We start from the raw sequence: 461,373 nt of genomic DNA on the forward strand, positions 1-461,373 counted from the left end.
ACTACGGAATGGACCGGAATGGTGTTCATCTGCCGATTCATTTAATCGCCTGGGGCAGCGGGCAGAATGCGCTCTATGCCTACTTGTCCATGCCGTTCATTCTGTTGTTCGGACTAACGCCGTTGTCTGTACGGGCGGTTAGCCTGATCATGGGACTACTGGGTATGCTGTTTTTCTATCTCATTATGAAAAGACTGTCGGTCTCGCCTGGGGCCGGAACAGCTGCTATGTTCTTTATCGCCATTAATCCGTGGCATATTATGATGTCCAGGTGGGCGCTGGAATCGAATCTGTTTCCTACGATGATTTTGATAGCCGTATACTTTCTGCTGCGCGCCTTTACGAATTCAAGGTGGCTGTATGCCTTTACCGGTATGCTGGCTCTCTCGCTGTATGCTTATGGAACAGCGTATTTTTTCGTCCCGCTATTTGCACTCGGTACGGCAATTCTTCTATTATATAGCAAGGTCCTGCGGCCCCGTGCCTTGGCCTGGAATTTTATATGGTTTGCGGCACTGGCGCTGCCTATATTACTATTTATTATCATTAACCGTTACGCCATGCAGGATATAGCTACTCCGCTGTTCACGATTCCGAAGCTTACGACGCCGCGCGTGGAGGAGATTTCATCCGTATTCGGCGGCAGGCTGTGGCAGGCCGCTGCGGATAACCTTAGTGCCTTCAGCAAGCTGATGTGGAGCGGGAGGGACGGTTTGCCCTGGAACTCCATCTCTCCTTACGGGTATGCGTACCCGCTTGCGTTGCCTTTTGCCCTGCTCGGTCTGATCGTTCTCCTGCATTCCTGGTGGACAAGCCGGCGGGAGAGGGAGAGCGCCGGCAGGGGAGCCGTGCTGCTCTGGTTCCTGGTGGCGGTGCTTATGGCGCTGATTACAACTGTGAATATTAACCGGATTAATATTATTTTTTATCCGTTCATTATGCTGGTAAGCACCGGATTCGTCTGGCTGGCAGGCAGAGTCAAAGGCGCAGCCATCCTGGCGGTGGCCGGATTCGCCGTGATGTTTATTTTATTCTCCAACACGTATTTCCGCGATTTCCCTGAACAAATCGGCCCAGCCTTTTATGAATCTTTGGGGGAGGCTGTCGGATATGCTTCCGAACACAGTACTGGTGAAGTCTATCTTACGAATCAGGTGAATATGCCTTATATTTATGTACTGTTCTATGAGCAAATCAATCCGCATGATTTCCTGAAGTCCGTTCAGTATGCCAATCCGGGAGAAGCCTTTCAGCGGGTATCTTCCTTTGGAAGATACAGGTTTGAGGATTTGAACAGGGTGCCTGCGAATACCGCATATATCTATGCGAATACTGCTGTGCCGCCTGCGGCAAGTGCCGGATCTAGAGTGAAGCGTTTTGCCAACTATAGCGTACTGCTCACCAGTGAACAGACAGACTGGTCTCAAGACACACCTAAGACTGCTGCAGGCGAGTTTGTGAATGGCGGATTTGAGGAAGGGACAATGGGGTGGACCTTCTCTGCTGGTACGGGAGTGGCCGGCAACAACCCCTTCGCCGGGAGTAAGCTGGCATATCTGGATCCCGGAGCGGAGACCATCGTATCGCAGACTTTTACCGCCACAGCCGGTGAGTACAGACTGACCGTTATGTCCAGTAGCGGAGGCAGCGGCGGGAAGATCGGCATTCGGGCAGCCGGTAAGGTGCTTGCCGAGACAGAGCTGCCTGCGGCGGAAGCCTATCAACAGGTCACACTTCCTGCGGTCACTCTGGAGCAGGGGATACAGGCAGAAGTATACATAACCGGCGGTAATGGCTGGATTAACATTGACGAGGTGAGGGTAGAACGATGACCAAGAATGTACGTGCAGCGGCAACCGTTATATTAATGCTCTTCTTATTTATTCTTCCTGTAACAAGCATTTATGCCGAAAGGAATCTATTGCAGAACCCGGGCTTTGAAGAAGGGGAAGAGGGGGCCCCGGCAGGCTGGAGCAAGGACATGTGGATTGCCGGAGATGCGGCAGGCTCCATATCCGTTCAGTCCGAAGAGGTTCATTCCGGCAGCAAAGCGGCGGTTATCGAGAACCTGGAGCCTAATCACCTGAAGTGGGTGCAGACCGTTACCGTTGTGCCGGATAGCTACTACAGAATCTCTGGATATGTCAAAATAGCCAGCATCGCAGGCGGGGGAATCGGGGCCAACATCTTCCCGGTAGGCATTGGGGGCGGTTACCCCGCTACCAGCGACACCGGCGGTGAATGGCAGCGTCTGGAGTTCATCGGCCAGACCGGCAAGGAGCAGACCGAGATCGGAATCGGCGCTGCGCTCGGCGGCTATGCTAATCTGGTTCAGGGCAAGGCCTATTTCGATGATCTGTCCGTAGAGAAGCTGGATACAGTGCCGGAGGGATCGAATATAATTTCGCTGGACAGCGGAGCCCAGGCTCCCCCGGCAGATGCGGATGGAGGAAGCAAGCCGGAGGAAGTGCCGCATAAGGTATCTCCGGCCAAGCTGCTGCTGCTCTCTGGAGCTTTCTGCCTGTTCTTTGCTTTTCTATACACAAGAGCCTTCCGCAGTGAGCGTCTGCTGAGACAGGAGGATGTAATCTACACCCGCTGGCTGTACGTTTTGTTCGGGGCGGCATTCATCCTGCGGATCTGGATCGGCCTTACGGCCCAGGGCTACAAGAATGATATGAACACCTTCATGGCCTGGGGCCAGCGCCTGACTGACCTTGGACCGGGCAAATTCTATGAGGAAGGTTATTTCGCTGATTACCCGCCGGGGTACTTATATGTGCTATACCTGCTGAGCCTGCTGCGCGGATTGTTTAATTTTGCGGGCGGATCAGGTGCCGAGACGGTTCTCTTCAAGCTGCCTGCGATGCTCTCTGATTTGGTGCTTGGCTGGATTATCTATAAGAGCGCGCGTACAAGGCTCGGCTCCGGGCTGGCTATGGGACTAATGATGCTGTTCCTGTTCAATCCGGCTGTGCTGATGGACTCGGCAGCCTGGGGGCAGGCGGATTCCTTTTTCCTCATCTTCCTGCTGCTCAGTATAATGGGGGTTGTTGATAAGCGCTTTGTACGTGCGGCGGTCTTCTTTGCCGTCGCTACATTGATCAAGCCGCAGGCGCTGATCTTCACACCTGTGCTGCTGCTTGCCTTCTACCATCACCGGGCCTGGAAGCAGCTTGCGCTGGGCGCCCTGTACGGACTGGGGATTTTTCTTGTCCTCGCAGCCCCGTTCTTCTGGAACAACGGCGGGTTTGCAGGCTTGATTAACCTTTACAAAAGCACACTGTCCTCCTATCCGTATTCCACAGTGAATGCATTCAACCTGTATGCCTTGACCGATCCGATGTGGTCGGCGCTGGACGTGACCTGGCTCGGCATCCCTTACCGTATCTGGGGCTTTATTTTCATCCTGGTAGCAGTTGCACTTGCAGCGTATTATTCCTTCAATACCAAGGACCGCAAGGATCTCTCCAAGTCCTACTTCATCGCTATGGTGCTGATCACGATTGTCTTCGTATTCGGTACCAAAATGCATGAGCGTTACTTGTATCCGGTACTGATCCTGTCCTTATTCGCCTTCATGGAGAGCCGGGACCGGCGGTTCCTGACCCTGTTCCTCGGGTTCTCTCTGACCCAGTACATCAATGTTGGTTATACGCTGGCGTACCTGAATACCGGCGGAAATCCGCCGGCTGACGGCATTGTGCTGGTTACAGCTATTACCACTATCATTCTTGCGATATATCTGCTCTATATTGGATACGATGTATATATCCGCCGAACTGCGAAGCTTTTACCTGAGCCGGTTACCCCTAAGGAGGCGTACGCAGCAGATCTGCTGCTTGCAGAAGGCATCAAGCCGCTTGCCCCTGCTGAGCGGCGTTCTCCGCTGAAGCTGAAGCGCAGAGACTGGATCTGGATGCTCGGCATCACCGCGTTGTACGGAGCGCTTGCCCTCTATCATCTGGGTGATAACAAGGCACCTGAGACTCTGTGGGAGCCGGCGGCCAGCGGTGAGAGCTTCTATGTGGATCTGGGGCAGGCCCGTCAGCTGGAGCGGGTTAATGTCTTCGGTGGTGTCGGGACCGGGAAGTTTCAGCTGGAATTCAGCCAGACCCCTGATAATTGGAGCAACCCGCTTGAGGTAAGCGAGGATGTCGGCAATGTCTTCATCTGGAAAAGCCAGCCGCTTAACGTATCCGCAAGATATGTTAAGCTCTCGGTTACGTCTCCAGGCTTCACTCTTAACGAGATGGCCTTCTATGAGCAGGGGGCACCGAAGGTCCCTCTGACCATAGCAAGCGTAACACCTGATTCGGGAGCAGCTAAAAGAGGAGCGCCGGCCAATCTGTTCGATGAGCAGTCCGTCATACCGGAGAACTCTAATTTCATGAACAGTACGTATTTTGATGAGATCTATCATGCCCGTACGGCTTATGAGCATTATCATAATATTGTTCCTTATGAGAATACGCACCCGCCGCTTGGCAAGCTGCTGATCGGGCTAGGAATGGAGCTGTTCGGCGTCAATCCGTTCGGGTGGCGGATCATAGGCACCTTGTTCGGGATTGCGATGCTGCCGCTGATCTATATCATGGCCATGCGCTTGTTCCGTAAGACTACCTATGCGGCACTGGCAACAGGATTGTTCGCTCTGGACTTCATGCATTTCACCCAGACGCGGATATCAACCATCGATGTGTACGGTGTATTCTTCATTATGCTGATGTTCTATTTCATGCAGCGGTATTTCACGATGAATTTCTACCGGGTGCCGCTGCGGACAACGCTTGTTCCGCTGTTCTGGTCAGGACTGTTCTTCGGTATCGGGGTTGCTTCGAAGTGGATCGTGATTTACGGAGGCGCGGGGCTTGCTATTATGCTTGCGCTGGTACTTTTTGAACGCTACAGAGAATACAAGGCTGCCGGACGTCTGCTGGCTGAAGGCAAGCTGGGCGGACAGGAACTCAAAGCCGCCTGCAGGACCGCAGATCAGTTCTTCTGGAAGAATACAGTGATCACCTTGGTTAGCTGTATAGGATTCTTCATTGTTATTCCGGGTATCGTATATAGTTTGTCCTTCATTCCTTCACTGTCTGCATCAGCAGAGGGCTTCACCGTTAAGGGCCTGATTGATGCCCAGAAGAATATGTACAACTATCACAGCCAGCTTGTAGCAACACATCCGTTCGCCTCCTCCTGGTGGGAGTGGCCGTTCATGAAGCGTCCCGTGTGGTTCTTCAGCGGCGGCGAAGGCTTACCCGCAGGCAAAACGAGCAGCATAGTTACCATGGGCAATCCGCTGATCTGGTGGACAGGAATCTTCGCAATGCTGGCCGCCGTATGGTTCACTGTGAAGCGCCGGGACAAGAACCTGTATATGATCTGGATCGCCTTCTTCTCACAATATGTTCCCTGGATGCTTGTGCCGCGTGAGACGTTCCTGTACCATTACTTTGCGATGGTGCCGTTTATGATTCTATCCATTGTGTACATCCTGAAGCTGCTTGACAGCAGGTTCCAGGGTGCCAGATATTTGCGGTACGCCTATGTTGCGGCTGCCGCCATCCTGTTTGTAATGTTCTATCCGGTCTTATCCGGCATGCAGGTGAACAGCAGTTATATCATTCAAGTACTTCGCTGGTTCCCTTCCTGGGTATTCTAGGAGGGGAGCTGTAAGAGCCCATAGTTGTTGAAAGCTGATGTTGAAGAGGCGCATCAAAGAAGCTGTGGCTTACAATAAATTTAGGAGGAACCCTTGTGAAGGCCAGATATAGTGTAATTGTGCCCATGTATAATGAGGAGGAAGTCATTCAGGTAACCTACGAGCGGCTCAAAAAAGTAATGGATGAGTGCGGGGATACCTATGAGCTTGTGTTCGTCAATGACGGCAGCCGGGACCGTACGGCTGAGATTATGCGCGGAATCAGTAATAGGGATGAGCATGTCAAGCTGATTGACTTCTCCCGTAACTTCGGCCACCAGGTGGCGATTACGGCGGGCATGGATTATGCTGAAGGTCAGGCTGTCGTGGTGATTGACGCAGATCTCCAGGACCCGCCGGAGGTCATTCTGCAGATGATCGCCAAGTGGAAGGAAGGCTATGAGGTAGTCTATGCCAAGCGGCTGAAGCGCCACGGAGAGACTTTTTTCAAGAAGGTTACGGCCAAAATCTTTTACCGTCTGCTCAGCAGCATGACCAGTGTGGAGATTCCCACAGATACCGGGGATTTCCGGCTGATCGACCGCAAGGTCTGCGATGTGCTGCGCGGTCTGAAGGAGAAGAACCGTTATGTACGGGGGCTGGTGAGCTGGGTCGGCTTCCGGCAGACCATGGTGGAATATGTGCGGGAGGAACGCTACGCCGGGGAGACGAAATATCCGCTCAAAAAAATGATCCGCTTTGCGCTCGACGGAATCACCTCCTTCTCGCATAAGCCGCTCAAAATCGCCTCCTATATCGGCTTCTTCCTGTCCTTCTCCAGCTTCATCTACCTGTTCCTGGTCTTATTCCAGAAGGTCTTCACCTCCTGGACCGTGCCGGGCTGGGCGTCCATTGTCGGGGTGAACCTGTTGTTTAACGGCATTGTGCTGATGCTGCTGGGCGTCATTGGGGAATACATCGGACGGATCTATGACGAATCAAAGGATAGACCGCTCTATATCGTGCGCGAGACCAGAGGCTACCCGGATACAGAGTCTGAAGACACCCGGAAGGAAAGCGATTATGCAAGATAAGGCTTGGCGCGCAGGCATGATCCAGTTTCTGAAATTTAATGCGGTGGGCCTGCTTAACACATTCATAGATTTTGCGGTATTTACCCTGCTGCATTCCCTGGGGATGCTTAACACCCCTGCACAGATTATTTCCTATAGCGCCGGGACGGCCAACAGCTTTTTCTGGAATAAGAAGGTGACCTTTAAGGGAAGGGACAGAGGCGGGAATGGCGGCTTTGACCGGATGCAGCTGGTGAGATTTATTGTGCTGAATCTGCTGGTGCTGGGCATTTCGGTGCTGTTGATTCATCTTCTGACTGACCGGCTGGGGATACAGGTGCTCCTGGCCAAGGTGCTGGTTACCTTCATAACAGTGATCATTAATTTCTTTGGAAGCCGGAAATGGGTATTCTAAAGAGACAGTATATCTTCCCCGTATTCTGCGGCGGGAGTACTTATTCTATATTGCGGAGGCGATTGTCATGCGGAAGTTATCCTATTTGATTATACTTGCCGGGGTCCTGATTATGCTCTACCCCAAAGGAAGCGAATGGTACGAGGACCGTCAGCAGCAGAAGCTGCTGGAAGAGGCCGAACAGGCCTATAGTGAAATCGTTCCTTCGGCTACCGCTCCTGCCAGCCAGGATCTGAGCAAGCCTTATGCGGAAGTCACCCAGCTGCTGGCGGAAGAGTCTGGTGCAGAAGAGCCGGTGCCCACTACAGCGCCCGAGATTGAAGTTGGAGGCAAGATCACTGCCATTATTGAAATTGACAAAATCGATCTGAAGCTGCCTGTACTGGAGGGCGCCACCAAGACTAATATGAAGCATGCTGCGGCGCATATGAAGGAGACAGCTCCGATTGGCGCGGTAGGCAATGCAGCGATTGCGGCACACCGGTCAAGAACGGCAGGGCGGCTGTTCAACAGACTGGATGAGGTCGGTAAAGGGGATACCATTACTGTTATTACAAGCGGCCAGGAATACAAATATGTTGTATATGATGTATCTATTGTAGAGCCTACTGATATTTCGGTACTGAAGGGAAAGGATGATGATAAGATTCTGACCCTTATTACCTGTGATCCGCTTGTCAACCCGACCCACAGACTTATCATTCATGCGAAGCTGACCTGAATCCATCAAGACAAGGCGATAAAGGTCGAAAAAACATAAAATTTTAGTATATTTGTGGTGGAATCTAGCAATTTGGGTCTTGATAATAGATAGAGGTATGGTAAGATAGAACTATCAGAAGCTAATACACGATAACGGCAAACCTATCGAAAGATAGGGACGCAAAGCTACAGGGCCTTCCCGTCATGGATGGCAGCCAGCTACCGAATGAAGAGGCTTTTTTTGTTTGTTTTAATTCAGAATCTGTCATTATGTGGTAGTAGATTGGACAGATAAAGCTTATACGATAACGGCAAACCTATCGAAAGGTAGGGACGCAAAGCTAAAGGGCCTTCCCGTAAGAATGGCAGCCAGCTACCGAAAGGGGTTTTATCCATGAAGAAGTTTTATTTAATGTTGATTACACTTTTTGTGATCGTCACTTCTGTACAGACAGGCACTGCTCAAGCCGCTAATGCAGATTCAAGCTGGTTAAATGTTGGACAACTTGATCAAGGGGTTATCGGGGTATCGTACGATGTTCCTAAGGATAAGAAGATGAAGCTCATGATTACCAAGGGCAACAACAGCTATACTTACAACTTATACACTTCCAAACCGAACGAGACGTTCCCGCTGCAACAAGGCAATGGCTCTTATAAGGTCTCTGTTCTTGAGAATACTACCGGCAACAAGTACAAAGTACTATCTTCCGAGACTGTATCTCTCTCCATGAGCAATGTGAATGCCGTATATTTGAGCTCCGTACAGAATGTAAAGTGGAGTTCTTCCGATAAATCCGTTCAAAAGGCAGCCCAGCTTACAAAGGGTCTGACTACAGATGCAGACAAAGTTAAGGCTATCTACAATTACATCGTAACTAACGTGAAATATGATTACTCTTTGGCTAACAGCGTAAGCACAGATTATATTCCGAACAACGATAACACGCTTGCTACCAACAAAGGGATCTGTTACGATTACGCATCCTTGTTCGCTACAATGCTCCGCAGTGAAGGTATTCCAACCAAATTGGTTATGGGGAATACAAGCTATGTAACTTCATACCATGCCTGGAATGAAGTGTTCCTGAACGGCAAATGGGTAACGATTGATACTACAGTCGATGCAGGTCTGGGTAAAAACGCAGCATCAACTGAACTGGTCAAATCAGCAAGCAAATATACTGCAGCGAAATTCTACTAAGGATAGCTGTGAACTATAGCATTACCTGAGAATAACCCGCTTAATAATTAAGCGGGTTATTTTTATTTATATAAAGGTTGCTTTTTAATAGAGGGATAGGTTATTATAAATAAGCGTTGTTGAGCGGCAAAGGAAATGAGAGATTACTTAAATAAGTGATTTCAAAAATAAAGCTTGCATTGCTCGGATGAACGTGATATATTATAAGAGTTGCTGGTGGCGTGGTGAGCGGCGCTGACAACGAGCTTGATCTTTGAAAACTGAACAACGAGTGAGTATCTGGAGATCACTTCGGTGAGATCCAAATTAGAGAATGTAAATTCTCGTCAGATGTTTCAAAATGAGCAATCGCTCTTTCTAAATACCAATTTGGAGAGTTTGATCCTGGCTCAGGACGAACGCTGGCGGCGTGCCTAATACATGCAAGTCGAGCGGAGTTTGAGAGGAAGCTTGCTTCCTTTCAAACTTAGCGGCGGACGGGTGAGTAACACGTAGGCAACCTGCCCTCAAGCCTGGGATAACTACCGGAAACGGTAGCTAATACCGGATAATTTCTTTCTTCTCCTGAGGAGAGAATGAAAGGCGGAGCAATCTGCTGCTTGGGGATGGGCCTGCGGCGCATTAGCTAGTTGGTGGGGTAACGGCCCACCAAGGCGACGATGCGTAGCCGACCTGAGAGGGTGAACGGCCACACTGGGACTGAGACACGGCCCAGACTCCTACGGGAGGCAGCAGTAGGGAATCTTCCGCAATGGGCGCAAGCCTGACGGAGCAACGCCGCGTGAGTGATGAAGGTTTTCGGATCGTAAAGCTCTGTTGCCAGGGAAGAACGTCCGGTAGAGTAACTGCTACCGGAGTGACGGTACCTGAGAAGAAAGCCCCGGCTAACTACGTGCCAGCAGCCGCGGTAATACGTAGGGGGCAAGCGTTGTCCGGAATTATTGGGCGTAAAGCGCGCGCAGGCGGTTATTTAAGTCTGGTGTTTAAACCTTGGGCTCAACCTGAGGTCGCACTGGAAACTGGGTGACTTGAGTACAGAAGAGGAAAGTGGAATTCCACGTGTAGCGGTGAAATGCGTAGATATGTGGAGGAACACCAGTGGCGAAGGCGACTTTCTGGGCTGTAACTGACGCTGAGGCGCGAAAGCGTGGGGAGCAAACAGGATTAGATACCCTGGTAGTCCACGCCGTAAACGATGAGTGCTAGGTGTTAGGGGTTTCGATACCCTTGGTGCCGAAGTTAACACAGTAAGCACTCCGCCTGGGGAGTACGGTCGCAAGACTGAAACTCAAAGGAATTGACGGGGACCCGCACAAGCAGTGGAGTATGTGGTTTAATTCGAAGCAACGCGAAGAACCTTACCAGGTCTTGACATCCAACTAACGAAGCAGAGATGCATCAGGTGCCCTTCGGGGAAAGTTGAGACAGGTGGTGCATGGTTGTCGTCAGCTCGTGTCGTGAGATGTTGGGTTAAGTCCCGCAACGAGCGCAACCCTTGACTTTAGTTGCCAGCAGGTTGAGCTGGGCACTCTAGAGTGACTGCCGGTGACAAACCGGAGGAAGGTGGGGATGACGTCAAATCATCATGCCCCTTATGACCTGGGCTACACACGTACTACAATGGCCGGTACAACGGGAAGCGAAGCCGCGAGGTGGAGCCAATCCCAGCAAAGCCGGTCTCAGTTCGGATTGCAGGCTGCAACTCGCCTGCATGAAGTCGGAATTGCTAGTAATCGCGGATCAGCATGCCGCGGTGAATACGTTCCCGGGTCTTGTACACACCGCCCGTCACACCACGAGAGTTTACAACACCCGAAGTCGGTGGGGTAACCCGCAAGGGAGCCAGCCGCCGAAGGTGGGGTAGATGATTGGGGTGAAGTCGTAACAAGGTAGCCGTATCGGAAGGTGCGGCTGGATCACCTCCTTTCTATGGAGAATCGTCACCTGCAACGGTGACATTCAAATCGGAAGCTTCGCTTCCAAACCAATCAGGTTTAGGCCTGTTACTCACTCGTTGGTCAGTTTTGAGAGTTTAAGCTCTCATCTTTACCTTTGATCCTTGAAAACTGGATACCGAAACGAATTTGCGTTTTAGAACATCTTTTAGCTGAAACTTGTGTAAGCAAGTGGAAATAGTTATTAGTTGCTACCGTGATTTTCCTTAGGGAAAACACATTGGTTAAGCTACTAAGAGCACACGGAGGATGCCTAGGCGCCAGGAGCCGACGAAGGACGTGGCGAACAACGAAACTGCCTCGGGGAGCTGTAAGCAAGCTTTGATCCGGGGGTGTCCGAATGGGGAAACCCAGCTGTGGTAATTCGCAGTTACTCGTATCTGAATACATAGGATACGCAGAGGCAGACCAGGGGAACTGAAACATCTAAGTACCCTGAGGAAGAGAAAACAATAGTGATTCCGTCAGTAGCGGCGAGCGAACGCGGAACAGCCTAAACCAAGAGGCTTGCCTCTTGGGGTTGTGGGACGTCTCACATGGAGTTACAAAGGAATATGGTAGGCGAAGAGGTCTGGAAAGGCCCGCGATAGAGGTAAAAGCCCTGTAGCCGAAATGGTATTCTCTCCGAGACGGATCCCGAGTAGTGCGGGGCACGTGAAACCCCGTATGAATCCAGCAGGACCATCTGCTAAGGCTAAATACTACCTGGCGACCGATAGTGAAACAGTACCGTGAGGGAAAGGTGAAAAGCACCCCGGAAGGGGAGTGAAATAGAACCTGAAACCGTGTGCTTACAAAAAGTCAGAGCCCTTTTTATGGGTGATGGCGTGCCTTTTGTAGAATGAACCGGCGAGTTATGTTTAACATGCAAGGTTAAGGTGAGAAGCCGGAGCCGCAGCGAAAGCGAGTCTGAATAGGGCGACTAAGTATGTGGACGTAGACCCGAAACCGTGTGATCTACCCCTGTCCAGGGTGAAGGTGCGGTAACACGCACTGGAGGCCCGAACCCACGCATGTTGAAAAATGCGGGGATGAGGTGGGGGTAGCGGAGAAATTCCAATCGAACTCGGAGATAGCTGGTTCTCCCCGAAATAGCTTTAGGGCTAGCCTCGGTGAATGGAGTGGTGGAGGTAGAGCACTGATTGGGTGCGGGGCCCGCAAGGGTTACCAAGCTCAGTCAAACTCCGAATGCCATTTACTTCTTGCCGGGAGTCAGACAGTGAGTGCTAAGATCCATTGTCAAAAGGGAAACAGCCCAGACCATCAGCTAAGGTCCCCAAGTGTGTGTTAAGTGGGAAAGGATGTGGAGTTGCACAGACAACCAGGATGTTGGCTTAGAAGCAGCCACCATTGAAAGAGTGCGTAATAGCTCACTGGTCGAGTGACTCTGCGCCGAAAATGTAACGGGGCTAAACACACCACCGAAGCTATGGCTAGATACTTTGTATCTGGGGTAGGGGAGCGTTGTATATACGTTGAAGGTGTACCGTAAGGAGCGCTGGAGAGTATACAAGTGAGAATGCCGGTATGAGTAACGAAAAGATCAGTGAGAATCTGATCCGCCGAAAGCCCAAGGTTTCCTGAGGAAGGCTCGTCCGCTCAGGGTAAGTCGGGACCTAAGGCGAGGCCGAAAGGCGTAGTCGAAGGACAACAGTTTGAAATTACTGTACCACCGTAATCCGCTATGAGCGATGGGGTGACGCAGGAGGGTAGTGACGCGGACTGATGGATGTCCGTCTAAGCAGTGAGGCTGGTGTGTAGGCAAATCCGCACACCGTAAGGCTGGGCTGTGATGGGGAGCGAAAATTACAGTAGCGAAGGTCATGATCTCACACTGCCAAGAAAAGCCTCTAGTCAGGAGAAGGTGCCCGTACCGCAAACCGACACAGGTAGGCGAGAAGAGAATTCTAAGGCGCGCGGAAGAACTCTCGTTAAGGAACTCGGCAAAATGACCCCGTAACTTCGGGAGAAGGGGTGCCTCGGTAGGGTGAATAGCCCGAGGGGGCCGCAGTGAAAAGGCCCAAGCGACTGTTTAGCAAAAACACAGGTCTGTGCGAAGCCGTAAGGCGAAGTATACGGGCTGACGCCTGCCCGGTGCTGGAAGGTTAAGGGGAGCGGTTAGGAGCAATCCGAAGCTGTGAACCGAAGCCCCAGTAAACGGCGGCCGTAACTATAACGGTCCTAAGGTAGCGAAATTCCTTGTCAGGTAAATTCTGACCCGCACGAATGGCGTAACGACTTGGGCGCTGTCTCAACGAGAGATCCGGTGAAATTTTAATACCTGTGAAGATGCAGGTTACCCGCGACAAGACGGAAAGACCCCATGGAGCTTTACTGCAGCTTGATATTGAATTTGGGTACGATCTGTACAGGATAGGTGGGAGCCGTGGAGGCAGGAGCGCAAGCTTCTGCGGAGGCGCCGTTGGGATACCACCCTGATCGTATCTAGGTTCTAACCTAGTGCCCTTATCGGGTACGGGGACCGTGTCAGGCGGGCAGTTTGACTGGGGCGGTCGCCTCCTAAAGAGTAACGGAGGCGTTCAAAGGTTCCCTCAGAATGGTTGGAAATCATTCGCAGAGTGCAAAGGCATAAGGGAGCTTGACTGCGAGACCTACAAGTCGAGCAGGGACGAAAGTCGGACTTAGTGATCCGGTGGTACCGCATGGAAGGGCCATCGCTCAACGGATAAAAGCTACCCTGGGGATAACAGGCTTATCTCCCCCAAGAGTCCACATCGACGGGGAGGTTTGGCACCTCGATGTCGGCTCATCGCATCCTGGGGCTGAAGTAGGTCCCAAGGGTTGGGCTGTTCGCCCATTAAAGCGGTACGCGAGCTGGGTTCAGAACGTCGTGAGACAGTTCGGTCCCTATCTGTCGTGGGCGCAGGAAATTTGAGAGGAGCTGTCCTTAGTACGAGAGGACCGGGATGGACGTACCGCTGGTGCATCAGTTGTTCCGCCAGGAGCATGGCTGAGTAGCTACGTACGGACGGGATAAGCGCTGAAAGCATCTAAGCGTGAAGCCCCCCTCAAGATGAGATTTCCCAAGTCAGTAAGACCCCTTGAAGACGACGAGGTAGATAGGTTGGAGGTGGAAGTGCAGCAATGCATGGAGCTGACCAATACTAATCGGTCGAGGGCTTATCCAAAAGCTACCCCAAAAAGTGAAGAAGAGGCTGACGAAGCCGATTCCGAATACTTTCCGGGGGCCCCGTAAGAAGGGCAAACACAAATTCGTTTCGGATTCAGTTTTCAGGAATCAATTCCTGAAGCATTTACGCTGTAAATGCCCGTTTGGTGGCGATAGCGGAGGGGTTCCACACGTACCCATCCCGAACACGACCGTTAAGCCCTCCAGCGCCGATGGTACTTGGACCGAAGGGTCCTGGGAGAGTAGGACGTTGCCAAGCACACATGAGCCATTGTCGAATTGTCGACAATGGTCTTTTTGTATTTTCGGGGAAGCGTTGTGGACAGCCTGTGAGTAGATTGCAGGTTACTTGACAAGTGACGTATAGTTATACACATGTGGATAGATTTAGTTTTTTTGATACTTCTCCCCAAAAGATGTGGATATCCGGTAGAATAATGTGGATAGGCACGGAAAATTGGGGATAGATAGGTGAGGGAGCCAAAAGTTATGGACAAGCACAGCAGCTTTTTGTGGACAGAGCAGTTCAGGGTTCAGGCAAGTGATACAGATTACCGGTCAAGGGGCAAGCTCTCCTTCCTGCTGGATATCATGCAGCGTGCTGCGGATTCGGCTGTAAGCAGTCTGGGGCTGAGTATGGAGAGTATGCTCAAGGCGGGAATGGGCTGGATGGTCATCACCCTTGATCTGAACCTGCAGCGTTTGCCGTCCCCGGGCGAGCTTCTGGATGTACACACCTGGAGTAAAGGGAATAAAGGACCGCTCTGGCAGCGGGATTACCGGATCTATGATGCCGAGGGTGTAGAGCTTGCTTCGGCACGTTCGATCTGGACTCTTGTGGATATTGCGAAGCGAAAAATTCTGCGACCGTCAGCCTTGCCTATTGTTGTCGAGCCGTATGTAGAGGATTCTGTAGGCAGTCTGCCGGATAAAGTGATTATTCCATCAGAACTTGCTTTGCAAGAGGTTTACCGTTATCAGGTGAGATATAGCGGGCTGGATAACAACAAACATCTTAACAATGCGCGCTATGCAGATTTATGCTGTGATGCTCTGGCGCTGGAGGAGTGGGAGGATTTAGAGCTTACGGGGCTTCATATCACCTATGCCCAGGAAGCCAAGTATGGTGAGGAGATCAGTGTTATGCGTTCTTCTCTGACTGAAGAAGGGGTATATGTGCGCGGGCAAGGCGGGGGACGGATCTTTTTTGAAGCTTGCCTGAAGCTTAGAAGATAGATTGGTGTCTGAGAGAGATACTTATATAGCGTTAAATCTAGACAGTTGCTCGAATTTCAGGGGAACTGTCTTTTGTCGTATTCGTCTATTTCTGTAGATGTCACAAATATACAACTGACATTCGTTATACAGGTGTAAAAGGAAAATGGAGGTGATTTCTTTGGAGCAAGGCAACCCCGGGGGCCCACCTGAATCCAAAAAGATTGAAGAAGCTATTCATAAGGTACACACAGGCGACAGGCAAGCTTTTACAACAATAATAACGGAGTATGAAAGGAAGATCTACACGTATTGCTGCTATCTCCTAAGGAGCCGTGAAGAAGCAGAGGATGCTGTGCAGGATATATTCGTGAAGGTGTATCAGCAGCTTTCGCGTTATGAGAAGCGGGTATCTTTTTCGGCTTGGCTATATAAGGTGTCTTATCATCACTGCATGGACCAGCTTCGCAGGCGTAAACGCCGCAACCGGTTGCTGTCCCTTTATAAGCTGCAACTGATGACGAATCAACAAGCGTTGCCGGAGGAGTCGCCAGTAGATCAGATTTTTGAAAATCTCACTTCGGAAGAGCGTGGGCTATTAATCCTCCGTGTCATTGAACAATACAGCTTTGAAGAGATCTCAATGATTACCGGAAGCAGTTCGGCGGCGCTGCGCAAAAAATATGAACGGCTCCGTAAAAAACTGATTCAGCAAAAAGCGAATGAACGAGGAGGATGCACTCATGGAGAAGTGGCAGAATCAAACTGAGCAGCAAATGATGGACGACATTCGCAGCAGTATGGGGAGAGTGCAACTTCCAGTAGACAGCTATAATGAGCAGATTATGAACCGGATTGAGCATTTGGAGACTAGAGGAGGAAATAATTTGCTTAAAAGGACGCTGGCAGCCGCAAGCATAGCTGTAGCGATAGGGTTAGGTACGATAACCGCAGGATTCATCTCTCCTGCTTGGGCCGATACCTTGAGTCAAATTCCTGTCTTCAGCAGTATTTTCAAGCACACGGAGAACCCGGGACTGAAATTAGCGGCGGAACAGGGCCTGACTACTTCACCTAATATGAGCGTTACCAAGGATGGAGTGACGTTAAGCGTTACGGAGGTATTTTATGACGGAATCCAGTTGGCCATCGGATTCGAAAGAACTGGAGTAGCAGATGAGCGGGTACTTGCGGCGATTACTGATTATAAAACTCACGAATTCGATCAATCGACGAAAGGACTGCTGGGTCTGCCAGAGGTTACTCTGGCGACAGGAGAGCCTATCGGCTTCGGTTCCTCTATGACAGGAGACATAAAAGGACAACCGAATACCCTCTTATTGGAGCTTAGAGAACTGCACAATACTTCGTCCCTCGGAGACGAATTCAAGGTGAATATCCGTGTGCCGGTTGCTCAGATCGCCGAGCCTTTTGAGTTCCAGGTCACGGTGAAGAAGCTTGCGGAGGGAATCATTAACCTTACCCCGGGCCAGGGAGCGAGCAAAGACTCCTTCCATTACAAAGTAAAGCGTCTGGATATCACGCCTGCTGCCCTGAGGTTAGTGGTAACCAGTGAAGGGGAAGTGCCTGCATCACCGGAGCAGACAGGGGAATATGGTCCAACTGCGGTATTCTATGAGCTTGTGGATGATGCTGGTAATGTTGCTACTTCCAAGCAAGGGTATGTCTTGATGAAGGCCGTTCAGCATCCTATTGTGGATAGCCTGTACAATACCTTCCCGCAAACCCCTAAGACGATTACGGTCAGACCTTATACAATGACTTTGGATAATGAGCTGAAGCTCTTGTTGGATGCCAATGGGAAACCGGTCCGAACTTATCATAAGGACCTTGAGAGCACTATAGTAATTCCGTGAACCTGTGAAGGCAGGAATGGGTAAAATTGGATGTTTCTGGTCCGCGTCTGCTGTGCAGATGCGGGCTTTTTTTGATAAATAAGAATATATGTTGTGGGGTTATCTTGCTGATTAGAGCAGTGTTAACGGGATGTAGATTTCACTTACTGAATCCGGATGCTCCGGTCCGAGATAGTCCTTGCCGTAGTATTCAAATTCATAAGAGAGGTTCAGGCGGTAATCGGTTCTAGGCAGAAAAACGCCATAGATATATTTGTAGGTGGCAGAGACTTCTGCAGATGGCCCTGTATGCTTAAATCTGAGATAACGTGCTGGCGGAAGTGTATGAGTTGTTAAATTGCTGCCTGTTTGCCCGCAGCTCGACTGAACGGTAATGCCGGTACGTTCAGATGCCAGGGTGTTCAACTCGCAGGCAATGTGAAAGGAGATTCCCTGATCCTCATAGTTATCCGGCCAATAGCCTATCTGGTAATATTGTTCTGGAAGCTTACGGTCCGGGATAGCAGAGAGGCTGCTGAACAGCTGCTTCCATGCTGATCCGATGACCGACTGATCTTGCGTAACGGTTATGAACGGGCCCTGAAGTCTGATTGCACCAAGCTCAATCAGGTCAGGAGAGGCGCCCTTCTGGTCTGACCAATGTGGTAAATCAGCCGGCTGTAAGGGATGAAGCAGCAGAGGGATGTCCGGGTTAGACTTGTGGCGGATATGGGTGGGAGTAGTGTGCAGCAGTCTTTTGAAGGCCCGGGTGAAGGTCTCGTAATCATTATAAGCATAGTCCAGTGAGATTTCGTGAAAAGTCCGCTCGGGTCTGCCTAGAATATCCCTGGCCGCCTCGGAAATCCTCCGTCTTGCAATATAGTCGCCCGGTGTGAGTCCGGTAACCCCCTGAAACAGGCGGATGAAGTGGAACAGGGAATAGCCGGTCTCTCTGGAGAGGTCCAGAACAGACAGCGGCTGCTTCAGTTTCGATTCAATATATTCAATCGCCTGTAGAATGAGCTGGCTGTTCTTCATGAAGTCCTCTCCTCTAGGTTACTCTACAGTCCACTCTCCCCATGAGGTGGCCCATTCCGGCACTCTAACCTGACGAACACGGTCAGTTGAAGGGAAATAAGCTTTGATATCGAGCACGGGCGTTCCCGGATAGGCATCCAGTCCGCTGACCTCAACAATTCCCTGATCTAGGTCAACGGATAGAATACGGGCAACCGTAAGTCCAAGCGGATTAGGGCGGACTGGAGACCGGGTCGCAAACACACCGCTTACCGGAGCATCATAGGGAGGCTCGATCTGAGTAGTCCCCCGGAAGCTATCATCTGCAAACTCATGAATCCACCACAGGATCTGGCAGTGGCTGAAAGCATCTAACCCCTTCAAGGCAGGTCTGTATTCGGGTCTAATCTCAAGTTGCAGGTTCGGCTGTGTTCCGGTTACTACACCTACTGGTATAATATTATACGATTCTAAGGCGGACATTGGCTGTGACTCCTTTCGGCTGGGGGATGATTCTAGTCTACCGGAAGTGAAGGGAATTCGGCCTGATGATAATTGCGGACTTGTATGTCATGGTATAATAGGTTGTTGATGACAGGGAGGGGTTTGGACGATGAAGGTATTGGTATTGGCTGAGAAGCCGTCGGTGGCCCGTGAGATTGCGCGGGTGCTGGGCTGTGGAAATAAACAGAAGAGTTATATGGAAGGTCCGAAATATGTGGTGACCTGGGCGCTGGGACATCTGGTCGGCCTGGCTGAGCCTGAGGACTATAACAATAAATATGCAACGTGGGCGCTTGAGGATCTGCCGATTCTTCCCGAGAAGGCCAAGCTGAAGGTGCTGCGTGAGACCAGCCAGCAATATAAGGCTGTGCAGCAGCTAATGAAGCGGCAGGATATTGAGGAGCTGATTGTAGCAACGGATGCGGCGCGTGAGGGTGAACTGCTGGCGCGCTGGATTATGAATATGGCGGGCTGGAAAAAGCCGTTCCGGCGGCTGTGGATCTCTTCGCAGACGGATAAGGCCATTAAGGAAGGGTTCGCTTCGCTGCGGCCTGGACGGGATTTCGACCGGCTGTATGAATCTGCGCGCTGCCGTGCTGAGGCGGATTGGATGATCGGGCTGAATGTGACGCGGGCCTTAACCTGCAAGTTTGGCGCGCCGCTCTCTGCGGGGCGTGTGCAGACACCTACACTGGGAATGATTATGGACCGGGAGAATGAAATTACCGGCTTCCGTTCCCAGGAATATGACCTGCTGACTGCGGATTTCGGGAATTTCCAGGCGGGGTGGCGTGCGCAGGGCGGGGACGGCCGGATTTGGGAGCGAGAGAAGTCAGGTATTCTTAAGGATAAGCTTACAGGCCGCAGCGGACGGATCACCAAGGTGCAGAAGAGTGAGAAAAGCGAGCCGCATCCGCTGGCTTATGATCTGACAGAGCTGCAGCGGGATGCTAACCGCAAATTCGGCTTCTCGGCCAAACAGACCTCAAGTGTGCTCCAGAAGCTGTATGAACAGCATAAGCTGGTCACTTATCCGCGCACGGACAGCCGCTATTTGACCGCTGATATGACGGGTACGCTAAAAGAAAGACTCGACAGCGTGGCTGTCGGGCCGTATGCTTCCCTCGCCAGACCGCTGCTGCGGAAGCCGCTGCCGATTACGAAGCGGATTGTCGATGACAGCAAGGTCAGCGATCACCACGCGATTATTCCGACAGAGCAGACGGTGCTGCTCAATCTGCTGAGTACGGAAGAGCGGAAGCTCTACGATCTGATTGTACGGCGGTTCATTAGCCTGTTTTATCCTCCGGCCCGTTATGACGCCGTAGCTGTGACGGTAACCGTGGATGGTGAAAGTTTCTATGTGAAGGGAACTACCGTCAAGGATGCAGGCTGGCGTGAGGTATACGGCGGAGATATGAGCTCGGATGACGAAGAGGAGAATGCGGGGGATGAACCCGCAGCAGGCAATGTGAAGCTGCCGGAGCTGCGGGAAGGCGATAGCGTGAAGGTTGCGCGCTGCATCATCAAGCCGGGACGGACACATCCGCCGAAGCGCTATAACGAAGCCACGCTGCTGACGCAGATGGAGAAGCATGGGCTGGGGACACCGGCTACACGCGCGGATATCATCGAGAAGCTGGTCAGCTCAGATACAATTGAACGGCAGGGCAATCTGCTGCATCCGACCGGCAAGGGCAAGCAGTTGATTGAGCTGGTCTCGGGGCAGCTGCGTACACCGGAGTTGACGGCACGCTGGGAAGCGGAGCTGGAGAGAATTGCGCGCGGGCAGGGTCGCCCGGAGCCTTTTTTGCAGGGGATCCGGAGTATGGCACAGGAGCTGGTGTCCGGGGTGAAGAACAGCGGAGCGGAATACAAGCCGCATAATGTCTCTAACAGCCATTGTCCGGAGTGTGGAACAAGGATGTTAGAAAAGAAGACCAAACGCGGCAAGCTGCTGGTCTGTCCGAAAGAGGACTGCGGCTACACCCGGGCGGGCGAGAAGCAGTTGTCGAACCGCCGCTGCCCGCAGTGCCATAAGAAGATGGAGATGAAGGAAGGCAAGGCCGGGAAGTATGTGCAGTGCCTCGGCTGCGGCATTACAGAGACGATGGATAAGGACCACAAACATATCAATAAACGCGAGCAGCAGAAGCTGGTTCAGCAGTACAGCAAGACGGAAAGTGCCGGCAACAATCTTGGCGATCTGCTGAAGGCTGCGATGGAAGCGAAACAGAAGGGCGAATAGCTTAAGGAATAAGACTGCCGGGATATACCGGTGGTCTTGTTGCGGATTCAGGGCTGTTCAAGGGACGGTAGATATGCTTTACTTACAAAGATTGAAAAGGGATCAGGCTTCAGGGTTTCGATAAATAGAGTGGGGCAGGTGGAGAAGTGGCAGCGGCTGAAGGGATAGAGGGTGTGGTGAAAGCGGCAGAGGCTCAGGGTACGAAGGGGAGCAGCCGGTTGTATTTTCTGGTGATAGTCTTTATGTTCTGGTTCTCTTCGTATATCTATGTTCCGGTGCTCTCACCTTATGTGGAGCATCTGGGAGCTTCTTATGTCATGGTAGGAGCGGTACTTGGGATATACGGCCTGATGCAGATTCTGTTCCGGCTGCCGATAGGGATGGGTTCAGATGTACTTAACCGGCGGCGGCCGTTCATTTATCTGGGGCTGATCGCAAGCGGAGCGAGCTGTCTGCTGTTCCTGGCAGGGGCACATCCGGGCTGGGCGCTGGCGGCGCGGGCGGTCTCGGGAATTGCGGCATCGGCGTGGGTCGTGTACTCGGTGATGTTCGCGGGGTATTTTCCGAAAGAAGAGGCGGGCAGGGCTATGGGGATGCTCCAGTTCACCACGGTGATTGCCCAGTTGGCTAGTATGATGATCAGCGGCTATATCGTAGAACACTTCGGCTGGAATACTCCGTTCATCATCGGAGGGATTGTGGCGGTGGCCGCTATGCTGCTGGTCATCCGTCTTCCGGAGCAACAGCTGGAGAAGCGCACGGCGATTAAGCTCAAGGATCTGGCCGGCGTCGTGAAGGAACCGCTGCTGGTAAAAGTATCGCTGTTATCGGTGCTGGCCCATTGCGTGCTGTTCATTACGATGTTCGGCTACACGCCGAATCAGGCGCTCTATATTGGCGCGAGCAAAGGGAGTCTCGGCTGGCTGACGCTGGCTTTTATGCTGCCTCATGCGATAGCGACCCTCTATGGTGCTCGGCTGTTCGGCCGGTGGCTGGGGGACCGGGGGACGCTGATGCTGGGCTTTGCCGGAAGTGCAGTGTTCACGCTGCTCATTCCATCGATGCCAACACTTGCGGCGTTATGTGTAACACAGATCGGGAACGGCTTCATGCAGGGACTGATCTTCCCGCTGCTGCTGGGCAAATCCGTCTCCGGGGTAGCTCCGTTCAAGCGGGCGACAGCGATGGGGTTCTATCAGGCGGTGTATGCGATTGGCATGTCCGGCGGTCCTTTTGTAGCGGGATGGATGAGTGCGGTGTACGGTCTGCGAGGAGGCTTCTGGCTGGGCGCCATGGCAGCAGTGCTGGCGGCAGTGCTGTCCTGGTTCTGGATCAGGGAAGCCGGAGCCGCAGGCGGGCGGAGCAAGAAAGAGCGGCAGTTGCAGGGCCGGTGATGTGAGGTTATTGGTTTTTTGCCGGAAAGGGTAATATAATAGAGAGCAAGGTAGGATGCTAGGAGGAGGGGCCGGAAGGATGGTCAAGGTGGTATTGCTGTGGTTCGCGCTGATCAACATTATCGGGTATGTAGTAATGTCGGAAGACAAGAACAAGGCCCGGAAAAGACGGGATCGGGTGCCGGAGAAAACATTGTTTCTGCTGGCGTTCATGGGCGGTGCGCTGGGTGTGCTGATTGCCATGTACCGCAAGCGCCATAAGACAAGGCATACTTCCTTCAGACTCGGAATTCCGCTGCTGCTGCTGCTGAATATGGTGCTGTATGGGTATTTTTTGAGGTAAGCCGCTTGAGGGCTTGGTAATGATGTAAATAATAGAAAGAGGTGGCGTAAATGTTATTCTCTAAAATTCTGCTTGCCTATGACGGTTCAAAGGCTTCGAATCAGGCTCTGGAACGGGCGATTGAGCTGGCTAAGGTAACTCCAGGGTCCTCCCTGTACGTCGTACACGCATTTGAATTCCCGCGGTTCTTCATCGGGGAAGCTCTCGCGCCTCTGCCGGCATCGGTGAACAAGGATTATTATGACCTCGCGGTCCAGACTACGGATGAAGTGAAAAGCCGTCTGGAAGCCGAAGGTCTAAATGCTACGGTAGAATTGCTGCAGGGATCGCCTGCGGAAATTATTCTGAATTATGCCAAGGAGCAGGATGCAGATGTGATTGTAATCGGCAGCCGGGGGCTGGGCGGTATCCGGGAATTCGTTCTGGGCAGTGTCAGCCATAATGTGGTGCAAAGTGCGCGCATTCCGGTGCTGGTTGTTAAATAATAGAAACTTTAGTAGAGGAACGCTGCGGCGTTCCCCTTTTTTTAGGCGAATTAGCGGGAATAAGATTTTCATTCATGCCCAAAAAGCGAACGATTTGCAGACATGATATGACAATGTTCGTGTTTAAGTTGACATGATGTGTAGGGCGTTGTTAAACTGAATCTATGAAGAGCTCGTATAAAACCGGGGATAGGGCCCGGAAGTTTCTACCCGGTAACCGTAAATTGCCGGACTACGAGGAAATAGGATAACTGGAACGACAGCAGATAGCCTCCCCGCAGACCGGGGCGGTGTTCCTGCATTCTCCTAACTGTTAGGATGGGGAGAGTGCGGCTGCCGGGCGGTTATCACCTGATTCCTTAGTAGTCCGGGTCCACCCGCAGCAGAATGCGTCTGGAGTCCGGGCTATTTTTCACGGTTCATGCGGGAATTGGCAGGAAACGGGACACACTGAAATCAGAGAAATCTCTATTACGGAAATGGAAGGCTGGGTGAACGATGTCTGTGCAAGTAGGTGTCATTATGGGCAGCAAATCGGACTATGAAACGATGGAGCATACCTGTGCGGTGCTGGAGGAGCTGGGCATAGCTTATGAGAAAAAGGTTGTCTCCGCACACCGCACGCCGGATCTGATGTTCCGTTATGCCGAGGAGGCGGCGGAGCGCGGCCTGCGGGTCATTATCGCCGGAGCGGGCGGCGCGGCGCATCTGCCGGGTATGGTGGCTGCTAAGACCACGCTGCCGGTCATCGGTGTACCTGTGCAGTCGAAAGCCTTGAACGGCATGGATTCGCTGCTGTCTATTGTGCAGATGCCGGCGGGTGTCCCCGTAGCCACGGTAGCTATCGGCCGTGCCGGAGCTATTAATGCGGGGCTGCTGGCGGCGCAGATCATCGGCGCCTTTGAGCCGGAGGTGGCGCAGCGGGTGCAGCTGCGGCGCGAGGCGACCCAGCGCGAGGTGCTGGAAAGCAGCGAGAGCTTATGAGCCCGGAGGAGCTGAAAGCCGGACGGCTGGAGGGTGGCGCGGAGCAGGCTAAGGCTGAGCGAAGGATGAAGGCTGAAGGTGCCGGGGCGGAACGCGCGCTAAAGGCTGAAGGCAGAGAGATAGCTGCCGGAGCGGAGCCGGAGCGGGAAGAGACCGGGGCGCAGCCGCCACGGACGCTGCTGCCCGGCGCAACGATCGGCGTGCTCGGCGGCGGGCAGCTCGGGCGCATGATGGCGCTGTCCGGCAGCGCCATGGGCTACCGCTTCGTGGCGCTGGACCCGGCAAAGGATGCGCCGTGCGGGCAGATTACGCCGCAGATCACTGCGGCGTATAACGACCGGGACGCCGCGCGCGAGCTGGCGCGGCGCTCCGACGTTATCACGTACGAGTTCGAGAACGTGGACGCGGGCGTAGCCGCGCTGCTGGCGGAGGAATCGTACGTGCCGCAGGGCAGCGCGCTGCTGTATACGACGCAGCACCGGCTGCGCGAGAAGGCGGCGATCGAGGCGGCGGGCGTGCCCGTTGCCCCGTACCGCAAGGTCGGCAGCCTGGCGGAGCTGGAAGCGGCGGCTGCCGGCCTGGGCCTGCCCTGTGTGCTGAAGACAGCCACAGGGGGGTATGACGGCAAGGGACAAGCCGTCATCCGCAGACCGGAAGAGCTGGCCGCAGCGTTCCGGCAGGTCGCTCCGGGTGCATTGGCCCAGGCAGACGGGGCCGCGCCAGTGGACGTCCCCGAGCTGGTGCTGGAGAAATTCATCACTTTCAAATGTGAGATTTCGGTTATCGCCGCCCGTAGCGCATCTGGGGAGGTCAAGAGCTTCCCGCCTGCCGAGAATATTCATGTGGATAACATCCTGCATCTCTCGATTGTACCTGCGCGGGTGCCGGAGGAGATTCAACAGCGGGCCTGTGAGCTGGCCGAGCGGATTGTCTCCGGCATGGAGGCGGTTGGACTGCTGGCGGTTGAGATGTTCGTGACGGAGGATGGAGAGCTGTTCGTCAATGAACTTGCGCCGCGTCCGCATAACTCCGGCCATTACACGATGGATGCCTGCGTAACCTCGCAGTTCGAGCAGCATGTGCGGGCCATCTGCAATCTGCCGCTGGGCGATACCTCACTGCTTACTCCTGTGGTGATGGTGAATGTACTCGGCCAGCATCTGGATGGAGCCATTCAGGCAGCCTGCCTGGCGAGTGAAGAAGCAAACAGGCTTGGGGTATCAGCCAAGCTTCATATATACGGCAAGACGGAGAGCAAGACCGGCCGCAAAATGGGCCATATCAACCTGCTCTGCAAGGATACCGGCGACGGATTGTCCTGGGTAGAGCAAACTAACCTTTGGAGGAACTGACAAGCTATGATCGAACGTTACAGCAGACCTGAGATGCGGGCCATTTGGACCGAAGAGAATAAATTCAATGCGTGGCTGGAAGTTGAAATTTGCGCCTGTGAGGCGTGGGCCGAGCTGGGAGTCATCCCGCATGAGGATGCCGCGAAGCTGCGCAAGGATGCCAAATTCGATATCGCGCGGATCGACGAGATTGAGCTGGAGACGCGCCATGATGTAATTGCTTTTACCCGTGCGGTATCCGAGAGTCTTGGTGCAGAGCGCAAATGGGTGCATTACGGACTAACCTCGACAGATGTGGTCGATACGGCGCTGGGTTACCTGCTGCGTCAGGCCAACGAGATTCTGGAGCAGGATATTATCCGGTTTATTGAGATTCTAAAAGACAAAGCTATCGCCTACAAGGATACCCCGATGATGGGCCGTACCCATGGCGTACATGCAGAGCCCACGACATTCGGCCTGAAGATGGCGCTGTGGTATGAGGAAATGAAGCGGAACCTGGAGCGTTTCCGTCATGCAGCGAACGGCGTACAATTCGGCAAAATCTCCGGGGCCGTCGGCACCTATGCCAACATCGACCCGTTCGTGGAAGAATTCGTCTGCCGCAAGCTGGGCACCAGCCCGGCACCAATCTCCACGCAGACCCTGCAGCGTGACCGTCACGCGGAATACATGGCGGCATTGGCACTGGTTGCCACTTCCCTGGACAAGTTCGCTACCGAGATCCGCGCTTTGCAGAAGAGTGAGATCCGCGAGGTCGAGGAGGCTTTTGCCAAGGGTCAAAAGGGCTCGTCCGCGATGCCGCACAAGCGCAACCCGATCGGCAGCGAGAACATCTCCGGCCTGTCGCGTGTCATCCGCGGCCATATGATGACAGCTTATGAGAACGTGCCGCTGTGGCATGAACGTGATATTTCGCATTCTTCCGTAGAACGGATCATCCTGCCGGATGCGACCATGCTGCTGAACTACATGCTGAACCGCTTCGGCAACATCGTGAAGAACCTGACTGTATTCCCTGAAAATATGAAGCGCAACATGAACCGTACCTTCGGCGTTCCGTTCTCCGGCCGCATCCTGACCAAGCTGATCGACAAGGGCTTCAGCCGCGAGCAGGCATATGATACTGTGCAGCCGCGCGCGATGCAGGCTTGGGAGGAACAGACCCAGTTCCGTGACATCGTGGAAGCCACCCCGGAAATCACAGCCGTGCTTAGCGCGGAGGAGATCGAGGATGCGTTCAACCCTTCCTGGCATCTGAAGCATGTGGACACCATCTTCCGCAAGCTGGAGCTGATCTAATCTTTAAAAATAGTAAGTCAGTGGTGAAGGGATGAGCTGGAGAAGAGTTGGGCGGAGTGTTGGGGGAACTTGTTGTTCTGGAGCGTAAGCGGCAGAATTGAATTGTATAGGCAAGTTAATAAGGAACGGAGAGGAATTTTGGAACTGGAGAAGCGTCAGCGTTCGCCTTTATCCTCGGATTTTTACCGCGATCAGCGGTTCAAAATCAGGAAATCTGAGGATAACAGCGATCGGAAGTCCAAAATTTTTTGGAGTGTTACCAGTTAACTGACCGTTTATTTCAGTTCTCCAGCGTAGCGGAGAATGACGGCGCCCCAGCGCTTTTAGCCCAAATATACGCAAGATCATTTGTTCAAGGGGGGAAAGGTCATGACACACCTAGCCGTATCCACTGCCGTGGAACTAGTAAATGCGCCGCTGCTCTACAAAGGCAAGGTTCGTGAGCTGTACGATTTGGGAGATGAGGTGCTGATCGTCGTTACCGACCGGATCTCCGCATTCGATTATGTGCTGGACCCGGCGGTGCCGGACAAGGGCAATGTGCTGAACCGGCTCAGCGCCTTCTGGTTCGGCCAGACCCGGGAGCTGATCGAGAACCATGTGGTGCATATCGAGGTGGACAAGCTCGGGGATATTGTGAAGGACCGGGAAGCGCTGAAGAACCGGATCATGGTGGTCCGCAAAGCCGAGCGGATTGATATCGAATGTGTCGTGCGCGGCTGCATTACCGGCGGCGGCTGGCGGCAGTATCAGGAGACCGGTCAAGTCAACGGTATCGAGCTGCCCAAAGGACTGCGCAAGAATGCCGTGCTGGCAGAGCCTATTTTCACACCTGCGGCTAAGAATGATGTCGGTCACGATGAAGACATTCCGTTCGGGCAGATGCAGGAACAGATCGGCGCAGAGCTTGCACAGGAGCTGAAGGAGAAGAGCCTGAAGCTGTTCGCTTTTGCCAGAGCCTATTGTGAAGAACGCGGCATCATCCTCGCCGATTGCAAATTCGAGTTCGGTCTGCTGGATGGTAAGGTGATTCTGATCGATGAGATCTTCACGCCGGATGCTTCCCGCTTCTGGGCCAAGGACAAGTACGCTCTGGATATTGAGATCGACAGTATGGATAAGGAGCCAGTTCGCACGTACCTGTCAGCCTCCTCCTGGGACAAAAACAGTACGCCGGACCCGTTGCCGGCTGAGGTGGTCGAAGAGACATCGCGCCGGTACCTGGATATCTATCACCGCTTGACCGGGAAGTCGCTATAAGGAAAACCCTCTTTTGTAAATTAGCCATTAAGTGTTAACTGTACTTAGCGTAGGTGAGCGTTTCTTTTTCAGATAAAGGCCCATTCAGTTCATTAAACTCTAGGAGGAACTACAAGCGTATGTTAAAAGCGACAGTCTACGTCACCATCAAGAAAAGCGTGCTCGACCCTCAGGGGGTTGCCGTGCAGGGTGCCCTGCATTCCGTTGGATTTCAGGAAGTTGAAAGTCTGCGGATTGGCAAGTATATGGAGCTGACCCTCGATACCGATAACCGCGCTGAAGCGGAAGGACGCCTGAAGGACATGTGCGAGAAGCTGCTGGCCAACACGGTGATCGAGGATTACCGCTACGAATTGGAGGACTAAACGTCATGAAATTTGCGGTACTTGTCTTTCCAGGCTCCAATTGTGACATTGACTGCTACAAGGCAGTAGAAGACAGTCTCGGCGAACCAGTAGATTATGTATGGCATACAGCGACAGACCTGTCGGCGTATGACTGCATTCTTGTGCCAGGCGGCTTCTCTTATGGTGACTATCTGCGCTGCGGCGCAATCTCCCGGTTCGCTCCGGTAATGGCTGAAGTGGCTAAGGCGGCAGAGCAGGGCAAATTCGTGCTCGGTATCTGCAACGGGTTCCAGATTCTGACCGAAGCAGGTCTCCTGCCGGGCGCGCTGCGCCGCAACATGTCGATGAAGTTCCGTTGTCATGACTCGGTGCTTAAGGTCGTTAATAACACAACCCCGTTTACTATTGACTATGCGAAGGATGAAGAGATCGTCATTCCTATCGCGCATGGCGAAGGCAATTACTATTGTGATGAAGAGACGCTAGCAGAGCTTCAGGCGAACAACCAGATTGTATTCACCTACAGTGACAACCCGAACGGTTCGGTGGCTGATATTGCCGGAATCAGTAATAAGGCGGGCAATGTAGTCGGCATGATGCCGCACCCGGAGCGTGCAGCGAACAGCCTGCTGGGCTCGGAAGACGGCAAACGGATGTTCACATCCATTCTCAAGACATGGAGGGATCGTTATGACGCAGCAAGTATCCGCTAAGGAGCCGAACGCAGAGCAGATCGCGGAGCAGAAAATCTACAGTCAGTTCGGTGTATCAGACAGCGAATATGAGCTCATTACCTCCTTCATGGGACGTAAGCCCAATTATACAGAAATCGGTGTGTTCAGCGTCATGTGGTCTGAGCACTGTGCATATAAGAACTCCAAGCCGCTGCTGAGCCGCTTCCCGACAAGCGGGCCGAAGGTGCTGATGGGACCGGGTGAAGGCGCGGGCATCGTGGACATCGGTGATAACCAGGCCGTTGTCTTCAAAATCGAAAGCCACAACCATCCGTCGGCGGTAGAGCCTTATCAGGGCGCGGCGACTGGAGTGGGCGGGATTATCCGCGATATTTTCTCCATGGGAGCAAGACCGGTGGCCTTGCTGAACTCCCTGCGTTTCGGGAAGCTGGAAAGTGACCGGGTCAAATATCTGTTCGAGCATGTCGTGTCCGGGATTGCAGGCTACGGCAACTGTATCGGCATCCCTACTGTCGGCGGGGAAGTTATGTTCGACAACAGCTATGACGGTAATCCGCTGGTGAACGCGATGTGTGTCGGTCTGATTGATCATGACAAAATCCAGCGCGGCGTTGCTAAAGGGGTGGGCAACCCTGTCTTCTACGTAGGTCCGCCTACTGGCCGTGACGGGATTCACGGTGCGACCTTTGCCTCTGTGGAACTGAGCGAAGAATCCGAAGCTAAGAAGACAGCGGTTCAGGTCGGCGATCCGTTCATGGAGAAGCTGGTAATGGAATCCTGCCTGGAGCTGATCGACAGCGGTATCGTCCTCGGCATTCAGGATATGGGCGCAGCCGGACTGACCTGCTCCAGCGCGGAAATGGCGAGCAAGGCAGGCAACGGTCTGGAACTCTATCTGGATCAGGTGCCGCAGCGTGAAGACGGGATGACCCCGTATGAGATGATGCTCTCGGAATCCCAGGAGCGGATGCTGTTCGTGGTGGAGCCTAAGGATGAGGCTCAGGCCCAGGAAATCTTCGATCGTTGGGGCGTCATCTGCCGCAAGGTGGGTAAGGTGACCGATGACGGCCGCCTGAAGCTGTTCCATCACGGTGAAGTAGTAGGCGATATGCCGGTGAAGGCGCTGGTGGATGAATGCCCTATTTATAACAAACCATCGGCAGTTCCTGCTTATTATGAGGAGAATGCCACGGTAGATACGCTCCGTTATGAAGAAGTTACCGATCTGGGCGGCGCTTTGCGTACCGTACTGGGTTCGCCTACGGTAGCAAGCAAAGCATGGGTGTACAACCAATATGATTACATGGTACGCACCAGTACTGCGGTTCGTCCGGGTTCCGATGCGGCAGTGGTAACCATTCATGGCACCCGCAAAGGTCTGGCGATGACGACTGACTGCAACGGCCGTTATGTCTATCTGGACCCTGAAGTGGGCGGACGCATTGCTGTCAGCGAAGCGGCGCGCAACATCGTCTGCTCCGGTGCCCAGCCGCTGGCGATTACGGACAACCTGAACTTCGGCAGCCCGGAGAAGCCGGAGATCTTCTGGCAGATGGAGCGGGCGGTAGACGGTATGGCGGAAGCTTGCCGGGTGCTGGATACGCCGGTTATCGGCGGGAATGTCAGCCTGTATAACGAAAATGCCTCCGGGTCCATCTACCCGACACCTGTTGTTGGCATGGTCGGTCTCATTGAAGATACGGATCACATTACAACCCAGGCGTTCAAGCAGGAAGGCGATGCTGTATTGCTCCTGGGTGTGACGAAGGCAGAGCTGGGCGGCAGTGAATTCCAGTATGCCGTTCACGGCGTGACTGAAGGCCGTCCACCGGAGCTGGACTTGGCTACAGAGCGCAAGCTGCTCGATGCTGTTCTGGCTGCGATTCGTAGCGGTGTGGTCCGTTCGGCTCATGACTTGTCTGAAGGCGGTCTGGCCGGAGCCCTGGCAGAGAGCTGTATCAGCGGCAGCACCGGCGCGAATATTGAACTGTCTGCGGGCGGATTACGCCCGGATGTGGCGCTGTTCAGCGAGAGCCAGTCCCGTATAATTCTGACTTCGGCACCTGAGCATGCAGAGGAACTGAAGGCGGCAGTTGCTGCGTACGGCGTGCCTGTAGAGATCATTGGAACCGTGGGCGGAGAGCGCCTGCGTGTTACACTGGACAATTCGTCTGCACTGGATGAAGCTGTTAGCGAACTGAAGACCATTTGGGAGGATGCTATTCCATGTCTTATGAAATAAAGACCGGGAACAAGCAGGAAGCCCCTATCCTGTGGACCGGCGACTTTTACAATGAAGGAACGGGCTCGGGAGATATTTTTGACACGTTAAAAGAAGAATGCGGCGTCTTCGGGGTCTTCGGACACCCGGAGGCTGCCTCCATGTCCTATTATGGCCTGCATGCCCTGCAGCACCGGGGAGAAGAGAGCGCGGGCATCTGCGTGGCGGATGGACGCGACTTCAACTATCACCGCGGCATGGGCCTGGTGAAGGAAGTCTTCGATAAAGACAAAATCGCTTCACTGGTGGGAGACATGTCCATCGGCCATGTGCGGTACTCCACCAGCGGAGACAGCCGGCTGACCAATGCGCAGCCGCTGGTCTTCAAATACCGTGACGGCGATCTGGCGATTGCCACGAACGGCAACATCGTCAACGAGCCGCTGATCCGCAAGCAGCTCGAACAGGGCGGCTCGATCTTCCAGACGACTAGTGATACCGAGGTGCTGGCGCATCTGATTGCGCGGTCACAGAAGGATTTTGTCGAAGCGACGAAGGATGCCTTGTCGCAGCTGGTCGGCGGCTTCGCCTTCCTCTTGATGACCAATGACAAGCTGATTGTCGCCTCAGATACCCACGGACTCCGTCCGCTCGTGATGGGCCGTCTGGGCGAAGCCTATGTCTTCGCTTCCGAGTCGTGTGCGCTTGAAGTCATCGGCGCTGAGCTGGTGCGTGATATTGAACCGGGTGAGCTGTTGGTGCTGGATCAGAACGGCTTCCGTGAAGACCGCTTCGCAGAGCCTAAGCGCAAAGCACTGTGTGCGATGGAGTACATCTACTTCGCCCGCCCGGACAGCGACCTGAACGGCTCCAACCTGCACTCCGCCCGCAAGCGTATGGGCAGCCGTATGGCGCTCGAAGCCTTCGTGGATGCGGATATTGTCACCGGCGTGCCGGATTCCAGTATCTCCGCCGCCATCGGCTATGCCGAGCAGACGGGCATCCCGTACGAGCTGGGACTAATCAAGAACAAATATACCGGCCGTACGTTCATCCAGCCCAGTCAGGAGCTGCGTGAGCAGGGCGTCAAGATGAAGCTCAGCGCGGTACGCCGCGTCGTGGAAGGCCAGCGCGTAGTGATGATCGACGATTCGATCGTGCGGGGTACCACTTCGCGCCGGATCGTCAACCTGCTGCGCGAAGCCGGAGCCTTAGAGGTCCATGTGCGGATTACCTCGCCGCCGTTCAAGAATCCGTGCTTCTATGGCATCGATACTCCCGACCGCCGGGAGCTGATTGCCTCTTACAAGACCATCGCCGAGATGTGCGAGGAGATCAACGCCGATTCTCTGGCGTTCCTCTCTCCCGAAGGGCTGATCCAGTCCATCGGCGGCTATAATAGTGACGACTATAAAGGCGGCCTATGCCTGTCCTGCTTCGACAATGATTACCCGACGCAGGTGGATTTCGGCGGGGAAGAGAAGGATGGATGCAGCTGTTAACATCCCCCTAAGTCCCCCTTGCGAAGGGGGATTCCGGAGGGCGCTGCCCTCCGGCCACCCGAAAGTTTGGTGGAAGGAGCTTGCTCTAAACTTGCTAAGTAGGCTTGGGTGCGGGTCCCCGCTTTGTCCCTGTGTGCTGCACGGACGGGACACGCTTAGCGGCGCTGCCCCCCGGCGGCCTGCGGTCCGCCGGCCCCTCCGGCTCCTCCGGCTCCAGAATCTGTCCTGTTTGCTGCGCAAATCCGGAGATTCTGTTGCCTTAAGGCCCGCACGGCTTCGCCCGTGCAGGCCAAGCTCCCGCCCCCGTCCTATTTGCTGCCGCAAAATCGGGGTGACGGTCGCTTTAAGAGCCCGCACGGCTTCGCCCGTGCAGGCCAAGCTCCCGCCCCCGTCCTGTTTGCTGCCGCAAAGTCGGGGGACCGGTCGCCTAAGGAGGCGCTGTGCGAAGCCCAGCGCCGACCCCTTGCCGCTGTGCAAGGCGCGAAGCTTCGGCTTGCGGCAGGGATTTAAACCCGGTGGTTGGAGTCATGGAGAGGAAATTTGGAACTGTAGGAGCGGTAGCGTCCGCCTTTATGGCCCGATTTCTACCGCAAATAGCGGTATCAATCAGGAAATCGGGCCATAACAGCGGCCGGAAGTCCAAATGTTCCTCGGAATGACGACTATAACCACCCCAGAAGTGAAGGTTTCAAATCCCTGCCGCCCCGAACCCGCGCTCTAAACTAATCTAAATGAGGTGTCCAAACGTGTCAGAAGCGTACAAGAAAGCCGGAGTGGATATTGCGGCTGGCAATGAAGCAGTAGAACGCATGAAGAAGCATGTGAAGCGCACATACCGTCCGGAAGTGATGACGGAGCTGGGCGGCTTCGGCGCCCTGTTCGGCCTGAATAAGGACAAGTACGAAGAGCCGGTTCTCGTATCGGGAACAGATGGTGTGGGCACGAAGCTGAAAATCGCGTTCGCGGCTGACCGCCACGACACGATTGGCATCGATGCGGTCGCCATGTGCGTGAATGACATCGTGGTACAGGGCGCTGAGCCGCTGTTCTTCCTCGATTATCTGGCCTGCGATAAGGTTGTGCCGGAAAAGATTGAAGCCATCGTATCCGGGATCGCGGAAGGCTGCCATCAGGCGGGCTGCGCGCTGATCGGCGGCGAGACTGCCGAGATGCCGGGCATGTATGCGGCGGGCGAATATGATATCGCCGGATTCACTGTCGGCGTGGCCGATAAGGCGAAGCTGGTCACCGGAGCAGACATTGCTCCAGGAGACACAGTTATTGGACTGGCTTCGAGCGGGATTCACAGCAATGGCTTCTCGCTGGTGCGCAAGCTGCTGCTGGAGGAAGACGGTTACGGCCTGGATGAGGTTGTACCAGAGCTGGGAGCGCCGCTGGCGGACGTTCTGCTGGCTCCAACCCGGATCTACGTGAAGCCGCTGCTTGCTCTGCTCGAACAGCTTCCGGTCAAGGGCATGGCCCATATTACCGGCGGCGGGTTCATCGAGAACATTCCGCGTGTATTGCCGGATAATGTAAATGTAGAGATCAACTACGGCTCCTGGCCGATTCAGCCGGTCTTCAGCCTGATGCAGAGCAAGGGGCAGGTAAGCAACCGCGACATGTTCACCACGTTCAATATGGGCGTGGGGCTGGTGCTGGTAGTGGCGGAAGCGGACGGAGAGCGTGCGCTGGAGCTGCTTAAGGCCAGCGGGGAAGAGGCTTACCGGATCGGCACGGTTACTAAAGGAGAGCGCATCGTTACCTTCACGGGAGTTGAAGTCTGATGGAGTGGAGCCGAATCGCTGTCTTTGCCTCTGGAACGGGCAGCAATTTCGCTGCACTGGTCCAGGCACAGCGGGAGGGCAGGCTGGGCGGAGGCAGCATAGAGCTGCTGGTCTCGGATAAACCGGAAGCGCCTGTAGCACAGCGGGCAGAGGAGGCAGGAATTCCTGCTCTGCTGCTGCGGCCGAAGGACTTCGCGGGCCGGGAGCAGTACGAGGCCGCGATTGTGGCTGAATTGCAGCGCCGGAACATCGGACTGGTGGTGCTGGCCGGCTATATGCGGCTGATCTCCCCCGTTCTGCTCGCACCGTATGCCGGACGGATCATCAACATTCATCCTTCGCTGCTGCCGGCGTTTGCCGGGAAGGACGCCATCGGGCAGGCGCTGGAGTATGGCGTGAAGCTGACGGGCGTGACCGTGCATTTTGTAGATGGAGGCATGGATACGGGACCGGTGATTGCCCAGCGCAGCGTGGAGGTCCAGTCTGGAGATACCGCCGAATCGCTGGCTGCACGCATCCATCAGGTGGAATACGCGCTATATCCTGAGGTGGTAAGTGCTTTTGCCGCCGGAAAAGTAGAATTGAACGGAAGAATGGCGACCATTGGCGATAAATAGAAGTAGCTGTATATTTCTCGGGAAATACTGCTGAGGCGTCAGAAATTGACGGAAGCTCTGGCGGCATGGCCGGAAATTGCGAAAATACAGGTTTGCTGGCATAAGGACAGAAGCACAAATAGCAGGACAGAAACTCCAGGAAATTCTAAATTAATAGTTTGTTCTACAGGATTCGTTGCTGTAATCATCCGGAGTTCATCCGGCAAACATTCATAGGCACGGGGATAAGCTAAGCTGCTGGAACAGGTGGATTTTCTCCATCTAATCTGGCTGATCTATGCGGTGAACGGAGCGTAAGTGGAAAAAGTACAGCTAATCCGGCCCCAATCGAATGATTGACCATATCTGGCGTCATTTAAGTGTACATTTTCCAACTACTGCCCCGCTACGTGCTTCCCCGCCGGAATTAGATAACAAAAATCCAACTAAATCAGCAGCGCCAATGAGTGGGTGCAAGCCGTCTTCAAGAGCAGCCGATTCATCAAGTAACTCTTACAATACCCCAATAATCTAGCGTGAATCCAGAGGAGGACTATTCAAAGTGAGTATCAAGAGAGCGCTGGTCAGCGTATCGGACAAACAGGGCATCGTGGATTTTTGCCGCGAGTTGTCTGCATTAGGCGTAGAAATTATCTCCACAGGCGGCACCAGCACACTTCTCGCGAAGGAAGGCGTTCCGGTCATTGGCATCTCTGACGTTACCGGCTTCCCTGAGATCATGGATGGACGCGTCAAAACCTTACATCCAGCCGTACACAGCGGCCTCCTGGCCGTTCGTGACAACGAAGAGCATACCCGTCAGATGAATGAGCTTGGCCTTGATTACATCGACCTCGTCGTGGTGAATCTGTATCCGTTCGCGGAGACGATTGCCAAGCCGGATGTGTCTTATGAAGAGGCGATCGAGAACATTGATATCGGTGGGCCGACGATGCTGCGTTCTGCAGCGAAGAACCATGCGTTTGTCAGTGTAGTGGTCGATGCGGCCGACTATGCGAATGTGCTTGAAGAAGTACGCGCCGGTGGAGATACAACCCTTGCAACCCGCAAACGTCTTGCGGCCAAAGTCTTCCGCCATACGGCGGCTTACGACGCCCTGATTGCCGATTATCTGGCGAATGTCACCGGTGAACCGCTGCCGGAGCGCTATACGGTCACTTATGAGAAAATCCAGGATCTGCGCTACGGGGAGAATCCGCATCAGAAGGCTGCGTTCTACCGCAAGCCGCTGGCGGCGCAGGATACCCTTACGGCTGCCGAGCAGCTGCACGGCAAAGAGCTGTCCTACAACAATATCAATGACGCGAACGCGGCGCTCCAGATTGTCAAAGAGTTCGAAGAGCCTGCCGTTGTAGCCGTGAAGCATATGAATCCTTGCGGAGTCGGTGTGGGCACAAGTGTCTATGAAGCTTATCAAAAAGCATACAATGCGGACCCTACCTCCATCTTCGGCGGAATTGTGGCAGCCAACCGGATTATTGATGCGGACACGGCTAATCTGCTGAAGGATATTTTCCTCGAAATCGTCTTGGCCCCAGGCTTCACGGACGAGGCGCTGGAGATCCTCACGAAGAAAAAGAATATCCGCCTGCTTAAGCTGGGCAACCTCAGCACTGCCGCATCCCGCAAGAGCAGCTTTGTGGTCACCTCCATTGAAGGAGGAATGGTGGTGCAGGAGAGCGATGTACACTCTGTGAATCCTGAGGAATTGCAAGTGGTAACCGACCGTAAGCCTACCGAAGAAGAACTGAAGCAGCTGTTGTTCGGCTGGAAGGTCGTGAAGCATGTGAAGTCCAACGCCATCGTGCTGGCGGCTGACGATATGACGGTCGGTGTAGGTGCAGGACAGATGAACCGTGTCGGTGCGGCCAAGATTGCCATTGAGCAAGCAGGCGAGAAAGCGAAGGGTGCTGTTCTGGCATCAGATGCCTTCTTCCCGATGGGCGATACCCTGGAAATGGCTGCGAAGGCGGGCATTACGGCAGTTATTCAGCCGGGAGGCTCGATCAAGGACGAGGAATCGGTTAAGGTTGCCAATGAATACGGCATTGCCATGGTCTTCACCGGCGTACGCCACTTCAAACACTAGCACGTTGGGAGGATCAGAGCCTTATGGATATTTTAGTAGTCGGCGGCGGCGGACGTGAGCATGCGATCATCTGGAGCTTGTCCCGCAGTCCCCGTGCCGGTAAAATCTACTGCGCTCCCGGCAATGCCGGGATTGCGCAGCTTGCGGAATGTGTGCCGATCGGCGTCTTCGAGTTCGATAAGCTGACCGCTTTTGCCAAGGAGAAGAAGGTAGGTCTGGTAGTCATTGGACCGGATGATCCGCTCGCTGCAGGCATTGTGGATGCCTTCGAAGCCCAGGATATCCCTGTATTCGGCCCGCGTAAGAATGCCGCAGAGATTGAGGGCAGCAAGACCTTCATGAAAGATCTGCTGCATAAATACAGCATTCCGACAGCCGCTTATGAGAAATTCAGCGATTATGAGACAGCCCTGTCTTATCTGCGGAGCCAAGAGCTGCCGATTGTCATCAAGGCGGACGGCCTGGCCGCAGGCAAAGGGGTAACCGTGGCGTATTCCCGGGAGGAAGCGGAGCAGGCCCTTCAGGAGATTATGGTCGACAAGGTTTTTGGGGAAGCAGGGGCGCAGGTAGTCATTGAGGAGTTCCTTGCCGGGCAGGAAATGTCGATTCTGGCGTTCGTGGATGGTGAAACGGTGCGGCCGATGGCTGCGGCTCAGGACCATAAGCCTGTATTCGACGGCGATAAAGGACCTAATACGGGAGGCATGGGGACCTATTCCCCGCTGCCGCATATCGATGAAGCGATCATCCGTAAAGCGGTGGAGACGATTATTGAACCGACAGCCAAGGCTATGGTAGCTGAGGGACGGCCCTTCAGCGGCGTGCTGTTCGCCGGGCTGATGATCTCGCCGGACGGCAGACCAAAGACGATTGAATTCAACGCCCGCTTCGGCGACCCGGAGACCCAGGTAGTTCTTCCCCGGCTGCGAAGCGATCTGCTGGAGATCTTCCTGGCGGTGACCGAAGGCAGACTCGCCGATATTCCGATCGAGTGGAGTGACGAAGCGGCAGTCTGCGTGGTGCTTGCCTCGGAGGGGTATCCCGGGCCTTACCCGAAAGGTGTGCCGATCAGCGGGCTGGAAGACAGCGGCTCTGCGCTGGTCTTCCATGCCGGAACCGCACGCAGCGAAGACGGCGGATGGGTGACCACCGGCGGCCGCGTGCTTGGAGTGGTAGGCCTGGGGGCCACCATTGCCGAAGCGCGTACATCGGCCTATGCCAGTGCGGAGAGTATTACGTTTGCAGGTAAACAAAACCGCAGTGATATCGCAATGAAGGCACTGGTCTGAGGAGAAAGTCCCAAAAAAAGGACTGACAAGTTGTAGAAGAAGTGCTATAATACAACTCGTACGGGGGAAAATGTGCGGATATATACAGATAAAGGGTCTTTCCTTTCTAAGGAAAGGCCTTTTTTAACAATTCCATAACGAATGCTATAATAGTACAATAACAGCGATGCTTATGCGGATGTACAGTTACTGATTTAAGGGGGAATTAGTTTTGAGTAAGGTAGGAAGAAACGACTTATGCCCGTGTGGAAGCGGGAACAAATATAAGAAATGCTGCATGGAGAAAGACAGAGCGGCGGCCCAGTCGATGCTGCGGCTGGTTAACGCAGGAGATGCAGCTGCGCAAGCGCCTGTGACCATCCCCGGCGTAATCGTGCACGAGGAACAACCGGCTACGGTAAGTGCGGCCCCTGCTGCGGGCAAGCTAACGCTGCCTAAGCTGAAGAAGATGGTGGCGAAGGAGCTGAACTGGGAGCATCCGGCCCATGAACAGCTGGCGCTGGAGCTGATCGAGCACATGAGAAGCCAGTATGACCGGGAGCTGATTCTGGAAGCACTGCTGCTGTGGAACGGTTTCTCCCGCCAGACCAAGCCGGCCGTGAAGAAGACAGGCTCCTTCTGTGCGGCAATCGAATACCTGCTGTCCGAGGAATACGGCTTCATGCTGTCGCAGGCGGAGCTGGCGGATAAATACGCGATTACCACGGCCACGATCTCCCGCAAGGTTAAAGAGATCTATAACTATGTCGAGGAATACGGCATGACCGGGGAAGCGGACGATTTGATGGCGCTGAACGGAGCGGAAACTCCGCAGGAGAAGGCACAGACACTTCTGGCCCAAGCTATGGAGGCAACCTCTGCGAAGCGCCGCGTCCAATTGGCGGAGAAGGCGCTGGAGCTCTATCCGGACAGCCCGGAAGCCTACCTTATTCTGGCCGAGGAGACGGAGAATGAGGAGGACGCCCGCGAGCTGCTGAAGGCGGGAATCGCCGCAGGCAGACGGGAGCTGGGCGAGTCTTATTTTACGAAGCATAAAGGGTTCTTCTGGGGGCTCTATGAGACCCGTCCTTATATCCGTATCTGCCAGAGCTACGCGGAATCCTGCTGGTTCGGCGGTAAGGCGGAGGAAGCAACAGAGATGCTGGAGCATATTCTGGAGCTTAATCAGGATGATAATACCGGTGCCCGCTATCTGCTGACTGCTGTATACCTGTATAGCAACCAGCTTGAAGAAGCAGAGCGGATTATTAAGAACTACGGTGAAGAGGATGCGGCGGCGGCTTTTGCCTATGACCGGATTGTACTGGAGTTCAAGAAGAACGGGATTACCTCGCAGCTCAAAATGCTCTACCGCATAGCCCGCGGAGTGAACAAGCATGTACCGGATTACCTGCTGGGCTTGAAGCGGCTGCCGAATAATCTTCCGGATTTTGTCGGGATGGGTGATCCCAATGAAGCGATTGAATATGTAATTATGCACTCGCGCTTGTGGGCGAGCCTGCCGGACCTGCTTAAGTGGATGCTGAAGCAATAGACGCTATAGATGAATACCAGACACAGTCCTTCGGGGCTGTGTTTTTTTGATAATACCCTTGCCAATATGGTCTAATTAGACTATATTATGAATTGTAGTCTAATTAGACTAAATTATCTGAAAAGAGGTCCTCCTAATGTTATTTATTACTGGAGCAACTGGAACCGTTGGAAGCCGTGTTGTACATCACCTCAAGTCTAAGGCTGTCCATTTCAAAGCCCTCACACGTACACCTGAGAAACTGATGAGCGATCAGACTAGCCACATGAACATGACTATCGTCACTGGCGATATTAAGGATTGCAGCACCTGGTCAGACAGCCTGAGCGGTGTGGAGACCTTATTCCTGATCCTGCTGGATGATGCCGAAGAGATTCTGCAGGCGGCCCGGGACAAGGGGGTGCGGAACATCGTGTTCTTATCCTCAGCTTCCATCAACCGCTCGGATGCCAGTTACAATGAGAACGCTATGAAACATAAGAAGGTCGAGGAGCAGATTCAGGCGTATGGCTTTCGGTATGTGTATATCCGGGCGGAGGCCTTCATGCATAATACCGTTTACTGGAGGGACCTTTTTAGATACAATAAGGGGACGATCCGGCTACCGGCTCTGGAGGCAAAGCTGGCCAGTGTGCATGAAGCAGATATTGCCGAAGTGATCAGTGAGGTTGTAGCGGATTTTGACAGATTCTCCGGGCAGGTCTTGACGCTCACAGGAGCAAATATTCTTAGCCAGCGGAACATATTAACACAAATCTCCAGGCAGCTGGGGCAATCCATTCAACTGGAAGAGCAGACGATCAGGGACTTCCGTTCTTATATGAGCAAGTACATCGCTGAAGAGTACATTACCCTTAGAGTTCAGGATTGGGAGTATAGCCTGAAGCATAAGCTCGACGTGACGGACACGGTGCTGACGATTCTTGGCCGGGAGCCTTATACGTTCAGAGAATGGATCGCGGAGCATCTCGGTGATTTTCAATAAATTCGGTGATTTTCAATAAATACAGAAAGAGGAATTCGCTATTATACCCTTACTTATACTGGGTCTGCTGAAGGATTGCGGACAATCCAGCGCTTATGAATTGCTCAGTGTCTTCAAGGAGCGGGATTACAGGTATCTTGTTCATATGACGAAGGGATCGCTGTATTACAACCTCCAGAAGTTAGCGGGTGAAGGCTTGGTCCGGCTGGTGGAGGTCGTGAGCGTCAACAACTATCCCGAGCAATATATCTACGAGATTACACCGCAGGGTGATGAGCATTTCAAAGGGCTGATGGCCAAATACTCGCTGCAGACAGACGATATTACGTTAGCCTTTTATATGACGACGCTGTTCGCCCACCAATATGATTCTGAGCAATTCAAGGCGGCTGTAGCGGTGCAGATGGAGCAGACACGGCGTAAGATTGCTGAGATTGACCATGCGCTGGATGCCAAGCAAGATAAGATCTATGATACGGCCAAATCGATGATGAATAATGTCAGAGCACACCATGAATTGAACCTGAAGTGGTTTCAAGAACTGCTGGAACAGTAGGACGGTGTACTCCTCATACTCCCTTTTATTTGCTGAATACAGCAGAGACGAGGGGGTATTTTTTTTATGTAAAAAACCTGACATGAAAAAGCCGGAATGAGGGGAAAACAGGGGTGTGACAGGATAATCGTGTTAAAATACCTGACATGGTCACAGTTTTTTCACAGCTTACGGAGAAACGGTACAGGGATAAAGGGATTTTTTGCAGAAATAAGTCGAAAAGACAGAGAATAGCCGCAGGTAGAGCTTAAGGCCTGAGTCTATTGACATGGGGATGGGGGAGTTCTATGAAGGCATTAAGGAATATGGGGATTCGCGGCAAGCTGTTTTTGTCAGTGATTTTGTCTGTGGTGGTTATTTTCATGGCCGTGTCTGTAGTGATCTACAGCAATGCCAAGCAGCTAATCGTGGACGGACTGAAGAGCTCGTTGACATATGAGAAAGGGGAGATCGGGGTACAGGTCAATGACCTGCTGCAGCCTGCTGTGGACAGTGTGGCGCTGCTTAATGCCAACGCCTATATCCGCGACTTCATTCTAAGGGTGAACGATGCGCAGACGCTGAAGACTACGGACGGGTACACGGAGCTGATCCAGACGCTGAACCTGATCAAGAACAACAATAAGAATCTGCTTAATGTATACATAGGTCTGGATGCGGTGAACAAGGTGATAACCCAGGATGAATTCGAGCCTCCGGCAGACTACGTGCTGAAGGAGCGAAGCTGGTATTCCGCTACGGCTGCGAACAAGCGTGTTACGATTACCAATCCTTATATTGATGCCGGGTCGGGCAAAATGGTCGTCAGTGTCAGCACACCGCTGCTTGATGATTCGGGCAAGCTGATCGGTGTGGCGAGTGCAGATATTTCGATTGAGCAGATTACAGCGGCGCTGGGCGCTTTTAATTATAAGGGCAGCGGCTATGCCGTGCTGATTGATGAGACAGGGACCTTCATCTACCATCCCAATCCCGATAATATCCTGCTGAAGAAGATGGCTGACCTGGGCGGATCGTGGAAGACTGTTGGCGATAAAATGCTGCAGTGGGGCTCTAATGTCATCCGGACGGACATGGACGGCGAGCCCAGCTATGTATCCTATTCACCGGCTGTGGCTAACCAGTGGTCAGTCGCGCTGATCGTACCGCAGAAGCATGCGGAGCTGGAGCTGAAGCGCTTCGAGCTGATTTTCTTCCTCTCGATTATGGCTTCAATCGCGGTGCTGTCTGTTCTGTTGTATCTGGTCTCCGGCAGTATTCTGAAGCAGATTCCGCTGCTCACAGCTGCGTTCGGACAGGCGAAGGAAGGAGACCTGTCGGTGAGGGCAAGAGTGACCGCGGGAGGCGAGATCGGGGTGCTGGCCGAGGGCTTCAACGATATGATTGCCTCGCAGCAGTCGCTGATTCAGGAGATCATGCACAGCTCGCAGAGTATCTCGGGCGCGGTGGGGAATACAGAGCAGAACGTATTCGTGCTGGACGGCAGCATCACCGAAATCTCTGGGGTTACGGAGGAGCTGTCGGCAGGCCTGCAGCAGACCGCCGCCTCGATGGAGGAGATGAATGCCAGCACAACCCAGATCGAGGCTGCGGTCAACGGGATTGCCCGCAAAGCCCAGGAGGGGGCGGAAGCCGCCGGAGAAATTAACATACGGGCGGAGCGGCTGAAGGAGATGGCAAGGGAATCCCGCACACAGGCGGATACCGTGTATGGGCTTAGTGAAGAGAAGCTGCGCACGGCTATTGAACAGTCGGGATCGATCTCGCAGATCAGCGCGCTTACGGGCGCCATTCTTGAAATCGCCGCCCAGACCAACCTGTTATCGCTGAATGCTTCAATTGAGGCGGCACGGGCCGGGGAAGCGGGCCGGGGGTTCGCTGTAGTAGCAGAGGAGATCCGTAAGCTAGCCGATAACTCGCGTGAGACGGTGACTGAGATCCAGGGAGTGACTGGGGCGGTAATTGAGGCGGTGTCCAATCTGGTGGAGGCTGCGGAGAGTATGCTTGGCTTCATGGACAGCCAGGTGAAGGAGGACTACGATGCCATGCAGGAGACCGGAGAGCGGTACAGTGAGGATGCCCGGTACATCGAGGAGCTGGTGACGGACTTCAGCGCCACCTCGGAAGAGCTGCTGGCTTCCATCCAGAGCATGCTTACTGCGATCAGCGAGACGGGGAGCGCGACGAATGAGGGGGCGGAAGGAGCGGGAGCCATTGCTGCCGGAGCGGAGCAGATCATCGGGCGGTCCGGCAGCATCGTGGCCGAGATGGAGGAGATTAAGCACAGCTCGGCGCAGCTGCTGAGTGCGGTGTCGAGGTTTAAGGTATAGAGGGCTGCGTTGAGCGGGCGGTCCGGCTGGTAGATGCCGGGCCGCCCGCTTGCTTACCGGCAGGGAGCTGCTGCGCTCAATTCCGCTCTCAGTGGATGTTATGGTGTGTGGAGAGGACAAGGGTTGAAAAAAAGTCCTCGGAAGAGTATGTTACAAGAAGCGAAACGATAAGAAAGAGACAGTGAGGCGGGAAAAACATGAGAGAAGGCGAAAACCGGATCGTAGGAATGGAAGATATTGTACGCGCACACCATGTGCTGCGGGAGGTTATCGTCCGTACGCCGCTCCAGCTGGATGCGGTATTGTCGGCCAAATACGGCTGTAATGTGTATTTGAAACGTGAGGATCTGCAGATTGTGCGCTCCTTCAAAATCCGGGGAGCCTATAATATGATCCGCAGTCTGTCTGACGAAGACAGAGCCAAGGGCATCGTCTGCGCCAGCGCGGGCAATCATGCTCAGGGTGTGGCGTATTCCTGCAAGGCACTAGGCATCAAAGGCAAGATATTCATGCCGAGCACTACTCCTAATCAGAAGATTAAGCAGGTCCGGCGCTTCGGCGGCGAATTCGTCGAGGTAATTCTGAAGGGGGATACCTTCGATGATGCCTATGATGAAGCGCTGCAGGCTTGCATTGACCATAGCATGACCCTGATTCATCCGTTCGATGAGCCGCGTATTATTGCCGGCAACGGCACCATCGCCATGGAGGTGATGGAGAATCTGGACAAGCCTGCAGACTTCGTGTTCGTCACCATCGGCGGCGGCGGACTGGCAGCCGGTGTAGCCACCTATATCAAGACGGTGAGCCCGGCAACTAAGGTTATTGGTGTGGAGCCTAGCGGCGCAGCCTCGATGATTGAGGCTATGGAGAGCGGCGAGGTGGTCACCCTGAAGGAGATTAACAAGTTCGTAGACGGCGCGGCGGTGAAGCGTGTGGGCGGCCTGACCTTCGATATCTGCTCGAAGCTGCTGGATGATGTGGTGAAGGTGCCGGAGGGCAAGGCATGTACCACTATTCTGGAGCTGTATAACGAGAACGCCATTGTGGTGGAGCCTGCCGGTTCCCTCCCGATTGCTGCACTGGACATGTACCGTGATCAGATCCGCGGCAAAAGCGTGGTCTGCATCGTCAGCGGCGGCAACAACGATATCGACCGGATGCAGGAGATCAAGGAGCGTTCCCTGATCTATGAAGGCCTTAAGCATTACTTCATGGTCAACTTCCCGCAGCGCGCGGGTGCCCTGCGCGAGTTCCTGACCGAGGTGGTCGGACCGGACGATGATATCACCCGGTTCGAGTACACGAAGAAGAATGAGAAGGAGAACGGCCCGGCCCTGGTCGGCATTGAGCTGATGTCCACCGATGCCTACGCTCCGCTGATTGAGCGGATGAAGCAGAAGGGCGTCGACTACGTGGAGATCAACAAGGATGTTAATCTGTTCAGTATGCTGATCTGAGGTGCGGCGAGAAGCTGCATATAGACAAAGTAAGCCCCGCCCAGCAAAGTCTGGACGGGGCTGTTTTGCGTTGTATGGAATTCAATTGAACTGCCTACGGCTGAGGAATCTCAGTCTTCAGATACTGCTCCGCCGCGTCGTCCAGCAGGTAGCCGTTACTCTTCATCAGCTTCATGAAGCCCTCAAGCTTCTGCAGGAAGGCGCTTGTGCTGCTGTTCTTGGCCAGGATGCCGGTGTAGGCCTTCTGCGCCTCCAGATCCATCTCCAGATTATCGTAATGGAAGAGCGGAGTGTTGTTCTGGCCGTAGAAGGTGTTCACAGCATACTGGTCATACAGCTTCTTGACGGCCTGCACCCGGTTGGATTTGGGATAGGTCTGGATGAATTGCTCCTGGGTCAGCGCGCGGTCGGCCACCTCGCCCCAGGCAATGATCAGCCCGTTATCCTTGGAAGGAGGCAGATCGGATTCAGCTGCCATAATGGAAATATAGCTGCTGATATCCTCCGTTACATAAGGCTTATATTTGCGGTAAGCCGCATAATCAATCACCGGGTAAAAGCTGCCCTCGGCGGTATCCAGCTTGTATCCGCTCTCTCCCGCACTTTGCAGCAGGGCGCGCAAGGCGGCGTTATCCGTACTCTCAGCCAGCTTCTCCATGCTGACTCCCCCTCTGTAGACGGTGAGGAGCTTCCGCTGGACCTCGCTGCTGCTGAATTTCTTCTCCCAGGAGGGGAGCAGCGCCTTATGCAGGTTCTCCAGCTTCAGCGTCAGTACAGTCGCCTGATACGGCGTGACTGCATACAGCTTCGTCTTCATATAGGAAATGGAGCCCGGCAGGTTACCGCTGGACAGCAGCGGGAGCGCGGCCTTATAGACCGCTTCTGCATGGCTGGCGGTCTTAGCGCTTGCAGCTGCACCGGAAGTGCCTGTCCGGCTGCTTCCGCTGCCTTCGGCACCGGCCGGGACGGCTGCTCCTGCCTGAAGCCCCATGAGCAGGGCGATAGCGGCGGATAGAACGGCATGCTTTTTCATTCGAGTCTCCTCCTGTGTGAATGGATGTGGGATACAGCCTCTAAGATGGGAAGAATATGAATTTCAGCCCTAGACCTCCTGCAGCGGCCAGAGCCAGACTGACCCAGGGCGAGACCGGAATCACCGGGAACAGATTATCGAGGAATAGGCCGGCGAATACCGCAATCACGGCAATTCCGATATAGATGCCCAAGGCCTTAATGTCGAAGGTCTTGGGCTTCGGACTGTCGTCCTCCGAGAGGGAGGCCATCCACTTCATAATAAGCTCAACCAGCAGGATCGAGCCTGCGCCGACAACGACCAGCGTGAACAGGCTGAGCTGGCCGAAGAGTTCGTGCGGACCGCCGCTCCACTGCGTAATCAGGCCGGCAATGCCCATCGTCCCGAACAGCAGGGTCAGAGCGGACCAGGAGATCATCAGGGAGTTCTTCAGCCGGCTGCGCGGTGTATGCGGCGGGGCACTGTCCATCACGTCCTTGAAATAATCACCGGGCTGCTCGCCAAAAACCTGCTTGGCGTTCTTGCCCTTGGCTTGTCCCTTCAGCAGCAGCCCGGCTGCCTCCAGCAGCAGCTCCTCTGCACGTACAGCATCTACTGAACTGGCGCGCATCGCCAGAATCATATCTTCGAAATAAGAGCGGTTAGACGGCGTCATCTGCTCCCGCAGCAGGTTGTTCTGCTTAATCATAGCTTTGACTTTCATAGTGTGGACCTATACCTCCAGCATTGAGTGATCAGGATACCTTCAACCTAGAGTATACGTTTGTGCACCAGCCGTGTGCAAGGACAACGTTCGTTCACGAAGGTCTGAATAATCCTTTTGGAAGAGTAAACACTGAAGAGGTGGTGGCTTCACCAACTATAGCTAGAGGGAAGGCAGGGAGCGTTATGGAACAGGAGAACAAGCAGGAACCGGGCAAAGCTGTGAACGGCGGCACCGCGCCTGCACCTACTAATGATGTGGGGGACTGGGGCAATTCTGACGGCTTCAGCCTATGGGATGCTGCGGGGCAGGGCCAGGAGAACGGGCTCGGGGATTGGGAAGGCCGGCAGGAGACACACGACATGTTTCACGACAGCTATGACTGAGTGATGCCTAAGCAGAGATAGGCCTCTTTTGCTCCTAAGGGAGTGGAAGGGGCCTTTTCTCCGGTAGAACAGTCTTAAGCTGCGGGCTTCATGCATATTGACAACAAATTAGCACAGATATTATAATAGACTCATTAATCATACTAAGTTAATCGGAATTATTATAATTTAAAATAAATCAGCCATTCAGGGGAGGACGCCGCAATGGAACGGAATATCATCATCCGGCATAACGGAGAGGAACTGACAGCGAGCATACATTATCCGGCCGCAGACCGGGCAGGGACAGGACGGTGCAAGAACCGGGTGCCGCTTGCAGTGATCTGCCACGGCTTCGTGGGCAGCCGGATCGGTGTCGACCGGATCTTCGTCAAGGCAGCCCGGGAGCTGGCGCAGGATGGATATATGGTAATCCGTTTCGACTATGCAGGCTGCGGGGAGAGCAGCGGCGATTACGGCAGTGAGGATATGGAGTCGATGATCGGGCAGACCCGGGCAGTGCTGGATTACGGCATCAGCTCGGCCGATGTGGACCCGCAGCGTGTAACGCTGATCGGGCATAGTCTGGGCGGTGCGGTGGCGCTGCTGACCGGTGTCCGTGACCGGCGGGTGAAGAATCTTGTACTGTGGTCGGCTGTCGGCTATCCCTTCAATGATATCGTCAAGATTGTCGGCAGGGAAACGTTCGACCGGTCGGTGAAGAGCGGCTGCGCAGATTATGCCGGCTATTCGTTCACTCCGGTATACTTCAATTCCCTGGCCGCTTTCCAGCCGTTCCAAGAGGCCGGAAAGTTCAGCGGTGATGTGCTGGTCATTCACGGAACTTCCGATGATGTGATTCCTGTGGACTATGCATTCCTCTACCAGAAGCTGTTCTGGACCCGGCCGGAAGGACGGTGCGACAAGGAGATTATTTTCCAGGGCGATCATACCTTCTCTTCGGGTCCGGCACAGGAGCAGGTGCTCAAGCGCACCCGGGACTGGATGAACCAGCAGGAGCATCTTCAGGAGGAATGGCAGAACTGGATGATATAGGAGCGGTAACTGCACTCGCAATGGCTGGGAATTAGCTGTAAAATAAAGGGGAAGACCATACCGGAAATGGAGGCTCTTACCCTATGAAATTACCGGCCTTTTTCATTGCGCACGGCTCCCCGCTGCTGGTACTTGAGGATAACGACTACACGCGATTCCTGCAGCGGCTGGGTTCGGATCTGGGGAAGCCCCGCGGCATTGTGATCTTCTCAGCTCATTGGGACAGTCCCGATCAGCTGATCACAGTGGACGCACAGCATGAAACGCAGCATGACTTCTACGGATTCCCGGAAGAAATGTATCAGCTGAGTTATCCTGCTCCAGGTGATCCCGCACTCAGCAGCCGTATTTCGGAGCTGTTCAAGAATAGTAATCTGCCCCATCAGCCCGTGCTGGGCAGGGGTCTGGATCATGGCGCCTGGGTCCTCCTGAGCACCATGTTCCCGCAGGCGGATATCCCGGTCGTGGCCTTATCTGTGGATTCGCTCCGCTCGCCTGAGGAGCAGTACAACATCGGACGGATGCTTGCACCGCTGCGTGAGGAGGGTGTCCTCCTGATCGGCAGCGGCGGCCTGGTTCATAACCTGAGGCTGCTGAAGCAGAAGGATCAGCCGGAGCAATGGGCGATTGACTTCGACGGGTGGATTGCAGAGCGGCTTAAGGCCTGGGATCTCCGCTCCCTGTATGCGTATGAGAAGCAGGCACCGCATGTGAGGGAGGCCGTACCTGCCTACGGCAAGGAGCATTTTATCCCGCTCTTCTACGTAATGGGTGCAGCCGATGAAGGCAGACGGGCGCAGCTGATGATCCAGGCCTACCAATACGGTACGCTCAGCCTGAACTGCTGGATGCTTGACTGAGAACTGACTACTATATGAATGACGAATGAATGGATACAGGATACAGCCGCTAATCGGGCTGTGTCCTTTTTTCGTTACCGGGGATAGTATACATATTTCAAAAATGGGCCGATATCCAAACCGGCGGAAAAGAAAGCGGGAACTGCGACTAAGGATGGCACGCCAGTTGGTGGGTAAGGTGTAGCTACGGGGGAATGGCAGGAAGACGGAAAGGTGCTGCGACTGCGTCCGGGAACAGCAGGTGGATTTTCTCCACTTGTTCAGGAGTGGTACATCACCTCTCCGGCAGCAGTTGGAAAATCAGCACTTAATTATTGACGAACCAATCAAATTGGACTGAACTCTCCAAATTAAATGACGTTTATCCAATTAATTCCTCGGAATTCGCTGAATCCTCCAAATTAAGATACGTTTATCCATTTATTGTGTAGAGCAGATGATTGTTACAGAGCAGATGTCTGGTTCAGAGCGGATGGGAGTATGATCAGCACTGATGGTCCAATCTGATCCAGTCTGATCCAGCCGCAATGAGGCGTAGATGTATCCACCAGGAAATGTGTGAGGAAGTGTGTTCTGTGAAGATTTCTGCTGCACTCAAGACAAACTCTGCCAGCTATGATTAAATGAAGGAAGCGAGTTTCACAGAAAGAGAATCGAGAGAAGCAAGCTGTAACTTACGATTAGGAGGAACAACGTGTCTAGATCGATGAACCGTTATGTATCCCGTCCTGTATATGCTCTGGTCCTTGCCGCCGTGCTGCTCTCTGCCTGCGGGGAAGAGCAGGCCACGCCAGTGCCCGTGCGGGTGGTAGCGCCTACGGCGCAGCCGCAGCCGACCGAAGTTCCGCAGCCGTCGCCGACAGCAACGCCAGCCCCGGCAATAGCGGTCTCCGTCTTAACAGGCCTGCCGGTTGAGGAGGAGAGCCTGCCCCGGCCGCTCGCGGTCATGATCAATAATGCCCCGGCGGCCCGTCCCCAGTCCGGGATCAGCGAGGCGGATATTCTGTACGAGGTGTTGGCCGAAGGCGGTATTACCCGGCTGATCGGTATCTTTCAGAGTCATGCCGGGGTGGTGAAGATCGGGCCGATCCGCAGTATCCGCCCGTATCTGCTGGATATCGGCGAGAGCTACGGCGGTATAACGGTACATGCCGGGGGCAGTCCGGATGCTTATGCCATTCTGCAACGGCAGAAGAAGGCGGATATGGACGAAATCGGCCGGGCAGGGGCCTACTTCTGGCGGGACAAGGAGCGCAAGGCTCCCCATAACCTGTACAGTAATGCCGCCAAGCTTAGAGAGGGGGCAGCGAAGCTGGGGTATGCGGAGAACGTGAAGGTCCCCGGTTTTCTTTTCAATGATCCGGATTACATTCCTGTGGAGGGCACCCCGGCGCTTGGATTGAGTGTGAACTTCCTGCTGAAGAGCTACAATGTCTCGTACCAATATAATGCAGAGCAGCGTACGTATGCCCGTCTGGTGAACGGCAAGCCGCATCTGGATCTGAATAATAACCGTCCGGTGGAAGCGGCGAACATCATCGTGATGGGTTCGGACCATAAGGTGCTGGATGATGTCGGCAGGCTGCAGGTGGATACGGAGCTGGGGGGAGAAGCAGTGCTGTTACAGCGCGGCGTAGCGATTAAGGGCAAATGGTCGCGCAGCCCCGGAGACGTCATCCGGTTCGTGAAGAAGGACGGCAAGGAGGGGCTGATGTTCCCGGGAATCACCCATATTCTGATTGTCCCGAACAGCCCCTCGTTCAGCAGTCATGTCGAATATGCGCCGGCTCCAGCATCCCGCTAAGTTCAGCTGGGGAATTGAATGTTCGGATGATTATTTTCGTGAATACAGGGAATTGTTATTATAGTGTAAAAAAGTTCGGTTTTTTGTCTTCTATCCCTTCTGTCGATATGATAAGATAACAAGGGTTGTCATTCATTTTCATGCGGTTTACATGGAATGACTTCATTTTTTTCACGGCAATATTATGTAAAGGGGTCTTAGACTAATGAAGCTCAGAAAAAAGGATATATTCTTTGAGACGCTGGAAAACATGGCTGACACCATTGTTCAGGCTGCGGATTATTTCGCTCAGAATATCTCGACTCTCCAGGGCAATGTGGAGAACTTCGCCGCGGAGATGAAGAAATACGAATCCCAGTGCGATACTTACACACATACTGTCATCAAAGAATTGAACAAGACGTTCATTACGCCGCTGGAGCGGGACGACATCATGGATCTGATCACAAGCATGGACGATGTCATTGATGGTCTGGAGGCCTCAGCCTCGCGTTTCTATATGTATAACCTGCTGGATGCGGATGAGTATATTGTCCAGTTTGCAGAGATTCTCCGCCAGAGTGCATACGAGATCCAGAAGGCAGTTCATTTGCTCTCCCAGAAGAAGCTGCTGGCGATCCGCGAATACACCATCCGTCTGAATGATCTGGAGAACCAGGGCGATGAAGTCCTGCGTATCTGCACCAAGGCCCTGTTCGAGACTGTGAAGGACCCGATTGAGCTGATTAAACGCAAAGAATTGTATGAGCGGCTCGAGACCACCACGGATAAATGTGAAGACGTAGCCAACATGCTGGAATCGATCATCATGCGTAACTCATAAGGGGCCTCAAATATGGATACATCTATATATGTACTAGCTTTTGTTATCTTTCTTGCGCTGGCGTTCGACTTCATCAACGGCTTCCATGATACCGCCAATGCGATTGCTACCTCTGTCTCGACCCGTGCGCTGAAGCCGCGTACAGCCATCATGCTGGCCGCCTCGATGAACTTTATCGGCGCATTGATGTTCACCGGAGTGGCGAAAAAGATCGGGGGCAGCATTACCGATCCGACCCTGCTGGACAACGGGATAGACATTGTCACAGCGACGCTCATTGCGGCAATTATCTGGAATCTCGTCACCTGGTGGCTGGGTATTCCTTCGTCCTCCTCCCATGCGCTTATCGGTGCATTAGCCGGTGCGGTGTATGTCGGGGCAGGGACAGAGCATATCAAATGGAGCGGGTTCATTGAGATCGTAGAGGGGCTGATTTTCTCCCCGCTGATCGCTTTTGTAATCGGGTATATTGTGATGACGATTCTGAAGTGGATCTTCGCGAAGCGCAGTCCGCATACGGTCAACAAGGGCTTCCGTTCGATGCAGATCGTGACGGCCGCACTGCAATCCTTCACCCATGGTACGAATGACGCGCAGAAGGCGATGGGGATCATTACCTTTGCCCTCGTTACCTCGGGACGGCTTGAGACAATGGAGGTTCCGCTCTGGGTTAAGATTGCAGCGGCTACATCCATGGCACTCGGAACGTCTATCGGCGGCTGGAAGATTATTAAGACAATGGGCACGAAGATTTTCAAAATCGAGCCGATTAACGGCTTCGCGGCGGATATTTCGGCAGCCTCTGTTATATTCACGGCTACGCTGCTGCATCTGCCGGTAAGTACAACCCACGCGATCACCTCATCGATTCTGGGTGTAGGTTCAGCCAAGCGCTTCTCCGCTGTCAAATGGGGAGTGGCCGGACGGATCGTGGTTACCTGGTTCATTACCATTCCGATCAGCGCCTTGCTGTCGGGAGTAATCTTCAAGCTCTTCTTCTAGGACTGAACAGAATAGATTGCCTGGACAAGATGTCGCAGAAGCCATGGATGGCTTTAGGACATCTTTTTTTGCGTTCAGCGGTAAACCTCGGCGTAAGCGGAGGTTATTTTGATTTTTCAAGAGAGGAATGTCACAAAAGGCTACATCAAACTGATAAAAAATGTTGATAGGCATAAAAAGAAAATGAAATACATCACATATTTAAAAGAAAATAACATATGAGAAATAAATTTCGCGTAGTATTATGTAGGATTTGGTAGTCTCTGAAGTAAGGTTTGTTTTAAGTGTTACCATTGCTGACAAGCACGCGAATAGACAAAGGAGGCCTAGCCATTGATCGACTTTCATCAGGTAGACAAACATTACGGACAATTCCATGTACTGAAGGGCATTGACCTGCATGTTCAGGAAGGGGAAGTAGTAGTTGTAGTCGGTCCTTCCGGCTCCGGCAAGAGCACGATGCTGCGCTGCATTAACCGTCTGGAGACGATCACGAGCGGCGGATTAACCGTGGACGGTATAACTGTAAACGAACGTAAGACAGATATCAATACCCTGCGCAAAGAGATCGGAATGGTCTTCCAGCACTTCAACCTGTACCCGCACAAAAAGGTCATTGATAACATCACGCTGGCCCCGGTGAAGGTGCTGGGCTTAAGCAAAGCGGAAGCGGAGAAGACCGCAATGTATTATCTGGAGAAGGTCGGCATCGCCGACAAGGCAGAGTCCTATCCTTCCCAGCTGTCCGGCGGACAGCAGCAGCGGGTGGCGATTGCCCGGGGGCTGGCGATGAAGCCGAAGATTATGCTGTTCGACGAGCCGACCTCGGCGCTGGACCCGGAGATGGTCGGGGAGGTGCTCGATGTCATGCGCGCCCTGGCCCGCGAGGGCATGACGATGGTCGTTGTGACCCATGAGATGGGCTTCGCCCGCGAGGTGGCGGACCGGGTCATCTTCATGGATCAGGGGCAGATCGTGGAAGAGGCGGAGCCGGAAGCCTTCTTCGCCAGCCCGAAGGAAGAGCGGACGCGTACTTTTCTCAGCCGTGTATTAAGCCATTAAACTAAATATATAGGAATCCGGGGAGGAAACGAAATGAAAATGTCCAAGAGCTTCAAGGTGTTAAGTGTTCTGATGATTGCGGCCATGCTGGTCATTGCCGGATGCGGCAACAACAAGGGCAAGAACGAACCTGCGGCAGGCGGCAATGCTGCCGGAGGGGCAGCTGCTGACTCTGCGGCCATTGCCAAGATCAAGGAGCGCGGCAAGCTGCTCGTCGGCGTGAAGTTCGATACCCGCCTGTTCGGTCTGAAGGACCCGGCCTCCGGCAACGTGGAAGGCTTCGACATCGACATCTCCAAGGCCATCGCCAAGAAAATTCTCGGTGACGAGAATGCCATCGAGCTGAAGGAGGTCACCTCCAAGACCCGTATTCCGATGCTGAATAACGGCGAGATCGATATGGTGGTGGCTACCATGACCATTACGGAGGACCGCAAGAAGGAAGTTGACTTCTCCGACGTCTATTTCCAAGCCGGCCAGTCGCTGCTTGTGAAGAAGGGCAGCCCGATAACAGGCCTGGAGAGCATTACGAAGGATACGAAGATCCTCGGCTCCAAGGGGGCAACCTCGATCAAGAATATCAAAGAGAAGGTGCCGGGCGTAACGGTGCTGGAATTCGATAACTATCAGGATGCGTTCAGTGCGCTCAAGGCGGGCCAGGGTGACGCGCTCACTACGGATGATGCGATTCTGTATGGAATGGCCTCACAGGACCCCGGCTTCGAGGTGGTAGGGAAGCCATTTACCGATGAGCCATACGGCATTGCGGTCCAGAAAGGCAACGCGGATGTAGTTAAGGCGATTAATGATACACTGGCTGAACTGAAGGCGAATGGGGAGTATGATGCCATCTATACGAAGTGGATTGGTAAGGCTCCGGCTAAATAAGTCTGTTCCAAGCAAGGCCTATCTTCATCCAAGGGAAGAAGGAATATATAGATTGCACACGTTTTTTTCGTAGAAACGGTACCGCCTTTTCTAAGGACGGCAACGCCGTTTCTACTTGTTTGTAGGAACGGCTGCCATGCCGGGCAGGCACGAACTCATCGATAGCTAAAGGCAGGTGAACATTGATGGATTTCTCAATATTAACGAACTACTTCGGACTGTATATGGAGGGCTTCTACGGTACGCTGCTGTCCAGTGTGCTGGCCCTGACCGGCAGCTTTCTGATCGGCGCGGTCGTTGCCGTCTTCCGCATGACTTCAGTGAAGGGTCTGCGCTGGTTCGGCGCGGTGTATGTGGAATTTATCCGCAATATCCCGCTGCTGCTGGTCGTGTATATTTTCTATTACGGGCCTTCCGCTCTGGGCTTCACGCTGGACGGCTTCAAGGCAGGAACCATCGGACTCGCCGTATATACCTCGGCCTTCATCGCCGAAGCGATCCGTGCCGGAATTATGGCCGTGCCCAAGGGACAGATGGAGGCGGCACGTTCCTCCGGCCTCAGCTACATACAGACCATGCTGCATATCATTCTGCCGCAGGCGATCAAGCTGGTCATTCCGCCGCTCGGCAACCAGTTCATTAACCTGATTAAGAACTCCTCGGTACTGACTCTGGTGGCCGGTCTTGATCTGATGTACTTCGCCGACGGGATCTCTACAGAGACTTACCGTACCTTCGACACCTACATTTTCGTAGCGGTATTCTATCTGGTGCTTACGCTTCCGCTCAGCTACGGCGTACGGATCTGGGAGCGCCGGCTGCAGCGCAAATATTAAGAGAACGCTTGAGCTAAAGGAGGGATATTATGGATTTCACAGGTGCATACTCTGCCGATAATCTGAAGTTTCTGCTGGACGGCTTGTATGTGACGCTGATCGTTGCTTTTGTATCGATCTTCCTGAGCTTTATCATCGGCTGTATTATTGGCGTCATCCGCTACTCGGAGGTGCCGGTGCTGTCACCGGTCATGTTCTACCTGGTGGAGCTGATCCGTAATCTGCCGCTGCTGCTGATCATCTTCTTCATCCGCTTCGCCTTGCCGGAGGTCGGGATCAAGCTTGGACTCATTACTGCGGCCATTGCGGCATTAACCATCTTCGAGGCGGCGATGATTGCCGAGATTGTCCGCGGCGGCTTAATGTCGATCGACAAGGGGCAGATTGAGGCGGCGCGTTCCTCCGGTCTCAGCAGTGTACAGACCCTATGGCATATCGTGCTTCCCCAGGGGCTGCGGCGTATGGTTCCTCCACTTGTCAGCCAGTTCATCTCCCTGCTGAAGGATACCTCACTCGCTGTTGTGATTTCCCTGCCGGAGCTGATGCATAATGCGAACATTGTCATCGGCCATAGCTACAGCTATGCCATCCCTACGCTGGCGCTGGTTGCCTTGATTTATTTTGTCGTTAATTACCTGCTGTCGCTGCTGTCCAGAAGGCTTGAGCACAGAGCGGTATAACCTTAGCCGAATGAGGATTAAGCCATATTCAATCCAGTTCGGCTATGATACTATAGTTGTCAACCTCTCTAGGCAGGAGCAGTGGCGATGGGACAATCGATTCTGAGAATGAAGGCGGTACAAATTCTGCTGGTGGCCGCCGTTACTGCGGTAGCCGGAGAATTCAAGATCAATCCGTTTGACGGAGATGTCTTCCGCATTGCCATGGGCAGCAGCGCCTTCCTCCTATTCTTGCTGTTAATGAGGCAGCTGCCTTATATCCGCACAGGCTGTGCCACCGGGGTGGTCGTGCTGCTGTTCCGGACTGCCATGGATATGGTGGAGGGAAGCGGACTGACGGTAGAGCAGAGCCTTAGCAGCCACTTCTCGGCAATGATCTATTACATGGTGTTCGGCACACTGATGCGTGTCATCAAGAGCCGGATTGATACCTTCCATCCGCTGGTGCTGGGCGCCGTTGCCGCGCTGATCGATCTTCTGTCCAATGAGATGGAGCTGCTGACCCGGCTGATTGTGCTGGATTCGGCTACCTTCCGGTTGAACGAGTGGACGTACCTGATGGCGATAGCGGTCTTGCGTACGTATTTCACCACAGGGGTATACAGCAGTATCTCTGTCAGCCAGCTGCGTATCCGGGAGCGGGAGCAGCATGAACGGACCCAGCAGATGCTCGGATTCGGCTCCGGCTTGTACGGGGAAGTGTTCTACCTGAAGAAGTCCATAGGCACCCTGGAGCAGGTCACGCTGAACAGCTTCGAGCTGTATACCAAGCTGAAGGACGGGGAAGGCACGGGGCGTTACAGCCGGCAGGTGCTCGACATCACCCAGCAGCTACATGAGGTTAAGAAGGATTCGCAGCGGATTCTGGCAGGGCTGGTGAAGCTGGTGGAGCGTGAGGTGAACGGGGACATGCCGTTATCGGGCATTCTGCAGTTCGCGGTCAAGAGCAATGCCAAATATGCGGAAATGCTGGGCAAAGAGATTAAGTTCCATATTCACATCACCTCCGATTACACAACCGACAGCTACATTCCTCTATTGACTCTGCTTAACAATCTCACCGCCAATGCGGTGGAAGTCATCCAAGGGACAGGCAGCATCCATCTGAACGCTTATGAGCAGGACGGTATGACGATTCTGACAGTGACTGATAGCGGGACAGGCATCGGAAAGCGTGATCTGGACCTGCTATTCGAGCCGGGCTTCACCACGAAATTCGATGAAGAGGGCATCGCTGCCACGGGGATTGGGCTCTCTCATGTACGGGATATAGTGAATATGTTCGAGGGAAGCATTGCAGTTCAGCCGGTATCGCATATCGGAGGGGCCATGTTCCAGATTACAGTGCCGAGTATGAAGCTGCGGAAGGAGGAATAGAGGATGCCGCTATCATTCTGTATTGTAGATGACGACGCGTCGGCGAGAAGAATGCTGCAGCATATTATTGAGGACAGCGGGCTTGGTGAGGTGACGGGTACTGCAGCGAGCGGACAGGAGGGGATCGCTCTCATCCTGAGCGAGACCCCGGACATTGTGCTGATGGATCTGCTGATGCCGGACCAGGACGGGATTGAGACCATCCTCTCTCTTCAGGCACAGGGCTGCCGCTCCAAATTCGTCATGATCTCGCAGATTGAGAACGGGGATATGGTCAGCCGCGCCTACAGGAGCGGGATTGAATTCTTCATCCGCAAGCCGATCAACAAGATTGAAGTCGAATCTGTTCTATATAAAGTGAATGAGCGTTACGCCATGGGCCGTTATCTGGATGAGATCAAGCTGACGCTGGGCAAGCTGGAGGGCCTGCAGTTCGGTCTGCCGCAGCTGCCGCCGGGCAAACGGACCGTCAAGGAGATTGTCCAGCCGATTCTGATGAATATGGGCATGATCTCGGAGAATGGCAGCCGTGATATTATCACGATCATGGAGCTGGCGGTAGCCGAAGGGAAGAGCGGAAGTCTTCCATCCCTTAAGGAGCTGTATGAGCTGACTGCTGCCAAATACAGACCGGTGCCTGCGGAGGCAGCCAAAGAGGTCAAGGCTATCGAACAGCGTCTGCGCCGCGCCTTGGCGGCGGGTCTGACAAGTCTCGCGTCCATCGGTCTGACGGATTACGGGAATCCGAAGTTCGAGCATTATGCGCCGCTGTATTTCGACTTTGAAGAGGTGCGCCTGAAGATGAAGGAGATCGAACAGGGCCGGGATAGCGGCAAGGTGAAGGTGAATATTAAGAAATTCCTGCAGGTGCTGCATCTGGAGGTGCTGGAAGGCTTGGGCCGCTAAGCCGGATACTGGACCATGGGTCCGGTCTTTCGCCGCAAATAGCATCGTTAACTATAGAGACAGACCCAAGAAACCTCCGGAGCCGCTGTTCAGCGGGCTGGCGGTTATTTTTTTGCGGGGACATGCGGTACAATGGGAGAAAGCAACTAGAAGAGAGCAGCTCTGCTGCGGATTGCCTACATAGGGCGGAGGACTTATATTATGATACGAACACTTGCCGTAACACATACGGGTGAGATACTGACCGATCTGCTGCTTCAGGATATCGTTCTGGATGATTATGCCTGGATCTGGGCGGATTTCGCTATGCCGACAGAGGAAGAAACCTTGAGGCTGGACACCTATTTTCATTTTCACCCGCTAGCGATTGAAGATTGTATGCATGTCTTGCAGCGGCCGAAGCTGGATTATTACGAGGATGTGCAATTCTTCGTACTGCATTCGCTGAATGAGCGGACGCTGGAGGCCGAAGAGATCGACTTGTTCCTCAGCCCGAAATTCCTCGTCTCCTACCATCATCAGGACAAGCCGGAGATGGAGGAAGCGTGGCAGATGGTCAAAGCTGAGATTCATAGCCGCAAGGGCTGGTCGGGCGGGCCGATGGCCGCTGCTTACACCGTGATGGACAAGCTGGTCGACAGGTATTTCCCGTCCTTGTATACGCTGGAGGATGAACTTGCGGATCTGGAGAGCCAGGGCGGCAATGAATCGGTGGAAGAGCTGATGAGCCAGGTCTTCAATGTGCGCGGAAGGCTGCTGAAGCTGCGGCGGACGATTGTGCCGATGCGTGATCTGATGTACCGTATCGTCAATTCACAGCATGTGCAGAGTAACGGGGAGGAGCGGGTCTACTTCGGCGATATCTACGATCATCTGCTGAAGCTGACCGACATGATTGAAGTTGACCGGGAAATGACCGCCGACCTGCGTGACAGCTATATCTCGCTCAACTCCAACCGGATGAACTCCATTATGAAGACACTCACGGTGATTACCACGGTATTCATGCCGCTGACGCTGATCGCCGGAATCTATGGAATGAACTTCAGGGTGATGCCGGAGCTGGAATGGAAATACAGCTATTTCGCAGTGCTGCTGCTTATGCTGGTGCTGGGAATCGGAATGTTCGGCTGGTTCCGGCGGAGCGGCTGGTTTAAGTAAAATAAAGCTGCGTTAAACGCCGCCGCTTAGGAACGGCGGCGTTTAACGGAAGAAGACCCGCCAGATTTACGCTTTTTGGAGGAGGTATTGCGGCGCTTCGGGACGGGGCGTCTTTTTTTGCGCCGTTTGGGGCTATAGAGGGCTGCATCCTCTTCGGCGGCGAGCTCTCCCGCTCCGCTTCCCTTGCCTTTGCCAAAGCCGCCCATCACAAGCTTCACCATCGGAGCCATCTGTGAGAAGCCCTGCATTACCTTCTGCACCTTGCCCATGGTGTTGACGATTCCGTCAATACCGCCCATCCGGTCAACGATTCCCTTGAGCTGTTCCATATTCGCCAGACTTCCAAGATTGCCGAGTCCGCCCAGAAGGCCTCCGGCCTTCGCGGTAGAAGCTTCTGCAGCAGGGAGCGCTAGTGCCGTCTCGGTGACTTCAGCGCCATAAGCAGGCAGCAGCTCAGGTTCTCCGGGAAGCGGGGCAGGTGTATAAGCAGATAGTCCCGGGTAGGGTGACGGATTGTAGGGTTCAGCCAGGGAACGGCCTTGCTGGCGGGAATGATTATAGTAATGCTGAGGCATAGGATCACATTCCTTCGTTAGTGGTTTGCTATACTGTATGTCATGGGCGAACAGACGGTATAGACGAATGCCCGGGTAACCGGGATACCAGCGGAAAAGGGCGGATGCCTATGGAGCGGCAGGCGGAAGTGAAGAAACCGTGTCCATGCTTGATTTCGCACGGTTTTGTAGTACTATGAGTAAGGCGGTCTAACCTGGAAGCCGGAAATAGATTAGAATTAACCCCAGTGATGGTGTACGCCAGGGGTGGACGTTTGTCCATCGATTTCACTCTTTACAGCGTGAAACCGTTAATGCTTGAAAAATGTGCTCCAGTACAATATAGTAGAGGCAAGATAGTCACATTAAGTTAATGCTTAGGGGATGATAGGGCGATGCAGCTAAAGAAGCTAAACGATAAAAGTATCGATCAATTATTTGAGGCTATTTTAACATTAAAAAATATGGAAGAATGTTATGTATTCTTTGATGATTTGTGCACCGTGAACGAAATTCAATCGCTCTCACAGCGCCTTGAGGTTGCGCGGATGCTGGGCAAGGGGTCTACATATAATCAGATTGAAGCCGAGACGGGGGCCAGTACGGCAACAATCTCCCGCGTGAAGCGCTGCCTGAACTATGGCAATGACGGTTATAAGCTTACTCTAGAACGTCTGGGCCGATAATCTATGGTTCCGGGTGTATTGTTAATCAGTCACGGCTCCCGGGATCAGGCCTGGGTGTCGATGGTAGATGAAGCAGTGAGCCATCTCACGCTCCGGGAGGAGCTGCCGGTGGCAGTGGCTTTCCTTGAGCTGGTAGAAGGACGATTGATACAGGATGGAATTGATAAGCTGGAACATGCAGGGGTCACAGATATTATTGTGATCCCCTTGTTTGTTTCTTCCGGCAGCACGCATGTCGATGAGATAGAGTATGCGCTGGGTGCTAAGCCGGTTCCTGAGCGGGAGACCGACCTTGCGCCGTTCACGGTTGCCGCGAAGGTTCACTATGGCTATCCTGTCGATGATGATCCCGATATTGCGCAGATGCTGTGGGATAAGATTCGGGAACTGTCGAAGCATAACGGGCGGGAGATGGTGCTGCTGGTCGGACACGGCAGCAGGCACGACGGCTTCCGGCAGCGCTGGGAGCAGGGCATCTCTTCACTTGCCGCGCGGGTACGGGAGGTTAGCGGGCTGGCTGCAGCTGATTACGGGCTGCTGAACCCGGACAGTGTAAGAAGCCGGGTGGAGCACTGGCAGAAGCAGGGCTATGATGTGCTGGTAGCTCCGCTTTTTTTGAGTGAGGGGTACTTCACTAAGGTTGTTATTCCGCAGCGGCTCGAGGGGCTTGAGTATGCCTATTCCGGCCAGACACTGCTGCCGCATCCGCTGCTGCCGCGCTGGATTCAGCGGCAGGTGGAAGCAGCGCTCCAGCGCCTTGAGGCTTGAAGTTCAACGTTAATTCGTAAGCGGATAATGTAGCTGATTATAGGATGCGCCAGTGTTCCATGTAGCCATGGCTGCCGCTGCTGCATACTTATATCTATACTTTGTGCTGTTTTTCCAGGCTTGGAGCCCGGGCGGCGGGTATAAATATATCCCTCCTCCGTCCCCCTGACATTGCTTGTGGGGTACAGAATTGGGTATAATCAGTAAAGTTATCCATTATATAAACAGGTGGCGTTCCGGTAATGAAAACTGCGAGATTGATTTATAATCCCACTTCTGGTCGGGAAGAAATGAAAAGACGACTCGCCGATATTCTAGACCGGCTGGATATGGGCGGTATCGAAGCTACCTGCCATGCAACAACGGGAGAGGGCGATGCTACTGCGGCTGCAGCCCAGGCTGTGGAACGCGGTACTTATGATCTGATCATAGCTGCCGGAGGCGATGGTACGCTCAATGAAGTGATTAACGGGATGGCGGAGAAGCCGAACCTTCCCCCGCTCGGCATATTGCCGCTGGGAACGACGAATGATTTCGCGCGGGCCATGGGCATTCCGAAGAATTGGGAGGAAGCCTGCGACCTGATTCTGCGTCAGGAAGCGCGCCTGATTGATCTCGGTAAAGCCAATGACCGTTACTTCATTAATATAGCAGGCGGAGGGCAGCTTACGGAGCTGACCTATGAGGTCCCCAGCAAGCTGAAGACCATGATGGGTCAGCTTGCCTATTACCTGAAGGGGATCGAGAAGATGGCCAGCCTTGCTCCGCAAGAGCTGTATATCCGCGCGAACGGCCAGGAGATGATCCATGACGAGTTCATGCTCTTCCTGATCGCCAACACGAATTCGGTCGGCGGCTTTGAGAAGCTGGCTCCGGGTGCGCGTATCGATGACGGCCTGCTCGATGTGATTGCCGTTAAGAAATGCAACCTGGCGGAGTTCATCCGGCTGGTGCGTCTGACCATCCGCGGAGAGCACCTGAGTGACAAGAAGGTTATCCATTTCCGTACTGATGCCATGGAGGTAACCTCTCCCGGCTACGTGCAGCTGAACCTGGACGGCGAGCTGGGCGGCACCCTGCCGGGCAATTTCAGTATCCTGCCGCAGCATCTGCGGATTTTCGCGCAGAACTAATCGTGAAGAACATGAAAGAAGTGAACCTATACACATGAATAAACAACGCAGCAGGCGCAGCGCAAGCCGCCGGGAACAAGGGGCGGCCCCTGTCGCCGGACTGCCGGTGAATAAGAATGATGAGGTCCTGCTCGATATTATCGGCATGACCCATGAAGGTGAAGGGGTAGGCCGCGTAGAGGGCTTTACCCTATTTGTGCAGGGCGCTCTTCCCGGTGAGCGAGTCCGGGCCAGAGTGCTGAAGACCAAGAAGCAGTACGGCTACGCCAAGCTGCTGGAGCTGGTGCAGGCCAGCAGCGACCGTATCGCGCCGCCCTGCCCGATCTATGATCAATGCGGCGGCTGCCAGCTGCAGCATATGGACTACACGGCACAGCTCGCGTGGAAGCGGCAGCTGGTGGTGGACAACCTGCAGCGGATCGGGAAGCTAGAGGTGGCTGGTGCGCCAAGTACAAGTAGAAGTGTAGTGGGCGGTAGCGCTGATACGGATGGTGAAAATGCAGGTGCGGCGGTTGAAGGTGGGAGTGCGGGCGATGCAAGTTACAGGGTTGAAGGCATCCGCGTGCTGCCCACCCTCGGCATGGACGAGCCCTGGCGTTACCGCAACAAGGCCCAGGTGCCTATCGGGGTGACCGAAGGCGGTCTGGTCGGCGGCTTCTATGCACGGGGCAGTCACCGGATCATCGACATGGAGACCTGTCTGATCCAGCATGAGGACAACGACAAGGTCGTTGCCGCCGTCAAGAGCCTAGGCCGTGAGCTGGGCATCACCGCCTATGACGAAGAGACAGGCCGCGGACTGCTCCGCCATGTTGTGGTGAAGAAGGCATTCCGCACCGGCCAGATGATGCTGGTGCTGGTCACGAACGGCCGGGATATCCCGCATCTGGATGCTTGGCTTGGCAGTATACGTGAACAGCTTCCGGCAGTGGTCAGCATCTGCCAGAATATCAACACCCAGCGGACCAATGTCATCTTCGGTAACGATACCCGCGTATTGTGGGGCAGTGAGGTCATCTATGACTACATCGGGGAGGTCCAGTTCGCCATCTCAGCGCGTTCCTTCTACCAGGTGAACCCGGTCCAGACAGAGGTGCTGTATGGCAGAACTCTGGAATACGCTGCACTTACCGGTAAGGAAACCGTGATTGATGCCTACTGCGGCATCGGCACCATCTCCTTATTCCTGGCGCAACATGCGGAGCAGGTCTACGGGGTTGAGATTGTACCTGAAGCTATCGAGGACGCCCGCGCGAACGCGAAGCTGAACGAAATGAATAACGTGAAGTTCGAAGTTGGCGCTTCGGAAGATGTCATCCCCGCCTGGAAAGAGCAGGGCATCACCCCGGACGTCATCGTCGTCGATCCGCCGCGCAAGGGCTGCGACCCTCGCCTGCTGAAGACCATCCTGCTGATGCAGCCGGAGCGTGTCGTGTACGTGTCGTGTAACCCGTCGACACTAGCCCGCGACTTGCGGGTGCTGGAGGATGGGGGCTACCGGACGGTGGAGGTTACGCCGGTGGATATGTTCCCGCATACGGTGCATGTGGAGTGCGTGGCTCGGATGGACTTTATTGGAAAAGGATGAAAACCGTTTATTGGGGCGCCGTTTGTACCCTTTGTAGATATAATCAAGCAAAGCATTTTTCAAAGCGCAAAGCACAGTCTACCCCTGTGCTCTGCGCTTTTTTGTGTAGAAGAATGAAAATAGCGCATAGTCTCATATGTTTGCTTCAAGCCATGTGTGAACTATCTTTACATCCTCTTTTTGCATAAAAGGATGATCACTATTTTGAGAGATTTCCAACTTGCAATCATGTGATTTCACAAAGTCCTTAATAACTTCCAGAGATTGCATACTGTCTTTTCTGCCGTAAAGGATTGAAGTTGGAATATTCCATTGTTTAACCGGATGTTTCTTTACAAACTGATAATAATCCCAACGCAGCAAATCAACAGAGGTAACAATCTCTTTTTGTATGCGCAGTTGTTCTTCTGTCACATCAAACCAATTAAACATCTGTTTAATTAGGTATTCCATATTCAATATAGGTGATTGGAAAAGACACTTGACATAATTACTATTTGTGTAAGCATTCAAACTGAAATACGCTCCCAAACTGCACCCAAACAAAGAAACATGATCCCAATTTGAAAAGGCATAGTTTCCAACTAGAGTAAGGTCATTAATGCCATTCCAAATATCACAACGATAACTACTGTCCTTTCGTTCCCCGTGTTCAGGCAAATCGAAACTAAGCGTTTGATACCCTTTTTTTACAGCGATTTCAGCAAAATCTCTAGCATGTTCTTTGCATGACATTTTGCCATGAACATGGACATATACCTTGTCTGATCTATCACCCCAAATAATGGATGGGATGTTGCCGATTTTTATATTTTGAATTCTCATACATACCTCCAATTGTTGAGGTTTTGCCCTCCAGACAACCTTTACTGGTGTCCTGCACCGCGTCTGGACTACCAACGGAACTGTGTTTTTATCTTCGCGTCTTCATTGTACTGTGTTGGCGGAAGGAGTCAACTCTTTCGTGACACAACTGCTAAGTCTAAACTGCCAAACGGGAGGCCAATTTTTTTATTCCTATCCACCTTACCGCCATCGCAACCTCTGGTCACGCCAGATATAGAAGGCATAAACAGACTTATTTAAAATTGTTGACAATTGTTATATTTGTAATTTATACTAAACATGTCCATTTGAGAATTACATTTTTTTGCAGTTATTTAGAGCATTTTCAGCAGTGCTTCATTGCTTGGGAAAATGCTTTTTTTCTTTAGTTATTTTGTCATATTCCGCCTCCATCGTTAAGAACTCATTCTCCTTCACAATCACTCTCACTTCACTTTCACTTGCTCATCACTGAATATCACCATGTAGGTTATCCTCTTTAATCAGCCTTTCTAAAGATTATCTAATGGAGGAAACAGGATGTCTAAATCAATAGAATCTATCTTGAAAGATGAAATTTTTGCTGAGGCGGGCATCGAGTATCCGGAAGACCCCGATACCCGTTTGCTGGACCTGGGGATCGATTCGGCAGGCTTCATCAAGCTTATTGTTTCAATGGAATCGAAGTTTAACATCTCGGTCCCTGATGAGGATCTGTTGTTTGAGAAGTTCTCCACGGCTGGATTAATCCTTAATTATTTGACCGGAAAAATGCTATGATGACTATCATTCAGCGTCTATTTCTGGAGGCCTGTGACCGCCAAGATCATATTATCCTTGAAGATCTGCAGCAGCAATGGACTTATGCAGAGGTAATGACAGAGGCCTACTTAATTGCTCTATATGTCCAAAAGAATTTTGACCTTGAGGCCGGAAGTCATCTTGCAGTATACACCAATAATGAGCCCTTGTTCCTTACTGCGGCGCTTGGCCTTCTGCTCTGCGGTCATGTACTGGTACCGGTTCCTTACTCGGCTTCCATCATGGAGATTGAACATATCCTACATGCCAGTGATACCAAACTGGTTATCAGCAAATATGCACAGCCTGCGCAGTTAAATGGTGATATTCATTGGGTCACCGCGCAGGATTTCTCGCAAGAACCGATGCCTTCGTTCGAATCGATCTCGTTCACGAATCCGCCCGATCCCAATCATTGTGCGATTCTCCTTCCTACCTCGGGCACAACCGGACCCTCTAAAATCGTTATGTTATCCCATCGGAATGTATTAACAAATGCGCTGGCCCATGGTGAAAAGGTCGGGTATACGGCTCAGGATTCGTTTCTTGTCACGATGCCCGTGCATTTCAGTTCTACGATTGTCACGCAATTGATCTCCTGTATGCTTTATGGCACCAGAATGAAGCTGATCAGCTTGCCCTTGCTGCCGCGCACAGCGTTTAGACTGTTTCAGAATAAGGCGGTCACGGCATTCTCTGCGGTGCCTACGCAATTGATGCACTTTATTTCTGATTATCATCAGACCACAAACTGGAGCGCCTTTGATTCGATTGAGTTTATTGTGATTGGCGGTGCAGCGGTTCCCCAGAAGTTAGTAGACCAGCTTCAGACTGTATTTCCACAAGCGGACATTATTCAAGCCTATGGTTTAACAGAAGCTTCTCCGCGGGTGAGCATGATGGAACGGGGAGACCGCAGTCTCTCCTGCGGAACACCCGTCAGCGGCGTGTCTGTCCGGCTTGTTGACGAAGAAGGGAATGAGGTTAAAGGACCTGCTGCTTCAGGAGAAATTTGGGTCAACGGCCCGAATGTGATGCTCGGTTATTACAAGAACCCGGAGTTAACGAACGCTACCATTGTTGAGGGTTGGCTAAAGACAGGAGATTTGGGATATTGGAATGAAGCAGGGTGCCTCATACTTACAGGCCGTAAGAAGAATATCATTATATCCGGCGGTATCAATATCTATCCGGAAGAAATAGAGGAGTTTTTGTATGGCTTGAAAGAAGTGGAGGAGGTCATGGTTGTTGGTGTGCAAGATGATCTATTGGGCGAAGTACCCATCGCATTTCTGAAAGTTGTGGATGAATGTCTGGTTGATATAGATGCGCTGACCCAACATTGCAACCTGCATTTGTCATCTTATAAAGTTCCGAGACAATGGAGGATTATAGATGACATTCCAAAAACAAAAACAGGAAAACTGGACAGGGCAAGTACGAAGCGCTTATTGCTAAAGGAATAGGGGGGAACGAAAAGTTGAAGGATACAACTCAAACTTTGCGCAGCGAAAGATTGCCGGTCCGTTATCCGATGATTACAACCTATACGCAGCATGCCCATCTCTTGTCCATACTTACCCACTACGAGTGCGCGCACCCATGGATATTCAGCAACTATATTCAATTATTTATTAACAAAGATTATAAACATCATTGGGGGGATTTTTATTTTCCTCTGACGTATGAGCTGCGGCCTTCGGATGGTTGCAAATGGATTTCGACTCAGAAGATACATAGAGATACTGTAACAACGAAATGGGACTCGGTTATTCATTTTATTATAGAAAATATTAATGCCAATAACTATATCCACACCATGATCAATTATTTCTACGTGCCCCTAAGCGACCGGTATCAGAAACTCCAATTGCATCATGACATATTTGTGTACGGCTATGATTTAGATCGGGAGATATTGTATGTTTCCGATTTTTTCAAGAACGGCGTGTATAGTCAGGCTGAGATATCATTTGCCGATTTCGATCTTGCGTTCAACACTAATCATCTGACAACCAATCATGATTATCTTAGAGAAATGGTGTATCTGTATACATTCAATGGGCAACATCAGGATAACTTCAGTGCTGATACCCTAGTAAATTCTATAAGAAACTATTTTACTAAGAAAACGCCCGAGTATTGGGAGATGTTCAACTATGGGGGCGACAGGGATAAGCTTGACTTCGGCATGCAAATATACACCACTCTAATTAATTATGTGAGAGAGACAGCGGAACATAAGGATATGCTTGATATAAGACCCTTTCATTTACTTTATGATCATAAGAAGATAATGACGCTAAGATTCAAGTATTTGTACGATCATCGGCATCTAAATCAATTAAATCAAGAGCATATAGATGAATTCACAGCCATTGAGCTTAAGGCAAAGATCATTGTGAATGTAGCGATGAAATATAATTTGACAAGGGATACGAGGATTTCCGAAAGCCTACAAACGCTGATTACGAATATAGAAAATGAAGAATCCATATTCCTTGAACGATGGCTGAATGAGGTAGGCATTCAGTAACATCGAGGGCGCAGTGGATGTCAGCCAGGTATATCTGTGGAGGGAGTGATGCCGGGATTATAGTCGTTGCTCTACAGCGTATTGAGTAAGCTCCGCACAGTTCCTGCTTGTTAACCTTGAGCAATGGGGGGATCTTTATATTCATTGTATTAACAGGAGTCGCAGGCTTCATCGGTTCCAACCTTGCCGAGAGGCTGCTGCGGGAAGGCCATACCGTTGTCGGTGTCGATAATTTTCTGACCGGGTCCACTGTCAACCTGGACAATCTTTTACGGTCGCCAAATTTCAAGTTTATCGAGCATGACGTCATTTATCCGCTCGCAGTTGAAGGCCCTGTTGATTGGGTGATGCATTTCGCAAGCCCTGCCAGCCCGCCCAAATATTTGTCCTATCCCATCGAAACGATGAGAGTCAACAGCGAAGGAACGATGCATCTGCTGAAACTGGCCAAAGAAAAGCAGGCTGCATTCTTCTTGGCTTCCACAAGCGAGATCTACGGGAACCCGACCGTTCACCCTCAGCCGGAGAGCTATTATGGCAACGTGAATTCGATTGGAGCAAGAAGCTGCTACAACGAAGCTAAGCGGTATGCAGAGGCGATTACCTACTGGATGCACAGGAAATACGCCATGCCGGTAAGGGTCATCCGTATCTTCAATACATTCGGCCCGAAGATGGATTTATATGACGGACGTGTCATTACCAACTTCATTCATCAAATCATGTCCAAGCAAAACCTTACGATATATGGCGACGGGAGTCAGACGAGAAGCTTTCAGTATATCGACGATTTGCTGGAAGGGATTATGAGACTGCTGGGCACCACATATGAACAGCCAGTCAATTTGGGGAATCCGCAGGAAGTCACCATCCTTGAAGTCGCCCAAATACTGAAGGAGCTCATGAATTCCAACGCGCAGATCGAGTTTCTCCCGCTGCCGGAAGACGATCCCAGGAGAAGGAATCCGGATATAACCATTTCAAGGACGATCATGGACTGGGAACCGGCGATCAGTTTGCAGGATGCACTCGCTAGAACGATCCATTATTACCAGGGTCAATATATCCATTAAACGGGAGGTACCTATGCACGAACAGATCATAGCGATGATAAGCGAAGTCAAGGACGACGCCCAGCTGGCAATCAGCCTGACCAGGCATTCCAGCATCATGGAAGACGGGGGGATGGACTCTTTACAGCTAATTACGTTCTTATTGAAGGTGGAAGAGCGTTTCGGTGTTGAAATCGATTTCGATCAATTCGACTTCGATTGTTTGGAATCGGTTACAGCCTTCTGCAATTATATCTCGGAGCTGCAGAAGACGGCATCTGCATGAACGATAGCTCATTAGCGGGACCTTGAAACCATGGATGGAGGAAGAGAGCTTATGGGGAAGAGGAAAGTAACGATTCTATGCTCGGGTTTCGGTCTGGGGTTCTATATTCCCGGCCTGTTAGCTGCAAGCGATTTCAATAAAAGGGATATCGGCACGGAAGTGCTCGTGTTCGAAAGCTATTTGGAGCATGACAAGAGGGAGCATATTGCAGACAGCAGGACGGCGTACCACAATAATTTCGCACTTGCTAATTTCTCGGCCCGGATGCCGATGGATATCCGGGGCAGCATAGATTACGCCCAGGTCGGGCTATTGCTGGAGGCGTGGGCAGCGGAAGAACGCTGCGAATTCATATCGTTATCCGGACACTGGGTCTATATTCTGGATTTGTATAGGGAGAAGATGCTGCCGAAGCCAATTCATGTAGACCTGCTCTACGTCGATTCAGATCTGGCCCCGTCCTGGAAGAGCCTGAAGAAGTTTCATCCCCGGTATGACGAGCATTATTACAATGCTTGTCTCTATGACACCGGTAGGATGGCGATTCGATGTGAAATCCCGGTTCTTTCGGGTACGCCAATGCCCTTCGAATCAAGGAAGCGGCGGCTTGTTGTCCATGGCGGCGGCTGGGGGATGGGCACTTATCAAAGTGCAATTCCAGAACTTGCCGGCCATAACTATGGGCTTGATATCGTAGCGTATGACTGGAAGGAAGCGAAGCCCGATCCCGATCACCGGTATTGGATGAACGATCCGGAGTGGTGTGCATGGGTGAAAAGCGCAAACGGCCTGCATGAGTTCCCGCCATATATTGAAATCGCGGGAGAAGATACGAATTCATACGCTGCTGAGGCGGATCATCATTGGTTATTTGACGTCGCTTCGGAGGCGGTGGCTATCGTGGCCAAGCCGGGAGCGGGCACATTGATCGACTCGCTTGCCTCCGAAACCCCTCTTATTCTGCTGGAGCCGTTCGGCAGTCATGAGCTTAGCAATTTGGAATTGTGGGAGTCGCTCGGGTTCGGAATACGCTACGAGAAGTGGCGGGAGATGGATTTTTCTATAGATGTCCTTAAGGAGATGCATCAGGCGATTAAGAACAGACCTGGTGAACGGACGAATTATGTGGATCACTATTGTTCGAGGGTTGCGTTATTGAAGAGGTGAAAATTTAACGGCAGAAGGGGTTATGCTATGAGCTTACAACAATTGAGTGTTGCCCATGATACGATAAGCTATCCGAGATGGATCGTCTTGCAGCTGCTCGAGGAGTGCAATCTGCGATGCAAGATGTGCTATGAATGGGGACTCGAAGGACCCTATAAAAGCAAAAAAACATTAGAGAAGCTGGACCCGGAGCTGATCAAAAAGATCATTGTGGAGTGCAGCCCCGGCAAGCCGTATTACGACTTCTTCGGCGGTGAGCCGCTGATGTACCCTTGGCTGAGCGACATTCTTGCCATGATCAATCATTATGGAAGCATAGCGGACTTCCCCACGAACGGCACACTGCTTGAGAAGCATGCCGAGATGCTTGTTGAGACTGCGCCCAATAAGATCTGGGTGTCGCTCGACGGCCCCGAGGAAATCAACGACAGACAGAGGGGCAAAGGCGTTTTCAAGAAAGTAATCAAGGGCATCGAGAAGCTCTATGAGCTCCGCCAAAGCAAAGGCAAGCAATTTCCGAAGATGGGTGTATCCTTTATCATTACGCCTTTGAACTATATGTATATCGAGGAATTTTTCTTTAAGCATATCGACTTGTCGATGCTCGACCATATCAGCATGGAAGTACAGCTCTATGCTACGGAAGAGCAGTATGACCAATATGTGGAGGTTCTCAGTGAGGAATTCGGCGTGCATGGAGCTCCGTATGCCAAGGGGATGGTCTGGCAGGACATCAGTTCGTTCAGCCAGATCGATATTCCTGAATTGACGAGACAGCTCAATCTTGTCAAAGCATATTGCTTGAAAAACGGTATCCATGTGATCACCTATCCGAAGACGACAGATGAACAGAATTTGGCCAACTACTTCTCGGGGCAATTCCATCAGATGGCGGATAAACGCAAACAGTGCTCTCTTCCATGGGTGTATGCGGAGATTACGGCAAGGGGCGACGTTTCACCCTGCCATGCCTTCTATGATTTGACCTTTGGCAACATAAACGAACAGAATTTGCTGGATATCTGGCGCAGTGACAAATACAAAGAGTATCGCGCGTATATGAAAAAAAATATGCTTCCGATTTGTACGGCTTGTTCAAGGTATTATATCTACTGATTCATGTGAATAACCTATTACGTTTAAGAAGGGTGTGTTGATATGAATCCGAAATCTGAGATTAAGCATTCCGCAAAGGATCTGCAAATCTTGAAACGCACCATCAGGAATACGCTGGAAACCAAACGGAATATGGAGAAAATTGCGGGTTACGCGACACCGTTGCCAGAGTCGGTCGGGATTAAACTGACGAACCAATGCAACCTGCGCTGCAAGCATTGCTATCAATGGAACGACACCGGCTACCATCACTTCATGACACTGGAGCAGCAGCGGGAACAGCTCGACTACGAGCTGCTGGAGAAGCTGATCCTTGAGACGGAAACCGCCAAGTCGAGACTCTATATCTGGGGAGGCGAGCCGCTTGTATACAGCGATTTCGACCGTTTGGCCGATTTGCTTGAAGCCCATCCCCGTGAGACGACGATCTGCACGAATGCGGTGCTGATCGGGCGCAAGCTGGACGCCCTGCAGAGAATCTCCGATAACCTGGAGCTGCTCATCGCGCTTGATGGATTCGAAGAAGAGAACGATGCGCTTCGCGGCAAAGGGGTATTCAGCAAGGCGATAGATGCGATCCGGATGCTGGTCGAGCTGCGCAAGGAGAACAAGTTCAGAGGCAAAATTTCGATTCATACCGTCGTTAACGATGGTATGACCGACAAGCTGTACGATCTGCTGGACTTTCTGGAGGGCGTCGGCGTAGATCTGGTCATCGTCTGCTTCCCGTGGTACATCTCGGACGAATGCACGCAGGGAATGGACGATTACTTCGACCAGAAGTTCCACTTCCTTCCGGCGAGCGAGCATAAGGGCGAACGAAGCTGGCACGCCTTCAACTATAAGCTCGATCCGGAGCGTATCCCTGCTCTCATGAGCGAGTTGGACCGGGTGAATAATCGGGTCTGGAAAATGCGTTTGCGCTACCAGCCGAATCTGGATCAGGACCAGATCGAAGATTTCGTGCTCGGCAAAGAGGTGCAGGGCAAAGGCACGATGAACAAGAAGTGCCTGGCGCTCTCGAACCGGATGGACATTACGCCCGATGGAACGATTATCGCGTGCAAATTTTTCAAGGAGTTCGAGATCGGCAAATTAAATGAAACGTCCGTACAGGAATTATGGCATAGCATGACTTACAGAAGGATAAGGGAAATGATGGACGAACGGCTGACGCCGGCCTGTTCCAAGTGCAGTGTCTTGCATTTGCACGGTGTTTAACGATTCTAAATGAACATAAATGAGGTGCACCAGTGAGCATTATTCAAGTGGAACGCTTATCCAAAAGCTTCAAATATTATGAAAAAGAATTGGGGCTCAAAAAATCGCTCAAAAATTTAGTGAAGCGGAAATCACTGATCAAAGAAGCGGTTAGCGAAATATCACTTGTCATCGAGCAAGGTGAGATGGTCGGATTCTTAGGCCCGAACGGCTCTGGCAAAACGACTACGCTTAAGATGCTATCCGGCATCTTGTATCCGACAAGCGGACAGGCGACAGTATTGGGCTATGTCCCTTGGGAACGAAAAAAAGAATTCAAGATGCAGTTCTCGATCGTGATGGGGCAGAAATCGCAGTTGTGGTGGGATCTACCGGCGAACGAATCGTTGTACCTGAACAAATGTATCTATGAGGTCGAGGATAAGCCCTACAACCTTGTCCTGGATGAGCTTACGGAGATTCTTGACGTAAAGGACCTGCTCAATATTCAGGTGCGGAGGCTTTCGCTGGGGGAACGGATGAAGATGGAGCTAATTGCATCGCTCATCCACCGGCCCAAGGTGATTTTTCTGGATGAGCCTACCATCGGACTCGATCTGATTTCGCAGAAGCGCATTCGGGAGTTCCTGAAGTATTATAACCAGCAGACGAAGGCAACGGTCATTCTGACAAGCCACTACATGGCGGATATTGAGGATCTGTGCAAACGAACGATCATCATCAATCAAGGGAAGATCGTATACGACGGTGATCTCCGGCGTGTGAACGAGCTGTTCCATGCCAAAAAGATTATCAAGCTGCAATTTACGGACGAAGTACCGAGAGAAGCGCTAAGCGACTATGGCGTTATTACTCAACATGACGGCCTGAATGCCGTCATGGAGATTGATAAGCATGACCTTCAGCGACTCTCGAAGATGATGCTGGACCGGTTCCCGATCCTTGATTTCACAGTTGAAGATATACCTGTCGAGCGAGGCATCGAAAGCTTATATCAGAAAGATGGGGTCAGACATGAAAGCCTTGCAGAAGTATAAAAGGACGTACATCCTTGCGCTTCAGAATGAGATGGAATACCGGACCGATTTCCTGATGAGTATTATCAGCGGCGGCTTCATCATACTCGTCCAATGCTTCCTCTGGACAGCCGTGTTTCGCAGTTCGCCGCAGGAGATTATTAACGGCTATTCGTATTCGCAGATCATCATTTATTCCGTGTTGTCCGGCGTCGTCTCCAAGCTGGTTTCTGCCGGCTTCGAAGGGGAGATCGCGAGTGATATCAAGACGGGTGGACTGAGCAAATTTATCGCTCAGCCTATTCATTATTTCAGCTATCGGATATGCAATTTTTTCGGCGGGAAAACGGTTCAGACCGCGGTCGTCCTTGTCTTATTCGTCATCCTGATGATCGTGTTTACTCAGATTTGGGAGTTTCAGCTTAGAGCGGGGCAGATCGTTTTGTTCCTGGTCAGCATTCTGTTCGGGCTGCTCATCAACTTTCTGCTTTTTTATTCGATTAGTGCGCTCGCGTTCATTATTACTGAGGTTTGGGGCGTTTTTATCGCGTTCAACCAAGGCGTCTATCTGCTCAGCGGCGCCATCTTTCCGCTTAATATTTTCGGAGATACGTTTGCTAGAATTTCCAGCTATTTACCGTTTCAATATGTCGTATACTTCCCGGTTAAGATCATCAATGGGAGCTTGACGATTCATGAAATCGTGCCCGGGCTCCTCGTACAGGCGGTTTGGGTCATTGTGCTTATGATCATTTCCAAGTTGTCTTGGGATTCCGGGATGAAGAAATATGTAGCCGTTGGAGGTTAGATCTGTGAGTATCAGCTTGTCCGAGATTCGGAAGCATGTACGTATGTTTTTTATTTTTGCGAAGAACAGCTTGGTCGGTTACATGGAATACAAAGCGAATTTCTACTCCGGTTTGATCATGGAGACCGTATTTCTGTTTTCCAAGCTGATCTATATCATCTTCGTTTACCAGCTAGGGATCGAAATAAATGGAATTTCTCCTGACCAGATGATGATCTTCACCGGGACCTATACGATTATGATCGCAATCTATACAGGATTGTTTATGGATAACTTTTATAGATTCGCAGGCCATATCCGCAACGGGACGCTGGACTTGTATATGACGAAGCCGTTATCGCTGCAGTTCATGATTTCATTCCGGAATGTTAACTTCGCGTTTCCGATTCCCAACCTGGTCGCCGGGATCACAATGATCGTAATAGCCTGGCAGCGGCTTGGCATCGAACCAAGCTTTATCCACTTGGCCGGATATATCGGCGTGATCTTGAGCAGCACGATCGTGACCTACTCGGTGCTTCTGCTTCCGCAAATTCTCGCTTTCTGGACGGTGAAGTCCGGTGCAATCTTCGACATACTGGATAAATGCTGGGATTTGAATAATATGCCGATGTACATATACCCCAAATGGCTGCGGAGATTAGGGCTGTATGTCGTGCCTATCTTGTTTATCACTAACATGCCATCGGTTTATTTGATCGACCGCTTGGACTTCTTCCTAGGAATATGGATTTTTGCAGCTCCTGTGATATCGCTTCTAGTGGTCAGGCTGTTCTGGAAGCTGGCCGTCAGACACTATGAGAGCGCCAGCAGTTAGAGAAAAGCCAAAAAACAAATTGTTAAGAAGGTGAATCGGATGAGCAGGATGGAGCGTAAGAGCTTTTCGCCGCAGACAGACACTACCAAGAAGCGGCTGCACAACGGGCTCGAAATCTATCAGAACAACGAAGGCGAGACCGAGTTCCTCTATAACGAGATTTTCCAGAAGGAGATGTATTTCAAGCACGGGATTACGCTCCCGGATCATGGAACGGTCATGGACGTCGGGGCTAATATCGGCATGTTCACCCTATATGTCAACAGCAAGAGCAACTGCAGGGTATATGCCTTTGAGCCGCTGCCTCCGACGTTTAAGCTCTTGAAGATGAATACGGACTCGCTGCCACGCGTAACAACGGTTAACGTCGGACTTTCTAATGAGATCAAGGAAGCGGAGTTTGCCTATTTTCCTACGATGTCCACGGATTCTGTCCAGATCAAATACCGGGAGAACCACGACCAGGATCTCCGGTACGGGTTAATCAACCATTACCGGGATCATTTCGCCGACCCGCGCATGTTGAACCGGTTCGTGGATCAACTGATGTCGCCGAAGCTTCTGAATGAACAGATCCATCGATGCAAGCTGACCACGATCTCTGAAATGATCCGCTATTACGATCTGAACCCCATTGATCTGCTCAAAATCGATGTGGAAAAAAGTGAATTTGAGGTCCTGGAAGGCATCCATCCGGAGGATTGGGGCAAAATCAGGCAAATTGTAATGGAGGTACACGGACTGGACGCAGAACAGATCAGCAGGCTCGAGAATATCTTCAGGACCAACGGCTTCAAGGTCTCGATCGACTACTATGAAGACTTAAATATCCCCAATTACTTCAATGTGTACGCGTTGAATCAAATGCATACATCGGCTGGGGGGTAGTCATGCTACAGCATCTGCATCCAAGGTTGGTATGCTCCAGCTGCAAGGGCGCGCTGGTCCAGTCGGAGGCATTGCTGCAATGCTGCAGCTGCAATGCGGTATATACGATCGATGACCGTTATGTATCGATGCTCGACCGGCGTGAGCAGGTGGACCGCCCTTCCGGCTGGAACCGGAAAGAGGCTGAAATTCGGGATTACAGCGAGATTTCGCAATCCCTTGCGCTGTCCGGTATAGGCCGATTCGCCACCTTCTTAAACTATGGTTACGTCCCGCACGGGAGTGAGCAGCATGCGGTGGTAGAGCCCGGCGATGCATGGAACAGAAATTCAATCAAGCTGCTGCTTGAGACAGTGGGCAGGACGGTGATCCGGGACCGGCAGGTGATTGACATCGGATGCGGCAGGGGAGGGAATATAGCAGCTCTGTCTAAATATTTCAAGCCGCTGTCTATTGTCGGTCTCGACATCTGCCCGGCGAACATTGCCTATTGCAATGCCAAATCCCGAGGGGGTGAATTTTGGTATCTCGTCGGCGATGCGGAGAATATACCGTTTGCAGACGAAAGCTTTGATGTGGTGTTAAATATAGAATCCGCGCATGCCTATCCGGACCGTTCCCGCTTCTATGAAGAGGTGCATCGGATAATGAGAGTTGGCGGCGTATTTCTGTATACGGAGCTGATGCCGGGTGATCAGGTAGCGCAGAATGTGAGGCTGTTAGAGGAAGCAGGTCTGTCTGTAATCCGCGATCAGGATGTGACTTCGAATGTTCTTTTATCGTGTGATGAGAATGCGAAGCAGCGTACGGGCACACAAGGGATTGCAAGCAACGTAGGCGCGGGTACGAATATTGGAGATATTAATGATTTCATCGCATTGCCCGGCTCGAAGAAATATGAAGAGATGAAGGCGGGAACGCGGCAATACCGTATGATGAACCTTGTTAAGAGGTCATAAATCTATAATATCGACAATAATTTTTAGAATAGGAGAATTATTGTATGGAAGAAATGATATCCCTGGACACCTTTCAACCCTTTGATGGCATGACCAAAATGTTTCCTCATCATAATTTTCCATATTTTAGTTGCGACTACAATTTGTATTTAACGCTTGCCAGATATTTTAAAAAAGATGAGCTGCCGATTTTGAATAATGTGATTAGTATTTATAGATTTAATGAACAAAAAATACAAGCAAGAGGATATTTCAAGTTAGAGGTATTGGAGCTTCAGGAGGGAGATCAGATCCTTGAGGAAATGGGGATCTCTGTTCGCAAAAAGTCTCCTGCACTAGATACGTTACAAGATGAGATCATAAGCTCTATTTCCAGGGGGCATCCGATTTCCATTTTTATTGATTTATTCTATCAACGCGGGAGAGACTTTTACTATAACAAAAAGCATGGACTGCACCCTGTTTTTGTCTATGGCTTCAATCGGACTAACGGGGAAATATATACGGTTGATGATATTACAGAATACAGGCAATATTCTCTGCCATTCTCAGAATTTAAATTGTCATGCATGACTTCGGAGCACGTAAAGATGCCGGACTACTTTTGGGAATATGCGCTAGTGCCCCCAAGTAATCATGAGATGTTGAACAATCAGAAGTCAGCACACACAACCATCCATACCTTTGTAGAGAATATGTGCAGGTACGAGCATGAAATAATGGAAGGTCTGAATAATATCTTGTTGTTGGCCGAAAATTTCGGGCGTATTATCACAAATGAGACCATTACAGAAACCCTGAGCAGTACTATTTATAGAAAATGCTCTGAGAAGTACAGGTTAAATACTCTCTATAAGTACAACCTTGATCTTATCGATGCCAAAGATACGCTTGACCCGTTATTGGACCAAATTATTAATGACTGGAAGATGGTAAGGTTCTATTCGAATAAAGCCATCATGCACCATAAGTTCACCGGGGAAATCATGGACAAGTGCGTTGAATATTTTACAAAAATATATACGAATGAAGTGCATTTTCATAATCAATATTATTTAATGTTAAAGGCTGCGAGATTGTTAAGCTGAACCCACGAGCCATCCGCCGTAATAAAAGACCGCAAGCCTGTGCAGGGAGGGCGGTCTATTTTGCGTTTCACTGGCGATATTCCATTGATAAACCAGGAATCCTTATTCCTGGAAGTGAGAGATGAGAAGTGTGTCCATTTTCGTAATATATTAAAATCATTCGTGCATTACCCGTATTTAGACTTTGCCCTCCTATTGTTAATATGAAAGCTGTTACAGCCTAATCATCCGTTTTTGTGAATGCGTTTACAAACATTGTCTGCCATTAGGTTCAGAGGGAGGTGCGGGATTGACTGTCAAGCCAGACTTGGCGTAACCAAGGGTAAGATAAGAATCTCCATAAGAAAAGGAGTCAAACTTAGATGAACAGTAGAAAATATGTAATCAGCATCTCCCGTATTCTCGTCATCATCATGTTGTTCTCCATCTTCACGTATACTCCTGCCCCGGCTGCTGCGGCTACAGACGAAGCGCCAGTGGAACTGAGCGATCTGATCGCGCAAGCCGAAGCGCTAAAAACCGGAAATACGGAATTCCCGCTTCAGGTCAGCCATTCTGTGTATGGATCGGTCTATGGTTCTGACGTGCAGCAGGCCTGGCCGTGGGTGCATGTTGACGAGCTCCAAGCTATGAATGATGCGATTGAGCTCGCACGTAACGCGAACATACCGGCCGACGAAGCAATCGCTGCTCTTAAAGAAGCAATCGCCACTTTTACTGCAAATATCAAATCCGACGGCTCCGATCCTTATTTCCGGCTTGATCCGGGTCCGGGTAAGGTTCCTGTAAAAGTTACCGCGCCCACGAATGCCTGGAAAGCTAGAACTCCGCTGGATAACCGTGTCCCTGCCGACTTTGCCGGCGGCACATTCAAGACAATCGCGTATCCTTTTGCAGATGCCCAAGGTAAAGCGGAAGTGCTCCAGATTAACTACGCCCATAACGGAAAAAGCACCTTCGGCGGCATCAGTCTGGAATCCCCGTTGTCCCCGTCCGTTAATGTCACAGCGGGTTCAACGATTGAATTCGATGTCTACTATCCGAAGAGTGCGCAAGGCAAATTCATGAGATGGAGAGTCAGAAATACCAATGAAAACCTTGACAGCTACCTCAGAGATTACCAGTATAGCAACCTGAATCCTGACTGGGTGGGCAGCTACAACGGTGAATCCTGGCTGAAGGCGCATCACAGCATTACCGCCTCATCGGGTAATTCCTCGAACTTCATTCTTGAGCTGCATGGCGAGAATGCCCGTCCAGAAGAGACTGGTATGCTGCTGGTTGCTAACATCGAAATAACCGCACCTGATCCTGATGGCGTTCCGCTTCCAGGTGTAGTCAATAAGGAACATCAGAGTGCCGTAGATCCTTTAAAGAGTAAGTACAATAAGGAGAATGGTTTGTTCATGGTCGGCGCCATCGGAACAGGGCCCGTAACCGGAACCAGAGCCAATCACTATGAGATCTTCGTCGACGGCAACAATCTGAAGGCCGATGGCACGCATCCCCGTGGGCCGGAATGGCTGAAGAACGTGAACGGCGAGGCCATGAATGGCGCAACCACTGCCCCTGGCTTAGCGGAATACAGCTTCCCGACTAACTCTTATCAGGCGATCCGGGATTCGGGAGCTCCTGGACAGTATAAGTCTCACGGTCATGTTCTGGCATGGTATAACCAGGCTCCTGGTTGGATGGCGCAGATGGTCCCTGCAAGCCTGCCCTCCGGGTATAACGGCAGTGCCGAGTTCTACGGGCTTGGCAACGGCGTTACGACTACGGTTAAGGTAGACAAAGATATGGCGAGAAGAGTGCAGTTTAACCACACCATGTATGTGATGCGGCACTTCCTGACTACAGATACGAAGTACGGCTCAAGCGAAGCCCGTGGCGTCATTCCTTTCAATTCATGGGATGTACTCAACGAGGAGGTACACGAAAGCCGCCACAGCGAACTCATCCCGGAGGATGCAAACAGCTGGAGAACGAGTCTGAAGCACACCAACTGGCTTGCTGCCATGTCGGATGATCAGATTGGCGGCGACATCACCGATCACTACATTTACCTGCTGTTCAAAAACGCGCACATCGCGGCGCCCAACGCCAAGATGGCGGAAGCTTACAAAGTCAATTATGCTAACCTTCCAGAGTACATGAAGCTGGATGGACACGACACTAAAGGCAGCATTGACAGCTACATCGTTGACAATCCTCCGAAGCTGACCTACAACGATTACGGGCTTGCGACCCGCAGCAAAGCGAGAACGGTATACAATATGGTTCTTGAGTTAAATACTGCATGGCGCTCTGATCCGCTGTACGACGGAAGACCCCTGATCGAAGACATCGGTATCCAGGGACATGACGCAGTAGGTAAAACCCTGGCAAGTGATAACCAATATGCGATGGCCCTCTATGCCTCGCTGGTGGACCGGGGCCTGCTGTCGGGTATTACCTATTCAGAGCTGGATCTTAAGGTGCCGACCGATGCTCCCGGAGGAGGCGCAACTGCTCCGGCAGTGCTTAATGTCAAACAGTCGGACGCTCTTGGTTATCAGTACGCACTGCTCTACAAAATGTTTAACAAGTTCGCTCCGTATATTGATCACATCATTAGCTGGGGCGTAACCGGTTCCGGATGGCAGGGAAGCTATGTCCTGTTTGACGGCCAAAGTAATGCGAATGCCGGGTACTATGGCGCTATGAAGCCGGACCGGTTCATTCTGGGACATTCGTATCTGGATGGTTATTTTGCTGGCGAATATCAGGCCATCGGGAATAATGCCATCGACCTTGGCGATCTTGGAGTCTATACACCTAATAGCGTGAACGCTGACCTCAGTAGCTTGTCCCTGAGTGCAGGAACACTAGAGCCAGCGTTCAATGCGGCCACCACAGAGTATGATGTTTCCTTAAAGGATGCCGGCAGCATTACCGTGACAGCGGCGGCGGCAGACAGCAGGTCAACCCTGAAAGTCAACGATACGGTGGTTGCCAGTGGTGCAGCTTCCGAAGCTATAACGCTGACACCAGGCACCAAAACAAATATAAAGGTTGAGGTGACAGGGGTAGACGGAAGGGTAAAGACCTATACCCTGAAAGTAACCAACAGTAAGACGGAGACTCCATCCACTCCGGAACCAGGAACACCAACGCCATCTCCAACACCAACGACTGAGCCTGGAACACCTTCAACGCCTGCACCTGGAGGCTATTACACGTCTGCGCCAACAGCCTCTGCAACCCCTGTACCAGCAGCGCCTGTTGTAGAAGGCCAGAAAGTAACCCTGCAGGCCACAGTGAACAATGCGACTGCATCCGTTAAGGTATCGGATCTGGCACAAGCCAAGGAATTCATCGGGAAAAATGTGACGCTGGACATTCCTGCCGTGCAAGGAGCGACGACCTACTCGGTTAGCTTGCCTGCTGCTGCACTGACTGGCGGGACGAAGGAAGATAAGCTCACCATCTCCACCGAATTCGGTCAGGTTGTCATTTCTGGTAATCTATTGACAGGCACACCTGAAAGCAGCGGCAAGGAAGTAGCGCTGGAGATTGGAAAAGGCGACAAGTCGGGGCTCCCGGCGGAAGTAAAGGCGGGTCTAGGCGATAGACCGGTCATTCAGCTTAGCCTTAAGGTAGACGGCAAAGAAACAGCCTGGAGCAATCCTGGTTCACCAGTAACCGTATCCGTGCCTTATCAGCCGTCTGCCGATGAATTGAAGAATCCTGAAATGATAGTTATCCGTTACATCGACGAAAGCGGAAAGGTGATGACCGTACCAAATGGACGGTATGCTTCCAAGACCGGTATGGTAACCTTCACAACTACTCATCTCGGCGATTTCGCAGTATCTTATGTATCTAAGACCTTCACAGATCTTGGGAAAGCAGTATGGGCCAAGAACGCGGTCGAAGTCCTTGCATCGAAGGATATTCTCAAGACAGAGGGACAGGTTTTCAATCCGTCAACAGATATCACCAGAGCAGACTTCCTGTATTCCCTTGTAAGAGCACTTGGTTTGACTGCGAAGGTAGAGGACAATTTCAGCGATGTACAGAAGAATGCCTACTACTATAATGAACTTGCCATTGCCAAAGCGCTTGGAATTGCGAATGGCCTGGACAACGGCAGCTTCGGCAGCGGTCAGAAGATCACCCGGCAGGACATGATGGTGTTGACCGAACGGGCCTTGAAGCTGGAGAACAAGCTGAATACCCAGGGTACAGCTGCGGATCTGCAAAAATTCTCCGACAAGTCCAAGGTGGCTTCCTATGCGCTGGGCAGCGTAGCCGCCATGGTGAAGGAAGGGCTTATCCAAGGCAGCGGTAACCAGATCAATCCGGCCGGCAATACCACCAAAGCAGAAGCGGCGGTATTCCTCTACAGATTGTACAATAAGTAAGGGATTCGCATAAGAACAGGATATGTCTGAATGACCGCACTCCTTTGCCGGGAGGGCGGTCTTTTGGCTTTTATGGGACCGTGACCTTGTTTTCAAGCAGAATTAAAGCAAATGCCCGCCAGACACTTCAATGTCCTGGGCTGTAACCCACCCGAATTCATCGGACAACAAGCTTACAATAACCTTCGCTATATCTTCGGGGTGGCCGATTCTGCCGAATACAGATTGCTCAGCCAGCGGCTTAATGAATTCGGGATGTTTATCGAATACTCCATCGCCAAAATTGCTGTGCGTAGGACCAGGAGACACGGCGTTGACCCGGATTTGGCGCGGTGCAAGCTCCTTGGCAATGTAGCGGGTCCAAGTTGAGAATGCTGATTTTAACGAGCCATAGACGGAATAGCCCGGAAATGATTGGTTTTTGGATGAACTCGTGGTATTGACAATAGCTCCGGCGTCCTCCATGAATCCGGCAAGCTGTTGTGTTAGAAAAACAGGTCCTTTGAAGTTCGTATTCAGAATCTTGTCGAAATATTCCTCACTCATCTCATTGAACAGCATGGGCCCGCCGATACCGCCATTATTCACCAAGTAATCAAAGGTTGTCCGGTTCCAAATGTTACGGAGACTCTCCTTCACTTCTTGAGTAAAGCCTGCAAAGGTTGAGATCTGCGTCAGATCCAGCTTCAGTGCGACTGCCCGGACACTTTCATTTTTCTCAATTTCCTTTACAACATCTTCCGCACGTTCCTTGTAGGAATTGTAGGTGAGAATGACGCTAATCCCGCGTTTGCCAAGCTCCAGCGCCGCCGCTCTTCCAATACCATTACTTCCACCCGTTATTATCGCAATTGTCATAAGAACCTCCTTGTTTTGTGTTCGGCTTGGTTCTAATTGTAGCCGCAGCTGACGGTTCAAAATAGACCTGAAAATGCCTATTGATTGCCTAAAAGCACCATTCGTGTGATAAACTATGTGCATGAAAAATGTCCTTGAAGAAATAATGGAGCTGATGAAGGATGCGGGCACCAGGCAGATTGAAACCGGAGTACCAGGGCTGAGTATGATTAAAGGAGAGATCCCCAATCATCAGCTTGCAGCGCTGTACGAGCCGATGATTGGTTTTACGGTTCAAGGAAGAAAGATTCTATCCATAGGGGGGCGCAGCACAGAACTGGCAGGACCCTCTTATTACGTGTTACCGGTACATGTTCCTGCAACGGCGGTTGTGCATCCAGACCGTGATGGCCATCCTTATATGTCCCTTGGTCTGAAGTTGAATCAGAATGTTCTTCAGAGTCTGCTAAGAGATCTCCAGGAGAATCTATTACCGGCTGCTTCCGGGCCATTCGCAGCTTGCGGCATGGATATTGAATTGATGGAGGCTTGGCTGCGTTTATTGCGATTATCCAAAGCGTCAAGAGATATTCCGGCTCTTGCACCGGCTTATGAGCGCGAAATCCTGTATCGCGTACTGATGGGACCACAAGGAGGGGAGCTGAGGCAATTGGGTCAGCGGGAAAGTGACCTATCCCGGATATCCCAAATTGTGAAATGGTTCCGGAGTAATTTTATGAGGCCCATAGACATTGGTGAGCTGGCATCGAAATCGGGCATGGCTATAAATACCTTTCACCGGCAGTTTAAACGGGCTACGGGGTTAAGTCCTATTCAATTTCAAAAGCAATTAAGGCTCCTGGAGGCCAGAAACCTTATTGCCTTCGAGGGCTATCCGGTAGCAAGTGCTGCATACCATGTAGGCTATCAGAGTCCTTCACAGTTCAACCGCGAGTATTCCCGGTTCTTCGGTGCATCTCCTGCCCGTGACACGGAGAGCTTAAGACAAATTGAAAGCATGAGGGATTAGAAGGTCATGCCATGAGCCGCAGGAATTACAGGCATTCACTCCTGAGCTCCCGCGGCTGTCCCCGCTTCATGGAATAACGCCGGCTGCTTGCCGAAAAGCTTGTTCAGTGTCTCCAGCACTTCCACCGGATTGTCCTCGTTAAACTGAGTAATGGCAACGCGCAAAGCCGACAACAGCATCGCCGTGCGGACTTGTATAAAGTACTGCCAATTCCTGTCATCCAAGCCGGTCCGTTCTTGAACGAAGCTCAGTTTTTGACTGAGGATGCTGGCGAGCCGGGTTTGAAACTCTCCGTACAAATTGGCTTGGATGATCGATAGAAAGAACTCTTTTCGACCAAAACAAAGCTCAAATAAATCCATGACCATCGCGTTAGGGTCGGAATAAGGGCCGACACTCCTTAATAATTCAGTGAAGACGGATTCCATCTGGTATAGAACTACATCTGACTTGTCGTCAAACAAGCGGTAAAAGGTCGCTCTGCCGACACCGGAGGTGTTGATAAGGCTGGTAACGGTGATGTCGTTATAATTATGCGTCCGCATCAATTCCTCCAGGCCCTTACAGACCAGTCTGGCCGATTGTGTCTTCCGTTTATCATTGCCAATACGATACATTAGCGCCGCTCCTGTTCCACTTCTTGATCTTCCGTTGATCACATGCAGACTTATGATATATTTGTATCATAATTTAGCCCCATCATACAACGATCAAGGAAGGTTAACGCATGAAGAATCAGATCAGAAAAAGCGTTTTGAAGACCGGTGGATTCACACTGCTGTCTGTGCTCCTCTTTGGAATTGTGCTCCTGCTGATGATCAGCAGCGGCGAACGCGGGTATGCATATCTGATACTGGCAGCCTGTATCGGAGGGCTAGTGTTTGTGAGAAGATCGGCCTTCTGGCACGGGTGGCGCGTCCCGCTCTGTTGGGTCGTCGCTCTGGCTGTGGCTTGGACAGGTTTGTTCGCAGGGCAGCCATTGCCCGTTATCGGCACCTACACAGGACTCCGACTGGAACAGCCAAGCGCGTCCTATGAGCTTTTGCTGAATAACGTCACTATTGTGGATACACGCACCGGCGGCTTAACTTCGGGCATGAGCATTCTGTGCGCCGGCGGGGTGATCAGGGCCATTGGTCCAACGGGCACACTTGAGGCGGGTGAGAATACTAAGGTTGTTGATGCTGCGGGGAAATACGCCGTTCCCGGCTATCTGAATATGCATATGCATGTCATCGGGGACAAGCACACCGACGAGACGATGGAGAGTCTTTTGGCTAACGGGATCACAGGATTCAGACAGATGAGCGGTTCGTACGAGCTATTGAAGGAATGGCACTCCGGCGCTTTTACCCATTCCGTAGACCGTGCTGCGCTCATCACCATGCCTGGCGATGTGCTTACACCAATCAACGCGCCGACGCCCTCGGTTGCCGCTGAATTTGTCCGGCTGCAAAAGCAGGCAGGGGCTGATTTCATCAAAGTGGGCGGTGTTACACCCGAGGTGCTCCAGGCCATTCAGGCGGAAGCGGACAGATTGAATCTGCCGGTTGCGGGACATGTGCTTTCCGATATGGATTTAAAGGAGGCCGCCAGGCAGGGCTTCAAGAGTGTAGAGCATTTCGGCATCAACAACGGGAGCCTGATCTCAAGCTCCACGGATGAAGAGAGGCTGCGGGCACAGGCCAAGAGCGTACCGGCTATCACGGGCAATCCGGTTTTTGTGCAGCTGATGAAGATCAAGGGACTGCGGGATTTCGTGAATGCTAAGGTGCTGGAGACGGCCATCAAAACCTCAGGCGGTAAAGAGGAGGAGGCGGAGCTGATGCATATCATCAATACGTATAGCGGGGAAAAGGCTAAGGAACTAGCTGATGTGTATGTACAATACAATACCTGGCAGAGTCCGACTATGATACGTATGCGGTCTGGCCTATTCTCCAATGGCAGTGAGGCTACCGCCCAGGGCCTTTACGATCTGTACCTGAAGCTTGTCAAGACTTATGATACGGAGGGCGTCAAGCTGCTGGCGGGTACAGACGGGGGCAGCGGAGACAGCTGGCAGGTTGCGGGCTATTCCCTTCACGAGGAATTCGACGAGCTGGAGAGAGCCGGCATCCCTCCGCTGCATGTTCTTCAGATGGCCACGCTGAACGGGGCTGAATTTCTGGACCGGATGGACGATATGGGCACCGTAGACATTGGAAAAATCGCCGACATGGTCCTTTTGGATGCCAATCCCATTGAAAGTGTACAAAATCTTCATAAAATCAATGCTGTGATACGGGCCGGTGCTTATCACGATAATCAAATGCTTAGTTCGATTAAGCAAAGGCTGGGAACGATATGAGCAGCTCCCATAATTTATTAATCACTGTTAACATGCGTTAACACCTGTGGTATAGTATAAGCAGAACAGGCGTACAATGCTAAGAGAGCCGTGCTCCAACACGACTCTCTAGAGCAATAGCCGCTTTTAAGGGCAGTAGGCCTCTGGCAAATAGGACACGACAAATAGACCGCATACCTTTGCGAGATGGACGGTCTATTTGCGTTTATCGGACAGTATCGCTACGATAAGCAAACCAAAGGTTAGCATCAGCATCATTGCTTCAAACACTGTCACAAGGCATCCCTCCCTTCTGAGAGAGGTAGCCGACCGACCCTTCTAAGCCTATTCTATTGCTCAATCAGTATAACATATCAAATGCTGTATGATTACCTATGTTTGGAAAATTTTTGACGTAAATACGTATTTAAAATGCGGTAAGAGCAGCCCCCATTACGGGAGCTGCTCTTATTTGCGCTTGTTCTTACTCAATGCCGTAGGAACGCATCCTACAGCTTCTCTATCAGCTCAGTATAATAGCCGTTGCCATTCCGCTTATCCAGCTTCTCCGCTGTAGCGAGCGCTAACTTCTGGAAGTATTTCGCAAGCGAAGCTACGTCTTCGGACTGGCGTTCACACGGATGCCCAGCCGGAAGCTTGACCTGGAAGCGGATGGATTCCTCAGACAGACGGCGGAACAGCTTGGCCGAATAAGCGTTGAAGATCATCTGGTCGGCCGGGTTTTCATGATCGAGCGAGGAGGCGATGTACTCTTCGAAGACCTCCAGGGCCTTGACCGGATCGGTCAGGGTCAGGTAGCCAATATGCTCTCCCTGGTGATACAGGAAATCGCGGTTTCCTTTTACCAGCTTATAGCCTTTCTTCTGCAGCTTATCGGCTTCCTTCTGGCGGCCCAGCCGCAGGAGAGGGAACAGCACCTTCGTGATAGTCACATGAGGGACCTCGCCGCAGCTCATTTTTCCCTGAAGAATCGGTTCAGCTGCCTTAACGGTTGCTTCATCGTCTCCCTGCTTCGCCAGGAACTCGACCAGGCCATGCTGTTCACAAGCCTCACAATCGCTCATCTCGTCACGGTCCATGGACTGGACAATCGCCCATTCGGCCTGTGAAGCTTCCAGCTCCCCGAAATCTTCGAGAATATTCGCCCGGTAATAGTGATAGGTCCGGCTGCTGTAGCCTTCGGCTTCGTAGCGGGTCTTCATATCCTCCAGCAGGTTCTCAATCTGAGTGCGGCTAATATCTGCAAAAGCGGTGATGCGGTCCAGCACCCACTTGTACGACCACATCAGACTGTAATCATCGAACCGGCCCGGGTTCTTGTCATACTGCCCCAGCTGCCAGGAAAAGGCGACCAGCGCCTTCATCGGATAGCCGTGGAAGCTGCCCAGCTCTACGATTTCGCTGCGGGCCTCATAGCCCTGATCGATATCTCCTGCGGCATCTGCTACCCGTACCGCCTGCTCCAGCAATTCCAGCTTGGCCTTGCCTCCCGGCAGGCCATAGGCTTCTTCCATTAAATCGTCGAAATCCATCTCGGTAACGTTCATTTATTTCTCTCCTTCTGCGGATCGACTGGCCGTCAATCCCCAATCAATAAATTGAATAATGCCTTTGTTCAGGAGCGCGAGCTCCTGGCGGTTCATCGGATAATGTCCCATCAATAGCGCATTGCAGTACAGCATCTCGACAATAGAAGGCAGCGTGGCCTGATTCCCCTGATGGAATACCTTCTCAATGACCGGATTGTTCAGGTTAAAGTAAAGTGTAGCGTATGCCGTATCCTTAAGCGAAGCGCCCAGGCTGCCTAGCACGGAGGAGAGAACGTCGGTGCTCACTTCCTTCGTTGCCTCAAGTACACGCCACTGGGCGGATTCCTCGGACAGTGTGTAGAGCACCGGAATCTCCTCCGGCTTGAAGCGGCGCAGCTGCACCTGGCAGCGGAACTTCTGCAGGACACTGTCTGCGAGTCTTACAGATTCATAGTAATCCAGCCGCTCTTGAGGCGTAATATCGGTGAAGGATAAGGACACCTCTTCCGGCAGCAGCCGTTCCGTTTGCACCTCCGGGTCAATAAGCGGAAGCCGGGACAGCAGCTCGGCATCATAGATATACCCGCCATTCACCACCAGCATGGATTGGGCCGAAGCCACGTGGGTAATCTGGCGGTATTCGTCCAGCGTCGCCGTGAAGTACAGGGGAGGCTGCTGCTTCAGCTCGCCAAGCGTCTTTCGGCCATACGTGCTCTCAAACGGCAACCACTCGTGAATGATCGAATAGAACGACGAATCTTCCACCGCGAGCGCCTTCATCGATAAGGCATGCAGCGAAATGATCGATTGCAGGCGGTCCGGGTCATACTCGGCCATCCGCATCAATTCCTGACGAATGGCATTCCCCAGCTCTTCCCGCACCTGCTCCAGCTGGGCATTCTCATAGAAATGCTCCCGGGAAGCGGTCGGCTGCAGCTCATCGGTCCAGATCAGGCATTTCACGAAGAACGCCCAGTCCGGCAGGATATTGCTGGCAGCCTCGGAGACCAGCATGTGCTTCAGGTATACCCGGTGATTGCGCTTCGCGTTCAGGTTCACTGCGTGCGGCAGAATGAAGGCGATGCCTCCCGTCCGGCCCGAGGCGGTGTGCAGGGGAATGAAATCACGGAACGTCTCCCCCAGCACCTGTTTGCCGAAGGACAGTACTTCATCGCGGTGCTTCCGGGCCAGCTGCGGATCTTTGACCCACGGCGGGGTCAGCGGATTAATCAGGCGGGTGTTGCGGTCCGACACCAGCTGGATCGGATAAGGCAGCAGAGCGCCGTAATGGAATAGACCTTCCCGCAGGTTCTCTTCTTCGAAGTAAGCTTCCGACCCTTCCTTGCAACGCAAAAAAACCTTGGTGCCCGGAGCATGTGCCCCTTCGAGCTTACGGATCGTATAAGTGCCGTCCGGCTTCCCGCGCCATTCCAGAGCAGGCCCGCCCTTGGCGGATTGGGTCACCATGACGATATCGTTACTCACCATGAAGCAGGACAACAGCCCGATGCCAAACCGCCCGATAAAGGAGGTGTTGGTCGACAGAAAATCTTCGCCCCGCTTGGAGGATTGTCCAATCATGGCCAGAAACTCATGAATCTCTGCCTCATCTAACCCGATCCCGTTATCCTCTACTAATAAGGTTGCCCCCGTGGAGGTTCCGCTTACCTCGACATGGATCTTACCTTCGTAGCCTGCTGGGGAATATGCCTGACGTGCAGTAATCGCGTCTATGCCATTCTGCAGCAGCTCTCTTAAGAATACCTTCGGGCTGCTATACAAATGGTTAGACAAAATGTTGATCATACCGCTTAAGTTCACCTGAAAGCGGTACGTATCCGGGTTTTGGTTCTCCATCTTGATTCTCCTGTTCTGTAATCATTTTGCTTGTGCTTCATGCCAACAATCAGTTTCTATGTAGACAGAGACAACTCTATGTATTACCCAGAATCTGCATGAGGAGAAACATATATTCCCAAGCATTCTCTATCATTGCAATATAAAAGAAACCCAAGGTCTCGAAAGGACCTGGGTTTCCAGACAATCTGAATGCTCTCCGCGTATCTAATACTTACTCCGCCATCTTCACGGCACAGACCCGCAGCCGCCGGTAGTCGGCGATCCATTGGCCCTGCCGGTAATGCTCCGGACGCAGCTGCTCTTCCACTTCGCGATAGATCGCAATCTTGTCTTCTGCACTGACATCGTAGAAGAAGTCATCGGCCATCATGTCGAGCCAATCCCGGATTCCGCTCTCCCCCTGCAAGGGAGTCGGACGTTCGAAATGCTGGGCCAGCGTGACGAGGAAGCCATGCGCCTCCAGCACTGCTGCATATTCTCCGATGGTGGGAAAATACCATGGATTGCGTCCCTGCGGGTCATAGCTATGCGCGGCCAGTGCGGCCTCGGTCGCATTCACCAGCGCGGCAACGTTGCGGTAGCCGCCGAATTCGGCGACGAACCGCCCGCCGGTCCGAAGTGCACCTGCTACCGTTACCGCGACTGCATGCGCGTCCTTCATCCAGTGCAGCGCAGCGTTGGAGAACACGGCATCGAAGGGCTGAGCGGTCCGGTAAGTGTATGCATTCTGGGCGCTCAGATTCAGGTGCGGATACTTGCTGCGGCCGCGGGCAATCATCTCGGGTGACAGATCGATGCCCACTGTATCCGCTCCGGCGGCCGCGATCTTAGCGGTAAGATCGGCTGTTCCGCAGCCGATATCCAGCACGCGTTCACCGGGCTGCGGCTGGAGCAGCGAGAGAACATCACCGCCCAGCTTGGAGACGAAATCCAGTTTGTGATCATATGTGTCTGCCTGCCATTGGTTATTGGAAGCCGGTTGATTCATGTACTTCCCCTCCTTATGAAGTCCAGTATAGTGCTGTATAGCTTATAAATGAAATATATAGTTTCTATACGATTAATAAGTGTTGCCTATAACTGCGCTCCCAACAAAAATAGACCGCAAGCCTCATTCTTTAAGGAGGGCGGTCTATTCTCTCATATCATAGTAGCGGAAATTAATATACCCGTACGCCTGCATCAAGCACGGACTTGTTCGCCACGGAATTGCCGGCCAGGAATACCTGTTGCAGCTTGGGCAGCTTGCCCAGAAGCTCTATATTGGAAATTGCATTGTTCTCCAGATGAAGCTCCTCGATGGCCTGCCACTTGCTCATGAATGCAAGAGAAGCCAGGTTGTTGTCCTGCAGGGTGAAGGAACGCAGGGCAGTCAGGCCCGCGAAGTAAGGCATCACCTGGTCAACCTCACTAACGGAGTTGTTGTTCAAGGAGAAGTATGGCCGGTCCAAGGTCAAATGCTCCAGCACACTATTCGTTGCTGCTGTCTGCTTGAAATTCAGGCGGCATTCCGAGCACACCAGCGTGTTCACCTGCTTCAGGCCGAATAAGGCATCGCTCTCTGAATACAGTGATGAATCATAGATGCTTAGTGTCTTCAGACGGGGCAAGCTGTCCAGCGCACGGAGCTGGATGATGTCGTCGCTCCCCCAGAGGGACAGCTCCGCAAGCTCCGGGAATTTCTTCAGCTCTGCCATGCTCAGCTCCCCGCTTCCTCCCCGGAGCTTCAGGCTTGTTACCGCTGGCGCCTTCAGCCCGGAGAGGAAGGAGGCTGGAATCTCCATCCGTTTGACGCCCGGTAAGGTAAGTGCGTCTGGTTCCTCGTAATAACCGTCCAAGGTGAATTCCCGCAGCGAGGGCAGGCTGTTCACGGCCTTTACCGAGCCTAGCTTGCTTAAAGACGCCAGCCGGAGGCTGGTAATGGAGGTTTTCCCGGCCAGACGCTCCAGGCTGGAGAAATTCAGATTCTCGATATCCAGCGTCTGCAGAGCAGGCATGTTCTGCACGAAGTCGATCGACTTCACATTGGACAAATAGGAAAGCTTAAGCTCCTGAAGCCCGGTTAAGGCGTATAACGGCTGCAGATCTGTGGTTTCACTGTGATAGATAGCCAGAGAAGACAGCCCCGTCATGGACGATAACCACCCCAGGTCATTGACGAAGGTAAGGGACAGGGACTTCAGCGGCAGCTTACTCAGCAGATGCAAATCCGTTATAGACTCATCCACATAGGTAATGGACAGTGAGCTTAGATTAGGGAATTGCAGAAGCAGAGCCACTTCCTGATTGCTGCGCAGCTGAGTGGACAGCTCCGTGATTTTGGATTTATCGCCGAAGTAGCCGGAGAAGGCGCTGAAGGATTCGTTGAAGGCGCCGCCATAGCTTTTTAATCCGGGAATATGGGCAAAACTGATTTGATCCGTCTGGTCAATTTCGTAGGTCCCGTTCAAGTCCAGTGCCGTCAGCCCCGTGAAGGCTTCGAAGTCCCGCTGGTCGATCCGCTGGGTATTGAGCCGCTTATCCTGGATCACATAAGTGAGCTTCTCGGCCTGTGCATCGCTGAAGGGATCGGAGAAGCTGTAGGTGAACTGCCAATGATCATTGTCTGAATGCTTCACCGATAAATACCGCAGCCGGGCAATTTCCTCCTCGGTCGGCATGGCAGAGCCTTTACCCAGAGTCTCCCGCAGGAAGGTGAGCAGGACTTCGCTTTCGGGCATCTTCCGCGCAGACTGAGTAGCCTTGGTTGCCTGCTGCGGGGAGCCGAGGCTGTAATACAGATATGTACCGATAGCGCCCCCCAGCACCAGCAGCAGAACCAGCACCAGTCTAATGGGGATCGAGACGGAGACGGGTGGCTTCGGCGCGGCCGTAGGAGGAGGTGTCCCGTGATAATGATTAATGGTCTGATCCACATAGTAGACATTATTTTGCTTGAGCAGAAGCTCAGTCTGGCAATAAGGGCACTTGAGGATCGTCCCTTCCTTGTATTCAATACGTCCGCTGCAATTGGGACAGTTCAACGGAATAAAAGCCATAGGCAGCCGCCTCCTTCATGATGTAATGATATTCCAGTGATCTTATCGAATTTACGTGGGTTCCGCTGATTTGTTCCATTATTCTTTGGAGTGAAGCTGATAATTTGATTCTATATGAACAGATGCTCAGAACACAACAATTGTTAAAAAGGAGAATCAAGGCGTTAAGATTAGGTTGACACCTGGAATAGATAATGTATATCATATGATACATATCATTTGATTTGTATTAATTGTTTTATTTCAGGAGGAAACCTATGGCACCCCCAAAAAAGTACACCAAAGAACAAATCATCGATGCGGCGTTCGAAATTGCGAAGACCGAAGGAGTGGATGCCGTGACCATCCGTAAGGTGGCGGAGAAGCTGGGGGGCTCCATCGCCCCCATCTATGTCAATTTCAAAGAGGCTGGCGAGCTGGTGGAGGAGGTGCACCAGAGAACCTTGGCGGTGAGCAGGCAGATTCTGGAGGATCAGAATTCCGGGCATCCGTTCCACGATATCGGGGCGGCCAGTATCCGTTTTGCCCGGGAGTATCCTGTGCTGTTCCGGGATCTGGTAATGAAGAAGAATGATCAGGTGAAGCATAATGAGGCAGAGACGCAAGGGTTCATTCAGATGATGAGAACGGACCCTGATCTGAACGGATTATCTGATGATGAACTGGGGATGATTTTGCTCAAGATGAAGATGTTCCAGGTCGGGATGAGTGTGATGGTTGCGAACGAATTGCTGCCGGACCATTATACAGAGGAGCAGATGATTCAGCTATTGAACAGCGCGGCAGAGGATGTCATCAGCACAGCGAAGCGCAGCACGGAGCAATCCTGAACCCGGAGGGGATGGTCATATGACAGCAGGCAGAACAAGGCTTAGTCTTTTATTGTTCATCGTTATTGTACTGGCGTGCGGCTGGATTGGGGTATGGGTGGATACGAAGCTGCCGGATCAGCCGGAAGGGAATTCGCCGGGCATGGGCTTGTGGCTGATTTTGCCGGTGATCGCAATGCTCGTCCTGCGGCTGGTGAACCGCGATTGGAGGGATATGGGCGTCAGGTTCAATTTTCGAGAAAATAGGAAGTGGTACGGCGCAGCCATTGCTGTCTATCCGGTAATCATGGTAATTGCGGTAGGGCTTGCTCTGCTGTTCAATAGCGCCAGCGCTTCAGAGATTGAACTACATACGGTTCTGTCACTGGTCGGGGTATCGCTCGCCGGCAGCTTGATCAAGAACATCTTCGAGGAATTCGCCTGGCGCGGCTATCTGACTCCGAAGCTGATTGAGCTGAAGCTGAATGACTGGATAATCTATCTTGTGTCCGGTCTGGTCTGGGCGCTGTGGCATACGGCTTATTATCTGGTCTTCCTGCCGGATACTTATTTTGAGACTACATCAAGATGGGGTTATGTCTTCATCGGCTGTGTGCTTATGGTTGCTTGGTCCATTATGTACGTTGAACTCTATCGTCTTACGCAATCGGTGTGGCCATGTGTGTTGATGCATGCGGTGGAGGATGGAGTACCTACCTTGCTGGTATCGGTTGCCGGGATCATTACATTCACGCCGGCAGGCGAACTATGGTTCAGCCCGACCACCGGCGTGGTAACGACGATTCTGTTCATTGGATTCGGATTATGGCTCAGATCTAGACGATTGAAGCGCGTATAGGGATGTGAGTCGGGTAAGAGATAAGCGGATTATTTGGCTCCATGCCCTATCATATCGCGAAGAACATCATAGGCAATAGGTAAAGTGGTAAAGCCGTCGCTGTCCAGAAAATGTCCGCCGTGCTCTACCTCGTGAAAATCGGCATGAATGACTTGTGCCAATTCCTTGCTGAGCGAGACTGGCACAATGGCATCATCCTTAGAGGCAATCACTGCACGTTTGGGGGCCAGCGCTGCGGCCTCGCTGTAGTTGATCTGATCCTGCGTGAACTCATCAAGCATTGGCAGGCCGGGTAACGGCTTGGTGAAGCCGGACACGAGAACCAGACCGCCGAGCGGTTCCTGCGGCCTCGCGCTGAGCAGATACTTGAGCAGAGAGACGCAGCCTAAGCTGTGAGCAACGAAATAGGTGTCTTGGTTCAGCAGCTTGGCCTTACTGGACAGATGCTCCAGCCATTCTTGAAGGTTAGGCGATAACGGCGTCGGCATCTCCAGAATATCCGAGGTGATCCCGTCTGCGTCGAGCCGCTTCTGTAACCATCCAAACCAATGATTCGCCGGGGTGGCTCCGTAACCATGAACAATATAAACATGCTTGCTGCTTGTTGGATCAGCCATATCGTAACTCCTCCCATTAAGTAAAAGTGAATATTCCCAGTCGCGTATATTATAGATTCTTCCATTCTGCATGCACAACCCCTAAAAAAGACCGCCATCCCATTAAAGGGAGGACGGTCTATTTACCTTCACTTATTCACTAGCAGGTTCCTTGTCTGTATCTGTTCCTGCAAACCTGACAAATAGGAATACTCCAATCAGAACCACGACTATCCCTGACCAGAAGAACCAGAACGGAACGCCGAACCGGTCGGCTACAGGTCCCGCCAGCGCAAGCCCGACCGGCGAAGACAAGAGTCCGATACTCGTCACGAAGGAGAGCACGCGTCCCAGAAGCTCAGGCTCGTAAGACTTCTGGATCATCGCCATGTAAGGGCCGTTGAACAAGGGGGCAGCGGCACCCATCAGGAACGAGAGGACGGTAAAAGCAAGGAAGGCCTCGCGCCCGGTCACCCCGCTCAGGACACAGGTGAGTCCGATCACAACCAGACTCAGACTCATGTAGGTGGTGTCCTTCCATCTGGAAGCAAGCACGGACAGCAGGGCACCGCCAAGGATCATCCCAATTCCGAATACGGCCTCAATCAGGCTGGCGCTGTAGCCGCCGCGTCCGAAATGCGACAGCGTCATCAAGGGGAACAGCATCGCCAGCGGCATGAATACCACACTGAAGACCGCCATGGCAACCGTTACTGTGACAATGGACTTTTGCGACAGGAAGGCCCGCCAGCCGAGCATAAACTCCCTACGGAACGAGGGGGTCTCTACGATTTCCGTCTTCGGTTGACGGATCTGTACGAACAAAAGCATAAGGTTAGCGATTAAAGCGCCTGCCACATCTAGGAGCAATACGGTTCCCAGGGAAGTAGCCGAGTATACCGCAATTCCAAGCGCCGGTCCAAGTACGCTGGAAGCAGAGAAGATGAGCTGGTTCCAGCCTGCCACCCGGGTGAGCTGGTCTTCCGGTGCTATCAGTGGAATCGCCGCCTGGAACGAAGGGGCATGGAAGGACGAGGCTGCCGAACGAATGAGCAGGATGGCATACACAATCCATAAGCTCGGCTCCCCCCATAGATAATAAGCACCCAGAATCAGGCTGGTGAGTGCAATGGCACTGTCCGCGGCGATCATGGTGAGCTTACGGTTCCACCGGTCGAGCCAGACTCCGATGAACGGGCCTAAAACCGCCTGCGGCAGGAACCCGGCCAGACCGGCCAGCATCAGCACGGTAGCCGACCCTGTCGTCTCAGTCAGATGCCAGATGATGGAGAACTGAACCATCGCAGAGGTTAATATCGAGAAGATTTGTCCGCTGAAGATGAAGGCGAACGTCTTTTTCCATTGAATATTCATAAGTTTGTACCCTCCCTAAATAAAAGCAGACCCAAGTCCGCATAGGGGCTTGGGTCTGCAACAATTACATAACGGGACAGTGCGAAACCGGGCATAATGAAATAAGCCGTAGCGGATCGCAGCCGATGTCCTTAACGTAAATAGCAGCAGCTCAAAAAAAGCCCACACTTGGTGAGAAATCAGCTTTTGTTGGGCGTGCTTACCATATACGTGGAATCATCGGCTGCCATCCTCCTCGAATTTTATAGCTGGAGCTTAACATTGGAATGTTAGAGGTGTCAATAGGAGGGAAGAAATGTGGAGATAAGTGTTATCAAATGATTGCACTTATTGAATGGTGATGGTATATTATACCCGCAGGGGGTGAATATTATAGATGACGACAGCAGAATTTCTGCGCGAGGCAAAAGCACTGATCTCTAGCGGGCGCACCTACTTTTCCAAAAGGAATGATTATGATACGGTTCAGGCTCTTTTTGACTTAGGAATCGAAGACAGAAAAGGAGCTTGGCGGGAGATTATGAAATTAAAGCCCCGTGACCAATATAAGCCGCCTGAGTTGGATCGCAGAGGATCTAATGAATTGGTCTGGTTTTTCAAAAAAGAATTTAGTGGAAAAATTGCCTACATCAAGCTGACCATCGATCAAAATCTGTGTATATGCATCTCATTTCATCCTGAAGGATACATACATAATTAATACATAGGATAAAGGGGCTTCTAGAGGCCCCTTGTCATCTTCTTCATTTATAGTAAGCCCCATTGTAGGAGGGAAGAATAATGAATTATTGCGAAACTTGTCGTGCAGAACATCCTTTTACCATAAAAAAAGAGCCTCATGTATTCAGATTTAGGGGACAGGAAATAGAACTTGAACGAAGTGTAGCTTATTGTAACAACTGTGGCTCATTGGTTGATGTTGAAGAGTTAGAGAACGAAACCATGGCTAATGTTGCACAAATCTATTCTGAAAAATACGGAATGACATCACCTGAAATCCGTAACGTTAGGCTACAATTTAACTTAGGCATCAGGCCTTTTGCTAAACTGTTAAACATTGGATCCGCTAGTGTAACCAGATATGAATCAGGGAGCTTGCCGCAAGCCACCCATTTGGAGCTTTACAGGAGACTACAGCAGCATCCGCAGGCTATATTGGAATTTTACAACAGGAATAAAGACCTGCTTACTGCGCGGGAATTGAAAATGGTGGAAACCTCACTTCAAGCTTGGACAAATTCTGAACAGTCATTTCAAACAGATGAACAAATTATTGAAGCGATCTATAAAAAAAATGAACTAACAGAATTAGCAGGATACAGTGATTTTTCCTTAGAAAAATTAATTAATATGATATTGTATTTCACTTCAGATGGTGTTCTGAAAACAAAGCTGATGAAATTGTTATGGTACAGCGATTTTCTATTTTTCAAAAGGCAAACGGTCTCTATAACTGGGGTAACCTATGTGAAATATCCATATGGCCCAGTGCCCAAAGATCACGATATGGTATTAGCCCATTTACAACATATGAATGTAATTGAGATTGATGAGCGTACCAATGATGAAGGATGGACTATGATGATGATTAAAGCTTCAGAGCCCTTTGATTCTTCAGTGTTCTCTGATGATGAGTTAGAGACGATGTTGGAAATTGAAGCCTATTTTCGAGATTATGGTTCCCGTAAAATTAGTGAGTATGCCCATTATGAAAAGGGATGGCTGGAGACAGAAGAAAAACAACCGATCAGTTATAGATACGCTGAAGAATTACGTGATTTGAGTAATACTAACTGAGATATCCAGATCAAATTCAGATATTCAACACATATGTAGAAATAGACCGCATGCCTTTGTAGAGGAGGCGGTCTATTTGCTTTCTTAAACTTATTTCCCCATGCTCCCTTCCCTATTTGCGGTGAGGCGGCTGCGTTCTTTATCCTGTTTCCGCATCTTCAGCCTCGTGTGCTATAGTGAGGATAATGAAGCGGATACAGGGGGCTGAAGGATGTTCTTTTTCATAGTAATGCTTATATGTTTCGGTGTGTTCGTAGCGCTTGCCTATATATTCAATGCGAAGCATAAGATCGTGATGCCGCTTATCAGCGCGGTGGCAGTCAGTATGCTGGTGCAAGTGCTGGAGCAATTCTATATGAGCAGCATTATTGTCGTGGCGTTCATTCTGTATTTCATTATAAGCAGCATCAGGACCTTCAAGCATGAACAGTTCCAGTTGATGGTGGCAATTCTTTTCAGCACGTCCGTTGTTACTCTCATCATAACCTCAACCTACTTCAAGCAGCCTGTAGTTCCCTCCGAAGCGGAGATGGTCAGGGTGATGTTCATCTATTACCCGCTGCTGATTCTATTTATCTCCTGCTATACCTACATGCTGCTTAGCGTATTCAATTTCAAGCTGCTTCAGTCCGGGAACCCGCTCGGGTATGTGATGGGTAAGGTGCGGGGCTTCAGGCGTATGATCCGTCTGCTCTGGATCGCTTCACGCAAAGGGCTGAATCACCTGCTCCAGCAGGATCATGCGAAGCTGCCGCAGGTGATTGCTGCCATTCTGGATAACATGGGCGGGGTGTTCGTGAAGTTCGGGCAGGTCTTATCGACCAAGAAGGATCTGCTGCCTGCGCAATACATCGAAGCGTTCTCCAGCCTGCATGACCAGGTTAAGCCGCTCAGCCGGAAGGAGCTGAAGGAGATCATCGACAGCAGAATCGGCGATCTGGAGGAGACGTATGAAGACTTCGGAATGGAGCCCATTGCAGCCGCTTCGATCGGTCAGGTGCATCTGGCGCGGCTGAAGTCCACGGGAGAGAAGGTCGTCGTCAAAATCCTGCGGCCGGATGTGAAGCAGAAGATGAGCGTAGATCTGGATCTATTAATCCAATTCGTGACCCGGCTCTCCGAACGCTCCTCCAAAATCCAAAGACTCGGCTTAATCCAGCTCGCCCAAGGCTTCAAAACGAATCTGATTGAAGAGACGGACTTCGACATCGAAGCGCTGAATACCAACCTGCTGCGCCAAGCATTCCAGGAACACGATATTCCGATACAAGTGCCGAGGATCTACGCCGAGTACTCGACCAAGCAGATTCTGACCATGGAATATATTGAAGGGCACCGGTTCACCCGAAAGGTGAGCAGCGATGTGTCCGAAATGATCATGCACGCATTCCTGCAGCAGATTCTGATGATCGGCATCTTCCACGCCGACCCGCATCCCGGCAATCTGATGCTGACCCAAGACGGGAAGGTCGCGCTGATTGACTTCGGTTCCGTGGGTTATCTGACGGAGGAGGAGCGGGCCGGGATGTTGAATTTCCTGATGGGCTACAGCCGGAAGGAGACGAAGCAGATGGCCCAGGGCCTGGCCGGAGTCTGTGAAGAAGGGGAACTGCTGGATGTGCGAATGATCGAGCGGCGCCTCGGCAGACTTTTGTCCGAAGCCTCTTTCTCGCCTGATCCTACCAGTGTCATGATGAGACGGCTGATGTCGATGATTACCGAGCTGGGAATGTCTTTGAAGCCGACGGTGGCCGGGGCCTTCCGGGCGATTATTACCCTGGACGGGACCTTGTCCTCTGTAGATGAGTCGTACTCTCTATCCGCAGCAAGCCAGTCCTTCGCAGACCAGATGGATCAGGGGCAGATCGTCAAGGAGCAGCTGAACAAGGTCAAGGGTCGGCTGGAGGACTATATCCCGAAGCTGCTGGAGCTGCCGCTGCTGAAGGACAACCGGATCACTCTGGCGCGTGAGGACAATCATAGTCTGACGGATTTCATCGGGACGCTGACGGTTGGGATTTTCACCGTGATCTGTATGGTGGTCATGCTGGCCAGCTTCTGGGTGCAGGGGGAGATCATGCGATTCGTCCTGGCTCCCCTATCGATGTCAGGCTTCGGCACGGGGATGATTATTCTGATGATGTCCGTGATTAAGCAGTTGAAACCCAAGAGTTAACGGAGGGCGTATAAGATTATGGCGAATCCACTCTCGAACAAGAAGAGAATACGCGGCTGGAAGCGCAGGATGAAGCAGATTGACCAGTGGAAAAAGCATAATATGCACCTGGACCTGGAGGAGCTGCGAAGCGCGCAGCGGGATTATGTGAAGCTATGGATCGACCCCTTCTACAGGTTGAACAGGCGCAATCCGCCGGTGTGGTATTCCCGCTTGCTGCTGGAGGCGATGATTGAGGTGTATCATGCCTGGTCCCGGCAGATGGCAAGTTTCAATGAACCTTTTTATTTGAGAATCTGGTTCTATCATCCGAACTTCATCCAGTCGCAGATCGTGGTCGCCTTCCGGGATGTGCTGCATTTCTACGATAATACCTTCGAGGCAGGAGGAGGGAGCCAGAAGTTCCCCTGGGAGCTGTACGGGACAGTGCCCGGTCTCCAGGGCTTCATATGGGAGCCGGCTGTTGAGCCGGAGCCTTACTGTTTGCCAGGACAGCCGAGGTCCCAAGCCGCACAGGTATGGTTAGGCAGAATTCAATAGCAGTGAATATACACACACAGCCTCAGAGACTCCTCTGGGGCTTATTGTCTGTAGAAGGGGGAGGCCCCTTGGCTGGCGGCTACAAATCCCAAGGAGTTATGATATAATTTAGCTTTACTACAGCCGGATAAGGGATTATCCCGGCACGCATAGAGAGGTACTTCAGATGATAAATAATTTCTGGCGTGAATTGCCACGCCCTTTCTTTATACTGGCACCGATGGAGGATGTGACGGATGTGGTGTTTCGTCATGTGGTGAGTGCGGCGGGCCGGCCGGATGTGTTTTTTACGGAGTTCGTCAATACAGAGAGCTATGCCCATCCCGAGGGGAAGCAGGCGGTGCGGGGGCGGTTAACCTTCACCGAGGATGAACAGCCGATGGTCGCGCATATCTGGGGGGACAAGCCGGAGTATTTCCGGAAGATGAGCATCAGCATGGCCGAAGAGGGCTTCAAGGGCATCGATCTGAACATGGGTTGTCCGGTTGCGAATGTAGCCGAGAATGGCAAGGGCAGCGGCTTGATCTGCCGTCCCGAACTCGCAGCGGAGATTATCCAGGCGGCGAAGGCCGGAGGACTGCCCGTCAGCGTCAAGACCCGGCTCGGGTTCACAGATGTGGACGAATGGCGGGGCTGGTTGACTCATATTTTGCAGCAGGACATTGTGAATCTGTCGATTCATCTGCGGACCAGAGAGGAAATGAGCAAGGTGGATGCCCACTGGGAGCTGATTCCAGAGATCAAGAAGCTGCGGGATGAGATCGCGCCGGATACGCTGCTGACGATCAACGGGGACATACCGGACCGGGAGACGGGCCTGAGGCTTGCCGCAGAGTACGGAGTGGACGGGATTATGATCGGACGCGGGATTTTTCATAATCTGTTTGCGTTCGAGCAGGAACCGAGGGAGCACAGCAGCAAGGAGCTCCTGGATCTGCTGCGGCTGCATCTGGATCTCCATGACCACTATTCTGCGCTGGAATCACGTTCCTACAAGCCGCTGTCCCGCTTCTTCAAAATCTACGTCCGCGGCTTCCGCGGCGCCAGTGAACTCAGAAACAACTTAATGAACACCAAGTCCACCCGCGAGGTGCGTGCGCTGCTGGATGAATTCGCCAGCAAAGAGCAGGACGGGACCGGAGAGCTTGGGGAATCGAGGGAGGGCGTATGAGAAACTTTATTATTTTCGGAGCAAGCAAAGGCTTAGGAGAGGCCTTCGTCAAAGCGTTGCCGGTGCCGGGCGATCAGGTCTGGGTGGTCTCCAGAACCTGCCCGGACAGCATGAAGCTGGAGGATGGGGTGCAGCGGACCTGGATTGAGGCTGACTTGGGGAAGCCTGATGCTGCGGGCCGGATTGCAGAGACATTGAACGGCGTTCCCCTGGACGTATTCATCTATAATGTTGGCGTATGGGAGAGCAGGGGGTTCAGCGATGACTATGATTTTGAACAGGACGACCCGGCTGAGATTGCCAGCATCATTAACATTAATGTGACTGCGGCGATTACGTGCATTCAGAAGCTTTTGCCGAATCTGAAGGAGTCTGCGCATGCCAACATCTTCTTCATCGGTTCTACGGCAGGCCTCGATCATAATGATTACACCCAAGTCTCGTTCACCGCTTCCAAGTTCGGTCTGCGCGGGATCGCCAATGCGGTCAGGGAGCATGTGAAGCCGTATGGCATTGGTGTGACGGTCATCAATCCCGGTGAGATTGCTACCCAAATTCCGCTGGAAGCGGGGGTAGAGCCTGTCTTGTCCGCCTACAACGGCACGCAGATTCCGCTTCAGGACATCGTCTCCCTAGTGCAATGCGTCATGAACCTGTCCAAGGCCTCCTGTGTGAAGGAGATTAATATTCCGGCGATGCTGGATTCGAATGCTTAGGGATGAACTCTTAATTTGGAGGAGAGCCTTATGAAAATGAAATTTATAATACCGTTTCTTGTTTTCATCATGGCCTCAGTAAGCTGTTTTTCAGTCTCCAGTGTGTGTGCAGCAACACCAACCACGTATGGCTCTGTTATTGTAGACGGGAAGCCACTTGGCTTCGATGCTAAGCCCATCATCATCAATGGGAACACAATGGTACCGTTTCGTAAAATATTCGAAGCATTAAATATGGAAGTCCAATGGGATTCCAAAACCGGAAGTGTTACGGCCCAAACCACAGAAATAACGATTAAAATGACAGTGGATAGCCTTAAGGCCAAGGTCAATGGCAAAGAATTCACTTTAACTCAAACGCCATTTAATACACCTGAAGGTACGGTTTATGTGAATCTCCGTTTTATTAGCCAAGCCATAGGGGCAACGATAAGCTGGGATAATGTGAAGAAGATTGCAACCATAAATACTAAATAAAATGAAGCGCCCCACATTTCTGCCCCCGATTTGTGAGATATCCCCAGTTCGTAATACTTCCGCCATGGTCGGCGCTTCCAGAATGAGCGAATATAGACACAGAAGCTTAAGAGAGCATGGAGGACACTGCAGCATCATCGTGGTGTCCCGATCATAGGAGGTTAAAAGATATGGCTTATCAGAATATTGACGGTGTGCGTGTGTGGGGGAAGCCGGATGAAGGAGCCATGGTGCAGGCCCGGATGTGTGCGGAGAATGGCAACGTGGTGCAGACCCTGCTCATGGCGGATCATCATAAAGGCTACAGCCAGCCAATTGGCGGGGTTGTCGTGTACGACGGACAGATCTCGCCGTCTGGCGTGGGTTACGATATCGGGTGCGGGAATAAGGCGGTGCGGACCGGCTTGACGATGGCGGAGCTGCGGCCGCGGCTCTCGGGGGTTATGGATGAGATTGCCCGCCGGATCTCCTTCGGTGTAGGTCGCGTTAATAACGAGCGGGTGGACCATGAGCTGTTCGACGACCCGGATTGGGCGGTGTTCAAAGCGGTGGGCAGCGGAGTACATGATAAGCTTAAGACTCTGGCCCAGAGCCAGCTCGGCACTGTCGGCAGCGGCAACCACTTCGTAGACATACTAGAAGAAGACGCAACCGGCCGGGTGTGGATCGCCAACCATTTCGGCAGCAGAGGGTTCGGGCATAAGACAGCGAGCGGCTTCCTTAACCTGGCAGCAGGCAGAGACTTCCTGGCGAATGCCCCCGGGGAAAAGATGGATCAGCCGCCCGTACTGCTCGACCTGAACAGTGAGCTGGGCGACATGTATTACAGAGCCATGAAGCTGGCTGGACGCTACGCTTATGCGGGAAGAGACTATGTCATCCGGCAGGTGCTGGCTATTCTGGGAACGGAAGCGGACCTGGAGGTGCATAACCATCATAACTATGCCTGGAAAGAGACGCATGACGGCAAGGAAGTCATCGTTGTCCGTAAAGGAGCTACTCCGTCCGCACCCGGCCAGATGGGCTTCATCGGCGGGAGCATGGGAGACATCTCCGTGATCGTCCAGGGCAAGGACAGCGCGGAGAACCGGGAGGCCTATTACAGCACCGTTCATGGAGCGGGCCGAATCATGAGCCGGACCCAGGCTGCGGGCCGGATGAATTATAAAACCCGTACCCGCAGCGGCGGTCAAATTACGACAGCGCAAATGCTGGAGGCGGTCCGGCAGTTCGGCGTAGTACTGCGCGGCGCGGGGACGGACGAGAGTCCTTTTGTCTACCGGAAGCTGCAAGAAGTGCTGGACGCGCACGCAGGGACCATTGAGGTTATGCATGTGCTGAAGCCCGTAGGCGTATGTATGGCTGGTGCGGATGAGTTTGATCCGTATAAGGATTGAGTGGGATATCCATCTCGAAGTTTCCATAGACGGGCAGCAAGGACGGGAAGTATGGTAACATAGAATTTCAGAAAGAGGCCGGCAGGCCTTTTCCCATTTTCATGGAGGTGAATACATGTCCTGGAGCAAACTCAAGCAACAATTGGAGGGCTTCCTCAGTCCTGCGGTAGAGGGCCGGGTGGAGTACCGTGCGCCCGCTTACCGCTATTCGCCTGATAAATCAGGCACCTGTTATATTACGGTGGACAAGAAGAACATCCTCACCATGACCGATAAGTCCAGCCCCATCCGCTGGTACTCGTCCGAGCTGGAGGTTAAGAATGACCCGGAGCTGCATATCTCCGTCACCCATGAAGACATTGAAGCCATCAGACTGACGGCCAAGGGGCCGATCCCTGAGGACCGCCTAGTCATCATGGCCCGAAGCCGCTTAACCACCGAACACGCTAAGGCATTAATGTTGGCCCAGGCTGCCCTGACGAAATCGAATTTCATTGTGGTGGCGAACAAGTTCCTGGTTACTCCTATCGAGGAGAGCCTGGAGAGCAGCGATATTATCTTGAACATTCTGGCCCTGCTGGACCGGAGAGTCGGGCGGAAGCGGATCGAGGGGATGGCCGGGAAGATGCAGCGGAAGCATCCGGCGGTGGAGTATTTCTATGATTTGCGGCGCGGGGCACGATGATTGTTATAGCCGCAGCCGCTGATACGGTACCGTCCTTTAAAAGGTCGGCAAAGCCGTTTCCGCTTGTACTCAGCGTTTCCCGGCAACCAGCATATATCCGGCCCCCCGGACGGTAATGATCCGCTCGGGATGGATAGGGTCTTCCTCGATTTTTTTGCGCAAATTACTGATGTGGACCGCCACTGTTCGCGTATCCTCCAGACTCTTCATCCCCCAGATGAGGTGAAACAGCGTATCAGCAGTGACCACTTGATTCACGTTCTGTGCCATGTAAGAGAGTAGGCTGAATTCTTTTTTCGACAGAAAAATCGTTCGGCTGCCCATATGGACAGACTGTGCATAGAAATCAAGCGTTAGTCCCGGCAGTTCCAGCAGTTGTTCCCTTCTGCCCGTGGATACCCTGCGGAGATGGGCCTTGATCTTGGCCATGAGTACGCCCGGACTGAACGGCTTGGTCACATAATCGTCCCCGCCATACGATAAGGCGCTGATCTTCACCTCATCCTCCTCTTGACTGCTTAGGAACACAATCGGCGCATTCGTGTAATGGCGTGCGTTCTTGCACCAGTCAATGCCGTTCTCATTCGCCAGCAGCACATCCAGTACGATCAGGTCTGGATTAAATGAAGCAAGCAGCAGCATAGCATCGGCGCCGTTATGGCAAGACGAGGAGTCGAAGCCCTCCCGCTGGCAGTATAGCTGAACAATCTCACAGATGTGGGGATCGTCGTCGACAATCATAATTCGGTATGTGTCCATTCTATTGTCACCTTCCTGCTTCTCAGATCAACGGTAAAATGACCTGGAAAATCGACCCTGTCTTCCCGTCACTCTCCGCCCGGACACTCCCGCCATGCGCTTGTACAATTTCCCGGCATATTGCCAGCCCCAGCCCGCTACCCTCTACACCCATGTCCAATCCCGGCCGGTCCACCCGGTAATTACGGTCGAAGATCTGCTCCAGCTGCTCTGGAGGAATACCCATGCCGGAGTCCTGCACGCTGATGACCGCACACCGTGTACCGTTCACTTCGTCCACGCCTAACGTAAGGCGCACCAACCCGCCGCCAGGCGTGAACTTCATCGCGTTCGACACCAGATTGAATAATGCCTGCTCTAATCGTTGGGTATCGATCCGGGCAATAGACTGGTCCGCGCTTGAAGCTGCTGTATCCCCGATGTCCAGAGCGAAATCCAGCCCCGCGTCACGCACCACCAGCTCATATTGTTCATAGAAGCCGCGCAGGAACTGAATCACCTGGACCGGCTCCATCCGGTACTCGACTTGCCCTGTCTCCAGATGCGACAAGAAGCTCAGCTCCCCAATCATGCGGTTGATCCTTATCGTGTTATCGCGGATATACTGCAGATACTGTGCATTGCGCTCCGGCTTCACCATATCCATCACCGTCTCGACATAACCAAGCATACTGGACAGCGGCATCCGCAGATCGTGCGTAATGTAGGCTAGCAGCTTCTTCCGGCCTTCCTCGGAGTGCAGTAACCGCTCATACGACAGGCGGAGATCCTCGTGGGCTGCGGATAAGGCATGGGTGCGCTCCAGCACGATCTGCTCCAGGTTGGCATTCATCCCGGTCAGCTTGTGGTTGGCCTCCTGCAGTTCCCGGGCAATCCGCTCTTCATTCGTTGCTGCCCGGGTGAATCTGGAAGAGAGCAGCAGCATCTGGGCGACCGTGAAGATGAGCAGTCCGAACGGGGAGGTATTTGCGATGGGCGACCATTCGTTGTAATACAGGAAATCGTTGATCACTGTAGCCAGAGCCACCACCGACACCAGCAGGAAGATCAGCGCTCCCTCCATCCGCCGCCAGGCCGCATGAGCCAGCCCGACCATCAGATACACCATATGGAGAACCACGACCACACCGATCAGCACCAGCATCCGGGAATAGACGAGGGCAGGCGTTACCATAACCACCAGACAGAGTGCGCTGGTGACGATCCGGGAGCCATAGCGGAACCACCGCGACACATAATCCGGGAAAATGCACTCAAAATACATCGTGATCATCCACCCGCCCAGGCATAGAATCAGATACTCCAGCTTGAACTGCAATTCCCATGGAAAATGAGGCAGCCACTGGGTAAGCATCAGCTCGCCGTTCAGCAGGGAGCGGATAGCGAACATCACAGTGAACAGACCGAAGTATAGTGGTGCCCGGTCTTTACGCCGCAGCATGAAGAGCAGCAGATGATACAACCCGATCACCAGCAGGCTGGCCGTGATGAACATATCCGCAGCAATCTTCAGATGGGTCCGGACCGTCAACACATTACTGCCGCCCAGCTCGATATCCTTGGTGATGCCGCCCCGCTTATGATGGAAGTTCGCTACTTGCATCACCAGCTCCACCGTGTCGCCTTCAGGCTGGAAGAACACCAGTCTCGTCGCCAGACTCGGCATCATGCCCTCCTTGTCCCGATCCACCACACCGACCTCTGTCAGCAGCTCTCCATTCACCCACAATTTATAGGCATGAAAAATAGTAGGCAGCCGCAAAGCCAGCCGCTCCTTGCTATCCTGCTCACTAAGGCGGACCACCAGCCGGAAGGTGGCATAGCCCTCGCTCTTCAGCGCTTGACCATCCAACTGGTAGCCCAGCCAGGAGCTGGGAATGTTGATATACCGGTCCCGCTCAGCCGGTTCCCCGCCTGCCGTCCGGCTTTGTATATCCTCGGGCGAGAGCAGCTCTTGCCAGTAGAAGTCCCATTCACCCTGTAACTTCAGCGGATTCTGATAGATAGAATCGTGCGTTAGATCCAGAAGGCCTTCTTTGCTTCGAGGCTTAGGGGCATCCGGCGTTACAGACAGGATGGCATAGCTTGCGATCAGCCCGATAACTACGACCACAGCGATATGTAACCAGATATTACGAGAACCGGACCTTAGTATACCCCTCATCATGAAGCCGACCCCAATCTACAAAATTCGTCATTCTTAAGCTCAATGCCTTAATGATAGCATCATTGCCGAAAATTGTGTGAAATTGCACTATTTTAAGTTTTCTTTTCTTTCATGAACAGGCTGAATTCCTGTGTAGAATGCTAGGTAAGGAGATGGGGATGTCGAAAATTGTAAGTTTCTCGGGGGAATTCAAAAACTACATAAATGTTGGAATGAATTAGAAAATCGGTAATAAAATATAGTACCCTGTGGATAGCCCCTTGAAGGGGCCTTTTCTGGTGTTATGTTTTGGGGCCCCCGCAAAGTACCTGAGTAAGCATCGAAGCTTAGCATCACTTTGTGGGGTTATTCTATGGGAAACGATCTAAGGAGGCTTGACTATTGTATACCAAAGTGTCAGCTAGAGCTGTATCCCTGTTAGCCGCATTCGTATTACTGATCTCCGTGTTCTTCACCGCCTTACCGAATGCAAATGCAGCCGCGAGAGGAGCGTGGTCGCCGAACACAGCCTATGCGGTGAATGACACCGTAACCTATGGCGGAGGTACATATACCTGTCTGCAGGCGCATACTTCCCTGACCGGCTGGGAGCCGGTGAATGCTCCTGCACTATGGAAAAGCGGGAACTCAACCACACCGACGCCCACTAACCCTCCCGCCACGAACGGTGCCATCTTCTATGCAGACAGGGACTATGGCGGCAAGGCCGTCACGCTGGGAACAGGCAACTATGCACTGTCCCAGCTCAACAATGCGGGCATTCCGAATGACTGGATGTCCTCGCTCAAGGTACCGAACGGCTGGACGGTCGAGGTGTATGCGGACGATAATTTCAGCGGCACGAAGTGGACCTATACCTCAAGCTCCTCCTGGGTCGGCGACAGTGTGAATGACAAGATGTCTTCGGTCAAAATCTACACCGGTTCACCGCCCGCAACCGGCGTCACCCGCCCCTCCGAGGTGCCCAGCCAGATCTGGACATATGCCATGAACGTGGACAACAAATTCGGCAAAGGCGGAGATTTCGCTCTACTCCTGAGCGCGGTGATCAAGAAGGAGAGCAGCTTCGGAGCAGGTCTGCCGGGCAGTCCTTCCGCCGGTGACGGATTGATGCAGGTCGAACCGAACACACGGGCCGCCTATGCTTCCCAGTTCAGCGCCAAATTCGGCCGCACGTATAATCACAGCAGCGAACAGGATCAGGTAGCTCTAGGCGGACTGATTCTCGATGAGAAGATCTCCAGATTCGGCAACATCTACAACGGACTCTTACACTACAACGGAGGCGACAACTGGTATCCAGGCGCCACCGATTCCTACGGCCGCCCGATTCTGGCGGATCAGTATGCCAATGCCGTATACGGGACGTATAAGGGGTATGGCGGGAAGAATTAATAGAAGGTATGAGGACGCTCGGGAAGTTCCCCGCAGCGTCTTTATTTTTGCGTACATAACGGGCTGTAGATGTTAATATCTAATCATATACCAGGAATAGCAGAAAAGAGGGGTTATATGACATTATCCAAATGCCTTAAGCTTTCAATGACATTGTTTCTCGTATTCATGATCTGTACATCTTGCCAGAATAATAAGGAAGAAGGAGCAGGAGAATATATTTCTTTGCATGAATTAAAGAGCTTATCTGAAAAGGGAACCTCACTGAGTTGGAATGATCTGGGCAAGTATCCGTTCGAAGATATCGGTTCAGGCGTGTATATAAGAAAGTACCAAATCGAAGGGGAACGGCAGTTGCTGGTTAGGGGAAAGAGCCTGGAAAATCCGCCTGAGCAAATTTCCATTGTTGATTCAAATGGTACAGAACGGGAGTTTACGCCAGAGATTGTGGGCGAGATGGAAGATGTGAAGTGATATGGTATAAGGGGAAAGGGTGGATAATTAATAAAAGGCAAGAAGACGCTCAGGGATTTCCCCGCAGCGTCTTTATTTTTGCGCTTGTGCCAAGCTCAGGTGAAGGGTCATTCCCAATACGGCACGCCGCTGAAGAGAAACGATTCATTATTTAAGTAGGCCTTAACCTCTCTATTGGCTAATTTACCGATATGCCCGGGCAGCCACTCCTGCCAGTCCGGCAGACCCAGCCAGAAATTCATCGTCTCCAGCTGCGCTGCAATGAAAAAGCCCTCTAACCGCTGGGTATAGTGATCCGGTAACGGATGGTGCATGGAATAAGACTGAAGCAGCTGTTCTCTGAACGAAGGATGGATGTAGGAGAACGTCCAGCCCAAATCCAATAAGTAATAACCGAACCCGCAAGCGCCAAAATCGATAGGCCGCACCTCTTGTTCATGGAACACTAAATTACTTGGAATCAGATCGGCATGAATCATGCCCCAATTACTGGCGGTCCGCTCCATAGAATTCATCATGTGAATAACCCGCTCCCCAGCAAGCCGCAGCAGCTCCACATCACCCGTATCAAGCAGTCCGGCATTGGCGCGTTCCTTAAGCATATTAAGGGATTGCATGATCCGGGAGGGATCAAAGGCAGGGCGTTCAAAGGCATCGGGGATGCTCCAGTTCGAGGCTTGCTTATGTAACTTGCCGATCAATTCACCTATGGCCCGAGCGTCTTCTATAGTAGGAATAAAAGGCTTCTGCTCACCCTCCACCCATCGTAACAAAGTGCAGTAGGTATGGTTCACCTCCGTAATGAATTCTCCGCGAATATTCTTGCAGGGTGAAGGCAGGGTCACATCGGTCTCCAAGGTTATGGCTTCCAGCCAGACCATCTCGGATTGCAGGACCTCCCGCTTACTCCAGATTTGCTCAAGGGCGTCACCTTTGGAGATATGCAGCCGGAGGCTGTAACTATTGTTGTCCAGATCAGTGACTTTGTAGATCGTATTGCCGCTCTGTGCAATGAAATCAACCGATTTGCAGCTTATAGGGTAGTGCTCCAGTGCTTCCATTGCGGTATTTAAGTGTGCATCCAATCGCAGCTCGCTCCCTTATTTATCAAAGTATAATAGGTACGATATCATAGTTGTTCATGGGTGGGAATGGAACCGTTGACTATATTTGTTTTTTATTGATAAGGGGAGCCGGAGCTTATTCCGGAGCTGTAGATGTTAGTATTTCTGCTCTGCTCTTTGACTCTCTTGGCGCGACCGATAGCTTATCCTGCCGAACAACGCAGCAGAAATCATAGCCGCTACAGCAACGGAGGCAGCAGCGACCCACATAATGGCTTGCAGCGATAAATAGTTAATGACAATGCCTCCGAGTCCAGCCCCCGCCGCTATCGCCAGCTGCAGCACAGATGTGTTGAGGGCAAGCATGACACCAGATGTCTTGGGAGACAAGGTAAGAAGATCATATTGCTGGCTTGGAGAAGCTGCCCAGGAGAAGAGCGACCACAGCACCAGCACCGAGAAAACAAGGAATATGGAAGTGCCAGAGACTACTGATAACAATATCAGCATCACCATATTTAACAACGTTGCTCCAGTTAACGTTCTGCCTACACCCCATCGATCGGTGCCGCTTCCCCCTGCCTTTGACCCGATCAGACTGGCGATGCCGTATGCGAACAGGGCTCCGCTTACCCATCGATCGCTCATTCCGGCAACTTCCAGCAGATAAGGCGACAAATACGTGAAGGCAATGCCATAACCCATCGTCATAAAAAAGTTAATGGCGAGAGAGAGTGCGATTCGCGGTCTCTTCACCATAGCCAGTTGTTTGGCAAAGGAGATCGGCTCATCGCCTTCCATCCGCGGTATTGCGCTTGCCAGGATGGGCAGACTGGCCATAGCAAGAAGGCTAATGCCGCCGAAAATCAGCCTCCAATCGTACGCGGCGGCAATCACCCGGCCAATGGGCACGCCCAAGATAAGTGAGGCGGTGTCACGACAAATACGCCAGTTCCGAGCGCCATGACTACCCGTGCAAGCAGCATAAATCCATATCCTGGCAAAATCATGATTATCGCATTACTCACGATAATTAAGCCAAGCGAGTACAACAACAGCTTTCGACGGTCAAACCGGGCCGTGACCCCCATTAGGACCGGGGTACCTATGGCGTAGGCTAGCGCGTAGACGGTCATTAACTGTCCAGCCTGAGATAATGTCACTCCGGTATCTGCGGCAACTTTATCTAGAATGCCCGTGATCATGTATTCGGATGTCCCGACAATAAAGCAGACCACAGCAAGTATGAAGATTTTCCAGTTTTGTCCCAAATTAATCATTCCCCCTCGTTAATCAATGGCTGATGTTAGTGTAAACAGTAAATAAGAAATGTAGAAGTACGCACTTTTAAGTCCTATAGGATGATGCTGGTGCTATAGGAACATGGAAGTTCCCTAGAAAAGAGGACAGAACTAAATAGAAGGCACCCAAGACGCCCAGGTTCGCCTGAGGAGTCTTGGGTGTGCGAAGGGGAGGGGATAACCAGCATATGATATACTTGGGGATGAATGTAAGTGCGATATCATGACGAATAAGCAGACAAGGAGATCAGTACACTGACCTTCATTCCTGGAAATGACGCAGAGAGCGAATTCAGGATTACCGGCGATGAACATATTAGCGATCTCATAACCCGGCTCTCCAACCTGCAAGTGAAGGAAAAGAGAAAAAGTGACCAAAAAGGAGCCGATCAATTCGACTCCATATTTTTAGGCGTCCAGGGTGGCCTAAGAGTGATTCTGGATGTCTCCGAAGATAGGAAGGAGCTGCTTCTGCTGAAAATTAGCAAGGATAACACCACGACCCGCTGGTATTCTGTCCTGAACACAGAGGAAATGGAGCAGATCGTCGGCTTAATTAGGGAAAAGAGGACAAATTGAGTGAGCGGGGATAGAGGTGCTCCAAATGAAGCTTACGATTTCTTGCATACGCTGATAAGGAGGGGGGAGGAGTGGGTGAACGGTGTGCGATCCCAGTCCGCATACTGATGCTCGATACGAAATCCGTAACGGGTCAATAACTCCGTCAGCGCAGCGTATGTTGTAAACCGGCAGTCGATCCGGGACTCTGTCCGCTTATAGCCCCAATCGCGAAAAGTTACCCAGTGCATGATGGAACGTTCCGCATCGTAGGTCTGTGTGCCCGATACCTTGACTATGTTGCCGTCTGAATCGATGAATTGGCCCCAACCCGTCTCCCCTTCATCGGACAGTTCAGTTCCTGCGGGATTACGCGTCTCGAAGATCAGGCGTCCTCCGGGCTCCAGATGATGGTAGACGGTACGGAGCAAGGCGGCCTGATCCTCATCGCTCAAAAAAGCCTGAAACGCATTCCCCGTTAAATAAATCATGGCAAACCGCTTATCGGAGCGGAAGGTTCGCGCATCGGCTTCGATAAACTCTACAGGCAAGTTCCCGGCCTTCATCTGCGCATAAGCCAGCATAGAGGAAGCAATATCAACGCCAGTCATTGCTATTCCCGCCTGAGCCAGCGGCAGAGTGGTCAATCCGGTTCCGCAAGCCAGCTCCAACACCTCTCCGGCAGACGCCTTGGCCCACTCCAGATAGAACTGATATTTCCGTGTCTCCCCGCCGAACTCCAGATCATAGTTGATCGGGTCACGGTACTCTTCCAGATTGTTGTGTGCAGTCAATGCCAGCTCCTCCTTGCCAATACAATATAAATGCATAAAGGTAAGATAGCATAGCTGTTAATAGGGGGGAATGGAACTGTTGATTATATTCGTTTTTTATTGATAGGATTGAAAGAAAGTTTAGTTGAAGGTTGTGAGGATGCAATGATTGATTTTCTTAGAGATAAGGGGTTAAAGGCCTTTCACGAAATATCTGAGATTGCAGAGTGTCCAGATTTACTTTTTTCCAATGATAAACAGCAGTACCAAGCCGAGGCCCGTTATAACTTCTACACCATTCAAAGATTGAACAAGCTGATCCGAAAAGGCAAGCTCTCGCTAAATGAATTCGAGCAGCTCATAAGCTTCATTGAGGATTCCTGGTCCAGCTATTTGAGCCGTCACTATCCAGGGAAGTCGTTTGTCTTCTATTGTTGGGGGGACTATCAGATTCCAGCGCTCCGCGTCTCGGTCGTGTCCTTCTATGAAGGGATTGAGCTGCCTTTCAGATGTGTACTGGAGAAGGTGAATGACATAAGCCAGGTGCTATCGCATTATGCGGACATAGTGAAAGCTGAGAGCATCGAAGTGTTAGAGGCAGCAGAGGAAGTCAGTAGTTCGGAGTCAGACAACAACCCTTATAAGCTTATGGTGTATTCCAAGAGAATGATATGTTGAACAGGAAAAGGGGAAGGTGATGATCGGATGGACATCCATAACTGCAACCTGAATATCTGGGCTCATCTGCCGGAGGAGATATGGACGAAAGTATCCACTCTCTACCAGTCGATGCCTGGTTGGTTCGGGTACACTGGCGGAATTCCGTATTGGTATGGGCAGGAGACGGATGAGATGTACATAACGGCCTCCGTTGAGCCTAGCGGCTTGTCGTTCTATGCCCAGATGGAGCAGAGTGAGTGGGATTCCTGGATCGGAAGGTTCAAGACTGAAGCGACTAGAGTGCTGGGATTTGCGGTGGGGGAGCCGGAGGATGAGGATTTTTAATTATTAAAAGTAAAATTATTCAAAAATGTGTTACATTTAGTCGACTAATGCGTCGTATAGTAATAGACAGCATGAGCCATTTCGACGAATAACGCTATTACAGATAACCGAAGGGAGGATGTGTATCGCTGTATTGCAGGGCAAAACTTATGAAGAGAGGATGAGTTTGTTGAAAAAGAACTTCCGATATTTTATAGGCCTCATGCTCGTATTATTAATGATTCCAATGAGTGTTGCTGCCTCTAGTGCTGATCGAAATGCTGACTTGACCCATACCGTACCGAAAGCTATTATACAAGCGATGGAATTGCAAGAGCCGGCCCTTCGAGCCTATCAGAATCTCTGGGACAGTTTCGATAAAGATGAACTGGGTACACCGATTTATCCCGAACATTATGCAGGGGAATACGTCAGCGGCGATAAACTGGTGATTATGTTAGTAGATCCTACTGAAGAACTGAAAGAGGAGTATATGAAGCGTGCACAAGATAGTGATCACGTCATATTTGAAAGCGCTTCATATTCGCTGAATTACCTGAATAGTCTAGATCAAGTCGCTAAACAGCTGGAGGAGCAGGATTATCGCATCGGAAGCTACGGTGTGGACCGGAAGGCTAACGTGTTCTTTGTCTCCGTGATTGAAGAAGACTACAATAAGCTTATGAGTGAGCAGCCCCAGACCCTTCAGAAGTCAACAGAAAGCTTGCCTATTCGTATCGAGCCAGGAACTTCTAATTCGAGTACCGCCCAATTATGGGGAGGGGACCGGATTACCAATGAAGACAATGGCGCTGGATTAAGTGTCGGCATAGGCGGAAGCTACGGGGGCAGCAATGCCATTTTGACGGCTGGACACAGCAATGAGAAAGTCGGATTCATATCGACAAGATATCCTTATATTAAGTATGCAGGAACACGAACAGGACAGGTTAGTTACCAGCGTGCTAACCAAACGAATGGTGCGACCGGCGTAGATTCACTGGGCGACTTTGCGATGGTGAAGCTGACCGGTAGCGATACAGCGACGAATAAAGTATATGGCAGTGTGTCCATAACCGGTACCTATTCGTCGGTTCCCGTAGGAACCACGATCTACAAATACGGAGCAACGACCGGGTATTCATGGGGGACGGTGTCGCAAGCGAGCATTAACGTCGTCTACTCCGATGGCCTGTTCAATACCTATCGCGTGAACGGCCTGTATCAGTCTCTGATGCAGAATTCCTCCGGTACGGATGCCGTTGCCGGAGGAGACAGCGGCGGACCGGTCTACATGAAGGATGGAAGTGCCAATAAGCTGCATGGTATAGTAACGGCCAGAAGCAATCCAACGAGCGGGCCTGCTAAGATCATGTATTCCACCCCGATTTATTATGCGGAGCATGCCGGCTTCACCGTTAAGACTAACTAGTTATACTGTACCCATAAGGAGGATAATGACATGTCTGTTCCCTCAATCTCTAGACCATTCTTGTGGTGGTGCGCCGTGTTGACGGTCATTATCCTCTTGGGTGTGCTTGTCTACCGGACAGGGGCCGCATTGTATCACAATCACCAGCTGCGCAAGGATTTCTCAGCTGCAGCTGAAGCCAGTCCCTATCAACAAGGCATTCCGCTGAAGCAGATGGATTTGAGCGCTTATAGCTCCTATTTTCCCGGCATCTCTGGAGAGCCTGCCTATGTGATAACGCATTTCATAGAAGCGCCTGTGTCTCTACAATATTATAGTGAGATTCCAAGCAAGGATACGGCGGTGGCCCTACATATCCCCAAGGGGACGGTCATTGAGGCCATTCCCCAGCATTCCCCGGGGTCTTCATTCTATGAGTTAGGGTACGGGTATACCAGCTATCCTACGTATGAGAAGGGATGGCGGTATGTCCGGCCGTTCAAGACGGCAGAGGCGGCAAGCCCTGGACTGGGCGAGGAGTATTATTATATTAGAATAGACAGCTTAGAGGCTGTAATGAAATCAGCGATTAGAGCAAACAAGCCTTTTCTCACTGCGGTACGTCAGGAATATTGGACCTTGAACCGGGGGACGCATGCCTTCGCACGGCTTATTGACGAGGCATTGTATCAGAATGGAGCGTACCTCTCGCCGGATCTGCCATACCGCACCTTTGACCGCTGGAATATGATGCTGCTGGGGGCCGTGTTGGTGATCACCATTGTCCTGCTAAGGCCAAACTCATGGTTTCCCCGAATCCGAAGATAGCATGAGAGTGCAGGGTCATGATATTAGCTGATGGAGAGAACGCCTTGGCGTTCTTTTTGCTATACAGAAGATTCACCAGCCCGAACCCTAAGCAGAAAGGGTATAATGAATAAAATACTGCTAATTTGGTGTAATTAGGGAGGGGTTACAAATTTCACTTCGCGTTCTGCATACCCGTGAACCCGATGATGATACCACGTTCCTGAAGAATCTATACGACAGCCACTATTTCTTAATGAGGAAGAAAGCATACACCATCCTGAAGGATCAGGAGGTCATTGAGGATGTCATTCAAGAAGCGTTCATCCGGCTGATTCCCAAGACCGCCTTATTGCGCTCCTTGAACGGCTGCAAAGTTACCAGTTATGTCGTCAACACCATTAAGCACTATTGTTATGACCATATCCGAAGGCGTACCCGCCGTTCCAGGAAGGTCTATACCGGCTTGAGCAACGATGTGGCGGAGCAAATCCCTGATCTCACAGCCGCGACAGAAGAGAATTACATCCAGGCTGAAGCCATTGGAGCGCTGGAGAGAGCCATGCTGACGCTGTCGGAACGCGACCGGAATCTGCTCTACCTCAAATACAAGCTGGAGCTCGGGGATCAACAAATCGGGGAGCTTGTGAATATTCCCGCGCAGCATGTCCGGCAGTATATTGCCAGAGCCAGAGGGCGGGTGCTGCGGGTTTTGAGTGAAGCCGGGATTGGTTACCAGATCCATTAGCGCAAGATAGCCCCTTCGGGCAGAATAACCTTGGAATCTCATGAGGTGATGGTTCCGGTTACGTCTGCTGAAGGGGCTATTTGTTGTTATTGTGAATGATCTTACTGCCGGCCGCTTATTTCAGCGCCCCTTCGGTCAGGCCAGCTACGATATAGCGGTGGAAGAAGAGGTAGACAATAATCATCGGGAGCGTAATCATCGCCAGTGCGGAGAACAGCAGCTTATAGTCGGTCATATAGCGGCTGGAGAAGGCCAGCAGACCTACCGGAATCGTCTTCAAGGAGTCGTCCTGGATGTACAGCATAGCCAGCAGCAGCTCATTCCAGGCATTCAGTGCTGAGAAGATTCCCACGGTGGCCATATTCGGAATCAAGAGCGGAAGGATGATTCTGCCGTACATCCGCCAGTCGCCGCAGCCGTCGATCCGGGCAGCCTCCAGCAGCTCTTTCGGGATCGAGTCCAGATAAGCCTTGAGTAGGAAGATGGCCAGCGGCAGTCCGGTGCCGATATAAGGGAGGATTAAGCCCATATAAGAATCCTTCAGATTCAGCTGCTCAAAAATATAGCTCTGAGCAATGAAAAAGGATTGCAGCGGCATGAACAATCCGAAGACGAACAGCAGCATCAGCAGGCTGCTGCCGCGGAAGCGCAGCTTGCTGAAAGCGAAGGCTGCAAGGCTGGCGAAGAGTAGAATGCCCGCAACGGTGACCGAGGTGACAATTACGCTGTTGCTGGCGTAGGTGCTCATATTGCCGACCGTCCAGGCTTTGGACCAGTTCTGCAGATTAATCTGCTCCGGCAGTGCGAAGGGAGAGGAGAAGATCTCCCGGTTCTCCCGGAAGGAAGAGAGGATAAGCCAGAGAATCGGGTAGGCATAGAAGCAGGAGATGACGATCATGAACAGATAATACAGGATATGCGGGAACGGTCTGCGGCGGGCGGCTTCCCCGCTGTTATAGGATTGTTTCTTGATATCCAGGGCCGTGGTCGTCAAGGGATACACCTCACTTTCTCATAATGTCGCAGTTTACATGCTCCGGGTTCCCCGCTAATACTCCAGGACACCGTCGTCCTTCTTCTTCATTTTGCCGGCCACAAGCCCGATCACCGCGATTACAATCGTCATAATGACGGCCAGCGCGGAGCCGTAGCCGATGCTCATATGGGTGAAGACGACCTTGACCAGATAGGTGGTCACAATCTCGGTTGAATTATACGGTCCCCCGTTAGTCATGACATAGAACAGATCGAAGGACTGAAAGCCGGTGAGCACACACAACATGATGCCTGTCTCCACCAGATTACGGATCATGGGGATTTTGATCTTGAAGAAGATCTGTGCTTCCCCTGCGCCGTCCAGATAGGCCGATTCATAGACTTCTTTGGAGATGCGCTGGATTCCGGAATAGAAGATGGTCATATAAAAGCCTGCATACACCCAGCCGGAGACGATACAGATGGCATAAAGCGCGGTATCGGGGTTGCCCAGCCAGACACGGGTCCAGCTCTCCAGGCCAATTTTCTCCAGCAGGATATTAATGAGGCCAAAATCGGAATTATAGACGAATTTCCACAGGTAGGAGACGACAATCATTGGCAGCATGACGGGTACGAAGAAGGCGAGCCGGAAAAGTCCGCTGCCCTTGCGGCCCATCGTGATTAAGCCTGCGAGTCCGAGTCCGGCAATAACCTCAACTAAGACCGTAGCAACAATATAGATAAGCGTGTGTCCGTAGGAGTTAAGGTAGACCTGGTCCTGAAAAGCGCGGATATAATTGTCGAAGCCGGTGAAATGCATCGTGCCGATCCCGTTCCAGTCGTAGAAGCTGAAGACGAAGGTCATCAGCACGGGGACCAGAACAACGAAGCCAAACAGCAGGAGGGCGGGAGAGATGAACAGGTAGGGAGAGAGCTTATTGCTTCGGCCGGACATGGGGCCACCTCCAATTCTCGATGTACAAGGTAGTACATAATTTCCGTTTTCGGGATGAAGCCGCCTTGCGGGCGGATTCACCGTTATTTTTTCAGAGGGGCAATGGTGGTCTCCAGCTCAGCCAGAGCAGCTTCAGGGGACTCAGCGCCTCCGATAACCTTAGAGGTAGCCATATTAAGCGCGTTGGCGACTTCAATGGAATAGCCGGTATCGGGCGGCGATACAAGCACCGGGGCGTTCTCCATCAGATCGTTCAACTCCAGTGAGAGCGGAAGCATGGTCTCCTTGTTAATCCCGTCTTTGGTAATCGGTACGGCACCAGCGTCTGAGAGCTTCTTCGAGGATTCGGGGGAGCTGTACAGCTTCATGAATTCGATGGCCTCGTCGATCAGCTTGGAGTTCTTATTGACCACCATTCCGTTCAACACGCCGATGACGCTCTCCTGATTGCCCTTGCCGTCCGGCATGGCCGGTGTATTGAAGTAGCCCAGCTCCAGGTCGGGGGTTTCTTCCACTGCGGTCGCAGCCAGCCAGCTGCCGATCGGATGCATAGCACCGCTGCCGTTCAGGAACAGCATATCCGCTTCACTGTCGCTTGCGGCAGTAATGTTCTCATTAATATAGCCCTTATCCCAGAGCTCCTTCACATAACCATAGGCTTTGGCGAAATCAGGGGAATTGAACGGCTGCTTGAGCTGCATGGCCTCACTGTAGGCATCCTCACCCGCAACGCGTGAGAGGATATGGGCGACCCAGTTGCCTGCCGTCCACAGATCGGAGTTGCCGATGACGAGCGGGGTGATGCCTGCCTGCTTAACGGTCTCGCATACCTTCAGGAATTCCTCCCAGGTGGCTGGCGGCTGAAGGCCCAGATCGTTGAACATCTTTTTATTGTAAAAGATTACGTTCGTCACATCGCCCGCCGTAGGAATCATATACGTCTTGCCGTCGATCACCATACCATTGAAGGTACCTTCGGCAAACATATCCTTCAGTCCGGAGCTCTCAAGCTGTCCGGTAATATCTGCGGCATAACCATCCGTGACTCTGGTCTGCAGACGCTGTCCGGCCCATTCGAAGTACAGGTCAGGAGCGTTCTTGCCGCTTAGCAGATTGGGTAATCCGATCGTCTGATACGTGTCATCGTCCTGGTAGTTGAATTCCACCTTAATCCCCTGATGCTGTGCCTCGAACTCCTTGCCGATCGTCTCCCAGACCTTGATCAAGCCTTCGCCGGGCGAGCCCATAGCAATCCGGAGAGTTTCCTGTTTAGCACCGGACCCGCCGTTATTGGCTGAGCTGTCATTAGAGGCTGCAGAAGAGCAGCCCGTCAAGGCGGTAACCAGCATCGTTGAGACCAGTGCAATATTCCTTTTGTTCATTCGTTCATCGCTCCTTCGATTTATATGGGCCAATAAGCTGATGCGACTACGCGATTCCTTCTTATCCCTGCTCTCCCTTTCGCCTTCACACTCCTGTATGTAATATTACTTAACTCAATAGAGTGAGGTATTCCCGATTTGGACTAAGATTTGTGCGGAATAAGTAATTTGTAGTAACAATATAGTTTTCATTATTAAGTATAGCCAAGGCCCTGTCAATTGTTTTTTTAGGCAAAAAGACAGAGAAAATTCATTTTTAACCGAAAGTGAAGTAGGATAAAACTCTTCCTTCGTAAAATTTTGTAAGCGTAAACAACGTTGATATCACAAGGAAATATACGATGTTATGGGAGGATGTGGAAAATGGGGGCGGCTGCAGATTACCATTTCATAAATGTGTTGACAATTTGTTATGATTAAAAATAGAATGTGTGTAAATGTTACTACAACAACATTAATAAACTGACATGGAGGTGACATTGGTTAGGGTTGCTTCGGAGCCGGCTTTATCGCGTTAACGATTACACTTTGAGGAGGAATGCATATGAAGTTCAGATGGAAGCAGATGCTCGGAGTATTCGCCGTCGTGTCATCCGTGGCATTGACAGGTGTATCCACGGTATCGGCAGAAACCGCCGAGAAGATTCCTGCATGGGCCGCTGAGGAAATGGCCTCGTGGAAGGAGATGGGGCTGCTGAAGGGGAATCCCGATGGCCTTGTGCTCCCGAACGAGGGAATCCGCAAAACAGAATTCGCCGCGTTGATTAACCGGATCTTTAATTTCAGTGAGGAGAGCGGCCAGAGCTTCAGTGATGTTCCTAAGACAGCCTGGTATTCCTCTGACATCAGCAAGGCGGTCGCAGCCGGCGTACTTATCGGCGATGGCGGAGGGAAGATCCAGCCGCTGGAGATCCTGACCCGTGAGCAGGCGGCGCTGATGCTCAGCAGAGTATTCCATGTTGCCGCATCAGGAAATTCATATGCCCCGTTCACAGATGATGCCCTTATTGCCGGCTGGTCCAAGGAGGCTGTCTATGCGATGAAGGAGGCCGGTTATGTAGCGGGTACACCGCAAGGCGCGTTTCAGCCGAAGAAGGCATTGACGCGGGCCGAGGCGGTGAAGATGATGAACAATGCCATGGGAACCCTGGTGGCAGACGGGGAAGAGCATTTAGGCATCTCCGGCAGCAACCTGATCGTTAACACAGCGGGAGGTACGTTATCCGGTCTGAAGCTCTCAGGGAATGTATATATTACTCCCGGCGTTGGCGAAGGGAATCTGAGCCTCAACAACGCAGCGGTTGAAGGCGTCGTCTACATTAACGGCGGCGGTGTGAACAGCATTACGCTGACAGACAGTCAAGTGGGCAGCATTGTTATCAGCAAGCCTGCTTCTCCGGTAAGAGTGATCCTCAAGGGGAAGACCACTGCCGGGAAGATAGATGTAACCTCAGGTGCCAGAATTGTTAATGAATCCAGCCAGCCGATAAGTAGCATGAACTTGCTTACGCGGGCTTCCGATGCTGTCTCCGTGTCAGGGGATGTCAATGAATTAAATGTAGCTTTACCTACAGGCTTCACGCTGGAGAGCGGCCGGATTGGCAGCTTCAACCTCTCCCTTAAGGCAGGCGGTTCAACAATTAAGCTGAACACAGGCAGTGTTGTCACGAAAATGACCTTGAACGGTGCCGCAGTGATCACCGGTGAAGGGACAATCGCCGAAGCGGTGGTCAATGGAGAAGGGGTGTCTTTCCCGGTCAAGCCGGACAAGCTGACGGTCAATGCTGCCAAGGTAACGATAGGCGGACAAGATTATGACGCTTCAGGACAGCTCATCCATCCTGCGGCCGGCAACCCGGGAGGATCGGGTTCAAGCGGCGGCACAGGAACTCCGGCTCCAACTCCAGCGCCAACCTCATCTCCGAATCCAACCCCTAGCCCGGGTACGGGGAATCCAACGCCGACGCCAAAACCAAAACCAACACCAACACCAACACCAACACCAACACCAACACCAACACCGACGCCGACGCCAAAACCAACGCCAACGCCAGAGCCCAAGGCTGCCGAGCTGTACACCTATGCGGAAGCATTAAGCACGTTCAGCTCCACAGGAGCAGAAGGACTGGCTAAGCAATACCTGACCTTCCTTCAGGACCCTTCCTACAATCCTCCGATCGCTAACAAGGATGTCGTTATGCCGGACCTTGTGAATGCCGTAACCTTTGTTAACTATGAATTTAATATCAAGCCTTCCATATTCGCTTCGATGCGGGGGATTAACACCTCTGTTCTAGACAAGACCCGGACTTATTTATGGATCGGAACAGACAGCGGAGTCACCAGAATTAATCTCGCCACGAATGAAATGACCACTTATACCGCTCAAGGCAAGCAATTGTATGATGACAAGGTGCTGCTGCTTGTGCCGGATGAGAATACGGGGGTACTGGTGATCACACGAACCGGCGTATCGCATATCTACCAATAAGGAAAGGGGAGCTTACCATGGACAAGATGAAAAGAACGGGCATGAAGATCACAGGTGGACTGCTTGCCTTAACATTATTCGTATTGCCGGCGACGCCCGTGCTTGCGGAGAAGCTGCCTGGCTCGGCGTACTCTCCGGTTCAGCTGGAGGCTGTGCAGACAAAAGAAATGACCTATTACAAAGCCGGATCGGCTTCTATCCCGGGCAATATTGAATGGGTTACCGATGCTTCAGCACTCAAATTCCTGCCGCTCTCGGTCATCGGCGATGTAACCAGTGTGGTTCTGGACGGGGGAGTCTACTGGATTGGAACGGAGACCGGCTTACAGCGGGTGGACTTCAGCGCAAGCGACACCAAGGATATTGTGCAGTATATGGCCGGACCGAGGTATCTGTATGGCGGAGACGATCATGTGACGGGACTGGCCAGTGACGGGAAGAACGGCATTTGGGTCCGTACGGCGAGCGGGGTCACGCATATTGCGATGCCGGAGAAGACGCTGCATGACAAATCGTTTATCTATGAGGAACTAGTGCAGTCGATCCTGGACCGGCGCGGTATGGTTCATGGTGCAGGCTTCACCTTCACAGAGAAGGACAGCACGCTGGATGCGGTCAATTACAACTCTGCGACCGGCGTATTCACATCCACGCCTACCACCAGCGATAATGACGGTCTATGGACCGCGATGTATGCGATGGGCGAAATCTTCCGCTACAAGGCATTGCAGGAGCAGTACGGAACGAGCCCGGCTTCCGGGGAGCAGGCAGCAGAGATTGCCGCAGCCAGAGCCGCAGCGCTTAGAGCGACCAAGGCCGTACTGCTGCTCGATTATGTCTCTGGCCGCGGCAACGGCTTCCCGGCCCGCTCCTATATGCTGACCAGTGAAGCCAGTGCGGCTACAGTGGATAATTCAGTGTATGGCTACCAGTCCCAGAACGGCTTCTGGTTCCAGAACTTCGTCGGGCCGGACATGATTAACCCGAATGGAATCATTCCAAGCATGCAGCGTGACGACGGAGTGGCGCCGATCGGCTATTCCATGGTCAGAGTAACCAAAGACGCAGAGAACAAAAAAGGCTCCACCCTGTTCCCGAGCGGAGGCACGGATGTGCTGAACTACAACGGACTTGGCCTTAGTCAAGCCGCCATTGACGAGCTGAACCTTACGCGTCCTGAAGGCCAGAAGCTGGGGATTGATATCAAGACCCGGGTTGGAACGTCCGTAACCGGCGCAGTGTATCAGGTGCTGCCAGTCATTACGGCCGCGACGAACAATAATGACGCCAAGGAAGACAAAACAACAGGCCTTCATAATAAGCCGCTGTTCCAGCTGACAGCTCCCGTATATGAGCAGATCCCGTCATTCTTCAATGATCTGTTCCCGGAGAGCGCCATTGTGGACGGCCATATCGACATGAACCAGATTGTGTATAAGGCCGATACTTCGGCAGATGAGGTGGATGGCCATTATGCCATGTTCTATACCGCCTATAAATATCTGATCGGGGACAGCAGCGATCCTGAGCTGCTTGAGCTGAAAGCCCTCATTGAAGAAACGACGCACCGCATGACCGAGCTGATCCTGAAGGACGACCATTATTACATTGAGGACGCTACCGGCAAATCAACACAGTGGTCCAGATGGTTCGCCAAATACTTCAACGACAGCGTTGGGACCATGGAAAAGCAGGAACAGTGGAAGTCCAAGATCGGCGTTGACGAAAAAGGGGACGATGCGCTGTCCTACGGCTACGAGGACGGCCCGCTCAACGCACTCCAGGTTATGGCTGCGCTGAAATCGGCAAGCTATATTGTCGCAGCGAGCTATCCGGCCGATTCAGCGAAGTATGAGCTGGCCTATGAGCAGGCTTTTGCCGGCAGCTACAGCAAGGAAGAGCCGTATATCAACGGCCGGGGCTACATGGCGATGGCGCAGGAATATATTGAGCGCAGACTCGTGCGTCAGGCTACCAACGCTTACAGCGAGAACGAGAACCAGCCGGTAACGATGGACAATGTGGGAGCCGGCACTAACACCAATGCTACGCTGCATAATGACTGGACCCAATACATCAATTATTCGGATGAAGAGCTGGGCTGGTTCCCGGTGTTCATCCTGGTGACTCTTGAGCAGGATGCAGACAGACATGCGCAGATTGTAGCCGCCTATGATCAGTGGTACTCCAATGAGGTGCGGGAGGAGAATCCGTTCTACACCTTCCTCTACCAGCTGGCGCACCCGGACAAGACCGATGTCGATCTGCAGTCGGCGGTCCGCTTCCTGTACCGCTTCCCGGAATTCCAGATTGAATTCCCGGTGCAATGGGAACGTCAGGATGTCCTCTATATTGAACCGGGTGACCGCGATGATTATAAACAGACGAATTACGCACTGGCTCCGGACGAGCGGCGGATCATTAAGCATAACTCGAATCCGTTCGAGAATGACAGCCAGACGACCGGTGCCAATCCGGGGTATAACTACCGTTCGGGCAGCATTGAGGCGGGTTCGGTATTCACGCTGCCCTACTGGCTGGGGAGATATTTCGGGATCATTCAAGAGTAAAAGGGTTTACCGGGACGAAGGTCACCTTCATCCGAATTCTCTCTCAATCGTATAGCTGGGGAAGTCTCCCCGGAATACGCCGAAGCTGTACTCCAGCGGCGAGCCGTCAGCCAGATAAGTAAAAGTTCTCACTTGCAGGCAAGGAGAGCCTTCTTTGACACCCAGCAGTTTGCTGGCGGTTTTGTCCGCGAGGACCGGCTTCAGCTGCTCCACAGAGCGGTGGGCCTTCAGGTTGTACTCTGACTCCAGGAAGGAGAAGAGCGAGCCGTCCTTATAATCATTGATGAGCCCGGGAGCCAGATCCCACGCGATATAAGTGGTCTCGTACAGGAGCGGTTCATGATCGGCGTAGCGGAGCCGCAGTAACTGGTTGACCGGAGCTTTGACAGGAATATTCAGGAATTCATTGAGCGGGATCTCGGCAGGCGTCACCTTGGCTTCGATAATCTTACTGGTGGGCTCCTTGCCGCTCATCAGCACATCCTCGGTGAAGCTGCGCTTCTGGTTAAGCTGGAGCTCCTTGCGCTTGACGAAGGTGCCCTTGCCCTGATGCCGCTCCAGAATATCCTGCATCTCAAGCTCGCTGAGCGCGAGGCGGATGGTGGTCCGGCTGGCGGAGAACATCTCGCATAATTCAGCCTCGGTGGGAAGCTTCTCTCCGACCGCATAGGTTCCGGATTGAATCTGTTTAAGCAGTTGTTCTTTAATATTGAAATATAATGTATTATTTGTTCTCTTTGTCATTACAAGTGTCCTCCGATGGCAATTTGTTATATTATATCACGGAACAAGAGCCGGAGAAACCACTGTGTAACAACTGAGATTTCAAGCTGAAGGAAGCTGTGCGTGCAATATCAGCGTAACAATGAGAGGGCATTTGTAGGAACAATGTCTGCAATTATTGACTATTAAAATAACAATGGATCAATCAGGAGTGGAAGCTATGTATCTAGCAGGTGTAGACGGCGGCGGAAGCAAGACCATCGCTGTTATCGCCGATCATAACGGCAGGATTCTGGGGTCGGCAGTGACCGGCTGCGGGAACCATCAGATCATTGGAGTCCGGGCGGCTGTGCTCAACATTCGCGGAGCGCTGTTCGGTGCACTTGCGAAGGCAGGGGTAGGCATGGACCAGCTCGATCATGTGCAGTTCGGTCTTGCGGGCGCTGACCGCAGGCCGGATATGGACAAGCTATATCCTGAGATCAGCAGTCAATTGGAGCTGCGGAGCTGGGATATCGTCTGCGATACGTTCGAGGGGCTTCGTGCCGGGAGTCCGGATAACACAGGAGTGGTGCTTGTCTGCGGAAGCAATACGAACGCGGCCGGCCGCAACCGGCTTGGGCAGACAGTGCAGATAGGCGGCTTCGATACCCTGTTCGGTGACCGGGCCGGCGGCTTCTATCTTGCGGCACAGGCGTTCAGCAGAGCGGTGCGCTGCTGGGAAGGAAGGGAGCCGTACAGCGAGCTGGTGGAACGGATACCGCAGAGACTGGGTTTTACAAGCTTCGAAGAGATGGTGGAGCGTTACCTCGATGATGAGATAACAGCAGCACCGCTGGAGTTATCACTGGTTGTTCATGAAGCAGCTGCTGCGGGGGATTGGCTCTCCCGCCAGCTGCTGGCGGACATGGGCAGAGAGCTGGGGATCGCTGCGGCGGCTGTCATCCGCAGGCTGGGCGGCTTCGAAGACGAAGCGGTGACGGTCGTCCTGACCGGGAGCATCCTGCAATCGGGCCGGAGCCCGCTGCTGCTGGATGCACTGCTTGAGGAAGTGTGGGCGGAGCATCCCCGCTGCACACTGGTCATTCCGGAGCTGCCGCCTGTATTCGGTGCCGTGATGCTGGCGATGGATCGGCTTGGCATCCCTGTAACCAGTGCAATACTAGAGCAATTCAAGAGAGACGGAGGAAATCACAGATGAAGAAGAAGCACTTGAAGCTTGCAGTGATCGGAGGCGGTTCCTCCTATACGCCGGAGCTGGTGGAGGGCCTGATCCGGTATCATGATGAATTTCCCGTTGCGGAGCTGTATCTCGCCGATATTGAGGCAGGGGCGGCCAAGCTTGGCATCATAGGCGAGCTTGCCCAGCGGATGATCGATGCCAGCGGCAAGCCGATCCGGCTACATACGACACTGGACCGGCGCGAAGCGATCCGCGGTGCGGATTTCGTGGCCACACAGATCCGTGTCGGCATGCTGGATGCACGCTCCAGAGATGAGAAGATCCCGCTGGCCCATCATCTCATCGGCCAGGAGACCACCGGAGCGGGCGGCTTCGCCAAGGCGCTGCGCACCATTCCGGTCATTCTGGACATCTGCCGGGATATCGAGGAGCTGGCGCCGGATGCGTTCATGATTAACTTCACCAATCCGGCCGGTATCATTACAGAAGCGGTCTCCAAGCATTCCCGGGTCAAGTCTGTGGGGCTATGCAATCTGCCGATCAGCACCAAGATGCAGATCGCTGAGCTGTACGGAGTTCCCCAAGCAGAGATGTTCATTGAGATTGTCGGCATCAATCACCTCAACTGGACGACCCGGGTGATGATGCAGGGCGAGGATGTGACCGAGGACTTCCTGCATAAGCTGGCCGGAGCCAAGGGGCCATCCATGGCCAACATCCCTGATCTGGAGTGGGATTCCGAATTCATTCAGTCCGTGGGGGCACTGCCTTGCCCGTATCACCGCTACTATTATATGAAGGAAGAGATGTACCGGGAGATCTCAGAGCATTACCGCGAGACCGGCAAGACACGCGCCGATGAAGTGAAGGAAGTCGAAGCCGAGCTGTTCGAGATCTACAAGCAGCCCGAAGTCCACAGCAAGCCGGCGCAACTGGAGAAGCGCGGCGGCGCCTACTATTCAGAAGCCGCAGTCCAATTAATGAAGTCGATCTACAACGACACCGGCGACATCCAGACCGTCAATGTGCGCAATCAGGGGATCATTCCTGATCTGCCCGCCGATGTCTCCATCGAGATCAACTGCGTCATCAAATCCGACGGCCCGCACGCACTCGCCCCCACCAAGCCCCTCCCTCCCCAGATCCGGGGCCTGCTCCAGGTCGTGAAGGCTTATGAGGAGCTAACAATCGAGGCTGCCGTCAGAGGAGATTACGCCTCCGCCCTGCAAGCCCTAACCATCCACCCCCTCGTAGGCGACGAGCACCTCGCCAAGGAAGTGCTGGCTGACATTCTGGAGCAGAATGCCGATTATCTGCCGCAGTTTCGGGTGCGGGTGAGATAGAGGATTGGAAGTTTGCACTACTTCAAGAGCCCCCATCAACAGCGACAACCCGCTGCTGATGGGGGCTATTTTAATTGTATAGGAAGCTATAATTTCCTCTTGCTGTGGACAAGGTGCGTGTAAATTTGTGGAAAAGAATTCCTTGAATGATTCGAAGAGTAACTTTGTTGCTGGATGTATGTGAAAAACAGCATACGTTGTGCTCGCAAGCAGGCACACGCCTGAATGTATGTGGAAAACAACATACGTTGTGTTTGCAAGCAGGCATACGGTCTGGATGTATGTGAAAAACAGCATACATTGTGTTCGCAAGCAGGCATACGGTCTGATGTATGTTAAAAACAGCATACGTTGTGTTTGCGCAAAGGTAATCTTATTCATCTGTTAGGATGATTTTGTTCTTTGTGGAGAAGGACATGGCGTAAATAAGGAGACTAGATTCGGAATTGACATATTTAACAAATATAATATTTCCTTGTATGATAGTAGTAAGACCAAGAATAGACTACGTGAGTATTCAACCAATAATGCTGAAATAATAAGTAAGCTGGAGAATTATTTTAAATAGATCATGGACCAAAAGGTGTTCTCGAAAGAGCACCTTTTTCTTTCACTGTTTTTAATTCAAGGTCAGCAATTAATCTATCGTCCTCAACCCCCAATTGCCTGTATCATCCTTCACGAAGTAAAAGGAAAGATGGTTTTCTTTAATATCGGAACCATCCTTAACTTTAACCTCTAGAGTTACAACAGTTCTGCCAGCAGAATCCTCTTCAACAGACATTAGCTTCTCGAAAGAGTACTCTTTCCCAAGCATGAAGCTGTGCGCGTCAGCCGACTGATTATTTGCAAAGGCACTCCTGAATTCTTCCTCGTTATTATTCACTAGAGCGTTCATTACTGCGTTCAAGCTATCTGTAATCTGTTCATTCAACTTCGTATCATTTACATCACTTAACTCAACAAATATTCCTGTCTTAAAATTGCCCTGGTCTGGTGATGATTGTGGCGCTGAAGGCTGTGTCTTTTGGCTTGTAGCAGCTTGTTTGGGGGTAGCATTGGGATTCCCAGCACAGCCTGCTAAGATTCCTATAATTAAAGAACCCGCTATAACCTTCGCGATTTTGTTCATCGTAACCCTCCTTGGGTTTATTGCCTTCCCAGTTAGCAGATGCAGATCCTATTGGCTTCGAAGCATGATATTAATAGCGCTAACGCTGATATGTTAAGCATACATTAGAATAAGCTCTCAAACATTTGTACGGAGGAATATCATGAACAAATTAATAGGGATTTCTCTATTATTACTACTGACCGCTTGCTCAAATCCTCAAGAATCTAACACAACAACGAAGGACATTACCTATACAGAAATTAAAACCTTTCAAAGTAACGCGGCTCCTATTTTGAAATGGAATGACCAAATTTATTTAATAACTGACGAAAATGTATCTGCCAGTGAAGTTGAATTGGAGATCGGAAAAGTCACCAGTTACTCTATTGCAGGCGAAGAAATAACACCAAACAATTTTTCGAATTATTATGGTACAGGCACACCTTTTTTCATTATTAAAGGGAAAGACGAATTAAAAGAGCTAGCGATCCAAGCTGATAAAGAAACCTTCGTGAAGGCAATAATTCCATTGGCAGTTACCAGCTCCAATTCGGAATTCCAACTCTAATATGGTTCAAACCACGCCGCCGGGCTCCAATAGGAGTCCTTTTATGTGTAATTTTAGGAATATCATAGATTTACATTATGGATTGGGCTATCATCAATACATACAGAGAAATTGTGGAAAATTGAATTTGACCAACATGATGGGGGTACACATGGACGAATTAATGAAGAGAATCATCCAATTCCGTGACGATAGGGACTGGAAGCAATTCCATGATCCCAAGGATCTGGCGCTCTCGATCACGCTGGAGTCTAGCGAACTGCTGGAGCTTTTCCAATGGAAGAACAGCCAGCAAGCTATAGAGCAACATTATTCCGGCATGCAGGACGAAATCGCTGATATTCTCATCTACACGCTTACGCTTGCGCATGATCTGCAAATCGATGTTAAGGATGCTATCCTTCAGAAGATAGACAAAAACGCGAAGAAATACCCCATATCCAGCTCCAAGGGAAGCTCACAAAAAAGCACACAGCAGTGATTGAATAGGGGAGAGTTCTATGATTATCTATGAATCGACCAAGCAGCAATTTATGGATGATGTGACCGAGGATACGATCGCGGTAAAGATTCATAACCAGTACGTCCAAAAAATCGGCAGAGTTGCCATGGGCGAAATCAATGCCACGACCAATAATGTAGAAAAACTTGATAACCCTATTTATACAGGAATAATTAGGCTGATGTCGAATTGAACCAAAAGATAGATGTCCAACTACAAGAGGTGAAACTATGGAGGTTATCAATAATATTGATAGGCTATTGGGAGACGATTTAAAGCACTCCATTAAAAAAGGATCAAAGCTGTCCATAGCAGCTTCATGCTTTTCAATATATGCCTACGAAGCATTAATCAAAGAGTTGAATCAAGTGGACGAAGTACGCTTCATCTTCACTTCGCCTGCATTCGTTGCGGATGGCTTTAACAAGGAAAAACGAGAGTTCTACATACCTAAGCGGAGCCGTGAGAAGAGTTTATACGGAACAGAGTTTGAAATACGGCTGAGGAACGAAATGACTCTAAAATCAATTGCAAAAGAATGCAGCGACTGGATACGTCAGAAAGTTACTTTCAAGTCTAACCGCACTTCTGGTGTCATGCAAGGAATGTTGAACTTGCAAACATCCGATAATACAACCACGTACATGCCCATGGATGGCTTTACGACTGTTGATCTTGATTATGAGAAAGGCAATGCTCTGTCTAAGATGGTCAATAAATTCACTGAAGCTCCATTCACAAAAATGTATTTAGACTTGTTCAATCAGGTATGGAACGACAAAAGTAAGCTTGAAGATGTGACGAATCAAGTAGCTGAACACATCTCATCAGTTTATAAAGAAAACTCTCCTGAGTTTATATACTATGTCATTCTGTATAACATCTTTAATGAATTCTTGACAGATATCACTGAAGATATACTGCCGAACGAAGCAACTGGATTTAAGAATACAGAAATATGGAAGCGTCTTTACCACTTCCAGAAGGATGCAGTTATGGGTGCCATCAATAAGCTTGAAAAATATAATGGCTGCATTCTTGCAGACAGTGTCGGGCTCGGTAAGACTTTCTCCGCTCTCGGTATTATCAAATATTATGAGCTTCGCAACAAGTCGGTCTTGTTACTATGTCCGAAGAAGCTTGCAGATAATTGGCTTACGTATAAACAGAACGTGACCAATAACATCCTGTACGCCGACCGTCTGCGGTACGATGTGCTTTACCATACGGACATTTCCCGTGAAAGAGGCAAGTCTAATGATATCCCATTGGATAGACTGAATTGGGGAAACTACGATTTGCTTGTCATCGACGAATCGCATAACTTCCGTAATAATGAAGCAAAGAAAGACAAAGAGACGCGGTATCAGAAGCTGATGCGGAAAGTGTTGAAAAGTGGGGTTAAAACGAAAGTGCTAATGCTGTCTGCAACCCCGGTTAATAACAAGTTCATGGATCTTCGCAACCAGCTTGCTCTGGCGTATGAAGGAAATCCTGAAGAAATCAACAACAGACTTGGCACTGACCGTGGCATCAACGATATCTTTAAAAGGGCTCAATCTGCTTTTAATCAGTGGTCAAAGCTGGATGCCGCTGATCGAACCACCCATACGCTCCTGGGAATGCTCGATTTTGACTTTTTTGAGCTCTTGGATAGTCTGACTATAGCTCGTTCACGCAAGCACATTCAGAAGTATTACAAGGCAGAAGAGATTGGTGAATTTCCTAAGAGGCTGTCGCCCTTATCCAAATTTTGTGATTTAACAGACAGAACAGATGTAATTGGGTACAATGAGATCTTTACGGAGTTGTCTAGAATCAACCTTGGCATATATGCTCCGTTCAAGTACATTCAACCGAGCCGCTTGCGATTGTACGAAGAGATGTATGATACAAGCGTAAAGGGTGGAAGCGGGAGCTTCAAGCAATTAGACCGAGAAGGTAGCTTGCAACTTCTAATGAGGATTAATTTGCTCAAACGGCTGGAGAGTTCTGTTGAATCATTTCGGTTAACGCTGTCTAAGATTATATCCAAGCTGGGCCAGACACTGGAGAGAATAGAGGCATATGAGCAAAGCGGAAAGTCAGATATGGTTGGATACACCGAGATTGAAGATGCCAGTCTAGATGATGATGACTGGCTGAATGATGACTTTACTATAGGGGATACGATAAAAATTAATCTTTCCGATATGGACGTACTCAGATGGAAAGAAGAGTTGATGAGCGACTACAATATTCTCTCTTCCCTTCATGAGGAAATGCGAAAAGTAACACCTGAGCACGATGAAAAGCTGAATGCCTTGAAGCAGCTCATCGATAACAAAATCGGGCAGCCAATCAATCCTGGCAACCGGAAGGTGATCATATTTAGTGCATTTACGGATACCGCGGCGTACTTGTATATCCATCTATCTGAGTATATGAAATCAAAATACAACATCGATTCCGCCAAAATTGTTGGCCGCGATGAAAATAAGAACACTGCTGGTTTGCGAAATGACTTCAGTACATTACTCACCTGCTTCTCACCGCGATCCAAGGAAAAGAAGCTGACAATGCCTGATGTGAAAGGTGAAATCGATCTGCTGATTGCTTCTGATTGTATATCTGAAGGTCAAAACTTACAAGATTGCGACTTCCTCGTTAATTATGATATCCATTGGAATCCAGTACGGATTATCCAGCGGTTTGGGCGAATCGATCGAATAGGCTCGCAAAACAGATCCATTCAGCTGGTGAACTTCTGGCCTAACATGACGCTTGATGAATATATTCAACTGAAAGAACGGGTTGAGAACCGTATGGTAATCATGGATATGACAGCAACCGGCGATGACAACGTCCTGTTTAATCAGTCTAGCGATCTGGAATACCGGAAGCAGCAGCTCAATCGCTTGCAGAAAGAAGTCGTCGATCTGGATGACATGAACACTGGTGTATCCATAACGGATCTAGGTCTTAATGACTTTCGAATGGATTTGGTGAACTACGTCAAAGAGAACGGCGAACTCGATACCGTTCCAAACGGATTGCACACAGTCGTTTCTGCTGATGAAGACAAAGGAGTAGAACCTGGTGTCATATTCATTCTTCGCAACGTACATGAAGAATTAAACCCGGACAAGCAGAATCGCCTACATCCTTTCTACCTCGTCTACATGAGCGATGATGGTGAAGTTATAATCAATCATATGGATGTCAAGAAAACACTCGATGTCCTACGTTCTTTGTGCAGAGGACAAGCAGAGCCCATCCTGGATGCTTGCCGCAGCTTCAATCAAGCGACTAAAGACGGAAAAAAGATGGACTCATACTCAATGCTGCTGGAGGAAGCGATTCGTTCAATAGTTCAGGTGAAGGAAGAAGGCGATCTAGACAGCTTGTTCAGCTCAGGAGGCACAACGGCTTTAATCGATACCGTCAAAGGGCTTGAAGATTTCGAGCTCATTACCTTTGTCGTTATTCGGAAGGTGGATGCATGATGTTACAATTACCATCTAGTACAATCGTGAATCGAAAAATACCAAAGAATAAATTTTATGAGAAGCTCCAAGCGAATCAGAGTCTGAAGGATCTGTTTACTCAACAAGTCGAATCGATCATCTGGAAGCACAAGCTGTCCAAGGAGACAATCCGCTTGGAGCCAAAGGATGATATTGAGGAAGTTCAGGTGTTTGAGGTTCATTTGAAAGAGCGAACCTACTCGCTTGATCTATTGCGGAGTATCGACAAGGCAATCCCTTATCCCATCCTGTATCTCATTCTATACGAGGATCAGGTAAAGCTTGCTATAGCCTATAAAGAACGAAATCAGACAGATGATAATCTTTCCGTCGTGCGTTCCTATCATGAATCGGTATGGCAGCCTGTAGAAGAAATGAAATTTAACATCGTTCAAGGACTTGATCTAAAGGCAGTCTACGAGAACATCATCCGTCAACTGCTGCCTTTTGATTCTAAGCCGGAAATTGAGCTTACAGCCGTTCTGGAGCGACAAGTACGCATAGTTAAGCTAACGCAAGAATGTCAACGGCTAGAAGCCAAGATTCGTGGAGAAAAGCAATTCAGTCACAAGGTTGAATTGAATATGGAAATGCAACATAAACGTAAAGAGCTGAATCAACTTCTAGATTAACTGGAGGCCTAACCTAAACATGAACCAACTGACGATGAAATCAACCGATCTGACACAGGTCAATATCGGCAAGATTGCAGAATTGTTTCCTAACGTAATTACTGAAGCACGGGATGAACAAGGAAAGATTAAACGTGCAATTGATTTTGATTTGTTGAAGCAAGAGCTTTCCGATGGTCTCGTTGAAGGAGAAAAAGAGCGGTATCAAATCACATGGACAGGTAAGAAAGAAGCTGTTCTTAACGCCAATACGCCTATAGATAAAACATTGATACCAGTTATGGAAGAAAGCGTTGATTGGGGAAATACTCAAAACCTTTACATTGAAGGTGACAATCTTGAAGTCTTGAAGTTGTTACAAGAATCATACTTAAATAAGGTGAAAATGATATATATTGATCCACCATATAACACTGGGAATGACTTTATTTATAAGGACGATTTCCGAGAAACAATGAATGCTTATTTGGAGGAATCAGGACAAATAGATATGGAAGGAAATCGATTTTTTCATAATTCCTTAGCAAATGGTCGATTTCATAGTGATTGGTGCTCAATGATGTATTCAAGACTTAAAATAGCTAGAAATTTATTGAAAGAGAATGGTGCGATTTTTGTTAGTATTGATGATCATGAATATGATAACTTAAAAAAAATCATGAGTGAGGTTTTTGGGGAAGAGAATCATATCATTACTTTCATATGGCATAGAAGACAGAATGCTGATAGTAGAAATATTACTAATGCGTCAACTGATCATGAATATATAATTGTCTATGGAAGATCAGAACAATCAATATTTAGAGGAAAGGAAATTGATAAATCAAAATATCAAAATCCAGATAATGATCCAAGAGGTCCTTGGGCCAGTATAGATTTAAGTGGATTAGCTGATAAAAATGCAAGACCCAACTTACATTATGATATCGTTGATCCCAAGACAGGAATAGCGTATCCTCCAAACCCATCAAGGGGTTGGTCTAAGTCGAAAGAAACGATGCTCAAATTAATTGAAAATAATGAGATTTTATTTCCAAAAAATCCGACTGGTCGTCCGAGACAAAAGAAGTTCATTAAGGATTTAAATAAAACGAACACAGGGTTTTCTTCGATTCTTGAAGATGTAGGCTACACAACGGGCGGCACAAGAGAAATCCTTGATTTATTAGAGGGTAAGGCTTTTCCTTTTCCAAAGCCTACTAGACTAATAACAAAATTAATGAACCAAATTCTAAGTCCTGGGGAAATTGTGCTTGATTTTTTCTCGGGCTCAGCAACTACGGCACATTCTGTTATTCATTTAAATGCGGAGGACGGCGGAAATCGAAAGTTTATAATGGTTCAATTGCCTGAGAAGATAGATGAGAAATCAGACGCTTATATACAAGGCTATAAAACTATCTGCGAAATCGGCAAAGAACGTATACGTCGTGCTGCCAAAAAGATCAAAGAAGAAACGGGAGCGGACATCGATTACGGCTTCCGTGTGTATCGAGTAGACTCCAGCAACATGAAAGATATCTTCTATACGCCAGAAAATCTAGGACAAATGAATCTCGATGATATGGTGTCTAACATCAAAGAAGATCGCTCTGGCGAGGACCTGCTCACCCAAGTGATGCTGGAGTGCGGACTGGAGCTCTCATTACCAATGGAGACCAAAGAAGTTGAGGGCAAAACAGTCCATTACGTTGCAGGTAATTCCTTGATCGCTTGCTTTGATGATGATGTGTACGAGTCGGTTATTAGGATAATTGCAGAGGATCAACCCCTTCGCGTTGTATTCCGTGATAGTTCTTTCCGGGATGATTCGGCTCGTATCAATGTTGAAGAAATGTTCAAGCTACTCTCCCCAAGCACTGAAATTCAAGTGCTTTAAGGAAGGTGAGCAGCGATGAAGATTAAATTTAAACAACAGCAGTTTCAATTGGATGCAATAAAGAGCATTGTTGACGTATTTCAAGGGCAGCCCAACGAATCCTCTCGCTTCACGCTTGATAAAGGTCGGCGACAAAAGAGTGTGGAAATCGGCGATCTCTTTCGACAAACAAGCGGCTATGATTCGGAGTATGGATTCAAAAACAACCCCATCAAGCTAGTCGAACAGGAAGTCCTGGACAATATTCAAGCGATGCAACGTCACAATGGATTGAAATTATCGGAGCGGCTTGAGGGCAAGTACAATCTGACGGTTGAAATGGAAACCGGCACGGGTAAAACCTATGCGTATATTCGGACGATGTTTGAGTTGTACAAAAAGTACGGTTGGAGCAAATTCATTATCGTTGTTCCGTCGATTGCGATTCGCGAAGGGGTTCTAAAGACATTTAAGATTACTGAAGACCACTTCATGGCGGAGTATGGATCGAAGGCACGTTACTTCGTTTATAATTCCAAGGACCTGCCTCATATCGATAAATTTGCAAGTGACGCTGGCATTAACGTTATGATTATTAACGCCCAGGCGTTTAATGCGAGAGGTAAAGATGCAAGAAGAATTACAATGGAACTGGATGACTTTCAATCCCGACGACCGATTGATGTAATCGCCAGCACCAATCCTATACTCATCATCGACGAGCCGCAATCGGTTGAAGGTCAGAAGACGAAAGAGGCATTGAAGGATTTCAAGGCGTTATTTACACTGCGATATTCGGCAACTCATCGTGAAGACTACAACAAAGTCTATCGCCTTGATGCACTGGATGCCTACAACATGAAGCTGGTCAAGAAGATCAGCGTGAAAGGCATCTCGGTCAAAGGATCAAGTGGAACGAACAGCTACGTGTATCTCGAAGGTGTTGATGTCAGCAATAAGCATGCTCCTGTAGCGCGGCTTGAGTATGAAAAACGCACCAAAACGGGATTAACCAAAGTATCCAAAAAGATCGTCACAGGCGACGACCTCTATCAATTGTCCGAGAACTTGGAACAGTATAGAGGTTACAAAGTATCCGAGATCAATGGCCAGAATAGCAGTGTCAGCTTTATTAATGGAATCACGTTGTTCGCCGGAGATGTGCAAGGTGATGTAAGCGAGCTTCATTTCCGGCGAATCCAGATTCGGGAGACGCTGAAATCACACTACGAGAAGGAGCGAGTGTTGTTTTATAAAGGAATTAAAGTGCTCTCGCTCTTCTTTATCGACGAAGTTTCCAAGTATCGACAATACGATAAAGACGGCAACGAACTGAACGGCAATTATGCGGACGTTTTTGAAGAAGAGTACATGGAACTCCTGAACGAACAACAATCATTGTTTGCAGATGATCCATATGTTCAATATTTGAATACCATTCGCGTAAAAGATACGCATAAAGGGTACTTCTCCATCGACAAAAAGAGCAATCGGTTCGTTGATTCCAAGGTGTCTGCCAGAGAAAGCGATTCTGATGATGCGGATGCATACGACCTGATTATGCGACAGAAGGAGCAACTTCTTAGCTTTGAAGAACCAACGCGATTTATCTTCTCTCACTCGGCGTTGAAGGAAGGCTGGGACAACCCGAACGTATTCCAGATTTGTACGCTCAAGCACAGTGATTCTACGATCAAGAAGCGTCAGGAAGTTGGACGCGGATTACGACTCTGCGTGAACAAGTATGGTGAACGGATAGATTCCAGTATTCCAGGTATTGACGTTCACGAGATCAATGCACTAACCGTTGTCGCAAGCGAATCCTATGAGCAATTTGCCAAACAACTCCAGAACGAGATTGCCGCGACATTGTCGGATCGACCACGTATGGCGGACAGTGGCTTCTTTTTAGAAAAAGTCCTAGTGAATGCCTGCGGCGAACAGTTAAAGATCGATGAGAGGCTCGCAAACAAGCTGCAAAACGCGTTCATTCGAAATGGATATACCGATGATGACTACAATCTGACGGATGCTTATTTTGCTGCTGTAGAAGAACAAAACGTCAAACTACCTGACGAGCTGAATGCACATCAAGAGCAGCTTATTGAACTGGTTAAATCAATCTACGTTGAAGGCAAGTCGGATATGACGAACGATGATAGGAAGAATACCGTTCCTAACATCACGGTGAACAGCAACTTTTACAAGAAAGAATTTGAGGAGTTGTGGAACCGGATTAATAAGAGATCGGTTTATACGGTTCAGTTCGATTCGGAAGAATTGGTGCGGAAAAGCATCATGACGATTGATATGAGCTTGGACGTGCCTTCCATTCGTTATTCTATCAAGCATGGGGAAATGAATGAGATCGAATCCCGTGAACAATTGAAGCAGGGCGAAGCTTTCAAAATTCGAGAGACGGATGCGGATTATGTTCACCAAGCTGCGGTATCGAAGATCAAGTACGACTTGATCGGCAAGCTGATGGATGAGACGAAGCTTACCAGAAAGACAATTGTGTCCATTATGAAAGGCATCAAGCAAGCTAAGTTCATGCAGTTCCAGAAGAATCCCGAGGAGTTTATACTCCGAGCATCCAGACTGATCAATGAACAGAAGGCGACGACGATTATAGAATCCATTACGTATGATGTAATCAATGATACATTTGATAACGATGTGTTCACGAAGAACACTCTTAAGGGACAGCTTGGACAAAACGCGATAGCGGTTGAGAAGCACATCTACGACTATGTGGTGACGGACTCCAAAGTTGAGCGAGCTTTCGCGAAAGAGCTGGATACGAGCAAGGAAGTGAACATATATGCCAAGCTGCCGCGGGGTTTCTACATCCCGACTCCAGTCGGCAACTACAATCCGGACTGGGCAATTGTATTCAAAGAAGGTGACGTCAAATATATCTATTTTATTGCTGAGACAAAAGGCTCTTTGGACTCAATGGAATTGCGTGAAGTTGAGAAGGCGAAAATTGAATGCGCACGGAGGCATTTTGCCAAACTGAATTCAGATCAGTTGAAATACGATGTGGTTAATAACTATGAGAAGTTGATGGAGATTGTGAAGGGATAGATATCTATAAATTATCGCCGTACTCCGACTTATTAGTGGAGTATGGCGATTTTTTATTTACGAATATATTTATCGCAGGTTAAGATTAAGTGGGGAATTTTTCTTGTAATTCTAATGTTTTTTCTGTTGGTTAAGTATAAATGGGAGAGGGAAATATTTTTTAAGGTGGTAATAATAGTTATTGGGGGGCCACTATCCGGTGTCTTGCCCTCCTGAAAGTGTGAAATCAAAAAATGTAGACCCAGTTTACAGATTAACATTAAACAATCCTCCATCAGATAAGGATTTTTATAGTCATAAAGTGGAAAATCTCCGTTACCCTCCAGATAAAGAATTGTGAAGCTTGTGCAATCTCGGTGTTTACAGATTTAGATCAGATTCAAAAGGCTAAGAAAAATATTGTTTTGTTTAAGAAAAGAGGCCATATAATTGAAGGCCAAATAGTTAGTGAAACAGGCGTCGTCTCAGAACCAGATCATAAATCCCATATTTACTATTGCTGAGTATATAGGTCATGATTTTATCTAATTTAGAGGCTAGAGAGGAGTACTATCGCTCCTCCATTTTTATTAGTAGTCTCAAGTTTTAAAAGTCGAATTTTTTGAATTTACTCTTTCTCCCCCAGCAACTCCCCAACAGAAACCTCCAACGCTTTCGCTATAGCCACCACCTCATAATCCTGGACAAGCCTATGCTGGCCTTCCAATCTTGATAAACTAGTTGGACTAATGTCCAAACCAAAGGTTTGTAAGCGGGCAAGGAAATCCTTTTGCTTCATTTTCTTAGCTTTGCGAATTGCTACGACTCGGCTCCCGATGATGTTTTTATCACCTGGGGGCTCTTTGCGATGTCTCATTTCCGTGTCACCTCACAATATTAACCAAATTGTATGCGAGGTAGGAGTTGTTTTAATGCGTATATCGGATTAAAATAAAATAAACCGATAATCGCATTAAAATTCCATACATCGTCTACAACCATAGCTTTGCCAGAAAGGTGAGGGTGCAATGCACAATCTGATGCACAAGTATGAGGAGGAGAAGCGTAGGCTGAACGAACTCGGGCAGGAACTGCTGGAGCAAGGAATTCCGTTAAGCACTAATGAGACGATTCAAGCTCAGAGTCGCAAGGTGGATGAACTTATTAATCAGATGTATCAAGAAAGGAACGGATATACAGAGGCTTTGCGTTTAAACTTCTATCCAGGGGGAGATGTGGTGAGTTTTCCAGCGTGGTTTATACAAACAATTCAGGGTCGATTAAATGAGGTGACTGCACAAATAGAATATGAGTCCGAGCCTAGACAAGCTTTTGAAGAGGAAAGTGAGGCGTTTCAGGCGTTGTTCGACTCCTTAGATATCGCACGTATGCCCAAATTTGAGGATTGGGAGAATAAACTCCAGGTAAAGCAATCCGTTATTTATGAACGCTTATATCTACAGGGACTGAAGGATGGAATGCAACTTGCACATTCCTTTAATGCTCCTTCTGCTCTCTCGGAGTAAGCACAATAGACAACATAAACATATTCACGTTTGGGCTGTCCACGCGACAGTCCTTTTCTTATGCCCTTTTTGGAAGGGAATCCTTCCCATATTGTCGAATTAACATACATATTGTAAATCCAGAGGATATGAGGTTGGGCTATGTTTGAAGCACTAAGGGCAATCTTCCGAAAATCAGACCCTAAGCCGCAACAGGCTGTACATAAGGGACATGCTACTAAGGCTAAGCCCAAGGTTGCACCTACTCGAATTGGCGAGCTAGGCGAGCATAAAATTAACATTCAGCTTGACCAGCTTCCAAAGGACTGTAGATCACTAAGCGATCTGCTGCTCCTTAATCCAAAATCTAGAACTGGCTATGCTCAGATTGATCATGTTGTCATATCTCCATATTGTGTATTCGTTATTGAGACGAAGAACTACAATGGAGAAATTAAAGGTGGACGGACAGATCAGCAATGGTCAGTGAGTAACCGGTACAAGATGTATAACCCGCTGAAGCAGAACTATGGGCATATCAAGGCCATTGAGAGTCTGCTGAAAGATGTGGCCGCTGTAAAATACATCTCTATGATTTCATTCACGATGAGATGTAGGTTCAGCATTGACCCGGAGCTGCGAAAGATCCACTCGGACGAACTGGTTGTCTATGACGTGGAATTAAGTGAATTTATCTCAAGGAAGCTGATCAGCCTGAAGGCAGGATATTTTAAACCTTCTATTTCGGCGGGGCAGATCCAAACCATATATGATCATCTGGATCAGGCTAATATCACCGATGTTGAGATGCGTAAACTTCATGTACAGAGAATAAAAGGGAGCAAGAATTATTGAAATCATTACTTTTATAGAGGGGTGTTAACTATGGGGAATATGTGGCTTGTAAGAGCGGGGGAAAAAGCATACCTTATTGACGAATTCAAAGAAAAGCAAGCGATCGCGATAGGTTGGGCCCTATTGGGGAATATCAGTACAGTGAAGACTTTGCAAGAAGTGAAGAGGCTTTTGAAGTTAGCGTATCCTGAATATAAAGAAGGTAAGATTAATATAACTGCGGGCCAGATTTTTCGGTTTGTGAGTGATTTTAAAATAGATGATCTTGTAATCACTTATCATCCGGAAGAGCGTCTTTATTACATAGGAAGAGTTGTTTCAAATTATGAATATAAACCTGATTATATTACGGATAAGCCGCAAATTCGCAGAGTAAATTGGGAGGGGACGGTATCTAGAGATGTTTTGTCAGCCAGTGCTCGGAATACGCTTGGTTCTATTATGACTATTATTGCTATACCTAATGAAGTTCAGAAGGAATTGCTCAAGCAAATGGCAGCTGGTCAGGCAGTTGTTAATTCATCAGATCAAACAATAGAGCCTGTGAAGGCAGAGACAGAGGAGGAAGCTGAAGAGTTAGAGATCATCAAGGACGATGTCATTGAGAAGTCCAACGAGTTTATCAAGGATAAGATTGCTAAGTTAGACTGGGAGCAAATGCAAGAGCTCGTGGCAGGCATACTCCGAGGAATGGGGTACAAGACGCGAATCTCACCTAAAGGGCCGGATCGAGGAAGAGATATTTTTGCATCTCCAGATGGTCTAGGACTCGAAGAACCCAGAATTATAGTGGAGGTAAAGCACCGTTCAGGTAGTATGGGATCTAGTCACATACGTAGTTTTACCGGAGGATTAAGAGTAGGGGATCGGGGGATTTATGTATCTACTGGTGGATTTACCAAAGATGCCAAATATGAAGCAGAACGATCTAATATCCCTTTATCGTTAATAGACTTAGATCTACTAGCGGAGTTAGTAACGCAATATTATGATCAATTTGATTCAGAGACACGGACTTTAATACCGTTAAGGAAGATATATTGGCCGTTATAAGTTTGAATTTTTTCTTAGGGCTGTCCATGAGACGGTCCTTCTTCTTAAGTAATCCTAGACTACTAAAATCATTATCGATCCTGGAGGACTCCATGCCACTACCCGAAACATTCACACAGATTTTTAAGCGTAAGCAAAAGTCATATAAGATGGTCCTAATCCTATCCTTAATTGAAGAGCTTAGAGCGTCCAAGCGTGAGCGAGTGTCTTACGATCGCGTTAAAAAGCGATTTCATAACTATTTCATAGCTGAACAAGACAAAGGAAGTCGGGTTGATTTGCCACAAGGGAAGAAGTTATGGAGCGAAGCATCTAACAGTCGGTTGAAAGATATCATTAACAGTCCTGTTAATGCACTTTCGCATATTTTGTTTGTGGATTTGAAGGATAATACTATCGGGTTTCATACTCAGCTTCACAGACAGCTTGGAGAGGAGGGGCTTTCGCAGTTAGAGTGGCTTGCGCGCGAAGAACTTCAATCCTATAATGCAGCGTTACAGCACTTCTCTTTACAAAGTTATCTAGAGAAGATTATGAGCGAATACACGGCTGCTAAAATGGAAGCTTTCGCAGGCCATTCACTGGGTACGTTGTTTCGCCAGACCCTGCCTTCAGAGCTTAAAACGTTACCTTTCATAGATGATCAATATAAAGTTCAAGGATCAATTGGACAAGGGAATTGGGCAACGATACCCTGGCTGGCAGTTCTGGATAAACGGATAACGGAAACAACTCAGCATGGGGTATATATTGTGTATCTATTTGCTGAGGACATGAGTACTGTATATCTTACGTTTAATCAGGGTGTAACAAAGCCAATTCAAGAAAATGGACGCAGGGAAGGCTACGCTTATCTGAGAGACCGCAAAGAGTGGATTCTAGACCTTCTTCCACTGAATAATATGAACAAGGATGAGAACATTCACCTTGTAGACAGTGGCCTTGGTCAAGATTATCAGGTATCGACCATTGCTTACATTAAATACAATAGAGGTAATGTACCGAATGATGAACAGCTGATTCAGGATCTTGGGAATTTAATTGACGATTACCGTCTATATGTTGAAAAGGTAATCGCTGCAAGTGATGATGAACCTAATGACGAGGAAGTGGATCCATTGCCACAAGAAGCTGAGCCGCTGGAAGACGGACTAGTCCTAAATATCCTCCACCACATCCAATCCCACATCCGCCGCCAAGGCTTCTTTTTCCCGGAGCATCTGATCGAGAACTTCTACCTGTCGCTGAAGGCGAAGCCGCTTGTGATTCTGGCGGGGATCTCGGGGACGGGGAAGACGAGGCTGGTGAAGCTGTTCGCGGAGGCGCTGGGAGCGACGCGGGATAATGGGCGGTTCAGGCTGATTCCGGTGCGGCCGGATTGGAGTGATCCTGCGGATCTGCTGGGGTATAAGGATCTGGCGGGCAGGTTCCAGCCGGGGCCGGTGATGCAGGTGTTCGTGGAGGCGCGGCAGCCGGAGAATCGGCATAAGCCTTATTTTATATGCCTGGATGAGATGAACCTGGCCCGGGTGGAGCATTATTTCAGTGATCTGTTAAGTGTGCTGGAGACGCAGGAGTGGCGGGAGAGTGAGATTCAGACGCAGGAGCTGATCTCGCGTGCCTTGCTGGGTACACCTGAGGATCGAGCGACCTATGGAGGCCTGGGCATCCCGGAGAATGTGTTCCTGATCGGGACGGTGAATATGGACGAGACTACGCATCCTTTTAGCAAAAAAGTTCTCGACCGCGCAAGCACTCTGGAGTTCAATTACATCAATCTGCAGCAGTACCCGCAAGAGGCGGCTCAGGAGGCAGACGTTCCCGCTGCGCTGGCGGAGCTGAATCATCTGTTCGTCCGTTCGGATTATCTGAAGCTGGCCGATGCCTACGAGCCTTATCAGGAGCTTGTGGTGCGGACGACCGGGAGGCTGGTGAAGATCAACGCGCTGTTGGAGGATATTCATGCTCATGTGGGGTTCCGGGTGCGGGATACGGTTTGCTTTTATATGATCTATAACGAGCGGTATGGCCTGATGGATGAGGAAGAGGCGTTCGACTGGCAGCTGCTGCAAAAGATTCTCCCGCGCATTCAAGGCAGTCATTCCTCGGTGCGCCGGGTCCTGCTGAGCCTGATCAAGGAGGCCATCGGCAATGGGACGAGCTTAACGTTCAATATGGAATCGCTCATGGAGGATGCGTCGTCTCTCTATCTGGCATGGACTGGCGGGAAGACTCCGCCTGGGCTGAAGCATCCGCAGAGCGCCCGCAAATTGGCGTACATGCTTAGGAGGCTGGAGGAAGATGGATTCACCTCATACTGGCTCTCGTGATCAGGCGGTAGAATTGCTGCGGGTGGAGACGGAGCTGTTCACGCTGTATCTCCAGGGGAAGCCCTATCATCCTACGGTGGAGACGTTGCAATTGCATCGTTCTACTGAGCAGGAGTGGGTAGAGGCCACGCTTGGCATCACTTGCTCGGAGCGGCTGGGTGAGGTGCAGATTAAGGTGTTCTCGCCGGAAGCGTATGGGCTGGTGGAGTGGGTGCCGGGGGAGACGGCTTTTCCTTGCTTTTATGAGACGCAGTCTTACGAGCTGGTGGTTCAGCATAAGCACGTGGAGAGTCTTACGTTCTATCATGAGAATGTGCTGCTCCGGCAGGCGGTGAAGCCGCTGGGGGACTCGATTCTGGCGGGCGTGCTGAACTTCAGGAATGAGGTCGGGCTGACGGAATGGGAGCTTCGGGTAGCGGGGAGGATGCTGCTGCGGGTGGAGATGGAGATTTTCCCCTCGAAAATGGATTACAAGCTGGACTACCAGAACATTCTGCATGAAGTCAATGCACAGATCTATAATCTGGCCTTCGACTTCCTGCGCCGGACCTACCAGCTCACGGGGCTGCGGGAGACCCCGCATCAGAGCCTGACGGAATTCTTCACGATCCTCCAGCACATCTTAAGGCAGCTGCTGGATGCGGTTGAGCGGATCAACAAGAACCCTCACTATGCGCTGCTCCAGGAACGAAGGCTCATGGATGCGGGCCGGGTCAAGCAAGCAGGAAGAGAGAACATCCGCGAGCTCGCCAAGCACCCTGAACGGTTAAGGGAGGATGCGAAGCACGGGTTCCTGACGATCGGTAACCGCAGCTACACGGCCACACACTTAATGGAGACGCGCAGGCGCCTCGCCTATGATACGAATGAGAACCGCTTCGTCCGCTGGATGCTGGAACGGGTTCGCGGGAAGCTGAAGGAGCTTAAGCTCCGCTGGAGAGAGAACAGCCGAACCTCAGACCCCTTGCTGATGGCAAGATTGGATTCGATGCTGAAGCAGATTGACCGGGTGCTGCAGATGGATTTTGTGCGTGAGGCGGGTGTGATGAAGCAGATGTCCGTTACACTGGTGCTGCAGATGGCCCCTGGATACCGTGAGGTCTACCGCTTCTATCTCATGCTGCTCAAAGGCCTGTCGATCCAAAGCGATCTTCTCCGGCTATCCATGAAGGATGTCGCGCAGCTCTATGAATATTGGTGCTTCCTGAAGCTGAATCAGCTGCTGGGGCAGAAGTATAAGCTGGTGAAGCAGAATATCATCCGGGTGAACCGGAGCGGGATCTTCGTTACGCTGGACCGTTCGCAGAGCGCCAGGATGATCTATGAGAACCCGGTGAACGGGGAGCAATTCATCCTGTATTATAACGCGATTCCGGGCACGGATCAGACGCCGACACTGAGCCAGCGGCCGGATAATGTACTCACCTTGAAGAAGAAGGATGCGGGTCAGGTGAAGGAGTATAAGTATGTTTTTGACGCTAAATACCGCTTGAATCCTGCCTATCCAGGCACGCCCTATGAGAAAAGATACAAGCAGCCCGGGCCGGAGGAGGACGACATCAATACGATGCACCGCTACCGGGATGCGATTGTGTATCAGGAGCAGAGCTCCGGGGAGTATGAGCGCAGCATGTTCGGGGCGTATGTGTTATTCCCTTATCCGGACGAGGAGCGGTTCAAGAGCCACCCGTTCTACCGGAGCATTGAGCTGCTCAACATCGGTGCTTTTCCGTTCCTGCCGAATGCCACCGGTCTGGTGGAGCAATTCCTGGAGGAGATCATCCGTGACAGCCCGGAAAAGGCCTACGAACGCTCCACACGCCCGCGCGGCACGAAGGAGTATTATGCCGATAAGCTGGCGGGCAAGAATGTGCTGGTTGGATCGGTGCGGGGGCCGGAGCAGGTGGGGGTAGCGTTGCGGAACGCTTTTTATCATATGCCGCTTAAGAATCTTGCCAGCCAGAAGCTGCTGACTCAGATCGAATACATCGCGATGTGCCAATCCCGTAAGAAATTCATTGATCCAGCCAAAACAGGCATTCACTGGGTAGGCAAGGTGGCCGATTGGAAGGTGCTGCGGCGTAAGGAGATTACCGAGGTTCCTTGCCGGCCGGGTACAGAAGAGGACTTGTATGTCCGGTTCACCATTGAAGAATGGAAGAGGTTAGCTGACCCGATCTCTCTTGGGGGACAAGGAATCTATACGGTGCTGCATACCAGCAAGTACATTCTGGACCGGGCCTTAGAGATTGCCGAGCTTCGTCTGGATACCGAGACCGGGCTGCACGAATGGCGGGAGAAGCGCCGCAAGGGCCGGGTGCAGGTGAGGCTGGATCATGAGGAGTATGTGGATTTGGGTCGGGTGGTGGAGGTTAGGAATATTTGAAAGAGACGTGGAGAAGCGTAGACCTTTCGATTCATTTGAAAAAAAGGAGAGATGAATTATGAATCATCGCCAACGTCCATTCTTTCGGTTCGCTATGAAAACCTTAATTATGCTGCTATGCGCTGGCCTGTTGCCACTCCTACATACGGGGGCTTCAGCGCAGGCTGCACCGGTAGTGGGGAACCAGATCAGGCCGCTGCTGATTAATAACCAGTATGTGCTGTTTCCAGGCAAGCTGGCACCCTATATCCAGGAGGGTAAGTTAATGATACCTGTCCGTGCGTTCGCAGGTGCGCTGGGTGCACAGCTGACCTATGACGCCGCCACCAAAAGCTCCACGATCTCACTTCTTGGCGAGAGTGTGGGGAAACTGCGGGCGGGTCAGGCCACGGCGGTAACCAGAGATGGAAGTAAAATAGCGCTTGGAGTGTCCCCGCAGTTGAGGGATGGTGTGCTGTTTGCGCCGATGAACCCGATCCTCACCGGGCTGAAAAAGCTGAAATGGGAGAACATGTATAACGCGCTTACCCGCCATGTACTGATAGTGCAGGGCCGGGGAGATATGGAGTTGCCGCAGCCGAAGTCTTGGCAGAGTGTAACTTCGTTTGGAGATGTGCCTGGGGAGCACCAGAATCCCTTTTACCCTACACTGCTTACGCAATCTGCTGACGGGAAGGGCTTCCGGCTAAGTCTCAGCGTGCTTAATGCCTCTGGGTCTGTCATTCCCAAGGGCGCTTCCAGCTTGGAATTCATCGCTGTGAACGGCCAAGGACAGGCCGTTGTCCGACAGCTTCCCGGCCCTTCGCAGGCGACTCCTAAGGCAGGAGCTTTGTCATTCACGATTAATGTGCCCACAGCGCCGGATTATGTGATTTTCAATTCACGGATCAAGTAAAAACACAAGGAGGCCAGGCCTGCCATGGACAACCAGGAACACATCCAGAAGCTGCACGATGAACATAGGAAGGAATGGTTATCGGCTAAGCCAGAGGCGCGTGTGATACGTTTCTATGAGACGGATAAGCCTTACGGCTGTTTTTCTAATTTTGCGAAGTATCCGATTCTGTTGAAGGGCAAAGAGTGGGCAACATCGGAGCATTATTTTCAGGCGCAGAAGTTCGCAGGAACCGGGCATGAAGAGGAAATCCGGCTCGCCAGTACGCCTATGATAGCAGCCAGGATGGGACGGGAGCGGAACCGGCCGCTGCGCCCGGATTGGGAGGAGTGCAAGGTGCAGGTGATGACGGAAGCGCTCATAGCCAAGGTAGAACAGCATCCTGTAATCAAGTCCATTCTACTCTCCACCGGAGATTGCACACTTGTTGAGCATACCTCGAATGATGCCTACTGGGGAGACGGCGGGAACGGGCAGGGCGGCAATATGCTGGGGAAGCTGCTGATGGAGCTTCGGGAGGGCCTGAAGAGAGAAGCAATCACCGTAGGCTCTTAAGGAGTACGATGGGTATTTCAATAGATAACTTCATACATTTTCTTACTTTATGAAATGATTTGTGGTATAGTAAAGGCAGAAAAAACGTAGAATACAAAGAGAGCCGTGCTGCAAACACGACTCTCGGAGCAATAGCCGCTTTTAAGGGCGGTGGCTTTCGGAATATCAGTTAAGAAATAGACCGATTCCTTGGTGAGGGCGGTCTATTTCTTTTGTGCGACTTGTTTTACTATAACCATCATGTGTGGGAAACGTAAGGATGCAAAGCATCTAACTTAGTGACCGAAGGTTGGAATGAGGGAACCATGTATCCCAAAACGACCTCATTAATACTCCTGCATGCGGTATTAGGCAGCATATACCGTATGGAGCCAGGTGAAGGCGGCAGAAGGAGAACTAGAGCCACTCGCAAGAGAAGGTATGTTAGCCGATATGCCGGATGGCTGAAAAACAAGCTATGGTGAGAATGACACGCATGTCTGACGAACTGCCGAATGTACAGGTCTATAATAGGACCGCTAGGAAACTGGTGGGCTAGTAAATACTAGGTGAGCGGCGAAGAGTACAATATAAAAGATAGGAAACTCGCTATACTGAACTATGGCAGTATCGAACTCGCAGGCTTAAAGGCAGCACCTAAGGTTTTGAATGGATAGCTAGGCCACTAGGAACAAGGAAAGCAGGGGGCGTTGTCTCATGGTCTGCCAACCAAGACGGTTACTATAAGGGTTCTTATTCGAAATGTATTTACCCCTGTGAGAGTAGGGGCACGACCAATGAAGCACCTGTAATGGGTTTGGAGGAACAGCCCCAAGTCTTATTAATTCAAATTCAATTTTCCAAAAGTGAACGACATCGATCGGGTAAGAACGTGGGAATATTACTCCGTTGGGAGGGATACCACAATGTCGGCGGTACGATACTGGGATTATTACGGCATGACCGGAATCTTTAGTGAACTGTATGGAAGAGCACAAAACAAGGAAATATTCACGAATCTCTACGATATGATCACTTCTAGGGAAAATATTCTTCTGGCCTACCGCACAGTTAAATCAAATAAAGGTTCCAAAACAGCAGGTACAGACGGCAGAACTATTGACGATATTAAAACGGCATCCGAAGAAGAATTAGTAGAGCTTATCACTGGGAAACTATTGAACTATCGTCCTAAGAAAGTGAGAAGAGTCTTCATCCCCAAACCAAACGGCAAACAAAGACCATTAGGTATTCCGAGTATAGTTGACCGAATCATCCAGCAATGCTTCAAACAGATACTTGAACCCATTGCTGAAGCCCAATTCTATAAACACAGCTACGGATTCAGACCGATGCGTACTACCCACCACGCTGTAGCCCGGGTACAACACCTTATTAATTTCAATCGTTTTCACTTTATTGTGGACATTGATATTAAAGGTTTCTTTGATAACGTTAACCATACCAGACTTATCAAACAACTATGGAATATGGGGATACAAGATCGCAAAGTTTTACGGATCATAGGAAAAATGCTTAAAGCCGAGATTGAAGGCGAAGGTATACCTGAAAAGGGAACACCACAAGGCGGGATATTATCGCCACTCCTGTCAAACATTGTTTTGCATGATCTGGATCAATGGGTATCGGGGCAATGGGATACGTTTCCTTCTAGACATAAATATGCACGGAATGATGGGAAGTGTGCAGCCCTAAAAAGGACCAATCTCAAGGAAGGGTACATTGTCCGTTACGCCGACGATTTTAAAATCCTTTGTAGAGACTGGAAAACTGCCCAAAAGTGGTTTCATGCCGTAAAGCTTTATCTATATGACCGTCTGAAACTAGAAATCTCACCGGAAAAATCGCAAATTGTAAACCTCAGAAGGCGAGCGTCCGAATTTCTTGGATTTACTATTCGTGCGATAACGAAAGGACCTAAGAGAGTTGCTCGTACGGGCCTAAGCGACAGGAAAAAACAGCAGATAAAGAAAGAAGCGAAAGTGCGTATCGTGAAAATACGTCAGTCACCTACTGCTCAAAATGCGCTCTTATTCAATAGTTACGTCCTGGGTATTCATAACTACTTTAGCCGAGCTACGCAAGTTAGCATCGAATTCTCACGACTTGCTCATGATCTACGCCGGTTCACCTTTAATCGTCTGAATTCAGTCGCGACTTACGAATATCCGTGTATCCCGCCACCAACCTACTCGAAATTTTATAGTAAGAATTATAAAACGTTTAGGATATGCGGAGTCTACCTTTTTCCACTTCCGGATATCAGATGGAAGATCAGCACAAATTTCGACCAGTCCATTAGTCCATTTACCGAAGAAGGAAGAAGGATCATCCACAAAGAGCTAAGTCCGGATATTCTCAGAGAAATTTCTAAACTCATGAAATCCAACATACATGGTCGCAGTGTGGAATATATGGATAATCGTATTAGTAGATACAGTATGAAGATGGGCAGATGCGAAGTTACAGGATTGTTCTTATACGCAGAGGAAGTCCATTGCCACCACTACCAGCAGATGAAAAATGGAGGGAGCGATAAATTCAGCAACCTCCGTATTTTACATCGTGATGTGCACAGGCTCATACATGCAACGACTGAAAAAACGATTGTTGAACTCAAAACCCGATTGGATTTATCATCTGAAATGATGAAATCATTAAACCTATATCGTAAAAAGTGCAACTTGGAACTTATTGATATATTGAATTAAGAAGATGGAACGCCGTGTGCGGTGAAAGTCGCAAGCACGGTGTGGAGGAGGGGAAAAGACGGAGATAATTTCAAAGTCTTACCTATTCCTATTGAGGTAATTTAGCAGCGCGATAATGAACATGCCGAACATGAACATCAGGGACAATGCTTGATAAACCTCCATTGGCGTCACCTCCCTCCCGGGAGATTAGCCGACCGCCCATATAAGCCTTTCTATTGCTTCAGCGATTATACCATGAATGGAAAAATTTGAATATACGAACAGTGCAGACTCTTACAATGGATTTCGCCGGAAGAGTGGGCTCAGGCTAATGAGAGATTTTAAGAGAGTGGTACAATAGGCAGAAGAAAGTATAATGAAAAAAGAGAGCCGTGCGGCAAACACGACTCTCGGAGCAGTATCCACTTTTAAGGGCGGTGGCTTCAAAGAGGTAAGGCAGTTAAAGAATAGACCGCTACCCTTCAGAAGGGCGGTCTATTTTTTTGTAGTAATTTTGAATACACAAACCAAATCCCTACCCAAGCTCAAAAGCAGGCTCCCCCACCTGCCTTTGGGCTTTTTTATCATGCCTCTAAAAACTCCCCTCTGGAAATTTATTCTTCCATCGTAATACTTCCGCCATGTTCGTTACCGCTCAGATCAGCGATGATAGAGCCTGTAGATAACGCTGAGCGCGTTCATCCTACATCCGGTTCTTATCCGGGCGGACGTAACGAGGCGGGGATCTCTGGTGATCCCGCAGTGCCGGCATGTATGTCACGGTATCCTGTACAGTCCGTTGCGGTAAGAGCAGATAAGGGGTTCGATTCCCCGATCGCCTTCACAGCGACGTTGGTTACACTACTCGATTTCCATCGAGCCACAATTGAAGCACAATCTGAGTAAGGAAACCAATGGGCAGAATCCCTGGCGGCTGGTCTAGCGCTACTGTGGCAGGGCTTTGTAATCCGTGGATACCGGCAGCAGGGAAGCTTGCGGAGACTGAGGTAAGGACAGAAGGGAACGAAGGCTGGCTGAAGGTGGGGTTAGCTCAGGTCTCAGGTAGTCCTCCCGGATCTCCCGGCAGATCGGCTGTCTCAAGCGTGATTCCGTCCGGGTCCACAGCGGGATTCTGTCTTCCATTGGTCCAATCATGAAGGGGGTAATACATACGATGTTGAAGCCAATCACGATTCAAGCGGACCAGCGCGGTCTGCTCTTTCATAAGGGAAGTTATGTGAAGCGGCTGCTGCCGGGAACCTACCGTTATTTCTCCTGGTCGCAGCATACTTTGGTGGTACTGGATATTGCTAAGCCTTTTAGCGCTGGCGGGAAGGACCTGCAATTGTTCTTACAGGATGATGAGCTCCTGCGGGAGCTTGAGGTGGTCCGGGTACAGGATCATGAGCATGTGCTGCACTATGAGGATGGTCAGTTCATTCAGCTGCTGAAGCCGGGGGTGTATGCGTATTGGAATCTGCTGAGGAAGCACACCTTCGTCCACACGGACATCCGTGTGCCGGAGCTGCCCGCCGGGATCGACCGCACGATCGTCTCGCGGCTTACGCCGTATGTGCAGAGCTGCGAAATCGCCAGCCACGAGCTGGGGTTCCTGTTCTATGATCATACACTTCAGCGGGAGCTTGCGCCGGGGAAATATTATTTCTGGAAGGGGCCGGTCTCGGTGCTGACGAAGAAGGTCGATCTGAGACAGCAGCAGATGGACCTGCTCGGCCAGGAGATGATGACGGAAGATAAGGTTACGCTGCGTCTGAACTTCGTCTGCCAGTACAGAATCGTAAGCCCGCAGCGAGTGCTGGAGATGAAGGAGTTCGATGAGCAGATCCACATCCAGCTTCAGCTCCTGCTGCGGGAGTATGTCGGGACGCTGAGATTGGACGATCTGCTGAAGCGGAAGGAGGATGTGGCGACGTTCATCCTGGACCGTATCCGGGAGAAGGAAGAAGAGTTCGGGGTGCGTTTCCTGGGGGCAGGGGTGAAGGATGTAATTCTGCCGGGAGACATGAAGGACATCCTGAATACGGTTCTGCTCGCTGAGAAAAAAGCACAGGCCAACCTGCTGACCCGCCGGGAAGAGACGGCCTCGACGCGCAGCCTGCTGAATACAGCGAAGCTGATGGACGAGAATCAGACGCTATTCAGGCTCAAGGAGCTGGAATTCCTGGAGAAGATCTGTGACAAGATCGGCTCCATCTCGGTCACAGGCGGCGGCGATCTGCTGGAGCGGTTAAGCTCACTCATCGGTGCGAGTAAATAGATAAGAATCGCCCTCCACACGGCTCAGCTTATGAGCCAGTGGAGGGCGATCTTTTTAACAGAGGAGCTCCTTCATCTGTACGATTTCGCTTAATCTACTCCACCAACCCCGTCAAATACCCGTAATGTTCTGCTTCCATCTTATCGAGAGGGATGAAGCGGATGGAGGCGCTGTTGATGCAGTAGCGCTTGCCGCCGCGGTCCGCAGGACCGTCGTCGAAGACATGGCCCAGGTGGATGTCGCCGGATTGGCTGCGCACCTCGGTGCGTTCCATGCCGAAGCTGGTATCCGTGTCATAGGTGACTACCTCCGGGGCAATCGGCTTGGTGAAGCTGGGCCAGCCGCAGCCGGAGTCGTACTTATCCTTGCTGGAGAAAAGCGGCTGGCCGGTGGCGATATCGACATACAGTCCGGGCTCGTAGTTATCCCAATATTCGTTGCTGAAGGCACGCTCCGTGTCATTATTGACGGCTACCGCATATTGGTCGGCGGTTAAATTCGCCTTGAGCTCTGCATCTGAGGGGCGCGGATATTGGGCGGGATCAATTACAACCGCTTGCTCATCCAGAATACTTAAGTCAATGTGGCAGTATCCGTTCGGGTTCTTCTCCAGGTAATCCTGATGGTATTCCTCCGCCAGATAGTAGTTCTCTAGAGGCAGAACTTCCGTTACGACCGGCTTATCATACTTCGTCTGCTCCGCAGCTACGGCCTGCTGAATGATGGCTGCATCCTCCGGGGACGAATAGTAGATTCCTGTCCGGTATTGAACGCCTCTGTCATTGCCTTGCTTATTCAGGCTGGTCGGATCAACCACTTTGAAATAAGACTCCAGCAATTGCTGTAAGGTTACCTGCTTCGGATCATACTTCACATGCACCGTCTCCGCGAACCCCCGGTCTCCGAGAATGACATCTTCATAGGTTGGACTCTCCCCTTCCCCGTTGGCATAGCCGGAGGTGACATCCTGAACCCCTTGAATACGGGACATATACGCTTCCACTCCCCAGAAGCAGCCGCCCGCCAGATACAGGTTATGCAGATCCTTGTCGGCTATACTTGTGGTCGTGACCGCTGGCACCGGGGCGGCGGCTGAAGCAGAGTTCATTCCGGCGAAGGTGTCCTTAATCTGTTCATTGGAGGCATGGCCCGGGAGGGACTTCACCAGCAACCCCTCTTCATCGATATAAAAAGAGCTGGGATATGCCCGTACCTGAAACTCCTTAGCCCATGTCCCATCCTCATCCAGTAGCACGGTTAAGTTGCCGTAGGACTGCTTGTTGAACCATTCCGTGAATTCCTTGGCGGATTTCTCGCCTTTGTAGCCGGGGGTTACTATCGATACCACCTGGAAATCCTTCTCTTGGCCGGCCAGCGTGTTCAGTTCCTCCAGACCAGCCAGACAGATGGAGCACCAGGAGGCCCAATATTTCACATAGACCTTCTTGCCCTTCAGGTCCTCCAGCTTGAGTGAATCGCCCTTCAGATCGTTCAAGGCGAAGGCTGGTGCAGGCTTGCCCTTGCTCATGGCTGCGGCAGAGTCTGCCTTGCCTGCTCCCGCCTCAGGCTTCGCGCCGCATGCGGCCAGGATCGACAGCAAGCCGCCAATCACCAGCATATATCCCATCCACTTCCATGTCTTCTTCATGCCTGATTCCTCCTCCCATTATTGAATCCAGCCGACAATCGTATTCAGCTGGTCGGTCATTAGCAGCAGTCCCATCCCGATAAGCATAAGCCCGGAGGCTATCTTGATGCCTCCCATGTATCTGTACAAGCGGCGAATCCGCTGCAGCAGATAGTCCGAGAAGACGGACATGATCAGGAAGGGAATCGCCAGACCCAGCGTATACAGGAACATGAGGAATCCTCCATAAGCAGGGGAGCCTTCACCGGCCGCGATGCTGAGAATGCCCGCCAGTACAGGGCCGATGCAGGGCGTCCAGCCGAAGCTGAACGTCAGGCCGAGCAGGAAGGCTCCGATATAACCGCCTTTTGTCACATGATTGCTGGATAGTTTTTTTCGCGTTCCAGCCAGGGCAGCTTGATGAATCCCGTCTGATAAATCCCGAATAAGATAACGATGGCTCCGCAGATGGCAATGAACCTGGAGCTTGAAATGATATTGCCCAGGGCGCCTGAGCCGAAGCCGAGTAGAACGAAGACCACGGACAGTCCAAGAACAAACAGTAGAGTCCGCAGCATGAATACAGAACGGAAGCGGAAGGAGCCGGAGTCAGCCGCTCCCTGATTCGTACTGCCTGCTATGCCCCCGGACAAGTAGGACACATAGACCGGAAGCAGCGGCAGGATACAGGGTGCGAAGAACGATAACAGCCCGGCACCAAATACACCGGACAAGAATACAAAATCACCAGCCAAATCAGTCACCACCTTGTGAGATACGGCTTACTGGACGCTGCGCCTATCGGCTGGTATACATTGGGATCGTAAACCAGAAGCAGCTCCCGGCGCCCTTGCTGCTGTCTACGCCAATCTCGCCGCCATGCAGCTCGACAATCGATTGGGCGATGGCGAGGCCGAGTCCGGCGCCGCCGCTATTTTTGCTGCGGGATTTATCGATCCGGTAGAACCGTTCGAAGATTCGTGAGGTCTCCGCAGCTTCGATTCCCTGGCCTTCATCTGTAACGGAGATTCGCAGGAACTGGCCTTCCTCGGTAGCGGATAACAAGATGGTCCCGTCCACCGGAGAATGTTGAATGGCATTCTGCAGCAGATTGGACAGCACCCGCTTCATCTGCGAAGTCATCATCAGAGCGGCAGGTAATTTATCCGGCAGATGAATCTCCACGTTCAGCTTCTTCTCCGCGAGATGGAACGAGAAGCTCTCCAGGGTACTGATCAGTAGCTCATCGGCATGGGATGGCTGCGGGTCGAAGCTCCCGCCGCTCGCCTCCAGACTGGATAGTTCAAATAAGTCATGGATCAGGCCCGCTAGCCGCTTCGTCTCCAGCCGGATCGTATTCAGATAACGCTGAAAAGTTACTTCGTCCTTAATCACATCATCCTCCAGCGCTTCAACGAACGATTGGATGGAGGCGAGAGGGGTCCGCAGATCGTGGGAGACATTGGCAATCAGCTCCCGGCGGGCGGATTCGGACTGGTGCAGATGGTCGAAGCTATCTTTTAACTTACTGCTCATTTCATTGAATTGCCGGGCCATCAGCTTGAACTCCTGCGGACCGATTAAGGGGACCTCGGTGTGGAAATCCCCATCGGCAATCCGCACCGTCTGCTCGGTGATCCGGGCAATGGACTTCTCGACCGGCCGTGTCAGCAGATGCTGGAGAACGAAGGAGAACAAGCCGATCCCGGCCGTGATGCCGGACAGATAATAGAACTGATCAATCGTGAGCAGCATTTTGGAGTAGCTGACGAATAGACAGATCAGCAACACGCCGATACCTGTGAGACTGGACAACAATAGATACGTACGCAGTTTCATTAGATGCCATCACCCGCAAACTTATAGCCTATGCCCCAGACCGTCTTGATATATTTCGGGTCGGAGGGCGTCTGTTCGATCTTCTCCCGCAATCTCCGGATATGGACGGTCACGGTGGTGGTATCCCCTTCATAGCTGAAATCCCACAGCTTGCTGAGAATCTGAGTCCGGGAAAAGGCCTGGCCGGGATGGCTCGCCAGCAGGTAGAGCATTTCGAACTCGGTAACGGTCAAGTCAATCGCCTGCCCGCTGATCTCCACCGTCCGCTTCGCAACGTCAATGGTAAGTCCTTCGTACTTGATCGTGTGTTCAGCGGCAGTAGCAGGCGAGACCTGCACAACCCGCATTCTGCGTAGAATCGCCCGCACCCGCAGTACCAGCTCTCTTGGACTGAAGGGCTTGGTCAGATAATCATCCGCCCCCATCGTCAGCCCCATTAGCCGGTCCTGTTCCTCCCCGCGCGCTGTCAGCATAATGATCGGGACATCTTCGGTCTGCCGGATCTCGTTGCACACTTCCCAGCCGTTCTTATGGGGCATCATCAGATCGAGCACAATCAGGCCCGGTGTCTGAGTGCGCCACAGCTCTAACGCTTCTAATCCGTCTTTGGCAGTCGACACAAGATACCCTTCCCGTTCCAGATACCTGCGGCATACATCGGTAATATTCGGATCATCATCAGCAACCAGCACCCGTTCATTCATCTTAACCCACCCCATATCCGGAAAATTACATATAACTCCATCATATCATATGGTGATGGTCCTGCTCAGTCCGTCTTATTTCATCGCCTTGGCAGGCTTCATGTACATGGTCACTACGGTATCCGCCACATAAGTGCTGCCGTCATAAAGTGCCGGAGCCATGCTCAGGTTGACTGTTTTACCGTCGACCATCATTTTTTTCGACCCGATCATGACCTTAATCATCTTGCCCATCGGCTTCATGCCGTCATCCATCATCTTACTGTCGTCCATCATCTTGCCATCGTCCATCATCTTGCCGTCGTCCATCATCTTGCCGTCATCCATCATCTTGCCGTCATCCATCATCTTGCTGTCGTCCATCATCTTGCCGTCGTCCATCATCTTGCCATCGTCCATCATCTTGTCGTCATCCATCATCTTGTCCATGTACATTAGCGAGACGGAGCGGTCTTTACTGTTCCATTCGATGCTATAGCCATACATCTGCGCCGCCTGTCTCAGGTTCATCAGCTCCATGCCGTCTTTCTTCATCGTCTTGATGCCTGCCGCCGCACCGGCGATGCCGGACACCGCCAGAGAGAGAACCAATACTGCCGTCATCATGAACCGTTTGCCTGTTTTGCTGTTACCCATGCTAATCACGCTCCATTTCGTTTTAGTGGTTTACATGGAACAGCATAAGGGAGAGAGCTTACGATTCTCTAAGCGAAGTATTACGATTGTCTTACGAAGCCAGCAGAGCTTGTAGATCCGAACTGCCGCACTATAACCTTTCACTATAACCAGGTATCGTTTTTAAGTGTTACGTACCTCTATGCCCTCCATGCTAGAATTTATACACAAAGACAGAACAGTGGAACTAGAGGAGGGCTAACCATGTGTGACAGATTTCAGATCGTAGGCAGCCTGCTGCGTCCGGCGGAGCTATTAGAATATAAGCAGCAAATCGAACACCGGGACGATATCAAGTATCCTTTTTACGAGGACTTCCAGGGCTATGAGCAGTGTGAAGCGAAGGCGATTCAGACGGTAGTCGGGCAAGCGAGCGAGAATGGGCTGACCATTCTGACGGATGGGGAATATTCCAAGTCGATGTGGCATCTGGACTTCGCGTGGGGTCTTCAGGGGATTGAGCGCTATATTGCGCCTCACGGCTATTTCTTCAGAGACATTGACGGCACCTCCAAATACGAGACGCGAAAAGACATCGGTCTGCGCATCACAGGCGAGCTGGGCGGCAAGAACCACCACTTCCTTCAGGCCTACCGCCAGCTTCAGGAGCATGCCGGAGACCGGGAGACGAAGCTGTGCGTGCCTTCGCCGTCCCATATTTTCGGAGAGCTGTCCTGGTCGGATAATATTGGCGGCGAGGGTGCCGTGTACCAGAATCGTGATGAGCTGAAGGCCGGTCTGGTAACGGCTTATAAGGATTTTGTAGGGGAATTCGCAGCCGCTGGCGGGAAGATTCTGCAATTCGACGATTGCCTCTGGGAGCTGTTCGCGGACGACAATCCGAATTCGCCATTTACCGGCGAGGCAATCAACCATGAGGAAGTACAGAGTCTCGCGACAGAGTTCATTGATATTAACAACACGATTATTGATTACGGACATAGCTTGGGTCTCCTGATGTGGACCCATAACTGCCGCGGCAACTATGATTCCCGCAATATGGGCGGCGGCTCTTATGTGAAGATTGCCAACCTGTTCCTGAAGCAGCTCAAGTATGACCGCTTCTTCCTGGAGTGGGACGACGAACGTGCGGGCTCGCTGGAGGCACTTGCCGTGTTCAAGGATAAGCCGGAGACGGAGATTGTACTTGGCCTGCTGTCCTCCAAGACGAACACGCTGGACGATGAGGCCCGTGTCCTCAGAATGCTGGATGAAGCGTCCACGATCATTCCGAAGGAGAGATTGCTGCTCTCCCATCAGTGCGGCTTCGCCTCTTGCGACGGCGGCAACGAATTAACGGAAGCGGAGCAATGGGCGAAGATCAGACAGGGGCAAGAGATTGCCCAGCAATATTGGGGTTAACTTCATTAATAGGTAGCAACTGTTCATAAAAGTAAGCCCGCATCTGACCACAGGATGCGGGCTTGTTGATTGTTTAGGTAACATTTTTAGAGAAATCCTGCAAGAAGTGCAACAATGTTTCCAATTAGAAGCGTCCTATGCTGAAATCCTGCACGAAATGCAACAAAACCAGGACTAACTTGCTCTAAATACCGAAATTTGTGCAAATAATGCAACATTGTTACTTCAGCCAGCAACATGTATAGAGGAATCCTGCAAGAAATGCAACAATTCTCACTACAAGCGGTCAGTGAGAGAAGGCATCAGCAACCTTCACCCGTTAGGGTGATTTTGTAATGTTTCCGTCTATAGCACCTGCTAGATACACACGCTAATAGCAACCCATGTCGCATTTATCCGGCTGCAATGTCGCAAAAGTACATGGAAACAGAGGCAGCAGATCGGATATACTCGCTGTAACAATTATGATAATGAAAATCATTATCACATAATACATAACAGGGGGAGTCAGCGTGAACAGAGTAACACATAAACAAGAGGCAGGCAGGAAGAAATCCGCCGCCCCAAAATTAGGACTATTCATGGTATGGATGCTGGCACTGGTATTGGTACTGACAGCTTGCGGATCTGGAGGGGGAGCTAATGCAGGCACGGCCGCACAGCCGTCTGCTTCAGCTGAGCCGTCCCCGTCGCCAGAAGTACAGGCGGCGGCATCACCGGAGGCACAGGCTACAGCAGCCTATCCGGTTACCTTCACACATATCAAGGGTGAATATACACTGACGGAGAAGCCGAAGGTGATCGCTGTGCTTGATGTGAAATTCGCCGATCAGCTGATCGCGCTTGGAGAGAAGCCGGCGGGCAGCGTGGTTGCCGGAACCAAGGACGAGTTCCCGGAATATTTGAGTGCTCAGATGGACGGTGTGAAGGTCCTGGGTACACGCGATGAGCCCAACCTGGAAGCGATAGTGGCATTGAACCCGGATCTGATCTTGATGACAGATTTTCAGGAAGAAGCTTATGAGAGTGTGAGTAAAATTGCGCCTACTATCGTCCTGGACTTCTATGAGGATTGGCGGGATACGCTGGCTACCATGGGTACCATAACAGGCAAGCAGGAAGAGGCTGAAGTGGTGAAGAAGGCCTATGAGGACAAAATCACCGGACTGCGTGAGCAGCTGTCGGCGAAACTGGGCGACGAGACGGTTGCGCTGATTCGTCCGAGACCGGAAGGGATTCGTGTACATGGTCCAGAGCACCGGACCGGAAGCATTTTGTATGAGGATCTGGGCTTAAAGGCTCCTGCCTTCGTTCAGGCGATTAAAGATGACACCTCGGTTGAAATATCGATGGAGACTGTTGGTGATATCGGGGCAGATCACTATTTCCTGCTCTCCGATGATCTATTCGCCAAAGAGGCAGAGGTTCTGGCAAGCAGTCCAATCTGGAAATCCCTAGATGCAGTGAAGAATAACCGTGCTTATGATGTGAATTCAACGCTCTGGATCGCGTATTATGGTCCCCTGGCGATCAATATTATTGTAGATCAGGCCTCGGAAGCGTTGCTTGGAGCTAACTGAGATGGACCGCTATCTGTCGTCGGCCCCCTGGAGGGAACTGGCGGAGGATTACCGGATGAGGCTGGGGGAGCCGCCTGCGGACAGCGTCCGCACCATCGCTCTGAGTGAGCTGCAAGACGAAGCCGCCTGCCGCGAATATGTCAGCTGGCTGAAGGATTATATCGGCGCGCCGGACCTGCAGGTTGCGGCTTCCATGCTAGCTAAGCGGATCGGATATCTGTGGATCGCGCCAATACTGACTGCCATGACCTTTCATCATCGGGAAGTCTTCTTCCCGCTGGACAGAAGCTTCCTCTACCATCCGGCTTCTGCGCAAGATACGACCTTCCCTTTTCTGGCGCTGGACGGGATTCGGTCAGCCTCACCGCCGGGGGATAGGGGGGAGTGGCGCGAAGCTGTTGTTAAGGAGAATTTTGCGGTACGGCTTGCGCCGATACTGGAGACGCTTGCCACGGTTGGACCCGTCTCCATGGCCGTGCTGTGGGAGAATATTATGGTGCGCATTGCCCCGCTGTATGCGCCCGGAACAGACGAATCCGGCGAAGAAAGGCTGCGGATTCAAGAGGATTTTGCGTATCTGACCCGAACGGCCGCCGGTCCATTGTTCAGCGCAAGGCGCAACCCGTTCACCCGGTTCACCGAGGGGAATGACGAGGCTCCGGTTGCGAAGAGCAAGCGCATTACGTGCTGCTTTTACTACCGGATGTCCGGGGAATATTGCAGAAAGTGTCCGAAAATTGACAATGAGAATGAATCTCAATTAAAATGACAGCAGGTCTATCCGTTTAGCAAAGGATACTGTTGTCAGGAGATGAGAGAAATGCCGCAACAAGAACAGGCGAGTCTATGGAGTGATACGGCGGTCAAGATGCTTGATGTGCGCAGTGGTACTGTGCCGCCCGGCGGCGTGCTGAGCGAAACGGAACTGGCGGCAAATCAGCTGCTGCTGGCCATCGGCGGGCAGGGAGGGCTTGTGATGAATGGTGAAGGCAGCCATGTCCAGGCCTCTTTTGCTTGTCATGCTGCCAAGGGATCAGCCTATACTCTGAGTGCGGGATCAGACAACATTCATTATACAGCTATTAGCTACAAGGCCATTCCTGTTGCGGGAGCCGCCCATGTGCTCTTCCCGCAGCACAATCACCCGCTGCGGACTTCGTTTGTCCATCATTCTGCGCCCCCGGCGGAGCTGCATATGACAGCGGAGAGAATTGCAGCAATATGGAGCCTGGGAGAAGGGCTGGAACGCTTCCATGCCAATGCGCTGCTGCAAGGTATGCTCTACGAGCTTATTATGGAGCATGAACGTGGTCAGGGCGGCAGAGAGCCGGATATGGTGGAGGTTGTTGCCGCCTATATCGCGGGGCATTATCGTCAGGAGCTGGGGCTTAAGGAGCTGGCCGCACTGGCCGGATGCGGCGTGCGGCAACTTCAGCGGCGGTTCAAGCAGGAGAAGCGGCTCGGCCCGATGGAATACGTGATTCAGCTGCGGATGGAGAGCGCGGAGCGCATGCTGCGTTATACGGATGCTTCCATCGGCGAAATCGCTGAGCGGACAGGCTACCGCGACATGTATTATTTCAGCAGGGCGTTCAAGAAGCATTATGGAGTCCCTCCTCAGCTCTACAGGCGTAATGCCGCTTCAGATCCTGGTACAATTACCGTTCCTGCGGGATTGCCGGAACGTTTGGCCTCCCCGCAAGGATCAATACAGGGTCTAGTAATCCCCCATCTGCGAGGCGAATATCTGGTCACCGCTGCTCCGCAGCGGATCGCCGTGCTGGACGTCCAGTATGCTGACCATTTGCATGCGCTGGGGATATCCCCCGCAGGAAGCGTAGGCTTCGGAAGCGGGGCGCTGAATTTCCCTCCGTATTTCCGGGAGAGATTAACGGCAACGGAAATGCTCGGCACCTATGAGTACCCGGACCTGCAGGCGGTTGAACGGCTGTGCCCGGATCTGATTATCTGCACCGAGGTGCATGCTCCGCATTATGAACGCTTAAGAAGGGTAGCGCCAACGATCATGTTCAAGCGTAATGAGAGCTGGCAGACGATTCTGCGCCTGTTCGGCGAACTGACCGGCAAGCAGGAGGAGGCAGAGCATATTATTGCCGATTATCTGCGCCGTACGGCATTGCTGTCCGCAGAGCTTGCTCCGGTCCTCGCGGGTAAAAGCGTGGCGCTGATCCGTCCGCGCGAGTCCATCGTCCGGGTACATACGGCTTCTCACCGCACAGGCGCTGTGCTGTACCGCGACCTTGGTCTGCCTGCTCCGCGATTTGTAGCGGAACCCGCCTCCGACACGGCCTATCATATCTCCGTGGACAGACTTCCTGCTGTGCATGCCAATTACTACTTTTTGCTTAGCAATGAAAGGATGCAGGAGGGAATATCGATAACAGAGCACAGTGTGAGGGGCATGCTGGGTGCAGATCAGCGGCAGCTTATCTACCCGGTAGATGCTGCTACCTGGATCGGCTGTTACGGACCGACTGGCATCAACTGCATTCTGGATCAGGTGGCCCAGGCCTTACTGGCTTGAGCGGACTAGCGGCAGACGGAACCCATGCCAACCAGTCTATTGGTACGAAGCCGCTCACATCTCCCGATCATACTTGAACCGGTAATAGATGCCGTATCCAATCGTGAACAGGTATCCGAATACCAGTAACAGCACCACGGTTAGCTCAATCTCCATCAAGGCGAAGGCCAGCATCAAGACTCCGAAGACAAATACCATCATGTCATAGGCCTTCGCCTTCGCCCGGGTTGCAATGGCTACATTGCGCTCATCGTTCTTGTTAATCTCAACCTGCTTGGCTGCGGCAGGGTTACTCTTCATCGCTTGCCGGCTCATGAGCTCTCCCATGCCACTTCCGAACATGCCGGAAGCAAGCCCGATACAGACATAGGGCAGTGTCCGCATTAACCCCTCCGGGTCTGAATTGGTTCTAATAAGGTACAGACTGCCAGCCAGCAGGACTACACCTGCAATAACCAGAAGATAAGCCGAGATGGATTTCTTCATGAATTCTCTTCCTCCTCATAAATAAAAATCTCCTCAATGCTCAGCCCGAAATAACGGGCGATCTTGAACGCCAGCAGGATGGACGGATTGTAGCGGCCGTTCTCCAGTGAACCAATCGTCTGCCTGGACACCTCAAGCGCCGCTGCTAATTCTTCCTGCCGGATTCCGCGCTGCTTGCGTAATTCTTCCAAACGGTTGTTCATGGAATCCCTCTCTTTATGGAAAGTTAACTTTACATAAGGAGTGTACTGCATGTTGCATTGAATGTAAAGCTTACTTTCCATTTTGGAGTGGGAGAACTTCTTCACTCCACCTATGCGAACGTCCGTGCTACAATATTCCTTGTGAATATATGGAAGGCGGTGGAGCAGTGACTGCAAGACGCTGGGTGATGACCTTCATACGGATGCACAAGCTGGTATTTGTATGCGGTTTCTTAGTAACTACGTTAATGACCTTAGTGAACCTGATGTATCCGTTCCTGGGCGGACGGCTGATTAATATCGCTTTTTATGATCAGGATCTGAATACCTTCCTGAAGCTGTGCCTGATCTATGCCGGAATTCTCCTGTTCAATCAGTTTATTGTGGCGACGCTGAACAATCTGATCTCCTCCCAGATGATGACGGGGTTCGTGTTCGATATCCGGCGGGCGCTATTCCGCAAAATCCTGCATCAAAAGGGGAAGGATCTCTCGGGGATGTACAGCGGCGACCTGATCAGCCGGATGAACCGCGATGCCAAGGACATTATGAATCTCCTCTTCTGGAGCGGACTGTGGGGGTATTCCAATCTGCTGCATATCGTGTTCGCCGTAGGCTTCATGTTCTATTATCATATCCTGCTGGGAGTGTTCACGGTGGTGCTGGTGCCTGTCGTGTTCTTGGCCTCGAAATACTTTAAGCAACGGGCGCTTAGCGTTAACAGGGATCTGGCGGCGGAGCAGGGGAAGCTGTCCTCGTACTTATTTGAAATTGTGGCCAATATGCGGGAGATCAAGCTGCTGAATGCCGGGAGGCTGGTGACCCGCACCTATCTCAGGCGGACAGTCTCTATCCATCACAAGCATGTGGACAATGGAAGAATCGAAGTGACCACCGAGCGGGTGAACGCATTCATCACGCTTGCCGCACAGCTGCTGCTGTTCATCATTTGCGCCCGGCTGATTGTGAAGGGGCAGATGCAGCTTGGTGTTTTTGTGGCTGCCGCCAGCTATTTCAATATGGCTGTGACTTACTTCAGCTCGATGAGCGGCAAGATTACCGATACCTGGGGGCAGAGCGTGTCCTTGCAGCGTGTGGCGGAGCTCCTGAATGAGCAGGAGGAAGACTATAGAGAAGCCCTTCTGCCCACACTGATTAAGGAGGGGACCATTGAATTTCGCAATGTCAGCTTCGGGTATACGGAAGAGAGACGGGTGCTGGACGGGTTCAATCTCCGTGTGGAGGGAGGGAGCACCGTGGGCATTGCCGGAAGGAGCGGAGCCGGGAAAACAACACTCGGAAGCCTGCTATGTAGCCTCTATCCCGTTGACGGCGGCGAGCTTCTGATCGATGGCCGCAACGTGAACGAGTATAATCTGCACAGCTTGCGGAGTCAGGTGGGCGTGGTTCATCAGGAGACGGTTCTGTACGATAACACGCTGCGGTATAATCTGTCTTTTACGAATAACCGTGATCAGGACAGCCTGTTACTCGAAGTACTTAAGAGAGCTGCGCTGCAGGAGCTGGTCCAGAATCTCCCGGATGGACTCGACACGTTGCTGGGGACTTCAGGGCAGGAATTATCGGGCGGCCAAAAGCAGCGTCTGGCTATTGCAAGAATCCTGGTCAAGAATCCGAAAATTCTGGTCTTCGATGAAGCGACTTCGTCCCTCGACAGCAAGAATGAGGCGCTGATCCGGCAGATGACCAGTGAGCTTGCGCAAGACCGGACGCTGATCATCATCGCCCATCGGCAGTCCACGCTTAGAGGCTGTGACCGGATCGCAGTGCTGGAGGACGGCCGGGTCACAGGCTACGATACTCACGAGGTACTCATCAGAAGCAATAAAACGTACATAGATCTGTTCAGCGAACAGTGTGCAGGAGGCGAAGCGGTATGACTATGACAAGATGGGCTGCCTATAAAGCACTGACTCAAGGAATTGAAGGGGTCCGTAAGCCGCTGCTGGCGCTCGCACTGTTCAAGCTGTGGAATCTGGTCTGCGGACTGCTTCCGTTATTCCTGTACTCTGTGCTCGTCAACCGTGTGCTGGTAGAGGAGCATATGAATGAGCTGTGGCCTGTTATCGCGGGATATCTGGGAGTATTCCTGCTTACGACGGCCGGGATTGCGGTCAGCAGGCGCTACTCCAACCAGTTGCTCCTGAAGTATGACCTGAGGCTTAAGCGCAAACTGCTGAATAGAGTGGGCAGCCTGGATTATGAGGAGTATAGCGGGTACAGCATTGGTGATCTAAAAAGCCGGATCGAGCAGGATTCAGCCGCAGCCGGACGGTTTTTCACGGTTCATCTGTTAGATTTCAGCTACGCTGTCCTGTATGCTGCTGCGCTGGCTGGGATTCTTGTAAGCTATGAGTGGCGGATCGCCCTCCTTAGCTTCGTCTTCGTTCCGGTCTCCTTACTGACGGTGAATCTCTTGGGCGAGAAGACGAGGAAGGCGGGGGAGGAGCTATGGAGGCTGCAGAACGGTTACGAATCCTTTTTACATGCAAGTCTGCAGAACTGGAAGGATATTAAGACCAATAATCTGGAGGAGGCCCAGCTAGAGGAATTGAACGGGCATTATGCGGCTATCCGTCCAGTGTGGTTCCGCAGCCAGCTCTATCAGCATCTGGGCGTTTCTTATTCGTTCTTCACCAAGAACTTCATTACCCAGTTGTTCATCTATTTCATTGGCGGACTCTTCGTCATTAAGGGCTACTCGGAGGTCGGTGTGCTGCTGGTGTTCATCAGCTTCTACGGGCAGTTCTTCGGGTTCATCGAGAGCATCAGCAATGGCCTGATGAATTACAAGAATGATTCGGTGAATATCAGTAAAGTGATTGGACTGTTGCAGGCAGAGGCGGACCAGCGGCCTTACAAGCACATTAGCGGACAAGAGATTGAGGTTCAGAATTTGCAATTCCGCTATGAGGGGACGAAGGCCTTCGCACTGGACGGAATTTCATTCTCGGTGGGGAAGGGGGAACATCTGGCCATCGTAGGGCAGAGCGGCAGCGGCAAGTCAACGCTTGCCAGCCTGCTGACCGGACAGTTGAAGCCTCAGGGAGGGAGCGTCAGCATCGGCGGCACGGATCTGCATGCGGTGAACAGCGGGAGTGTGGCGGCCAAGGTAAGCATCGTGGTACAGGAGCCTGTTCTGTTCAATATGACGATCCGGGAGAACCTGCTGCTGGCGGGGAACGGGGCAACGGAAGCAGAGCTGATCGCCTGCTGCCGCAGCGCCAATATCTATGACTTCATTGCATCGCTCGAGCAAGGGCTGGATACGGTTATCGGGGAGAAGGGGATGAAGCTCTCCGGGGGCCAGAAGCAGCGTTTATCCATTGCCCGGGCTTTGCTGCAGGAGCGGGACATTATTATTTTCGATGAAAGTACAAGTGCCCTGGACCATGAGAATGAGCGCGATATTATGAATGAGCTGAAAAGCCTGTGTGCCGGCAAAACGATAATCTCCATCGCCCACCGCCTCTCTACCATTCAAGCCTGTGATAAGGTGCTGGTTCTGCAAGACGGTAAGGTGGCAGCCTGCGATACCCATGCCAACCTGCGTAACCGGAATGAAGCGTATGATCTGCTGTTCCGCAGCCAATACGCCGCCTTAAGCCACACCACAGAACTTGTTCATTGACGGCGTCTCCGGCCGGTAATATATTAAAATTAAGATTTAATAGGCGGCCCGTGACGGACTGTAGAGGAGAAGAGAAATGAGCCCGATCCATGTGTGGATACCTGTCGTATTTTATTGGCTGCCGATGCTTTTCTTTTTCTACATGGGAATGGATGTGCTGCTGCGCAACCCCCGGAAGATTGAACATCGTCTGGTAAGCGCTACAATTCTGTGCTATTTCCTGATGTTCCTGGAGGAGTACATCCGGTATATGCTGCCGATTGAATACAGTCCGGTGCTGGCTGCGGTCTGGTTCGCCAATGTCGGTATCCTCATTCCAGGGCTTGGCTTCCATCTGATTGCCCGGTTGATTGGCCTCCATAAGCGGATGTCCCGGCCGTGGTATCCCTATCTGTTTCATATCCTAACGCTGGCGATCCCGGCTGGACTCTTTGGTCAACGTTCCTATACTTCTGTGCAGCTGTTCACCGTAAGCGGGGTATGGAAATGGCCGGTGGCGAACGGGGCTTACTACGGGACTCTGACGGCCAGCCTGCTGCTGAGCTTCGTCCCGATTGCTATGCTGCGCAGTGCACGCAAGTGGAGTTCCGCCGATCCTGACTATCAGGAGCATGGCGGTATCTTCAAGCTGCTGGAGTACGGCTCCTGGGTGACGTTCCTCTGGGTCGCTGTATTCGGCTATTTCCGCTTCAATGAAGTGCTGCCGCCGTATACGTATATCTATGGAGGGCTGATCTGGTGCTTCGTGCTGCGCCTGTCCATGCAGAGGTATGAGTTCCTTAATCATGCGGGACAGCGCTACAAAAAAATGTTCCAGATCAACTCGCAGGCTGCGCTGCTCGTCTCGTTGTCCGGGAGCATTAAGGAAGCGAATCCGAGTGCCGGTAAGATGTTCGACCATCTGACCCTGGAGAAGGCTAACCTTGCTGATCTGGGCGGTGCGGAGATCGTAGCGAAGCTTCAGACGCAGGACGATATCGGTGAGTTGGAGATGGTTCTGCATAGCGGGGATAGTCTAATCGAGGTGATGATTAACGGGGATTACGTGACCGTGGATCATGAGCCTCATGCCGTACTGCTCATCCGCGACATCCGGCTGCGCAATCAGCATGTACGGCAGATTGCCTTCATGGCCTACCATGATCCGCTCACAGGGCTGCCGAACCGCAGGCAATTCTATGATAAGCTGGAGGAGACTCTTGCGGAAGCAGAGCGCAGCGGCGGGGAAGTAGCTATCCTGCTGCTGGATCTCGACCGGTTCAAGCAGGTGAACGACCGCTGGGGTCATGAGGCCGGAGACCAGATGTTATGCAAGGTAGCGGGCATGATCCATCAGCTGGTCCAGCCGGACGGGCTGGCGGCCCGCTTCGGCGGCGACGAATTCGTGCTGTTCTGCCCCGTAGGCGGGGACGGACTGACCGCCACAGAGCTGGAGCACCGGCTGCTGGCGGCGGCTGCACAGGCCACGCTGGATTATGAAGGCGAAGAGCTGAAGATCGATATGAGCATCGGCATCAGCTTGTATCCGCAGGACGGAACGGCCCCGGACGCGCTGCTGCGCCAAGCCGACAGACGGATGTATGCGATCAAGCGGGGAGAGGCGGAGGGGAATCATGAGATTTGAGATTGGCGGGGAGATGTCGTTAATTGAGGAAACCGTGCGGGAGTTTCTGTGTGAGACGGCAAGGGTCCTTGATATCGAGAGCACTCCGCTACAATCGGGTTATCAGGCGGTGGACTTATTCCGTCACCGGATTCTCGTAGAGAGTGAAGGCAGACAAGAGTACAGCTCTGTGATTACCAAAATGGCGAATGAAATTGAACGCCGGGTAATGAACCGGTTAATGGATCAGGGGGCTAATGTCCCTTTTAATAGAGCGGGTAATCTGGATTCGGACCATCGGGGGCTCTTGTGTATTCAGGACGTAGATTATCAGACGGATTATCAGAATCTGGATATCGCGATGCTTCAGCACAAGGAAATGCAGGCGCTGGCTTATATTCATAACCGTAATCGTGGATTGCAGGAGGAGTTAGCCTGGCTCCCCCGGGTTAACCGTGCATACATAGAGACTATAATTCATGGACTATGGAAGCCCGCATGGGAAGAGGCCAAGCATAATGAACGGTTCGTGGAGACCTTCGGGACGTACATATCTGAGGTCAATGCCATATCGGGGAAAATCGTGGACGAGCTTGAAGCCGTCTGGAAGGATGAGACCACTCACACGCTTATACATAATGATCTGAATCCCGGAAATGTATTGGTACACGATAATGATGACGTTATGTTCATTGACTGGGAAGAAGCGCGATACGGCTCCCTGTTACTGGACATCCCGATGCGGGTTGACCGGTCTCAGGCTGGAGAATACCGTGAAGTGCTGGCTTCGCTGGGATGGGTGCTTCCTGCGGATACGTTTGAGCAGAGATATCGGGCTGCTTCGCGTTATCTCGGCTTGCGTTATATGACTTGGAGCTTGGGGGCCTGGCTGCAGGACCCTGGTACTGAGGGCGGGCTGCGGCGATATTTGGATATGGTTATTGTGTAGTAGGTATAGGTAACAATTAGACATATCCAACTTGCATAGAGGCGGTGCTGAATATGGTATTCAACAAAATCAAAGTTGGCAGATTAAGGTGGGGATCTATTTATGTATTCCTTACGCTGGCTCTGATTGGTACCGGGTGCTCGCTCAATACGGAGGAAAAAGTGAAGGAACTGAATGCTGTTGATGTGCCTGCTGACGAAATAGTTGATATATCCTGGAATGCTGGGTGGTCACCAGCAATCAGCGTAACTCCAGGCATTCTGTTTGAGCTGCGCGGCAGTGATGATGTTATCTATGAATTATCTGGAGATACTGCTTACCTATGTGTTGATGCTGGGGGGAAGCTTGAAAGCCTCAGCAAAGGAGGAAACACAAAGAAATCCGGGGAACGCTTCTACTGGAACTACCTCTATGGAGACCCGCAGATACAGCCTGCCGATGTTGGAGACTCATGGATCAACATTATCCGTAAGGAGGAAAATTTTCGCACCGGCTGGGTCTTGATAAAGATATCCTCAGGAACAGACAAGACAGCAGAGAGGGAGAATGGATTGTTCAAAGCTGAAGTTATGGCAAGCCTGGAATTTCCCCAACAGGACGGTAATTACCAGGTGATCTCGGATAAGAATCTGCTGGATCTTGAAGCCGCCTACAAAAAATGAATAGAACTGATAAATAAAACCCCTTCTGGCGAAGGGGTTTTATTTATCACCAACGTTGAGAATTCACCTCCATTGAGGTGAGGGGCTGAATCGGAATTTTCAACTGCATGGAGAACGTACGTGCTATAATTAAGGAAGCTATTGCCTGACCAATTCATTTCATAGGAGCTGTGTCACATACCATGATCAAGAAAGAAGCCGCACATATCCGCAAGCAGTTCAAGATGGACCATGATCAGCTGAATCTGTACGATATTCTGAATGTCTATATTATGAAAGAAACGAACGAAATCTACCACTTCGAGCGCCAGCCGTTCGCCATGCTGGAACGCGAGAAGCAGGAGCTGTATATGAGTAACTTCCGGAAGCTGCTGACGGGCGAGCTGGATCAGAAGCTGTTCGAGCTCAAGTTCCTGGAGGAAGCGGAGGAGCCGTCGCAGGTGATGCTGCACCAGGGGCTGATCACCGGTGACCCGGAGGAGTGGCAGGACCTGATGCTCATGCTGGTGGACAAAATGCTGGTGGATGCTAAGTATGAGAAGGATGCAGTGGTCACCTTCGTACGGGGGCAATACTTCCGGCCGACCAAGGCGCGTAATGACGAAGCTGAGGAGACCGGGAAGGACGAGGTCTTCGCACATCCATTCATTCTGTGCAGCGTGAATTCCACAGAGCAGCAGCGCAAGACGCTTTTATTCGATTATGTGGAGCGGGAGTTCAAATACAATATCATGGTTGATCCGATCATTAAGCTCAGCACACCGGAGCAAGGATTCTTCTACCCGAGTGTGACGGACAACTATTCGGATATCAATCGTGTGCTGTACTGCACGGGAAGCGCGAATAATCCGAACCCGCAGTTCATCGAGCAGGTGCTGAATGCGGAGCGGTCGGTGACGGCGCTGGAGGAACGGTCTATTTTTGAAGATATAGTGAAGGAAGTGGCGGGCGAACAGATCGATGTGGCCACGATTGCCCAGGTGTACGAGGAGATTCATCAGGTGATTGAGGACAACGCGGAGGAGGAAGAACCGCCGAGACTCGATTACCGCGATGTGGAGCGTGTGCTGAAGGCCAGCGGCGTGGAGGATGTGACGGCGGAGAAGGTGGAGCGCGCGTTCGAGACCATCGTGGACAATAAGCACTATGAGATGAAGGCCAGCAGCGTCATCCCCAAGTTCACCTCCAAGTCGATCAAGATCGATACGAAGGTTGCTTCGATCACGATCAGCCCGCAGGACCTGAGATATGTACGGCAGGTGAACTACCAGGGCAAGCGCTGCATCATGATTGAGATTGATGAGGATGCGGTGATCGAAGGCTTCACGCTGCTGACAGAGAACTTATCCTAATCTGTATAGAAGGTTTTTTTGGAAAAAGGGCTATCCCGATGTCTCCTTAGGAGAACGGGAAGCCCTTTTTGTGTAGGCCCGGTACGAGACACACGGCCCAACCTATGCCCATGAAATTGAGTAGCAAGAGTTTATCGCAGGTTGTACCAAACGTATTTTCACAGAAAAACGACCACAATTGGACCGTGTGCGCTGGGTAGGCGAAATGTAATCGGAAAACCGACCACAATTGGACCGTGTGCGCTGGGTAGGCGAAATGTAATCGGAAAAGCGACCGCAATTGGACCGTGTGCGCTGGGTAGGCGAAATGTAATCGGAAAAGCGACTACAATTGAACCGTGTGCGCCGCGAAGGCGAAATGTAGTCGAAAAAGCGACTAGAATCTCCTTCGCTAGGAAGAGCTTCCGTATTTCTCCCAGACCGCTGCATATTTCTGCTCCCAGATTGCCCAGCGCTTCTCGGCGCCGTATTTCGCCTGGAGCTGCTTCAGGTATTGCTCCGCAGTCTCTGTCTCCCCTGTATCCAGCAGGAACCCGAAGGTCTCTTCACTTAAATGCAGTGCTGTCCGCTGCATATAGTATTCAATAATGGCCCTGGCATCTGTTAAGGTGTACAAGAATTGAAGACCCTGATCCAAGTGGAGCAGCAGGTCTGCCGTGAACTTGTCCACATCTACCTCCGGCGTCAGGAAGTAGCGTTCCGGAGCGGCGGGGACGATTTGGTTGATCCGGGCATAGAAGTGAGCCAAGCCCAGAGACTTAGCAGGCCTATACTGCGCAAGCTCTTCGGAATGAAGATTGTAATTCACATAGAAGCTGAGCTGCTTGTATGTATTGTACTTGTATTTCTGGATATTGATTTTATAGCTGAATTGGCCCTCTGTCTTGTAGAAGTTCAGATCCTTTGTACGGTAGCCCTGTGCGGAGAAAAAAGGTTTGACGTCCTGCTTGATGATCTGCTTGAACAATTCCTGCATATCTAACAATTCCTGCATCGTAAATCCTCCTTCGCTTGAGTGGATAGTAGATTGCATAGTTTAACGTTTCAGAGGACGGCTTATTTCTGCCATCAAGCTCATCAGTCAGCATACGGATTTGCCGCTTGAAACCGGAAGCTGTTTATAGCTCCAGTCCGTATTCCGACCAAATGGCTGCATACTTCTTCTCCCATATCGTCCAGCGCGGCTCGGCCCCGTATTCGTCCTGAAGCTGCTTCAGGTAAAGCTTTGCGGTCTTTGTTTCACCTGCACGCAGCAGGAAGCGGAAGGTCTCTTCACTTAGATGCAGCGCTGTCCGCTCCATATAATAATCTAAGATGCTCCTGGCATCGGTTAAGGTATACATGAACGCAAGCGCCTGGTCCAGGTGCTGCAGAAGCTCTGCCGTGAAGCTGTCTACATCTACTTCTTTGGTCAAGGTATAGCGGTCCGGGGCTGCGGGGACTATCTCCCTGATCCGTGAGGTGAAGTGGGAGCTCCCTGCCACAGATACGATGGACGACTGGCTTATCTGCAGCTGCGCAAGCTCTGTAGAGTGAATAGTACAGTTCACATAGAAGCTGAGCTTGTCCCAGGTATTGCCCGACGATTTCTGAATATTGATGTTATAGATAAGCTGATCCTCTGACTTCGTGAAATTCAGATCTTTTGTACGATAGCCCTGCGCGGAGAAAAAAGGTTTGACGTCCTGCTTGATGATCTGCTTGAATAATTCCTTCATATCTAACAATTCCTGCATAGTAAGTAATCCTCCTTCCTGTGGTGATCATAGACTGCATATTATAACATGTGGGCTGACAGCTATAATGTACTATAAACAGAATAATCTCAAATGACTTCATTCTGGGTAAATATAGGATAGGAGGCAAGAAAGGAGAATGGAGTAAGTGATGAAAAATGTTAAAATTCTGCTCGGTGTATTTGGATTCGCTGCCGTTATGGTAGTGTTGTTCGGGTGGGGAGGGCCTATTGTTCTAAAGTTATTCCTACATAATGATTATGCGAGAAGTGTTATCTTGCTGGTGGTGTTCAGTCTGGTGGTGTTCGGCAAACGGTGGAACTGGTCAAATGGGCTGGTCTATATCATTGCGCTGTTTTCCTTCTTCGGCATGTTCATCGACTCGGCGGGCAATCCGGTCTATAACAAGCCGCTAGAATGGATCATCTCGCCGTTCGGGCAATTGCAGGTGGACCGGTATGTCACTAATTATGCGCCGGGGCAGTTCTCCATTACAGATAACGTGACCATTCTGAAGCTGGACGGAGAGGTTACGCGCCTAAGTACCGTATGGTTATACCTGTACCGCTTGGCCCAGTATATGGTGCTCTACTCCATTATAGGCACCCTGCTTAGTGCGATCCGGGGCAAAGGACCTGAGCGCCTGCCGCTCACCTCCACATCCGTAGACGAGACGTTGACACCGCATATGGAGCAGCGGGTAGCTGCGGAGCTGAAGCGCCGGGAGGCTGCAAGCACTTCACTGAAGGTCGTTCCCGAGGAAGTTCAGGAGCATGTCCGGCAGTTAAAAAAGGAGGGACAGCTCATTCTGGCCATCAAGCTGGTACGTCAGCATACGGATATGCCCCTTGGCGAAGCCAAGCGGTATGTGGAAGAAATGTAGAGGATTATTTAACAGTCCGTTCTGTGCAATCGACAGAGCGGGCTTTTTTGATAGAATTTATAAGTTTTGGGGTCCCCGCCAAGTACCTGAGTCATCACCTACGCTAAAGCCCCACTTTTTTTGGGGGGGGTGCGCGTATTTGCGTCATTTCAAATCACGCAAGGACTTAATACACATTTATTGGCGAAAAAACTAAAAATAATTTGTCGAATTAGTTAACTTAATCGCGAAAAATGTCGATAAACCAGTATAGAAAACTAATGCTTGCTAATGCCGGGCATGTGCAGAGCGTGTGCAGCATGTTCAGAGTTTTGCGGAAGCGTTATCAATATTATGGAAATGGTCATTCGACAAGGAGGAAAGCGATGTTTAAGAAATTGGGGAAGATCGGGCTGGCTGTGGTATTGGTGATCGGGCTGCTGCCCATGATGTCACTCCGTGCCTATGCGGCGGTGCCGTCATTCAATGAAGCGGCTGATTTTGTAATTGAGCCTCCGGTTACGTATGCGGCGGGTAAAAGTCTTACGGATGCGCAGGGCCTACAGGATGGAAGTACGGCGGTGCTGCTGAATTCATTCGTCTATCAGGGGAATTCTTACACGGCCTCTAATTTCTTAAGGGTCTATAACAGCGCAGGAACGCTTATCACGGACGTTAACCTGGGCAACCTGATGGACACCTATTACAAAATGACGTATGTGAGTATGCTTGCTCTCAATAACGGCAATCTGCTGATTATGTACAGTAAAAGCGACTCCAGCGAGTACAACCTGCAGCTGGGCACAGTTACCGAGAGTACACCCAATGCCTATTTCATGGTGCTGGATAAGAACGGTCAGAAGGTGACTGGCCAGACTCGGCTGAATACCTTCAGTGCGGCCAGTCAGCCGCAGCTGACGCGTTTTATATCTGCGGCTGAGCTGTCTAACGGCAATATCGCTTTTTCCTGGCAACGAAATGATAATGTAAGCACGGTTACCCGCGTATTCACTGCTGCGGGCGCACCGGTGTCAAACGAAACTCTGCTGGTAGCTGCCAATGCGAGCATGTCCTACGTAGCTGCTGGTGACGGCGTGTACATGGCGGCCTACAATTCAGGGGCTCCGAACGATAATATCTATCTGCGGTTATTCAATAACAGCGGAACCCCCGTAACCACTATTAATATTGGGGCGAGAACGAATGAGAAGCAGTTGTATCTGTCTACGCTGAGCAACGGGAATTTCATGTTCAGTCAGTATAGCTGGCAAACCGGAATCACGAGTGTCTCCTTGTATGACAATGCAGGTGTAAGCCAAGGCGGATTTAACGTAAATGGTTCTCTGGGCGAAGCAGCGGCCGCTGTGTATAAGAAAGGCGCACTGCCGGGATTCGTAACGGTAAGCACGGATGCCGCGTCGAATAAGGCCATTGACGATGCCTATAACTATGGCACAGAGTGGTCGGGAACCCAGTACGCTTACCTGAATTACTATGACAATGACGGGACCCTGCTGTATACAACGGATCAGCCGGTGGATTCCGCTCCTGCTGTATTTCAGGGTTACGATGCAGTTAACTGGATTTTCAATGTGGAATATTATGCGAAGTTCGCTGTATATCCGGCCTTCGGCGACAAGATTGTTTTCATCACAACGGATAATACAGATGCCACTCATTTCAGAATTACCGGCAAGCTGTTCAACAGAGTAGCTTTAACTCCGGTTGTGCTGCAATCGGCTGTAGCGGACGGTGTGCCGGGAACCACTACTTCAACGAAGATTGACCTGACCTTTGATGCTGCGATCACTGGATTGACGGCAGACGATATCATTATTACAGATGGCACAGGCTCTGCGGTAAAAGGGTCCTTGAGCGGATCGGGGACCGCTTGGAGCCTTGCGCTTACTTCAGTGACTGGCGAGGGTGATGTATCCGTGGCTGTGAATTCGCCTAGCGGATACTCAGTTAGCGGTTCGCCGCAGATGGCAACCGTATCGCTGTTCAAGCCAGCGCTGGAGCCAACCCCGGCAGCGGTGATCGACTACGCAGCCGAGCAGCTAAGCGGTCTGAGCGCGAATGGCACGTATACTGTGAACGGTACGGCGGTAACCGCGACTGCGGCTGGCACCTTGGCGCTGGAGCAGAGCTGGCTGGGTGAGTCTCTGAGTATTGTGAAGCAGGGGAATTCTACGACAACTGTAGACAGTGCGGCGCAGGTGCTGGTCATTCCATCCCGTCCCGCGGCGCCAACAAGTGTGACGGCAACGGATGAACTGGCGATAGATGCGGACAACGGTACACTTGAGAATGTGACTTCAGCGATGGAGTATAAGCCAAGTACCGGTGGAGTATGGACGGATGTGACCGGTACAACGGTGACGGGACTGGCTCCGGGTACGTACGAGGTCCGTGTGAAATTGACGGCGTCGTCTTTTGTATCGGAAGCGCATAGTGTAACGGTGAATGCGTATGTGCCAACGGCAGAGGCTACCCCGGCAGCGGTGATTGACTATGGGGCCGAGCAACTGAGCGGTCTGACGGCGAATGGTATGTATACCGTAAACGGTACATCGGTAACGGCGACTGCGGATGGTACGCTTGCGCTGGAGCAGAGCTGGCTTGGAGAGTCCCTGAGTATTGTGAAGCAGGGGAATGCTTCAACAACGGTAGACAGTGCGGCGCAGGTACTGGTCATTCCATCCCGTCCGGCAACACCTGCTGGTGTGACGGCAACGGATGAACTGGCGATAGATGCGGACAACGGAACACTTGCGAATGTGACTTCTGCAATGGAGTACAAGCTAAGTACCGGGGGAGTATGGACGGATGTGACTGGGACATCTGTGACGGGACTGGCTCCGGGTATGTATGAGGTCCGTGTGAAACTGACGGCGTCGTCTTTTGCCTCGGAAGCGTATAGGGTTACGGTGAATGCGTATGTGCCAATAGTAGAGACAACCCCGGCAGCGGTGATTGACTATGGGGCCGAGCAATTAAGCGGTCTGCTGGCGAATGGTCTCTATACGGTGAATGGCACATTATCGATACAGGCGGATGCGGCGGGCAAGCTGGCGCTGGATAGCGCTTGGCTCGGAACCTCTCTGAGCCTTGTGAAGCAGGGAAATGCGTCCACGACGATTAACAGTGCGGCGCAGACCTTGACCATCCCTGTTCGTCCGGCAGCACCTGCCGGAGTAACAGCAACGAATGAGACGGCGATTAACGCGAAGAACGGTACGCTTACGAATATGACTCCGGCCATGGAGTACAAGCAAGGTGCCGCAGGCGTATGGACGGATGTAACAGGTACAACGGTGACGGGGCTGGCTCCGGGCACGTACTACGTCCAGACCAAGGCGACTTTGACGGCTTTTGCCTCGGAAGCACACAGCGTGAATGTGGTTGCGTATGTAGCGATACCGGAAGCCACACCAGCAGCGGTCATTGATTACGAAGCTGAGCAGCTGAGCGGTCTGACGGCAAACGGTACGTATACATTGAACGGTACGTTGAACGTAACAGCAGATGCAGACGGTAAGCTGGCGCTGGATAGCGCTTGGCTGGGCAGTTCCCTTAGTCTAGTGAAGCAGGGGAATGCGTCAACTACTATAGATAGTGCGGCGCAGACCCTGACGATTGCTGCCCGTCCGGCAGCGCCTGCCGGAGTAGCGGCAACGGATGAGACGGCGATTCACGCGAAGAACGGTACGCTTACGAATGTGACAACAGCCATGGAGTATAAAAAAGGTTCAGCAGGCGCATGGATAGATGTCACAGGCACTGAAGTAAGCGGGTTGGCCCCGGATACGTACTATGTCCGTACGAAGGGTACGGTTACAGCTTTTGCCTCGGAAGCACAAGCTGTAACGGTGAATGCCTACGTACCCACTCTGGAAGCCACACCAGCAGCGGTCATTGACTACGAAGCTGAGCAGCTGAGCGGTCTGACGGCAAACGGCGTGTATACACTGAATGGTTCGTTGGTCCTAACAGCGGATGCAGACGGCAAGCTGGCGCTGGATAGCACTTGGCTGGGCAGCTCCCTGAGCCTGGTGAAGCAGGGGAATGCCTCCACAACCATCGACAGTGCGGCGCAGATCCTGACCATTCCTGCCCGTCCGGCAGCGCCTGCGGGTGTAGCTTCAACAGACGAAACGGCGATTCATGCGAAGGATGGCACGCTCACGAATGTGACTACAGCCATGGAATATAGACAAGGTACAGCAGACGCATGGACAGATGTTCCAGGCACTAGCGTCACAGGTCTTGCGCCAGGCGTGTATGTTGTCCGCACGAAGGCGACAGCAACGGCGTTCAGCTCAGCTGCGGTGGAAGTGACAGTGAGCCCCTTTGCATCTGCGGCGGAAGTGACGCCTGCGGTGGTGATTGATTTTAACGCTGAGCGATTGACAGGTCTGATTCCAGAAGGGGGATACACCGTAAATGGTACGGCTGTAACGGCTACTATGGACGGAATGCTCCTGCTAGACAGCAGCTGGCTGGGCACCACACTGAATATCGTGAAGACAGGCAATGGGGTAACCACTACCGATAGTGATGCGCAAGTGTTGAGTGTTCCCGCGCGTCAGGCTGCTCCGGTTGGAGTGAGTGTCACGGATGTGACCTATAACGGGGCCAATGACGGAACACTGCAGAATCTGACCGCCCAGATGGAATACCAGATGGGGAACACAGGGGCTTGGACAGAAGTTACAGACACTACGATTACCGGTCTTGCACCAGGCACGTATTATGTGCGGGTGAAGGCTACGTCAACGGACTTTGCTTCTGCTATTGCTCAGGTGACCGTGCATGACTCAGATGCCGTGATCCCGGCGGCTCCAGAAGTGGTAGCGGATGATCTGAACAATACGATAGTGGGCCTGAACACCACCATGGATTTCTCTGTGGATGAGGGACCCTTCGTACGATATGACGGAACCAACCTGCCGGATCTCAGCGGCGAGCATACTGTGAAGGTACGGGTTGCGGCCAGCGGATCAGTTCCGGCAGGACCGGCAGCTACGCTGACTTTTACAACGAATGTCTTGATCCCTGCCGGGGACTTGACTGTGAGTGCCAGTGATCCGGGTGGAGCAGAGAGTAACGGCTATACACAAATCAAGGTTACGCCTGCACCGGCTGAAGGGCATAAGCTGCTGTATAAGAATTTTGGTGCTGGCAGCATCATCGTGCCGAATGTGGGAGATCTCCTGACCGGATACACGCTTGTAGGCAGTGAAGGGCTGATTCCGGCAGCCGATGGTGACACGCTTGGGATTGCTGAGGTAGAAGCGGAAGGCAGGGTGGTAAAATACGGCAGCGTCATGGCAGTAGTTGCGGTGACTACTCCGGTAACACCAACTCCCGATCCAGTCAGCCCGGGAAGCGGAAGTAACCCGAACAGCGGGACTCCTTCCGGGAATCCGGCCAGTACGGTCACCGATGTGATTGTCCTTGTGAACGGCAAGGAGGAGAACGCGGGCAAAGCAACGACCACGACCTCCGGTAACGTTAGAACAACGACCATCGCGGTAGATCCGGCCAGATTGCAGGCGAAGCTGGATGCTGAGGAGAACGGGGCTGTAGTAACTATTCCGATGATGCTGGATTCAAATGTGATTGTCGGAGAATTGAGCGGCCAGATGATCAAGAATATGGAGAATGTGGCGGCCACCCTGGTGCTTCAGACCAGCAAGGGAAGCTATACGTTGCCTGCATCCGAGATTAACATTGGCGCCTTGGCCGCAAGATTAGGTAACGGGGCTAAGCTGGATGACATAACGCTGAGAATTACCATTGGTGATGCTTCGGCCGCCATGAACCAGGTGGTTAGCGCTGCAGCAGGCAGAGGCGGCCTCACCCTTGCAGCGCCAGCCCTGGATTTCACAGTTACTGCTTCTTCCGGGACCTCAACAGTAGAGTTGAACCGGTTCAATGCTTATGTAACACGTACCCTGGCGCTTCCGCAGGGGATTAACCCTACCCGGCTTACAACAGGTATCGTTGTCGATCCGGATGGAACGGTGCGTCATGTACCCACCCGAATCATCCTGAAGGATGGTAAATATTATGCAGAGATCAACAGTCTGACGAACAGTACCTATTCGGTGGTCTGGCACCCGCAGACATTCGCGGATGTGGAGAAGCATTGGGCGAAGAATGCAGTGAATGACATGGGCTCCCGTCTGGTCATTAACGGGGTGAACGCATCCAAGTTCAACCCGAACGCGGACATTACCCGTGCAGAATTCGCAGCGATCATCGTACGCGGTCTGGGGCTGAAGCTTGGAGAGGGAACTGCGAAATTCGCAGATGTTCCGGCGAGTAGCTGGTATGCAGCAGCAGTCGGAACAGCATCCGAGGCGGGTCTGATCAACGGCTTCGAGGACGGAACCTTCCGTCCCGGAGACCGGATCACACGCGAGCAGGCCATGAACATCATCGCTAAGGCGATGAAGCTGACCGGTCTCGCAGAACAGACCGGCACAGTGAACACCGCAGGCGTGCTTGCAGGCTTCACGGATGCAAGCCGCACGGGAGCCTGGGCGAAGGACAGCCTGGCGCTCGCAGCCTCCGCCGGCTTAATCACCGGCCGCGGCGGCAATAAGCTGGAGGCACAGGCTAACGTCACCCGCGCAGAAGTGGCGGTGCTGATTCAGCGTCTGCTCCAGAAGTCGAAGCTGATTGACTAACGGATTAGACTAAGATATTCGAATCAGAAAAAGCGGATTCAGACATTGTGCTGAATTCGCTTTTTTTTTGACCGATGAAGTTTAGGGTTTGGCGTATAGCAAATTAGGATAAGGCTCGATCTGGACCTTGGATAACCTGTGGTGAGGGAGATAGCAGGATGGCGGGCGGAAGCAGTTGGATTTTATACACTTGCTGCAGAACGGATGAGTCCTAAAGGGACAGCAGTTGGATAAAGGATACTTAATGGATCACTATTCAGCGAAATTGGCACAATCCCAAGAATTAGCTGCTGTTTTTCCACCTGTTTGCGTACAATCCCCGGAAATCGATAAATTAAGATACATTTGTCCACTTGCTGGTTACCCGGGAGATTGGAAGCTTGGTGCTTGCTAGATAAGGTCTGGTATTTGCTATAATTGGCTATAACAGAATTTTCAGGAGAGGGTCATGGTGGCATGTTCATTGTTAACGTAGAAGCAGCAATCTGTAAGGAAGATAAGTGGCTTGTGATTACACGGAGTACCAAAGAAGAGCATGCAGGAGGGACTCTGGCTCTTGTAGGGGGAAAAGTGGATATGGAGGGCAACACGCTCGAAATCCTCGAACGGACGGTGAAGCGCGAATGCGAGGAGGAGGTGGGCATCATGATCAAGGATGCGGTTACTTTTGTGTATAGCTCCTCCTTCGTAACTGAGGATGGTCGCCATGTCATCAATATGGTGTTCCTATGTGAATATGAGAGTGGTACAGCAACTAACCGGAGTCCTGATGAAGTGGAAGCCGTCCATTGGCTGACCTGTGATGAGATCCTGAAGCCATCCCCTGGCTCCTCCCTGGACCCAAGAGAGTATTCGAAGAGTAGCGCTGGCAAGAAAATAACCTGAACTCACACCCACCCCGTGAACTCCAGAATACTCGCCTTCGCCGATTGTGCCTCAGACTGCGCACCCTTGCGCCATTCCTTGGGGGAGACGCCCATCAGCTTGGAGAAGCAGCGGTTGAAGCTGGAGATCGAGTGAAAGCCGACCTTCTCCGAGATCTCCAGAATCGAATCCTCGGTGCTCTTCAGCTGCTTGCAGGCTTCCTCAATGCGGGTGCTGCTCAGGAAATCGAGGGGGGCGGTGCCCATAATGTCATGGAATTTGCGGCGGAAGTGGGTGGTGCTTAAGTGGCATAGCTCGGCCAGATCATTAATGGTCATCGGCGTCATATAGTTCCTGGTGATATACTCCAGCGCAGGGGAGATCACGAAATCGCCCTTCAGGCTATGCCCGGCCTCCTGCCCGCTCAAGGCTTCGTTCGTAGAATGAATGCGGAGCAGCTCAATGTACAGGGACAGCAATAAGCCGTACGCACTCTCCTGATAGTAAGGCTTCTGCTGCTGCAATTCGAGGACGATGGAGGTAGCCAGCGTATAGACGAGGGGGTGCTTGTCCCTGCTTAGGATACAATTGCTGCCCTGCACTGCCCAGAGATTCGGCTCGAAGCCGGCGTAGGCGCTCTTGAAGGAATGCTGAAACAGATCCTCCGGCGAGAAAAACAAATAGGACCACAGACTGGCCTCTCCCGGAGAACTGTACGTCGTGTGGGGCAGATACCGCGGCAGGAAGGTTACATCTCCGGCGGCAAAAGGCACGTTCTCGCCCTTAATCTCCATGATCCCGCTATCTGAATAGCAGATCCCGATCTCCAGATGGTTGTGGAAATGCAGATGCTCGCTCTTGATATCGGAGATCTTCCAGCGTTCGCCGCTGAGCAGCAGGACCGGGAAATGGATCGGCAGGCTATAGTGGCGGTACTCAATGACGGGTTTCTTTTTTCTGGGCATCTTCAGCAGCTCCTGTCCTTCTTGCGTTAGAATAGGAATGAAGAATAAAGGGTCGAAACTGCGCAGTTTTGATGTGAATGTGCTTAGATGTAGAACATTTTACTGCTTACAATAGATTCTGTAAAGCGCTTGCAAGCGGATGGACGGATGATAGCTGCCTTCAAGAGACGCAAGGAACAGGAGAGGGGAATACACATGCTTCAAGTTCAATATAACCGGGAAGAAATCTTAAGCGTAATCGATAAGGTTGCCAGGAAGACACTGGCGATGGATTTAACGTGGGAGTGGCCATGCGGCGTTGCGTATTACGGGGTGTCCAGAGCCTACCAGACCACGGGGAATCAGGACTACCTGGACCAGCTGGTGAAGTGGGTAGATGAATATATTGAGCTGGGACTGCCCGCCTTTACGGTCAACACCTGTGCGATGGGCCATATGCTGATCACGTTGTATGAGGAGACGGGGGACCAGAAGTACTGGGATATTGTGTTGAGTAAAATCGGCTATATCCGGGGGAGCGCGCTGCGGTTCGGGGATCAGGTGCTGCAGCATACGGTCTCGGTATCCAATGACTTCCCGGAGCAGGCCTGGGCGGATACGCTGTTCATGGCGGCGTTCTTCCTGCTGCGTGTGGGCAGCAAGCTGGAGGATCAGGAGCTGATTCAGGACGCGCTTAACCAGTATTACTGGCATATCAAATACTTGCAGGACCCAAGCACCGGCCTCTGGTTCCACGGCTATAACCATGTGAAGCAGGACCATATGTCCGGGCTGTACTGGGGCCGGGCGAACGCCTGGGGAGCCTATACCATGTCGCAGGTGAAGCCGCTGCTTAAGGAGTGGTATCTGTACCCGCAGTGTATGGATGTGGAGTGCTCGCTGCGGGATCAGCTGGCGGCGCTGAAGCTGGTGCAGACGGAGAACGGCCTGTGGCGCACGCTGCTGGACGATGAGGAGTCCTATGAAGAGGTGTCGGCGTCCTGCGGGATCGCGGCGGCCATGGTGAATAACGGCAATCCGCTGCATACCAAATATGTGCAAAAGGCCCTGAAAGGCATTCTGGAGAACATCACGGAAGACGGACGTGTATTGAACGTATCGGGTGGCACCGCTGTCATGAAGGACCGTGAAGGGTACCGCCATATTCCCAAGGACTGGACTCAGGGCTGGGGCCAAGGCCTCGCGCTTGCGTTCCTGTCGGATCTGCTTAAATAGGAGGGATAGGCGATGGCGAATAAATCCACAGGCTCCACAGGAGCTTTTACCCTGCCGGGGGAAGCCGGTTATGAAGCACTGACCCTGAAGCTTGCCGAACGTTGGGGAGCCGATGTCATTCGTGACAGTGACGGTACACAGTTGTCGGAAGAGATTATCAGTGCCGGTTACGGCATCTATTCGACCCTGTGTATCATCCGCGACCATAACGCTTGGGCGTCGAGGAACCCGGACAAGCTGCAGCAGACCTTCCTGATTACAAGTCCGAAGGTGGCTGTGCAGGATTACATATCCATTTATCTGCTGGAGGATTTCTTCGCGGAGCAATTCAGGGTGAATGATTCCCGTGAGGCGTTCAAGTACTGGCAGGTGTACGACCGGACAACCGGGAAGGAGGTGCCGGGGGAGCAGTGGAATTACGACCGGGAGTCCGGCAATGTGGTGCTAACCGGCATTACGCCTTGGCATAAATATACCGTCAGCTTCATGGCCTACCGGATCTGGGAAGAGATCTCCATGTACAACCACACGACGAATCACTGGGATAAAGAGCATCTGATGCAGATCGATCCGATGTATCCCGAGACCCGGCAGTACCTGTTGGACTGGATGGAGGACTGGTGCGGGGAGCATCAGGCGACGACCGTGGTCCGGTTCACCTCCCTGTTCTACAATTTCGCCTGGATCTGGGGCAGCAACGGGCGGAACCGCCATCTGTTCTCGGACTGGGGGTCCTACGACTTCACGGTGAGCGCCCGGGGACTGGATCTGTTCGCAGAGCAATACGGCTATTCACTGAGCGCAGAGGATTTCGTGAACGGCGGCAAATACCGAGTCAGTCATATTCCGGCGGAGCAGCGTAAGCTCGACTATATGGCTTTTATCAACGATTTCGTCATCGGGTTCGGCAAACAGTTAATTGACATTGTTCATAAGCACGGCAAGCTGGCCTATGTCTTCTATGATGACAGCTGGGTGGGCGCTGAGCCCTACAATGACCGCTTCGGGGAGTTCGGCTTCGACGGGATGATCAAATGCGTGTTCTCGGGCTATGAAGCCAGACTCTGCTCAGGGGTGAAGGTGGAGACGCATGAGATCCGGCTGCATCCGTACCTGTTCCCGGTTGGCCTGGGCGGCGCACCTACCTTCATGGAAGGGGGCAATCCCACACTCGATGCGAAGCAATACTGGATTAACATCCGGCGCGCCCTCCTGCGTGAGCCAATCGACCGGATTGGCCTGGGCGGCTATCTGCATCTGGTCGAGCCTTACCCGGATTTCTGCGCGTATATTGAGAAGATTGCGGATGAATTCAGGGAGATCAAGGAGCTGCACCGGCAGGGGGAGCCTTATCACATCAAGACTAAGGTAGCTGTTCTGCACTCGTGGGGCAAGCTGCGGTCGTGGACCCTCTCCGGCCACTTCCATGAGACATATATGCATGACCTGATTCATATCAATGAAGCCTTGTCTGGCTTGCCGGTGGAGGTGCAGTTCATCGACTTCGAGGATGTCCGCCAGGGTATCTTGCAGGATGTGGATGTGGTGATTAATGCAGGCAGCGCCGGTTCGGCGTGGAGCGGCGGGGACCACTGGAAGGACAGCCAGGCGGTGGACGCCTTGACGGAGTGGGTGTATAAGGGCGGTACGCTCATCGGGGTGAATCAGCCTTCCGCCGTGGATGGCTACGATCATTATTTCCGGATGGCGCATGTTCTCGGGGTGGATGAGGACACCGGCGCAAGGGTAGCGCATGGCAAATGGGCTTATGAGGTTCAGCCGGTGCCGGATCTGGTGCCGGATGGCGTCAGCCTCACGCCAAAGAACGGGGTCTATCTGACCGACGGGGCTGCTGCGGTGGTCCGTGAGGCAGAGGGCAAGCTGACCCTGACTGTGAATAGCTTCGGGAGAGGGAAGGGCATCTACCTGCCGTCCTTTGCCTTCAGCTGGGAGAATGCCCGCCTGCTGCTGAATCTGATCCGCTATGCCGGCAATGAGCTGGAGGAGACCCGCTACCTCCCGGATAACCTCTATACCGAGTGTGCGTATTATCCGGAGAGCAAGCGCCTGGTTGTGATTAACAATAGCGGCCAGCCGCAGCAGACCACCATCGAGACGGACTACGGTCCGCAGGTTGTGGAGCTGGAAGCTTTTGATACGGTGATTCGGGTGATGGGTAGGAATTGAATCGTTATCATACTTATGATAACATGGCGCTAAAAGGAGGGGAGTTTAATGCCACAGATTCGGCCCGTATCCGACTTGCGCAACCATTTTGCTGAAATATCCCGGATTGTTCATGAGAATAATGAGCCTGTTTTTTTAACCAAAAATGGTTATGGGGATATGGTAGTGATGAGTATCGAACAATATGAGAATATTCAGCAGAATCAAGAGATTATCATGAAACTTAAAGAAGCTGAGCATGAAGCCGATACCTCTAAGGAGCGCTATACTCACTCTGAAGTATTTAATAATTTGCGATAGCAGATTCGGAGTAAATCAGATCAATAACGCCCTGCCAAGGCGTTTTTTATTTGCGTGAATTTGCGTGTCCAGGCACGCATCATTTAGCCGAGGAAGTAAGAAGAATTCTGCAAGAAATGCAACAATCTTGCCCCATAGAAGCGGTCTATCCCTGAAATCATGCACAAAATGCAACAAATCCAGCGATAACTTGCCCAAAACACCAAAAATTGTGCAAATAATGCAACATTGTAATTCAGCCAGAAATAGGTGTGGAGGAATCCTGCAAAAAGTGCAACAATTCTCTCTACAAGCGGCCAGTGAGAGAAGGCATTAGCAATGAGCTTGCAGCACCGGATGCAGCTAATGGTCTGTTGGATAAGTTTGATGAAGCTATTGCCAGGTTAGAGTTATTTCCATTCTCAGGTCCTGTTGCCCGTAACATGAATGGCTTAAAGGATGAATACCGTTCTCTGGTTGTGGACAACTACATAGTCTTCTATGTTGTACTAGATGATATTGTTGAGATTAGACGGGTGCTTCACGGGAAGCGCAAGTATGAAGATTTGATGTAATATATAGAGGTACATTATTTTCCCGTAGGGGTAGAAAAGAGCGTATCATGAGAATCATCATTTCACCTGCCAAAAAGATGAAGACGGACACGGATTTCCTGGAATCCCGCCAGGCTCCGCAGTTCTTAAACGAGTCACAGACGCTCCTGGCCCTGCTTCGTAAATTAAGTTACGCAGAAGCCAAGGCGTTGTGGAAATGCAATGACGCTATTGCTGAGCTGAATATGCAGCGGATTGAAGAGATGGACCTGACCCGGAACCTGACCCCGGCGATCTTCGCTTATGAGGGCATCCAATACCAGTACATGGCGCCGGGGATTTTTCAGACGGAGGAGCTGGACTATCTGCAGCAGCATTTGCGGATCCTGTCCGGGTTCTATGGGATCGTCCGGCCGTTCGACGGTGTGGTCCCTTACAGGCTGGAGATGCAGGCCAAGCTCGGCGGGCCGGGCTTCAGTACCCTCTATGAGTTCTGGAACCGTAAGCTGGCCGATCAGCTGTTCGCAGAGACCGACACGATTGTGAATCTGGCCTCCAAGGAATACAGCAAATGCGTCTCTCCTTACTTAGGCGACGATGTCCGGATGGTTAGCGTTGTATTCGGGCAGGAGATCGGCGGCAAGGTGGTGGAGCGGGCGACACTGGTTAAGATGGCCAGGGGGGAGATGGTCCGGTTCATGGCGGAGCAGCAGATTACCAGCGTGGAGGAGATTCAGGGCTTCAGCGGATTTGACTTCCGGTATGAAGCGGCTTTGTCAGATGAGAACACCTATGTGTTCGTCCAGGCCAAACAAAACAAAGAGTAGACTGATAGAGTGAGCAGTACAGAGGGTAATCTTGAGGATGGTGGAAACGCCGGATTCGGGGTTACCCTTTTGTTATTTGCGGGCGGAAGCTCGCTTTTTGTAAAATAAGGAAGAACTCAGAACAGATTCAAGAGGAGGACTTATGACTGGGAGACGAGATCCATTGAATAAAGAGCGCTTACTGCGGGAGCTGGATGCCCTAGGGTATTCCGATAGGATCAAAGCAATCACAAGACTAGGCCGCGATCACTTGGGGTCCCCGGAATACTCACAGTTACTTACCTCCTTACTTGGGGGCGGAGCTTATGAAGCGCGTCTGGCCTTGATGGGGGCGATCGCTACGCTGGATGCGCCAGTGATTCTGGCTGGGCTGAAGCATCCGATGGCCAGCATCCGCAATACGGCAGCAGGTCTGGCAGCCAAAATAGCTTCAGCCGAAGAGATTGAACGCGAGCTTCCGCAGCTGTCACAGGATTGCCGCCGCAAGCTGCTGCGTACGGTAGCCCTGATGAACCGTCAGGAGTTGGCGGAGCGGCTATTAGCAGTGGTACAGGCCCGGTGGGGCACGGAGGAGGCAGCGATTGTACTGCAGGCTTGCTCTGCGGAAACCGTCCGCGCGCGGCTGGCTGAGCTGGGGTACGCCATTAAGGATTGGAAAAAGCTGTCCAGCCGCCATCTGGAGGTGGTTGCTGAGTATTTCACCAGAGAGCTGGAGGCGGCCCCGCTAAGGGCTAAGGGGCTGGTCTGGTCGCAGTTCTCCTCCGCGATGGAGCATCTGAGTAGTCGCAAGCCTGACCTGGTGCTGGCCTATGCGGTGGACCATGGACCGGCAGACATGCTGCCGCCTGCGCTTAAGGCGAATCTTGGCACACTGATGCGCCTGAGACCAGGCGCAGTGTATGAGCTGCTGATCCGGACGCAGACGCGTAGTGAGCTTATGACTTATGGTGTGCCTGAAGCTGTGCTCAAGCGGGCGAAGCTCCTCTCTATGGACCAGTGGTCGCAGCTTGCCAAGCTGCTGGCGGAAGAGCCCTACCATGTGGCGCGGCTGCTGGAGCATCTTGCGCCTTCTAAGCGCCAGGAGATTTTCGATGCTGCATATGAGGAGGAGAAGCGCCGGGAGCGGGTTTTTCCGGAAATGCTGCTGTATGTATTGCCGCATGCGCTGCGTGACGGGGAGGCTGCCCGGATGCTGGGCCTGCGTGAGATCAGGGAGAACCGGGAGAGCACCCTGCGTATCACCGCCGCCCGCCCGATTCTTCAGGTCAGAGAGCAGCTGGAGCAGGCAATCCGGGTATCGAATGCAGATGAACGCGCTACGGCGCTGATGCAGCTGGTCCGCAGCACAGTTCTGGCAAGGCAGGGCATGGATGCTACACTATTGACCTTAGGCCGCATCCGTAATGATCAGGACCCTGTTCGGGGGGCGGTGTTCAAGGAGCTGTCGGAGAGTCCGGCGTCTGTGTACGAGGCTGCCCATGTCCCTGCGCTTACTGTGCTGGTAGACAGTGTGATTGATGCCAGAGATACCTCCTACGGTACGAGATACTCTGTGCAGCAATTGGCCTTCTCCATTCTGCGCCATCAGGCGGCGGAGCCGGGCGGGGAGCTGTTCACCTTCGCACTGGATACGCTCCAGAAGCTGGCGAAGCAGGACGGGCAGCTCTCCCTGCCATCACTTGCGAAGAACATGCCGCGGGGCGTGGAAGAGATCATTTTTGACGGCATCTATTCCTACGCTGCGCAGGCGGGGAAGCGGGAGAATTACAACCTGGTGCTGAGTCTGGCGAATTCTTTTGGGAAAAGGGGGTACGGGATCGTCAAGCTACAGCAGCTCTTACGGGAAGCCACCCGGGCCAAAACCGAGGGAACCGCGATCCGGGCAACCCGGCTCTGGCTGGAGCCGCTGCAGACGCGCGATGAACGGGTGAAGGAGCTGCTGGATGCAGATCCATCGTACATTACGATCCACGAGGTGTTTCAGCATCTGCACCTGAAGCGCCAGGAATGGCTGGACCCTTATATTTCGGGGGCTGCGGTCAAGGGCAAGTTCCTCTCGGGCAAAACGGTCTATCCTGTTCCGGCTGCGGACGGATTCTACCGCTGGCTGCCCCGCCAGCAGCAGGCGTATGCTGCCCTGTTAAGCACCATTGCCTTCGGTCCCAAGTACAGCCTGTTTGAGCGTTCCAGAGCGATTAGAATGCTGGCGATTATGCCGGATGTGAATCCGGAGCGGCTGTATGAGCTGGTTGAGGACAAAGAGGTGGCTGTGGCGGAGGCGGCACTTCATGCCTTGTCCCTGCTGGAGGAGCCGGAGAAGTCCCTGCCCGTGCTGCTGGAGCATCTGGATAGCGACCGGGCCCGTGTAGCGATGTATTCCATCCCGAGGTGTATCCGCCGGGTCCGTCCGGCGCTGCTGTCCCTGGTGCTGAAGGAGCTATTGGACCGTGAGAAGCTGAAAATTACCGTCCGTAAGGAAGCCATCCGCCTGCTTGGTGCGTATAGAAGTGAGGACAGCCTTCCGCTGCTGTTGAATGAATTCGCGAAGCCTGCTGTGCATAAAGATGTGGTGATTGCTATAGGGCATGCTGCCAGAGGGCTGCTGGATGATGAACGGAGCTGGGAGGTGCTGCGCACCATCGCTGCTTCTCCAGAGCGTGATATCGCAGTGAGCTTGTTGTCCCAGCAGCCTGCTGGGCTTCCGCTTGCTTACAGACCGCGCTATCTGGACTTAATCATAACCATTGCCGCTCACCCGGATGTATCCGTCATCAGCCAGGCTTATATTTCCATGAAGTGGTGGACAAGCGGTTATGAAGGCGCCGTTGCGGCGGCTGCGGCTCAGGCGGTTGCGGGTCTGAAGGACAGCTCCAGTTGGGAGTTCGCGATGATGACATTGATTGAAGCCGCCCGGGACGGCAAGGTGAACGCGGTTGTAGCCGGTATCTGCCGGGAGCTGGCGGCGACGCCCGTGACGCAGGAATGGAATGCAGCGGCGGATAGAGACCTGCCGCACCGGCAGCGCCTGCAGGTACTCATCAAGCAGTTAACAGGTCTGCCTAAGAGTACAAGGGTGCAGCTTACCCCGTTGTACCTGGAGCTGGCCGGCACGCTGGCCGCCGATGAGACGTTACAAGAGCTTGTCTTGACCTTATATATCGCAGTGATCGATTGGAGTAACGCTGAGGAGGCGTCCGGGTATGTGAAGCGGATCGCACGGGAGGTAACCCGTCAACCACAGCTCTTGAGTGAGTTGTACCGCGGGCTTGCCGTCAGCCTGGAGAACAGCGCCGGATACTGGACAGCGGAGACATTGCTTAAGATTGTGGATGTGCTGCGGGCAGAACCGTCTTATGAAGCCCCGTATCTCGGACTGTCTCTGCTGGAAGCAGCAGGAAGCGCGCTGCGCTGGAGCGCTGAGCCGTCAGAGCGTCTGCGGGAGTACAGGAATCATGCGAATCCCGCAGTCCGCACGCAGGCGCTGAATATTTGGACAGCGAGAGAGTCACGGCTGTTCATGCTATAACCGCATATGCAGGATGGGCCAAGGCTTGCCTTGCTCATCCTGTTCGGAGCGGCCGTAGACCTGGAAGCCTAGATGTTCATAGAATCCGGCAGCCTGGGGATTGTCTTCATTCACATCGACGGAATGCACATTCAAGTGGTGTAGGGCATAGTCCACGAGACTTTTGCCGATACCCAGTCCCCGGACAGCCGGATCTACGAACAGCATTTCAATCTTCTGATCCTGAATCCCGATGAAGCCGAGGGGATGCCCCTCCGGATGGGTATACGTGATCAAATGCCGGATCTCTGCAATCCCTTGCAGAACTAAGGGGCGCAGGTCTTCAATATCCTGCGGGGTGAGGAACAGGTGCGTAGCCCGCACAGCGTTCTCCCAGATGACTAGCAGTTCTTGGGAGAGTGTCTGGTTTCGATTTTGGTCTGTAAGGATCTTTATCGGGTTTGGGTTCATAGCGTTAGCGTTCTCCTTAATCTATTTTTTTAGAGTATAGCATTTAGAATACACAAGAATCGAGATGAAGCGTATGAAGACGAACCATCGCCTGCTGAAGTTTGGCGGGATTACCCTGATCGGCTCCGGACTGCTTTTTCTGGCCCAATATCTGTTCCTGAGGCCGGTACCGTCTCCACCGCTGCAAGCTGCTGCGCTGCTGTCCTGGCTGAGCGAGTGGCGGTTCCAGTTGTCGATGGCAGATGAGGTCTTGTTCTTCGCTGCGGTACTTCTCATCCCCTCCATCGCGGCATTATACCGGCTGCTGGTGCAGGTGAATCCGGTCCTGACAGTGTTTGGCTGCGGCCTGCTGGCGGTTAGCGTTCCTGTCTATATCGTATTGGTTATTATTCTGGGGAGGCTGGTCTATCCGGTATATGGGATTGAGCTTACGCCGGAGAGCTACAGACTGATTATCAGCTTCTATTACGGGGGCGTGCATTGTGTTGCATTAGTCGTTGGAATCGCAACGATTCTGCTGAGCCTTGTAATTTGGAAGAGTGGACTGGGAATATTCACGGCAGCCCTCGGGCTTCTGACCGGCGTGTTTGATCTTATCGGCTCCTATCCATGGTTACTTGGTGAGGGAATGATCCTGATCTCCCAGTTACTGTTCGCCGGCTGGTTCGTCATGCTTGGCGTTAACATGCGAATGATTGCGATAAGAGGGACCGATTAAGGCCATCTTCCCAAAAGATTAATGACGGGACTTCCAATTCTTGATACAATAAAACCACTTACGTGAAATTATTCACAATAAAAGCGGCTAATGATTGCTATAACGGATGTGATTGCATATTATATGTATAAAATTATAAAGTACATTTGTAAAAGTGAGGGGGATTGGAATGGCGACACATCGCTTGAACAGTATGGAAGTTAAAAAGATGAACCGGAACGCCATTTACCGGTACCTGTATCACCGTGAATCCACCTCCATTCAGGAGATTGCACAGGCGCTGGGTCTCAGTCTTCCAACCGTGACACAGAATCTCAAGGAGCTGCAGGAACGAGGGCTGATTGAGGAGACCGGGCTGTATGAATCCACCGGTGGGCGTAAGGCCAAGTCGATGGCCTGCAACAGTGTGGCGGGATATGCCGTCGGACTGGATATTACCCTGAATCATGTGGGGATTGTCGTCATTGACCTGAGCGGCAGAATCATTAAGAATGTCAGGAATCATTATCCGTTTGCGAATGAGGAGACCTACTTCCAGGGGGTAGGCAAGCTGGTGGAGGAGTTCGTAGAGGCTTGCCAGCTGGACCGCAGCCGGATTCTGGGAGTAGGGATTGCGCTGCCCGCGATTCTATCCGGGGACCGGCAGACCGTGAGCTATGCTACAGTCATAGATTTCAAGGGAGGCAGTGTCCGGCGGTTCGCCAAATACATCCCTTATCCCTGCGTCCTGAGCAATGATGCGAATGCGGCGGGACTCACTGAACTGTGGGGAGAGCAGGACATACACAATGTGGTCTATCTGTCCCTTAATAATAGCGTAGGCGGTGCCATTATAGTCGGTAACCAGATCTATGCAGGCCAGAACCACCGTAGCGGGGAGTTCGGGCACATGACGATTTTGCCTGAAGGGCGTACCTGCTACTGCGGACAGAAGGGCTGTGTAGATGCCTATTGCTCAGCGGGAATTCTCTCGGATAGTACAGGGGGCAGTATTGCGGAATTCTTCCGGCTGCTGGGAGAGGGCAGGGAGGAGCAGCAGGCCATCTGGCAGGAGTATGTAGGCTATCTGGTGATTACAGTGAATAACCTGCGGATGCTGTACGATTGCGATGTGATTCTCGGCGGCTATGCCGGGGCTCACATGGAGGAATACATCGGTGAACTTCAGGCACTGGCAGCGCGCAAGAACACCTTCGAGCAGGATGGCTCCTACCTGCGGGTCTGCAAATACAAGCTGGAGGCCACCGCTGTGGGGGCTGCCCTGGAGCTGGTGACTGAATTTATCGACAGCATCTAGATCCGGGTTGCTTTTACCCTAATATAATATCTGCTTTCCCGCTCCTCCGGAAGAGGGACGTTGCTGCAATCGCGGCCTTGTCCTTCTCTGGGGGAGTTTTTGTTGACTTCATCCCAATTCTGTTTATAATCTTATTTAAATAGTTTTATAAAAGTATATTATTATTGTGAAGCTGAAGAACGCAGAAATTTTGAAGTAACAGTAGTTTTTATAAGAGCACACTAATGTTCCTGAGGAGGAGAAACAGATGAAGAACAGAGCTTTTTATATGAAAGATCTGAAGCAAATGGAAATGAAGGAAATTAGCATGCCTGTAGCCAAAGAGGGCGAGGTTATTGTGAAGCTGGAGGTTGTCGGCATCTGCGGCTCGGATGTGCATTACCTGGAGCATGGCCGGATCGGCGACTTCGTAGTGGATGGGGACTTCATTCTCGGGCATGAATGCGCCGGTGAAGTGGTGGAGCTTGGCCCTGGTGTGAAGCACCTGAAGGTGGGGGACCGGGTGGCGCTGGAGCCTGGTGTGACCTGTGGACAGTGTGAATTCTGCAAAAGCGGCAAATATAATCTGTGCCCGGATGTACAGTTTCTAGCGACTCCGCCCTACCATGGCTGCCTGGTGAATTATATGGCTTATCCCGAGAACATGGCGTTCAAGCTGCCGGATAATGTGTCTTCGGAGGAGGGCGCGCTGGTGGAGCCGCTGGCGGTGGGACTTCATGCTGCGGCGCAAGGCGGCGTTAAGCTGGGAGACAGGGTTGTGATTCTGGGGGCGGGCTGCATAGGACTGGTTACACTACTGGCCTGCAAGGCTTACGGGGCTACGGAGATTGTGGTGGTGGACATCATTGAGAAGCGGCTGGAGGCGGCATTGAAGCTGGGGGCCTCACAGGTCATTAACGCCAAGCAGGAGAATGTGCTGGAGACCATTGCGGCTTGGACTGACGGTGCGGGTGCAGATAAGGTGATTGAGACGGCAGGCAGCGAGCATACCGTGAAGCAGACGCCATATCTGGTCAAAAGAGGCGGAACCATCGTCCTGGTCGGCCTGGCCGCTAAGGATATCATCGACTTCGACTTCATGCAGATTATGTTCAAGGAGGCGGACATCAAGTCGGTATTCCGGTACCGCAACCTGTATCCGGCAGCTATTGGCGCCATCGCGGATAGAAAGATTGACGTCAAGGGCATTGTCACCCACGAATTTGGCTTCGAGGAGACGCAACAAGCGTTCGATTATGTAATCGACAATAAGGAGGATGTGGTTAAGGCCGTCATTAAGATGGGGTAGAGGGACGATAGAGGATTGGTGGATAGATTAGCAATGGATGAATAGTGACAAGTGAGTAAAGCTGAACAGTACAGAGCTGCCCCATTGGGGCGGCTTTTTTGGCGTGAGGAGGAGCATTAGTGCACCTGAATTTGGAAAAAGTAGGCCGGATGAGCAAATGAGGAGCATTAGTGCACCTGAATTCGGTAAAAGTAGGCCGGATGAGTAAATGAGGAGCATCAGTGCACCTGAATTCGGTAAAAGTAGGCCGGATGAGCAAATGAGGAGCATCAGTGCACCTGATCTCGGCAAAAGTGGGCCGGATGAGCAAATATTTGTGCGCCACCGGCCACTGCCGAAATTCCCCGAATTTTCACCACATATCCCCCAGGAGGTTACAATTCCCTTGATTTTGACCCATTATTTTCATAATATCAATAAAAATTGGGGGTTAATCTTTAGTTTGCAGAGAGTAATGTAAACGCTTACTAGATATAATTTTCTCGAAAGGAGGACAAGTAAATATATGGGATAACCCTCAGGATAAGTTATATCCTACGGGGAGAAGCAAGCTGCAAGCAAACACATTATAATCGGGAGGTATTAATTTACAATGAAAAAGAAACTTCTTACGGTATTAATGACAGCAGCACTGAGCTTCAGCGCGTTCGCAGCGACTGCAGGCGCAACAGATTATTGGCAAAACTGGACCGATGGCGGCGGAACTGTGAATGCGGTGAACGGAAGTGGCGGGAATTACAGTGTGAACTGGTACAATACCGGGAACTTCGTAGTGGGCAAAGGCTGGACTTACGGATCACCGAACCGGGTTGTAAATTATAATGCAGGGGTTTTCGCGCCTTCCGGCAACGGCTACCTGACCTTATACGGATGGACCCGGAATTCCCTTATTGAATATTACGTGGTAGACAACTGGGGAACTTACAGACCAACCGGCGATTACAAAGGCACGGTGAACAGTGATGGCGGCACTTATGATATCTATCGTACCATGCGTTACGATGCTCCTTCCATTGACGGAAATGCTACGTTCCCGCAGTACTGGAGTGTAAGACAATCCAAACGGCCAATCGGAAGCAATGTCCAGATTACGTTCAGCAACCACGTGAACGCCTGGCAGAGCAAATCGATGTATCTGGGAAGCAGCTGGTCCTATCAGGTACTGGCTACCGAAGGATACCAGAGCAGCGGCAGCTCCAACGTAACTGTGTGGTAATGGATCAGCTGAACGCCATTTTGCCGGTTCCGGCAATGGCAGAGCTCAGCTAGACAGGGCTAAGGCCGGCCGGGTGGACAAGCTGCCGGCCTTATCATTTTCACACACTGAACTGCGCTTAGGTCCTGTACCTTGCCCATCTGCTCAAAGGAGAGGTATTCATGAGAAAACCATTAATGATTCTGATTCTGTGCATGGCAATCGCGGCTATAGCCACTGCTTGCTCTCAGGAGAAGCCTGCCGCGGATGAGCGTTTAGTACGGGTAGAAGGCGGTACTTTTAAAGATACGAAATCCAATTACTACGGGACAGAGATGACCCTCCCGGACTTCTACATCGGTAAATATGAGGTCACCCAGCAAGAATGGCTGGAAGTGATGAAGAGTAACCCCTCGCAGTTCCAAGGAGACAAGCTGCCGGTGGAGAGCGTAACCTGGTATGATGCCGTGGAGTACTGCAATGAGCGGAGTGTGAAGGAAGGCCTGGCCCCCTATTATAATATAGACAAGAGTACGGTCGATCCGAATAATACAAGTGACCGGGATTTCATGAAATGGACTGTAACGGCCAATGAAGGGGCGGACGGTTACCGTCTGCCGACAGAAGCCGAGTGGGAATATGCAGCAGGCGGAGGCCAGATGAGCACAAGCTACCCGTATAGCGGAAGCGACAACCCGGAGGAGGTGGCCTGGTACTGGAGGAATTCCGGTGATCAATTCCTGACCGGGGACTGGACCTGGCCTGCGATTGAGAACAACCATAGCCAGCCGAGAAATACCGGCCTCAAGCAACCCAATGAGCTGGGACTGTATGATATGTCAGGGAACGTAAGGGAATGGTGCTGGAACTGGTACGGTGAAGGGGATTCGAATAGCAAGACCGGCTCTGTCCGGCTGGTGAAGGGCGGCGGCTGGATCGGCGGGGTGAACAACACAGAGGTATCCTTCCGGGGTCAATACGAGCCGAGCAGCCGGGGGAATGACCAGGGGTTTCGTGTGGTTCGTGCTGTTGCTGACAAGTGATTCATCCATGAGTATTCAACAGAACAGAATAGTTTAAGCAGCAGGCCTTCGGGAAGCTAATCCGGCATGAGCGCATCTATGAATGCGGCGGCTGGAGAGGACCCGGAGGTTTTTTGTAAGACAAGGCCGTTTCCACTTGGCGCATCCCAGGAATCCTTTCAACTAACATTCAGATTCACTATGTATACTCCGTATATGGATTAAGGCACGTGCGAAGGACTCGCCGGACGCTGCCGGTCAGGAGGGTATCATGGTAAAAAGAATCCAGCAAATCGTAACACTCATCCTCGCCTTGTTCATTGGGCTGTTCATCGCTGCATCCTTCTTTCTCCGGGCGAAATATAATTATTCCGTGTATGGAGACCGGGCGGTGCTGGAAGGGCAGCAGCCGCTTGTGTTCCTGCTATGGATTGTAGTTGTTCTGGGACTGGGCTTCGTGCTGTACAGACTCTCCCGGAAGCTTGAAAGGTATAGCCGGGCCAAGGTTATTCCAGCTGTTCTGCTGTTGTCTGGTGCCATGCAGCTTGTGATTATTTTTCTGTTCACCCGCATGCCTACAGATGATTCACAGACGGTGCTGTCCCTGGCCTGGGCGATGCTCTATGACAAGGATTATTCCTCCTTCCAGTCAGGCGGATACCTGTACATGTTCCCTTTTAATTTCTCCTTCGTGCTGTATCTGAAGGCGCTGCTGCTTCTGTTCCCGGACAATTATCTGGTGATCAAAAGCTTCAATATCCTCTTTTCGCTCGTCACCACGCTGGTCATCTACCTGCTTTGCCAAGAGCTGAATCCCAAATCAAGCAGGAAGGACTATGGCCTTCTGATTGTGTCTGCGACCTATGTTCCGGCTTTGTTCATGAGCAACTTCATCTATAATGATGGAATTGCCACGGCTCTGCTCACCAGCGCGCTCTACTTCGGAGTCAGGTTCATCCGCAGAAGATCCATGAAGGATATGCTGTTCGCGGCAGTACTGCTGACACTTGGCAACTACTTCCGCAGTATAGGTATGATCTTTCTGATTGCCATTGTTCTCAGTCTGCTCCTGAACCTGCGGGCGATTGGCGTGAAGAAGGTCATTGCCGCCGTTGGAGTAACGCTGCTGCTGTGGGTTCTTCCTGCCTGGATTCAGAATACGGCGCTTCAGGCAACAGACATTGTGGACGAATCTCCGTCCAGCAATTCTGCTCCAGTGTACATGTGGCTGAATATGGGGATTAATCTGGAGACACTCGGGTTCTGGGATGACCGGGAGAGCTATAATATCTACCAGCAGGAGGCCGGCTATAACAAAGCGGAGAGTGTAGAACTGTTCAAGGCGTCCATCCGCAGCAAGCTCTCTGACGCGACCTTAACTGAGCTTGCAGGAATGTATTATAAAAAGCTGGTTTGGACCTGGACGGAAGGAACGTATCAGATAGAGCGCTACGGGATAGGAAATGAAGGAGCCTCCTCCACTGGCGGGAGGGGCGGTATGGTGATGGGCCACTACAGCTATTCCACAGCTGCAAGCAGGGTGTTTGAAGGTGCTTCTATGTACCGGAGCGCCTTGCTGTGGGCCTTATATGTCCAGAATTTCCTGATGTACGTCTTCATTCTGATCCGGTTAATCCGGGGACTGCGGGCTAAGCGCTTCGCGGAGACCCCGCTCCTTCTGGTGATTCTTGGCTTCATCGGGTTCTACCTGCTCTGGGAGATTAAGTCCCGGTATCTGTATCCCGTGTATCCGCTGCTGCTTGTCTTGTCTTACCTGGGTTTCCAAGATGCCTATGCCCTGCTGACCGGCAGAAGGAGGTCTCATGATGCGGACTAAGAAATATTACATCACCTTAATCATTAGTATGCTTAGCTGTTCGCTGCTGCTCACTTCCTGCGAAGCAGTCACGGCTCAGAATATCACCAGTGCAGACTTCAATTCCCGGCCCGGCGGATTCCCCGGCATGAACGGCGGCGCGGGCTTCAGGGACGGGAGCAGGGGAATGAACCGGGAAGGCACTGGCAAGAGGGGGATGCAAAGGCCAGACGGGAGGGCAGACAGCACGCAATGATTGCGAAGCAGTGGACGCTGAGCTGTTATCCCGCTATCCGCTTTGTGACACTGCCGCTTTGTCACTCTGCCAGTCCTTCAGGACAATGCTTTTTCCATTTCCGGATTTTCCCCCGAAAGGTCTTGAACGGAGCGGCAGAGTTAATGTGAATCCACCGGGCCATCGGCCAGTTCTCCTTGGTTCCGGTCCACTTACGCGCGCCTTGGATGAACAGCTCCTCCTCCGTCAATGTTTCGATCCAGTCCAGCCACTGTTGCTCTGATTGCCGGAAGAGCTCGCGCAACTCAGGCAGAGAATACTCCGCATATTTGCTGTAAAAGGACTGATACAACCCGCCGAGCTGATTCCACTTGAAATCCGCAGCGGGCATGGAGAAGGTCTGTCCCTCCAGCTCGCTCCGGTCCCAGCCCCTAACCAAATCCAGCCAGCCCAGCTGATAAGCGATGATCTCGGCAGGGGTTTTGTCCACCTCGGGAATTCGCATATCCTTATATGTATTGTTAATTCCATCATACTCGGCATCCAAGAGCAGGTACAGATTATGGATCGAGTCCATCAGCTCCTGCCGGGATGAGTATTCATAGCTTGCCATAACAATCACTCCTTTCCTCTGGTTATACCACAGGGTTGTGACAACAGTCTGTCCAGTTTAATAGGATGATGGAGAATTATTGCCAAATACGCTGTACACTCACAAGCTTGTTCTCAACGAAGCTTAGCTTATAGATGTCGGGCATTTCTAACTGCTTCCAGAAGCTATAATCATAACGCTTATCCAGAGCATTCATGATCAGGACCATCATATTACCGTGCGTTCCGATAGCGATTGAATTTCCTTTATATTGCTGCAAAACTTTATAGAGTGCTTGTACGCCTCTCTTCTGGGCAACCAGATTGGATTCTCCTCCCGGCCAGGCGAAGGAATAATCCGCCCAGACCTGATCCATAGCAAGCCCGAAATCGGCGACAGGCTCAGCAGATAAGATTCTTTCTTTAAAATCATCTTCAATTACAATCCTAGTCCTGAGCGGTTTCTCCAGCCCCTCAATGGTTTGTATAGCCCGTTTATAGGGACTAGAGATCAGAATGTTAATATTCTCATGAAGTAGTAGACGGGTAACTCTCTGTGCGTCTGCCCGTCCATCTTCGGATAAAGGTCTATTCAATTCGTCGGTAGAATAAGTAGAGTGAGCATGTCGTACGAAGTACAGAGTGGTAATCATTCACTATCGCCTCATCTATTAATATTTATACAGTATTGTAACACGAAGAGGACGGGGGATTCAGTGATGAAGGAGCAGTATGGAGAGAGGATCAAGCAGGTCATTGCCTACATAGAAAATCACAGCAGCCAGCCGCTGCGGCTGGATCAGCTGGCGGAGATCTCCCATTTCTCCAAATATCATTTCACCAGAATATTTACAGCCTTCACCGGCATGACGCCCATGGCCTTCGTAACCAGGAAGCGCGTCGAGCAGGCCTTGGTGCTGCTTAGCCGGACGAATCAGACGATTCTGGAGATTGCAGGGGAGAGCGGCTTTGAATCGGTCTCCGCCTTGAATGTCCATTTCAAACGGCATTTCGGCTGTACGCCCAGCAGTGTCAGGAACAGCAGGCAGAAACATAGCAATTTCCCGTCACTCCTCAGCAATAAGCAGGCAGAGCTGGCCGCCCTGGCGGATTACAATAAAGCCGAAGGTAATTCGCTGTTAAGGAGGGCATGGGACAGTATGGTGGAACTTAGAGTAATTGCAGAAGTTGAAGTCGCTTATGTCAGGCATATTGGTAGTTACCTGGACACGCATCACGCATGGGACAAGCTAACCGGCTGGGCTACTGAGAAGGGGCTGCATCCGGCGAATCAGCAGTTCATCGGAATCTCACTGGATGACGGGGAACTTACGGAAGAGTCTGTATGCCGCTATGATGCTTGCGTTACACTTCCGGAGGGATTCGAACGGGAGGCCCATCGGGAGGAGGTAGCATACAAGACTCTATCCGGCGGGCAGTATGCGGTGTATTCCTACTATGATACGTTAGAGAGATTTGTCCTTGCGTATGATACGATGTTCAGCGTATGGTTACCCCGCAGCGGCTATGAAGCCGATGACCGGCCATGTCTTGAATTCTGTCTGAATGATCCTGCGCAGGACCCGCAGGGCAAGTGCATGGTTGAGCTGTACGTCCCCATTAGGCCAAGCGCTTAAGGATCAGAGAAGGGAGTGCCCCGGGTGAAGATGGAGATTGTATTTGACCAGTTCCCTGTCTTAAGATCAGAGGAGCTGGTGCTGGGCAAGATTGAGGAGCAGCATCTGGACGGGCTGTTCGAGATTTACAGCAATGACCATGTGTTCGAATATTGCGGGATTATCCCCAAGCACAATAAGACTACAGTCAAGAGCATGATCGGTCATTATGAGCGGGATTATGGCAAAAGATCGCGGATCAAGTGGGGCATCTTCGCTCCAGCGGACGATACGCACCTGCTCGGAATCATTGAAGCCTGCGACTTCAATCAGAGGGTTAATATGGTCACCATTGGCTACTTCCTTGCGGAAGCCCAGTGGGGGAGGGGCCTCGCCTCCAGGGCCGTTGAGCTGTTGACAGCATTTCTGTTCCAGCAGGCTCAGGTGAACCGGATTCAGGCGGAAGTGATGCTGAATAATGAGCCCTCCAAGAAGGTGCTGCTGAAGAACGGATACGTCAAGGAAGGAATGCTGCGGCAGGCGGCCCTCTGGTCCGGCAAGGGCGTGGTCGATCTGGAGATCTATAGTATGCTGAGGGAAGAGTATATGAAGGTTCTACAACCGGACCATGAGGCCCTTATTTTGTGAAAAAGACTGCTTTATCGCTCGTCCGCGGACTGAGGGGCCGTTATAAGGCCAGTTGGTGATGGAAATGAGGCAAGAGCGGCTAGTTAAGTGCATGTGAGTCCGCTTAGCCCGTGAAATGGTGCAATGTACAGGAATAGCGGCTCTCCAGTCCGCATGGATCGCAGCAGGAGTATTAGTATTGCTTAATTGCACGAAATTGAGAAAGCCAGTAACAGTAGTCTTAGGCGGTAACGGATCTTACGTGAGGGCGCAATCTTCACTGAAGATGTGCTGTACGGTCCAACTAAGCATGCCAAAAACCGCAGACAGGGGAGCCCCTGCTGCGGTTTTTGGCGATTCCTTAAAATATAAGAATCTAAATGTTTCACACGATAGATTATCCTTCTATTTCTCGCTGAAACGGTACCGTCCTTTAAAAGGACGGCAAAGCCGTTTCCACTTGTTTGAACCTATATAAATTGAACTACAAGTACAATCTATATAGCCTTACTTGCGTTGCACATCAGGCTTCCATCTTCTGCGCCGTATACAGCCGGTGGTACAGGCCGCGGCGGGCGATCAGCTCGTCATGGGAGCCGCTCTCGGCGATGCCCTTGTTCGAGACATACATGATCCGGTCGCAGTTCTTCACTGTAGACAGGCGGTGCGCGATGATGAACGAGGTCCGGCCCTTAAGCAGCTCATTCAGCCCCTTCTGGAGCAGACGCTCGGTCTGCGCATCGATGGAGGAGGTCGCTTCATCCAGGATGAGGATCCGCGGGTTGGCCAGCAGTGTTCTGGCGAACGAGATGAGCTGCCGCTGTCCCTGGGAGAGCTTGGAGCCGCGTTCGTTCACTTCGGTCTGGTAGCCCTGATCGAATTCGCGGATGAAGTCGTCCGCGCAGACCGCCTTCGCGGCGGCGATAACTTCCTCCTCGGTCGCATCCGGTCTGCCGTAGCGGATATTGTCCATAATGGTTCCCGAGAAAATAAAGCTGTCCTGCAGCATGATCCCCATCTGGCTGCGCAGCGATTTCAGCGTGATCTGCGAGATATCCTGCCCGTCGATCAGAATGCGTCCGCCGGTCAGGTTATAGAAGCGCGAGATCAGGTTGACGACGGTGGTCTTCCCCGCACCGGTCGGACCGACCAGAGCCACGCTCTCACCTGCTGCCACATCGAAGGAGATATTCTCCAGAATGTTGAGGCCCGGATCGTAGGCGAAGGTGACATCATCGAACGTCACCCGGCCCTCGACCGGCGGCAGCGCCTTCGCACCGGGGATATCGCTGACCGTCACCGGCTCATCCAGCGTCTCGAAGATCCGCTCCAGATAAGCCACCGCATTAATGAAGTTATTGTACAGGTTCGACAGGTTCAGGATCGGCTGCCAGAAGCGGGCCGCATAGCTGCTCATGGCGAGAATGACGCCCAGCGTCATATTTTGCGGGTCCAGCGTCAGCAGGCCGACCAGGAAGATCATAGCCGTAACAATGGTAGACAGGTTGTCGACACTGAACGGAATCAGAATGTTGTAACGCAGCGCCTTCATCCAGGCCGTGCGGAAGTTACCGGCCAGACGGGTGAAGATCCCTTCATTGCGCGTCTCCCGGGAGAACATCTGGGTAACACCGATGCCGCTGATGCTCTCCTGCAGATAAGCATTCAGGTTGGAGCTTTTGTTCGAGACGGCCTGCCAGGCCCGGCGCTGCCGGGTCTTGATCAGCAGCATGATGCCGAGGAACACCGGCAGTCCGGCCAGAATGATGAAGGAGAGCCGCACATCCACAGCGAACATGAACACCGCGATAAAGATCAGGTTCACAATCTCCAGAATGAAGTTGATAATTCCGTTCGATAACACATCGGAGACCGCATTGACATAGTTCACGACCCGGATCAGGATTTTGCCCTGCGGCCGGTCGTCGTAATATTTGAATGGCAGGTCCTGCAGATGCTTAAACAGATCTGTGCGGATATCGAAGATAATATCCTGACCCACACTTGTCATAATCCGCGAGCGGATGGTCGCCAGAATGACGCTGACCACAATCGTTGCCAGCATTAGCGCCGACCAGCCGGCCAATGCGCCCATATCTTTGGCGGGAATCGTCACATCCACCACATGCTGCATGATCAGCGGGGCCGACAGGGCAATCGCCGCCGACAATGCACTAAGCGCGAATGCAATCAGCATAGGCTTCTTTTTGCGTCTGATATAGACCATGGCCCGCCGGAAATGCTTGATATTGAACGGCGATTCCAGATTCTCATCGACATCGAATTTATTCCTGGCCAATCTCGGTCACCTGCCTTCCAATGCCCTCGTTCTGAAGCATGAATACATCATAGTAATAACCCCGCTTCGCCAGCAGCTCGGCGTGGGTCCCTTCCTCAATCAAGCGCCCGCCCTCCAGGATCAGAATGCGGTCAGCCTGGGCCGTAGTGGATACCCGCTGTGCGATGATGATCTTCGTGCAGGGATACTCCAGCTCCCGGAGGCTGCGCTGGATATGCTCCTCGGTCTCCAGATCGACCGCTGAGGTCGTATCATCCAGGATCAGAATCGGACGTTGGACCGCCAGGGCGCGGGCCAGCGCAATCCGCTGCTTTTGGCCCCCGGACAACCCGACACCGCGTTCCCCGACTACGGTATCGTAGCCTTCAGGCATTTTGACAATGAAATCATGGGCAGCGGCCAGAGCCGCGTAAGCCTGCGCATCCTCCTCAGGCAGATCGGGATCGCCGTAGGCAATGTTGCCGTCAATGGTATCGGAGAACAGCAGGACATCCTGCGTAGCCATCCCGATATTCCCGCGCAGCTCATCCAGCTCAAGCTCCCGGACATCTCTGTCGTCCACCAGCACACGCCCGCCAGCCACATCATAGAAGCGGGGAATGAGGTTGATAAGCGAGGTTTTGCCGGAGCCGGTGGCCCCCATAATCGCAATGGTCTCGCCGGGGGCGATCGTGAAGCTCACATCATCCAGCACGGTAGCGTTATCATATTTGAACCGGACATGGTCGAATTCAATCCGTCCCTCATAGCGGCGGTGCTCTACCGGATTGTGATCGTTGGCAATTGCCGGACGGGCGTAATAGATATCGACGATTTTGGATAAGCTGGCAAAGAAACGCTGGATATCATTAATAATAATCCCGATATTGCGCATCGGGTTCGAGACAGCCCAGATCAGCGAGGAGAACGCCGTGAACTCACCGAAGGTAATCCGGCCCTCCATCACATAGTAACCGCCGGCCAGCATCAGGACCACGTTGAAGCCTTGGGCGAACGACTCCAGATAAGGGAAGTAGTCGAGCCAGACGAGGGCCGCTTTTTTATTCGCCACCGCGTAGTTGACATTCTTCTCTGTGAACTTGGCAATCTCGAACTCCTCACGGGCAAAAGCCTTCACCACCCGGTTCCCGGAGATATTCTCCTGGGTCGTCGTATTAAGCTGGGACAGCCGTTCGCGCAGGTCGATGTACATCGGGCGCACTCGCTTGGCGAAGATAAAGGCCACTACAAAAATCGGCGGGGACAGGATCAGCATCCACAGCGTCAGCTTCACATCAATTGTGAGGAAATAAATGACGGCTGCCAGGAAAATCGTAAGCGATTCAATGATCGTTTTGAAAATCCACGCCATCGAGTGGCGGACCATATCCAGATCCCCCGTCATTTTGGTCATCAGGTCCCCGGTGCGGTTGCGGTCATAATATTCCCGGTCCTGGCCCTGAATCTTGTTGTACAGATAAATCCGGATATTGTACATCATATTCTGTGAAGAAATTTCGTACTGCATGGTCGTAAAGTATGCCAGCCCTGTACGGAGCAGAGAGAAGCCGATCATGCCCAGGCACAGTGCAATAAGCAGTCCGCGTCCTGTAGCAAGATTCTCTCCTGCGTGGTCACCGGCAATGAACGTATCGACGATGCGCTGGCTGATGTAGGGGTTCACAATCGTAAGACTTGAGCCCACCACCGAGAGGCAGAGCGCCACGATATACCGCGCCCGGTTGCCCTCCAGGTTCTGCCACAGCCATTTGATTTCAAACATCTGATCACCTGTTTCCTGTTGTCTTGTGATAAACAAAGTGATTATAACACTATGAACCAAAATGTATAGGTTCTGGGGCAATTTATTGTTACAAATGGTGAAACTTTCTGCTGGAGTAATCCAGTAATTCTGCATTGCGTTAATGTAGATCACAGCTTACAATGATGCTTACATATTAAGATAGATTGCGTGGAGTACATGTGAGGTGTACAGGTGTACATATGAGGAGGAGCATTTCGTTGGAATCCAAAGAGTTAACCAGAGGACTTAAGCCGCGGCATATCGAGCTGATCGCACTGGGCGGCACGATTGGCGTGGGATTATTCATGGGCTCGGCAAGTACGATTAAGTGGGCGGGGCCTTCCGTGCTGCTTGCGTATCTTTTGGCAGGAATCATTATGTTTTTTGTGATGCGGATTATGGGGGAGATGCTGGTGATGGAGCCGGTGACCGGTTCTTTTGCCACGTTTGCCCACAAATATATCAGCCCGCTGGCCGGCTTCCTGACCGCCTGGAGCTATTGGTTCCTGTGGGTGACAGTCGGAATGGCGGAGGTTACGGCAATTGGTATCTATGTCGGGTACTGGTTCCCGGATATCCCGCAGTGGATTCCGGCGCTGATCGGGGTGGGCATCATTGCGGCAGCCAATCTGGCGGCGGTGAAGCTGTACGGGGAGTTTGAATTCTGGTTTGCGATGATCAAGGTGGTTGCCATTGTTGTGATGCTGGTGATCGGCACCGGGGTGATTTTTTTCGGTCTCGGGAATGGCGGGCAGCCGCTAGGTCTGTCCAATCTGTATAGCCATGGCGGTTTTTTTGCCGGAGGATTGAAGGGATTTCTGTTCGCGCTCTGCATTGTCACGGCGGCCTATCAGGGGATTGAACTGGTGGGGATTACGGCAGGGGAAGCCGAGAATCCGAAGCAAACGCTGCGCAAAGCGATCAAGAATATCATCTGGCGCATTCTGATTTTCTACGTGGGGGCCATCTTCATCATTGTGACCATCTATCCGTGGAATGAGATCGGCGAGATCGGCAGTCCGTTCGTGTTGACCTTCGCCAAGGTGGGGATTGTCGCTGCGGCTGGCATTATCAACTTCGTGGTGCTGACAGCGGCGATGTCGGGCTGCAACAGCGGAATCTACAGTGCGGGAAGAATGCTCTACACGCTGGCCCAGAACGGACAGGCTCCGAAGTTCTTCGGCAGAGTCTCTGCCAGCGGAGTGCCCCGGAACAGCATTATTACCACGATCTCCCTGCTGCTGGTAGGCGTATTGTTAAACTATCTGATGCCGGACTCCAAGCTGTTTCTCTATATTTACAGTGCCAGCGTGCTTCCGGGAATGATTCCGTGGTTCGCCCTGGCCTTCAGCCAGTTCAGATTCAGAGAGCGATGGGCAGGCGAGATGGCAGTCCATCCGTTCAAGTCCCGCTTTTTCCCGGTCAGTAACTACATTATCATTATCTTCCTGTCGCTGGTCATCATCGGCATGTGGTTCAACCCGGATACCCATCTGTCGCTGATCGTCGGCGCGTCGTTCCTGGCTGTTGTTGTGGCGGGGTACTATGCGTTTGGGATCGGCAGACGCCGGATGCCCGGGGATGGGGAGGAAGTGTAGGGTTGTTGCGGAAGGGTGGCAGGCAAGCGGCCGCAGCTATCTAACATAACAACAAGTGGAAAAACGTCATCTAATTATAACAAAATCGTTGTTTGGCGAATTGTAGTTGGAAATTATACACCTAATCCAGCCGGATATAGGTAACATCGCAGATATGGGCAGAGTTAAGTGTCATAAATCCAACTAATTTCCGTCACACGGGAGATCGCTGGTTAACAAGTGCCTGAAATCCAACTAAAAGGCTTCCGAAGCAATTACGCTCCGGAGGCCTTTTGCATGTCACTTCCTAAGAAGAAGCTGCCGCAGCAGCAGAGGCTGCAGCTACAGCAATCGCTGTCTGCTGGGCAATGATGATGTTGGTCAGGCTGGTAGATAGGGTAGATTCAATAATACCGTTTCTCACATCGACTATATATTGATAGGAGACGAGTGCGGCAGACAGCAGGAGCAGCTCCTGCTTGTTGATGGACCAGCCGCCGAAGCCCTTTTGCGGGCGCAGAAATTCATAGGTGTCTGAGACATCGCTTACCAGTTGCTGCTGTTCGTATGGGATCAGGGACAGGATGCCAAGGGACGAGAGCGTATACTCCTTATCCAGCCGGATATCCCTTGCCCGGAACGCCTCGCGCAGGCTAAGCACCCGGCTTGTGAGATCCTCTCCGCCTAGCACCAGCACCTGTGTCAGCGCCTGAACACTATTGCCGGAGAAGAATTCGGGCTTAAGCGTAGCATAGAGCTGCTCCAGCTGCTCCAGCCCTTGCTCTACAGGGATATCGGAGAGTCCGAGCATGGCAGCGAAGATATAGTCATCCCGCCCGGTGAGGAAACGGTGCTTCGACCGCATCCCCTCGTAGAAGGCTTGGGTGCGGTCTATGGCTGCGGCATATTGATCGTACGGGGTATGGGCAGCGATCTGATAGGCGGCAATGACCAGGTAGTCGGAGGCCCGGAATTTGCGTTCCTTGAGCAGGTCATATACAGCCAGCGTAGCTGCAAGCTGCTGTTCCGGCTGGGGGGACAGGGAGAGCAGCGCAGCAATACAGATGGCAGAGGTTCCCCGGAAGGACGAGAAGCCCCGGGTGTTATCCTTGACCATCTCATGATACATGCGGATTGCCTGCACATTGGCGGTCTTGTCCTCCACGGCGTAGAGCAAGGCTGCCAGCCGGTTCACAGAGGCATTTTGCCAGGGGAATTCCTGTTTAATCTGCTGGGCGTTGGTTACGAATAATTCAAGTCTGGCTATGTACGATTGCTTCATCTCATGCACCTCTCATCTAGTGGTAGGGAATCTGGGTATATTCTACTATAAAAACCAAAACGATGAAATTGAAACTCTTCCATTAGACTTGCCCCCAAACCTATGAGAGCGTATTCTTGAATAAAGTATACTAGAATGATGGATATTTATTCCGGAAAGAGAGGCACGAGAATGATCAGAGCATCTGAAGATAATGAATATTATGAGCTGTCCAGTCCCACCATTCTCCCCAAGGCTTCGGGGTTCCTGTGGAATGAGCAGATGATGATTCATATGAACTGCCGGGGATATGCGGTAGCCCAGTTTATGCAGCCCGAGCCTGCGAAGTATTCCTATGCGCCGAATCTGGAGGCCAAGACGTTCATGCAGCCGGAGCAGCCTTATTATGCCCACCACCCCGGACGCTTCGTCTATGTTAAGGATGAGGAGAACGGGGAGCTGTTCTCTGCCCCTTATGAGCCTGTCCGCAACCCTCCGGATCATTACACTTTTGCGGTAGGTAAACATAATATTGTATGGACCATCGAGAAGAACGGGATCGCTATAGAGATGACGTTAAGCCTGCCTAAAGATGACCCGATGGAGCTGTGGCGGGTGAAGGTGACCAATCTGTCCGACGCTCCCCGCAAGATCAGCATCTATCCCTACTTCACCATCGGCTACATGTCATGGATGAATCAGTCGGGCGAGTATAAGGAAGCTTTGCAGGGAATCGTGGCTACAGCGGTCACGCCTTATCAGAAATATCAGGATTATGCCAAAATCAAGCATCTGAAGGACAAAACCTTCCTGCTCGCCGACCATGCCCCGGACTCCTGGGAAGTGAATCAGGAAGCCTTCGAGGGCGAAGGAGGAATAGGCTCGCCGTCAGCGCTTAAGAGTCAGCGGCTGGCGCAAGGCGAAGCCCGTTATGAGACCCCGGTTGCCGCCCTTCAATACAGTATGGACCTGGCTGCGGGGGAAGAGCGTGAATACCGCTTCATCTTCGGCCCGGCCCGGAGTGAGCAGAGAATCGCGGAGATCCGCCGGAGGCTGTTTCTGGATACCGATACGGCAGGCGAGGACGGATTCGTGCGCGCTGAGCGGGAATATGCGCAGTACATTGCGGAAGGCAGAGGGAGCATTGAGATTTCCACGCCGGATGCGGACCTCGACAATCTGGTCAACCACTGGCTGCCCCGGCAGATGTATTATCACGGTCAGACCAACCGCCTGACCACCGACCCGCAGACCCGGAATTATCTGCAGGATAATATGGGTATGAGCTACCTTAAGCCGCAGACGGCAAGAAAAGCGTTCCTGACGGCCTTAAGCCAGCAGGAGGCCAGCGGAGCGATGCCGGATGGCATTATTTTGCATGAAGCGGCTGAACTGAAATATATCAATCAGGTTCCGCATACGGATCATTGTGTCTGGCTCCCGATTTGCCTTAGTACCTATCTGGATGAGACGGATGATTACAGCATTCTGGATGAGGAAGTATCGTATGCGGGCGGGCTGGAGACAGGACCTGTGCATGAACATATCGACCGGGCGGTGCAGTGGCTGCTCCATGAGCGGGATGAGCGCGGCCTGAATTATATCAATCAGGGAGACTGGTGCGACCCGATGAATATGGTAGGGTACAAGGGACAAGGCGTGTCCGGATGGCTGACCATCGCTACCGCGTATGCATGTATGGTCTGGGCGGATATTTGCGAGCGGAGCGGCCGTACGGATATCGCCAAGACCTTCCGCCATGCGGCGGAGGAGACGAATGCGCTCGTCAATCAGTACTTCTGGGATGGCGAGTGGTATTCGCGGGGGATTACCGATGACAATGTGGTATTCGGCATCAGCAGCGATCCGGAAGGCCGGATCTTCATTAATCCCCAGGGCTGGGCGCTGCTCAGCGGTGCGGCCGATGAGGAGAAGCGGGCGAAGCTGATGAAGTCGGTCCATGAACAGCTGGAGACCCCGTATGGAGTGGAAAAGCTCGCCCCGTCCTATACCGCCATGCGCGAGGATGTGGGCCGGGTCACCCAGAAGCATCCGGGGACAGCCGAGAACGGTGCAGTCTACAACCATGCCGCTGCCTTCTATATTTATGGCTTGTATGCAGTGGGTGAGCAGGATCATGCGTACCGTCTGCTGCGCAAAATGCTCCCCGGGCCTGATATCGGGGATATCATCCGGCGGGGCCAGCTGCCGGTATTCATCCCTAACTATTACCGGGGCGCTTACAAGCAGTTCCCGCAGACCGCCGGACGCTCCAGCCACCTGTTCAACACCGGAACCGTTCCCTGGGTGTACCGTTGCCTGATCGATGGGCTATTCGGCCTGCAAGGCTGCCGGGAAGGCCTCCAGGTGAAGCCGCAGCTTCCGTCCGGCTGGCAGGATGCAACCGTGAAGCGCAGCTTCAGAGGGGCTGAGCTGCAGATTGAGATGAAGTGTGAGTCTGATGTAGCGGCAATCGAAGTCTATCTGGACGGCCAGCTTGTGCAAGACGGTGTTCTGAAGGAACTGAAACCGGGTAAGCAATATCATGTGCGGGTTAAGATTCCGGCAGAGGCTGCTGGAGGAGTAGAGTGAAGGCCAAACTGGCCGCTGACGGGCTGGATGAATCCATCGCCGCACTGGCCGCCACAAGTCAGCACGAAGTATTGGCTGCCTGGGCCGGGGACTGTGCAGAACGGGTACTGCCTTATGTGGAGGCGGCATCCCCGGAAGAGAAGCGGCCCCGGCAGGCAGTAGAAGCCGGACGCGCCTGGGTGCGCAGGGAGCTGAAGATGACCGCTGCACGGCAAGCTGCGTTCGCGGCCCACTCGGCTGCGCGTGAGGTAAGTCCGGCAGCGGCCTGCGCGGCTTGCCGCGCTGCGGGTCATGCAGCGGCTACCGCCCATGTAGCCACCCATGCGGTGCATGCCGCCACTTATGCGGTTAAGGCGGTGTACAAAGCAGCCGGACCCGACCTGGCCGCTTCTGCCGTGATGCAGGAGCGCGAATGGCAGTACCGGCATTTGATCCGTCTGAATGAGGAATAACGAAGCATGAGATCGATGATCTTCACACAGGAGGCTCTTAAACATGACAAATCATATTCCGGAAATACTGCTGAATGATGGAAGGAAGGCACCTGCAATTGGCTTTGGAACTGCGCGGATCAGAGGCGCTGAGGGTGTGGAAAGTGTGAAGACAGCGCTGGATTTAGGCTATCGTCTGATCGATTCCGCATTCAACTATGAGAATGAGGGGGTTGTCGGAGAGGCGGTGCGGCAGAGCGGCATAGCCAGAGACCAGCTGTTCATTACCTCCAAGCTGCCCGGACGCCATCACAAGTATGAGGAAGCAGTCAAGACCATTGAGGAATCGCTGTACCGGGCAGGGCTGGATTATTATGATCTGTATCTGATCCACTGGCCGAATCCCAAGGTGAACCTGTATGTGGAAGCGTGGCAGGCACTGATTGATGCGCGGGCAAAAGGGCTGATCCGTTCGATCGGAGTCAGCAATTTCCTGCCGGAGCATCTGGAGCGCCTGATCACGGAGACGGGTGTGGTGCCGAGTATGAACCAGATTGAGCTGCATCCCTTCTATAATCAGGCAGAGCAGCGCGCATATCATGAGAAGCACGGAATCATTACTGAATCCTGGAGTCCGCTGGGACGCGGCGAGGATCTGCTGAAGAATGAACAGCTCCAGACCCTTGCCTCTGCTCGTGGCAAGTCCGTCTCACAGATTGTTCTGCGCTGGCATGTGCAGCTGGGAGCCGTTCCGATTCCAAGGTCGCAGTCGGAGGCGCATCAGCGGGAGAATATAGATATCTTCGGCTTCGAATTGTCGGAGGAAGAGATGAAGATGATCTCGGACATTCCGACCACCGGCCCGCTGTGGGAGCAGGACCCGGCCGTGTACGAAGAGTTCTGATTCATTAAATGATATACAGTGGCGGCCCCTTGCTCTTTTGGCAGGGGGCTTTTATTTTTGTGGCTGCACTCATACATAATTCGTTTAAGAAAAAGGGAAGCTGGTTACATAGAAAGAGTCAGAAGCCTACACAATCAGAAGCGAACAGAGGAGGAATATTATCATGAGTAATCAATATAAGATTCAAGATCCTGTGCAGCAATATGAAAAGGCTACACCTGAATTCCAGCAGCAGCAGCCCAGCCCCGGCCTGGAGACGAAGATGCATCCGCGTCCAGATGACGGGGCGGGTACCTACAAAGGCAGCGGAAAACTCAACGGACGAAAGGCTGTTATTACGGGAGCGGACAGCGGAATCGGGCGGGCGGTAGCGATTGCTTTTGCCCGTGAAGGCGCGGATGTGGTGCTGGCCTACCTGCCGGAGGAAGAAGCTGACGCGAAGGAAGTGGTTAAGCTTGTCGAGGAAGCCGGACGCAAGGCGGTGGCCCTGCCGGGTGATCTGAAGGACGAGAAGTACTGCGAGCAGTTGATTGCCAAGGCCGTAGAGGAGCTGGGCGGGATTGATATCCTGGCTAACATTGCCGGTAAGCAGCAGTTCGTGAAGGACATCGCAGATCTGACCACAGAGCAGTTCGATGCTACCTTCAAGACGAATGTCTACTCGCTGTTCTGGCTCTGCAAAGCAGCGGTGAAGCATATGAAGCCGGGCAGCACGATCATCAACACCTCATCCATTCAGGCCTATGAGCCTTCTGAGATTCTGCTGGATTATGCTACAACGAAGAGTGCGATCAACACCTTCAGCAAAGCGTTCGCCCAGCAGGTCGCACCTAAGGGAATCCGGGTGAACGTTGTCGCACCGGGACCGGTATGGACTCCGCTTCAGGTAAGCGGCGGACAGCCGGAGGAAGTCCTGAAGGAGTTCGGAGCCAAGACTCCGCTGGGACGCCCCGGCCAACCGGCTGAAATGGCCCCGGCTTATGTATTCCTGGCCAGCCAGGAATCAAGCTATGTCAGCGGCGAGACCCTGAATGCTAACGGCGGAATGCCGACACCATAAATAAGGCTGAGTAACAACATCGGGCAAGAACATCGGGTAAAAACCTCCGTCAGGAGGTTTTTTGCTGTGAGGGGAATACTTGCTGGCAGCCGGGGCCGCATGAATTCAGCGGGGACTTAGCTGCCGTGGCAGCCGGAGGATGAAGCTTCATTCTTTTGAGGGAGAAATGGGCTTGGAGAAGAGACTGGCAGGCAGATCAGCAGGAATTAGTTGGATGAATGGCATTTGCTAATTAAGGTTGGGTCTAATAACAGACAACAGTTGGAAAAAAGCCACTTAAATCCGCCCGTTTCATCTAAAATAGCAAAATTGACCTGATTAGATGCTGTTTTTCCACTTGCTTCCGGAAATATATCGGTAATCCGGGAATTAAGATACGTTTTTCCATTTGCTTACTCTTGCTGCGCCCCGCCTGTTTTGCTCCGGGGTCCTTCCGCTTGCTCCTCTTACTCGCAGGTGCTCCGCGTCCTTCCACTTGCTCCACGTACTCGCACGTGCTCCGCGTACGTGCCGCGAAGCGGCAGTTTTCCTTTTCCGCCGGGAGGAGCAATGCGTGATGCCTCCACTTTTGCAATCATAGGGGGTTCATATGCTACACTGGAGTAATTGAATCGTATCTGCCAGTTCTGGTGCATTAGCGGTTTGTGAAGAAGACAGGAGGAGACGGCATGGCATTCGTAACGGTGAAGGACGAATATAAGCGCTATAAGATGGGGGAGACCCTGATTGTCGCCAATGACGGCATAGAGTTCGAGATTGAAAAGGGTGAATTTGCTGTAATAGTAGGGCCCAGCGGGGCGGGAAAATCAACGGTGCTTAACATACTGGGCGGCATGGATTCCGCCGACGAAGGCCAGGTCATTGTGGACGGTACTGACATCGCACGTTTCAGCGCCAAGGAATTGACCGGCTACCGCCGTAATGACGTGGGTTTCGTGTTTCAGTTCTATAATCTGGTCCCTAATCTGACCACCCTGGAGAATGTCGAGCTGGCTTCGCAGATCTCGCCCAGGGCGCTCGATGCCCGGAAGGTGCTGGAGGATGTGGGCCTTGGCGCGCGGCTGAATAACTTCCCGGCCCAGCTCTCGGGCGGGGAGCAGCAGCGCGTGGCTATTGCCAGAGCACTGGCGAAGCAGCCGAAGCTGCTGCTCTGTGATGAGCCGACAGGTGCGCTCGATTACAACACCGGTAAGCAGGTGCTTAAGCTGCTGCAGGATACCTGCCGCGACACCGGCACAACGGTGATTGTGATCACGCATAATCTGGCGATTGCTCCGATGGCCGACCGGGTCATTGAGATCAACAACGCCAAGGTACGGAAAATGGTGAAGAATCCAGCACCGGTATCCGTGGAAGATATCGAATGGTAAGGAGCCGGAAATGATGAAGAAACGGGCACTATGGAAGGATGTTTTTCGGGAGATCGGCCGCACCAAGGCAAGGTTCCTCTCGATCTTTGCGATTATTATGCTGGGGGTCAGCTTCTTCTCCGGGATCAAGTCGGCCGGGCCGGATATGCTGGACACCGCAGCAACGTATTATAAGGATCTGCGGCTGATGGATCTGAGGGTCCAGTCCACTTATGGCCTGTCGGAGCAAGGGATTGAGCAGCTGCGGGGCATACCTGGAGTGCAGACGGTTCAGCCTGTATACAGCTCTGATGTCTTTCTTGGCGACAGCGGGCTGATTGCCAAGGTCTATTCATATACAGACAAGAATGAACTGAACGGCTACAAGCTCACCGCCGGGCATCTCCCGGCAGCCTCCGGAGAGATTGTACTGGATGAACACCTGCGCGAACAGGAGAAATTCAAGCTTGGCGATTCCATTATCTTCGGCGGAGAGGCCGGAGAGAAGCCCGAACAGAGTTTCCGGACCAAGACCTATACTGTAGTAGGCTTCGCGCAGAGTCCGCAGTATATTGAGACCGCGAACCGCGGAACCAGCCGCATCGGCAAAGGGACCCTTGATGCGTTCGCCGTCATCCCGGAAGGGGATTTCACACTTCCGGTATATACGGAGGCCTATCTCAGCTTCAAGGATACGGCTGCGGAGACGGCCTATACTCCGGCCTACGACACGTTGGTTGAGCGCCACCTCACAGAGACAGAGGTAGCGCTGAAGGATTACCCGGCACAGCGCCTGGAAGAGCTGAAGGAGGAGGCGGTAGCGGCGGCCAAGCAGGCTGCGGCTCAGCGGGGGACGCAACAGCAGCCGCAACAACAACAGGCAGCATCCGCGGCACAGAGCCAGCCGGAGCTGCCCAAGGTATATGTGGCTGATCGCACGATTAACCCGGGATACGCCGAATACAAGGATAATGCGGACCGTTTGTCCGCGATTGCGTCGGCTTTTCCGGTATTCTTTTTCCTGATCGCAGCACTTGTCAGCTTAACGACAATGACCCGCATGGTGGAGGAGCAGCGGCTCCAGATCGGGACGTTGAAAGCACTCGGATACGGCGCTATGGACATTATGACCAAGTTTCTGGTATACGGAACACTCGCCAGCCTTGCGGCATCTATTACGGGTCTGGCGGTCGGCTTCACGTTCTTCCCGGACCTTATCTATAATGCTTACAGCTCGCTCTATAACCTGCCTGATGTGATCAAGAGCTTCTACCCTTCTTACGCTGTTATTTCCATCATCGTGGCGCTGGTCTGTACAACGATGACGGCGATGATTGCTTCCCGGGTGGAGCTGCGGAGTAGCGCCTCTGTGCTGATGCGGCCCAAGGCACCGAAGAGCGGGCAGCGTATCCTGCTGGAGCGCTTCACCTTCCTGTGGAGAAGGCTCAGCTTCGTGCAAAAGGTCACGGCCCGCAACCTGTTCCGCTACAAGCAGCGGATGTTCATGACCGTTATCGGGGTGGCAGGCTGTACCGCGCTGATCCTGACCGGCTTTGGGCTGAAGGATTCCATCGGCAGCATCGCTGAACGGCAGTTCGGCGGGATTATGAAATACAGCGCCCTGGTAGCTCTGCATGATAATGCAACTCCTGCAGATCAAGCTTCCTATATGGAGCTGATTGAACAGGAGACTGCAGTTACAGGCACGCTGAATGTGCTGCAGGAGGCTATGACGGCCCGGGCCAAAGGCGTGAACGACCAGGAAGTGCGGATCTTTGTTCCCTCAGATACAGCTGCACTGGCGTCTTTCGTTAATCTTAAGGACCGCAGCAGCGGTAAGCCGAGAGTACTCAGTGACGAGGGCGCGGTCATTACTGAGAAGCTGGCTAAGCTGTATGATGTTGCTCCAGGGGATACGTTGACGCTTCTGGACAGCAACAATGAGCCATTGCAGGTCAAGGTAGCGGCGGTCACTGAGAACTATGTACTGCATTATGTATACATGACCCCGGATTACTACACGGAGGTGTTCGGCAAGGAGCCGGTCTATAATACTCAATTATTGAATTACAGCGGCAAGGATAAAGCGTGGGAGAGCGCCTTCGGGGAGAAGCTGACTGCGAATGGACAGGTGGCCTTGGTCAGCTTTTCCAGCGGTGTGGGAGAAGCCTTCGAGGAAACTATGGACAGTATGGATATCGTCATGGTGGTGCTGATTGTCTCTGCTGCCGCGCTGGCCTTCGTAGTTCTGTACAACTTGACCAATATTAACGTGTCCGAGCGGGTCCGCGAGTTGTCTACGATTAAGGTGCTCGGCTTCTATGATAAGGAAGTCACACTCTATATTTACCGGGAAAATATTCTGTTAACGCTGCTCGGCATCTTGTCCGGCAGTGCCCTGGGTGTGATCCTGCACCGGTTCGTCCTGTCGACCGCAGAGCTGGATGCCACCATGTTCGCTCCGCTCATCAAGTGGCAGAGCTATATCTATGCAGCGCTGCTGACATTACTATTCTCAGGGATCGTAATGGCTTTCATGCATATCAAGCTCAAGCGGATTCATATGATTGAAGCGCTGAAGTCGGTAGAGTAGTTCAGTCACGACTTTGTCAAAAAATAAAAAAGCATCAGCATTACAAGGAAGGATAATGAGCCGAGGGCAGAGGGCGCCCGGAGCCTTGTTCTTCTTTTTTTTGTGCCTGGAAAGGGCCGGGTAGCCAGAGGATTAGCGCTGAATCCTACGGAAATATGATGAATCGTGTCGAAAAACCGCAAAAATGATAAGAAAGTGTCATAAAAACTAACCCGATTAAACTCATTTAAATAATAAGTAAAAGGTTTTTTTACAGTTATTCCAAGATACATTGGAAGTAAATGTTTCCATAGCAAAAAAGTAAGATTTCATAGCGATAAATAAATATATTGACGTAAGATATATTCACATGTAATATAAACCATAATTTATGAGGGAAGTTGTAAGGCTTCCCGCCGGGAAAGTTGTCCCTGACCCTAATTGACCTGCGGTCTATTCATCGCATTCCTTCCATATATATTAGGTGTGATGTTATATCACATGTAATGCGAAGACGGTCATTAGTGGTCTTAGGCGGATAACGATCCGGAGCATCCCAGTCTCCCGAGAAGCTTTGAAGAGCAGGAACAAGCACTTAACTAAGGAGGAGTAAAGGAATGGCGAAAAAGAGAAAATGGTGGTCAGGTTTACTAGTCTTATCGTTGGTAGGGGTTCTATTCACAGGTTGCAGTACGAATAACACTGCGGGTTCTTCAACAAATGCGCCTGCAGCCACTACAGCTCCGGCAGAGAGTGCGGCTCCTGAGGCTACGGAAGCACCTGCGGCTGACGCGCCTGTTGACGGCGGAACACTAGTTACAAGCTCATTCTCCGATATTGTTAATATTAATCCCCTCTTAGTTAATGACACCGCGTCTGGTGATGTGGCCCAGTTCGTCTTCGCCAAGCTGTACAACCTGGACCGTGAAGGCAATGTACAGGCCGAGGATTGGTCGCTGGCTGCCGCGCTGCCGGAGATCTCTGAAGATGGCTTGACCTATACTGTGAAGCTGAAGGATACCGCCAAATGGAGTGACGGCCAGCCCGTCGTTGCAGATGATGTAATCTATACCATTGAAACGGCCAAGAATAAAGAGACAGGCTCGCCCCTGATCAGCCAATATGACAAGGTGAAGACCGTGGAGAAGGTCGATGACCACACGGTGAAATTCACAATGTCCCAGATTTACGCCCCATTCCTGTACGCCCTCGTTCAGGAGATTGTTCCGGCCCATGTCCTGAAGGATGTGAAGCCGACCGAAATGCAGAAGAACCCCTTCGGTACTGATCCGGCCAAGACCGTTACAAGCGGACCGTGGAAGTGGACAGCCTGGAAGCAAGGCGAGAGTCATACCATGGATGCTGATCCGAACTACTGGGGAACCGTGAAGCCTCATATCGCTCAGGTGATCTATAAGATCTATGCCGACCAGAACACTGAGGTTCAGGCCATTATGAAGGGTGACACAGACCATATCAGTGCGATTCCTGTAACCCAGGTAGAAGCAGTCAAGGCTGACGGCAAGATTGATATCATCCAGAAGCCGGGCGCGCAATATGAATATGTAATGTTCAACTTCGACGGCAAGAACTTCCCGGATAACTACGGTCTGTTCGCCGGACAGAAGACCAGACAGGCGATTGCCCATGCCCTGAACCGTCAGGGGATGGTGGACAATATCCTGAAGGGCATAGGCGCCCTGATGAATGCTCCGTTCCTGCCGGATACCTGGGCTGATCCGGGCGATGCAGCTGTGAACTATGATTACAATGCTGAGACGGCCAAGAAGCTCCTGGCTGAGGACGGATGGGTTGCCGGCAAGGATGGCATTCTTACCAAAGACGGACACCGGTTCTCCTTCGAGCTTCAATATAACGCCGGCAACAGCCGCCGTGAGCAGGTTGCCTCGGTTATTCAGCAGAACCTGAAGGATGTCGGCATTGAAGTGAAACCGAAGGCGATTGACTTCGCTGCCTGGATCGACCAGAACGTTACGCCGGGTAAATTCCAGGCGCTGCTGCTGGCATGGTCCCTGAATACACCAGACCCGGATGCAGAGAGCATTTTCTCCTCCAAGTACTTCCCGCCGGCTGGACAGAACAGCGGCTGGTATAAGAATGAGAAGCTGGATAAGCTGTGGGTAGACGGATATTCTACGGTAGATCAGGCTAAGCGCAAAGAAATCTACAAAGAAGTAGGTAAGGAAATCTCGACCGACCTTCCTTATGTCTTCCTGTATCAGTATGGTCAGGCGATCGGAACAGGACCTAGAGTGCACTGGGCAGAGGAGGATGCTCCAGAGCCGTCACTGGGCTATGGACAGTTCTTCCACGCTATCAAATGGTGGGTAACCGAGTAACGTACCGACTAACTGAATAGACTTGCGGGAGGTGAAAGAGAATTCTCTTTCACCTCCCCCTTTTGTATAAATGGGGGGCCTTCCGTAATCTATCGCCTTACCATCTCTAGGAGGATAGCCAATGACAGAATACCTGATACGTAGAGTGCTTCAATCGGTACTGGTCATCTTTCTGATTACCATACTAACCTTTCTTCTCATCCATGCGGCTCCGGGAGGACCCACACAAGTGATGCTGGCCCCGGGCTTGACTCCCGAAATCTTCGAGCAGCAGGCCAAGAATCTGGGTCTGGATCAGCCGATTCATATCCAGTACATCCACTGGATCGGCGACCTGCTGCAAGGGGATCTGGGATATACCTTCAAGAACCATATTGCGATCTCGGACCTGCTCTGGCCGCGTATCGGCAATACCATAATCCTGATGGGGGCGGCTTGGCTGGTATCCCTGCTGATCGCAATCCCCTGGGGAATCTACAATAGTACCAAAGTCTATGGTTTATCGGATCAGACGGCTTCGTTCATTTCCTATCTGGGCTTCGCCATGCCGACCTTCTGGTTCGGGATTCTATTGCAGCAGTGGCTGTCGCTCAAGCTGGACTGGTTCCCATTGTCGGATATGCATACAAGAGGCAAGGAAGACAGTATAGCTGATTTATTCATGCATCTGGTGCTGCCGGTAACTGTGCTGGCACTTGGTTTCCTGGCTTCTTATATGAAGTATGCGCGGGCCAGTATGCTGGAGGTGCTGGATCAGGATTATATCCGGACGGCACGGGCCAAAGGCGTCAAGGAACGCAAGGTGGTCTTCCGCCATGCCCTGCGCAATGCACTAATTCCAATTATTACGATACTAGGTCTTGATCTTCCGATCCTGGTGGGAGGGGCCGCACTAACAGAGAATGTATTCAACTGGCCGGGAATGGGCCGTTGGTTCGTAGAGATGGCCACTGCACGCGAATATTCGGCACTGATGGCGGTGACTATCGTCACGGCTGTGATGGTCGTCATTGGCAATCTTCTGGCAGATATACTGTATGTCGTAGTTGATCCCCGGGTGAAGCTCGGCAAGCAAGGGGGGAAGGCAGCATGAGTACAGATAATACAGAGCTTAACAAAGGGAAGGTCTCCAAGCCGCTGGGAACGCCGGATATGAGTCCGATGCCGGGCGGGACCGACCCGGAAATTCCGGTGGTGGATATGGATAGACCTCCCGGCCCGTGGAGAGTGCTGTGGAAGAAGTTTTCACGCAATCCTTTTGCCATGGGCGGCTTGGCCGTCCTGCTTATCTTTGTGCTGCTGGCGATCTTCGCACCGTTTCTGACTTCCTATGGGCCGGAGAAGATTGATCTGATGTTCGCCAACCTGAAGCCGGGGGCGGAGGGGCATCCACTCGGCACCGACGAGCTGGGCCGCGATATTCTCAGCAGACTGCTGTACAGTGCGCGGATCTCGCTGCTTATCGGTTTCTCTGTTGCCTTTGTATCCGTACTGGTCGGATCGGTGGTCGGTGCGATCTCAGGTTACTTCGGAGGATTCGTGGATACGGTATTCATGCGGATTGTTGACGTCATGAACTCCGTGCCGTCCCTCTTCCTGAATATCCTGGTGATGGCGCTGTTCGGAACACAGATTAAATTCATGATCCTGATTCTGGCGTTCACGAGTTGGATGAGTATTGCCCGGCTGGTCCGGGGAACCTTCCTGCAGCTGCGGGAAATGCAGTATGTGGAGGCGGCCAGAGCAATCGGGGTATCCAGCTGGGGAATCATTTTCCGGCATCTGCTCCGCAATGCAAGCTTCCCGATCATTGTTAATGCCACGTTGATGGTCGGCGGCGCGATTCTCAGTGAATCCGCATTGTCCTATCTGGGGCTTGGTATCCAGGCTCCGGCTACGAGCTGGGGGCTGATGCTTAGCAACGCGCAGGAGTTCATGCTGATTGATCCGATGCAGGCGGTATATCCGGGCTTTTGCATCCTGATGGTGGTGCTGGCGGTTAACTTTATCGGCGACGGCATCCGGGATGCCCTTGATCCCAGACAGCAAGTGACCAAATCCCGGAGGAGGCTGGAACAATGGCGCAAAAACTACTCGAAATCCGGAAGCTAACCGCCGGCTTCGCGACAGAGAAGGGGCTGCTCAAAGCAACTGACGGCATCTCCCTTACGGTGAATAAAGGTCAGACGGTCTGTATTGTAGGCGAATCCGGCAGCGGCAAAAGTGTCACCTCGCTGGCGATCATGCGCCTGATCGATTATGCGGGCGGTATGATCCTGGATGGACAGATTGACTTCCATGGACAGGATCTGGGGGTGAAGAGCCAGGAGGAGATGCGGGAAATCCGCGGCAACCAGATCGCTATGATCTTCCAGGACCCGATGTCTTCGCTCAATCCGGTCTTCACCATAGGCGAGCAGATCGCTGAGAGTCTGCGGCTGCATCAGAATAAGAAGGATGCAGAAGCGCTGAAGCTGGCGGTAGATCTAATAAGATTGGTGGGCATACCCGCACCGGAGATCCGTGCGAAGCAGTACCCGCATGAGCTGTCCGGCGGGATGTGCCAGCGCGTAGTCATTGCGATTGCACTGGCCTGTAACCCCGAACTGCTGATTGCCGATGAGCCGACCACCGCGCTTGATGTTACTGTGCAGGCGCAGATACTGGATCTGCTGCGCAAGCTTCAGTCGGAGCTTGGCATGTCCATCCTGCTGATTACCCACGACATGGGGGTGGCCGCTGAGATGGCGGACCGAATTGCTGTCATGTATGCGGGTGCTATCGTGGAAGAGGGCGGTGTGGAAGAGATCTTCGACCATCCCAGCCATCCTTATACGATAGGTCTGCTCCAGTCAATTCCGGGGTTCGAAGGCGGACGGGGAGGCGAGCTCTATACGATCAGCGGAACAATTCCGCCGATCGGACAGCTGCCTGCGGGCTGCCGCTTCCACCCGCGCTGTCCGCATGCGATGGAGATCTGCCGGAACCAGGAGCCGCCGGATTTCCTGATCTCTGATGAACACCGGGCCGCTTGCTGGCTGTTCAAGGATAAGCCGGTTTCAGCGGATACCAGCAGGGAGGCGAAGCGCGCATGATGAACAAGACATTGTCCAAGCCGGACCGTAAAGTAGCAGTCTCCTCGGAAGTGCTGGTGGAGGTTAAGGATATTAAGAAGTATTTTCCGATCACCAAGGGCCTGCTTAACCGGACCGTCGGGCAGGTGAAGGCGGTAGATGGAGTCAATCTGGCGATCCGCCAAGGTGAAACGTTCGGGCTGGTCGGGGAATCCGGCTGCGGCAAATCAACCTTCGGACGGGTTCTCCTCCGGCTGCAAAGTGCGACCGGGGGGCAGGTGTTATTCAAGGGCCAGGATATCCATTCGCTGGGTTCGCGTGACATGCGGAAGCTGCGGGAAGAGATGCAGATCATTTTCCAGGACCCGTTCGGGTCGCTCAATCCGCGCTTTCTCGTCAAGGATATTATCGGCGAACCGCTGCGCATTCACTGGAAGATGTCCGGCAAGGAGATCGATGCCCGGGTGGTGGAGCTGATGGAGCTGGTGGGTCTGGATGCCAGCCGCCGGAACCGCTACCCGCATGAATTCTCCGGGGGACAACGCCAGCGCATTGGCATCGCCCGGGCGATTGCACTGAATCCGCAGTTTATTGTGGCCGATGAGGCCGTGTCTGCGCTGGACGTATCCGTGCAATCCCAGGTCATTAACCTGCTGATGAAGCTGCAGAAGGAACTGGGCCTAACCTTTCTGTTCATCGCACATGGTCTTAACGTAGTCCGGCATATTTCTGACCGCGTTGGGGTCATGTACCTGGGCAAGCTGGTGGAGGTGGGAGAGACGGAAGAGCTGTTCGCGGCTCCGCTGCATCCGTATACTGCCGCCCTGCTCTCGGCTATTCCCAAGCCTACGCCAAGGCGCAAGCAGGAGCGTATTATGCTGGAGGGGGATGTGCCCTCGCCGGCCAATCCGCCCTCCGGCTGCCGGTTCCATACCCGCTGCCCGTTCGTTCAGGACAAATGCCGCTTAGTGGAGCCGCTGCTGGAAGAGGTCCTGCCGGGCCGTCCGGTAGCTTGTCATTTCCCGTTGCTTCCCAAATCCTGATTAAGGATTACCCTATGCTGTACCGAAGAGGAACGCTGCTGAAATCTTACGCAGTGTTCCTTTTTTCGATTTTGGGGCCCCGCAAAGTACCTGAGTCATCACCTACGCTAAAGTCCCGCTTTGTGGGGTTATTTTGTAAGGCCGACTCAAACTAATCATTGTGCTACAGGCATTTCTATAAGAAAATGAGAAAAAGACAACGCAAAGTTTGCGGAACCGGAGGCTATGGTGAAAAAGGTCAATACAGCAATTTCAGCGCTCTTTATACTTGTTATGATATTAGCTGTCTGGGTATGGGCTGTGTCCGTGCATACCTGGACCCTGGCGGGGACCTTGGCTTCGCTGCTCTGTCTGGCCCTGTTTATCTGGACGGGCCTGCGGGCCATACCCGCTATAACCGGATACATTATGAGCCCAGGCGCACTGCGGACGGTGAATATGGACGACTCGCCGGAGGAACGGCAGCGGACCTGGTTGAAGATTGTACTGTGGGTGATATTCAGCCGGGTGCTGCTGATCCTTGCGGCTTATGTAATCTGGGTGCTTCGGGAGGGAGGCTCCGGCAGCCTGTTCTCCCGCTTCATTGAGATGTGGCATATCCGCGGAATTGATGCGATGTCCTATCTGGGGATTGCCGAGCGGTGGTATGTGACGGAAGGGGACCCCAGATTTCATATTGTATTTCTGCCGTTCTTCCCCGTTATGATCAAGCTGGCGCAGTTCTTCACGGGAAATTATATGGCTGCCGGATTTGTTGTAGCCAATCTCTGCACGCTTGTTGCGGCGTTGTTCGCTTATGAACTGGCCCGGCTGGATATGGGGCGCAGGAATGCCCTGCGGTTAGTGAAGTACATCTTCATCTTTCCGTCGGCCTTCTTTTTCTTCCTTCCCATGACGGAGGCGCTGTTCCTGCTGCTCTCCCTGATGGCGCTGTATTTTGTGCGCAAAAAGCGCTGGCTGCTTGGCTGCCTCTGCGCGGCGCTGGCCGGATTCACCCGTTCCCCGGGGGTTCTGCTGGCCGTGCCGATTGCCGTGGAATTTGCCCGGGAGCTGGCTGCTGGCTACAGGTCAATGGACCGGAAGGCTTTTACGAATAAGCTGATCTTGGCTGTCCTCTCCCTGGTGAGCGTCTCGTTCGGTCTGCTGGCTTATCTCTACATCAATTACAATGTGACGGGCAACGCGTTCCAGTTCAGTATTTATCAGCGGGAGCACTGGTCGCAGCGGTTCTACTTCTTTTTCGATACCGTGAGATATCAGATGGAGTATGCGGTGAATACCTTCAAGGATGCCGATTACCGGTCGTTCCTGGGACTATGGCTGCCGAATTTGTGCGCAATCTTCCTGGCTCTCTTCATGATGCTCCGCAGTGCGAAGAAGCTTAATCCCGCTTATATGGCGTACATGATCGCCTATTTCGTCTATGTGGTGGCCCCGACTTGGCTGCTGTCTGCTCCGCGTTATTTCGCTGTAGCTTTTCCGCTGGCCTTCGCCGCTGTGCTATTGACGGAAGATAAGAAGTGGAAGGATATCCTGCTCACGACGCTATTTATTGCGGGGGGTCTCCTGTATCTGGCGGTGTTTGTATCCGGTTATCCGGTATATTAGTGTGTACTAGAAATTACAGAAACGATGGTGGCTATGCAGATTCAACTAGAAGATCAGATGGTGACGTTACATGTCCAGTATGCCAAGCGCAAGAAGCTTTCCGTAACGGTGGACGGCTCGGATCTCATTACCGTTAAAGCGCCCAAGGGAACGAGTGAAGAGACGATCCTCGGTGCGGTAGCAAGTCTAGGCCCGAAGATTCTGGAGAAGCTGCGCAGCAATGCCGCGGCCCGGCAGGTGCCGAAGGTTAAGGCTTATGAGGGCGGCGAAGAAGCCTTCCTGTACTTGGGGAAGGAATATGCGCTGCATGAGCTGATTGGGGAGCGGCAGGCGGATGCGGAGGAGCTGAAGCTTGCGCTGAAGAAGTTCTATACATCCAGTCTGAAAAAAATCATCGCAGACCGCATCAAGCCCTATCAGACGCAGCTCAGAGTGAAGCCGAAGAGTGTCGATATTGTGGAATCGCGGACCAAGTGGGGGAGCTGCAGCTTTGACGGCAAGCTGACGTTCAACTATCGCCTGGCCATGGCGCCGCCTGAAGTGATCGACTATGTCATCATTCATGAGCTGTGTCATCTGCTGCATATGAATCATGACCGTTCCTTTTGGCGGCGCCTGGGAAGTATCATGCCGGACTATAAGGAGAAGGAAGCGTACCTGGCCCGGCAGGGGCAGTTTATGACGCTGTGACCTATGGCACACCTTCAGCAAGCGACTTAGTTAAAGCTGTTCTCACATATTGCAATTTGATGCTTCACTAGGCGATGGAAGTAGCCGGATGCTTGACGTTCGCAGGATACTGCTGCCCGCCCTGAGTGCGGACGAATAGGCCCTCTGAATGGCTGGTGCCTGACAACTCCAGGCCAGGGTCATCCGGGGTGAAGTGGAAGATGATCGTCTCCGTGTCGCTGTCCGCAAGCTTCAGGGCGATGTCGCGGCAGGAGACGGGCTGTGTGCTGATCAGATCGAAAAACTCAAGCTGCCCATTCTCCTGCTGGCAGATGGCAATGAGATTCTCGTCCTCCAAATAGTAGAGTTGATCGCTGAACACATTCAGGCAGTAGAACATCAGGAGTCCATAGGCACCGCTGACGCCAAGACGCTCAGATACCGGTATCCGCTTCGCTCCGAGAGTAGAGACCAGGCTCAGATCATGCGGGTTGGCAAGATCCAGTTTGCGGATTGCTGCAGATCCTGCTGCACCTCCGGGGCAGGCTATGGAGAAGATCTGCTCTTCCACCGGGTGGAAGCCGAACTTAGGATAGAACTCCAAGACTGACTCATTGGCAAAAAGATACATGAGTTCACACGCTTGTCCATACTCCTCCAGCACCTTGTCCATCAACCGGGCAGACAGGCCCCGTCCTCTGTAGTCGGGATGAGTCATCACCGTGCCGATCTGCACGGCAGGGAACTTCACTCCATTAATGGTTAGCTCTATTAAATTCACCGAGACATTCGCCACGATCCGGCTCCCCTCCGCATAAGAATAAGGAACGTACTTATCCGTCCAGAAGCCCTCCTCATACCAGCGCTCCAGCTCCAGCCCGAACGTATCTTTTGCCAGCTCGAAAAAGCTGCTGCGCAGCGGAGCTATATCTTTATAATTGTAGACAAATTTAAAGCTATCCATGGTAGTTGCTCCTTCTGTATCACGGGATCAAGTAATATATCCTAATTGTATTGTAACTTCCCCTCCGGAAGGCAGGCATAAGATAAGTAAAATTAACTATTCCCGTTAATATTCAGCCCCGCGAACCTTTGAGTAGACCATTGTGTCTCTTAAGTTCCCCTGTACATCAGTCTTGTCATTGCGCAGGATACCTTCCAAAGTAAAGCCGGTACGTTCGGCTACGCGAGCGCTCCGCGTATTACGTGAGTCGCAACGGATCTCCAGCCGGTTAGCTTGTAACTCCTGTATGGCGAACTCCGTAATGGCATTCACTGCTTCTGTGATGTAACCTTGACCCGCGTATGAGGTGCGAACCCAATACCCGATTTCAAATTTACGCACCCGCCAATCAATCCTGTGCAGGCCGCTGCTCCCGATAAGCTGTCCCGTCTTCTTATGAAAAAGCAGCAGCCGGATATCGCTGCGTTCCAGAAACTGCAGCCGTGATCTCCGGATGGATACCTCCGATTCTTCCACGGAAGGGACCTGCCGGGCCCAAGGCATCCAGTGACGTAATTCCGCTGCGCTTTCCTGTACGGCTTCATGCACAGCGGCACCGTCTCCCCATACTACTGAGCGGATTTGCAGGCGGCTGCTTTCGAAGCTTTCCGGTACGGGAATCAGGATGGGGTCTATTGAATGAATGTTCATAAATCTAGCTCCTACTAAAGGTATTTGGTGAATCAGTCACTTTTAGTATAAGCCATTATATACCATAGGTCATATTTCAGGGTTTTAATACCATAGATTTTAACTATAGTCAATACGCTAAAGGATACCTAAAAGTACTCTCAGGTACTATTCACATTTAATGGCAAGAACGTTATCTTAGGTAATAAGAAGTGTTCACTATTAAGAACCTGTTGTATTGAACCTAGTAATGAAACGGTAGCGAAATTATAGACAGCTGGAGGTAACCCATGAGTGCAATCGCCGGGATCTATTCTATGCAGCATGGGCCGCTGGACCCGGAGCTTGGCCTGCGACTGATGCAGGAGCTGCAGCGTTATCCGGCGGATGATGCCCGGGGCTGGAATACGGAAGGGCTGTTCCTCGGGTGCCACGCACAGTGGATTACTCCGCAGTCACGGGGCGAGGTGCTTCCCTATTATGATCCGCAGCGGAAGCTGGCGGTCGTAGCGGACGCCATCATTGATAACCGCAGCGAACTCTTCGGACAACTTCAGGTGGTCCGGGAGGATCAGGGGTCGATGCCGGACAGCCTGCTGATTCTTCTGGCCTATGAGAAATGGGGGGATCAGGCTCCGGTGCATCTGGTCGGAGATTTTGCCTTCATGATCTGGGATGCCGGCAGGCAGACGCTGTTTGGAGCGAGGGATTTCTCGGGGAGCCGGACGCTGTACTTTCACCGCTCTGGCAGACAGTTCTCTTTCTGCACCGTGATTCATCCCTTGCTCACGCTAATGGATGGAGCACACGCGCTGCATGAAGGCTGGATCTCTGAATACCTGGCAGGCCAGGGCCGGATGGATGTCGCGGATATGTTCTCCACGGTCTATCAGGGTGTGGAGCAGCTGCCCCCGGCGCATTCAATGACAGTCAGCGCGAAGGGGATAACCTTCTCCAGGTATTACACCTTCCAGACCCCGTCTCCACTCCGGCTGCGCAGCAATGGCGAGTATGAGGAGGCATTCCGTGAAGTGTTCGGACGTGCAGTCCGGGACCGGCTGCGTACCCATCTTGAAGCGGGTGCGAACTTAAGCGGCGGACTGGACTCAGGGGCGGTGGTGAGCTTTGCGGCAGAGGCGCTTCGCAGCGAAGGTAAGCCGCTCTACACCTTCAGTTCATATCCCCTGGATCACTTTACAGGGTTCAAGCTGGGCCAGCGGGTGACCGATGAGCGTCCATATATTCAGGAGACCGTAGACTACGTCGGGAATATTGAGCCTGGCTTTTACAATTTTCCTGACCGCAGCTCTTATGGCGAAATCGACGAATGGCTCGATATTATGGAGATGCCCTACAAATTCATAGAGAATTCCTATTGGCTGAGAGGCATATATGAACAAGCCGGACTGAAGAATGCTGGTGTGCTGCTCAGCGGACAGCGGGGCAACTGGAGTATCTCCTGGGGGCCGGCGCTGGATTACCAGGCGAAGTTGCTGCGGGAGTTCCGCTGGTTCCGCTTTTACCGGGAGAATAAGCTGTACAGCCATTCGATGGGCGTCAGCCGCAAAAGAATGCTGAAGATTGCCGGGCGCAAGGTATTCCCTGCCCTGGGCCAGCTGATGACCGGGAAGCAGGAGGCTCCGCCGGAGCTGATCCATCCTGAATTTGCCCGGCGGACAGGGGTGCAGGAGCGCTTGAAGGAGCTGGACCAGTCGCCAGCCTCCCAGACTGTGTACGATATCCGCAGAGAGCATTTCCGCCAGCCGCATGTCTGGAATGTGAACGGAACGGCGGCTACCAAGCTGTCGCTGAAGTACAGGGTCTGGGACCGGGATGCGACGAATGACCTGCGTGTCATCAACTTCTGTATGTCGGTGCCTGAGGAGCAATACGTCCAGAACGGAATGGACCGCTCGCTCATCCGCAGGGCGATGGAGGGGCGGCTGCCGGATAAGGTCAGACTCAATCAGACCCGGCGCGGTATCCAGGGTGCGGACGGCATTACCCGTATGCTGCCCGAGTGGCAGAGGTTCCAGCAGGAGCTGAGGGAGATGCTGCAAGACCCCCGTACTTCGTCTTATCTGAATCGTCCCGGGCTCGCCGGATGCTTGGACCGGCTGGGTAGTGAGCCCGAACCATTATTAATCTTTAACACAGATTTCCGCCTTCTTACGCGAGGACTGGTGTTCTACCGCTTTTTGAAGCGGCTCTCCTGAAGGACGTTTCTTGAAAGGGGGTGACAAGATGAAAAAGGAATACAGCAAGCCTGCATTGGAAGTGTTGGATGTGAAAATGACTATGGCTGGCCCGGGGGTATCCATTGCCGATGCGTTCCAAGCCGATCCAGATGAAATCGTTAGTCACTCCTAGTCTTCCTGCATTACCGCTCAGCCCTAATCCCTCTTAGCTTGCTGGAGGGGGATCAGGGCTATCCCTTTATCCGAAGTAACGTTCCGAAACGGTACCATCCTTTCAAAGGACGGCAATGCCGTTTCCACTTGTCATCCGCAAGACAACGGGTGAAATTGACTGAGATGGAGTGAGCAGTATGGCTGGCACAGTGCAATGCCTCGGTTATAAGGCTTTTGGCCTGCAAATCCTCAGTGAGTTCCCGTTGCCGGAGCTCCCCCGTACGGATCAACCCGGAAGGATAGGGAGCCTGTCGGTAGTGGAAGGCCTTCTGTCTGAACGATGGGAAGCGATACCGAAAATTACGCCGAACCTGGGCATCGCGGAGCATGAAGTGATGTTCATGGTGAAGGGCACTGCTATTTTTTCCATACAGAACGGCAGTACGATTACAGTCTCTCCAGCAGCAGGCGCCGATCCGGATAGTATCCGCTTGTTCATTCTGGGCAGCTGTATGGGTGTAGTATTGATGCAAAAAGGCATACTGGCCCTGCATGGCAGCTCGCTTGTGCTGGACAATAAAGCCTATGCGCTGGTGGGGCGTTCAGGTGCGGGTAAATCCACGCTTGCCTCCTATCTGATGGATCAGGGACATCTCCTGGTCAGTGACGACGTTATTCCCGTGTTGGTGCATAATGGACATCCATTAGCTGTTCCAGGTTATCCGCAGCAGAAGCTGTGGCAGCAGAGCCTGGACTATTTGGGAATGAATTCGTCTGCGTACCGTCCGCTGTTTCAGCGGGAGACCAAGTTCGCGGTACCGGTGCATGACCGGTTCCAGAGTGAGCCGCTGCCGCTGGCCGGCATATTTGAACTCTCTGTGGTGCAGGACGGGCCGGTGGCCGTAGAGGCGATAAGCGGCTTGGACCGGCTTCATACTTTATACAATCATACTTATCAAAAAGCGCTGGTCGACCCGATGGGGGTCAGAGAATGGCACTTCGGGCTGCTGGCCTCGTTCGTAAACCGGCTGCCGATGTACCGGCTGACCCGCCCCGAGCAGGGCTTCAGTGCACCGCAGCAGACGGAAATGATTATGGAGACGATTATGCCTAAGATGAAGGAGATGAACCTATGAATATGAATACTACAGAAGTGCTGTCGCTGGAGTCGGTACTGGTTCAACGGGAAGGCAATATCGCAAGTGACATGGACGGCGAGAAGGTCATGCTGAATGTGAAGAACGGCAAATACTACAACCTCGGCGAAGTCGGCGGTGAGATCTGGGAAGCATTGGCTTCACCGGTATCGATTCGGCAGATTGCCGGGAAGATGCAGGAGATCTTTGAGGTACCGGCAGAGCTGGCGCAGCAGGATGCCATTGATTTTGTACAGAATCTGCTGAATGAGGATCTTGTCTCTATCGTTAGCGGGCCATGATGACTCTCCGGCGGCTCCGTCTTCTGCTGGTGCATGACAAGGCGTTGCTTGCGCTGATTCCCGAGACGTTATGGCGGCTGATGCTGGTCCGCATCCAGCTGTTGTTCCCCTTTGCCAGGACCGCCCCGCAGCTGGGGGTGAAATCCATGGAGACTCCCGAAGTATCCAGAACTTCCGATATTCGCCGCATCCAGCAGATTACCAAGGCGATCCGGGTGATGAGCCGCTATACGCCCTGGAAAAGCACCTGTATGGTCCGGGCGGTAGCCGCCCTGAAGATGCTGGAGAAGCGGGGGATTGAGAGTACCCTCTATATGGGGGTGGCCCGCGATAAGCAGGGAAAAATGATTGCCCACGCCTGGTTGCGCAGCGGAGCCCATTATGTCTCGGGGGATGACGCTATGCAAGGCTTCGTGGTGGTGGAGAAGTTCGCGAAGGTGTTACAAGCCGAGTAATCGAGGTGGGTCCATGCAAGCCATAATCTACTACGTCCGGCAGCTACAGCGGTTGTCGGGCGTGAAGCTGTATCTTAATCTGCTGGGCATGGTGATCAGCGGTCTGCTGGAGAGCTCTGCCATACTGCTGCTTGTTCCCATGCTTGGCATGGCCGGCATTCAGCTGGGCGGCGCGGCGGCGGGCTATCATCTTCCTATGCTCGGATTCATCAGTGAACTGCCGCAATCCACAGCGCTGCTGCTGGTGCTGGGCAGTTACGTTCTAATTGTGCTCTGTCAGAATCTGATTGCAAGGTTTGTAGCGATTCGCAATGTAGAAATTCAGCAGACCTATGGCAGGCAACTGCGATATGAGGTGTATAGCGCATTGCTGCGGGCACAGTGGTCTTTTTTTCTGAGAAAACGCACCTCTGATTTGATCAATATGATGACCACGGAGCTAGCCAGAGTTCTGGCGGGTATCAGCGGCTTCCTGCAGTTTCTCACTTCGCTGTTGTTCACCTTGGTGCAGATTGCCTTTGCCTTCTGGCTGTCCCCCAAGATGACACTGGCGGTGCTCGTCTGTGCGGCGCTGCTGTCCATCTTCTCCCGGCGGTTCATCCGTAAGGCGAAGAGGCTGGGCAGCCGCAGCACGGAGCTGGGCAAGACGTATCTGGGCGGTATCACCGATCAGCTGAACGGGATCAAGGATATCAAAAGCAATAATCTGGAGCAGTCCCGCCTCGAGTGGCTGCATGCCTTCACCGGCGAGGTCAAGCAGGAGCAGCTCGACTACACACGCCTGCGCTCTAACTCCCAGCTCCTGTATAAGCTGTCCTCCACGCTGCTGATTGCTGTATTTATCTTCGTCTCCTTCCGGTTCATGCAAGTGCAGGGGCCGAATCTGCTGCTGGTCATTCTCGTCTTCACCCGGCTGTGGCCGACTTTCTCGACGCTACAGTCGCTGCTGGAACAGCTGGCCTCAGTAGTGCCATCCTTCAAACAGCTGCAATCGCTGCAGGAAGAGTGTCTGGCTGCTGTTGAGCATGAGCCGGATCAAGGCGGAGAACGTGTGCTGCCTATGACGCTGGAGCACGGTCTGGAGGCCCGGAATGTCGATTTCCGTTATCATGCGGACGAGCCGCAATATTCGCTCCAGAACGTCAATGTGCGGATTCCCGCCAGGCAGATGACGGCGATTGTCGGACGCTCAGGCGCCGGCAAAAGCACGCTCGTCGATCTGCTCATGGGACTGATGCAGCCGGAGAACGGGGAGATTCTGGCGGACGGCGAGCCGGTCACAGGGGAACGGCTGCTGTCCTACCGGAGATCCATCGGGTATGTGGCGCAGGACCCGTTCCTGTACAACGCTACCATCCGGGATAATCTGATGATGATCAAGCCGGATGCGGAGGAAGCTGAGCTGTGGGAGGCGCTGGAGTTTGCTTCCTCGGCGGACTTTGTCCGCAAGCTGCAGGACGGATTGGATACACTGCTCGGAGACCGGGGCGTCCGTCTGTCAGGCGGGGAGCGGCAGCGTCTGGTACTGGCGCGCGCCATTATCCGCAAGCCGTCGATTCTGGTGCTTGATGAGGCGACCAGTGCGCTCGACACTGAGAACGAGCAGCGGATTCAAGAGGCGCTGGAGCGGATTAAGGCATCGGTGACCGTCATCGTCATTGCCCACCGCCTGTCTACAATCCGTGGAGCCGATCAGATTCTGGTCATTGACCAGGGCCGGGTCATCCAGCAGGGAGTCTATAGCGGTCTGGCTTCTGAGAAGGGCGGCATGTTCAGCCGGCTATTGAAGGGGCAGGAAGAGGCCGGGTAAGGGTATACCTAAAACACGAATGTAGGCGAAAAACCGAACACATTCGGTGCTGCGTGGGTGTGTGGTCCAAATGTAATCGAAAAACCGATCACATTGGGCGAGCGCAGAGGTTGTGGCCCGAATGTAATCGAAAAACCGATCACATTGGGCGGGCGCAGAGGTTGTGGCCCGAATGTAATCGAAAAACCGATCACATTGGGCGAGCGCAGAGGTTGTGGCCCAAATGTAATCGAAAAACCGATTACATTGGCTGACCGCCACCCGGCTCCGAAACCGTAAAAAGGCAAGTGCTGCTAATCTAACGCAGCACTTGCCTTTTTGGTATGGCTGTCCCTGCCTACATCTCCTTCTCCGCCCCCGTCATCTTCCGCCAGCTCCACAGCAAAGGCCGCAGCGGGAAATACAAGAAATGCAGCAGCTTCGGCAGCGGCAGCGTCTTGGCATCCGCAGCATAAGGGTACAGGAAGCTGGCGGAGCGGAGCATCCGGCTTCGGGTGGATAGAATGCTTGGCAAATACCGCTTGAAGTGTTGCTCCACCTCCGGCTCCAGCGGAGGGGTATTCAAATTCACAATCCGCGGGAGATAGAACAGAATATCATGCGCCAGCCTGCGGGCCTTGGGGCTGTCCATCAGAGGGGCGAGTCTGGAATCGACGGGTGTCTCCAGCAGCTCTCTGGCCAGAATCAGCGTCTGTCCTCCTATGGCATTGTGATCATAGCGCTGTAGTAAGCGGACCAGGTTGGCGGAGTCGGGCGGCTGCTGGCCCATTAGCAGCATCTTGATGTCCTGCAGCCATCTTAGCCGGGACCAGGCATGTCTGGCACCGTGTACAGCCAGGAACATGAATAGATCCTCCGGCCCCAGATAGCGGACATTCTGGCCGAAGGTGCTGCTGGTCCGCGAATGTCGCCAGAGCTCGTCGAACGCAGGCTCTTTGGCGGGACCCGGTCCTAACCGCCAGTGCAGCTCCAGATTAATATTGCTGAGCGGATGCACGAACGTCGAATGATGCTCCCGCCATTTCCAGTCGCCAAGCAGGCTCTCGAACTTGTCTTCCTTCTCATAGCCCAGCCGGATCAGCAGGGTTTCAGCATCCTCCAGCTGTTCAATCGGCACCAGGAAGTCGAGATCCCGGGAGGTGCGCTGCGACAGGTCGCCGTACAGTTCCTGCCCAAGCACCGGACCTTTGAGGAACAGACAGCGGATATTCAGCTCAGCCAGCTGACTTGCGATATTGCTCATTTCACCGCTAAGCTGGAGCATCTGCACTGTATTCCTGCGGTACTGCCATTTCAGCTGCTCCAGAACGTCAGAAGGGACCACCTTCTCCTCCATCTTACTCAGCCTGGAATAGAGATAGGGATACACCCTGTGCTGACGGTTCAGCTCCACGAATAAGTCCCAGTTCACCTCTGTGAACAACTGCGGATGCTTCCGCGCCGTCTCATCTGGATTTCCGGAATTCAGAAGTGCAAGAATAAGGCGTACTTCCTTGGTTAAGCTTGCCTGATTAAGAATCATCCGGTCAGTCATAGAGACGCTCCTTACCTGAGTTGTTCTATTAGTGAGCGTACCATCGATAACCGAAATTTGTCAATTTTTCGCCGGTGCGTCTTGGAATCTGTCATTCCTCCCAGCAGAGAATCATCTTGACTCCACATTGATGGCTGCCCTTATAATGCAGATTAAGAGAGAAAAGAATCGACGGGAGAGTTGCTGAAGAATGGTACTGCTCGGAGCAATCGTGAATGGAATAGCTATTATTGCCGGAACTCTGCTGGGCAAGCTGCTGGAGCGGATACCGGAGAGTATGAAGAACACCGTGATGCAAGCGATTGGGCTGGCGCTTATGCTGCTAGGGGTGCAGATGGGTCTGAAAAGCGGGAATTTCCTCATTGTCATTCTAAGTCTGGTGATCGGCGCTGTGGCCGGGGAGTGGATCAACATTGAAGACAAATTCACCCGTGCGGGCGATTGGCTGGAGCGCAGAGTGGGTGCGGGCGGACGGGGGAGTATTTCGCTGGGCTTTGTTACGGCAAGCCTGGTGTTTGTTGTGGGAGCGATGGCTATTCTAGGTGCGCTGGACAGCGGTATCAAAGGCAATCATGAGATCCTCTACGCCAAATCCATCATGGACGGATTCATTGCCATGATTCTGACTTCAACGCTGGGCATCGGCGTGATGTTCTCGGCCATTCCTGTTGTTCTGTATCAAGGGGCCATCGCTTTACTGGCTACGCAGATAACCCGGTTTGTGCCTGATGCGCTGCTGACCGACTGTATTGCAGAGATGACCGCTACAGGCGGAGTGATGATTATCGGAATCGGACTGAACCTGCTTGGGATCACCAAGATCAAGGTAGCCAACCTGCTGCCCGGGATCCTGGTGGCTGTGCTGCTGGTCGTGCTGGTACATAACTTTCAAGTGAATTGAGGGAGGGACTTCTCCGCTTGAGCTTCATTGAACCTGCTTGCGTCTCTTATTAATGGAACTAACCCACTGCTGGGTTTGATCTACTTTCCAAGCGGCGCATTCTTCCTGTTCTCCGTCTGTATATGTAATTCTTAACAGCAACTGGCCGGCCTTGCCGGTTTTGCCGAGATGTGCAGGGGTTGTGTCGACACTCAGGATAGAATTCAGCGGAATGACCAGGCTTCGGGCAGGCAGATACATTTCCCATCGTAGATCGTCCTTTATCAGAAGAAGCCAGCCATTACCGCGGATTTGTCCCTGACCCTGTGTAGAGCGGCCGTAGAAGTTGGCAAGACGGTCCGAGAGAATAATCGTCTGTTCGTGTAACTGGCGGCGGATTCGCAGAATCCTGACAAATACTATGACTGCAGCAAGCAATAGTCCTGTGAATACAATGATAAATGTAATGCCGATCATCCCCTTACCTAAGGTGTGCAGCTTCAATGGGGAATTTACCATATGCTGCGGCTGATGAAAATGAGGTTGCACACAGTATAGTCAGATTCGCTCGTACAGCTACGGCTAATGCGTATGCTCCGGTTATCCTCTACTTTTTAATCGTAATAGCAATAACACCCCGCGCCCTTCCGCTTACGCTAAGTGCATGTGCAGTACGCAGCCCTTCTTCACTCAGCGGAAAAACACCGCCGATCAGCGGCTGCAGCTTCCGCCCGGCCGTCAGCCGGGCCAGCTCGCTCAGCTGGTAGGGATCGGCAACGGGAGTCAGATAAGCTGATGTAACTCCTTGCTGTGCTGCCAAGGCAGGATCAGGCTGTTCAGCAGTGGAGATCAGCCTTCCGCCCGGAGCCAGTACCGCGCAGCTTCTGCTTAGCACACTGCCTCCTGCGGTATCAATCACCACATCGATGCTCTGTCCCAGAATCGCGGCACAATCCTGCACGCTGCTGTTAATCGCCTGATCGGCCCCGAGGCCCCAGGCAACATCCAGCTCATCATCACCGCTGACAGTAGTAATCACCGTAGCACCCCTGAGCTTGGCCAGCTGTACTGCGAAGCTGCCGGTTCCGCCAGTACCGTCCTGCACCAGCACGCGGTCCCGGCTTGCGACCTTAGCGGCAGCCAACGCCTGCCAGGCCGCAAGCCCGGCAGCGGGTAACACCCCGGCTGCTGTGAAGGATAACCCCGGGGGCTTAAGTGCAAGCTCATCCTCCTTAGCCAAAGTATATTCCGCGTAACCTCCGCTCTCGGCTACAGTCTTCAGGCCGAATACCTCGTCGCCAGCCTTGAAGCGGCTCACCCCTGCGCCGGTGCCCGCAACGATTCCGGCTACAACCACGCCTGGAGTGAACGGACTGGCAGCAGGGCGTTCCCCGCTGGTAATCCGTGCTTCTTCGAGTATCCTGCAATCTGCCGGAGTCACCGAGGTCGAATACATCTTAATCAGCACCTCATGCTCACCCGGAACAGGCAGGGGAAGCTCTATCTCCGTTAGATCGCCGTGCGGTCCGTTCATATGTATAGCAATGGCCTTCATCTATAGCGGGCCTCCTTTATCTAATGGCGGATGATTTGGTACATACTATACGCATACAGCTATCGTTAGTCAAAACCCGTCCTCCAAGTCCTTTTCCATGAATGTTTGGACAAAAGATTGAAATCAAGCAGCGCAGTACGGTAGAATTGCACTAAGTAACGTTCTATATATCAGATTTAACCAAGAAGGGGATTGTAACGCTTGAATAATGAAGAAGTAATCCAAGAGCTGCCAGAGAACTATGACGAACTGAAGAAAGCCGCCGGCCGTTCCGCAGACTGGAGAGCGCGTCTTGAAGCGGTAGAAGAGCTGGGCCGCTACAACCACAAACAAATTATCGATATCCTTAATCGGCTGATGATCAGCGATCCTGTATATACCGTGCAAGAAGCCGCATATCACAAGCTGGTGGCTTTTGGCGAAGAGGTCAAGGTTCCATCGAAGAACAAAGCTGAACTGTTCAAAGGAGTGTCCAAGATCATCCTGCGGATTAAAAAGAGTCTGCCCAAGGACCATTCTTACGAAGAGTTCAAAGAGAAGCTGAAGAAGATGCGGGTTGATGTCTACGATGCCTATGAAGGCGAGAAGGGCGCGGATTTCGATCAGTGGCTGGAGAAGATGTGGGCTTCGGCTGCCAAGTAACCAATCTCCAATAACATAGCACATTAGCATGACAGCACCAGGCGGAGAGATAGGGGCGTTCCTTATGGCTCCGCTATATTTTTGTGAGAAAGGATGATTACATGCTTACCGGTACATTTCAGGAATTCCTTAAGCTGTCCACGCAGCTGCGTCCCGGGTACACCGCCAGTCTGGGCGAAGCTCCGGCAGGGGGCAGCGATGCGATATTAGAGTTTACACCCGAAGTACCTGCGCTTCTGCGTGCGGTCTATGATACGGTTCTTGGAACGGGCGGTGCCGAGGAAGATCCCAGTCTGCTAGAGTTCATTCCGGGCTACCGGCTAATTCATATCGGAGAATACGGCCATGAAGTGAAGATACTGTCAGGGATTCTGCAGGAGAAGGGATATACCGGCGGTGGAACCGTGTTGCCGCTGCTGACGAACTATGGAAGTGATTATATCTGCTACTACCGCTCTGAAGAAGGCGTGGAACGGATCTGCGATCTGCTGCACGACTACGGCGATCTGGTGGTGATGTACGATTCACCGGAGAAGTTCCTGGAGACACTGTGTGAATTCTATAAGCAGGAGGTTTATTTCCTGGATGAGGAAGGCTACCTGGATTGCGATCTGGTAAAAGAAGGCGAAGTAGGCGCTACGCTCAACCCGGAAGCGGAGTATTGGTCCGAGTAAGGTACGCCCTGCGTGCTTAGCATTCCAAAAACACAAAAATCCCCGTCCTGCATCACTGCAGGAACGGGGATTTTATAATTTCGGCTGAGTAGCTTTTGCTACAGATTAGCGCGCTTCTCCTGCTCACGCAGCTCGATTCTGCGGATTTTTCCGGAGGTAGTCTTCGGCAGATCCGTAATGTATTCGATTTTGCGCGGATACTTGTAGGGGGCAGTCTGCTCCTTGACATGGGCTTGCAGCTCTTTGGTCAGCTCCGGTGTTCCGGCATGGCCGTCCCTCAGTACGATAAAAGCCTTGACGACTGACCCGCGGATCTCATCCGGGCTTGCGACTACTGCACATTCTTTGACGAGGGTATGCTTCATCAGCGCCTCTTCGACCTCGAACGGCCCGATCGTGTAGCCCGAGCTGATGATGATGTCATCGCCGCGCCCCTCAAACCAGAAATAGCCGTCCTCATCCTTGCGTGCCCGGTCGCCCGTTACAAAATACTCCCCATGCGAGCAGTTCGCTTTGCGCTCAGGATCTTTGTAGTAGTTCTGGAACAATGCAGGCATGCTCAGGTGTACGGCGATATCACCAACCACTCCGGCCGGCAGCGGATGTCCGTCCTCGTCGATTACCTCGACAATGCCGGGGGCAATCGATTTGCCCATGGAGCCGACCCGGATCGGTTCATCCTTCAGCGCTGCGATGATGAGTGTGCTCTCTGTTTGTCCATAGCCGTCACGGATTGTAATATTGAAGTGTTGCAGGAAGGTATGAATCACTTCCTGATTCAGCGGTTCACCGGCGGATACAGCGCAGCGCAGATTGGACAGATCGTAGTCTGTCAGACCTTCAGTCTTCGCCATCAGGCGGTATTCCGTCGGTGTGCAGCATAATACCTGGATTTTCTCATCTTGCAGCAGCTGCAGGTAGCGCTCCGGATGGAAGGCTCCGTTATAGACGAAGCCGGTGGCCCCGTTGCCGAGTACCGTCAGGAACGGACTCCAGATCCACTTCTGCCAGCCCGGTGCGGCTGTAGCCCAGACCGTATCTGACTCTCGGATATCGAACCAGAGGGAGGACGTGATCCGCAGATGGGCATATCCCCAGCCATGCGTGTGAACTACTGCTTTGGGATTGCCGGTGGTTCCGGAGGTATAGGCCAGAATGGCGATATCATCACGGCGGCTGGCAACCGTAGGATAAGAATCAGCCTGTCCTTCCATTAGACCTTCCAGGTCGATCCAGCCTTCTTCAGGCTCAGCCGCACCGCTGGAGACGGACAAGCGGTAGTCCAGTGCGGGAAGATCATCGGAGATTTTGTTGACTTCTCCGGTAGCCTCAGACCAGACAATAACGGCCCGTGCTTCAGAGTGGCGGAGCCGGTATGAGAGATCCTTCGCCCGCAGCATTTCAGACGAAGGAATAACAGCCAGTCCCAGCTTCAGGCAGGCCAGATATATCGCATAGGCGATGATGCGGCGGGGGACCATGACTAGGACCCGGTCGCCTTGCGTAAGTCCGAGACCGGCCAGTCCGCCGGCGAGACGGTTAGCCTGAGCCATGAGCGCACCATAGGTGATTTGCTCCAGGCTCCCGTTTTCATGTAACCATTTAATTGCAATCTTGTCTTCAGGATGCTGCTCCATCTCCGAAGTGAGATTGTAGAATTCAGGTGCGATCCAGCGTTGATTATCCAAATGAACCTCTCCTATTATAAGTAATGATGTATCTGTTAATTACAGTATAGCACGTTCTCCTAGTACCAGATGCTAAACGGACCCTGTGATATCGGAGAATGTTCTGTGACAGTCTTTATTTTGAAACAACTTGATGCGTACACACTCCCTGGAGGTATTTTTAACCGGATAAGGGAACCATACATTAGAGCCCTTCACGCAGCGAAGCGGCAGAAAGCAGGCCATTGCAATGGACGATAATACAATGATCACTGAGACATCTATTAATGAAGCAGGCATTAGTGAAGCAGAATTCAATGAAATATTCGCTATCATGGAAGCCTCTTTTCCGGTAAGTGAGCTTAGAACCCGCAGCGGGCAGCAGGCTTTGCTGGATCAGCCGAATTATCATCTGTATACCAGCAAGGATGCGGAGGGGGAGATACTGGCTTTTTTGGCGGCATGGGAGTTACCCGAGCTGCGGTTCATCGAGCATATTGCCGTGAATCCCGGGTGCCGGAGCGGAGGGATCGGCCGTAAGCTGATGAGCAGCTACCTTATGCGTTCGGACAAGCCGGTGCTGCTTGAGGTAGAGCCGCCGGACGGTGAGCTGGAACAGAGAAGAATCGGATTCTACGAGCGGCTGGGCTTTTACCTGAATCCCTATGACTATATGCAGCCGCCGCTGCGTGCGGGACAAGCTGATCTTCCGCTGCGGATTATGACCTACCCGGAGCCGGTGACGGTGAAGGCGTTCCGCCGATTCAGAGATATTTTGTATACAGAGGTGTATGGGGTGAAGATTTGAATTACTTCTTTACAATCCGGATACAAGTTAGAAACAAGTTAATGGTTTAATGAATTCATAGCAAGGAACACACTAACATCACAGGCTAAGGGAGACGATATTCAATGAAAAGCAAAAAAATGATCATAGCCACTATGGTATTCGGAATGGCCGTTACAGGTTCAGCAGGGGTCTACGCAGGAACGAACATGCAGAAGATCAGCGCCTATCTTAACCACGGCATCGGGTTCAAAGTTAACGGAGCGGCCTATACCCCCGTCGATAACAACGGCAAAACAATGGCGCCAATCACTTATAAGGATACAACGTATCTTCCGGTCCGGGCGATGGCAGATGCACTTAAGGTGCCGGTGACATTCAATGCCTCCACGAATGAAGTTATCCTTGGAACTGGAACAGGGGCCGCAACGCCGGATAATGGTTCAGCTGTGAAGCTGACGGCGGTACAATACACTGCAGCGCAGAAGGAGCAGATTGCTAAGGCGTTTGCGAACTTCGAGGGCTTTGAGACAGCCTATGCCCCTACACAGATGGTCAGCGGAGATGCCTTCCAGAAGGTTGCGGGCGGTGATGACGGCGTAAGCTTCCTGTTCAATAAAATGCGTGTAAATGTCTCGCCGCGTGACTATTCCGATGGTTATGACAGCACTACAGTGAAGCTCTCCAATGGAACTGAGGCGAAATGGTACACCCCTTCGGATACGCCAATGCTGACCTTCAAGCTGGCAGACCGTTTTGTAACCATCAGCTCGGCTGACAAATCACTTAGCAAAGCACAGATGGAGAAAGTGGCTGTAGGTGTAACGAAACTGAGCAAATAATTACTACTGCTTCTATAGAATAGAATGCAAAAGGGATGTCCGCAGAGCCGTAACTGGCTGCGCAGACATCCCTGCTTTGTTTTTAAAAAAAGAGACGGCAAAGCCATTTTCACTTGTGGCATGCTTGTTACTGTTATTTGTTAGAGCTATGCTGCTTGTTGGCCAGTCTTGCGCCTGGGGTTCCTTTGCCGCGATTTCTGTTCTTTAGCGCTTTACGCTGATTCTCCTGGAACTTCTCCACGAATTCATGAGTGTCCATAACAATCCCCCTAGAAGGTTAGATAACGCAGGCTTATGGCTTTCCATAGCTTACGTTTAGATATTCGGTTATTCTGTCCATTTGCGGCTAATATCATTCTGAGATGTTGTTTATAAAATAATGCTTGTAATGAATCTCTATCCGTGATATATTCTATTTCTGGCCGCGAAACATCAACGCCGAGCTCGAAAAAGAAGTTGAAAAAAAGAGCTTGCATTGATCGGTTGGATGTGATATATTATAAGAGTTGCTGGTGACGCGGTGAGCGGCGCTGACAACGAGCTTGATCTTTGAAAACTGAACAACGAGTGAGTATCTGGAGATCACTTCGGTGAGATCCAAAATTAGAGAATGTAAATTCTCGTCAGATGTTTCAAAATGAGCAATCGCTCTTTCTAAATACCAATTTGGAGAGTTTGATCCTGGCTCAGGACGAACGCTGGCGGCGTGCCTAATACATGCAAGTCGAGCGGAGTTTGAAAGGAAGCTTGCTTCCTTTCAAACTTAGCGGCGGACGGGTGAGTAACACGTAGGCAACCTGCCCTCAAGCCTGGGATAACTACCGGAAACGGTAGCTAATACCGGATAATTTCTTTCTTCTCCTGAGGAGAGAATGAAAGGCGGAGCAATCTGCTGCTTGGGGATGGGCCTGCGGCGCATTAGCTAGTTGGTGGGGTAACGGCCCACCAAGGCGACGATGCGTAGCCGACCTGAGAGGGTGAACGGCCACACTGGGACTGAGACACGGCCCAGACTCCTACGGGAGGCAGCAGTAGGGAATCTTCCGCAATGGGCGCAAGCCTGACGGAGCAACGCCGCGTGAGTGATGAAGGTTTTCGGATCGTAAAGCTCTGTTGCCAGGGAAGAACGTCCGGTAGAGTAACTGCTGCCGGAGTGACGGTACCTGAGAAGAAAGCCCCGGCTAACTACGTGCCAGCAGCCGCGGTAATACGTAGGGGGCAAGCGTTGTCCGGAATTATTGGGCGTAAAGCGCGCGCAGGCGGTTATTTAAGTCTGGTGTTTAAACCTTGGGCTCAACCTGAGGTCGCACTGGAAACTGGGTGACTTGAGTACAGAAGAGGAAAGTGGAATTCCACGTGTAGCGGTGAAATGCGTAGATATGTGGAGGAACACCAGTGGCGAAGGCGACTTTCTGGGCTGTAACTGACGCTGAGGCGCGAAAGCGTGGGGAGCAAACAGGATTAGATACCCTGGTAGTCCACGCCGTAAACGATGAGTGCTAGGTGTTAGGGGTTTCGATACCCTTGGTGCCGAAGTTAACACAGTAAGCACTCCGCCTGGGGAGTACGGTCGCAAGACTGAAACTCAAAGGAATTGACGGGGACCCGCACAAGCAGTGGAGTATGTGGTTTAATTCGAAGCAACGCGAAGAACCTTACCAGGTCTTGACATCCAACTAACGAAGCAGAGATGCATCAGGTGCCCTTCGGGGAAAGTTGAGACAGGTGGTGCATGGTTGTCGTCAGCTCGTGTCGTGAGATGTTGGGTTAAGTCCCGCAACGAGCGCAACCCTTGACTTTAGTTGCCAGCAGGTTGAGCTGGGCACTCTAGAGTGACTGCCGGTGACAAACCGGAGGAAGGTGGGGATGACGTCAAATCATCATGCCCCTTATGACCTGGGCTACACACGTACTACAATGGCCGGTACAACGGGAAGCGAAGCCGCGAGGTGGAGCCAATCCCAGCAAAGCCGGTCTCAGTTCGGATTGCAGGCTGCAACTCGCCTGCATGAAGTCGGAATTGCTAGTAATCGCGGATCAGCATGCCGCGGTGAATACGTTCCCGGGTCTTGTACACACCGCCCGTCACACCACGAGAGTTTACAACACCCGAAGTCGGTGGGGTAACCCGCAAGGGAGCCAGCCGCCGAAGGTGGGGTAGATGATTGGGGTGAAGTCGTAACAAGGTAGCCGTATCGGAAGGTGCGGCTGGATCACCTCCTTTCTATGGAGAATCGTCTTCTGCAATGAAGACATTCAAATCGGAAGTTTAACTTCCAAACCAATCAGGTTTAGGCCTGTTACTCACTCGTTGGTCAGTTTTGAGAGTTTAAGCTCTCATCTTTACCTTTGATCCTTGAAAACTGGATACCGAAACGAATTTGCGTTTTAGAACATTCCTTTAAGCTGAACTTGTGTAAACAAGTTTTGAATTAATGGCGATGCTACGATGATCTTGATGGAAATACAGACGTTGAAGAAATTCATTGTCCGATAGTTTCCTGACGGAAAAATCGAGGTTAAGCTACTAAGAGCACACGGAGGATGCCTAGGCGCCAGGAGCCGACGAAGGACGTGGCGAACAACGAAACTGCCTCGGGGAGCTGTAAGCAAGCTTTGATCCGGGGGTGTCCGAATGGGGAAACCCAGCTGTGGTAATTCGCAGTTACTCGTATCTGAATACATAGGATACGCAGAGGCAGACCAGGGGAACTGAAACATCTAAGTACCCTGAGGAAGAGAAAACAATAGTGATTCCGTCAGTAGCGGCGAGCGAACGCGGAACAGCCTAAACCAAGAGGCTTGCCTCTTGGGGTTGTGGGACGTCTCACATGGAGTTACAAAGGAATATGGTAGGCGAAGAGGTCTGGAAAGGCCCGCGATAGAGGTAAAAGCCCTGTAGCCGAAATGGTATTCTCTCCGAGACGGATCCCGAGTAGTGCGGGGCACGTGAAACCCCGTATGAATCCAGCAGGACCATCTGCTAAGGCTAAATACTACCTGGCGACCGATAGTGAAACAGTACCGTGAGGGAAAGGTGAAAAGCACCCCGGAAGGGGAGTGAAATAGAACCTGAAACCGTGTGCTTACAAAAAGTCAGAGCCCTTTCTATGGGTGATGGCGTGCCTTTTGTAGAATGAACCGGCGAGTTACGTTTAACATGCAAGGTTAAGGTGAGAAGCCGGAGCCGCAGCGAAAGCGAGTCTGAATAGGGCGACTAAGTATGTGGACGTAGACCCGAAACCGTGTGATCTACCCCTGTCCAGGGTGAAGGTGCGGTAACACGCACTGGAGGCCCGAACCCACGCATGTTGAAAAATGCGGGGATGAGGTGGGGGTAGCGGAGAAATTCCAATCGAACTCGGAGATAGCTGGTTCTCCCCGAAATAGCTTTAGGGCTAGCCTCGGTGAATGGAGTGGTGGAGGTAGAGCACTGATTGGGTGCGGGGCCCGCAAGGGTTACCAAGCTCAGTCAAACTCCGAATGCCATTTACTTCTTGCCGGGAGTCAGACAGTGAGTGCTAAGATCCATTGTCAAAAGGGAAACAGCCCAGACCATCAGCTAAGGTCCCCAAGTGTGTGTTAAGTGGGAAAGGATGTGGAGTTGCACAGACAACCAGGATGTTGGCTTAGAAGCAGCCACCATTGAAAGAGTGCGTAATAGCTCACTGGTCGAGTGACTCTGCGCCGAAAATGTAACGGGGCTAAACACACCACCGAAGCTATGGCTAGATACTTTGTATCTGGGGTAGGGGAGCGTTGTATATACGTTGAAGGTGTACCGTAAGGAGCGCTGGAGAGTATACAAGTGAGAATGCCGGTATGAGTAACGAAAAGATCAGTGAGAATCTGATCCGCCGAAAGCCCAAGGTTTCCTGAGGAAGGCTCGTCCGCTCAGGGTAAGTCGGGACCTAAGGCGAGGCCGAAAGGCGTAGTCGAAGGACAACAGTTTGAAATTACTGTACCACCGTAATCCGCTATGAGCGATGGGGTGACGCAGGAGGGTAGTGACGCGGACTGATGGATGTCCGTCTAAGCAGTGAGGCTGGTGTGTAGGCAAATCCGCACACCGTAAGGCTGGGCTGTGATGGGGAGCGAAAATTACAGTAGCGAAGGTCATGATCTCACACTGCCAAGAAAAGCCTCTAGTCAGGAGAAGGTGCCCGTACCGCAAACCGACACAGGTAGGCGAGAAGAGAATTCTAAGGCGCGCGGAAGAACTCTCGTTAAGGAACTCGGCAAAATGACCCCGTAACTTCGGGAGAAGGGGTGCCTCGGTAGGGTGAATAGCCCGAGGGGGCCGCAGTGAAAAGGCCCAAGCGACTGTTTAGCAAAAACACAGGTCTGTGCGAAGCCGTAAGGCGAAGTATACGGGCTGACGCCTGCCCGGTGCTGGAAGGTTAAGGGGAGCGGTTAGGAGCAATCCGAAGCTGTGAACCGAAGCCCCAGTAAACGGCGGCCGTAACTATAACGGTCCTAAGGTAGCGAAATTCCTTGTCAGGTAAATTCTGACCCGCACGAATGGCGTAACGACTTGGGCGCTGTCTCAACGAGAGATCCGGTGAAATTTTAATACCTGTGAAGATGCAGGTTACCCGCGACAAGACGGAAAGACCCCATGGAGCTTTACTGCAGCTTGATATTGAATTTGGGTACGATCTGTACAGGATAGGTGGGAGCCGTGGAGGCAGGAGCGCAAGCTTCTGCGGAGGCGCCGTTGGGATACCACCCTGATCGTATCTAGGTTCTAACCTAGTGCCCTTATCGGGTACGGGGACCGTGTCAGGCGGGCAGTTTGACTGGGGCGGTCGCCTCCTAAAGAGTAACGGAGGCGTTCAAAGGTTCCCTCAGAATGGTTGGAAATCATTCGCAGAGTGCAAAGGCATAAGGGAGCTTGACTGCGAGACCTACAAGTCGAGCAGGGACGAAAGTCGGACTTAGTGATCCGGTGGTACCGCATGGAAGGGCCATCGCTCAACGGATAAAAGCTACCCTGGGGATAACAGGCTTATCTCCCCCAAGAGTCCACATCGACGGGGAGGTTTGGCACCTCGATGTCGGCTCATCGCATCCTGGGGCTGAAGTAGGTCCCAAGGGTTGGGCTGTTCGCCCATTAAAGCGGTACGCGAGCTGGGTTCAGAACGTCGTGAGACAGTTCGGTCCCTATCTGTCGTGGGCGCAGGAAATTTGAGAGGAGCTGTCCTTAGTACGAGAGGACCGGGATGGACGTACCGCTGGTGCATCAGTTGTTCCGCCAGGAGCATGGCTGAGTAGCTACGTACGGACGGGATAAGCGCTGAAAGCATCTAAGCGTGAAGCCCCCCTCAAGATGAGATTTCCCAGTATGTAAGACCCCTTGAAGACGACGAGGTAGATAGGTTGGAGGTGGAAGTGCAGCAATGCATGGAGCTGACCAATACTAATCGGTCGAGGGCTTATCCAAAATTTCTATCACGCAGATTCGTTTCGGATTCAGTTTTCAGGAATCAAATTCCTGAAGCATTTACGCTGTAAATGCCCGTTTGGTGGCGATAGCGGAGGGGTTCCACACGTACCCATCCCGAACACGACCGTTAAGCCCTCCAGCGCCGATGGTACTTGGACCGAAGGGTCCTGGGAGAGTAGGACGCCGCCAAGCGGACCATCCACACACACTGTGGTATTTTTTTTGCCCTAATTGGTTACATATTCCCTGATAGCTCAGTTGGTAGAGCACTCGACTGTTAATCGAGTTGTCACAGGTTCGAGTCCTGTTCGGGGAGCCATATGGAGAGGTGTCCGAGTTTGGCCGAAGGAGCACGATTGGAAATCGTGTAGGCGCCACAAGCGTCTCGAGGGTTCGAATCCCTCTCTCTCCGTAGCGTTACCTCCCTGCAAAGGGATGAGAACCCTCCGTGGTTCGTTGGAGCATAAGCTTCGTTAGCACTACATCGCAATCTCGTAACGAAGTGAAGAGTATCCCTCTCTCCGTAGCAATACTTTTCATACAGCATGGCTCGTTGGTCAAGGGGTTAAGACACCTCCCTTTCACGGAGGTAACATGGGTTCGAATCCCATACGAGTCACCACTATTTTCTTTGAATGATGGGATGAGAATTCCCTGGGTTCGTTGAAGCTTAGGCATCGTAAGGAATACTTCGCAATCTCGTAACGGAGTGAAGAGTATCCCATACGAGTCATATATGGAGGCTTAGCTCAGCTGGGAGAGCATCTGCCTTACAAGCAGAGGGTCGGGGGTTCGAACCCCTCAGCCTCCACCATCTATCTTAACCGAATAGATTTTGTACAATGACGCGGGGTGGAGCAGCCCGGTAGCTCGTCGGGCTCATAACCCGAAGGCCGCAGGTTCAAATCCTGCCCCCGCAATTGTTCCCCACAAAGTGAAGATGTGCTCTATAGCATATTCCGAATACTTTCCGGGGGGCCCCAAACGCTAAATCTGGAACCGTGGTGTAGTTGGCCTAACATGCCTGCCTGTCACGCAGGAGATCGCGGGTTCGAATCCCGTCGGTTCCGCCATTTTAAATGGTATTAAGACTTAAGGGATTGAGCATCCTATATCTCGAAGTATAGAGTATCCATCCGATTCCGTAGTACTTTGCTAATTATAATATTGGGGATTAGCCAAGCGGTAAGGCAACGGACTTTGACTCCGTCATTCATAGGTTCGATTCCTATATCCCCAGCCATCTTTTTCGGATTGTTTCTCTTATGAGAGCCATTAGCTCAGTTGGTAGAGCACCTGACTTTTAATCAGGGTGTCGAAGGTTCGAGTCCTTCATGGCTCACCATTTTCTTGTAACGTGTGCGCGTGTGGCGGAATGGCAGACGCACCAGACTTAGGATCTGGCGTTTCACGACGTGGGGGTTCAAGTCCCTTCACGCGCACCATGTTTTTGCGGACGTGGCTCAGCGGTAGAGCATCGCCTTGCCAAGGCGAGGGTCGCGGGTTCGATTCCCGTCGTCCGCTCCATATAGATTTTGCGCCCTTAGCTCAGCTGGATAGAGCGTTTGACTACGAATCAAAAGGCCGGGAGTTCGAATCTCTCAGGGCGCGCCATTTTTATTAACGGGATGTAGCTCAGCTTGGTAGAGCACCTGGTTTGGGACCAGGGGGTCGCATGTTCAAATCGTGTCATCCCGATATTTCATTTCACCTATGCGGGTGTAGTTCAATGGTAGAACTTCAGCCTTCCAAGCTGATAGCGTGGGTTCGATTCCCATCACCCGCTTATATTTGTATCATCTGTGTCCGTCAGCCCTATGGGGAAGACGGACTTTTTTGTTGTATTAGGAAACTATAGTTTCCTGCTGCTGTGGAAAAGGTGTGTGTAAATTTGTAGATGAGAGTTCTTGGAAGGATTCGTAGAATGACTTCGATGCTGAATGTGACTGAAGGCTAAAGGTATGCTTAAACTGAATACAATGGGCAGGCATAGCAGCATACGGACCAAATGTATGTGGAAAACAGCATACATTGTGTTCGCGCAAAGGTAATTTTATTCATCCGTTAGGATGATTTTGTCTTGTCCTTTATTTAGGAAATGTGTGCGGAAATCCGAATACAATTGATGCTGCTCCAATGAGAAATGGGCTCTACGCTCCGCAGGCCGTAACATTTAGAGAAATCCTGCAAGAAGTGCAGGAATACTGCTCAATAGAAGCGCCGGATTCAGAAATCCTGCATGAAATACAACATTGCCAGCGCTAATTTGTACTAAACACCGGAATTCCTGCAAATGATTCAACAATGTACCGTAGCCCGTAACATTTCTAGAGAAATCCTGTAAGATGTGCAACAATTCGGCTCCGATCAAGCGGGCGGTGAGAGAGAACGCTTAGAATTGACAAGAGGCAGGGACAGGAGTGCCACCATGAAAGGAAAAATACTTCAGAACGCGTGTGACCAACCGAATACATTCGCTGCTGAAGAGTTATATGGAGGCGGATGTGTGCGACCAACCGAATACATTCGCTGCTGAGGAGCTATATGGGACGGATGCTATACGAAAAACCGATCACAATAGAATTCAGAGGTATCAATGTGCCAGAGCGCTAAGGGCTGTAGCTGTTAAGCGGCCGCCAGAAGGCAGAGAGATGGTGAGAAGGCAGGTTGATGGAGAAAAGTGTGCTCCCTGTAAGCGTGGTATAGAGGTACCAATATCGTTTACCCGCTGGGGGATTTTGTTGTAAGGGCCGGGATTGCAATAGTATTGAAGGGCGTTATGTTTCTATAGAACTGATATAGTATAACTATTGGACTATTGGATCATAGGCAACACTTACTTGGAAGCTGAGGAGCATTTGTTATGACAGAAAAAGTAATACGGATTTTCAGAATCATTAACGCCATTCAGTCGAACCCGGGGATTACCGCAGCAGACTTGGCCTTTAGGTGCGAGGTGAATATTAGAACGATCTACAGGGATCTTGAGGTGATCAGCCACTTTGCACCGGTTACGAATGAAGGAAGAGGTACGGGCTACCGGTTCATGGGGAAATTCTTTTTGTATCCGCTGGATTTCTCGGAGCAGGAGTCGCTGGCGTTCTCTTTGCTGCCTTCGGTGCTGAACCAGGATAGAATTCCACCGGGGTTTCATTCTGCGTATGACAAGGTGATGGGTACTCATCAGAAGGAGAAATCGCGGCAAAATGGCCTGCTGGAGAATATCGCGGATATTATTCAAATGGGCACCCCGGCCTACCGCAAGGAGAGCAGGAACTTCCTGCAGCCGCTTATTGGAGCAATCCTGGAGCAGCGCAGTATCCGTACGGTATACCACTCGCAATCAAGCAATGTCACTACGGCGCGGGAGATTGACCCGTATTACCTGATCCCGCGGGATCAGCGCTTTTATCTCATTGGCTATTGCCATCTGAAAGGCGCAATCCGCACGTTCCGGATCAGCCGGTTTGAGCAGGTGGAGATGACGGCGTCCACTTTTGATAAAGGGAATTTCAATATTAAGCAGTATCTGAAAAATACTTGGTCGATCAACCGGGGGACCCGGAATGTCACGTTCAAGGTACGGTTCGATCCGGAGGTGGCACGTTACATTAAGGAAGAGGAGCTGTTCGTACAGCCGCGGATGAGCGAAGAAGGCGATGGAACGCTGCTCTTTGAAGTCACGGTTAATAATGAGAAGGAGTTCATCAAGTGGATTCTACAGTATGGCCCGAATGCGGAGATTCTGGAGCCGGTGTCGGCCAGGGAGCGCTTGAAGGAGCGGCTGGAGCAGTGGCTGGATGTGTATCAGCAGTAGCCGCAGACTACAATATTACATAATATGGAATAAAAATGTCGAAAAGGTTAGATTGAATAGCTCAACTGGAGAATAAAGAGGTTTTTAGCGATATATATGTCTGGAATGAATTGACCGGAGCGGTGAAGCAGGTTATTATTGGAATATAATGGAATGATAGGAGGCAAGATAGAAATTGCTGGAACTGGATGGGATGAATGAAGACTCTTTGACAGATATGCTTAAGGTCTCGTTCTCATGGGAGAACTGGGCGGCAATTCTCGAGATTTCAGACAAGCTCTTTGAACTTGCAGTTCTAACCTACGGCTCCCATCAACAGGGTGCAAAGAAGTATTATTTGAAAAAAAATATAGTGTATTATCTCGGTTACAGTGCGTGCATGAAGGGGATTGCCTATCAAAAGCTCGGTAACCTCGCTGAATCAAGAAAGTGTATAGGCTTGTATTCGGATTTGAGCTGGATCACGGATGAGGATCAGGAAGCTGCCGCAGAAGTGGAATACTACAGGAACATTGCGATAGCCAACACCTTCGTCATTGATCTGCTGGAAGGGAAGGTAGAAGTTCTCCCTGATTATGTTGAATTCATTCGCACAGGGGACCAGGAAGAGCTGCTTGCCTGCCTGATTACTGTGCTGGAATCTGCCATTAAGTACAACTTTTCTATCGACTGGGTACTGGATGAATTCAATGAGCCGCTACAGGAACTAAGCTGCAGAGAGAAACAGGAAGATATCCGATACTACATAGACTACATGCATCTTAGTGCAATTTATTTGTATAAAAGGGAGAAAATTCATGATGCAATTAATTTGACTCTCTATATTTTGGTAATAAGTAGTAAACTTTATGACGGGACAGGCTTTAGGAAGATCGTGTCGTTTTATGAACATATCCGAAGCCATGCGACCGCAGAACAACAAGAATCTTATCAAAATATAATGAAAAATATCTTAGAGAGGGAGTTTTTAAAAGATGAAAAAGGCGATCTCGTTATTAACAGCCGTATTGTTGATTAGCGCAAGCGTAGTGGTTACAACGGCAAGCGCAGGCGGTCACTTATCCGCATCCTCCGGCAATATTTCTATTAACAATCACGGAGCAGGCCACTAGTCTATTATCTCTCTGTCTCATGAATCTGGAAATATAAGCTGCATATCATGCAAAAAAGGGGTAAGCGACGATGCTTATCCCTTTTTTGCTGTGGATAGGGGTTACTCTGTTACTGCTAATCCCAGTCCTTCTGCAATTCGCCGGCCAAACTCCGGATCGGCTTTGTAGAAGTGGCCAATCTGGCGGAGCTTGATCTCCTCAGACTCTACTGGAGTCATGGCACCTACAATATTGCTTACGAGCCGGGCCCGCTCCTCTTCGCTGAGCAGACGGTACAGGTCACCCGGCTGGGTGTAGTGGTCGTCATGGTCATAAGACACGCTGTCCGCCTGGCCGGAGACTTCAAAAGCAGCCGCTTTATGCTGCGCTGACTCGGTTGCCCCGCCGGAGCTGTTGGGCTCGTAATAGACGGAGCCTCCCCCGTTATTCGTAGCATTCATCGCGCCGTCGCGCTGATTATTGTTGACCTCGGCGACCGGCCGGTTAATCGGCAGGTGGTTATGGTTCGCACCTACCCGGTAGCGGTGGGCATCCCCGTATGCGAACAGGCGGCCCTGAAGCATTTTATCCGGAGAAGCCTCTATGCCTGGAACGAATGAGCCGGGGGAAAAGGTGGCCTGCTCCACTTCGGCGAAGTAATTCTCAGGATTGCGGTCCAGCACCATGCGGCCAACCTCAATCAGCGGATAATCCTTCTGTGACCACACCTTGGTTACATCAAACGGATCGAAGCGGTAGGTGTCGGCATCCTCCACAGGCATAATCTGCACATGCAGCCTCCAGGCCGGGAAGTCCCCGGAATCAATGGCGTTGAACAAATCGGCTGTATGATAATCCGGGTTCTCCCCGGCTAGCTGTGCTGCCAGTTTAACATCGAGATTCTTGACGCCCTGCTCTGTCTTGAAGTGGTATTTCACCCAGACGGCTGCGCCTTCGGCATTCACCCACTTGAACGTATGGCTGCCGAAGCCATGCATATGGCGGAGAGTAGCCGGAATGCCGCGGTCAGACATCAGAATCGTCACCTGGTGCAGAGACTCGGGGGAGAGGGACCAGAAGTCCCAGACCGCATTTGGGTTCTTCAGATGGGTCTGCGGATGACGCTTCTGGGTATGGATAAAGTCCGGGAATTTAATGGCGTCACGGATGAAAAAGACAGGTGTGTTATTGCCGACCAGGTCATAGTTACCTTCCTCGGTGTAGAATTTCACAGCAAAGCCGCGCGGATCACGCACGGTATCGGATGAACCCAGTTCCCCGGCTACGGTAGAGAAACGGATGAACATCGGGGTGCGTTTGCCGACTCCGGACAAGAAGGCAGCCTTCGTATATTGGGAGAGATCATTGGTGACTTCAAAATAACCATGGGCACCGGCACCTTTGGCATGAACGACCCGCTCGGGAACACGCTCACGGTTGAAGTGGGCCAGCTTTTCCAGTAAGTGGACGTCCTGCAGCAGCACGGGGCCGCGGGCACCGGCGGTCATTGAATTCTGGTTGTCGCCTACGGGGGCGCCCCAGCTAGTCGTTAGCTTGTTGTTATTGTTTGTGGTCATGAACACAATCACCTCGTATAGGATTTGATTTTAGATTAAGTATAAGTTCTATAATAGCAATAATTTAAATAAAATCAATCCTTTTTTATAATTATTATAATTAAGCTTATGTAGAAGAAGGATGGTTGATGATACTATTGCAACAAAAAACTCCCGCCCGCAGCAGCGGACAGGAGGAGGCATTCGTGAACAAATGCGGAGCAGTAAGGAGACGAAGGTGACGGAAGCAAGAAGACCTGCAAGTTAGCTGATGATACCAAACTAATACGAGTTAGCTTGTGATATACATCCGGTTATAGTATTCATCCAGCATACGCTTGGTGGCGAATTCGATGCGGGTGGTCTCGATGCTGCGGTGCATCATCTGCACCCACTTGGCCTGATCCTCATAGAAGACCGGGAGGACGCGGTTCAGAAGGGTCTCGTACAGTGCATCGCTGTCATGCTGGTCAAGCACCGCAAAGTCGGTGGTCTCGAAGCCGTCGCCGATCTGCCAGCCGTTCTCGCCGTCAATGCAGGCCTCCGGCCACCAGCCGTCCAGGATGGAGCAGTTCAGGACGCCGTTCATGGCGGCCTTCATCCCGGAGGTTCCGCTGGCTTCGAGCGGTCTGCGCGGATTGTTCAGCCAAATGTCAGAGCCGCGGGTCAGTTGGGCTCCGATGGTCATATCGTAGTTTTCCAGGAAGACTACGCTCTTCGGATATTTGCGCATCATAGCTACAAGGTTGCTGACGATCCGCTTGCCGTTGTCGTCCAGCGGGTGCGCCTTGCCGGAGAAGACAATCTGGATCTTGCCGCTCTCCAGGTACGGCTCTATAATGTCCGGCTGGGAGAAAATCAGGTCACTGCGCTTGTAGGGCGCGGCGCGCCGGGAGAACCCGATCAGCAGCTGGTCGGCATTCAGGGCGATGCCGGAGCGTTCCTCGATGAAGCCGATCAGCTCCTGCTTGATCTCCTTGTGCACGGCCCACAGGTCGCCGCCCTCTTCAAAAGCGCGGGTCACCCGCTCATCTACCCAGGTAGGGGTGTGAATCGCATTGGTGATGCCGATGATGGCAGACCGGCCGGCGACTTCCTTCCACATGGTGTTCGCGGTCTCGGCATGAAGCTGGGCAACCGCATTCGAGATCCGCGACAGCCGCAGGCCGGCAACGGTCATGTTGAAGGGTTCTCCGCCAATCCGCTCCATCTGCGCCCGGGTTAAGCCATTAAAGGCCCCCATGTATTCCAGCCGGTCCAGCGGATGGGTCTCGTTGCCTTCCTTAATCGGTGTATGTGTAGTGAACACAACCTCTTCCCGTGTAGCCTTCCAGGCTTCTTCAAAGGTACTGCCGCCGGACATCTTCTCCCTGATCAGTTCAATCGCAGCAAGCGCCGCATGCCCTTCGTTGAAATGATAGACATCGATCTTAATGCCCAGGGCGCGCATGGCCTTGACGCCGCCGATGCCCAGAACAATCTCCTGGGCAATCCGCTCTTCCCCGAACCAGCCGTAGAGCTGGCCGGTAATCCAGGCATCGCTGTTCTCCGGGATATCGGTGTCGAGCAAATAGAGCGGACGGTTGCCGAACCGGTCGGTTCTCCACACTTTGCAGACGACATCGGTCTTTCTGACTTTTACCGTGACCTTGACGCCCGTATCTTCCAGGAAGTCGTACACATAATTGTGGTAAGAGTCGTAGGGGGTGCCGTCCGCATCAATCTTCTGGTCCGTGTAGCCCTGTTTCCATTTGAGTCCGATGGGGATAATGGGTGCCCCGATATCCTGCGCGCCCTTGATGTAATCTCCGGCCAAGATGCCCAGGCCTCCGGCGTACATTTTGAAGTCGGAATGCAGTCCGTACTCCATGCTGAAATAAGCTACTGACGGTAAGTGGTTGTCGCTCACTTGATAAGCCTCCTAAATGCGATTTAGATGGTACTGCGAATAAGAATTGCTGCAGGCTGTATCTAAGATGCAAACGTTTGCTCAATAAGGCAAGGCAGGATCTGGAAGCGATTGCACCATCATTCTAGCATAATTATCCTTAAAAAGCACAGCGAAGTTTCGGTGACGGCTGGCCGCCTGCGGAGCCGATAAATAAAATTTGATTAACCTGCCGGAAGGCCATAAGATAAGGGGAGAATAAATGTACAAGGTTCATCTAAATCATAAGCTAAACCCTAAATCAAACAATAAACCAAGTGGTGGTGTAAAGGATTGAGTATAGTCGTAATTGGAAGTCTGAATATGGATATGGTCGTGCGGGCAGAGCGTGCGCCGGAGGCCGGGGAGACCCTGTTCGGTCAGGGATTTGCTCTGTCTCCAGGCGGAAAAGGGGCGAATCAGGCCGTTGCGGCGGCCAGACTGGGCGCGGATGTGACGATGATCGGCAGAGTGGGGAAGGACGCCTTTGGCAGCGGGCTGCTGGAGATTATGGAGCAGGAGCGGGTGCATACTGCGTATATCTCACAGAGTGAATCCCAGGCTACAGGGGTTGCTTCCATTGTGGTGGACGGGTCCGGGGAGAACCGGATCATCGTAGTGCCTGGTGCGAATGTGGAGATGAAACCGGAGGATATTGAAGCGCTTGAGACAGTGATTAGCGGGGCCGGGATCGTAGTGATGCAATTGGAGACGGATCTGGCGATGTGCGAGGCTGCGGCAGCGATGGCGTCCCGGCACGGGATTCCGGTGATTCTTAATCCGGCTCCGGCCCAGCCGCTGAGCGATGAGCTGCTGCACCATGTGACCTACCTGACTCCGAATGAGACAGAGGCGGGGATTCTGGCCGGAATCTCTGTGGAGAGTGTGGAGGATGCAGAGCGTGCGGCCCGGATGATGCTGTCAAAAGGGGTCCGGCACGTCATTGTAACGCTGGGCTCCAAGGGGGCGTTAGTCGTGGATGCTGCCGGAAGCCGGCATATCCAGGGGTTCCCGGTGCAGGCGGTAGATACAGTAGCAGCCGGAGATTCCTTCAACGGGGCGCTGGCCTGGCAGCTGACCTGCGGCAGGACGCTGGACGAAGCGGTCCGCTTCGCCAATGCTGTCGGTGCGCTGGCGGTTGGCAAGACGGGGGCGATTGCTTCTCTGCCCAGACTGGAAGAGGTAGAGCAGTTCCTGAGTTCAGCTGCTGATGCGGAGCCGTAAGACCTGTAGTGGCCAGTAGATTCGGTGTGTGATAGAGGAAGCAGATGCTTATAGACAAATTAAGCGGGGAGCGTCAGAGGAAGCTCTGAGACTCCGGGTCCGCTAAGGAGCTGACACGTTTGAGCGGTACAGTAACTGTTAAGAATATAACCCTCGGAGAAGGGATGCCCAAAATCTGTGTTCCGCTGGTCGGAACGACGCGGACGGAGCTGCGTGCAGAAGCTGAGGCGCTAATCGCACTGGCGCCGGATGTGGTGGAGTGGCGCAGTGATTTCTTCACGGAGGTGGAAGATATTAATGCCGTGACCCAGGTGCTGGAGGACATTCAGCGCCTGCTGCCGGAGATTCCGCTGATCTTCACCTTCCGCAGCGCCAGGGAGGGCGGGGAGAAGGAGATCTCCTCAGCCTATTACTTCCGGCTGATCCAGGCAGCGGTAGAGAGCGGGCTGGTGGATATTGTGGATGTGGAGCTGTTCCAGGAGGAGGCGGAGGTCCGCAAGCTGATTGCCGCAGCGCATGGGCAGGCGGTGTTCGTGATTCTCTCGAATCATGACTTCGACGGGACGCCGTCCGAGGAGGAGATTGTCTCCCGGCTGCGCCGGGCGCAGGAGCTGGGCGGCGATCTGCCGAAGATTGCCGTAATGCCGCAAGGTCCAGCCGATGTGCTGACCCTGCTGGCGGCGACGAACCGGATGCAGGAGCAGTATGCGGACCGTCCGATCATTACGATGTCGATGGCGGGGGAAGGCGTGATTAGCCGGTTGGCCGGGGAGATCTTCGGCTCGGCGCTGACCTTCGGTGCGGCGCATAAGCCTTCGGCACCGGGGCAGGTGGCAGTTGCCGAGCTGCGCGGTGTGCTTACGCTGCTGCACCGCAGCTTGTAGCGGCTGCCGGTTCAGGCGCAGCAGGAATGGGGATAGAGGGGTGCTTCCGGCCGGTGAAACGGTGGAAGCACCCTTTTGCATACATGGAGAGTATTGCAAGTGGCGGACGGAGTTTGAAACTGTAGCTCTCCATGCCCTACAATGGAGGCAACCAAGTAGAAGGGGCGGAGCGCCGATGACAGAATTGATCCTGGTTGTGGAGGATGAGGTGAGAATTGCCCGTCTGCTGCAGATTGAGCTGGAATGCGAGGGATACCGTGTGTCCATTGCCGGAAGCGGCCATCAGGGACTGGAGATGTACCAGGAGCAGCAGCCCGATTTGTTATTGCTGGATGTGATGCTGCCTGGATTCAGCGGTATAGAGCTGCTGCGGCGAATCCGGTCGGGAGATCCCGATACGCCGGTTCTGCTGCTTACAGCCAAAAGCTCGGTAGAGGATAAAGTGTCGGGCCTGGACCTTGGGGCCAATGATTATATTACGAAGCCGTTTCAAATTGAGGAGCTGCTGGCGCGTGTCCGTGCTGCGCTGCGGCTGGCCTCGGGGCGGAGGAGAGACGAAGCCGTCAACCTGCTGCTGGCAGCTGATCTGGAGCTGAACGAGGCTACGCGGGAGGTGAAGCGGGCAGGCCGGAGCATCGAGCTGACTCCCCGGGAGTTCGACCTGCTGGTCTACCTGCTGAAGAATAAGCGCCAGGTGCTGAACAGGGAACAGATCATGGCTGCCGTCTGGGGGTACGATTATTACGGCGATACGAATATTGTGGATGTCTATGTCCGCTATGTCCGCAAAAAAATTACGCTGGACCACGAGCCTGAATTGATTCATACCGTGCGGGGCGTTGGTTATGTGCTGAAGGATACCCCATGAAGCTGCGGAGCACCATTCATCTGTATTCCAGCGTGCTGTTCGCCGTGCTGCTTATCCTCATGAATCTGTTCATTTACGCCGTGTTCAGCCGGATGTCATTAGACAGCCAGCTTGGGCAGGCAACTGCCGAGACGGCCAGAATCGCTGACGCGATGAGAAAAGCGGGAGACGGGGTAACGGCACCGGAGCTGCTCCGGGCTTATGTACCGGTGGAGGGAATGCTGCGGCTGCTTAGTGCAGACGGAAGCGGACCGGCACCGGTTACCTCAGCCTCCGGGCAGGAGATCAGCCGGATGAAGCCGGTCTACTATTCCGCGAAGCAGGTGGAGCGGGTCCGGGTGGACGGACGCTTGTATGCGTTCGTGAGCGTTCCGGTCATCTGGACAGACGGGAACGTCCTGAATCTCCAGATGACCAAAAGCCTGGAAAGCACGATGGATACGTTGCGGGTGCTGCGGATGGTCCTGGCCGGGGCTACGCTTGCTGCGCTGCTTCCGCTGCTGCTCTCCAGCCGCCTGTTGTCGGGCTTGATTATGCGGCCCATCGTCCAAATGACGGCGACCATGCGGGAGATTCAGCGCAGCGGGAAATTCCGCAGGCTTCCGCTGGAAGCACACTCGAAGGATGAGCTGGTGGAGATGGGGCATACCTTCAACGAAATGATAGGCCTCTTGGAGAGTAATTATGTGAAGCAGGAGAAATTTGTGTCGGATGCCTCTCATGAGCTGCGCACACCGCTGACGGTGATTGAGAGTTATGCCAGTCTGCTGAAGCGCAGAGGGCGGGAGCACCCGGAGCTGTTCGAGGAATCGGTTGAGGCCATTCATTCCGAAGCTGTGCGGATGAAGGAAATGACGGAGCAGCTGCTGCTGCTGGCGAAGCACCCGGAGCAGTGGGAGCTGGAGCTGAAGCTGATGGATCTGGAGGAGCTGGCCCGTTCTTCGGCGAAGGCTTTTCATAATGCTTACGGGAGAGAGGTCGTAGTTCAGGTCAAGGGGCCGGCGGAGGGCTACAGCGATGAAGCGAAGCTCCGGCAGCTGCTGTTCATCTTCCTGGACAATGCCCGCAAATACAGCGATGAGCAGATAACTGTGCGTATTGAGGCTTCCGGGCAGGAACGGATGATTGTGATTACCGACCGCGGCATTGGAATTGCGCCGGAGGAGCTGCCGAAGATATTCGACCGTTTTTATAGAGTGGATGAGGCGAGAACCCGTGAGAACGGAGGGGCAGGCCTGGGACTGTCGCTTGCCGCAGAGATCGCGGGGGCGATTGGAGCAGAGCTGTCCATAGATAGTACGGTAGGTCTGGGAACCTCGGTGACAATCCGCATGGCTGCGGACCGCAGGGGAGGTGGACAATGAAGCAGAAACCAACGAACAAGAGCAAGATGTACAAGGCAGTCATAGGTATGGTTGTCTTGCTGCTGCTGGCTTGGGGTGCCTTCTGGATGTTCAGGAAGGATTCGGAGCCGCTGTTATCCAGAGATCAGGCTACGATGGCTGTGCTGAGCGAATATCCCGGCAAGGTAGACAATCTGAAGCTGCAAGCAGGAGCTTATGTGGCAGAGCTTCAGACGGAGCAGGGACGGTATGAGCTGAAGCTGGACGGAGTTACCGGCGAGATTCTCTCCATCGTGCTGCTGAAGCGCACGGACGAACCGGCGGTGCTGCCTACGCCTGCCGCTACTCCAGCTCCATCTGGCGGAGCTGCCGTTACCCCGTCACCAGTACCTTCTCCGGCGGCGCAGAGCGTAGTCTCCGAAGCAGAGGCTGTCAGGCTGGCTCTGCTTGAGGTACCGGGGGAGCTGGATGATGTGGATACGGGAATCGATGCGGCGGGCGCTTATTATCTGGTGGAGATTCATACTTCAGACGGACGGGAGGCCGTAGTCCAGGTCAACGCAATCTCGGGCCATATTATGTCTGTGACCTGGGAAGAGCCGGATGGAGAGGATTCCTAGTGTTCTGTTTATTTGTTTTCTCAGCGAATTCTAATGTTTCTCCCGCTGTTCTCTCAGATTGTAGCGTTATAGTTACTACATGAAGCAGCGAAGAATGAACTTAGGAGGCGTTAACATTGAAGACAAAGATATGGAGCAGTATCACGGCGGCAGCACTTATTCTCGGCGGCGCTTATGGTATAGGGGAGCTGAAGGGGAGTACGGCAGAAGCAGCTGCATCCGTGAAGAGCCAGAGTCAAACGTTGATCAGTGTAAGCCGAGCTGAGCAGATTGCCTTGAAGGCAGCTCCGGGACAGGTGGAGAGCATCGATCTGGAGAAGAAGGCCAGCGGCACGTTTTACGATATCGAAATTCAGCAGACCAAGCAGGAGATAGATGTCCGGGTAGATGCCTATTCGGGAAAAGTGATCAGCGTGCGCAAGGATGCAGATGATGATGACTCTCATAAGGCAGCTCCGGCCTCAGGCGGGAAGCTGATTACCGCAGGCAAGGCGGCTGAGGTGGCTCAAGCTGCTGTGAAGGGGACGGTCACCGAGATTGATCTGGACCGGGATCACGGGGGCGCTGTCTATGAGGTTGAAATCAGGAACGGGCAGGTCAAGACAGAAGTAGGTGTCGATGCGTATACTGCCAAGGTTGTATACACCGATACCGATTCCGACGAGGATGATGATTGAGCCAGAAGAGCGCTCCAGCAGGATAAAAGAGAGGCAGCCGTTAATCCGGCTGCCTCTTTGCTATGCCAAACGATTACGTCTGCTGCTTCGCTCCCGTATACACGTGGACAGCATCCCGCAGGAACGCGGCCATGCCCGGGCGGCGCTGGTCGTAATAAGCGGTGAATCGCTCATCCTCCACATACATCTGGGCCACACCGGCATGGGCTTCCTTGGTGTACGTATCCCAGTAGAAGCTTAGCCACTGACGGTGCAGGTCAGCGGCCTTCTGCGCCAGCTCGCTGGCCGAATCGCCATCCTCCATCGCCTGCTCCAGGGACGCGAACATGTCAGCCTCAAGCTGTTGAAGGGCAGCGTACTGCTCCTCCGTCATATGGCTCAGCTTGCGGTTCGACTGCTCCACAGCTTCCGCGCCGTATTTCTCCCGGATCTCCTGCCCGTATTTCTCTTCGTTATCTGCGATCAGCTTCTGCTTGAAGCCGGCGAATTTCTCCTGATTACTCATTGTAGTTCTCCCTTCTGTGTGTGCAATGGTCTGCTCGACGTTCGCGATGAGCCGGTCCAGCTGCTGTCTCCGCTGAAGCAGCTGGTCATGGTGCTCACGCAGGGCGCGGGCGCCGTCGAAGGAGGGCGAATGGATAATATCTCTTATCGCCGTAAGGCCGAGGCCCAGCTCCCGATAGAACAGAATCTGCTGCAGCAGGTCTACCTCGGCCTGGCCGTAGATCCGGTATCCTGAGGAGCTGATTCTGGCCGGCTTCAGAATGCCGAATTCATCGTAATACCGCAGGGTCCGTGCACTGATCCCCGCAAGTGTCCCCAGCTTTTGCACCGTATATTCCATGGTCTAATCTGCCTCCAATCTATCTTGGCGTATACAGCAGAGAACGGGTTCAAGGCGTTCCCGCCGGGTAAGCGGCCGCTTACAGATCTAACTGTACACTTTGACGTAACGGCAAGGTCAACTCTTATTTGGTAGAATAACCAGACTGCGGGGCGGGTAACCGGGGCGACTGAAAAAAGCGACTGGAAAAGCAAACAGCGGCAACCGCCCCGGCTATGCCTTGGGAGATTGCCGCTGTTGCGAGCGGGTATGGGGTTATTTCTTGCCAAGCTGGGCGGCGAAATACGCCTTAAGCTCTGCCAGCTTCCGGGGGTCCGCCAGGGCATCCTCCGCAGGGAAGTAATGCTCGGCGACCAGTTCCCAGGTGGGGACGATTTTCTGGGCAGTCATCGCTTTGATAGCGATCTTAACCGTCTTACGCTCCCTGGCGTTCGAGAAGGTATCGACATAATGCTGCGACCGCGCAAAGTCCAGCTCGCTGAAGACTGCGCGGAAGATCTCCGCCGTCATCTTGGCATCGTCCAGCGCGCGGTGGGCGGAGCCGGAAGGCTCCAGGCCGAGGAGGGCCATAGCCCCTTCGACGCTGATGTCGTTACTGAGGCCGCGGGCGCGCAGGACGCCCTTGAGCAGATCGAAGTAGGTGGCCTCCATCCAGTAGGCATCATCCATCTTGTGCATCCGCACATCCTGGATAATCCGTTTCATATCCTCGCCGCCCCAGGTTAAGAGCAGCACGCCGTCAGCACTCTGGTCGAGCCACGCTCTGAAGGCAGTAATCACCTTCGGGAACCGGCTGGCGACGTCGATATCCTCCTGGGGGATGCCGGTTTTTTTCTTGATGAATGAATTCAGGGTGGAGAAGTATATGGGCTTGATCAAGGCTGAGAATTCATCCTTAACCTGCAAAGAAGCGTCTAACCGGACCGCTCCGATCTCAATGACCTCCATAGGATGCTCGCTGGCAAATTTGCGGCCGTTGAATTCGATGTCCAGAATAATATAATCCACAGGTAATGCCTCCGTTTCAGTGACTGGCGCCAAGATTGCACGGAAATGCGCCGACCCTTCTATTTTAGCAAAAAAAGAGCTGTACAGATACCGGATGCCCTGTATCCGCACAAATTTGAATTTTCGTCCGGGGGAACGGGTTGATTTCTGCAAAATTGGGTAATGAACTAGATAATCTGTCGAATGGATCTATTGAGGTAAGGAGGGAAGGCCATGAAGCTGTATGTAACCGTCAAAAGCCTGGGCAAACGCAGGCCGGTGCTTGAGCGCAAGGAGCTGCTGCTTGCTGACCGTCCGCAAACGCTTCGCGCGCTGATCACGGAGATTGTGGCCGGGCAGGTGCAGGCTATGCTGGAGCGGCAGGAGCGGGGGGAACTGATCCCCTACTTGACTGCAACTGAAATTGCGGAGCAGGGCGATAACGGCAAGGTCGGGTTCGGCACGGTGTACGGTGAGACGAAGCCTGAAATAGAGCAGGCTACGGCTGCGGCACTGCTTGCTTACGAAGACGGATTGTACAAGGTGTTCGTACAGGAAGAGGAATGCGCCGCGCTGGATGAACCACTGGAGATTGAAGAGGGTAATGAGCTGACGCTGATCCGGTTCACGATGCTGGCCGGAAGATTATGGTGAGGGAGATGACAGGATGAAGATCGGAAATGAAGAGTGGGAGACTCAGTGGTACGCGGATGTTGAGAACAAAGCCAAGGGGCTGAAGGGGGAAGGCGCGGAATTGGCAGGCCTGCTCGCGGAGTTCAGCAAGAACCGCTACCTTCATGAAGGGGAAGATTCGCTGGACCGCTTCCTTGTTATCATGGATGATCGCGCTGCGGCGGCTCAGGCTGATTTTACCGGATACTGGGGGCCACTGATTGGGGTCATGCAGCAGCTGTACAGCGCACATACTGTTGAGCTTACAAGGTACATAGTTAATCATGCAGTGGAGTACCCTTATTCCATAGGGTATATGCGCCGGCCGTTCCGGACCAGGGAGGTTCAGGCGCACCGGATGCAAATCCTCCGCAAAATCAATGCTCTGATCTATATGGAGCTGATTGAATTCTCGCTGCCGGAGTATCTGCAGGGGAATCATGAAAAGGATTACAGTACATCCTACCGTGTGGATATTGCCGTTCCCGATGTAATAGCCTATGAGCTGGACCGCAGCGGCAGCGGAATGGAGGAGCTGCTTAAGGATGCGGTGTACGGGGACAACCAGGGGGCAATGCTCAGCCGCAATATGATAAAAGGTGCATTCCTCAGCCATAACCAGGCTGCTGTTCAGATGATTGGCGAGCTGCTGCTCGCTGCCCGGCTGCAGGAGGGACTGCGGCAGTCCATTATGGAGACGATGGATGAGGGAACGATAGCGAACAACCTGTATATGCTGAAGGTGATTCTGGACAATGATCTCGTGCGCTACAGCTCGGTGGTGCGTGCCTTGGGCGTATGGACAGGGATGGGCCTGGAAGCGCAGAACCAGCGGGTGGCAAAGCAACTGGTTGAAGGTGCCTATCAGGTGCTGACAGATGAAGCGCTGCGCGGGGAATGGCTGACCAGCGAGAACGCCAACCATGTCTACCTGAGCTTGTGGGCGACGGCAGTCTATGAGGAGAATGAGCTGATTGGCAAGGTGGATATCCTGATGGAACAGGGCCAGTCCTACCAGAAAATCGTAGCCCAGTATGTACTCTCGGGCAGCCAGAACCGGGAGGTGCGCCTGAGCAGCGCCCGGAAGTATCTGAGCGAGCAAGAGCCGGAGCTGCTGTACTGGATTCTGACGAACTATAATTATGATTATAACCGGATGTGGAGAGGGCCGAAGGATAATGGGCCGAAGATCGAGGTCGTAACCAGCCCGCAGCTTGAGGATAAAAGCGAGCGGCAGCGCGACTTCGGTCTGCTGAAGCACATCTTCCTGAACCCGGACAGCCGGGAGCTGACCGGTACCTCCAAGGTGCTGGATTTCCTGCAGGTCAGCTACACCCGTGATCTGCCGGTCCAGAAGATGCTCTATCTGGTCTCCTATGATATGGACCCGGCCTGGGTCAATGAATTGCTGGCGCTGAAGGACAAGCTCAGCACGGACATACGGGGGGAGCTGCTGAATTACTTCGTGCAGCATACGGAGGATACCGTACAGCGCGAATTCATCTTCGTCAGCCTCTCTGACAAGAGCATAAAGAACCGGGAGCTGGCGTTGGACCTGGCGCAGGAGCTGACGCTGGCAGAGGATGAGCTGCTGATGGCCGAAGGGCTGCTGAAGCTCAAGACGGGTACGCTGCGGCAGAGCGTGACCCGGATGCTGCTGAATCAGCCGGATGAAGCGCTGAAGGACTCCGTCCGCAGACTGGTGCAGGGCAAGAATGCCCTGCAGCGGCAGGCGGGACTGGAGATTATGACGGTGCTGTTCGAGGATGAAGAGCGGCAGGCGCTGTTTGAAGCGGTGCGGCCGCTGGCGGATGAACTGGTGAAGCCGTCTGACCAGGAGCGTGAGCTAATCGCCAGGCTGAGCCGGAAGAACGAGTACACGAAGGCGAACGGCTTCGGCTTGTTCGATCCCAAGCAGTCCGAGAAGTGGCTGACGCAGGGGCCGGTGCTGGACGGATTCGCCTGGGATCAGGTGTTCAAGCTGTCCTTGGAGCAGATCAATACGTTCCTTAAGGGACTGGACAACACGATCCACAAGCACCGCGATGTGGAGTATGAGGTCGAATACTACAGCGGATACAAGGATACGCTGCTGATCGGGACCAACCTCAGACCGCTGCAGGGGTACTTAATTAACGATGAGGAGACCGTCAAATCCGCCCTTGAGCAGTACCCGCTGCATGAGGTATGGGCTGAATATTGGGATAAGAGCGGCTGGAGCGCCCGGGATCTGATAGAGCTGAACTTCTATATCAGCCTGGAGGAGCTGGATGAGACCCTGGAGAACTATGACGGCTACGATACCGTAGGGATCGATGATAAGGAACTAAGCAAGCAGAAGCTGCTGTCCGGCTGGCGTAAGGAGTTCGCGGGAGAGGTCTATCCGCTGGAGCAGGCCCAGGCTGTGATGAAGCTGGTGGACAAGCTGAAGTACAGATGGCAGGTAGAGTCGCTGCTGGATGCATTCCGCGCGGACCATAAGAGCCCTGAGGGCTTCCGTCTTGCCGATGGTGCGGTGAATGCGCTGCTGGCCGCGTTCCCGGAGGAGAAGCTTGCTGTGGACTGGCCTTTCCTGTCTGTGCTGGCAGATCCGTGGATCGATATGGTGCAGAAGCTATGGAACGGACCAGAAGAGTTCAAGGAGATGTTCCGTACCTGCTACAGGTTCGAGGGAATCAGCGGGGACGGAGAACGGTCCAGCATCATCGGGCTGAAGCACTATGTCCAGGCCTTCAACGATGGAATCATCGGCGAAGAGACGCTGCTTAAGGAACTGCTGCTGAGTACGGATGCACGCAACCATATGAGCTGGATCAGTTCACGCCGGTACGACTGGATTGAGAACAGTCCACAGATGGTTGCACTGCGTACACGGATCATTGACCGTCTGTTGGCCATTGAGCTGGGGCGCGGCGACCTGCCGACCGAGGTGACCGGCATGACGATGGGGCTGCAGCGGATCGAGGGCCTGGAGTACTGTATCCGCATCCTGTCCGGGCTCAACAAGGATACCTTCATACGCGGATATGTGTACGGCTACGGCAACAATATTACGAAGAAGGAATCCTTCAGCCATCTCCTTAAGGTATGTTATCCGCGCGAGGGCGACAATGCGGAGCGGCTGAAGACCTTGCTGCAGGAATACAAGCTCTCTGATCAAAAGCTGCTGGAGGCCGCCATGTACGCCCCGCAGTGGATCGAGATTATTGCCGAATACCTCGGCTGGGAAGGGCTGCGCAGTGCCGCCTGGTACTTCCATGCCCATATTAACGAGAGCTTCTCGGCCGAAAAAGAGACGGTGGTGGCGCATTATTCGCCGATCACGCCGCAGGAGTTCAATGACGGTGCCTTCGATGTGAACTGGTTCCAGTCCGCCTACAAGGAGCTTGGACAAGAGCGGTTCGAGCTGCTCTATGACTGTGCCAAATACATCTCCGCCGGTGCGAACCACCGCCGTTCCCAGCTGTTCGCCGACGCCACGCTCGGCAAGCTGAACCTGGAGGAGATGAAGCAGTCTGTAGAGCAGAAGCGGGGCAAGGATCATCTGCTCAGCTACAGTCTGATTCCGCTGAATGCAGACCGGGAGAAGGATATCCGCGAGCGGTATGAATTCATCCAGCGCTTCCTGGCCGAGAGTAAGAAATTCGGCGCACAGCGCCGTGCCAGCGAAGGCCAGGCTGCACAGATTGCCCTGGGCAACCTGGCTCGCAATGCCGGATATGCCGATGTCACCCGTCTGATCTGGGATATGGAGGCGCGCAAGCTGGACGATTATGCTGCGTACTTCGAGCCTTATGAGCTGGACGAAGAGACCTTCGTCTCGCTTAGTATCAATGAAGAAGGGCAAAGCGATTATGTAGTCACCAGCAAGGGAAAGGCGCTGAAGTCGGTGCCTGCACGCTTCAAGAAGCATGAGTGGATCGAGGCGTTGAAGGAGGCCAAGAGTGAGCTAACCGGACAATTCCGGCGCGCCCGGGCCGAGCTGGAGCGGTCGATGGAGTCCGGCAGCAGCTTCACACCGGCAGAGGTTGCCGGGCTGAGCCGGAATCCGGTGCTGGCACCGCTGATTAGCAAGCTGGTGCTGATGAGCGGCGATGCGCTGGGGTATTACGATGCGGATCAGGGAGCGCTGGTCAATCCTGCAGGCGAATCCACGGCCCTGAGCGGGGATGCGGCGCTGCGGATTGCCCATCCGCTGGATCTTTACCGCAGCGGACATTGGAGCCTGTATCAGAAGGATCTGTTCGACCGTCAGCTCCGCCAGCCGTTCAAGCAGGTCTTCCGCGAGCTGTATCTGCCAAATGAGGATGAGCTGTCCCATGGCGTGCTGTCCCGCCGTTATGCGGGCCATCAGGTGCAGCCGAGCAAGACGGTCGCCCTCCTGAAGGGGCGGCAGTGGACGGTCAGCTATGAGGAAGGGCTGCAGAAGGTGTTCTATGCCGAGAACCTGATTGTCCGGCTCTATGCCATGGCGGACTGGTTCTCGCCGGCGGACACTGAAGCGCCGACGCTGGAAACTGTGCAGTTCTTCGACCGGAAGACCTACAAGGGCGTGCCGCTGGATCAGGTGCCGCCTGTACTGTTCTCGGAGGTTATGCGGGATGTGGATCTTGTCGTCAGCGTAGCTCATGTCGGCGGCGTCGATCCGGAAGCCAGCCTGACGACAGTCGAGATGCGCCGGGTGATCGTCAGCGAGTCGCTGCGGCTGCTGAAGATTGAGAACGTCCGGCTGGACGGCAATTATGCGCGTATAGACGGTACACTGGGCGAGTACGCTGTGCATCTGGGCAGCGGCCAGGCGTACAAGCAGGCTGCGGGTGCCCTGTCCATTATTCCGGTGCATTCGCAGCACCGGGGCCGGCTGTTCCTGCCGTTCCTGGACGAGGACCCGCGCACTGCGGAGGTACTCTCCAAGGTCGTGCTGCTGGCCGATGACACGAAGATCAAAGACCCGCAGATTCTGGCGCAGTTGAGCAGCTGAGCTGCTGTGCAGTAAGGGTTGAGGGCTAAGCGTCTGCTTAGCCAGGAGGTATGGCACCGGTGCTGGATTTCAGCACCGGTGTTTTTTTGGTGCGGGGGAGAGAAGGTGCCTCTTCTGCTGGGCGAGGGCTCATGGGCCAAATGTATGCTAAAAACCAAATACATTTTGAGTGAGGGGCGCGTGGGCAGAATGTAATCGAAAAACCGATCACATTTTGCTGGTGAGGGGCGCGTGGACCGAATGTAATCGAAAAACCGATCACATTTTGCTGGTGAGGGGCGCGTGGACCGAATGTAATCGAAAAACCGATCACATTTTGCTGGTAAGGGGCGCGTGGACCGATTGTATTCAAAAAACCGATCACATTTTGCTGGTGAGGGGCGCGTGGACCGAATGTAATCGAAAAACCGATCACATTTTGCTGGTAAGGGGCGCGTGGACCGATTGTATTCAAAAAACCGATCACATTTTGCTGGTGAGGGGCGCGTGGACGGTAGCGTCAAGAAGTTTGTGTAAAAGAGTAGAAGTACCTCCCCCGGGTTACGGGTTGGGATGTAGTGTTTCTGGGGGGAGAGGGAACCCCGACCCCCAGAAACTGGATTTCTCTGCTATGCCTCTTCCGGTGTGGGCAAAGAGGGGTAGCGTGTTTCGAATAGCTCTTTTAGCTTCTTTTTAACGGCATCCACTCCAAAGCCTTGGGCGACCCGCCCTGCATGACGTTCATTGTATTCCAGCATCTCCAGGTACACGATTTTCTCTGCCGCATCCATGTTTGTCAGACTGTTCATCGGTTTCAGACGCTTGCGGATTTCCTTGTTCATCCGCTCGATGGGGTTCGACGTGTAGATCGCTTTACGGATCGACAGCGGATAGTTGTAGAACGTTAGGAGTGTGGATAACTGTTCCTCCCAGGACCTCATTTCCTTCGGATACAGCTTGTTCCACTTCGCTTTGACCGTATCAAAGTTAGCCCGGGCTACCACTTCATCCGGTGCCGTATATACGGTTTTCAACGCCTCCATGACATCGGTTTTGTGCTCCACCCGAATTTTATGAAACGTGGCCCGCACTTTGTGCACTACGCAATGCTGTACATCCGCCTGAGGATAGGTCTCTTTAAACGCCGCATCCAGTCCCGGTAGCCCGTCAAACACACCCAGCAGGACTTCCTGCGCTCCGCGTTCGTACAGGTCTTTAAGTACCTCCCGCCAGCCATTCGAACTCTCTTGGCCACCCACGTAGAACCCGAGAATTTGACGCTGTCCCTCCTCGTCAATTCCCATCGCAAAGTAGACCACTTCACCACGAACCGTGCCCCGTTTCAGCTTCACGTACAGCCCATCTAAATAGATCACAGAGTACCGTTTGCTCAGTGGCCGCTTTTGCCACTGGTGGATATCGTCCAGCACTGTAGCCGTAATATTGCTGATCGTGGTGGGGGAGTAGTGGCTGCCAAACATACTTTCAATGAACCGGGCCACATCCCGCGTACCCATGCCCGATTTATACATTTGGATGACGGCCTCTTCTAACCATCCGTCCCGCCGCTGGTACGGCTCAAACAACTGCGTCTGGAAAAGGCTTTGGCGGTCCCGGGGCACCTGAAGATCCTCGATATGGCCGTATTTCGTGTGTAAATCTCGCGTATAGTAGCCGTTGCGACTATTGCTGGCACCGGCTTCTTCACTGTCCATAAACCCCTGGATTTCGGCGCGCAACAGGCGTTCCATGTTGTCTTTCACAAAATCTTTAACAAGTTTTTCAAATAGATTATTCAGCGAACTTTCGGGTAAAATATTCATTGGTAGGGTTCCTCCTTGGTGGTTTCGCAATCCCGAGGATACCCTACTTTTTTGGTGCCTGACTAGGCTCCAAATCTTGGTACACAACTTACTTTACGCCATCGCGTGGACCGAATGTAATCGAAAAACCGACCACATTTTGCTGGCGAGGGGTGTCTGGGCGAAATGTAATCGAAAAACCGACCACGTTTTGCTGGCGAGGGTGCGTTGGCCAGATGATATCTGTCAATCGGCCGGACGATATATTTTTCGCACATGCGCATTTTTTCGCTAAGATTCCTGGACTATTATGCTACGTTTGTAGAATAAAAGGGATGAAAAGCAGGGGATCGGTCAGGCTATGGCGAATTTTGGAGGGGAAAGCGAGGAATGAGCAATGAAGAACAGGCTCCGCCAAAATCTGCAGTCGTTGCAAGACGCATACGCCTCCTTATGCGGATTGACAATTATTATTACCGATCAAGCGGATCAACGGATAACAGAGCCCTCCGGCTTAACCGAGATGGCAGCTCTGTTGTTCGGTTCTCCTTGTGCAACCGCTGAACATGCAATTGCCAACCTGTTGGAAAAGGTCAGAACGATATCGAAAACCATAGTGTATGAAACCCGCTCCGGGCTGAAAATGCTGATTACCTCCATCAGGCTCAGTAAACAAAGGCCCTATTACATTCTGACGGGCGTCTGGGTGGATGGTTGTACGAAGGAGCTGATTACTGCGAGGATTCATGAGAGCGTTCCCCCGGAGGAATGGGCGGACTGGATGCAGGCGCTGGATAAGGTACCGGTACTGGACCAGGAGGGCGTTGCCAGGATCATTACCCAATTGGATATACTGGCTGATACGGTGCAGGCGCTGCTTGAACGGGAGCAGGGGGGAGAATATTCTGCGTATGACCTGCAGCTTTTGAATCTGATCTATCTGCTGGACCCGGCAAGCCCCGAATGGCTGCAAGGAATACTGGGCATTGTGGTACGCATTCTTGGAGTAGAATTTGCGGGCTATGCCATGAATGCTACAGACGGGGGCCAATTCACGGTGGTGGAGACAACCGGGATGCCTAAGGATAACTCCCTGCAGGGGTCTTCTTTTTTTTATGGAGAAGGATTTTTGGGGCAGGTGGGGCTCTCCAAGCAAATGGGGTATTGGAGAAATGCCGACCGCGATCTCCGGATTTCTTTTTTTGCTGCGCATGGGTTAAGGCCGAAGGTGTTAATCTGCTATCCCATCAAATACAAGGACAAGCTGTATGGATTATTGTATGCCGGAGATCCGGCCCGCCCGGAACTGACGGAGGAGCAGGCGGATATGGGTATGCTGGTGGCCTATCAGCTCGCTGCTTCCATGTATCATATGGAGAGTGAAGCGCTGTATGAACGTCAAAGGAAGAGGCATGATACCTATAAAGAAATTGTCCAAGGGATTCTGGTTACTCAGGATAAGGAGGATTACCTGCGGCTGTTCATTGAGTTTTTCCAGCAGCAGCTCGGCAGTCCGTTCATGTGCTTGTTATTACATACGCCTGACGAAGCCGGACTGAGGATCTATTCTTCCTCTTCCGCCCCGAATGAGCTGTATACCCTTTACGCTGAAGATGCTGAACAGATCTATTTCGCTGATGGGATACCGGGGTTCAACCTGCTGAACAAGCCTATTCGCCGGGAATGGAAGAGCTGGCAGCTGGTAGAGCACCCAATGGTGTTTGAACAAAGGCTGCTGGGGTTATTTACGGTCCAGTTCATTGATGAGGGGCAGCGGCGGGAATATGAATCGATTCTTCATATGACCAATGTGCTGCTAGTGACCAAACTGCTTGCACAGCAGCCTCAGGGCACCCCCTCCGTGACTGACCTTATGAGGCTGCTGCAGGATAATCTGCTGATGCAGCAGCCGGTAGTACATAGCAGAGCTGCGGATATCCGAAGGCTTGCACAGGACTTGCTGGAGCCGCTAAATCACTCTGCGGAAGAGATAGAATGGATTGGCCAGGCCGCGCTCCTTGCTCCATATCCTATAGGGCTGCTGATCAAATACCTGGGTGACATTCCTGCTGTATGTGTTCTGCGCCATATGCATTATTACCAGTCGGATTACAATGGGCAGGAGGATATAGGAGAAAGTTCCCACCTGTACTTGGCGAAGGTCTTGCTTTTGCTTACGAAGTACACGGAGCAGGGCGGCAGGCAATGGAAGGAAACATTTCCTATACCCGTACCCGAGCCGCTTATGCGTTCTTTTGAGCAACTGATAGCTCCTCCGACGGTTGCAGCGCAGCAAGAGGGAAGCGTAGGCTTTACTACCCGCGAAAGGGATATCCTCGATGGTCTGCTGACGGGCCTCAACAACAAGCAGATTGCGGAGAAGCTGTTTCTCAGTACGCATACTGTCAAGAATCACATCACCAAAATCTACGAGAAGCTTGGTGTACACAGCAGATCACAAGCTATCTCGCAAATGTATCAGGCCACTGGCAAAAGAGATACTTTAAAAAAGCAATGATTACGCAGGGTGTAAGCGTACATTGCTTTTTTTGTGCATGAAAGGAAAGAAGGCCTGTAGAAAAAAGGAATATAATGTCGAAACTTAGGAAGCTGTGGCGATAGGCGCAGAGGTCATAAGCTATACATAATAGGGGAAGCTTTGCAGGCTCGACAAATACATATTGAGGAGTGCTTCATTTGAAACTAAACATCCGCACCAAATTGTTGGGAGGCTTTCTGGTTATTGTAGCGTTGCTTATATTTATCAGCGGGCTATCGATTATGAAAATGGCGGGCATGAACAGTAACTCTCTACAGATGCAGAGCTACAACTTCCCCGCGCTCGTCAATGTTGCCGAGATTCGGACGGAGCTGTATAAGCTGCGCGGTGACTTGTTCAAGCTTGTCCTCGAAACCGATGATGCGGTGAAGGAGGAGATTCAGGCAGTTATTAAAGCGGATCAGGACAAGATTGCTGACCGCATGAAGGTCTATGGAGAGCTCGCACTGAATGCGGATCAACGGGCTGCGTTAGAGAGCATTAAGCAGAGCGTGGATAACTATAACCAATCCGTACCCAAAGTCCATGAACTGCTGGATAAAGATCAGAATAAGCAGGCTTACGGCGTCTTGATCGACGCAATACCTGATCTGCAGAAGGCTCAGGATACCGCTGATCTGGCCGTCAGTAATGTCATCCAAGGCGCAGACGACCGGATTGACTCCACGGTTGCCAGCTTTAATTCCGGAAGATTGATGATCCTGGTCATCTCCAGCATTGCCGCAATTGCAGCCGTTGTGCTCGGTGTCGTGATCTCGCAGGGCATCGTCGGTCCGGTATCCAAGCTGCTCGCTGCCATGGTCCGCATGGCGGATGGAGATCTCAGAGAAGAAATTACCATTAAGAACCGGGATGAGTTCGGCAGACTGGCCGCAGCAGCCAATGAGATGATTACCAGTCTGCGCAAGCTGATTGGCGGGACTGTTGAGGCTGCGCAGAGTGTAGCCGCCTCCTCTGAGGAAATATCCGCAACGACTGAAGAAATCGCCAGCGGCAGCCAATCCCAGGCTCAGGCGGCGCAAAACATCAATCAGCTGGTTCAGGATCTGACCCGGGGCATTGATGAGGTTGCCAAGAATGCCGAACAGGCATCGGAGCTGTCCCTGCTGACACGCCAGGGGGCTGAGGAGGGAAGCACTGCGGTAAAAGAATCGGGCCTCGGCATGAGCAATCTGTCGGAGAAGATGGAACTGCTTGAGCAGGATTCCCAGAAGATCGGAGAGATTATCGAGGTCATTGATGAGATTGCTGAGCAGACCAATCTGCTGGCGCTCAATGCAGCGATTGAGGCAGCGCGTGCCGGTGAGCAGGGACGGGGCTTCGCCGTTGTCGCCGATGAGGTCCGTAAGCTGGCTGAACGGAGCAGTGAAGCGACTAAGCAGATTGCCCTGATCATCCGGGTGATGCAGCAGAATACGGTTCTGAGTGTGCAGGCTGTTAGTGACGTATCGGCCCTGTCCGAGCGTACAGAGCGGCTGATCGACGGTATCGTTACCCGTGTCAATGATACTGCCCAGCAGATTACAGGCATCGCTGCGGCTTGTGAGGAACAGGCGGCGCAGACGAACGAGGTACTGCTGTCGATTGAGGCTATAGCGGCCGGAAGCCAGGAATCCGCAGCGGCAGCAGAGGAGACAGCCTCCTCTTCACAAATGCTTGCCTCCTTGGCGGATGAACTGAATAGCTCTGTCTCGGTGTTCAGATTGTAAGGGGGGAGTAAGTTATGCTGGCTGCACGAACGGAGCAGTACATCATATTCCGGCTGGTACAGGAGAAGCTGGCCATCGATATTCGGGAGATTGACGAGATTATTAAGATGGAGCCTGTCACGGCTGTGCCTAACAGCAAGTCTTTTATTAAGGGCGTTATTAATTTACGCGGTAAAATTATACCGGTGATCAGTCTGTGCAGGAGGTTTGGACTTGCAGAATCTCCACCGGATACCCGCTCTAGGATCATTGTGGTGCATTACCGGCAGGAGGCCATAGGCATTATGGTGGATTCCGTAGAGAAGGTGGCTTCCTTCCAGCAGGTGGAGCCTCCTCCGGAAGCTCATGAAATGCAGGGAGTGCAGTACATGGACGGAATCGGAAAGTGCCCTGAGGAGCTGATCAGCATTCTGAACATTGGGCGTGTGCTAAGTGACGGGTGAAGGCTAACGCATGAAGGAGGAGAGGAGAACAGATGAACGAGTTTCATAATATGATGTACTTGGGCGTTTTTCTGGATGAAATGGACGAGCAGCTGCGGTATTTGGATGAGGCCCTGCTCATGCTGGAGAGCAAAGGGTATCAGAATGACATTATTCAGAGGATCTTCCGGGTCGCCCATACACTTAAGGGCTCATCCGCAGTCATGGGATTCAAGCAGCTTAACCGGCTGACGCATCAGATGGAGAGTGTGTTTGAACTGCTCAGGGGCAGACAGCTTGCTGTAACCTCCGAATTATTGAACATTCTCTTTGACTGCGTAGATTTCATTAAGGAGCTTCGTCAATCCATTCTGAGCGGTACATTGGTGGAGGGGGACACCTCAGAGCTATTGCGCCGGTTAAAAGAGGTGCGGAAGACAGCGGCCGAGTCCCCCGTGCCTGTTACAGAGGGGCTTCCGCAGGGAGGAGCGGGGGCTGCGCCGGATATTATCTTCGATGATATCCGCAAAGAGCAGATCCAGGCGGCCATAGATCAAGGCTCTATGGCTATAGCGGTTCATATTCAACTGGCTGCTGAGGAGCCGATGAAATATGTCCGCGCGAAGCTTGTAGAGGCCAAGCTGCGGGAAACGGGCGAGGTGGTTGCCGCCTACCCCGAGCTGGAATCCATCGAGAGGGATGCACAGTTCTCCGGTACCATTGCGTATATTCTGCTTACACAGCAGTCCCGGCAGAATATTATGGCCTGTCTGCAGGAAATTTCACAGATTGAAGTTATACATACAGAGCTTATTACGGGAGCGAACCTGAACACCTTCACAGAAGGCAAAGGAGCTCAGAAAACCAGCAGCTATGCGGCCCAGACCGTCCGTGTGGATGTGGAGCGGCTGGAGGGGCTGCTGAATCTGGTAGGAGAGCTGATCATAGATAATACCAGGCTGCACAGTGTCCGTTCCCGATTAAGCGAGCAGTTCAAGAGCAATAGTGATGTTCATCTGCTGAATGATATCGCAGGACACTTGAATATGGTTATCAGCGATCTTCAGGAGGGGATGATGAAGACCCGGATGCTGCCGATGGAGCATCTGTTCGGCCGCTTCCCCCGGATGATCCGGGATTTGGCGCAGAAGTCGGACAAGGAGATCGAATTCATCATTGAGGGCAATGAGACCGAGCTGGACCGCAGCTTAATTGAGGAGATCAGCGATCCTCTGATTCATATTCTGCGCAACGCCGTGGACCATGGACTGGAGCTGCCGGAAGAACGGGCAGCTCTGGGCAAGCCGCGCAAGGGAACTATTACTCTGCGGGCAAGCCATCAAGGGAATATGATTGTAATTACAATATCGGATGACGGCAGGGGCATTGATACCGGCAAGGTCAAAGAAGCCGCTGTGCGCAAAGGCTTCGTCACCGCCGAAGAAGTGAAGCGTATGACGGAAAAAGAGCTGGTGATGCTGATTTTCCGCTCTGGTATCTCAACAGCCCGTACGGTTACAGATTTATCCGGCCGCGGAGTGGGCATGGATATTGTCAAAGCACATATAGAGAAATTAAATGGCATCATAGATATTGAGACGGCTCTTAATCAGGGGAGTGTATTCACGATCAAGGTCCCGTTGACCCTTGCCATCATCCGCTCCCTGCTGGTAAAGCTGGGAAGCAGCACCTTTGCCATTCCGCTAATTAATGTCATTGAAATATTCAGAATGAAGACTGAGGATATTGTTACCATTCAGGGACAGGAGGTCTGCCACTTCCGTGATCAGGTGCTTCCGCTTGTCCGTCTGCATAGTATGCTGCAAGTGGAGGAAGAAGAGCCTACGGTGAACAGCAGACTGTTCGTAGTCATTGTCGGCTTCGCGGATAGGCGGGTCTGTCTGGTGGTAGATGAGACGATCGGCAATCAGGAGATTGTTATCAAGTCACTGGGGAATTACATAGGCGGCGTTCCATATATCGCAGGCTCAACCATACTTGGCGACGGCCGTGTGGCCCATATCCTGGATATAGGTTCAATTGCAAGGGAAACAGGCTCAGCCTGCGATACACTGCTCCAAGGGAACACAGTTACGGCAGAGAATCAGGATAGTCAGAGCGAGAAATACATTACTTTCAAGCTGGAAAAGCTGGATTTCGGGATTCCGATCCGGCAAATGAAGGAAATTGTGCCTGTTCCGGAGATTCATTCGCTGGTGTCCGCCCCGGCTCATGTCCTGGGGATGATCAATCTGCGCGGATTGCTGTTCCCGGTCTATGATATACGGCCCAAGCTCGAAATGGACTGCGGTGAACAGACCGCCGGCTCCCGGATTCTGATCTGTGAGGTGTCGGGACAGGAGGTAGGGGTGTGGGTGGATCAGGTGTCAGCGGTGCAGCTGCTGCCCAGAGAGCATATGGATGAGGCGCCGGATCACATTCTCCAGAACCCGGAGGTACTGGATGCCGTCTATAAAGACAACCATCAGTTTATTCACTTGCTGAATCTGGAGAATATATTGGACCTGGATACCTGCATTTTTACCGGTCACGGATCACATGACCCAGCCCTGGTGTGATCTCGCTGAAGCCGGCCATGTGGCGGGACTGGCAGGGGATCGGCCGGGCGCTGGCGGTCATGAGGATATTGCAGAGATCAGCCCTGCCCTCTCCCGGAAGCACGAAGGTTCTGGTATATGGATACACTTCACAGAGTGTCGTATGGATGGCACTGATTAAGCGGTCATTGCCGCTGCGGCCCATCAGATTCATGATGATCTGGCCGTGCCCGTTCAGCTTGGCACGGGTAAGGCGGAAGAATTCCAGCGTAGTGAAATGAGGCGGCGTCCCGGCAGCGGTGAAGGCATCGAGCAGGATATAGTCATGGCCTTGGTCCGGCGCGGCTTCCAGCAGGCTGCGGCCGTCACCGATCAGGACGTTATCCTGCGTGTAGCCAAAGCGGGTTCTGCTGTATTCCACCACCTTCGCGTTCACCTCAGCCACCGTAAACTGCTTCTCGGCGAAATAACCGGCTATCGTACCAATCCCGTGTCCGATCAGGAAGACATGCTCGAAATAAGGATTCCCCGCTTCCATCAGATGGATCATCGCCCGGGGATACTCGAAGATCACCCGGCGCGGATGGTCCAGATCCAGTGCGCCCTGAACGGCTTCCCCCGAGAATTGCAGAACCCGGAACCGGCCGGTCTCGCCATATAGCTCGGTTGTATCGTAGACCTCGATGTCCTGAGAGTCGTGGTTAGTATGGGATGGTGCGTGCAAGCGGATCAGACTCCTTCTCCAGATGGAATTCGTTACAACCTTCATAGTAACATAAAGCAGCCGCAGGAAGGCCTTCCTGCGGCTGCTTGTGTGGGTCAGAGACGGCTTAAGTTTGCTTAATGTACCAGACTCTCAAGTTCCGGCTGCAGCTTGTGCCGCAGGGCGTACAGCATGGCGGCACCGACCAGGAAGGCGGCGGCATCGGCAATGACCAGCGACCACACCACGCCATGGAAGCCGTTCATCCGGTTGGCGAAGAAGAGTACAGGAATCAGTGTGACCCCTTGAATAATCGACATTACGAACGCGGCTGTTCCCTGCGCGGTGGCCTGGAAGATGCCCATGAACAAGGTGGTCAGCCCTGAAATGAATAAGGACAAGAAGGTGACATGCAGAATGTAGCTGCCCATTTCAATCATTTGCGGGTCTCTGGTGAACAGACCGATCAGGTGGTCGGAGATCAGATAGACGACGATGCCGAATACGGCAGCCATGGCGGCCATCGCTTTTACCGTGAATCCGATTGTATGCTTCATGCGCAGCTTATCCGCTGTGAATGAGAAGGCAATGAGCGGCACCACTCCCTCGCACAACCCCATCAGAATAAACTCGGGAAATTGCAGCAATCTTGAGGATATCCCGTAAGCGGCTACAGCCGGATCCCCATATTCGATCAGGAACAGGTTGAAGATCAGCGACATGGCTCCCAGAAAGACACTCATGATAAAGACCGGAACGCCGATTTTGAACACATTGCTGAGAATATCCTTGGTGGCCTTGAACCATTTGAAGGAGACCGTGAGGAATTGACTTTTGAATCCCATGTGGAAGGCATAGTAGGCACTTGCAACCATGTTGGCAACAACCGTTGCTGACGCTACGCCGATTACACCCCAGTGGAGCACGAAGATGACAAGTGCATCAAGCAGGATATTCACGACCACACTAAGCATCATACCGATCATGGAGACGATGGCTGCACCCTCGGAGCGGACCATATTCTCCAGCGTAAAGAACAGGACGACGAACGGCGCGCCAATCAGCATGACAGTGACGTAATCCTTCGTGAATCCATAGGAATCCGGCGTTGCCCCGAGGCTGTTAAGGATGGGGCCGATCAGCGGCAGGCCTACGGCCATGACGAGGAGACCAAGCACAAGACTGCTGTAAAAGGCGAAGGAAGACACATTCTTGACTTCATCATACTTGTGCTCACCAAGCAGCCGCGAGATGTAGGTGCCGCTGCCTATGCCCACCAGATTGCCCAGCGCCATAATGATGGCGAACAGCGGCAGGGTCAGGGCGAGTGCGGTCAGCATGGCCGTATTGTGGAGAGTGCCCAGGAAATAGGCATTCAGAATCGAATAGATGACGTTCATGGAGGTGCCTAACATCATGGGCACGGCGAAATGGGCGACGGCTTTGGTGATAGGTGCTTTTTCAAAATAATAAAGGTTTTCGGTATCCATTAGGGATCACTTCTTTCACTGATTTTTGTCAATCTAACGGCGTTAGATTGAACCTTACAGTGTTAGATGATATCATGAACCTAAGAGACTGTAAAGCATAAACTTACACTGTTAGATAAAAGGGCGGATAGCGATGAAAAAAGCACAACCTCAAATCTCGGAGGACCGGATTCTGGAAGCTTCGTGGGAGCTTCTCAAGGAGGGTGGCATCGAGAAATTCAGTATGCGGCGTCTGGCGGACCGGCTGGGAATTCAGGCTCCCTCGCTGTATTGGTATTTCAAGAGCAAGCAGAACCTCTACCAGCGGCTGTCCAACCACATCTCCAGAGTCATCCTGGAGGAGCACCGCCCGGAGGGCGACTGGAAGGAACAATTGACAGGATTTGCGGTAACGGTACGGAGCGTGCTCAGCCGGTATTCCTGTTCCACCCAACTTATGATGATGACACTGCCCCACGAGCCGGACATTATCCGGTTCAACAACCGGATGCTGCACTGCGTGGAATCCACGCCGCTTGAGGAGGCGCAGAAGGTGCAGGTGGTCACAACACTGGTGAACTTTGTGTTCTTCTTCGTGCTGGACGATTACGAGCATGAGCGCAATGTCGCTATGATGGCTAAGGAACAACAGGAGCCTCCGGGTGAGGAACTGCTTCGCCTGATGGAATCGATGAGCGATAAGGAGGTTGGGTTGTTCCGCAGGATGTTCAAGAACGGACTGTTCGAGCTGCTGGGGACTGACGGGGCCTTTGAATTCGGCTTGAGGCTGATTCTGCTCGGGACGGAGCAGGTGATTAAGGAGCATGAGGAGCAGCAGAAGCAGAAGCAAGCGCAGGGGGAAGATAACAAAAATAACAAATTGAATATTGGTGATTGAGGCTTAATATAGGGGGCATGTGTTTGAGGGGTCTGGTTAGATGTTTGTTTTGTTTGTATTGTAGCTGCTTTGAATATTGTTATTGCTAACATTATTATAACAAAATATAATGAGGGTAGCTAAGCGCCGAAATGCGCAAAAACAGTATAGGAGGAACTATGAAACAACTACAAATCGACCTGTCGAACTGGAAGTTCAGAGCCTGCGGAGATGATGAATGGCTTACGGCTGTGGTACCGGGAACGGTGCATACGGATCTGCTGCGCAATGGCGTTATCGATCAGCCCTTCTATGGAACGAATGAACATGAGCTGCAATGGATTGATAAAAAGGACTGGGAATACAGAACCGGATTTGTATTAGAAGAGACATGGCAGACGCTGGCGGTAACTGAGCTGGTGTTCGCCGGGCTGGATACGTATGCCGATGTGTATGTGAACGGGGTGCATGCCTTGTCCGCAGACAATATGTTCCTGTCCTGGACCGTGAATGTGAAGGGGCTGCTGCGGACAGGTGAGAATGAGCTCCACATCGTCTTCCGCTCGGTGGTGACGGAGGATCTGCCGAAGCTGGCGGCGCTGGGCTACGCTCTGCCTGCACCGAATGACCAGTCTGAGTTAGGGGGCCTTCAGGAGCAGCGGATCAGTGTATTTGCCCGCAAAGCGCCGTATCATTACGGCTGGGACTGGGGCCCGCGATTTCTGACCAGCGGAATCTGGCGGGAAGCTAAACTGACGGGCCGTAACGTTGCGGCGATTGAGGATCTGTACATTCGCCAGCATGCGGTGAATGAGCAGGAGGCCCGGCTGACGGCCGTGATTGAAGCGGATGCACCGGAAGCATGGAACGGAATGCTGCGCGTGAGCACTGAAGGGCAGGAATGGATGAAGGCGGTTACGCTCGCTGCGGGCAAGCAGACGCTAGAGCTTGAGCTGGTGATTGACCGCCCGCGCCTGTGGTGGTGCAACGGCCTGGGCATGCCGGAGCTGTACCATTTCCGTGCAGAGCTGCTGCAAGAAGCGCAGGCTGTAGCGGTATCGGAGGCAACGACGGGGCTTAGGGAAATTAAGCTGGTGCGTAAGCCGGATGCGCAGGGGGCGTCGTTTCATTTTGAGCTGAACGGGGTGCCGGTCTTCGCCAAGGGTGCCAATCATATCCCGAACGACAGCTTCATTACAGAGGTTACGGAAGAACGTTACCGCCATGAGATTGCCACGGCCGTGGAATCCAATATGAATATGCTGCGGGTGTGGGGCGGCGGATTCTATGAGGAAGAGGTATTCTACCGGCTGTGTGATGAATACGGACTTCTGGTCTGGCAGGACTTCATGTTCGCCTGCAGCATGTACCCGGGGGATGAGGCGTTCCTGAATAATGTCCGCGCAGAAGCGGTATATAATGTCCGCAGATTGCGTAACCACCCTTGTATCGCGCTCTGGTGCGGGAACAATGAGATTGACTCGGCCTGGTCGCAGTATGAGGAGTATATGGGCTGGGGCTGGAAGGAGAAGCTGAATGCTGAGATCCGGGAGACCTTATGGGCTGCCTATGAGGAAATTTTCCACCGGATTCTGCCGGAAGCCGTGGCCGCGAACCATCCGGGTATGGATTACTGGCCGTCCTCGCCGCTGCGCGAGCTTACCGGTGGTCAGGATCAGCATGCAACGCGGATTACGGGCGAAGGGGATATCCACTATTGGGGCGTCTGGCACGCCAAGGAGCCGTTCGAGAATTATAATCTCAAGGTAGGCCGCTTCATGAGCGAATACGGCTTCCAGTCCTTCCCGGAGCTAAAGTCGGTGCTGAGCTATGCAGAGGAAGCAGAGCTGGCGCTGGAATCGAAGGTAATGCTGGCCCATCAGAAGAATGGAGCGGGCAATCAGCTGATTAAGGAGTATATGGATATGTACCTGCCGCAGCCGAAGGATTTCCGGGGCTTCCTGTACATGAGCCAGTTGCTTCAGGCCGAGGCGATCCGCATGGCTATGGAGAGTCACCGCCGCAACAAGCCGTATTGCATGGGCACGCTGTACTGGCAGATGAATGACTGCTGGCCGGTTGCCTCCTGGGCGGGCATGGATTATTACGGGCGCTGGAAGGCACTGCAATATACGGTGCGCCGCAGCTTCCAGGAGGTACTGCTGTCTGTAGACAGCACGGACGGGGAGAGCGTCAAGGTCTATGGGGTGTCTGACCGGCGGGAAGCCTTGGACGCAGAGCTGGTGCTGCGGCTGCATGATATCAGCGGCGTACTGCTGCGTGAGTGGTCGCAGCCGGTAACCCTTGCTGCGGATTCGTCAGCTGTGGTCTTAACGCTGCCGCTGGCCGAAGTGCTGGAGGGCCGCGAACCGGCCAGTGTGCTGCTGGTGGCCTCGCTGCTGGAGAGCGGGCAGGCGGTGGAGCAGGTGCCGGGGGCAAGGCTGGTATTGGAGTCGGAGGCAAGGCAGGAGCAAGAGCTAGGGACAAGACAGATGCAGGAGCAGGGTCTGGAGACAAGGCAAGTGTTGGAGCAAGGACCGGAGACAAAACAAGTGCTGGAGCGCAAGGAGCATTACTTCGCGGTTGCCAAGGATATTCCGCTGAGCAAACCGGTCATTACGGTGACAGAAGTACCGGGGAGCGGAGGGAAGAGCTTCACGCTGAGCAGCGATGTGCTGGCGCGGGGGGTTCATCTGACTGTAGAAGAAGAGGGCATCTTCTCCGACAATTACTTCGATCTGCTGCCGGGCGAGCCGAAGACGGTCGGTTTCTCGCTCAGAAGCAGCGGCAATGGAGGGGGCGACTTCATTCCGGCAGCTCCGACGGGGCTTGTGATCCGCTCAATGGCGGATTATATCTAATCAAGAACTCTCACGCAGATGCAGACACTTCCGCAACCGTGGACTTGCCCGCCACTGTGATCCCTCCGTAGCGGGAATTGGAGCTAGAGTCACCTCCGAAGCCGTGGCTCCCCTCACCCTCAGCTGGCCTTGCGGACTGACATGACCTTATTTGCTCATAAACTAACCTGATTCTGTTCTTGCGGACTCAGAAGACCTTAATGTCTTCCAGGCTGGCCGTTTCAGGGCGAAATCGCACGAATAGGGGCTTCTGAGTCCATATGATTGGGCAAAGGCGGCTATTTAAGCCGAATAGCGGATTCTCAGTCCGCATGGGCATCATGCTTCGTTATATGGGCATTATGATTTGATATATGGATATCATGCTTCGGTATATGGGCATCATGCTTCGGTATAATCAAACAAACAGCGGTCCTCCGATGACGGGGGACCGCTGTTTTTGAATACCCAGCCGTCTTCAGGCCGGTTCGATGAACATCTCACCCAGAATCTTCCGGGTGCGGTAAGCATGCGCAGGAAGCGCATCGGCGGTGAAGGCCTCCACCTCATCCTGCCCGATATCGTACATGGCCTCGATTTCTCTGGAGAAGAGAAGATGTCCTTCGGCCAGCAGCTCCGGCATAGCCGGTAGAGCAGCAGGAGCAAGAGGCTCAGGGATAAGCTGCTGCAAGGCGTCCACGTAGTTTTGCAGGGTACGGGACCCGACGAGCTTGATGCCTTGGTTCTCTTCATTGACCATGACAAGGGTCGGGAAGCCGCGTACGCCGAGCTGGGCTACCTTCTGGAAATCCTCCTCCAGCAGTTCCTGTGCCGCTTCCAGTCCTGCGCCCTGAACGATCTCATCGCCGGGTAATCCCAGACTATCCACAATATCCGTGAGTACCCCGTCTTCCCCGATATTCCGGTTGAAGACGAAGACGGCTTCTCTCGCGCTCCGCAAGTAGGCCAGCTCCTTCCCCGGATGTCTCTGCTGGATAACCTTGAACACTCTGGAGGGCGGATAAGAGGACATAATCGGATTGTGGAGCCATAGGGTGCCGTCAATAGGCATGCGGTAATGCTCTCCGACTTCCTGCCAGTGCCCCGCTACATCGGCTGGCTGCTGTATTCCATTCGCCTTGTCAGCAAAGCCATTCCAACCCGCTAATAACCCGCCCATTAGAGGCTGTAGTTCAAAGTACTTGCCATATTGCTGAATAAACCGGTTCAGTGTAGGCTCGATGGCCCAGCAGTGTGAACAGATCGGATCTGTCGCATAATAGAGAGTAACTTTGGGCTGCGGCTGCGGATTAAAATCTATAATTTGCGTAGGCTCCTCGTCGCTGACCCCGCATACACCTGTCTTCAAATCACAGATCATAGGATTCGTATTCATAGCTGTTTACCTCCTATTTCTCGCTGAAACGGTACCATCCTTTAAAAGGACGGCAAAGTCGTTTCCACTTGTAGTATGATTATAATATCTGGAATCAGATTAACAAGTACTATTGTTTTTAATACCTGGTATATAAAATATACTTACGGAGGAATCCCCTATGAAATATGAGGTCGACTTAACGCAGATGTGCCCCGCCACCTTTGCTTTTCATGTCATCAGCGGGAAGTGGAATCTGCCTATCCTCGCTTTACTGAGCGAAGAGGGGCCGATCCGGTATAACGAGCTAAAAAGAAGGCTGAACGGCATCACCGGAACCACGTTAACGAATTGTCTCAAGGATCTTATCGACCATGGGATTATCCATCGTGAGCAATATCATGAGGTGCCTCCGCGCGTCGAATATTCGCTGACCCCCTCCGGGCAGGAGCTGGTCCCGTTAATTGAAGAGATCGTAGCCTGGGGAGCCAAAAACATTTATGTCCCGGGAGCAGGAAAGGCATAGGAATATTTTCCCCGTGAATCTGTTCCCTCCGGTTGACTTGCGTATGACCCGCCCCTATGATGATAAATAATATGTACCATTAACGCTCGCACAAAGCTCGCACACAGAGGAGAGAAACAGCATGGCTATGGAGATTGAACGCAAATTCCTGCTGCCGGAATACCCGGAGCGGCTGATTGAAGAAGGACAGCTGAAGGTGCTGACCCGTCACAGTATTGACCAGACGTATCTTGCGATTGAGGACGGGCAGGAGCTGCGGGTGCGGAAGATTACGGATCTGGACACGGGTGAAGTTACTTACACGCATACATTCAAGGATGGCAAGGGCATCAGTCGCCAAGAGATTGAATATTTCATTTCCGCAGGCTTGTATAACCAGATGATTGAGGCTGTGAAGGCGGTCCCGCTGGTCAAAACCCGCATTACAGGCGTATGGAACGGTACCACGGTGGAGATTGATCTCTACACCCAGCTGGAGCTTACGGTGCTTGAGGTTGAGTTCGATTCGCTGGAGGAAGCGGAGCGCTTCTCGGCCCCGGAGTGGTTCGGCCTGGATGTCAGCACAGAGAAGAAGTACAGCAACAAAACCGTCTGGAAAGAGCTTCAGGGCAAATAGCTCCGGGGCCTTAATCTTATAGAATCAGCGGACTTTAATGCGTAAACGTGGTACTATGTACAGTAAATAAAGAGGGGTTCAGGAGGATGAGACGGGTATGGAGTATATAAGCACAAGAGGCAAGGTAGCGGCCAGAGGCTTTATTGATACAGTTCTGATGGGGCTGGCGGATGACGGCGGGTTGATGGTGCCGGCTGAGATTCCGGTGATTTCCCCGGAGAAGCTGGAGGAATGGAGAAGCCTGAGCTTTCAGGAGCTGTTCCTTGAGATTTTCTCTTACTATACCAATGACGAAATTCCTTATGAAGATCTGCGCTCGATGGTCTACACCAGCTATGGCAACTTCCGCGCTCCGGAAGTTACGCCGCTGCACCGGGTGAACGATTCTCTATACGTGCTGGAGCTGTTCCACGGGCCGACGTTTGCCTTCAAGGATGTGGCGCTGCAGTTCATGGGCGAGCTGTATTCCTATATTGCCAGGGTGCGCGGTGAGATCATCCATATTCTCGGGGCTACCTCCGGCGATACCGGAGCGGCTGCGATTCAAGGAGTGCGCGGCAAAGAAGGGATCAAGATCTGTATCCTTCATCCGCACGGCAAGGTCAGCAAGGTACAGGAGCTGCAAATGACCACCGTAGATGACAGCAACGTGCTGAATCTGTCTGTAGACGGTAACTTCGACGATTGCCAGAAGATTATCAAGGAGCTGTTCGCCGATCTCGGCTTCAAGGGACGGTATCACCTGCGGGCAATTAACTCCATTAACTTCGTGCGCATTCTGGCGCAGACGGTCTATTATTTCCATGCATATCTTCAGCTTCCGGGAAGCGATCAGAAGAAGGTCAACATCAGTGTGCCTTCGGGTAACTTCGGTAATATTTTCTCAGGCTACCTGGCGCAGAAAATGGGTCTGCCGATCCACAAGCTGATCATCGCCACCAATGAGAACAACATCCTCGAACGGTTCGTGGTTACCGGTGAATACAAGCCGGGCAGCTTCACGGGCACCTACAGCCCGTCAATGGATATCCAGGTGGCGAGCAACTTTGAGCGCTATCTGTATTATCTGCTGGATGAGGATGCAGAGAAGCTGTCCGGGTACATGGCAGCCTTGCAGAGTGAGGGCGCAATTAAGGTGGAGGGCGAACTGCTGGCCCGGGTACAGGCGGACTTCTCGGCGCTGGGTGTGAAGAACGCGCAGTGTCTGGAGATTATCAGCAAGTACCAGCAGGAATCCGGCTATCTGCTCGACCCGCATACGGCTTGTGGCGTAGCCGCGTACGAGAAGTTCAGTGCCCCGGATGAGGTAAGCATTGCTTACGCTACAGCGCATCCGGCCAAGTTCGATGAGGCGATTGCCTTGACCGGCATCAAGCAGGAGTTCCCGGCGCAGATCTCAGCCTTGTTTGAGCAGCCGCAGCACCAGGTTGTAGTGGATCATGATAAGGCGGAGATTGTGCGCCAGCTTGTGGCTTTTTACGGTTAAAATCCTGCGCGTGTCCAGTGGGCCGCGCGCAGGATGAAGACAGCCCCCGCCGGGATGAGCGGGGGCTGTTTGCTGTCGCTCGAATTGTGGGACACTGGATAGTGGGCGCACTGTTCGTTGTCGCTCGAATTGTGGGACACTGGATGGTAAGTGAGCTGTTCGCTGTAACTCGTATTATGGGACAAATGGATGGTACGTGAGCTGTTCGCTGTAACTCGTATTATGGGACACTGGATGGTAAGTGAGCTGTTCGTTGTAACTCGTATTATGGGACAAATGGATGGTAAGTGAGCTGTTTGCTGTCCGCTAGTAGCGCATCAGATGTGAATTTGTGAGAAGGACGTTAACTAATTGCTTAGTGAGGGTTTGCTGTTCCACGGTTAAGGTGCAAGGGGATACTGAAATGCAATCTGTACAACTAACACCGAATAACTCTGAATTTTTGCGCTGCGCAAAACCATTGCCCAAGTGCCCAGTGCCCAGTGTCCAACTGCCATTGCGTTCTACTCATTGTTCACCGCGCCTAACCCGCTTTCACCAGTCGGGTGATTGCATTATGTGCAATAGAAAGTCCCCAAAACACCTCTAAAATCGATTCTATTGTATTTGATACAGCAGATTTATGTAAAAAGGCCTGCTACAGGCCCAAACTGCAAATTCTGTTGTACGAAATACAGCAGAATGCCAAAACGGGAGCTTTACACCGGATTCTATTGTACGAAGTACAATTGCGGCTCGGCTGTGGGAGATATAAGGCTAGGTGGGAGTAGAGTGGCTCGGCTGTGGGGGATATAAGGCTAGGTGGGAGTAGAATGGCTCTGTTGGAGTTGATGCAGGGTGTTAGGTTGGCGTGGAATCTCTAATGGGGGGACGAATGAAGGTGAATTCTGTGTTAATCCTCAGGTGCTTTTTTTCACAAGCGAAATCTAGCGGAATTTGTCGGAAATTACGGTATATAAGTGGACATACCTATCATGGAATGAGAAAATAGCAGTTATAGCTGACATTTCAAGTGGAAAGGGCTTACCATCCATTTAGAGGACGGTACCGTTTCGGCGAGAAATAGAAGGATAATGTATAGCGTGAAGCATATAAATTCTTATATTTTGAAAAAGGACGGGATCATTCATGACTATTCGTTTCGGGGTTGTAGGGACTAACTGGATTACAGACCGCTTTGTGCAGGCGGGACTTGAGAATGAGGAGTTTCTGCTTACGGCCGTGTATTCCCGCACAGAGGAGAAGGGACAGGCTTTTGCCGCCAAGTATGCCGGGGCTTCGATCTATACGGATCTGGAGGCGATGGTATCAAGCGCAGAGGTGGACGCGGTCTATATTGCCAGCCCCAACTCCATGCATGCGGAGCATTCATTGATCTGTCTGAATCACGGCAAGCATGTCCTTTGTGAGAAGCCGGCGGCCTCCAACAGCCGGGAGCTCAAGGCGATGATTGAAGCAGCGCGCAGCAATGATGTGCTGTTCATGGAAGCGATGAAATCCACGTTCATGCCGAATTTTGGCGTGATCCGGGATAACTTATATAAGCTGGGTCAAGTCCGGCGCTACTTCGCAGGTTATTGTCAATACTCTTCGAGGTATGATGCTTACCGCCAGGGGACGGTGCTGAACGCGTTCAATCCTGAATATTCCAACGGCTCTCTGATGGATCTGGGCATCTACTGCCTGTATCCGATGGTGGTCTTGTTCGGCAAGCCGGATACAGTGAAGTCGGCAGGTCAGATGCTCGCTTCGGGTGTGGACGGCGAAGGCAGCATGGTGATGCGCTACCCCGACATGGGGGCGGTCATTATGCATTCCAAGATTGCGGACTCCTATCTGCCTGCCGAGATTCAGGGAGAGAATGCAACAATGGTTATCGACAAGATTAACCAGCCCTATCAGGTCAAAATCCACTACCGCGACGGAACCGTCGAGGAGCTTACGCTCCCGCAGGTGTATGAGGCAATGTACTATGAGGTTGAGGAGTTCATTCATCTGCTGAAGAGCGGGCAGCGGGAGAGCGCGACCAACAGCCACGCCAATTCCCTCGCGGTGGCAGAGCTGATGGAAGAGGCGAGAGCCCAGATCGGCCTGCGGTATGCTTCGGATCTCTAGCGTAACGGGCAGCCTGGCCTGCATTATATATTGAAATGGGGAGCGGAACTTGAAGACGTTCAAAAAGGTATACATCGAGATCACAAGCGTCTGCAACCTGGCCTGCAGCTTCTGTCCGCCCACGGAGCGGCAGAAGAATTTTATGAAGCTGGAGACGTTTGGTACCATCCTTGATGAGATCAAACCGCATAGCAATCATATCTATCTGCATGTCAAAGGCGAGCCGCTGCTGCATCCGAAGCTGGGCGAGCTGCTGGATGCCGCGCATGCCAAGGGCTTCAAGGTCAACATTACGACCAACGGTACTTTGATCCGTAAGGCAGGGCCGAAGCTGCTTGGCAAGCCGGCGCTGCGGCAGATGAACTTCTCGCTGCATAGCTTCGACGGCCATGCAGGCTCGGAGAACCGCGAAGGTTATCTCACAGAGATCATCCAGTTCGTCCGGGAGATCTCAGCTCAGGGCGTCATTGTCTCGTTCCGGCTCTGGAATCTGACGGAGGACAACCGGACGAATCTGGAGAAGGCGCGCAACCGTGAGACGCTGGCGCTGCTGGAGGAGGCTTTTGGACTGGGCTACAGGATCGAGGAGAAGGTCGTCCCCGGCAGCGGCGTGAAGATTGCCCCGCGCGTGTACCTGAACCAGGACCACGAGTTCAGATGGCCGGCGCTGCATGAGCCGGAGGATGACGGCAAGGGCTTCTGCCATGCGCTGCGCAGCCAGGCGGCGGTCCTGGTAGACGGCACCGTTGTGCCGTGCTGTCTGGATGGCGAAGGGGTGATCAACCTCGGCAATATTCATGAGCAGCCGTTCTCCGAGATTGTTGAGGGGGAACGGGCGAATAATCTGTTCTACGGCTTCTCGCGGCGGGAAGCTGTTGAGGAGCTGTGCCGCAAATGCGGCTACCGGCAGCGGTTCGGCACCTAGCCGGAGCGCGAGGCCGGAGTGGATGCTGGTGCAGTGCATACCGGCAAGGCAGCAGGGTGATGCTAGAGAGAAGAGAGCTTTATAAGGCCGGATCATACGAAAAGAGGGAATAGATGCCTACTATACTTGTTGCAGACGACGATGCGAATATCCGCGAGCTTGTCTGCCTATTTCTGCGCAATGACGGATTCGATACCGCTGAAGCGGCAGACGGCCAAGAGGCGCTGGCGGTCTATGCCAGAACGCATGTGGATCTGGTCATCCTGGATATTATGATGCCGGTGATGGACGGCTGGGCGCTATGCAAGGAGCTCCGCAGAGCGGACCCGGAGCTGCCGCTGTTAATGCTGACGGCAAAGGGGGAGACCTGGGAGAAGGTGAAGGGCTTCGAGCTGGGAACCGATGATTATCTGACCAAGCCCTTCGATCCGCTGGAGCTGACGGTCCGCGTCAGAGCCTTGCTGAAACGCTCGGGAATCGGCAAGTCGCATACGATCCGTATCGGAGAGGTAACGCTGGACCGGCAGACCTACAAGGTAATGAACGGTACAGAAGCGCTGTCCCTGCCGCTGAAGGAGTTCGAGCTGCTGTACAAGCTGGCCGGAACACCGGGACAGGTCTATACCCGCGAGCAGCTGATCGACCAGATCTGGGGGATTGATTACGCCGGGGATGACCGGACGATAGATGTACATATCAAGCGCCTGCGGGAACGGTTTGCGGCTTCGCCGGATTTTCGGATTGAGACTGTACGGGGGCTTGGCTACCGGCTTGAGGTTACTGAATGATCAAATCTCTCTATACCCGGGTGGTCCTGATCTTCCTGGTCTCCGTGATCGGGGGGACAGTGATCTCCTTCAATCTGGCGATTTGGATATATAAAGACGAATTGAACGAGAATCTGCAGGTTCAATTGCAGCGCTTCGCACAAGATGTCGTACAGATCTATGATATCTTCCCGCTGACGGAAGCCGACAAGTTCGTAAGCAGCATGAAGCAGCTTGAGACCTACCATGTGCGGATTTATGATGCGAACGGCGGGGTTCAGTCTTACGGCGGGCCAGAAGGACTGAAGCTGGAGACTGTGACTGAAGCGCAGGTGCAGCAGGTGCTGGCAGGCGGGATCGTGCAGGTCAATCCGACAGGCATCTCCGTCAGCCTGCTGGGAGTGCAATTAACTACGGATACGGGAAAAAAAGCATTGTTCGTAGAGCCTGTCGGTCCCCCGTCTGCCGACTTTGTGCTGAAATGGCTGGTGAATTTCGTGGTGTATTCGCTGGTCTCCGGGAGTCTAATAATCCTGGTAGCGGCCATGTTCCTGGTCCGGCCGATCAAGAAGCTGACCAACGCGACACGCAAGATCGCAGCCGGGGACTTTAATGTGAAGCTGAATATCAAGCAGAAGGGAGAGCTGGGTGCCCTCGCGCGCAGCTTCGAGGAGATGATGCATGATCTGCAGCAGCTGGAGCAGATGCGCCGTGACTTCGTGTCCAATGTATCCCATGAGGTGCAGTCACCGCTAACCTCCATCTCCGGCTATGCCCTGGCGCTGAAGCAGATGAATATCCCGGAGAGCGAGCGGGGCCGCTATATCGATATCATCATCGGGGAAGCCGAGCGGATGTCCAAGATGAGCGACAGCCTGCTGAAGCTGAGTCTGCTTGAATCGCAGTCCCAGCAGCTCCGGTTCACCACCTTCAGCCTGGATGAACAGCTCCGGCGCGTGATCGTTGCCCTTCAGCCGCAATGGTCGGCCCGCCGCATCAACTTCGATCTTCAGCTGACGGCTGCCGTGCTCACGGCGGATTATGACCTGTTGAGCCAGGTATGGACGAACCTGCTGGGCAACAGCATCAAGTTCTCCGGGGATGGGGGAGTAATAAGTGTCCATACGAAGCAAGATAATAAAAGTGTGACCGTTCGTGTATCCGATACCGGCATCGGGATCGCCCCCGAGGACCAGAAGCGGATCTTCGAACGCTTCTTCAAGGCGGACCGCTCCCACAGCAACAAGTATAACGGCAGCGGGATGGGGCTGGCGATCGTGAAGCAGATCGTGCTGCTTCACCAAGGAGATATCCGGGTCGAGAGTGAGCTTGGCGCAGGCACAAGCTTCATTGTAACGCTGCCGCTGAATATACCGGCGAATTAAGTTTGTTTCTCCCGTTCATCCTCCGTTCATATTACCATCACGGAGAGTACATTTTCATTATATATACTATCCTTAGCTCCTCATCAAGGCAGCACATCCGATTCATAAGGACAGGTGATTGTATAATGAAAAAAGGACTCAGAATTCTGCTTAAATCTATAGCGGCATTGCTGATCGTGATCGTGTTATTTTTTGCCGTAGTATTTGTGGTCAATATCATCAGCAGCAAATCGGAGCTGAAGAAGATTGATCAGTACGGGCAGCTTGTGCCAGTCGATGGTAAGAAGATGAATGTGCTCATCCAGGGATCGGGTGAGGAGACCGTGGTGCTGCTGACGGGGTATGGCACCGGGGCGCCTGCACTTGACTTCAAACCGCTGGTAGACGAGCTGTCCCCTAATTACAAAGTAGTCGTGGTGGAGCCGTTCGGCTATGGCTTAAGTGACCGGACAGATAAGGAACGGACCTCGGACAATATCGTCAGTGAGATTCATGAAGCATTGCAGCAGCTTGGAATCAAGCGTTACACGCTTATGGGACATTCCATCGCCGGAATCTACGGGCTGGATTATGTGAACAAGTATAAGGATGAAGTGCAGGCTTTTGTAGGAATCGACAGCAGTGTGCCGAACCAAGGGGGCTTGGACGATAAAATACCGGTGGGGACGCTGAAGTTCCTCGACAAATCCGGCATCATGCGATTGCTCCAAAAGATAGGCCCCGACCCGTATGCCGGGCTTCCGTTCGACGAGCATACCAAGCAGCAGATGAAAATGATCGCCACAAAGAATTTAAACAATGACACTGTCATGAATGAGATCGACCATTTCAAGGAGAATTTCACAGCAGCCCAGGCGCTGACCTTCCCCAAAGAGCTTCCGCTGCTGCTCTTCGTACAGTCGAATAATACCGATGTTGAGGGCTGGATGCAGCTGCATGAAGAACAGGTGAAGGATTCCGTGTACGGTAAGCTGGTGCCGCTCGAAGGCGGTCATTATCTGCACCATACGCTGTCCAAAGAGATTGCCAAGGATTACAGAGAATTCATGGCAGGCGTGAAATGAGTGGATCTGATTCCCGGCCATAAATCTGATACAATTGAACAAGAGCTCTTCGCAGCCGCAAGCTTCTATCCAGAAGCTTGCGGTTTGTTCAATTCGTCAGAGCTTCTGATTCAAACCTGAAGTACATGGGCTATTGTATATAGATTGCTATTACATAGGGAGGCATGCAAATGCTGAAATCATTACGGGCTATAGAGGCGTATCGTGAAGGAGGGTGGCCTGCCGGAGAAGGCTATCCATGGCTGGAGTCCATCGTGCAGGCGGAGCAGACGATTGTGAACCTGGAGCGGGTAGAATCGCTGCAGTCGCTTGCGCAGCAGAATCCGGTGCTGGATTATGTGGAGCGGAGCCTGCGGGTGCTGGACAGTCTGCCGCTGTCGTACTGGATCAAGGAGCTGGCCGAGGAGACGCTGATCTGGTCGGAGACGGCCAAGGGGGGGACTCTCCGTCAGCGCCGGAGCTGGCAGGAAGAGGGCATTAATATTTTCGTTCATAATATCGGCTCCGCGGAGTTATACCGGCGGTATGCGGAAGGGTTGAAGCGGGACGAGGCAGGCTCTGCGGAGAAGAGACGGGTGATACATACGCTGATTGAGACTCACGGGCTGATTGGACAGCAAATCCGCGGCGAGGTTCCGCCTTCCGTCAATCTTCCGTTGTCCGCACTGGTGGAGCAGGGACTGCTGGGCGCAGAAGAGCTGGAGCGGCTTCTGTTCGCGCTGAATCACTGCATCATTGCTGCGGTATCCCCGGAGCTGTGGCAGGAGGTCCGCCTGCAGGTCATGGAGCTGATTGCTGTTATTGCTTCAGGAAATCTGCAGCCTGAGGTCCCGATGAAGGAGCGTCTGCGGAGAATGCGCGCCGGGTCCATTGCCCAGGGGGAGGATTATGAGGCGGAGTGGGACAGGCTGGTACAGGAGGGCTTCCTCCCTGCTGCGCTGGATCCGCTGCAGCCTGCCACCTTCTGGTATGTGGAGTCGGCACTCCAGACCTTCTCGCTGGAGCAGTTCCTGAAGGTCATGAGTCTGGTGGCCGGCAGCGGCCCGCTTCTGCTAAGCCATCTGAGCTTCGAGGCGGTCATGAACAGTATTCATTATGACTACAAGGGCAGCAAGAAGATCAATGTCTATAAAAAACGGATTATTGAGAAATATCTCTCGGAGCTGGGCTGGGAGGAGATCTACAGCGGCGTGAAGCCTTCCGGCAGCAACCCGCATCTTACGCACCGGCTGCTGGGAAAGGAACATCTGCCGGATACGCTATTCTTCCATTTTGAGTTCTCAGCGGCAGCGGAGAAGCTGATTGAGTTCTGCATAGAGGCCGAGAAGTCGGCGCTGTATGAGCGGGCGGTCCTGCTGCTGTTCGACCTGTTCGATCTGCGGCGGGACGCCTTCGACCGCTTCCACAACGAGGACACGTATTTAAGCCAGATGAATGATACGGCTGACTATAAGGCAGTGATTCTGGACTACGTTACCGGACGGAAGGTGCTGGACATCGGACCCGGCGGCGGGGTGCTGCTCGATCTGATTGAGGAGCGGATGCCGGAGGCCGTGCCGGTGGGGATTGATATCTCAAGCAATGTGATTGAAGCGCTGCGGCAGCGCAAGCAGCGGGAGGGCCGCCGCTGGGAGGTGCTCCAGGGCGATGCCCTGAACCTGAAGGATTATGTGGAGCCGGGCACGGTGGACACGGTGATTTTCTCATCGATTCTGCATGAGCTGTATTCCTATGTGCCGTTTGACGGCCGGAAGTTCAATCACGGCACGGTGGCGGCAGCGCTGACCAGCGCCTTCGATGTACTGGCAGATGGCGGGACGATTATTATCCGTGACGGTATTATGAGCGAGCCTGAGGAGCAGCAGCGCCGCGTACGGTTTCTGGAGACGGACGGCATGGCGTGGCTGGAACGGTATGCGAAGGATTTTGCCGGACGGAATATCCGTTATGAACAGCTTGGCGAACAGGAGGTTCTGATGCCGGTAAATGATGCGATGGAATTCCTCTATACCTACACCTGGGGGGAGGAAGCTTACATTCATGAGGTTCAGGAGCAGTTCGGTTATTTCACACCCTCGCAGTACTCCGCATTCATTCAGCAGACGCTTGGGGACCGGGCGAAGATAGAGGTCCTCCGTCATTATTTGCAGGAGGGATATACGGAGGCACTGGAGAACAGGGTTAAAATTATGGGTGAGAGCGGAGAGCCTGTGCCGCTTCCGGACAGCACCTGCTTTATTGTGATCCGTAAGGAGGGTTGAAAAGGGGGCTTAGGTCTTCAGCTCAAGACATGCTTTGTATAGGAGCTCTGGCAGCGAGTCCGTGCTTCGTGGCAGGTACTTTACGTCCGCCAAGTGGCCTCTGCAGGTACTGTATGTGCGTATTTACTAAAATGCTTATGTTCGGCTGCACTTTGTGCAATAGATCTCATTAAAATCGATTGTGAAATAGCTCCCATTGCACTCTGTACAATAGAATTTCCTGAAAGTGGACTTTTGGAGCGTATATCCAGAAATCTAATGTATAAAATACAACAGATTGAGTTTTAGGGGAAAATAGAGCGGAATCTATTGCAGATAATACAATCAGGGAACAGAAAAACACAACAGGATGGCGATCGCCGCGTCCACTCCAGTGCTGAAACCCACCCTATGTAATCAAAAGACTGTCCCGCATAGTCATATTCATGACTTATGGGACAGTCTTTTGATTTATAACGTATGGTTATACCTTGAACATGCTCGACGTTATTTTAGCGTGATGATCAGCTCGCTGATTTTGCCGCCTTGTACCTTGAATTCATGGGTGAACTGCTGCGGGGCGGGAACACGGTTCTTATTGAACTCCCCCTCCATCTCAGCGGTCACCGCAATGCGGCCCTGGATTTCTTCAATTTCCATAATAGTAAAGCGGACCTTAGCAGAGAATAGCTCGGATTCTCCCCAAGCCGCAATGGCTTCTGTGCCTTCGGCCGACTTCCCGTTATCCTTCACGATAGCGCCGGGAGCGAACAATTCGATCAGAGCGTCGGGCTGGTATTGGTTCACTGCATTGTAGAAGTCCTGTACCTCAATTGGCAAGGTAACATGTTGATTCATGAATATCTGCCTCCTGTAAGTAGATTAGCGGGGACGGCATGTCCACCGGAATGAGCCATTAAGCCACCGCTGAAGCGGCAGGTACCTTGGTCATCCATACACTAACTTAAACGTATCCGGGCAACCGTAAGCAGGGAAAAGAGAGGAAACGGGGTTCGGCCTACGGATAAAGCTGGTTCTGCCCGGCGAAGGGACTGGCGTCCTTGCGGAATTCGGAGGGCGAGCAGTTCATGATTTTGCGGAACACTTTGATGAAGTAGCTGACGTTGTCGAAGCCGACATCCATGGCAATATCGGAGATTTTGCGGTCCCCCTGCTTCAGCAGGGCTGCGGCCTGGCGGACCCGGTAGGAGTTGATGTAATCGACGGGCGTCTTGCGGGTCATGCTTTTGAAAAAACGGCAGAATTGCCCTTCGCTCATCGGAATCAGCCCCGACAGGTCACGGGTACGGATCGGCTCCTGGTAGTTGTCCTGGATATAGAGAATGATCTTCTTCAGCCGGTCTGCCTTCGTGTTATCCGCGCCCTCCGAGGGGCTGTGGTTCACCGAACGTCCCGGCGGCGCAATCTGCGAGAGCATAATCAGCAGGGTTCCTTTTATAAAAGCTTCGAATCCGGGCATTTGTTGATCATACGCGTTCATCATGCGGTTCAGATGCTGCAGCAGCTCCGCCTGCCAGGGAACAGAAGGGGTGAGGTGGCGCGGAAAGCTCTGGCGTTTCTCCTGAAGCGGCAGAATGACGCTCTGCTGGATGGTATCATATTGCGCGCTGGCCAGCAGGTCAGGATGGAAGACAAGGGCGCAGAAGCGGCAAGGAGTCTCCGTAAGCGCATGAGCGGCATGGATATCCCCGGATTCAATGAACACAGCCTCGCCGGGTCGAAGCGTGAAATAGTCGCTGTCCACCTGAAACAGAATCTCGCCTTCCAGCAGCAGGAAGAACTCGGCTTCCTCATGCCAGTGGGTGTCCAGGACATGCGCTCCGGCGGGAAGGTCGATCCAGTAGGCAGCCAGGGGGAACATGACATCCCCGTGTTCGCGGTCTTCTTTGAGCAAGCGCTGCGAGGTGCGGTCCATTAGAGGGCCTCCTTGTGAGATAGAATCAAAATAGTGTTATAAATAAGCTATATATTATTAGTTTTGAACTTTTATTGTCGGTATAATGCAACTATATACACCAAATCGAAGGGTGGCAAGTGCACATATGAAATTTACAGACGGCTTATGGCTGGTTCGTGACGGCATTACAATCAATGGTGCAGTGCAGAACTATGTGGTAGAAAAAACGGAGGAAGGCCTAACCGCCGTCACGCAGACGACACCCATCACGGGACGTTCGGCGACACTCAACTCCACACTGCTGACGGTGAAATTCCATTCCCCGCTTCCGGGCGTGGTAGGCGTCAAAATTATTCATAACGACGGCGTGATTCCGCGCGGACCTTCGTTCGAGCTGACTGAGGGAACCGGCGATCATGTGGAAATCGAGGAGACAGAGGCGCAGACGGTGCTGATCAGCGGCGGACTCCGCGTGGTCATCAACAAGGGCACTCACTGGTCTGTGGACTTCTACCGCGGCGACGAGCGCATTACCGGCAGCGGTTACAAATCGATGGCCTATATCACAGATCAGGACGGCAACACCTTCATGCGTGAGGAGCTGGACTTAGGCGTTGGCGAATTCGTGTATGGTCTGGGCGAGCGCTTTACGGCTTTTGTCAAAAACGGCCAGGTGGTCGATCTGTGGAACAAAGACGGCGGTACAAGCTCCGAGCAGGCGTACAAGAACGTTCCGTTCTATGTGACGAGCAAGGGATACGGCGTCTTCGTGAACCAGCCGGAGCTGGTATCGTATGAGATTGCGTCTGAGAAGGTGAAGAAGGCCCAGTTCAGCGTAGCGGGCGAGAGTCTGGAATACTTCGTGATTGAAGGGCCGACGATTAAAGAGGTCATCACCAAATACACCTCCCTGACTGGCAAGCCAGCGCTGCCTCCGGCCTGGACCTTTGGCCTGTGGCTGACGACTTCGTTCACTACGGACTACGATGAGGCTACTGTGAATTCCTTCGTGGAAGGGATGGCGGAGCGCGATCTGCCGCTGCATGTGTTCCACTTCGACTGCTTCTGGATGCGCGAATATCAATGGACGGATTTCCAGTGGGATTCTCGTGTGTTCCCGGACCCGGTAGGTATGCTGAAGCGCCTGCACGACAAGGGACTGAAGATCTGTGTGTGGATCAACTCCTATATCGGACAGCGCTCCCCGCTGTTTGAAGAAGGCCGCAAGAACGGTTACCTGCTCAAAAAAGCCAACGGCGACGTCTATCAGACCGACCTCTGGCAAGCAGGCATGGGACTGGTCGACTTCACGAACCCTGCGGCTTGTGAATGGTATGCCGGTTACCTGCGTGACCTGGTGGACATGGGCGTAGACAGCTTCAAGACGGATTTCGGCGAACGGATTCCGACCGATGTCGTATACTTCGACGGCTCCGATCCATACAAGATGCATAACTACTATACCCAGTTGTATAACAAGGTTGTCTTTGAAGTGCTCGAAGAGAAGCTTGGCCAAAATGAAGCAGCTGTCTTCGCACGCTCCGCCACCGCCGGCGGGCAGCAGTTCCCGGTTCACTGGGGCGGCGACTGCTACGCTGACTATGAATCCATGGCAGAGAGCCTGCGCGGCGGCTTGTCGCTCGGATTGTCCGGCTTCGGCTTCTGGAGCCACGATATCGGCGGGTTCGAGAACACCGCTCCGGCACATGTGTTCAAGCGCTGGCTGGCCTTCGGCCTGCTCTCCAGCCACAGCCGTCTGCACGGCAGCACCTCGTACCGTGTGCCTTGGGCGTACGACGACGAAGCTGTGGACGTTACCCGCTTCTTCACCAAGCTCAAGTGCAGCCTGATGCCGTACCTGTATGATGTAGCCGGACAGGCACATGAGCAGGGCTGGGCTTCGATGCGTGCGATGGTGATGGAATTCCCGGAAGATCCGACCTGCGAGGTGCTGGACCGCCAGTACATGCTGGGCGATTCCCTGCTGGTCGCTCCAATCTTCCAGGAGAACGGCGAAGTGAAGTATTACCTGCCGGCCGGCCGCTGGACACATCTGTTGAACGGTGAGACCGTACAGGGCGGATCATGGCGCAAGGAGAAGCATGACTTCTTCAGCCTGCCGCTGTTCGTCCGGCCGAACACTCTGCTGGCTGTGGGCAGCGAGGACAGCCGTCCGGATTATGATTTTGCCGACGGTGTGAAGTTCGGCCTCTACTCCCTGGAGGACGGCAAGTCTGCTTCGGCGACTGTACGCGATATCCACGGCGCTCCTGAGCTGAAAGTGCAAGCTGTACGCAGCGGCAGCACTGTAAAAGTAACTGCCGAAGGCAGCGGCAAAGCATTCACCCTGGCGGTGAAGGATCTTGGCGCTATCGCCTCCGTGGAAGGTGCGGAGCAGGTAGATGAGACTACAGTGAGCGTGGGCGCGGGCGAGAAGTCCGTATCGTTCACGATTACGCTGAAATAAGTGAACTATAGACGGAATTAACACACCTAAAGACTGAATGAACACACCTGCAAGACGGAATTAACACACCTAAAGACTGAATGAACACAACTATAGGCTGAATTAACACACCCGAAAGCTGAATTAACACACTCCAACACTGGCTTAGCCTATGGCAGTGCCCTTAAGTAACCAAGCTCTCTGATGACAGGGGACATTTGTCTCCTGGATCGGGGAGCTTTTTGGGGATTGGCGGTGTTGGGGGGATTGTTGCTCGCTATGGCGCACAATGGGCTAAATGCTGCAAGAAGTGCAACATTCCCCTCAGCAGGAGCAGGGCTATAGCGAATTGTTGTCAAAAATGCAGCATTTCAGCTTCTCAGAGCGAACAAGTGGCGAAATTGCTGCATTTTGTGCAACATTGTACTAAAATAGTGGGTTTCACAGGCATCAGTGTTGCAGATAATGCAACATTAGTCGGGCAGGAGTGGGGGCAAAGTTTGGTCAAAGGCGAGCTACAGCCGGGAGGAAGCAGGGCAGAAGTTGGGCCAGTCGTGTCGAAGTCGTGTCAAAGTTGGGCCAGTCGGGTCGAAGTCGTGTCAAAGTGGGCCAAGTTAGTGTCGAGTTAAGTTTCTGTACAGCACCAGCCGCCCTACCCACCACCCATCAGCCAGAGAAGCAACATCAGAATAAAGAAGGAGTTGATGACTATGAACAATCTTGAGAACAGTCCAAACGGAGTACTGAGCCAGCCGGAGTTCAGCTCGGCCACGGCGCTGTCTACAGCCGCTAACTATATTATGAATGCGGCGGAACCGTTCACCCATACGTACCGCACCTATATCCGGCTGCGGGAGAACGGCAGGCTGATGCTGAAGTTCTGGCACAGCAATGCAGTGGATTCGACCTGGGACCTGGGCGCGGATGCCATTGCCAGTGAACCGGGGGGCGAGTGGAGCATCGACGCGGCATATGTCGCCGACGGAGGAGCTGCTCCGGACGGCAGCGTAGTGCCGGGCTCGCAGGTGCCGGTTACCTTCGGCGGCGAACGGTCGCGGCGCGTGGAGCCGGGTGAGCAGTTCTGGAGCGACGAAGCACTTCTGGAGCTGCCGGAGGGGCACTTGCTGGCCTTCACCTGGACCTTGAAGACGGCTGGTGCAGGCAAGTCCTTCCCCTACAATGTAGAAGGAATGCTGGTCTCCGGCTATGATGCACAGGGCACGTTAGCGGCCCAGGAGTCGGCTGCCGGGTTCAGCGCATCGGATAAGTTGCAGGTGCTTCCGAGCTACCTGGGCTACAAGAAACAAGTGGCGAAGAGGCTGGTATTCCTGGGCGACTCGATCACGCAGGGGGTACGGACGGCCAAGGATCAATACACACACTGGGCGGCAAGAATTGCGGAAGGGCTGGGAACAGAGCATGGAGTGTGGAATATCGGCTCCGGCTGGGGCCGGGCTTACGATGTCGCCACGGACGGTCCCTGGCTGCATAAGGCGCAGCAGGGGGATGAGGTGCTGATCGTGCTGGGGGTGAACGATCTGGATATCGGCCAACGCTCGGCAGATGAATTGCTGGGGGACCTCGCACACATTATCTCCAGCATCAAGGAAGCACAGCCGGAGGCAAAGGTAATTCTTAGTACGGTGCCACCGTTCAACTTCGAGGGGGAGCGGGAAACCTATTGGCGCAAAGTGAATGATTGCATCCGTACAAGCCCGTTGGCCGGGGTAGACCGCGTATTCGACATCGCCGCCGTCCTCTCCGTTGCGGCTCCCGCAGATCACCGGATCAAGCCAGAGTACATGAGCGATGAGTTCGACCCGCATCCGAACGGTGCGGCGGGCAAGGCGGTGGCGGATGCTTTTCTGGCGTGGTACGGTGGACGGCCATCGGTATCCTGACCGATCTGCCTTTTAAGCTATTGCGTGGAGTTAAATGTTTGTTTGTGAAAATTCGATATTTGTTGGATAGGATACGTGTGTGTACTGGAGTGTGTGGCGGCAGGAGTGTCGGGGGAAGTGAGAGCTGGTGCGGAGTAACTGGAATACAGGGTGAGAGAGTAGTTGGATTTTGTCCACTTGCTGATGCGTGATTGCAACCTTTCGGGACAGCAGTTGGAAAACCAGCACTTAAATCTGCCTGATTCCACCTGGGGCGGCGTATTTGGCGGTAATAGATGCTGTTAATCCAATTGCTTCAGTCTATTCGGCGGGAATTGAGGAAATAAGCTGCATTTATCCAATTGTTGGCCGAGCTCAGGCGGTGAACGTTCAAGAGTTAGTTGGCCGTTGGGCGGGAGTAGCGGGTAGGGGAATTGTTCATCCATGCCCGTACGATAGCGACCGTAGCACCAGGGCACCAATGTACCCCCACCCAGACGGAGCTTAATGCTCCGCCTGATCCCGGTAGTCCTTCGGCGAGTGGCCGGTGTGCTTCTTGAAGACCTTGCTGAAGTATTTGACATCGTGGAACCCGACCATTTCCGAGATCTGGGCCAGCTTGAGGCCCGGATTCTGCATCAGCAGCTTGGCCTTCTCGATGCGGACGCTGACGATGTAGTCGGAGAAGTTGATGCCGTATTCCTGCTTGAACCGGCGTGAGACATACTCGCGGCTGACCTGGAATTTGCCCGCCACCTCCTGAAGGGAGAGGTCTGACGGGTAGTTCTGCTCGATGTATTTTACGATCTCCGTCATCGGGTTCCGTTCTTTCTGCTGTCTGTCCGCGAGCGCCCGGGATAACTGCTGCATGAATGCCAGAGACCAGTCGCGCCAGGCGAACAAGGAGAAGGAATAGCCGCTTGGCTGCGGAGAGGGATTCTGCTGGTCGCCTTGCTCAAGCTCAGCCAGTACGTTACCCGCCCGGTTGCCAAGCGCTTTCCGGACCAGACGGGAACGCAGCAGCAGCGCATCGGCCTTCCAGTCGTTCAGCATCTGCGGGGTAACTACTCCCCGGCGGCTCAGCTCCTGGGTCCAGTGCTGTGCCGCAGCGGTCAGGGCCTCGGGTGTTCCGCTGATGACCGCCATCCGCCAGTCTTCCTGGACATCGGCGAAGCTCAGCGGGACTGTGGTTTCCCGCTTATCGCGCTGCTTCCCGCCTGTCACCGCATCCGCTCCCGCAAAATGGCAGTAATCCTCATGCCGCAATAGATTCCGCCGCAGCAGGGCTTCGGCGGCTTCGGCGCGTCCTGCCGGCAGGTGCGCGGGGAAGGCGCCCGGCGCGCTGATTCCGAAATGCATGCGGAACTGCAGCGTCAGGAAGATGCCCTGATTCATCCGGCTAATCAGCGAAGTGACGGACTCATGCGGCTCCCAGAGCAGGATGGCAATCTCCGGCGGCCCGCCCCAATAGCGGAACGCGATGCCCGTGCCCTGCTGCTGCAGAAATTCGTTGCAGATGTTCACAATGGCATAGTAGAGCAGCTCGCTGTCGCCGCCGAAGCGCCGCAGCAGCGGATTGTTGCCGCTGTCCGTCTGGACAAGGAGCAGGCGCGAGGTCCGGATGTCCGGCGGAAGGATGCCGTCATGGATCAGGCGGCGCAGCGAGGCTTCGGCATTCACCCTGTCATCGATCAACGCGGACAGCAGCTTCTCCCCGAAGATCGGCTTAATCTCATTCAGCCTGAGGCTCTGGTGCTGGCGGTGGCTGCGTTCTGCCTCCTCGGCCCGCCAGGCGGTTACCGCCCTCGACACCGCGCTGTTAATCATATCCGGCTCAATTGGCTTCAGGATATAATCGATGCCGCCATGACGGACGGTCTGGCGGACGAAGTCGAAATCATTATGCCCGCTGACCACAATGAACTTGGTGCTGCCTGCGAATTCATCTACCCAGGTCATCAGCTCCAGGCCGTTCCCGGACTCCATCATCATATCCATTATGACCAGCGCAGGCTTCTCCTGGCGGATCAGACCGATGGCTTCATTGCCGTTACCGGCCTCCAGAATCTCCTCAATCTGATGCGCTTCCCAGTCCACCAGCAGCCGGACGGCCTTCCGGACTCTCGCTTCGTCATCTACAATCAGTGCCTTCATATCCGCTCACTCTCCACTACGATATCGATTTCAAGGCGGATAATTACTCCGCCTGCCTTCAGATTATCCACGGTCAACAGGGCATTCTCCCCGCAGACCAGCCGCAGCCTGGCCAGCACATTCCCGAGGCCGATGCCCGCGCCCGGAGCATCGCGTCTGCTAGGGCTGTCCTGTCCGGCGTTCTGCAGCAGCTCCCGTTCTTCAGCGGTGCTGGACTGCTCCAGCTCTTTGCGCAGCGCCTCCAGCCTGCCTGCCGGAATGGGGAGGCCATTGTTGGCGATGCTGATCTCCATCCGCTCCGGGGTTACCCCGGCCACGTTAATCTCAATGTATCCATCCTGCCGGTCAAGCTGAAAGCCGTGCTTGAAGTAATTCTCCACAATCGGCTGGAGAATCATTTTGGGCATCAGCGCCTGAGGCAGCGGCTCCTCCACTTCACAGCGGAAGCTGAACTTGTTCTCAAAACGCTCCTTCTGCAGCTGGATATACGCTTTGACATGGTCCAGCTCATTCTGGACCGTCACCACCTTCTCATCATTGTACATGCTGTAGCGCATCATTTTGGCCAGAGCCGAGAGCAGGCCGTAGATCTGCGGCACCTTCAGCTCCAGAGCCAGCGTGCCGATAATCTGGAGAGTATTGTTCAGAAAATGCGGATTAATCTGGGACTGGAGCGCCCTCAGCTCATTGGTCCGGCTCGCCAGCTCCAGCCTGTACTCCCGCAGGATCAGATTGTTGATCGTGTCCATCATACTGCGGAAATGCTCGGTGACCACACCGATCTCATCGTTGCCTGCCGGGCGGATCTCAATGCCCAGATTCCCGGTCTGGACCTGATTCATATACCGGGTCAGCTGCTTGATCGGCGCGGTAATCCGGAAGGAGACGAGGATCGTCAGAACAATGATCGTCACCAGCAGCAGCGCCAGCAGCAGCAGGTTGATCGCGGCAGCCTCCTTGGCTTCGCGGAACAGGTAGGAGACAGGTATTTGCTTGACGAGCGTCCAGCCGAGGCCGATGCTGTCGATCTTTTGATAGATGAATACAGATCTGTCCTGTTCAAAATAACCCTGCACCTGCGTGCTGTCCGCAATCTGAGTGTTATACCAACCGGCATTCAGCGGTTTGCCGAGCAGCCCGGTAGTCTGACTGTAGACCAGCCTGCCGCTGCTATCCACCAGATAAAGCTTCTCCTGATCCTGCTCATACAGCTGGTCTACAATCTCACTGAGGGCAGCCAGCTTGACATCAATAGACAGATAGCCTAACGCCTGAGAAGTAGGGACACGCTCAATTCTGCGGTGCAGGGTAAAGACCGGCTCCGGTATGAACTGTGTTAACGGCAGCCTCAGCCCGTAAGCATTGCTTAGATGTGTACTCTGCACGCTTACCGGAGAGCTTCCGCTCAGACTGGACTGGTGGTAGGGTGCAGCAGCCAGCCAGCGCTTGGGTGTTGTGTTGTCGGTAATCAGCGTAGCCTTCGAGTCTTTCACACTGTATAAGTACACCTGTGAGAGGTGGGGCAGCGAGGTGGAGATATAGCTGAGCGAGTTATAGATAGCAATATCGGAGGACAGATCGTCATACCCTGCTTCAAGCAGCCGGTAGAAATCGCCGTCCGAATACACGTTCAGCGACAGACGGTTGATCTCCTGCAGCAGACTGTTAATGTTCTTGTAGCCCTGATAGAGCAGATTCTTGTTCTCATCGACCGCCCGGTCCCGCAGCGACTTGGTGGTGTGGGAATAGCTGACATACATCGTTGCCATAATGCAGATTAAGGTGGGCACAAGCAGGAAGACGATCAGCTTCGTGCGGATACTGGTCCATTTCATGGGGCGGTCACATCCAGGTCAATATTTTACACCCTAAAGATCACTTGCGTAGGTGTAAGAGGCTCTGCAAAAAACAGATAATATCTTTAGATCATAAACAAGTGAGTGAGTAAAAGAAAGGGGGGCCATAACATGCGCAGCAATAAATTGTCCCAATTCGGTCAGCAGGTATTTTTCGTTGGCCCGGCATTATTGTTTTTTACCTTGATCATGATTATTCCGTTTTTGATGGGGATGTACTACTCTTTCACGGACTGGAACGGCGTATCCGGTAATGTAAGCTGGGTCGGCTTTGAGAATTTTAAAAGTATTTTTACGAATGATCACGACTTCTGGTCATCCTTCTGGTTTACCGTGAGATTCACCGTGCTGGGTGTAATCTTGACTAACATAGTAGGCTTCTTCCTGGCCTATCTGTTGACCAAACCTTTGAAGACACGCAATATGCTCCGGACCATTTTTTTCATGCCGAATGTGATCGGGGGCCTGCTGCTAGGGTTCATCTGGCAGTTCATCTTCATCAAAGGCTTCTCCACGATGGGCGATCTTACGGGCCTGTCCTTCTTCAACCTTCCCTGGCTCGGGGATGCGACCACCGGCTTCTGGGCGATTGTCATGGTCTTCATCTGGCAGTCCTCGGGTTATCTGATGGTTATCTACATCGCTTCGCTCAGCAACGTCTCCAAGGAAGTGCTTGAAGCTGCCGAGATTGACGGCGCCTCCCGGATGCAGGTGCTGCGCAACATCATCTTGCCGCTGATTATGCCTGCGGTTACGATCGGGCTGTTCCTGGCGATCTCCTGGTCCTTCAAGATGTTCGACCTGAACCTCTCGCTGACCAAAGGCGGACCGTTCAAATCTACAGAATCTGTAGCAATGAACATTTATAACGAAGCCTTCCTGAATAACCGTTATGGTCTGGGTACGGCTAAGGCGCTGTTATTCTTCCTCATTGTAGCGCTGATCACTGTCATTCAGGTCCGTATAACGAAGAGTAAGGAGGTAGAAGCTTAATGAATGCCAAGACCAAAAGCAGATGGAATATCGGCATTGAAGTGGTTATGATCCTTCTGGCGCTTCTGTTCCTCTCACCGTTCTACTTCCTGCTGGCGAACTCGGTGAAATCCTTCGGCGAGATTCTGAGTGATGCGGCAAGCTGGCCGCAGACCTTCATGTGGTCGAACTATACGAATGCCTGGAAGCTGGCCCGGTTCTCCGAGGCCTTCCGCAACTCGCTGATCATTACGATCATCAGTGTAGCGCTTATCTCGCTGTTCAGCGCGATGGCGGCGTACCGCATGGTGCGTGCCAATAACCGGTTCAACCAGATTCTACTGCTGCTGATGGTAGCGGCGATGGTGGTTCCGTTCCAGACGATTATGATTCCGATCCTGAAGGTTGTGAATGTCTTGGGCATTAACAACTCCTTCACAGGTCTCATTATCTCCCATCTGGGCCTCAGCATTCCGATGGCGATCTTCCTGTTCCACGGCTTCATCAAGTCCGTGCCGCTGGAGATTGAAGAGGCGGCCACGGTGGATGGCTGTAACCCGATCTCGGCGTTCTTCCGGATTGTATTGCCTCTCTTGAAGCCGATGCTGATGACCATTATCGTGCTGAATGCCCTGGGGATCTGGAATGACTATCTGCTGCCGTCCCTGATTCTTCAGGCACCCGGACTGCGGACGATTCCGCTGGCGACCTTCTCCTTCTTCGGCCAGTATACGAAGCAGTGGGATATGGCACTTCCGGCCCTGACCATCGGGATTGCCCCGATCGTCATCTTCTATCTGTTCATGCAGCGTTACATTGTTGAGGGAATAGCGGCTGGCTCGGTGAAGGGTTAATTCACCGGGCTCCCGTTCCACATAAGAAGCAGTTAAATTATTCAAGGGGGAAATATGAAATGAAGAAGAAACATTCTGCACTGATGATGTCATCCGTAATGCTAATGTCAGTAGTGCTCGCGGCTTGCGGCGGCAATGCCGATAAGCCTGCCTCAAATAATGCTTCTAATGGAAGCGCTGGCAACAGCGGCGCTGTGAAGACGGTTAAGATTTTCCAGTTCAAGACGGAGATCGTGGAAGGCCTGAATGAGCTGAAGGTGGAATTCGAGAAGGAGCATCCTAACATCAAGCTGGATATCCAGACGGTCGGCGGCGGCGCTGACTATGGTGCTGCGCTGAAGACCAAATTCGCTTCCGGCGATGCTCCTGATATTTTCTCCAATGGCGGTTATGCGGAAATGGCACTGTGGCAGGACAAACTCGAAGACCTGTCCGACCAGCCTTGGGTGAAGGATCTGATTCCACTTGCAGCAGAGCCTATGACCAAGGACGGCAAAACCTACGGGATGCCAATGAACCTCGAAGGAATCGGTTATGTGTACAACAAGGACCTGTTCGCCAAGGCCGGCATTACAGAGACGCCAAAAACCATTTCACAGCTTGAAGAAGCAGCTAAAAAGCTGCAGGCGATTGGTGTAACTCCATTCGGCAACGCCTATCAGGAATGGTGGCTGCTGGGGATTCAGGGGATTAGCGTAGCTTTTGCACAGCAGGATAATGTGGATGAATTCATCAAGGGCCTGAACGACGGAACTGCATCCATTGTAGGGAATGAGAAGTTCAAGGATTGGAGCAACCTGCTGAACCTGACGGTAAAATACGGCCAGAAGAATCCGCTGACCACCGATGCTAACACTCACCTGGCACTGTTCGCCAAGGGTGAAACGGCTATGATGCAGGAAGGCAACTGGGCACAGACGCTGGTAGATAACATTACGCCGGACATGAACATCGGGATGTTCCCGATGCCCATCAACGACGATGCTGCGATGAACGATAAGCTGTCGGTGGGCGTTCCTGCGAACCTGGTAGTCAACAAGGAATCCGGCTCCAAGGAAGAAGCCAAGACGTTCCTGAACTGGCTGGTGACTTCGGATATGGGGAAAGAGTATATCGTGAAGAAATGGAAGTTCATTCCTGCGCTGTCCACCATTCCGGCAACCCCTGAGGATATCGGTCTGCTGGGTGCGGATGTCTGGAATTATGTAAAAGAAGACAAGGTCTACGGACTGCAGGCGTCCAAATTCCCTGATGGTGTTACACAGGAATTCGCCAGCTCCATTCAAGAATTGATTGCCGGCAAGGTGGATGAAGCCGGCTGGGAGAAGGGCATGCAGGCTGCCTGGGATAAGCTGAAGAAATAATCTGAAATCCCTGGACTGGTGGAGTAACAGCAAGCTTATAAAAAGAGTCCCCAGAGGGAACAGCTTGGATAAAGTGGATTGGCCGGGACGCTCATGCCCATCTCAGTGAATGAGGTGAGGCGGGGCGTCCTTTCGGGTTTCGGGCTAACAGGTGCTTGAGGTATACTCGAAACAGAGTCTTGTACATTACGATAAGAGGGAGCTGGGCACAATTCGGGAGCGGAATCATTACAGCAACGTGCAAATCGGTGTCGACTATTATCCTGAGCATTGGGACGAGTCCATGTGGGAGAAGGATATCAAGTTAATGAAGGAAACCGGGGTCAAGGTTGTCCGGGTAGCGGAATTTGCCTGGAGCCGGCTGGAACCGGCGGAGGGGATCTTTGATTTCGCCTGGTTGGACCGTGCGCTGGAGCTGTTCCATACTTACGGTATCCGGATTGTGATCGGGACGCCGACAGCGACCGTGCCGCGCTGGCTGACGGGTGCTTACCCCGATGTGCTGCCTGTATTCGGAGATGGAAGCGTATTCTATCCCGGTGTGCGCGGTCACCGCTGCTATAACAGCAATTCGCTGCGGAAATATGGCCGCCGGATTATTGAGGCGCTTGCCCGCCGTTACAGCAGCCACCCTGCGGTTATCGGCTGGCAGACGGATAATGAATTCAGTATGCTGGATTGTCATTGCGACAGCTGCAACCTGGCGTTCCGGGACTGGGTTCAGCAGAAGTACGGGACGCTGGAGCGGCTTAATTCGGAGTGGGGAACCGTGGTCTGGAGCGGAAGCTACAGCAGCTGGAGTGAACTGACGGTTCCTTATGGCGCCTCACCTTATCAGAACCCTTCACTGCTGCTGGACTTCCAGCGGTTCCAATGGGATTCAGTGATTGCCTTCCAGAAGTCGCAGATCGATGTGCTGCGGGCTATGTGCCCACATCACTTCATCACCCATAACTTTCACAGTTATCCGCAGCGGCTGGACATGCACGGGCTGGCTGAGGAGCTGGATGTGGCGGCCTTCGATTATTATCCGAATCCTTCGCCTAAGAAACAGGCCACTGCACCATACAGCGGGGCCTTATCCCTGGATCTGACCCGCGGAATTAAACGCCGGGGCTTCTGGATCATGGAGCAGCTTAGCGGTCCTCCCGGCTGCTGGTTCCCGATGTGGCGTACTCCGTATCCCGGACTGATCCGTGCATACGCCTGGCAGGCGATTGCCAGAGGTGCGGATACCGTGGTGCATTTCCGCTGGAGGAGCGCAGCTGCCGGAGCAGAGCAGTTCTGGCACGGCCTCATCGACCACAGCAATGTGCCCGGGCGGAGATTTGCCGAATTCGGGCAGCTGTGCAGTGAGGTGAATGCTCTGGCTCCGCTGCTGGAAGGGACCGGGGTCATCAGCCAGACAGCTATCCTGTATTCGCATGAGCAGCTGGCTGCGCTGCGGATTCAGCCCCAGGCGGAGGGGCTGGACTATTATGATAACATCAAGCAATATCACCGGGCGTTAACCAAGCGGGGCATCAGTTGTGATGTGGTGGACTGGCGCCAGCCGCTGGAGGGCTACAAGCTGGTTATAGTCCCTAGCCTGTACCTGCATGACGAAGAGGCGGCTCAGGCGCTGGAAGCCTTTGCGGAAGGCGGCGGTACAGTCATTCTGATGAGCCGCAGCGGTGTGAAGAACATGAATAATATCTGTGTAATGCAGCCTCTTCCCGGGCTGTTCTCGCGTGCGGCCGGCATAACGGTGGAGGAATATGATCCGGTTGGAGACGAGGTTCATACGCTCCGTGATGCTGAAGGGAATCTGTATGCATGCAGTCATTGGTGTGACATTCTTCGTCTGGAGGGAGCGGAGCCGATCGCTTGGTATGAAGATGATTACTATGCCGGAGTTCCTGCGGCTACAGTGAACCGCTTCGGGGCGGGCAAGGTATATTATATCGGAACCGATCCCGGGGAGGATTATTGGCTGAAGCTTTTGGGTGACATCGCTCTGGATGCAGATATTGAGCAGTTCGTGGAATTACCGGAGGGCGTTCAGGCCTTCAAGCGCACAGGAGAGAACCGGGAGCTGCTGTTCCTGCTGAACCTCAGCCGGACGGCTCAGAGCATCCGGCTGGAGAAGCACTACCGCAGCGCGCTAACCGGCAATCTGGAGACTGGAAGCGTCATGCTTCCGCCGTTTGCTGTTCAGATCCTGCAAGCTGTAAGCAGTGGCCGGCCGGAAGCTGGAGTCAGGCAGTAGGGTGACGTCTCTTCTCCGGCAGACGGGAGGCCAGGGAGTCCACAGGAGCTTTCAGCTGTGGCTTCCGTCTTTCGGCCTGCTGCTTTTGTGCCGCCATAAGCTCCTCTTGGCGGAACCGGCTTAAGAGGTCATGGACAGTTCTGATTTCACTTGTACCGATCGCTATTTCTAGGCCATCCGGGTTACCGGGCAGCCGGAACTTCCACTTTTTGTTGTCCACTGCGCTCACTCCTAGAAATTTGTCAGTTGGGGTCTCGCGTCCCTGTTATATTTCCATCATAAACGGTGGACCGGATCATGTATAATGAAGGGAAATGATGGAGGCCATCACTGCGGCTGATGGGTGATCCGGGGGGGAGCGATACGGGGTGGATACGGGTCTTCTCAAAGTGTTTCTGGCGGTTGCCGAAGAAGGAAGTATCTCTAAGGCAGCCCAAAGCCTAAACTATGTGCAGTCTAATGTAACCGCAAGAATCCAGCAGCTGGAGCAGGAGCTGAAGACTCCGCTGTTCTACCGGCATAGCCGGGGAATCACCTTGACCTCGGCCGGCCGTACGTTCATGGAGTATACGGTCAAGATCCTTAATCTGCTGGATGAGGCCAAGCTGGCGGTGCTGGATTCGCCGGTGCCGACGGGCTTGATTACCATCGGCTCGGATACGACGGCGGCAGTGCGGCTGCCTGCTATCCTGTCCACTTACCGGAGATGCTACCCGGAGGTGGAGGTGCATCTGCAGGTCGGACGGGCGGGGGAGCTGATCGAGTCGGTTCTGCAGCATCAAGTCCAGGGGGCCTTTATGGACGGGCCGGTGGAGCACCCGGAGCTTGTCCAGGAACTGCTCATCCACGAACGGATCGGGCTGGTAATTCCCGATACGATGGATTATCAGGGCATCCTCTCTGTTCATGACAAGACCCTGTTGATGCTGAATTCAGAATGTCTGTACCGGAACAAGCTGGAGAGCTGGCTGGCGGAAGAGGACGGACGGCTGGGTAAGGTGATGGAATTCGGGACGATGGAGGGATTACTCGGCTGTGTCAGGGCGGGGATCGGCTACGCGGTGCTGCCGTTATCCTATTTCACACGGATGAATGTCACGGAGGGCATCCGGATCTATCCGTTCCCCGAGCAGTATGCAGAGGTGCCGGCGGTATTCATCCGGCGGCGCGACCTCTATATGACGAGCGCGTTCCGGGAGTTCATAGAAGAGCTGAAGGCAGGGCTGCCGGAAGCGGTGACTTGTACAGATATGCTGCAAGGCAGTGGAGAGGCTATGGAGGAACAGGCATAGTGAAGGCATAAGCGTAGGATAAGATCATATATTTATGCCGCAAAAGACGGATACCCCACTTAGGTGGAGGGTATCCGTCTTTGTATGTTGCGGGGTTAGTGCAGTATCAGATTTAAACGTGTGAGAATTACTTTAACCCATCGCGCTTGCTGAAGGCTTACTGCGCCCTGGTTATAGTGCAAGGGGTAGGCTTAATTGCAATCTGTACAACTAAATCTCCGGATGTGCTGCCGAATCTTTGTTTAGCTGTATTCGGTACAACTAAAATGCCTCTATAATTGGATTTGGGCCCATTGTGGCAGATTTAGTTGTATAGACTACATTTATCTCTGAGCGTTCGCTACGAACCGAATCCATTTCTTCCTCCATGGGGTTTTTTACTTGCTAAAGGTGGCTTCCTTCCAGAATAGGAGTTCATCCGTCCGTTACACCGAGTCCTTCAGCAGAGTGAATATGAGACCATTACCGGACCTTAACGAGCCAGCGTCTCATTCGCACAGTAGTCATTCGGATGCTGTAGGCGCTGGAACGATAGTAACTGCATTTTGTACAATGGAATGCTGTAAAAAAGGCTTTAAAATAGAATCTAGTGTATTCCGTACAATGGAATGTTGAAAACAGGCCATTTTTTACCCAAAACACAACATTCTACTGTATGAAATACAATAGAATCTCATTTTACGGTCAGTAATCCATTTTCTATTGCAGGAAATACAATCACCTACTTGAAGGTAAGAGCAGAAATCGGTAACGGGTGCAGGATCAGCCCAATATCTAGCTCGATGTTCATGCTCAGCCTTTAACACCCTTGAGGTTCATTCTTACAGTTTCAAAGTTGATGCTCTACTAGTGCAGCTTCCTGAACTGCTCCGGCGTCACCGCCGATTGCTTGCGGAAGGTGGCTACGAAATGGCTGACATCGCGGAAGCCGACCAGCTGCGAGATGGCCTTGACGGTAAGTTCGGGCTTCGCGACCAGCAGTTCCTTGCTCTTGCGGATGCGCAGCCGGACAAAATAAGCATAGGGCGACAGCCCGAAGGTCTGCAGGAACAGGCTGTTCAGATATCTGCCGGACACCTCAAGCCGGGAAGCAAGATCACTGAGGCCTACCTCGGGATCGCCATAATGGCTGTCCATCCATTTCAGCAGCGGCTGAAGCTTGTCTACATTGCGGGAGATCGCCGTGTTGTTATGCAGCTGCCCGTATTTGTTCAGGGTCAGCAGGAACTTGTAGGCATCGCTGGACTCTCCCAGACTGAACATGTCATTGGAAGCGTCATGGCGGTCCAGCATCTCCTTCAGCATCCAGCGCAGCGGCGCCCCGCTCTCCCAGCGGTAGAACAGGCTGGTGTTCATCCCGAGCGAATCCAGAATATGCCGGGCTGAGGTCCCGCCGAAGGTGAGATAATAGGTGCGCCAAGTCTCTGAGGAGAGCGCTTCATAGCGGTGCGGAGTACCGGGCATCAGCAGGATGCCGCTGCCCTCGGTGAGGGTGAGCTTCTTGTTGTCGAAGTGGATCATCCCGCTGCCATGCGCTGTCTGCAGCCAGTGATAGGTGTGATAGCCTTGCGGCCGGGAGACTTGCTCCTGATCAGGGTTATAACCCATACTGTCGAGGGTGATGGGGAGCAACTGGCCGCTCTCCTGGGCGAATACGATTCTGCGGACGGCATCCAGTGACATTCCGGTTCATCTCCTGTTGTTCCATATTATTATATTAAGATTCATTAATATTATATTTATAGCGATAGCCGTAGAGATTAAAATAAGAATATACTTATACTATAAAGGATGTGCGTAGCGTGATCAACGAGAAGTTACCTAAGATCTGGTACGGTGGAGATTATAACCCGGAGCAATGGGAGGCCCCGGTCTGGGCGGAGGACGAGCGGATGTTCAAGCTCGCGGGCATAGACGTGGCAACCATCAATGTGTTCTCCTGGGCGCTGATTCAGCCGTCTGAAGATACGTACGATTTCACGGGTCTGGATGAGTTAATCGACCGCTTATATAAGAACGGCACATATGTATGTCTGGCAACAGGTACAGGAGCACATCCGGCCTGGATGGCTCACCGCTATCCTGAAGTGACACGGGTTGATGTCCAGGGCCGCAAGCGCAAATTCGGCGGGCGGCATAACTCTAATCCGAACAGCGCAGTCTACCGCAAATATGCAGCACTGCTGGCCGGTAAGCTGGCTGAGCGCTATAAGGATCATCCGGGCCTGGTGGCCTGGCATATCTCCAATGAATATGGCGGCTACGATTACTCCGAGCAGTCTGAGGCTGCTTTTCGCGTCTGGCTGAAGGACCGTTACGGAACGCTTGATGCGCTCAACAAAGCCTGGAATACCCGGTTCTGGGGCCATACCTTCTATGAGTGGGAGGAAATCGTTGTTCCGAATGAACTCAGTGAAGAGTGGGGCGGCAACCGGACCAACTTCCAGGGGATTTCTCTGGACTACCGCAGATTCATGTCGGATAGCCTGCTGGAATGCTACATCCTCGAATATGAAGCCATCAAGGCGCACAGCAAGGATATTCCGGTTACGACCAACCTGATGGGCTTCTACCCGGAGCTGGATTATTTCAAGTGGGCCAAGTACCTGGATGTCATCTCCTGGGACAACTATCCGTCCCTGGACACCCCGGTCAGCTATACGGCGATGACGCATGATCTGATGCGCGGCCTGAAGAACGGCCAGCCGTTCATGCTGATGGAGCAGACGCCAAGCCAGCAGAACTGGCAGCCGTACAATTCGCTGAAGCGTCCCGGCGTCATGCGCCTCTGGAGCTATCAGGCGGTAGCGCGCGGTGCCGACACCGTGCTGTTCTTCCAGCTGCGGCGGTCCATCGGCGCTTGCGAGAAGTACCACGGAGCGGTCATTGAGCATGTAGGGCATGAGCATACCCGTGTATTCCGCGAATGCGCTGAGCTGGGCCGGGAGCTGGAGAGCCTGGGCAGTGAGCTGCTGGATGCACGCAGTGCGGCGCAGATCGGGATTATCTACGACTGGGAGAACCGCTGGGCGCTTGATCTCTCCAGCGGCCCGTCCGTTGCATTGAAATATGTGGACGAGGTCCATAAGTATTATGACGCGCTATATCAGCAGAACATCGAAGCGGATATGATCGGGGTAGAAGAGGATCTGTCGAAATACAAGATTGTCATTGCACCGGTACTGTATATGGTGAAGCCGGGCTTCGCCGAGAAGGTCGAAGCCTTCGTTCAGGCAGGCGGCACCTTCATTACGACGTATTTCAGCGGGATCGTTAATGAGAATGATCTGGTTACGGTTGGCGGGTATCCGGGAGAGCTGCGCAAGGTGCTGGGGATCTGGTCCGAGGAGATCGACGCCCTGCTGCCGGGCATGAGCAATGAAATCGTGATGAATAAGGAATGGGGAACACTTAACCGTTCATATGGCTGCGATCTGCTCTGTGACCTGATTCATCCCGAAGGCGCAGAGGTGCTTGCTCAGTATGGCGCGGATTTCTATAAAGGCATGCCTGCCCTAACGGTGAACAGCTTCGGTGCAGGCAAGGCCTATTATGTGGCTACAAGCCCGGATGCGGCCTTCCTTAGCGGCTTCCTCGCTAACCTGTGCGCGGATAACGGCATTGCGCCGCTGGTCAGCGCACCGGAGGGCATCGAATCCGTCCAGCGTGTGAAGGACGGCGTATCCTATCTGTTCCTGCTGAACCATTCAGCAGAGGAGCTTCGGGCGGATATCGGTGCCGGCGAGCGGACCGATCTGCTTACCGGGGAGACGTTCAGCGGCTCCACTCCGGTTCCCGGCCGCGGCGTGCTGATTCTCTCAGATAAACAGTAAGTCAAGACAAGAAAGAAGCTGTCCCGAAGGCCGCTCATCAGACACGGCTGGCTGGGACAGCTTTTTTATACAGATTCAGTTCTATTGAGTGAAGGAGCCGAAGTCCGTAATCTTCAAATCAACGGTGACATGAATAGGGGTCCGGCTGAACTCCTCATCCCAGTGATCCTCCAGCTTCTTCCATAAGGCGGGCTCCTGAATACTGAGTCTGGTGGAGAATCCGGCCGCATCTGCTTTGTAATCGGACTGCAGCTTGTGAAACAGGCTCTCCATCATCTGCTCCAGCCGCTTCTTGAACAGCTTCTCTGCTTTTTGGGGAAGATGGGTGGCAGCAGGATATTCCTCTACGTTCCAGGTTTCGCTTAGCCTTCCTTCCGTTGTAAGCTTGACATCGAAGGACAGCTCGCCGCCGTCTACTTTGGCAGTGACTTTACTCTTCATGGACTTGAGTTCATAGGTGATCGGCTCATTGCTCCAGTCGTAGGTCTTGATGACCCCGCTTTGCCCCCCGTTGGTCAGCCAGGTCAGACATTCGGTATCCTCCTGATTCAGCGCCCCCACCCAGTGCCCGGTATCTCCCTTGATGACTCCGGCTCCCGAGAATTCTACCTCGCCATTCGCCGTTACCAGGTTCTGCAGCGCATAACTGCGTTTGGAGTACATATTGGCATCCATTTTCGATAAAATAACGGGGTCCAGCACCTTGCTGGTTCTCTTCTGATTGCGCAGCATATCTCTGATGTGAAAGGCAGGAATTTCATTTTTTTGCTTCGAGACCATGGTATCTGCTGCCCGGCCTTGGCTTAAGAACACCATTGTGCTGGGGCGGATGTCATTATCCCGAAGCACGAAATCCATTAACTGATTTATCCTTTGCTGCTTCAGCAGCTCACTGGAGATTACGATAACCTTGAGGTGATGGCCGATGATCGGCCGTTCACGCAGAATCGAATATTGACGGAAAATCTCCAGCACAGAATCTCCGGTTCCGGTTACATTCATATAGGGTGGACTACTGCTGCTGCCGCCGCCCTGTTTATCTACTCCGCCCACGGAGTTAGCCGGAACCATCTGCACAGTGGCGGTAATCTTATTCTTTTTGTAATAAGTAGCGCCTTTGTCCTCCAGCTCCTGTTCTGTGGGTGAGAACTCTCCGATATCCAGAGCCAGCCCTGCGTATAGGGCCAGATCCTCAATCTCTTTACTGCTCCAGCAGGAGGTCAGTGTGGTAAGAATCAGCAGACTGCACAGCACCACCAGAATCCGTCTATACATGCTGCTTCAGCCCCTTCACCCGGATAAGCCAGACAATAGAGAGCAGGACAGGCACCAGCAGGAACAGCCCCAACCCCATCTTGCCTATGGTATCTCCGAGTGCGAACAGATCGCCTAAGGATTTGGGCAGCATGGCCGAAATGAACAGCAGCGGAACCAGGGCATAGATAACCGGGTGAACCTTAAGCTTGAAGATCTGTGAGAGACCCAGCGAGGACTGGAAAAAGAAGCTGCTGAAGTTGCAGAACATCTGCATCAGCCAAATGACCATGAACGGGAATTCCAGACGCTCGAAGAAAAAACCCGGCACCTCAAAGCTGCGCAGTAGATCGATAGTAGGCCAGGTGCTGGAGATGGCGGAATCAATAGAGATGCCTCCGATCACTATTATGATAGTCAGAAAATAGATGGACAGCAGGATGGCCAGGCCTCCAACCATGGCTTTGACAGCCTTTTTGGGGTCATCCATGAATGCCACAAGCGTCATGGCCACTTCACAGCCGGTGAATACAAGCACGGTGGATTTGAGCCCTGCGAATACGGGGGACCATCCGTCGCCGAGTACAGGACGCAGATTATCGATATCGAACATCCGCAGGCTGAGCACGAAGGAGATGAGCAGAATCATAATGCTGATCGGAAAAACAATGGTGTAGACACGGGCAATAGAATTGATGCCTCCGTACACGAGGTAGGTGCTCAGCCAGAGAAAAGGAAGGATCACAGCCCAGATCGGAGTCCCCTCCAGCAGAAAAAACAAGGTAACCTCGGCCAGTGTACGGATCTCAAAGCCGGCGATAGTGATGAAATACAGGATTAACAGCATGGACAGAAGGCCGCCGATGAACCGGCCGGTCAGCAGCCTTGAGTACTGAAAGACGGTTTTTCCCGGAAATTGCTGGCTGATCTTCACCATAAGAAGTACAGCCAGCATCACAATAGCTCCGCCGAGCAGGGTGGAGATCCAGCCGTCCGGGGTTCCGACACTCTTGCTCACGCTGCGCGGCAGTGTGAGCACACCTGCGCCCAGCAAGGTATTGTTCAGGAAAATGGCTGTTTGTGTAGCGGTAATTTTATCATCGGTACGTATGAACATACTGCATTCCTCCTTATTCCAGGCGCGGTTATGATCTTCGTTTACTCTGCTTAGTCTTCATCATTTTCGGTCTGCGCTTCATCAGGGCCATCGGAGCGCGCAGGAACAGATCCTTCCAGTCACTGAGCCGGAACGGGGAGAGCGGGGTCAGATAAGGCACTCCGAAGCTCTTGAGCTTGGTCAGGTGGCAGCAGATCAGCAGGAAGAACAGAATGGTCCCGTACATTCCCAGCACCGAGGCGAATAGCATGCCGGCGAAGCGCAGCATCCGCAGGGTGATTCCGGCGCTGTACATCGGAATGGAGAAGGAGGAGATGGCGGTTACGGCGACCGTAATGACCAGGAACGGACTGACGATCCCGGCCTGGACCGCTGCATCACCGATGATCAGACCGCCGACGATACCCATCGCCGGACCGATCGGCTTCGGCAGCCGGATGCCCGCTTCCCTAAGAATCTCGATGGCGACCTCCAGAATCAGCACCTCTATCAGAGAGGGGAAGGGAACACCCTGCCGGGTCTTGATAATCGTAATCGCCAGTTCCGTAGGAATCAGCCCCGGATGAAATGAGATGAACGAGATGTACAGGGCCGGAGCCATCAGGGCAAAGAAGGAGGCGCCAAAACGCAGCAGCCGCAGAAGTGTTCCCGGCAGCCAGCGATCATAATAGTCTTCCGGCGACTGCAGCAGCATGCTGAAGGTTACCGGTGCGATTAGTACAAAGGGTGTGCCATCCAGCAGAATGGCGACCCGCCCTTCCAGCAGGGCACTGATCACTCTGTCCGGCCGTTCTGTATTCTGCAGCTGCTGGAACGGACTGAGATAATTATCTTCAATGAGCTGCTCGATATAACCCGATTCGGCCAGAAAATCCATATCGAGCTTGCCGATCCGGTTCTTGACCTCGTCCAGCAGATCAGCGTTCACGATATCCTTCATGTAGGCCACAACGATCTCCCTCTCAATAGCGGTCCCTGCCCGGAAGGATACCATCTCAAGCTGATCGCTAAGGCCCTGGCGGCGCAAAATAGAGGTATTCTCGCTGAGCGCTTCCGTGAAGCCCAGTCTGGGCCCGCGGAGCAGCGCTTCGGAGACCGGCTCGTCCGCCTGGCGGCTGGGAGCACCGGGCATCTCGATCAGAAGCCCGCAGCGCAGCCCTTCGATCAGGAGGGCGGCATGGCCGAAGAGGACTGACCTATTGAAGTCCCTGATATGCACTTCCTCTCTAAGCTCGCTGAAGGGAAGACGATGCCCGGCCATTTCAACAGAAGACTGTGGACCGGCAGGCATCTCATACATCAGGTATTGCATGGCTTCCATACTGAGCAGCCGGTCACTCTGCATCCCGTCGACATGGATGACGACTCCTTGTGCACCTGTGTTCGCATTTGTGAATGCTCTGAAATGGACATCGCTGTTGTTGCCGATGCCGGATTTAACCGCCTGCAGGTCAGCCTGGAGATTACCGGTAAACCGGGCGGAGGATTCCTCTGAAGCCAAAGGCGGCTGCTGCTGCGGAAGGGTTCTTGCGCCGTGCCCAATCTGGCCGCGTCCGCTGCCTACCAGCTTGTAGAGCGATTTATAGAGATAGGCCAGGAGCAGCGGAACAAGCATAGCCACACCCGCCTGGGCGAAGATTGCCCAGCCGGGTATATAGGAAAGAATCATACCGAACAGTGTAATCATCCCCAGCTTTCGAATTTGGGTATAACGGAGTACATGTTTTCATCTTCATGCAGTTTTCCAAACTTTATCTAAATTTACTCGCAATTACCGAAAATAATTTGGCAGGGCGGGTCGGGCTTATATGCTCCCCGGGTCCGGAAGCCCTGCCAGGCGAAATAAGATATAATGCATAGAGTACAAATTGTTCCTATACATTTCGGAAGGAAGCAGTCAGGAGAGAGGCGGGGCACATGAAGACTTTACTGGTCACAGGCTACCGGGCCCATGAGCTCGGCATTTATGACAGCAAGCATCAGGGCATTCCCTATATCAAAAAAGCACTCGCGAACCGGATCATTCCGCTGGTGGAGGAGGGACTGGAATGGGTCATCACGCCCGGGCAATATGGCGTTGATCTGTGGGCTTGCGAAGTAGTACTGGAGCTGAAGAAGCAATATCCAGGACTGAAGCTGGGTATTATTACGGCGCATGCGTCACCGGAAGAGAAGTGGAAGGAAGAGAAGCAGAATGAATACCGCCGCATTGTAGCCGGTGCTGACTACTATGGAGCCGTTAGCAATGCTCCCTATGACGGGAGCTGGCAGTTCAAGGCCAGAGATGATCTGCTGCTGCGCAAAAGCGACGGGATTCTGTTGTTCTACGACGAGGATGCAGCGGAGAGCAGTGCGAAGTTCACTAAAGAGCGGGTCGTGAAGCTGCATGCCGAAGGCGATTATGAGCTGCATCTGATGCATGCAGAGGAGATTCAGAGCATTGCCGATGAAGAGAACCGGCATGACTATGATTGAAGGAGAGATGTTCATGAATGAGGAGACGGCTTATCCCGAGGATATCTGTTACGTCATTCTGCTGAGTCCTACAGAGCAGGACCGAAGGGATAAGGAGATTATCCGGGCGCATGTCAAGCATCTGCAGGAACTGGAGCGAAGCGGCCAACTGGTATTATGCGGACCGTTCAGTGACAGCCCTGGAGGGATGGTGATTATCCGCGCAGCTTCCCGCGAGGCAGCGGCAGCTATTGCAGAGCGGGACCCGTATGTCACTTCAGGTATCCGCAGCTACGAGCTGCGCACCTGGGGCCTGTCCCATGAAGGCAACAGGCATATGGGCATAGCCGCAGATTAGTCATTCTATTAAGAATGATAGAGTACATAGAAGCGGAATCAGATGAAGCTGCGGAGTGAAGGCGGCTTGCGCACCTTATAGTTCTGCTCATAAGCATAGGCCAGTCTGATAAGCACCGGTTCTTCATAAGCCCGGGCGGAGAAGGTTACGCCGAAGGGGGCACCGGCTGAGGTATAGCCTGACGGCACCACGATGGACGGATATCCGGCTCTTGAGGTAATCCGTGCGCCGAAGTCAGCCGGGAACAGCAGGGCATCGAGCTGATGCTCGCGCATAGTGGCATCGATGCCCTGCTCCTTGCAGAGCCTGAGATCGGTCATGCGGTCACGCAGATATTGCGGCTCGGTGAAGGTGCCTGAGGTCGTAAGTTCGGCATCGAGCAGGGTAGCTTGCCCGAACTTCAGTGTCTCTACCGGATGGGCATGATTGAAATCTATAATATCCTTCAGGGTACGCATTGGTGCACCCGGACCCAGGCGGGCGAGGTATGCGTTCAGCGAGGTTTTGAATTCATTCAGCACCACGGACGAATAGCTGATCTCCCGTGCTGTTGTAATCTCGGCCGGATCAATGATGGTTGCTCCGAGCTCCCGCATTCGCTCCACAGAGGCATTGAACAGCGCCAGCTGCTCCTCCGTCAGCTCCTCGAAGTAATAATCGCGCGGAATTCCGATTCTTGCTCCCCGCAGACCGTCTGCGTCCAGGAAAACCGTATAATCTTTATGAACCTTACCTCTGTTCGTACCCATCGCCGCATCGCCGTCATCCTGACCGAGCAGGGCATTCAGCAGAAGGACGGCATCCCGGACCGTTCGTGCCATAGGCCCGGCGGTATCCTGCGTGCTGGAGAGCGGAAGAATACCGGAGCGGCTGATCAGCCCCACCGTGGGCTTAATACCGATAATGGAGCCGAGATTGCCGGGATTGAGGATGGAGCCGGAGGTTTCCGTTCCAACCGAGACTGTGCAGAAATTACAGGCCACCGCTACCGCAGACCCGGCGCTGGAGCCGCCTGTCGGTGTGGAGATGTTGTAGGGATTCAGCACCTGCCCGCCCCGGGAGCTGTAGCCGGAGGGCATGCCATTCGTCATGAAATTGGCGAATTCCGTCATGTTGGCTTTGCCCATAATGATAGCCCCGGCCTCGCGCAGTCTGCTGACGATGAAGGCATCCTCTCCGGCAAAAGAGTCCGCCAACGCGAGCGAGCCTGCGCTGGTATGCATGTTATCCCCGGTATTAATGTTATCCTTCAATAGCACCGGTATGCCGTGCAGCGGTCCGCGCGGCCCCTGGTGCAGGCGTTCGGCATCCAGGGATTCAGCGATGAACAGCGCATCCGGATTAATTTCCAGCACGGAATTGACGGTCAGGCCGCTTTTGTCATGATCGGCAATGCGCTCCAGATACATCAGGACTAATTGCCTGGATGTGAGCTCACCGGAATCCAGAGCAGCCCCAATCTCCGCTATAGTAGCTTCTACGATTTCAAAACTCATGCGCGTCCACGCTTCTTTCCCTTTTGGTTTTAGTAGTATTCTCCATATATAAGCATAGTTTTGGCTGTCTTCATAGTGTTGTTTTGCGGGCAGGACGACCATGACTTTCGATGTAACTTTTAAACAGCTGATTAAAAGGGGGGCTCCTGTGGTTAAATACATCACAAGATTTAACAATACTACTTGCTGAAATCATTAGGAGGAATTGAACTTGAAGAAATGGACTACGATTGTTATGGGTGTAATGCTGACTGTTGCCTTGGCTGGCTGCGGCAATAATGAGGAACTCAAGCCCTCGGAGGGAGCTGCAACGGCTGCGCCTGCAGGAAACGCGGCTCCGGAAGCTTCCGCTTCTGCAGCGCCAGCTGAACAGACATCAAAAGGTGTTCCAACGGTTGATGAATTGGTTCAGAAATCGGTTGCTGTATCTGGTGATCTGAAGAGCTATGTAGTTGACATGCAGGTGAAGCAGAAGATCAATATAAAGACGGCACAAGGGGACAATGCGCAAGATACTGATATGACCACGAAATCCAAATTCATTAAGGAGCCGCTGATGATGCATCAGGAGGTGCAGATGAAAACGGCTCAGGGTGACCAGAAGATTGAGCAATATGTGACTAAGGACGGCTTCTATTCCCAGATGAACGGGCAATGGACGAAGCTGCCGGCTACGATGGGTGAACAGGTTCTTACTGCTATGCAGCAGTCCGCTAACCCTGAGAAGCAATTGGCACAATTCAAGGCGCTTACCGATAAGACCAAAATCACCGAGGAAGGCGACAGTTATCTGCTCTCCGCTGAGGTATCCGGGGATGACGTCAAGGAACTGGCGAAGACCTATATGAACCAGACCGGAAGCTCTGACCAGCAGATGGCTGCTATGATGGAGCAGATGAATATCAAGAGCATGAATATCGCTTACGCGGTGGATAAGAAGACTTATTTCCCAACCCGTACCGATGTAACCATGGTCATGGATATGACCAGCAATGACCAGACGATATCGATTGATATGGATATGAAGGGGACCATCAGCGATCACAACAAGGTTGATGAGTTCAAGGTTCCGCAGGAAGCGCTGGACGCGAAGGAAGTTGAAATGCCAGCGGCTCCGGCAGCTCCTACAACTCCGTAACAGGCTTACCGGACTGAATAGAAGTGCAACATATGGAAACGGCGCTGCTGTCCTGATTAGGACGGCAGCGCCGTTTTGTCATGTACATAGTCCAAATGTTTACCGCAGCGACGACCATGCTTCGAGTTGAAATCTTAATTGCCTTTTATATAATTTTATAAATTAAACGAGTTGCTGATCATACCAAAGGCTGCACCGGCAATGACGGAGGTGATCAGCTTGTAGAAAATATATCCGGTCACAATGTTAGCGATGGCAATCGGGTATAAGGTGTCAATGCCCCGGCTGCCGCCGGTGTTCAGCGGATATTGGAACAAAGCCGTATTCATGCTGATGAAGACGAACAGGAACGACAACGCCACCAGTGTGGTCGAGAAGGAGTACAGGCTGACCAGCAGTGTGAGAATCGCCAGCACCAGCAGCGCCACGGCCGGAACGAGCAGCGTGCCCATCCGGGTAATCAGCAATTTAAAATCGAAGCTGACCTTCTCCAGCCGGAGTACGGCATAAGTGGCTCCGCAAGCAATGGCAAGACCTGCCGCCGTCAATAGCAGCGGCTTCAGGAAGCCGGGGCCGAAGATGGCTGAGACATCCCATTTGATGAACAGGGTGAGGAAATATAAGGCCGTCAGCAAGGCCGTAAGCCCCATAGTGATCAGGCTGTTCATGAAATGAGCTACAGGAATTTCCCTCATTGTACTGTAAGGGCGGGTAAGGGCCCTCAGGTAAAAGCTCCAATATTGCTTGCCTACCGCCTGTGCCTGCTGTACACGTTCATCCTTGAGCAAGTTATTGAACTGCTCGGTTACCTTGCGCTGGGGCTGCGGTTGCCCAGGTTGGTTGTTTGGCCCCTCAGGATTCGTGAAGGGTGTTCCGCCTTCCGGATTGTTCATTGTGATTCCTCCTTGTGAAATATATGGAAAACGCCATTGGCTATAGTATAAGGGGACTCACCGGGAAATTCTATAAATTTGCCGGAATATGCAGAAATTCATGCAAAAAAGCCCGCAAATCGTCGATAAACGTCGATTTGCGGGCCGGGACGACTCTATTCCTGTGGTTCGTCCGCCACCCGGACAAAACCCTCTTCAGCGAGATATTCCTCCGCTTCAGCCATCGTCTCGAAGGCCATCTCAAGCTGCAGACCGGCGTATAGATACCACAGATCCTCTTCGAATCTCAGACTCAGCGTATGGCCATCCTCATTCTTCCACAGCGACTGCGCTTCAGCTCCGCCCGTCTGTGCTTTTTTCTTTCTTTTGGAAGGGGCCGGAGCCTCGGGAATGTACATCAAGAGAGAAGTGATGGACGCATCCAGCAGCTCGCGCAGAGCAGCCTCTGAATAATCACGGATGTTGACCAGTCCCTTATCATCCGTCTCATAGCCGCGCAGCAGTCCGGCATAGACGAAGCCGTTCCCGTTCGGGTGAATATGCGAAGCCACGGTCTTCTTATCGTGACGGCTCTGTTCCAGGTGGTAATTCACCCGTCCCAGCGAGACCTTCCGCGCTTCGAGCTGGGGGTAAGAATCAAGAATAGCTATTTTCTGTTCAAAAGTAAGCATATACGCCTCCGGTTTCCACTTGTTAGTTACCTGATTATAACACGCAGTGTGGCGCGGGACTACAGGCGCGCTTCCTGGACTCATGACTCTGCCAGCGGGAGCCGCAGCACGAAGGTACAGCCCTGCGGCGGGTGGCTGCCCAGCTCCAGGCTGCCGCCCATGGCCTCGGCCAGCAGTCTGCTGAAGGTCAGACCCAGCCCGAGTCCGCGAAGCAGGCTCTGCTTGCCGGAGCTGCGGTAGAAGGCTTCGAAGATCCGTTCCCGGCTGTCCGGATGGATGCCCGGCCCGTTATCCGTAACGGTGATCTCGGCCTGTCCCTGCGGCGTAGACGTAAGTTCAAGCTTCAATTGAAGCTTGCGGTCCGTCGTCTTCGCCTGCAGGCTGTTGCCCAGCAGATTCACAATAATCTGCTGGATGCGAAGCGGGTCTCCCCGCAGCACAAGCGGGGTCTCCGGCAGCAGCAGGATGGGCTTATTGACCTCCTCGTTCTGGGTCAGCATCCATTGATAAAGGATTTCCTCCAGCAGCGGAGCCGCTTCAAGGTTATCATGACGGACGGCAACCATGCCTGCGGTCAGCGCATTGTAGTCCAGCAGATCAGCGACCATATGCTGCAGCCGTTCGGTCTCAAGCAGAGCGATATCGAGGAATTCATCGGCTTCCCCGCCTTCGACAACGCCCTCGCGTACTGCATGGAGCAGTCCTTTAATTGAGGTGACCGGCGTCTTCAGCTCATGGGACACGCCAGCCAGCATGATGGCCCGTGACTGCTCGAACTGCTGCAGCTTGCCCGCCATCTCCTGAAAGGAGACGAGGAGTTCGTGAATCTCCCGCTCTCTGGCCCCGGTCTCAAGCACGATATTATACTGGCCGCTGCTGATCTGCGCGGCGGCGGCAGCCACCCGCTGAACCGGCTTGGCCAGCTTGACCGATAAGAGATAGATCGTCAGCCAGCTTAAGATAATCAGGAAGACTATGATGATGGAGAAGAAGGTGATCTCCTCCGTCGGAATGTGGCGCAGGGAGCGCTTGGACTGCATAACCAGCACTTGCCCCAGGGAGCCCTGGTCCCCCTGGATCTGTGCGGAAGCGGCTTTGTATTCCGGGGTCCGTGAATCGGTCAGGCTATCATTGAGCTTGTACCGCATCTCCTCGTCCGTCATCGGGGGCTGGGAGTATAACAATTCGCCTTCAGGTCCGGTGATGATTACGCACATTTCCTCAGTTACCTTGAAGAAGCGTTTACGGTCCTCGACCAGCCTGTTCAGGCTCGGGGTAATGGCTAATTGGCCGTCTGTATCCACGCTGCGGTCAGCGATCTCCTGCGCCAGCAGGCCGGTCGTCTGCATCCGGTTGCTCATCGCCTCCTGCTGCATCCACCAGAAGGTGAACAGCGCCGTCACCAGCAGCCCGATGCTGATGATGAGCAGATACCTCAGAGTCCAGTAAGTGAGAATGGAGGTGGTCTTCTTCTTGTTGCGTTTCTTCTTACTCTTATTTATGTTGTCCATAATTGATATCCTGTTCCCCTCAGTGTGCGGATCTCGCCCTCATGTTCCGGCCAGTGCGACAGTGCCTGACGGAGCCGCTTGATGGAGAGATCAACGGCCCGGTCGCTTCCATCGTAGTCCATCTCCCATACATGCTCCAGCAGCTGGTCGCGGGTGCAGATCTGATTCGGGCGTTCGGCCAGGAACAGCAGCACCGACATGTCGCGAGGGCTGAGGCTGACCTCCGCCCCGTTCAGAAAGATGCTGCGCGCCGAGAAATCGATGAACAGACTGCCGAAATGGCGCTTGCGGCTGCCGTCCGACCACTGCGAGGGACGGCGCAGCACCGCCTTCACCCGTGCGACCACTTCTTCGGGAATGAAGGGCTTGGACATATAGTCGTCGGCTCCGCCGTCCAGTCCCGCGAGCCGGTCATTGATGCCGTCGCGGGCGGTGAGCATGATGACCGGGCAGCTGCTCCGCTCACGGATGAGCTGCAGCAGCTCGAAGCCGTCCATCTCCGGCAGCATGATATCGAGCAGGACCAGTGAGGGCGGCGCCTCCTCGAAGGTGTCCAGGGCACTCCGGCCGTCTGCGGCCCGGGTGACGTGGAAGCCAGCTTTTCGCAGATAGGCACTAAGCACCCGCGCGATGGCTTCTTCATCCTCTACGATTAGTATCGATTGCATGAGCTTCAGTCCCTTAACTAAAATTACGACAATTCTAACATATTCCCGGCCTGTCCGCTTTGACTTATTCCCGACATATTGCTTTGGTAGAATGGGAGCCAAGCCAATAGAGCAGAGATAAGAATATGGAATGGAGGAGATCGTATGAAGAAGAAAACCATTGCGTTAACCGCAGCTATCGTCGTCATTGCAGGAGCCATCACGGCCTTCATCTTAGTGAACAACAGCCTTGGCAATAAGGTGGAGATTGAATCGGTGATTCCGGAGCAGGCCCAGAACAGCGGAGCGCAGAAGGAAGGAACAGCCAATGCGGCGGCGGCCGCAGCTGCTGTAACCCCGGAGCAGCTGAACGGAACCTGGAACATTTCGGAGCCGTCCAAGGTCTACTGGTCCGTGACCACATCCAAAGAAACCGTGAACTTCGTAGACCCCTCCGTTAAGGGAACCTGGAAGGTAAATCTGGAAGATGCCTCCGCGATGACCGGCGAAGGGTCGGTAGACATGAACGCACTGGATTCGGGAACCGCCCAGCGGGACGAGCATGTCAAGGGAGCGGATTTCCTGTCCGTGGCAGAGTTCCCGGAGGCCACCTTCACGGTGAAGTCCTTCTCGGAGCTGCCGAAGGAATGGACAGAGGGTGCCGCAGTGCCGGTACAACTGCAGGGTACGCTGACCGTAAAGGGTATCGAGAAGGAAGTGACATTTGACTCGCAGGCCGCATACAGCGGCGGGGAGCTTAAGCTGTCGGGTACGACTACTGTAACCTTCGAGGATTTCGGCCTCAGCAATCCGCACTCCATCGTGCTCAGTACCGAGAACAACCTTGAGGTGCGCCTGGAGCTTGTGCTTAAGAAATAATATAGAAGTTGGAGAGGACCCTCCCCGCTCGCTGCGGATTCGCGGCTGGCGGGGAGGGTTTTTTGTGTGGCTTGGGCTGGTGCGGGGTGGGGGCGGATGTATGCGAAAAAGCGGACACATTAGGCTGGCGCGGGGTGTATGAGCGGAATGTATGCGAAAAAGCGAACACATTAGGCGGTGCGGGGCGGATGGGCGGAATGTATGCGAAAAAGCGAACACATTAGGCCGGTGCGGGGCGGATGGGCGGAATGCTATACCGCCCGTAACTTTTTAGGGGAATCCTGCAAGAAGTGCAACATTGCTGCGTAATAGAAGAGACCTAAGCTGAAATCTTGCATGAAATGCAACAAAGCCAGCGCTAGCGTGCTCTAATCCCCGGAATTCCTGTAAATTATGCAACAATGTACCGTAGCCAGTAACAATTTTTAGAGAAATCCTGCGATAAGTGCAACAATCTACCCATCCATACAAGCATTCGGTGAGAGAAGACTCTCATAAACTGGCGAGAGGGTAAGCTGAGCACCGCTATGAAAGCATCCTTCACCCGTTAGGGTGTCTGTATGAAGCAGGAGGGTCCCGGCGGGATGCGGACATGTACACAACAGGCAGATTTTGATAGAATCAGAGGGACCTGAGCTTCATTAAGAGGAGGATCTATCGATGGCAGAAGATAACGCTTACAAGGTAAAATGGGGCATTCTCAGCACAGGCTGGATCGCCCATCAATTCGCTACAGATCTGGCCCATGCCAGCAACGGCACGGCTTATGCAGTCGGCTCGCGCTCCCAGGAGAGCGCGGATAAATTCGCCGCGGATCACGGCATTCCTGTGGCATATGCCACCTACGAAGAGCTGGTGAACGATCCTGATGTGGATGCCATTTATATCGGCACACCACATCCGTTCCACCGGGAAAATGCGCTGCTGGCATTGCGTGCCGGCAAGGCTGTGCTGTGCGAGAAGCCTTTTACCGTTAATAGGGGTGAACTGGAGGAAGTAGTGGCCTATGCCCGTGAGCATAAGCTGTTCCTGATGGAGGCCATGTGGAGCCGGTATATTCCGGCCCATGTGAAGGTGAGGGAATGGCTGGCCGCCGGGCGGATCGGCGAGGTGAAGCTGGTAAAGGCGGACCTTGGATTCCGCTCCGATTGGAAGCCGGAAGGACGCCTATTGAATCCGGCCCTAGGCGGGGGAGCGCTGCTGGATGTCGGCATCTATCCGGTCTCCTTCACCTCGATGGTCCTCGGACCCCATCCTGAATCTATCGCCAGCACAGTCCATATCGGGGAGACTGGCGTGGACGAGCACTTCTCGCTGTTGTTGTCCTACGGCAATGGTGTATCTGCTTCACTCAACGCCGGCATCCGCCTGAATCTGGACGACGAAGCCTATATCTATGGGACGGAAGGCCGTATCGTGGTCAACGGCACCCTGGTTAATCCGAAGTCGGCCGAGCTCTACGTGAACGGAGAATTGGCGGAGAGGTTCGAAGATGACCGTGATTCAGTCGGATACTGCTTCGAAGCCGAAGAGGTGGGCCGCTGCCTTCAAGCGGGACTGACTGAGAGTCCGGTAATGACGCTGGATGAATCCGTAGCCCTGATGAAGCTGTTGGATGAAGTACGGGCGCAGTGGGGACTGAAGTACCCCGGCGAATAAGTGGCGGCAGGAAGCTTCCGGGAAGGGGGAGAGCAAATGACAGTGACGATGGACCGTTATCAGGGCTGCCTGCAGGGGCTGGCTACCGGGGATGCGCTGGGAACAACTGTAGAGTTCCAGGCACCCGGAACCTTCAAGCCAATGACGGATATGGTCGGCGGCGGGGTATTTGGTCTGCAGCCTGGACAGTGGACGGACGACACCTCGATGGCGCTCTGTCTGGCGGAGAGCCTGCTGACGGTGCAGGCCTTCGATCCGGCGGACCAGATGCAGCGGTATGTGAAGTGGTACCGCGAGGGAGCGCTGAGCAGCACAGGCCGGTGCTTTGACATCGGCAACGCAACGCGCGAAGCGCTGCACCGGTATGAAGCCAGCGGGGAGGCGTACAGCGGGTCAGAGGACCCGTTCTCTGCCGGGAACGGGTCGATTATGCGGTTGGCTCCGGTAGTAATGTACTACGCGGAGCAGCCCGCTGAAGCGATCCGCTATGCGGGAATGAGCTCAAGAACGACGCACGGGGCCGCCGAGTGTCTGGCTGCCTGTCGTCTGCTTGCGGCGTACATCCTTGCGGGGCTGCATGGCCGGAGCAAGCAGGAGCTGCTGGCGCCGGATGCTTTTGGCGAATGGCTGGATGAAGATACGCTGACGCCGCATATGCTGAACATCCAGCAAGGCTCCTATAAGCTGAAGGAGCCGCCGCAGATTCAGGGCTCGGGCTATGTCGTGGAGTCGCTGGAAGCCGCGCTGTGGGCATTCCATAAGTCGGACAGCTTCGTAGAAGGCGCGCTGCTCGCCGTGAATCTCGGCAATGACGCCGACACCACCGGTGCTATCTACGGCCAGATCGCCGGAGCCTACTACGGGCTCAGCGGCATTCCTGCCGAATGGAGCCGCAAGCTGGCGCTGCGCGGGCTGATCAGCGACTACGCGGGGCGGCTGTTTACGGAGCGGGTGAAGTAACAGTAAGCGGGAATAAACGGTATGAGATAGGCTGGGTGCTTGTGTTGAGCGCTCAGCCTATTTTTTGTGCAGAGCATCTGTACAACTAAATTTGCCTGAATGGTTGAGAACCGAGGGATAGAGGTGTTTTAGATGTACGAAATACAACTAAACCGCCATTCGATGGTACATCAGAGGATACAGTTGTACAGAATGCACCCACCGCCGAATTCTAGGCTTGAATGGAAAGCCGCTGATTGTATTTCCTGCAATAGAAAACTCATATTTGACCATGAAATGAGATTCTATTGTATTTCGTACAGTGGAATGTGGCATTTTGGGCGAAAGGTGGTCTTTATTCAAAATTCAATTGTACCGAATACAATAGATTCTATCTCGAAGCTCTTTTTACAGCATTCCGTTGTACAAAATACAGTTACTAACGTTCCAGCGTCAACAGCATCCATATAATTGTTGCGGGAGTGAGGCGCTAGTTACTTTTTTCGGAACAAGGCCGTCCACAGAAAATCTTCACCAAAGAGGTTCTCACTTTGCTCCGTCTGGCGCATCCGCCGGAACCTGATATTCTCGAAACTGCCGAAGAATGTCTTGAGCTGTTCCTCCGTGAACCCTAATCCGCCTCTCATCCGCCGCTGACGGTAGACCTCCCAATCGGTGATCTCTGCACCCATGGAGCCTGCTGCGAAGCAGGTTAAGCCGAAATACCCGCCTGGCTTCAGCGTATGATTGAGCAGCTCCAGATAAGTGGCTCTGCGGTGGGGATAGATGTGATGGAAGCATCCGCTGTCATAGATGAGGTCGCAACTCTCAGATGCAAGATCCAGATCAAAGATATTCCCGCAATGAAAATTCACCTCAACCCGATGTGCCGCCGCACGCTCCAATCCCCAATCAATCGCTGTCTGAGAGATATCCACAGCATCCAATTTACAGCCCTGCTGGGCCATATAGACCGCATTTCTGCCGCCCCCGCAGCCTAGCTCAAGCACCCGACCCGGTACTATATCCCCTTCGCTGAAGTATTCCACCAGATTCTCATCGGGACAATCCCGAAAAAAAGGAATGCTCTTCTCCTTATCCGCATAGAATCCATCCCACCACTCCCCCTCCTCCCGGAAAAAAGAGTCGAGCATTCTCAACGTGTCCTCATGGCTATAAATCGTTTCATCTTTCATTCTTTTCAAGGTCTCCTTTCCAGTCAGCTTGCGGCAACCCAAATGTACACTATGAGACAATCCAGGCAGTAGCTCTCCTAAGTTATGTTACATTATTCCGCGAATAGAGTCTGTGCGGTAAATTCAATAGCACCTAAAAAAAGCACACCTCCAGGTTGAACAGAAAGGCGGAAAACTTGAAGTTTTTTAGGAAATCTCCGGTGGCGGATGGCAAAGTGCGCGCGCTAAGATGAAAGCACAGCAGCCCGGCACCTACGCCGGGTTAAGCCACTAAGAGCATTATTCAGACGGAGGTTATCGCATGAGCATGGAACAAGCCGGTTCACTTAGAGGCATCGCCAATATGGAGCGTTTTGATCTCCTGCCGCTGCTGCGGGACGGCGTGCAGGTGCATTATGAGGGAAGCATCGACAAGCAGGGCTTTAATGCCGACTGGGATTGGTGGCTGTACCGGGAAGGGGAGGAGTGGGTTATTTTTGACTGTGACGGCCCGGGGTGCATTTACAATTTGGTGCAGCACAGATATCCTGACAGCCCGGAGCCGACGTTCCGTTTCTACTTCGATCATGAGCGGGAGCCGCGATTCGTAATCAAGCCGTCAGAGTTCGGCAGCAGAGCGCCGTTCCTGAAGCCGCTGGCAGACGCCTACCTGGGACCGGAGGACGGAGGGCGGGGACCGATCCGGGTTGTGCGCAGCTTCGTGCCGATGCCGTTTGCCGGGGCATGCAGAATTACCTCGGATATCCGGCTGAAGGGGGCGGGGAAGGGTGACGGGGGCTGGGGTCATGTCGTCTATCACACCTACAGCTCGGCGGAAGACATCGTAACCTTCACGGGAAAAGAAGACTACAGCCGGCTGACCGCCATGTGGAGCACGGCCGGACAAGATCCAAAGCCGGACGCCGGCAGTGAATCCCGGCTGCACCAGGGGCTTGTGCTCGAACCTGGCGCAGCGGCAATTGTACTGAACGAAACGGCACAGGGCAGCGTTGCTTCCATTCAGGCCATTACGGAGTCCTGGACCCCGGAATTGCTGGGCGATATCTGGATAAGAGCGACCTGGGACAGACATGAACGCCCGGATATCGATTGTCCGGTGGGCATTTTGTTCGGCAATGAGCTGGGGCTGAACCCGGTTGGCGTTCTGTCCCACGGGATTACCGGGGACGGGCGCGGATATAACTATTTTGCCATGCCTTATTGGGAGAGCGCCGTGATCGAACTGGTGAACAAAGGGAAGCATACAATCACATTCAAAGAGTGGGAAATCCGGGTCACGCAGGAGCGGAATCCGCTCTATCAGCGCAGCCAGACCGGTTACTTCCGCTCTTCGGAGTATTACAGCCGGAAGGCGTCTCCGGGCACGGACAGCATCATCGGCCGGCTTACGGGGAGAGGGCATCTGGTGGCGGGCCATGTGACCGGATACACGCGGAGACCAGGGACCATCAGCTGCGAGGGCGATGTGCGGGTGCATATTGACGGCATCGCCACCCCGCAGGTGGAGAGTGACGGGTCCGAGAGCTGGGTCTGCTACGGCTGGGGCTTCCCGACGCCGCCTGAGAGCAATCCTGCAAGCGCCTATGACGGCTTGCCCGACAATCCCTGGTCCATGGTCCGGCTGTGCAGCGGGGACTGGTATCCGTTCCAGACAGAGCTTGTCTTCGGGATTGAAGCCGGGGAGTTTAACAACCAGTATCTGGAGCATTCGGGAGCGCTGCTGTATTATGGCGTGGATGAACCAGGGATGGTGCTGACGGATGAGCTCGACATCGGCAGCAAAGCATCGGAGGGCGCACATGAGTACCGGAGCGAAGGCAGCCGGGGCTACTACACGCTTGAAAGCTACTATGAAGGTGACCAGGACGATGTCGTCATCGCCGACACCGGGCACGAAACGGAAGGCGCCAGCGAATTCACCGTGACTGTGCACGAAGACAACCGCGGCGTCAGGCTGCGGCGCAGGAGCGATCAGATGACCGGCAGGCAGAAGGCGGACGTCTTGGTGGACGGCGTGAAGGTCGAAGAACGAAGCTGGTATTACCCGGACCGCAATCCGTACAAACGCTGGCTGGAGGATGAATTCGATATCCCGGAGAAGTATACGGCAGGCAAACGGCATCTGCGCATCCGGCTGGAATTCGTCCAGGAAGGCGAAGCCAGAGTCTGGAACGAGTTCAGGTACTGGGTGTATTCAATGCTGTAGATCATACAAGGGGCGTGACAAAGGGATGGAACACACGAACTTAAGCAACGAGTCTGAGTCTGATTTAAAAAATGCTTCGCTAACGCGCACGGAGCCCGGCAGCGGCGTAAACGGACTGAAGCCGCTGCGGGTCTCCGGGAACCGCCGCTACCTGGAGACGGCGGACGGCGCTCCGTTCTTCTGGCTCGGGGACACCGCCTGGGAGCTGTTCCACCGGCTGAGCCGCGAGGATGCCGGGCTGTATTTGCGCACCCGCGCTGAGCAGGGGTTCACAGTCATACAGGCAGTGCTGCTCGCCGAATTCGCTGGAGTCACAACCGGCAATGCCTACGGGCGGCTGCCGCTCGGGATGAATGACGAAGATCTGCCCGATCCGCAGCGTCCTGATCTGGACGGCCCGTATTCCTACTGGGATCACGTGGATTACATCCTCGACACCGCAGAGCGGTTAGGACTGTATATCGCCCTTCTGCCTACCTGGGGCGATAAGTTCAACCGGATCGGCGGCAAGGGGCCGGAAATTTTCACGGCGGATAACGCGGCCGCTTACGGCAGATGGCTTGGGGGCAGGTACAAGACCCGGGCCAACGTGATTTGGGTGCTGGGCGGGGACCGGACGCTGACCACAAGCCTGCATTTCAACGTGGTGAACGGGATGGCCAGAGGGCTGAAGGAAGGCGGAGCCGAGCAGCTCATGACCTTCCACCCCAAAGGGGCGGAATCCTCGTCGCACCATCTGCATGATGAGGAATGGCTGGACTTCAATATGATCCAGTCAGGGCACGGGGAACGGGAGATCACTAATTACGTCAGAGTGCAGAGCGACTACGCCAGGGAGCCCGTCAAGCCGACAGTGGATGCCGAGCCCTGCTATGAAGATATTCCGGTCAGTTTTAATGAAAAGAACGGCTATTTCGACGCAGCCGACGTCCGCCGGGCTGCCTATTATGCGATGTTATCCGGCGCGTTTGGCCACACCTACGGCCACCATTCGGTATGGTCGATGTGCGAAGGCAGGCACGACCCCTCAGGGTTCACGGAGCCCGGCACTTTTTTCATCATGTCCTGGCGTGAGGCGCTCCGCCGTCCGGGTGCGGAACAGATGCGGCATCTCCGCAAGCTGCTGGAGCCTTATCTAGGAGACGGCCTTGCACCGAACCAAAAGCTGATTGCCGCTAACTTTGGCGGCGCCAACTTTATGACCGCTGCACAAACTTCTACAACCGCTTTCATTTATTGTCCGAACGGCTTGTATGTCGATGCCGCCATGGGTTATATTGAGGGCAAGGAAGCCGTGGCCTCCTGGTACTCTCCCAGGGAAGGGTTGATGATCCCCGGGGAACGGGTGCCGAACGAAGGTATACAACGCTTTGCTGCCCCGAACAGCGGAAGAGGAAATGACTGGGTACTCATACTAGAGGGGGTCTGAGGCATGTATAAGGTGATGATCGTCGAGGACGAAATGCTCGTTCGGATCGGGCTTAAGAATTCGGTCGAATGGAGCAAATTCGATTTGGAAGTAACTGCCGATTTTCCGGATGGCCAGGCTGCTTGGGATTACTACGAGCGCGAGAAGCCCGATGTGGTCATTACCGATATTTGTATGCCCAAGATGGACGGCATGGAGCTTATTGCCAATATCCGCAAGACCGACAAGGATACACGGGTTGTTGTGCTGTCCTGTCTGGAAGAATTTGAGCTGGCGCGTAAGGCGCTGGCTCTTGACGTCTCCAGCTATATTCTGAAGCTGACGATGACCGAGCAGGAGATCGAGGATGTGCTGCGGCGGGTCAGGGAGGAGCTGGACCGCCAGGAGGACCGGAGCGGCGGACGGGAGGAGCCCGGCGTATCCCTATCCAGCCTGGAGCTGGTGAAGGAGAAGATGTTCAAGGATTTCCTGTTCTACCGGATCTTCTCGGCGCAGGAATTCGGCCGCTTCGCCGAGCAAAGCGGGCTGAGATTGTCCCCGGTGCGGCTCGCGGTCTGCGTGATGGAGGTGGACCGCTATGCGCTGCTTAAGGAGCGGTTCCGCGACGAGCACGGCCATCTGGTGAAGATGTCGCTGCTCAATATGCTGGGCGAAATCCTGTCCGCCCACCGCAGAGGGGAAGCGTTTCAGATCAACGACCGGCATTATGCGCTCGTCATGCCTTTTGCCGACATGCTGTCCGAGCAGGCGATCGTCAAGGAGATCGGGACCATCCTCGGTCAGATCCAGGAGATGATCTCCCTGTATTTCAACAGCTCGGTATCGTTTGGCATCAGCGGCATCCGCGGCGGTTACGATGCGCTGCCGAAGCTGTACGCCGAGGCGCAGCACGCGCTGGAGTGCAAATTCATCTCTGGACCGGGACTGCATCACCGCGGCACCCGGAGGCCCGACTCGTCGGGCGTGCGGACCCGGCTTGCGCTCCTGCGGAAGAACGCCTCCATCCGCGAGCTGCTCTCCCCCTTGAAGCAGAAGGAATATGATGCCTATCTGGATGTGTTCGAGCGGGAGGTTGAAGGAGAGCGGAAGACGCTGGAAATGATGCTGTTCCAGTTCGTCCAGTGGATCAGCACCAATCTGTACGATGACAGCCACAACGAACGAACCCTGCTGATCAGCATCACCGAGAATCTGGAGGACTGCGATACGCTGCCCGATATGCTGGACGAGGTGAATGCTTATATTGAGACGCTGGCCGAATATATTAGTAACCGCTTACAGATGAGCGATGAAATTACGCGGGCCATCCAGTACATCAAACGCCACTACACGGAAAATATCAGCCTGCAAAACGTTGCCGACCATGTCGGCCTGAGCTTCAGCTACTTAAGCAATCTGTTCCGCAAAGAGCTGCAGATTTCCTATATCGACTATTTGAACCGCTACCGGATCGAGCGGGCGAAGGAGCTGCTGGCTGAGAGCCAGTTGAAATCATCCGATGTCGCCGTCCAGGTCGGTTTTTCCCCTGAATATACGTACTTCAGCAAGGTGTTCAAGAAAATCACGGGCCTAGGCCCGAATGAATACCGCAGACAGCTTCTGTCCGGGCCGAAGAGGAGAGCATGAAGTCCCTCGCCAGGTCGATGTTCGCCTCCCGGTCGCTCCGGACGCAGCTTATCCTGTATATTATGGTGATCAGCCTCGCCGTGCTGGCCGGGGCTTCTTATTTTATTTTTTCTTATATGCAGCGCATGGTCAAGGACCAGAACGAACGTCTCCTCTACCAGCAGTTCCAGCAGCTTGACCACAATATTACGGGGCTGGTGAGCGAGGTGGACCGGCTGTCGCTGCTGTTCTTAAGGGACGATAACATCCAGCGGTTTCTGTATAAAATATCCGAAAAAACCGAGATTGAATTTCTGGAATCGAAAAACGACGTCCAGCGCCTCATCGCGGATTTCATCGATAATTACAGCTACATTGATTCCGTGTATATTACGGCGGACAATCTCGGCGTCGTCGGCGGGAGCGCAACCCGGACGCTTGTCTATTCCAAGGAGGAGTGGCAGCAGAGCTTTTTCTCGTCAGAGCCCTTCCGCCGGACGCTGGAAATGTACCCGAAGCTGATTATCGAAGCCGGCATTCAAAAATCGTTCTATAACCCCTATCTGACCGGACCGGACGACGGGCATCTGATCAGCCTGATGCGCGGCACGCGCGCCATCTACGACCCGACGACCAGCGCCACCCTGATCTTCAACATCGACGAGCGGTATCTGGTCTCCATCTATGCGACTGCACTCAATAAGGCCGAAGGGGATATGTACATCGTTAACGGCAGCGGGCGGATCGTCTCCTCCAGCGTGCCTGAACGGATCGGGACGAAGAGCTCTTTTGTGCCGGGTGAGGAGGAAGGCGTCCAGTACGGCAGCTTCGACGGCCATTCGGCCGGGCGCAGCGTCCAGGTGGTGTATTACAAGCTTACGAACGGCGGCTGGTATCTGCTGAAGGAAATTCCGTTGAGCCAATACTCTGAGCAAATCTACGGCGTGCAGCGGATGCTGGTGATTGTCTTCATACTCAGCGTGCTGGTCATCTTCATCGTCTCCTACTTCTGGCTGCGCCGGATTATCAAGCCGCTGCATCTGCTCTCGCTCAAGATGAAGGATATGAGCCGCGGCGAGCTTGGCGTGACGCTGGACCATATTCCAAATAATGAGCTGGGTACGGTTATCCGCCGGTTCAACGAGATGTCGCTGAGTATGGTAGAGCTGGTAGACAAGAACAACGAGATTCAGGAGAAAAAAAGAGAGCTGGAGATCGAAGCGCTTCAGTATCAGATTAATCCTCATTTTCTGTACAACACGCTGAACATGATCCGCTGGATGGCCGTTATCGTCAAGGCTGACAACATCGTCCAAACGATTGTGGCGCTGGGCAATATTCTGCGTCCCGTCTTCTCCAGCAAGGATTCCATGTGCACGCTGCGCGACGAGCTGTCCTATCTGGACAATTACATGAAAATCATCAACATGCGCTTTAACAACAGCATTGCCTTTGAAGTCGAGGTGGACGAGGCGCTGATGGACTGTCTGGTGCCCCGCTTTATTCTGCAGCCGCTCGTGGAGAACTCGATCGCTTCGGGCCGCCAGAATGAAGAGTTCGCCATCCGGATCGGGATCGGGGCCGAGCTTGCCGGGGAGACGCTTCAGCTGATTGTAACGGACTCCGGAACCGGGCTGGACGTAGAAAAGGTGCGGGAGCTGAACGGCAAGCTCGCCGGAGGCGAGTCGCCTAAGCCGGGCGGCGGGGGCAGCGGCATCGGCCTGAACAATGTGAACAAGCGGATTCATCTGTATTACGGCCCGGATTACGGCGTCCGTTTCGTACCTAGGGAGCACGGGGCCGAGGTGCGGGTCAGCCTGCCAGTGAGGGGTAGTCAGGGGGACTAACATAGCTATATACAAGCTTTCAAGCAAGCCGCTGATCCGGCGTAACGCTTGGAAGCTTTTTTGTTCAAGGCATTCGCAAAATCGTTCAAGCCGGGGCGGGAGCGGGCCGCTTTTTTTCAAGAGGAACGGAAGATCTTTCATTCAAGCCTCTGATAGAAAGCGCTATCATGGAAATAAGAAAAGAGACAGAACAAGGAAAAGGAGAACCGCCATGGAGTACACCTACACCGCAAAATCAAAGCCCGTCAAGGCCAAAAAGCGCGTCAGACTGCTGCGCAAAGACGGTATTACACTGCTGCTGCTGGCCCTGCCGTTCGTGCTGTTCACCTTCGCGTTCAGTTACGTGCCGCTGTTCGGCTGGATTTACGCCTTCTTTGATTACAAGCCGGGCATTCCGCTGAGCCATTCCGCTTTCCTGGGACTGGAGAATTTCCGCTCGATGCTGACCGATCCGCGGATGGGACCGGTGCTGGTGAACACGCTGGCCTTAAGCCTGCTGTCCATCGCAACCGCGCCGATTCCGATGCTGCTGGCCATTCTGATCTCGGAGGTGCGCTCCGGCTGGTTCAAGCGGCTCGTCCAGACCGTGTCGACGCTTCCCCACTATATAAGCTGGATTATCGTATTCTCACTCGCGTTCAGTATGTTCAGCACGGAGGGCGCCGTTAACTCGATTATGACGAAGACAGGCATCGGCAGTCCGCCGGTGGACGTACTGGGCAACTACGAACGGGTATGGACGGTGCAGACAATGATGCTGCTCTGGAAAGGGGTCGGCTGGAGCGCAATCATCTACCTGGCCGCCATCGTCGGCATCGACAGCGAGCAGTACGATGCGGCCAAGGTGGACGGAGCCGGGCGCTTCCGCACAATCTGGCATATCACGCTGCCGAGCATTATGCCTACCTTCATCGTGCTGCTGCTGCTGTCCGTCAGCAATCTGCTGTCCGCCGGCTTTGAGCAATATCTGATCTTCAGCAACGTCATGATTGCCGACCGCATCGAGGTGCTGGACCTGTATGTGTACCGGCTCGGGCTGGTGACGGGCGACTACTCCTACTCAACAGCCGTAGGGATCTTCAAGACCGCCATCAGCGTGATTCTGCTCTTCACCGTGAATTTCCTGTCGAAGAAATTCCGCGGTCAAGGCATCGTATGACGAGGAAAGGAGCAACACCCCATGAGCACCTATGAAGAAACGCAAGTCTACCGGCGGCGCAGACGGATGGACTGGAAGGATGCCGCCTTCACTGTATGCAACTATCTTTTTCTGACCCTGCTGGTCATCGTGACGATCTACCCGTTCTACTACATCTTCATCTACTCGGTCAGCGATCCGATCGAAGCCCAGAAGGGCGTGCTCATCTGGCCTGCCGGATTCTCGCTGGAAGCCTACAAAGCAACGGTCAAGCTCCCTGGCATCTCTGATGCGGCGATCGTGACCGTCGCCCGGACGGTGCTTGGTACGCTCATTACCGTCTTCAGCTGCTCATTCTTCGCCTATCTCATTACCAAGGACGAAATGCCGCTGCGCAAGATGATCTACCGGTTCGTGCTGATCACGATGTATTTCAACGCCGGCTTCATTCCCTGGTATCTGACGATGAAGACGTACGGGCTGCAAAACAACTTTCTGCTGTATATCATACCGAGCGCCATTTCGGGCTTTAACATTATCCTGATCAAAACGTTCATCGAGCAGCTGCCGGCTTCGCTGGAGGAATCGGCCAAAATCGACGGCGCCGGTTACTTCAAAGTCTACACCAGCATCATCTTTCCGCTGTCGATGCCGATTATTGCTACCATTGCCGTATTTGCGGCGGTGGCCCAGTGGAATACTTGGTTCGACAACTTTTTTCTGGTCGAGAATCCGAAGCTGCAGACGTTGCAGCTGGTGCTGTACAACTTCCTCAACCAGTCGAGCAACCTGTCCAACATGACGACTGATCAGCTCACCCGGGGCGATCTCGTGCGGACACTGACGCCGCAGTCGATCCGGATGACGATTACGATGATCGTAACGCTTCCGATCGTGCTGGTGTATCCGATGCTGCAGCGGTATTTTGTCAAAGGGATCATGATGGGTGCGGTTAAAGGCTGAGGCGGGCTGGAAGAATACAACAAGGGATTATCCGGCGACCGCCGATAATTATAGACCATTACACAGGAGGGTTATCCGAATGAGACAAAAAAGAACGCTCCAACTGCTCCTTGCTTCGCTCATGACTGCATCCCTGGCGCTGTCCGCCTGCTCGAACGGAAACAATACCGGAGGGAATGCCGCAAGCAGCCCGCCTGCCGGGGGAACGAACTCGGCCGGTGCAGAGGCTACTGATTCCGGGAGCGCCAAAGAGCAGGTTACCCTGCGTGTGCTGATTATGGAAACCGGCTCCAAATGGAATACCCATCAGGACAGCGTGGTCGCTAAGGCGATTGCCGACAAGCTCGGCGTCAAAATTGAATACGTGGAGGCTGACGAGAACAAGTTCAACGTTCTGCTGGCCGGCGGCGATCTGCCTGACATCGTCCGGACCGATGTGAACAAGTTCCAGAAGCAGCTGATCGAGGGCGAGCTGATCGTGCCGCTGGACGATATGCTGGCTGAGCACGGCAAGGACATCAGCGCGAATGTCGGAACTGTAGTGGAATACAGCAAAAAGAACTGGAGCAACGGCACAGGCAAGCTGTACTTCCTGCCGCCTCAGGTTCAGTCCAAGCCCGGAACTTCCATTGCCCCAATCACGATCGGCCCTACGATCCGCTGGGACTGGTATAAGGAAATCGGCGCTCCTGCCATCAACACGATGGATGATCTGCTGGATGTAGTGGAGCAAATCGTGCAGAAGCACCCGCAAACCGAGGACGGCAAAAAGGTATACGGCGTCTCCATGTGGCAGGATTGGGGGCTGTGGCCTTACCTGATTCCGCCGATCATCTTCAACAAGCTGAGCGGGTCCACCAGCGACCTGACGGCAGCGCCGGTTGGCGGCAGCGAATTCATCAGCACGCTGACAGATGAATCGTCCAACTTCTGGACGGCGATGGACTTCTACAACAAGGCGAACCGCCGGGGACTGCTCGATCCCGATTCTCTGACGATGAAGAATAATGACTACATGGCTAAAGCGACAGCCGGCCAGATCGTGGTCGGACCCGCGACCTGGGCGATGGGCGACTTCAACGCCCAGCATGCTACAGACGGCAAAGGCTATATTGTAGTACCCGCCGGGAAGCTGGCCTGGACCGGGGCTGTGAATCCGCTCGGCTGGCAGGATAAGGCTTACTCTATTTCCAAGAGCTCCAAGAATCCCGACAAAGCGATGGAATTCCTGAACTACATTTTCTCTTACGAAGGCGCAAGAACGATGTATAACGGCGTTGAAGGCACGCACTGGAGCATGGTGGACGGCAAGCCGGTGCTGAGCGATGAGACGCTTGCGCTGAAAGCCGCCGGCGGGGCTCCGTATGAAGCGACTGGCCTGTCGCTCGACCGCAACATTATCGGCCTTGGCGGCGATATGATCAACCCGAACGATCAGATGCCGGTGGACCTGTTCACCTCGGAGGAAGCGCTGGCGAAGGCGGCTACTCCGTTGGAGAAGGATTTCGCCCAGCACTTCGGTGCTTCCTATTCGGGCGAGGTGTTCAAGAAGCTGATCGATGAAGGCAAGCTGGATACGTTCACCACCTGGATGAACGAAATGTCCGATGAGGAGATCATCAAGCGCAACACGGTTCCGGGCGTAACGCTGACCGATGCGCTGAAGAAGCAGGAGGCCGAGCTGAAGGAGCTCGCCGCCCGCGAAGCCGCCAAGATCATCCTGAGCAAGGATGACAAAACGTTCGAAGCCAACAAGCAGGCGGCACTGAAGGCGTTCCAGAAAGGCGGAGCCGACGAGTTCACCGCATGGTATAACGGGGAGGTCAAGAAGCTCAGAACGGAACACGGCCTGTAAACCGGGGATCGGTTAAAAGGCAACAGGACTATAGAGGTTAGGGGAGCTAAAGCCGGCCGGCTTTAGCTTTCCTCTTACCGTTTATTGGAGAGGAGTTGGTTAACATGATGCCGCATCAAGAACGCCCGGCTACGGACTGGACAGCGTCCTGGATTTGGGGCGGGGCGGAGGATTGGCCGCGCAACGAGTGGCGCTGCTTCCGGCGGGAGTTCGATCTGGCCTCCTGGCAAGGCGGGAGTGCAGAGCTATCCATCACGGCAGATGCCCGGTATGTGCTGTATGTTAACGGCGTGTTATGCGGCCGGGGACCTGCGCGCTCCTGGCCGGAGCAGCTCAGCTATCACATGCATGAGGTCGGCCATCTGCTGCATAGCGGCAGGAATAACATTGCCGTGCTCGTGATCAGCTTCGGAACTGCTACCTTTGCCTATGTTCCGGGCCGGGGCGGCTTACTGGCGCAGCTCGAGACGGTTGAAGCTGCCGCAGAGTCCGGCAGCGGGAGTGAAGTGCGGCGCTTCGTGCTCGGGACGGACGCTTCCTGGCAGACGGCGGCCCACGGCGGTTATGAACGCAGGGCACCGCGGATGTCCTGCCAGCTCGGATTCGCGGAGCGGGTGGACGGACGCCGCTGGCGCCCGGACTGGGCCAGCCCTCTTATGGAGGCGGAGCTTGATGCCGCCGGAGGCCCATGGGAACCGGCACGGGTGATCGCGGGGCCGGGGGAAGGGCCATGGACGGCGCTCATGCCGTCCGGGATTCCTGATCTGACGGAGCAGGTGGTCTGGCCGGTGCGGGTAGAATCGCTGAAGGCGGTCAAGCCCGCCGCCTGGACGGCCTTCCTCGATGTCCGGCAGGCGATGGAGCCCGGCGCGGCACTTCATGCTAATCCGGTATCGTTCGCAGGCTATGCCGTATTTACGATTCGCGCTGCAAGAGAATGCGAAGCCGTAATCGGGTTCGCTAATGGTTTTGGCCCGCTGCAGGGCTTGAACGTTAACGGGCGTTATTACTCTGTCCGGGATATGGAGGGAGAGCAGCCTGAGCGGTACCAGAGGGTGCTTCTCCGTCAGGGGGACAATTTCGCAGCGGTTGAGTTGGCAGGCACGGATCACGGCGGGGGATTACATTTCGGAATCGACTGCGGGCAGCCCTTCGAGGTGGTCTCGCCGCTGACCGGTCATGCCGAGCCGTCGCCCTTCCTGCTTGCCGGCCCGTTTGGGCTGCGCGTCCATATCGATCACCTGGCGGATTCCCATCCGCTGCAGGAATACCGCGGGTTTGGAGGGGACAGGGAATGGGATACCGCAGCTTGTCCGGAGCTCGGTATCCATGAAGGCATCCGGCTCTTGCCGGATGCGTCCGGACTGGATGCTTACACGGATTATATCCGGCCTGTGGAGCCCGCTCTCACCTCGGACTGCTCCGTGTTTACTGCTTGCGTCTGGAAAAGTGAAGAGGTTCCCCGGCCCGTACCTGTGCAAATGCACAATGTGTGTAACGCCAATCCGGTGCCTGCAATCATAGGTCAGGCACAGGCTGTAAGTCTGCATCAGGAGGCCGGGCTCCCGCCCGATACCGAGCTGATCCTCGACTTCGGACGGGAATGGTCCGGTTACCTGACCTTTGAAGTAGAGGCACCGGCCGGTACCATTATCGATTGTTACGGCTTCGAGTATTACAGCAAAGGATGGCGCCAGGACACTTACGGGCTGGACAATACGCTCCGTTATATTTGCCGTGAGGGGCGGCAAAGCTATACATCGCCCGTGCGGCGCGGGCTCCGTTACGTGATGCTAACGGTACGACGAGCGGAGGGGCCGGTGAAGCTCTACGGCTGCCGGATTTTCCAGAGCAACTACCCAGCAGCGGACATCGGCCGCTTCCACTGCTCCGACGCCTTGTTAAACGATATATGGGAAATCAGCCGCCATACCACCCGGGTATGCATGGAGGATACGTTCGTGGATTGCCCCGCCTATGAGCAGGTATTCTGGGTCGGAGACAGCCGGAATGAGGCGTTGGTGAGCTATTATCTCTTCGATGCGGCCGATCTGGTCAAAAGATGCCTTGCGCTCGTTCCCGGCTCTGCGCAGCAGACCGGCGGGCTGTATGCCGACCAGGTTCCGAGCGGCTGGAGCAGCGTAATCCCGAACTGGACGTTCTTCTGGGTTACGGCTTGTCTGGAATATGCCCGGCATACCGGGGACACCCGGTTCGCCGCCGGGATGTGGCCCAAGGTCAGGCTGACGCTGGACCGCTACCTGGAGCATATTGACAGCAGAGGGCTGCTCTATATTAAAGCCTGGAATCTGCTGGACTGGGCACCGATCGAGCAGCCGAACGACGGTGTCGTCACCCATCAGAATGCAGTGCTGCTCCGCACGCTGCACGATGCTGCCGAGCTTGCTGTGATGGGCGGTGCGGCCGGGGAGAGCGGGCGATACCGGGAGGCGGCAGCAGCGTTGAAGGAGGCGGTCAACCGGCAGCTGTGGTCGGAGGAACGGCAGGCTTATGTGGACTGCATTTATCCGGACGCAGCGGTGTCCGTGTCGTTCAGTATGCAGACTCAGGTCATGGCGCTGCTCTGCGGGGCAGCGGAGGGTGAGCGGAAGGAACAGCTTATCCGGTATTTGTCCGGTCCGCCTGCTGATTTTGTGGGGATCGGAAGTCCGTTTATGGCCTTTTTCTACTATGAGACGCTTGCTCAGGCCGGCAATGTGCAGCTGATGCTGGACGATATGCGCGGGGTCTACGGGCAGATGATTGAGCATGAGGCGACGGCCTGCTGGGAGATGTACCCGAATTTCAAGGAGAACCGGGCGAATCCGAAGCTGCTCACCCGCAGCCATTGCCATGCCTGGTCGGCGGCTCCGGGTTATTTCCTGGGAGCCTGGATACTGGGAGTACGCCCGGCAGCGCCAGGCTGGAGCCGGGTACTGATCTCACCTCAGCCGGGCGGTCTCCGCTGGGCCAAGGGTGCAGTTCCGCTGCCTGGCGGCGGCCGGATTGATGTAGAGTGGAGCATCGCGGAGGAGGACGGAGCATCCGTCTTCCGGCTGGAGGTGACCGCTCCGCATGACACCGAGCTCGACATTCAACCCCCGGACGGCTTCAAGCCGCAGGTCTCGGTAACTGTGCTATAGACCGGTCTGTATCGCGAAGCAGCAGCCGGTACGTTTCCAACGGCACAGTGCAAATCAAGTCATCACGTTACGAAAAGAGGATGCCGATCATGGCCGACATTTCCTGTTACCGCCCTATAGCTGGCGTTCGATATCTCGATGAAATCCAAGATGAAGTCTATGCCCGGTCTTCCCTTCACGGCGATTCGCTGATTGAAGCGGAGAGCCGGATGCCTGTAAGATCAGTTGCCGCCTGCCGGGCGGATGAATATCCGGCGGGTGAAGCAGCTTCAGCCGGGACTCTCTCGCTTTCGGGGACATGGCGGATGAAGGGCGGTGCCCCCGCCGATCCGGGCGATCCGCCGCCCAATACCGGCTGGTTCGGCCGCAAGGCCACAGCCGCTGAAGGGATGGAGGAGGGCTGGTATAAGCCCGGCTGCGACCGCAGCGGCTGGCATGAGGTTCAGGTACCGGTAACAGTACAGAAAGCGCTGCTTGAGCTGGGTCTGATGAAGGACCCCTTCTGGAATGCTAATATACTCGACGAACTAGAGGAGCACGGGCAGCCGCCGGAAACGCCGGTATGGTTCCGCCGTACGCCCGCCGAGACAAGGGACTGGTGGTTCGCCAGATCGTTTGAGCTGCCCAAGGAGTGGCAGGGCCTCCGGCTGACGCTTTCGTTTGCAGGCATCGACTATTCCGCCACCGTGTTTGTAAACGGAGTATCGCTTGGCCATCACAAGGGGATGTTCGGCGGGCCTGAGCTGGATATTACCGGGCTGGCCCTGTTCGGCGCTCCGAACGAGGTTGTGGTCCGCGTCGATCAGGCGCCGCAGTCCTGGAACGGCCTGCTGAAGGGCAGCCCTGGCTTCGGCTGGCATTACGGTCACCTGATCTCGATGGGCATCTGGAGAGAGGTGCTCGTGCGGGCTGAAGCGGAGCTGAAGATAGCCGATCCGTTCGTGTCTACAGTCTCCATAAGCCCGGATGAGGCGGTGCTGTCCGTGGAGTACTCGGTGGTCAGCAGTCAAGCGGAGCCGGTTCCGGTTACTGTGCAGGGAATCATCCGCAGACAAGGAAGCCCGTCTGTAAACGGCAGCGTACCGGGGCTGGATGGCAAGAGCGGTGAGCACTGCTTCTCGAATGAGGTTATGGTTTCATACGGCGTAAACCGTCTCCGGACGGAGGTCCGCCTTGCTCGTCCGTCTCTTTGGTGGCCGTCGGGTTACGGCGAACAGGCGTTGTACCGGCTGGAGTTGAGCCCGGCTGCCGATGGCGCGGGCACCGTATCGGAGGCTTATACTGTCTTCGGCATTCGGACAATCGAAATGCTTCCGGCCGCTGCAAGCGAGCCCGAAGCGCACTACCGCTGGCAGTTCGTCATTAACGGGGTGCCGATGTTTATCAAGGGGGCGAACTGGTGCTGGCCGGACCCGCTGCTGGAGCAGCGCGGGGAGCTGTATGAACGGCTGCTGGAGCTGGCGCGCAGAGGACATTTGGGCATGCTGCGGGCCTGGGGCGGAGGACTTGTCGAAGGCGGCATGTTCTACCGGCTGTGCGATGAGAAAGGCATTATGGTCTATCAGGAGTTTCCGCTCTGCTGGGGTCCCCCGGATTCGCCGCATACGGACCTCGGCGTCATCGACCGCCAGGTGACCGGCGCGGTGAAGCGGCTGCGCAATCATCCCTCGCTTGTCATGTGGGGCGGCGGCAACGAGAACGGCCCTCACGGCGGTGCGGATGAAGGACTGTTCCTGACGGGCAGACGCTGCCGCGGCTTCGATCCGTCCCGACCGTTCCACCGGACCGATCCCTGGGGCGGAAGTGTGCATAACTGGAATGTGTATCACGGCGGGGAACCGCTGGCTGAGGCGACGCTGGCGATGCCATCCGTATTCTACGGGGAGTTCGGCATACCCAGTATGCCTGACAGGTCCAGCTGCCTACGTTTCATCCCTGAGGAGGAGCTGGCCTCGTATCCCCCTACGGAGGATAGCCGGGGCTGGAAGGCCCATTTTCACCAGTTCGGGCTGAAAGATATCATCAAAGTCATGCGCTATGGCGCATACGGGCCGATCAGGAGCTGGGACGATTATATCCGGTATTCCCAGACGGCGCAGGGAGATTCCATCCGCTTTACGGCGGATATGCAGCGGGCGCAGACCGGCGGAGCGTGCACCGGCTTCTGGTATTACAAATTCACTGACCTGTTCCCGGGCCATTCCTGGGGGATCGTCGATTTCTACGGGTCGCCCAAGCTGTCCTATTACCGGGCCAAACAGTCCTGCCGGCCGGAGAACGCCTTGTTGACCTTCGCCAAAACGGACGGCTGGAAGGCAGGTGAGCGGTTTGCAGCCGATCTGTACGCGGTCAGCGATACGCTGGCCGGGTTAGCGGAATGTTCCGTCACAGTCACCTTGTATAACAGCCAATTAACTGCAATGGAAACATACCGCCATATGGGCCTTAGGCTGAAGCCGGGAACCGCCCTGCACATTGGCAGCCTCTCTATGGAGCTGCCGTCCGAAGAACAGATCCGTCCCTTTATTGCGGCTGTGACGCTCCGTGCAGAGAACGGCAGCCTGCTGTCCGATCAATGGTATTTCTTTAACGCCCAGTCCAAGCCGGAGGAACTGCTTGCATTCGAACGCAGCCATCTTCAGGACGGCAACGAATACCCGGGTGAAGAAGCGCAGCGTGCGTTTGAACTGTATGCCAATCTAAAGTCCGCGCCGCTGCTGACTTTACCGCCCGCTGTGCTGGAATGGGAAGCAGAGCGAACCGCAGACGGAGGAGCTTTTAGGATACGCAACACCGGCACTGTTCCGGCTGTCAGGGTGACAATCGGCGGCTTCCCGGAAGAATGGAGCTGCTTCCTCGAAGATAACGATTTCGGTCTGCAGCCGGGAGAGGAGCGGCGGGTTCCGTATACTGCCGGAGCGGATATCTCTCTGGAGGGTGTAACGCTAAGTGCATGGAACGCTGCGGCGGTCCCGCCCGCTTCAGTAGAAGGCATAGCGCGGAATGAACGATAGAGGAGGAACGAAGATGGACGACCGTAACGGCAGCATCATAACAAACGCTTGGCAAGCGAGCTGGATTACAAGGCCGGTGGAGGATCATTACGCATGGGCCGGGTACAGCGTCAGCGTATCCATACAACTGGAACGAGGCCGCGCCGTTCTGCTGTTCGGCTATCAATCAGAGGAATGCCATTATACATGTGCACTCGATGCGGGAGCGGGTACAGTAAGTCTGTTCTCCGTAGAAGACGGGCGGGCACAAGCATTGGGGACGGCGGAAGCGCCCGGACTCATCCGGAGGGAACAGGCAGAGTCGGGCAACGGTTCGGAGGTTCTGCTCGAACTGCTGCAAAGTGACGAAACAATGATTGCCCGTATAAATGGGCAGCAGATGATGGCGGTCCCGGCCGCTCCGTTTACTGGAACGGTGGGCTTCCGCACGGAAGCCGGGAGCAGTGCCGTGTTCCGTGAGCTGCGCGTATCCGATGCCATGGGCCGCGCTCTTTATGTGAACCGCCTCTATGACCCGGATACGATCCATTTCACGGCAGGCGAAGTTGATCGCTCTGGCAGCGGATTAAGGCTGGTAGAGAACGAAACGTCACTCTGCACCTCTCCGATTCCTGTAGACAGTCCCTTGTTTCGCCGGGAGTTCAGGTTCTCCGCCGGAATCAGGAAGGCGGTCATCCGGGTATACGCGCTCGGCTGGTACGAGCTGACTGTTAACGGACATAAGCCAGACCGGCGTGTACTTGCTCCGGCCAACACCCCTTACGGGCGGCGGCTGCTGTACGATACCTATGATGTCACCGGACTTCTCCGCTCCGGCGGGAATGCCATCGGTTTGTGGCTCGGCAACGGCTACAATCATAATTACTCCCGCTGGGGCTGGAAATGGAAGCGGGATAAGGCGGTCATTCTGGAGCTGGCTGCAGAGCTTGAGGATGGCAGCAGCGTTATTGTAGGAACCGATGAATCCTGGGCCTGTACGGACAGCCCTATTCTAATGAACGACATTTACGATGGGGAGACCTTTGACGGCCGTCTGATTCCCGTGGGCTGGAATCTGGCCGGATATACCGGGGATGAGCCATGGCGTCCGGTCAGGCTTGCGGAACCGCCTGAAGGGGAGCTGCTGCCCAATCTGCAGCCGCCGGTGATGCCCTTTGAGCCGCTCGCCCCGGTCCGCGTCCTGCGACCAAGGGAAGGCACGCTGGTGTACGATTTCGGCCAAAATATAGCGGGATGGGTAAGGATATCCGTCCAGGGTCAGTCAGGACAGCGTATAACAATGAAATATAGTGAGCTTATTGACGATCAGGGGAACATCGATCCCTGGACCAACCGGAATGCCAGAGCAACGGATGTGTATATTTTGCGGGGTGCACAGGTGCCGGCTGAATCCGCAGAACATCAAGCGGAGATGTACGAGCCGCGGTTCACCTATCACGGCTTCCGCTATGTAGAGATTACCGGAGATAAAGAACCGGAGTCCATTATTGCTATTCCTATCCATGCCAACGTTGCCGCAGCCGGAACATTCACCTGCTCCGATCCGCTGCTGAACCGGATTCAGAGCAATATCCGCTGGTCGTACCTGAACAATCTGGTCAGCATTCCGACGGACTGCTGTCAGCGCGACGAGCGGACACCCTGCCTGATGGATTCCGCCGTCGTGGAGGAAGCTGGCATTCATAACTTCGATATGCAGGCATATTACCGCAAATGGCTGGGCGATATCGCGGACAGCGAATCGAACCCGGATTGGAGCGGAGACAAGGTATCTCTGCCCTGGCATCTGTATTGGTATTACGGAGACATTGGCCTACTCGAAGACAGTTACCCGGCGATGAAATCGTATGTGGAGCATCTGGCTGCCAAATGGCCTGCGGGACTGGTGAAGGAGGGCTTTGGAGACTGGTGCCCGCCTAATGAGGACGGCTGGGACGCTTATTTTCATGAAGTCGAACTGGTGAATACCGCCTTGTATTACAGGCTGGCCGTCATCGTGTCGGAAACCGCCGGAGTGCTGGGACTGGAAGAAGACCGCTCCCGTTACGAAGCGTTAGGTCAATCGGTGGCTGAAGCGTTCCATTCCCGGTTTCACCAAGGGGAGGGCGTGTACGGCAGCGGGTCGCAGACCGCGCAATTGCTGCCGCTGGCCTATGGTCTAGTTCCTGCCGACCTCGTACACGCTGCGGCGCGAAGACTGGCTGAGGCCATTGCGGAGCAAGGCGGCCGGCTGGCAACGGGTATTTACGGAACGCGTTACCTGATGGATGTTCTGGCCGATCACGGGGATATCGATCTGGCGCTCCAAATCCTGCGCAGTACGGAATATCCCGGGTTCGGCTATCAGATCGGCCAGGGCGCTACGACCCTGTGGGAGCAGTGGAGTCCCAAGGGTGCCATGCATTCGCATGACCATGCCATGTTCGGCGGGATTGGCGCGTCCTTCTATACCCGGCTGGCCGGCATCCGCCCGCTGGCTCCAGGCTACGAACGGATTCTGATTCATCCGTATATTCCGCAGGACCTGGATTCGGCCGCGGCTGAATTCCTCTCGGTCAGGGGGCTGATCCGCTCGGAATGGTCGCGGACGGCCGGGGAGCTTGTGCTGACAGTCGTTGTGCCGCCTGACACGAGCGCCGTTATTATGCTCCCGCCGTCTGGCGGGCAAGAAACAGCGGCACGGGTGAGCCATGAAGCCGGCCCGGGCCGGCACCAATTTACAGTGTATTAAAAAGGAGGAGCTTATGGCGGATTTGGATTTTACACATCGTTATGCAGGCGGTTTTCCCAAGATCGGCATCCGTCCGGTCATTGACCGCCGCAAGCAGGTGAAGGCGGCATTGAAGGGGATGACGATGGCGCTTGCGCATGAAGCCGCAGCCGTGATCTCGTCATCCGTCCGCAACCCCGACGGCTCGCCCGCAGAGGTCATCGTGTTCGATACCTGCATTTCCGGGCTGCCCGAGGCGGCCCGCTGCTCGGAGCAGTTCCGCAAGGCAGGGGTTGGCGTAATCGTAACCGTGGCCAGCGGGTGGTGTTATCCTCTGGAGACGATGGAGACGGACCCGTCCTTGCCTCACGCGGTCTGGGGCTTTAACGGTACGGGGCGTCCCGGAGCCGTATATCTGGCCGCTCTTCATGCCGCCCATAACCAGAAGGGGCTGCCGGTATTCAAAATCTACGGCCGTCACATCCAGGACAGCGGGGAGCGGTCGCTGCCGGAGGATGTACAGGATAAACTGACCCGTTTCGCACGTGCAGGGCTTGCGGCCGCCCTGCTGCGGGGCAAATCATATTTGTCGATCGGCTCCGTCTCCATGGGGATCGCAGGCTGTGTTGTGAATGAGGATTTCTACCGGCATTATCTCGGCATGACCAACGCTTATGTAGATATGACGGAGGTGACGCGCAGGCTGGACGCCGGAATTTACGATCCGGAGGAGTTTAAGATCGCAATGGACTGGGTGTCCCGCTTCTGCCGGGAAGGGCCCGACCCGAACGCAGAGGAGGAGCGTATTCCGGCAGACCGCAAGCGGGCGAACTGGGCAACCTCTGTTCAAATGGCGATGATTGTCCGCGACCTCATGACCGGTAACCCGCGGCTGGCTCAGCTTGGCTTCGAGGAAGAGGCTTACGGCTACAACGCCATCGCCTCCGGCTTCCAGGGGCAGCGGGAGTGGACCGACCATAACCCGAGCGCTGATGTGCTGGAGGCGGTGCTGTGCAGCTCGTTCGACTGGAACGGTATCCGCGAGCCTTACACGGTCGCGACGGAGAACGACAATCTGAACGCCGTGACCATGCTGTTCAATCATTATTTATCGCATACCGCGCAGATCTTCGCCGATGTGCGGGCGTACTGGAGCCCGGAAACCGTCCGGCGCGTCACGGGCTGGACACCGGAAGGCCCTGCCGCCGGCGGCTTTATCCATTTGATCAATTCCGGCCCTGCCGCGCTGGACGGAACCGGGGAACAGCGCAGAGAGGGACAGCCGGTCATGAAGCCGCACTGGGAGATCAGCGGCGAAGAGGCTGAAGCCTGTCTCGCGGCAACAAGCTGGCGGCCGACCTATATGGATCAGTTCGCGGGCGGCGGCTACTCGACGGATTTTACGACCAGAGGCGGTATGCCGGTAACGATGTCGCGCATCAATCTGGTGGATGGGCTGGGGCCTGTGCTTCAGCTGGCGGAGGGGTATACGCTTGAGCTGCCGGAGGATGTGCACGATGCGCTCGATTTGCGGACCACGCCGACCTGGCCAACGACCTGGTTTGTGCCGAATACGGTGCCGGGTGATCCGGTATTCGAGGATGTGTACGCCGTAATGGAGGCGTGGGGCTCCAACCACTGCGCGGTCAGCTATGGCCATATCGGCGCCGATCTCATTACGCTGGCGAGCATTCTGCGGATTCCGGTCAACATGCACAATGTGGGAAGGAGCCGCCTGTTCCGTCCCAGCGCCTGGAGCGCATTCGGCACCAAGGACCCTGAAGGCGCCGACTTCCGCGCCTGCGCCGCCTACGGGCCATTATATTCATAGATTCCTGCTGTACGCATAAGCCTGGCTCCGGATATGTCCGGGGCCGGGCTTTTAAGACGATTAATTCATTCGGGGGATTGCGGGAATTTCAAAAGTGGAATATTATTTAGTTGTAATTAATGTATTTGCTTATTAATTAATGTTTATATTAATTTATTGGAGTGGATGTATTATGTATCCCCATCATCAAGCAGCCATTGATGCCATCACCAACAAGCTTAAAGCCAGACCCGACGTACAAGGGATCATCATCGGAGGCTCCGTGGCGCATGGCTTTGCGGGCGAAACCTCAGATATCGACATTATGATCGTCCTTTCTGAAGAGGATTACAAGAAAGCTTCTTCCACCCGTAATCTTGGGTATTTCGAAACGGAATCCTGTTCTTATGAAGGCGGTTACGTGGACGGGAAAGTTGTATCCGCTTCCTACATCAAGCAAGTGGCTGAATCCGGCAGCGATCCTGCTAAGTTCGCATTCCAGGATGCGTTTGTCACCTATTCCAATATCGAGGGGCTCAAGCAGTTGGTCCAAGACGCTCCCCGGTATCCGGTGGAGAAAAAGGCGGAGAACATGCAGAAGTTCTATGCACAATTCGAAACCTGGAAATGGTATTATTACGAAGGACTGAAACGCAATAATCGATTATTAATCGACTACTGTTTGACCCAATATGCCTTTTTCGCAGGCAGGCTGATTTTGGTACATAACGAAACGCTGTTCCCTTCTTATAAGTGGTTCTTAAAGGTTCTGGAAGGGGTTCAAAAGAAGCCGGAGAATTTGTTGGCGGACATCCACCGGCTACTGGAAGAACGAACGCCGGAAGCCGTTGAGAATCTGTACGAGAGTATTGTGGAATTTAATAACTGGTATCAGGCAGAGCATCATTGGACGGTTCAGTTCATGATGGATAGCCAGCTGAACTGGATGGACGGACCGGTTCCGGTTCTCGATTTATAAACTGTTCCGCTAACGGGACACGTTTGTTCAATGAAACAGCGACAGTCCAGGACTTTATTTTCTTGTCTTGGCTGTCGCTGTTTCAATTTCAACGCTCAGTCTATAACTTGTTTTATGGAGTCTAACGGTTGCGAAAAATCGAACACAATATGCTGCTGCGCCGGGGGAAGGGCCCCACTCCACAGCCAGTAGCATTTATAAAGGAATCCTGCAAGATGTGCAACAATGCGGCTCCATAGAAGCGGCCTATGCTGAAATCCTGCACCAAATGCAACAAATCCAGTACAAACTTGCTCTAAACACCGAAATTTGTGCAAATAATGCAACAATGTAGCGTAACCCGTAACTTTTTTTAAGGAATCCTGCAAATAGTGCAACAATGCTGCTCCTTACAAGCGGCTGGTAAGAGAATGCATCAGCATTCTTCACCCGCAGGGTGATTTTGTTCTGCCGTCACGCAGGAACCCTCCTAAATTATGTTATAATATTCCGGAAATATGTTCTGTGCGGTTGGTTGCAGGGAGTGGGAATTCTAAGAGGGGTAGGGAAGCGTGTGCTATGGACAGCAAGTCTATCCAGTCTGTTGCTGAAGCCGGATAACCGGCAGCGGCACAACGAATTACTTCAGGAAATCGCCAGTTATATCAGCAACCATATCCTGAATCATCCGCTGCTTACGGAGGATTGCGGGTACATCAGTATCCTGCTGGATGGATCAACGGCGCTCGGGATTGTGGACGACAGCTCGGATATCGATCTGATCGTAGTCTGCCGGGATGAACGCTATGAGCCGATTACGAGCCGGTTTGAACAGGCGGGGCTGATCCCGGAGGGAAGCAGCTTGTTTGTAGATGTGCATCTGCCCAGCGGCAAAACAGGACATTACACTCTGCTCAAATTATCGGAGTTGGAGAAGTTGCTGGGGAAGGGGCAACTGGACTGGCTGTGGAATGCATCCGTTTCCTGTCTCTATCATGATCCGCTGGACCTGAAGACGCTGTTTGCGCAAGCGGTTCCACTGCCTTCAGATCTTCTGATGAGCCTGCGGAAGAAGACATACATAGACCTTAGGAGTGCTGCCAAAAGCCTGGATAATCCCGTGCGCCGGGGAGAGGCTTTCCCGATTCTTTTTCAGGCGGTGGAGGTGTTCAAGCAGTCTTTACGTTGTGCCATCACGGTTGAGGGCTACCCCTATCCGTATGACAAATGGCTTGTACAGGTAGCAGAGCAGCTTCCAGTAGGGAAAAGGGTGCTTGATTGCATGAAGGATTTCCGGCGCTACCTATCAGAAGATATGTCCTACGTGCCGATGTACCAGGAGGATAACAGCTTTGTTAAGATGGAGAAGCGCGTCCGACAGGTGCTGCTGGAGGAATTCCGCCTGCGCGGGGTAGACGAGCCTTGGCTGGTGGAATGGTGGAAGTACTTCGAGGAATGAAGGGATAAATACAAGAAAGGAGCAACACCCATGTCCAAAAGCTTGGAGGTAACACTCCAAAAAGTAGTCGATCACTCGTACTCTATTGAAATTGGTGAGCATCTGTTCAGTTCCCTGATCAGCGATTTGCGTCAGGGGCTTGTAAGTGGAGCCAGCAAATATGCAATTATTACAGATTCTACGGTGGAACCGTTGTATGGCCGTGCTTTACTAGAGCTGCTACGTAATGAAGGATTCCAAGCAGAACTTTTCTCCTTTCCGGCAGGTGAGAACTCGAAGACCCGGGATACGAAGGCGCTGCTGGAGGATCAATTGCTAAGTCATGCCTACGGCAGAGACTGTTGTATCATTGCGGTGGGCGGTGGAGCGGTAACGGATCTGGCGGGGTTTGTGGCAGGGACTTTTGGCCGGGGCGTACCTTCTCTGAATTATGCTACCACCCTGCTGGCAGCAGCGGACGCTTCTGTGGGCGGCAAAACAGGCGTGAACACCCCAGTCGCTACCAACCTGATCGGCGTATTCCACCAGCCCCGTAAAGTATACATAGATTTGGCAGCTTGGCGCACACTTCCGGCCCGTGAATTCAGAAGCGGTCTGGCCGAGACCATTAAGCACGCCTGTATGAGCGATGAGCAGTTCTTCAGCTACCTGGAAGCGAACATGGACAGAATTATTACGGAGGATGGGGAGCTGATCCTGGATGCCGAAGTGTGCGAGCATATCGCGCTGACAAATTGCCGGATTAAGTATGAAGTGGTGGAGCAGGACGAGCATGAGCATAACCTGCGGCAAATTCTGAATCTGGGGCACACGGCCGGCAGGGCGCTTGAGGCGCTAAGCGGTTACCGGCTGATGCATGGCGAAGCCATTGCTGTGGGACTTGTCATCCAGGCGAGACTGGGGGCGAAGTACGGATATATGACGGAGGAAGAGGCTGATCGTGTAGCGGCTCTGCTGAAGAAGGCCGGTCTGCCGACAGAGATCCCAGAGTATATTACAAACCGGGCGCTCCTAGAGAAGATGTACACGGACAAAAAAGTGCGCAGCGGCCGCATCCGCTTCGTCTTCCAGGACGGCATTGGGGCGATGAAGCGTTTTGCTGACGGCTCGTATTCCGTTGCGGTAGAGGAGTCAGAGGTGATGGAGCTGCTGGAAGAGTTACGCGCAATCCATTAATCACTCTCGATTTCATTTATGATGAACACGGGCCAACCCGATTTTCACTCTGCAAAAGTTGAGTTGGCCCATTCCATTCTACTTGCTATAAATAAGCTCCAAAATAATACTCTACCTTCTCTTTCGCATAACGGTCTATGCCAAGCCATGTATCTACGGATACAAAGTCCGTCCCTCGGCCGCGTTCCGGTCCAAGCCGTTCCTCAGAAGCTAATATACCTGCAAAACCCCATACCTCCATCATTACATCTCGTTCATACTGGTTAGAGGATAATACATTCTTCCAGCGCTTCTCTAATTTACGTGCGGAATCCGTCTCAGCGCAGGCATCCACCTCTGCGAGTAAATTTTTGAGAATCTGAACATCCTCAGCGGTCACCTCTACCGGCTCCTCTTTCGCTAGCAGTTCGAGATCCATCCAGCAATAGAGGAGCCAATTTAAGCGGACGCCACCCCATTTTACCCGTTCAAAATTCAAAATATTAATATCGGCATTATTCCATTCCTCATGAGTCATTAATTTATGCTCGTTACAATAGAAGCAATGGCTGTAGCTGGCACGCTCCAGAAGCTTGTCACTATATTTATGCAGGGGAAGCTTGCTGGTTAATGCATAGCTGGATAACCCGCTTCTCAGATGTACTTCTCTTGTGGATAAGCTATGTAAAAAGGCAGTAGCTACCCTGTCCTTCGTCACCTCATGCTCCAGCAAATGACGGATTCTCAGCACACACTCATCATGCGTCATCGTCACCGGATCGAACATGACCCCTTTGCTTTTGGCATATTCAAACTCTTCTCCGGCAAAAGGCAGTCTTGTCCCGGCAGGCTTCCATCCCTGCGCAGACCAAAACGTTTTGTTTAGTATTTTTTTCGCTTTAGCGTCCATCATTTCCCTCCAATTCATTTCATTACGTTATATAGTATCATTGCGGCCATTAATCTTTCAATATATGAAGCATGCTTCATAGGAGCGGAGGAGCTTCGCGCCGAATGATATTTTGATTGTCAGATAATCTATCATGAATACCATGGATATTCTGATTGTGTTATATTATCTTCCGTATTTTTATTGACAAGTCTTTATTTTTATCTATAATGATGTATAAGCGGTGGGCGAAAAGGCGATATAGTTGCTCGTAAGTCACATTTCATAACATAATCTATTGCAGCAAAGGTGTGATCGCGAATGATCGCTTCCGCCGGACAATGGAAACAGGATATTCTAAGGATTTACAACGAAATCAACAAGAAGCTGTTCAACGCCGGCGTTAAGCAGCAGAAGGTCGATTTCGTGGGCAACAAGATTATTATTTTATCCATTAATAGCCGGGTGCCCGTACTCAAAGTGCTGGATACCCATGATCCCACGGCAAGCCGCCAGATCAATCTGGTGCTGCATGAAGTATTCAAAGTCGAGATCAAGCAGGCATTTCTGGATGAATTTCAAGTCCATATTAAGGCCGTTCTTAAAGATTATGATGTGGAGACCGAGTATTCCGGTACGATCATAATTTTGGAGAAGGACCTTGAGCATTATCTGAACGCTACGTTGGAACTCTGATCTTTCGGAGAGCCGGCCTGCCGTCAGTTTTCGGACATATCCCTGCGGGGCTGTGTCCTGAACTGGCGGCTTTTTGTTTATCGTCATGAGGCTATTACTTCCTTAAGGAGCTGATTCTATGAAAAACAAAATTGAGATTGCCGGTGTCAGCAAGTGGTTCCGCCGTGACGGACAGGAGATTATGGCCATGCAGGAGACGAATCTCTCCATAGAACAAGGCAGATTTGTCAGTATTATCGGCCCCAGCGGCTGCGGCAAGTCCACACTGTTCAATATTATCGCAGGCCTGATTCCGCCCTCCACCGGCCGTGTGCTTGCAGACGGAGAGGATATCGTAGGGAAGACCGGATATGTCGGCTATATGCTGCAAAAGGATATGCTGCTGCCCTGGAGGACGATACTGGACAACATTATTCTGGGCATGGAGATCCGCGGAGTGCCGCGCAAGGAAGCGGTAGCCCGGGCCAAGCCCCTGATGGACCGCTATGGACTGAAAGGCTTCGACGGACATTACCCGGCGGAGCTGTCCGGCGGGATGCGCCAGCGTGCAGCACTGCTCCGAACGCTGCTGTATGAGCGGGATATTATTTTGCTGGACGAGCCCTTTGGCGCACTGGATGCCCAGACCCGGCTGACTATGCAGAACTGGCTGCTGGAGCTCTGGGAAGACTTCCGCAAGACGGTGTTATTCGTTACCCATGATATTGATGAAGCCATCTATCTGTCTGACGACATCTATGTCTTCTCCGGGCGGCCGGGACGGATCATCTCGAAGATCTCTGTAGATATGCCGCGTCCAAGACACCAGGAGGATACGGTATCTGCTTCATTCATGGAGCTCAAGGCTCATCTGCTGAATCTGCTGTCAAGCGGAGACCAGGAGCCAGCCACCCGTATCTCTTAGAACTCATAAACTGTTGAAGGAGAGGACAACTATGGAGAGTGTACACAAGAAAGGCTATGTCATTCACAAGCTGGAGGCTGCCCCGGCCCCGGTCTCTACAGTCAAGCTGGAGAAGCTGCAGAAGAAGCCTGTCATTATTGATGAAGAATCCGCCAGACGGCGGACGCGGCGGATCATCGGGATCGGCCGGCTGTCTGTGGCGCTGCTGATCGTGCTCTGCTGGGAGCTGTTCACCCGGATCGGCTGGATGGACCCGTACTACTGGAGCAGCCCGCTGCGGATTATGAGCACCACCTGGACTCAGGCGACAGAGGGGACGCTGCTGGAGGATATTGCGTATACCTCAAGCTCGACGGTTCTCGGCTTCATCGGCGGAACGCTGATTGGCTCGCTGCTCGGCCTGTCCTTCTGGTGGTCGCGCAAATTTGCCGGCATCAGCGAACCGTTCCTGATCCTGCTTAACGCTATGCCGAAGCTGGCGCTGGCCCCGGTGCTGGTGATTCTGCTGGGCATCGGGTTCTTCTCGAAGGTGGCGTTAGCTTTTGCCATGACAGTGGTGGTTGCGGCATTGTCGGCGCATAGCGGCGTGCAGAGTGTGGACAAGGATATGGAGAAGCTGATGTATTCGCTTGGGGCCAAGCGGCATCAGGTATTCACCAAGGTGGTCATTCCCTGGGCGATGCCCTGGATGATCAGCAGCCTGCGGATTAATATCGCTCTCTCGCTGGCCGGTGCGATTGTCGGGGAGTTCATCGCTTCAAGCCATGGCATTGGCCGTATGGTCATCTACGCCGGTACCATTCTCGATATTAATCTGGTCTGGGTAGGGGTTGTGGTTCTGTCTGCACTGTCGATGGTCATGTATGCGGGAGTGGTGCTGCTGGAGAAATGGTTGTCTAAGGGATACGGGATGAAGAAGGCTTAAGAAGCGGGCAAGCATTTCAACAAGATAGAGGAGAGAAGCCAATGATGAATGTTACGAAAATAAAGCTGTCGGCCGTCCTGCTGGCCTCTGTAGTTCTGCTGTCCGGCTGCGGAGGAAAAGGCAATGCTGAAGTGGATGCAGCCGCTGCCGGAAACGGTGCGGAGAAGCTGAAGAAGCTGGTCATCGCTGAGCCGCTGCATTATACGGGTTATCTGCCGCTGTACGTGGCGCAGCGTGAGGGGTATTTTGCTCAGGAGGGCCTTGAGGTGGAGATGCTTCAGGCTGCGGGCGGCACGCATGTCACCTCGGTGGTCAGCGGGGATGCCTGGGCGGTCATCGGCGGACCGGAGTCCAATGCGCTGGCGAATATCGGGAACTCCGACCCGATCGTCTCGGTCAGCAATGTGGTGAACCGGGCGAACGTCTATCTGATGGCCAAAAAAGGGACAGCCCCTGCAGGCAGCTCAGATGAGGATTTGGCAGCCTTCCTGAAGGGCAAGAAATTGAATGCCGGACGGCATGGCGGTACGCCGAACCTGCTGACCCAGTATCTGCTGCTGGAGCTGGGGCTTGATCCGCAGAAGGATGTGCGGCTGCTGGAGCCGGCGGACGGCTCCACGGTGGTGGCGATGGTCCAGCAGGGGGCCGCGGATATTGCGAACGGAGCGGAGCCGCAGATCAGTGACGGGATGAGCAAGGGCGTGTGGGATGAACCTTTTTACAAATTCCATGACCTGGGTGATTATGCTTACTCGGTGCTGAGCGTGAAGAAGTCCACCCTGGAGAAGGACCCGGAGACGGTACAGAAGGCGGTGAATGCTGTCGTCAAGGCGCTGAAGGTGATCCAGGAGGATAAAGAGCTGGCGATGCGTGTCCTGAAGGCGGAATTCCCTACACTCTCCGATGATGCTGCCCAGGCGGCACTGGACCGGGCGTATGACGACCAGCTCTGGAGTCCGGATGGTGTGATCTCTCAGGAGGCGCTGGATAAGGATATGGATGTGATGATCAAGACTGGCATCTACAAAGGAGAGTATACCTATGATGACCTGGTCGATATGCAATTTGTGAATCAAACAGCAGCGAAATAAACAAAGAACCACAGGTCTTCAAAAACTAAAGAGGTGACGAAAATGGAGTTAACTGCCGATCTGATTATCCCTGATAAAACTGCGCTTATTATAGTAGATGTTCAGAATGATTATTGCCATGAGGAAGGTGCGCTGGCCGCTGGCGGGAACGATGTGTCAGCAGTTGGTGAGATGATGCCGCAGCTCCACGGGTTGATTGCCGCAGCGAGAACGCAGGGAGTGCCGGTCATTTACATCCAGACCTTTCATGAAAAAGCGACGGATTCGCAGGTCTGGACCTCCCGCTCCGGGCGGGGCTCGTTGGGAGTCTGCCGCCGGGGGAGCTGGGGGGCTGAATTCTACGAGGTATCCCCGCTTCCGGAGGAGATTATCGTGAACAAGCACCGGTATAGCGCTTTTATTAATACCCGGCTTGATTCTGTGCTGCGTTCGCTGCGGATCGAAACCCTGATTATGACTGGGGTAAGCACCAATGTGTGCGTAGAGTCAACCGCAAGGGACGGGTTCATGCTGGATTATCAGATTGTGATGGCTCAGGACGCCTGTGCCTCTTATTCCCGGGCGGCGCATGACATGACGCTGGAAAATATGAAGGGATACTTCGGCGTGGTTGCTTCAGCCGCAGAGATTGAAGCGGGCTGGAAGATCTGGAACCAGCCTGTGCTGCAGCAGCTGTCATGAGCCTCGCGATGCCGTCACCGGAACGGGCCGTGAACCTCACGGCGGTTAAGGTGGTTATCTGTCTCGGGGCATTCCTGTCCAATCTGTCCGCCGGGATGTTCAATATATCGCTGGTTGATATTTCCGCTGATCTGCGGATTCCTGTGGCCTCTGCACAGTGGGTGGTCAGTATCTATCTGCTGGTTATTTCGGTGCTGCTGCCCGTAATGGGCAGGCTGGGCGACAGGTTCGGCCGCCGCAAGGTGCATAATCTGGGGCTGTTCGCCTTCGCAGCAGGGGCGCTGGGCTGCGCGCTCGCCCAGAATGAAGCGATGCTGCTGGGCTTCAGAGTCTTGCAGGGCGCCGGGGCTTCCATGTATCAGGCGACTAACATGGCCCTGATCGTCTCGCTCTTCCCTGCGGAGCAGCGGGGCCGTGCGCTGGGGCTGATGAGCACCTTCGTGGCTGCGGGCTCAATGGCGGGTCCGGCCTTAGGCGGCTTCCTGATCCAGTGGTTTGCCTGGGAGAGCAACTTCTGGCTGCTGGCCGTTGTGGCGGGGGCCGTAGGAGTGCTCGCACACCGGCTGATTCCCCGGGATACAGAGACTGCCGGAGGCCGGATGAATCTGGCCGGCGTTGCCTGGATGGCGGCCTGCCTTACTTCGCTGATGATTGCCGCCGATCTCGGCAGCCGCTCCTCGTTCCTGTCTGTGCCCGTACTGCTGCTGCTGGCGGTCTCGGTAGGGATGGCGGCGGGGTACCTGGGATACGTCCGCTTCAACCGGAGGATGACGCCGGATGCGGATAATGGCTTCAGCCTGTTCACGGACCGGAGCTTTGCCGCCGGGATTGTGATTACGGTTATCACGTATATGGCAGCATTTGCCGCACAGCTGGCGTTGCCTTCGCTGCTGCGGTTAGCCGGAGCTGAGCCTGCGTGGGTGGGGCTGATCATGATCGGCTATCCGTTGGCGCTGGTGGTCACTGCCCCTGTCAGCGGAAGCATCGCGGACCGCAAAGGGCCGCTCGGCATTCTGGCCGCCGGCCTGTTGTTGATGAGTGTCACGCTGCTGGCGCTGGGCCTTGGCTCCCCTGCGCTGAGAACAGGTGCGATGGTGCTGCCGGTGGTGTTGCTTGGCTGTGCCATGGCGATGATTACTTCACCTAACACAAGCATTGTGATGGGGCTGGCGGCAAAATCTCAGCTTGGCCGGGTCAGCAGTATGCTGGCGTTGTCCCGCAACATTGGGATGATGTTCGGAACGGCAGCCGGCGGTCTGATGATCAGTGGAGGGAACAAGCCGAACGGAAGCTATGCGGCAGTGTTCGTAGCCTGTGCAGCGGCAGTCGGCCTGTCTTCTGTCTGGCCGCTATATTCCTTCCGGCACAGCGGCAAGCGCAAAGGTGCGGAGCGTCTGCATGTACCTTAATGGAGTTGAGTTTCAGGCGAACTGAATCCCGCCCCCTCCATTCTGGGTAATATAGAGAAAGAGAGCTTAGGAGGGGACGACGATATGGGCAATCCGCTCAAGGAATTCAAGAGCAGCATCGATGGGCTGAAGCAGTCGCTGGATGGAGTGAAGCAATCCGTCGACGGACTGAAGGCTCCGGTCGATGAGCTCAAAGCGAATATGCAGGAGACGGTGGAGTCGGCGAAGCTGCGGAGTGACGGGGTGAAGTCGGAGCTTGGGCGGATGAAGCAGTCGGTCAAGGAGACCAAGGCGGTGCTCGGCGAGGTGAAGGAGACGCTGAGCGCATCGGCGGAGGTGTTGTCTACCCGGAAGCGGTATCTCAGGCTGTTCAGCCGTAAGAAGGGACGTCAGATGGCTGCCAAGGCCCGCCGTTCGTGAACGATAATCACACATCACCCGCGCCAAAAAGAAGACGCAAGCGTCAAGCGGCACCCGTGCCGTCCGACGCTTGCGTCTTTGTTCATTCCGTGTTGTATTCCGGTCCACGCGGACTGGAGGGCCGTTATTTGGGTTGTTGGCGCTACTCCGGCTACCTACCCGGACTCAGAGGTCCTTAACTAACCTGTATCGCCTCATTTTTAGCGTCACCGAGCCCTTTAACGGCTTCACAGTCCGCGGCGGGCGGAAAAGTTGTCTTTTTGAGTAAATAGGGTCCTCACAGTCCTCTGAGCATTCAGTCGGGGTGCCATCACACTACAATCGCGCTACCGCACACCGCACACCGCACACCGCACACCGCACACCGCACACCGCACACCGCACACCGCACACCGCACACCATTCTGTAGATCAATCTACCACACCATTCCTTGATGCCTCTCTGAAACGGTACAATACCCGGCGATGACCACGCGGCCGTCCTCAGCAGCCTGCAATCCCCGTAGTTCGCACCATCAAGGTGCCGTCAGGCTTAAGCTCTGGGCCGAATCGACCACAAACACAGGTACAGTCTGCACCCCAAGCTCTGTCTCCATTTCCCCGTATCCATTGTCGAACTGGCCGCTGACTGCGGCGGGGCCGGTAAACAGCGGCACCTCACCCTGAAGCAGCAGATCACGCCCATTTGCGCGCGCTACGGTTCTTCCGGCGGAGTCGAGGATAATCTCGCAGGAGAAGATCACCTTCTCACTAAGGTGAAGTTCAAGCTGTGCCGCATCAATTGGAGTATAGGCGGCGGCCTCCTGGTAGAGCTCCACGAATTCATAGCTTCCGTTCAACTGGCGGAAAATAGCTGTCCGGCCATCGGCCCCATCGGCCAGATCAGTGTCCGCAACGCGGATGGAGCCATCCTCCGCCATAAGCTCATAGCCGCTGCCGTTGAAGCTCAGGAGCAGCGTGATTCCCTCCGGCCGGAGGGTGTATCCGGTGAAGGCCAAGCGCCCGTCCGCCCGGCTGCCGGTGGCGACTACTACGGGAACCCCGGAGTATGCAGACAGCGGCTCGTCAAAAGTCAGATTACTCAGCCCCGCCGCCTCCGGTACCACCTCGCCGGTCTGCGTCGAGACTGTGCCGTCCTCGCTCAGCGCAGCGTAGATCAGCTTGCCGCCGGAGTCTATACCGGCTACAGCTACCTTGGCCCCGTAGCGCCCGGTGACAGAGGCCGTTAGCGTGTAGCTGCCCTGCACTTCGCCGCCCGGCAGCAGCCGTACCGGCTCGGCCAGGTTCCAGGCCAGCGTCGCCGCAGCGGTCTCCCCGGAGGTGTCCTGCACCGGGGCCAGCTCTGCATACAGCCTGATGGCATCCGCATACCGGCCACCCCGCACATGGCGCTGGCCCTCGCGGAGCAGCCGGGCGATGCTGCTGTCGATCAGCTTCAGCACCTTGGAGCTGGTGATGCCGGCAGATGCCGCATAGCTGCGGTAGCGGGCGGCATGTCCGGCGAAGGCTGCGGTGTGGTCACCATCCAGATCCTTGTTCAGGATGAGCGAAGCGCTCTCCTGAACCTGCTTGTTAAGCCAGGGCGCAGTATAACTATGATTCTTATAAGCTTCTTCTATAGAGAGGGCGCTCTCCAGCATGGGCCCGAAGCTTCCGGCTGCGGCCAGAGCCTTGAGCCTCGCGGTATCATGGGCCTTGAAGCTCGCAGCGAGCAGCTTATCCTTGGCGGCGGTTCCCCCGTAATAGTCTGCCGGAATCTGCAGCAGGCTCCATTTGAGATTGTCCGTACTGCCGCTGTCCGTCCCCGAATCTGCCCCCTTAGAACCTGCGGCAAGTCCGGCCAGATACTCATCCTTGAACTGCCGGAACCCGGCGGTCATCCTGTCTGAGACGCCTGAGTCCGCTGAGAGCTGGCGGTAATAGGCTTCATAGGGACCGCCCGGCGTCATATACTTGCTCTTCAGGCTGAGCAGGGTAGCATAGCTCTCCATCATTCCTGCGAAATCCTTCACAGTCAGCTGGTCCGTAAGCGTTAAGGACAGTCTGCTTAGACTGCTGCGGATGCCCGTGATGGGAGCCAGCTCTGCCAGTCTTGCATTAATTTCTTCTTCTTTATAGAAAATCGCGTGGTTGGCCGCTGCTTGGCGGTACCGGCTCTCGGCAGCGATAAGCTTCCCGGCAGCGTACAGTTCTCCGGCTTCTTGTACATCCTTAAGCTTATTCTTAATCCCCAGCGCCTTCTGTCCCAGCGGGAGCAGCATCAAAATACACAGAATAATCATAATATTCCGCAGGGTTATAGCCCGTATGATCGTCATATAATATAGCCCCTTTATTTCATAGATAAGGATTAGAGCGGCAGTCAGCTTCTAACCTTACACTTCAGGGTCCCAGCGGTACTTCAGCTCACGGATCTCCTCAACCTTGGCATCCAGGCCGTTCCACGGCTCATAAGGATTCGCGGCAATCAGTCTGGATAAGCGCAGGAACCGGTCCTTGGGCAGCTCCTGTACATAGCGGCCGATCATGCCGGAGTAGAGCAGTGCGTATCGCTTCATGCGCACCGCAGCACTGGCAACGGCCGTCATAATGTCCAGCCCCTTATCCATTTCGAGAATCTGCACCTCGTAATTCTTGACATAGCGCAGGGTGCGGTCTTTGATCAGCTCGGGACGGACCCTGGCGATCTCGCCGATATATTCAGCCAGCAGCGGCTCGAAGTCCTTCAGCAGCAGCTGCTCCAGCTCCAGCGTCATGTCCTTGCGCAGCTGGAAGCCGTGCAGCAGGGCGACACGCTGGCGGGAGATCCGGTCTCCGCGCAGCAGCACGGAGATCTCGCGCAGCTTCTCATAAGCGAGCACATCATTCTCGCGCAGGACCGTCACGGCTTCCTGGCGGTTCAGCTCCAGATCTTCCTTGATGCTATAAATATTACGGCCAAGCAGTTTGTTCAGCGCGTACAGATTTTCGTTCTGCCGTACTTTTCGCTGCGTATAGTAGACCAGTCCGGCTAATACAAGACCGCCTGCGCCGCACAGTAACATCTGCTGCAGATTTTGTCCGAAATAGATTCCGGCCAGGGTCAGCAGGAGAATAACGAGCAGCCGGGTCTGTACCCTGCGCCCGGCTAAGGAAGCTGCATACTTCTCTACCGGAGCCAGCGAGGCACGGCCGCAGTGGGTGCAACGTTCCTCGCCCAGCGCGGTGTAACGGTGGCAGCGGCGGCAGATGCGCAGCTTCTCGAAGGCGTAACGGGGAGCCTTGAAGGGACGGAAGATCACCGGTTTCTTTTTACTCACGGTCCGTATCTCCTCCGTTCAATGCAGCCAGCAGGCGCTCGTCGATATCCTCACGGATGAGCGGCTTCCGCTGGCGGGAAGCATATAAAATGATCTGAATCACAGCATAGAGAAACGTTATCCCGAGTATGGCGTATGTAATCATGGAACTCTTCCTTTCTGCTCTGGTTACGGTCTTTTAATCAAATATTCAGGAATGCGGCGTATACTTAGAATAGTCTATCCGGCTCAGGATGGCGATTGCCACTAGCGGAAGTGCCGGTCCAGCGGTCACTATGTTGAAGTTTACAAGGTTTAATTATATCATAATGGCATGCTATTGACAGAATTTAGCTATGCGTTACGGATCTGCCATATCCGCCTAATTTCACACAAGAGGAGCCCTATTTATGCTTCGTAACGAACGTTATTTCAGCAAGGCCAAGAATAGACTGCAGCGCATATTGCCTGTATTGCTCATGATCTTATGCATCACTGTATCTCCATATGCTGCTTCGCGAGCCAGCGCGGCTTCAGCCGCACCGTCACATATTGACGCTGTGCTGCTGATCGATGTCAGCAACTCGATGAACAAGAGCGACAAGAACAAGATAGCCAATGAAGCGATGAAGATGTTCATAGATATGTTATCCACCCAAGGCGACAAGGTAGGCATTGTGGCCTACACCGATAAGGTGCAGCGTGAGAAGGCGCTGCTCGGCATCAAATCCGCCGGCGATAAGGAGGATCTGAAGAATTTCATCGACGGGCTTAGCCGCGGACCCTACACGGACCTGGCGGTCGGGATGGAAGAAGCGGTGAAGGTGCTGGAGAACGGCAGCGATCCCGGCCATGAGCCAATGATCGTCATGCTGGCGGACGGCAACAATGACCTGAATGAAGCCAGCGGCCGGAAGCAGTCCGATTCCGACAAGGAGCTGAAGGCGGCAGTAGAGTCTGCCAAGCAGAAGGGGTATCCGGTATATACCATAGGGCTGAATGCGGACGGCAAGCTGAACAAGAATATTCTGGCCGGGCTGTCCAGTGAGACAGGCGGCAAGGCATTCACTACCAATTCCGCCGATGATCTGCCGCAGATTCTCAGCGAGATTTTTGCCAGCCACTTGAAGTTGAAGGTGGTGCCGGTGCCGTCTATTACGGCAAACGGCGATTATCAGGATGTAACGGTGAACGTGCCGAACAGCAGCGTGCTGGAAGCGAATATCTCCATTATGTCCTCGAAGCCGGTGACGGCGAAGCTGAGCGATCCTTCCGGCAAGGAAGTTGCTATTCCCTCGGATAAGGTGCTGCTGTCGAAATCGTCCACCTACACTCTGATCAAGCTGCTCGCGCCGGAGCAGGGGGACTGGAAGCTCCAGGTCAAGGGCGTGCCCAAGGACAAAATCGACATTAATCTGGTGTTCAACTACGATCTGGAGCTGAAGCTGGATGCTCTGCCAGCCAAGTCTTACGGCAAAGGCGACAAGGTGGAGATCTCTTCCCATCTGTACAGCAACGGGGCGGAGGTAACGGAAGGCAGCCTGTATCAGGAGATGAAGGCGGTGCTGCTGGCGACCGATGCCGATACCGGCCAGGTGCAAGAGATTCCGCTGGACAATTCGGGTGCTGCGTTTAAGGGCACTTTTGAGATACAAGACAGTCATGAATATAAGCTGAAGGTCCGGGCCGAGGAGAGCAGCTTCTACCGCGAGAGCGACGAGCTGACCATCAACGCCAAGACGGGAACGGTAGCGACCGCCCCGCCGTCAGCAGGCACTCCTGCGGGCGAAGAACCAGCCGCTGAGAAGACCACGAACACGCTGTATTATATCATCGGCGGCATTGTGCTGCTGGCTGCGGCTGCCGCATTCTGGCTGCTGCGGAGTAAGGCAAACAGAGGGTTCGTCGGACAGATGGTGGTGGAGGTGCTGGATACCAATACCGGGGAGAAAACCTATCCGCAGTACAAGAAGCTCTCCGGCTTCCGCGGCAAGTTCACGCTTCATCAGCTGCTGCAGCTGGCCCCGGAGCTGAAGGAGAGCGAGAAGCTGGTGTTCACGCCCGGGACGAATGACCGGCTGCTGCTGCGCAGCGGCGAGGGTATTACGGTTGAGCGTTCAGGCCGTGCCGCAGATATCTCACGTGGCCTGGAGATGAAGAGCGGGGACCGGGTAACGGTCTCTCTGCAGACGGTAGATAAGACGATTTCTTTGGAATATTTGATCTGATAAGCAGGCTAAGTTTGTGCTCCCGAAGCGATTATACGAAATGATTCGGGCTGCATAGGCTATCACAACTTTTGGGGGAGAACCTATGAAACCGGTAGTAAGAGAACATATTCAACAACTGGATGTATCGCTGGGCGGAGGGATTGTCAGCGACAAGATCAGAGTAGATACCATCGACAACCCGATCCTCATTATCGGGCTTGGCGGCACGGGCATCGATGCCCTGCTGCGGCTCAAATACCAGATTAACCGCCGCTTCAAGCTGCCTGAAGATCCGTTGTCCAAGAAGAAGCGGGATAAGCCCGACAACGTGGAATTCCTGGCGTTCGAGACCAATGAACAGGACCGCGGCAAAAAATACAAGGGCATCGGCCTCGACCCGCAGAATGAATTCGTGCTGCTGGCCAATGCCGAGATCGGCGGACTGCTGCAGAACCGCAGCATCCTGGATTCCTACATTACAGACTGGCTGTCGCCGGAGCTGAGCATCACAGACGGCATGAATGGAGCTGCCGGGGTGCGCCAGGCCGGACGTCTGCTGCTGTTCACAAAGATCAACCAGGTGGTTGCCGCCATCGACAAGAAGATTAAGACCCTATCTGTCGGCACCAGCAAGAAGCTGATGGTCTTCCTGCTTACCGGTCTGTCCGGAGGAACCGGCAGCGGGGCGTTCCTGGATATTGCCTACATCGTGCGCGGCATTATTGAACGTGACTATGGCGCAGCCGGGATAGACCGTGTCAATACGCTGGGCTATCTGTTCACACCGGACGTCAACCTGTCGAACAAAAGCCTCAGCGAGCATACCCGCGAGTATATCCGTAAGAACGGGTATGCCGCGCTTAAAGAACTGGATTACTGGATGAACGTGGACAGCCGGGGCGAACGGTTCCGCCAGAAGTACGGCAATATTCTGAGCGTCAACTCGCCGCTGCCGCCGTTCAATCTCTGTCATCTCATCTCCGCAACCAATACGGAAGGCAAGCTGCTGGAGAACGCCTACGATTACTGCATGAACGTGACGGCTGAGAATATCACCAACTTCATGGCCAGTGAAGAGAAGGCCTCCGGCGAGGAGTTCGCCATCCATGACTATATCAGCAACATCCGCACGAACATTGCCCAAATGAACAAGACCTATCCTGCCAACTATGAGTACAACATTATCGGGGCATCCTCGGCCGTGCTGCCGATTGAGGAAATGACAACCTATCTGGCTTACCGCCTCTTCGACAAAATGGACAAGATGTTCCATCACGCCCCGAACCAGGAGGATGTGGAGAAGATGGCGCGCAAGCTCGGCATCGATCTCGATACGATGATCAAGACGTTCGAGTCCCGTGTGCCGGAGCCGCTGCCGGGTTATCAGAACAGCGAGCGCCTCAGCCATGCGAATGTGGTCAAGAATCAGGTCGTCAGCATGGATACGGAGCTGGAGCAGAACTTCCTGGCCCGTGCGCGTGAGGAATATATCAAATCCAAGAAGCAGCTTCCAGGCGAAATTGCCGGACAGTTCGGCGAAGAACTGGAACGCATCTTCCTGCACCCTGAACAGGGGCCGTTCTATGTGTCGCGGCTGCTCTACACAGAGAAGGGCTTCTGCATCCTGAAGCTGATCCAGTCTTATATTGAAGCGCTGCGCGAGAGTCTCTTGCGCCTGCCGCGTGATATTGAGACCGCCCAGGAGAGTGCAGAGGATAAGCTGGGCGATGCGCGGAGCGCTTTTGTGTCCAAGGAGAAGAAGAAGAACGCCTATATTGAAGCCAAAATCAATGAATACTGGCTGCACGCCGATGTGGAGCGCACCGAGCAGATGATCCAGTTCTATGAAGATCTGTATGAGCTGCTAAATGAAGAGAACAGCCGGATCTACGGGGTATTCACCGAGATTCTGACCGCGCTCAGCTCGATCTTCGAGAAGAACGGCGACATTCTGATTAACGGCGAAGAGCAGGCAGACCATAAGGGCAACAAAACCTACTATTGGAATATCGTCAACGTGCCGGATATCTCGGCGACCATCTCCAAAATCATGGACCAGAAGGACGGCGATGATCTGATCCGTGACTTCACACGCGAGATGCTGAAGCATTCCGGACGCTGGGTAAGAGAGCAGGAGATTGATATTGTCCGCTCCATCTCCGAGTTCCTCAGCGACAAGTTCGGGGACCTCATTACCCGTTCGATGGAGGATTTCCTGGTGATGAAATACGGGCGCGAGGAGCCGCTGGATAAGTTCGTGGAGCGGATTATTGCCGGACGTCTGGATGAGGATGCGGTGCCGATTTTCCACCTCAGCAACAGCTCTGGCAGTCTGCACTTCCCGTCCTGGGGCTTCGTCTCTGTGCCGGTGAAGGCGCCGGGAATTCTGAAGGGTGTGCGGAATTATCAGAATAATGCACTCGGCAAATCGCAGTTCACGATCAAGGAGAGCGAGGTCAAGAACCGGATTTTCTGGCTGAATACACGCAACGGGGTGCCGCTGTTCGTCTATACGCCGCTCCGGGTGTACGAGGAGAACTACGAGCGGACCATTCTAGACAAGGAAGGCATCGGCCGCCATCTGGTGATGACCGATAAGGACAACTGGACCTATCTGCCTTCGCCGATCCCGGAGAAGTCCTGGGGCGATACGTATGCGAATCCGCGGGTCCGTGAGTACAATGCCAGAGTGCGTGCAGATTTCGGCCGGGCGCTTGCGTCCGGTGTGATCATCGAGAAGGGTGTAGATGAGAACACGAGCAGCCGCTTCTCCGTGATCTTCACGAAGCCGCTGGATCTGGGCAAGCTGCTGGACGCTTATGATCTGCAGCTGGATGCGCCGCGTCCGAATCTGGGTGAAGTGCGCAAGGCTGCTGAGGAGCTAAAAGCGCTCCGCACAGGAGGCCTTGAACGCGAAGCCGTGAAGGATATCTTCGGCAGCATTAATCTGGAGCTGGCCCAGGAGAACCTGATCCGTTCCCCGCAGCTCATTGCCCGTGTCCGTGAGGAGCTGGCGAAATACGATGCACTGGCAGCTAAATCTGCGGAACTGGAAGCACTTGTACATCAGCATCTGGATGAAGACAAATGGCTGGACCAGTTCATTGAAGCATTGTACACCGATACGATCACCAAAAAAGGTGCGCTCTATGTCTACGACCGCGACGAGGACGAGGATGCCTGGGAGCCGTTCGCGAATCTGATGAAGGAACGCAGCTATGTGGAGTATGCCGTCTACCGCCATTTCCGTGAGCTGGATGAGAAAAGCCGCAGTCTCCTGCTCCGCAAGGCAGCGCGCCGGGCCGGAGAAATGACCGCAGCTGAAGATGTAACTCCGCTGCTGTATAAGCTGGAAGGAATGTATGTCTCGTTCCTGGAAGCGCGTGACGCTCTGGAATATGAGCGGGTAGAGCATGCTAACGGAGACGAAATGTACGGCTTCTACAAGAGCCTGACCGGCAAGCTTGGCAGCATCCGCAGAAAGCTGAAGTAGGCCTATGATCAGAGATCAGGCCTTACAATATGCTGAGCAATACGCTGCCCAGGAGGAAGCACAGCATCATAAGGGGGATGGGCGCAGCAGTATCCATTACCCTGCGCTGTTCCTGTTCCTGGGCGATAAGGTGACCCCGGCCATCGGCCCTGTGCTGGAACGCTGCCAGCGCAAATGGGACAATGCAGGCGGCGTGATGGCGCTGCATGCCGGTTCGCACAACGGCAGCGGCAGTACGCAGGAGAAGGAAGGAGTCAAGGGGCGGATCGGCAGCGGAAACAGCAGCGTCCATGAACGTGTGATGCACATGACCCTGCCGGATACGGCAGGGCGTGATCCGCGTACGGTCCGGCGTGAGCTGTACCGTGAATTTCATGAGGATAGCCAGTATTTGGCCGGAATGAACCGGACGCTGCGCAGCTTAAGCAACAGCATAGCAGATTACGGACGGCTGTATTCTTCTTTTGACGTCATCCATCTGTCTGTCATTACACGGGTCGATGATCCGCAGAATGTGCTGTTGCCGGAGATCGTGCTGCTGGCCCGTGCGATTCTCAGCCAGTCGTTCAAATCGGTACAGATTGATTTGTACGCGCTGATTAACGAACGGGAGCAGGGGGATAACTTCGGCTATTCCAGCTCGGTCGGGCTGGCTTGTCTGCGTGAGCTGGACGGGATGCAGGCGGCAGATTATGCCTTAAGCGCTCCGCTGCTGGTGACGGAGGAAGGACTGTCCATTCCTGTGATGCATGGCCCTTCTCCGCTGTTCGATCTGGTCTATCTGCTCTCCGATAAGAATGAGCGCGGACTGATGTCGGTCCACGGCATGGACGACAATTACGAGATTATCGCCCACATCAGCCTGCTCAAGAACCGGGTCCGGCCTGCGGCCGATCAGGCCTCCGGGCATGGCGGCTACAATAATATGACGTTCAAAAGCGGCATCCGCGGCAGCACAGGCAGGCAAGGCTACGCATCTGCCGGCTTCTCGGCGGTGCGGCGGCCGAACCGCCAGATTGCGCTGGCGGTGCTGTACCATGCGCTGCATTATCTGTCCGGGCGGCTGCGTGCAGGCCAACCCCGGAGTCTTAAGGAGCGGCAGGCGATGCTTGGCCTTGGAGCGGATACCCTGCGGGACCGCGCGGCAGAATTGCTGCCGGAGCAGTCCGCTCTCGCGGAGATGACCGGGCTGATGAGCCACGGACGTCCGTCCTATTCACAGCTGCGGATGCTCTCGCTGCGCGAGGCTGAGGAGCTGCTGTTCGGGGAAGGGGCGCAGGCGTACTTCCGCAGTAATTTTGCGGAGGTGTCTGCTCGCAGGGCTGCCGGGATTGATCCGGCCCGGGAATGGACTGGAGTGCTGGCTGCCGAGGAGGCAGGGGCCTCCCCGGTCACCTTCTACCAGCTGGCGGAATGGACCAGTGAGAAGACAGGTGAGGGAGGCAGCGTGCTGCAGGCCTTGCGCCAGCATATGGGCGGCTTGCGTTCCGCTCTGCTCTCCGCGCAGGAGGAGCTGGAGCGGCTCTATGCAGAGAGCGTGGAGCGCCAGCCGTTCCAGCGGGTGCCGCTGCTGGACAAACGGACGGTGCGCAATTTCATTCATTACCTGTTCGAGTCCGTCTACGGCAAGAAGTATGAGATTCTGCTGCTGGAGAGCGAACTGGCGCTCTGTCTCCGCTATGACGCTGCACTGGAGCAGCTGCACGCAGACAGCAGAACGAAGGTTGCGGCTATGGACGCATTGGAGGAGGAGCTGCACAGCGTGGCCCTCGCCAGCATCGGCCGCAGCAAAGAGACCGTGGATCAGAACATCATGGAGTATTACCGCAGTGTGACGGACGAGGTCATGAAGGATATCGAGACCCGGCGCGGTGCGGGGATCTTCTTCAGCGAGCGGTTCATGGGCAGTCTCTCCGGGCTGCTGGTGAACGGAGGCGGCCAGGCTGTTGCCGAGCGGCTGATCGAGCTGTGCCGCCGGGAGCTGCTTACCGCGGGGCCGTTCACGCTTCCGTTCGAGGAAGAGCTGCTGCGGCGTGCCAATGTTGCAGCCGCCTACGAGAACCGGGATATCGTCTCCAAGGAGGAGCTGTTCAAGCAGCTCTACCGCAGTCTGGAGGAGGAGGCGGCGATGAATGTCCGCCTGTTCGAGTATACGCAGGAGCACCGCCATGAGGAGAAGTACTTCTTCGGCGACAGCTCCTCCGAATTTCTGCGTTATGCTTTCAGCGCCGATGAGACCACCCGCATCTACCGGCTCGGCTTCGTGCATGAGCAGCGCCGCAGCGGCGTGGAGAAGCTGAACCTGATGGGCGGCTTCCACCTGGAAGACCTGCTCTACTACCGCAACGGCAAGGTCTATTACGAGACTTATGCCGGCAACGGATACCAGCTCCACGGTCTGGAAGAGAAGCAGCTGCCGGAGATGAGATGAGTGGCGATTAGATATGATGAGTGCTGATGAGCGGAGATGGGACGAGTGCTGATGAGCGGAGACGGGATGAGATGAGAAGAGTGCTATCACAAACTATTATATTTGGTCAGGCTACCACAACCGCAGGATCTATAGTCCACGCGAGTTCGGCGGCTGACCGGACGCTGCTGGAAGTGAGCCGGATGGCAGAAACAGAGGGACAAATCCCTCTGATGCTGGCGGAAATAGGCCGGATGGCAGAAAGAGAGGGATAAATCCCTCTGATGCTGGTGAAAGTGAGCCAAATGGCGGAATGAGAGGGATAAATCCCTCTGACGCTGGTGAAAGTGAGCCAAATGGCGGAATGAGGGGGATAAATCCCTTTGATGCTAATGAGTGTGGGCATAGTGCCCCTGATTTCACCGAAAGTGTGACGAACCGCCAAATGAGGAGCACTAATGCCCCAGAATTCTCCGAAAGTGTGCAAAACCACCAAATGAGGAGCACAAATGCTGTTAGTGTTAACCGTGGACACCCGTTAAGAGAATAGAGATAATTAGTTTAACGAGGAGGTGTCCCCATGAGTGGAACACGGAGAAGCTACAATGAAGAATACAAAAGACAGACCGTCAAGTACATCCAGGAGCAGACGAAAACGGTAGCGGAATTGGCCCTGGAGCTGGACATCCCCGCCAAAACGTTGCATAAATGGCTAGGACAGTATCGGCAGTTTGAGAATGAGCCCATCATTACTCCAGACAAATACAGAGAGCTGGAACGTCAACTGAAGGAGAGGGAGCGAGAGCTCGCAGACCTGACCGAAGAGATGGCCATCCTAAAAAAAGCAGTGCACATCTTCAGCAACCCAAAGAACTGAGATTTCAGCTTATTGAAGATCATCGCTCCGAGTTCCCTGTGGAGAAGATGTGCCGTGTCTTTCAGGTGTCCCGGAGCGGTTATTACAAATGGAGAACAGCAGAACCTAGCCCCCAAGCCACCCGCAAAGCGTTGCTATTAAAGCGGATAGCCTATCATTTCCATGACTCTAAGGGTCGCTATGGCAGTCCCAAAATCAAGGTTCTCCTCGAACGTGAAGGGCACCGGGTCAGTGAACGCACCGTAGGAAAGTATATGAAGGAACTCGGTCTGCGCTCTTGTGTCGCGAAACGATTTCGGGTATGCACCACCGACTCCAACCATCCGTTACCCATTGCCCCCAACCTGTTGAACCAGCAATTTCACACGGAAAAGCCGAACCAGACGTGGGTGGCGGATATCACCTACATTCCCTGCCGGGAAGGACGGATGTACTTGGCGAGCGTACTGGACCTGTGTACCCGGGAGATTGTCGGCTGGCGGCTTAGCGACCGGATGACCACTGACCTCGTACAAGGCGCTCTGGACGCTGCTTATCAGGCCAAACGCCCCGGGAAGGGCTTGATTCATCATTCGGATCGGGGCTCCCAGTACGCCTCTGCAGACTACCGGGAACGCCTAAAGTCGTACCAGATGACTGCAAGCATGAGCCGCAAAGGAAACTGTTATGATAACGCCTGTATCGAATCGTTTCACAGCCTCTTAAAAAAAGAGTTGGTGTACTGGAATCGATTTAAAACGAAGCAACAGGCGTATGATGCCATCTTCCAGTACATTGAATTTTTCTACAACCGCAAACGAATCCATGGGGCGCTGGGTTACGTTTCTCCGGTTCAGTTTGCAGCCACATTTAAGCGAAAAACGATGTAGTTGTTGTCTACTTTCTTGACAGGAGTCCAAAATGCCCCTGAATTCGCCGAGAGTATGCCGAACCGCCAAATGAGGAGCACTAATGCCCCTGATTTCACCGAAAGTGTGCCGAACCGCCAAATGAGGAGCACAAATGCCCCTGATTTCGCCGAAAGTGTGCCGAACCGCCAAATGAGGAGCATTAGTGCCCCTGATTACTGGAGGGGCGGCCGAAAATCCGAGGGTTCACTATAATAATGCCTGGGCTCAGGGACCTGGCCCTGGACCTGGCCCGGACCTGGACTCATCCCGAGCCTAACCATACAGGCTTCGTAGGACAATTCTCATTCATTCCACTGCCGGATGTGCAATAGAATGGAATGGGGAAGCGTGTGAAGATCAAGCTTTTCCCGGAAAGGATGAAATGCAATGCAGCGAAAAATCAATCTGCTCCTGCTGCTGTTCAGTCTGCTCGGCGCGGGTGTAGCGTTTGTGCTCGGTGAGCTGCTGCTGGACCGCAGGCCGTATGATTTACCTCAGATGGTGCTGGTCGGCATTTATTTTGCCATCGTGGCCTTATGTGTTGGAATAGGCGCTTTGGTCGCAGAGACCATCTCGCCGAGGCTGAACGGACAGTCCTGGAAGCTGCGTTACCTGGGCACCTCGTGGAAAATGTTCCCGCTCATGGTCGTGCTGCTGCTCGGCGTGGGTACGCTGACCGAGTTCGTGTACGAGCTGAACTTCGGCGGCAGCAAGCCGGTGAAGAATGTCGTCATGGTGATCGATGATTCCGGCAGCATGTCGCAGAGCGATCCGTCAGACAGGCGCTACGCGGCGGCCAAGAATCTGGTGCAGCAGCTCAAAAAAGACAACAAAGTCGCCGTAGTCACCTTCAGCAATGAAGCTTCCGTGGTCCAGCCGTTGCTCCCGCTCTCCAAAGAGGCGAACCGCGAGAAGGTGATGGAGGTCATCAGCAGCCTGAAGACCACCGAAGGCGGAACGAATATCAGCGGCGCACTGGCTGAAGCAATGAAGGTGATTCATGAAGACGGCGCAGACCGCGGGGCGATGGTTATTCTTTTATCCGACGGCGTCAGCCAGTTCAATACCTCTACGGAGCTGACAGACTATGTGGCGCGTGGGATAAAAGTGAATACAATCGGGCTGGCCCTGGATGATCCGTCCGGCGCAAATCTGCTTCAGAGTATCGCCAGCGGTACCGGCGGACAGTATTATGATGTGGCCGATGCGAACCGGCTTGGCGACGTATTCCAGCAGATTTATGACCGTCTGGGGGACCGGACACTGCTGACCGAACGCAGCGACCAGACCGCAGACAGCCCTTATTATGCTGTGGTGCGTGTGCTGGCCTTGATGCTGCTCGGCACGGCGCTGGGTCTGGGCCTTGGCATTGTGTTCGATAACCGCCATCTGGCCCGGAGCTTCAGTATCGGGGGCGCGGTATCGGGACTTGTGGCAGGGCTGATTCTGGAATCCGGCTTGAACGGCGACACGCTCTGGGACCCTATGACCCGGCTGCTGGCGCTGCTCGTTCTGGCGGCTATTCTCACCTTGTTCACATATATCGTGCCTGTAGGGGAAGGGCGCTTGTCGCGCCGGGGAAGAGCTGCAGGGGCTGCTAATGCGCCTGTGGATAGCATTCATTCACCCCGCCGTAACCGCGGCAGTAAAGGGTTCTAAAGCCAGATGCAGGGAAAGGGGCAGGTTGCCATGAAGTACGCCGAGGCAGACGCTGGAGCACCGGTGATTACCGAAGTTGTATCCAGAGTGGAGGACCGGTTCTGTACGCTGCGCTGGCGCTGGCCGGACGGTGTACAGGCGGTATATATTCATAAGGCCTCTGCGGAGGCGCCGGACGGTCATGAGCATCCGCCTCCGGGCATGAAGCTCTACACGCGTGAAGAATACAAAGCGAATAACGGATACCGGGACCGGCTGGACGAGATCGGGATGGTGGCTTACACCATTTACGTGCGGCTCAGTGAGAATGGGGAGACGTTACTGGTCCGCCAGCAGGATGGCGGTAACCGGGCGCTCGTCAGTGCGGGCAAAGCGAGGATCTACTACGCGGTCCAGCACAAAAAAGGGTTGTTCAGCAAGCTGAAAACCGTGCAGATGACGATTACTGCCGAGGTGCCGGTGCCGAAGGAAGTGCTCTGCTACGTCAAAAAGCGGGATGCGCATCCATCCTCCAAGGAGGACGGTGCAAGATTCCCGTTCGTCCAGGACTTCGCTCCCGGGCGCAACCAGCTCCCGCCGATTGAGGTCGGCAAGGACGACTTCATCCGTATTTTTTTCACCGATGGGCCGAAATACGGGACGTATTATGAGCTGGTTCCCGAGTGAGCGGGAGCAGCATACCGGGTGCTGACACAACCCTGAGGAGGATGAGAAATGTCTTTTTTTAGCCGTTTCATGAAGAAGAATCAGCCCGCAGCGAGGCCGCTGTATTACGATATTGTCTGCCCGTTCTGCTTCACGCGCTTTGAGCCGGAGGAAGTGGTGTTCCGGGCCATGCACAGCCGTGAGGATGATGAGAATTATGCGCTCGGTGAGGATGATCTGCTGAATAAATACCGGGAGCGCTTCGGCCTCGATACGGTGGATGATATGGAAGCAGTTCTGCAGCCGGCGGATATCCCGGAGGAGTATCATCATTATACAGACAACGTCCTGACCGGGCTCACCGACCGTTATGGAGTGATGACCCGCAGACGGCTCTGTCCGTCCTGCCATAACGAACTGCCTGTAACAGCAGGCAAGGTGCCTAGCAATATTATCTCGATTATCGGAGCTTCCCAGGTCGGGAAGTCTGTCTATATGACCTCGCTGATCCATACGCTACAGCATACAACGGCAGGGCATTTCGACGCAGCCTGTATGCCGCTGAATGCCGAGATCAGCCGCAAATTCCGTACCCTGTATGAGGAGCCGCTGTTCGAGCGCGGGGATCTGCTGGCGTCCACCCAGAAGGAGAAGATGCAGGAGCCGTTTATTTTCCAGTTTGTGTTCAAGGATGAGTCCAAGCCCCCGCTGACGCTGGTGTTCTTCGATGTCGCCGGTGAAGGAATGGTCGATCAGGATTACTTAGGCCTGCACGGCCAGCATATCAAGAACTCGGCAGGGATTCTGTTCATGGTCGATCCGCTGCAGATCCGTTCGGTCCGGGAGAAGATCCGCATTAACTTCGGCGACCGCCCGGGAGAGTGGGTATCGCAGTATGATGAGCCGCGTGATGTGGTGCTGACCATGTTCGGTGATTTCATCGCCTATCAGGAGAAGAGCAAGACCGAGATTCCGACCGCAGTCGTCCTGGCCAAAAGCGATATGCTCCACTCCCTCAAGGATGAGGATGGCGACTACATCAAGTCGAACAGCAATGTGTTCAACAACTACGTGCACCGCAAAACGCTGAATATGGACGAGTTCCACAACATCGACGGTGAGATCCGGCGCTTCATTGAGAAGGTGGACCGTCCGTTCAAGGATACGATGGATGTGTATTTTGCCAATACGGGGTATTTCGCCGTGTCTGCGCTGGGCAGCAATCCGGTCAATCAGAAGGTGGAGGGTGTGGTCAGTCCGATCCGGGTCGATGAGCCGTTCATCTGGCTGCTGCACAAGCTGAATTATATTGAGGGGAGCGACGGGCCGTGAACAGATTGTCAGGGTCCATGATCACCCAGCAGATGTATACCCGCGAGCGCCGCGGCGTGTACCGGTCTACAGAGGGCTTCGATACGGTAGCGAAATCGGAGAGTCTCGATAATAATTTTGTCAAAAAAATCCTGCACCCCTTCTGCCTATACGATGCCCCGGCTGAGCTTACGGCGCGCGGCGAGAAGGATGAGGAGCTATATCCGGCTGCGCTGCACCTGTTCCATACGGAGAGCAACGAGACTGTGATCGGAGAGAGCCGTTATCTGGCGGCGGATTTTACGGGGCAGCGGAGCGCTTTTTTTGCCCATAATTTCGTGGTGCCGCCTATCCGCTCCGAAGAGATTGTCGAGGGGTATGGAAGCTGGCTGCACGCGGGGTTTGCCCGGAGCTATGAGGGGGAGCCTGGCGGGACCCTGCCTGAGCTGGAGTCGATTCCCGTGGCAACCCGAGAGCTGGACGTGCCGTCAGATCCGCGCAGCGTGCTGTCCGGTCTAGGATTCACAGAAGAGCTGTTCAAAGCCCTGCTGCAGGCGGTAATGTTGTCCGTAGCCGGGAAGAAGAAAATCTATGTAACGCTGGATGTTCCCATCAGTGAGCTGTCGCAGCGTGCGGTCCGGCTGACCGAGGTACTCTTCGCTGCGCTGCCATATGACTTCCGCCGCAGGCTGGGAGTGATCACGTATGCCAAGGAACCGCAGAGCCGCAAATATATTCATCTGACCTTCGTGGAAAAGGGCTCTCTGCGTCCGGGCGACCGCAATATCGAGAAGGATTATATCTTCGATCTGGCAGGAGCAAGGTTCCTGAATACCGACTTCGGCGAGTCGCGGCAAATCTATGCCGATCTGGCCTGGAAGACGCTGGTGGAGAAGGGCGGAAGCCTCCGTGATTTCGCTAAGTTTTCCGACAGCCTGCTGCTCGGAGAGAGTACGGACCGTAAGCTGTCGCTGGCGCTCTACAATGAGCTGGCGGTTTTTTATGAAATCGAGCAAGGGAACGAAGCTTTATATACAGACAACAAGAACGCTATACTCGGCGGCCTGCTGTCCTATCTGAAGCCGGAGGGGAAGCTGGACTCGCGGGTGCGGCTGAATGATATGTTCCTGGAGCGGTTCGACCGCGAATATGATCTGATCCGCAAGAAGGGGATTCCGTCAGTGGAAATCCTGGAGCAGTTCAAGGCGTATTACGCGCTGCCGGGCCATAATTACCGGATGAAGATCGTCGATTACTTCATCAACGGGATGCTGAACTGCCAGTCCGGGGGCAGGGAGGATGTGCTGGCGGCGGCTTACGGAATTATTGAGAGCGATGCGGAGCTTAGTGAGGCGTTCTTCAAAAAAGTGCTGTCCCAATCTCTCTTCCGCAGAGCACTGTTCGAGCCGTATCTGGAATCCCGGCTGGCAGCTGCTGCCGGAACGGCGGATATCCTCCGCCTCGTGGGCCACTTCGGCCGGAGTCTTCCAGAGGTGCTTCAGCAGGCAGCGGTACGGGATACCTTCAAGGAATATCTGCTGGAGAAGCTGCAGCGGGAGCTTGAACCGGTAGCGGCGGTAACGGCTGTTCATGAAGCGGTCCAGCAGGCAGAGAAGCAGCGCCGCAGAGGCGGTGTATACCCGGAGGCCTTGTCCGTTATGGAGGAGCTGGGCACGGTTGCCGACCGCTTTTTGCTGAACCGGATCTCGCTGGACGAGCTGACAATGGAGCAGCTGCTGGAGATCTCGTTCCTGCGTTACCGGGATACGGCAGACTGGCAGCCGCCGCTCGATGCGATTGCGAAGCGCAAAGCGAATGCGCTGCGTGCAGCCTACCGCTGGTTCGGGGAGGAGTCGCCGGACGAGGAGATTTTTGCCGGACTGACGCCGCGTGAGCTGGACGATGTACAGCTGCTCGGCGCGCGGTGGCTGAAGGAAGCGCGGAGTCTTGAGCCATTCGACCGGCTGCCGCTGGCCTTCTATCACAGCAGTGAACGTGAAGGCGGACCGCTGGATTATGATGCGCTGCTGGATCTGGTAGTCCGCAAAGCGGGCAATGACAAGGAGACAGTGTACCGGTTCCTGGACTGGTCGCAGCATAGCTGGCTGTTCGCAAGCTCAGGCAAGAAGCTATGGCCGAATTACAAGCGGGCCGTGCTGAGGTATTTCCTGAAGAGCGACCGCGAGGCGTTCAAGAACCGGGAATTCCGCAAAACCCATCTCGACACAGCAACGCCTGCTATGCAGACTGTCTACAATGAAGCCCGCGCCCAGCTGGCTTCGCCGCTGGCGCGGTGGGTCAGCCGCAGCCGATTTCAAATCCTGATCTCAGGGAGCATCCTCGGGATCATTCTGATTGCGGCGGTTATCCTGCTGAGCCAGCTAGGGGGACGCGGCAAGGATACAGCTGCGCCGGTGGCCAGCCCCAGCCCGCTTCCGGCAGTGACCGGACAAGCCGCTGTAGCGGCTCCCGTCTCTGTCCGGCTTATCGGCGGCGGGAATAACGGCGGTGATACAGGGACTGGCGGAAACGCGGAGGGCGGAGCAGGAAGTGGAGAAGCGGGTAAGAAGAACGGCGTGAAGCTGTTGTTCAGCTTCACTGATGCTGCGGAATGCTCCGCCTTCAAGCCGGAGCGGATCGGTGTGGAGTCCGCCAGCGGCGTTACGGACTATGAGGTTAAGGCAACGGTTAGCAGTTGCCAGGTTGCAGCAGGAGCCGGAGCAGACGGCGGTGCTAAGGGTGAGGCAGGTGCCGGAGCGGACGGCGGTGCGAAGGGTGAGGCAGGAGCCGGAGCGGACGGCGGTGCCAAGGCTGAGGCAGGTGCCGGAGTGGACGGCGATGCGAAGGGTGAAGCAGGCGCCGGAGTGGACGGCGATGCGAAGGGTGAAGCAGGAGCCGGAGTGGACGGCGATGCGAGCGGTAAGGCAGGCGCCGGAGTAGACGGCGATGCGAAGGGTGAAGCAGGTGCCGGAGCGGACGGCGATGCGGACAGTGGAGCCGCCGCCTCTCCAGCGGCGGCGGGGAATCTTCCGTCACGCGTATACGAGGTGACGGTGGAGCTATCAGCAGGCGCGAAGCTGGCGGCGGGTGATATGATCACCGCCGGAAGATACTCGCTGAAGCTGGCGGCAGATCCGGGCAGCGCCCCGGAAGCTACAGCTACAGCCGCGCCTAGTGCGGAGCCATCCGCTTCCGCAAGCCCGGAAGCGGACACGGATGCGGAATAACACAGCGGCCATAAGCAGGCTGCGTAAGCTTTTAACTAACGCGATCGGGTAGTGCTCAGAGTAATTCAATCGACATATGTGAATTGTAGCCTATAAGTGCGCTGATGTCCGAAAGAAGCTTCTCAATTGCACTTCGTACACTAGAATCAGGCATAATGGAGTTAATATGGCGTTCTGTTGTATTTGGTGCAGTAGATTTTTGGGATTTGGCCCGGCTGAGGGGATTTGCCGGAATTGATGGTATGAAGTGCAACAGAATGCGTTATCAGCTGCTTTTATACTAATTCTGATGTACATAATACAATCGGCCTTCTGCCGGTGTCTCCATAGGTGCGCTAGTGTGTTGATTAGCAGTAGACCAACGTCTTGATTAGCAGCAGAAGAGTAACTTTTTATAGTCCTGAATAGTACGATGTGCCGGAGGAGCGGGCATGTGCTGTTCAGGATTTTTGTGCGGAATGGGCTGAGCTTTGGGGGAGCTGGAATAGATGTAGCTTGTCTATAGACATACAGGGGAATAGTCGATATGATGGTTTGAGAATATTAAAATTTAATAAGCTTGAGGAAAAGGTGCAGATTGCCTTAGAGACCGCGCGCTGTCGCTAGCAGATGCTGGCAGGGCTATGTCTAATAGAGGAATCTGCTTAAAAGGGAAGCCCGGTGCAAGTCCGGCGCGGTCCCGCCACTGTAAATACGGAGCAACTCCTGAAGAGCCACTGTCTGCTAAGCGGATGGGAAGGCGGGGGAAGCGGTGAAGTATGAGCCAGGAGACCTGCCTTTTTCGATGTTGTTTCTATTCTTCGGGGGTAAGAATGTGAAGCAGATGCTGATATTGGCGAGGGCTGTATGTGCTGTATAGTATGTAATGTGGGAGAGTAATCAACTCCCTCAGCCGCCCTGTGCGAAAGTTCTTCCCCGGCCGCCCTGCATAGGGCGGTCTTTAGGTTGCTGCTCTATCTGCGTAAGGAAGCAGGATTTATCCATTCTATTTCAGGAAAGAGGTTAGTTATGAAGAACCATTCTCTATCATTCAGGTTCACACGGTTGGGACTTGCTGTTATCATGCTGTTTGCACTGCTGGGAGCAGCCGTAGCCCCGGCAGGACAAGCTGCTGCTGCACAGGCAGGCGGAACTTCCGCACCGGCGGTATCCGCTCTGCCCGCAAGTGAGGCAGCCAGTGTGACCGCTGCGGTCTATGCTACTGCAGAATACATGCTGAAGAACGGAGTCCAGTCGGACTGGCAGGCGATTGGCCTTGCACAAGCAGGCTACAAGGTTCCAGCCAGCTATCTGAAGGCGCTTGAAGGTAAGCTGAGTGAGGCTAAGGGTGTTTTTGCCAGAGCTACGGACTATGCCCGCATCACACTTGCTGTTAAGGCACTGGGCGGCGACCCTGAGAAGGTGGCAGGCTATAACCTGATCGAGAAGCTCTACAATCACGAGGCAATTACCGGCCAGACGCTGAATAATCCGGTCTATGCACTGCTGGCTCTGGATTCCGGCAGTTATACAATCCCGGCAAATGCGAAATGGACACAGTCTAAGCTGCTGGCAGAGATTCTGGCGAAGCAAAACCCGGACGGCGGCTTCACCCTGACCACGGGTGCGAGTGATCCGGATATGACAGCGATGACGCTGAATGCACTGGCTGGACACAAGCAGGAAGCAGCCGTGAATACTGCTGGTCAGCGGGCGGCAGCCTGGCTGGCTAAGGCACAGGACAAGAACGGCGGATATGGCGACAGCAGCGAGAGTGTGGCTCAGGCCATTATCGGTCTGTCTGCCTTCGGCATTGATCCGGCGGGAGCAGAGTACACCAAAGGCCAGATCAATCTGGTCAGCAAGCTGCTGAGCTTCAGCGCAGAGGGTGGCGGATTCGTCCACACTGCGGGCGGCAGCTCCAATCCGCTCTCAACGGAGCAGGCTCTGGAGGCTTTGGTAGCGTACAAGCTGTTTGGTACAGGCGGCAAGCTCTTTGATTTTAGCGGCACACCAGTGAAGAATCCTCAGGTAAGTGTCTCGGTTACTGTGGAAGGTCCAAATGGAACCTTGGCTGAGGGCAGCGTGTACGCCGGAAATGTACTTAAGGCACTGGAAAAGACAGCCGCCGCTAAGCGCCTGGCCCTGGTCAATGAAGCAGGCAATTATGTGACGGGGATCGGCGGCGTGATTGCGGGTACTTTTGGCGGATATGATGGCTGGATGTATGTGGTTGCCCGCGGCGGAGCATGGATCTATCCAAGTGTAGGGATGGGCGATTTCGCGCTGGAGGAGAATGACCGCATAGTAGTCTATTATGGCGGGGACAACACGCAGGTGGTTGATGCCGTAACCGTGACTCCCGCACAGCCGCAGCCTGGACAAGAGCTGAAGGTGCAGGTAACCCAGAAGCAATGGGTATGGAATGAGGCGACCTTCACCTCTGATCCGGTAACTTCACCGGCAGCAGGCGTACAGGTAACCATCGGCGGTAAAACAGCAGTTACAGATGCTGCGGGCGTGGCTGTTGTGGTCGGAGGTCTGCCGGCGAATAAATATACCCTGACGGTTACGGGATATCTGAAGGATAAAACCCCAGCAGTTGTCCGTCATACGGTCCCGGTAACGGTGGCTTCTGCGGCGGCGGACCGTCCGGCTTTTGCCGATGTGAAGTCGATCTCGCCTTGGGCGCTGGAGTCGGTATACACGGCGTATGACCGCAAGCTGATGAATGGTGTGAGTGAGGGCAGTCTGCTGTTTGCACCGAAAAAGAATATTACTCGTGCTGAATTTGCAGCACTGCTGCTGCGCTTAACCGGGAACGAGCCGTCTGCGGCGTCTTCCGCTGGGGCCTTCAGTGATGTTAAGGCGGGTACATGGTATTATGGAACAGTGAACCGCGCGAAGGAGTTAGGTATTATCAGCGGCGTGAGCGCCACGACGTTCAAACCGGACGGGCTGGTTACACGCCAGGATATGGCTGTGATGATGGTTAGAGCTTTTAAGCTGGATGCAGCTGGAGCCGGAGCAGGCGCTGGTAAGTTCAGCGACGAAGATAAAATTAGTGACTATGCATTGTCCGCTGTCCGCACGGTAACGGGACTTGGATATATGAGCGGCACCGGCGGCGCATTTGAGCCTACTGCTGTGGTAACCCGTGAGATGGCTGCTGCTGTAGCGGTTAGATTGCCATAGTTGAGTAAGAGTAGGGGATGGTATAGTTTAGTTGAAAGTTCCATTCCGCTGCAGGATGGGTGCTGTACGCTGGGGCGGACAATAAGTGGATAAATGACATCTAATTTGGCAGGATTTGCTGCAAAGCGGGAGTTAGTTGGAAAAACAACACTTATTCACGCCCGAAGCTCCCGTATGATGGGTTGTGGGCAGAATTAGATGCCTGAAATCCAACTAATTTCTATACAGGTGCGTAACAAGAATAATTAAGTGTAGAAAATCTAACTAACGCCCCCGTGCCGATGAGTAGTTGAGGCGTATAGGGTTGTTGAAGCGTTGCAGGCCCATTAGACAGGCGATTTTGCTTGGAATTAGTTCGGATATGTCTTGAAAAGTAAGCATAAGGTGTATGAAGGAACGGGGAACAGGCTGACTGGCCCCCGTTCTTTTCCCTTTTTGTGGAGGTGTGCAGGTAATGTTCTATCTAGTCAAAAGAGGCCGGGGAAGGCTGGCTCCGCTGCTTCTCCTGCTGATGGTATTGCTGCTCTCCGGCTGCTCCTCTGCGCAGCCGGATCAGGCAGGCGGCGGCACGCAGCCGCCCGCCGGGACCCCGGCCGCGCAGACGCCGCGGCCTGGAGACGAAGCGGCTCCGCTGCCGGGAGCCGCTGAGGGCACTGCCGTACCATCCGCCCCTGCGGATGGTACGGCAGCTCCAGCGCAGGCGGGCAGGGGCGAGCCCGCCAAGACCCAGGCGCCGCCAAGCGCAGCGGCGGCGCAGCCCCCGGCGGGCAGGAGCGAGCCCGCCAAGACCCAGGCGCCGCCAAGCGCAGCGGCGGCGCAGCCACCGGCGGGCGCGAGCGAGCCCGCCAAGACCCAGGCGCCGCCAAACGCAGCGGCGGCGCAGCCCCCGGCGGCCACAATCAAGCCGCCGACCCCCAAGCCCGCTCCGGCGGCCACGCCCAAGCCGCCAGCCGCCACGCATTCTCCGGCAGTTACACCCAAGCCGGACAACGTGGTCACCCTCTCCATCACCGGAGATGAGGAGCATGGTGTGATTCTGGCCGCCGCCCAGTATGAGATCAAGCAGGGAGAGAGTGTGCTGGACCTGCTGAAGCGGATTACACGGGGGCAGAAGATCCAGATGGAATATCAGGGCAGCAAGGCATTTGCTTACGTGGAAGGTATAGATAATTTGTATGAGAGTGATCACGGGGCAGAGAGCGGCTGGATGTACAAGGTGAATGGAGAATTTCCGTCCAAGGCTGCAGGCAGCTGGATCGTGGAGCCCGGAGATACCATCGAGTGGCTGTATACGCTTGATCTAGGCAAAGACCTGGGGGCCAAGGCGCCATGAGCAGCGGCTTCCGTTCCATGCATCCGGTAGTAGCCCTGCTGTATTATACAGGGCTGCTGCTATTCGCCCTGCTGATCTTCCATCCGTTATTTCTGGCTACAGAGATAGCCGGACTGCTGGCGTTGCTGCTGTTGCAGGGACAAGGGCGGCTGCTTGTGCGCGGCTTGCCTTTTATGCTGCTGATGGCAGCTTCCGTGGCTTTGCTGAACCCGCTATTCTCGCATAGAGGAGCGCATATTCTGTTCTACTGGCTGGATCAGCCTATTACACTGGAAGCTGTGCTGTATGGACTGATGATGATGACAATGCTGCTTACTATTTTTATCTGGTTTATATCCTACAATTACACGGTAACCACTGATAAATTCATGTACCTGTTCGCGGCGGCTGCGCCGAGAATGGCGTTGCTGACGCTGATGGCCATCCGGTTCGTGCCGCTGTTCCAGCGGCGGCTGCGCCAGATTACGCTGATCCAGCGTCTGCGCGGGGTAGATACCGGTACGGGAAGCCTTAAGAAAAGAATGACAGACGGAATGACGCTGCTCAAAGTGCTGCTGACCTGGTCGCTGGAGGAAGCCCTACAGACTGGAGACTCCATGACAGCCCGCGGATACGGCAGCACTAAACGCAGCACTTACACGATATACAAGGCCGATTTGCAGGATAAGCTGGTGATGCTGCTGTTAACCGTTAGCAGTGTGGTTACGCTGCTGTTCTGGGTGCAGGGCTACGGCAAGCTGGAGATTTATCCGCGGATGAGACCGGCGGAATTCGGCTGGCAGGAGGCCGTCATGTACGGCAGCTTCTGCCTGTTCGTGCTCATTCCTGCGGGGCTGGAAGGAAAGGAGAAATGGTTATGGAGATCCTCAAAGCACAGCAATTATCCTTCCGATACCCTGAAGAAGACAAAGACACACTCCATGAGCTATCGTTCGTCATAGAAGAGGGTGAATTTGTCGTGCTCTGCGGCCCGTCCGGCAGCGGCAAAACCACCCTGCTGCGCCATCTGAAGCGGGAGCTCGCCCCGGTAGGTTCAACCAGCGGAACCTTGACCTACAAAGGGCAGCCTCTGTCCGGGCTTCCGGCAGCGGTGGCTGCCGGGGAGATCGGGATGGTCTTCCAGAACCCGGATGCACAGATCGTGATGGATACAGTCTGGCATGAGCTGGCCTTCTCCATGGAGAATCTGGGGCTGCCGCCTGCTGTCATGCGGACCCGGCTGGCAGAGATCTGCGGTTTGTTCGGGCTGGAGCCGCTGCTCTACCGTCCGGTACATGAGCTGTCAGGCGGACAAAAGCAGCTCATGAACCTGGCCTCAGTACTGCTGCTTCAGCCCAAGGTGCTCCTGCTGGATGAGCCTACCTCTCAGCTTGATCCTGTTGCTGCGCGGGAATTCATTATGGCGCTGCAGCGGCTGAACGAGGAAATGGCGGTCACGGTGATCATCAGCGAGCACAGGCTGGAGGAGGTGCTGCCGCTGGCGGATCGTGTGCTGATGCTGGAAGACGGTAAGCTGCTGGCTGATGCCGCTCCCCGCCTGTTCGCTTGTCAGACCGGCAGCGGGGCCTTGACTTCGGCTGAGCGTTACCTGCCAGCCGCCTCACGCCTGTACTTGTCACTCGCTCCGGAAGCGGATTCGGCTGCGCCGGAGAATATTCCGCTGACCGTGCGCGAGGGCAGACGCTGGCTGCATACCTTGAAGGCTGGAACGGATGCTGGTACAGGCGCTGAGCTGGTTAATAACTTGAATGGGCCTTCAGCATCCATGAAGTCCTCCTCCGAGGGGTTCCAGGCTGCCGGGGCGGAGTCTCTGCTCACCTGCCGCGAAGTAACCTTCCGGTATGAGAAGGAGGGCCGGGAGGTCCTGAGGAAGCTCTCGCTGACACTTAAGCAGGGGGAGCTCCTGGCAGTCATGGGCGGGAACGGCGCAGGCAAGTCCACCCTGCTGCATGTGCTGAACGGGCTGATGAAGCCGCAGCGCGGCAAGATAGAGCTGGCCAAGGGCAAGACTACCGGCCTGCTGGCGCAGAATCCCCTGCTCTATTTCAGTTATGATACAGTGGCTGAGGAGCTGCAGCATATGGGCAGCTACGCCGGGTTATCCCCCGAGGCAGCAGCAAGCCGGATTGAGGCTTTGCTCGAAGTGTTTCAGCTCCGGGAGGTGCTGCAGAGCCATCCGCATGATCTCAGCGGCGGGCAGCAGCAGCAGACCGCGCTTGCCATGATGCTGCTCATGAAACCGGATATTCTGCTGCTGGATGAGCCGACCAAGGGGCTTGATCCGGCCGCTAAAGACAGGCTGGCCGCCCTGCTTCAGCAATTGCGCGGGCAGGGGATCAGTATTCTTATCGTAACGCATGATGTAGAGTTCGCGGCTAAGCATGCTACGCGCTGCGCGCTCCTGTTCGATGGGGGAATTACGGCGGAGGGCACACCGGCTGAGTTCTTCAGCAGTAATTACTTCTATACCACGGCAGTCAACCGGATGGTGCGGGACTGGCTGCCACAGGCATTGACAATAGAGGATGTGATTCACACATGGCCCGCTTCCGCATACCGCTGCTAATCGCCCTGGGACTCTTCATCTCGGGTCTTGCGCTTACCGCAGCATTCACTGACCGGCATTATGTGCTGCTTAGCGTGGTGCTGCTGCTGGCCGCTCTCCTGCCGCTGTTCATCCGGCTGGAGCGCCGCCCGCTCCAGTCCCGTGAACTTGTGCTGCTGGCGGTGTTGTCCGCTATTGCTGCGGTCAGCCGGATTCCTTTTGCCGCATTGCCGGGGGTAAAGCCTGTGTCGGCCGTTGTCATCCTCTCCGCTTATGTCTTCGGGGCAGAGGCGGGATTCGTCATCGGTGCAGTCGCCGCGCTGGTCTCGAATATTTACTTCGGGCAGGGTCCCTGGACACCATGGCAGATGTTTGCCTGGGGCATGACCGGACTTACAGCCGGGTGGCTGCGGAGGAGCTGGCTATTGCGCAAGCGGGCCGGGCTGCTGGTGTTTGGCTTCATCTGGGGGTTCCTGTTCGGCTGGATTATGAATATCTGGGTCCTGCTCAGTCTGCCTGATGCCTTTAGCTGGCGGCTGGTTGCCGTTACGTTTGCCGCGAGCTTTTATTTCGATCTGGCCCATGCCTTGTCGAATGTATTCTTCTTAGCGGTGCTGGCCGGAGTCTGGACCAAGGTGCTGCAGAGATTCCGCAAGAAATATGGCTTGCTTCAAGAGCGAATGGAATTATAATTAATAGATAGCGCTTTACTAAAACGATATTTTTCTTCTTTTTTCGACATTTTTTTTAGCAGGGCCATCAACAATTCGATGTTATTCTCCGATAAATAAGGTTACAGCTAGATTCGAGAAGGCGGGATAACGGGAAATGAGACATCTGAAGATTAAGCATAAAATGATTGTACTGATAGCGGTGGTTATCCTACTGCTGATCGGGATCGGAACCACAGGTATTCTGACGACAACCAGAATGGCGGACAGGTCTGAAGAGACGTACAGGCAGAACCTGCAGCCGATTTATTTCGTAACGGAGATCCGCGGGAACAACCGGGCCATTGAGTCTTTTCTGCTGGAGGATCTGATTACCACGGATGACGCCAAGAAGCAGGAGCTGAAGGCGAGAATTCAGGAGAACATCCAGACGAACAATGAGCTGATGGCCGAACTGAGGAAGATTGAATTTAACAATGAGAAGATTGCTGCTTATGTGAACGAATATACCCTGCTGCTGCCGGACTACCGCTCACAGCGTGATAATATTATCCACCTGGCCGAAAACGATCTTAACGACGAAGGATATCAGGTGTTCACGGGCCAGACCTTTAATGAGCTGCGTGACAAAATGGTCCGGCTGCTTGAAGAGACAGCGACGTTATTCATTCAGGATGCGTCTGCCCATAATACGCGTACGGCTGACAGTGCCAAGAGCTCTGTTACGCTAAGCAGCGTTCTGATTGCACTGGCCTTGCTGCTCAGTATTGTCCTAAGTGTGATCATCACCAGATTGATTACAGGGCCGCTGAAGGAATTGCAGGGGCTGATGAAGCGGGCGGAAGAAGGAGATCTGACGGCCTCTGCCGCTTACCGGTCCAGGGATGAGATCGGCCAGATTAATACCTCGTTCAATACCATGCTGGACGGGTTGAAAAATATGATGCGCGGCGTCTCGGAGAGCGCCGAGATTCTCTCGGCCTCCTCCCAGCAGATGAGTGCCAGTGCCGACCAGACCGCACACGCCTCACAGGTTATCGCTGAGACGTCAGGCGAGATCGCAACCGGATTCGATGTGCAGGCGGAGAGCATTACCCGTACTACGCAGTCTGTGCGGACGATGTCCTATGAGATTGCCGAAGCCCGGCATAGCGGTAACGAAATGACCCGCCTGATGGAGCAGGCTGCCTCCTCCACGGAACGCGGTGTGTACGCAGTAGAACAGATTCTGGCCCAGATGCGGGAGATTGACTCCAGTGTCTCGGAGAGCCGGCAGATTGTCGGCAACCTTGGCAGCCTGTCTGAAGAGATTAACACCATTATTACAACCATTAATGAGATTGCGACCCAGACCAATCTGTTGTCCCTGAATGCTTCCATTGAAGCCGCCCGGGCGGGAGAGCATGGCCGTGGCTTCGCTGTAGTAGCCGGTGAGATCCGCAAGCTGGCGGAGGCTACCGGAACCAGCTCGCTGCAGATTACGGAGATTATTAATCACATCCGTCAGCAGACCGCCAGTGCCGTAGAATCGATGGAGCAAGGCTCCGGTATTGTCTCTCATGGTGTAGCGCAGAGCGAAGTGGTATCGGAAGCCTTTACAGCGATCCAGACCTCCATTCAGGCCGCCAGTGAGCAGACTGAACAGATTACAGAGGTTATCGGTCATGTCGCACAGGAATCGGAGGAAGCAGCCAAGTCCATGTCGACGGTGAACGAAATCTCGCGCAAAGGCGCCGCAGACCTTCAGAGCACCAGCGAAGCAAGCCTGGAGCAACTGACCGCGATGGGAGAGATGTCCTCCTCGGCACAGTTCCTGGCTACCTTGGCCGAGGACCTGCAGAAGCATCTGGCAAGGTTCCGGCTGTAACTGCTATAATAGATATTAACCTGGCCCGATCCGGCCGAGGAACCCTGGAGAATCGCGGGCATCCTCAGCGGAGCCGGGCTTTTGAACGTATTAGTATTAACCTGAAGGAGGCGGTCTCTATAATGAATACCCGAACATGGAAGCTGGCGGTAGTTCCAGCCTTGTTAATGACACTTGCAGCTTGCAGCTCCAATCAGGCTGATGCTCCGGCGGTTAGCCCCACTCCACAGCCAACTGCGGCTCCTGTAGAAGCTTCTGCCCAGCCGACCGAAGGACCGAAGGCTACACCGGTACCTGCTGAAGCTGCTGGCGTAAAGGTTGGGGAAGTTAAGCAGTATGAGCAAATCGCGATTTCCGACTGGAAAGATGATCAAACCATTGTCGTGTCTAAGGCGAACGATAAGCTTGGGCCGATCGGCTCGGGAGAGCTGAAGGGTTCCTATCCGCAGAGCCTGTATTTCTTCCACCTGGATAGCGGCGAATACGAATTGATTACAGAGAAGGCGAACATGATGCTGGGGGATGCTAAGCTGTCCGCCGACCAGTTATTTCTGCTCTATAGTGAATTCTCCTTGGGTGACCCTGCCTACAATGTGATAGATCTGGGTTCCAAAAAGACCTTCACCATCAAGGGCGATACCATTGCGGGGGCAATGGGGGCCGAGTGGGCGGATAAGGATACGGTAGTCGGTCCGGCATACAGCGGCGGTGCTTATACAGCCACTACTTCCATGAAGATTGCGCCGGTGGAGGGACTGGGCGGGGAGAGCCTGAGTGTTGTAAGACAAATCAAGGATAAGATCTATTACACCAGTAATTCGAAGGACTCGCTGCAAACGCTGGACCTGAAAACTAAGGCGAAGGCTGACTTGAATATTCCGGGTACCAGCAGTGTAATCCCTTCACCGGACGAAGAACAAATGCTGATCCTGCAGTATAAGGAGAATACCCAGGCGCTGCTGCTGAGCGGCACTGACGGTAAGAATCCGCGGACCCTGGTGGAAGGCGCCGAGCTTGGGGCCGTCTCCTGGTCTCCAGACCAACGTCTGGTCGCCTATAGTGTAACTATTGAGGAGAAGGGTATAACGAAGAATACCTTATATGCCTACGATCTGTCTTCTGACAAGTCCGTTCAGATTGCGGAGAGCAACGGGACGATGACCACCTCATGGAGCCCCTCAGGCAAGCAGCTTGCGTATACGGAGCGGGATGACAGCGGCAGCAGCAGCAGCATAGTTCAGCTAAAGTAGAACCTCATCATGAGGGCAATTTTTAAAATCCAAAAAAAAGCGGTCCGTACCGGTAAATCTACCGGATACGGACCGCTTTTTTTAAAATATAAGAATTTATATGTTGCACACGATAAATTATCCTTCTATTTCTCGCTGAAACGGTGCCGTCCTTTAAAAGGACGGCAAAGCCGTTTCCACTTGTAGATTACTAGAAGGAGCATAACGCCCCTCTGCTTCTTACAGGCTAAGCATACCAGCCCCATACGAAGATGAACAGGGTGCCGAAGATCGTGACCAGAGCCACGAACATGGCGTATGCGATGTTGATATACAATTCTTTTTTGGAATCGGCCGATTCTCCGATGTGCATGAACACAAACAGCTGCAAGGAGGCCTGTATGAGCGCTGTAACCAGCAGTACAACCATATTGGCACTGGAGGACAGGTCTCCGTAAATAACGATCAGTGCAGCGGCAGAGAGGACCAGAGAGGCTACATAACCCATCACATGCTTAATTGGGAATAGTTGCTTCATCATGTCACATCAGTCCTTTCAGGTAGACGAAGCTGAAGATAAAGATCCAGACCACGTCTAAGAAGTGCCAGAACAAGGAGAAGATGAACGTTTTGTTAGCGGTAGCGGGCGTAATGCCGCGCTTCCACAACTGAATCATAATGCCAATTCCCCACAGCAGACCGAAGCTGACGTGAAGACCATGCGTTCCCAGCAGGATGAACAGACTGGAGAGGAAACCGCTGGTCTGCAGCGTAGCTCCTTCATGCACATAAGTGAAGAACTCGTCGATTTCGATACCGACAAAAGCCAGACCCATCACCAGCGTAATCGCCATGAAGACCATCATGGCTTTCTTGTAGCCATGCCGCATGGCATGGACAGCCAGACCGATGGTGAAGGAGCTTGACAGCAGGAGGAAGGTCTCCATCAGCACCGGGCCGATCTCGAACAGCTCGCTGCCGCTAGGTCCGCTGGCATAGCGGTTAACCATTACGAAATATACTGTGAACAGCGTAGCGAAGAGAGGGATCTCGGCTCCGAGAAAGACCCAGAAGCCGAAGATCTTGTTACTGTTCTCTTCCGTTGAATATTCGAGCGGCTTGGACGCATCTATTTTCATACAGTCTCACCCCGCATCAGTTTCTTTTCTGTAGCTGCAATCTCTTCTACAGGAATGTAGTAGCCCTGGTCCTTATCGAAGGACATGAAGGCCAGCACGACCAGGATTCCAATCCCGGAGACAATCGCCGGAATCCACATGCTGAATACCAGGAAGAAGCCAAGGAAGAAGAAGACTACACCGAGTATGAACGGCTTGCCGGTATTGCTTGGCATATGAATCTTGGTGTATTTAGTATCTGTATACAGCGGAATATTCTCGTGCTTCGCAGACCATAGAGCATCGCGCGTCTCAACCTTAGGCACAATGGCGAAGTTGTAGAGCGGGATCGGACTGTGCGTAGCCCATTCCAGTGTCCGGCCATCCCAAGGATCGTTGGTTGTATCTCTTGGCATATAGCGGGTACTCCAGTAAATATTGTAGACCAGGATCACGAAGCCGATGGCGAGCCCGACGGCCCCGACGAAGCTCAGCATATTGAGCGGACCGAAGCCTGATTCCTCCGAGTACGTATACATACGCCGCGTCATTCCCATCAGACCCAGGAAGAACAGCGGGAAGAAGGTTACGTTAAAGGAAATGATGATCCACCAGAAGGCATGCTTGCCCAGCCGCTCATTCAGGCGGAAGCCGAACACTTTAGGGAACCAGTAGTGGAACCCGGCGATGACAGCGAACACAGCACCCGGAATCAGCACGTAGTGGAAATGCGCAACCAGGAACATCGTGTTGTGATACTGGTAATCGGCGCTGGCCATCGCCAGCATGACACCCGTTACCCCGCCGATCGTAAAGATCGGGATAAAGGCCAGCGTGTACAGCATCGGGGTCGTGAAGGTAATCCTGCCCTTTCGCAGGGTGAATAGCCAGTTGAATATTTTGACCCCGGTAGGTACTGCTATGGCCATCGTTGTTATCGAGAAGAAGCTGTTGACCATGGCACCTTGACCCATCGTATAGAAATGGTGCGCCCATACGAGGAAGGACAGGAGCGAGATGATCAGCATACTGAATACCATGGAGGTATAGCCGTACAGGTTCTTCTTTGAGAAGGTGGCGATAATCTCACTATAAATACCGAACGCCGGAAGGATTACGATATAGACCTCCGGATGTCCCCAGACCCAGAACAGGTTGGCCCAGAGCATATCCATCCCGCCGTTGGCCATCGTGAAGAACTGGGAGCCGAAGAGGCGGTCGAACATCATCATGGCCAGCGCTACGGTAAGAACCGGGAAGGCAAAGACGATAATAACGTTGGTGATCAGTACGGACCAGGTGAACATCGGCATCTTCATCAGCGTCATGCCTGGTGCGCGCATCTTAAGAATCGTTACGATAAAGTTAACCCCGGTGATCAGCGTACCGATACCGGATATTTGCAGAGCCAGAGAGTAGTAGTTGTTCCCTACGGTCGGGCTGAATTCAAGACTCGCCAGCGGGAAATATGCTGACCAGCCCGCATCCGGCGATCCGCCGATGACGAAGGAAATGTTCAGCAGCATGGCGCCCATGAAGAAGAGCCAGAAGCTGACAGCGTTCAGCCGCGGGAAGGCAACGTCCCGTGCACCGATCTGCAGCGGAATGATTACGTTCATCAGACCGATGATGAACGGCATGGCCATGAAGAGAATCATGATCAGACCATGGGTGGTGAAGACCTCATTGTAATGCTGCGCATCGAGGAATTTCATTTCCGGCGCAGCCGTCTGCAGACGCATCATCATCGCATCTACACCGCCGCGGAACAGCATCAGCAGTGCCGCGAGGATGTACATGATCCCGATTTTTTTGTGGTCAACCGTGGTCAGCCATTCGCGCCACAGATAGCCCCATTTCTTGAAATAGGTAAGCCCTACGAGAATCCCGATGGTTGCCAGTGCAATACTGATCATGGCCCCGTATATCAAGGGTTCGCCGTGAACCTTAAATTTGTCTAAATCCATTAGGGTAGCTCCTTTCAGTGTGTTGCATTAAGCTCTCCAGAGAGCTAGTGTCCTTCGTGTGTGCTTTCATCCACAGGGGAGCTTGGCAGCGGCTGATCGACTTCCGGATCAGGCTTGCTGTCGAATTCCGTTCCGCTGGACGGCTCGGGAGACGGATGGATTTCCTTGTTATCCTGATGCTCCGGATTGCCGTTGTCCATATCCATCTCCTTGCCGCCGCCGCTCATATGCTCGCCGTGGTCTCCAGGAGGCGGGCTGAACTCCAGATGGGTGGAGGAATACGTTTTGCGTCCGAGGTAATCCGTGGCCAGCAGGCCCTTGAATTCTTCCTCAGTCAGCTTAGGCGCAGTTTCCTTCACTTCCTTCACCCAGTCCTCGTAACCCTTGTTACTCAGGACAAGTGCTTCGAATTCCATGTGAGCGAAGCCTTTACCGCTGAAGTTGGCATTCTTTCCGATATAAGAGCCTTCTGTATCAGCGGAGAGATGAAGCGTTGTCAGCATGTCGCTCATGGCGTACTTTTGCCCGGCAAGCTGTGGAATCCAGAGACTGGTAATGGTGCCGAATGAGTACATTCTGAATTCTACCGCACGATGCACCGGCATATTTACGTAGTTAACGGTCTCGATCCCTTCCTCAGGGTAGCTGAAATGCCATTTCCAGTTGGAAGAGGAAGCATAGATGACCAGCGGAGTCTGATCTTGATAGTCCGCAGCCACATTCTCTACTTCGTTAGTCGTCTTAACGGTAACAACGGACAGGAAGGCTACGATGATTATCGGGATGATAATCCAGATGGCCTCCAGTACCTTGTTGCCTTCCTCATGTTCAGGGATGTAGCCCTCATTACTCTTCTTCGCACGATATTTCACCAGTACAAAGATATACAGAATGTAGACAACAGCCAGAACCCCGAGCATCACAAGAATAGAGAGCAAGATGGTGTCAGATAACGTCCTCGCAGACGGCCCCTTCGGGTTCAAAACAGCGATTGAGCTGCATCCCGGCAGGAGAAGGATCAGGCTTAGAAACAAAGCGTATAACGGTCCCTTTTTCTTCATATAGAACTCCTTCCTTCAATACTACTTTTCATTCGCCGTTCATTAACGGGAGTACATTGATCTGTATCTATAGTAAGAACTACTTACCCATAATGCAAAATACATATTTTGTATAAATATATAAAATAGACCTTAAAAATGGCGAACAAGTTAAATATGTGTGAGCAATTTGTTACAAGTACATAAGGGTATGATAAAGATCACAGTAGTGGCGCGCTTTAGCTAATTTTAAGGTTGTTCAATTTTTGTTCAAAATTCCGATATTGTTATTAATTTTGTCACAATTATTCTGGGCCAAAAACCGCTGATTTAACCGTATAACACCTGCTGTGACAGCATTCGACGAGAATTGCGTGCTTTCTGAAAATAATGGCGAACCCTCATTTATCATTGCATAAGGGTAACAATTTTTTAGCTTCCGGTTACAATCTCTCAAATTACGTTAAAAGTATATATGATAAAGTGATAGACAAATATACATAGATTGGAGACTGCTGCTGTGCGCATCAAGAAAATTCTGCTCTTATTCATGTCTTTATTCCTAATTATGGGGCTTGTGCAGGTCCCGGCTAACGCCAAAGCTACTAGCACTACACTTAAACTCGGAGTCAACGATAAATTAAGTGCGATTGAAGCTGTCTCTGTGAAAGGCACCTATTATGTACCGCTGCGTGCACTTGCGGATGAGCTGAAATGGACCCTTACCGGCCTGACGAACGGGATTCACGTAGCCGGCGGGACGGGTTCGCTTACCCTGCTGAGCAAGGACGGAGGTGCGGTGCTGAAGGACGGCACAACCGTGCCTATGGGCACTTTTGTGCAGGACGGCAAACTCATGGCTCCGCTGAAGGTCAGCGGGTACCTCGGGTATAGCATTTCCTATGCGGGAGATAAATATTTACTTCGTGTGAAGGACGGCTCGGCGCAGCTTACTGATGCAGCGTTTACCGATAAATATGCTGCCGACCTGAAGCCGAAGGCTCCGGTGGCTCCAACGACTCCTGCCACTCCGGTCACTCCCGGTGAGCCGGGCAAACCGGGCCGGACCGTATATCTGACCTTCGACGACGGCCCGTCGGCAACAACTGGCGAACTGCTGGATATCCTGCACAAATATGACGTACAGGCGACCTTCTTCATGCTGGGGAACAATATGAACCAGCATCCCGCCCAGGTGAAGCGGATTGCCAAGGAAGGCTATGGCTTAGCTCTGCATGGTGTGACCCACCGCCAGGAGAAGTTCTATGCTTCCCCGGCAGCGGCGCTTGCCGAGATGTCAGGGGCCAATGCAACGCTGAAGAAGCTGACCGGAGTCAGCACTACTCTGATCCGTACGCCATACGGAAGCAAGCCCTATTTCACCAAGTCCTTCCGCGATAAAGTCCTGACGCAGGGCTATCATCTCTGGGACTGGAATGTGGATTCCTATGACTGGAAATACAAACAGAACAGCGACAGAATCTATAACACCGTGATGGATCAGGTGAATAAGCTGAAGGCGTCCAAGACCAATCCGGTCATTCTGATGCATGACCAGAAGGCTACACTCAAGGTGCTGCCGCGTATTCTGGAGAAGCTGAAGAAGGAAGGCTATACCTTCAAGCTCATTACAAAGGACATGGAGCCGCTCAATTTCTGGAAGGATAAACGCTGATTACTGCAATAGCAACAGCAAAGAGCAAGCCCGGGAGACAATCTGTTCCCGAAGGCTTGCTCTTTTTTGCGAAAAAATGTATAGAAAACGCTGCTGTTACTTGTACAGATATTGCACCAGCATATGAACCAGCTCTGACTTCAGCCGGTCCACAGCGATCCGCTGCGGCGAGAAGGAGATGAAGTCCACAATCGCGCTCACAGACTCGAACACAATGATTGATGCAGCCTCCGTATCTTCCGTCTTCAGTTCATCCTGTCCCATCTGAAGATAGGTCAGCGTCTTAAGACGGCCGGCCTCGTACTGGGCATCCATCAACTGCTTGATGGCCTCATCGCTGTGATACATAATGTTCAGATCCTTGTGATACCCGATAAAAGCTTTGTGCGCGAGCAGAAGCGTGTCTATCAGATGCAGGATCAGGTCCGTGCGCTCAATCGTATTGAAATTAATCTCGGCCATCGACCGCTCGACCTCAGTCATCAGCTCATCTCCGTACATGTGGAGCACTTCAATGAACACGGCTCTTTTATCCACGAAATAGGAGTAGAAGCTCCCGGTCGACACCCCGGCCGCAGCTGCAATCTCCTTCGTGTTCGTCTGATGGAAACCCTTGTCTGAGAACAATTGCATTGCGGCCCGGATAATGGCTTCCTTCGTTCGTATACTTCGCTCCTGCTGCGGAGTTCTAATCTTGTCCTCTGTTTCACTCATATCGTAAGGTCCCCCTCATAGTACAAATTGTAGTGGAGCGGTTTTACGCTGTCAATAAAAGCTGAACTCAAGTTCATTTTCTGATTGACAAATATGAACTGTGGTTCATATAATCTGAATATGAACTCTATTTCATATTTCAGGAGATGAACAAGATGGGGATTGGAATGCGCAGAGCTTTATCCTTTACGGCGATTGTGCTGGGCTTTTTCATGGCGCTGCTGGATACGACCATTATTAATATTGCCCTGCCGGAGATGACCCGCCAGTTCGGGGGGAGTGTGTCGCAGGTATCCTGGGTGATGAACGGCTATAACCTGGCATTCGCCGTATTCATCCTGACTGCCTCGCGTCTGGCCGATCAGTTCGGACGGAAGAAGGTGTTTATCATTGGCGTGGGGCTGTTCACACTGAGCTCCCTGCTGGCCGGACTCTCCACTTCCCTTGGCATGCTGATTCTGTTCAGGATCATTCAAGGCTTGGCGGGCGCCATTATTGTGCCGGTTACCATTCCGCTAAGCACCACTACCTTCCCCAAAGAAATGCACGGGCTGATTATAGGCATCTGGGGGGCCGTCTCGGGAGTGGCTGCAGCAAGCGGTCCGGCACTTGGCGGAATACTGACACAGAAGCTGAGCTGGGAGTGGATTTTTTTTGTGAACGTACCGCTTGGGCTGCTAAGTATAGGGCTGACGGCTATGTTCATTCAGGAGTCACGGGATGATTCAGCAGGGCGGTCCATAGACTATGGCGGAATGCTGGGGATTACAGGAGGGATGTTCTGCATTACATATGCTCTGATTAAAGTGCAGGATTACGGCTGGAGCTCACGTATGTTCCTGGGGCTGATGGCTGCGGGGGTGCTGTTTTTGGTGTTCTTTTTTCTTACGCAGTCTAAGGGGAAGGAGCCGATGCTGCCCCTGTCCCTGCTGAAGATCAGGGCCTTCAACAGTACCTCGGTATCGATGATCGTACTTGGGGCGGCGCTGATGAATATTTCGCTGCTGACCTCCTTTTATCTGACCCGGGTGATGGGGGTACCGGAGCTGAAGGCAGGGCTGGTCCTCTCAACTATGGCTTTAGGCTCCATCGCCAGCTCGGCTGTATCCGGGCCGCTGTCTGCGAAATACGGCAGCAGTCTGTTCGCCGCAGCGGGAATGGTGCTGATTGGCGGTGCCACCTATTCCATGAGCGGACTTGAGGCCGATTCTACGCTGGGTGCGGTGATGCTCCGGCTTGCAGTGACCGGCTTCGGCGTGGGGCTCTCGATGGCGCCTGTGATGTCATCGGCGATCCGGGTCGTTCCTGAAGATAAGGTAGGCATAGCCTCAGGGGTGACGAATATGGCGAAGGCGCTGGGGAGTGTGCTTGGTGTGGCCATCATCGTCACTGTGCTCCAGCATAATACAATCCAAGAGCTGAGTGCGGTGAACTCCGCAGGCACAGAGGCCGGGACCGCGGCAATAAGACAGCAGCAGGCGGCTGTGGATGCGTTCAGTCAGACCTATAAGTTCGCAGGCTGCCTGCTGCTCCCGGGTATAGGCGCTGCCCTGTTCAGCGATGAACGCAGACAGCGGCGTAGCAGCAGCGTTCATGTTCAATAGAACAGTCCCGCTAAGCAATCATAACCCCCCATCTGTCCAGGGTAGGCAGGCGGGGGTTATTTGCGTGATACGTTAAAACTAGACAAAGTAAAAGTTAATGATTGACATTAACCTTCAACTGTATTAATAATAGTAGTACAGTTAATACACTATGATACAGCAGCCGGAGTATCAGATGAAAGGAGGACTGTCATGTTCGAGTTGGATGTACGCAGCCGCAAGCCGATCTATGAGCAGCTGACCGACAAGGTCAAAGAGATGATTATGCACGGGATTCTGCGGGCGGATGAACAGCTGCCTTCGGTAAGAGCGTTATCCTCACAGCTCACGGTGAACCCCAATACGATCCAAAAGGCTTACCGGGAGCTGGAGCGTGAGGGATATATCTATTCGCTGCAGGGCAAGGGAAACTTCGTAGCCGCCATGCAGCAGGAGCACAACGAGAGCAAGCGGGCAGAGCTGAAGACAGAGCTGCTGCGGCTGATGGCGGAGGCGGTCTATCTCGGATTTACGGAGAGCGAGATCAGTGCCTTGTACCGCCAGTCGCTGGATCAGAGAAGAGAGGGGAACAGCCATGATTGAGATACGCGGGGTCAACAAGATTTTTCAGGGGGATAAGGCGGTTGACAATCTGTCGCTGACTGTACATAAAGGCGCTATTTACGGATTGCTGGGATCTAACGGGGCAGGCAAGACCACGCTTCTTAAGATGCTTGCCGGGATTTACAGTCCTGATGCAGGCACGGTCAAGCTTGGCGGACAGCCAGTCTACGAGTCGCCGGAAGTGAAGCGCAGAATGATCTTCATGCAGGACAGCCCGTACTTCTTCCCCCAGGCGACCATCCGGAGTATGGCAGCCTTCTACAAGTCCATCTACCCGGAATGGAGCCAGAAGCGCTATGACGAGCTGCTTGCCATGTTCCGGCTTGATCCCCGGCGCAAGCTCAGCCGCTTCTCCAAGGGGATGCAGCGCCAGGCAGCCCTTCTGCTTGCGCTTAGCTGCAGGCCGGAGGTGCTGATCATGGACGAGCCGATTGACGGGCTTGACCCGGTGATGCGCCGCCAGATCAAGAATCTCCTGTTCCAGGAGGTCGCCGAGCGTGAGCTTACGGTGTTGATCTCCTCGCATAATCTGCGCGAGATTGAGGATCTGTGCGATCATGTCGGCATTATGCATGAAGGGCGGATGCTGGTTGAGAAGGATCTGGATGATCTGAAGTCGGACACGCATAAGGTACAGGTCGCGTTCCGTGATGAACGCCATGCGGCTGCGCTGGAATCCATCCTGCAAATCCTCCACCGGGAGGAGCGGGGAAGTGTCAGGCTGTATATTGTCAAAGGTGAGCGGGAACGAATCAGCCAGGCCTTCCATGTCTATGATCCGTATGTATTCGATCTGCTGCCGCTGACGCTGGAGGAAATCTTTATTTATGAAATGGGAGGTGCCGGTTATGACGTACAGCCGATTATTCTGTAACGCCAGCCTGATCCGTCAGAACCTGCGCCAGCATGGGTGGATTGGAATTCTGTATACGCTGGTGCTGTTATGTCTCATTCCGCTGCAAATGTTCACTTATAGTGATCTGACCGGGGAGCGCGTGCAGATTAGCAGCCTGCTCAACCTGGGTGCTGATATAGCGCCTGTCATTATGGCTTTTCCGGCGATTGCCGGGCTGTTCCTGTCCCGTTATCTGCAGGCCAGAATGGCCTCGGATCTGATGCACAGCCTCCCGCTGCGCCGCTCGCATCTGCTGTCTTCCCACATGCTTAGCGGCTTGCTTCTGCTGCTGCCGCCGATATGGATCACGGGTGCGATTACAGCTCTGGTTCAGCCTTTGAGCGGCAATATGTACATCTACCATATATCATACGTCTGGGATTGGTGTCTGATCCTCACGGTGCTGAACCTATTCCTGTTTGTTTTCACTATGTTTGTGGGGATATGTACAGGGCAGACCATTCTTCAGGGTGTAGCGGTCTTCATTCTGCTGCTGCTGCCGTCGGCTCTTCTGGAGTTTATCAATGTGCATCTGAATCGTTATCTGTATGGCTACTTGAACGGGTCCGGACTGCCGAGTCTTTCTAATAAAGCTTGGTCGCCAATTCTGCGGATGATGGATATGTCCTATACGATTTTCAGCTATAAGGAGCTGTGGGTCTATGGCCTTCTAACCGCTGTGTTCCTGGCGTTGTGCTTCGTACTGTACCCTAAGCGTCATAGCGAGAAGGCCGGACATGCGGTAGCCTTCACCTACTTCGATCCGCTGTTCAAAGCGGGAGTGATGCTGTGCAGTATGCTTGTGGCTCTTGCCTATATTGGCGGCGACAAGCAGGGGGCGGGCTGGATTATCGGCAGCGTCCTGGCCGGAGGGCTGATCGGCTATCTTGCCGCAGAGATGGTACTCCGCAAAAGCTGGCATATCCTAACCCGCAGGCTGCCGCTTGAATTCGCTCTGTACAGCGCACTGCTTGGTCTGCTGCTCTATGTTCCTGTATCCGGTTTAACCGGATATGAGAACCGGGTTCCGGCGGGTGATAAGGTGGCTGCGGTATTCGCCGGAGGCAATTATGAGCAATTAACACAGCCGCAGGGGGATGAGAACTCCAAAGTCCTGGTCGATGATATCCGGTCCAAAGACCCGAAGTATATCGAAGCGGTAACCGCACTGCACCGGGCTGTCGTCACGGCGAGACCGGAACAGCAGAGGAATGTGTGGGACGACAGCTACTCTTCACGGGTCCGCTTCGTACTGTCTTACCAGTTGAAGAACGGAAGGACGCTGCAGCGGATGTATTTGGTTCCGCGGGCAGGCTTCGAGCCGGAGCTGAAGGCGGTTATGGAGCATGCAGATTACAAGCGCGAGCGCTACCAGACTTACCGGATGAAGGAGAATGTGGAGAGCATCTGGCTCGGGAACCTGAACAAGGCGGTCACTATTTCCGACCCGCAGGAGGTTCAGGAGTTCAAGGACATTCTAACTCGGGAAATACTGAATATGTCCTACGAGGATCAGTTTTCGGATCAGCGGGCACGGGCTGCTATCCGTGTTAGACTTAAGCCGGATCAATACGGAAACAGCGTCAATTATTCCTATGACTGGTTCCCCTCCTATCAGGAGCTGGGGGCTTGGCTGGAACAGAAGGGCTATGCCGCCAAAATCAAAATTACTGCAGCGGATGTCGTATCCGCCGAGATGTTCAGGGATATCCATCACAGCGAGCTGCCTTCCGGGATGAGGTATGATCCCGAGACCCGGATGAACTTAGCCCGAAATGAGAGCCGGCTAGTCGAGATTACAGACAAAACCCTGATTAACGGCATTCTGGAGCACCGGCGCAATTTCACCCGCGAAGAGGGGAAAGTTGTGGTGAGAATGAAGTATAAGGAAGGAACGATTAATTTTATTTCGCTGGAGGAGCAGGAGATGTCTCCGGCGCTGAAGGCGCTTCTGCCTTAGGCTGCTCATGTTGGAGTAAGCCGGTAGTATGCGATTCCCCCGTTAATGGATGTATGTCCGTTAATGGGGGATTTTTTTGTTTGGCCCGAATGTTGCTTCAGGTGTGCCTGATGACATAGCATGGGTATATTAAGAATAAGTTGGCGCAATTATGCGTACAAAGGCGCGCCATGCGGCTGTGATCGGTAAGGAGGGATAAGCATGGAAGAGGTACGGGATCATCTGGATCACGGACTCCAGATTGTCTTCATCGGATTCAACCCCAGCATCCGCTCAGGGGAATTGGGGCATCACTACGCCAATCCGCGAAATAATTTCTGGCGTATTCTGCATAAGTCCGGTCTGACGCCGCGGTTATATGAGGCCTCCGAGGACGGGGAGCTGCTGAAGCTGGGGTACGGCTTCACCAACATCGTCGCCCGCCCCACCGTAGGCGCTGAAGATATCACCCGGGAGGAGTACGCCAAGGGCCGTGAGCTCCTGCGGGCCAAGCTGGAGGAATACCGCCCGGAGATTGCCTGCTTTGTCGGCAAGGGCGTGTACACAGAATTCAGCCGCAGAACTACAGCCGCCTGGGGCTTCCAGGAAGGCATTGCTCCGGTGGTGGACGGAGTCCGGGAGTTCGTTGCTCCATCCTCCAGCGGCCTGGTCCGCATGCCGATGCCGGAGATCATCGGAATCTACTCGCAGCTGCGTGACTTTACGGGGGAGCAGGAGCCTTGAAGCCGGGCCCGGGATCTGGTACATGGGTAACCGGCTTAAATGTATGCGGAAAACAGCATACATTTGTTGGCACGCAAGCATGTGGCGGTAGCGTCAAGAAGTTTGTGTAAAAGAGTAGAAGTACCTCCCCCGGGTTACGGGTTGGGATGTAGTGTTTCTGGGGGGAGAGGGAACCCCGACCCCCAGAAACTGGATTTCTCTGCTATGCCTCTTCCGGTGTGGGCAAAGAGGGGTAGCGTGTTTCGAATAGCTCTTTTAGCTTCTTTTTAACGGCATCCACTCCAAAGCCTTGGGCGACCCGCCCTGCATGACGTTCATTGTATTCCAGCATCTCCAGGTACACGATTTTCTCTGCCGCATCCATGTTTGTCAGACTGTTCATCGGTTTCAGACGCTTGCGGATTTCCTTGTTCATCCGCTCGATGGGGTTCGACGTGTAGATCGCTTTACGGATCGACAGCGGATAGTTGTAGAACGTTAGGAGTGTGGATAACTGTTCCTCCCAGGACCTCATTTCCTTCGGATACAGCTTGTTCCACTTCGCTTTGACCGTATCAAAGTTAGCCCGGGCTACCACTTCATCCGGTGCCGTATATACGGTTTTCAACGCCTCCATGACATCGGTTTTGTGCTCCACCCGAATTTTATGAAACGTGGCCCGCACTTTGTGCACTACGCAATGCTGTACATCCGCCTGAGGATAGGTCTCTTTAAACGCCGCATCCAGTCCCGGTAGCCCGTCAAACACACCCAGCAGGACTTCCTGCGCTCCGCGTTCGTACAGGTCTTTAAGTACCTCCCGCCAGCCATTCGAACTCTCTTGGCCACCCACGTAGAACCCGAGAATTTGACGCTGTCCCTCCTCGTCAATTCCCATCGCAAAGTAGACCACTTCACCACGAACCGTGCCCCGTTTCAGCTTCACGTACAGCCCATCTAAATAGATCACAGAGTACCGTTTGCTCAGTGGCCGCTTTTGCCACTGGTGGATATCGTCCAGCACTGTAGCCGTAATATTGCTGATCGTGGTGGGGGAGTAGTGGCTGCCAAACATACTTTCAATGAACCGGGCCACATCCCGCGTACCCATGCCCGATTTATACATTTGGATGACGGCCTCTTCTAACCATCCGTCCCGCCGCTGGTACGGCTCAAACAACTGCGTCTGGAAAAGGCTTTGGCGGTCCCGGGGCACCTGAAGATCCTCGATATGGCCGTATTTCGTGTGTAAATCTCGCGTATAGTAGCCGTTGCGACTATTGCTGGCACCGGCTTCTTCACTGTCCATAAACCCCTGGATTTCGGCGCGCAACAGGCGTTCCATGTTGTCTTTCACAAAATCTTTAACAAGTTTTTCAAATAGATTATTCAGCGAACTTTCGGGTAAAATATTCATTGGTAGGGTTCCTCCTTGGTGGTTTCGCAATCCCGAGGATACCCTACTTTTTTGGTGCCTGACTAGGCTCCAAATCTTGGTACACAACTTACTTTACGCCATCCATGTGGCTCGAATGTATGCGGAAAACAGCATACATTTGTTGGCGCGCAAGCATGTGGCTCGAATGTATGAGAAAAACAGCATACATTTGCTGGCGTGCAGGCGTGTGGCCCGAATGTATGAGAAAAACAGCATACATTTGCTGGCGCGCAGGCATGTGGCCTGAATGTATGAGAAAAACAGCATACATTCGGTGCTGGTACGAGGGCGAAAGGGTGGGGGCCGGGTTGTGGTTTTATATCGCATCCCGCTTAAACAGCGGAGAGGACGGAACGAATGCGGAAAAGCGATAGCGGTCGCCTTTGTCTCCGGATTTTTACCGATTAGGGAAATAAATAAAATCTGGAGACAACAGCGATTGTAGCAACGTTCCGTTCGCGGAGCGTCCACCCGAGCGCCTGCGTGGATCCTGCTCGAACAAAAAGGAGTTCACCCAAGCGCCCATGGTAATCCTGCTCGAAAGTAAAAGTTTCTCCCCCTGTAATCAGGCAGCGCCCGCGTTGATTCTGCTCAAAAAATCCAAACTAAAAAGGCTGTCCCCATCAGTCATTTCATGACTTTTGGGAACAGCCCTTTTCAAAAGATAAGAATGAATATGCTTCGCGCTAAAATTATCCTTCTCGCTGAAACGGTACCGTCCTTAAAAAGGACAGTACCGCCGTTTCCGCTTGTAAAAGCAGCCTGCCTACGTCTGGATCAGCAGCAGGATGATGGAGGACAAGGACAGGCAGACGCTGACCAGATAGAGCACCCCGACCACCTGTCTCTGGTTCAGGCCGGCTTTGAGCAGGCGGTAATGAACCTGAGTGGCGTCAGCCTGATAGATGGCTTGTCCCTTAAGGAAGCGCCTGATGACGACAAAAATATTGTCGAAGATCGGTACGCCCAGCGCGAGAATCGGAATGAACAGCGACAACACCGTGGCCTGCTTGAAGGCGCCGTCCAGCGCAATCACGGCCAGAATGAAGCCTAGGAAGGTGGCGCCGGCGTCGCCCATGAAGATTTTGGCCGGAGCCTTGTTGAAGCGCAAGTAGGCCAGGGTCACCCCGATCAGCGAAATTGCCATGAAGGCTGAAGTGGATTGGCCCATCGTGAGCGCGACAACGAACAGCGTTACTGCCGATATCGCCGTCAGTCCGCCAGCCAGACCATCCATGCCGTCAGAGAAATTAATGACCGTAGTGACGCCGAAGATCCAGATGATCGTCAGCAGGAACTGCAAAATGAACGGCAGTGAGATATAATCACCTGAGAACGGATTAATGAAGCCGGTAAACGCATTGCCGGAAAAGAAGACCAGAACGGCTGCGGCAATCTGTACGATGAATTTGGGCAGTGCCGGGAAATCCTTGCCCTTGGTTTTGTACCAGTCATCGATGGTTCCTATAGTCAGCAGAAGCACACCGCCAATGAACAGGGCAAGCGTCTCCAGGGTGAATTCACGTGCGAAGAGCAGATATGTAATGAAAAAACCTACGAATATGGCATAGCTAGCCGTAAGCGGGATGGGCTCCCTATGGATCTTGCGTTCAACATCTTCCCTCGGTCTGTCCACGAAATCCAGCCGGAAAGCGAGTCTGCCCAGAGGAGGAATCAGCAGATAAACGATAAAAAATGACACGAGAAAAGCTAAACCGTATAAAATGACAATCACCCCGTTTATTTTTTTAAGCCCTACCCCAGATTATATCGCAGAAGGATGTATGTTGTCGAACTACATAAGCGAGATGGAGGAAATGATGAAATACGATTGTATCTTATTTGATGCCGATGATACCCTGTTTGATTATGGAATGGCCGAGAGCCACGCCTTGAGCCATGCCTTCGCCCATTTCGGCCTGCCGACAGGCGCGCAGGAGTATGCCGCCAGCTACCAGGAGATTAACCATGCCTTGTGGAAGGATTTCGAGCAGGGAAAAATCACCTCTGCCGCCCTGCGGGTGGAACGGTTCAACCGGCTGTTTGCCGCCAGGCAGCTTACGTTCAAGCCGGAGGAATTCAGTGAAGCGTATCTGCGCTTTCTGGGGGAGGGGACCTTCCTGATTCAGGGTGCAGCCGAGCTCTGCGGCGAGCTTGCCGGGTGCAGGCTGGCAGTGATTACGAACGGAATCAGCGATGTGCAGCATGCCCGGATTAAGGGTTCCCCGCTTAGCGAGGTATTCGAGGCGGTGATTGTATCGGAGGAGACGGGCTACCAGAAGCCGGAGACGGGAATTTTTGATTATACTTTTGAGAGGCTTAAGCTGTCCGATAGACGCAAGGTGCTGATCGTCGGGGACTCTCTGACCTCGGATATCCGCGGCGGGAACAATTACGGCATCGATACGTGCTGGTTCAATCCGCTGGACAAGCCCGGTGATCCTGAGATCGTGCCTACCTATGAAATCCGCAGTCTGGACGAACTGGTGGAGATCGTGAACCGTGTGTAAGCAGAATAAAAGGCGGCAGGCAGGTTGAAAGTTTCGCTTCCGTGTTAAATATATAAGGACGCTAAGTCCATACTTTTTTAACAACAACATACGGGAGAGGATATTATGAGAAAAAAATGGCTGATTGCCGCAGTGGTTACCGGCATGACGGTAACGGGCTCGGCAGGGGTGTATGCGGGCACCAAGCTGCAGCAGATCAAGGCTTATCTGAACCATAGTCTGGGTATTGTGGTGGATGGTAATCCTTTTTGGATGAAGGACGGCAATGGCAAAACCCTGACACCCATTACCTACGAAGGTCTCACCTACCTGCCGGTCCAATCGATCGCCACGGTGCTGAAGGTGCCTATCAATTATGATTCGGTCAACTATAAAGTGAGAATTGGTGCCGGCAGCGCGGATATTCCTGCTCCGACTCCTGCTCCGGGAACCTCTACCGGCGGCGGGAATGCAACTCCTGCTCCAGTAGTGGAGGGGACGGCCAGACCGGTTAATCTGCCTAAGGATTTTCCGATTCCCCCGGACGCCCTGATTGCGATCACCTTGGATACGGATGCTAACGGCCAGAAGAAGGTGGCGTTCACGTATTCAACGCAGGAGACACTGGAGATCATGGGCTTCGTGTACAGTGAATATGCGCGGATTAAAACTCTGGATAATGCCTCGGAGTCGGTATCAGCCAGCAATGTAAAAATTACGGGCAGACTCGGCGGGACAAGTCCTGTATCCATTACAGGCAAAGCTTCCACGGCGCGGCCCGGCTTCAATCTGTTCACGATCACCTGGTCGGAGAGCTGATCTGATTCTGTAAGTTAAGCTATTATGCAGGCTTGGTTAACGCAAAAAGAAACTCCGGCTTGTAAGTGGGCCGGAGTTTCTTCATGTGTTATTTATCTGAACTAATTCACCAGGACCCTAAGCTTAGACCTGCGGACGGGTATCCAGCGGCTTCAGGTGGGCCTCAATCTGTTCGCGCTTGGCTTCCAGGAACGGCGGCAGAGCCAGCGCCTCGCCCAGATGCTCGACTTCCTCATCTGTGGCGAATCCCGGCCCGTCCGTTGCCAGCTCGAACAGAATCCCGTTCGGCTCCCGGAAGTACAGGGAACGGAAGTAGAAGCGGTCCACAAAGCCGGAGTTCGGGAGCTGTACGCTGCGGATGCGTTCAATCCACTGCTTCAGCTCCTCTTCGTTATCGACGCGGAAGGCTACATGATGCACGCCGCCCCGTCCCAGGCGTTCCTGCGGAAGATCGCTGCGTTCCTCCAGATGGATCTCCGTGCCGGAGCCGCCTTCACCGGTCTCGAACACGATAACATCCGGCTGGCCCGCCACCGGTGAAGGATAACTTCCTGCGCGGCGGAAGCCGAGCAGGTCCTCCAGAATCAGGGCCGTATGCTCCGCAGTCTCGACGGTCAGATGTGCCGGTCCCAGTCCGACAATGGCATACTCGGCAGGAACCGGGCTCTTGGCCCACGGCTTGCCGCCGGGCATGCCCTCGTTATGCTCATCTGAGACGAGGATGAGGCGCTGGACCTCATGGTCGGTGAAGGCCAGCGTCTTGCGGCCGCCGCGTTCGGTGATTTCCTCATGCTCTACGCCCAGCACGGTGAAGCGCTGTGTCCAGAAGAGCAGGGCATCATCACCGGGAACACGCAGGGAGAGTGCGGAGATGCTGTTGTTGCCATCGCGGTTGCGCCCTGCGTTAGGCAGCTCGAAGAAGGTAAGCTCCGTGCCGGGATTCCCGGTCTCATCCCCGTAGAACAGGTGATAGACAGATACGTCATCCTGGTTGACGGTCTTCTTAATCAAGCGGAGTCCGAGCACTTCGGTATAGAATTTGTAGTTCTCCGGCGCTTTGGCGGTAATGGCAGATACATGGTGAAGTCCTTTTAGTGTTAAACTCATGGGAATACCTCCTGGAATTTGGGGTGATTGTTATATGAAAAATTACTTATTAATATTAAGTTACTATAATTTTAATAGTAAATGAGTAATTTTGCAAGGTGTATTTCAAGCTGGTATTTATTATTCAGGAAAGCGGGGTTAAACATGCACACCAGATCAAGTCTGATGAAGCAGCTGGAGAGGATGGGGATCGATCCGCAGGGGACACTGCTGGTCCACTCCTCGCTCAAAAGCATTGGTGAAGTGGAAGGGGGAGCAGATACCGTACTGGATGTTCTCTCAGAATATATGAAGGAGGGGCTGCTGGTCCTGCCGACCCATACCTGGTCTTATATCGACGGGCAGAATCCGCGCTTCTCGGTGCTGGAGTCGCCCGTCTGCGTGGGGATTCTGCCGGAGCTGTTCCGTAAGCGGCCGAACGTGATCCGTTCCTGGCATCCCACGCATTCAGTGGCGGCGCTGGGCAGGGATGCAGCGGTGTTCACAGCCGGAGATGAGCGCTGGGATACGCCTTGTGCACGCGGCTCTGTCTACGGTAAGCTGCTGGACCGGGGTGCGGAGATTATGCTGCTCGGTGTAGATCTGCGGAGGAATACGTTCATTCACGGCATTGAAGAGTGGGTGGATATTCCCGGCCGGATGACGGACGGGCATGAGGCGCTCTATACCGTGACGCCGGAAGGCCGGGAGATTGCGGTGCCTTCGCGCAGACACTGCGGACTGTCCTGGTCGCAGCATTTCTGGAAGGTGGAATCCGTGCTGGAGGACGGCGGGGCGCTGCGCAGGGGCAGCTTCGGCGATGCCGGGGTCATGCTCTGCGGCACGGTAGAGACTACGCGTATCCTGAGCGGCATGCTCAGAGAGAACCCGGATCTGTTCTCGGATAACGAACCGCTCTCCGGGGAAGATGTGCCTGAGGCGCTGCCGAAGACGAAGCGGGGGCAGCCTGTACAGGCGGTGCAGGAGCATACCAAGAGCTAACCCGGGCCGGATATTTACAGGTATCTGGCAGGGTTCTATCAATGTATGGTATATTATTCTCACAAAAACATAGTAAGGAGATTGGAAATGACAAAAACTTTGATCTTTGGTCACAAAAACCCGGATACAGATACGATCTGCTCGGCAATTGCCTATGCCGCACTGAAGAAGGAACTCGGCTGGGATGCTGAGCCGGTCCGGCTCGGAGACATCAGCGGAGAGACTCAGTTCGCCCTCGATCACTTCGGGCTAGAAGCACCGCGTCTGGTGGAGAACGTAGCCGCCGAAGCGGAACAAGTGATTCTGGTTGACCACAATGAACGCCAGCAAAGTGCGAATGATATCGATCAGGTCCGTGTGGTTGAAGTTATTGACCATCACCGGATTGCGAACTTCGAGACCGCCTATCCGCTGTATTACCGGGCTGAGCCGGTCGGCTGTACAGCTACCATTCTGAACAAGCTGTACAAAGAGAATGGCGTGGCCATTCCTAAGAACATCGCCGGTCTGATGCTGTCCGCTATCATTTCCGATTCCTTGCTGTTCAAATCGCCGACCTGCACAGAGCAGGATGTGGCTGCTGCGCGTGAGCTGGCGGCTATTGCCGGAGTAGATGCCGAGAGCTATGGCCTGGACATGCTCAAAGCCGGTGCAGACCTGAGCGACAAGAGCATTGCCCAGCTGATCTCTCTGGATGCCAAGGAATTCAAGATGGGTGAATATAAGGTGGAGATTGCCCAGGTTAACGCTGTGGATGTGAATGATGTCCTGTCCAAGCAACCTGAGCTGGAAGCAGCGCTTACCGCGATTATTGACGATAAGGGACTGGATCTGTTCCTGTTCGTGGTTACCGATATCCTGAACAACGATTCCGTGGGTCTCGCCCTGGGCCGCGTAGCAGGCGCTGTAGAGCAGGCTTACAATGTGAAGCTGGATGATAACAAGGCTGTGCTGAAGGGTGTAGTGTCCCGTAAATCACAGATTGTACCGGTTCTCACCGAGACGATCGCCAAGCTGTAATTGCTGCTTCCGGGTATACCCGGAGTAAGAAGGTTGTCCCGTGACCGGCTGTGCCTTTTCCTCAGGAAAAACGTACAGCCGGTTTTATTTTACAATTCACAGCAACTCCTTGACGTCTGAAGGGTATATACAGCATAGGACATTATAGAGGGGGACGGGAATAATGGGGAAGATGCGCAAGCTGGCGATTTCAACAATGTGCCTGATGATGGTCTCGGGAGGAGGCCTGCTGTATGCTGCTGCCGGCAAAACAGATCTCTCATTCTATGTGAATAATATGCTGCTTAAGCAGTCTGCACTATCCTCGGACGGCGGGGTCTATGTGCCTGTGGAACAGCTTTCCGAGAATATGCAGGCGATTGTATCCGTGGACGAGTCAGCAGGGACGGTCAAGATCTACAAGCCTAATGTGAACACGGTGCTGCTGGATGAGCAGGGCAAGATTTTCGGCAAAGTCAGAATGGATACCAGCAATACCTTCTCTGCCCTGGTGCAGGTGGATGATCTCAAAACAGATATCTCCGATCTAAAGATCACCATTACAGACCCGGCGGGCAAGACGGATGTTGTGGATAACCAGCCCATTACAGAGAAGAAGGACAGCTTCTGGTTCAAATCGGCAGCGTATAATTATAAGGTTACCGACAAGGGGAACTATATGATTCAGGTGTATTTCAAGGATGCTGCGTCCAAGAAATGGTTCATCGTTTCTGAACTGCAGATATCGACCACTTCATAATACCCACAGGAGGCGGTTCCATTGATTACAATCTATCCTGCTGCGTCTGCGCACCAGTTCGATTACGGCTGGCTGAAGGGCAGTCATGTGTTCTCCTTCGGGGATTTCTATGATCCGGATAACACGGCCTTTGGGCCGATGCGTGTCTGTAACGATGATACGATTGCTCCGGGAAAAGGCTTCGGCGCCCACCCGCACAGTGACATGGAGATTGTCTCCATTGTGCTGTCCGGCGTGCTTCGTCATGAGGATAACCTGGGCAATGTCGCGCAGACGTCCTTCGGCGGCATCCAGCGGATGTCGGCAGGGACCGGCGCAATTCATACGGAGCATAACCCTTCGGACAGTGAGCCGGTCCGTCTGCTTCAGCTATGGTTCATGCCCAAGACCCGGGGGACGGCTCCCTCCTATGCAACCGGACGCTTCGATCCGGCCAAGCTTGAAGGACGCCTGCTTCCGGTAGTAGCGGCCGAAGCGTCGGAGGAGATTGTCGGAATAGCCCAGGATATGACGATATATCTGGGGAAGGCCGAAGCGGGCGGGCAACTGGATTTCCGGCAGGAGCCGGGGCGGCGCAGCTTTGTATATCTGATTGAAGGGCAGCTTACCCTGAACGGGGAGGATGTGCTGAAGCCGGGCGATTCGGCAAGAATCGAGGACATAGCGCAGCTGGAGCTGAAGGCTGATGAGAATATACTGGTCATGGTGATTGATCTGCCGTAATGAGCGGCGGCGGGATACAGACATGAAGGAGGAGCTCGAATGGCAGAACAGGAAAGAGTGCTGGTGAAGCATTCCGTAACCGGGCGCATGCTTGTGAACAGCATGGAGGGAGTAGGATACACCTTCGATGAGCAGGGCGGGCTGACCTTGATCACCCTGACGAATGTTGCGGCAGATAAGGGCGCTGCGGTGGTGGAGCTGAAGGCGGAGCTTAATGTATTCCGCTTCGAGGAGCCTGCGGACGGGCCGGTCATCAAGCATTGGTACTACGTCGGAGATCAGCCTGTAAGCTATGATGCGGACTCCGGGCGCTTAACAATAGCTGTTCAGTCCGAAATCGAGTACCGGCCAGATCAATACTGGGCCTGATCCCTTTGCAGACTCCACCACATGTGCTTACAACAGGCGTGAGGTTCGGGGTCTGCTGCTTGATGCGCTTTTATGAAAAAAGATGAAAATGGGACAAATGAACTTGACAATACATTCCGGAACGACTAGCTTTGTTATGAAACGTAACATGTACATAAGAAAAGACAGGAGAAATGAAGCGTATGGAATTGTTTGCGGCGATGGAGCGGGAGGATTACGAGGAAGTACTGTTTTGTCAGGATAAGGCATCGGGGCTGAAGGCGATTATTGCGATTCACGACACCACGCTGGGACCGGCACTGGGCGGAACGAGAATGTGGACCTATGCAACGGAGGAGGAGGCGCTTGTCGACGCCCTTCGTCTGGCTAAAGGCATGACGTATAAGAATGCGGTGGCCGGGCTGAATCTGGGCGGCGGTAAGACCGTCATTATCGGTGATCCGCACACTGACAAGAACGAGGCGATGTTCCGCGCCTTCGGCAGATACATACAGGGCTTGAACGGCCGTTACATTACAGCAGAGGATGTAGGCACTACGGAAGAGGATATGGATATTATCCATCAGGAGACCGACTTCGTTACCGGAATATCGGCTTCCTACGGCTCGTCCGGCAACCCCTCACCGGCTACAGCCTTCGGCGTATATCAAGGCATGAAGGCCGCAGCGAAGGCTGCCTTCGGCAGTGATTCCCTGGCAGGCAGAACCGTCGCCGTGCAGGGTGTCGGCAATGTCTCCTTTACACTATGCAAGTATCTGCATGAAGAAGGTGCACGCCTGCTGGTAGCAGATATTCATAGTGAGGCAGTGAACCGGGCCGTCCAGGCTTACGGGGCAACGGCTGTAGACCCGGCCGACATTATTGGGGCAGATTGTGACATCTATGCGCCATGTGCGCTTGGTGCCACCATTAATGATGAGTCGCTCCCGCGGCTTAGAGCCAAGGTGATTGCAGGAGCCGCCAATAATCAGCTCAAGGAGCCGCGTCACGGAGATGCGCTGCACAAGATGGGGATTGTCTACGCCCCGGACTATGTGATTAACGCCGGTGGCGTTATTAATATCGCCGATGAATTGAACGGTTACCACAAGGAACGGGCGTACAAGCAGATAGCCCGAATCTATGACAGCATCACCCGTGTGCTGGAGATTTCCCGCCTGAAGGGGATTCCGGCCTATGCGGCTGCGGATCAGCTGGCAGAAGAAAGGATATCCCTGCTGCGCAATAGCCGCAGCACCTTCCTGCGGAACGGACAGCATGCCCTTAGCCGGAGATAAGTCCCCAGTCGGGGTGCCTAATTTCGACTTTATTCTGCTTTTTATCCATTCGTGGAGAACGAAGCACACCCACTTCCAATAAGAAGCTGCATGCTTCAAATATCCTTCAGTTGCGAAGAAGAGCCATCCTCCGGCTATGGGGGATGGCTCTTCTGTGTGGATTTTGGGATTTTGGAGCACGACTAGTCTGTGCAGCCAGCTTGCAGGCTGCTTATTGTGCTTTTTGCGGCTCGGGATAAGTAACGCCAAGCGTATCAACGGTGACCTTCTTCATGACCGGCGGCTGATCCGGACGGTCATTCTTGCCACGCGGCAGACTGACGATCGCCTGGACCGCTTCGAGTCCTTCAGTGACCTTGCCGAAGGCAGCGTAATCGCCATCAAGGCTTGGATAAGCTGCGGCCATAATGAAGAACTGGGAGCCGGCAGAGTCCATATCCTGGCTTCTCGCCATGGACAGCACGCCTTCTGTATGCAGCAGATTATTGGTGAAGCCGTTGTTATTGAATTCTCCGGCAATGCTGTAGTCCGGTCCGCCCATTCCTGTGCCATCCGGGTCTCCGCCCTGGATCATGAAGCCTGGAATAACCCGGTGGAAGATGGTTCCGTCATAGAAGCCCTTCTTAATCAATGAAATGAAGTTGTTGACCGTATTGGGGGCAACCTCGGGGTACAGCTCGGCCTTAATTACAGCGCCGTTATCCATCTCAATCGTAACCACCGGATGGCTGGCTGTGGCTGAAGGCACGCCTTCTGTAGCAGCAGCGCTCTCCTGCGGTGCTGCTGTGGCCTCACTGCCTGCTCCGGAACTGCTGTTACCATTACCGGCGGCATTATTATTCACTGGCTTATTGCCGCAGCCCGCCAGAATGACGAGCATCAGGCACATCACCGCAAGCAGGATGACGGGTTTTCTTGTGATAGACTTCACTTCAGAATCTCTCCTTTTATCCTTAAATAATCTGGCATATTCACCTCTGTATCATACCTTCTTTGTCCTGCTTCTGGCAAAGTCTGCTTCTGCGGTCTGCCGGATTCTGCTACTTTGGTGCGGGCAGCTCTTTGGCGGAAGCGAGCGTCGTTCCTTCGGGAACCGGCAGTAAGGCGCTTTTGGAGATGCCGATGAGCTGGGAGCTGTAGATTCCGCTGTGCCCGGAGAACAGATAGCTGATGATGCAGGCGATGAACATATAGACCGCTCCGCCGGAGCCGAACAGCTCGATACCCATAATGAAGCAGGCAAGCGGTGTATTGGTGGCTCCGCAGAAGACAGCGATGAAGCCAAGCGAGGCCAGAAAAGGCCCATATAGATGAAGCACTCCGGCCAGGCTGCTGCCCAGGGAAGCTCCGATGGCGAATAGCGGCGTCACTTCGCCGCCTTGGAAGCCGGTCCCCAGAGTGAACGCGGTGAAAATCAGCTTCCATAGAAAAGCGAAGGGCGATACGCCGTCTTCGAAGGAGCTGCTGATCAGCGGAAGTCCCAGCCCCAGATAGTCCCGGGTACCGGCTATGTAGACCAGGGCAATAATGATCAGCCCGCCGGCGGCGCTTTTGAGCATAGGATTACGGATTATGGCGGTGAAGGTCCGTTTCAGATAATGGGTAAGCTCACTGAACAGCAGGCTGCACAGGCCGAAGAGGATGGAGGCGATTATAACCTTGACCAGCACCAGTGCATCCATAGCTGGGAAGACATCTACCTGATAATGGATATGGTGAACGCCCCATAACCGGGAGGCTACCAGATCGCCGGTGAAGCTGGCGGCAAAACAGGGCAGCAGCGCCTTGTGGCTGATCAGCCCGATGGCGATCACCTCCAGGCCGAACACCGTTCCGGCCAGCGGGGTGCCGAAGATGGACCCGAAGCCGCCGCTGATGCCGCACATCAGCAGGATTCGGCGGTCCACCGGGCCGATTCTGAGCCAGCGGCCGAGTGCTTCTGCCAGACTGCCGCCCATCTGCACTGCCGTACCTTCACGTCCGGCAGAGCCGCCGAAGAGATGGGTAATCAGCGTTCCGCCAAGGACCAGCGGGGCCATTCGCAGCGGGATCGCTTCGTTGCCCTCACGGATCTGCTCCAGAATCAGATTATTCCCCTTGCTGCTGCTCTTACCGTAACGCATATACATTCCGCTGACGAGCGCGCCTCCCGCCGGAAGCAGGAACAGCAGCCAGGCATGCTCCAGCCTTACCTGGGTGACTGCGTTCAGACTGGCCAGGAACAAAGCCGAGGCACTTCCTGCCAGCAGCCCGACCATTCCCCCCAGGATCACCCATTTGATGAATGTACTCCAGAGCGCAAGCTGGCTCTGGCGCGCTGCAAGCTCGGCCCATCGTTCATATTTCCTCTTCATTATCGCTAATGCCCCCCGACACGAAATCAATACTACCCTGAAATCAAAACAGACTCCTACCAGCGTAGTTAACCACTGGTAGGAGTCATTAGCCCCGAAGGGCGGTTATGGCGAACTCCATCGCCGCAATTGAATGAAACTATCGTAAGCCGATTGTCTCCAAAAGTCAATATGAACCTGTAGTAGGGGGGACGCTCTGGCAGGGACGCTTAGCCGTATCTACTCGTCACCGTTCGAGCCGTTCAGCACATCGGTACCTGGCATGGCATCAGGGTCCGGGGAGACCGGGTCAACGCTGCTTCCGGGAACGAGTTCATCCGCATCCGGGACATCCTCCAGCGGAGCGGCTTCCTCCGCTTCTCCGGTCACCTCTTCCTCCGTATCCGCATAATCAATGACGCTGCCGGTCAATCCGGCTGCGCCGGCCGTGTATACAGCATCCGACTCCAGCAGCTCATCCCGCTGCGGACCGGGGGTGGCGGAAGCGGGAGCGGGACGGTCTGCGCGCGGCCCAAGCCCGGCGTCCGGCACATTCAGGCCGATGTCGGCTGCAAGAATAGGATCGCTCTCAAGCGCCGGGTCCGAGCCGTCATCCACTACACCGTCGAAATCGATCGGTGTGAAGTGAGCAGGGTCATGACTGGCCAGTGCAGATTCCAGCGGGCGGTTCCCGGCGCCTGCAGTTTCCTCACTGGGGCTTGGCTCAGTAATCGTGCCAAGCGGACGCAATTCTTCCAGCGGGATATCCTGCTCCGGGGAGACACCGCCCATTTTGGTATAGCGCTCATATGCAAAGTCGGCTTCCGTCTTATTGAATTCGTTACCCATCGTCAATCAGCTCCCTTTTCCCTTGTTGTAGGTCTTCTTCATCTTATAGTACAACTATACCCGTTTAAGCGGCGGCGAATCTGTCCGTCATCCAGGCAGGCCATCTGATTAATATATTCATTTCTCCGGCAGAATAACCGGAATAGATGAATTAAACGAGCTGTTTCGAGGGTATTTGCAGTCTGATGGCAGGTATTGTGCAAACGTTGTCGAAAATAAGAATCATATGGACTATATAAATACAACTAACGATTCACTGAGGTGCCACAATGAAGTTAGCATCAACCAAAACAGCCGCAGTCCTTATTATGCTGCTGCTTATAATAACGATCATTCCGGCGGGAATCGCCATAGAATGGGACGGACATACCGAAGCGGAAATTCCGGCCTGGGAGCTGAAGTGGGAAACAGCTGGAAATAGCGGTATAGAAGCTGCAATTGCAGGGCGGGCCGACGAATGGACATGGGTGCGTGCCAGGGAGGCCAGGCCCCTTCCGCCATCTGGTACCGCTTCTGCTTGGATGCGGCTTACCTTGCCTCCTGCTGGAGCAACCCCCGCAATTCTGATCGATAGAGTATTTGGCGACAACCTGAAAGCATATATAGACAACCGGCTAATCTACGATTCCAGCGGGGATGTGGAATATAGTGGCAACAAGGTGCTGATTCCGCTCCCGGCACAGAACAGTGCGAAGCCGCTCTATCTGTGGAATGCGGGCAGCGGGGAGTTCGGAATTGAGGGGGATGTAAGGGTAGGCAGCTACGATCAGCTGCTGTCCTTTTATGTGAAGCAGGATCTGGTTGACGTTGTGCTCGGAGCCGCCATGATCTTCATGGCCGGAGCATTATTGATCTGCCTGCTGTTTCTTAAGCCGGAATTTTTCTACAGCGGTTTCTTTCTGGCCCTGGTCATCCTGTCCTTTGGAGTGCTGCTGCTGACGTACTCCCCGTTTCTGACGCTGATTCTAAGCCGGGGGGATCGTCTGAGGCAGATCAGCTTCGATTTGGCCCTGTTTACCATTATGCCGGCGTTCACGCTTTATTTTGAGCAGTTATTCGGACCGGGCAAGCGTGGCTTCACTGCCCGTGTGCGTAAATTTCAACTGGCCTATTCCTTGTTCTGTACCGCAGCGCTTATTCTGAATGCCGCACTTTCCTTCCGGCTGGACGCGCTGTATTCGCTTCTGACTATTAACGCAACCGGTGTACTAATGATTGCCCAGTTTATCTACCTGCTGTATCTGGCGTTTTCTTATGCCCGCAGAGGCAATTCCGATGCCATCTTGTTCACTGCCGGCTTCTCTGTATTTGCCTTGGTCTCCGTGGCGGAGCTGCTGCGGTACTTCCTTTCCATGGAGAGATATCATCTGTACTGGTGGAAATGGGGCATGGTGGTATTCATTCTTTCCCTGATTGCTATTCTGGGGAAACGGTTTGCGGGAAGCCATGAGAAGGCGCTGGAATACGCCAGGGAGCTGGAGAAATTCAATAATGAGCTGCAGCGTTCGGAGAAAATGGAGATTATCAGTGAGCTTGCCGCCTCTGTAGCCCATGAGGTACGTAATCCGCTCCAGGTCACACGCGGGTTCCTGCAGATTCTGGGGGAACGCTCCGGTAATAAGGAGAAGGAGTATCTGAAGATGGCTGTGGGGGAGCTGGACCGGGCCTCGGTGATCATTACCGATTTCCTGACCTTTGCGAAGCCGGGCGTTGAAATCGTGGATGTATTCGAAGTCTCGGAGGAGCTGAAGCATGTGTCGGGAATCCTGCTGCCGCTGGCTAATCTGCAGGGCGGCTCAATAGAGCTGCGTCTGCAGCAGGAGCTTCAAGTGACGGGCAGTCCGGCCAAGTTCAAGCAGGCATTCATTAATCTGATCAAGAACAGCATTGAATCACTCCAGGAGGAGGGGCAGATTGTCGTAACGGCCTGGAGGACAGGCAACTGGGTAATCATCAGCGTGAAGGATAACGGCGAGGGAATGAAGGTCAGCGAGCTGGCCCGGCTGGGCGAGCCGTATTACTCCAATAAGACCAAGGGTACGGGGCTTGGCCTCATGGTCACCTTCCGTATTATTGAAGCGATGAACGGCACGATTAAGTTCAACAGCCGCAAGGGCGAAGGGACCGAGGTGCTTATTAAATTGCCGGCCTCCACCAGTAATTAGAAAATATTTTTGTTTATTCCGTTTTTTTGAAGGGATGGGCAGAGTATGGGGCGAAATATTAACACTACAGAACTTTGCTTCTAAAACTTTCCTCTGAGGTGCTTGCATGTCTTTGATGGTCAAAAGTTTACATACAGCGTTCGTATTGTTTCTGCTTTGCCTAACCTGCGGAGGACTTCTGGTATCCGCGCAAAGTGCCTCCCCCGCCAGTGAGATCAGACATTGGCAGATGAAGTGGCAGGAGGGGCCGGATGATGGCGGACTCCAGGCTCCGGTAACGGAAGACCAGGGGTGGATCGATGTGGAGGCGAAGGCCGAGATGCCGCGCAAGCCTTCCGGGGTATCCTCCGCCTGGACTAAGATTACTTTGCCCTCCTATCATTATGTGTCCCCCTCCGTCTATATCCAGACAATCTATGCGCTGCATGTGAAGGTGTATGTGGAGGACCGGCTGGTTTTTGAAGGGGACCGCGGCTTTATTATGGATAATTATTCCGTGCTTGTGCCCCTGGACATGCGGGATAACGGAAAGACGCTCTATATCTGGACGCAGACACTCCAGGACCGGATCGGAATCAAAGAGCAGGTGATGCTCGGTGAACACAGTATTCTAATCAAGGATTATATCAAAAACGGACTTATAGATGTGATTCTGGGCGGCGCGTTTATCTTTGTGGCGGCGGTGCTGTTTGTGTGCGCATTTTTCCTGAACAAGGAGTATTTCCCTGTGGCGGCTTCGCTGTCCATTGTCATTGCCTCTACCGGTGTGCTGTCTGTCACCTATTCTCCCTTCACTTATACCTTCTACAGCTATTTAGGCGGGCTCAGTGTATTTTTGTTCGATGTGGCGCTGTTGTCCCTGTTACCCGCATTGACCTTCCTGTTCGAGAAAATATTCGGCGCGGGCAAATACGGCATCATCCGCAGGTTCCGCAAATTCCAGATGGCCTATTCCTTATTCTGCTGTGTCCTCCTTATTATAAATGCACTTTCCGGGGGCCGGTATCTGAAATTCTACTACTTCATCTCCACCAACATTGTCGGCATTATTATGATTCTTCAGTTCATCCTGCTGATCGGCTGTGTAGTTGTGTTCTCTCTGAAGCGCAACAAGGATGCGATCATCTTCGCATGCGGCTTCGGTACGGCTGCGCTTACCGGGGTCTTGGAGCTGCTGTGGTATTATCTCAGACGCGGGAACTATGATCTCTTCTACTGGAAGTGGGCGCTGGTTGTGTTCATTCTCTCGCTGATTGTGATTCTGGGGCGGCGGCTGGCGCAGAACCACAGCCAAGTGGTGAAGTATTCGCAGGAGCTGGAGCTGTTCAACAACGAACTGCAGCGTTCGGAGAAAATGGAGATTATCAGCGAGCTGGCAGCATCGGTAGCTCATGAAGTGCGTAACCCGCTCCAGGTGACCCGGGGCTTCCTCCAGCTGCTCAGCGAGAAGTCGAGCGGGGACGAGCTGAAATACCTGTCCATGGCGCTCAGTGAGCTGGACCGGGCGGCGAGTATTATTACTGATTTTCTGACCTTTGCCAAGCCGGAATTCGAACAGATCTCCCTGCTCTATGTGAATGAAGAGTTCATGCATATCCAGAGCATCCTGTTGCCGTTATGCCATTTGAACGGAGGCAAAATGATTTTGGAGGTGGAAGACGGTCTGCGGGTCAAAGGGAACTCCTCGAAGTTCAAGCAGGCGATGATTAATATCATCAAGAACAGCATTGAATCCCTGGGGGAGGAAGGCACGATTCATCTGCTGGCTTACAGCCGGGGGGATAAGGTGCATATTCATATCAAGGATAACGGGGCAGGCATGGAACCGGCTGTGCTTAGCCGTCTGGGCGAGCCTTACTTCTCCTCCAACAAGACGAAGGGCACGGGGCTCGGGCTGATGGTTACCTTCCGTATTATTGAAGCGATGGAAGGCGAAATCCGTTTTATGAGCAAAAAAGGAGCCGGAACCGAGTCCATCACCATTCTGCCGCGTGCAGAAGGGCCGGACGATTCCAACTCCCGTTAATAGTATGACTTGAGTATGCTACCAGGTTCCCATTGGGGTGATACGTGTCTTCATTACATCGGAAGAAGGGCTTGGGGGAATGACCAGGTAGAATTCATTCGAGCCTTCCTCTACGGTCTTCAGTGTAATGTTGTCAGGAAGGTTGATGCCCAGCGCTTCCTGGAGCGCTGCCTTCGGATCTGCAAGCAGTCTTTGCTTGAAAGCCGGATCTTCCCACGCCTTCTGAATCACCTGATTCTTAAGAACTCCTACTGACAATAGAATCACCCTTTCGAAATGGTTATAATTGCCTTTTTAGTATAGCATAGCCCTTTCTATAATTCTATTGCTATTTACATAAATTATGAGAGATTCGAGCGCGAAGATAGCCAGTAATCAAGCCCTCCGCCCAGCAGCAATTGCTTCTGTGCTTCAATGGCCGCGGCGATCTGCTGCAGGTTCTGCACGAGTACGAGATGGAAGGATACCAGCAAGGGCAGCTGTAAACTTGCCTTCTCTAGCATCAGATGGTTGGTTTGGGCCGTTGCTGCATATCCAGTCATTCCTCCTGTTACATAGATGAAGTCCTTCACTGCTGCTTCAGTCAGTGGTTCTCCTGCGGCCATCCCGGTACTGGAGCGTACCAGTGACAACAGGCAGTTATAGCTGCTGTCCTCCAGATCCTGCTCCCAATCTTCGTAGTCGTCAAGCATCTGCAGGGTCAACAGTACTGTGTGGATCATTTCTTCGGCTTCGGGAATAGAAGAGGACTGGCCTGAGAGCAGCAGTGCGGCCGTACTGCTGAGCTTAAGCGGGCTGGCCTTATGGGAAATACGGATGCGGTCATTCAGGAAGTAATCGCTGCCGGCTTCACCGCTCACGCTGTCTGCCCACTCGCTGATGTAACGGCTGAAGCAGGGCCAGAAGGGGGAGTCCGCCGGGAACAGCGGAAGGTAGGTCGCAAGAAACTCCACATAGAGCAAATTGGCAAGGGGTAGAGCTTGCATCGCCGAGGCCTCCGGACTGTCCATCAGGTCATCCTGGAGGAAGAAGTAGAGCATGAGGAAGACATTACCTGCGGACATCCTGCGGGCCAGTTCAGGATTCAGGCCACAAGGGTCTTGGAGCCAGAAGGGGAGCAGGTAACATATATAATTCTTGTGGCTGTCCGGGTTGAACACGTTGAACTGATTGAGATATGACAGGCCGCGGGCGTTAAGCGGCTCTGGAAACGCAGAGATCACCCTGCGGTTCTCCTCAAAGACCACACGGAGCTCATCCTCATAAGCATGAAGCCAATCCATAGGGCTGCCTCCTGTCAATTATGTATTTTATTTAAAATATTAGGTAAAAAGTGGCTATTTGATCTGATTATAATCCTACGTCCGTCCTATTTCAATCAAAATTTGGAAAGTAGGTCCGGGAAGGGGAATCGGGCTATTCTACCCACGAAACTTAGTACTGGCGGGGCAGGGAAATACCAGAAATAGACCATAGTGAGTAATTACAGAAGGGGAGTGGGGTCATGGGAATCATCAGATTTGGACTGGTGGGCGGAGGCTGGCGGGCAGAATTCTATCTGCGGATCGCCAAGGCCCTTCCTGAGCGCTTTGCTATTGCGGCCATGTACGTCCGCAATAAGGATAAAGCCGAAGAATTGAAGAGAATATGGGGAGTTGAAGTGTACACCTCGCAGGAACTATTTCTTGCAGCGGGCGGTTATTCCTTCGCGGTAATCTGCCTGAACCGCGAAGTCAGCAAAGAAAGCATCATTAGACTGGCTGCCGAGGGGGTTCCCATCCTGGCCGAGACGCCTCCTGCGCCGGATCTGGAACAGCTTATTCAGCTATGGAATGCGGTGGACCGTTCAGCTGTCATCCAGATTGCAGAGCAGTATATGTTCCAGCCGATGCACGCAGCCAGAATCAGGCTGGCCAGCTCGGGACACCTCGGGAGGATCAGTCAGGCGCAGGTATCGGTGGCCCATGGCTATCACGGGATCAGCCTGATCCGCAAGCTGCTGGATGTCCGCTTCGAGCAGGCGGCTATCCGGGCCCGGAGCTTCGGTTCAGTTATTATGAAGGGGCCGCAGCGCAGCGGGCCTCCTCTTGCGGAGGAGCTGATACAGACCGGGCAGACACTGGCTACCCTAGATTTCGGGGACAAGCTTGGAGTCTATGATTTCACCCGTGACCAGTATTTCTCCTGGATCCGGGCCAGCAGGCTGCTCGTCCGGGGAGAGCGCGGTGAAATCATGAATGACGAGGTATCCTGGCTACAGAGCTATGATACTCCGGTCTACACCAAGCTGCGGCGGATAGATGCCGGTCATGGCGGCAATCTGGAAGGCTTGTATCTCCGCGGAATCATGGGGGAGGGGGAGTGGCTGTACCGCAATCCATTTATTCCTGCCCGGCTCACGGATGAGGAGATTGCTATCGCCGAGTGCCTGGATAGAATGCAGCGGCATGTAGAGGGCGGCCCTTCATTCTACAGTCTGGCAGAGGGCTGCCAGGACCAATACCTGGCCCTGCTCATGGAGCAGGCGGCGGCCAGCGGGGAGACGGTCCTATCCGTTGCCCAGCCTTGGGCGGCGGAGTGACGTACAAAGAAACCTTTCCATGTCGGCGGAAAGGTTTCTTTTCTTATTGCATCGGACACTGACCCTATACACTTTGCCATGTATGTATTCATTTTCTTCGCTATCCGTAAAAAAGACGATATAAATAACAGATGAGGATTTAATTCCCATGATAGGACTGGTTATAATGCAGGTACACCGCTCCAAGGCGCAGCGGTTTACAGCCTGACATTTAGATGACTTCATGGAGGTGATTGGGTGAGGCGGGCGGCTTCATATAAATTACAGCACCTTGCACGTGAACAATGAAAGGGCGTGTACAAAGATATGAATTCACCAGATTCGGTTCAAGCTAGTGTAAGCGGCATATTTATAAGGGTTAACCAGGTTGGATACAGTCCGGCTGCGGGTAAAATAGCCATCGTATTATCAAGCACGGGCTTGAGCGGAGTTAGATATGATGTGTTCAATTCAAACAACACCTCGGTATTGAACGGAACCATTACCACAGCCAGTAAAGGGAGCTGGGGTGACGCGGGTGGTGCAAATTGTGCTTATTCCTATGCTATAGATTTCAGTGCACTAACTACTGCCGGAAGCGGATATTATATAAAAATCAACGCCTATAAGTCCCCGGTCTTCGCTATAAGCAATTCGGTTTACAGCAGTCTGGCCGACCTGTCCATGCAGTTCTTCAAAGTGCAGCGGTGTGGAAATACCAGTCCGCAGGATCATAGCGTATGCCATATGACGGGAACGAACTCATCCATTGACGGAAAGCCGGATGGTGCTTCCGGCACCAAGGACTTTACCGGGGGCTGGCATGATGCCTCGGATTATATCAAATTTCTGAGCACCATCGGACATGTTACGGATGTGATGCTAACGACTTATATCCACCATCCGGAAGTTTTTCCTGCTCCCGGAGGCGCGGCCGGAGCTTTGACGGAAGCGAAGGTAGGTCTTGATTTCATTCTCAAGCTGTGGGACAACACCAACCAGATTCTGTATATGGAAGTAGCCGACGGCCTGGACCATGATGTCGAGAATGATGATCTGGATTCCCGCAGCAAAACCTGGCCGCAAAATGACAATACGATCTATGGCGCGGCGCGTCCGGTGCATCCATGCCCTGCCGGTACAGGCGCAAACTTGGCCGGAAAAGCTGCAGCTGCCTTAGCACTAGGAGCTAAGATATGGGGAGATTCTGCCGGACCGGTCTATAATGCTGCATTAGCTGCCGGCTATTTGACTGCAGCCAAGCAGATCTACACCTGGGGGAAGACAAGGACAGGAATTGCTGGGGATGCGGACGGATTCTACGTGGATACGGACTATAAAGACGATATGGCCTGGGCGGCTGCCGAGCTCTACCGGGCCACAGGTACCGCCGCCTATTTAACAGAAGCGAAATCGTTCTGTGACAGTGCGGGAGAATGGTACAACAAAAGTAACACGAGCCTCAACTGGTCCAGAGCCTATCACTGGGCAAACTATGAGGTCGCCTCCCTTGATCCGGCTTATAAGAATACTGCCGCAGGCCGGATGAATAATCATCTGAACCTGAAAAAGAATTATGCTGACGGGCAATTCTGGAATACCAGCAGTGAACCCAAATGGGGTACGTATGAAGCCATGAGCAATAATGCGGTAGAAGCCATGATGTATCAGGAATTAACCGGAAATACCACATATGCGGTTCTGGCCCAGCAGCAGATTGATTTCATGCTGGGAAGGAATCCGTGGGGCGTGAGTAAGTTAAATGGTGCGGGTACCACCTGGTTTAAAAATCCCCGCCACCGTGTAACCACATTGAACCGTGTGAATAACCCGAATTATCAGCTCCGCGGAGCCTGGAGCGAGGGGTTTGAGACCAGCAGCCAGTACGCTGTAGACCAGCAGGACCCGCTGCTTACCGGGCAGGAAGATCCGGGTATCGTGCAGTTCAATGACAACCGGATGATCTGGCATGATAACCGCAGAGATTATGCTACCAATGAGGTTACGATATCAGGCAATGCAGCGGGTATGGCGATGGCCGCCTTCATGGGAGGAGGCGCATCCTCAGGTGCACCAACCGACTATATTACAAATGGAGATGCCTATGTAAGAGACGGCACCTATGCGGCAACCAACTATGGAACAGCAGCAACAGTCGATGTAAAGGGAGATGCGGATGAGGGCTATAACCGGAAAGGGTTTGTAAGATTCGATCTTACCGGTCGTACTGGATCACCCGTTGCTTCTGCTCTCTTGAAGATATACTGTAATGCCGTATCTGCGTCAACGCCTGTGAAGGTATACGGACTTACCGGCAGTGATGAATGGATAGAGTCGGGAACAGGAGGCATCACCTGGAACAATCAGCCGGGCAGTACAGGTGCAGTGCTGGTTGGAACCATTCAGGTATCTACAGCCGGCTGGTACACTATCGATGCAACGGGGTTTGTGAACAGCCAGCTCGGCGGCGATAAGAAAATGACCTTCAAGCTGCAGGTTGAGAACAATAACGGTGCAACGATAAGCTTCAACAGCAAAGAAAACACAGCCAATAAACCGGTTCTGACTGTGAGTTAGGCAGTTGATTAAATAGGAACTACAGAGAATCCGGACTGGAACGGAAGGCTGCTGAGCTTAGATCAGCAGCCTTTTCTTTGAAATATAAGAATTTATATGTTTCACACGATAACTTATCCTTCTATTTCTCGCTGAAACGGTACCGTCCTTAAAAGGACGGCAAAGCCGTTTCCACTTGCGTGTGTATGAACCATCGAGGCGGAGGAAGCGGACCGCCTCAAGGCTCGTCTTCCACAGCGGGCAGTCCTCCGCTGGCGTGGCTTTTGCGGTATTCGCCGGGCGTAAGGCCGGAGGCGCGTTTGAACATACGGATGAAGGAATTGACATTCAGGTAGCCGACCTGGAGTGCGATCTCCTGAATGCGCAGGTCGACGTTCATCAGCAGCTCCTTGGCATGGCTGATCCGCAGGTTGTTCAGATAGTCGCTGAAATTGATTCCTTGCTTCTCCTTGAAGAAGGTGGACAGATAGCCCGGACTCAGATTCAGCTTGTCTGCAACAAGATTCAGATTGATATTCTCTCCGTAGTGCTTATCCAGATAGTCCAGCATATAGGCAAGCACGGGGTCTCTGGTCTCGGATTTCTCCCGCATGGCGGCAAGGATCGGCCGGACCATTGCGTGAAGCCATTCCTTATACTGCCCGGTGGAATAGAAGCTTTCGAAGTTCTCCTTAAGGGCTGGCTGAATCAGTACAGCCTCCTCCAACCCCAGTTTCATTACCGTCTTGCCCGCCTGCTCCACCGCTCCCGCGGCAAAGGCCCGGAAATCTTCGGCCGCAGCGTCTTTCTGGTTCAACTGCTCCAGCTGCCTGGCCAGCCATCCCAGCACCGCTTCCTCATTGCCTGACAGCAGAAGGCCCGACAGCTCCTCCCCATGGGTTACTTTGACATGAAAGGAACGGGCCGATGAAGCACGCGGCTCCACGATAATCTGGGTTTCTTCGTTCAGCCTGCGTTCTTTAAGCAGTGAGGAGAGAATCCCGTAAGCACCGGTAATCGGAGTCTCTCCGGAGTAGACAGGACTTACCGCGATGGTCAAATAAAAGGCGGGCTCCACCTCCAGCAGCTCCTTCAGAGTCTGGAGTGTCTGAAGAATAGCGCTCTGCGGTCCGCATTGGAACAGCAACAGCAGCAGCTGGTTCTGCTCCGGCTGCACAGCCACTATATCCCCTTCGCTGCCCAGGAACAGGTGCTGGATCAGCTGCCACAGCATCAGGGTATCCTTCTCCGGGCTCTGGGACGGCTGCTTGAAGCTGAGCTTGAACAGCACGGCTGCATACGGCCGGTCTTCCGCTTGGGCATCCTCCAGATCCAGCAGATTGGGATTCAGGGGGATGTTCTTAATTTTATGGGAGTAGGCGTACTGGCGCACCAGCGAATTTTTATGCTCCAGATCGGTCTGAATGAATTGGTTGGTCTCCAGAATACGGCTCATGCGGTCCCCGATGATAGCGAATTCCTTCACGCTGCTTAGCTTATCCGCGCCTGTACCCGACTTGCGCTCCAGTGCTGCAATCAGCCGCTGCAGCGGCCGGTTAAGACGGTAACTGAAGAACAGCGAAAACAGAATACTGGTGAGCACGGCGGCAGTCAGCAGGGCGGCCAGCAGCAGCTGCATCTGGCGTATTCCGGAAGTCACTGCAGCGGCTGGTGTAACCTGGACATAAGTGAATCCGGTCTGTTCGCCTTTTTGATAGAAATAATATTGGTCTCCGACCTGCTCATGGTAGCTGATGCTCCCGGAGATATCGCCTAATATCGGCCGGTCTGCCGAGGTGGAGAACAGCATTACACCGTCTGCATCCAGAATATAGAACGGACTTGCGCTCCCATCCCCGTAAGCCGTTTGCAATTCGCGTGCATTCAGCATGACAATGCCATAGACCTCCTTATTGGGCAGAACCTGGGTGACCAGCGGCAGCAGCGATCCAAGCGGACGCGAGGAATTCATCGTACTCTCTCTAAAATTAGCTGCAGGCAGTACCCTCATGTACTGATTGCCCATCGTCTGCCGGCTCCAATACCCCGGCGGATACTCCTTGCTGGCATAATATTTGGAGAACATATCGTTCATACTGCTTGTGCCGTCCTTTTCAAAAACATAATCCGCTTCTTTGAAATAGAGAATGAAGTTCTCAATATGCAGGAACGGGTTGGAGTAGACGGTCGCCAGATCCGATTTGACCTCACGGACCACATCATAACGCCTGTTCTCGCGGACCTGGCTCAAGAGGCCCAGGTTGGCCGTCCATGTATGCGATCGGTTAAGGGTTAGAATGATGTTCTGTGTCAGCCGGAAATGGTTCTCGTAGCTCAGGGCGGTTTGCTTGAGACTCAGCTCATTCTGGCGGACCATCTCCTGATAGACCTTCTTGCTCAGATATAGATGAGAGAAAAGATTGAAAGAAGCCAGCAGCAGGATAACGCTGAGAAAGCTCAGCATTAGCTTCACGAACAAGGCGTTGAAAGCAAATTTAAAGTCTGTTCTTCTGCGCATGATGGTCCCCCTTGCTATGGACATTCTTTTTATACCATCATAGCTCCCGAAAGCTCACACGGACAATATGCACTTTCTTCTTTTTATACGCCGATTCTTAGAAAATCGCTAATCGGGCGATATGTAATATAACATGCTGATAGCGCTATCACTGATTTTATTCCTATAATTCAACCATAACTCCCGGCTTGAAAGGGGAAATAAGCTAACATCACTACAGTATTTAGGGGGAATGCGTATGGGGCAAGCAAATGCACTGCCGGAGACAACCGCCGGGAGAAACCGGGAGCGGCCGCACCTGAGAGAACGGGTGATGAAGACCTGGAGAAGGAACAAATTATTATGGCTGCTGTTTCTTCCCTGTCTGCTGTATTATTTGATTTTCAAGTATCTGCCTATGTTCGGGCTGGTGATCACGTTTAAGGATTACAATCTGTTCAAGGGGATCTGGGCCAGTAACTGGGTGGGCTTCAAATACTACCGGATGTTTCTGGAGAACCCGGATTTCCTGCTGCTGATGAAGAATACCTTTCTGCTTGGGTTATACCGGCTGGTATTCGGCTTTCCTGCCCCGATCCTGCTCGCGATTCTGCTGAATGAGGTAAGGAAGGCATCCTTCAAACGCCTCGTGCAGACGGTAAGCTATCTTCCGCATTTCATCTCCAATGTCATTGTTGCCAGTATGGTGATTATGTTTCTCTCGCCAACGGGAGGGCTGATCAATAATCTGCTCGGGGGCCTTGGCATCGGACCTGTTAACTTCATGAACGAGCCGGGTTTCTTCCGTATCATTTATGTACTCTCCGAAATCTGGCAGCATATCGGCTGGGAGACCATCATCTATCTGGCTGCGCTAACCGCCATTGATCCCCAACTGTACGAAGCCGCAGAAATGGACGGAGCAGGCAGACTGCGGCGAATCTGGCATATTACGCTGCCGGGTATCTCTCCCGCGATTGTCATTACACTCATTCTGAATATCGGGCAGGTGCTGGAGATTGGCTTCGAGAAGGTCTTCTTGATGCAGAATCCGGCGATTTACGAAACTGCGGATATTATCAGCACTTATGTATACAGAGTCGGTATGCAGCAAGGTAATTTCAGCTACGGCGCTTCCATAGACCTATTCATGGGGATGATCAGTCTGGTCTTCATCTATAGTGCCAACTGGATCAGCCGCCGCATAAGTGAAACCAGTCTATGGTAGAAAAGAGGTGCTTATTATGAAATTCCGGATTAACCTGTTCAGTATAATCAATGGGATTGCGCTGCTGATGGTTGTGGCCGTTACGCTGTATCCGTTTGTACACATGCTGGCGGTGTCGCTTAGCAGTGATTCTAATGTCATCCAGAATAAAGTGTCTATCTGGCCCAAGGGCTTTAACCTTGACATGTATAAAGTGGTACTGGAGGACTCCAAGATCTGGGTGGCTTACAAGAACACGATCGTCTACACCTTTACGGGTACACTGATCTCCCTGCTCATCACCTCCACGGGAGCTTACGCCTTGTCGCGGAGCGATATGGCGCTGCGCAAAAGCTTGACCATGCTGATTGTGGTCACCATGTTCTTCAGCGGCGGGATGATTCCCACCTTCCTCGTGGTCCGCTCTCTGAATCTGGTCGATACCGTATGGGGGATGGTGCTGCCGGGTGCGGTGAGCACCTGGAATCTGATTCTGATGCGGACGTTCTTCGCGGGCATTCCGAAGGAGCTGGAGGAGTCGGGGCGTATGGACGGATTGAATGACATCGGTATCTTTGCCCGTATCATCGTGCCCTTGTCCAAAGCTTCATTTGCGACGATTGCGCTCTTCTATGCGGTGAGTATGTGGAATAATTTCCTCGGCCCGCTCTTGTATCTGCGCTCCTCGGAGCTGTTCCCGCTGCAGGTACTGCTGCGCAATATGGTCCTTGCCGGCACCTCCAGCTCAGGAGATGTAACCGGTATTGGGGGGGATAATCAGATTGTTGAAGAATCGCTGAAATATGCGACGATTATGGTATCAACACTTCCGATTCTGGCCGTGTATCCGTTTATCCAGAAGTATTTCGTCCAAGGCGCAATGATTGGAGCCGTCAAAGGCTGACAACGAACAGTACAATTCATAGGAATGGGAGTGGCTTATATGAGAAAATGGATGACTGCAAGTCTGCTTACCGTGATGGCATCGCTGCTTTTTTCCGGCTGCAGCGGCAACAATAAGAATGCAGCCGCGCCGGAAGCTGCTGTGCAGGAGGGCAGTGAAGGTTCGGGAAGTCCGTCTGCATTGCCAGTCAAGACCTTCACGGCGCTGCTGGACAACAATGCTACGTTTCCTTATTCGGAGTCCTGGCCGGTCTGGAGCTGGCTGAAGGAGAAGACCGGTGTCACCCTGAAGGTGCAGACGCCTTCCGGGGAGCTTGAAGAAAGCCTCAATCTGGCGATTGCCTCCAAAAACCTGCCGGACATCCTATATATGCCGAACCGTAAGGAATCTAACAAATTCGGCCAGCAAGGTGCTCTGGTGGATATCAAGGAGTATATGGACAAGATGCCGAACCTGAGCAAGTGGATCCAGCAGTATCCTGATGAAGCTAAGGCGGCGTTGTCCGCAGACGGGAAGATGTATATGTTCCCGAACCAGGGCTTCGGAGAGACGAACCGCTTAGTCTGGATGTACCGGAAGGATGTTTTTGACAAGGAAGGCTTGAAGGCGCCAACGACCTATGAGGAGCTTCATGAAGCTCTTCAGGTGTTGAAGGCGAAATATCCGGATAGCTTTCCGCTCTCCATCCGTTACGGGCAGAACCCCGATGAGCTGAATGCCAGCATGACGATAAACTTCGGAACCAGTGAGGGCGCATATTTTGATTTTGATAACAGTGAGTGGCATTACGGGCCAACAGAGCCCGCGTATAAGGAAATGCTCGGCATGTGGAAAAGCTTCTATGATGAAGGGCTGATTCCTCCTGATTTCCTCTCGCTGCAGACAAAGCAGTGGCAGGATATGGTATCTACCAGCAAGTCTTTTGTCACCGTCGATTATATCAGCCGGATTGATTTCTTCAACAATGCGATGCAGAAAGACAACCCTGAATACAACATGAAGTTCCTGGCTCCACCCGCAGGTCTGGCGGGCGGCAAGCAGCTCAATCCTTATTTTCACTATCTGGAGAGCGGTCTGACAGTGGCTTCGACCTCGAAGCAGATTGAAGACATCATGGCCTATATGGATTTCTTCTATACAGAGGAAGGGCGTACACTTGCCAGCTGGGGCAAGGAGGGGGAGACCTATACCAAAGAAGGCGGTACGATCAAGTTCAAGCCGGAATACAGCGATGTGACCGAAATGCGCAAGCAGACCGGGCTGCAAACCAGCGGCACGTATACCTGGATCGACTTCGATGCCCATCTGTCGCTGTTCTCCGATAACCTGAAGCATGCTTATGAAGAAGCGGCCAAGTATGACCCGTCCGCCATGCAGCCCCGCCCGGCCTTCACCGAGCAGGAGAATGAAGTGATCTCGCTTACCGGGGAAGCGATCAACAAGCACCGGGATGAGAGCTTCGCCAAATTCGTCACCGGCTCCCGAAATCTGGCCGAATGGGATAAGTATGTGGAGGAAATGAACAATCTGGGCGTGGATAAGCTGGTAGGCGTATATAAGGAAGCTTACGAACGTATGCAGAACGTGCAGCTGAGCGGGGAATAAAGCTGCAAGATAAGGAGGAGAGCCGTGTATAATTTACTGCCAGAACCACAACAGTTGAAGCTTGGGGACGGAAGCGCTTTTCAGATCAATGACGGAGTATGGCTGAGTCTGATGATGGAGCAGGAGGAGCCAAGGCTGGAGCGGCATTGCCGCCGTGCTTTTCCCGCGGCGAAGCTGGCCAGCTCCACAGAAGGCAGCGGCTATTCTCTGCTGCTGCACAGCGCGGCGGGAACGTCTGCTGGTGAGCGTCTGCAGAAAGGAGCGTTAGGAGGGGGCAGCGGTGAGAACGGCGTAGCGGGAGCCGGGCTAGTTGGAGTGCCGGAAGCGGAGCTTTCGCTGCTGGAAGGCCGGAAGGAGAGTTACCTGCTGGAGGTGTCTGAGCATCGCGTTCGCATCCGGGCTACGGATGCCGCCGGGCTGTATTATGGGCTCCAGACCTTGCTGCAGTTGCGGAATCCGCAGGGAGAGATATTCGCAGTCACCATTATGGACTGGCCGGATACCCGTTTGCGTGCGATGAACTATGACCTCCGCCAGACCTTCTCGAAGCCGGAGCTGCTGGTCCGTTATTTGGCTGATTTCTCCACCTACAAGATCAATGCGGTCCTGATCGAATACGAAGACAAGTTTCCGTTCCGGAAGTATCCGGAGCTGACGCACCCGCAGCATGCGCTGAATCCGGAGCAGCTGGAGGCGCTGCTGGGCGCTGCGAAGGAGCATTTTATCGAGATTATTCCGCTTCAGCAGAGCTTCGGGCATCTGGAATATGTGCTTCGGCACGACCGTTGGCGGCATCTCCGGGAGACTGAGTCTTCCACTGGAGAAATCTGCCCGTCCCGTCCGGAATCCTATCAGCTCATTACGGATTTGCTGGAGGAGATGATGGAGGCTCATCCAGACTCCCCTTATATTCATCTAGGCTGTGATGAAGTGTATAGCTTGTGTGAGTGTGCGCAATGCCGGGAAGCCTTCGGCGGAATCCGGGAGCGGGCCTTCATCGCCTTTCTGAACCGGCTGATTGAATTCACTTCAAGCCGGGGCAGAACGCCGGTATTCTGGCATGACATGCTGGATAAATGCCCGCCTCAGGAACTGGCGAAGCTGGACCCGCGCGGTGTAGCGATGATCTGGATTTATAACGGCCGCAATATTGAAGCGGAGGTCTCAGAGCTTGCGGACAAATTCCGGGCTCTCGGCATTGAAGTGATGGGGGCACCGGCGGTCCGCAGCTTCGACTCGGCAGAGCATCAGAATTATCCCGTGCTGGATAACCGGACGGATAATCTGCGGCAGTGGGCTGAAGCAGCCGGTCGTCTCCACCTTGATTGCGTGGTGGCTACGAACTGGACCGGCCCGTTCAGTCTGGGAGTCCCTTACGGAATCTTTGAAACGACCTGGTATCCCATGCTGCTTCATGCTGAGCTGGCCTGGAACCGGCAGGCGGATACGGAGACTTACATTGACCGCTTCCTGGAGCGGTTCCACGGCATTCCTGCCGGGAAGGCGCATGAGCTTCAGGGAAGGTACAGGCTGGAGGATTATTATAATCTGATCTGGAAGCTGGTTAATGAAGTCCGGCTGGGCAAAGATGCAGCCGGACTGATTGCGGTGATGCATGATTTTGAAGAGGCTACAGATCGTTCGCGGGCTATCCATAAATACGTCTACCGCTGGGAGATGTATCCCGGGGATGAGGCGGAATGGCAGTCTCTGCTGAACACTTATCAGCATAACCGCCGTGGGCGAGAGGCGGTCCGCCCGCGCATGACAGCAGCATTGGAACAGTATCAGTCTCCCGATATGGCCGCTCATTTTGTAAGCTCGCGTTTCTTTCTGCATGATTATCTGGAGCGGACCTTATACCATATGATGGGGCTTCATTTGGATCACTCAGCAACCAGTTGGTAGAAGAAGCTTTACTCCACAGCCGCCCCGCTCAGCTTGGCGGCTAGTGCTGCATATTCCCCGCGCAGACGCACCAGCTTCGAGACACTGCGCTCCAGGCCGCCCGGCCGGTTGCGCCGGGTCCATAGCTGGCGGTACTGGTGCAGCAGCAGATCCAGGTCATGGATCAGCGCCTCAACGAGTGCTGCCTGGGGCTGCGAATCGGCTGCGGCGAGCTGCTGCTTGAGGCGGGTGAGCTGCACGGCATGCTTCACGAAGTGAATGCCGCTCTGTAGCTCTTCTATGACCAATCCGGCATCGCTGCATTCCAGAACCGGCTGCTCAAGCCGGGCTTCAAGGCCGAGGATGTACTGCTCAAGCCTGTCAAGCTGCTCTACAGTCAGCTTCGTAGCCAGCTGCACATGCTCCAGATGGCTGCGCAGCAGCATGGACATCTCCGTATCATTCGGGCGGACTGTGCCCGACTCCAGCTTATAGTAGTTGCCCAGATCAAGCAGCAGTTGCCCGATGGTTCCAGAGCGGTCTTGGAAGACTGCCGTGTTCAGATAATGTGCCACATCCGCCTCCAGATTCCCCTCTACATTCCAGGCCAGCGCTGCCCCGTAAGCAAATCCGGCATAGCTGACCGGCAGCTGCTGCCAGTGGCCGAAATCGCCCCAGTCGGTAATCAGGTAGCCGATAGCACCGCTTCTCTTGCCATGTACCGCAGCACTGCGCAGATTGGCGAGCATGTTGTCCGTTCGCCCGGTGAGTGAGTTCCAGGAGCTGGTTCCAGGGCAGACATAGAACGGGATGCCTGCTTCCTTGAATTTGCGGGTATCCGCTTCAAACGGATGGGCCGCGCTGTACCCCCACTCCATGGCGATGATATCCTTCGGCAGCCGGGGGATCAGCTCGGGATGCTGGATGATGATATCGCCCCAGAATTGCATGGTTTTGCCGCGCTGCTTGACCAGTCCGTGAATCTTCTGCAGGAAGGAGAGGTATAGCTCACCTTTGCCGGAAGACTCGGCCAGCGCCTGACTTGCGCCAAGTCCCAGTTCATAGGTCTCATCGCAGCCGACGTTGAACATCTCCGAGCTGAAATAGGGAAGGAGGTCGTCGTACATCGTGCCCAGAAGCTGCAGTACCTCAGGGTCCTCCGTATGGAAGGTGCCGGGATGCATGAACAATCCTTCCGGGTATAAATCGCTATCATACATCTGATCCGGGAGCATGAAGCCCGCGGGAATCTCTGCCAGGTGGTTGAACTCCGGCCGGGTCAGCCAGCCCTCCATATGGCCGAAGCTATTTTGATTAGGCACCAGCTCAATGTACCGCTCGCGGCAATAGGCATCCAGCAGCAGAATTTCATCGCCGGTGAGCGGAGTTTCCAGCTCCCACACCTGCGGGAAGGACTCATAAGCAAAAGGAGCTCCTTCTATATATAGCTGCAGCTGATTCAGCTTGAGATCCGCCATGAGATCAATGATCCGGTAGAGGGTATCCAGCGTGGGGATTTTGTTGCGGCTGATATCAAGCATCAGTCCTCTGGCTGCGAAATCCGGCTGATCGCAGATATGCAGATAAGGCAGTGTCCGGCCGCACTGCTGCAGGAGCTGCTTCAGCGTCGCCGCTGCATAATAAGCGCCTTGCGGAGAACCGTAAGCGGCAATGAGTCCTTTTTCGTTAATGTGCAGCTCGTAGGCTCCTTCTGCAAGCAGTGAGTTATGGCGGAAAGTGCAAGCCGGAACTGTGGCAGACCGCTGGCCTATGGACAGAGGCAGATGGAGACGGACCACCTCGGAAGCGGTCTGTTGAAGCCTGCGCGCTGCGGGAAGGGCGGATACCGGGTCCTCACCGGCCAGCACAATGCTGCCCCGGGAAGGAAGGTGGAACTGTCCTGCGGATACCGTGATCTTTTGCGGCCGGGGAAAAAGCTGTAAGTGAACAACATCAGACATAGCGTGGACACCTCTTATTCATGTAGAATATGATCATCTTCATTATCAACATATCACTCCTGAACACATGGAGGAATGCAGTGTATGCTCAAGCTCATGGATTATATGATCAGTCCGTATCCAGTAAGAATTATTGATCCGAAGGTGGAGGCCGCCAGGCTGCGCCTGAAGTCGATTCGTGTCGGGCAAGCCGGCCATCTGCCGGGAAGAACGCTGTTTCGTTCGGGGGTCACCTTTGAACACTGGGCCCTTGTATATATAGTCGCAGGAGGCGGAACTTATACGGAGAACGGAGGACCAGAGCAGCAGGTCCATGAGGGAAGCCTGTTTTTTTTCAGACCCGGTTATAACTACAGCTTCGGACCGCCGCCAGGCGGGTATTGGGATGAATACTATATTAATTTCAGCGGAAGCCGTGTCACTGAATGGCTGGAAGCCGGAATGATTGCGGGTGGAGAGGTAACCCGGGGGGATAAGGCCGAAGGGCTGGAAGCGTCTTTTGAAAAGGTTCTGGCGTATATGACCGGGGATGTCCCCGGTGATGCGGACCGGGCTGCGCTGCTGCTGGAGGAGATGCTGCTGGAATGCTCGCTGCAGCTCCAGGGCAGCCGCCGCCCGTGGCAGCAGGAAGCGATGCCGCTGATCCGGGAGGCGCTAAATGCCTGTATCTATGAAAAGCCGGATCTGCCGCGCATAGCCGAAGACCTGCATCTCTCCATGTCTACACTCCGGCGCACCGTGCGGCGGAGCAGCGGGTACCCCCTGCATGAATATATCCACCGGCTGAAGATGGCCGAGGCCAAGCATTTGCTGCTAAATACCTCCCTGCAGGTGCAGGAGATAGCGGGAATGCTTCATTATAGGGATAGCTTTTATTTTTCAAGGCTATTCAAAAAATATATGGGCCTCTCTCCGCAGACCTGCCGGAATCATGTATGACAAGTGGAAACAGAAGATTAAGTTATCGTTTGAAACATATAAATTCTTATATTTTATAAAAAAACGACATTTTTCTACTTATTTCCTCAAAATGAGCTTGGAATAATGTCGTATTTTGCAGATTTTTGTTGACATGCAGAAAAAAACAGTGCTATGCTCTAGATAATATTAGCAGTTCTAGAATAGTACTTCTAGACTATGCCGGAGATGAGACTATTGAGAGAGTATTACTGCATCAGTTGCCGCAGTCTCCATAAAGTGGTAGGACCTAGTCATACCTTGCGTATTTTGTCCACCGGGTATCATATCGTTGGCGAACAGCGCTATCAAATTTGTATATGCAATAAAGCCAAGCTGGAGCAAGCTGTTCCGGCGGCGACTGAATAGACTGTGCCGGATGAATTCACCGGATAACTGAAGAGACCCTGTCTTTTAAAGAGCCTGTCCCTGGGAGGGAGAGGCTCTTTGTCATGCCCGGAGCGGAGCTGGATAATTTTGCATACGCTATCATTTGAGAAGCTGGATATAGATGGTTAATTTTTTATGAAAAAAGAATAATTATACCCATTTTATTTTCAAAGTAAACGCTATCATTAGAAATCGAAACTTGTTATTGTGATTTTTCTCATGTATGATGCTTTTAAACATAGCTTAGAATAAACTCGAATTTTCCACAAACTGGAGAATAGGGTGGTGGGATGAACATTAAATTAACAGTAGAAGATCGCACTATCGCCTTTTTTAGAATCTTTTCTTTGTCCCTCACATCGTTTATGTACCTCATGGTTCCTGCGGGACCTTCCGTAATATACAAATCCCTACTAATCATTGTGCTATTCTTATTTGCCCAACTTTTCCCGTACTATTACCGGAGGTTCCATGCAAAAGCCCGTCCTCTCATGCTAATGATCAGTATGGAGACGGCACTCATTGCGGTGTTGATGTTATTTACTGGAGGATACGATAGTCCTTTTAAGCTATATGTACTGAATCCGGTGCTGTTTGCGGCGGGTGCGCTCTCTTTATATTTTACCTGGAGCCTGATCCTGGGTTATATTGCCATGGTGGCGGTATCGGGCTATATGGAATCCGGTTCTCCCGGTCCTACGATTGCTGAAATTATGCTTGCCAATGGTAACCTGTTTCTAGCCCTGGCTCTCGCGGTTATAGTTATGCAGATGGTTAAGGGGATAAAGCGGCAGCGGGAGGAAGCGAACGCGCGGACCAACGATACCATGGAGCATATCAAATCGCTTTATCACATCGTGGAAACATCGAGCCAGCATGACTTCATGAATATTGGCCAAGTCATTACCGACTATGTGGTCAAGCTTACCAAGCTGGAGAAGGCCCTGTTCTGGTTCGCCAAAAAGAGCGGGGAGCCTGCTCCGCAGAGCCGCCAGACAGGATGGCAGCATGAGGAGGAGCGCTTTCTGTTCATGGAGCTGGAGAAGCATGAGCATGAATGGAGGCTGCAGCGTGAACCGGTATTCAAGAGTATGCCGGGAATCGGCGACTTTCTGCTGATGCCGGTAAGAATGAGCACACGGTTCGTCGGTATGATCGGAGTGAAGCTGGAAGCGTCGGAAGGGCTGGAGGGCCGCAGATGGTACATCCAGCAGCTGATGTTCCTGTCGGAGCTGAGTGCGATTATTCTGGAGCGCCACGAGCTGGGCGTGATCGAGAACCGGCTGATCATCACGAACGAGCAGAACCGGATAGCCGATGAGATGCACGACAGTGTCTCCCAGAGTCTTTTCGGAATCGTCTACGCGACCCATTCCCTGAAGCAGACCTGGCGTAAGATGTCTGATAGGGAGCTGGAGGAGCAGATTGAGCTTATCCATGATTCAGCCACCAAGGTGGCCAAGGAGCTGCGGATTACCATCTACAGCCTCAGCTCCAAGAAGAGCGGCGGCCCAAGCTGGCTTGGGATGGTGCGCTCGCATCTGAAAAGCCTCTCCCGGCTTAACGATGTTGAGATTGAACTGAAAATAACGGGGGATGATTTCAGTCTCCCTTATCCTTACCACAAGGCACTCTTCCGGATTATCTCCGAAGCTACCGGCAACGCCATACGACATGGTGCTGCCAGCCGGGTGGATGTAGAACTGTCGCTTAAGCCGAAATGGATTAGACTATCAATTGTCGACGATGGTGTCGGCTTCGAGGCCGATCTGATCTTGGCTGAATCCGAGGATCACTCAGGCGGACTGGGAATGAAGAATATGCAATATCTGGCACAGTCCCTTGGAGGCGATTTCCAGTTAACCAGCAGTGAGAACGCTGGAACCAGAATTTTAATCTCTATACCTGTCGGTGTGGCTGAACTGAAAAATGCATAAACTTTAGGCAGGAGGTCGTTCAAGTGAAAATCGTCATTGTTGATGATCACCCTTTGGTGAGAAGAGGATTGGCATCTGTGATATCGATGCAGTCCAATCTGCAGTTTGCCGGCGAAGCAACGAATGGCCAAGAAGCTCTTCTCGTTATTGAGGAGATACAGCCTGATCTTGTGCTGATTGATCTGAAGCTTGCCGATGAATCGGGCCTGGATATTATCAAGGAAGCACGTGTACGCGGGTTCTCATGCAAGTTCATCCTGCTTACGTCCTCAGCCAGCCGGGAAGATTTCCTGAAGGCGGAGGAAGTGCTGGTAGACGGTTATGTACTGAAGGAAGCTCTGCCCGAGGAATTGCTGTTCGCCATTCAACTGGTTCACAAGGGCAGGAAGTATTATGATCCCGGGCTGATGGAAGATAAGATGCGCATGAGCGGCAGCAGTCCGACCGATGAGCTTACACCCAAAGAGAAGGAAGTTCTGATCGAGCTGGGCCAGGGGGCCTGCAACCGTGAGATTGCTTCACGCCTGTTCATCAGCGAATTCACCGTCAAGAAGCATGTCAGCCAGATTCTGGCGAAGCTGCAGGTGGCGGACCGGACGCAGGCGGCCCTATACGCCAATGCGGTCGGGCTTACCAAATACGAGATGTCATACGATTAATAATCATCCCTGTGAATGATCGGGGACGGAGCACGGACAATACTGTCCGTGTTTTTTTGCGTTCCGGGAAATACAGGCCGAATGTATGCGAAAAACAGCATACATTATACTCGCCAGCAGGCCCACGGCCCGAATGTATGCGAAAAACAGCATACATTGGACTCGCAAGCGGGCACACGGCCCAATGTATATGAAAAACAGCATACATTGGACTCGCAAGCAGGCCCACGGCCTGAATGTATGCGAAAAACAGCATACATTGTGCTAGCGCGGAATGCGGACACGAAGGCGTACCAGCAGACTTTACCCGGCTGGGTGATTATTGTGTTTGGGCAAGTAAACACCTGAAGGAGGCAAGGCTCACCGGAGGTGTTAGCATTTTTCATGGATATGGTACTAAAGTATACCATCCACCCCCTCTGGCGGACCAAACGCAGTCACTCGAAAGTGAAGTGTAAAGTGATGCTAGGGGGCATGTGATAAATCCTGCGCATTGATAGAATAAAAGCAAGACATCTGAAACTTTCATGATTGCTTTCAAAACGAACACAAGCGGAAGGAGGGTTACTGTGGAAAAGACGATTTTGGATTACATTAACCTGATAAAGAAAAAATTATGGTTAATCATGGTATTTGTACTGATCTCCTGCGCCACCACCTTCTACGTCAGTAAAAACTTCGTTGCACCCGTCTACTCCGCCTCTGGACAGCTACTGGTCAACAACGTTGTGAATGTCCCCGAGAGCAATAATCTCAACGCACTGAACTTCAGTCTTAACCTCATCGAGAGCTATAAGGAAATCATGAAGTCGCCAACTATTATGAAGAGTGTGATCGCGGAGCATCCTGAGTTCGGTCTGACGGCGAGCCAGCTGGCTGCCAAGCTGCAGATCAAATCCTCGGAGAAAAGCCAGGTGATTAATCTGACCGTGGAGGATAAGGATTACGGCACCGCAGCTACGATTGTAAACGCGGTTTCGCAGACCTTCATCCGCAGCCTGCCGGCACTGATGAACCTGGATAATGTAACTTTCCTGACCCCGGCTGATCCTGCAGCCCAGCCTCTGCCGGTTAACGGCGGGGTGACCATGAATATTCTGATTAGCTTCGTGGTGTCACTGATGGCAGCGGTCGGGATTATCCTGCTGATGGAGACGCTGAACGGTACGCTGAGAAACGAGAAGGAAGCGGAATTCGAGCTTGGCCTTCCGGTCATTGCCAGTATTCCGGCCATCCGCAAACGCGATTTCGGCACCACGGATAAAGATAAGGCAAGAGTAGGGGAGGGCAAATATGTTACGGCTGAATAGAAGTCTAATCGCGGATATGAACCCGTCATCGCATGTGTCCGAATCCTTCCGCTCGCTGCGCACGTATATCCGCCAGCTCGGCTTGCTGAAGGGACCAGGCGGTCAGGTGCTGCTCTTCACTTCAGCAGAGGGCGGCGAAGGCAAGACCACCATTCTCTCCAATCTGGCCGTATCCTTCGTACAGGATGGCAAGAAAGTGGCAGTGGTGGATTGTAACCTGCGGAAGCCCGGCCTGCATAGCGTCTTCGATGTGGAAGGCAGCCAGGGGCTGGCAGCTTACTTAAGCGGCTACGAGGAAGCCAAGGACGTTCTGGTATACGGCAGCTTGGCGAATCTGGCGGTCATCCCTGCCGGAGTGAGTACGGTCAGTCCGCCGGATCTGCTCGGCAGCGAAAGAATGACCGGGCTGCTTACAGAGCTGAAAGCAAGCTTCGATCTGATTCTGCTGGATTCCCCGCAGGCGGTCGATTACAGCGATGCACGGATTCTGGCCCCGCTCTCGGATGGGGTGGTTATTGTCGCCAGACACGGCCGGACGAAGCGCGAAGCTCTCCGCAAGCTGAAGGGTCTCATGGAACAGACAGGTGTAAGGATTCTCGGAATAGCAATGAACCAGACCAAGTAGAACACTGAAGCGGCAATGTGAACGAAACTATTGGGAGGTATGTGTGATGAAAAAGGTAAAAAAGGTAATTATCCCGGCGGCCGGGTTAGGCACACGTTTCCTTCCGGCAACCAAGGCAATGCCCAAGGAAATGCTGCCTATTATCAACAAACCGACGATCCAGTATATCGTGGAGGAGGCCATTGCCTCCGGGATTGAAGACATCATCATTGTAACCGGTAAGGGAAAGCGGGCGATCGAGGATCATTTCGACAACGCCTTTGAGCTTGAATCCCGGCTGCTGGAGGACGGTAAGCTGGAACTGCTCAAAGAGGTGCAGCGGTCCTCCAAGGTGGAAATTCACTACATCCGGCAAAAGGAACCCAAGGGTCTCGGCCACGCCGTATGGTGTGCCAGACGGTTCATCGGCGATGAGCCGTTCGGCGTTATGCTCGGCGATGATATTGTAACCGGACAGGTCCCTTGCCTGAAGCAGCTGATCGACCAGTATGAGGAGACTCAAAACTCGGTAATCGGGGTACAGGTGATCCCGGATGAATTCACGAACCGCTACGGGATTATTGAGCCGGATCTGCAGGACGGGAAGCTCTACCGGGTGAACAACTTCGTGGAGAAGCCGGCACTCGGCACGGCGCCTTCCAATCTGGCGATCATGGGCCGCTATGTATTTACCCCTAAGATCTTCAAGTATCTTGATCTTCAGGAAAAGGGAGCAGGCGGCGAGATTCAGCTGACAGATGCCATTCAGAAGCTGAACCAGAGCGAACGTGTCTACGCTTATAACTTCGACGGTACCAGATATGATGTCGGCGAACGGCTCGGTTATATTTTGACCACCCTGGAATTTGCACTGGAGAGTGAGGACCTGCGTTATCAGGTCATGGATGCTATGGCGGAATGGCTGAATAAAGCGGGACAGACCACCCTCAGCAGCTGAGACGGTTCCCGAAAGCGAGCGAGATAAGCCGGAGTTAAGAAGTAAGGCTGCATAAACCTTTACGAGAAATGAGGAGAGATGAGCATGCAAAAACTGCCGGAAGACTATGAGGCCGTCCTGCCGAAACTTTACATGCTGCATTCGGGTGAAGAAAGCAAGGGAATGGAATCCTATCTGGTCATGAAGCGGATCATCGACATCTTGTTCTCTGCCCTGGGGCTGCTGTTCCTGCTCCCGCTCTTCGCAGTGGTGGCTGTCCTGATTAAGCTGGAAGATCCGAAGGGCAAGGTGTTCTTCCGCCAAATGCGGGTCGGCAAGGACGAGAAGCTGTTCCCCATGTACAAGTTCAGATCCATGGTCTCTAATGCCGAGGAGCTGAAGGAGAGTCTCATGGCCTATAACGAAGTAAGCGGCGCGATGTTCAAGATCAAGAATGATCCCCGCATTACCCGGATTGGAAGATTCCTGCGCAAGACCAGTATTGATGAACTGCCGCAGCTCTGGAACGTGCTGATGGGGCATATGAGTCTGGTGGGTCCCCGTCCTCCGCTCGTTGAAGAGGTGGAGCAGTATACGGAATACGACAAGCAGCGGCTGATGGTAACCCCCGGCTGCACCGGCTACTGGCAGGTGAATGCCAGAAACAGCGTCGGCTTCGACGAGATGGTTCAGCTGGATCTCACGTATATCCACATGCGCAGCACAATGCTCGATCTGAAGATTATCGTCAAGACGGGCCTGATGCTGCTCGGTTCCAAGAATGCTTATTAAAAATATGGAAATTAGGTGATGCCGATGTTCGTACACGGAACTGTACCTGAGATTTCCATTATCATATGCACCTATAACCGGTCGGCGCTGCTGGTCAAGACTCTTCATTCGCTGCTGCCGCTGGAGAATTTGCACCAGGCCGAAATCATCGTCGTGGATAACCAGTCCACGGATGATACGGCGGCCGCCATTAAGGGGTTCATCGAGAACTATGGTGCCGATATGGATATCCGTTATCTGCTGGAGCCGGTTCAAGGGCTGTCTGCAGCCCGGAACACAGGAATTCTGGCTTCCAAATCGCAGCTCATCGCCTTCCTGGATGATGATGCGATCCCTTGCCGGACCTGGATTACAACCATTGTGAACACCTTTGCGGATAAGCCGGAGGTGATGGCGATGGGCGGCAAGATTGCTCCGATCTTCGAGAGCAAGCGTCCGGATTGGCTGATCAAGCCGTTCGAGCTTCCGTATACGATTGTCGATCTGGGGAACCGGATCAAGGAGTATCCGAAGCGGCTTCACCCTTGCGGTGCCAATATGGCGATGCGCAAGCCGGTGTTCGATATCAGCCTGTTCCCTCTGGAGCTGGGCCGCAAGGGCGATTCGCTGCTATCGGGTGAAGAGACCTGGCTGTTCAGCCAGCTGCAGCAGGAAGGGCATTCGATTCTCTATCATCCTGAGATGGCCGTCGATCATTTCGTTCCGGCGAACCGGCTGACGGAGGACTGGATCATGAAGCGGTATTACAGCCAAGGGATATCGAACGCTATGAAGAGTGAAGGAATGAAAGGGCATCTGCTGCTCCTGGGCAAGACAGGCGCCAAAGTGATCTACATCCTGGCAGATTCCATTCTATCCCGCAGTAAGGGAAGGAAGCTGCTGAATAAATGCCGGCTGGAGAGTATTCGCGGAACTCTCCATATGATTCTTAACCGGAAGAGGGAATCCGCAGCGGGGTGAGGGGAGGACGCGCGATGACCAATTTTGAGTGGGGCACCAAAATCAATAGTCTGCCATACGGAATGCTCTATCTCGTAACTGCACTGTTCCTCGGAACAGCCGTCATCTTCCAGCCGGTCATCGCAGTAGCAGCCGTATTCTTCATTCTGCTGCTGGTTGCCTCCCTGTCACGCCCCGAGCTGATCAGCTATTTCGTTCTGCTGACCACGGCGGTCTCGATTAACTTCTTGTACAGCGGGAGTATGTTCGGTATTGAGATCCTGTCGCTCTATAAGCTGGTTATTCTGATGCTGCTGGTGCCGTGTATCCTGGTCAATGGCCTCAGGTTCAAGCTTAGCCCTCCCTTATGGGCGATGCTGGCCCTGATTCTGCTCACCTTCAGCTTCTCCATCTGGCTGCCGGAGATGAGCACATCGATTGCGGTCAAAGCCTTCATCGGACTGTCTCTGCCCTTCGTACTTCTGCTGATCAACTGGAAGAAGGAGGTTGCCGAGAAGCAGATCCGGATCATTACCTTGCTGCCGCTGGTCAGCATGCTGATAGGCGTGGTGCTGCAAGCTGCGAATATACATTCACTGGTAGCCGTGGAGTTCACAGGTGCGGTTCGGGTGCAGGGGGCCAACATTCCGCCTCACCTGGCGATGCTGGCCTTCATGGGAGTAGCGATCGCGTTCATCGAGATCAAGCGCAGCACGCAGCATATCCGGTTCAATTACATCATGCTGGGGCTGAATTTCTTCATTTTGGTGATTACAGGCACGCGCGGGCCGATTCTTGCCCTGGTGCTGATGGTGCTCTATTACTTCTATGACATCTCCCGCGCTTTTCTGAAGGGCAAGAAGAAGTACCTGATCCCGCTGCTGTGCTCGCTGCTGGTCATCACCGCGGCGGTATATATGCAGCTCGACAACCTCAAGAAGCGCTCCTTCGAACGGACGACCGAGACGGGAATTGACCTGTCGGGGCGGGCGGAGGCCTGGGAGTACTTCCTGAACAAGGCGGCGGATTCGCCGCTTGCGGGACGGGGGCTTGGGGCAGTGACGGTGGCGAATGACGGAACGCTCTACGGAGGGTTCGTGGTTCCGCATAACGAATATATCCGCTTTTATTACGATGGGGGATACGTTGGGGCCATCCTGCTGCTGCTGTCCTTGCTCGCTGTGTTTCTTATGGTATACAGAGTTCTTTTGCCGGCGGTCAAACCTTATTATTTGCTCTTTATTGCAGCATTTCTGATCTATTCTTTCACGGATAACACGCTGTCGACGGTCCAATTCATCATCCCGTTCTGTTGGTACCTGAACTGCCTGTACCGATCTTCACAGCTGGCCGATTCCCCACAAAAAGAAGTGATACGATGAACCAAGTGAACATGTTCGATGTCAATTTCGATAACTATGATTTCATGGACCTGCTGGATTATATCGACAGAACCATTCAGGAGAGGAACCAGTCCTACATCCTGACCTGCAATGTCGATCATGTGATCAAGCTGCGCAAGGACAAAGAGTTCCGGGAAGTATACTCCGAAGCAGGTGCCGTAGTCGCGGACGGGATGCCGCTGATCTGGGCGTCCAAGATGCTCGGTAAGCCGCTGAAGCAAAAGGTGTCCGGCGCTGACCTGTTCAGCCGCCTGGGCAATGCGTTCGAGCAAAGGCAATACCGGTTGTTCTTCCTCGGTGCTGCCGAGGGTGTGGCGGAGCAGGCTACGAAGAATCTGAAGGCCGCCTTCCCTGGCATCAATGTAGTGGGCTGTTACTCTCCTTCCTACGGCTTTGAGCACAACGAAGAAGAGAATCAGCGGATTATCCAGATGCTGACCGAGAGCCAGCCCGACATTGTATTCGTAGGGGTAGGCGCACCAAAGCAGGAGAAGTGGATCTATCGCCACTATACCTCTTATCAGGCGCCGGTCTCGATTGGCGTGGGCGCAACCTTTGACTTTCTGTCAGGCTCGGTGAAGCGGGCCCCGGATTTCATGCAGAGAACCGGTATGGAATGGCTCTGGAGGCTTAGCCAGGAGCCGGGCCGGTTATGGAAAAGATACCTTGTCGACGATGCCCAGTTCCTGGTGCTGCTGCTCAAGGAGATGCGCAAACGGGGTAAGGTGAAGAACAGCAGTACGGATTGAAGAAAGCGGCGAAAGACGGGAGGCAGGGAATGAAGATGCTAAGCAGAGATGAGAATAGTCTGAATCTTCCATCGGCACAGGCCGTGAAGTCGGCTGTAATGATGACCTTGATCTGTATCTCGGCGCTGGCCCTGCCGCTTGCGATCGGCTTCGCCAGTGCGAACCTGAGCGCGTCGAATAGCCTGCAAGGCATCATTCTGGCAGGTATCCTCTTTCCGGCCTTGCTGCTGGCCCTGCTGAATACACGGATGCTCATCCCGTACACGCTGCTGATCTGGGCGGTTGCCCCGGAGCTGCGGCGGATTGCGGACTGGTACGAAGGCGTGTATCACTCCGTCTCCCTGCTCAGTCTGGCCCCGCTGCTGACCGGAGCGACCTTAGCTATTCCGGTGCTGCGGGAAATTCACCGGATTCGCAAGTCCTCCACCCGGATTATACTGTTGTTCTCCGTCGCACTGGCCTACGGCACATTGATCGGTCTGGCGAAGAACGGCATCGGCTCGGTATACGATCTGGCGAATTACATCGTACCGCTGCTGCTGATTCCTTTCTTCGCGGTCACGCCGTTTAAGCCGAAGGATATTGACCGGCTGCTGTACGCTTTTGCCAACATTGCCGTGCTGGTTGCGGTCTACGGGATCGTGCAGTATCTGACCGTTCCTCCCTGGGATGCCTTCTGGATGCGGAATGCCGATATGATGTCCATCGGGACTCCCTATCCGCTGGAGATCCGGGTCTTCTCGACCCTGAACTCTCCGGGCCCGGCAGCAACCTTCCTGGTCTTCGCTCTGGTGCCGATGATTCTGGAGAAAAGATGGCAGGGTACCCTGCGCTGGCTCGGTGTTCTGCTCGTAGTGGTCTGCCTGCTGACTACGCTCGTCCGGTCCGCCTGGCTGGTCCTGCTGGTGATGCTGCTGGTCTACATCGCTTCCTCTCCCTCCAAGGGTAAATGGAAGACGTTACTGCAGCTCGCCTTCGTGGCAGCCGCGCTGTTCTGGATCGTGCCGAAGCTCCCTGGAGCAGAGGGGCTGGTGGCCCGGATGGAGACCCTCACCTCGGTGCAGGAGGATCATTCCTACAATGAACGCCTCAGCCTCTGGACCAACATGCTGCCGATGGTGGCAGGCAATCCGGTAGGGCAGGGGATAGGCAGTGTAGGCCAGGGCACCAAGCTTGGCAACGGCGGAGAGCTGGGGGAATACGGCAATATGGATAACGGCTTCATCGCGCTGCTGCTGACCTTCGGCGTACTGGGCGCATTGTTCTTCTTCGGGGCACTCGGTGCGGTCATCAAGGAGATCGGCGCCAGAGTCACCCGCAGGAATGAACTTCAGCCTTACGCCAGACTGGCGCTGGCGGCGTGGATGGGAGCTGTAGCCAGCCTGATATCGGATAACGGCTTTCCCGGTCTTAAGGGGTATCTGATCTGGATGCTGATCGGACTTGGCCTCAGCGCCAAGGAGCTCACTCAAAGCAGAAAGAAGGGACTACCGCATGCAGCAGTCAAGCGCCAAATCACTACCCGCTAACCGGGTATGGTCCACCTTCCGGAGGTTCACGAAGAGTAAGGACAATAGCTCGGCTGCTGTCAAAACGATGTTCGTCAGCGTGCTGATCCTGCTGGTCAATATGCTGACCGGCGTACTGACCGCCCGTTATCTCGGCCCGTCAGGCCGGGGGGAGCAGACAGCGATGGTGAACTGGTCGCAGTTCCTGGCCTTCAGCATGAGCTTCGGCATTCCCTCGGCGCTGATCTACAACGCCAAGAAGAATCCGCAGGAAGCCGGGGTACTGTACCGGATCGCCCTGCTGATCGGACTGACGTTCGGAACCATTGCGATGACAGTCGGAATACTGGTGCTGCCTTATTGGCTCGGGTCGTTCAGTCATGAGGTAGTGGTCTTCGCCCAGTGGTCGATGATTCTCTGCCCGCTGATTGTGGTGTCGCAGATCAACAACGCGGCCTTCCAGTTCAGAGGGGATTACAAGACCTTCAACTGGATGCGGTACCTGGTGCCGCTGCTGACACTGGGAGCCATCGGAATTCTGATCCTGACCGGTTATATGAATCCTTATACAACTGCACTGGCTTATCTGGTTCCGTCGGTTCCGCTGTTCATCTGGATGACCATCCTGCTGCTGCGGACCTACAAGGTCAAGCTCCGGGATTCCTATCTTAATTTCAAAAGATTGTTCACCTATGGTCTGGGCTCCTACGGAAACGATCTGCTCGGACAATTCTCGGTATACATAGACCAGATCATCATTGCCGGATTACTGAGACCGGCAGATCTGGGGCTCTATGCGGTAGCGGTAAGCCTGTCGCGTATGGTGAATTTCTTCGCGAATTCGATCACGGTGGTGCTGTTCCCGAAGGCCTCCGAGATGTCGAAGGATGAAGCGGTTGCCCTTACCTTCAAGGCTTTCCGGATCAGTACTACCTGTACTCTGCTTGGAGCAGTGTTCCTGATGCTGGTAGCGCCTTTTGTCATCCCGCTGCTCTACGGCAAGGATTTCAACACCGCGCTAACCGTGTTCCGCCTGCTGCTGCTGGAAGTAACCATCAGCGGCGGGACGCTGATTCTGGCTCAGGTGTTCATGGCGCTGGGCAAGCCGAAGTTCGTATCTATCCTGCAGGGGGTCGGCCTGATCCTGGTGATTCCGCTGCTCTTCCTGCTGGTGCCGAAGTTCGGATTGTTCGGAGCCGGGGTGGCTATGCTCTCATCAGCTGTGCTGCGGTTCCTGTTCATTATTCTCAATATCAGGTACAACCTGAAGGTTAAGCTTCCGCGGTTGCTCATTAACGCCCAGGACCTTCAGTGGATGAAGACGACGATGAATTCGTATAT

General features: G+C 53.2%; 361 protein-coding genes, 13 tRNA genes, 6 rRNA genes, 1 pseudogene and 5 riboswitches (2 of these 386 only partly in view). Of the genes and pseudogenes, 286 read left to right on the forward strand and 95 right to left on the reverse strand.

Going from position 1 to position 461,373, the window contains the following annotated elements; translation table 11 throughout:
- From NSS83_RS23090 to NSS83_RS23145, 12 genes are all read left to right on the forward strand, one after another.
- Positions 1 to 1,832 carry the 3' portion of a hypothetical protein gene (locus NSS83_RS23090; RefSeq protein ID WP_341346554.1) on the forward strand. Its footprint begins 169 nt before the window's first position, so the window shows 1,832 of its 2,001 coding nt (coding positions 170-2,001); the start codon falls outside the window, past its left edge; its stop codon occupies positions 1,830 to 1,832.
- Positions 1,829 to 5,665 (forward strand): glycosyltransferase family 39 protein, encoded by a 3,837-nt coding sequence (locus NSS83_RS23095; protein WP_341182679.1) that lies wholly within the window; start codon positions 1,829 to 1,831, stop codon positions 5,663 to 5,665. Before NSS83_RS23090 ends, NSS83_RS23095 begins: the two co-directional genes overlap by 4 nt.
- 95 nt (positions 5,666 to 5,760) lie before the next feature.
- The gene (locus NSS83_RS23100) at positions 5,761 to 6,738 is read left to right on the forward strand and encodes a glycosyltransferase family 2 protein (RefSeq protein WP_341182678.1); all 978 of its coding nucleotides are present in this window, start codon (positions 5,761 to 5,763) and stop codon (positions 6,736 to 6,738) included.
- Entirely contained in the window at positions 6,728 to 7,132 is a 405-nt protein-coding gene (locus NSS83_RS23105; protein WP_036696898.1) for a GtrA family protein, read from the forward strand. Before NSS83_RS23100 ends, NSS83_RS23105 begins: the two co-directional genes overlap by 11 nt.
- 67 nt (positions 7,133 to 7,199) lie before the next feature.
- Positions 7,200 to 7,853, forward strand: a complete 654-nt coding sequence (locus NSS83_RS23110) for a class D sortase (protein ID WP_340944387.1) — start codon at positions 7,200 to 7,202, stop codon at positions 7,851 to 7,853.
- A gap of 126 nt (positions 7,854 to 7,979) precedes the next feature.
- A riboswitch (cyclic di-GMP riboswitch) is annotated at positions 7,980 to 8,061 on the forward strand.
- A gap of 73 nt (positions 8,062 to 8,134) precedes the next feature.
- Positions 8,135 to 8,215, forward strand: a riboswitch (cyclic di-GMP riboswitch).
- 13 nt (positions 8,216 to 8,228) lie between these two features.
- Positions 8,229 to 9,038 carry a transglutaminase-like domain-containing protein gene (locus NSS83_RS23115; protein ID WP_341346555.1) on the forward strand — a complete coding sequence of 270 codons (810 nt, stop codon included), beginning with the start codon at positions 8,229 to 8,231 and terminating at the stop codon, positions 9,036 to 9,038.
- A 366-nt stretch (positions 9,039 to 9,404) separates the two neighbouring features.
- Positions 9,405 to 10,965, forward strand: a 16S ribosomal RNA gene (locus tag NSS83_RS23120).
- Positions 10,966 to 11,215: 250 nt separating this feature from the next.
- Positions 11,216 to 14,142, forward strand: a 23S ribosomal RNA gene (locus NSS83_RS23125).
- A 144-nt stretch (positions 14,143 to 14,286) separates the two neighbouring features.
- Positions 14,287 to 14,403: ribosomal RNA gene (gene rrf, locus NSS83_RS23130) — 5S ribosomal RNA — on the forward strand.
- Together the 16S, 23S and 5S rRNA genes form the textbook arrangement of a ribosomal RNA operon.
- A gap of 230 nt (positions 14,404 to 14,633) precedes the next feature.
- Positions 14,634 to 15,380 (forward strand): acyl-ACP thioesterase domain-containing protein, encoded by a 747-nt coding sequence (locus tag NSS83_RS23135; RefSeq protein ID WP_341182676.1) that lies wholly within the window; start codon positions 14,634 to 14,636, stop codon positions 15,378 to 15,380.
- A gap of 160 nt (positions 15,381 to 15,540) precedes the next feature.
- Positions 15,541 to 16,128, forward strand: a complete 588-nt coding sequence (locus NSS83_RS23140) for an RNA polymerase sigma factor (protein ID WP_341346556.1) — start codon at positions 15,541 to 15,543, stop codon at positions 16,126 to 16,128.
- Positions 16,103 to 17,236 (forward strand): DUF4179 domain-containing protein, encoded by a 1,134-nt coding sequence (locus tag NSS83_RS23145; protein ID WP_341346557.1) that lies wholly within the window; start codon positions 16,103 to 16,105, stop codon positions 17,234 to 17,236. The genes NSS83_RS23140 and NSS83_RS23145 overlap by 26 nt, the downstream gene beginning before the upstream one ends.
- A gap of 111 nt (positions 17,237 to 17,347) precedes the next feature.
- On the opposite strand, the gene NSS83_RS23150 is transcribed toward NSS83_RS23145, so the two are convergent.
- Together NSS83_RS23150 and tsaA are read right to left on the reverse strand one after the other, a co-directional pair.
- Positions 17,348 to 18,253 (reverse strand): AraC family transcriptional regulator, encoded by a 906-nt coding sequence (locus NSS83_RS23150; protein ID WP_341182673.1) that lies wholly within the window; start codon positions 18,251 to 18,253, stop codon positions 17,348 to 17,350.
- Between the two features lie 18 nt (positions 18,254 to 18,271).
- A complete protein-coding gene (gene tsaA, locus NSS83_RS23155; protein ID WP_341182672.1) occupies positions 18,272 to 18,715 on the reverse strand; it encodes a tRNA (N6-threonylcarbamoyladenosine(37)-N6)-methyltransferase TrmO in 444 nt (147 codons plus the stop codon).
- 130 nt (positions 18,716 to 18,845) lie between these two features.
- Here tsaA and NSS83_RS23160 point away from each other — a divergent pair, with 130 nt between their 5' ends.
- The 21 genes from NSS83_RS23160 (at position 18,846) to ilvA (ending at position 45,516) form a co-directional block, all read left to right on the forward strand.
- Positions 18,846 to 20,984, forward strand: coding sequence for a DNA topoisomerase 3 (locus NSS83_RS23160; RefSeq protein ID WP_341346558.1), 2,139 nt, complete (start codon positions 18,846 to 18,848; stop codon positions 20,982 to 20,984).
- 146 nt (positions 20,985 to 21,130) lie between these two features.
- Complete coding sequence (locus tag NSS83_RS23165) at positions 21,131 to 22,378, forward strand: MFS transporter (protein WP_341346559.1); 1,248 nt, start codon at positions 21,131 to 21,133, stop codon at positions 22,376 to 22,378.
- A 79-nt stretch (positions 22,379 to 22,457) separates the two neighbouring features.
- A complete protein-coding gene (locus NSS83_RS23170) occupies positions 22,458 to 22,721 on the forward strand; it encodes a DUF1294 domain-containing protein (RefSeq protein WP_036693313.1) in 264 nt (87 codons plus the stop codon).
- A gap of 50 nt (positions 22,722 to 22,771) precedes the next feature.
- Positions 22,772 to 23,206 carry a universal stress protein gene (locus NSS83_RS23175; protein ID WP_209992053.1) on the forward strand — a complete coding sequence of 145 codons (435 nt, stop codon included), beginning with the start codon at positions 22,772 to 22,774 and terminating at the stop codon, positions 23,204 to 23,206.
- Positions 23,207 to 23,359: 153 nt separating this feature from the next.
- Positions 23,360 to 23,461, forward strand: a riboswitch (purine riboswitch).
- 243 nt (positions 23,462 to 23,704) lie between these two features.
- The gene (gene purE / locus NSS83_RS23180) at positions 23,705 to 24,190 is read left to right on the forward strand and encodes a 5-(carboxyamino)imidazole ribonucleotide mutase (RefSeq protein ID WP_341182669.1); all 486 of its coding nucleotides are present in this window, start codon (positions 23,705 to 23,707) and stop codon (positions 24,188 to 24,190) included.
- A complete protein-coding gene (gene purK / locus NSS83_RS23185; protein WP_341182668.1) occupies positions 24,187 to 25,542 on the forward strand; it encodes a 5-(carboxyamino)imidazole ribonucleotide synthase in 1,356 nt (451 codons plus the stop codon). The genes purE and purK overlap by 4 nt, the downstream gene beginning before the upstream one ends.
- A gap of 6 nt (positions 25,543 to 25,548) precedes the next feature.
- Positions 25,549 to 26,844, forward strand: coding sequence for an adenylosuccinate lyase (purB, locus tag NSS83_RS23190; RefSeq protein WP_341346560.1), 1,296 nt, complete (start codon positions 25,549 to 25,551; stop codon positions 26,842 to 26,844).
- A gap of 369 nt (positions 26,845 to 27,213) precedes the next feature.
- Positions 27,214 to 28,104 (forward strand): phosphoribosylaminoimidazolesuccinocarboxamide synthase, encoded by an 891-nt coding sequence (locus NSS83_RS23195; RefSeq protein ID WP_341346561.1) that lies wholly within the window; start codon positions 27,214 to 27,216, stop codon positions 28,102 to 28,104.
- A 119-nt stretch (positions 28,105 to 28,223) separates the two neighbouring features.
- Positions 28,224 to 28,469, forward strand: a complete 246-nt coding sequence (purS, locus tag NSS83_RS23200) for a phosphoribosylformylglycinamidine synthase subunit PurS (RefSeq protein WP_039298247.1) — start codon at positions 28,224 to 28,226, stop codon at positions 28,467 to 28,469.
- Positions 28,470 to 28,474: 5 nt separating this feature from the next.
- A complete protein-coding gene (gene purQ / locus NSS83_RS23205; RefSeq protein ID WP_341182665.1) occupies positions 28,475 to 29,164 on the forward strand; it encodes a phosphoribosylformylglycinamidine synthase subunit PurQ in 690 nt (229 codons plus the stop codon).
- Complete coding sequence (purL, locus tag NSS83_RS23210; RefSeq protein WP_341346562.1) at positions 29,142 to 31,388, forward strand: phosphoribosylformylglycinamidine synthase subunit PurL; 2,247 nt, start codon at positions 29,142 to 29,144, stop codon at positions 31,386 to 31,388. The genes purQ and purL overlap by 23 nt, the downstream gene beginning before the upstream one ends.
- A complete protein-coding gene (purF, locus tag NSS83_RS23215) occupies positions 31,373 to 32,869 on the forward strand; it encodes an amidophosphoribosyltransferase (RefSeq protein ID WP_341346563.1) in 1,497 nt (498 codons plus the stop codon). The genes purL and purF overlap by 16 nt, the downstream gene beginning before the upstream one ends.
- 746 nt (positions 32,870 to 33,615) lie before the next feature.
- On the forward strand, positions 33,616 to 34,656 hold the full coding sequence (purM, locus tag NSS83_RS23220; protein WP_341182661.1) for a phosphoribosylformylglycinamidine cyclo-ligase: 1,041 nt from the start codon (positions 33,616 to 33,618) through the stop codon (positions 34,654 to 34,656).
- Positions 34,656 to 35,273, forward strand: a complete 618-nt coding sequence (gene purN / locus NSS83_RS23225; protein WP_341182660.1) for a phosphoribosylglycinamide formyltransferase — start codon at positions 34,656 to 34,658, stop codon at positions 35,271 to 35,273. The genes purM and purN overlap by 1 nt, the downstream gene beginning before the upstream one ends.
- 541 nt (positions 35,274 to 35,814) lie before the next feature.
- Entirely contained in the window at positions 35,815 to 37,362 is a 1,548-nt protein-coding gene (purH, locus tag NSS83_RS23230) for a bifunctional phosphoribosylaminoimidazolecarboxamide formyltransferase/IMP cyclohydrolase (protein WP_341182659.1), read from the forward strand.
- A 23-nt stretch (positions 37,363 to 37,385) separates the two neighbouring features.
- Positions 37,386 to 38,651, forward strand: coding sequence for a phosphoribosylamine--glycine ligase (purD, locus tag NSS83_RS23235; protein ID WP_341346564.1), 1,266 nt, complete (start codon positions 37,386 to 37,388; stop codon positions 38,649 to 38,651).
- Positions 38,652 to 38,862: 211 nt separating this feature from the next.
- A complete protein-coding gene (locus tag NSS83_RS23240) occupies positions 38,863 to 40,185 on the forward strand; it encodes an SEC-C metal-binding domain-containing protein (RefSeq protein ID WP_341346565.1) in 1,323 nt (440 codons plus the stop codon).
- 136 nt (positions 40,186 to 40,321) lie between these two features.
- Positions 40,322 to 41,170, forward strand: a complete 849-nt coding sequence (locus NSS83_RS23245; protein WP_341346566.1) for an NmrA family NAD(P)-binding protein — start codon at positions 40,322 to 40,324, stop codon at positions 41,168 to 41,170.
- A gap of 67 nt (positions 41,171 to 41,237) precedes the next feature.
- Positions 41,238 to 41,726 carry a PadR family transcriptional regulator gene (locus NSS83_RS23250; protein ID WP_341348759.1) on the forward strand — a complete coding sequence of 163 codons (489 nt, stop codon included), beginning with the start codon at positions 41,238 to 41,240 and terminating at the stop codon, positions 41,724 to 41,726.
- 287 nt (positions 41,727 to 42,013) lie between these two features.
- The gene (locus NSS83_RS23255; RefSeq protein WP_341182655.1) at positions 42,014 to 44,056 is read left to right on the forward strand and encodes a methyl-accepting chemotaxis protein; all 2,043 of its coding nucleotides are present in this window, start codon (positions 42,014 to 42,016) and stop codon (positions 44,054 to 44,056) included.
- Positions 44,057 to 44,253: 197 nt separating this feature from the next.
- Positions 44,254 to 45,516 carry a threonine ammonia-lyase IlvA gene (gene ilvA, locus NSS83_RS23260; protein WP_341014658.1) on the forward strand — a complete coding sequence of 421 codons (1,263 nt, stop codon included), beginning with the start codon at positions 44,254 to 44,256 and terminating at the stop codon, positions 45,514 to 45,516.
- A 94-nt stretch (positions 45,517 to 45,610) separates the two neighbouring features.
- On the opposite strand, the gene NSS83_RS23265 is transcribed toward ilvA, so the two are convergent.
- Both NSS83_RS23265 and NSS83_RS23270 read right to left on the reverse strand, forming a co-directional pair.
- Complete coding sequence (locus NSS83_RS23265; RefSeq protein ID WP_341346567.1) at positions 45,611 to 46,549, reverse strand: hypothetical protein; 939 nt, start codon at positions 46,547 to 46,549, stop codon at positions 45,611 to 45,613.
- 40 nt (positions 46,550 to 46,589) lie between these two features.
- Positions 46,590 to 47,252, reverse strand: coding sequence for a DUF1129 family protein (locus NSS83_RS23270; protein ID WP_341346568.1), 663 nt, complete (start codon positions 47,250 to 47,252; stop codon positions 46,590 to 46,592).
- 185 nt (positions 47,253 to 47,437) lie between these two features.
- Between NSS83_RS23270 and NSS83_RS23275 the strand changes: the two genes are divergently transcribed.
- From NSS83_RS23275 to corA, 13 genes are all read left to right on the forward strand, one after another.
- A complete protein-coding gene (locus NSS83_RS23275; protein ID WP_341346569.1) occupies positions 47,438 to 47,638 on the forward strand; it encodes a hypothetical protein in 201 nt (66 codons plus the stop codon).
- A gap of 204 nt (positions 47,639 to 47,842) precedes the next feature.
- Positions 47,843 to 48,673: an alpha/beta fold hydrolase gene (locus NSS83_RS23280; protein WP_341346570.1), complete on the forward strand. Its 831-nt coding sequence runs from the start codon at positions 47,843 to 47,845 to the stop codon at positions 48,671 to 48,673.
- An 83-nt stretch (positions 48,674 to 48,756) separates the two neighbouring features.
- Complete coding sequence (locus tag NSS83_RS23285; RefSeq protein ID WP_341182651.1) at positions 48,757 to 49,533, forward strand: class III extradiol ring-cleavage dioxygenase; 777 nt, start codon at positions 48,757 to 48,759, stop codon at positions 49,531 to 49,533.
- Positions 49,534 to 50,227: 694 nt separating this feature from the next.
- Positions 50,228 to 51,337 carry a DUF3048 domain-containing protein gene (locus NSS83_RS23290; RefSeq protein ID WP_341182650.1) on the forward strand — a complete coding sequence of 370 codons (1,110 nt, stop codon included), beginning with the start codon at positions 50,228 to 50,230 and terminating at the stop codon, positions 51,335 to 51,337.
- A 205-nt stretch (positions 51,338 to 51,542) separates the two neighbouring features.
- A complete protein-coding gene (locus NSS83_RS23295) occupies positions 51,543 to 52,160 on the forward strand; it encodes a DUF47 family protein (protein WP_036693257.1) in 618 nt (205 codons plus the stop codon).
- A gap of 12 nt (positions 52,161 to 52,172) precedes the next feature.
- Positions 52,173 to 53,162: an inorganic phosphate transporter gene (locus tag NSS83_RS23300; RefSeq protein WP_036693255.1), complete on the forward strand. Its 990-nt coding sequence runs from the start codon at positions 52,173 to 52,175 to the stop codon at positions 53,160 to 53,162.
- A gap of 333 nt (positions 53,163 to 53,495) precedes the next feature.
- On the forward strand, positions 53,496 to 54,224 hold the full coding sequence (locus NSS83_RS23305; RefSeq protein WP_036693252.1) for an amino acid ABC transporter ATP-binding protein: 729 nt from the start codon (positions 53,496 to 53,498) through the stop codon (positions 54,222 to 54,224).
- A 33-nt stretch (positions 54,225 to 54,257) separates the two neighbouring features.
- The gene (locus tag NSS83_RS23310) at positions 54,258 to 55,112 is read left to right on the forward strand and encodes a glutamate ABC transporter substrate-binding protein (protein WP_341182649.1); all 855 of its coding nucleotides are present in this window, start codon (positions 54,258 to 54,260) and stop codon (positions 55,110 to 55,112) included.
- Positions 55,113 to 55,297: 185 nt separating this feature from the next.
- On the forward strand, positions 55,298 to 55,948 hold the full coding sequence (locus NSS83_RS23315; protein ID WP_341182648.1) for an amino acid ABC transporter permease: 651 nt from the start codon (positions 55,298 to 55,300) through the stop codon (positions 55,946 to 55,948).
- 29 nt (positions 55,949 to 55,977) lie between these two features.
- Positions 55,978 to 56,628, forward strand: a complete 651-nt coding sequence (locus tag NSS83_RS23320; RefSeq protein WP_340944346.1) for an amino acid ABC transporter permease — start codon at positions 55,978 to 55,980, stop codon at positions 56,626 to 56,628.
- Positions 56,629 to 56,715: 87 nt separating this feature from the next.
- Positions 56,716 to 58,005 carry an ATP-binding protein gene (locus tag NSS83_RS23325; protein ID WP_341182647.1) on the forward strand — a complete coding sequence of 430 codons (1,290 nt, stop codon included), beginning with the start codon at positions 56,716 to 56,718 and terminating at the stop codon, positions 58,003 to 58,005.
- A gap of 3 nt (positions 58,006 to 58,008) precedes the next feature.
- Entirely contained in the window at positions 58,009 to 58,911 is a 903-nt protein-coding gene (locus tag NSS83_RS23330) for a response regulator (RefSeq protein WP_341182646.1), read from the forward strand.
- Positions 58,912 to 59,112: 201 nt separating this feature from the next.
- Positions 59,113 to 60,072 (forward strand): magnesium/cobalt transporter CorA, encoded by a 960-nt coding sequence (gene corA / locus NSS83_RS23335; protein WP_341182645.1) that lies wholly within the window; start codon positions 59,113 to 59,115, stop codon positions 60,070 to 60,072.
- Between the two features lie 26 nt (positions 60,073 to 60,098).
- Here the strand turns inward: corA and NSS83_RS23340 are convergent, their stop codons facing one another.
- Positions 60,099 to 60,647, reverse strand: a complete 549-nt coding sequence (locus NSS83_RS23340) for a tyrosine protein kinase (protein WP_341346571.1) — start codon at positions 60,645 to 60,647, stop codon at positions 60,099 to 60,101.
- 374 nt (positions 60,648 to 61,021) lie between these two features.
- Between NSS83_RS23340 and NSS83_RS23345 the strand changes: the two genes are divergently transcribed.
- The 4 genes from NSS83_RS23345 (at position 61,022) to rlmD (ending at position 64,801) form a co-directional block, all read left to right on the forward strand.
- The gene (locus tag NSS83_RS23345; RefSeq protein ID WP_019913624.1) at positions 61,022 to 61,312 is read left to right on the forward strand and encodes a YerC/YecD family TrpR-related protein; all 291 of its coding nucleotides are present in this window, start codon (positions 61,022 to 61,024) and stop codon (positions 61,310 to 61,312) included.
- 3 nt (positions 61,313 to 61,315) lie between these two features.
- Complete coding sequence (locus NSS83_RS23350; RefSeq protein ID WP_341182643.1) at positions 61,316 to 62,080, forward strand: CbiX/SirB N-terminal domain-containing protein; 765 nt, start codon at positions 61,316 to 61,318, stop codon at positions 62,078 to 62,080.
- Positions 62,081 to 62,322: 242 nt separating this feature from the next.
- A complete protein-coding gene (locus NSS83_RS23355; RefSeq protein WP_341182642.1) occupies positions 62,323 to 63,213 on the forward strand; it encodes a diacylglycerol kinase in 891 nt (296 codons plus the stop codon).
- Between the two features lie 34 nt (positions 63,214 to 63,247).
- A complete protein-coding gene (rlmD, locus tag NSS83_RS23360) occupies positions 63,248 to 64,801 on the forward strand; it encodes a 23S rRNA (uracil(1939)-C(5))-methyltransferase RlmD (protein WP_341346572.1) in 1,554 nt (517 codons plus the stop codon).
- Between the two features lie 132 nt (positions 64,802 to 64,933).
- Here the strand turns inward: rlmD and NSS83_RS23365 are convergent, their stop codons facing one another.
- Positions 64,934 to 65,626, reverse strand: coding sequence for an alpha/beta hydrolase (locus NSS83_RS23365; protein WP_341186845.1), 693 nt, complete (start codon positions 65,624 to 65,626; stop codon positions 64,934 to 64,936).
- 540 nt (positions 65,627 to 66,166) lie between these two features.
- On the opposite strand from NSS83_RS23365, the gene NSS83_RS23370 reads away from it, so the two are divergent.
- The 15 genes from NSS83_RS23370 (at position 66,167) to NSS83_RS23440 (ending at position 83,784) form a co-directional block, all read left to right on the forward strand.
- Positions 66,167 to 66,406 carry an acyl carrier protein gene (locus NSS83_RS23370; RefSeq protein ID WP_341186846.1) on the forward strand — a complete coding sequence of 80 codons (240 nt, stop codon included), beginning with the start codon at positions 66,167 to 66,169 and terminating at the stop codon, positions 66,404 to 66,406.
- Positions 66,403 to 67,893, forward strand: a complete 1,491-nt coding sequence (locus tag NSS83_RS23375) for a class I adenylate-forming enzyme family protein (protein ID WP_341186847.1) — start codon at positions 66,403 to 66,405, stop codon at positions 67,891 to 67,893. Before NSS83_RS23370 ends, NSS83_RS23375 begins: the two co-directional genes overlap by 4 nt.
- Positions 67,894 to 67,907: 14 nt before the next feature.
- Positions 67,908 to 68,963 carry a hypothetical protein gene (locus tag NSS83_RS23380; protein WP_341186848.1) on the forward strand — a complete coding sequence of 352 codons (1,056 nt, stop codon included), beginning with the start codon at positions 67,908 to 67,910 and terminating at the stop codon, positions 68,961 to 68,963.
- A 116-nt stretch (positions 68,964 to 69,079) separates the two neighbouring features.
- Positions 69,080 to 70,036 carry an NAD-dependent epimerase/dehydratase family protein gene (locus NSS83_RS23385; protein WP_341346573.1) on the forward strand — a complete coding sequence of 319 codons (957 nt, stop codon included), beginning with the start codon at positions 69,080 to 69,082 and terminating at the stop codon, positions 70,034 to 70,036.
- Positions 70,037 to 70,049: 13 nt separating this feature from the next.
- On the forward strand, positions 70,050 to 70,301 hold the full coding sequence (locus tag NSS83_RS23390) for an acyl carrier protein (RefSeq protein WP_341186850.1): 252 nt from the start codon (positions 70,050 to 70,052) through the stop codon (positions 70,299 to 70,301).
- A 51-nt stretch (positions 70,302 to 70,352) separates the two neighbouring features.
- The gene (locus NSS83_RS23395) at positions 70,353 to 71,468 is read left to right on the forward strand and encodes a UDP-glucuronosyltransferase (RefSeq protein ID WP_341346574.1); all 1,116 of its coding nucleotides are present in this window, start codon (positions 70,353 to 70,355) and stop codon (positions 71,466 to 71,468) included.
- A 27-nt stretch (positions 71,469 to 71,495) separates the two neighbouring features.
- A complete protein-coding gene (locus NSS83_RS23400) occupies positions 71,496 to 72,584 on the forward strand; it encodes a radical SAM protein (RefSeq protein ID WP_341346575.1) in 1,089 nt (362 codons plus the stop codon).
- A gap of 42 nt (positions 72,585 to 72,626) precedes the next feature.
- Entirely contained in the window at positions 72,627 to 73,805 is a 1,179-nt protein-coding gene (locus NSS83_RS23405; RefSeq protein WP_341346576.1) for a radical SAM protein, read from the forward strand.
- A 32-nt stretch (positions 73,806 to 73,837) separates the two neighbouring features.
- Positions 73,838 to 74,842, forward strand: a complete 1,005-nt coding sequence (locus NSS83_RS23410) for an ATP-binding cassette domain-containing protein (RefSeq protein WP_341346577.1) — start codon at positions 73,838 to 73,840, stop codon at positions 74,840 to 74,842.
- The gene (locus tag NSS83_RS23415) at positions 74,820 to 75,629 is read left to right on the forward strand and encodes an ABC-2 family transporter protein (RefSeq protein WP_341346578.1); all 810 of its coding nucleotides are present in this window, start codon (positions 74,820 to 74,822) and stop codon (positions 75,627 to 75,629) included. Before NSS83_RS23410 ends, NSS83_RS23415 begins: the two co-directional genes overlap by 23 nt.
- 4 nt (positions 75,630 to 75,633) lie before the next feature.
- The gene (locus NSS83_RS23420; protein ID WP_341346579.1) at positions 75,634 to 76,446 is read left to right on the forward strand and encodes an ABC-2 family transporter protein; all 813 of its coding nucleotides are present in this window, start codon (positions 75,634 to 75,636) and stop codon (positions 76,444 to 76,446) included.
- 39 nt (positions 76,447 to 76,485) lie between these two features.
- Positions 76,486 to 77,334 carry an FkbM family methyltransferase gene (locus NSS83_RS23425; RefSeq protein ID WP_341346580.1) on the forward strand — a complete coding sequence of 283 codons (849 nt, stop codon included), beginning with the start codon at positions 76,486 to 76,488 and terminating at the stop codon, positions 77,332 to 77,334.
- A gap of 2 nt (positions 77,335 to 77,336) precedes the next feature.
- Entirely contained in the window at positions 77,337 to 78,293 is a 957-nt protein-coding gene (locus tag NSS83_RS23430; protein WP_341346581.1) for a class I SAM-dependent methyltransferase, read from the forward strand.
- Positions 78,294 to 78,337: 44 nt separating this feature from the next.
- Positions 78,338 to 79,381, forward strand: coding sequence for a hypothetical protein (locus tag NSS83_RS23435; RefSeq protein ID WP_341186859.1), 1,044 nt, complete (start codon positions 78,338 to 78,340; stop codon positions 79,379 to 79,381).
- 362 nt (positions 79,382 to 79,743) lie between these two features.
- Positions 79,744 to 83,784 (forward strand): S-layer homology domain-containing protein, encoded by a 4,041-nt coding sequence (locus NSS83_RS23440; protein WP_341346582.1) that lies wholly within the window; start codon positions 79,744 to 79,746, stop codon positions 83,782 to 83,784.
- 102 nt (positions 83,785 to 83,886) lie between these two features.
- On the opposite strand, the gene NSS83_RS23445 is transcribed toward NSS83_RS23440, so the two are convergent.
- Positions 83,887 to 84,642, reverse strand: coding sequence for an SDR family oxidoreductase (locus NSS83_RS23445; protein ID WP_341346583.1), 756 nt, complete (start codon positions 84,640 to 84,642; stop codon positions 83,887 to 83,889).
- Between the two features lie 121 nt (positions 84,643 to 84,763).
- On the opposite strand from NSS83_RS23445, the gene NSS83_RS23450 reads away from it, so the two are divergent.
- A complete protein-coding gene (locus NSS83_RS23450) occupies positions 84,764 to 85,651 on the forward strand; it encodes an AraC family transcriptional regulator (protein WP_341346584.1) in 888 nt (295 codons plus the stop codon).
- 35 nt (positions 85,652 to 85,686) lie between these two features.
- On the opposite strand, the gene NSS83_RS23455 is transcribed toward NSS83_RS23450, so the two are convergent.
- On the reverse strand, positions 85,687 to 86,268 hold the full coding sequence (locus NSS83_RS23455; RefSeq protein ID WP_341346585.1) for a TetR/AcrR family transcriptional regulator: 582 nt from the start codon (positions 86,266 to 86,268) through the stop codon (positions 85,687 to 85,689).
- Positions 86,269 to 86,378: 110 nt separating this feature from the next.
- Between NSS83_RS23455 and NSS83_RS23460 the strand changes: the two genes are divergently transcribed.
- Positions 86,379 to 88,001 (forward strand): amidohydrolase family protein, encoded by a 1,623-nt coding sequence (locus tag NSS83_RS23460; protein ID WP_341346586.1) that lies wholly within the window; start codon positions 86,379 to 86,381, stop codon positions 87,999 to 88,001.
- Positions 88,002 to 88,489: 488 nt separating this feature from the next.
- Here the strand turns inward: NSS83_RS23460 and NSS83_RS23465 are convergent, their stop codons facing one another.
- The 4 genes from NSS83_RS23465 to NSS83_RS23480 form a co-directional block, all read right to left on the reverse strand.
- Entirely contained in the window at positions 88,490 to 89,548 is a 1,059-nt protein-coding gene (locus NSS83_RS23465; RefSeq protein WP_341186865.1) for a hypothetical protein, read from the reverse strand.
- On the reverse strand, positions 89,549 to 91,387 hold the full coding sequence (locus tag NSS83_RS23470) for an HSP90 family protein (RefSeq protein WP_341186866.1): 1,839 nt from the start codon (positions 91,385 to 91,387) through the stop codon (positions 89,549 to 89,551).
- A gap of 214 nt (positions 91,388 to 91,601) precedes the next feature.
- Positions 91,602 to 92,378: a methyltransferase domain-containing protein gene (locus NSS83_RS23475; RefSeq protein ID WP_341186867.1), complete on the reverse strand. Its 777-nt coding sequence runs from the start codon at positions 92,376 to 92,378 to the stop codon at positions 91,602 to 91,604.
- A 172-nt stretch (positions 92,379 to 92,550) separates the two neighbouring features.
- Entirely contained in the window at positions 92,551 to 94,428 is a 1,878-nt protein-coding gene (locus NSS83_RS23480) for a leucine-rich repeat domain-containing protein (protein WP_341346587.1), read from the reverse strand.
- Positions 94,429 to 94,685: 257 nt separating this feature from the next.
- On the opposite strand from NSS83_RS23480, the gene NSS83_RS23485 reads away from it, so the two are divergent.
- The gene (locus NSS83_RS23485; protein WP_341346588.1) at positions 94,686 to 95,258 is read left to right on the forward strand and encodes a helix-turn-helix domain-containing protein; all 573 of its coding nucleotides are present in this window, start codon (positions 94,686 to 94,688) and stop codon (positions 95,256 to 95,258) included.
- 19 nt (positions 95,259 to 95,277) lie between these two features.
- Positions 95,278 to 96,096 (forward strand): CPBP family intramembrane glutamic endopeptidase, encoded by an 819-nt coding sequence (locus NSS83_RS23490; protein WP_341186870.1) that lies wholly within the window; start codon positions 95,278 to 95,280, stop codon positions 96,094 to 96,096.
- Positions 96,097 to 96,125: 29 nt separating this feature from the next.
- On the opposite strand, the gene NSS83_RS23495 is transcribed toward NSS83_RS23490, so the two are convergent.
- Together NSS83_RS23495 and NSS83_RS23500 are read right to left on the reverse strand one after the other, a co-directional pair.
- On the reverse strand, positions 96,126 to 96,713 hold the full coding sequence (locus NSS83_RS23495; RefSeq protein WP_341186871.1) for an alpha/beta hydrolase: 588 nt from the start codon (positions 96,711 to 96,713) through the stop codon (positions 96,126 to 96,128).
- Between the two features lie 132 nt (positions 96,714 to 96,845).
- A complete protein-coding gene (locus NSS83_RS23500; RefSeq protein WP_341186872.1) occupies positions 96,846 to 98,066 on the reverse strand; it encodes an MFS transporter in 1,221 nt (406 codons plus the stop codon).
- A 376-nt stretch (positions 98,067 to 98,442) separates the two neighbouring features.
- On the opposite strand from NSS83_RS23500, the gene NSS83_RS23505 reads away from it, so the two are divergent.
- From NSS83_RS23505 to NSS83_RS23545, 9 genes are all read left to right on the forward strand, one after another.
- Complete coding sequence (locus NSS83_RS23505; protein ID WP_341186873.1) at positions 98,443 to 98,766, forward strand: hypothetical protein; 324 nt, start codon at positions 98,443 to 98,445, stop codon at positions 98,764 to 98,766.
- A gap of 80 nt (positions 98,767 to 98,846) precedes the next feature.
- Positions 98,847 to 99,863, forward strand: coding sequence for a type II TA system antitoxin MqsA family protein (locus NSS83_RS23510; protein WP_341186874.1), 1,017 nt, complete (start codon positions 98,847 to 98,849; stop codon positions 99,861 to 99,863).
- Positions 99,864 to 100,074: 211 nt separating this feature from the next.
- Positions 100,075 to 102,039, forward strand: a complete 1,965-nt coding sequence (locus NSS83_RS23515; protein ID WP_341346589.1) for an AarF/ABC1/UbiB kinase family protein — start codon at positions 100,075 to 100,077, stop codon at positions 102,037 to 102,039.
- Between the two features lie 18 nt (positions 102,040 to 102,057).
- The gene (locus NSS83_RS23520; protein ID WP_341186876.1) at positions 102,058 to 102,579 is read left to right on the forward strand and encodes a hypothetical protein; all 522 of its coding nucleotides are present in this window, start codon (positions 102,058 to 102,060) and stop codon (positions 102,577 to 102,579) included.
- Positions 102,580 to 102,745: 166 nt separating this feature from the next.
- Complete coding sequence (locus NSS83_RS23525; RefSeq protein ID WP_341346590.1) at positions 102,746 to 103,750, forward strand: tRNA-dihydrouridine synthase; 1,005 nt, start codon at positions 102,746 to 102,748, stop codon at positions 103,748 to 103,750.
- Positions 103,747 to 104,466: an SDR family NAD(P)-dependent oxidoreductase gene (locus tag NSS83_RS23530; RefSeq protein WP_341346591.1), complete on the forward strand. Its 720-nt coding sequence runs from the start codon at positions 103,747 to 103,749 to the stop codon at positions 104,464 to 104,466. The genes NSS83_RS23525 and NSS83_RS23530 overlap by 4 nt, the downstream gene beginning before the upstream one ends.
- Before the next feature lie 30 nt (positions 104,467 to 104,496).
- On the forward strand, positions 104,497 to 104,943 hold the full coding sequence (locus tag NSS83_RS23535) for a copper amine oxidase N-terminal domain-containing protein (RefSeq protein ID WP_341346592.1): 447 nt from the start codon (positions 104,497 to 104,499) through the stop codon (positions 104,941 to 104,943).
- 170 nt (positions 104,944 to 105,113) lie between these two features.
- Positions 105,114 to 106,340, forward strand: coding sequence for an RtcB family protein (locus NSS83_RS23540; protein WP_341346593.1), 1,227 nt, complete (start codon positions 105,114 to 105,116; stop codon positions 106,338 to 106,340).
- Positions 106,341 to 106,455: 115 nt separating this feature from the next.
- On the forward strand, positions 106,456 to 107,025 hold the full coding sequence (locus tag NSS83_RS23545; RefSeq protein WP_341186881.1) for a hypothetical protein: 570 nt from the start codon (positions 106,456 to 106,458) through the stop codon (positions 107,023 to 107,025).
- A 69-nt stretch (positions 107,026 to 107,094) separates the two neighbouring features.
- Here the strand turns inward: NSS83_RS23545 and NSS83_RS23550 are convergent, their stop codons facing one another.
- Both NSS83_RS23550 and NSS83_RS23555 read right to left on the reverse strand, forming a co-directional pair.
- Entirely contained in the window at positions 107,095 to 107,784 is a 690-nt protein-coding gene (locus NSS83_RS23550; protein ID WP_341186882.1) for a response regulator transcription factor, read from the reverse strand.
- 22 nt (positions 107,785 to 107,806) lie between these two features.
- Positions 107,807 to 109,951: an ATP-binding protein gene (locus NSS83_RS23555; protein WP_341346594.1), complete on the reverse strand. Its 2,145-nt coding sequence runs from the start codon at positions 109,949 to 109,951 to the stop codon at positions 107,807 to 107,809.
- Between the two features lie 381 nt (positions 109,952 to 110,332).
- Here NSS83_RS23555 and NSS83_RS23560 point away from each other — a divergent pair, with 381 nt between their 5' ends.
- Together NSS83_RS23560 and NSS83_RS23565 are read left to right on the forward strand one after the other, a co-directional pair.
- The gene (locus NSS83_RS23560) at positions 110,333 to 111,346 is read left to right on the forward strand and encodes a carbohydrate-binding protein (RefSeq protein WP_341346595.1); all 1,014 of its coding nucleotides are present in this window, start codon (positions 110,333 to 110,335) and stop codon (positions 111,344 to 111,346) included.
- A gap of 117 nt (positions 111,347 to 111,463) precedes the next feature.
- Entirely contained in the window at positions 111,464 to 111,820 is a 357-nt protein-coding gene (locus tag NSS83_RS23565; RefSeq protein ID WP_341346596.1) for a hypothetical protein, read from the forward strand.
- A 107-nt stretch (positions 111,821 to 111,927) separates the two neighbouring features.
- Here the strand turns inward: NSS83_RS23565 and NSS83_RS23570 are convergent, their stop codons facing one another.
- From NSS83_RS23570 to NSS83_RS23585, 4 genes are all read right to left on the reverse strand, one after another.
- Positions 111,928 to 112,905 (reverse strand): phosphotransferase, encoded by a 978-nt coding sequence (locus tag NSS83_RS23570; protein ID WP_341346597.1) that lies wholly within the window; start codon positions 112,903 to 112,905, stop codon positions 111,928 to 111,930.
- Between the two features lie 135 nt (positions 112,906 to 113,040).
- Entirely contained in the window at positions 113,041 to 113,796 is a 756-nt protein-coding gene (locus NSS83_RS23575; RefSeq protein ID WP_341348760.1) for an MFS transporter, read from the reverse strand.
- Positions 113,778 to 114,164, reverse strand: a complete 387-nt coding sequence (locus tag NSS83_RS23580) for an MFS transporter (protein ID WP_341346598.1) — start codon at positions 114,162 to 114,164, stop codon at positions 113,778 to 113,780. Before NSS83_RS23580 ends, NSS83_RS23575 begins: the two co-directional genes overlap by 19 nt.
- A gap of 632 nt (positions 114,165 to 114,796) precedes the next feature.
- On the reverse strand, positions 114,797 to 115,537 hold the full coding sequence (locus NSS83_RS23585; RefSeq protein WP_341346599.1) for a methyltransferase domain-containing protein: 741 nt from the start codon (positions 115,535 to 115,537) through the stop codon (positions 114,797 to 114,799).
- Positions 115,538 to 115,681: 144 nt separating this feature from the next.
- Between NSS83_RS23585 and NSS83_RS23590 the strand changes: the two genes are divergently transcribed.
- The 5 genes from NSS83_RS23590 to NSS83_RS23610 all read left to right on the forward strand — a co-directional run bounded on the left by NSS83_RS23590 (position 115,682) and on the right by NSS83_RS23610 (position 119,466).
- Positions 115,682 to 116,194 carry a hypothetical protein gene (locus tag NSS83_RS23590; RefSeq protein ID WP_341346600.1) on the forward strand — a complete coding sequence of 171 codons (513 nt, stop codon included), beginning with the start codon at positions 115,682 to 115,684 and terminating at the stop codon, positions 116,192 to 116,194.
- Between the two features lie 27 nt (positions 116,195 to 116,221).
- Positions 116,222 to 116,521 carry a hypothetical protein gene (locus NSS83_RS23595; protein ID WP_341346601.1) on the forward strand — a complete coding sequence of 100 codons (300 nt, stop codon included), beginning with the start codon at positions 116,222 to 116,224 and terminating at the stop codon, positions 116,519 to 116,521.
- 472 nt (positions 116,522 to 116,993) lie between these two features.
- Positions 116,994 to 117,932: a trypsin-like serine protease gene (locus NSS83_RS23600; RefSeq protein WP_341346602.1), complete on the forward strand. Its 939-nt coding sequence runs from the start codon at positions 116,994 to 116,996 to the stop codon at positions 117,930 to 117,932.
- Between the two features lie 30 nt (positions 117,933 to 117,962).
- The gene (locus NSS83_RS23605; protein ID WP_341186891.1) at positions 117,963 to 118,739 is read left to right on the forward strand and encodes a hypothetical protein; all 777 of its coding nucleotides are present in this window, start codon (positions 117,963 to 117,965) and stop codon (positions 118,737 to 118,739) included.
- A gap of 202 nt (positions 118,740 to 118,941) precedes the next feature.
- The gene (locus NSS83_RS23610) at positions 118,942 to 119,466 is read left to right on the forward strand and encodes a sigma-70 family RNA polymerase sigma factor (protein ID WP_341188057.1); all 525 of its coding nucleotides are present in this window, start codon (positions 118,942 to 118,944) and stop codon (positions 119,464 to 119,466) included.
- A 115-nt stretch (positions 119,467 to 119,581) separates the two neighbouring features.
- Here the strand turns inward: NSS83_RS23610 and NSS83_RS23615 are convergent, their stop codons facing one another.
- The 3 genes from NSS83_RS23615 to NSS83_RS23625 all read right to left on the reverse strand — a co-directional run bounded on the left by NSS83_RS23615 (position 119,582) and on the right by NSS83_RS23625 (position 122,781).
- On the reverse strand, positions 119,582 to 120,460 hold the full coding sequence (locus tag NSS83_RS23615; protein ID WP_341186892.1) for a carbohydrate ABC transporter permease: 879 nt from the start codon (positions 120,458 to 120,460) through the stop codon (positions 119,582 to 119,584).
- Positions 120,461 to 120,514: 54 nt separating this feature from the next.
- Complete coding sequence (locus tag NSS83_RS23620) at positions 120,515 to 121,399, reverse strand: sugar ABC transporter permease (RefSeq protein ID WP_341186893.1); 885 nt, start codon at positions 121,397 to 121,399, stop codon at positions 120,515 to 120,517.
- 83 nt (positions 121,400 to 121,482) lie between these two features.
- Positions 121,483 to 122,781 (reverse strand): sugar ABC transporter substrate-binding protein, encoded by a 1,299-nt coding sequence (locus NSS83_RS23625; RefSeq protein ID WP_341186894.1) that lies wholly within the window; start codon positions 122,779 to 122,781, stop codon positions 121,483 to 121,485.
- A gap of 544 nt (positions 122,782 to 123,325) precedes the next feature.
- Between NSS83_RS23625 and NSS83_RS23630 the strand changes: the two genes are divergently transcribed.
- Positions 123,326 to 125,272, forward strand: a complete 1,947-nt coding sequence (locus NSS83_RS23630) for an S-layer homology domain-containing protein (protein ID WP_341346603.1) — start codon at positions 123,326 to 123,328, stop codon at positions 125,270 to 125,272.
- Between the two features lie 17 nt (positions 125,273 to 125,289).
- Positions 125,290 to 127,842 (forward strand): hypothetical protein, encoded by a 2,553-nt coding sequence (locus NSS83_RS23635; RefSeq protein ID WP_341346604.1) that lies wholly within the window; start codon positions 125,290 to 125,292, stop codon positions 127,840 to 127,842.
- A gap of 27 nt (positions 127,843 to 127,869) precedes the next feature.
- On the opposite strand, the gene NSS83_RS23640 is transcribed toward NSS83_RS23635, so the two are convergent.
- Positions 127,870 to 128,586, reverse strand: coding sequence for a GntR family transcriptional regulator (locus tag NSS83_RS23640; RefSeq protein ID WP_341346605.1), 717 nt, complete (start codon positions 128,584 to 128,586; stop codon positions 127,870 to 127,872).
- A gap of 199 nt (positions 128,587 to 128,785) precedes the next feature.
- Between NSS83_RS23640 and NSS83_RS23645 the strand changes: the two genes are divergently transcribed.
- Complete coding sequence (locus tag NSS83_RS23645) at positions 128,786 to 129,766, forward strand: BadF/BadG/BcrA/BcrD ATPase family protein (protein WP_341346606.1); 981 nt, start codon at positions 128,786 to 128,788, stop codon at positions 129,764 to 129,766.
- On the forward strand, positions 129,763 to 131,091 hold the full coding sequence (locus NSS83_RS23650; protein WP_341346607.1) for a 6-phospho-beta-glucosidase: 1,329 nt from the start codon (positions 129,763 to 129,765) through the stop codon (positions 131,089 to 131,091). Before NSS83_RS23645 ends, NSS83_RS23650 begins: the two co-directional genes overlap by 4 nt.
- 637 nt (positions 131,092 to 131,728) lie before the next feature.
- On the opposite strand, the gene NSS83_RS23655 is transcribed toward NSS83_RS23650, so the two are convergent.
- Positions 131,729 to 132,223, reverse strand: a complete 495-nt coding sequence (locus NSS83_RS23655) for a hypothetical protein (RefSeq protein ID WP_341186900.1) — start codon at positions 132,221 to 132,223, stop codon at positions 131,729 to 131,731.
- 142 nt (positions 132,224 to 132,365) lie between these two features.
- Here NSS83_RS23655 and NSS83_RS23660 point away from each other — a divergent pair, with 142 nt between their 5' ends.
- From NSS83_RS23660 to NSS83_RS23690, 7 genes are all read left to right on the forward strand, one after another.
- On the forward strand, positions 132,366 to 132,773 hold the full coding sequence (locus NSS83_RS23660; protein ID WP_341186901.1) for a hypothetical protein: 408 nt from the start codon (positions 132,366 to 132,368) through the stop codon (positions 132,771 to 132,773).
- Between the two features lie 151 nt (positions 132,774 to 132,924).
- Entirely contained in the window at positions 132,925 to 133,254 is a 330-nt protein-coding gene (locus NSS83_RS23665) for a nucleotide pyrophosphohydrolase (RefSeq protein WP_341186902.1), read from the forward strand.
- Positions 133,255 to 133,273: 19 nt separating this feature from the next.
- On the forward strand, positions 133,274 to 133,468 hold the full coding sequence (locus tag NSS83_RS23670; protein ID WP_341346608.1) for a hypothetical protein: 195 nt from the start codon (positions 133,274 to 133,276) through the stop codon (positions 133,466 to 133,468).
- Between the two features lie 37 nt (positions 133,469 to 133,505).
- The gene (locus tag NSS83_RS23675; protein WP_341346609.1) at positions 133,506 to 136,760 is read left to right on the forward strand and encodes a helicase-related protein; all 3,255 of its coding nucleotides are present in this window, start codon (positions 133,506 to 133,508) and stop codon (positions 136,758 to 136,760) included.
- Positions 136,757 to 137,413, forward strand: a complete 657-nt coding sequence (locus NSS83_RS23680; protein WP_341346610.1) for a DUF4391 domain-containing protein — start codon at positions 136,757 to 136,759, stop codon at positions 137,411 to 137,413. Before NSS83_RS23675 ends, NSS83_RS23680 begins: the two co-directional genes overlap by 4 nt.
- A gap of 19 nt (positions 137,414 to 137,432) precedes the next feature.
- On the forward strand, positions 137,433 to 139,292 hold the full coding sequence (locus NSS83_RS23685; protein ID WP_341346611.1) for a site-specific DNA-methyltransferase: 1,860 nt from the start codon (positions 137,433 to 137,435) through the stop codon (positions 139,290 to 139,292).
- A 15-nt stretch (positions 139,293 to 139,307) separates the two neighbouring features.
- Positions 139,308 to 142,361 carry a DEAD/DEAH box helicase family protein gene (locus NSS83_RS23690; RefSeq protein WP_341346612.1) on the forward strand — a complete coding sequence of 1,018 codons (3,054 nt, stop codon included), beginning with the start codon at positions 139,308 to 139,310 and terminating at the stop codon, positions 142,359 to 142,361.
- Positions 142,362 to 142,968: 607 nt separating this feature from the next.
- Here NSS83_RS23690 and NSS83_RS23695 read toward each other — a convergent pair.
- The gene (locus tag NSS83_RS23695; RefSeq protein WP_341346613.1) at positions 142,969 to 143,217 is read right to left on the reverse strand and encodes a helix-turn-helix transcriptional regulator; all 249 of its coding nucleotides are present in this window, start codon (positions 143,215 to 143,217) and stop codon (positions 142,969 to 142,971) included.
- Between the two features lie 151 nt (positions 143,218 to 143,368).
- Between NSS83_RS23695 and NSS83_RS23700 the strand changes: the two genes are divergently transcribed.
- The 8 genes from NSS83_RS23700 to ltrA all read left to right on the forward strand — a co-directional run bounded on the left by NSS83_RS23700 (position 143,369) and on the right by ltrA (position 154,630).
- Positions 143,369 to 143,866 (forward strand): hypothetical protein, encoded by a 498-nt coding sequence (locus NSS83_RS23700; protein WP_341346614.1) that lies wholly within the window; start codon positions 143,369 to 143,371, stop codon positions 143,864 to 143,866.
- A gap of 141 nt (positions 143,867 to 144,007) precedes the next feature.
- Positions 144,008 to 144,700, forward strand: a complete 693-nt coding sequence (locus NSS83_RS23705) for a nuclease-related domain-containing protein (protein ID WP_341346615.1) — start codon at positions 144,008 to 144,010, stop codon at positions 144,698 to 144,700.
- A 30-nt stretch (positions 144,701 to 144,730) separates the two neighbouring features.
- Positions 144,731 to 145,753, forward strand: a complete 1,023-nt coding sequence (locus NSS83_RS23710) for a restriction endonuclease (protein ID WP_341346616.1) — start codon at positions 144,731 to 144,733, stop codon at positions 145,751 to 145,753.
- A gap of 533 nt (positions 145,754 to 146,286) precedes the next feature.
- Entirely contained in the window at positions 146,287 to 148,083 is a 1,797-nt protein-coding gene (locus tag NSS83_RS23715) for a DUF3578 domain-containing protein (protein WP_341346617.1), read from the forward strand.
- The gene (locus NSS83_RS23720) at positions 148,055 to 150,469 is read left to right on the forward strand and encodes a restriction endonuclease-like protein (RefSeq protein WP_341346618.1); all 2,415 of its coding nucleotides are present in this window, start codon (positions 148,055 to 148,057) and stop codon (positions 150,467 to 150,469) included. Before NSS83_RS23715 ends, NSS83_RS23720 begins: the two co-directional genes overlap by 29 nt.
- A 58-nt stretch (positions 150,470 to 150,527) precedes the next feature.
- Positions 150,528 to 151,364 (forward strand): copper amine oxidase N-terminal domain-containing protein, encoded by an 837-nt coding sequence (locus tag NSS83_RS23725; protein WP_341346619.1) that lies wholly within the window; start codon positions 150,528 to 150,530, stop codon positions 151,362 to 151,364.
- Between the two features lie 24 nt (positions 151,365 to 151,388).
- The gene (locus tag NSS83_RS23730) at positions 151,389 to 151,919 is read left to right on the forward strand and encodes an NADAR family protein (RefSeq protein ID WP_341346620.1); all 531 of its coding nucleotides are present in this window, start codon (positions 151,389 to 151,391) and stop codon (positions 151,917 to 151,919) included.
- Between the two features lie 905 nt (positions 151,920 to 152,824).
- Positions 152,825 to 154,630, forward strand: coding sequence for a group II intron reverse transcriptase/maturase (gene ltrA / locus NSS83_RS23735; RefSeq protein ID WP_341184092.1), 1,806 nt, complete (start codon positions 152,825 to 152,827; stop codon positions 154,628 to 154,630).
- Positions 154,631 to 154,708: 78 nt separating this feature from the next.
- Here the strand turns inward: ltrA and NSS83_RS23740 are convergent, their stop codons facing one another.
- Positions 154,709 to 154,795 carry a putative holin-like toxin gene (locus NSS83_RS23740; protein ID WP_282705064.1) on the reverse strand — a complete coding sequence of 29 codons (87 nt, stop codon included), beginning with the start codon at positions 154,793 to 154,795 and terminating at the stop codon, positions 154,709 to 154,711.
- A 193-nt stretch (positions 154,796 to 154,988) separates the two neighbouring features.
- Between NSS83_RS23740 and NSS83_RS23745 the strand changes: the two genes are divergently transcribed.
- Positions 154,989 to 155,243, forward strand: a complete 255-nt coding sequence (locus NSS83_RS23745) for a hypothetical protein (protein WP_341186919.1) — start codon at positions 154,989 to 154,991, stop codon at positions 155,241 to 155,243.
- A 314-nt stretch (positions 155,244 to 155,557) separates the two neighbouring features.
- On the opposite strand, the gene NSS83_RS23750 is transcribed toward NSS83_RS23745, so the two are convergent.
- Entirely contained in the window at positions 155,558 to 155,755 is a 198-nt protein-coding gene (locus tag NSS83_RS23750; protein ID WP_341346621.1) for a hypothetical protein, read from the reverse strand.
- Between the two features lie 31 nt (positions 155,756 to 155,786).
- Between NSS83_RS23750 and NSS83_RS23755 the strand changes: the two genes are divergently transcribed.
- Positions 155,787 to 156,890 (forward strand): slipin family protein, encoded by a 1,104-nt coding sequence (locus tag NSS83_RS23755; RefSeq protein ID WP_341346622.1) that lies wholly within the window; start codon positions 155,787 to 155,789, stop codon positions 156,888 to 156,890.
- Positions 156,891 to 156,984: 94 nt separating this feature from the next.
- Here the strand turns inward: NSS83_RS23755 and msrAB are convergent, their stop codons facing one another.
- The 6 genes from msrAB to NSS83_RS23785 form a co-directional block, all read right to left on the reverse strand.
- Complete coding sequence (msrAB, locus tag NSS83_RS23760; RefSeq protein ID WP_341346623.1) at positions 156,985 to 158,538, reverse strand: bifunctional peptide-methionine (S)-S-oxide reductase MsrA/peptide-methionine (R)-S-oxide reductase MsrB; 1,554 nt, start codon at positions 158,536 to 158,538, stop codon at positions 156,985 to 156,987.
- Positions 158,539 to 158,556: 18 nt separating this feature from the next.
- A complete protein-coding gene (locus NSS83_RS23765; protein ID WP_341346624.1) occupies positions 158,557 to 158,892 on the reverse strand; it encodes a cytochrome c biogenesis protein CcdA in 336 nt (111 codons plus the stop codon).
- On the reverse strand, positions 158,889 to 159,272 hold the full coding sequence (locus tag NSS83_RS23770) for a cytochrome c biogenesis protein CcdA (protein WP_341346625.1): 384 nt from the start codon (positions 159,270 to 159,272) through the stop codon (positions 158,889 to 158,891). Before NSS83_RS23770 ends, NSS83_RS23765 begins: the two co-directional genes overlap by 4 nt.
- 43 nt (positions 159,273 to 159,315) lie before the next feature.
- Positions 159,316 to 160,356, reverse strand: coding sequence for an ATP-binding protein (locus NSS83_RS23775; RefSeq protein WP_341346626.1), 1,041 nt, complete (start codon positions 160,354 to 160,356; stop codon positions 159,316 to 159,318).
- Complete coding sequence (locus NSS83_RS23780; protein WP_341186924.1) at positions 160,356 to 161,060, reverse strand: response regulator transcription factor; 705 nt, start codon at positions 161,058 to 161,060, stop codon at positions 160,356 to 160,358. The genes NSS83_RS23775 and NSS83_RS23780 overlap by 1 nt, the downstream gene beginning before the upstream one ends.
- Before the next feature lie 75 nt (positions 161,061 to 161,135).
- Positions 161,136 to 161,696, reverse strand: a complete 561-nt coding sequence (locus NSS83_RS23785; protein ID WP_341346627.1) for a stalk domain-containing protein — start codon at positions 161,694 to 161,696, stop codon at positions 161,136 to 161,138.
- Positions 161,697 to 161,939: 243 nt separating this feature from the next.
- On the opposite strand from NSS83_RS23785, the gene NSS83_RS23790 reads away from it, so the two are divergent.
- The 4 genes from NSS83_RS23790 (at position 161,940) to NSS83_RS23805 (ending at position 167,222) form a co-directional block, all read left to right on the forward strand.
- Positions 161,940 to 163,097: a cobalamin-independent methionine synthase II family protein gene (locus tag NSS83_RS23790; protein WP_341346628.1), complete on the forward strand. Its 1,158-nt coding sequence runs from the start codon at positions 161,940 to 161,942 to the stop codon at positions 163,095 to 163,097.
- A 512-nt stretch (positions 163,098 to 163,609) separates the two neighbouring features.
- Positions 163,610 to 164,677, forward strand: coding sequence for an iron-siderophore ABC transporter substrate-binding protein (locus NSS83_RS23795; protein ID WP_341346629.1), 1,068 nt, complete (start codon positions 163,610 to 163,612; stop codon positions 164,675 to 164,677).
- A 1-nt stretch (position 164,678) separates the two neighbouring features.
- Positions 164,679 to 165,446 carry a (2Fe-2S)-binding protein gene (locus NSS83_RS23800; RefSeq protein WP_341346630.1) on the forward strand — a complete coding sequence of 256 codons (768 nt, stop codon included), beginning with the start codon at positions 164,679 to 164,681 and terminating at the stop codon, positions 165,444 to 165,446.
- A gap of 51 nt (positions 165,447 to 165,497) precedes the next feature.
- Positions 165,498 to 167,222 carry a helix-turn-helix domain-containing protein gene (locus NSS83_RS23805; protein ID WP_341346631.1) on the forward strand — a complete coding sequence of 575 codons (1,725 nt, stop codon included), beginning with the start codon at positions 165,498 to 165,500 and terminating at the stop codon, positions 167,220 to 167,222.
- A gap of 54 nt (positions 167,223 to 167,276) precedes the next feature.
- Here the strand turns inward: NSS83_RS23805 and NSS83_RS23810 are convergent, their stop codons facing one another.
- Complete coding sequence (locus tag NSS83_RS23810) at positions 167,277 to 167,708, reverse strand: hypothetical protein (protein ID WP_341186931.1); 432 nt, start codon at positions 167,706 to 167,708, stop codon at positions 167,277 to 167,279.
- Complete coding sequence (locus tag NSS83_RS23815; RefSeq protein ID WP_036693024.1) at positions 167,705 to 167,911, reverse strand: helix-turn-helix transcriptional regulator; 207 nt, start codon at positions 167,909 to 167,911, stop codon at positions 167,705 to 167,707. Before NSS83_RS23815 ends, NSS83_RS23810 begins: the two co-directional genes overlap by 4 nt.
- Positions 167,912 to 168,078: 167 nt before the next feature.
- On the opposite strand from NSS83_RS23815, the gene NSS83_RS23820 reads away from it, so the two are divergent.
- The 6 genes from NSS83_RS23820 (at position 168,079) to NSS83_RS23845 (ending at position 176,129) form a co-directional block, all read left to right on the forward strand.
- Positions 168,079 to 169,812, forward strand: a complete 1,734-nt coding sequence (locus NSS83_RS23820) for an ABC transporter ATP-binding protein (protein ID WP_341346632.1) — start codon at positions 168,079 to 168,081, stop codon at positions 169,810 to 169,812.
- Positions 169,809 to 171,563, forward strand: a complete 1,755-nt coding sequence (locus NSS83_RS23825) for an ABC transporter ATP-binding protein (protein WP_341346633.1) — start codon at positions 169,809 to 169,811, stop codon at positions 171,561 to 171,563. Before NSS83_RS23820 ends, NSS83_RS23825 begins: the two co-directional genes overlap by 4 nt.
- 76 nt (positions 171,564 to 171,639) lie before the next feature.
- Entirely contained in the window at positions 171,640 to 173,187 is a 1,548-nt protein-coding gene (locus tag NSS83_RS23830) for a GGDEF domain-containing protein (RefSeq protein ID WP_341346634.1), read from the forward strand.
- A complete protein-coding gene (locus NSS83_RS23835) occupies positions 173,177 to 174,115 on the forward strand; it encodes a phosphotransferase (RefSeq protein ID WP_341346635.1) in 939 nt (312 codons plus the stop codon). Before NSS83_RS23830 ends, NSS83_RS23835 begins: the two co-directional genes overlap by 11 nt.
- Positions 174,116 to 174,168: 53 nt before the next feature.
- On the forward strand, positions 174,169 to 174,777 hold the full coding sequence (locus tag NSS83_RS23840) for a hypothetical protein (RefSeq protein WP_341346636.1): 609 nt from the start codon (positions 174,169 to 174,171) through the stop codon (positions 174,775 to 174,777).
- Positions 174,778 to 174,959: 182 nt separating this feature from the next.
- A complete protein-coding gene (locus NSS83_RS23845; protein ID WP_076158698.1) occupies positions 174,960 to 176,129 on the forward strand; it encodes a DUF4317 domain-containing protein in 1,170 nt (389 codons plus the stop codon).
- Between the two features lie 391 nt (positions 176,130 to 176,520).
- On the opposite strand, the gene NSS83_RS23850 is transcribed toward NSS83_RS23845, so the two are convergent.
- A complete protein-coding gene (locus NSS83_RS23850; protein ID WP_341186937.1) occupies positions 176,521 to 177,123 on the reverse strand; it encodes a DUF4304 domain-containing protein in 603 nt (200 codons plus the stop codon).
- 124 nt (positions 177,124 to 177,247) lie between these two features.
- Entirely contained in the window at positions 177,248 to 177,865 is a 618-nt protein-coding gene (locus tag NSS83_RS23855; protein WP_341346637.1) for a DUF4304 domain-containing protein, read from the reverse strand.
- A 151-nt stretch (positions 177,866 to 178,016) separates the two neighbouring features.
- On the opposite strand from NSS83_RS23855, the gene NSS83_RS23860 reads away from it, so the two are divergent.
- From NSS83_RS23860 to NSS83_RS23870, 3 genes and pseudogenes are all read left to right on the forward strand, one after another.
- On the forward strand, positions 178,017 to 178,748 hold the full coding sequence (locus NSS83_RS23860) for a hypothetical protein (protein WP_341346638.1): 732 nt from the start codon (positions 178,017 to 178,019) through the stop codon (positions 178,746 to 178,748).
- A 365-nt stretch (positions 178,749 to 179,113) separates the two neighbouring features.
- Positions 179,114 to 185,425, forward strand: a complete 6,312-nt coding sequence (locus NSS83_RS23865) for an S-layer homology domain-containing protein (RefSeq protein WP_341346639.1) — start codon at positions 179,114 to 179,116, stop codon at positions 185,423 to 185,425.
- A 456-nt stretch (positions 185,426 to 185,881) separates the two neighbouring features.
- Positions 185,882 to 186,305 (forward strand): annotated as a pseudogene (locus NSS83_RS23870) (NUDIX domain-containing protein).
- A 7-nt stretch (positions 186,306 to 186,312) separates the two neighbouring features.
- On the opposite strand, the gene NSS83_RS23875 reads toward NSS83_RS23870, so the two are convergent.
- A complete protein-coding gene (locus NSS83_RS23875) occupies positions 186,313 to 187,254 on the reverse strand; it encodes an AraC family transcriptional regulator (RefSeq protein WP_341346640.1) in 942 nt (313 codons plus the stop codon).
- A 195-nt stretch (positions 187,255 to 187,449) separates the two neighbouring features.
- Here NSS83_RS23875 and NSS83_RS23880 point away from each other — a divergent pair, with 195 nt between their 5' ends.
- The 6 genes from NSS83_RS23880 (at position 187,450) to NSS83_RS23905 (ending at position 195,842) form a co-directional block, all read left to right on the forward strand.
- On the forward strand, positions 187,450 to 188,469 hold the full coding sequence (locus NSS83_RS23880; RefSeq protein ID WP_341186942.1) for a glycoside hydrolase family 88 protein: 1,020 nt from the start codon (positions 187,450 to 187,452) through the stop codon (positions 188,467 to 188,469).
- 12 nt (positions 188,470 to 188,481) lie between these two features.
- Positions 188,482 to 190,656 carry a 1,3-beta-galactosyl-N-acetylhexosamine phosphorylase gene (gnpA, locus tag NSS83_RS23885; protein WP_341346641.1) on the forward strand — a complete coding sequence of 725 codons (2,175 nt, stop codon included), beginning with the start codon at positions 188,482 to 188,484 and terminating at the stop codon, positions 190,654 to 190,656.
- A 48-nt stretch (positions 190,657 to 190,704) separates the two neighbouring features.
- The gene (locus NSS83_RS23890; protein ID WP_341186944.1) at positions 190,705 to 190,956 is read left to right on the forward strand and encodes a type II toxin-antitoxin system Phd/YefM family antitoxin; all 252 of its coding nucleotides are present in this window, start codon (positions 190,705 to 190,707) and stop codon (positions 190,954 to 190,956) included.
- A gap of 299 nt (positions 190,957 to 191,255) precedes the next feature.
- Complete coding sequence (locus NSS83_RS23895; RefSeq protein ID WP_341186945.1) at positions 191,256 to 191,510, forward strand: type II toxin-antitoxin system RelE/ParE family toxin; 255 nt, start codon at positions 191,256 to 191,258, stop codon at positions 191,508 to 191,510.
- Positions 191,511 to 191,557: 47 nt separating this feature from the next.
- The gene (gene yaaA / locus NSS83_RS23900) at positions 191,558 to 192,316 is read left to right on the forward strand and encodes a peroxide stress protein YaaA (RefSeq protein ID WP_341186946.1); all 759 of its coding nucleotides are present in this window, start codon (positions 191,558 to 191,560) and stop codon (positions 192,314 to 192,316) included.
- A gap of 142 nt (positions 192,317 to 192,458) precedes the next feature.
- Positions 192,459 to 195,842, forward strand: a complete 3,384-nt coding sequence (locus tag NSS83_RS23905; RefSeq protein ID WP_341346642.1) for a HEAT repeat domain-containing protein — start codon at positions 192,459 to 192,461, stop codon at positions 195,840 to 195,842.
- Here the strand turns inward: NSS83_RS23905 and NSS83_RS23910 are convergent.
- On the reverse strand, positions 195,837 to 196,292 hold the full coding sequence (locus NSS83_RS23910; RefSeq protein WP_341186948.1) for an acetyltransferase: 456 nt from the start codon (positions 196,290 to 196,292) through the stop codon (positions 195,837 to 195,839). The genes NSS83_RS23905 and NSS83_RS23910 overlap by 6 nt on opposite strands.
- Before the next feature lie 73 nt (positions 196,293 to 196,365).
- Here NSS83_RS23910 and NSS83_RS23915 point away from each other — a divergent pair, with 73 nt between their 5' ends.
- The 7 genes from NSS83_RS23915 (at position 196,366) to NSS83_RS23945 (ending at position 203,884) form a co-directional block, all read left to right on the forward strand.
- Positions 196,366 to 197,010, forward strand: a complete 645-nt coding sequence (locus tag NSS83_RS23915; RefSeq protein WP_341346643.1) for a hypothetical protein — start codon at positions 196,366 to 196,368, stop codon at positions 197,008 to 197,010.
- Positions 197,011 to 197,179: 169 nt separating this feature from the next.
- Positions 197,180 to 198,307, forward strand: coding sequence for an ROK family transcriptional regulator (locus NSS83_RS23920; protein ID WP_341346644.1), 1,128 nt, complete (start codon positions 197,180 to 197,182; stop codon positions 198,305 to 198,307).
- 247 nt (positions 198,308 to 198,554) lie between these two features.
- The gene (locus NSS83_RS23925) at positions 198,555 to 199,595 is read left to right on the forward strand and encodes an NAD(P)-dependent alcohol dehydrogenase (RefSeq protein ID WP_341186951.1); all 1,041 of its coding nucleotides are present in this window, start codon (positions 198,555 to 198,557) and stop codon (positions 199,593 to 199,595) included.
- Positions 199,596 to 200,187: 592 nt separating this feature from the next.
- Positions 200,188 to 200,811, forward strand: a complete 624-nt coding sequence (locus NSS83_RS23930; protein ID WP_036694640.1) for a glycoside hydrolase family 11 protein — start codon at positions 200,188 to 200,190, stop codon at positions 200,809 to 200,811.
- A gap of 161 nt (positions 200,812 to 200,972) precedes the next feature.
- A complete protein-coding gene (locus NSS83_RS23935) occupies positions 200,973 to 201,833 on the forward strand; it encodes an SUMF1/EgtB/PvdO family nonheme iron enzyme (protein ID WP_341186952.1) in 861 nt (286 codons plus the stop codon).
- 250 nt (positions 201,834 to 202,083) lie between these two features.
- Positions 202,084 to 203,649 carry a glycosyltransferase family 39 protein gene (locus NSS83_RS23940; RefSeq protein ID WP_341346645.1) on the forward strand — a complete coding sequence of 522 codons (1,566 nt, stop codon included), beginning with the start codon at positions 202,084 to 202,086 and terminating at the stop codon, positions 203,647 to 203,649.
- The gene (locus NSS83_RS23945; RefSeq protein ID WP_341346646.1) at positions 203,636 to 203,884 is read left to right on the forward strand and encodes a hypothetical protein; all 249 of its coding nucleotides are present in this window, start codon (positions 203,636 to 203,638) and stop codon (positions 203,882 to 203,884) included. Before NSS83_RS23940 ends, NSS83_RS23945 begins: the two co-directional genes overlap by 14 nt.
- A 61-nt stretch (positions 203,885 to 203,945) precedes the next feature.
- On the opposite strand, the gene NSS83_RS23950 is transcribed toward NSS83_RS23945, so the two are convergent.
- Positions 203,946 to 204,476 carry a ClbS/DfsB family four-helix bundle protein gene (locus NSS83_RS23950; protein WP_341186955.1) on the reverse strand — a complete coding sequence of 177 codons (531 nt, stop codon included), beginning with the start codon at positions 204,474 to 204,476 and terminating at the stop codon, positions 203,946 to 203,948.
- 76 nt (positions 204,477 to 204,552) lie between these two features.
- Entirely contained in the window at positions 204,553 to 205,104 is a 552-nt protein-coding gene (locus NSS83_RS23955) for a histidine phosphatase family protein (protein WP_341348761.1), read from the reverse strand.
- Positions 205,105 to 205,173: 69 nt separating this feature from the next.
- Between NSS83_RS23955 and NSS83_RS23960 the strand changes: the two genes are divergently transcribed.
- Both NSS83_RS23960 and NSS83_RS23965 read left to right on the forward strand, forming a co-directional pair.
- On the forward strand, positions 205,174 to 206,091 hold the full coding sequence (locus NSS83_RS23960; protein ID WP_341186956.1) for an AraC family transcriptional regulator: 918 nt from the start codon (positions 205,174 to 205,176) through the stop codon (positions 206,089 to 206,091).
- A gap of 24 nt (positions 206,092 to 206,115) precedes the next feature.
- Complete coding sequence (locus NSS83_RS23965; RefSeq protein WP_341186957.1) at positions 206,116 to 206,718, forward strand: GNAT family protein; 603 nt, start codon at positions 206,116 to 206,118, stop codon at positions 206,716 to 206,718.
- A 502-nt stretch (positions 206,719 to 207,220) separates the two neighbouring features.
- Here the strand turns inward: NSS83_RS23965 and NSS83_RS23970 are convergent.
- Positions 207,221 to 208,996, reverse strand: coding sequence for an ABC transporter ATP-binding protein (locus NSS83_RS23970; protein ID WP_341346647.1), 1,776 nt, complete (start codon positions 208,994 to 208,996; stop codon positions 207,221 to 207,223).
- Positions 208,983 to 210,758, reverse strand: coding sequence for an ABC transporter ATP-binding protein (locus tag NSS83_RS23975; RefSeq protein WP_341186959.1), 1,776 nt, complete (start codon positions 210,756 to 210,758; stop codon positions 208,983 to 208,985). Before NSS83_RS23975 ends, NSS83_RS23970 begins: the two co-directional genes overlap by 14 nt.
- A 239-nt stretch (positions 210,759 to 210,997) precedes the next feature.
- Between NSS83_RS23975 and NSS83_RS23980 the strand changes: the two genes are divergently transcribed.
- Entirely contained in the window at positions 210,998 to 212,377 is a 1,380-nt protein-coding gene (locus tag NSS83_RS23980; protein WP_341346648.1) for an amino acid permease, read from the forward strand.
- Positions 212,378 to 212,663: 286 nt separating this feature from the next.
- On the opposite strand, the gene NSS83_RS23985 is transcribed toward NSS83_RS23980, so the two are convergent.
- A complete protein-coding gene (locus NSS83_RS23985) occupies positions 212,664 to 213,638 on the reverse strand; it encodes a DUF4003 family protein (RefSeq protein ID WP_341186961.1) in 975 nt (324 codons plus the stop codon).
- Between the two features lie 171 nt (positions 213,639 to 213,809).
- On the opposite strand from NSS83_RS23985, the gene NSS83_RS23990 reads away from it, so the two are divergent.
- The 13 genes from NSS83_RS23990 (at position 213,810) to NSS83_RS24050 (ending at position 231,300) form a co-directional block, all read left to right on the forward strand.
- Positions 213,810 to 216,209: an NdvB protein gene (locus NSS83_RS23990; RefSeq protein WP_341186962.1), complete on the forward strand. Its 2,400-nt coding sequence runs from the start codon at positions 213,810 to 213,812 to the stop codon at positions 216,207 to 216,209.
- Positions 216,206 to 216,661, forward strand: coding sequence for a putative immunity protein (locus NSS83_RS23995; RefSeq protein WP_341346649.1), 456 nt, complete (start codon positions 216,206 to 216,208; stop codon positions 216,659 to 216,661). The genes NSS83_RS23990 and NSS83_RS23995 overlap by 4 nt, the downstream gene beginning before the upstream one ends.
- Before the next feature lie 43 nt (positions 216,662 to 216,704).
- A complete protein-coding gene (locus NSS83_RS24000) occupies positions 216,705 to 217,544 on the forward strand; it encodes an aldo/keto reductase (protein WP_341186964.1) in 840 nt (279 codons plus the stop codon).
- A 163-nt stretch (positions 217,545 to 217,707) separates the two neighbouring features.
- A complete protein-coding gene (locus NSS83_RS24005; protein ID WP_341346650.1) occupies positions 217,708 to 218,604 on the forward strand; it encodes an SDR family oxidoreductase in 897 nt (298 codons plus the stop codon).
- Between the two features lie 668 nt (positions 218,605 to 219,272).
- Positions 219,273 to 219,974 carry an ABC transporter ATP-binding protein gene (locus NSS83_RS24010; protein ID WP_340756855.1) on the forward strand — a complete coding sequence of 234 codons (702 nt, stop codon included), beginning with the start codon at positions 219,273 to 219,275 and terminating at the stop codon, positions 219,972 to 219,974.
- A 13-nt stretch (positions 219,975 to 219,987) separates the two neighbouring features.
- The gene (locus NSS83_RS24015) at positions 219,988 to 222,546 is read left to right on the forward strand and encodes an ABC transporter permease (protein ID WP_341188059.1); all 2,559 of its coding nucleotides are present in this window, start codon (positions 219,988 to 219,990) and stop codon (positions 222,544 to 222,546) included.
- Positions 222,547 to 223,142: 596 nt separating this feature from the next.
- The gene (locus NSS83_RS24020; protein ID WP_341186966.1) at positions 223,143 to 224,885 is read left to right on the forward strand and encodes an ABC transporter substrate-binding protein; all 1,743 of its coding nucleotides are present in this window, start codon (positions 223,143 to 223,145) and stop codon (positions 224,883 to 224,885) included.
- A gap of 121 nt (positions 224,886 to 225,006) precedes the next feature.
- On the forward strand, positions 225,007 to 225,978 hold the full coding sequence (locus tag NSS83_RS24025) for an ABC transporter permease (RefSeq protein WP_036730648.1): 972 nt from the start codon (positions 225,007 to 225,009) through the stop codon (positions 225,976 to 225,978).
- Between the two features lie 59 nt (positions 225,979 to 226,037).
- Positions 226,038 to 226,997: an ABC transporter permease gene (locus NSS83_RS24030; RefSeq protein WP_341188060.1), complete on the forward strand. Its 960-nt coding sequence runs from the start codon at positions 226,038 to 226,040 to the stop codon at positions 226,995 to 226,997.
- Positions 226,964 to 227,980 carry an ABC transporter ATP-binding protein gene (locus tag NSS83_RS24035; RefSeq protein ID WP_341186967.1) on the forward strand — a complete coding sequence of 339 codons (1,017 nt, stop codon included), beginning with the start codon at positions 226,964 to 226,966 and terminating at the stop codon, positions 227,978 to 227,980. The genes NSS83_RS24030 and NSS83_RS24035 overlap by 34 nt, the downstream gene beginning before the upstream one ends.
- A complete protein-coding gene (locus NSS83_RS24040) occupies positions 227,977 to 229,002 on the forward strand; it encodes an ABC transporter ATP-binding protein (RefSeq protein ID WP_341186968.1) in 1,026 nt (341 codons plus the stop codon). Before NSS83_RS24035 ends, NSS83_RS24040 begins: the two co-directional genes overlap by 4 nt.
- Positions 229,003 to 229,308: 306 nt before the next feature.
- Positions 229,309 to 230,610 carry a hypothetical protein gene (locus tag NSS83_RS24045; protein ID WP_341346651.1) on the forward strand — a complete coding sequence of 434 codons (1,302 nt, stop codon included), beginning with the start codon at positions 229,309 to 229,311 and terminating at the stop codon, positions 230,608 to 230,610.
- Positions 230,611 to 230,643: 33 nt separating this feature from the next.
- Positions 230,644 to 231,300, forward strand: a complete 657-nt coding sequence (locus NSS83_RS24050; protein WP_341346652.1) for a SprT family zinc-dependent metalloprotease — start codon at positions 230,644 to 230,646, stop codon at positions 231,298 to 231,300.
- Positions 231,301 to 231,367: 67 nt separating this feature from the next.
- Here NSS83_RS24050 and NSS83_RS24055 read toward each other — a convergent pair whose 3' ends face one another.
- A complete protein-coding gene (locus NSS83_RS24055) occupies positions 231,368 to 232,243 on the reverse strand; it encodes a GNAT family N-acetyltransferase (RefSeq protein WP_341346653.1) in 876 nt (291 codons plus the stop codon).
- Positions 232,244 to 232,348: 105 nt separating this feature from the next.
- Positions 232,349 to 232,933, reverse strand: coding sequence for a GNAT family N-acetyltransferase (locus NSS83_RS24060; RefSeq protein ID WP_341346654.1), 585 nt, complete (start codon positions 232,931 to 232,933; stop codon positions 232,349 to 232,351).
- Positions 232,934 to 233,202: 269 nt separating this feature from the next.
- Between NSS83_RS24060 and NSS83_RS24065 the strand changes: the two genes are divergently transcribed.
- The 6 genes from NSS83_RS24065 to NSS83_RS24090 all read left to right on the forward strand — a co-directional run bounded on the left by NSS83_RS24065 (position 233,203) and on the right by NSS83_RS24090 (position 238,966).
- Complete coding sequence (locus tag NSS83_RS24065; RefSeq protein WP_341346655.1) at positions 233,203 to 235,128, forward strand: asparagine synthase-related protein; 1,926 nt, start codon at positions 233,203 to 233,205, stop codon at positions 235,126 to 235,128.
- A gap of 28 nt (positions 235,129 to 235,156) precedes the next feature.
- Positions 235,157 to 235,282: a paeninodin family lasso peptide gene (locus NSS83_RS24070; protein ID WP_036694602.1), complete on the forward strand. Its 126-nt coding sequence runs from the start codon at positions 235,157 to 235,159 to the stop codon at positions 235,280 to 235,282.
- A 178-nt stretch (positions 235,283 to 235,460) separates the two neighbouring features.
- On the forward strand, positions 235,461 to 236,399 hold the full coding sequence (locus tag NSS83_RS24075; RefSeq protein WP_341346656.1) for an aldolase: 939 nt from the start codon (positions 235,461 to 235,463) through the stop codon (positions 236,397 to 236,399).
- Entirely contained in the window at positions 236,396 to 236,701 is a 306-nt protein-coding gene (locus tag NSS83_RS24080; protein ID WP_341346657.1) for a lasso peptide biosynthesis PqqD family chaperone, read from the forward strand. The genes NSS83_RS24075 and NSS83_RS24080 overlap by 4 nt, the downstream gene beginning before the upstream one ends.
- Entirely contained in the window at positions 236,698 to 237,156 is a 459-nt protein-coding gene (locus NSS83_RS24085; protein ID WP_036694594.1) for a lasso peptide biosynthesis B2 protein, read from the forward strand. The genes NSS83_RS24080 and NSS83_RS24085 overlap by 4 nt, the downstream gene beginning before the upstream one ends.
- A 13-nt stretch (positions 237,157 to 237,169) precedes the next feature.
- Positions 237,170 to 238,966, forward strand: coding sequence for an ABC transporter ATP-binding protein (locus tag NSS83_RS24090; protein ID WP_341346658.1), 1,797 nt, complete (start codon positions 237,170 to 237,172; stop codon positions 238,964 to 238,966).
- A 337-nt stretch (positions 238,967 to 239,303) separates the two neighbouring features.
- Here NSS83_RS24090 and NSS83_RS24095 read toward each other — a convergent pair whose 3' ends face one another.
- Positions 239,304 to 240,500 carry a nucleotidyltransferase family protein gene (locus tag NSS83_RS24095; protein WP_341346659.1) on the reverse strand — a complete coding sequence of 399 codons (1,197 nt, stop codon included), beginning with the start codon at positions 240,498 to 240,500 and terminating at the stop codon, positions 239,304 to 239,306.
- 190 nt (positions 240,501 to 240,690) lie between these two features.
- Here NSS83_RS24095 and NSS83_RS24100 point away from each other — a divergent pair, with 190 nt between their 5' ends.
- The gene (locus tag NSS83_RS24100) at positions 240,691 to 241,401 is read left to right on the forward strand and encodes a DUF554 domain-containing protein (protein ID WP_341186976.1); all 711 of its coding nucleotides are present in this window, start codon (positions 240,691 to 240,693) and stop codon (positions 241,399 to 241,401) included.
- A gap of 24 nt (positions 241,402 to 241,425) precedes the next feature.
- Here NSS83_RS24100 and NSS83_RS24105 read toward each other — a convergent pair whose 3' ends face one another.
- Positions 241,426 to 241,899, reverse strand: a complete 474-nt coding sequence (locus NSS83_RS24105) for a hypothetical protein (protein ID WP_341346660.1) — start codon at positions 241,897 to 241,899, stop codon at positions 241,426 to 241,428.
- Positions 241,900 to 241,987: 88 nt separating this feature from the next.
- Positions 241,988 to 242,935 carry an NADP-dependent oxidoreductase gene (locus NSS83_RS24110; protein ID WP_341346661.1) on the reverse strand — a complete coding sequence of 316 codons (948 nt, stop codon included), beginning with the start codon at positions 242,933 to 242,935 and terminating at the stop codon, positions 241,988 to 241,990.
- A 201-nt stretch (positions 242,936 to 243,136) separates the two neighbouring features.
- Here NSS83_RS24110 and NSS83_RS24115 point away from each other — a divergent pair, with 201 nt between their 5' ends.
- Together NSS83_RS24115 and NSS83_RS24120 are read left to right on the forward strand one after the other, a co-directional pair.
- The gene (locus tag NSS83_RS24115) at positions 243,137 to 243,577 is read left to right on the forward strand and encodes a HEAT repeat domain-containing protein (protein ID WP_341186978.1); all 441 of its coding nucleotides are present in this window, start codon (positions 243,137 to 243,139) and stop codon (positions 243,575 to 243,577) included.
- 101 nt (positions 243,578 to 243,678) lie between these two features.
- A complete protein-coding gene (locus tag NSS83_RS24120) occupies positions 243,679 to 244,251 on the forward strand; it encodes a hypothetical protein (RefSeq protein WP_341346662.1) in 573 nt (190 codons plus the stop codon).
- Positions 244,252 to 244,349: 98 nt separating this feature from the next.
- Here NSS83_RS24120 and NSS83_RS24125 read toward each other — a convergent pair whose 3' ends face one another.
- Entirely contained in the window at positions 244,350 to 245,888 is a 1,539-nt protein-coding gene (locus NSS83_RS24125; protein ID WP_341188061.1) for an AMP-binding protein, read from the reverse strand.
- 280 nt (positions 245,889 to 246,168) lie between these two features.
- Here NSS83_RS24125 and NSS83_RS24130 point away from each other — a divergent pair, with 280 nt between their 5' ends.
- Both NSS83_RS24130 and NSS83_RS24135 read left to right on the forward strand, forming a co-directional pair.
- A complete protein-coding gene (locus tag NSS83_RS24130; RefSeq protein WP_341346663.1) occupies positions 246,169 to 246,726 on the forward strand; it encodes a GNAT family N-acetyltransferase in 558 nt (185 codons plus the stop codon).
- Between the two features lie 104 nt (positions 246,727 to 246,830).
- The gene (locus NSS83_RS24135) at positions 246,831 to 247,547 is read left to right on the forward strand and encodes a hypothetical protein (protein ID WP_341346664.1); all 717 of its coding nucleotides are present in this window, start codon (positions 246,831 to 246,833) and stop codon (positions 247,545 to 247,547) included.
- A 133-nt stretch (positions 247,548 to 247,680) separates the two neighbouring features.
- On the opposite strand, the gene NSS83_RS24140 is transcribed toward NSS83_RS24135, so the two are convergent.
- Positions 247,681 to 247,806, reverse strand: coding sequence for a DUF4023 family protein (locus NSS83_RS24140; RefSeq protein ID WP_076161612.1), 126 nt, complete (start codon positions 247,804 to 247,806; stop codon positions 247,681 to 247,683).
- Between the two features lie 404 nt (positions 247,807 to 248,210).
- On the opposite strand from NSS83_RS24140, the gene NSS83_RS24145 reads away from it, so the two are divergent.
- The 18 genes from NSS83_RS24145 (at position 248,211) to NSS83_RS24230 (ending at position 257,828) form a co-directional block, all read left to right on the forward strand.
- Positions 248,211 to 249,771 (forward strand): 16S ribosomal RNA (locus NSS83_RS24145).
- 293 nt (positions 249,772 to 250,064) lie between these two features.
- Positions 250,065 to 252,990, forward strand: a 23S ribosomal RNA gene (locus NSS83_RS24150).
- A 78-nt stretch (positions 252,991 to 253,068) separates the two neighbouring features.
- Positions 253,069 to 253,185, forward strand: a 5S ribosomal RNA gene (gene rrf / locus NSS83_RS24155).
- 51 nt (positions 253,186 to 253,236) lie between these two features.
- A tRNA-Asn gene (locus tag NSS83_RS24160) sits at positions 253,237 to 253,312 on the forward strand.
- A gap of 3 nt (positions 253,313 to 253,315) precedes the next feature.
- Positions 253,316 to 253,405: transfer RNA gene (locus NSS83_RS24165), tRNA-Ser, on the forward strand.
- Positions 253,406 to 253,540: 135 nt separating this feature from the next.
- Positions 253,541 to 253,615 (forward strand) — tRNA-Glu (locus tag NSS83_RS24170).
- Positions 253,616 to 253,731: 116 nt separating this feature from the next.
- Positions 253,732 to 253,807 (forward strand) — tRNA-Val (locus NSS83_RS24175).
- Between the two features lie 32 nt (positions 253,808 to 253,839).
- A tRNA-Met gene (locus NSS83_RS24180) sits at positions 253,840 to 253,913 on the forward strand.
- Between the two features lie 75 nt (positions 253,914 to 253,988).
- Positions 253,989 to 254,066 (forward strand) — tRNA-Asp (locus NSS83_RS24185).
- 95 nt (positions 254,067 to 254,161) lie between these two features.
- A tRNA-Gln gene (locus tag NSS83_RS24190) sits at positions 254,162 to 254,236 on the forward strand.
- A 26-nt stretch (positions 254,237 to 254,262) separates the two neighbouring features.
- Positions 254,263 to 254,338, forward strand: a tRNA-Lys gene (locus NSS83_RS24195).
- Between the two features lie 16 nt (positions 254,339 to 254,354).
- Positions 254,355 to 254,438 (forward strand) — tRNA-Leu (locus tag NSS83_RS24200).
- A gap of 7 nt (positions 254,439 to 254,445) precedes the next feature.
- Positions 254,446 to 254,520, forward strand: a tRNA-Gly gene (locus NSS83_RS24205).
- 10 nt (positions 254,521 to 254,530) lie between these two features.
- Positions 254,531 to 254,607: transfer RNA gene (locus NSS83_RS24210), tRNA-Arg, on the forward strand.
- Positions 254,608 to 254,617: 10 nt separating this feature from the next.
- Positions 254,618 to 254,691, forward strand: a tRNA-Pro gene (locus NSS83_RS24215).
- 17 nt (positions 254,692 to 254,708) lie between these two features.
- Positions 254,709 to 254,779, forward strand: a tRNA-Gly gene (locus NSS83_RS24220).
- Between the two features lie 1,077 nt (positions 254,780 to 255,856).
- Positions 255,857 to 256,810, forward strand: a complete 954-nt coding sequence (locus NSS83_RS24225; protein WP_341346665.1) for a WYL domain-containing protein — start codon at positions 255,857 to 255,859, stop codon at positions 256,808 to 256,810.
- Between the two features lie 175 nt (positions 256,811 to 256,985).
- Complete coding sequence (locus NSS83_RS24230; protein WP_341186983.1) at positions 256,986 to 257,828, forward strand: DNA-binding protein; 843 nt, start codon at positions 256,986 to 256,988, stop codon at positions 257,826 to 257,828.
- 195 nt (positions 257,829 to 258,023) lie between these two features.
- Here the strand turns inward: NSS83_RS24230 and katA are convergent, their stop codons facing one another.
- Positions 258,024 to 259,478, reverse strand: coding sequence for a catalase KatA (katA, locus tag NSS83_RS24235; RefSeq protein ID WP_341346666.1), 1,455 nt, complete (start codon positions 259,476 to 259,478; stop codon positions 258,024 to 258,026).
- Between the two features lie 271 nt (positions 259,479 to 259,749).
- Entirely contained in the window at positions 259,750 to 261,366 is a 1,617-nt protein-coding gene (glgP, locus tag NSS83_RS24240; RefSeq protein WP_341346667.1) for an alpha-glucan family phosphorylase, read from the reverse strand.
- Positions 261,367 to 261,678: 312 nt separating this feature from the next.
- Between glgP and rbsK the strand changes: the two genes are divergently transcribed.
- From rbsK to NSS83_RS24270, 6 genes are all read left to right on the forward strand, one after another.
- Positions 261,679 to 262,608: a ribokinase gene (gene rbsK / locus NSS83_RS24245; RefSeq protein ID WP_341186986.1), complete on the forward strand. Its 930-nt coding sequence runs from the start codon at positions 261,679 to 261,681 to the stop codon at positions 262,606 to 262,608.
- 119 nt (positions 262,609 to 262,727) lie between these two features.
- On the forward strand, positions 262,728 to 263,492 hold the full coding sequence (gene aroD / locus NSS83_RS24250) for a type I 3-dehydroquinate dehydratase (protein WP_341186987.1): 765 nt from the start codon (positions 262,728 to 262,730) through the stop codon (positions 263,490 to 263,492).
- Positions 263,493 to 263,667: 175 nt separating this feature from the next.
- Entirely contained in the window at positions 263,668 to 264,360 is a 693-nt protein-coding gene (locus NSS83_RS24255; RefSeq protein WP_341186988.1) for a response regulator transcription factor, read from the forward strand.
- Positions 264,357 to 265,724 carry a HAMP domain-containing sensor histidine kinase gene (locus NSS83_RS24260; protein ID WP_341186989.1) on the forward strand — a complete coding sequence of 456 codons (1,368 nt, stop codon included), beginning with the start codon at positions 264,357 to 264,359 and terminating at the stop codon, positions 265,722 to 265,724. Before NSS83_RS24255 ends, NSS83_RS24260 begins: the two co-directional genes overlap by 4 nt.
- Positions 265,721 to 266,323 (forward strand): PepSY domain-containing protein, encoded by a 603-nt coding sequence (locus NSS83_RS24265; RefSeq protein WP_341186990.1) that lies wholly within the window; start codon positions 265,721 to 265,723, stop codon positions 266,321 to 266,323. Before NSS83_RS24260 ends, NSS83_RS24265 begins: the two co-directional genes overlap by 4 nt.
- 116 nt (positions 266,324 to 266,439) lie before the next feature.
- Positions 266,440 to 267,000, forward strand: a complete 561-nt coding sequence (locus NSS83_RS24270) for a PepSY domain-containing protein (RefSeq protein WP_341346668.1) — start codon at positions 266,440 to 266,442, stop codon at positions 266,998 to 267,000.
- Between the two features lie 73 nt (positions 267,001 to 267,073).
- On the opposite strand, the gene NSS83_RS24275 is transcribed toward NSS83_RS24270, so the two are convergent.
- Positions 267,074 to 267,844 (reverse strand): MerR family transcriptional regulator, encoded by a 771-nt coding sequence (locus NSS83_RS24275; RefSeq protein ID WP_341346669.1) that lies wholly within the window; start codon positions 267,842 to 267,844, stop codon positions 267,074 to 267,076.
- Positions 267,845 to 268,099: 255 nt separating this feature from the next.
- Positions 268,100 to 268,852: a 3'-5' exonuclease gene (locus NSS83_RS24280; RefSeq protein ID WP_341186993.1), complete on the reverse strand. Its 753-nt coding sequence runs from the start codon at positions 268,850 to 268,852 to the stop codon at positions 268,100 to 268,102.
- A gap of 213 nt (positions 268,853 to 269,065) precedes the next feature.
- On the opposite strand from NSS83_RS24280, the gene NSS83_RS24285 reads away from it, so the two are divergent.
- Positions 269,066 to 269,485, forward strand: a complete 420-nt coding sequence (locus tag NSS83_RS24285) for a hypothetical protein (protein WP_341186994.1) — start codon at positions 269,066 to 269,068, stop codon at positions 269,483 to 269,485.
- A 13-nt stretch (positions 269,486 to 269,498) separates the two neighbouring features.
- The gene (locus NSS83_RS24290; RefSeq protein WP_341346670.1) at positions 269,499 to 274,484 is read left to right on the forward strand and encodes a DUF4132 domain-containing protein; all 4,986 of its coding nucleotides are present in this window, start codon (positions 269,499 to 269,501) and stop codon (positions 274,482 to 274,484) included.
- A gap of 37 nt (positions 274,485 to 274,521) precedes the next feature.
- On the opposite strand, the gene NSS83_RS24295 is transcribed toward NSS83_RS24290, so the two are convergent.
- Both NSS83_RS24295 and NSS83_RS24300 read right to left on the reverse strand, forming a co-directional pair.
- Positions 274,522 to 274,938, reverse strand: a complete 417-nt coding sequence (locus NSS83_RS24295; RefSeq protein WP_341346671.1) for a hypothetical protein — start codon at positions 274,936 to 274,938, stop codon at positions 274,522 to 274,524.
- Between the two features lie 154 nt (positions 274,939 to 275,092).
- Positions 275,093 to 276,286, reverse strand: a complete 1,194-nt coding sequence (locus tag NSS83_RS24300; protein ID WP_341346672.1) for an IS256 family transposase — start codon at positions 276,284 to 276,286, stop codon at positions 275,093 to 275,095.
- A gap of 376 nt (positions 276,287 to 276,662) precedes the next feature.
- On the opposite strand from NSS83_RS24300, the gene NSS83_RS24305 reads away from it, so the two are divergent.
- The 4 genes from NSS83_RS24305 (at position 276,663) to NSS83_RS24320 (ending at position 283,535) form a co-directional block, all read left to right on the forward strand.
- Positions 276,663 to 278,783 carry a LuxR C-terminal-related transcriptional regulator gene (locus NSS83_RS24305; protein WP_341346673.1) on the forward strand — a complete coding sequence of 707 codons (2,121 nt, stop codon included), beginning with the start codon at positions 276,663 to 276,665 and terminating at the stop codon, positions 278,781 to 278,783.
- 179 nt (positions 278,784 to 278,962) lie between these two features.
- Positions 278,963 to 280,534: a methyl-accepting chemotaxis protein gene (locus NSS83_RS24310; protein WP_341186998.1), complete on the forward strand. Its 1,572-nt coding sequence runs from the start codon at positions 278,963 to 278,965 to the stop codon at positions 280,532 to 280,534.
- A gap of 14 nt (positions 280,535 to 280,548) precedes the next feature.
- A complete protein-coding gene (locus tag NSS83_RS24315; protein WP_341186999.1) occupies positions 280,549 to 280,977 on the forward strand; it encodes a chemotaxis protein CheW in 429 nt (142 codons plus the stop codon).
- 32 nt (positions 280,978 to 281,009) lie between these two features.
- Positions 281,010 to 283,535 carry a chemotaxis protein CheW gene (locus tag NSS83_RS24320; protein WP_341187000.1) on the forward strand — a complete coding sequence of 842 codons (2,526 nt, stop codon included), beginning with the start codon at positions 281,010 to 281,012 and terminating at the stop codon, positions 283,533 to 283,535.
- Here the strand turns inward: NSS83_RS24320 and NSS83_RS24325 are convergent.
- Positions 283,498 to 284,238, reverse strand: a complete 741-nt coding sequence (locus NSS83_RS24325) for a fused MFS/spermidine synthase (RefSeq protein WP_341346674.1) — start codon at positions 284,236 to 284,238, stop codon at positions 283,498 to 283,500. The two genes, NSS83_RS24320 and NSS83_RS24325, sit on opposite strands and share 38 nt — an antisense overlap.
- Before the next feature lie 116 nt (positions 284,239 to 284,354).
- Positions 284,355 to 285,707 (reverse strand): MATE family efflux transporter, encoded by a 1,353-nt coding sequence (locus NSS83_RS24330; protein ID WP_341187002.1) that lies wholly within the window; start codon positions 285,705 to 285,707, stop codon positions 284,355 to 284,357.
- 133 nt (positions 285,708 to 285,840) lie between these two features.
- On the opposite strand from NSS83_RS24330, the gene NSS83_RS24335 reads away from it, so the two are divergent.
- Entirely contained in the window at positions 285,841 to 286,584 is a 744-nt protein-coding gene (locus NSS83_RS24335; protein ID WP_341187003.1) for a TetR/AcrR family transcriptional regulator C-terminal domain-containing protein, read from the forward strand.
- A 158-nt stretch (positions 286,585 to 286,742) separates the two neighbouring features.
- Positions 286,743 to 289,424 carry a glycoside hydrolase family 2 protein gene (locus tag NSS83_RS24340; RefSeq protein WP_341346675.1) on the forward strand — a complete coding sequence of 894 codons (2,682 nt, stop codon included), beginning with the start codon at positions 286,743 to 286,745 and terminating at the stop codon, positions 289,422 to 289,424.
- Between the two features lie 457 nt (positions 289,425 to 289,881).
- On the opposite strand, the gene NSS83_RS24345 is transcribed toward NSS83_RS24340, so the two are convergent.
- Positions 289,882 to 290,799 carry a DsbA family protein gene (locus NSS83_RS24345; RefSeq protein ID WP_341187005.1) on the reverse strand — a complete coding sequence of 306 codons (918 nt, stop codon included), beginning with the start codon at positions 290,797 to 290,799 and terminating at the stop codon, positions 289,882 to 289,884.
- Positions 290,800 to 290,959: 160 nt separating this feature from the next.
- On the opposite strand from NSS83_RS24345, the gene NSS83_RS24350 reads away from it, so the two are divergent.
- The 9 genes from NSS83_RS24350 (at position 290,960) to NSS83_RS24390 (ending at position 301,923) form a co-directional block, all read left to right on the forward strand.
- Positions 290,960 to 291,304 carry a helix-turn-helix domain-containing protein gene (locus NSS83_RS24350; RefSeq protein WP_083678192.1) on the forward strand — a complete coding sequence of 115 codons (345 nt, stop codon included), beginning with the start codon at positions 290,960 to 290,962 and terminating at the stop codon, positions 291,302 to 291,304.
- Positions 291,305 to 291,425: 121 nt separating this feature from the next.
- Positions 291,426 to 291,920 carry a CYTH domain-containing protein gene (locus tag NSS83_RS24355; RefSeq protein ID WP_341187006.1) on the forward strand — a complete coding sequence of 165 codons (495 nt, stop codon included), beginning with the start codon at positions 291,426 to 291,428 and terminating at the stop codon, positions 291,918 to 291,920.
- Between the two features lie 97 nt (positions 291,921 to 292,017).
- Complete coding sequence (gene thrC / locus NSS83_RS24360) at positions 292,018 to 293,406, forward strand: threonine synthase (protein ID WP_341187007.1); 1,389 nt, start codon at positions 292,018 to 292,020, stop codon at positions 293,404 to 293,406.
- A gap of 1,128 nt (positions 293,407 to 294,534) precedes the next feature.
- Positions 294,535 to 295,521: a Gfo/Idh/MocA family oxidoreductase gene (locus NSS83_RS24365; RefSeq protein ID WP_341346676.1), complete on the forward strand. Its 987-nt coding sequence runs from the start codon at positions 294,535 to 294,537 to the stop codon at positions 295,519 to 295,521.
- Positions 295,522 to 295,570: 49 nt separating this feature from the next.
- On the forward strand, positions 295,571 to 296,446 hold the full coding sequence (locus NSS83_RS24370; RefSeq protein WP_341187009.1) for a radical SAM/SPASM domain-containing protein: 876 nt from the start codon (positions 295,571 to 295,573) through the stop codon (positions 296,444 to 296,446).
- A gap of 113 nt (positions 296,447 to 296,559) precedes the next feature.
- A complete protein-coding gene (locus NSS83_RS24375) occupies positions 296,560 to 297,234 on the forward strand; it encodes a response regulator transcription factor (RefSeq protein WP_341187010.1) in 675 nt (224 codons plus the stop codon).
- Entirely contained in the window at positions 297,231 to 298,598 is a 1,368-nt protein-coding gene (locus tag NSS83_RS24380) for a HAMP domain-containing sensor histidine kinase (RefSeq protein ID WP_341187011.1), read from the forward strand. Before NSS83_RS24375 ends, NSS83_RS24380 begins: the two co-directional genes overlap by 4 nt.
- Positions 298,599 to 298,723: 125 nt before the next feature.
- Positions 298,724 to 299,662 (forward strand): alpha/beta hydrolase, encoded by a 939-nt coding sequence (locus NSS83_RS24385; RefSeq protein WP_341187012.1) that lies wholly within the window; start codon positions 298,724 to 298,726, stop codon positions 299,660 to 299,662.
- 170 nt (positions 299,663 to 299,832) lie between these two features.
- The gene (locus NSS83_RS24390; RefSeq protein WP_341346677.1) at positions 299,833 to 301,923 is read left to right on the forward strand and encodes a class I SAM-dependent methyltransferase; all 2,091 of its coding nucleotides are present in this window, start codon (positions 299,833 to 299,835) and stop codon (positions 301,921 to 301,923) included.
- Between the two features lie 486 nt (positions 301,924 to 302,409).
- Here NSS83_RS24390 and NSS83_RS24395 read toward each other — a convergent pair whose 3' ends face one another.
- Entirely contained in the window at positions 302,410 to 302,760 is a 351-nt protein-coding gene (locus NSS83_RS24395) for a nuclear transport factor 2 family protein (protein WP_341346678.1), read from the reverse strand.
- Between the two features lie 160 nt (positions 302,761 to 302,920).
- Positions 302,921 to 303,838: an AraC family transcriptional regulator gene (locus NSS83_RS24400; protein ID WP_341187015.1), complete on the reverse strand. Its 918-nt coding sequence runs from the start codon at positions 303,836 to 303,838 to the stop codon at positions 302,921 to 302,923.
- 127 nt (positions 303,839 to 303,965) lie between these two features.
- Between NSS83_RS24400 and yicI the strand changes: the two genes are divergently transcribed.
- Both yicI and NSS83_RS24410 read left to right on the forward strand, forming a co-directional pair.
- Complete coding sequence (gene yicI / locus NSS83_RS24405; RefSeq protein ID WP_341187016.1) at positions 303,966 to 306,287, forward strand: alpha-xylosidase; 2,322 nt, start codon at positions 303,966 to 303,968, stop codon at positions 306,285 to 306,287.
- 689 nt (positions 306,288 to 306,976) lie between these two features.
- Positions 306,977 to 308,167, forward strand: a complete 1,191-nt coding sequence (locus NSS83_RS24410; RefSeq protein WP_341187017.1) for a GDSL-type esterase/lipase family protein — start codon at positions 306,977 to 306,979, stop codon at positions 308,165 to 308,167.
- Positions 308,168 to 308,650: 483 nt separating this feature from the next.
- On the opposite strand, the gene NSS83_RS24415 is transcribed toward NSS83_RS24410, so the two are convergent.
- Positions 308,651 to 310,300 (reverse strand): helix-turn-helix domain-containing protein, encoded by a 1,650-nt coding sequence (locus NSS83_RS24415; RefSeq protein WP_341346679.1) that lies wholly within the window; start codon positions 310,298 to 310,300, stop codon positions 308,651 to 308,653.
- The gene (locus NSS83_RS24420) at positions 310,297 to 312,135 is read right to left on the reverse strand and encodes a histidine kinase (RefSeq protein ID WP_341346680.1); all 1,839 of its coding nucleotides are present in this window, start codon (positions 312,133 to 312,135) and stop codon (positions 310,297 to 310,299) included. Before NSS83_RS24420 ends, NSS83_RS24415 begins: the two co-directional genes overlap by 4 nt.
- A 132-nt stretch (positions 312,136 to 312,267) precedes the next feature.
- Here NSS83_RS24420 and NSS83_RS24425 point away from each other — a divergent pair, with 132 nt between their 5' ends.
- The 4 genes from NSS83_RS24425 (at position 312,268) to NSS83_RS24440 (ending at position 317,594) form a co-directional block, all read left to right on the forward strand.
- Entirely contained in the window at positions 312,268 to 313,149 is an 882-nt protein-coding gene (locus tag NSS83_RS24425) for a sugar ABC transporter permease (protein ID WP_341346681.1), read from the forward strand.
- Positions 313,149 to 313,982: a carbohydrate ABC transporter permease gene (locus NSS83_RS24430; RefSeq protein ID WP_341346682.1), complete on the forward strand. Its 834-nt coding sequence runs from the start codon at positions 313,149 to 313,151 to the stop codon at positions 313,980 to 313,982. The genes NSS83_RS24425 and NSS83_RS24430 overlap by 1 nt, the downstream gene beginning before the upstream one ends.
- Positions 313,983 to 314,041: 59 nt before the next feature.
- Positions 314,042 to 315,346 (forward strand): extracellular solute-binding protein, encoded by a 1,305-nt coding sequence (locus NSS83_RS24435; RefSeq protein WP_341346683.1) that lies wholly within the window; start codon positions 314,042 to 314,044, stop codon positions 315,344 to 315,346.
- Between the two features lie 151 nt (positions 315,347 to 315,497).
- Positions 315,498 to 317,594 (forward strand): beta-galactosidase, encoded by a 2,097-nt coding sequence (locus tag NSS83_RS24440; protein ID WP_341346684.1) that lies wholly within the window; start codon positions 315,498 to 315,500, stop codon positions 317,592 to 317,594.
- Here the strand turns inward: NSS83_RS24440 and NSS83_RS24445 are convergent.
- Positions 317,584 to 317,814 (reverse strand): hypothetical protein, encoded by a 231-nt coding sequence (locus NSS83_RS24445; protein WP_341346685.1) that lies wholly within the window; start codon positions 317,812 to 317,814, stop codon positions 317,584 to 317,586. The two genes, NSS83_RS24440 and NSS83_RS24445, sit on opposite strands and share 11 nt — an antisense overlap.
- A 148-nt stretch (positions 317,815 to 317,962) precedes the next feature.
- Between NSS83_RS24445 and NSS83_RS24450 the strand changes: the two genes are divergently transcribed.
- Entirely contained in the window at positions 317,963 to 318,886 is a 924-nt protein-coding gene (locus tag NSS83_RS24450; protein WP_341346686.1) for a LysR family transcriptional regulator, read from the forward strand.
- A gap of 846 nt (positions 318,887 to 319,732) precedes the next feature.
- Here NSS83_RS24450 and NSS83_RS24455 read toward each other — a convergent pair.
- Positions 319,733 to 320,569 (reverse strand): AraC family transcriptional regulator, encoded by an 837-nt coding sequence (locus NSS83_RS24455; RefSeq protein ID WP_341346687.1) that lies wholly within the window; start codon positions 320,567 to 320,569, stop codon positions 319,733 to 319,735.
- A gap of 119 nt (positions 320,570 to 320,688) precedes the next feature.
- Between NSS83_RS24455 and NSS83_RS24460 the strand changes: the two genes are divergently transcribed.
- The gene (locus NSS83_RS24460) at positions 320,689 to 322,719 is read left to right on the forward strand and encodes a beta-galactosidase (RefSeq protein ID WP_341346688.1); all 2,031 of its coding nucleotides are present in this window, start codon (positions 320,689 to 320,691) and stop codon (positions 322,717 to 322,719) included.
- Positions 322,720 to 322,800: 81 nt separating this feature from the next.
- Here the strand turns inward: NSS83_RS24460 and NSS83_RS24465 are convergent, their stop codons facing one another.
- From NSS83_RS24465 to NSS83_RS24475, 3 genes are read right to left on the reverse strand one after another with little or no spacing between them, the layout of a single operon-like run.
- A complete protein-coding gene (locus tag NSS83_RS24465; RefSeq protein ID WP_341346689.1) occupies positions 322,801 to 323,994 on the reverse strand; it encodes a Ger(x)C family spore germination protein in 1,194 nt (397 codons plus the stop codon).
- The gene (locus tag NSS83_RS24470) at positions 323,987 to 325,090 is read right to left on the reverse strand and encodes a GerAB/ArcD/ProY family transporter (RefSeq protein ID WP_341346690.1); all 1,104 of its coding nucleotides are present in this window, start codon (positions 325,088 to 325,090) and stop codon (positions 323,987 to 323,989) included. The genes NSS83_RS24465 and NSS83_RS24470 overlap by 8 nt, the downstream gene beginning before the upstream one ends.
- A gap of 28 nt (positions 325,091 to 325,118) precedes the next feature.
- The gene (locus tag NSS83_RS24475) at positions 325,119 to 326,768 is read right to left on the reverse strand and encodes a spore germination protein (RefSeq protein ID WP_341348762.1); all 1,650 of its coding nucleotides are present in this window, start codon (positions 326,766 to 326,768) and stop codon (positions 325,119 to 325,121) included.
- A 239-nt stretch (positions 326,769 to 327,007) separates the two neighbouring features.
- Here NSS83_RS24475 and NSS83_RS24480 point away from each other — a divergent pair, with 239 nt between their 5' ends.
- Positions 327,008 to 327,565: a DUF1273 domain-containing protein gene (locus tag NSS83_RS24480; protein ID WP_341346691.1), complete on the forward strand. Its 558-nt coding sequence runs from the start codon at positions 327,008 to 327,010 to the stop codon at positions 327,563 to 327,565.
- Positions 327,552 to 327,902 carry a YciI family protein gene (locus NSS83_RS24485; protein WP_341346692.1) on the forward strand — a complete coding sequence of 117 codons (351 nt, stop codon included), beginning with the start codon at positions 327,552 to 327,554 and terminating at the stop codon, positions 327,900 to 327,902. Before NSS83_RS24480 ends, NSS83_RS24485 begins: the two co-directional genes overlap by 14 nt.
- 38 nt (positions 327,903 to 327,940) lie before the next feature.
- Here NSS83_RS24485 and NSS83_RS24490 read toward each other — a convergent pair whose 3' ends face one another.
- On the reverse strand, positions 327,941 to 329,398 hold the full coding sequence (locus NSS83_RS24490; RefSeq protein ID WP_341346693.1) for an amidase family protein: 1,458 nt from the start codon (positions 329,396 to 329,398) through the stop codon (positions 327,941 to 327,943).
- Positions 329,399 to 329,609: 211 nt separating this feature from the next.
- On the opposite strand from NSS83_RS24490, the gene NSS83_RS24495 reads away from it, so the two are divergent.
- On the forward strand, positions 329,610 to 330,536 hold the full coding sequence (locus tag NSS83_RS24495; RefSeq protein WP_341346694.1) for a DUF6612 family protein: 927 nt from the start codon (positions 329,610 to 329,612) through the stop codon (positions 330,534 to 330,536).
- 155 nt (positions 330,537 to 330,691) lie between these two features.
- Here the strand turns inward: NSS83_RS24495 and NSS83_RS24500 are convergent, their stop codons facing one another.
- From NSS83_RS24500 to NSS83_RS24515, 4 genes are all read right to left on the reverse strand, one after another.
- Positions 330,692 to 331,429: a hypothetical protein gene (locus NSS83_RS24500; protein ID WP_341346695.1), complete on the reverse strand. Its 738-nt coding sequence runs from the start codon at positions 331,427 to 331,429 to the stop codon at positions 330,692 to 330,694.
- Between the two features lie 155 nt (positions 331,430 to 331,584).
- Positions 331,585 to 332,100 carry a hypothetical protein gene (locus tag NSS83_RS24505; RefSeq protein ID WP_341346696.1) on the reverse strand — a complete coding sequence of 172 codons (516 nt, stop codon included), beginning with the start codon at positions 332,098 to 332,100 and terminating at the stop codon, positions 331,585 to 331,587.
- A gap of 80 nt (positions 332,101 to 332,180) precedes the next feature.
- Entirely contained in the window at positions 332,181 to 333,611 is a 1,431-nt protein-coding gene (locus tag NSS83_RS24510) for a HAMP domain-containing sensor histidine kinase (protein ID WP_341346697.1), read from the reverse strand.
- Complete coding sequence (locus tag NSS83_RS24515; protein WP_341346698.1) at positions 333,599 to 334,279, reverse strand: response regulator transcription factor; 681 nt, start codon at positions 334,277 to 334,279, stop codon at positions 333,599 to 333,601. The genes NSS83_RS24510 and NSS83_RS24515 overlap by 13 nt, the downstream gene beginning before the upstream one ends.
- A 144-nt stretch (positions 334,280 to 334,423) precedes the next feature.
- Between NSS83_RS24515 and NSS83_RS24520 the strand changes: the two genes are divergently transcribed.
- The 3 genes from NSS83_RS24520 to NSS83_RS24530 all read left to right on the forward strand — a co-directional run bounded on the left by NSS83_RS24520 (position 334,424) and on the right by NSS83_RS24530 (position 337,756).
- Positions 334,424 to 335,137 (forward strand): YceI family protein, encoded by a 714-nt coding sequence (locus NSS83_RS24520; RefSeq protein WP_341346699.1) that lies wholly within the window; start codon positions 334,424 to 334,426, stop codon positions 335,135 to 335,137.
- A 660-nt stretch (positions 335,138 to 335,797) separates the two neighbouring features.
- Positions 335,798 to 336,796, forward strand: a complete 999-nt coding sequence (locus tag NSS83_RS24525) for a Gfo/Idh/MocA family oxidoreductase (protein ID WP_341346700.1) — start codon at positions 335,798 to 335,800, stop codon at positions 336,794 to 336,796.
- A 36-nt stretch (positions 336,797 to 336,832) separates the two neighbouring features.
- Entirely contained in the window at positions 336,833 to 337,756 is a 924-nt protein-coding gene (locus NSS83_RS24530) for an ADP-ribosylglycohydrolase family protein (protein ID WP_341346701.1), read from the forward strand.
- Between the two features lie 473 nt (positions 337,757 to 338,229).
- Here NSS83_RS24530 and NSS83_RS24535 read toward each other — a convergent pair whose 3' ends face one another.
- Positions 338,230 to 338,931 (reverse strand): class I SAM-dependent methyltransferase, encoded by a 702-nt coding sequence (locus tag NSS83_RS24535; protein WP_341346702.1) that lies wholly within the window; start codon positions 338,929 to 338,931, stop codon positions 338,230 to 338,232.
- Positions 338,932 to 339,232: 301 nt separating this feature from the next.
- Here NSS83_RS24535 and NSS83_RS24540 point away from each other — a divergent pair, with 301 nt between their 5' ends.
- From NSS83_RS24540 to aroB, 14 genes are all read left to right on the forward strand, one after another.
- Complete coding sequence (locus NSS83_RS24540) at positions 339,233 to 341,137, forward strand: DUF2961 domain-containing protein (RefSeq protein ID WP_341346703.1); 1,905 nt, start codon at positions 339,233 to 339,235, stop codon at positions 341,135 to 341,137.
- A gap of 25 nt (positions 341,138 to 341,162) precedes the next feature.
- Positions 341,163 to 342,566, forward strand: a complete 1,404-nt coding sequence (locus NSS83_RS24545) for a glycoside hydrolase family 140 protein (protein WP_341346704.1) — start codon at positions 341,163 to 341,165, stop codon at positions 342,564 to 342,566.
- A 3-nt stretch (positions 342,567 to 342,569) separates the two neighbouring features.
- On the forward strand, positions 342,570 to 344,192 hold the full coding sequence (locus NSS83_RS24550; RefSeq protein ID WP_341346705.1) for a response regulator: 1,623 nt from the start codon (positions 342,570 to 342,572) through the stop codon (positions 344,190 to 344,192).
- Positions 344,189 to 346,018, forward strand: a complete 1,830-nt coding sequence (locus tag NSS83_RS24555) for a histidine kinase (protein WP_341346706.1) — start codon at positions 344,189 to 344,191, stop codon at positions 346,016 to 346,018. The genes NSS83_RS24550 and NSS83_RS24555 overlap by 4 nt, the downstream gene beginning before the upstream one ends.
- 211 nt (positions 346,019 to 346,229) lie before the next feature.
- Positions 346,230 to 347,177 (forward strand): ABC transporter permease subunit, encoded by a 948-nt coding sequence (locus NSS83_RS24560; RefSeq protein ID WP_341346707.1) that lies wholly within the window; start codon positions 346,230 to 346,232, stop codon positions 347,175 to 347,177.
- A gap of 21 nt (positions 347,178 to 347,198) precedes the next feature.
- Entirely contained in the window at positions 347,199 to 348,119 is a 921-nt protein-coding gene (locus NSS83_RS24565; RefSeq protein WP_341346708.1) for a carbohydrate ABC transporter permease, read from the forward strand.
- 79 nt (positions 348,120 to 348,198) lie between these two features.
- Complete coding sequence (locus NSS83_RS24570; RefSeq protein WP_341346709.1) at positions 348,199 to 349,974, forward strand: extracellular solute-binding protein; 1,776 nt, start codon at positions 348,199 to 348,201, stop codon at positions 349,972 to 349,974.
- A gap of 104 nt (positions 349,975 to 350,078) precedes the next feature.
- On the forward strand, positions 350,079 to 353,117 hold the full coding sequence (locus NSS83_RS24575) for a family 78 glycoside hydrolase catalytic domain (RefSeq protein WP_341346710.1): 3,039 nt from the start codon (positions 350,079 to 350,081) through the stop codon (positions 353,115 to 353,117).
- A gap of 89 nt (positions 353,118 to 353,206) precedes the next feature.
- Positions 353,207 to 356,131: a sugar-binding domain-containing protein gene (locus tag NSS83_RS24580; protein WP_341346711.1), complete on the forward strand. Its 2,925-nt coding sequence runs from the start codon at positions 353,207 to 353,209 to the stop codon at positions 356,129 to 356,131.
- Between the two features lie 13 nt (positions 356,132 to 356,144).
- Positions 356,145 to 358,862: a family 78 glycoside hydrolase catalytic domain gene (locus NSS83_RS24585; RefSeq protein ID WP_341346712.1), complete on the forward strand. Its 2,718-nt coding sequence runs from the start codon at positions 356,145 to 356,147 to the stop codon at positions 358,860 to 358,862.
- Between the two features lie 13 nt (positions 358,863 to 358,875).
- A complete protein-coding gene (locus NSS83_RS24590; RefSeq protein ID WP_341346713.1) occupies positions 358,876 to 360,672 on the forward strand; it encodes an L-fucose isomerase in 1,797 nt (598 codons plus the stop codon).
- A 172-nt stretch (positions 360,673 to 360,844) separates the two neighbouring features.
- Entirely contained in the window at positions 360,845 to 361,630 is a 786-nt protein-coding gene (locus NSS83_RS24595; RefSeq protein ID WP_341346714.1) for a nucleotidyltransferase domain-containing protein, read from the forward strand.
- A 553-nt stretch (positions 361,631 to 362,183) separates the two neighbouring features.
- Positions 362,184 to 363,068: a hypothetical protein gene (locus tag NSS83_RS24600; protein ID WP_341346715.1), complete on the forward strand. Its 885-nt coding sequence runs from the start codon at positions 362,184 to 362,186 to the stop codon at positions 363,066 to 363,068.
- Between the two features lie 30 nt (positions 363,069 to 363,098).
- On the forward strand, positions 363,099 to 364,244 hold the full coding sequence (aroB, locus tag NSS83_RS24605) for a 3-dehydroquinate synthase (protein ID WP_341346716.1): 1,146 nt from the start codon (positions 363,099 to 363,101) through the stop codon (positions 364,242 to 364,244).
- Positions 364,245 to 364,329: 85 nt separating this feature from the next.
- Here aroB and NSS83_RS24610 read toward each other — a convergent pair whose 3' ends face one another.
- The gene (locus tag NSS83_RS24610; protein ID WP_341348763.1) at positions 364,330 to 365,133 is read right to left on the reverse strand and encodes a hypothetical protein; all 804 of its coding nucleotides are present in this window, start codon (positions 365,131 to 365,133) and stop codon (positions 364,330 to 364,332) included.
- Positions 365,134 to 365,433: 300 nt separating this feature from the next.
- Here NSS83_RS24610 and NSS83_RS24615 point away from each other — a divergent pair, with 300 nt between their 5' ends.
- The 7 genes from NSS83_RS24615 to NSS83_RS24645 all read left to right on the forward strand — a co-directional run bounded on the left by NSS83_RS24615 (position 365,434) and on the right by NSS83_RS24645 (position 371,238).
- Positions 365,434 to 365,808, forward strand: a complete 375-nt coding sequence (locus NSS83_RS24615) for a Na-translocating system protein MpsC family protein (RefSeq protein ID WP_341346717.1) — start codon at positions 365,434 to 365,436, stop codon at positions 365,806 to 365,808.
- 118 nt (positions 365,809 to 365,926) lie between these two features.
- Positions 365,927 to 366,712, forward strand: coding sequence for an ABC transporter ATP-binding protein (locus NSS83_RS24620; protein WP_341187043.1), 786 nt, complete (start codon positions 365,927 to 365,929; stop codon positions 366,710 to 366,712).
- Positions 366,713 to 366,743: 31 nt separating this feature from the next.
- Positions 366,744 to 367,637 carry an ABC transporter permease gene (locus NSS83_RS24625; RefSeq protein ID WP_341187044.1) on the forward strand — a complete coding sequence of 298 codons (894 nt, stop codon included), beginning with the start codon at positions 366,744 to 366,746 and terminating at the stop codon, positions 367,635 to 367,637.
- A 44-nt stretch (positions 367,638 to 367,681) separates the two neighbouring features.
- The gene (locus NSS83_RS24630) at positions 367,682 to 368,728 is read left to right on the forward strand and encodes an ABC transporter substrate-binding protein (protein WP_341348764.1); all 1,047 of its coding nucleotides are present in this window, start codon (positions 367,682 to 367,684) and stop codon (positions 368,726 to 368,728) included.
- A gap of 42 nt (positions 368,729 to 368,770) precedes the next feature.
- The gene (locus NSS83_RS24635) at positions 368,771 to 369,409 is read left to right on the forward strand and encodes an isochorismatase family cysteine hydrolase (RefSeq protein ID WP_341346718.1); all 639 of its coding nucleotides are present in this window, start codon (positions 368,771 to 368,773) and stop codon (positions 369,407 to 369,409) included.
- Positions 369,406 to 370,818, forward strand: a complete 1,413-nt coding sequence (locus NSS83_RS24640) for an MFS transporter (RefSeq protein WP_341346719.1) — start codon at positions 369,406 to 369,408, stop codon at positions 370,816 to 370,818. The genes NSS83_RS24635 and NSS83_RS24640 overlap by 4 nt, the downstream gene beginning before the upstream one ends.
- An 84-nt stretch (positions 370,819 to 370,902) precedes the next feature.
- On the forward strand, positions 370,903 to 371,238 hold the full coding sequence (locus NSS83_RS24645) for a hypothetical protein (RefSeq protein WP_341346720.1): 336 nt from the start codon (positions 370,903 to 370,905) through the stop codon (positions 371,236 to 371,238).
- A gap of 515 nt (positions 371,239 to 371,753) precedes the next feature.
- Here NSS83_RS24645 and NSS83_RS24650 read toward each other — a convergent pair.
- Genes NSS83_RS24650 through NSS83_RS24660 form a run of 3 tightly spaced genes read right to left on the reverse strand, consistent with a single transcriptional unit; the run spans position 371,754 to position 374,682 of the window.
- The gene (locus tag NSS83_RS24650) at positions 371,754 to 373,556 is read right to left on the reverse strand and encodes a hypothetical protein (RefSeq protein ID WP_341346721.1); all 1,803 of its coding nucleotides are present in this window, start codon (positions 373,554 to 373,556) and stop codon (positions 371,754 to 371,756) included.
- A 57-nt stretch (positions 373,557 to 373,613) separates the two neighbouring features.
- Positions 373,614 to 374,537, reverse strand: coding sequence for a hypothetical protein (locus NSS83_RS24655; RefSeq protein ID WP_341187049.1), 924 nt, complete (start codon positions 374,535 to 374,537; stop codon positions 373,614 to 373,616).
- Positions 374,530 to 374,682 carry a hypothetical protein gene (locus tag NSS83_RS24660; RefSeq protein WP_341346722.1) on the reverse strand — a complete coding sequence of 51 codons (153 nt, stop codon included), beginning with the start codon at positions 374,680 to 374,682 and terminating at the stop codon, positions 374,530 to 374,532. Before NSS83_RS24660 ends, NSS83_RS24655 begins: the two co-directional genes overlap by 8 nt.
- Before the next feature lie 244 nt (positions 374,683 to 374,926).
- Here NSS83_RS24660 and NSS83_RS24665 point away from each other — a divergent pair, with 244 nt between their 5' ends.
- From NSS83_RS24665 to NSS83_RS24745, 17 genes are all read left to right on the forward strand, one after another.
- Entirely contained in the window at positions 374,927 to 376,744 is a 1,818-nt protein-coding gene (locus NSS83_RS24665; protein WP_341346723.1) for a vWA domain-containing protein, read from the forward strand.
- A gap of 85 nt (positions 376,745 to 376,829) precedes the next feature.
- Positions 376,830 to 380,219, forward strand: a complete 3,390-nt coding sequence (locus NSS83_RS24670) for a tubulin-like doman-containing protein (RefSeq protein ID WP_341187052.1) — start codon at positions 376,830 to 376,832, stop codon at positions 380,217 to 380,219.
- A 4-nt stretch (positions 380,220 to 380,223) separates the two neighbouring features.
- Positions 380,224 to 382,650, forward strand: a complete 2,427-nt coding sequence (locus NSS83_RS24675; protein WP_341346724.1) for a transcription initiation factor TFIID — start codon at positions 380,224 to 380,226, stop codon at positions 382,648 to 382,650.
- A gap of 71 nt (positions 382,651 to 382,721) precedes the next feature.
- Positions 382,722 to 382,904: a hypothetical protein gene (locus tag NSS83_RS24680; RefSeq protein ID WP_341346725.1), complete on the forward strand. Its 183-nt coding sequence runs from the start codon at positions 382,722 to 382,724 to the stop codon at positions 382,902 to 382,904.
- A gap of 305 nt (positions 382,905 to 383,209) precedes the next feature.
- A complete protein-coding gene (locus NSS83_RS24685) occupies positions 383,210 to 383,506 on the forward strand; it encodes a transposase (protein WP_341346726.1) in 297 nt (98 codons plus the stop codon).
- 11 nt (positions 383,507 to 383,517) lie between these two features.
- Complete coding sequence (locus tag NSS83_RS24690; RefSeq protein ID WP_341348716.1) at positions 383,518 to 384,375, forward strand: IS3 family transposase; 858 nt, start codon at positions 383,518 to 383,520, stop codon at positions 384,373 to 384,375.
- Between the two features lie 408 nt (positions 384,376 to 384,783).
- Positions 384,784 to 386,055 (forward strand): VWA domain-containing protein, encoded by a 1,272-nt coding sequence (locus NSS83_RS24695; RefSeq protein WP_341187054.1) that lies wholly within the window; start codon positions 384,784 to 384,786, stop codon positions 386,053 to 386,055.
- 30 nt (positions 386,056 to 386,085) lie between these two features.
- On the forward strand, positions 386,086 to 386,721 hold the full coding sequence (locus NSS83_RS24700) for a beta-mannanase (RefSeq protein WP_341187055.1): 636 nt from the start codon (positions 386,086 to 386,088) through the stop codon (positions 386,719 to 386,721).
- Positions 386,722 to 386,769: 48 nt separating this feature from the next.
- On the forward strand, positions 386,770 to 388,032 hold the full coding sequence (locus tag NSS83_RS24705; RefSeq protein ID WP_341187056.1) for a hypothetical protein: 1,263 nt from the start codon (positions 386,770 to 386,772) through the stop codon (positions 388,030 to 388,032).
- On the forward strand, positions 388,029 to 391,238 hold the full coding sequence (locus NSS83_RS24710) for a hypothetical protein (RefSeq protein WP_341346727.1): 3,210 nt from the start codon (positions 388,029 to 388,031) through the stop codon (positions 391,236 to 391,238). The genes NSS83_RS24705 and NSS83_RS24710 overlap by 4 nt, the downstream gene beginning before the upstream one ends.
- 601 nt (positions 391,239 to 391,839) lie before the next feature.
- Positions 391,840 to 392,033: riboswitch (cobalamin riboswitch) on the forward strand.
- Between the two features lie 213 nt (positions 392,034 to 392,246).
- Positions 392,247 to 394,412, forward strand: coding sequence for an S-layer homology domain-containing protein (locus NSS83_RS24715; protein ID WP_341187058.1), 2,166 nt, complete (start codon positions 392,247 to 392,249; stop codon positions 394,410 to 394,412).
- A gap of 454 nt (positions 394,413 to 394,866) precedes the next feature.
- Complete coding sequence (locus tag NSS83_RS24720; protein ID WP_341346728.1) at positions 394,867 to 395,745, forward strand: DUF4430 domain-containing protein; 879 nt, start codon at positions 394,867 to 394,869, stop codon at positions 395,743 to 395,745.
- On the forward strand, positions 395,742 to 396,686 hold the full coding sequence (locus NSS83_RS24725) for an energy-coupling factor transporter transmembrane component T (RefSeq protein ID WP_341187060.1): 945 nt from the start codon (positions 395,742 to 395,744) through the stop codon (positions 396,684 to 396,686). The genes NSS83_RS24720 and NSS83_RS24725 overlap by 4 nt, the downstream gene beginning before the upstream one ends.
- Positions 396,602 to 398,311 (forward strand): ABC transporter ATP-binding protein, encoded by a 1,710-nt coding sequence (locus NSS83_RS24730; protein ID WP_341346729.1) that lies wholly within the window; start codon positions 396,602 to 396,604, stop codon positions 398,309 to 398,311. The genes NSS83_RS24725 and NSS83_RS24730 overlap by 85 nt, the downstream gene beginning before the upstream one ends.
- Complete coding sequence (locus tag NSS83_RS24735; protein WP_341346730.1) at positions 398,284 to 398,982, forward strand: ECF transporter S component; 699 nt, start codon at positions 398,284 to 398,286, stop codon at positions 398,980 to 398,982. The genes NSS83_RS24730 and NSS83_RS24735 overlap by 28 nt, the downstream gene beginning before the upstream one ends.
- A 136-nt stretch (positions 398,983 to 399,118) precedes the next feature.
- The gene (locus NSS83_RS24740; protein ID WP_341346731.1) at positions 399,119 to 400,828 is read left to right on the forward strand and encodes a methyl-accepting chemotaxis protein; all 1,710 of its coding nucleotides are present in this window, start codon (positions 399,119 to 399,121) and stop codon (positions 400,826 to 400,828) included.
- A gap of 122 nt (positions 400,829 to 400,950) precedes the next feature.
- Positions 400,951 to 402,078, forward strand: coding sequence for a hypothetical protein (locus tag NSS83_RS24745; RefSeq protein ID WP_341346732.1), 1,128 nt, complete (start codon positions 400,951 to 400,953; stop codon positions 402,076 to 402,078).
- A 226-nt stretch (positions 402,079 to 402,304) separates the two neighbouring features.
- Here NSS83_RS24745 and qoxD read toward each other — a convergent pair whose 3' ends face one another.
- Genes qoxD through qoxA form a run of 4 tightly spaced genes read right to left on the reverse strand, consistent with a single transcriptional unit; the run spans position 402,305 to position 406,203 of the window.
- Positions 402,305 to 402,598 carry a cytochrome aa3 quinol oxidase subunit IV gene (gene qoxD, locus NSS83_RS24750; RefSeq protein WP_036731442.1) on the reverse strand — a complete coding sequence of 98 codons (294 nt, stop codon included), beginning with the start codon at positions 402,596 to 402,598 and terminating at the stop codon, positions 402,305 to 402,307.
- Position 402,599: 1 nt separating this feature from the next.
- Positions 402,600 to 403,196, reverse strand: a complete 597-nt coding sequence (gene qoxC / locus NSS83_RS24755; RefSeq protein WP_036693560.1) for a cytochrome aa3 quinol oxidase subunit III — start codon at positions 403,194 to 403,196, stop codon at positions 402,600 to 402,602.
- Complete coding sequence (gene qoxB, locus NSS83_RS24760; RefSeq protein WP_076157033.1) at positions 403,193 to 405,142, reverse strand: cytochrome aa3 quinol oxidase subunit I; 1,950 nt, start codon at positions 405,140 to 405,142, stop codon at positions 403,193 to 403,195. The genes qoxC and qoxB overlap by 4 nt, the downstream gene beginning before the upstream one ends.
- Positions 405,143 to 405,186: 44 nt before the next feature.
- A complete protein-coding gene (gene qoxA, locus NSS83_RS24765; protein WP_341187065.1) occupies positions 405,187 to 406,203 on the reverse strand; it encodes a cytochrome aa3 quinol oxidase subunit II in 1,017 nt (338 codons plus the stop codon).
- A 499-nt stretch (positions 406,204 to 406,702) separates the two neighbouring features.
- Between qoxA and NSS83_RS24770 the strand changes: the two genes are divergently transcribed.
- On the forward strand, positions 406,703 to 407,857 hold the full coding sequence (locus tag NSS83_RS24770; protein ID WP_341346733.1) for a polysaccharide deacetylase family protein: 1,155 nt from the start codon (positions 406,703 to 406,705) through the stop codon (positions 407,855 to 407,857).
- A gap of 96 nt (positions 407,858 to 407,953) precedes the next feature.
- On the opposite strand, the gene NSS83_RS24775 is transcribed toward NSS83_RS24770, so the two are convergent.
- The gene (locus tag NSS83_RS24775) at positions 407,954 to 408,571 is read right to left on the reverse strand and encodes a TetR/AcrR family transcriptional regulator (protein ID WP_341187067.1); all 618 of its coding nucleotides are present in this window, start codon (positions 408,569 to 408,571) and stop codon (positions 407,954 to 407,956) included.
- A gap of 155 nt (positions 408,572 to 408,726) precedes the next feature.
- Between NSS83_RS24775 and NSS83_RS24780 the strand changes: the two genes are divergently transcribed.
- The 5 genes from NSS83_RS24780 to NSS83_RS24800 all read left to right on the forward strand — a co-directional run bounded on the left by NSS83_RS24780 (position 408,727) and on the right by NSS83_RS24800 (position 414,356).
- Complete coding sequence (locus NSS83_RS24780) at positions 408,727 to 410,175, forward strand: MFS transporter (protein ID WP_341346734.1); 1,449 nt, start codon at positions 408,727 to 408,729, stop codon at positions 410,173 to 410,175.
- Positions 410,176 to 410,367: 192 nt separating this feature from the next.
- Positions 410,368 to 410,757 (forward strand): GntR family transcriptional regulator, encoded by a 390-nt coding sequence (locus tag NSS83_RS24785; protein WP_341018873.1) that lies wholly within the window; start codon positions 410,368 to 410,370, stop codon positions 410,755 to 410,757.
- Entirely contained in the window at positions 410,750 to 411,652 is a 903-nt protein-coding gene (locus tag NSS83_RS24790) for an ABC transporter ATP-binding protein (protein WP_341187069.1), read from the forward strand. The genes NSS83_RS24785 and NSS83_RS24790 overlap by 8 nt, the downstream gene beginning before the upstream one ends.
- Entirely contained in the window at positions 411,627 to 413,633 is a 2,007-nt protein-coding gene (locus tag NSS83_RS24795; RefSeq protein WP_341346735.1) for a hypothetical protein, read from the forward strand. Before NSS83_RS24790 ends, NSS83_RS24795 begins: the two co-directional genes overlap by 26 nt.
- 201 nt (positions 413,634 to 413,834) lie before the next feature.
- Positions 413,835 to 414,356 (forward strand): mismatch-specific DNA-glycosylase, encoded by a 522-nt coding sequence (locus NSS83_RS24800; protein WP_341187071.1) that lies wholly within the window; start codon positions 413,835 to 413,837, stop codon positions 414,354 to 414,356.
- Between the two features lie 202 nt (positions 414,357 to 414,558).
- Here the strand turns inward: NSS83_RS24800 and NSS83_RS24805 are convergent, their stop codons facing one another.
- Both NSS83_RS24805 and NSS83_RS24810 read right to left on the reverse strand, forming a co-directional pair.
- Positions 414,559 to 415,752, reverse strand: a complete 1,194-nt coding sequence (locus NSS83_RS24805) for an IS256 family transposase (protein WP_341346672.1) — start codon at positions 415,750 to 415,752, stop codon at positions 414,559 to 414,561.
- Positions 415,753 to 416,539: 787 nt separating this feature from the next.
- On the reverse strand, positions 416,540 to 417,508 hold the full coding sequence (locus NSS83_RS24810; protein ID WP_341346736.1) for an MraY family glycosyltransferase: 969 nt from the start codon (positions 417,506 to 417,508) through the stop codon (positions 416,540 to 416,542).
- A gap of 85 nt (positions 417,509 to 417,593) precedes the next feature.
- Here NSS83_RS24810 and NSS83_RS24815 point away from each other — a divergent pair, with 85 nt between their 5' ends.
- The gene (locus NSS83_RS24815) at positions 417,594 to 418,283 is read left to right on the forward strand and encodes a YjjG family noncanonical pyrimidine nucleotidase (protein ID WP_341348765.1); all 690 of its coding nucleotides are present in this window, start codon (positions 417,594 to 417,596) and stop codon (positions 418,281 to 418,283) included.
- Positions 418,284 to 418,388: 105 nt separating this feature from the next.
- The gene (locus NSS83_RS24820; protein WP_341187073.1) at positions 418,389 to 419,081 is read left to right on the forward strand and encodes a hypothetical protein; all 693 of its coding nucleotides are present in this window, start codon (positions 418,389 to 418,391) and stop codon (positions 419,079 to 419,081) included.
- A 123-nt stretch (positions 419,082 to 419,204) separates the two neighbouring features.
- Here NSS83_RS24820 and NSS83_RS24825 read toward each other — a convergent pair whose 3' ends face one another.
- Entirely contained in the window at positions 419,205 to 420,188 is a 984-nt protein-coding gene (locus tag NSS83_RS24825) for a ring-cleaving dioxygenase (protein WP_341346737.1), read from the reverse strand.
- Positions 420,189 to 420,332: 144 nt separating this feature from the next.
- On the opposite strand from NSS83_RS24825, the gene NSS83_RS24830 reads away from it, so the two are divergent.
- From NSS83_RS24830 to NSS83_RS24855, 6 genes are all read left to right on the forward strand, one after another.
- Positions 420,333 to 421,169: an AAC(3) family N-acetyltransferase gene (locus tag NSS83_RS24830; RefSeq protein ID WP_341346738.1), complete on the forward strand. Its 837-nt coding sequence runs from the start codon at positions 420,333 to 420,335 to the stop codon at positions 421,167 to 421,169.
- A gap of 87 nt (positions 421,170 to 421,256) precedes the next feature.
- The gene (locus NSS83_RS24835; protein ID WP_341346739.1) at positions 421,257 to 422,189 is read left to right on the forward strand and encodes a manganese-dependent inorganic pyrophosphatase; all 933 of its coding nucleotides are present in this window, start codon (positions 421,257 to 421,259) and stop codon (positions 422,187 to 422,189) included.
- Positions 422,190 to 422,352: 163 nt separating this feature from the next.
- Positions 422,353 to 422,928: a hypothetical protein gene (locus NSS83_RS24840; RefSeq protein WP_341018883.1), complete on the forward strand. Its 576-nt coding sequence runs from the start codon at positions 422,353 to 422,355 to the stop codon at positions 422,926 to 422,928.
- 21 nt (positions 422,929 to 422,949) lie between these two features.
- The gene (locus NSS83_RS24845; RefSeq protein ID WP_341187076.1) at positions 422,950 to 423,651 is read left to right on the forward strand and encodes a pirin family protein; all 702 of its coding nucleotides are present in this window, start codon (positions 422,950 to 422,952) and stop codon (positions 423,649 to 423,651) included.
- A 39-nt stretch (positions 423,652 to 423,690) separates the two neighbouring features.
- Positions 423,691 to 424,020, forward strand: coding sequence for a hypothetical protein (locus NSS83_RS24850; protein ID WP_341187077.1), 330 nt, complete (start codon positions 423,691 to 423,693; stop codon positions 424,018 to 424,020).
- A 182-nt stretch (positions 424,021 to 424,202) separates the two neighbouring features.
- Entirely contained in the window at positions 424,203 to 425,297 is a 1,095-nt protein-coding gene (locus NSS83_RS24855) for a Glu/Leu/Phe/Val dehydrogenase (protein WP_341187078.1), read from the forward strand.
- Between the two features lie 211 nt (positions 425,298 to 425,508).
- Here NSS83_RS24855 and NSS83_RS24860 read toward each other — a convergent pair whose 3' ends face one another.
- From NSS83_RS24860 to NSS83_RS24870, 3 genes are all read right to left on the reverse strand, one after another.
- Positions 425,509 to 426,186: a peptidylprolyl isomerase gene (locus NSS83_RS24860; protein ID WP_341348766.1), complete on the reverse strand. Its 678-nt coding sequence runs from the start codon at positions 426,184 to 426,186 to the stop codon at positions 425,509 to 425,511.
- A 151-nt stretch (positions 426,187 to 426,337) separates the two neighbouring features.
- Positions 426,338 to 427,651, reverse strand: coding sequence for a voltage-gated chloride channel family protein (locus NSS83_RS24865; RefSeq protein WP_341346740.1), 1,314 nt, complete (start codon positions 427,649 to 427,651; stop codon positions 426,338 to 426,340).
- Positions 427,652 to 427,723: 72 nt separating this feature from the next.
- Positions 427,724 to 427,785, reverse strand: a riboswitch (Fluoride riboswitch).
- 85 nt (positions 427,786 to 427,870) lie between these two features.
- Complete coding sequence (locus tag NSS83_RS24870; RefSeq protein WP_341346741.1) at positions 427,871 to 428,479, reverse strand: hypothetical protein; 609 nt, start codon at positions 428,477 to 428,479, stop codon at positions 427,871 to 427,873.
- Between the two features lie 269 nt (positions 428,480 to 428,748).
- On the opposite strand from NSS83_RS24870, the gene NSS83_RS24875 reads away from it, so the two are divergent.
- Together NSS83_RS24875 and NSS83_RS24880 are read left to right on the forward strand one after the other, a co-directional pair.
- Positions 428,749 to 430,644: an ATP-binding protein gene (locus NSS83_RS24875; RefSeq protein WP_341346742.1), complete on the forward strand. Its 1,896-nt coding sequence runs from the start codon at positions 428,749 to 428,751 to the stop codon at positions 430,642 to 430,644.
- 115 nt (positions 430,645 to 430,759) lie between these two features.
- Positions 430,760 to 432,670 carry an ATP-binding protein gene (locus tag NSS83_RS24880; protein ID WP_341187082.1) on the forward strand — a complete coding sequence of 637 codons (1,911 nt, stop codon included), beginning with the start codon at positions 430,760 to 430,762 and terminating at the stop codon, positions 432,668 to 432,670.
- Between the two features lie 18 nt (positions 432,671 to 432,688).
- Here the strand turns inward: NSS83_RS24880 and NSS83_RS24885 are convergent, their stop codons facing one another.
- Both NSS83_RS24885 and NSS83_RS24890 read right to left on the reverse strand, forming a co-directional pair.
- On the reverse strand, positions 432,689 to 432,928 hold the full coding sequence (locus tag NSS83_RS24885; protein WP_036693592.1) for an NHLP leader peptide family RiPP precursor: 240 nt from the start codon (positions 432,926 to 432,928) through the stop codon (positions 432,689 to 432,691).
- An 83-nt stretch (positions 432,929 to 433,011) separates the two neighbouring features.
- Positions 433,012 to 433,953, reverse strand: coding sequence for a hypothetical protein (locus NSS83_RS24890; protein WP_341187083.1), 942 nt, complete (start codon positions 433,951 to 433,953; stop codon positions 433,012 to 433,014).
- A gap of 221 nt (positions 433,954 to 434,174) precedes the next feature.
- On the opposite strand from NSS83_RS24890, the gene NSS83_RS24895 reads away from it, so the two are divergent.
- Both NSS83_RS24895 and NSS83_RS24900 read left to right on the forward strand, forming a co-directional pair.
- On the forward strand, positions 434,175 to 435,251 hold the full coding sequence (locus tag NSS83_RS24895) for a Gfo/Idh/MocA family oxidoreductase (RefSeq protein WP_341346743.1): 1,077 nt from the start codon (positions 434,175 to 434,177) through the stop codon (positions 435,249 to 435,251).
- A 306-nt stretch (positions 435,252 to 435,557) separates the two neighbouring features.
- Positions 435,558 to 437,807, forward strand: coding sequence for a glycoside hydrolase family 9 protein (locus NSS83_RS24900; protein ID WP_341187085.1), 2,250 nt, complete (start codon positions 435,558 to 435,560; stop codon positions 437,805 to 437,807).
- 217 nt (positions 437,808 to 438,024) lie between these two features.
- Here NSS83_RS24900 and NSS83_RS24905 read toward each other — a convergent pair whose 3' ends face one another.
- The gene (locus tag NSS83_RS24905) at positions 438,025 to 440,304 is read right to left on the reverse strand and encodes an AraC family transcriptional regulator (protein ID WP_341346744.1); all 2,280 of its coding nucleotides are present in this window, start codon (positions 440,302 to 440,304) and stop codon (positions 438,025 to 438,027) included.
- A 313-nt stretch (positions 440,305 to 440,617) separates the two neighbouring features.
- Here NSS83_RS24905 and NSS83_RS24910 point away from each other — a divergent pair, with 313 nt between their 5' ends.
- From NSS83_RS24910 to NSS83_RS24925, 4 genes are read left to right on the forward strand one after another with little or no spacing between them, the layout of a single operon-like run.
- Positions 440,618 to 441,511 (forward strand): ABC transporter permease subunit, encoded by an 894-nt coding sequence (locus NSS83_RS24910; protein ID WP_340944750.1) that lies wholly within the window; start codon positions 440,618 to 440,620, stop codon positions 441,509 to 441,511.
- Positions 441,512 to 441,527: 16 nt separating this feature from the next.
- Positions 441,528 to 442,394, forward strand: coding sequence for a carbohydrate ABC transporter permease (locus tag NSS83_RS24915; protein ID WP_341187087.1), 867 nt, complete (start codon positions 441,528 to 441,530; stop codon positions 442,392 to 442,394).
- Positions 442,395 to 442,433: 39 nt separating this feature from the next.
- The gene (locus NSS83_RS24920; protein WP_341346745.1) at positions 442,434 to 443,999 is read left to right on the forward strand and encodes an extracellular solute-binding protein; all 1,566 of its coding nucleotides are present in this window, start codon (positions 442,434 to 442,436) and stop codon (positions 443,997 to 443,999) included.
- A 24-nt stretch (positions 444,000 to 444,023) separates the two neighbouring features.
- The gene (locus NSS83_RS24925; protein ID WP_341187089.1) at positions 444,024 to 445,907 is read left to right on the forward strand and encodes a glycoside hydrolase family 20 zincin-like fold domain-containing protein; all 1,884 of its coding nucleotides are present in this window, start codon (positions 444,024 to 444,026) and stop codon (positions 445,905 to 445,907) included.
- Between the two features lie 8 nt (positions 445,908 to 445,915).
- Here the strand turns inward: NSS83_RS24925 and NSS83_RS24930 are convergent, their stop codons facing one another.
- Positions 445,916 to 447,847, reverse strand: a complete 1,932-nt coding sequence (locus NSS83_RS24930; protein ID WP_341187090.1) for a family 20 glycosylhydrolase — start codon at positions 447,845 to 447,847, stop codon at positions 445,916 to 445,918.
- An 84-nt stretch (positions 447,848 to 447,931) separates the two neighbouring features.
- Here NSS83_RS24930 and NSS83_RS24935 point away from each other — a divergent pair, with 84 nt between their 5' ends.
- The 12 genes from NSS83_RS24935 to NSS83_RS24990 form a co-directional block, all read left to right on the forward strand.
- Positions 447,932 to 448,786 carry a helix-turn-helix domain-containing protein gene (locus NSS83_RS24935; RefSeq protein WP_341187091.1) on the forward strand — a complete coding sequence of 285 codons (855 nt, stop codon included), beginning with the start codon at positions 447,932 to 447,934 and terminating at the stop codon, positions 448,784 to 448,786.
- 899 nt (positions 448,787 to 449,685) lie between these two features.
- A complete protein-coding gene (locus tag NSS83_RS24940; RefSeq protein WP_341346746.1) occupies positions 449,686 to 451,131 on the forward strand; it encodes an ATP-binding protein in 1,446 nt (481 codons plus the stop codon).
- Positions 451,132 to 451,154: 23 nt separating this feature from the next.
- Positions 451,155 to 451,790, forward strand: a complete 636-nt coding sequence (locus tag NSS83_RS24945) for a response regulator transcription factor (protein WP_036693598.1) — start codon at positions 451,155 to 451,157, stop codon at positions 451,788 to 451,790.
- Positions 451,791 to 452,359: 569 nt separating this feature from the next.
- A complete protein-coding gene (locus NSS83_RS24950) occupies positions 452,360 to 453,100 on the forward strand; it encodes a Wzz/FepE/Etk N-terminal domain-containing protein (RefSeq protein WP_341346747.1) in 741 nt (246 codons plus the stop codon).
- A complete protein-coding gene (locus tag NSS83_RS24955; protein WP_036693602.1) occupies positions 453,084 to 453,725 on the forward strand; it encodes a CpsD/CapB family tyrosine-protein kinase in 642 nt (213 codons plus the stop codon). The genes NSS83_RS24950 and NSS83_RS24955 overlap by 17 nt, the downstream gene beginning before the upstream one ends.
- A gap of 46 nt (positions 453,726 to 453,771) precedes the next feature.
- Complete coding sequence (gene galU, locus NSS83_RS24960) at positions 453,772 to 454,662, forward strand: UTP--glucose-1-phosphate uridylyltransferase GalU (protein WP_341187093.1); 891 nt, start codon at positions 453,772 to 453,774, stop codon at positions 454,660 to 454,662.
- Positions 454,663 to 454,740: 78 nt separating this feature from the next.
- Positions 454,741 to 455,433 carry a sugar transferase gene (locus NSS83_RS24965; protein ID WP_341141726.1) on the forward strand — a complete coding sequence of 231 codons (693 nt, stop codon included), beginning with the start codon at positions 454,741 to 454,743 and terminating at the stop codon, positions 455,431 to 455,433.
- A gap of 24 nt (positions 455,434 to 455,457) precedes the next feature.
- Positions 455,458 to 456,393 (forward strand): glycosyltransferase, encoded by a 936-nt coding sequence (locus tag NSS83_RS24970; protein ID WP_341187094.1) that lies wholly within the window; start codon positions 455,458 to 455,460, stop codon positions 456,391 to 456,393.
- Positions 456,394 to 456,407: 14 nt separating this feature from the next.
- Positions 456,408 to 457,754 (forward strand): O-antigen ligase family protein, encoded by a 1,347-nt coding sequence (locus NSS83_RS24975; RefSeq protein ID WP_341187095.1) that lies wholly within the window; start codon positions 456,408 to 456,410, stop codon positions 457,752 to 457,754.
- Positions 457,751 to 458,524, forward strand: a complete 774-nt coding sequence (locus NSS83_RS24980; RefSeq protein WP_341187096.1) for a WecB/TagA/CpsF family glycosyltransferase — start codon at positions 457,751 to 457,753, stop codon at positions 458,522 to 458,524. Before NSS83_RS24975 ends, NSS83_RS24980 begins: the two co-directional genes overlap by 4 nt.
- A 98-nt stretch (positions 458,525 to 458,622) precedes the next feature.
- Positions 458,623 to 460,053, forward strand: coding sequence for an O-antigen ligase family protein (locus tag NSS83_RS24985; RefSeq protein ID WP_341188067.1), 1,431 nt, complete (start codon positions 458,623 to 458,625; stop codon positions 460,051 to 460,053).
- On the forward strand, positions 460,019 to 461,373 hold the 5' portion of the coding sequence (locus NSS83_RS24990) for an oligosaccharide flippase family protein (RefSeq protein WP_076157063.1). Its footprint extends 25 nt past the window's final position; the window shows 1,355 of its 1,380 coding nt (coding positions 1-1,355); the start codon lies at positions 460,019 to 460,021; its stop codon lies beyond the right edge, outside the window. Before NSS83_RS24985 ends, NSS83_RS24990 begins: the two co-directional genes overlap by 35 nt.

This window comes from Paenibacillus sp. FSL H3-0469, assembly GCF_038051945.1.
In the GTDB taxonomy this organism is placed as follows: Bacteria; Bacillota; Bacilli; order Paenibacillales; family Paenibacillaceae; genus Paenibacillus_AQ.

What these genes read in the sequence shown, in the direction of transcription:
- NSS83_RS23095 (WP_341182679.1), top strand. Translation starts at nt 1,829, where the DNA reads ATGACCAAGAATGTACGTGCAGCGGCAACCGTTATATTAATGCTCTTC.
- NSS83_RS23105 (WP_036696898.1), top strand. Translation starts at nt 6,728, where the DNA reads ATGCAAGATAAGGCTTGGCGCGCAGGCATGATCCAGTTTCTGAAATTT.
- NSS83_RS23110 (WP_340944387.1), top strand. Translation starts at nt 7,200, where the DNA reads ATGCGGAAGTTATCCTATTTGATTATACTTGCCGGGGTCCTGATTATG.
- NSS83_RS23115 (WP_341346555.1), top strand. Translation starts at nt 8,229, where the DNA reads ATGAAGAAGTTTTATTTAATGTTGATTACACTTTTTGTGATCGTCACT.
- NSS83_RS23135 (WP_341182676.1), top strand. Translation starts at nt 14,634, where the DNA reads ATGGACAAGCACAGCAGCTTTTTGTGGACAGAGCAGTTCAGGGTTCAG.
- NSS83_RS23145 (WP_341346557.1), top strand. Translation starts at nt 16,103, where the DNA reads ATGGAGAAGTGGCAGAATCAAACTGAGCAGCAAATGATGGACGACATT.
- NSS83_RS23150 (WP_341182673.1), bottom strand. Translation starts at nt 18,253, where the DNA reads ATGAAGAACAGCCAGCTCATTCTACAGGCGATTGAATATATTGAATCG.
- tsaA (WP_341182672.1), bottom strand. Translation starts at nt 18,715, where the DNA reads ATGTCCGCCTTAGAATCGTATAATATTATACCAGTAGGTGTAGTAACC.
- NSS83_RS23160 (WP_341346558.1), top strand. Translation starts at nt 18,846, where the DNA reads ATGAAGGTATTGGTATTGGCTGAGAAGCCGTCGGTGGCCCGTGAGATT.
- NSS83_RS23170 (WP_036693313.1), top strand. Translation starts at nt 22,458, where the DNA reads ATGGTCAAGGTGGTATTGCTGTGGTTCGCGCTGATCAACATTATCGGG.
- NSS83_RS23175 (WP_209992053.1), top strand. Translation starts at nt 22,772, where the DNA reads ATGTTATTCTCTAAAATTCTGCTTGCCTATGACGGTTCAAAGGCTTCG.
- purE (WP_341182669.1), top strand. Translation starts at nt 23,705, where the DNA reads ATGTCTGTGCAAGTAGGTGTCATTATGGGCAGCAAATCGGACTATGAA.
- purK (WP_341182668.1), top strand. Translation starts at nt 24,187, where the DNA reads ATGAGCCCGGAGGAGCTGAAAGCCGGACGGCTGGAGGGTGGCGCGGAG.
- purB (WP_341346560.1), top strand. Translation starts at nt 25,549, where the DNA reads ATGATCGAACGTTACAGCAGACCTGAGATGCGGGCCATTTGGACCGAA.
- NSS83_RS23195 (WP_341346561.1), top strand. Translation starts at nt 27,214, where the DNA reads ATGACACACCTAGCCGTATCCACTGCCGTGGAACTAGTAAATGCGCCG.
- purS (WP_039298247.1), top strand. Translation starts at nt 28,224, where the DNA reads ATGTTAAAAGCGACAGTCTACGTCACCATCAAGAAAAGCGTGCTCGAC.
- purQ (WP_341182665.1), top strand. Translation starts at nt 28,475, where the DNA reads ATGAAATTTGCGGTACTTGTCTTTCCAGGCTCCAATTGTGACATTGAC.
- purL (WP_341346562.1), top strand. Translation starts at nt 29,142, where the DNA reads ATGACGCAGCAAGTATCCGCTAAGGAGCCGAACGCAGAGCAGATCGCG.
- purF (WP_341346563.1), top strand. Translation starts at nt 31,373, where the DNA reads ATGTCTTATGAAATAAAGACCGGGAACAAGCAGGAAGCCCCTATCCTG.
- purN (WP_341182660.1), top strand. Translation starts at nt 34,656, where the DNA reads ATGGAGTGGAGCCGAATCGCTGTCTTTGCCTCTGGAACGGGCAGCAAT.
- purD (WP_341346564.1), top strand. Translation starts at nt 37,386, where the DNA reads ATGGATATTTTAGTAGTCGGCGGCGGCGGACGTGAGCATGCGATCATC.
- NSS83_RS23245 (WP_341346566.1), top strand. Translation starts at nt 40,322, where the DNA reads ATGTTATTTATTACTGGAGCAACTGGAACCGTTGGAAGCCGTGTTGTA.
- NSS83_RS23255 (WP_341182655.1), top strand. Translation starts at nt 42,014, where the DNA reads ATGAAGGCATTAAGGAATATGGGGATTCGCGGCAAGCTGTTTTTGTCA.
- ilvA (WP_341014658.1), top strand. Translation starts at nt 44,254, where the DNA reads ATGAGAGAAGGCGAAAACCGGATCGTAGGAATGGAAGATATTGTACGC.
- NSS83_RS23265 (WP_341346567.1), bottom strand. Translation starts at nt 46,549, where the DNA reads ATGAAAAAGCATGCCGTTCTATCCGCCGCTATCGCCCTGCTCATGGGG.
- NSS83_RS23270 (WP_341346568.1), bottom strand. Translation starts at nt 47,252, where the DNA reads ATGAAAGTCAAAGCTATGATTAAGCAGAACAACCTGCTGCGGGAGCAG.
- NSS83_RS23275 (WP_341346569.1), top strand. Translation starts at nt 47,438, where the DNA reads ATGGAACAGGAGAACAAGCAGGAACCGGGCAAAGCTGTGAACGGCGGC.
- NSS83_RS23280 (WP_341346570.1), top strand. Translation starts at nt 47,843, where the DNA reads ATGGAACGGAATATCATCATCCGGCATAACGGAGAGGAACTGACAGCG.
- NSS83_RS23285 (WP_341182651.1), top strand. Translation starts at nt 48,757, where the DNA reads ATGAAATTACCGGCCTTTTTCATTGCGCACGGCTCCCCGCTGCTGGTA.
- NSS83_RS23295 (WP_036693257.1), top strand. Translation starts at nt 51,543, where the DNA reads ATGAAGCTCAGAAAAAAGGATATATTCTTTGAGACGCTGGAAAACATG.
- NSS83_RS23300 (WP_036693255.1), top strand. Translation starts at nt 52,173, where the DNA reads ATGGATACATCTATATATGTACTAGCTTTTGTTATCTTTCTTGCGCTG.
- NSS83_RS23310 (WP_341182649.1), top strand. Translation starts at nt 54,258, where the DNA reads ATGAAAATGTCCAAGAGCTTCAAGGTGTTAAGTGTTCTGATGATTGCG.
- NSS83_RS23315 (WP_341182648.1), top strand. Translation starts at nt 55,298, where the DNA reads ATGGATTTCTCAATATTAACGAACTACTTCGGACTGTATATGGAGGGC.
- NSS83_RS23320 (WP_340944346.1), top strand. Translation starts at nt 55,978, where the DNA reads ATGGATTTCACAGGTGCATACTCTGCCGATAATCTGAAGTTTCTGCTG.
- NSS83_RS23325 (WP_341182647.1), top strand. Translation starts at nt 56,716, where the DNA reads ATGGGACAATCGATTCTGAGAATGAAGGCGGTACAAATTCTGCTGGTG.
- NSS83_RS23330 (WP_341182646.1), top strand. Translation starts at nt 58,009, where the DNA reads ATGCCGCTATCATTCTGTATTGTAGATGACGACGCGTCGGCGAGAAGA.
- corA (WP_341182645.1), top strand. Translation starts at nt 59,113, where the DNA reads ATGATACGAACACTTGCCGTAACACATACGGGTGAGATACTGACCGAT.
- NSS83_RS23340 (WP_341346571.1), bottom strand. Translation starts at nt 60,647, where the DNA reads ATGCCTCAGCATTACTATAATCATTCCCGCCAGCAAGGCCGTTCCCTG.
- NSS83_RS23345 (WP_019913624.1), top strand. Translation starts at nt 61,022, where the DNA reads ATGCAGCTAAAGAAGCTAAACGATAAAAGTATCGATCAATTATTTGAG.
- NSS83_RS23350 (WP_341182643.1), top strand. Translation starts at nt 61,316, where the DNA reads ATGGTTCCGGGTGTATTGTTAATCAGTCACGGCTCCCGGGATCAGGCC.
- NSS83_RS23355 (WP_341182642.1), top strand. Translation starts at nt 62,323, where the DNA reads ATGAAAACTGCGAGATTGATTTATAATCCCACTTCTGGTCGGGAAGAA.
- rlmD (WP_341346572.1), top strand. Translation starts at nt 63,248, where the DNA reads ATGAATAAACAACGCAGCAGGCGCAGCGCAAGCCGCCGGGAACAAGGG.
- NSS83_RS23365 (WP_341186845.1), bottom strand. Translation starts at nt 65,626, where the DNA reads ATGAGAATTCAAAATATAAAAATCGGCAACATCCCATCCATTATTTGG.
- NSS83_RS23370 (WP_341186846.1), top strand. Translation starts at nt 66,167, where the DNA reads ATGTCTAAATCAATAGAATCTATCTTGAAAGATGAAATTTTTGCTGAG.
- NSS83_RS23375 (WP_341186847.1), top strand. Translation starts at nt 66,403, where the DNA reads ATGATGACTATCATTCAGCGTCTATTTCTGGAGGCCTGTGACCGCCAA.
- NSS83_RS23390 (WP_341186850.1), top strand. Translation starts at nt 70,050, where the DNA reads ATGCACGAACAGATCATAGCGATGATAAGCGAAGTCAAGGACGACGCC.
- NSS83_RS23395 (WP_341346574.1), top strand. Translation starts at nt 70,353, where the DNA reads ATGGGGAAGAGGAAAGTAACGATTCTATGCTCGGGTTTCGGTCTGGGG.
- NSS83_RS23400 (WP_341346575.1), top strand. Translation starts at nt 71,496, where the DNA reads ATGAGCTTACAACAATTGAGTGTTGCCCATGATACGATAAGCTATCCG.
- NSS83_RS23405 (WP_341346576.1), top strand. Translation starts at nt 72,627, where the DNA reads ATGAATCCGAAATCTGAGATTAAGCATTCCGCAAAGGATCTGCAAATC.
- NSS83_RS23415 (WP_341346578.1), top strand. Translation starts at nt 74,820, where the DNA reads ATGAAAGCCTTGCAGAAGTATAAAAGGACGTACATCCTTGCGCTTCAG.
- NSS83_RS23425 (WP_341346580.1), top strand. Translation starts at nt 76,486, where the DNA reads ATGAGCAGGATGGAGCGTAAGAGCTTTTCGCCGCAGACAGACACTACC.
- NSS83_RS23430 (WP_341346581.1), top strand. Translation starts at nt 77,337, where the DNA reads ATGCTACAGCATCTGCATCCAAGGTTGGTATGCTCCAGCTGCAAGGGC.
- NSS83_RS23435 (WP_341186859.1), top strand. Translation starts at nt 78,338, where the DNA reads ATGGAAGAAATGATATCCCTGGACACCTTTCAACCCTTTGATGGCATG.
- NSS83_RS23440 (WP_341346582.1), top strand. Translation starts at nt 79,744, where the DNA reads ATGAACAGTAGAAAATATGTAATCAGCATCTCCCGTATTCTCGTCATC.
- NSS83_RS23445 (WP_341346583.1), bottom strand. Translation starts at nt 84,642, where the DNA reads ATGACAATTGCGATAATAACGGGTGGAAGTAATGGTATTGGAAGAGCG.
- NSS83_RS23450 (WP_341346584.1), top strand. Translation starts at nt 84,764, where the DNA reads ATGAAAAATGTCCTTGAAGAAATAATGGAGCTGATGAAGGATGCGGGC.
- NSS83_RS23455 (WP_341346585.1), bottom strand. Translation starts at nt 86,268, where the DNA reads ATGTATCGTATTGGCAATGATAAACGGAAGACACAATCGGCCAGACTG.
- NSS83_RS23460 (WP_341346586.1), top strand. Translation starts at nt 86,379, where the DNA reads ATGAAGAATCAGATCAGAAAAAGCGTTTTGAAGACCGGTGGATTCACA.
- NSS83_RS23465 (WP_341186865.1), bottom strand. Translation starts at nt 89,548, where the DNA reads ATGAACGTTACCGAGATGGATTTCGACGATTTAATGGAAGAAGCCTAT.
- NSS83_RS23470 (WP_341186866.1), bottom strand. Translation starts at nt 91,387, where the DNA reads ATGGAGAACCAAAACCCGGATACGTACCGCTTTCAGGTGAACTTAAGC.
- NSS83_RS23475 (WP_341186867.1), bottom strand. Translation starts at nt 92,378, where the DNA reads ATGAATCAACCGGCTTCCAATAACCAATGGCAGGCAGACACATATGAT.
- NSS83_RS23480 (WP_341346587.1), bottom strand. Translation starts at nt 94,428, where the DNA reads ATGGCTTTTATTCCGTTGAACTGTCCCAATTGCAGCGGACGTATTGAA.
- NSS83_RS23485 (WP_341346588.1), top strand. Translation starts at nt 94,686, where the DNA reads ATGGCACCCCCAAAAAAGTACACCAAAGAACAAATCATCGATGCGGCG.
- NSS83_RS23490 (WP_341186870.1), top strand. Translation starts at nt 95,278, where the DNA reads ATGACAGCAGGCAGAACAAGGCTTAGTCTTTTATTGTTCATCGTTATT.
- NSS83_RS23495 (WP_341186871.1), bottom strand. Translation starts at nt 96,713, where the DNA reads ATGGCTGATCCAACAAGCAGCAAGCATGTTTATATTGTTCATGGTTAC.
- NSS83_RS23500 (WP_341186872.1), bottom strand. Translation starts at nt 98,066, where the DNA reads ATGAATATTCAATGGAAAAAGACGTTCGCCTTCATCTTCAGCGGACAA.
- NSS83_RS23505 (WP_341186873.1), top strand. Translation starts at nt 98,443, where the DNA reads ATGACGACAGCAGAATTTCTGCGCGAGGCAAAAGCACTGATCTCTAGC.
- NSS83_RS23510 (WP_341186874.1), top strand. Translation starts at nt 98,847, where the DNA reads ATGAATTATTGCGAAACTTGTCGTGCAGAACATCCTTTTACCATAAAA.
- NSS83_RS23515 (WP_341346589.1), top strand. Translation starts at nt 100,075, where the DNA reads ATGTTCTTTTTCATAGTAATGCTTATATGTTTCGGTGTGTTCGTAGCG.
- NSS83_RS23520 (WP_341186876.1), top strand. Translation starts at nt 102,058, where the DNA reads ATGGCGAATCCACTCTCGAACAAGAAGAGAATACGCGGCTGGAAGCGC.
- NSS83_RS23525 (WP_341346590.1), top strand. Translation starts at nt 102,746, where the DNA reads ATGATAAATAATTTCTGGCGTGAATTGCCACGCCCTTTCTTTATACTG.
- NSS83_RS23530 (WP_341346591.1), top strand. Translation starts at nt 103,747, where the DNA reads ATGAGAAACTTTATTATTTTCGGAGCAAGCAAAGGCTTAGGAGAGGCC.
- NSS83_RS23535 (WP_341346592.1), top strand. Translation starts at nt 104,497, where the DNA reads ATGAAAATGAAATTTATAATACCGTTTCTTGTTTTCATCATGGCCTCA.
- NSS83_RS23540 (WP_341346593.1), top strand. Translation starts at nt 105,114, where the DNA reads ATGGCTTATCAGAATATTGACGGTGTGCGTGTGTGGGGGAAGCCGGAT.
- NSS83_RS23545 (WP_341186881.1), top strand. Translation starts at nt 106,456, where the DNA reads ATGTCCTGGAGCAAACTCAAGCAACAATTGGAGGGCTTCCTCAGTCCT.
- NSS83_RS23550 (WP_341186882.1), bottom strand. Translation starts at nt 107,784, where the DNA reads ATGGACACATACCGAATTATGATTGTCGACGACGATCCCCACATCTGT.
- NSS83_RS23555 (WP_341346594.1), bottom strand. Translation starts at nt 109,951, where the DNA reads ATGATGAGGGGTATACTAAGGTCCGGTTCTCGTAATATCTGGTTACAT.
- NSS83_RS23565 (WP_341346596.1), top strand. Translation starts at nt 111,464, where the DNA reads ATGACATTATCCAAATGCCTTAAGCTTTCAATGACATTGTTTCTCGTA.
- NSS83_RS23580 (WP_341346598.1), bottom strand. Translation starts at nt 114,164, where the DNA reads ATGATTAATTTGGGACAAAACTGGAAAATCTTCATACTTGCTGTGGTC.
- NSS83_RS23590 (WP_341346600.1), top strand. Translation starts at nt 115,682, where the DNA reads ATGATTGATTTTCTTAGAGATAAGGGGTTAAAGGCCTTTCACGAAATA.
- NSS83_RS23595 (WP_341346601.1), top strand. Translation starts at nt 116,222, where the DNA reads ATGGACATCCATAACTGCAACCTGAATATCTGGGCTCATCTGCCGGAG.
- NSS83_RS23600 (WP_341346602.1), top strand. Translation starts at nt 116,994, where the DNA reads ATGAAGCGTGCACAAGATAGTGATCACGTCATATTTGAAAGCGCTTCA.
- NSS83_RS23605 (WP_341186891.1), top strand. Translation starts at nt 117,963, where the DNA reads ATGTCTGTTCCCTCAATCTCTAGACCATTCTTGTGGTGGTGCGCCGTG.
- NSS83_RS23620 (WP_341186893.1), bottom strand. Translation starts at nt 121,399, where the DNA reads ATGTCCGGCCGAAGCAATAAGCTCTCTCCCTACCTGTTCATCTCTCCC.
- NSS83_RS23625 (WP_341186894.1), bottom strand. Translation starts at nt 122,781, where the DNA reads ATGAACAAAAGGAATATTGCACTGGTCTCAACGATGCTGGTTACCGCC.
- NSS83_RS23630 (WP_341346603.1), top strand. Translation starts at nt 123,326, where the DNA reads ATGAAGTTCAGATGGAAGCAGATGCTCGGAGTATTCGCCGTCGTGTCA.
- NSS83_RS23635 (WP_341346604.1), top strand. Translation starts at nt 125,290, where the DNA reads ATGGACAAGATGAAAAGAACGGGCATGAAGATCACAGGTGGACTGCTT.
- NSS83_RS23640 (WP_341346605.1), bottom strand. Translation starts at nt 128,586, where the DNA reads ATGACAAAGAGAACAAATAATACATTATATTTCAATATTAAAGAACAA.
- NSS83_RS23645 (WP_341346606.1), top strand. Translation starts at nt 128,786, where the DNA reads ATGTATCTAGCAGGTGTAGACGGCGGCGGAAGCAAGACCATCGCTGTT.
- NSS83_RS23650 (WP_341346607.1), top strand. Translation starts at nt 129,763, where the DNA reads ATGAAGAAGAAGCACTTGAAGCTTGCAGTGATCGGAGGCGGTTCCTCC.
- NSS83_RS23655 (WP_341186900.1), bottom strand. Translation starts at nt 132,223, where the DNA reads ATGAACAAAATCGCGAAGGTTATAGCGGGTTCTTTAATTATAGGAATC.
- NSS83_RS23660 (WP_341186901.1), top strand. Translation starts at nt 132,366, where the DNA reads ATGAACAAATTAATAGGGATTTCTCTATTATTACTACTGACCGCTTGC.
- NSS83_RS23665 (WP_341186902.1), top strand. Translation starts at nt 132,925, where the DNA reads ATGGACGAATTAATGAAGAGAATCATCCAATTCCGTGACGATAGGGAC.
- NSS83_RS23670 (WP_341346608.1), top strand. Translation starts at nt 133,274, where the DNA reads ATGATTATCTATGAATCGACCAAGCAGCAATTTATGGATGATGTGACC.
- NSS83_RS23675 (WP_341346609.1), top strand. Translation starts at nt 133,506, where the DNA reads ATGGAGGTTATCAATAATATTGATAGGCTATTGGGAGACGATTTAAAG.
- NSS83_RS23680 (WP_341346610.1), top strand. Translation starts at nt 136,757, where the DNA reads ATGATGTTACAATTACCATCTAGTACAATCGTGAATCGAAAAATACCA.
- NSS83_RS23685 (WP_341346611.1), top strand. Translation starts at nt 137,433, where the DNA reads ATGAACCAACTGACGATGAAATCAACCGATCTGACACAGGTCAATATC.
- NSS83_RS23690 (WP_341346612.1), top strand. Translation starts at nt 139,308, where the DNA reads ATGAAGATTAAATTTAAACAACAGCAGTTTCAATTGGATGCAATAAAG.
- NSS83_RS23695 (WP_341346613.1), bottom strand. Translation starts at nt 143,217, where the DNA reads ATGAGACATCGCAAAGAGCCCCCAGGTGATAAAAACATCATCGGGAGC.
- NSS83_RS23700 (WP_341346614.1), top strand. Translation starts at nt 143,369, where the DNA reads ATGCACAATCTGATGCACAAGTATGAGGAGGAGAAGCGTAGGCTGAAC.
- NSS83_RS23705 (WP_341346615.1), top strand. Translation starts at nt 144,008, where the DNA reads ATGTTTGAAGCACTAAGGGCAATCTTCCGAAAATCAGACCCTAAGCCG.
- NSS83_RS23710 (WP_341346616.1), top strand. Translation starts at nt 144,731, where the DNA reads ATGGGGAATATGTGGCTTGTAAGAGCGGGGGAAAAAGCATACCTTATT.
- NSS83_RS23715 (WP_341346617.1), top strand. Translation starts at nt 146,287, where the DNA reads ATGAGCGAATACACGGCTGCTAAAATGGAAGCTTTCGCAGGCCATTCA.
- NSS83_RS23720 (WP_341346618.1), top strand. Translation starts at nt 148,055, where the DNA reads ATGGATTCACCTCATACTGGCTCTCGTGATCAGGCGGTAGAATTGCTG.
- NSS83_RS23725 (WP_341346619.1), top strand. Translation starts at nt 150,528, where the DNA reads ATGAATCATCGCCAACGTCCATTCTTTCGGTTCGCTATGAAAACCTTA.
- NSS83_RS23730 (WP_341346620.1), top strand. Translation starts at nt 151,389, where the DNA reads ATGGACAACCAGGAACACATCCAGAAGCTGCACGATGAACATAGGAAG.
- ltrA (WP_341184092.1), top strand. Translation starts at nt 152,825, where the DNA reads ATGTCGGCGGTACGATACTGGGATTATTACGGCATGACCGGAATCTTT.
- NSS83_RS23740 (WP_282705064.1), bottom strand. Translation starts at nt 154,795, where the DNA reads ATGGAGGTTTATCAAGCATTGTCCCTGATGTTCATGTTCGGCATGTTC.
- NSS83_RS23745 (WP_341186919.1), top strand. Translation starts at nt 154,989, where the DNA reads ATGAAAAAAGAGAGCCGTGCGGCAAACACGACTCTCGGAGCAGTATCC.
- NSS83_RS23750 (WP_341346621.1), bottom strand. Translation starts at nt 155,755, where the DNA reads ATGGAAGACAGAATCCCGCTGTGGACCCGGACGGAATCACGCTTGAGA.
- NSS83_RS23755 (WP_341346622.1), top strand. Translation starts at nt 155,787, where the DNA reads ATGTTGAAGCCAATCACGATTCAAGCGGACCAGCGCGGTCTGCTCTTT.
- msrAB (WP_341346623.1), bottom strand. Translation starts at nt 158,538, where the DNA reads ATGAAGAAGACATGGAAGTGGATGGGATATATGCTGGTGATTGGCGGC.
- NSS83_RS23775 (WP_341346626.1), bottom strand. Translation starts at nt 160,356, where the DNA reads ATGAAACTGCGTACGTATCTATTGTTGTCCAGTCTCACAGGTATCGGC.
- NSS83_RS23780 (WP_341186924.1), bottom strand. Translation starts at nt 161,060, where the DNA reads ATGAATGAACGGGTGCTGGTTGCTGATGATGATCCGAATATTACCGAT.
- NSS83_RS23785 (WP_341346627.1), bottom strand. Translation starts at nt 161,696, where the DNA reads ATGGGTAACAGCAAAACAGGCAAACGGTTCATGATGACGGCAGTATTG.
- NSS83_RS23790 (WP_341346628.1), top strand. Translation starts at nt 161,940, where the DNA reads ATGTGTGACAGATTTCAGATCGTAGGCAGCCTGCTGCGTCCGGCGGAG.
- NSS83_RS23800 (WP_341346630.1), top strand. Translation starts at nt 164,679, where the DNA reads ATGGACCGCTATCTGTCGTCGGCCCCCTGGAGGGAACTGGCGGAGGAT.
- NSS83_RS23805 (WP_341346631.1), top strand. Translation starts at nt 165,498, where the DNA reads ATGCCGCAACAAGAACAGGCGAGTCTATGGAGTGATACGGCGGTCAAG.
- NSS83_RS23810 (WP_341186931.1), bottom strand. Translation starts at nt 167,708, where the DNA reads ATGAAGAAATCCATCTCGGCTTATCTTCTGGTTATTGCAGGTGTAGTC.
- NSS83_RS23815 (WP_036693024.1), bottom strand. Translation starts at nt 167,911, where the DNA reads ATGAACAACCGTTTGGAAGAATTACGCAAGCAGCGCGGAATCCGGCAG.
- NSS83_RS23825 (WP_341346633.1), top strand. Translation starts at nt 169,809, where the DNA reads ATGACTATGACAAGATGGGCTGCCTATAAAGCACTGACTCAAGGAATT.
- NSS83_RS23830 (WP_341346634.1), top strand. Translation starts at nt 171,640, where the DNA reads ATGAGCCCGATCCATGTGTGGATACCTGTCGTATTTTATTGGCTGCCG.
- NSS83_RS23835 (WP_341346635.1), top strand. Translation starts at nt 173,177, where the DNA reads ATGAGATTTGAGATTGGCGGGGAGATGTCGTTAATTGAGGAAACCGTG.
- NSS83_RS23840 (WP_341346636.1), top strand. Translation starts at nt 174,169, where the DNA reads ATGGTATTCAACAAAATCAAAGTTGGCAGATTAAGGTGGGGATCTATT.
- NSS83_RS23845 (WP_076158698.1), top strand. Translation starts at nt 174,960, where the DNA reads ATGATCAAGAAAGAAGCCGCACATATCCGCAAGCAGTTCAAGATGGAC.
- NSS83_RS23850 (WP_341186937.1), bottom strand. Translation starts at nt 177,123, where the DNA reads ATGCAGGAATTGTTAGATATGCAGGAATTGTTCAAGCAGATCATCAAG.
- NSS83_RS23855 (WP_341346637.1), bottom strand. Translation starts at nt 177,865, where the DNA reads ATGCAGGAATTGTTAGATATGAAGGAATTATTCAAGCAGATCATCAAG.
- NSS83_RS23860 (WP_341346638.1), top strand. Translation starts at nt 178,017, where the DNA reads ATGAAAAATGTTAAAATTCTGCTCGGTGTATTTGGATTCGCTGCCGTT.
- NSS83_RS23865 (WP_341346639.1), top strand. Translation starts at nt 179,114, where the DNA reads ATGTTTAAGAAATTGGGGAAGATCGGGCTGGCTGTGGTATTGGTGATC.
- NSS83_RS23875 (WP_341346640.1), bottom strand. Translation starts at nt 187,254, where the DNA reads ATGCCCAGAAAAAAGAAACCCGTCATTGAGTACCGCCACTATAGCCTG.
- NSS83_RS23880 (WP_341186942.1), top strand. Translation starts at nt 187,450, where the DNA reads ATGCTTCAAGTTCAATATAACCGGGAAGAAATCTTAAGCGTAATCGAT.
- gnpA (WP_341346641.1), top strand. Translation starts at nt 188,482, where the DNA reads ATGGCGAATAAATCCACAGGCTCCACAGGAGCTTTTACCCTGCCGGGG.
- NSS83_RS23890 (WP_341186944.1), top strand. Translation starts at nt 190,705, where the DNA reads ATGCCACAGATTCGGCCCGTATCCGACTTGCGCAACCATTTTGCTGAA.
- yaaA (WP_341186946.1), top strand. Translation starts at nt 191,558, where the DNA reads ATGAGAATCATCATTTCACCTGCCAAAAAGATGAAGACGGACACGGAT.
- NSS83_RS23905 (WP_341346642.1), top strand. Translation starts at nt 192,459, where the DNA reads ATGACTGGGAGACGAGATCCATTGAATAAAGAGCGCTTACTGCGGGAG.
- NSS83_RS23910 (WP_341186948.1), bottom strand. Translation starts at nt 196,292, where the DNA reads ATGAACCCAAACCCGATAAAGATCCTTACAGACCAAAATCGAAACCAG.
- NSS83_RS23915 (WP_341346643.1), top strand. Translation starts at nt 196,366, where the DNA reads ATGAAGACGAACCATCGCCTGCTGAAGTTTGGCGGGATTACCCTGATC.
- NSS83_RS23920 (WP_341346644.1), top strand. Translation starts at nt 197,180, where the DNA reads ATGGCGACACATCGCTTGAACAGTATGGAAGTTAAAAAGATGAACCGG.
- NSS83_RS23925 (WP_341186951.1), top strand. Translation starts at nt 198,555, where the DNA reads ATGAAGAACAGAGCTTTTTATATGAAAGATCTGAAGCAAATGGAAATG.
- NSS83_RS23930 (WP_036694640.1), top strand. Translation starts at nt 200,188, where the DNA reads ATGAAAAAGAAACTTCTTACGGTATTAATGACAGCAGCACTGAGCTTC.
- NSS83_RS23935 (WP_341186952.1), top strand. Translation starts at nt 200,973, where the DNA reads ATGAGAAAACCATTAATGATTCTGATTCTGTGCATGGCAATCGCGGCT.
- NSS83_RS23940 (WP_341346645.1), top strand. Translation starts at nt 202,084, where the DNA reads ATGGTAAAAAGAATCCAGCAAATCGTAACACTCATCCTCGCCTTGTTC.
- NSS83_RS23945 (WP_341346646.1), top strand. Translation starts at nt 203,636, where the DNA reads ATGATGCGGACTAAGAAATATTACATCACCTTAATCATTAGTATGCTT.
- NSS83_RS23950 (WP_341186955.1), bottom strand. Translation starts at nt 204,476, where the DNA reads ATGGCAAGCTATGAATACTCATCCCGGCAGGAGCTGATGGACTCGATC.
- NSS83_RS23960 (WP_341186956.1), top strand. Translation starts at nt 205,174, where the DNA reads ATGAAGGAGCAGTATGGAGAGAGGATCAAGCAGGTCATTGCCTACATA.
- NSS83_RS23975 (WP_341186959.1), bottom strand. Translation starts at nt 210,758, where the DNA reads ATGTTTGAAATCAAATGGCTGTGGCAGAACCTGGAGGGCAACCGGGCG.
- NSS83_RS23985 (WP_341186961.1), bottom strand. Translation starts at nt 213,638, where the DNA reads ATGAAGCAATCGTACATAGCCAGACTTGAATTATTCGTAACCAACGCC.
- NSS83_RS23990 (WP_341186962.1), top strand. Translation starts at nt 213,810, where the DNA reads ATGATCAGAGCATCTGAAGATAATGAATATTATGAGCTGTCCAGTCCC.
- NSS83_RS24000 (WP_341186964.1), top strand. Translation starts at nt 216,705, where the DNA reads ATGACAAATCATATTCCGGAAATACTGCTGAATGATGGAAGGAAGGCA.
- NSS83_RS24005 (WP_341346650.1), top strand. Translation starts at nt 217,708, where the DNA reads ATGAGTAATCAATATAAGATTCAAGATCCTGTGCAGCAATATGAAAAG.
- NSS83_RS24010 (WP_340756855.1), top strand. Translation starts at nt 219,273, where the DNA reads ATGGCATTCGTAACGGTGAAGGACGAATATAAGCGCTATAAGATGGGG.
- NSS83_RS24015 (WP_341188059.1), top strand. Translation starts at nt 219,988, where the DNA reads ATGAAGAAACGGGCACTATGGAAGGATGTTTTTCGGGAGATCGGCCGC.
- NSS83_RS24020 (WP_341186966.1), top strand. Translation starts at nt 223,143, where the DNA reads ATGGCGAAAAAGAGAAAATGGTGGTCAGGTTTACTAGTCTTATCGTTG.
- NSS83_RS24025 (WP_036730648.1), top strand. Translation starts at nt 225,007, where the DNA reads ATGACAGAATACCTGATACGTAGAGTGCTTCAATCGGTACTGGTCATC.
- NSS83_RS24030 (WP_341188060.1), top strand. Translation starts at nt 226,038, where the DNA reads ATGAGTCCGATGCCGGGCGGGACCGACCCGGAAATTCCGGTGGTGGAT.
- NSS83_RS24035 (WP_341186967.1), top strand. Translation starts at nt 226,964, where the DNA reads ATGGCGCAAAAACTACTCGAAATCCGGAAGCTAACCGCCGGCTTCGCG.
- NSS83_RS24040 (WP_341186968.1), top strand. Translation starts at nt 227,977, where the DNA reads ATGATGAACAAGACATTGTCCAAGCCGGACCGTAAAGTAGCAGTCTCC.
- NSS83_RS24050 (WP_341346652.1), top strand. Translation starts at nt 230,644, where the DNA reads ATGCAGATTCAACTAGAAGATCAGATGGTGACGTTACATGTCCAGTAT.
- NSS83_RS24055 (WP_341346653.1), bottom strand. Translation starts at nt 232,243, where the DNA reads ATGGATAGCTTTAAATTTGTCTACAATTATAAAGATATAGCTCCGCTG.
- NSS83_RS24060 (WP_341346654.1), bottom strand. Translation starts at nt 232,933, where the DNA reads ATGAACATTCATTCAATAGACCCCATCCTGATTCCCGTACCGGAAAGC.
- NSS83_RS24065 (WP_341346655.1), top strand. Translation starts at nt 233,203, where the DNA reads ATGAGTGCAATCGCCGGGATCTATTCTATGCAGCATGGGCCGCTGGAC.
- NSS83_RS24070 (WP_036694602.1), top strand. Translation starts at nt 235,157, where the DNA reads ATGAAAAAGGAATACAGCAAGCCTGCATTGGAAGTGTTGGATGTGAAA.
- NSS83_RS24075 (WP_341346656.1), top strand. Translation starts at nt 235,461, where the DNA reads ATGGCTGGCACAGTGCAATGCCTCGGTTATAAGGCTTTTGGCCTGCAA.
- NSS83_RS24080 (WP_341346657.1), top strand. Translation starts at nt 236,396, where the DNA reads ATGAATATGAATACTACAGAAGTGCTGTCGCTGGAGTCGGTACTGGTT.
- NSS83_RS24085 (WP_036694594.1), top strand. Translation starts at nt 236,698, where the DNA reads ATGATGACTCTCCGGCGGCTCCGTCTTCTGCTGGTGCATGACAAGGCG.
- NSS83_RS24090 (WP_341346658.1), top strand. Translation starts at nt 237,170, where the DNA reads ATGCAAGCCATAATCTACTACGTCCGGCAGCTACAGCGGTTGTCGGGC.
- NSS83_RS24095 (WP_341346659.1), bottom strand. Translation starts at nt 240,500, where the DNA reads ATGACTGACCGGATGATTCTTAATCAGGCAAGCTTAACCAAGGAAGTA.
- NSS83_RS24100 (WP_341186976.1), top strand. Translation starts at nt 240,691, where the DNA reads ATGGTACTGCTCGGAGCAATCGTGAATGGAATAGCTATTATTGCCGGA.
- NSS83_RS24105 (WP_341346660.1), bottom strand. Translation starts at nt 241,899, where the DNA reads ATGGTAAATTCCCCATTGAAGCTGCACACCTTAGGTAAGGGGATGATC.
- NSS83_RS24110 (WP_341346661.1), bottom strand. Translation starts at nt 242,935, where the DNA reads ATGAAGGCCATTGCTATACATATGAACGGACCGCACGGCGATCTAACG.
- NSS83_RS24120 (WP_341346662.1), top strand. Translation starts at nt 243,679, where the DNA reads ATGCTTACCGGTACATTTCAGGAATTCCTTAAGCTGTCCACGCAGCTG.
- NSS83_RS24125 (WP_341188061.1), bottom strand. Translation starts at nt 245,888, where the DNA reads ATGGAGCAGCATCCTGAAGACAAGATTGCAATTAAATGGTTACATGAA.
- NSS83_RS24130 (WP_341346663.1), top strand. Translation starts at nt 246,169, where the DNA reads ATGGACGATAATACAATGATCACTGAGACATCTATTAATGAAGCAGGC.
- NSS83_RS24135 (WP_341346664.1), top strand. Translation starts at nt 246,831, where the DNA reads ATGAAAAGCAAAAAAATGATCATAGCCACTATGGTATTCGGAATGGCC.
- NSS83_RS24140 (WP_076161612.1), bottom strand. Translation starts at nt 247,806, where the DNA reads ATGGACACTCATGAATTCGTGGAGAAGTTCCAGGAGAATCAGCGTAAA.
- NSS83_RS24225 (WP_341346665.1), top strand. Translation starts at nt 255,857, where the DNA reads ATGACAGAAAAAGTAATACGGATTTTCAGAATCATTAACGCCATTCAG.
- katA (WP_341346666.1), bottom strand. Translation starts at nt 259,478, where the DNA reads ATGACCACAAACAATAACAACAAGCTAACGACTAGCTGGGGCGCCCCC.
- NSS83_RS24255 (WP_341186988.1), top strand. Translation starts at nt 263,668, where the DNA reads ATGACAGAATTGATCCTGGTTGTGGAGGATGAGGTGAGAATTGCCCGT.
- NSS83_RS24260 (WP_341186989.1), top strand. Translation starts at nt 264,357, where the DNA reads ATGAAGCTGCGGAGCACCATTCATCTGTATTCCAGCGTGCTGTTCGCC.
- NSS83_RS24265 (WP_341186990.1), top strand. Translation starts at nt 265,721, where the DNA reads ATGAAGCAGAAACCAACGAACAAGAGCAAGATGTACAAGGCAGTCATA.
- NSS83_RS24275 (WP_341346669.1), bottom strand. Translation starts at nt 267,844, where the DNA reads ATGGAATATACGGTGCAAAAGCTGGGGACACTTGCGGGGATCAGTGCA.
- NSS83_RS24285 (WP_341186994.1), top strand. Translation starts at nt 269,066, where the DNA reads ATGAAGCTGTATGTAACCGTCAAAAGCCTGGGCAAACGCAGGCCGGTG.
- NSS83_RS24290 (WP_341346670.1), top strand. Translation starts at nt 269,499, where the DNA reads ATGAAGATCGGAAATGAAGAGTGGGAGACTCAGTGGTACGCGGATGTT.
- NSS83_RS24300 (WP_341346672.1), bottom strand. Translation starts at nt 276,286, where the DNA reads ATGAATATTTTACCCGAAAGTTCGCTGAATAATCTATTTGAAAAACTT.
- NSS83_RS24305 (WP_341346673.1), top strand. Translation starts at nt 276,663, where the DNA reads ATGAAGAACAGGCTCCGCCAAAATCTGCAGTCGTTGCAAGACGCATAC.
- NSS83_RS24315 (WP_341186999.1), top strand. Translation starts at nt 280,549, where the DNA reads ATGCTGGCTGCACGAACGGAGCAGTACATCATATTCCGGCTGGTACAG.
- NSS83_RS24320 (WP_341187000.1), top strand. Translation starts at nt 281,010, where the DNA reads ATGAACGAGTTTCATAATATGATGTACTTGGGCGTTTTTCTGGATGAA.
- NSS83_RS24330 (WP_341187002.1), bottom strand. Translation starts at nt 285,707, where the DNA reads ATGGATACCGAAAACCTTTATTATTTTGAAAAAGCACCTATCACCAAA.
- NSS83_RS24335 (WP_341187003.1), top strand. Translation starts at nt 285,841, where the DNA reads ATGAAAAAAGCACAACCTCAAATCTCGGAGGACCGGATTCTGGAAGCT.
- NSS83_RS24340 (WP_341346675.1), top strand. Translation starts at nt 286,743, where the DNA reads ATGAAACAACTACAAATCGACCTGTCGAACTGGAAGTTCAGAGCCTGC.
- NSS83_RS24345 (WP_341187005.1), bottom strand. Translation starts at nt 290,799, where the DNA reads ATGAATACGAATCCTATGATCTGTGATTTGAAGACAGGTGTATGCGGG.
- NSS83_RS24350 (WP_083678192.1), top strand. Translation starts at nt 290,960, where the DNA reads ATGAAATATGAGGTCGACTTAACGCAGATGTGCCCCGCCACCTTTGCT.
- NSS83_RS24355 (WP_341187006.1), top strand. Translation starts at nt 291,426, where the DNA reads ATGGCTATGGAGATTGAACGCAAATTCCTGCTGCCGGAATACCCGGAG.
- thrC (WP_341187007.1), top strand. Translation starts at nt 292,018, where the DNA reads ATGGAGTATATAAGCACAAGAGGCAAGGTAGCGGCCAGAGGCTTTATT.
- NSS83_RS24365 (WP_341346676.1), top strand. Translation starts at nt 294,535, where the DNA reads ATGACTATTCGTTTCGGGGTTGTAGGGACTAACTGGATTACAGACCGC.
- NSS83_RS24375 (WP_341187010.1), top strand. Translation starts at nt 296,560, where the DNA reads ATGCCTACTATACTTGTTGCAGACGACGATGCGAATATCCGCGAGCTT.
- NSS83_RS24380 (WP_341187011.1), top strand. Translation starts at nt 297,231, where the DNA reads ATGATCAAATCTCTCTATACCCGGGTGGTCCTGATCTTCCTGGTCTCC.
- NSS83_RS24385 (WP_341187012.1), top strand. Translation starts at nt 298,724, where the DNA reads ATGAAAAAAGGACTCAGAATTCTGCTTAAATCTATAGCGGCATTGCTG.
- NSS83_RS24390 (WP_341346677.1), top strand. Translation starts at nt 299,833, where the DNA reads ATGCTGAAATCATTACGGGCTATAGAGGCGTATCGTGAAGGAGGGTGG.
- NSS83_RS24395 (WP_341346678.1), bottom strand. Translation starts at nt 302,760, where the DNA reads ATGAATCAACATGTTACCTTGCCAATTGAGGTACAGGACTTCTACAAT.
- NSS83_RS24400 (WP_341187015.1), bottom strand. Translation starts at nt 303,838, where the DNA reads ATGGACCGCACCTCGCAGCGCTTGCTCAAAGAAGACCGCGAACACGGG.
- yicI (WP_341187016.1), top strand. Translation starts at nt 303,966, where the DNA reads ATGAAATTTACAGACGGCTTATGGCTGGTTCGTGACGGCATTACAATC.
- NSS83_RS24410 (WP_341187017.1), top strand. Translation starts at nt 306,977, where the DNA reads ATGAACAATCTTGAGAACAGTCCAAACGGAGTACTGAGCCAGCCGGAG.
- NSS83_RS24415 (WP_341346679.1), bottom strand. Translation starts at nt 310,300, where the DNA reads ATGAAGGCACTGATTGTAGATGACGAAGCGAGAGTCCGGAAGGCCGTC.
- NSS83_RS24420 (WP_341346680.1), bottom strand. Translation starts at nt 312,135, where the DNA reads ATGAAATGGACCAGTATCCGCACGAAGCTGATCGTCTTCCTGCTTGTG.
- NSS83_RS24425 (WP_341346681.1), top strand. Translation starts at nt 312,268, where the DNA reads ATGCGCAGCAATAAATTGTCCCAATTCGGTCAGCAGGTATTTTTCGTT.
- NSS83_RS24430 (WP_341346682.1), top strand. Translation starts at nt 313,149, where the DNA reads ATGAATGCCAAGACCAAAAGCAGATGGAATATCGGCATTGAAGTGGTT.
- NSS83_RS24435 (WP_341346683.1), top strand. Translation starts at nt 314,042, where the DNA reads ATGAAGAAGAAACATTCTGCACTGATGATGTCATCCGTAATGCTAATG.
- NSS83_RS24455 (WP_341346687.1), bottom strand. Translation starts at nt 320,569, where the DNA reads ATGTCACTGGATGCCGTCCGCAGAATCGTATTCGCCCAGGAGAGCGGC.
- NSS83_RS24465 (WP_341346689.1), bottom strand. Translation starts at nt 323,994, where the DNA reads ATGTATAGACGGATTCTGGTGGTGCTGTGCAGTCTGCTGATTCTTACC.
- NSS83_RS24470 (WP_341346690.1), bottom strand. Translation starts at nt 325,090, where the DNA reads ATGTTCATACGTACCGATGATAAAATTACCGCTACACAAACAGCCATT.
- NSS83_RS24480 (WP_341346691.1), top strand. Translation starts at nt 327,008, where the DNA reads ATGAAGACTTTACTGGTCACAGGCTACCGGGCCCATGAGCTCGGCATT.
- NSS83_RS24485 (WP_341346692.1), top strand. Translation starts at nt 327,552, where the DNA reads ATGACTATGATTGAAGGAGAGATGTTCATGAATGAGGAGACGGCTTAT.
- NSS83_RS24490 (WP_341346693.1), bottom strand. Translation starts at nt 329,398, where the DNA reads ATGAGTTTTGAAATCGTAGAAGCTACTATAGCGGAGATTGGGGCTGCT.
- NSS83_RS24500 (WP_341346695.1), bottom strand. Translation starts at nt 331,429, where the DNA reads ATGAACAATCCGGAAGGCGGAACACCCTTCACGAATCCTGAGGGGCCA.
- NSS83_RS24505 (WP_341346696.1), bottom strand. Translation starts at nt 332,100, where the DNA reads ATGCTTACTTTTGAACAGAAAATAGCTATTCTTGATTCTTACCCCCAG.
- NSS83_RS24510 (WP_341346697.1), bottom strand. Translation starts at nt 333,611, where the DNA reads ATGGACAACATAAATAAGAGTAAGAAGAAACGCAACAAGAAGAAGACC.
- NSS83_RS24515 (WP_341346698.1), bottom strand. Translation starts at nt 334,279, where the DNA reads ATGCAATCGATACTAATCGTAGAGGATGAAGAAGCCATCGCGCGGGTG.
- NSS83_RS24520 (WP_341346699.1), top strand. Translation starts at nt 334,424, where the DNA reads ATGAAGAAGAAAACCATTGCGTTAACCGCAGCTATCGTCGTCATTGCA.
- NSS83_RS24525 (WP_341346700.1), top strand. Translation starts at nt 335,798, where the DNA reads ATGGCAGAAGATAACGCTTACAAGGTAAAATGGGGCATTCTCAGCACA.
- NSS83_RS24530 (WP_341346701.1), top strand. Translation starts at nt 336,833, where the DNA reads ATGACAGTGACGATGGACCGTTATCAGGGCTGCCTGCAGGGGCTGGCT.
- NSS83_RS24535 (WP_341346702.1), bottom strand. Translation starts at nt 338,931, where the DNA reads ATGAAAGATGAAACGATTTATAGCCATGAGGACACGTTGAGAATGCTC.
- NSS83_RS24540 (WP_341346703.1), top strand. Translation starts at nt 339,233, where the DNA reads ATGAGCATGGAACAAGCCGGTTCACTTAGAGGCATCGCCAATATGGAG.
- NSS83_RS24545 (WP_341346704.1), top strand. Translation starts at nt 341,163, where the DNA reads ATGGAACACACGAACTTAAGCAACGAGTCTGAGTCTGATTTAAAAAAT.
- NSS83_RS24550 (WP_341346705.1), top strand. Translation starts at nt 342,570, where the DNA reads ATGTATAAGGTGATGATCGTCGAGGACGAAATGCTCGTTCGGATCGGG.
- NSS83_RS24555 (WP_341346706.1), top strand. Translation starts at nt 344,189, where the DNA reads ATGAAGTCCCTCGCCAGGTCGATGTTCGCCTCCCGGTCGCTCCGGACG.
- NSS83_RS24560 (WP_341346707.1), top strand. Translation starts at nt 346,230, where the DNA reads ATGGAGTACACCTACACCGCAAAATCAAAGCCCGTCAAGGCCAAAAAG.
- NSS83_RS24565 (WP_341346708.1), top strand. Translation starts at nt 347,199, where the DNA reads ATGAGCACCTATGAAGAAACGCAAGTCTACCGGCGGCGCAGACGGATG.
- NSS83_RS24570 (WP_341346709.1), top strand. Translation starts at nt 348,199, where the DNA reads ATGAGACAAAAAAGAACGCTCCAACTGCTCCTTGCTTCGCTCATGACT.
- NSS83_RS24575 (WP_341346710.1), top strand. Translation starts at nt 350,079, where the DNA reads ATGATGCCGCATCAAGAACGCCCGGCTACGGACTGGACAGCGTCCTGG.
- NSS83_RS24580 (WP_341346711.1), top strand. Translation starts at nt 353,207, where the DNA reads ATGGCCGACATTTCCTGTTACCGCCCTATAGCTGGCGTTCGATATCTC.
- NSS83_RS24585 (WP_341346712.1), top strand. Translation starts at nt 356,145, where the DNA reads ATGGACGACCGTAACGGCAGCATCATAACAAACGCTTGGCAAGCGAGC.
- NSS83_RS24590 (WP_341346713.1), top strand. Translation starts at nt 358,876, where the DNA reads ATGGCGGATTTGGATTTTACACATCGTTATGCAGGCGGTTTTCCCAAG.
- NSS83_RS24595 (WP_341346714.1), top strand. Translation starts at nt 360,845, where the DNA reads ATGTATCCCCATCATCAAGCAGCCATTGATGCCATCACCAACAAGCTT.
- aroB (WP_341346716.1), top strand. Translation starts at nt 363,099, where the DNA reads ATGTCCAAAAGCTTGGAGGTAACACTCCAAAAAGTAGTCGATCACTCG.
- NSS83_RS24610 (WP_341348763.1), bottom strand. Translation starts at nt 365,133, where the DNA reads ATGGACGCTAAAGCGAAAAAAATACTAAACAAAACGTTTTGGTCTGCG.
- NSS83_RS24615 (WP_341346717.1), top strand. Translation starts at nt 365,434, where the DNA reads ATGATCGCTTCCGCCGGACAATGGAAACAGGATATTCTAAGGATTTAC.
- NSS83_RS24620 (WP_341187043.1), top strand. Translation starts at nt 365,927, where the DNA reads ATGAAAAACAAAATTGAGATTGCCGGTGTCAGCAAGTGGTTCCGCCGT.
- NSS83_RS24625 (WP_341187044.1), top strand. Translation starts at nt 366,744, where the DNA reads ATGGAGAGTGTACACAAGAAAGGCTATGTCATTCACAAGCTGGAGGCT.
- NSS83_RS24630 (WP_341348764.1), top strand. Translation starts at nt 367,682, where the DNA reads ATGAATGTTACGAAAATAAAGCTGTCGGCCGTCCTGCTGGCCTCTGTA.
- NSS83_RS24635 (WP_341346718.1), top strand. Translation starts at nt 368,771, where the DNA reads ATGGAGTTAACTGCCGATCTGATTATCCCTGATAAAACTGCGCTTATT.
- NSS83_RS24640 (WP_341346719.1), top strand. Translation starts at nt 369,406, where the DNA reads ATGAGCCTCGCGATGCCGTCACCGGAACGGGCCGTGAACCTCACGGCG.
- NSS83_RS24645 (WP_341346720.1), top strand. Translation starts at nt 370,903, where the DNA reads ATGGGCAATCCGCTCAAGGAATTCAAGAGCAGCATCGATGGGCTGAAG.
- NSS83_RS24650 (WP_341346721.1), bottom strand. Translation starts at nt 373,556, where the DNA reads ATGACGATCATACGGGCTATAACCCTGCGGAATATTATGATTATTCTG.
- NSS83_RS24660 (WP_341346722.1), bottom strand. Translation starts at nt 374,682, where the DNA reads ATGATTACATACGCCATACTCGGGATAACGTTTCTCTATGCTGTGATT.
- NSS83_RS24665 (WP_341346723.1), top strand. Translation starts at nt 374,927, where the DNA reads ATGCTTCGTAACGAACGTTATTTCAGCAAGGCCAAGAATAGACTGCAG.
- NSS83_RS24670 (WP_341187052.1), top strand. Translation starts at nt 376,830, where the DNA reads ATGAAACCGGTAGTAAGAGAACATATTCAACAACTGGATGTATCGCTG.
- NSS83_RS24675 (WP_341346724.1), top strand. Translation starts at nt 380,224, where the DNA reads ATGATCAGAGATCAGGCCTTACAATATGCTGAGCAATACGCTGCCCAG.
- NSS83_RS24680 (WP_341346725.1), top strand. Translation starts at nt 382,722, where the DNA reads ATGAGAAGAGTGCTATCACAAACTATTATATTTGGTCAGGCTACCACA.
- NSS83_RS24685 (WP_341346726.1), top strand. Translation starts at nt 383,210, where the DNA reads ATGAGTGGAACACGGAGAAGCTACAATGAAGAATACAAAAGACAGACC.
- NSS83_RS24695 (WP_341187054.1), top strand. Translation starts at nt 384,784, where the DNA reads ATGCAGCGAAAAATCAATCTGCTCCTGCTGCTGTTCAGTCTGCTCGGC.
- NSS83_RS24700 (WP_341187055.1), top strand. Translation starts at nt 386,086, where the DNA reads ATGAAGTACGCCGAGGCAGACGCTGGAGCACCGGTGATTACCGAAGTT.
- NSS83_RS24705 (WP_341187056.1), top strand. Translation starts at nt 386,770, where the DNA reads ATGTCTTTTTTTAGCCGTTTCATGAAGAAGAATCAGCCCGCAGCGAGG.
- NSS83_RS24715 (WP_341187058.1), top strand. Translation starts at nt 392,247, where the DNA reads ATGAAGAACCATTCTCTATCATTCAGGTTCACACGGTTGGGACTTGCT.
- NSS83_RS24720 (WP_341346728.1), top strand. Translation starts at nt 394,867, where the DNA reads ATGTTCTATCTAGTCAAAAGAGGCCGGGGAAGGCTGGCTCCGCTGCTT.
- NSS83_RS24725 (WP_341187060.1), top strand. Translation starts at nt 395,742, where the DNA reads ATGAGCAGCGGCTTCCGTTCCATGCATCCGGTAGTAGCCCTGCTGTAT.
- NSS83_RS24730 (WP_341346729.1), top strand. Translation starts at nt 396,602, where the DNA reads ATGGAGATCCTCAAAGCACAGCAATTATCCTTCCGATACCCTGAAGAA.
- NSS83_RS24735 (WP_341346730.1), top strand. Translation starts at nt 398,284, where the DNA reads ATGGCCCGCTTCCGCATACCGCTGCTAATCGCCCTGGGACTCTTCATC.
- NSS83_RS24740 (WP_341346731.1), top strand. Translation starts at nt 399,119, where the DNA reads ATGAGACATCTGAAGATTAAGCATAAAATGATTGTACTGATAGCGGTG.
- NSS83_RS24745 (WP_341346732.1), top strand. Translation starts at nt 400,951, where the DNA reads ATGAATACCCGAACATGGAAGCTGGCGGTAGTTCCAGCCTTGTTAATG.
- qoxD (WP_036731442.1), bottom strand. Translation starts at nt 402,598, where the DNA reads ATGATGAAGCAACTATTCCCAATTAAGCATGTGATGGGTTATGTAGCC.
- qoxC (WP_036693560.1), bottom strand. Translation starts at nt 403,196, where the DNA reads ATGAAAATAGATGCGTCCAAGCCGCTCGAATATTCAACGGAAGAGAAC.
- qoxB (WP_076157033.1), bottom strand. Translation starts at nt 405,142, where the DNA reads ATGGATTTAGACAAATTTAAGGTTCACGGCGAACCCTTGATATACGGG.
- qoxA (WP_341187065.1), bottom strand. Translation starts at nt 406,203, where the DNA reads ATGAAGAAAAAGGGACCGTTATACGCTTTGTTTCTAAGCCTGATCCTT.
- NSS83_RS24775 (WP_341187067.1), bottom strand. Translation starts at nt 408,571, where the DNA reads ATGAGTGAAACAGAGGACAAGATTAGAACTCCGCAGCAGGAGCGAAGT.
- NSS83_RS24780 (WP_341346734.1), top strand. Translation starts at nt 408,727, where the DNA reads ATGGGGATTGGAATGCGCAGAGCTTTATCCTTTACGGCGATTGTGCTG.
- NSS83_RS24785 (WP_341018873.1), top strand. Translation starts at nt 410,368, where the DNA reads ATGTTCGAGTTGGATGTACGCAGCCGCAAGCCGATCTATGAGCAGCTG.
- NSS83_RS24790 (WP_341187069.1), top strand. Translation starts at nt 410,750, where the DNA reads ATGATTGAGATACGCGGGGTCAACAAGATTTTTCAGGGGGATAAGGCG.
- NSS83_RS24795 (WP_341346735.1), top strand. Translation starts at nt 411,627, where the DNA reads ATGACGTACAGCCGATTATTCTGTAACGCCAGCCTGATCCGTCAGAAC.
- NSS83_RS24800 (WP_341187071.1), top strand. Translation starts at nt 413,835, where the DNA reads ATGGAAGAGGTACGGGATCATCTGGATCACGGACTCCAGATTGTCTTC.
- NSS83_RS24805 (WP_341346672.1), bottom strand. Translation starts at nt 415,752, where the DNA reads ATGAATATTTTACCCGAAAGTTCGCTGAATAATCTATTTGAAAAACTT.
- NSS83_RS24815 (WP_341348765.1), top strand. Translation starts at nt 417,594, where the DNA reads ATGAAATACGATTGTATCTTATTTGATGCCGATGATACCCTGTTTGAT.
- NSS83_RS24820 (WP_341187073.1), top strand. Translation starts at nt 418,389, where the DNA reads ATGAGAAAAAAATGGCTGATTGCCGCAGTGGTTACCGGCATGACGGTA.
- NSS83_RS24825 (WP_341346737.1), bottom strand. Translation starts at nt 420,188, where the DNA reads ATGAGTTTAACACTAAAAGGACTTCACCATGTATCTGCCATTACCGCC.
- NSS83_RS24830 (WP_341346738.1), top strand. Translation starts at nt 420,333, where the DNA reads ATGCACACCAGATCAAGTCTGATGAAGCAGCTGGAGAGGATGGGGATC.
- NSS83_RS24835 (WP_341346739.1), top strand. Translation starts at nt 421,257, where the DNA reads ATGACAAAAACTTTGATCTTTGGTCACAAAAACCCGGATACAGATACG.
- NSS83_RS24840 (WP_341018883.1), top strand. Translation starts at nt 422,353, where the DNA reads ATGGGGAAGATGCGCAAGCTGGCGATTTCAACAATGTGCCTGATGATG.
- NSS83_RS24850 (WP_341187077.1), top strand. Translation starts at nt 423,691, where the DNA reads ATGGCAGAACAGGAAAGAGTGCTGGTGAAGCATTCCGTAACCGGGCGC.
- NSS83_RS24855 (WP_341187078.1), top strand. Translation starts at nt 424,203, where the DNA reads ATGGAATTGTTTGCGGCGATGGAGCGGGAGGATTACGAGGAAGTACTG.
- NSS83_RS24860 (WP_341348766.1), bottom strand. Translation starts at nt 426,186, where the DNA reads ATGTGCCTGATGCTCGTCATTCTGGCGGGCTGCGGCAATAAGCCAGTG.
- NSS83_RS24865 (WP_341346740.1), bottom strand. Translation starts at nt 427,651, where the DNA reads ATGAAGAGGAAATATGAACGATGGGCCGAGCTTGCAGCGCGCCAGAGC.
- NSS83_RS24870 (WP_341346741.1), bottom strand. Translation starts at nt 428,479, where the DNA reads ATGGGTAACGAATTCAATAAGACGGAAGCCGACTTTGCATATGAGCGC.
- NSS83_RS24875 (WP_341346742.1), top strand. Translation starts at nt 428,749, where the DNA reads ATGAAGTTAGCATCAACCAAAACAGCCGCAGTCCTTATTATGCTGCTG.
- NSS83_RS24880 (WP_341187082.1), top strand. Translation starts at nt 430,760, where the DNA reads ATGGTCAAAAGTTTACATACAGCGTTCGTATTGTTTCTGCTTTGCCTA.
- NSS83_RS24890 (WP_341187083.1), bottom strand. Translation starts at nt 433,953, where the DNA reads ATGGATTGGCTTCATGCTTATGAGGATGAGCTCCGTGTGGTCTTTGAG.
- NSS83_RS24895 (WP_341346743.1), top strand. Translation starts at nt 434,175, where the DNA reads ATGGGAATCATCAGATTTGGACTGGTGGGCGGAGGCTGGCGGGCAGAA.
- NSS83_RS24900 (WP_341187085.1), top strand. Translation starts at nt 435,558, where the DNA reads ATGAATTCACCAGATTCGGTTCAAGCTAGTGTAAGCGGCATATTTATA.
- NSS83_RS24905 (WP_341346744.1), bottom strand. Translation starts at nt 440,304, where the DNA reads ATGCGCAGAAGAACAGACTTTAAATTTGCTTTCAACGCCTTGTTCGTG.
- NSS83_RS24910 (WP_340944750.1), top strand. Translation starts at nt 440,618, where the DNA reads ATGAAGACCTGGAGAAGGAACAAATTATTATGGCTGCTGTTTCTTCCC.
- NSS83_RS24915 (WP_341187087.1), top strand. Translation starts at nt 441,528, where the DNA reads ATGAAATTCCGGATTAACCTGTTCAGTATAATCAATGGGATTGCGCTG.
- NSS83_RS24920 (WP_341346745.1), top strand. Translation starts at nt 442,434, where the DNA reads ATGAGAAAATGGATGACTGCAAGTCTGCTTACCGTGATGGCATCGCTG.
- NSS83_RS24930 (WP_341187090.1), bottom strand. Translation starts at nt 447,847, where the DNA reads ATGTCTGATGTTGTTCACTTACAGCTTTTTCCCCGGCCGCAAAAGATC.
- NSS83_RS24935 (WP_341187091.1), top strand. Translation starts at nt 447,932, where the DNA reads ATGCTCAAGCTCATGGATTATATGATCAGTCCGTATCCAGTAAGAATT.
- NSS83_RS24940 (WP_341346746.1), top strand. Translation starts at nt 449,686, where the DNA reads ATGCTAATGATCAGTATGGAGACGGCACTCATTGCGGTGTTGATGTTA.
- NSS83_RS24955 (WP_036693602.1), top strand. Translation starts at nt 453,084, where the DNA reads ATGTTACGGCTGAATAGAAGTCTAATCGCGGATATGAACCCGTCATCG.
- galU (WP_341187093.1), top strand. Translation starts at nt 453,772, where the DNA reads ATGAAAAAGGTAAAAAAGGTAATTATCCCGGCGGCCGGGTTAGGCACA.
- NSS83_RS24965 (WP_341141726.1), top strand. Translation starts at nt 454,741, where the DNA reads ATGAGCATGCAAAAACTGCCGGAAGACTATGAGGCCGTCCTGCCGAAA.
- NSS83_RS24970 (WP_341187094.1), top strand. Translation starts at nt 455,458, where the DNA reads ATGTTCGTACACGGAACTGTACCTGAGATTTCCATTATCATATGCACC.
- NSS83_RS24975 (WP_341187095.1), top strand. Translation starts at nt 456,408, where the DNA reads ATGACCAATTTTGAGTGGGGCACCAAAATCAATAGTCTGCCATACGGA.
- NSS83_RS24980 (WP_341187096.1), top strand. Translation starts at nt 457,751, where the DNA reads ATGAACCAAGTGAACATGTTCGATGTCAATTTCGATAACTATGATTTC.
- NSS83_RS24985 (WP_341188067.1), top strand. Translation starts at nt 458,623, where the DNA reads ATGATGACCTTGATCTGTATCTCGGCGCTGGCCCTGCCGCTTGCGATC.